We start from the raw sequence: 461,373 nt of genomic DNA, 5'->3' as shown, positions 1-461,373 counted from the left end.
GGACCGCCTCGACGACCTCATCATTGAAGCCCGCCACCGGCTGGCCAGCCATCAATAGACCGGGCCCTGACAGGGCCACCCCTCTGTAACGGACAGAACTGGTTATGCCCGTTACAGGGTGCTAGGTTTCAGGCATGAATGAAGATCTGATTGAGGCCTTGGTGAAAGTTGCCAGGACGCGGGCTGAAGGCCAGTGGCCTGACCAACTGGACCTGGATGTTTTCCATAGGCTTCTCGAAGCCCCGGTGCCCGCAGTCGTGATGGTTGATGACGTGGCAGTTGCCCGGCATATCCGCGACGTGGTGGCCGCGGTCCTGGTGGACGGCACGGATGCCGAGGCCCGGAGCACCCTGAACAGCGTGGCGGAGACATACGCCATCGTGCCGCGGACGGACGAGAACGGACTTTACTTCCTGTCTCTTAGCGGCATCGCTGAGGGTGCCCTTTGGGCGCAGATCCTGGCCGACTTGATGCAGGCGGTCAGCGAAGGATGCCGGGACCGCATCGGCCGGTGCGTATCCGCGCCGTGCATCGCACCGTTTCTCGACACCTCAACAGCAGGTGTACGGGAATTCTGTTCCGCCCGTTGCGCAACGCGTGCCCGGGTACGCCGCCATCGTTCGAAAGTGAGTTCATCATGACTGCAGTAATGCCGGCATACGGCCGGTACCGCCTCCCGGATACCGCAAATCTATACTCGCGGCTGCTGCACGCCGCCGGGCTATGGCTGCTTCGTAAGGCGCTGGATCCGCGCCTTACCGCCAGTCGGCGCAACATCATGCTGGAGCACCGGAACGCTTCCGGGCAGCAGGCCCGAAGGCTGCAGGCAGAGCGCAGGTACCACCTGCTCGTGGGCCCCAGATAAGCGGAGACCTGCCGGGGCGTGCCCTGCAGGCCTAGGCTGGAACGGTGGCAAAACACCAGACCGGGGGAGGTGCCGGCATGGACCCGTCGCGCGTCCTGGCCCTCGTCGTCGCCCACCCCGACGATGACGCCTATGGGCTGGCGGGAACCGTGGCACTGCACGAGGATGATCCGGGGTTCCGTTTCGTCCTGGTCCACGCAACCGACGGCGGCGCCGGGCAGATCGATCCGTCCTATCCACCGGTCAACGAGCCGCTGGGCCGGATCCGGCGGCGGGAGACGGACGCCGCATGGACAGCGCACGGCAGGCCCCCCGACCGCCACGAGTGGCTGGATTACGACGACGGCGCAGTCGCCGCAGTTCCCTTTGCGGAGCTGGTGGAGCGGATCGGCGGCATCCTGGCGCAGGAGCGGCCCGACGTCGTCGCCACTTTCGGTCCGGACGGGCTGACCGGGCACCCGGACCATATAGCCGTGGGTGCGGCGACGGATGAGGCATTCGCGGGTCTGCGGGGCGACGGCGGCCGGGGGCTGCAGCGGCTGCTGCACGGGGGCGTGTGCCGCTCGACCTGGGAACGGTGGAACCGCACCCGGATCCGGCACGGCCTCCAGCCATGGGCCGAGGACCGGGTGTATGACGTCCATCCGGTTCCGGACGAGCAGATCGGGGTCGAGGTGGACGTCCACAGCGTTGCACACCGCGTTGTGGCGGGCCTGCTGGAACACCGGACCCAGCGCCATGTGGTTTCCCCCGGTGTACCGCCGGACGTCGACGAAGATGCCCGCTGGGGCCGCACCGTGGCGACGGAAATGCTGGCCATCGCCTGGCCGCCGCAGCCGGCCGGGGCCGCACGGCTCGGTGATGTGTTCGAGGGACTGGACTAGAAGCGGAACAGGGAATCGATTTCCTGCTTGGCGTCGTCGACGTAGACCTCGGTGCGCTCGTCAAAGAACGAAATCCGGTCCTTCAGCTGCGCCGAGTCCGGCAGCACCACCTCGTAAGACCAGGCCAGGTCGGTTCCCCTGGCATGCCCGGCCACCGACCAGTAGTTCGCCGTCCCCTTGTACGGGCAGACGGACCGGGTGAGGGACGCGTCCAGGACATCCCAGTCCACGTCCTGCCGGAGAAAGTACGTCCGCGGCGGCAGCATCGTTTCGTAGACAAGGAGCGGCTGCCGGGTCTCTGCCAGCAGCTGTCCGTCCAGATGCACCCGCACCGCACGCGAGGAATCCCTGGCATCGACGCGGTGGAAGGGATCCCGGGGGTGCCCCTCGACCGTCGTGTCCTCCTCGAGCCACCGGTCAAACGCAGTGAAATCCAGCAGTACATATCCGGCAAGATCCGGATCGTCGGGCCGGAATCCGGCACCCGGCAGGTTATGCAGCCCGGCGTGCAGGTCCAGTGCCTGGCCGGGAGCCGTGTGCGCGGAGAATGGATAGCGCGGGTCCATCAGGGCCTCCGGGGGCACATCGGCCAGCGGGTCATGGCCGGGCTCGGCCGCGAACGTCAGCTCCGCGGCAATGTCGCCGGCCGGCACGGCGTAAATGGGGGTGACCCGCCGCGGCTCGTAGGCCAGCACCGCGCTGGTGGAGTCCACCACGGTGTTCCCGCCGAGCTGCGCCCGGATACGCCGCGGCGTCGGTTCGTAGCGCAGCTCAGGCAGGAGTTTGAAGAAAGCGGGACTGATGTGCAGCGCCATGGTCCCAGTGTCTGGCGGGCCGGGAGCGGAAACAAGGTCCTGCCGAACGAAATCAGGAGACTTAAAGTGGAATGCCCCGGGCTTCCGTCCGGGGCATTCCTTTTCCTGTCGCGGGAAGTGTGCGGCTCTCCTAGTGCCCCCGGTCGATCCATTCCTGCAGGTGCGGACCTTCGGCGGCGATGGACGTCGAATCCCCGTGTCCGGTGAGCACCTTCGTCTCCGCCGGCAGCGTCAGCAGACGCTCCCGGATGGACTCGATGATGGTCGGGAAGTCGCTGTAGGAGCGGCCCGTGGCACCGGGTCCGCCGGAGAACAGCGTGTCACCGCTGAACACCACCGGCTCCGGGACGTCCTCGCCGGCGGCCAGCGAGAAGCACACCGAGCCCGGGGAATGGCCCGGGGTGTGCAGGGCGCGCAGGGTATGGCCCGCAATCTCGAACGTGTCACCGTCCTCAATCACGTCGTCGGGTCCCTCGTCCGGGAACACCGCGTCCCAGAGCATCCGGTCCGCCTCGTGCAGGAACACCGGCGCGCTGAACCGGTCGCGGGCTTCGCCGACGGCACGGATGTGGTCGTCATGCCCGTGCGTAAGCAGGATGGCCATAACCTCCCGCTCACCCACGGCTTCGGCTACCGCGTTGATGTTGTGCGCCGGGTCGATGACGATCACCTGGGCGTCGTCGCCGACGATCCAGACGTTGTTGTCCACGTCCCAGGTGCCGCCGTCCAGGGAGAACGTCCCCGACGTGACTACGTTGTCGATCCGGAACATTACAGCTCCACCACCGAACGCAGGACCTTGCCGTCATGCATCTTGGTGAAGGCTTCCTCAATGTCGCCAAGGCCGATGCGCTCGGTAACGAAGGCATCCAGGTCCAGCCGGCCCAGCCGGTACTGTTCCACCAGCATGGGGAAGTCCCGCGACGGCAGGCAGTCGCCGTACCAGGAGGACTTCAGGGAGCCGCCGCGGCCAAAGACGTCTGCCAGCGGCAGTTCGATCTTCATCTCCGGATCGGGCACACCCACCAGCACCACGCGGCCGGCAAGGTCGCGGGCGTAGAAGGCCTGCTTATAGGTTTCCGGACGTCCCACGGCATCGATCACGACGTCGGCGCCGAAGCCGCCGGTGAGGGCGCGGATGGCCTCCACCGGATCCTCGTCCTTGGAATTGATCCCGTGCGTGGCGCCCTGTGCCAGCGCCAGGTCAACCTTGGCGGAGTCGATGTCCACGGCGATGATGGTGGTCGCGCCGGCCAGCTTCGCGCCGGCGACGGCGGCAATGCCCACGCCGCCGCAGCCGATGACGGCCACGGATTCCCCGCGCTGCACGGCGCCGGTGTTGATGGCGGCACCGATGCCGGCCATCACGCCGCAGCCGAGCAGGCCCACGGCGGCGGCGTCGACGTCGTCGTCCACCTTGGTGCACTGGCCGGCGGCCACGAGGGTCTTCTCGGCGAACGCGCCGATGCCCAGAGCCGGCGTCAATTCGGTGCCGTCCTCCAGGGTCATCTTCTGCGTGGCGTTGGCGGTGTTGAAGCAGTACTGCGGCTCGCCCTTGCGGCAGGCGCGGCATTCCCCGCACACAGCGCGCCAGTTCAGCACCACGCGGTCGCCCGGGGCCACTTCGGTGACATCAGGGCCGACGGCGGACACAACGCCGGTGGCTTCGTGGCCGAGCAGGAACGGATAGTCATCATTGATGGCGCCCTGCTTGTAGTGCAGGTCCGTGTGGCAGACGCCGCAGGTGAGGATGTCCACCAGCGCCTCGCCGGGTCCGGGGTCCGGAACCAGGATGGTCTCCAGGGAGACGGGGGCGTTCTTTTCCTTGACGACTACGGCCTGAACCTTATGAACCATGAGTGTGCTGCCTCTTTCGATATCCGGGCGGGGCGCGGAAATCCAGCATCCCGCATTTCCATCCTAGGGAGCCGGAGCGCCGGGGGCGAAGCCGGGATTGCTCTTCCGCTCCCGGCTCAACTGCCGGGGGCTGCCGCGGGGTACGGTGCCGCCCTAGCATGGGAGCGGGGAACGGTCCGGAATCCGCCGCCTACCAGTGCAGGAAGTGCCCCATGCAAGGAACCCTGATGTACGGAGAGCGGGATGTCCGGGTGGAGGAGATGCCCCGGCCGGTCCTGCAGGAACCCACGGACGCCATCCTGAGGGTGGTGGCCGCCTGCGTCTGCGGATCGGATTTGTGGCCGTACCGCGGAATCGATCCGGTACGCCGTCCCCGTCCGATGGGGCACGAATACGTGGGCGTGGTCGAAGACGTGGGCGCTGCGGTTTCACAGATCCGGCCGGGCCAGTTTGTGGTGGGTTCGTTCTTCGCCTCGGACAACACCTGCGAAATCTGCAGGGCGGGATATCAGAGCCGCTGTGTGCAGGCCGCCGGCGTCGGCGGAGCGCAGGCAGAATATCTGAGGGTTCCCCTCGCGGACGGCACACTCGTGGCGACGGCCGAAATGCCGGATGACGACCTGGTTCCGTCCCTGCTCGCGGCCTCCGATGTGCTGGGCACCGGCTGGTTCGGGGCCGTGGCGGCCGAAGCCGGCCCCGGGAAAACCGTTGCCGTGGTGGGAGACGGCGCGGTGGGACTCCTCGCCGTGCTGGCGGCCCGCGAATTGGGTGCCGAACGGATCATCGCCATGAGTAGCCACCCCGACCGCCAGGCACTGGCCCGGGAGTTCGGCGCCACCGACATTGTTGCGGAACGGGGCGACGACGGCGTGGCCGCCGTTCGGAAACTGACCGGGGGACTGGGTGCGCACAGCGTGGTGGAGGCGGTTGGCACCCAGTCTTCGATGCTGCAGGGCATCGGCTGCACCCGGCCCGGAGGACACATGGGCTACGTGGGCGTGCCACACGGTGTCCAGCTGCCCGGCGAGCAGCTCTTCTTCAGCGAAATCCACCTGCTCGGCGGACCGGCGCCCGTGCGCAGGTTCCTGCCCGAACTGATGGAGCTGATCCTGCAGCGGAAGATCAATCCGGGGAAGGTCTTCACCCTCGAGCTGCCGCTCGGCCAGGCAGCGGAAGGCTACCGGGCCATGGACGAGCGGCGGACCATCAAGGCGCTGCTGCGCCCCTGACCGCCGTCCGGCCCGGTTCAGGCCGGACCGGTGCAGGCCGGACCGCGCCCCGGATGACGGGAGGTGCTAGAGCCCCAGCCGCGACTTCACTTCCGAGGCCGACGGGTTCGTGGCCGAGGAGCCGTCCGGGAAAATCACGGTGGGTACGGTCTGGTTGCCGCCGTTCAGCGAAGCGACCAGGTCCGCGGTGCCTTCAACATCTTCAATGTTGACCTCCGTGTAGCCGATGCCCTGCGCGTCCAGCTGGGACTTCAGGCGGCGGCAGTATCCGCACCAGGACGTGGAGAACATGGTGATGGTCCCGGTTGCGGGGGTGAAGGCTTCAGCAGTGGCAGCCACGGGGGTTGCTCCTCTTGGTCGAAATGGATAGTTGCCTCTTTCAACTGTATTCCGGCCGCCGGCATTCCCGGTGGCAGACTGGAGGCATGTGCGGAAGATACGTCATGGCCCGTTCCGTGGGGGACCTGGTGGCTGAGGCCGAAGCGGAGGCCGACGCGAACCTGGAGCTGCGGGCCTCCTGGAACGTGGCGCCGACGTCGGACGTGCCGGTGGTCCTGGAACGGTTGGTGGACGTGCCCGGCCGGGGACGGACGCAGGTGCGCCAGGTCCATGTGGCCCGGTGGGGCCTGGTACCGGGCTGGGCACGCGATGCGTCCGTCGGGTCCCGGGCGTTTAACGCCCGCAGCGAGACGGTGCTGGAGAAACCGACCTTCCGCGAAGCGGTTCTCTCGCGCCGCTGTGCCGTGCCGGTGGACGGCTATTACGAGTGGAAGGCCGGACCCGGCAAGGCCCGCCGCCCGTTCCACGTATCCCGGGCCGACGGCGCCCCGATCTTCTTTGCGGGCCTGTATGAATGGTGGCGGGACCCGGCCAAGGCCGAAGACGATCCGGAGAAGTGGCTGCTCTCGACGTCGATCCTCACCGTCGCCTCCCCGCCGGCGGCGAGCGCCGAACCGGTGCTGCGGGAACTGGCCGCCCTGCATGACCGGCTGCCGCTGCCCTTGTCCCGGGACGCGATGGCGGCCTGGCTGGATCCGGCCCGGCACGACGCCGGCGCACTGGTGGCCATGGCCGCGGCGCAGGCGTATACGGCGGCGGCGGACTGGGTGCTGGCAGAAGCCCACCCGGCGGTCGGCAACGTGCGTAATGACGGCGCGTACCTGCTGCAGCCGGATCCGGAATCAGTCCTGCCGGAAGCGCTCTTCTAGTCCTGCCGGCTAGAGTCCAGGCCCGGGTGTCTCGGGGACGATCATGGTCAGGGTGACCTTGCCGTCGGCGTCCACGCTGAGTCCGGGATTGAAGCAGACCTCCCAGCGCAGTCCATCCGGGTCGGTGAAGTAGCCCGAGTAGCCGCCCCAGCTCATCTGGGTCCCCGGGGCGGTGATGAGCCCGCCCGCGGCGGCGGAGCTGGCCAGTACGGCGTCGACCTCGGCGGCGGAATCCACGTTATGCCCGAGCGTGAGGGGCGCGTTGTGGAGTTCCCCCACCGGACCGGCTTCGGCCGCCAAATGGTCGGCCCGGAAGAAGGCCAGGAGCAGGCCATGGTTGATCTGGAAGAAGACAACTTCGTCCGGCTCGTACTGCACCGGCTCCCAGCCCAGGCGCGAAACATAAAAGGCGTAGGTTACTTCGAGGTCCCGTACGCCTACGGTAACCACGGAAACGGAAGGATTCACGTCCTTGATCCTGCCATGAACCCGCGGATTGGCCGCTACCCGTGCAGCGCAGTCCAGGTTCCGCGCCGGTGCGCCCGTGGTGGTTACTCTTAAGGCATGGAAGCAGCTGAGCAGAAACCCGTTCCGGGACAGCTAGACAATGTCCGGACGGCAATTGATGAAATCGACGAGGAAATTGTCGCGCTGATCTGGCGGCGGCAGCGGCTGGTCCGGCTTGCCGGGGGACTGAAGGACAACGACGACGCCGTCCGGTCGCCCAAGCGCATGGAGGAAGTCATTGCCCACGTCCGGCACGCGGCCGAGGAGCAGGACGGCGACTGCAACGTGGTGGAACGCACCTACACGGCCATGATCGAGGCCTTCATCGACTACGAGCTTAAGGTCCGCCACGAGATGGAGACCCAGCGCAAGCTGGACGCATTCAGCCGCAGCTAGCCCGATGCCATCCGGTAGGTTGTGCCCCATGACAACAACCGTGGCCGCACCATGATCGGCAGCCTCCCGGCCCCGGATAACCGTTGGCGTCCGGTGGCGGCAGCGCTCGCGGACGGGCGGCGCCTGCACCTGTACGCCCGGGCCGTGCTGGCCGCCGACGACGGCGCGCCGCTGGACCCGGATGATCTCACCCCAGCGGAAGCCAAGTCGCTGGCCGTGCTGACGAAGGCCGGCCTGCTCCACATCGGCGGGCGCGGCATCGAACCCGTCCCGTCTGCCTTCGCCGACCTGCTGGCTGCCGGTGTACGCCCTCCGGACACCTCCGCACGCCGGTTCCTGGTCAACGGGAAGCTGGAGACCTATCCCCGCAAACGTTCGGACCGGCTCGAGCTGCTGCATTTCCTGGCGGGGGAGGTTTTTGAACATGCCCGGCCTCCGGAGCCGGGACTGCGGCCGGTGCTGACGGAGCAGGAACTCACCACGCGGCTGGCGGCCTTCACTGCCGACCCCGCTGCCATCCGCCGCTATCTCGTGGATGAGGGCATCGTGGCCCGGGACGCCGCAGGAACCCAGTACTGGCTCACCCGTCCCCGCCCGGCGGAAGGAATGGAATTTGCCTAGTTTCCCGGATACGGCCAAGCTCGCTGCAGTCGACGCGGCTCCCGGAACTCCCGCCACCGTGGAAGGGCTGGTGAACTTCCGTGATTTGGGCGGGCGACGCCGGAGCGACGGCACGCTTACTCCGCACGGTGTCTTCTTCCGCTCCGAAACGGTTGATCTGATCCGGCCCGGCGGCTGGGACACCCTCCATGCGCTGGGAGTGCGTACCGTCGTCGACCTCCGCCAGCCGCCCGAACGTACACGGGACACTACCGCCCGCCCGGACTGGCTCACCACGGTTGCCGTGGACCTGGACGGTCTGGCCGGGAACCCGGAGTTCTGGGAGGGGTACTGGGACAACGGGCTGATGGGAACGCCGCTGTACTACCTTCCGCACCTCACCCGGCTGCCGGACCGCATGGGCGCCGTCCTCACCGCGCTCGCCGATGCCCCGCCGGGCGGGGTGCTTTTCCACTGCATGGCAGGGAGGGACCGGACCGGCATGACCGCCATGGTCCTACTCGCGGCGGTGGACGCGGAGCCGGAGGAGATCCGGGAGGACTACTTCGAAACCGTCCGGAACGCGGACGCCTTCGCAGCAGCAACGGGACGGCCCAATCCGGAGGCAGAGAGCGAAAAACTGTGCGCCGGGCAGGGAACCAGTATGGACGGTGCCTTCCACGCGGCGGTGGACGGCTTTTCGCTGCAGCGGCTCTTTGACGACGCCGGGCTGCCGGAAACAGTCCGCACCGGCATCCGCTCCTGGCGGGGAGCAGTTTCCGCCAAGCCTTAACGCTGCTCTGCTACTCCGACGTTCCCGCTTCGAGGATCGACACGATTGAGAAGAGCGTAAAGCAGACAGCTCCGAGTCCAACCAGCACGTGCGCGGGGACAAAGAACGCCGGGTCTGTGCCTGCGGCCTCAAAGAGGAACGCGGCGAAGAACAGACAGGTGAGCGCTGTTCCGATGGGCATCAGCGGGATGCGGTTGGCCAGGGCAAACGTGCGGCGCCAGACGAGGGCGAGCAACAGCACCTTCGACAGGATGCTGAAGCAGATCAGCCCGAGGCCGATCAGCACACATCCCGGGGCCAGCCGATAGGGCTCGTGTGAGCTGAACAGCACGAAAAGCCCGAGCAGCACATTGACCGTGCCTGCGGCAGCGACGAGCCAGGGCCAGGCTAAACGTTCACCATCGCTGAATTCGTTGCGCACCTGGCGCACGATGCTCGCGACCAGGGCGATCAGCGACGTGCAGATCGCCGACAGGCCGATCAGGACGTGCCCGGCAACGAATCCGGGAGTATCCCCGCGCACCAACAGGCCGGCCGCGAGGGAGAAACCGGCGACGGCGGCCACAACCGGGACTGCGAGCAGCACGGCGCCGATGGTGCGGGAGTGGGCACCTTCCGGCGGGCCGCCCTGAGGCTCGAGCAACTGAGCTGACTGGATGAGAGTGAATTTTGTGGACGCAGCCGCGACGGTGCTGACGCACGCGGCGACGAAGCCGACGCCGATCACAACGAAGCCCGCCGTGAGGTTCTCCGCGGTGTTCTCCCGGTTGGCTAGAACGATGCCCCAGATGATGGCGGCGGCCGCAGCCGCGTAGCCGGAGAGCGGCAGGATGATCGCCCACACGCGCCCATAGCGGTTGATGAGCTGCCTGATGATGGTGGCCGCCGTAGTGAACAGTGCATAACAGATGGCGGTCAGCCCGACGTTGACGTGTCCGGCGATAAAGTGATCGGCATCGTTCGGCCCGGCCAGGATGTAGAGGCCAAAGGACAGGCAGACGGCGCCCATCAGAAGCGGTATGGCGCGGAAAATGACACTTATTGTACGGTTCATGGCGTACCCCGAAGGTGATCCCGTGCGGCTTCGACATCATGGCCGGTCCGCGGTAGTGCCAGTGTGCGCCTGTCCTACCCGAGGAACAACGCCGGGGCAGGGAGCAGTTCCTTAGGCTATGTACCTTCACGCCCTCCACCGCCACGACGCTTGTCGCTACCGCGGGCATGGGTGCCCGCCGCCGCCCGTTGACTTGGCAGGACGGTGGGCGTCGAATGGAAGTTCCAACCGGGCTGCCTTCATCCGGCGGAAATTTCCCAAGGAGGAGTGCATGGCTGACAGGTTTGCTCCCCACGGAGCCACTGCAACACATCCGGTTGCGGGCATGGCCGGTGCCATGGGTGCCCCGGTCAACGCCGTCCCCCTGGTTGCACATACGCCGCCTTCCCAGACAGCGCCACCCACCGGCGGGGCCACCGCACGGGGCGGCGCTGATCTGGAAGATGCTGGTCTGCAAGACGCCGGTACGGGTGATGCCCCCGGGCATTCGCGGCGCCAAATCGCCGTCATCTTCACCGGCCTGATGCTGGCGGTGCTGATCGCCGCCCTGGACCAGACCATCGTGTCCACCGCCCTGCCCACCATCGTGGGGGACCTGCAGGGAATGGACCACCTGTCCTGGGTGATCACCGCCTACCTGCTGACCTCCACCATCGGACTGCCGATCTACGGCAAGCTCGGGGACCTGCTCGGACGCAGGAACATCTTCATTTTCGCCATCGTGGTCTTCCTGGCCGGCTCCGCCCTGTCCGGGCAGGCGCAGAGCATGGCCGAGCTCATCACCTACCGTGCGGTCCAGGGCGTGGGCGGCGGCGGGCTGATCATTGGTGCGCAGGCAATCATCGGCGACATTGTTCCCGCCCGCGAGCGCGGCAGGTACATGGGACTGATCGGAGCGGCATTCGGCATTGCCTCCGTGAGCGGACCGCTCCTGGGCGGCTACCTTACCGACTACTGGTCCTGGCGGTGGGTCTTCTATATCAACCTGCCCATCGGCCTGATCGCGCTCGCAGTCATCATCGCCGCCCTGCATCTGCCGCGCTCGGACCGCAGGGGCATCCGGCTGGATTATGCCGGAGCCGCCCTGCTGGCCATCGGCAGTGCCGCCCTGGTGCTGCTGACCAGCTGGGGCGGGAACAACTACGCGTGGACCTCACCGACCATCCTCACGCTGGGAGCGGTGGCCGCCGCCGCCGTCGCAGTCTTCATTCCCGTGGAGCTGCGGGCACCCGAACCGATCCTCCCGCTGCGCCTGTTCAGGATCCGCAACTTCCTGATCTGCACGCTGGTGGGGCTGGCGGTGGGGCTGGCCATGTTCGGCTCCATCGCCTACCTGCCCACCTTCCTGCAGATCGTCAACGGGGCAAATCCCACCATGTCCGGGCTGATGATGCTTCCGATGACGGCGGGGCTGCTGACCACCTCCATAGGCACGGGGCAGCTGATTGCCCGGACCGGCAGGTACAAGATCTATCCGATTCTGGGGTCCCTCACCATGGTCGGAGGCCTGCTGCTGCTCTCACGCATTTCCAGTACGACGCCGTACATCCTCACCGCACTCGGCATGTTCGTGCTGGGGCTGGGAATCGGCGCCCTGATGCAGAACGTGGTGCTGATTGTGCAGAACAGCGTCCCCGCCAAGGACATGGGCACCGGGGTCTCCACCGCCAACTACTTCCGGCAGATGGGCGGGTCGCTGGGGATTGCCCTCTTCGGCTCCCTGTTCATCCGGCGGCTCAATGACCAGCTGGCCTCCGCCCCGCCGGGTGCCGGCGACGAGGCCTCCGGCGGCGCCAACTCCATCAGCCCGGACAGCATCAGGGCGCTGCCCGCCCCCGCCCAGGACTTCATCAAGTCCGCCTTCGGCGAGGCGCTGCCGCCGATCTTCCTGCTGGGGGTACCGATCCTGGGGGCGGCCTTTGTCCTGACGCTGTTTATCGTGCAGCAGCCGTTGGCCCGGACGGCACGGGTGGACGTGGACGGGAACCGGTAGTAGGCGGGACGCCCGGCCCCACTTCGATCCATCCTGCATGTGGTGTCGCTTGTCCCCGGCTGGTCGTACACTGGTGGCGGAGCGCTATTCGAATATATGTTCGAATTGGTTGCCAATGGATAACCAACGGATAACCAATAGATAACCAGAGGGTGAGGACGTCGGCGCAGAGCAGACGTACCGGGGCGGGGAGGAAGCTGAATGGGTGTCTTCAGCGAAGCAATAGAGGTGGTGTGCTCGCCCGCGGGCCAGCCTCTCCGGATCGTCTGGGGTGGACGCACCTACAAGGTGGGGGCCGACCCGGTGCGCTGGTATGAACGCCGCAACTGGTGGGAAGAGGAAACCCGCGCCGAACGCGGGCGGGGAGCCGGACTGGTGGATACCGAGATCTGGCGGGTCCAGGCCCGTGCCAATGACCGCTCCGACCTGCGCACCCTGGACCTCTCACACCATGTCCGCAGCAACCGCTGGCGCCTGATCCGGATCCACGACGCCCTGAGGGACAGTGCCTAATGGAAGACAGCGCCTAAACAATGAGCTTTATCCACCTGCACGCAGCCACCGCCTTCAGCGCCCACTACGGGGTGTCCTGGCCCGAGGAGATGGCACAGGCAGCAGCGGCCGACGGCGCTGATGCGCTCGCCTGCACCGACAGGGACGGGCTCTACGGAACGGTCAAGCACCTGCGCGCCTGCATGGAGGCGGGAATCGATCCCATCGTCGGCGTGGACCTGGCCGTGCTGGATGCAGCCAATGCCGTGACGGGCCGGGTCGTCATCCTCGCGCACGGGCACAACGGGGGTGCGGGCTACCGTGCACTGTGCCGGCTGATCTCCGCCGCGCACGCTGCGACCTCGGCTTCCCGGGCGCGTGCCGGCAAACCGGTGGGCATCACTGTGGAGCAGCTTGCCGGGTATGTCTGCACCGAGGGGGAGAGCACAGGGGAGGGGGAGCCGGTCCTCACCGTCCTGGTGGGGCCCCAGTCCGACGTCGGCCAGGCCATGCGCAGCCGCAGCTACGCCGTCGCCCGCACCCTGTTCACCCGCTGGCGCTCGCTGATCCCGGCCCGGGCGCTCGCCGTCGAGGTGGTCACCCACCTGTCCGCGCCGGGGGAGAACCTCAGCCTGGCCCACGCCGTGCGGATGTTCCGCCTCGCCGATGAGATGCGTGTGCCGGCCATCCTGACCAACGCGGTGAGGTACGTGGACGAGGACGGCGCCGCCACCGCGGACGTGCTCGACGCCGCGCGCTCGCTGACTTCGCTCTCCCACCTTCCGGACCGGCAACCCAACGGGCAGGGCTGGCTCAAGGGCACACGGGAGATGACCGCACTTGCCCGGGAAGTCAGCTCGGAGGCGGACTGCGGTTCCTCCGGCGCCGTAAAGATGCTCGCCGACACTGCGGCGCTCGCGGACCTTTGCCGGATAGACCCCGTGGCGGACATGGGCTGGAAGCAGCCCGTAGTGCCCGAAGCCTCGGTGATCGGCATTGAAGCCGAACCCATGATCGAACTGCGCCAGCGCTGCGAAGCAGGGATTACCCGGAGGCTGCGGGCCCGGGACTCCATTGCCGAAGCCGAACTGCGCAACCGGCTCGAACACGAGCTGGGCATTATCGAGCGGCTGGGCTTCGCCTCGTACTTCCTCACGGTTGCCGAAGTCTCGGCCATGATCACCGGCATGGGGGTACGCGCCGCGGCCAGGGGGTCGGGAGCCTCCTCACTGGTGAACTACTTGCTGGGTGTCAGCCACGTTAATCCGCTGGACCACGACCTGATCTTCGAACGCTTCCTGTCCCGGGACCGCTCCACACTGCCGGATATCGACATTGACGTTGAAAGCGCCGAGCGGCACAACGTCTATCACCGCATCTTCGAACGCTTCGGCTCCGAACGGGTCACGCTGATGAGCATGCAGAACGGCTACCGTGCCCGGGGAGCGGTGCGCGACGCCGGACTGGCGCTGGGTATGCCCGAGGAGGAGATCGGCGCTGTGGCTAAACAGCTGTGGCGTTTCTCGGCCCGCAACTTCCGCGAGGCGCTCGCCGAAAAGCCCGAACTGCGGGAATTCTCCGGCCAGGTGGAAAAGAACCAGCAGCTGGACCTGCTGGTGGACCTCACCGAACGCCTGGACCGGCTGCCCCGGCACATCTCCATGCATCCCTGCGGCGTGATCCTGGGCGACACCTCCCTGCTGGACCGCACCCCGGTGCAGCCCAGCGGCCTGGGCCTGCCCATGTCCCAGTTCGACAAGCACGACATGGACCCCATGGGCATGCTCAAACTCGATGTGCTGGGTGTGCGGATGCAGAGCGCCATGGCCTTCGCCGTGCGCGAGGTGGTGCGGGTGCATTCCTCCCGCGAGGAAGTCATTGCCGCAGGCCGGCACCGGGAGGGGGAGGACCTGCCGGATCCGGAGTTCATCGAACCCGACGGCCGGATCAACCTGGACGCCGTGCCGTTCGACGACGAACCCACCTACGAACTGATCCGCAGCACCCACACCCTGGGCTGCTTCCAGATCGAATCACCGGGACAACGCGAGCTGGTGGGCAAACTGGCGCCGCGGGAATTCAACGACCTGATTATCGACATTTCCCTGTTCCGGCCCGGCCCGATGAAGTCCGACATGGTCCGGCCGTTCCTGGAGCACCGGCACGGCTGGTCCCCGGAGGTCTACCCGCACGAGGCGCTGCGTCCGGTGCTGGCCGAAACCCACGGCGTTACCGTCTTCCATGAGCAGGTGCTGCGGACACTGAACGTTTTTACCGGCTGCGGGCTGGCGAAAGCGGACGAACTGCGCCGGCTGCTGGGCAACGAATCCGCCGAACCGGGTGTGGAGGAATACTTCCGCAGCAAGTCCGCCGCCCGCGGCTACACAGCGGAAACCATCGACAAGGTCTGGGACACGCTCAAGGCCTTCGGCAGCTTCGGCTTCTGCAAGGCCCACGGGGCGGCGTTTGCCGTGCCCACCTACCAGTCCGCATGGTTGAAGGCACACCACCCGGCGGCGTTCCTCGCCGGGATCTTCGAGCATGATCCCGGCATGTACCCGCGCCGGCTGCTGGTGGCCGAGGCGCGGCGGATGGGCATCCCCATCCTGCCGCTGGACATCAACCGCAGCGGCGAAACCTACCGGGTGGAGCGGCTCGACGACGGCCGGCTGGGCATCCGGCTGTCCCTGGCCGGAATCTACGGGTTGTCCGCCGTCGAGCTGCGGCGTATTGCCGCCGGCCAGCCCTATGACTCCCTGGCCGACCTGCGCGCCCGTGCCCGGGTCTCCCGGCCCACGCTGCGGCGGCTGGCCCAGCTCGGGGCATTCGACTCGCTCAGCAAACAGATCGGCTCCGAGGGCAGCCGGGCGGACCTCATCCAGTACCTGGACGCCGCCCCGGCCAAGTCTGCGTCCCGGAAGCATGATCCGATTCCCGGGCAGCTGGCCCTGCCGCTGGGGGATACCGAACTGGCGAACCTGCACCACCACCTGCCCGAACCGGGGCTGCGGGAAAAGGTCCGCACCGAACTGGATCTGTTGTCCGTGGACGTCAGTGCGCACCTGATGGAAAGCTACGGTCCGCTGCTGCGCGGACTCGGTGTCACTGCCTCGGAGGCGCTGATGGACCTGCGGAACGGGACCGAGGTGCTGGTCGCCGGCATCCGGGTGGCCACCCAGACTCCACCCATGCGCGGAGGACGCCGGGTGGTGTTCATCAGCCTTGATGACGGCACCGGCTGCATTGACTGCACGTTCTTCCATGAGGCGCAGGAAAAATCCGGTCCATTGCTTTTTGGCACGGAACTGCTGCTGGTCCGTGGACTCACCCGCCGCACCGGGCCCAGGGGCATCAGCCTCCAGGCGCTGGAGGCATGGAACCTGGCGGACACGGACTCACTTCCGGTGCCCGGCCGCCAGCGCGGCATGTTGGTGGGGCCGGTCCGCGGCGGATAACATCGGTACGGGCGGAAGTACGGCCGTGTCCAGGCCGTGCAGCAGACGCCGTACAACGAAATCTAGGAGACAACCGTGTCAGTGCCAGAGAATTTCACCCTCATCGTCGACGGCGAAGAGACCACGGTGGATACTGGCACCACCGGTGCGCAGCTCTTCTTCGACCGGCGCGACGTCGTCGTGATGCGCGTCCACTCCGTCCTCAAGGACCTGGATACCCCGCTGGAGCAGGGCGACGTCGTAGAGTCCGTCACCATCGAGTCCGAAGACGGACTGAATGTGCTGCGCCACTCCACCGCGCACGTGATGGCCCAGGCCGTGCAGCAGCTGCGCCCCGATGCCAAGCTGGGCATCGGCCCGTACATCAAGGACGGCTTCTACTTCGACTTCGACGTCGCCGAGCCGTTCACCCCGGAGGACCTGAAGACCCTCGAGAAGATGATGCAGAAGATCATCAACTCGAACCAGAAGTTCGTCCGCCGCGTGGTCAGCGAAGACGAAGCCCGCGAAGCCATGGCCAACGAGCCGTACAAGCTTGAACTGCTGGGCACGAAGGACGGCGCCGAGGAAGCCGGCGAAGGTGCCGGCATCGAGGTCGGCGCCGGCGAGATCACCATTTACGACAACGTGGACCGCAAGTCCGGCGACGTCGTCTGGTGCGATCTGTGCCGCGGCCCGCACCTGCCCAACACCAAGCTGATCTCCAACGCCTTCGCCCTCACCCGTTCCGCCGCCGCCTACTGGCTCGGCAACCAGAAGAACCAGCAGCTGCAGCGCATCTACGGCACCGCCTGGCCCACCAAGGACGCGCTGAAGGCCTACCAGGAGCGCCTGGCCGAGGCGGAGCGCCGCGACCACCGCAAGCTGGGCACTGAGCTGGACCTGTTCTCCTTCCCGGATGAACTGGGCTCGGGCCTGCCGGTGTTCCACCCCAAGGGCGGCATCATCCGCAAGGCCATGGAGGACTACTCCCGCCAGCGCCACACCGAGGCCGGCTACGAGTTCGTGTACACGCCGCACATCACCAAGGGCCACCTGTACGAGGTTTCCGGCCACCTGGACTGGTACCGCGACGGAATGTTCCCTCCCATGCACGTGGATGAGGTCACCGATCCCGAAACCGGTGAGGTCACCAAGCCCGGCCAGGACTACTACCTGAAGCCGATGAACTGCCCCATGCACAACCTGATCTTCCGCTCCCGCGGACGGTCCTATCGCGAACTGCCGCTGCGCCTGTTCGAATTCGGTTCCGTGTACCGCTATGAGAAGTCCGGCGTGATCCACGGCCTGACGCGCGTGCGGGGCATGACCCAGGACGACGCCCACATCTACTGCACCCGCGAGCAGATGAAGGACGAGCTGACCACCACGCTGAAGTTCGTGCTGGACCTGCTCAAGGACTACGGCCTGGATGACTTCTACCTGGAACTGTCCACCAAGGACCCGGAGAAGTATGTCGGCTCCGACGATGTGTGGGAGGAAGCCACCCGCACCCTCGCCGAGGTGGCCGAAGCCTCCGGCCTGGACCTGGTCCCGGATCCGGGCGGCGCCGCCTTCTACGGCCCGAAGATCTCCGTCCAGGCCCGCGACGCCATCGGCCGCACCTGGCAGATGTCCACCATCCAGCTGGACTTCAACCTGCCCGAGCGGTTCGAGCTGGAGTACCAGGCTGCCGACGGCACCCGCCAGCGCCCGGTCATGATCCACCGCGCCCTGTTCGGTTCCGTGGAACGCTTCATGGCCGTGCTCACCGAGCACTACGCCGGTGCGTTCCCCGCCTGGCTGGCACCGGTGCAGGTGGTGGGTATCCCCGTGGCCGAAGCGTTCAACGACTACATGTTCGACGTCGTCGACAAGCTCAAGGCCCACGGCATCCGTGCCCAGGTGGACACCGGAACCGACCGCTTCCCGAAGAAGATCCGCACCGCGTCCAAGGACAAGGTCCCGTTTGTCCTGATCGCCGGCGGTGACGACGCCGAGGCCGGTGCCGTCTCCTTCCGCTTCCGTGACGGCAGCCAGGACAACGGCGTGCCCGTTGAAGAGGCCGTCAAGCGGATTGTCGAAGCCGTCCGCAACCGGGATAAGTAAGGGCGGCGGGGACGCTATGCGGGAACAGCCTGACGACGCCGCGGTGACGGACACGTTCGAACTCGCCGGCGTCCCCGACGCGTTCCAGCGGCTCTGGACTCCGCACCGGCTGGCCTACATCAAGGGCGGGCAGAAGCAGGTCTCCTCCAAGGAGACCTGCCCGTTCTGCGCCGCACCGGAGCGGTCGGACGAGGAATCGCTGATTGTCCACCGCGGCCGGCACGCCTTCGTGATCCTGAACCTCTTCCCGTACAACGCCGGCCACCTGCTGGTCTGCCCGTACCGGCACGTGCCGGACTACACGGACATCGACCCGGAAGAGACCGCCGAGATTGCGGCCCTGACGCAGACCGCCATGCGGGTGCTGCGCAAGGTGTCCAGCCCCACCGGCTTCAACCTGGGCATGAACCAGGGCGAAACCGGCGGGGCCGGGATTGCCGCCCACCTGCACCAGCACATAGTTCCGCGCTGGGGCGGGGACGGAAACTTCCTGCCGATCATTGCGCAGACCAAGGCCATCACCCAGACCCTCGGCGAGGTCCGCCAGCAAGTGGCAGATGCCTGGCCCCAAGAGGGCTCCGGCCCGGACAGTGAGGACTGATACGTGCTCAACAAATACGCACGGGGATTCTTCACTGCCGTCTTCACCCCGCTGGCAAGCTGGCTGCTCCGCCGCGGGGTAACCCCGGACATGGTCACCATTGCCGGCACGCTCGGCGTGATGATCGGCGGACTGGTCTTTTATCCCCTGGGTGAGCTGTTCTGGGGAACCATCTTCATCACCGTCTTCATCTTCTCCGACGTGGTGGACGGGATCATGGCCCGGCAGCAGCAGCGCACCGGCAGCTGGGGCGGGTTCCTGGACTCCACGCTGGACCGCTTCGCCGACGGCGCCCTGTTCGCCGGCGTCGCCATCTGGTTCTTCACCGGCGGCGGAAACGATGCGATCGGCATTGCAGCCGTCCTCTGCCTGGTAGTCGGCATGCTGGTGTCCTACATCCGGGCCAAGGCCGAGTCGCTGGGCTTCAACGCCAGCGTCGGCATCGCCGAGCGTGCCGAGCGGCTGGTCTCCCTGCTGGTGGCCACCGGACTGGTGGGACTGGGGGTGCCGGAGATCCTGCTGCTGGTGGTCCTGGTCCTGCTGACCCTGGCCAGCTGCGTCACCATCGGACAACGGATGCACACCGTGCGGAAGCAGGCCCGGCTGGGTAACCCGGCCGCATAGAAGCCACATCGAAAAGAAGGCGGGAACCGAATCATCGGTTCCCGCCTTCTTTTCAACCCGTCCGGACTGACCGGGCTGCTGCCTAGGCCAGGCCGCGCCGGTCCAGCAGCGGCTGGATTTGCGCATCGCGTCCGCGGAAGTTCCGGAATGCCTGCAGCGGGTCGATGCTGTTGCCGCGGGACAGCAGTTCCGTCCGGAAACGGTCGCCGTTCTCCCGGGTCAGGCCGCCGTTTTCCCGGAACCACTCGACCGTGTCGGCGTCGAGCACTTCGCTCCAGATGTAGGCGTAGTACGCCGCAGCGTAGCCGCCGGCAAAGATGTGCTTGAAGTAGCCGGTCCGGTAGCGCGGCGGCACCAGGTCCAGGTCGACGCCGGCCGCCGCCAGGGCGGCGGCCTCGAAGGCTTCCGGATCTTCGACCGTCTCGCCGGGTGCCAGTTCGTGCCAGGCCAGATCCAGCAGGGCGGCACCGAGGTATTCGGTGGTGGCGAAGCCTTCGCCCCAGACGGCTGCAGCATTCACCTTGTCGAGGACCTCCTGCGGCAGCGGCTCTCCGGTGACGTGGTGCTTTGCGAAGTTCGTAACCACCTCGGGCCAGAGCATCCACATCTCGTTGACCTGTGACGGGTACTCAACGAAGTCGCGGGGGACGGCGGTGCCGGAGAACCGGGGATAGGTGACGTCCGAGAACAGGCCGTGAAGCGCGTGGCCGAATTCGTGGAACGCGGTGACCACCTCGTCGAAGGTCAGCAGGGTGGGCTCACCTGCCGGGGGCTTGGTGATGTTCAGGTTGTTCACGACCACGGGCGGGTCGTCCAGCAGCCGGGACTGGTGGACCAGGGAGTTCATCCAGGCGCCGCCGTTCTTGGTGTCCCGGGTGTAATAGTCGCCCAGGAACAGGCCAAGCCCGGTGCCGTCGTCGTTCTTGACTTCCCAGACCCGGACATCGGGGTGGTAGCCCGGCAGGTCCGTCCGTTCGGTGAAGGTCAGACCGTACAGCCGGTTGGCGGCGTAGAAGACACCGTCAGTGAGGACGCGCTCCAGTTCGAAGTAGGGGCGTAGGGCGGCGGTGTCGACGTCGAACTTTTCCCGCCGGACCTGCTCCGAGTAATACGCCCAGTCCCAGGCTGCCAGCTCGTGTCCGTCCTTCCGGGCCGCTTCGCGCAGCTCTCCGGCCTCCGCCTTCGCGTTGCGGACGGCTGCCGGGGCGAGCTTGTCCAGCATCGCGTGGATGGCGTCCAGGGACGGGGCGGTCTGGTCATCCGTGCCGTACTCGGCATGGTTGGCGAAACCGAGCAGTGCGGCCTTCTCTGCACGCAGCGCAGCCAGTTCAGCGGCGAGGGTAAGTGTGTTCGCGTTGTTGTTCCGGAAACCGCGGTTGCGGGCGGCTTCGTGCAGCCGACGGCGGCTCTCCCGGTGAGTGAGTGACGCGAGAGCGGGCTGCGGGGTGGGCAGAACCAGGGACAGCAGGTACTTGCCGTCGTGCCCGGCCTCCTTCGCAGCGGTCGCTGCGGCAGCGATGTCGTCGTCGGACAAGCCGTCCAGTTCGGCGGCATCGTCGACCAGCAGGGCCGAATCGTTGGTGTCCTTCAGCAGCCGCTGGGAAAACTCGGTGCCCAGTTCCGACAGGCGCGCGTTCAGTTCGCGCATCCGGGCCTGCCCGGCGTCGTCCAACTGGGCGCCGGCCCGGATGAACTGGCGGCGGTACTCGGAGACGAGCCGGGCCTGTTCATCGTCCAGGCCTTCTGCCTCTGCCGCGACGGCTTCCACCCGGTCAAAGAGCTGCCGGTTGAGGTACACAGCGTCCTCATGGGCGGCGAGCCGGGGGCTGACCTCCTGCTGGATCCGCTGCACACCCTCGGTTGCGTGCGCGGCGCAGAGGGTGAAGAAGGCGACGGCGGTACGTCCCAGCGCCTGGCCCGAGCGTTCCAGCGCCGCAATGGTGTTGCCGAAATCGGGGGCGTCCGGGTTGGCCGCAATCCGCTCAATCTCCGCGGCGTGCCCGGAAATCCCGGAGTCAAAGGCCGGCAGGAAAACGTCTTCGTTGATCTGCTCGAACGGGGGTAGCTGGTACGGCAGGCTGCTCGGGGAAAGGAAAGGATTGTCCATAAAGCCCAACAGTGGCACAGCGCGGCGTCCCGGACCAACATGACGCTGCCGTAGGATCGCACCGATTCCCCGTTGCCCGCAGTCGGCAGGCCTGGGGGCGAGATGCGCGGGGGAGTTCATGAAACGCAACCTTGATGTCCGCAGTGGGGTGAAGGCTCCGGCACAGGTCCGGGTGCCGGGACGGAGCCGCCTGCCGGGACTGATCCGTCTGCCGGGACTGGGGGCGGTGCTGGTGCTGGCCTTGATGCTCGGCGGCTGCATGGCGGAGGAGGGTGCGGGGCCGGAGGGCCGCCGAAATCCCGGTGGGCCGTCGTCGTCGGGGTCGGCAGCTGCCGCGCCGCCGTCGTCGTCCGCGGACGCCGTCAGCGCCGGCCAAGGACCGGACTGCCCCACGGAGAACTGCTTTTCCCTGATGCTTGCCGGCGACCTGCTGGTCCATCCGCAGCTGTGGGAGCAGGCGGCGGCGGATGCGGCGTCCACCGGCAAGGGGCCGCTGGACTTCGAACCTCTCCTGGCCGGGCAGGGTACCTACATTTCCGCAGCGGATCTGGCGGTGTGCCATATGGAAACCCCGGTGGCTGAGACGGACGGACCGTATGCGGGGTATCCCAGGTTCAACGTGCCGCCGCAGATCCTCACGGCGGCGGACGCCGTGGGTTTCTCCGGCTGCACCACCGCCAGCAACCACACCATTGACGCCGGAACCCAGGGGTTGAACCGGACGCTGGGCGTGCTGGATTCCCTCGGCCTGGCGCACACCGGCTCCTACGCCGCGGAGGCCGGCGCCGGTGCACCCATGGTCCTGTCAGCCTCTGCCGGGGACGTTGCCGTGATCGAGGCGACCTACGGATTGAACGGGCTGGAGGCGGAATACCCCTGGCAGGTGGACCTGCTCGATGCTCCGGCGATGATCACCAAGGCAAAGGCAGCCCGTGCGGCGGGGGCCGACGTCGTCGTTGCTGCAATCCATGCCGGTGATGAATACGCCTCGGCGCCCAATGCCCAGCAGATGGAAACCGCCCATGCGCTGGCGGACAGCGGGGAGTTCGACTTCATTTACGGCCACCACACGCACTCGGTCCTGCCGATCGAGCACTACAACGGCACGTGGATTGTCTACGGGCTCGGCAATGCCGTGACGGAGCTGTCGCCCTGGTACGACGTCAACAATGAAGGCCTCATCGTGCGCGCCCAGTTCGCCCGCGACGACGCCGGGAAGTGGTCCGTCAGCGACCTCGCCTGGGCGCCGTCGGTCGTTGTCCGCGACCCGTACCGGTGGTGTTCCGTCGCCGGGGACCTGCCGCAGGGGGAGTGTGCGCCGGTCCCGCAGCGGGAGGCTGTGCGTGCGCGGACCATTCCCGTGGTGGAGTCTTTGGGAGCGGTCGATGCCGGGGCGCATGAGTGGCTGGTGACTCAGGAGGACGGCGGGCCGTAGGGGGGGGGGGCGATGCCTGGGTGTGGGTTCCTGGAGGCTTCGTCCCGCCATCCGTTCCCGCCACCAGCCGTCCCTTCCTTCCTCCACAGGGCAGGGCAGCGGGCCGTAGCGCTTTGCGGAGCGGCTTAGGCGCGTAAGGCGACATGATGAGCAAGGAAAACTGCTGCCCCTAACGTCACCCGTTTGTCAGCTTGGCGGAGAGCTTTAATAGCCTCCATGGAATTCGCGCGCCCCGTGTTCCCTGTGCGGTGAAGCACCTCTTCAGCCCATGCAAGTGCGGGCTCAGGAGGCTGAGCGCTCGTGGGAAGCGGACCGCCGAATATGGCCTGCAGTCTCACGCGGGGATCCACCCTGTCTCCAAAGATGACCGCGGCCCATGTGCTTTGCATCGTTTTCCTCCTCGCCCTCAAACTACGGGCCCCACCTGTCGTGCGCCTGCGCCTGAAGACGGAGAATTGCCCGCAGGCCGATCCTTTACGACGGCGGCGATAGCCGCGTGCGGCCGGCGGCCCGGGTCCTGTCGCGTTTGGACGTCAAGCACATCAAAACCTGCTCCGAGGAGCATCTGTCGCATCTGGTCAATCGACCAGTAATAGGCGGTCGTCACCGCGTGTGCAAAAGGCTCGGCAGCCGAGCCCTCGAAGAATCCTAAAAGCAGGTGTCCGCCCCGGGCCAAAGCGCGGGCGATTTCCGAGAACACCGCAGGAAGCTCGTCGGGATGAACGTGAATCAAGGAGTACCAGGCCAGAACCCCGTGCAATGAGCCGTCCGGCACACCGAGATCCCGGAACGAGGCGACGCGAAACGGCACATCCGGGAAACGTGTCCGCGCAGCGTCGATAAACTCCGGCACGAGGTCAATGCCCTGGACGTCCACCCCACGCCGGTGCAGCAGATCCGTCCAATGACCGGGACCGCATCCGACGTCGAGCACCGCGCCCCCGATACGGTCCGCCCACTGTTCAATGCGAAGTCGGTCCAATTCGTGCATGTCCTCGACGGAGCCCAGGAGGCCCGTGTACTCCGCGGCGCGTGCCTGGTACGCGGTCCGGACAAGTTCATCAGCCATGCGCACGAGACTACTTGGTGGGAAGCTCGACTGGATTGCCGCCTCAGGGGGGGGCTTCTCACCCGCAAACGCTGTTGCTGGTCTCACCGCCGCCGTGATCGCTGCCGCTGCAGCCATCTGCTGGTTCCATTTCCCGGCCTGCCCGCTGCGCAAAGCACTGGCCCCGCCCGCCGGACCGTCCGTCCGTTCGCCTACGCGCTGACGGTTCGACGGGCAAAAATCACGCAGCCCTGCCGCCGCGACCGGCGCCCACCCGGCGGCAGGATTGCCTATGATTAAAGGACCGGTTGTGTACCTGCAGGGCACTCCGCTCCCGAATAGCTTCGCTGTTGTTCCCACCTGGTGATGTAAATGACCCTAGTGCGTCATGATTCTGCCCTCCCAAAGTCCGTAGCACCCGCCCGCCGGCCGGCGTCGCTGTCCGCCCGCGGACTGCTTATTGACTGGGATCCCGCGACCTACCGGCAAACGCTCGAGCGCTTTGCCGGGGACCGGCAGATCGCCGTCCCCCATCGGGAAGCCGAAACCGGCTCCCCGTTTCCCTTCCGCCTCAGGGTCCTGGACGCCGAGGTTCCGCCGCCCATCATGCTGCACCCGCATTGGGAACAGGCGTTGGCGGGTTTTGTCCGGGAACAGGCACGGGGCCTTCCACTGGGTGCCGGAAACCGCAACTACAAGGACCGCAATCCGAAATGTGAGGTTGCCGTAGCCCTCACGCCGCTGCGCGTGCTTGCCGGGGAACGGACCACGGAGGAACTCCAGGCCATCACTTCCGGGCTGGACCTGCCGTGGCTGCGTTCCTACCTCCGCTTCCGCCATGAGACGGTCATCCACTCCGTACTGCGCATGACACCCGGCGAAACCGCAGCCGCACTGCGGGAAACGGCCGACGCGGTGGACCGGATCGGGGACGTTCAAGGACCGGCCGCTGAGGCAGTCGCCGTAGTACGCCGGCTGCAGCAGCTTTTCCCCAACGACCGCGGCATCCTGCTGGCCATCTGCATGAACTTGATCCGGCTGGATCCCGGACAAGCAGCCGTGATCCCTCCCGGGTGCCTGCATACCTATCTGTCCGGCCAGGCGGTGGTGGTGATGGGCACCTCTGATAATGCGCTGCAGGCCGGCCTGACCAGGGAACATGTGGACCTCTGCGAACTGCAGCATCTGACGGGCGGCGGACAGCCTCAGCCGTCCCCCCTGCCCGTGCTTGATACCGGCCGCGGCGAGCAGCACATTCCGCTCTGGAGCGAGGATCTGGACCTGCGGCGTGTGGTCGTCGAGGATGATCCAAAGCCCGTCCGCGTGGGGCCGTTCAGCGTAGTGCTGGCCGCGCTGGAACCGGCCTGCATCACCGTGGATGAGGTCACGGCGGATATGGAGCCCGAAGCGAAGATCCTGTACGCCGGCGAGCCCGTGACGGCCACACTCACGGGGCCTTCCCAGATCTTCGTGGCCTCGACGCTCTAGCTGCTCTCCAGGGTTCGTGCCGCTAGGACTGCCGTCTTACCGCGGCCGCTGCCCGGCGTGCTGGCGTGCCATTTCCGAGAGCTTCGACAGCTGGGCCAGGTCCTCTTCGGAACGGGGCACGGGGGAGAAGCTGCCGAACTTCCGGATGGCCGCCTTCTCGATCAGGAAGTCGGCAATAGCCGGGTTCTTCGGGAGAAGGGAACCGTGCAGGTAGCTCGCTACGACGTTCTTGTAGCGGGCACCCTCGGTGCTGTCCTTGGTGTTGTTGCCTTCACCCTTGCGGATCTCCGCCAGCGGTTCCACACCCGGGCCGAGGAAGGTCTGGCCGCTGTGGTTCTCGTAGCCGTGGATCTCGCCGAACTCCTTGCTGAGGGACAGTACGTTGCCGATCAGCCGCACGTCGCCGCCGTGGGTTTCCATATCCAGGATGCCGATGCCCGGAATGAGGTCGCCCTCATGCGTCTTGAAGAACCGTCCGAACAACTGGTAGAGGCCGCAGATCACCAGCATCGGCAGGCCGTCGTCGGCGAGCCGCTGCAGCGTCGGGGCGAGTTGCTGCAGGTCCTGCTGGATTACCACCTGCCCGCTGTCCTGGCCGCCGCCGCCAACAATGATGTCAACGTCGGCCGGGAACTCGCCACCGGCGTTGTATTCCTCGACAACAGGGGAGTAGCCGTACCACTTCAGGCGCTGCTTGAGCACCAGCACGTTGCCCCAGTCGCCGTAGATGTTCATTTCCCGCGGGTAAAGCTGCAGGATCTTGATTGTGCGGTCCTCGGTCATGAGACCACCTCTACCTTCGTGATCTTGGAGAGCTCCCGGCGCACGGCCAGCATGGCCGTATACGTGCAGAAGATCCGCATGGGAACCCCGGGGGAGTCCTTGATGAAACGCTTGAGCCCGTCCGTGATGTCCGGTTCGATCGTGCGCACCGGTACGTCGTCGTACTTCAGGCGCAGTGCCATGTCGTAGGCCCGCACGCCGCTGACGACGTCGACGCCGCCCTCGGCCAGGGACTCGAAGTCCACATCCCAGAGCCAGGACATGTCCCGGCCGTCGGCGTAGTTGTCATTGATCGCGATCATGGTCGAATAGCCGTGCGCGGCAAAGGACTTCAGTCCCAGGCGGAAGCCGCTGGGGTTCTTAACCAGCACCAGTTCCAGCGGCTGGCCGTTGACGGTCAGGGACTCGCCGCGGCCGAAGGCAGGCTCCACATTGGCCAGCGCCTCGAACAGTGCGTCGGAGTCGAGGTCGCTGCCCTTGATCGTCCGTGCAAACGCGAGGGCGGCAGCGGCATTGAAGATGTTGTAGACGCCACGCAGCTTCAGCCCGGAGGTGCGGACCTGTCCGTCGATGAGGAAATCCGCTTCCGTTTCGCCCACGCGTTCAAGAACGACGTCGGCCTCCTGGGTGGCGGCCAGCGCCTCGGCAAGGCTGCCGCGCATCTCGTCGTCGTTGGGGAAGGTGCTGCGCAGCGACGCGTCGAGCCCGAAGTACACGGCACGCTGGCCGTTGAGGGACTCGGCGATGCCCGCGACGCGGGGGTCTTCGCGGTTCAGGACCACAGTCTCGGTGGTGGCCCGGGCAATGGACTCCAGCAGGCGGGTCGTTTTGTCGATTTCGCCGAACCGGTCCAGCTGGTCACGCAGTACATTCAGCAGCAGGCTGTACCGCGGCTGGATCAGCTTCACGAAGTGCACGGCGTGGGCCTCGTCCAGTTCCAGGACCGCGATATCGGCGTCCAGGTGCCCGCGCAGGCTCACTTCGCCCAGCAGTGCCGCCGCGACGCCGCGGGTGAAGTTGCTGCCCGTGCGGTTGGTGAAAACCTTCAGCCCTTGGCTTTCGAGGAGCTCCACCACCATCTTGGTAGTGGTGGTCTTGCCGTTGGTGCCGGAGACGACGGCGACGCCGAGCGGCAGGTCTGCAAGGGTGCGGCGAATGAAATCGGGATCGATTTTCTCCACCACCAGGCCCGGCAGGGCGGAGCCGCCGCCACGCAGTTTAGAGGCACTGCGGACCAGTTTTCCGACCAGGATGGAGAAAGAACTCATGGTTACTGAATATAGCGCACACCCCTGTTCCGGCAGTGGTTCCAACGCGTGAGGCTGCACGCATCCGGACCGTTCCACGCCGGTTTAGTGCCCGTGATCGCGCTGGGAATCGGAGATCGGACGCGTTTCCGGCCCGGGAAACGGAATCGGTCGCTAGAATTGTGGCAGTGCGTTCGGGACGCTTAGCCTGTCTCCCTGTCCGGCCCGGGTTCCCGGAGGCCTGGACGGGCGGCCGGCAGCCGGACTTTTTTATCGATCAGAGGAGAAGCGTAGAGCATGTCGGGCCACTCTAAATGGGCAACCACCAAGCACAAGAAGGCCGTAATTGATGCCAAGCGCGCCAAGTCCTTCGCCAAGCTGATCAAGAACATCGAAGTGGCGGCACGCGCCGGCGGAGCCGACATGGCAGGCAACCCTGCCCTTGAACTCGCCGTGTCCAAGGCCAAGAAGACGTCGGTGCCGATTGACAACATCAACCGCGCCGTCAAGCGCGGCGCCGGCCTGCTCGGCGAGGCCGTCGACTACCAGACCATCATGTACGAAGGCTACGGCCCGCAGGGGTCCGCCCTGCTGATCGAGTGCCTCACGGACAACAAGAACCGTGCGGCCTCCGAGGTCCGCCTCGCCGTGACCCGCAACGGCGGCAACATGGGTGATCCCGGTTCGGTGGCCTACATGTTTACCCGCAAGGGCGTCGTGAACCTGCCCAAGAACGGCCTCACCGAGGATGACCTGCTGATGGCCGTGCTCGACGCCGGTGCGGACGAAGTGAAGGAATCCGGCGAGAACTTCGAAATCATCTCGGAGCCGCAGGACCTGCGTGCCGTCGTCGGCGCCCTCGAGGAAGCCAGCATCGAGTACGAAACCGATGAAGCCGAGTTCGTACCGTCCATGCACGTGGAACTGGACGCCGATGCCGCCCGCAAGTTCCTGAAGCTCGTGGACGCCCTCGAAGACCTCGACGACGTACAGAACGTCTACTCCAACGCTGATATCCCGGCCGCCGTGATGGCCGAGCTTGAAGAAGACGACTAAGCGCCGCCTCCGTGTCCTTACGCGTCCTGGGGGTGGACCCCGGCCTGACCCGGTGCGGCCTTGGTGTAGTTGAGGTTGAGGGAAACCGCCGGGCCACCCTCGTGGCCGTCGGAGTCGTCGGCACTGTGGCCGGAACCGCGCTGGATGCGCGGCTGCTGGTCATCTCCGAAGCCATCGAGCTGTGGCTGGACACGCACCGGCCGGATGTCCTGGCCGTGGAACGCGTGTTCAGCCAGCTCAATGTCAGTACCGTCATGGGGACCGCCCAGGCCTCCGGCGTCGTTATTGCCGCTGCTGCCCGGCGCGGCATCCCGGTTGCCCTGCACACGCCCACCGAGGTCAAGGCAGCGGTCACCGGCTCCGGCTCGGCCAACAAGGACGCCGTCGGCAAGATGGTGACCAAGATCCTGCGGCTGGACGAAATGCCCAAGCCGGCCGACGCCGCCGACGCGCTGGCCCTGGCCATCACGCATGCCTGGCGACGCGGCGTGGCCGGTCCCGGACCGACGGCCGGCTCCGCATCGCGGGGCGCGGCACCCAGGACCGGCCTGACGCCGGCCCAGCGGCTGTGGGCGGAAGCCGAAGCCCGGGCAAAACGCGGAAGCTAGCGGGCATCAGGGGAATGCGGACACCAGCAAGTAGGGTATTCGTAGATATGTTCTATACAGCCTCTGGAGTTCCTTCATGATCAGTTCCCTCCGCGGGGTCGTTTCGCACGTGGGCCTCACTTCCGCCGTCATCGATGTCCACGGACTCGGGATGCTCGTTCAGGCGACCCCCCAGACGCTGGCGGCGCTGCGGACCGGAAGCGAAGCCTTCGTGCACACCGCCATGATCGTCCGCGAGGACTCCATGACGCTGTACGGATTCACCGACGCCGATCAGCGCGAAGTCTTCGAGATCCTCCTTGGCGTCAGCGGCGTGGGACCGCGCATTGCCCTGGCCGTGCTGGCTGTCCACACGCCCGAAGCCATCCGTGTGGCAGCGTCCAGCGGCGACGATAAGGCCTTCAGCAAGGTCTCCGGCATCGGCCCCAAGGGCGCGCGCCGCATTGTCCTGGAACTGGCGGACAAGCTCGTGCCGCACGGAACAGTGGAAAACCCGGCAGCGCCGCGTTGGCAGGAACAGGTCCTGGCCGCAATGACCGGCCTCGGCTGGTCCGAAAAGGACGCCACAGCGGCCATCGAAGACACGGCCGCAGAGCATCCCGATATCGCTGCCGCCGGCAACGTGGGGGAGATCCTCAAGCTCACCCTGCGGCGCCTGGGTACGGACGGTGCGCGGACCTCTTCGCGCCGGAAGGTTGGCTGAGGTGTCCACCGCAGACTCCCTGGTCGCCCCCGGACCCGATCCCGACGACAAAGCCATCGAAGCCGCGCTGCGGCCGAAGAACCTGGACGACTTCGTGGGACAGAAGCGCGTCCGCGAACAGCTTTCACTGGTGCTCGAAGCGTCGAGGCTGCGCGGCCGCAGCGCGGACCACGTGCTGCTCTCCGGCCCTCCCGGCCTGGGAAAAACCACCCTGTCCATGATCATCGCCGCGGAAATGAACGCACCGCTGCGGATCAGCTCCGGCCCGGCCATCCAGCATGCCGGCGACCTTGCGGCCATCCTGTCCTCCCTGACCGAGGGCGAGGTGCTGTTCCTGGATGAAATCCACCGCATGTCGCGGCCGGCCGAGGAAATGCTCTACATGGCCATGGAGGATTTCCGCGTCGACATCATCGTCGGTAAGGGTGCCGGTGCCACCGCCATACCCCTGGAGCTGCCGCCGTTCACCCTGGTGGGTGCCACCACGCGCGCCGGTCTCCTCCCCGGGCCGCTGCGTGACCGCTTCGGCTTCACCGGCCACCTGGAGTTTTATTCGACGGACGAACTCGAACTGGTGCTGCGCCGCTCGGCCATGCTGATGGACATGAAGGTCAACTCCGCAGGCTTCGCCGAGGTCGCCGGACGCTCACGCGGCACCCCCCGAATTGCCAACCGGCTGCTGCGCCGCGTCCGCGACTGGGCGCTGGTCCACGGGATCGAGCAGATCGACGCCCGCGCGGCCGGGGCCGCCCTGGACATGTACGAAGTGGATGTCCTCGGACTGGACCGGCTGGACCGGGCCGTCCTCACGGCGCTGATCACCAAGTTCAACGGCGGACCTGTAGGGCTGTCCACGCTGGCGATTGCTGTCGGCGAGGAACCGGAGACGGTGGAGACAGTGGCTGAGCCCTATCTGGTCCGCGAAGGGCTGCTCGGCCGGACCCCGCGGGGCCGGATCGCCACCCGTGCCGCCTGGGAACACCTGGGGCTCCGGATGCCGGAGAACGTCGCGGCGGCGATGCCGGAGAACATGTTTTCCGGCCCCGGGACAAACACCGCATCCACCCCGGTGGACTAGGCCCAACCGAAACTTAACCACCGCTGTCTGCGTTTCCCTTTAGACTGGCCCTAGTGCACGGTCCCGGCATCACGCCCGGACCCGCCTGACCCTTCCCCGACAGAAACAGGAACCATCCACGTGAATCCCGCTGATCTCTTTATCCCTCTGCTGCTGGCAGTCTTCGTCATCATGATGTTCCGCAAGCAGAAGAAGACGACGCAGTCGGTGGCCCAGCAGCGCGCCCAGATGCTTCCGGGTACCGAGGTCATGACCCAGTTCGGGCTTTTCGGCCGGATCGTGTCCGTGGACCAGGAAGAGAACAAGGCCGTGCTTGAGCTGTCCCCGGGAAACACCGCCACGGTGCACCTGCAGGCACTGACCAAGGTCGTCACCGTGCCCGCAGAAGAAAAAGACGAAGAAGCAGCAGCTCCTGTCGAAGGCGCCACAGTGGTCCCCGACGACGCTTCCTCCCTCACTCTCGGCAAGAACGACGACGCCGCCCGGGACAGCGCGCAGGACGAGACTCCTGAAGAAACACTCAAGCGCCTGAACCGCGACGACAAAAAAGAGAACTAGACTCTCCACGAGCTAAGCGGGGCATCGGTGCCCCGCTTACCCGCCGGGCCGGCTGACGGTTCCGGTGATCCTCGCCCTTAAGGAAAATTCCCTATGCCCCGTACCGGCCCCGCCTCGGCCGCGAAAAAGACGCTCCTCTGGTTGGGCGTCATTTTTGCTGCCCTGGCTCTTTTGCTTGGCGGTGGCTCCATGTGGAGCAACGCCAGCTGGACCCCGAAACTCGCCCTCGACCTCGAGGGCGGCACGCAGATGATCCTGGCTCCCGAAGTGCAGGGAGGTGACTCCGAAATCACCACCGAGCAGCTCGACCAGGCTGTGGAGATCATCCGCCAGCGCGTGGATGGCAGCGGTGTCTCCGAAGCGGAGATCAGCACCCAGTCCAACCGGAACGTCGTGGTTTCGCTGCCCGGCGTCCCCGATCCCGAAACCCGCGAACTGATCCAGGCCTCGGCGAACATGGAGTTCCGTCCGGTCCTGGCCGGCGGCGGGGGACAGGGTGCGGCGGTTACGGATCCCACTCCTGCCGAGCAGCTGCCCACACCGACGGCGGAACCCACTGATGCCTCGGACCAGAACTGGATAACACCTGAGCTGCAGACGCAGTTCGAAACCACGGACTGCCTGAACCCGGACACAGTCGCCAATGCCGAGCAGGCGCCGGCGGACCAGCCGATGGTCGCCTGCGAACCCGGCACCGCCGGCAAGTACATCCTGGGACCGGTGGAAGTTCCCGGCGTGGACATTTCCACCGCCAGCTTCGGCATGGCCCAGGGAAACAACGGCGCTTCCACCGGCCAGTGGGCCGTGAACATTGAATTCAATGGAACGGGCACTGATAAGTTCCGCGATGTCACTGAGCGGCTCTTCGCCTTCCCTGAAGGCGACCCGCGTAACCAGTTCGCCATTGTCCTGGACGGCCAGATCATTTCGGCCCCCACCGTCAACGCCGTCATCACCGACGGTAAGCCGCAGATCACCGGCAACTTCACGCAGGAAAGCGCCGAGGCACTGTCCGAGCAGCTGAAGTACGGCGCCCTGCCGATCAGCTTCGAGATCCAGAGCGAACAGCAGGTCTCGGCAACCCTCGGTTCGGACCAGCTCCGGATGGGCATCATCGCCGGCCTGATCGGCCTGGCCCTGGTGGCCGTCTACTCGCTGTTCCAGTACCGCGCACTGGGCCTGGTCACCATTGCTTCGCTCGTCGTCGCCGGTCTGCTGAGCTACCTGGCCATCGCCATCCTGGGCTGGAGCCACAACTACCGCCTCTCGCTGGCGGGTGTCGCCGGCCTGATCGTCGCCATCGGACAGACCGCGGACTCGTTCATCGTCTACTTCGAACGCATCCGCGATGAGCTCCGGGACGGACGCGGCCTGGTCTCCGCCGTGGACAACGGATGGAAGCGCGCCAAGCGCACCGTCCTGGCCTCCAAGGCCGTGAACATCCTCGCCGCCGTCGTGCTGTACTTCGTGGCGGTCGGCAACGTGCGCGGGTTCGCGTTTACCCTGGGCCTCACCGCCATCGCCGACCTCATCGTGGTCTTTATGTTCACGCACCCCACCATGGTGCTGCTGGCCCGTACCCGGTTCTTCGGCGAGGGGCACCGGTTCTCCGGCCTCGACCCGCGCCGTCTGGGTTCGGTGCCGCTTTACCGCGGTGCCGGCCGCCTCCGCGACCCTGCCGAATCACCGGCTGCGCGCGGCAAGAACAAGGGTGCAGCGAAGGAAGCCGAACGGCGGATGACCATCGCCGAACGCAGGCTTGCCGAAAAATCCATGGCCGGCTCCGGCCGCAGCTCTGAAAAGGACGGCGAGTAATGAGTAAGCTTCCCAGTTTCGCCGCATTCGGCAATGACCTGTACAGCGGAAAGCGGTCCTACAACTTCGTGGGCAAGGCCAAGCTGTGGTTCCTGATCGCAGCAGCCGCCGTGCTGCTGTCCATCCTCATTCCAGTAGCCAAGGGCGGTTTTAACCTCGGCATCGAGTTCCGCGGCGGCTCCGAGTTCACTGTCTCCAACGTGGCCAATACCGATGTCAGCGGCGGCGAGAAGGCCGTGACCGGGATTGCCGGCACCGCCGACCCGCGGGTGACCAATATTGCCCCCGGCACGATGCGGGTGCAGACCGAGAAACTGAGTGACGACGAGACCATCGAGGTCAAGGAGTCGCTCGCAGAGACCTACGGCGTCAGCCAGGACGAGGTCACGTCCACGTTCATCGGCCCCACGTGGGGCAGCGACGTGAGCCGGCAGGCCCTGGTTGGGCTCGTCGTCTTCGTGGCACTGGCCGCGGTGCTGATGGCCCTCTACTTCCGGACCTGGAAAATGTCGGTGGCCGCCGTCGTCGGATTGCTGGTGGTCATGGTGGTTACCGCAGGCGTCTACGCACTGAGCGGTTTCGAAGTGACGCCGTCGGCAATCATCGGTTTCCTTACCGTGCTCAGTTACTCGCTCTACGACACGGTGGTGGTCTTCGACAAGGTCCGGGAAAACACGAAGGACCTGGACAAGCGGACCCGGCGGACGTTCGCGGAGGAAGTGAACCTGGCCGTGAACCAGACCCTGGTCCGGTCCATCAACACTTCCGTGGTGGCCGTCCTTCCGGTGGCCTCCATCCTGTTCATCGGAGCCCTGCTGCTGGGCGCCGGCACCCTGAAGGACCTGTCCCTGGCACTGTTCGTGGGCATCATCCTGGGCACCGTCGCGACCATCTACATTGCCGCGCCGATGTACGCCTGGCTGCGCCGCAACGAACCGGACATCCGTAAGCAGGCCAAGCGGGTGGCCGAACGCCGGGCAATGGAAGCCAAGAGCCCGGCGGTGGCTGAAGCCTAGCCTCAGCCCCGCCGTGCCCCGCCGGTTCCGTATTCCTTGGGAAAGGAGTGCGGAACCGGCGGTTTAAGTGCGGTGCGGGCAGGCTTAGACTGGTTGACGGGAGCCGCACCGCGCAGCAGCCGGCAATACAACGTTTTGAGCACCTGCTTTGAAAAGCATGGAAGAAAGGTCGTCAGTGGCCAACAGTGCAACGCCTGCCGATGAGGCTGGAAACAACGGGACCACGGGGATCGAGCCGGGGACCGAGAGCACCGCAGCCAGTGAAGCTGCGGCGCGGGATGCTGCCGCGGGTAAGTCCGACGCACTGCTGCCGGTGCCCGGCCCGGCCAAGACGCCCGCGCAGGTGAAGGTTGGCAGTGGAGCGGGACGTGCGCCGTCGACCGGCCGCCGCGCCTCCACACGCGCCCGGCTCGCCCGGCTGGCCGGCCGGGGCAACCCGGAGTACTCGCCGATGCTCGAGCCGCTGCTGCGCACGGTACGGGTGAATAACCCCAAGGAAGACCTGGACCTGATCCAGCGCGCCTACGTGGTGGCCGAACGCAGCCACGAGGGGCAGAAGCGCAAGAGCGGCGACCCGTACATTACGCATCCGGTTGCCGTGGCGACCATCCTGGCGGAGCTGGGCATGACGGGCACCACCCTGGCGGCGGCGCTGCTGCACGACACGGTGGAGGACACCAGCTACACCCTCGACGAGCTGCGACGGGATTTCGGTCCCGAAGTGGCCATGCTGGTTGACGGCGTCACGAAACTGGACAAGGTCACCTTCGGCGACGCCGCGCAGTCGGAAACCGTGCGCAAAATGGTCGTGGCGATGGCCAAGGACATCCGCGTGCTGGTGATCAAGCTCGCGGACCGGCTGCACAACGCGCGTACCTGGCGTTTTGTCTCGCCGGAATCGTCGGCCAAAAAGGCCCGCGAAACCCTGGAGATCTTCGCCCCGCTGGCCCACCGCCTGGGCATGAACACCATCAAGTGGGAACTGGAGGATCTTTCCTTCGCCGCGCTGCACCCCAAGGTCTACGACGAGATTGTCCGGATGGTCGGGGACCGGACGCCGGAGCGGGAGAAATACCTGGGCACCGTGCGTTCCCAGATCGCCGACGACCTGCACGCCGTCAAGATCAAGGCCACCATCACCGGCCGGCCCAAACACTATTACTCGATCTACCAGAAGATGATCGTGCGGGGCAAAGACTTCGACGACATCCATGACCTGATGGGCGTCCGCGTCCTCGTGGACTCCGTCCGGGACTGCTACGCCACCCTCGGCGCCCTGCATTCGCGGTGGAACCCCCTGCCCGGGCGGTTCAAGGACTACATCGCCATGCCCAAGTTCAACATGTACCAGTCACTGCACACCACGGTGATTGGTCCGGGCGGCAAACCGGTGGAAATCCAGATCCGCACACACGACATGCACCGGCGGGCCGAATACGGTGTGGCGGCACACTGGAAGTACAAAGACGGCAGCAAGGGACCCGAAGCCCCCGATGACATGGGGTGGCTGCGCAGCCTCGTGGACTGGCAGCAGGAAACCTCCGACCCGGACGAGTTCCTGGACTCCCTGCGGTTCGAGATCAACGCGCGCGAAGTGTTTGTCTTCACCCCCAAGGGCGAGGTCATGGCCCTGCCTGCCGGTTCGACGCCGGTGGACTTCGCCTACGCCGTCCACACGGAAGTGGGGCACCGGACCATCGGTGCCCGCGTCAACGGAAAGCTGGTGCCGCTCAACAGCGAGCTGCAGCACGGCGACTGGGTGGAGATCTTCACATCCAAGGCCGAAGGCGCCGGGCCCAGCCAGGACTGGCAGGGCTTCGTCAAGAGTCCGCGTGCCCGGAACAAGATCCGCCAGTGGTTCACCAAGGAACGCCGCGAAGAGGCGATCGAAAAGGGCAAGGACCTGCTGACCCGCGGCATGCGCAAGCAGAACCTGCCCCTGCAGCGCCTGATGACGCATGACGCGCTGGTCGCAGTGGCCGAGGAACTGCACCACCAGGACATTTCCGGCCTGTACGCGGCGGTCGGTGACGGCCATACCTCCGCGCAGAACGTCATCGAGCACCTCGTGAACCTGATGGGTGGACACCAGGGGGCCGAGGAGGACCTGGCCGAAACTCCGGTGGCCACGGCCGCCCGGCGGCCCAAGTTCACCGACTCCGGCGTCACGGTGCGCGGCACCGGCGACGTGTGGGTCAAGTTGGCCCGCTGCTGCACGCCTGTTCCACCGGATCCCATCATCGGGTTTGTGACGCGCGGCTCGGGGGTTTCCGTGCACCGCAGCGACTGCCGCAACGTGCAGGAGCTGCGGGCCACGCCGGACCGTATTGTTCCCGTGGAATGGGCGCCTACCCAGTCCAGCGTGTTCCTGGTCGAAATCCAGGTGGAGGCACTGGACCGCAAGAGCCTGCTCTCGGACGTGACCCGGGTCCTTTCCGAGAACCACGTCAACATCCTCTCCGCCAGCGTGAACACCTCCAGCGACCGTGTGGCCATGTCGAAATTCGTTTTCGAGATGGGGGACCCGAAGTACCTGAGCCACATCCTCAGCGCCGTCCGGAAGATCGACGGCGTGTTCGACGTGTACCGGACCACCGGGTCCCAGCGCCGCAGCTAGCCGTCCGGGTCGTTACGGTGCGGCGGCAGCGGCAACGGCTACGCGGTCCATCGCGGCGGCCTTGCCCGGCACCCGGTGGCCTGCGGCCAGGGCGCGGAGCACGAGGTCCAGACGGCAGCCCAGGTCCGGATGCGCCGCGAGGCGCCGCAGGGTAGGCACCGCGTCGGAGCTGCCGGTGTGCAGCGCGACGTCGACGGCGGTCCGCAGCGGCGACGTAACGGACACTGTGCCTACCTCCACCCGGTCGGCGGGCCCGAGCAGCACCTCGTGGAGGATTGCGGTGCTGAAGGGCGGCAGGGCACCGGTGCGGCTGCGGCGGTCCGCCAGCACGTCGAGCCGTGCCGGACGGGGCGCGCAACCGAAGATCCAGGCTGCGGTCATCCTGCCGAAGGTGAGCCGGCGGCGAAGCTGCTGGGGCAGTTCGGCTGACGCTGCGAGGGCACGGACCACCGGGTCCGGCCGGACATCCCACCGCACGAATGTTCCCGCATAGACGTGGCGCAGCAACCCGTCCATCGTCATTGCCTGGAGTTCCTCATGCCGGAAGACCCCGCCGGCCGTGAACAGCGCGCCGCCGGTGGACGTGACCTGGGGGAGGGCGCCGGGAGAGGGAAACAGCTGCACGGGCATGGGCACCAGCATGTGGAGTCCGGCGGCAAAGCGAAAGCCCCGGCCCGCCCGCTGTGGAAAACGGGGGACCGGGGCTTTGCCGTGGAGTCAGGGCCTAGGCGAAGTCCTGCGCCGACTTCTGCAGCATGGCCAGCCACTGCTGACGGGCTTCGAGGGCGTCGCGGGCATCCGCGATCTTTTTCGCGTTGCCGGCCTTCTCGGCGTCGGCCAGGTCCTGCTCGAGGGAGGCGATGGTCGCTTCCAGCTGGGATAGGGCCGAATTGGTGCGGGCCTTGGTCTCCGGGTTGCTGCGCTGCCAGTGCTCATCCTCGGCGGCCTTCACGGCTTCCTCGACCTTGCGGATGCCTGCCTCCATGCGGCCCATGTCCGCCCGCGGCACCTTCCCGGCGTCTTCCCAGCGTTCCCGGATGGACTGCAGCGCCTTGCGGGCGGCAGCCAGGTCCGTGACCGGCAGCAGGGCCTGGGCTTCGCGGAGCAGCTCTTCCTTCACGACCAGGTTCGCAGCAAATTCCTCGTCAATAACCTCGTTGGCCGCCTGGCGTGCGGCGAAGAACTTGTCCTGGGCTGCACGGAAGCGGGCCCACAGGGCGTCGTCATCCTTGCGGCTGGCCCGCTTGGAAGCCTTCCACTCATCCATGAGCTGCCGGTATTCCGCGGCGGTGTTGCCCCAGTCGGTGGAGGTGGCCAGTTCCTCGGCGCGGGCGATCAGGGCTTCCTTGGCGGCCTTCGCGGACGTGTTTTCGTTGTCCAGCTGCGAGAAGTAGGCACGGCGGTGGCGGTCGAAGACCGTACGGGCCGAGCGGAACCGCTTCCAGAGGCTGTCCTCTGTACCGCGGCCCAGACGCGGGCCGTTCTTCTGCGCCGTCTTCCAGGCATCGAACAGCTCGTTCATCCGGTTGCTGCTGGTTTTCCACTGGATGGTGGCCGGGTCCTTGGCGGCGATTTCCTCCGCCTCGGAAACGATGGCCTCGCGGGCGGCGAGTTCACGGGCCTTGGCGGCCTCGGTTTCGGCCCGCTCGGCGGCTTCGGCTTCCTTGAGCGAGGCTTCGAGCGACGCGATGCGGGCGTCGAGCGCCTTGATGTCGCCCACCATCTTGCGGTCGGCCACCTGCTCGGCCAGATGCTTCAGGGTCTTGTGGATGTCTGCGGCGGGGGCCTTGAGCTGCATCCGCTGTTCCAGGAGCAGGAGCTGGCTGGCGACATCGTCGTACTTCCGAACGAAGTAGGCCAGGGCTTCTTCCTTGGAGGCATCGGGGAGCTGGCCGACGGCGGTTTCCTCGCCCTCAACGATCAGGAAGACGTGGCCGTCCTCCTCCACACGTGCAAAGCGGGCGGCCTCTTCCAACGGGGTGGAGTGGGCTGCCGGAACGGCAACCACCGGCTTTGCCGCGGCACCTACCGCTGCGGGGGAGGGCCGGCGCGCCGCGAGGGCTGCGGGGCTCGGAGTGGCAGGACTGGACGTTTCCGTGGACGCCTGGTCTGCTGTTTCGTCGGATTTCTGACTGTCTGTCACCGCTAAAAGTCTTTCACTCGATGGATGGCAGTTTGCGAAGCCCGCGCCGCCGTTTAGTTCAGGGTGAACGAGCTGATCGTCACCGGGTCGTTCGGAGAGCCGTCGGTCTTCCCGGAGTCAATGCCCTGGGAAGCAATGGCTTCCAGTACGTCAAGACCTGACGTTACCTTACCCATTATCGTGTAGCCGCCGGTTTCCTGCGTTATCGTCGAATCCTTGTAAACGATGAAGAACTGTGTGCCGTGGCTCATGACGTCTTCGCCGCGGGCCACGGCAATCGTGCCCGCCGGGTAGAAGCCGTCGGCCGGCGTATTCTCCACCGGTCCCCACTGGAAGTCGGGGTCCGCCTGGCCGTCTCCGGTCTCCGACCCGCACTGCAGTACAGACATGGACTCAGTGGCGGTCATCCGGTGGCAGGACTTGCCGGCGAAGTAGCCCTCGTCCGCCAGCGTCTTGAAGACAGCCGCGGCCTGCGGTGCGGCGCTCCCGTCCAGTTCCACACCGATCTCACCCTGCCCCAGGGACAAGGAGCCGGTGAACGTCTTCCCTTCGGCGAGCGACGGATCCGGCACCTCCCGTACGTCCGCGACGGCGGCCTGTTCGCGCAGCAGCGCCAGCTCCTCGGCAGAGGGGTTGGAACCGAACCAGCTCACCTGCAGGGCAACGGCAAGGGCCAGGACGGCGGCGGCTGCGGAGGCGGCGAAAACGTTGTCACGCTTCCGGCGGGCGGTGCGGGCGGCGGCAAACGCCCGGCGGGCTTCCATCCTGGCCACGCGGCGCTTGTCCTCGCGGCTGGTGCGGCTGGTGCGGTGTGCGGCCACCGGTGCCTCCTGTGTTGGGTCGGGACTGGTCGGTCGGAACGGGGCACCCGCGCGCCTGAAACGGGGGCTGCGTCCAAGTTCGCTAAAATGAGTGCCGCACATAGTTTATGCACGCCCCGCGTGCACTTTGGCCGGGCGGGTATTGCCTGTGCCTTTTCCGCCCACCTAAGGAGTCTGCCACCATGGCACGCAAGGCCTCACTGTCCGGTTTCCCCGAATGGCTACCGCAGGAGCGCCTGGTTGAACTCCATGTCCTGGACGTCCTGCGCCGGACCTTCGAGCTGCACGGCTTCTCCAACATTGAAACCCGTGCCGTGGAGACGGTGGGCCAGCTGCTGCGCAAGGGCGAGATCGACAAGGAAGTCTATGCGCTCAGCCGCCTGCAGGCGGAGGAAGGCGAGGCATCCGGCAAGGAAGATCCCAACCAGCTCGCCCTGCACTTTGACCTGACCGTGCCGTTTGCCCGCTACGTGGTGGAGAACGCCGGCCACCTCTCCTTCCCGTTCCGCCGCTACCAGATCCAGAAGGTCTGGCGCGGCGAGCGTCCCCAGGAGGGCCGCGCCCGCGAGTTCACCCAGGCGGATATCGATGTGGTGGGCGACGGCGACCTGCCGTTCCGGTACGACGTCGAGCTGGCGCTGGTGATTGCCGAAGCCCTCGGCGCCCTGCCGATCCCGGACTTCAAGATCCGGGTCAACAACCGCAAGCTGGCCGAAGGCTTCTACCGCGGCATCGGCCTGGACGACACCGCCGGGGTGCTGCGCAGCATCGACAAGCTGGAGAAGATCGGCGCGCAGCGCGTGGCTGAACTCCTGCAGGAAGAACTCGGTGCCACCCCGGAGCAGGCGGAAGCCGCCCTGAAACTGGCCTCCATCCGTACGGAGGACACCTCGTTCGTGGAGCAGGTGCGGGCCCTGGGTGTGTCCAACGACCTGCTCGAGGAAGGCCTGGACGAACTGTTCCAGGTCATCAGCGAAGCCTCCCGCCGCGCACCGGGCCGGGTCCTGGCGGACCTCAGCATTGCCCGCGGACTGGATTACTACACCGGGACCGTCTACGAAACGGTTCTGGTGGGTCACGAAGCGCTCGGCTCCATCTGCTCCGGCGGCCGCTACGATTCCCTGGCCAGCAAGGGCAGCCGCACCTTCCCCGGCGTCGGACTCTCCATCGGCGTCACGCGGCTGGTGATGCGTATCCTCAGCCAGGAATTCGCGCAGGCTTCACGCAGTGTACCCACCACCGTGCTCCTGACGCTGGCCACGGACGACTCCTGGTCCGAGGCCCAGGACACCGCAGCCCAGCTGCGCAGCCGCGGCATCTCCGTGGAAGTGGCACCCAAGGCGGAGAAGTTCGGCAAGCAGATTAAGTTTGCCGACCGGCGGGGCATCCCGTTCGTCTGGTTCACCGCCGAAGACGGCAGCCACGAAGTCAAGGACATCCGGACCGGTGACCAGGTGCCGGCCGATCCCGCGCTCTGGACTCCGCCGGCCGAGGACCTCACCGTGCAGGTGACCCCGGTGCAGGTGCCGTCCGCCTAGCGGAAGGCAACCGGGCCGGCGCCGCATTACTGGCAGGCGATGGCGGTCCACGGCGCAGGAACCCTAGGCTTGAACCATGGCCGCCAACCTGCTTCCCACTCCGCCCTGCGCCGAGCTCCACCTGCACATCGAGGGAACGCTTGAGCCGGAGCTGATCTTCGAACTCGCCGCGCGTAACGGCATCGACCTGCCCTATCCGGGGCTGGAGGACCTCCGCGACCGTTACCGGTTCACGGACCTGCAGTCCTTCCTGGACCTCTATTACTCCAACATGGATGTGCTGCGTACCGAGGCGGACTTCACCGACATGACCCGGGCCTACCTGCGCCGGGCAGCAGCGGGCGGCGTACGGCATGTGGAAATGATGATGGACCCGCAGGCGCACCTGATCCGCGGAGTTCCGCTGGAGGTCTCGGTCGGCGGCGTGTGGGCGGCCTTGTCCCGCAGTGAGGAAGAGTTCGGCATCTCCACGGAGCTGATTGCCGCGTTCCTGCGCGACCACCCCGTGGCCGACGCGCTGGAGGTGCTGGACGAACTGCTGGCCATGGATGCCCCCATCATCGGAATCGGCCTGGACTCCGCGGAAGTGGGGAACCCGCCGTCGTCGTTCATCGAACTGTACCGGCGTGCCCGGGAGGCAGGGCTGAGGACCGTAGCCCACGCGGGTGAAGAGGGCCCGTCCACCTACATCGAACAGGCGCTGGACCTGCTTAAGGCGGACCGCATCGACCACGGGATCCGCTGCCTGGACGATCCCGAACTGGTGAAGCGGCTGGTCCGAGGGAAGGTGCCGCTGACCGTCTGCCCGCTGTCCAACGTGCGGCTGCAGGCGGTGGCGCGCCTGGCCGATCATCCCTTGCCGCGGATGCTCGAGTACGGCCTGAACATTTCCGTGAACTCGGATGACCCGGCGTACTTTGACGGTTATGTGGACGAGAATTTCCGTGCCGTGCAGGAAACGTTCGGATTCAGCCGTACGCAGCTCGCCCTGCTGGCCGCCAACTCGATCAACGCTTCGTTTGCGTCCGCCGGACGACGTGCCGAGCTGCTGGAGGAAGTCCGCGCGTGGGAGGCAGCCGGCGCCTAGGCAGGCCTAGAACGGCGGCGGGGTCCGTTGGGTCCGCGGCCGGCGGAAACTCAACCGGACCACGAGCCCCGCCACCAGGACGATCAGGGTCAGGCTGATGGCTACCGGGGGCAGCGCAAGGGCCAGCAGCAGCGCCCCCAAGGCACCGGCCAGGTTCAGGACCCGGGGTGCGTAGCGCGTGCGGTCCTTCAGTGTGAAAGCACACACGGTGGTGATGGCCGCGTAGAAGAGCAGGGCGAACGAAGCCATCCCGAGCAGCGCGTCCACGTCGCCGAAGAAAACCAGCAGCAGGACGACGGCCGCTGCCGCGGCTTCGGCGGCCCAGGGGGTTTCCCCCGCTCCGAAGCGGGCCGGCCGGGACGCCGCGAAGAGGGACGGGAAATCCCGGTCGGCGGCCATCGCGGAGGCCGTCCTGCCTGCGGATTCCAGCAGCGACCACAGGCCACCGAGTGCGGCCGCGGTTACTGCGAGGACAAGGGCACCCGTACCTACGTTGGCGCCCACGCTCTGCATGGGGTCCAGCAGGGGAGCGGTCTCCGCGGAAAGGGCCGCGGCACCGTAGTAGGCCAGCATTGACTGCCCCATAAACCAATACAGCGTGAAGGCCACCGCAATGGCTGCCGGGATGGCGATCGGCAGGTTGCGTGAGGGATTGCGCACCCCGGAGCCGAGCGTGGCCAGCCGCGTGTAGCCGGAGAAAAGGAAGAACAGCAGACCCGCGGCCTGCAGCACCCCGGAGGGCGTAGCCTCTATCTCCGCTCCGACCCGCACCGGCTGGTTTGGTGCCTCATTGAAGAGCACCACCACGGTGAAGGCGAGGACGCCGAAGACAAAGGCCACGATGAAGCGGGTGGCCCAGGATCCGCGGTTCAGTCCCAGCAGGTTCACTACCAGCATTGCGACGACGGCGCCCGCCGCGCCGACCCGGGGATGCTCCGGAAAGACGTAGGCGCCGAACGCGATGGCCAGGACGGCGGAGGACAGCAGCAGCGACCAGAGCAGCGTCCAGCCGGAGAGGAACCCGCTGTACGGTCCCAGCAGGATCCGGGCGGCCGTGCGGGCCGTGGCATCTCCGCCCTGGTCCGCAGGCAGCCGGCGCGAGACGGCCCGGCTGAGCTGGAACGTGGAAAGCCCACACAGGAACGCCACAATGGCGGCTATCCCGAGGGCAGCGCCCACGGCAGGACCGGCGGCGGCAGCAGCCGGCGCGAAGGCGACGAAAGCACCTGCACCCACAATGGAGCCAAGGCCGGCAGTGGTGGCATCAAAGCCGCCCAGGGGAACACGCGGCTGGGTATTGCCGGACAACAGGCTTATCCAATCGGTAGGTACTTGGCGGGGAGGGGGTCGGTTCACCGGTAAACTCTGAAGGAGAACGTGTATTCACAATGGGCGGAAACAGTGGTTTCCGCAAGTTTCTCGAAAGGACAGCTGTGCTGCGCACTCATGCCCTTGGTTCCCTGAGGGCCGAGCATATTGGACAGACCGTTACTCTCGCAGGCTGGGTCGCCCGACGGCGCGACCACGGCGGCGTTGCCTTCCTCGACCTCCGCGATGCCTCGGGCGTGGCCCAGGTTGTGGTGCGTGAAGAGGATGTCTTCCACGGCCTGCGCAACGAGTACGTCCTGCAGATCACCGGCACCGTGCAGAAGCGTCCCGAGGGTAACGAGAACCCGGCGCTGGCCACCGGTGAAGTCGAGGTGATTGCGGACGACGTCGTTATCCTGAACACCTCCGACCCGCTGCCGTTCCAGATTGACGAGCACGTGGAGGTCGGCGAGGAAGCCCGCCTGCGCCACCGCTACCTGGACCTGCGCCGCCCCGCACCGGCCGCTGCCATGCGCCTTCGTTCCGAGGCCAACCGCATTGCCCGCGAACTGCTGCACGACGAGGGCTTCGTCGAAATCGAAACCCCCACGCTGACCCGTTCCACCCCCGAAGGTGCCCGCGACTTCGTGGTTCCGGCACGTCTTGCTCCGGGGTCCTGGTACGCCCTGCCGCAGTCCCCGCAGCTGTTCAAGCAGCTGCTGCAGGTGGGCGGCTTCGAGAAGTACTACCAGATTGCCCGCTGCTACCGCGACGAGGATTTCCGCGCCGACCGCCAGCCGGAATTCACCCAGCTGGACATCGAAGCCAGCTTCGTCGAAGAAGACGACATCATCGCCCTGGGCGAGCAGATCGTGAAATCGCTGTGGAAGCTGATCGGCGTCGACATCAGCACGCCCATCCCGCGCATGACCTACGCCGACGCCATGGCACGGTACGGTTCCGACAAGCCGGACCTGCGCTTCGGGCTGGAACTGACCGAACTCACCGAGTTCTTCAAGGACACCACCTTCCGCGTCTTCCAGGCCCCGTACGTCGGCGCCGTCGTGATGCCCGGTGGTGCCTCCCAGGCACGCCGCACCCTTGACGCCTGGCAGGAATGGGCCAAGCAGCGCGGCGCCAAGGGCCTGGCTTATGTCCTGATCCAGGAAGACGGCACGCTGACCGGCCCGGTGGCCAAGAACCTGACGGACTTCGAGCGCGAGAACCTCGCGGAGAAGGTCGGCGCCAAGCCCGGCGACTGCATCTTCTTCGGCGCCGGCGAAAAGAGCGAGGCACGCGCCCTGCTCGGTGCCGCCCGCGTGGAAATCGGCCACCGCACCGGCCTGATCGATCCCAAGGACTGGGCCTTCGTGTGGGTTGTTGACGCTCCCATGTTCGAGCCGGCCTCCGCCGCTGTCGCAGCCGGCGACGTCGCCGTCGGCGGCGGTGCCTGGACCGCAGTGCACCACGCCTTCACCTCGCCCAAGCCCGAGTTCATGGACACCTTCGACACGGATCCCGAGTCCGCAGTGGCCTACGCCTACGACATTGTCTGCAACGGCAACGAAATCGGCGGCGGTTCCATCCGTATCCACCAGCGCGACGTGCAGGAACGGGTCTTCAAGGTCATGGGCCTGTCGCAGGAAGACGCCCAGGAAAAGTTCGGGTTCCTGCTTGAAGGCTTCAAGTACGGCGCACCGCCCCACGGCGGCATCGCCTTCGGCTGGGACCGCGTCGTAGCCCTGCTGGCCGGCACCGACTCCATCCGCGACGTCATCGCCTTCCCGAAGTCCGGCGGCGGCTTCGATCCGCTGACGCAGGCTCCGGCGCCGATCACGCCGCAGCAGCGCAAGGAAGCCGGCGTGGACTTCAAGCCGGAAGCCAAGAAGGACAAGGAAGCACCCGCGAAGGAAGCATAGCCTCCAGCGCACAGTCGGTACCCGGTCGCACTGCGGCCGGGTACCGTGCGTTAACCCCGGTGCTGTAACCCTGAAGCGGGATGCACGCCTGCGCTGGACAGTCCGGCGGCACCCGATAGTGTTTGGGCATGAGAGATCGCTGGTTCAAGCAGGTGGACGTCTTCGGCACGAAGCCTTACTTAGGCAACCCGGTGGCCGTGGTGCTGGATGCGGAGGGCGTTTCCGACGCCGCCATGGCGTCCTTTGCCCGGTGGACCAACCTTTCGGAGACCACCTTCGTGCTGCCGCCCACAGAGAAGGACGCCGACTACAAGGTCCGCATCTTCACGCCCGGGGGAGAGATCCCCTTCGCCGGACATCCGACGCTGGGCACCTGCCACGCCTGGCTCGAAGCCGGCAACACTCCGCATTACCCCGGCGTCGTCATTTCCGAATGCGGGGTGGGACTGGTCACCCTCCACGCCTCCGCGGGGATGGCCGCGTTCGGGGCTCCGCCGCTGATCCGCTCGGGCGAGCTGGAGGAAGCCGTCCTGAAGCAGGCGGTGGAGGCCCTCGGCATTACCCGGGACCAGGTTTCGGCCTCGAACTGGATCGACAACGGTCCCGGCTGGCTGGGCCTGCTCCTGAAGGACGCGGAAACCGTGCTGTCCCTGACACCGGATGCAGCCGCCCTCGGATCCCTGGCCGTAGGTGTCATCGGACCGCAGGAAGACGGCGCCGAGACCGACTACGAAGTCCGCGCCTTCGCGCCGGGCCACGGCGTGCCGGAGGACCCGGTCACCGGCAGCCTCAATGCCGGGCTCGCCCAGTGGCTGATCGGAGCCGGCCTTGCGCCGGAACGCTACACGGTCACCCAGGGCACCGTCCTGGAGCGCTCCGGGCTGGTGCGGATCTTTACGCGGGACCGGCGGATCTGGGTCGGCGGGGAAACCACCACCTGCATTGACGGCACCGTCAAATTGTGACCAGCTAACAGTGTTTACGCTGAAGTCCCTCCCTTCCGCCGTCATCGGCGCCCCCATGGCAGGCGGGCCCTCCACACCGGCGCTGGCCGCGGCCGTCAGCAGCGCCGGCGGACTGGGTTTCCTGGCCGCCGGCTATAAGAGCGCCGAGGCCATGGCCGGGGAGATCACCCGGACCAGGGAGCTGACCGGCAAGCCGTTCGGCGTGAATCTTTTTGTGCCCGACGCCGCCAATACAGGCGGTGCGGGAACGTCGGGGCAGCTCGCTGCGGCCCTGGCCTACCGGGAGCAGCTGGCCCTGGACTATCCGCCGGAGCTGCTGCCGCTGCCGGACCCGGAGGACGACGACGACTGGGACGCCAAGCTCGACACGGTCCGCCGCCTGCAGGTGCCCGTGGTGTCCTTTACCTTCGGCCTGCCACGAAAAGACGTTATTACTGCACTGCAGGATGCGGGCAGCGCCGTCGCCGTGACCGTGACCACCGCGGAGGAAGCCGTCCTGGCCGTTGCGGCAGGTATCCGGATCCTGTGCCTGCAGGGGCCGGCTGCCGGCGGCCACCGCGGGACCTTCGACGCTGCGGCGGAACCGTCCGCGCAGCCGTTGGCCGGGCTGGTGCGTGAGGTGCGCGGCGCCGGGAGCGGTGTGGGTGCCGACGTCGAACTTATTGCCGCCGGAGGTATCCGCACCGCCGCGGACGTGCAAGCCCTGCGCGCCGAGGGCGCCGACGCCGTACAGGTCGGCACTTTGCTGCTGCTGACTCCGGAGGCGGGGACGGCCGCGGTGCACCGGGCTGCCCTCCAGGACCCGCAGTTTACGCAGACCGCCCTGACCCGGGCCTTTTCCGGCCGCACCGCCCGCGGACTGGCTAATCGGTTTATGGCGGAACATGCCGACGCTCCGGCCGCCTACCCGCTGGTCAACCAGATCACCAAAGCCCTCCGGGCGCAGGCAGCAGCTGCCGGGAACCCGCACAGCACCAGTCTTTGGGCCGGAACCGGCTACCGGTCGGCAGCGCCGGAACCCGCCGCCGCCGTGGTTGCCCGGCTGGGTGCGCAGCAGTAGCGGCGTCCGCCCTCAGGGCAGCGTGACCCGGATGAACACCGACGCCGCATCCCGGGCCGCCTGCGCCAGCACCGCCGCTTTCGGGTCGGCCACGTCCAGCAGCCGCAGCCGGGGCAGCCCGGCCCAGCGGGCAAACTCCCGGCGTCCGGCCACCTGCTGGGCCAGCATCCGGTCGCCGCCGAAAACCAGGTACTCGGGTGCAGAGCCGGAGAAGACCGCCGCGGCCTGTTCCGCGGCGGCGGCAGCCAGGGCATCGGCGGCGTTGGCCCGGCGGCTGTTGGATGAACCGCTCTTCGAGACCAGAACGCGGCCTTCACGCGCCACGCCCACGGCATAACCACTGCGGCGGACCAGCACCAGTCCCAGCGTCCGTGCCTGCCCGGTCAGAGACGCGAGGCGTTCGACGTCGTTGGCTCCCCGCCCGGGGCGCCCGTCGGCAGGCCATGGTTCCATCAGTTCAGCCACCGCGCCGGAAGCTGCCTGCACCCGGAGTCCGCCGTTTTCGGGCAGGAACTCCAGGGCGCCCTGGCTCGCCTCGAACCGTTCCAGCCAGCCGGGCAGCCGGTCCGCCGGAACATAGACGGTGCGGGAGGCAGGCATAGCCGGGGCTGCTTTCAACGAGAGAGGGGTGGACCAGCTCAGGTTACGGCACGAGTAGCCTTGAAGCGTGAATGGTTTGCCGGGGAATGATTTGTTCAGCGTTGACGGAGACGACGACGCGGAGTTCGACGACGCCGGGGACACCGCCGGCACGAGGATAAGGCCGCGCAGCCCCCTGGCAGTCCGGATGCGGCCGCGCACGGTGGACGAGGTGGTGGGCCAGCAGCACCTGCTCGGTCCCGGCTCGCCGCTGCGCACCTTGGCGTCCTCCGCCGATGAACGCAACCCCGCCGGCCCGTCCTCGGTCATGCTCTGGGGACCGCCCGGCACCGGCAAAACCACCCTGGCGCACGTCGTCGCCCGAGGCGCCGGACGAAAGTTCGTCGAACTCTCCGCCATTACCGCAGGCGTCAAGGACGTCCGCCGGGTCATGGAACAGGCACTGACGGACCGGGACCTGCATGGCGTCACCACCATCCTCTTCCTGGATGAGATCCACCGCTTCAACAAGGCCCAGCAGGATGCGCTGCTTCCCGGCGTCGAGAACCGGTGGGTGGTCCTCATGGCAGCCACCACCGAGAACCCGTCCTTCTCCGTGGTCTCCCCGCTGCTCTCCCGGTCGCTGCTGCTGACCCTGAAACCGCTGACCGAGGAGGACATTGCCGCCCTGCTCCAGCGCGCCGTCGAGGATGAGCGCGGACTGGCGGGCCGGGTCACACTCAGCGCCGAAGCGCTCGAGCACCTGGTCCGGCTGGCTGCGGGGGACGCGCGCCGCGGACTGACCGCGCTGGAAGCCGCCGCCGGCGTCGCCTACTCCGGGAAAAGTGACGACGAGGACATCCCCGAAGTCACGCTGAAGCACGCCGAAAAGGCACTGGACGTCGCGGCGCTGCGCTACGACCGGGCAGGGGACCAGCACTATGACATCACCAGTGCGTTCATCAAGTCCCTGCGTGGATCCGACGTCGACGCCGCCCTGCACTACCTGGCGCGGATGCTGGAATCGGGGGAGGACCCGCGGTTCATTTCCCGCCGCCTGATCATCTCCGCATCGGAGGACGTGGGCATGGCGGACCCGACGGCGCTGCAGACCGCCGTCGCCGCGGCCCAGGCCGTCCAGCTGATCGGCATGCCCGAAGGGCGGATCATCCTGGCCGAGGCGGTGGTGCATATTGCCACCGCACCGAAGTCCAACGCTGTCTACAACGGGATCAATGCGGCGATTGCCGATGTCCGGGCCGGACGCGGACAGGGCGTGCCTGCGCACCTGCGAGATGCCCACTACCCGGGTGCCAAACAGCTTGGCCACGGCAAGGGCTACGTATATTCACACGATTCACCGCACGGCGTCGCGCGCCAGCAGTACGCCCCCGATGACCTGGTGGGACAGAACTACTACGAACCCACCGGCAATGGAGTGGAACGCGACATCTCCGCCCGGCTTGAGCGGCTGCGGGGGATCATCCGGGGGGAGAAGTCCTGATCGTCCGTGTTAGCATTGATGGTTGACTGGCAAGCCCGGTGTCGATTTCGGCATCCGTGGCTGTAGCAGACGGCAGCGGTTGGCCGGAGCTCTCCCTCATGGAGGCCAGCATATTTCGCAGCAGTCACGGCACGCCTTACCGCCGTGGCCAAACCGCCAAACAGTGAAAGGTGAACGTGGCTAACAACACACGTGCACGCCGGCAGGCACGCGCATCGCGCGCCCTCGGCATTGCTTTGACCCCCAAGGCAGCAAAATACTTCGAGCGTCGGCCTTACCCCCCGGGTGAGCATGGCCGCGCCCGTCGCAAGCAGGACAGCGACTACGCGGTACGTCTGCGCGAAAAGCAGCGTCTGCGCGCCCAGTACGGCATCCGCGAAGCACAGATGACCCGTGTCTTCGAAGAAGCCCGCCGCACTGCCGGCCTGACCGGTGAAAACCTGATCGAGCTGCTCGAAATGCGTCTCGACGCACTCGTGCTGCGTGCCGGCTTTGCCCGCACGATCGCCCAGGCCCGCCAGCTGGTTGTGCACCGCCACATCCTGGTTGACGGCGCCCGCGTGGACCGCCCGTCCTTCCGCGTTTCCGAAGGCCAGCTCATCCACGTGCACCAGCGCAGCGAGACCATGACGCCGTTCCAGGTTGCCGCAGCCGGCGCCCACCGCGACGTCCTGCCCGCCGTTCCGGGTTACCTCGATGTATCCCTGGACAAGCTGCAGGCACGCCTCGTGCGCCGCCCGAAGCGCTCGGAAGTCCCCGTGACCTGCGAAGAGCAGCTCGTGGTGGAATACTACGCACGCTAATAACGGAAAACATTCCGTTTATAGAACAGCCCGCGGCCTTGTGCCGCGGGCTGTTTTGTTGTCAGGGCACATGCGGCGTACGTGGCGCACACGGCAAAAGTAAGTGCCGCGGCGCTGCAGTAGGTAAGGTACATACCGGGGTCTTTTGCCGTATCGAGGCGGGACACCCGGGCGGAACCGTTTCCGGGGATGCGAACCACGAATTTTTTGCGTAAAAGGAGTCCCATGTCGGGTGGAGATATAGCCGGTCTGATCGCGGCCGGTGTGTTTGCCGTATTGGTCGCGTTGCTGGCCGTTCCCGTCTGGAAACTGGGGAAGGTCTTTGACGAGATGCGCGGAGCCATCCGGACCCTCAGCGAAGAGACCACACCGCTGATCGACGAGGTCACCACCACGGTGTCCACCACGAACCAGCAGCTGCAGAAGGTCGACGGCATCTCCTCGAACGTCTCCGACGCTTCAGCCAACCTGTCGGCACTGTCCTCCCTGGTGGCCGCCACCGTCGGATCCCCGCTGATCAAGGTTTCGGCGTTCAGCTACGGCGTCCGCTCCGCCCTCGCTTCCCGCAGGACTGCGGGCCGCGGCCGGCGCAGCCGCTAAGTACGCCAGCACACCTCAACAACTACAGGAGCCAGCCATGATCAAGCGCGTATTTTGGATGTCCATCGGCGTCGCCATTGGCGTCATTGCCGTCCGCAGAGTGACCGAGGCAAAAACCACCCTGCGCCAGGCGGGGATCAACCGTGCGGTCGATTCCGCCGCGGGTGCCGTACAGAGCTTTGCCGAAGCCCTGCGCGAAGGCATGGGCCAGCGCGAAGGTGAACTGCGCGCCGCCCTGGGACTCGATAACACAGACAACGTGGCCGAGACCCTCAGGTCCACCCGCCGCTAAGCACCGGCGCCTGGTCGTCACCGGCACCACAGTATGAGGCACGCAGCGCCGCCTGCATGCCGCACCATCATTACCGGAAGGGTATAGAAGCACCATGAAGTCCCACGAGATTGCACGCCGCTGGCTGGATTACTTCAGCGATAAGGGACATACGGTGGTGCCCTCGGCGTCGCTCGTCTCCAACGATCCCTCGCTGCTGTTCACCGTGGCCGGCATGGTGCCGTTCATCCCTTACCTGACCGCCCGCGAAAAGGCCCCGTACAGCCGGGCCACCAGCGTGCAGAAATGCATCCGCACCGCGGACATCGAAGAAGTCGGCAAGACCGCCCGCCACGGCACGTTCTTCCAGATGGCCGGCAACTTCTCCTTCGGCGATTACTTCAAGGAAGAAGCGATCACGTACGCGTGGGAGCTGCTGACGTCCGACGTCGACAAGGGCGGCTACGGCCTGGACCCGCAGCGCCTCTGGGTCACCGTCTATGAAGACGGCGACGAGCGCGACGACGAGGCCCGCGCCATCTGGCGCGACAAGATCGGCATCCCGAACGAACGCATCGTCGGGACCGGCAAGGCTGACAACTACTGGAACACCGGCCAGGCCGGCCCCGGCGGCCCCTGCTCCGAGATCTACTACGACCGCGGCCCGGCCTACGGCCAGGAGGGCGGCCCGGCAGTAGACGAGACCCGCTACATCGAAATCTGGAACCTGGTCTTTATGCAGTACCAGCTCTCCGCGGTCCGCTCCAAGACCGACTTCGACGTCGCCGGCGAACTGCCGCAGAAGAACATCGACACCGGCCTGGGGCTGGAACGGCTCGCCATGATCCTGCAGGGCGTGGAGAACATGTACGAGACGGACCAGGTCCGTCCCGTGCTGGACAAGGCCGCCGAGCTGTCCGGCAAGGCCTACACCAGCGCCGAAGACCCCTCCGATCCGCACCACACCGACGACGTCCGGATGCGCGTGGTGGCCGACCACATCCGCTCCGCCCTGATGCTGATCTCCGACGGCGTAAGCCCGTCCAACGAGGGCCGCGGCTACGTGCTGCGCCGCCTGATCCGCCGCGCAGTGCGCGCCATGCGCCTGCTGGGCGTGGAAACCGCCGTCCTGCCCGAGCTGCTGCCCGTCTCCCGCGACGCCATGAAGGGTACCTACCCGGACGTCGAGACGGACTTCGCCCGGATCAGCCGGATTGCGTACGCCGAGGAGAAGGCGTTCCTGCGCACCATCGCCTCCGGCACCGAGCGCCTTGAAGAGGCCGTCAAGGTCTCCAAGGCTGCCGGGGCTCCGCTCAGCGGCGAGGAAGCCTTCGCCCTGCACGACACCTACGGTTTCCCCATCGACCTCACGCTCGAAATGGCCGAGGAAGCGGGACTGAAGGTCGATGAGGCCGGTTTCCGGTCCCTCATGTCCGAGCAGCGCAAGCGCGCCCAGGCTGACGCCCGCGGGAAGAAGCACGGGCACGCCGATATGTCGGTGTTCAACGAACTTCTGGCCGCCGGTTCCACTGTGTTCACCGGCTACGACGAGCTGAAGACCGAATCGAAGGTCCGCGGCATCATTTCCGGGAACTCCCGGGTGGAATATGCCGGCCAGGGTTCTGAAATTTCCCTGGTCCTGGACGAGACTCCGTTCTACGCCGAAGCCGGCGGCCAGGCTGCCGATACCGGCCTGATCACCGGAGACGGCTTCGTCATCGAGGTGCAGGACGTCCAGCGCCCCGTCAAGGGCCTGAGCGTGCACAAGGCCATCGTCCGTGAAGGCGAGATCGCCGCCGGAGCCAATGTCCTTGCCGCCGTCGACGCCCAGCGCCGGCACGAAGCCGAGCAGGCGCACTCCGGCACGCACATCGTGCATGCCGCCCTGCACCAGATCCTCGGCCCGGAGGCGCTGCAGCGCGGTTCCTTCAACAAGGCCGGCTACCTCCGCTTCGACTTCTCCTGGGGCGAAGGCCTCTCCGACGCCGCGAAGTCGGAGATTGAAGAGGTCTCCAACCTGGCGATCCGCAGCAACTACCAGGTCGAGACCAAGATCATGTCCCTCGCCGAGGCGAAGTCGCTGGGCGCCATGGCCCTGTTCGGTGAAGCCTACGGCGACACCGTGCGCGTGGTGGAAATGAACGGCGACTGGTCCCGTGAACTGTGCGGCGGAACGCACGTGGCATCGACCTCCCGCATCGGCAGCCTGACGCTGCTGGGCGAGCAGTCGGTCGGCTCCGGCAACCGCCGCGTCGAGGCCTTCGTCGGCATGGACGCCTTCCGCCACCTGGCCGCCGAGCGGGCACTGGTGAACGAGCTTTCCGAGATGCTCAAGGTTCCTTCCGCGCAGCTGCCGGACCGGCTTGCCGCCACCCTCGCGAAGCTGAAGTCCACCGAGAAGGAACTGGACCGGCTGCGCCGCGAACAGCTTGCCGCCTCCGCCGGTGCCCTGGTGGGAACGGCCGTCGATGTTGACGGCGTGCGGCTCCTGGCGCACGACGCCGGTGAAGTCGGGGGAGCGGATGACCTGCGTACCCTGGCCCTCGACCTGCGCTCCCGCCTGGGCAGCGAACCCGCTGCCGTGGCCGTGGCCGGTGTGTCCAACAACCGTCCCGTAGTTATCGTCGCCACCAACGAAGGTGCCCGCAGCGCCGGCGTCAAGGCCGGTGCCCTCGTCAAGGTTGCCGCCGGTGTACTGGGCGGCGGCGGCGGAGGAAAGGACGATGTCGCCCAGGGCGGCGGGTCCGACGCAGGCCGGATCGCAGACGCACTGACGGCCATCCGCGAAGCCGTCGCCGGGCGGGCCTGACTTGACTGAGCTGCGCGGCGTGAAGCTGGGTGTCGACGTCGGCCTCGTACGGGTCGGCCTTGCTGCCAGTGATCCCGACAGCGTCCTGGCCATGCCGGTCAGGACACTGAAGCGGGACGCGAAGAAAAACAGCGACATCCGCGTAGTGGTCCGTGAAGCTGCGGACCGGGGGGCCGTTGAAGTATTTGTCGGCCTGCCCCGCAGCCTGAGCGGCGGCGAAACCGCCTCGACCCAGATGGCGCGCGACTACGCGCAGACCCTGGTCCAGGCACTGGCGGACGCCGGGCAGGAGGTGCCGGTGAGGCTGGTGGATGAACGCCTGACCACCGTCTCGGCGCACCGTTCGCTGCACGAAGCTGGAATGAACAGCCGGAATCACCGTACAGTGGTTGATCAAGCAGCAGCTGTAGCTATTTTGCAGCAGTCTATTGACACACAACGATCCCTGAACAGGGACGTAGGGGAGCTGGTTACATTGCGCCGGACGCACCGCCCAAGCGGCGGAGCTCCGGCCCCGACTGAGGAGTTCGAAATTTCGCAGGACATCGAGCGCGAAGGCGGCATCACGCCATGAGCCACAGATATCCCGAGTACCCCGCCATGGCGGAACCGGAGCGCAACCCCGGTGAAGGCCGCGGACTTCCCGTCGGGCAGTTCTTCGAAGAGCCGGAGGACCTGCCCAGCCGCAGGAGCCAGCGCCCGTCGCGGGAGAAGCAGCGCCGGCGCCGGCGCCGCACCATCATCATGTTCACCGTGCTGGCCGTTTTCGCTGCCGTCATCTTCGGGCTCATCATGTTCCTCAGGGACCTCCTGGGCATGAATGAGATCCAGGACTACGAGGGTGCAGGCAAAGGCACCGTGGCCTTCACCGTCGACGAGGGCGACGGACCGCTGTTGATCGGCGGCAAGCTTGAAGCCGAAGACATCGTGGCGACCTCCGATGAATTCGTCAACGCCTTCACCGCGCAGTCGGACGGCCGGGAAATCCAGCCAGGTACCTACGAGATGAAGTACCAGATGTCTTCCTCCGCAGCCGTGGACGCCCTGCTGGGCGACGGCGGCAGCCAGGTCCATTACGCAGCCGTGGCCCGTGACCTGCGCCAAAACGAGGTTTTCGAGGTCCTGAACACCTCCACCCGGATTCCGCTGGCGGAGTTCCAGGCGCTGGCGGGCAACCCGCAGCAGTTCGGCCTGCCCAAGGAAGCCGTGAGCCTGGAAGGCTACCTGTTCCCGGGTGAATACCGGTTCGACGTCGAAAAGGACGCCACCGAGATCATCACCGAAATGGTGGACAACACCTTCGCCGAGCTCGAAGAAGCCGGTATTACTGATCCTTCCGAGCAGTACCGGATCCTGACCAAGGCAAGCATCATCCAGGCCGAAGCAGGAGAAGCGGACTACGGTGCCGTGGCCGGTTCCATTGAGAACCGCCTGGGCCCGGACAACAAAGAAACCAACGGACTGATCCAGTCAGACGCAACGGTGACCTACGGCCTCGGACGGAAGAGCTACGAACTGACACCGGAGGAAAAGGCGGACAAGTCCAATCCGTACAACACCTACGCCAACCCGGGCCTGCCCGTCGGACCGATCGGCTCTCCAAGCCGTGAGGCCATCGACGCGGCAGCGAACCCGGACGACGTCCCGTACTTCTACTGGGTGACCGTCAACCTGGATTCCGGTGAAACCAAGTTCTCCACCACCCTGGCTGAGCATTCCAAGTACGTGGAGGAATACCAGGACTGGTGCAGCAGCCAAAAAGCCGGGCGTTGCGGTTAGCGGCGGATAACCCCTTGAGGCGGGCAGCCGTGCTGGGACATCCAATCAGCCATTCCAAGTCCCCGCTGCTGCACCGTGCGGCCTACGCGCATCTTGGCTGGGAGTGCCGCTACGACGCCATTGACGTCCGCGAAGAGGAGGCCGCAGCGTTTGCGGCCTCCCTCCGCGCGGAGGGGGGCTGGACCGGGCTGTCCGTCACCATGCCGCTGAAGGCGGCGATGGTGGCTCATATGGATCAGATCCAGCCGCTGGTGCAGGCGTTGGGCGTACTCAACACCGTGACGTTCGCCCGTGAGGGCGGCCGCACAGTGCTGACCGGCCACAACACCGACGTTGCCGGCATTGTGGGTGCGCTCCGGAACGCCGGAATGCGGGACCGGCCCCGCGCCGTCGTGCTGGGCTCCGGCGGTACCGCATGTGCCGCCGTTGCCGCGCTGGCCCAGGTGGATCCGGCCGGCGGCGTCGACGTCTGCGCCCGGCGCTTCCCGGAGGCGGGAGTGAATCAGGCGGGGGTCGTTGCTGCCGGTGCGGCGGTCGGAACCACCGTGAACGCCCGTCCCTGGGCGGAAGCTGCCGCCGCGTGCGCCGGAGCCGACGTCGTTGTCTCCACGTTGCCGCCGCACGGCGCCGACCGCCTGGCGGAGGAACTGGCGGGGGAACTGGCGGAGGTGCAGCCCGGCGCGGTCCTTCTGGACGCGGCCTATGACCCGTGGCCCAGCCGGCTGGCTTCGGCGTGGGCCGGCCTCGGCGGAGTGGTGGCCCCCGGCATCGAGATGCTGCTCTACCAGGCCGTCGAGCAGGTGAAACTCTTTACCGGAGAGGCCTTCTCCGATGAACCCGGCGTCATAAACGCCATGTGTGACGCAGTGGGAATCGCGCGGCGCTGAACGCCCGTGCCGGGCATGGCAGTATTGAAAGCATGTTGCGTTGGTTGACCGCCGGTGAGTCCCATGGACCGGCACTGGTCGGAATTATTGAAGGTGTCCCTGCGGGTGTGGAAGTGGACAGCACACGCGTCCAGGCTGCCCTGACCCGCCGCCGGCTCGGCTATGGGCGTGGCGCGCGGATGAAATTTGAACAGGATGCCGTGCGCATCCTGGGCGGCGTCCGCCACGGCCTCACCCAGGGCGGCCCGGTAGCGATCGAAATCGGCAACACCGAGTGGCCCAAATGGGAGCAGGTGATGGCCGCCGATCCTGTGGATCCTGCCGTCCTCGCCGATTCCGCGCGCAACGCGCCCCTGACCCGGCCCCGCCCCGGACACGCAGATTTCACCGGCATGCAGAAATACGGCTTTGACGAGGCACGGCCCGTCCTCGAACGCGCCAGCGCCCGGGAAACTGCCACCCGTGTGGCCCTCGGCGCCGTGGCGTCGGCGTTCCTGAAGCAGCTGGGCATAGAACTGGTCAGCCACACCGTGGGCATTGCCGGCGTGATGGTGCCGCCGACGGCGGTGCTGCCGCTGCCCGGCGACGTGGACGCCCTCGACGCCGATCCGATGCGCTGCTTTGACGCGGGTACCTCCACGGCGATGGTGGCCGAAGTCGATGCGGCGCACAAGGAGGGCGAGACGCTTGGGGGAGTGGTTGAGGTCCTGGCCTACGGGCTGCCGCCGGGACTGGGCAGCTATGTCCACTGGGACCGCCGGCTGGACGCGCGGATCGCCGGGGCGCTGATGGGTATCCAGGCCATCAAGGGAGTGGAGGTGGGTGACGGCTTCCTCACCGCTGCCCGCCGCGGTTCCGCAGCCCACGATGAGATTCTCCAGGATGCCGACGGCCGTGTGGTCCGCTCCGGAAACCGCGCCGGAGGTATCGAGGGCGGCATGAGCATCGGCGAACTGCTGCGGGTGCGGGCTGCCATGAAACCCATTGCCACCGTGCCGCGCGCCCTGCGGACCGTCGACGTGCGTACCTCCGAGCCGGCCCGCGCCCACCACCAGCGGTCGGACGTGTGCGCGGTGCCGGCTGCCGGAGTGGTCGCCGAAGCCATGGTTGCGCTGGTCCTGGCCGAAGCCGTGATCGAGAAGTTCGGCGGCGACTCCGTGCCGGAAACCGCCCGGAACCTCCGCGCCTACCTGGCCGCCATCCCTGAGCCGCTGGAATCCGCCGGCACCGATGTCCTCTAGGAACGTCCCGCCCCGAGGCCGGCACCTGGTCCTGATGGGCTTTATGGCTGCCGGAAAATCCGTGGTCGGGCGCGGCTACGCAGCCCGGCAGGGAATGCCCTTCCTGGACACCGACGAAGCCGTGGTGGCGCGCTACGGACCCATTGCCGGTATTTTCAGTGCCTATGGCGAAGGCTATTTCCGTGCCGTCGAAGCCAGGACCGTTGCCGCCGCACTGGAGACACCCGTTCCCACAGTGATTTCGCTGGGCGGCGGCGCAGTGCTGGACCCGGGGACGCAGCAGCTGCTGGACGCCGCCACGGTAGTGTTTCTGGATACGGACCTTGCCACCGTGCTTCCGCGGATCACCCGCGCAGGCCACCGTCCACTGCTGGCACCGGACCCGGTCCGGCGCTGGCAGGAACTGGCGGATGTCCGCCGCCCCATTTACGAATCCCTGGCCGACATCACCATTGACACCAGGGGACTTACCATTCCGGCCATTATTGACCGGCTGACTTCCGTCCTCACCCAAGGAGAAGACTAGATGCCCTCCGAACCGACGATCATCCCGGTGACCGGCTCCACCCCCGCTGACAATTACGACGTCGTCGTAGGCAATGGGCTGCTCGGCCGGCTGCCGGACATGCTCGGTGAGCGCGTTCGCCGCGTCCTGGTCATCCACCCGCGCGCCCTGCGCACCACGGGCGACACGGTGCGCGACGAGCTTGCCGCGACGGGCCTGACCGCTGTCACGGCCGAAATTCCGGACGCCGAAGAGGGCAAGCACATCCAGGTGGCGTCCTTCTGCTGGCAGGTCCTGGGCCAGAATGACTTCACCCGGTCCGATGCCATCGTGGCCGTCGGCGGCGGAGCCGTCACCGACGTCGCCGGCTTCGTGGCGGCCACCTGGCTGCGCGGCATCAAGGTGGTGCATATCCCCACGTCCCTGCTGGGCATGGTGGACGCGGCAGTGGGCGGCAAGACCGGCATCAACACCGCCGAAGGCAAGAACCTGGTGGGCGCGTTCCACCCGCCGGCTGGCGTCCTCGCTGACCTTGACGCCCTGGCCACCCTGCCGAAGAACGAACTGCTCAGCGGCATGGCCGAGGTCATCAAGTGTGGTTTCATTGCCGACCCCGCCATCCTGGAACTGGTCGAAGCGAACCTGGAGGCAGTGGCCGACGGCGCGTCCGACGTCGTCCGCGAACTGGTGGAACGCTCCATCCGGGTCAAGGCCGACATCGTTTCCTCCGACCTGCGTGAATCCGGCCGGCGGGAATTCCTGAACTACGGCCACACCCTGGGCCATTCCATCGAACTGGCCGAGCGCTACCAGTGGCGGCACGGCGCCGCAGTGTCCGTGGGGCTGGTCTTTGCCGCGGAGCTGGGCCGGACCGTGGGCCGCCTCGATGACGCCACGGCAGACCGCCATAAGGAGATCCTTTCCTCCCTGGGCCTTCCTGTTACTTACCGTAAGGACCGCTGGTCCGCACTGCTGGACGGAATGCGCCGGGACAAGAAGTCCCGCGGCGACCTGCTGCGGTTCGTCGTGCTGGACGGGTTGGCGAAACCGTCCATGCTGGAGGTGCCGGACACCTCGCTGCTGTTCGCCGCCTACCAGGAAATCGCTTCCGAGCCGCAGGGCGGAATCCGCCTCAGCCTGTAGGTTCGGCGCGACCGGGTAGAATAGTCGTCGGACTTGAATAAAACGTACTTTGACTAACGACTGACGAACAACGGAAGAGAAACTGTGGCGACGACCAACGACATCAAGAACGGCACCGTGCTGAAGCTTGAAGGCAACCTCTGGAGCATCATCGAGTTCCAGCACGTGAAGCCGGGCAAGGGTGGTGCGTTCGTCCGTACCAAGATGCGCAACGTGACCTCGGGCAAGGTAGTGGACAAGACGTTCAACGCCGGCATCAAGGTCGAGACCGCCACGGTGGACCGCCGCGATTACCAGTACCTGTACCAGGACGGCGAAGACTACGTCTTCATGGACACCTCCGATTTCGACCAGCTCACGGTTCCCGGCAAGATCGTCGGTGACAACGCGAACTTCATGATGGAGTCCATGATGGTCACCATCGCCATCCATGAGGGTTCGCCGCTGTACATCGAGCTGCCGCCGTCGGTCACCATGGAAATCACCTACACCGAGCCGGGCCTGCAGGGCGACCGCTCGACCGGCGGCACGAAGCCCGCCACCATCGAGACCGGTTACGAGATCCAGGTGCCCCTGTTCCTGGAGCAGGGCACCAAGGTCAAGGTTGACACCCGCACCGGCGACTACCTGGGACGCGTTAACGAGTGAGCGCACGCAGTAAAGCACGGACCCGGGCACTGGAGGTCCTCTTCGAAGCCGAACAGCGTTCGATGTCGGCCTTCGATGCCATCCGGGCCCGCCGCGAAAAGACCGACCAGACCATCAACCCCTACACCATGGACCTGGTGGAAGGCGTGGTTGCGATGCAGGAGCAGATCGACGAGTTCCTGAGCACATATTCGCAGGGCTGGACGCTTGATCGCATGCCTTCGGTGGACCGCATCATTCTCCGCCTGGGCACGTGGGAACTTCTCTACAACGACGACGTTCCCGACAAGGTGGCCATCAGCGAAGCCGTGGAACTGGCGAAAGCGCTCTCCACGGACGAATCCCCGGCCTTCATCAACGGCCTCCTGGGCCGGCTGCAGGAACTGAAGCCGTCCCTGCTGGCGTAGGCAGAACATCAAAAAGACCGGCCCCTCGGGGCCGGTCTTTTTGCGTTAGCGGAGCTGCTGTCCCGCCAGCATGCCGGTCCGGATCGCCGTGATTTCGCCCAGCAGGTCCCGTTCGGTTTCCAGGTTCGCGGCAACGTCGCGGCCGGCGGCAATCTGCTGCCGGGTCAACGCGAGCCGGGTGGCGCGCCGGATGAATTCCTTCATCACCGGAGCCACGCCGCTGGCCCGGGCCCAGCCCATGGCCTGGCGCCGGCCGGCCCCCGTGGACAGCATCCCCACTTCCGCGGGAGTGAACCAGCCGGCGGAAGCGTACTCCGCCAGCCGGCGCCTCGTCAGGCGCTGTTCAGCCCGGCGCAGCAGCCAGACGCCGGTGACCGCTGCGGCGAAGAAGGGTACCTGGAGCACAAAGTAGAAGAGGAAGAAGTCCCCGAACAGCAACGCCGGTCCGGCGTTCCAGAGCATGTGCCCCAGGATCGCCGGAATCAGTCCGATGACAAAGGCGGGCAGAATCCAGGCGTTGCCCGCCCGCCGCGATGCCAGGCCCAGGGCGAGCCCGGTGCAGGCGGTGAACAGCACATGCGCGAAGGGGGAGAGCAGCCCGCGGAGGATGAAGGTAAAACCGAGCTGGTACACGGTGTCCGGGCCGGCGGCCAGCAGTGCCGAACCGAAATAGAGGATGTTCTCCGTAAAGGCGAAGCCTGCTGCCACCGCGGCGGCAAACACGATGCCGTCCACCGGCCCGTCAAAGATCCGCCGGCGGACCAGCAGCAGCAGGAGAATTCCCAGCCCCTTGGCGGTTTCCTCCACCACCGGGGCCTGGACCACCGGTCCGACCAGGTCGGCTGTGCCTGCCGGCACCACCTGCAGCAGCGCAAGCGTGACGTACGGGCCGACCAGCAGGGCAGCCGCGACCGAAACCCCGGCACCCCAGAGGAAGGAAAACAGCAGGGCACTGCGGGGTTCCGGCTCCCAGCGGTCCACCCACCGGATCCCCAGCCCACAGATGGCCAGGGGCACCAAGGCCAGGAAGCCGCAGATAATGAAGGCCGGCGGGCCAAGGCGGCTGAGCAGGAACACTCCCACCCCGGCCAGCACCACAGCGGAGAGCACCGTCAGCACCACCATGGCGGCCAGCCCCTTATCCCGCCGCGGCGCCGGAGGCGTCCAGAACGGCTGGACGGGGGCGGAACCGTGGGCGGGTCCGTAGCCGGGAGGCGCGGGATGCGTACGGACGGGAGCGGGAAGGCTCATGTTCGGGACCTGGTCATAGCAGTCAGGATAGTTCGCCGGCGGGCATACTCCGCACCCGGCGGACGCCGGTATGCCCTGTGATAGCTTGAAGGCGCATTCAACCTTTAAGTTCCGTCCTGTGAGGCGGGGAAGGAGGAAGCGGAAATGACGGGCAACGACGCCGTATCCACCCGTACCGTTCTGTCTTCAGCTGACATTGACCGCGCCCTGACGCGTATTGCCCACGAGATCCTCGAGGCGAACAAGGGACCCGAGGACCTGGTCCTGATGGGCATTCCACGCCGCGGATATCCGCTGGCGCGGCGCCTCGCCGCCAAAATCGCCGCAGCCGCCCCGGGGGTTGATCCCGCGGCCATCACGGGCCAGCTCGACGTCACCATGTTCCGGGACGATCTTGCCCGCCGGCCCACCCGGCCTCCGTATGCCACCCGTGTTCCGGTGACCGGAATCGATGACAAAGTAGTGGTCCTGGTGGACGACGTGCTGTATTCGGGCCGCACGATCCGCTCGGCACTGGACGCACTGGTGGACCTGGGCCGGCCGCGCATCGTCCGGTTGGCGGTACTGGTTGACCGCGGGCACCGGGAGCTGCCGATCCGCCCCGACCATGTGGGGAAGAACCTGCCCACCGCGTCCCGGGAGCAGGTGCGGGTCCGGCTGACGGAGAGCGACACCGCGGCCACAGGTGAACCGGCCACAGACGAGGTTGTCATCGAGGGCCCTGCATGAGGCATCTGCTTTCCACCAGGGACCTGCCCCGCGGGGATGCCCTGGCCATCCTGGACACGGCCGAGGAGATGGCCGCGGTAGGGGAGCGGGAGGTCAAAAAGCTACCTGCCCTGCGCGGGCGCACAGTGGTGAACCTCTTCTTCGAGGATTCCACCCGCACCCGGATATCCTTCGAAGCCGCCGCCAAACGGCTCTCGGCCGACGTCATCAATTTCTCCGCCAAAGGCTCCTCGGTGTCCAAGGGCGAGTCGCTGAAGGACACCGCGCAGACGCTGGCGGCCATCGGGGCCGACGCCGTGGTGATCCGCCACGGCTCCTCCGGGGCACCGGCGCGGCTGGCCACGTCCGGCTGGATTAACGCTGCCGTCCTGAATGCCGGGGACGGAACACACGAGCACCCCACCCAGGCGCTGCTTGACGCCTTCACCATGCGCCGGCACTGGGCGGGGCTGCACGGCATCCCCTCTTCCGGCACCGACCTGTCCGGCATGAAGGTCATGATTGTCGGGGACGTGCTGCACTCCCGGGTGGCCCGCTCGGACCTGTGGCTGCTCCGGACCCTGGGCGCCGAGGTGACCCTGGTGGCGCCGCCCACGCTGCTGCCGTTCGGCGTCGAAAGCTGGCCGTGCACCGTCAGCTACGACCTGGACGAAGCGCTCTCTGCCGGACCGGACGTGGTGATGATGCTGCGCGTCCAGGGCGAACGGATGCACTCGGCCTTCTTCCCCTCGGTCCGCGAGTACTCCCGCCGCTGGGGCCTGGATGATGTCCGGCTGGACCGGCTGGACACCATGGGCCTGAAGGACACCATCATCATGCACCCGGGGCCGATGAACCGCGGCCTGGAAATTTCCGCCCGCGCGGCTGATTCACCCCGCTCCACCGTCCTGGAACAGGTCAGCAACGGCGTCGCCGTACGCATGGCTGCCCTCTACCTGCTGCTCTCCGGTGAGAACAGCCCCGCATCCACTCCGCAGGAGCAGCCCCAATGAGTCCCACAACCACCACCGGCAGCTATCTGATCCGCGGCGCCTCCGTGCTCGGCGCCGAACGCGCGGACATCCTCATCGAGGACGGCCTGATCACCGCCGTCGCCCCCGTGCTGCCGGTGCCGACGGACGCCGTCGTCCTTGAGGCGGACGGCCTGATCGCCCTGCCCGGCATGGTGGACCTGCACACGCACCTCCGCGAACCGGGCCGGGAGGATGCCGAAACAGTGGAAACGGGTTCCCGGGCCGCGGCGCTGGGCGGGTTCACTGCCGTCCATGCCATGGCCAACAGCATGCCCGTCGCCGATACCGCCGGCGTGGTGGAACAGGTCCTCAGCCTGGGGGAGCGGGCCGGCTGGGTGGATGTGCGCCCGGTCGGGGCCGTCACCGTGGGCCTGGACGGCGGGCAGCTGGCCGAACTAGGCGCAATGGCCGATTCCCGGGCACAGGTGCGCGTCTTTTCCGACGACGGCAAATGCGTTTCGGACCCGGTGCTGATGCGCCGTGCCCTCGAATACGTCAAGGCTTTCGACGGCGTCATTGCCCAGCATGCGCAGGAACCCCGGCTGACCGAGGATGCGCAGATGAACGAGGGGGAGGTCAGCGCCGTCCTCGGACTGGCCGGCTGGCCTGCCGTCGCGGAGGAATCCATCATCGCCCGGGACGTCCTGCTGGCCCGGCACACCGGATCCCGCCTGCACGTCTGCCATGTGTCCACCGCCGGGTCCGTCGAAATTCTCCGGTGGGCCAAGGACCGCGGCATCCAGGTGACCGCCGAGGTCACCCCGCACCACCTGCTCCTGACCGACAAGCTGGTGCGCACCTACGATCCCGTCTACAAGGTGAACCCGCCGCTGCGCACCGAAGCCGATGTCCAGGCGGTCCGCCGCGGCCTGGCCGACGGCACCATCGACATCGTCGGCACCGACCACGCCCCGCACCCGAGCGAGCACAAGGAAGGCGAATGGGCGAACGCCGCCATGGGCATGACCGGCCTGGAAACCGCCCTCTCGGTGGTGCAGCACGCCATGATCGACACCGGGCTGATGGACTGGGCCGGCTTTGCCCGGGTCACGTCCACGACGCCGGCCCTGATCGGACGGCTGCCGTCCCAGGGCCGGCCCCTCGCCGCCGGTGAACCAGCCAACGTCATATTGGTGAACCCTTCTGCGCGTCGAAGGGTCGACCCTTCTAAGATGGCAACTAAGGGACGCAACAGTCCGTTTGCCGGACTGGAACTGCCCGGTGGAGTCGAAGCGGTGTTCTACGCCGGCCACCCCACCGTCCTGGACGGCAGATTGAACTCGCCCCACCTCGCTGCCGTAAAGGAATCCTGATGGAACTGGTCTTTTTCTTCCTGGGCCTGGCCGCCCTCATAATCGTGGTCCTGGGCCTGTTCGCCCTGGGCTGGCGCGGCCGGCGACGACGTCAACAGGACATTCCCCGTCCCCAGGCGCTGCCGGAGGAGCTGTCGGATCCTGGATTCCAGGCGTTGGGCCAGTACGTCGCCACCACCACCGCCGGTGACTGGCTGGACCGCGTGGCCCTGTACGGCCTGGGGTTCAAGTCCAATGCCACCGCCGCCGTCTTTCCCGAAGGCGTGCTTTTTGCCCGCTCCGGCGCCGACGATCTCTGGATCCCCCGGCAGGACCTGCACGGGGTCCGCCTCGAGCGCGGCATGGCCGGGAAATTCGTGGAAAAGGAGGGACTGGTTACCGTGACCTGGCAGCTGGGCTCCAAGCGCGTGGATACCGGCTTCCGCACCCGCTCCGCCGAGGACAAGACACCCCTGGTCACCGCAATCACCGAGCTTCTGCCGGAAACGGCCACCCCTAACGAGGAACAACTGTGACAGTGCACGAGATCATCAATCCCACGCCCGCCGTCCTGATGCTTGAGGACGGGCGTACCTTCCGCGGACGTGCCTACGGCGCGCAGGGAACCGCCCTGGGTGAAGCCGTTTTCGCCACCGGCATGACCGGTTACCAGGAGACCATCACCGACCCGTCCTACGCCCGCCAGCTCGTGGTCCAGACGGCGCCGCACATCGGCAACACCGGGGTCAACGGCGACGACGCCGAGTCCCGGCGCATCTGGGTGGCCGGGTACATCGTGCGCGACGCCGCCCGGCGGCCCTCCAGCTGGCGGTCCGAGTCCACCCTGGACGAGCAGCTGGCGGAGCAGGGCGTCGTCGGCATCTCCGGCGTCGACACCCGCGCCGTGACCCGGCACCTGCGCGAACGCGGCGCCATGAAGGCCGGAATCTTCTCCGGGCCCGACGCCGGCCGTCCGGACGCCGAGCTGCTCGCCGAGGTCCGTGCCCAGCAGGGCATGGAAGGCGCCAGGCTGGCCGAAGAGGTCAGCGTGGATGAAACGTACCTGATCGACCCGGCCGACCACGGCTGGGACAAGGAGCCGCTGTTCACCGTGGCGGCCATCGACCTGGGCATCAAGTCGATGACCCCGGTACGCCTGGCCGAGCGGGGGATCCGCACCTACGTGCTGCCCGCCGCCTCCACCTTCGAGGACATCACCGCCCTGAACGCCGACGGTGTGTTTATGTCCAACGGCCCCGGCGACCCGGCCACCGCCGACGTGCAGGTGAACCTGCTGCGCGAGGTCCTGGACGCCCGGATCCCGTTCTTCGGCATCTGCTTCGGCAACCAGATCCTCGGCCGCGCGCTGGGATTCGGCACCTACAAACTGCGCTACGGCCACCGCGGCATCAACCAGCCCGTGATGGACCGGCGGACCGGGAAGGTGGAAATCACCTCGCAGAACCACGGGTTCGCCGTCGACGCCCCGCTGGACGGACCCGTCACCGCCCCCGAGGCCCGCTACGGCCGGGTGGAGGTCAGCCACGTGAGCCTGAACGACGACGTCGTGGAAGGGCTCGCCTGCCTGGACATCCCCGCGTTCTCGGTCCAGTACCATCCCGAAGCCGCCGCCGGACCGCACGACTCGGCTTACCTCTTCGACCGCTTCGTGGACCTCATGGCGTCCAGCGCCGCCAGCAAAAGCAAGGAAAGCATCTAATGCCCCGCAGAACCGACCTCAAGTCCGTCCTGGTCATCGGCTCCGGCCCGATCGTCATTGGCCAGGCAGCGGAATTCGACTATTCCGGCACGCAGGCGCTGCGGGTGCTCAAGGAGGAGGGCCTGCGGGTCATCCTCGTGAACTCCAACCCGGCCACGATCATGACCGATCCGGAGTTCGCCGACGCCACGTACGTGGAACCGATCACCCCGGAGGTGGTCGAGAAGATCATCGCCAAGGAACGCCCCGACGCCATCCTGCCCACCCTGGGCGGTCAGACCGCCCTGAACACCGCCATCGCGCTGGACAAGAGCGGCGCCCTGGAGAAGTACAACGTGGAGCTGATCGGCGCGAACATCGCCGCAATCGAACTCGGTGAGGACCGCGAAAAGTTCAAGGGCGTCGTCGAACGCTGCGGTGCCGAATCGGCCAAGTCGATCATTGTGCACAGCATGGACGAAGCCTTCGCCGCCGCGGAGAAGCTGGGCTACCCGATGGTGGTCCGCCCATCCTTCACCATGGGCGGCCTCGGCTCCGGCCTGGCGTACAACGCCGAGGACCTGCGCCGGATCGCCGGGGCCGGCATCCAGTACAGCCCCACCTCCGAGGTATTGCTCGAAGAGAGCATCCTCGGCTGGAAGGAATACGAGCTGGAAATGATGCGGGATAAGAACGACAACGTGGTGGTTGTCTGTTCCATCGAGAACTTCGACCCGGTGGGTGTGCACACGGGCGACTCCATCACGGTGGCCCCCGCCATGACCCTCACCGACCGCGAGTACCAGAAGCTGCGCAACATCGCGATCGCGGTCATCCGTGAAGTGGGCGTGGACACCGGCGGCTGCAACATCCAGTTCGCCATCGAACCGGACACCGGCCGGGTAGTCGTCATTGAAATGAACCCGCGCGTCTCCCGTTCCTCCGCCCTGGCCTCCAAGGCCACCGGCTTCGCCATCGCCAAGATCGCCACCAAACTTTCCCTCGGCTACACCTTGGACGAGATCCCGAACGACATCACCAAGAAGACCCCGGCGTCGTTCGAACCCACCCTGGACTACGTGGTGGTGAAGGTCCCGCGGTTCGCGTTCGAGAAGTTCCCCGCGGCCGACCCCACCCTGACCACCACGATGAAGTCCGTGGGCGAAGCCATGGCGATCGGCCGCAACTTCACGGAAGCACTGCAGAAGGCGCTGCGCTCCTTGGAACAGAGGGGCGCCACGCTGTCCTTCGACCCGGTCGATGCCGCCGATGTGCCCGGACTTATTGAAGCTTCCAAACGGCCCACCACCGCCCGCCTGCAGCAGGTGCAGCAGGCGCTGCTGGGCGGGGCGTCCATTGAGCAGCTCTTCGACGCCACCGGCATCGACCCGTGGTACCTGGACCAGCTGGTGCTGATCAATGAAACGGCACAGCAGATCCGTTCGGCGCCGTCGGTCAACGAGGACATCCTGCGCCTGGCCAAGCGGCACGGTTTCTCCGACGAGCAGATCGGCGCGCTGACCAACACCCCCGAAGCGGTCATCCGCGGTGTCCGGCACGCCCTGAACGTACGCCCGGTCTACAAGACCGTGGATACCTGCGCTGCCGAGTTCGCCGCCTACACGCCGTACCACTACTCCTCCTACGACGAGGAGGACGAGGTGGCCGAGCACGCCAAGCCGTCCATCATCATCCTCGGCTCCGGGCCGAACCGGATTGGGCAGGGCATCGAGTTCGACTACTCCTGCGTCCACGCGACCATGGCGCTGCGCGAGGCCGGCCACGAGACCGTGATGATCAACTGCAACCCGGAAACGGTCTCCACCGACTACGACATCTCCGACCGGCTCTACTTCGAGCCGCTGACCCTGGAGGATGTCCTCGAGGTCATCGCCGCGGAGCAGCGCACCGGCGGCGTGCTGGGCGTCTTCGTCCAGCTGGGCGGGCAAACACCGCTGAAACTGGCGCAGGCCCTGGCCGACGCCGGAGTGCCGATCCTGGGAACCTCGCCCGCTGCAATCGACCTGGCCGAACACCGCGGAGCGTTCCAGCAGGTGCTGGACGAGGGTGGGCTGACCGCCCCGAAGAACGGCACCGCCGTGTCCTTCGAGGACGCCAAGCGGGTAGCGGACGAGATCGGCTACCCCGTGCTGGTCCGCCCGTCCTACGTGCTGGGCGGCCGCGGCATGGAGATCGTGTACGACGAAGCGAACCTGTCCCGCTACATCACCAACGCCACGGAGATCACCCCGGACCATCCCGTCCTGGTGGACCGGTTCCTGGAAGACGCCATCGAGATAGACGTCGACGCGCTCTTCGACGGCACCGACCTCTATGTGGGCGGAATCATGGAGCACATCGAGGAGGCCGGCATCCATTCCGGCGACTCCGCGTGCGTGCTGCCGCCGATTACCTTCGGCACCGACGTGATCGACCGGGTCCGCGAGGCAACCCGGGTCATCGCGGCCGGCGTCGGCGTCCGCGGCCTGATCAACATCCAGTTCGCCCTGGCCTCGGACATCCTCTACGTCATCGAAGCGAACCCGCGGGCCTCCCGCACGGTGCCGTTCGTGTCCAAAGCCACCGGCGTCCAGCTGGCCAAGGCCGCGGCGCTGATCGGCACCGGCAGCAGCATTGCCGAGCTGCGGGCGGCCGGGAAACTGACCGCCGACGGCGACGGATCCACCCTGCCGCTGGATGCCCCCGTGGCCGTGAAGGAGGCGGTGCTGCCGTTCAGCCGTTTCCGCACGCCGGAAGGCACCGTGGTGGATTCCCTGCTGGGTCCGGAAATGCGGTCCACCGGCGAGGTCATGGGCATCGACAAGTACTTCGACACGGCCTTCGCCAAGTCCCAGGCCGCCGCGAACAGTGCCCTGCCCACCGCGGGCAAGGTCTTCGTCTCGGTCGCGAACCGTGACAAGCGCTCGATCATCATGCCGGTGAAGCTGATGAGCGACCTTGGCTTCGAGATCCTCTCCACCGGCGGCACGGCCGAGGTGCTGCGCCGCAACGGCATCACCGCCACCGTGGTGCGCAAGGTCGGCGAGGGTGTGGGGCCGAACGGGGAGGGGACCGTGGTGGACCTGATTACCGCCGGCGAAATCAACCTGGTGGTGAACACTCCCTCCGGCGGCCAGGCCCGCGGTGACGGATACGAGATCCGTGCCGCCGCGACGTCGATCGGCTGCCCGGTGGTCACCACGGTCTCCGAGTTCGGCGCGGCCGTCCAGGCGATCGAGGCTATGCGCTCCTACGAATGGGACGTCACCTCCCTGCAGGAACACGCGGCCCGGCTGAAGGCCGCCACCGGTGCCTGAGGCGGGACCCACGGCACGTTCCGCCTTCGGCACCCGCCTGCGGGCGGCGATGGACCGCCGGGGGCAGCTGTGCGTCGGCATTGATCCGCATCCCGGGCTGCTGGCGGACTGGGGCCTGAACGACGACGCCGCCGGGCTGGAGCGCTTCTCCCTCACCGTCGTGGAGGCGGTGGGGGAGCAGGCCGCCGCGTTGAAGCCCCAGGTGGCGTTGTACGAACGCCACGGGTCCGCCGGCATGGCCGTCCTGGAACGCCTGCTGGCCGCCTGTGCGGAGGCTGGAGTGCTCAGCATCGCCGACGCGAAGCGCGGCGATATCGGCTCCACCATGGCAGCCTATGCCGACGCCTGGCTGCGCGACGGTTCGCCGCTGGCAGCCGACGCGGTGACGCTCAGCCCGTACCTCGGGTTCGGCTCCCTGCGTCCGGCCCTGGACCTGGCGGCAGCGACCGGCCGCGGCGTGTTTGTCCTGGCCCTGACCTCAAATCCGGAAGGGGCCGGTGTGCAGCATGCGGGCGGCCCGCCCCTGGCCGGCCGTGCCGTAGCGGCGCGGATCGTGGATGCCGTGGCCGCGGAAAACGCCGGTCCGGACTCCGGTGCGGAAACAGGTGGGTCGGCCGGTCTGGGCTCCGTAGGGCTGGTGGTGGGGGCAACTGTGGGCACTGCCCTGGCGGACCTGGACATCGATCTCGCAGGCTCCCGGGCGCCGGTGCTGGCCCCCGGGCTGGGAGCACAGGGAGCCACGGCTGCCGGCCTGCGCGCGACGTTCGCGGCGGCCTACCCGAATGTCCTGGCCACCTCCAGCCGGGGCATCCTGCGGGCCGGACCCGATCCCCAGGCACTGCGCCGGGCGGCACATGAGGCAGCCCGGGAACTGGCATCCGAGGGGTAGCCGTGAAGCTTCCGGTGCCAAGCGGTTTCCATTGCAATTGGGCTTCGGTTGCGGATAAGTTCGGACCTACCAGCAGTGCCGCTGCCAGCGGTATGTCTTCGTCCGGGAGTGTCCCTTGAACCTCAAGCCACTGACAGAAGCCGAGCGTACGCGGGCGCGGGAAAAGGCCACAGCCGCCCGGGCCGTACGCGCCGAGGTGAAGTCCCGCGTAAAGTCCGGAGATCTCAGTATCGAAGAGGTCATTCTGTCCCGCTCTGGGGAGGAAGCCATAGGCCGGCTGAAGGTCATGGACCTGCTGCGCGCCCTGCCCGGTGTGGGGGAACGCCGCGCAGCTGGAATAATGGCTACGGTAGGTATAGCGCCGACCCGCCGGGTCCGGGGGTTGGGTGTGCATCAGCGCAAGGCGCTGATCGACCTGCTGGAGACCCATTGAGGCAAGCAGTTATCAGTGAATTAACGAGTGAATGAGGTTTACGTGTCGCAACCGCGGCTGACAGTTCTTGCAGGTCCAACCGCAGTTGGCAAAGGCACTGTATCCACCTATATCCGTGACAACTATCCGGAGGTCTGGCTTTCCGTGTCGGCCACCACCCGCGCCCCCCGGCCGGGTGAAGAAGACGGCGTGCATTACTTCTTCGTCAGCGCCGAGGAGTTCGATGCCATGATCGAGCAGGACCAGATGCTCGAGTGGGCCGTGGTCCACGGCCGCAACCGCTACGGAACTCTGCGGCGCACCGTCGAGGCAGCCATGGCTGAAGGTCGAAGCGTGTTGCTCGAGATCGATCTGCAGGGCGCCCGGCAGGTTCAGAAGTCCATGCCGGACGCAAATTTCGTCTTCCTGGCACCGCCGTCGTGGGACGAAATGGTCCGCCGGCTGGTAGGACGCGGAACCGAAACGCCCGAAGAGCAGCAGCAACGGCTGGAAACCGCTAAACTGGAACTTGCTGCCGAGTCCGAGTTCGATCACACCGTCATTAATGACGACGTCCAGCGGGCTGCAGCTGAGCTTGTATCACTCATGGGAATCAGTCCGCGCACGCGCTGACAAACCGCGAATCCCGTTCAAGAATTTTGGAGAACCCTGTGTCTGAAGGCATCATCAACCCGCCGATCGACGACCTGCTGAACGTAGCCGACTCGAAGTACGCGCTGGTCATCTACGGTGCCAAGCGCGCCCGCCAGATCAACGCCTACTACTCCCAGCTGCACGAGGGCCTGTTCGAGTACGTCGGCCCGCTGGTGGAAACCAAGCTGAACGAAAAGCCGCTGTCCATCGCCCTGCGCGAGATCAACGACGGCATGCTCGTGTCGCGTCCGAGCGAGAGCGCCGAGTAAAGCTCAGCAACCACAGGGGGAGGCGGCAGCGTGCGCATAGTGCTGGGCGTTGGCGGCGGAATTGCCGCCTATAAGGCTGCGTCGCTGCTGCGGCTTTTCACCGAGGCCGGGCATAACGTCACCGTTGTCCCCACCGAATCCTCCAAACAGTTCGTCGGAGCGGCCACTTGGGAGGCACTCTCCGGCAACCCCGTTTCCTCCTCGGTCTTTGACGAGGTGGAGAAGGTCAACCACGTGCGGCTCGGCCATGAGGCGGACCTGATTGTGGTGGCTCCGGCCACGGCCGATCTGCTGGCCCGGGCCGCCGGCGGCCAGGCCAATGACCTGCTGACCAACACCCTGTTGATGGCCCGCGGACCCGTGGTCTTCGCTCCGGCGATGCATACCGAGATGTGGACCCATCCCGCGACGGCGGCCAACGTTGCCACGCTGCGCAGCCGGGGCGCCGTCGTCCTGGAACCCGGCATCGGACGGCTGACCGGCAAGGACACCGGTCCCGGCCGCCTGCCGGAACCCGAAGCAATCTTCGCCGCCGCACTGGCCGCCGTCGACGACGGCGCAGCCGAAGCCCCGCGCGTTCTCACCGGATCCACGGTCACCATCACCGCCGGCGGCACCCGTGAACCGCTGGATCCCGTACGGTTCCTCGGCAACCGGTCCTCTGGCAAGCAGGGGACAGCCCTGGCGGACGCCGCACTGGCTGCCGGTGCCCGGGTCCGGCTGATCGCAGCGCATATGGACGTTCCGGCTCCCCGCGGCGTCGAACTGGTCCGGGTGGAAACCGCCCTTGAACTGCGTGCCGCGGCCCACGCCGCAGCCGCGGACTCCGACGTCGTCATCATGGCCGCTGCAGTGGCGGACTTCCGTCCGTCCGAGGTGGTGGACACCAAGATCAAGAAGCGCGACGACGAAGCGGACCCCGTCATCACGCTGGTCCGTAATCCGGACATCCTGCAGGAACTCGTCCACGCACGCGACACGGCCGGGACCGGCATTCCGAAACTCATTGTCGGCTTTGCCGCCGAAACCGGCGACGCCAACGGCGACGTGCTGGAATACGGCCGCAAGAAGCTGGCCCGTAAGGGCTGCGACCTGCTGGTGCTCAACCGCGTCGGCACCTCGCTGGTCTTCGGCCAGGACGAGACCGAGGTGAGGATTCTCTCACCCGCCGACTCTGGGCAGGAAGCAGTGGAAAGCGTGGCCGGGACCAAAGCGGACGTATCCGCCCGCATCATCGCCCGGATTGCGGCGGAACTCGCCGCCCGCAGCGACTGACACCGCAGCCCGGCCCGTGCCGGGATGGTCGGTGCCGCCCGGTAGAGTAAATCCCGTGACTCCTACTTCTTTCCCCCCTAAGCCGCAGTCCAACCTGCGCCTTTTCACTTCGGAATCCGTCACCGAGGGCCACCCGGACAAAATCTGTGACCAGATCAGTGACGCCATCCTGGACGGCCTCCTCAAAGTCGACCCCGAGTCCCGGGTCGCCGTGGAAACCCTGGTGACCACCGGTCTGGTGCACGTCGCTGGAGAAGTGACCACCGAGGGCTACGTCGAAATCCCGCAGCTGGTCCGCGACACCATCCTGGACATCGGCTATGACTCCTCCGCCAACGGGTTCGACGGTGCCCGCTGCGGTGTGTCCGTCTCGATTGGCCAGCAGTCCCCGGAAATCGCCTCCGGAGTCTTCAACTCCCTGGAGAACCGCACCGGCAAGGTCGTTGACCCCTACGACGCCCAGGGCGCGGGGGACCAGGGCATTATGTTCGGTTACGCCAGTGACGAGACCTCGGTACTGATGCCGACGCCGATCTGGCTCGCCCACCGCCTCTCCGAACGCCTCACCACCGTCCGCAAGGACGGAACCCTGCCGTACCTTCGCCCGGACGGCAAGACCCAGGTCACCGTTGGATACGACGGCGACCGGCCGGTTTCCGTTGACTCCGTGGTCGTTTCCACCCAGCACGCCGCCGACCTGGACCTGGAGCAGCTGCGTGCCGACATGGTGGAATACGTGGTCAACCCGGTACTGGCCGGCACCGACCTGGACATCTCCGCCGTCGAGCACATCATCAACCCCGGCGGCCCCTTCGTTATCGGCGGCCCCGTGGGCGACGCCGGCCTCACCGGCCGGAAAATCATCGTCGACACCTACGGCGGGTTCGCCCGCCACGGCGGCGGTGCCTTCAGCGGCAAGGATCCGAGCAAGGTCGACCGTTCGGCCGCCTACGCGATGCGCTGGGTAGCCAAGAACGTGGTTGCCGCCGGCCTGGCCCGGCGCGCGGAAATCCAGATTGCCTACGCGATCGGCATGGCCCGCCCCGTAGGCATCTACGTCGAAACCTTCGGCACCGAAACGGTGGACCCGGCGCGGATTGCCGACGCCGTGCAGGAAGTCTTCGACCTGCGTCCGTTGGGCATCATCAACGGCCTGGACCTCAAGCGCCCCATCTACCAGCGGACTGCCGCCCACGGCCACTTCGGCCGGGAGGACGAAGGGTTCACCTGGGAGCGCAAGGACAAGGTCGAGGACCTCCGCAGCTACTTCAACGTGTAGCCGGCCATGCCTGCGGACCGTTCCGGAGAAGCCGTGCAGCTGTCCCTGCTGCACGGCTTCACGCCGTCGGAAAAGGCCGTGGGCAAGGCCCAGCCCGCTTCCGCCCTCCCGATTGCGCGCGTGCTGCTGGACTCGCCGCTGCCGCATCTGGACCGCCCCTTCGACTACCTCGTCCCGGCCGACCTCGACGCCGACGCCGTGGCAGGTGCCCGGGTCAAGGTGCGTTTCGGCGGACAGGAACTGCCGGGCTTTATCACCGAGCGCGCGGCGGAAGCAGACACCACCGCACGGTTGATGCCGTTGGGCAAGGTGATTTCGCCGCAGCCGGTCCTCACTCCGCAGATCCTGCGCCTGGCCGAGGCCGTCGCCGCACGCTACGCCGGAACCGTGCATGACGTGCTTCGGGTGGCCATTCCGCCGCGTGCGGCACGGGTGGACAAGGAATTCACCGCCGCGGCGCGGGCTGAAGCTGCCGGGGGAACAGCCACCGGGCCAAAGGAGATCCCCGCGGGTCCGGAGGGTGCCGGCGCGAACCCCCTGACGCGGTACCCGCACGGACCACGTTTCCTGACCCACCTTGCCGCAGGCCACAGTCCGCGTGCCGTGCTCTCTTCGCTCGGCGGATATGGTCCCCTGGACTGGCCGGCCGAAGTTGCCGAAGCTGTCCGGTCCACGCTGCTCTCCGGGCGGGGCGCCGTCGTCGTAGTGCCCGACAACAAAGACCTGGCCAGGCTGCAGGCTGCTCTTACTGCACGCATCGGAGCCGACGCTTTTGTCCGGTTGACCGCCGAAGACGGACCGACGCCGCGGTACCGGAGTTTTCTGCAGCTGCTGCACGGCGATGTCCGGGTAGCCGTGGGGACGCGGTCCGCCGCCTATGCGCCGGTCCAGGACCTGGGCCTGGCCGTCATCTGGGACGACGCCGATGAGCTGCACGCCGAGCAGCGGGCACCGTACCAGCACGCACGCGACGTGCTGCTGCTTCGTGCCGAACTGGAAGATGCGGCCCTGCTTATGGCCTCGCATTCGAGGAGCACTGAAGCCCAGCGGCTGGTGGCCAGCGGCTGGGCTGCAGGCATTGCCGCGGAGCGTTCAACCGTCCGTGCACACGCCCCGCGCGTGGTCAGCACTACCGACTCCTTCACGATGGAACGCGATCCGTTGGCCGCACGGGCACGCATACCGCACGCGGCGTGGAAGGCTGCCCAGGACGGGCTGACCCGCGGCCCCGTGCTGGTGCAGGTGGCGCGGACCGGGTTTTCGCCGGCACTGTCCTGCCAGGAGTGCCGCGAACCTGCCCGCTGCCGGAACTGCTCCGGCCCGCTGGGACTGGCCAGCAGGAACGGGATCCCTGCCTGCCGCTGGTGCGGACGCCCCGAACCGATGTGGCATTGCGGCAACTGTGGCGGAACCCAGCTGCGCGGTTCCACCGCGGGGGCCGGACGTACTGCCGAGGAACTGGGCCGCGCTTTCCCTTCCACCACTGTCATCTCCTCTGCGGGGGACCACATCCGCACCGACATCCCCGATACTCCGGCGCTGGTGGTGGCTACCCCCGGAGCCGAGCCTGTTGCAGCGGGCGGCTACGCCGCGGCGATCCTGCTGGACGGCAACGCGATGCTCTCGCGCGAATCCCTGCGGGCAGGCGAGGACACCCTGCGGCGCTGGTTCACTGCAGCTGCCCTGGTCCGTCCCGCTTCCGAAAAAGGCCTGGTGGTGGTGACGGCTGACGACACGGCAACGGTGGGGCACCTGCTCCGCTGGGACCCGGCGTCGGCGGCGGAACGGGAACTGGAGCTCCGGCGCGAACTCGGGCTGCCTCCGGCTGTGCGCTATGCCGAGCTGACCGGTTCCCGGGAGGGGCTGGAAGCGTTTACCGCCCGGCTCGGGCTGCCCGAGGGTGTCCGTGCGGTGGGACCGGCACCCCTGGCAACCGCCGTCGCTACCCCTGCTCCGGACGGGCAACTGGGTGGCGCGGGCGGGCGCTACCGGACGCTGCTGTTCTTCCCGTACAACGCGGCTCCGGCCATTACCGCGGCGCTGCGTTCGACCAAGGCTGCTGCCTCGGCCCGCCGGACCGGGGATCCCGTCTATATCCGGGTGGACGGCACGGACGTTCTCTAAGGGGTAGTGCTACAGCAGTTCCAACAGGATGGCGCTGGCGCCGAGCAGGGAAAGCAGCGCCAGCTGGGCGGCGCCGCCCAGGCGGGACAGCTGGCCAAACAGCCCACGGGGTACTCCGTGGATCATCCAGTGCCGATGGTTCAAGATTGGCATCCTCACCCGGGGATCCCCTTTCCCGCCGGGTTTAGTCAGAGGGGTCTAGCCGTACCCCGGCAGAGTTGGTTCAATGGCGTACATTTCCCAGTATCCCGCTCTGCGTACAGGTGAATTGACCGGAATTGCGGTGAATTTGGCCACCTAGTTTTTCCCCTTGGACGTTTGTTCCATCGCCTGCCGGGCAAGGTCCTGTAGAGCTTCGGGATTGCCGCGCCAAGGAGCGCCGTGCCCGGGCAGCACCCAGCTGGCTTCGACGCCCGCGAGCCGGCCGAGGGAATCGAGGGCTGCGTCCGGATCGTCGGTGAACGGTGCGGGCTGAATGCCCGACACCCCGGTCAGGACGTGGCGGGTTGTCAGTGCATCGCCGACGAAGACGGCATCCGCGGCCGGAACGTGGACGGCGATGCTGCCCGGCGAATGACCAGGCATGCCGATCACCCGTGGTGAGCCAGGCAGCGGAAGGACGTCTCCATCTGCCACCTCTGTGACCTCGGCGAGATATTTTGGGCGCCAGCCACGCTTACGCAGCCCGTATAGGGCGAACTGAGTCAGAGGGAAAACCCTCCACGGACCCATGGTGGTTTTAGGCTTATTGCCGCCACGTGCACGTTCAGCGTCCAGGGAGTGCAGAAAGACAGGTACGCCCATTTTCTGCCGCAGCTTCTCAGCAAAGCCGATATGGTCACTGTCGCCATGGGTCAGGATTACGCCGCGCACATCATCCAGGGAGCGGCCCATTGCCTGCAGCTCGGTGAGCAGATCCTCCCAATGCCCGGGCAGTCCGGTGTCGATGACAGTTACACCATCCTCCGTGTCGACCAGATAGGCAGCAACGATGTCATTGCCGATGCGGTGCAGATGAGGTCCGAGTCTCATGAGGGGGCTCCTTGATCAGTCGGGGTATCGGTATTCACGTCACGCTGCCCGTATCAAGTCGACGAGCCAGGCTTCGGCGGGTGAGTCTTGAACGGGCGGGTCTTCGACCAAGCCGGGCACCCGAACCGATGGCGGTTTTCCCGGCAGGGGAGGTGCGGTAACCGGTAGATATGTCCGGTGGGTGTGATCGTCTCCACCGTGCGATGTATACCGGTACCTGTTCCAGCCCCCAAACCTCCAGCTGCCTCATCCGCGGTTGGTCCTCGTGTCCGCGCGCTCCAGCTCGGCGCTTCCTTGGCGTGGTTGCACGCTTCACATAGACCCTGCCCGTTGGCGGCACTCGTTGGTCCGCCCCGGCGGTGGGGCTGGATGTGGTCCAGATGCCGGATCGGAGCTCCGCACCAGGGTGTTCTGCAGGTTTGGTCCCGGGTAGCTATAAAACGGGCCAAAGAGGTGGGAAATAACCGCGCATTGGAATCCATCGCCACCAGTTCGCCGGATTCCGGGGCGGTGTAGAGCCTTCGGATCCAGCGTTCCGCCTCTTTCCCGAATGGACCCCTGCGCGTTGTCAGATGGTTATCCCGGTCTCCATTCCGGGCTGGGTCCCGGTCCCGCCTCCGATTTCGGTCAAGGTCCCGGGTCCGCTCCCGAACCAGGTTCCGGGCCCACTGAGCTGGAACCGGTCCGTATCCGGGGATCAACGCTGGTTCGGAATCTCCGGCCAGTAAGGTCCGGTCGGTCATGACCAGCTGAATCTCGACTTTCATCCGTGCCGCGTCTGCCTGGCCCGTGACCCGTCGCACCAGGGTGTCCGCCATGATCTGACCGCGGCCCCGGGTATCGCCTGCGGCGCGCAGGCGGTCGGCTTCGCGGCAAAGAGCCGCGTAAACGCCCACGCCCTGGGCCACCGGCAGCAATCCGGTCAGGTAGGTCATGGTGTCCGGTGCCGGACGGCAGGAGACGAAGCGTTCGGAAACGGCCTTCGCTGCACGGTTCACCGCAGCCTGCGGATCCAACCGGTACGCAGCAGCCTTGGTGCGGGCAATGATCTGCCGGTCTCCGAGAGACTCCAGGACCAGGAGATCACCGGCCACTTCCTCGTCCACCCGCCTGCGGTCCTCGGCAGACAGGCATGCCGTTTCGCGGACCAGCAGCGTCGCACGCCACTCGTTGATTTTTCCAAGCGTCAGAGCCTGCAGTGTGTATGGCATCTCCGTGGTGAGCGCCTTGGCGAAACCGAGCAATCTTCCGCCCTTGTTGGGGGATTCCTTCCTGGCCAGAGCGACCTGCGCTGCGACCCCGCGGCCCAGATTTTCCAGCTTCACTCCGGCCTGCACCTGCAGGCGGCGCTGCGACGCATCGAATGCCGCAGCGATCCGCGCCTGCGCAGCTGCAGCGGCTGCCTTAAGCTCTTCCAGCGCACGCAGCTGGTCGATCAAATCCCCGTCTGAGGCGGTGCCTCGTTCGCGCCCGGAAGAGCTGCCGGACTGGGAAATGAGGCCGGTGACAGGGGTAACGGCGGGTGCGGCGGGGCCACCGCCTGCGGAAGTGGTGCCCGACGGCAAGTCCGCACCAGCGACAGCATCAGACGGGTCCGTGGGATCGAGGACAACCTCAGCCAGATACTCCACCCAGGCGCCGAACACCGTGGAGTGGGAACCCAAGGGTGCCCTCTCACGATGCGAAGCAGCCGGTGCGTATTCGAACATGTATTCGAGTCTAGTCAGCGAACCTGCTCTTCTAAAGGGAAAATTTACGCAACTGACTACCCGTTTTCCGCGTTGTGGAAGTCGGCCCGGGCTACCCCCGCAAGCCGAGCCGGCTGACCAGCCATGCGTAGATCAACCGTGCGGTATGCCTGCCGTGGCTGCGCAGATGCGGACTGGAGGGGACTTCCGGCTTGTTGCCCGAATCGATCATGTAGTTCAGCAGAGCCGCCAGCCAGGCGTCGATATGCCGCGCCGGAACGTCCCGCGTAAGGAGCGAGCGCTGAAGCTCCGCGTCGACGTCGAACCCGTCGGCACGCACGTAGGGGAGCACCCCGACCCAGTCCAGCCACGGCGCACCGGTACCGAGGAAATTCCAGTCACAGATCAGTGCCCGGCCGGAACTGATCAGGATGTTGTCCGGCCGGAGATCACCGTGAATGACGGAGTCGCCGGCCAGGGCTTCCGGACACAGCTCCAGCAGTTCCTGGAACATCCGGGCTTCAGAAGTCGTCAGGTCCGGGAGGAACCATGGAGCAGGGCCGCCACCGGCCACCGGGGCGAAGCATGTTGGTACTCCGGTCATATCGTCGGCCACCGGGGTGCCCGCAGCAGCACGGGGAAAGCCGGCCAGAAGCCGGGCGGCTGCGCTGCAGGCAGCTTCCACCGCAGCAAGGTCTGCCTGGGTCCAGGGGTGCCCCGGCATGTACCCGTCCACCGCTTCGTAGATCAGCAGCTGCCAGGCAATACCGTCGGCCACCAGGCTCTCGGTCGCCTGCAGTGCCGGCATGGGCATCCCCGCCGGCATCAGGGGAACCACCTGCGACTCGCGGAGATAGGACGGGTAGATCACCGTGTCCGACGCCGGTGCGGCCTTCGCGAACACGCGTGCCCCGGCGTCGGACACCAGAACCGCGGCAAAACCCGGCGTGAAACCGCCGCCCGCCGGCTCGACCGAGGTGATGCGGCCGCCCAGCCGCGTGCAAAAGGTCTCCTGAAGGACCGGCGGAAGGTCGCTCCAGCTGCGGCGCCTGGCGGTGCGGCGGTAATCCGGGATGATCTGCATTCGGAACAGCATAGGCCAGCACCCTGCCATGGAACCGGAACCGGAACCTGAACCGGAACTGGAACCGAGCCGGAAAGGGAAAGCGCTGCCAAAAATAGGTTGTGCACAATTGAATGTGGGCCTACGGTGGGGAAATGAACGAATCACTGCAGCGGCAGGTGTGCTTCTCGCTGTACTCCGCCTCCCGGGCGGCCACGGCCCTCTACCGTCCGATGCTCGACGAGCTGGGGCTGACCTACCCGCAGTACCTGGTGATGTCGCTGCTCTGGGAGGAAGACGCCCAAAGCGTCCGGGACCTGGGGGAGGCGCTGGACCTGGACTCCGGAACGCTTTCGCCGCTGCTCAAGCGGCTGGAAGCAGCGGAACTGGTGCAGCGCATCCGTGCGGCCGAGGACGAAAGGCGCGTCCGTATCCACCTCACCGATGCCGGACGTGCACTTGAACAGCACGCCCGGCAACTGCCGGACCGGCTCGCCGAGTCCGCCGGACTGGCACCGCAGGACCTGGAAAGCCTGCAGGAGACCCTTGCCAAGGTCACCGCCGCCCTGCGGCAGGCCGTGGCGAAATAGTGGCGGACTAACCGCAGCGATTCGTACCATCAACCCCAACAGTAAGGTTCACTCCATGAGCAGTTACCCCGCAACCGGCCGCGAAATCCAGCTTGCTTCCCGCCCTGAAGGGTGGCCCACGGAGCAGAACTTCCGCCTCGTGGAGGTCCCTGTCCCCGAGCTGCAGGAGGGCCAGGTCCTGGTCCGAAACCTGCACATGTCCGTGGACCCGTACATGCGCGGGCGGATGAATGATGCCAAGTCCTATGTACCGCCGTTCCAGCTCGACGCTCCGCTGGAGGGCGGCGCCGTCGGTGAAGTCGTGGAGTCGCGCTCACCGGACCACAAGCCGGGGGACAAGGTGCTGCACGGACTGGGCTGGCGCGACTACGCCGTCCTGGACGGCCGCCGCGCGCGGGTCATCGACACGGATGCCGCTCCGGCCAGCGCGTACCTGGGTGTGCTGGGCATGACCGGCGAGACTGCCTATGCCGGCCTGACCAAGGTGGCTGAGTTCAAGGAGGGCGACGTCGTCTTCGTCTCGGGAGCCGCGGGCGCCGTGGGCGCCGTGGTGGGCCAGATCGCCAAGGCCATGGGGGCCAAGAAGGTCATCGGCAGCGCCGGGTCCGCCGAAAAGGTCCAGCGGCTGCTCGATCTTGGCTTCGACGAGGCGTTCAACTACCACGACGGCCCCGTGAAGGATTCGCTGAAGAAGGCCGCCGGGGCCGACGGCATTGACGTCTACTTCGACAACGTCGGCGGCGAGCACCTTGAAGCGGCCCTTTCGGTCATGAACAAGTTCGGCCGGATCGCCATGTGCGGCGCCATCTCGCAGTACAACGATGCGCCCGTCGGCCCGCGCAACCTCGCCATTGCCATCGGCAAGGAGATCACACTTCGCGGGTTCCTGGTGGGCAGCTACAAGCAGTACGCCGACGAGTTTGCCGCTCTGATGACCGGCTGGCTGCAGGAAGGCCTGGTCCGCTACGACGAGACGTTCGTGGACGGACTCGAAAACTCCCCGCAGGCCTTCATCGACCTGATGAAGGGTGCCAACAAGGGCAAGATGATCGTGAACCTGGGCAAGTAGGGATCAACGGCAAGTAGCGATCAGCGGCAAGTAGGGATCAGCGACGGCGGCGGCCGGGGAACAGGCGGACAGCCTCCCCGGCCGCTTCCAAGAGCTGGCCGGCGGAGGCACCCCAGCTGTAGTCCGCCGCCCGGTCCACTCCAGCGTCGGACGCCTTCCTCCAGCGCCCCGGCTCCCTAAGCTGCTCCACGGCAGCTGCAAAGCCCGCCGGATCATCCGGATCCACCAGCAGCGCCGCACCGCCGGAAACCTCGCGGAAGATCGGTATGTCGCTGGCGACCACCGGTGTGCCCACCGCCATGGCCTCGATCACCGGCAGCCCGTAGCCCTCGGCCTTCGAGAGGGTCACCAGCGCCGTGGTGCGGCGCAGGAGCTGGTCGTACTCCTCATCGGTGACCCCGTTGTGGAACTGCACGCGCGCGCCGGCGGGAACCAGCGCTTCCAGCTCGCTGCGCCGCGCATCGGTAATCCGGCTGAGCAGGTGCAGGGTGAAGCCCGGCAGGTATTCCATGCCGCGGATGATCGTCTCCACGTTTTTGTACGGCATGAACGAGCCCATATACAGCAGCGACGGTTCCGCCCCCGCGTCCGGGTCCCGCGGCACGGCACCCGCCTGGGGTGCGTTGGCCACGATGCGGACCGGACGCTTCGTCAGCCGGTGGCGGGACATCAGGTCCCGGGTCGTTTCGCTGATGGTGGCGACGACGTCGGCCCTGCCCAGCAGCAGCCGCTGCGGCCAGTAGGCCAGGTGATAGAGCCGCCACAGCCCCCGCACCGGAAGGGGCAGGAACGACGGCGGCGTCGGGTTCTGGTAATAAATCAGGTCATGCAGGGTCAGGATTAACGGATACTTCCGGCCCCAGCTGCCCATGGTCTGCATGGGGCAGAAGACGGCATCCGCGCCCAGCCGGTTGATCCGGAAGGCCACGAACAGCTCCGCGGGGGAGAGCGGGCTGTTGATTTTTACCCACGGCAGGTCGGGGAGCAGGGCCAGCTGGCGTTCGTCCGAAATCAGCATCACGACGTCGGCGTGCGTGCTCACGGCTTCGATCAGGCTGGCCCCGTACCGGCTGATGCCGTCGTGGTGGTCGGTACGGGTAAACCGGGCGTCGACGGCCAGGCGCAGCCTCATGGATGCCTCCGGGACAGGAAATCATCGATCATTTCGGCTGCCTCAGCGGGCTTTTCGTAGTGCACCAGATGTCCGACGCCGGGCAGGACGTGCAGCTCCGAATCCGGGACCAGCTCCGCGAGCCGCCGCTGTCCCTTCACCGAGCCGATGTCGTCCAGCTCGGCGGCGATCAGCAGCACCGGCATGCTCAGCCGGGCGGCGACGTCACGCACGGTGTCGCTGATGGACGCCCGGAAAGCGTCCAGCACCACCCGCCGGCTGGCGAAGGCACTGAAGTACGCATCGTGCTGGGCATGGATCCAGCGCCGCAGGCCGGGATCCCGGGTCTTCGCCATCAGCATGCTCATGCCGCGGACAATCACCGGGCTGCGCAGCAGCCCCATGCCGGGTTTTTCCGGCAGCGCCGCAGCCAGCCGGTAGTAGAGCTCGGCGGCCTTGCTGGTGATGCCCTTGGGACCCTCCAGCGCAGGCTCGCAGATGGGGTTAACGAGGATCAGCTCACTGATGAGTTCCGGCGACTCCGCCGCAAGGTGCGCGGCGATGATCGAGCCGAAGGAGTGGCCGAGCAGGACGGTGTCCGGACCCAGGCCCAGGGCGGCCAGCGCGTCCCGGACAAAGGCGGTGTAGGCGGGGACGTCGTGCGGGCGGGGAAGGGCCGCACCGGCGCCGAAGCCGGGAAGGTCCGGCACCAGGACACGGTGGCGGGGGAGCGCCTCGACAATCCGCAGCAGTCCATGGTGGTCGCCGCGGAAGCCGTGGACCATGAAGATCGGCGGCAGGCCTGCGCCGTCGTCGTTCACAGGTGCGAAGTCCCGGCAGACCTGCTGCGTGCCGTCCACCCTAAAGGAGTGCACGGTGGGTGTCCGGGTGAAGGGGGCGGGGGCGCCCGACGGCGTTGGGGTGCGGCGGGCGGCGGTGCCGGACATTCAGTTCACCTCGTCCGGATGGGATCCGGACCGCTGGCCGCGGTCGAGTGCGTTCAATGCTGTCCGGTGCCCGTCGGTCAACCCGAAGGAGTACAGGTCCAGGTTTCCGGCGATCCGCTCCGGGGTGCTCGCCTTGGGAATCACGATGTTGCCCAGGTCCAGGTGCCAACGGAGAATCACCTGCGCCGGGGTGCGTCCCAGTTCGTCGGCAATCCGCACCACGACGGGATCCGCCAGAACCGCCCCGCGGCCCAGCGGACTCCACGCTGCCGTGCGGATACCGAGCTGCTGATGCAGCTGGCGCAGTTCCGCCTGGGCGAGCCAGGGATGCAGCTCAATCTGGTTTACCGCGGGGACAATTCTGGTCGCGTCCAGCAGCTGTTCCAGATGGGCGGGCTGGAAGTTCGAGACGCCGATGGCCCGGACCCGGCCCTCGGCGTAGAGCGCCTCCAGCGCACGGTAGGTATCGATGAACAGGCCGCGCTCCGGGCAGGGCCAGTGGATCAGGTAGAGATCCAAGTAGTCCAGCCCCAGCCGGGCGAGGGACGCGTCGAAGGCCCGCAGGGTCGAGTCGTAGCCCTGGTCCGTGTTCCAGACCTTGGACGTGACGAAGAGGTCGCTGCGCCCGGCACTGCCGCCGCTTATGAAGGAGTCCACGGCCTCGCCGACCCCGGCTTCGTTGCCGTACAGGGCTGCGGTGTCGATGTGGCGGTACCCCGCCCCGAGGGCGTCCAGGCACAGCCGTGCTGCGGCGTCGGGCGGGATTTTGTACGTACCGAAACCAACCTCGTCCATTAGGACGCCGTTATTGAGCGGGATTCGCGCTGCAGGCTGCATAGGACGACTTTACCGAGGTCCCGGCAGACGGCCGAATCCCGCCCTGACTACCTGTTTCACTCCCCGAGGGTTGGCGTGCGGCCAAACAGGTCAGCTAAGGTAATGGCGCTTCTTGCAAAAGATTGATTGCATAGAACCCAACAGTCCGCCCTCCCACCTGGGTCGCGGACAGATACGAATGATCGGAGGAGTCGATGGTGACTCTGGGAGAAGTTTTCGTCAGCGAGCTGGCCGGCACGGCCATCCTCATTATTCTCGGCTGCGGTGTCGTGGCGAACGTGGCCCTGGCTAAAACGAAGGGTGCCGGCGGCGGGTTCCTGATGGTCAACTGGGGGTGGGCCATCGGTGTGTTTGCCGGCGTGTACGCGGCCGCGCTTTCGGGTGCGCACATCAACCCCGCCGTGACCGTAGGCCTGTGGGCCAGCGGTGCGGACGAGTTCGCGGACGGCGTCGAGGTTTCCTTCGGGGCAGCCATGGTCTACTTCGCCGGTCAGATGGTCGGCGCCATTGTGGGTGCTGTCGTGGCCTGGCTCGCGTACAAGAAGCAGTTCGACGACGAGCCCGACGCCGCCAACATCCTGGGCGTGTTCTCCACGGGTCCTGCAATCCGTTCCTACGGGTGGAATGTGGTGACCGAGGTTATCGGCACCTTCGTCCTGGTTTTCATCATCGTTGCCTTCGCCGGGACCCCCTCCGGACTCGGCCCGCTGGCTGTTGCACTGCTTGTCCTCGGCATTGGCGCCTCGCTCGGCGGACCCACCGGCTACGCCATCAATCCCGCCCGTGACCTCGGACCGCGGATCGCGCACGCCCTGCTTCCCATTCCGGGCAAGGGCAGCAGCGACTGGGCCTATGCCTGGGTTCCGGTTGTCGGCCCGCTGATCGGCGGCGCCCTGGGCGGCCTTGTGGGCGCACAGCTTCCCCTCCCGCTTCCGGTATAGCGAAAACGGCAGGCCACGCCGGCCCGCCACCCCCAAAGACCCCCACCGCAAGGAGCAGAAACAATGCCTGACAATCCCAGGTACATCATCGCCATTGACCAGGGCACCACCAGCAGCCGTGCCATCGTCTTCGGCCACGAAGGAAACATCGTTTCCACCGGGCAGAAGGAACACGAGCAGATCTTCCCGCATGCCGGCTGGGTCGAGCACGATCCGATGGAAATCTGGACGAACGTCCGTGAGGTTGTGGGCAGCGCCCTGTCCAAGGCGAACCTGACCCGGCACGACATTGCCGCCGTCGGAATCACCAACCAGCGTGAAACGGCCGTGGTCTGGGACCGCAACACCGGTGAGCCGGTCTACAACGCCATTGTCTGGCAGGACACCCGCACGCAGCCGATCGTCAACGAGCTGGCCCAAAACGGCGGTCTCGACCGTTTCAAGGACACCGTTGGCCTGCCGCTGGCAACGTACTTCTCCGGCACGAAGATCAAGTGGATCCTGGACAACGTAGAGGGGGCACGTGAACGGGCAGAGGCGGGGGACCTCATGTTCGGCAACACGGATTCCTGGATTGTCTGGAACCTGACCGGCGGAACGGACGGCGGCGTGCACATCACCGATGTCACCAACGCCTCCCGCACCCTGTTTATGAACCTTGAGACCCTCACCTGGGATGAGGACATCCTCAAGGAATTCGGCATCCCGAAGTCCATGCTCCCGGAAATCAAGTCCTCGTCCGAGGTGTACGGCATGGTTGCCGGCTCGCAGCTGCTGCGCGAGACCCCGGTGGCCGGCATCCTCGGCGACCAGCAGGCCGCGACGTTCGGGCAGGCCGCCTTCGAAAAGGGTAACGCCAAGAACACCTACGGCACCGGCTGCTTCCTGATCTTCAACACCGGTGAGGAGATTGTCCGTTCCGAGAATGGACTCATCACCACCGTTGCCTACCAGCTGGGCGACGCCAAGCCGGTCTACGCCCTCGAGGGTTCCATCGCCGTCACCGGTTCCCTGGTCCAGTGGCTGCGCGACAACCTGGGCATCATCAACAGCGCCCCGGAGATCGAAGAGCTCGCCCGCAAGGTGGAGGACAACGGCGGCGTGTACATCGTCCCGGCGTTCTCCGGACTCTTCGCGCCGTACTGGCGCGCGGATGCGCGCGGTGCCATGGTGGGCCTGACGCGTTACGTGAACAAGAACCACATCGCCCGGGCCGCCCTGGAAGCCACCGCCTTCCAGACCCGCGAGGTGCTGGACGCCGTGAACGCCGACTCCGGTGTTCCGCTAAGTGAACTGCGCGTGGATGGCGGCATGGTTGCCAACGACGCCCTGATGCAGTTCCAGGCAGACATCCTCGGCGTGGACGTTGTCCGGCCCAAGGTCATCGAGACAACGGCGCTGGGTGCTGCCTATGCTGCCGGCTTGGCCGTCGGGTTCTGGAACGACACCGACGAGCTCGAGCAGAACTGGGCGGAAGGCAAGCGCTGGTCCCCGCAGATGGAGGATTCCGAGCGTGAGCGCCAGATGCGTCTCTGGAAGAAGGCCGTCACCAAGACCTTCGACTGGGTTGACGACGACGTTCAGTAATTCGAACGCAGCGTAGTAATGAAAGGCCCCGGCAGCGAGACTGCCGGGGCCTTTCGTGTCTCCCCGGCCGGATCTCTTCGCCCGACCCGGCCGGTTTGACGGGCGCCTCTACCCTTCGGTAGCGTTCGGGCAGCATCGACGGTGATGCAGGTCACAGAAACTGGTGGAAGTGTCTCCCGAAATTAACTCCGAACGGACGGATTTTCCTGTCGCCGTCATCGGCTCCGGTCCCAGCGGGCTTGCCGCCATGCGTGCCCTGTCCCGGCAGGGGCTGGATTTTGTCGGCTTCGAGCAGCACAGCGACGTCGGCGGACTCTGGAACATCGGGAATCCGGCCAGTACGGTCTACGAATCGGCGCACCTGATCTCGTCGAAATCCACCACGCAGTTTACTGAATTCCCCATGCCGGAGGACACTCCGGATTATCCCGGGCACCGGCACCTGCAGGCCTATTTCCGGTCCTACGCCGACCACTTCCACCTGCGTCCATCCATCCGCTTCGGCGTGCGCGTCACTGCAGCGGTGCCGTCACGCGACGGCGGATGGACGGTGTCCTGGGACGGTGCCGACGGACCAGGCAGCGGACGGTTCAGCGCCGTCATCGTCGCTTCGGGCACGCTGCACACCCCGGCACTCCCGGATCTGCCCGGGCAGTTCGACGGCGAGATCCGCCACACCGCTTCGTATAAGGACCCGCGTGAGCTCGCCGGCAAACGCGTGCTGATTGTCGGAGCCGGCAACAGCGGCTGCGACATAGCCGTGGATGCCGTGCACCACGCCGCCGCCGTCGACATCAGCGTCCGGCGGGGTTATTACTTCGTTCCGAAGTACGTGTTCGGCCGGCCGACGGACACCCTGAACCAGGGCAAGCCCATGCCGAGGCCCCTGAAGCAGTTCTTCGACAAGCGGCTGCTGCGCATGTTTACCGGCGACCCGCACCGGTTCGGATTCCCGAAACCCGACTACCGGATCTACGAGTCCCATCCGGTGGTGAACTCCCTCATCCTGCACCATCTGGGACACGGGGACCTTCAGGTCAGGGGTGACATCGCCCGGCTGGACGGGCACACGGTGTCCTTCCGGGACGGGACCGCGGGGGAGTACGACCTGATCCTGCTCGCTACGGGCTACGTCCTGGACTATCCCTTCCTGGACCGGGCGCTGCTCGGCTGGGACGGCCCGTCGCCGTCGTTGTACCTGAATATCTTCAGCCGGCAGGCGGAAAACCTGCTGGTCGTCGGGATGGTGGAAGCCTCGGGGCTGGGCTGGGAGGGCCGGTTCCGGCAGGCCGAGCTTGCAGCCGCCTACCTGGCAGCCCAAAAACACTCCCCGGCGGACGCGGAGGAGTTCCGGCAGTTGCTGGCCGGGAAGTCCCCGGATGTCACCGGCGGCTACCGCTACCTGGGCCTGGACCGGATGAGCTACTACGTCAACAAAGACGCCTACCGGGCGGAACTGGAGGCACACCTGGACCTGCTGTCCACGGGTGCCGCGAAGACACGGAAAAAGGTGGACCGCTGATGCCGATCGACGACGTCGTCCTGAGCTTTACGCCTGCCTCGCTGGTGATCCTGAATGCGGTGCTGGCGCTCATCATTCTCGGCATCGCGCTCGAGGTGCGGCCGGCGGACTTCCGTGCCGTGGCACGCAGCCCCAAAGCGGTGCTCCTGGGGATCTGCGCGCAATATCTGGTGCTGCCTGCCGTGACCGTGGCGCTGGCGCTCGTGCTGAAGGTGCCGGCGTCCATTGCACTGGGCATGATTCTCGTGGCCTGCTGCCCGCCCGGCGGAATCTCCAACGTGCTCACGCACCGCGCACACGGCAATGTGGCACTGTCGGCCTCCATGACAGCTGTCTCCAACCTGGTGGCCATCGCCGTGATGCCGCTGAACGTGGCGTTGTGGGCCCGGCTCAATCCGGCCACCGCCGGACTCATGCGGAACTTCTCCCTGGACCGCTGGGAAATGCTGGTCCAGGTCCTGCTCATCATCGGCCTGCCGTTTGCCGTGGGTATGCCGCTGGCCCGGCGCTTCCCGGCAGTGACGGAGGTTGTGCGCCCCTGGGTGCAGCGGATCGGACTGGTGGCGCTGCTGGTGTTCATCATCGCCGGCGCAGCCAGCAACCTTGGTCCACTCCGCGAGCACCTGGGCACCATTTTCCTGGTGGTCCTCATCCACGACGCGGTGGCACTGGCCGTGGGCTATTGGACGGCGGCTGCCGTCCGGCTGGACGAACCCAGCAGGCGCGCCTTCACGTTCGAGGTGGGCGCCCGCAACACCGGACTGGGCCTGGGGCTGACCCTGTCCTTCTTCGCCGGGCTCGGCGGCATGGCAATGGTCGCTGCGTGGTGGGGCATCTGGGACATCCTGGCCGGACTGCTGCTGGCGCAGTGGTGGCGGCGGCGGGATGCGCGCCGCAGTGCGGCCGCCGCAGCGGAGCAGACGGGGACAACCCGATGACCCGGGTCTGCGTCACCGGCGGCAACGGTTTCCTGGGCAGTGCGGTGGTCGCAGGGCTGGCACGCAACCCGGAGATCACGCATGTGCTCAGCCTCGACATCCGCGAACCCGCGGAACAGCTGGACGGCGTCGAATACGCCATCGCCGACGTGTGTTCCCCGGAGGTGGCACACCTGCTGCAGGCCCACCGGATCGACACCGTGGTTCATTTGGCTGCGATCGTGAATCCCGGGAAAAACACCACGCGGGAGCAGGAATTCTCCGTGGACGTGGAGGGCTCCCGCAACGTGCTTTCAGCCTGCCTTTCCTCGGGGGTCAAGCACGTGGTCATTTCCTCCTCCGGAGCCGCCTACGGCTACCACCGCGACAACCCCGCATGGCTCACGGAATCCGCTCCGATCCGCGGCAACGACGAATTTGCCTACTCCCGGCATAAGCGGCTGGTCGAGGAAGAGCTGGCCCGGCTCCGCACCGAAAACCCCGAACTGCAGCAGACCATCTTCCGGATCGGCACCATCCTCGGTGAGCGGGTGCGTAACCAGATCACCGCGCTTTTCGACGCGCCACGGCTCCTGCGGGTCGCCGGCAGCGAATCACCGTTCGTGTTCATCTGGGATGAAGACGTCGCCGGCATCATGGTGCAGGCCGTCCTGACGGGACGCAGCGGCATTTTCAACGTCGCCGGAGACGGTGCACTGACGGTCCGGGAGATCGCGGAATTGATGGGCAAGGGGACCGTGACGGTTCCCGCTCCGGTCCTGGCCGCCGGTCTCTGGCTGGCGCATAAACTGCGCCTGACCGTCCACGGGCCGGAACAGGTGCGGTTCCTGCGCTACCGTCCGGTGCTGGACAACACCGCACTGAAGCAGGAGTTCGGCTTCACTCCCAGCCGCACCAGCCGGGAAGCGTTCCTCGCCTTCCGGTCCGCGCGGGCCGCTGCCGGCTAAACCTCGTGCGGCTCACCCGGACGCACTGGCTCCGGTAGGGGTGTGCTGTTGTAAAGTGGAGAAATGATCGCAGTACTCCTCCTTAGCTAGCCGCGCACCGTCCGTGCGCGGCCGCCCCTTGCTTGTCGAGGGGCTTTTGTGTGTCTGGGGAGGACCCAAAATTTTAGCGGGCCGGATTGGCCCGCAGCGCGGATCCATTTTCTTTGAGGACAGAGGCGAAGCATAGTGAGCACGCAGTCACAGACTGATCAGCAGGAAGAGGCCGTCTACAGTTTCGCGGCCATCGAGCAGAAATGGCCGAAGGTCTGGGAGGACCTCGGCGTTTTCACCCCTGCCGACGACGGCTCGCGCGAACGGCGCTATGTACTGGACATGTTCCCGTACCCCTCCGGCGACCTGCACATGGGCCACGCCGAAGCGTTCGCGATGGGCGACGTCGTCGCCCGTTACTGGCGCCAGCTCGGGTACGACGTGCTGCACCCGATCGGCTGGGACTCCTTCGGCCTGCCTGCGGAGAACGCGGCGATCAAGAACAACGCGCACCCCAGCGACTGGACCTACCGCAACATCGAAACGCAGGCGGAGTCCTTCAAGCGCTACGCCATCAGTGTTGACTGGTCGCGCCGGATCCACACCTCCGACCCCGAGTACTACCGCTGGACCCAGTGGCTGTTCACCCGCTTCTACGACCGCGGCCTGGCCTACCGGAAGAATTCCCCGGTCAACTGGTGCCCCAAGGACCAGACCGTGCTGGCCAACGAACAGGTAGTCAACGGCGCCTGCGAACGCTGCGGCACCCAGGTCACCAAGAAGTCCCTGAACCAGTGGTACTTCAAGATCACCGATTACGCCGACCGCCTGCTCGATGACATGGAACAGCTCAAGGGCCACTGGCCTGAGCGTGTCCTGGCCATGCAGAAAAACTGGATCGGCCGCTCCGAGGGCGCGCACGTCCGGTTCAACATCGAGGCCGACGGCGGCAAGCCCGCCGAACAGGTCACCGTCTTCACCACCCGCCCGGACACCCTGGCCGGCGCCACCTTCTTCGTCGTCGCGGCCGATGCCCCGCTGGCGCTGGACCTGGTGACGGACGAAAACCGTGATGCCCTGCTGGACTACCGCGAATCGGTTAAGGCACTCTCGGACATCGAGCGGCAGTCCACCGAACGCGTCAAGACCGGCATCTTCACCGGCCGGTACGCCGTGAACCCGCTCAACGGAGAGAAGCTGCCCGTCTGGGCCGCCGACTACGTGCTGGCCGACTACGGCACCGGCGCCATCATGGCCGTCCCGGCGCACGACCAGCGTGACCTGGACTTCGCCAAGACCTTCGACCTGCCGGTCAAGGCAGTGCTGGACACCGGTGAAGAGGATCCCGCCGTCAGCGGTGTGGCCACCACCGGCGAAGGCACCCTGATCAACTCCGGCGCCCTGGACGGCCTGCCCAAGGCCGAGGCCATTCCCGCCGCCGTCCGGATGCTCGAGGAACAGGGCACCGGCGAAAAGTTCGTGAACTTCCGCCTGCGTGACTGGCTGCTGTCCCGGCAGCGGTTCTGGGGCACCCCCATCCCGATCATCCACTGCGAAAACTGCGGCGAGGTCCCGGTTCCCGACGACCAGCTGCCCGTCACTCTGCCCACCGGGCTGCGCGGCGAGGCACTGGCCCCGAAGGGCACCTCCCCCCTGGCCTCCGCCGAGGACTGGGTCAACGTGGCCTGCCCGAAGTGCGACGGTCCCGCCCGGCGCGATACCGACACCATGGACACCTTCGTGGATTCCTCCTGGTACTTCATGCGCTTCGTGTCCCCGGACTTCACGGACGGACCGTTTGATCCGGAGGCTGCCAAGAACTGGATGCCTGTCGGCCAGTACGTCGGCGGCGTCGAACACGCCATCCTGCACCTGCTCTATGCCCGCTTCTTCACCAAGGTCGTCCACGACATGGGCCTGCTTGAAGCCAGCGAGCCGTTCAGCTCCCTGCTGAACCAGGGCCAGGTCCTGAACGGCGGCAAGGCCATGTCCAAGTCGCTGGGCAACGGCGTGGACCTGGGCCAGCAGCTGGACAAGTACGGTGTCGACGCCGTGCGCCTGACCATGATCTTCGCGTCCCCGCCGGAAGACGACGTCGACTGGGCGGACGTCTCGCCGTCGGGCTCCGCGAAGTTCCTGGCCCGCGCCTGGCGCCTGGGCCAGGACATCACCAGCGAACCCGGCGTGGACTACTCGACGGGGGACCGGAAGCTGCGTTCGCTGACGCACCGGACCGTCGCCGACGCCACGGAACTGCTGGAAAACAATAAGTTCAACGTGGTCGTCGCCAAGCTCATGGAACTGGTCAATGCCACCCGCAAGGCCATCGACTCCGGTGCCGGCGCTGCCGACCCCGCGGTGCGCGAGGCTGCGGAAGCGGTCGCCGTCATCCTGAGCCTCTTCGCGCCGTACACGGCCGAGGACCTGTGGAACCTGCTGGGGCGTGAAGCCTCCGTGGTCACCGCCGGCTGGCCGACCGTGGATGAAACGCTGCTGGTGCAGGACACGGTCACCGCCGTCGTCCAGGTCCAGGGCAAGGTCCGCGACCGCCTTGAGGTTGCCGCGGACATCAGCGAAGACGACCTGCGGGAGGCCGCCCTGGCCTCCGACGCAGTGCAGCGGATCCTTGACGGACGCGGTATCCGTACGGTCATCGTCCGGGCCCCCAAGCTCGTCAACATCGTACCGGCATAGGCCGCGCACCCATGGACTGGCTGGAACGGCTCGCTTCGCGGGCCAGGGGGCGGCAGCGGTCCTCTGCCGCCGTCCCCAGGCCGTCCGTGGGTGTGGTGACCGATTCGGCGTCCGGGCTGCCGGTGGGCTGGGAGCAGTCGGCGAACGCCTCCACGTTCGTCCGCGTGGTTCCCATGCCCGTGATGATCGGGGAGCAGATCTATGGTGAAGGCTCCGAGGACCTGATCCCTGCCCTCGCCCTCGCATTGGCACAGGGGCACGAGGTGCGTACGTCGCGACCGGCTCCGGGACAGTTCGAGGCCGCCTACCGGGAACTGGCTGCCGCGGGGTGCGCCAGCGTGGTGTCGGTCCATCTGTCCGGGCATTTGTCCGGAACAGTGGATTCGGCGCGGCTGGCGGCCCGCTCGGCCAGCATTCCGGTAGAGGTTGTCGACAGTGCGACGGCGGCAATGGGCCTCGGTTTTGCCGTAGCCGCCGCGGCCGAGAGCGCCAGGGCCGGTTCCTCCGCAGCGCAGGTTGCGGCCTGCGCCCGGGCGGTGGCCGCTGATTCCAATATCCTTTTCTACGTCCCGAGCCTGGAGCAGCTGCGCCGGGGCGGGCGTATCGGTGCGGCAGCCGGCTGGCTGGGCACCCTGCTTGCCGTCAAGCCGATCCTGGTGGTCCGTGACGGCAGGGTCCTTCCGCTGGAGCGCGTCCGGACCGCACCCAAGGCGCTGGCCCGGCTGGCAGAGCTCGTGCAGCAGGACATTGCCGGCCGTACCGGTAAGGTCCGCGCGGCAGTGCACCATTTCGGCAATGCCGCCGAAGCCGAGCGGCTTGCGGGCGTCATCGCTGCCGCCGCCCCCGAGGTGGAAGTCCTCATCTGTCCGCTGCCTGCCGTCCTGGCCGCACATGTGGGTCTGGGTGTGCTGGCGGTAGCGGTTGCCGGCGAGGAAAGCGGCCCGGAAGCGGATACAGACACGGCGGAATAAAGCGGGTGCTGGTGGTGGACGCCTGCGGGGCCCGGCTCCGGCGGCAACGAAATTTCCACGCTCGCAGAGCTCGCGGGAAATATTAAAGCCGCCTCCGCCAAGCCCCTACGGCTTGCGCGCCCCAGACCCCTACGGCTTGCGCCCCGGGCGCCCGCTTTTGGCGCCGGCGGTCCCCCTGGGCCCGTCTTTCCCTCAACAAGGAAATGTACGGCAGCGGGCCGCCGGTCCGCGTCCACCTGGAGCGGGCGACGCGGAGGAGCGGATAGACCGTGGCAGCTAGTTTTGCCCGATGGCACAGCACCGTTGGGACACCGCACCCGGCACTGCGCGGGACCCTGCACCATACGGCATCGAAGACCGGAACGGCCGGGGACGCCGGTGGGCGTTTTCCTTTCCCGCAGCCGTCCTGGCCGTGTGCCTGCTGCTGGGGTGCGGGGCAGCGGCATTGCTGCTTCGGGACCGGGATGCGGTGCCGGTGGCCACGGTGGAGCTGCCGACGGCCGGCGGTCCTTCGGCGTCAGCAGCGGATCCAACGGATGCAGCTGCCGGCCTGGGAACGGGTGGACCGACTGCCACCGTCCCGTCCGCCGCGGCGGGACCGACGGGCAACCCTGCCGCAGGGGTGGTGGTGCATGTGGCTGGGGCCGTGCATCGTCCCGGAGTGGTGACGTTGAAGCCAGGGAGCAGGATAGTCGACGCGGTTGACGCCGCGGGCGGCACGGCGGCCGACGCCGACCTGGCAGCCGTCAATCTGGCGGCGGTGGTCGAAGACGGAGTGATGGTGTTCGTTCCCCGGATCGGAGAGCAGGCGCCGGTCGCCGGAACCGGCAGCACGGGAGGCAACGCACCCGGCGGCAGTGTAGGAGGAAGCATTGCCGGAGGGTCCAGTGCGGGAGGCGGCGGACCCGGCTCGGCCCCGGTCAGCATCAACCTGAACACTGCGGACTCGGCCCAACTTCAGACGTTGCCAAGGGTCGGGCCGGTATTGGCCGAACGGATCATCGCCTGGCGGACCGAGCACGGAAAATTCCGCCGTCCGGAGGATCTAGACGCAGTGCCCGGCATCGGCGAGGCAATGATGGCGGCCCTCCTTCCCCTGGTGGCGGTTTAGGCGTCCGGTGGCCAACCGGGACGGCAGCAGATGGTCGCGGTATGTGACCGCAGCGCTCACTCCAGAAGCGGAGCCCTCCGCTCCACCCGGAACCGTGCCGGTGGAAGCGGACAGGGATGCTGCCATCAGGACGGGCAGGGCACCATCCCGCCTCACCACGAAGGCGCGGGAGGCATGGCACAGCAGGGAAACGGCAGAGCTGCCGGAGCCCCTCCGGGAGCTGCGGCTGTTGCCGGCCGCGGCAACGGTATGGGCTGCAGCGTTCGTTGCCGTCCGGTTACCCCCGTCAGGGGGTATGGCGCTGGCCGGGTCGGCTGCCGTGCTGGCGGCGCTGCTGCTCCTGCTGGCTGCCCGTGGCAGCCCAACGAGCCGGGCGCGGGCCTCCGCCTTCCTCCGGGCCTCAGCGTTCCTCCGGGGCGCCGCGGTTCCGGCCGCGGCGGCAGCCCTGGTCTGCGCCGGCGCTGCCGCAAGCCTGGCGGTGCGCACCGGCGGTCCCATCTCCGGTCTCATTGCCGAAGAGGCTGTGGTGACCGCACAGTTGCGTGCAGCATCGGACGCCCGTCCGGCGGCGGCGGACCGGTTCACCGGCCGTCCACGGTATCTCATCGATGCCGTGGCAGAGTCGGGGACCGCAGACGGCCAGCGGTTCGGGACATCGGCTACGCTCCTGGTGGTCGGCGGGGAGGACTATGCCCGGATCCGGCTGGGGGACCGGTTCACCAGCGCGGGATCCCTGCAGCCGCTCCCGGAGGGGGACCGGAACCTTGCCTTGCTGCGGGCTGCTGCCCCTCCCGCCGTCACCGCCGCAGGTGGATGGTACGCCGTTACTGCGGACCTCCGCACCTCGTTCGTGGAGGCGGCAGAGGAGCATGGCGCAGACGTGGACGGACTCCTTCCCGGCATGGTGCTGGGCGACCGCGGGAGCTTGGATTCCGGTCTGGAGCAGGCCATGAAAAATACGGGCCTGACCCATCTGACGGCTGTATCAGGCACCAACTGCAGTTATCTGCTGGCCTTCCTCTTCCTGGCGGCGAGGTCCCTGCGGATCCCGCGGGCCGCCGGGGTTCTGCTGGCATTGGCCGGCCTGGCCGCGTTTGTTCTCCTGGTCCGTCCGGACCCCAGCGTGCTTCGCGCAGCAGTGATGGGCGGACTGGGGGCCCTCGCGGTGCTCAGCGGGCGGGGACGTCTTTCCGCTGCCTTACTGTTCCTGTCGATCACGGTGCTGCTGTGTGTGGACCCGTGGTTGTGCGGAAGCTACGCGTTTATGCTCTCGGTCTGCGCCACCCTTGGATTGGTGGTTCTGGGGCCGCACCTGGTGCGGGTGCTGTCCATCCGTCTGCCGCGCTGGGCCGCAGCTGCCCTGGCCATACCCGTGGCAGCACAGCTGTTCTGTGCGCCGGTGCTGGTGCTCCTGCAGCCCCAGCTGCCGGTGTACTCAGTTCCGGCCAACCTCGTTGCGGCTCCCGTCGTGCCGGTCGTCACCGTTGCGGGAATGTTTGCGGTCGTTTTCGCCGGCATAATCCCTGTACTGCCCCCTCCACCCCTGTTGCTTGCAGGCGTGGGTGCAGAGTGGGTGGCCGGAACGGCGCGCTTCTTCGAATCCGCTCCCGGAGCGCTGGCTGCGTGGCCGGAGGGAACTCCCGGCGTGGTGCTGATGGTGGTTGCCGCGGCAGGGACAGCCATCGGAATCCTCGATCTCTCGCGGCGCGGCGTCGGCGACAGCCGGTTTCCGCTCGGGGCAGGCCGAGGGAGGTCCCGGGGGCGGCCAACCAGCCCGGGGTCCGGCTTCGCAGACCGGTCCGGCATCCGCCGTCGGGCCTGGTTGGTGTCGGGGGCCGTCGCCTCACTGGTAGTGCCCGGCGGTGCGGTGCTTGCTGCCCGGAGCCTGCAGGGGGAAACAGGGCCGGCATCGGACTGGGTGGTTGCTGCCTGCGATGTCGGGCAGGGGGACGGGCTCGCTGTCCGTACGGGGCCGGACAGGGCCGTGGTGATAGACGCCGGAGGAGAACCTGCGCCCATGGATGTCTGCCTGGACCGGCTGGGAGTGCGGACCGTGGAGCTTCTGGTCTTCACGCATGCGCACCTGGATCACTACGGCGGTGCGGGCGGCGTACTCGACGGACGGTCCGTCGTGCAGATCGGCTATTCGACCGCCGGCCCGGAACTGCCGGACGAACTGACCGGAGTGCTGGACGGGTCCGGCGCGCCACGGACAAAGCTGACCGCGGGAATGGCAGGAACGGCCGGCAACGTGCGGTGGGACGTCCTCTGGCCTCCGGCAGCGCCTGACACTGTCGGGCCCGCAGGCGGAGACGGGGAAGAGAACAACGCCAGTTCCATCCTGCTGCTCACCGTAGAGGCACCGGAACAGCGGGAGCGGCCGCTGCGGATACTGTTCACCGGCGATGCCGAGGAGGACGCCGCCGCAGCGGTTCTCGCAACGCACCCGGATCTCCAGGCCGGCGTCGATGTGTTGAAGGTTGCCCATCATGGTGCCCGCAACGGCGGGGACGGCTGGCTGCGGTCCGTCAGGCCATCCCTGGCCCTGATCTCGGTGGGAGCGGACAACGACTACGGCCATCCCGCACCGGAAGTCTTGGCCGGCCTCCAATCCGCCGGGACAGCGGTGGCACGGACAGACCGGGACGGAACGCTCCTGGTGGCACGCGTTGACAACACACTTGTGGTCCGCGGCCTGCCGCCGTAGCGCGGGTGGGTATGGGAGTCGGTAAGCGGGCGACAGGGGGACGGACCCGGTCCCAGCCGCGCCAAAATTGGCCGCCGCCGAGTGCCGTGGCAATCTTGGAGTGAGCCCTCCGCATTGCGGCGGCGTTTCGAATCATTAACCCCGGCGGGACCGTACACTCGGCCTCGCGACACTAGCCCAGGAGCACCAGCTGTGAATCCGGCCGTCCCATCCAAACGCAGCTCCGGCAGCAAGCCCTCCCCAAAGTCCTCGGCGACGGTCTCCTGGCGTGAGGTCGAACCTGCCCCCGTGGTACTGCTGGCAGGTCCGGAGGATTATCTGGCGTCCCGGGCGCGGGACCGGCTGCGGGGATTGCTGCGGGAGAAGCAACCCGACACGGAGCTGGTGCACTTCGACGCCGCCACCTACGTCTCCGGTGAACTCACCCTGCAGTCGAGCCCCTCGCTGTTCGGCGAAGCCAAACTCATCGAGGCCGTGAACCTGGCATCCATGAACGAGGATTTCCTGACCGAGACCCTGGCCTATTTGAAGGATCCTTCCCCGGACGCCGTACTGGTGCTGCACCATGCCGGCGGTAACCGCGGTAAAAAGCTGCTGGATGCGGTCAAAGCTGCCGGTGCGCCCGTCGTCGAGTGCCAGCCCTTCAAGAAGGACGCCGAAAAACTCGATTTCGTGGCCTCGGAATTCCGTTCCGCCCGTCGCCGGATCGAGCCTTCCGCAGCGCGGGCGCTGGTCAACGCCGTCGGTTCCAGCCTTTCCGAGCTGGCAGCCGCCTGCCAGCAGCTGATCAGCGATTCCACCGGGGAAGTCACCGAGGAACTGGTGGAGCGTTATTACGGCGGACGGGTGGAAGCCACCGCGTTCAAGGTCGCCGACGCAGCCCTCGCCGGGCGTGCAGCACAGGCACTCTCGATGCTTCGGCACGCCCTCGACACCGGAGTGGATCCGGTTCCGCTGGTCGCTGCCCTGGCCATGAAGGTGCGGGCGGTGGCGCGCGTGGCGAATCTGCGCGGATCCTCCGCCTCGATGGCCAAGGACCTGTCCATGGCTCCGTGGCAGGTCGACCAGGCCCGGCGGGATGCGCAGCGGTTTTCTTCGGAGTCGCTGATTGAAGCGGTACAGGCCCTCGCTGAGGCGGACGCCCAGGTCAAGGGCGCCGGCCGGGACCCGGTCTACGCCGTGGAGCGGGCTGTCACCGTCATCGCCCTAGCAGCGTCCGGGCGGTAAGCGGGAAGTTACTGTCCCGGGCCGGACCCGGGCGGCTTGCCGGGCAGTAGGCGGGCGGGCCTGGTGCTTGGCGGGTCCGGGCTCGGCCCGGGGTCCGGGGGAGTCCCGGCCTCCTGCGGCACCCGCTTAAAACAAAGCGCGGCCGGTCCCGAAGGACCGGCCGCGCCGGATAAATCTGAGGGGGGCGGCTGCTTAGAGCGCGCTGACCTTCTTGGAGATGGCCGACTTGCGGTTTGCAGCGTTGTTCTTGTGGATAACGCCCTTGCTGACGGCCTTGTCCAGCTTGCGGCTGGCGGTCTTCAGCGCTTCTGCTGCTGCGTCCTTGTCGCTGGCCTTGACAGCTACATCAACCTTGTTGATGACGGTCTTCAGCTCGGACTTCACCGAGTTGTTACGCTGACGCGCCTTCTCGTTGGTGAGGATGCGCTTCTTCTGGGACTTAATATTGGCCACTTATAAACTCTCTTTGTATTGCGGACTTGGTCGGTGAGGGTATTTCAGCCCAGACATTGACTGAGCGGCGTGGGGATACCGTAATGGCGCCTGAACCAAAGTGCCCGTCGACCTGCGCGGACACACAGCAATAAATGTTAGCAGAGTTTGGGCGCCGGTAACGAAAACGGTGCTCAGCGCGCCGGACGCATGACCGCCAAGCGGCGGACAACCGTCTGGAAAACGTTCCTATCCATTATCGCACCTTCCCGCCGCACGCCGTCGGGGTCAAGCTGGAGCACCCGGTCCAGCCTTACCTCGCTGGGGCGCCCCTTACTGTCCCAGGAACCGGTACCCACGTCGAGATAGCGCGGGTCGGAACTGCCGGGTGAATTCCGGTCGCGGCTGGTCATCATCAGGGCCAGCAGGTACCCACCGCTGCGGCCGATCAGCAGGACGGGACGGTCCTTACCCTGGGCAGGGTCCTCCTCATACGGCACCCAGGCCCAGACAACCTCGCCGGGGTCCGGATCGCCGTCGGGCTGCGGGGCATAGACCGGGTTCACCGGCCCGCGGTAGTCACCGGCGTAACGGGGGGAAGCGGACGACGACGACGTCGGCGCCCGCCCGGCCGGTGCGGAACGCGTCCGTGCAGCGGGCGGCGACGGCCTGGTTCCGGGGGAGGGGGAAGGTGTGCCGCTGCGACCGGTGGTGGTGGGGGAGCCGGATGCGGAGCCGGCCGAACGCAGCAGGCGGACCGCGGAGCGGGCGAAGGAGGCAAAGGAACGGGCGTTAAAGGGCATGGCATAACGTTATGCTCCTGCGCCGGCTCCAAGGGTGTGTTTCCGGTTCCTGTTGCGGGAGGCAAACGTGGGAGACTGTTAACTCAAGAGAACACCTACCAGACCCGCCAGGACTTTGCCTCCGGATACCCGCGCGCACCGCGCCGCGTCCGGCTCGTCCCGGAAACAGTAAAGGAACCGCCACAGTGTCACCCATGGCCCGCTTCTCGCCGGTGCCTGCCGCGACGGATCCGGCGATCATCAGAAACTTCTGCATCATCGCCCACATCGACCACGGCAAGTCCACCCTGGCCGACCGCATGCTCCAGTCCACCGGAGTGGTTGAGCACCGGAACATGAAGGCCCAGTACCTGGACCGGATGGATATTGAGCGCGAACGCGGCATCACCATCAAGTCCCAGGCCGTGCGTATGCCGTGGGAGCTCGACGGCGAGTCCTACGCCCTGAACATGATCGATACCCCGGGCCACGTGGACTTCACCTACGAGGTGTCCCGGTCCCTCGCGGCCTGCGAAGGCGCAGTGCTGCTGGTGGATGCCGCCCAGGGCATTGAGGCGCAGACCCTGGCGAACCTGTACCTGGCGATGGAAAACGACCTCACCATCATTCCGGTCCTGAACAAGATCGACCTCCCGGCCGCGCAGCCGGAGAAGTACGCCGAGGAACTGGCCAAGCTGATCGGCGGCGATCCGGAGGACGTACTGAGGGTCTCCGGCAAGACCGGCGTCGGCGTTGAAGCCCTGCTGGACCAGATTGTCCGCGAGATTCCGGCACCGGTGGGCGATCCCAACGCCCCCGCCCGGGCCATGATCTTCGACTCCGTCTATGACACCTACCGCGGCGTCGTGACCTATGTCCGCGTGGTGGACGGTTCGCTGTCCCCGCGCGAACGCATCCAGATGATGTCCACCCGCGCCAGCCATGAACTCCTGGAAATCGGTGTCAGCTCCCCGGAGCCGACTCCGTCCAAGGGCCTGGGCGTGGGTGAGGTGGGTTACCTCATCACCGGTGTGAAGGACGTGCGCCTGTCCAAGGTGGGCGACACCGTCACCAACCTCGCCAAGCCGGCCGCGGAATCGCTCGAAGGCTACGCCGATCCCAAACCCATGGTCTTCTCCGGGCTGTACCCCATCGACGGCGCCGACTACCCGGTGCTGCGCGACGCGCTGGAAAAACTGATGCTTAATGATGCCGCGCTGGTGTATGAACCCGAGACGTCCGCCGCGCTGGGCTTCGGCTTCCGGGTGGGCTTCCTGGGCCTGCTGCACCTGGAAATCACCCGTGAACGGCTCGAGCGTGAGTACAACCTCGACCTGATCTCCACCGCGCCCAACGTGGAGTACGAGGTGACGCTGGAGGACAAGAAGGTGGTCACGGTGACCAACCCCAGCGAGTACCCCGAAGGCAAAATCAACGAGGTCCGCGAGCCGATGGTTGCCGCCACGATCCTGGCGCCGAGCGAATTTGTCGGCGCCATCATGGAGCTGTGCCAGACCCGCCGCGGCGTCCTGGGCGGCATGGACTATCTCTCCGAGGACCGGGTGGAAATCCGGTACCGCCTGCCGCTGGCCGAGATCGTTTTCGACTTCTTCGACGTCCTCAAGTCCAAGACCCGCGGCTATGCCTCGCTGGACTGGAAGGCCGACGGCGAACAGGTCGCCGACCTGGTCAAGGTGGACATCCTGCTCCAGGGTGAACAGGTGGACGCGTTCAGCTCCATCACGCACAGGGACAAGGCGTACTCCTATGGCGTGATGATGACGGGCAAGCTGCGCGAACTGATTCCGCGCCAGCAGTTCGAGGTGCCTATCCAGGCGGCCATCGGCTCCCGGATCATCGCCCGCGAATCCATCCGCGCCATCCGCAAGGACGTGCTTGCCAAGTGCTACGGCGGCGACATCAGCCGTAAGCGCAAGCTGCTGGAAAAGCAGAAGGAAGGCAAGAAGCGGATGAAGATGGTCGGCCGTGTGGAGGTTCCCCAGGAAGCCTTCGTGGCCGCGCTTTCCTCCGACGAATCCAAGGACAAATCCAAGAAGTGACACCCAGCGCACTGCCCCTCGGGGACCCGGCACCCGCCGACGGTCTCCTCCCCGCGCAGGCCGCGGACGGCGCAGCGGAGCGGAACTTCGGACTCTATGTCCATATTCCGTTCTGCGCCGTCCGCTGCGGCTACTGCGATTTCAACACCTATACCGCCACGGAACTCGGCGGCGGAGCGGACCAGGCCGCCTACGGGGGTACGGCGGCACGGGAAGTCGTTTTCGCCGCGGACGCGCTGCGGCGCTCGGGCCTGCCGGAACGCCCAATGGGCACCGTCTTCTTCGGTGGCGGCACCCCCACGCTGCTCCCGGCTGAGGACCTGGCGCTGATCCTGCGCACCGCCGTCGACCAGTGGGGACTGGCCCCCGGCGCGGAGGTCACCACCGAAGCGAACCCGGACTCCGTCACTCCGCAGTCCCTGCAGCTGCTTGCCGATGCCGGTTTCACCCGGGTGTCCTTCGGTATGCAGTCCGCTGTGCCGCACGTGCTGGCGGTGCTCGACCGGACGCATACTCCCTCCCGTGTCCCGCAGGCCGTGCAGTGGGCGCGCGACGCCGGACTGCACGTCAGCGTGGACCTCATCTACGGGACCCCCGGCGAATCCATGGCCGACTGGCGGCAGTCGCTCGAAGAAGCACTGAGCTACGAGCCGGACCACATTTCCGCCTATGCCCTCATCATCGAGGAAGGCACCAAGCTTGCCGCCCGGATGCGCCGAGGCGAAGTGCCGCCGATTGACGACGACGACCACGCCGACAAGTACCTGCTGGCCGACGAACTGATGTCTGCCGCGGGACTGTCCTGGTACGAGGTCAGCAACTGGGCACGCACGCCCGCGGACCAGTGCCGGCACAACCTGGCCTATTGGCGCAGTGACGACTGGTGGGGCATTGGTCCCGGAGCCCACTCCCATGCGGGCGGGGTGCGCTGGTGGAACGCCAAGCATCCGACGGCCTATGCCCAGCGGATCGGGGCGGGGGAGTCGCCCGCCGTCGGGCGCGAAACCCTCGACGCCGATACCCGGTACGTGGAGGATGTGATGCTGCGCGTCCGGCTGGCCGAGGGCCTGGAGCTGTCGCGCCTGAAGGACTCCGGGCGGCTCGCCGTCGCGGGTCTGATTGCTGACGGACTGGTGGACCCTCAGGCTGCCTTCACGGGACGGGTCCTGCTGACCACAAAGGGCCGGCTGCTGGCCGACGCCGTAGTCCGGCGCCTGCTGCCGGACTAAGCTGCCCAACTGGGCTGCCCTGAAGGGCGGTGCCGGCTGCTCCGCCTACTTGATCCGGCGCAGGTTGAACGGGTAGCGGTAGGGCCGGCCGCGGTTGCACTCGATGCCCGCGATGACGGAGGACACGGCAACGTAGACCCAGATCAGGGCGTTGAGGACGGCGAAGAATCCACCTATAACGGGGATGAAGGACAGTGCCCAGACCGTCAGGGCAGCAATGCTGGGCGGAAGCGTGAAGTTCAGCGCCTCCTTGGATTCCTGGGCGGTGAACGGACCGCGGTCCCGGAACACCAGGTAAATGATCAGGGACGGAACAAAAGCGAGGATGCCGCCGAAGTGCGCCATGGTTGCCCACTGCCGGTCCTCGGACGCGGTCAGCGGCAGGGCATTTGCCGGAGCCCCCTGGTACACGGGACGGGGAACTCCGCTCCGTTCTTCCGGCCGGGGCTGGTGATTCTGGCGTGTGTTGGACACGGCGTATATTCCTTTTGGCTCATGGTGACACAGGGTCGGTCCGCTACTACGTATCCCTCAAGGGTACTGGCTTGGCCGCTTTGTCACGGAACGGCGGCACGCGGAGAGGCGGAGATCTCAGGCGGGAACGGTCAGGAAGTCAATGACTTCCTCCACCCGTCCCAGCAGCGACGGTTCCAGATCCGCATAGCTGTTCACCTGGCCCAGCAGCTTCTTCCAGCCCAGCGCGACGTCGGTATGGTCCCGGTGCGGCCACCCGAGTCCCTGCAGGATGCCGGTCTTCCAATCCAGGTGCCGGGGGACCACGGGCCAGGCGCTGCGGCCGATCACGGATGGCTTGATGGCCTGCCAGACATCCACGTACGGGTGGCCGACAATAAGCACGTTGCCACGCGCGCCGGGAGAGGTCATAGCCTCGGCGGCAATGCGGGATTCCTTGGATCCCGGCACGAGGTGGTCCACCAGGATCCCCAGCCGGCGGCCCGGCCCCGGGGCGAACTCGCGGACAGCGGAGTAGAGGTCATCCACGCCGTGGAGGGGCTCGACGACGATTCCCTCGACCCGCAGGTCATCGCCCCAGACCTTTTCCACCAGCTCGGCGTCGTGCTTGCCCTCCACCCAGATGCGGCTCGCCCGGGCAGTGCGGGCGCGCTGGTTGGCAACGCGTACCGAGCCCGACGCCGTGCGCGCCGCACCGGTCTTCGCTGCGGCCGGGGCGGCGGCCACCACTTCGACCGGCTCTCCCTCGAGCAGGAAACCAAAGCCGAGCTCGAAGGATTTTGTTTTGCCGCGGCGGTCTTCGAGCACCATCAGGTGCAGGCCGCCGGATTTCTCGACGCGCACCACTGCGCCTACCCAGCCGGTGGCAACATCCTCCACCACGAGGCCGGGTTCGGCGCCGACTTTACGCAGGGAGGTCCGGGCCGGTGCAGTGATGTCCTGCGGACCCCAGGAAAAGCTGGACACGGAAGTTGCCTCGCTTACGGAACTGGATCGGATGGATAACCGCAGCAGGCCACGGGTTCTCCAATGCTAGCAACGGTGGTGATCCGTATTAGACTTAGCACTTGGACAGTGCGAGTGCTAAGCCGGGTTCCAAGTCGATTGCCGAGTCGATTGCCGAGTAAATTTGCCAAGCCGATTGCCAAGCACCGTCTCCACCGTTTTAGGAGCCTGCCCAGCAGGCCGGTCAGCACAACGATCAATCCGACGATCAACAGGGAGGGAAAACCATGAGTGAGCCACGCAGACTCGAGGTCCTCCGCGCCATTGTTGAGGACTACGTCCATTCGCGTGAGCCCGTGGGCTCCAAGGCACTGGTGGAACGCCACCATTTGGGGGTTTCCTCCGCGACGATCCGCAATGACATGGCCGCCCTGGAGGAAGAGGGGCTCATTACCGCTCCGCATACTTCCGCCGGCAGGATCCCCACCGACAAGGGCTACCGCCTTTTCGTTGACCGCATCTCCGACGTCAAGCCCCTCTCTGCCCCCGAGCGCCGGGCCATCCAGTCCCTGCTGGAAGAGGCGGACGACCTCGATGACGTGATGGACCGCACGGTCCGCCTGCTGTCCCAGCTGACCAACCAAGTGGCCGTGGTGCAGTATCCGCACCTGGGCAATGCCAAGGTACGCCACATTGAATTTGTCCTGCTGGCACCGGCGCAGGTGCTGGTTGTCCTGATCTCGACCACGGGGCGGGTGGAACAGCGGGTGATGACGGTTCCCCAGCCGGTGACCGAACCGGACCTGATGGACCTGCGCCACCATTTCCTTTCCGCACTGGCAGGCAAACCCCTGAGCAGCATCACCAGCCAGCTGGCCAACGCCCTGGCCACCGTGCCGGCCGACCGCAGGCGCGTGGGAAACTCCCTGGGGCACTGCCTGGAGCAGCTTGCGGGCATCAACCGCGAGGACCGCATGGTGATGGCAGGGACCGCCAACCTGGCCCGCTCCACTGTAGACTTCCCGCTGACGATCGGTCCGGTGCTGGAAGCGCTCGAGGAACAAGTGGTGATGCTGCGGCTGCTGTCCGAGATGGAGCAGGATGCCCGCGGTGTCGCCGTTCGGATCGGACGGGAGAATCCGCACGGCGGGCTGTCGGAAGCCTCGGTGGTGGCAACCGGCTACGGTCCGGATGCCACGGCGAAGGTCGGCATCCTCGGCCCCACCCGCATGGACTATCCCACCACCATGGCCGCAGTGCGTGCCGTGGCGCGGTACCTGTCCCGGATACTGAACGACTAGCCCGGTCCCCAGCAGTTACGGACCTCCCCGCCGGGCAACCTGCGGGATTCCCAACTCCGCCTTCAAACGCTGAAGGTACGCAATACAGGAAAGCGATGTGCACGAGTGAGCGATCACTACCAGGTTCTGGGTGTCGGACGAGACGCCACCGGTGAAGAAATCAAGAAGGCGTACCGGAAGCTTGCCCGCAAGCTGCACCCCGACGTCAATAACGCCCCGGGCGCCTCGGATGAGTTCAAAGCCGTAACGCACGCCTACGAGGTTCTCTCCGATCCGGAAAAGCGGCGGATCTACGACACCACCGGTAACGAGAACGGCAACGACAACGGCTTTGGCGGCGGCGGGGGCTTCGGTGCCCAGGGCTTCGGCTTCCAGGACATCTTCGATACGTTCTTCGGCGGCGCCGCTCCGGGCGGCGGGCGTGGACCGGCATCGCGCAGCCGCCGTGGCCAGGATGCGCTCATCAATGTCCGCATCGACCTCAAGGACGCCGTCTTCGGCGTCAACAAGAAGATCGACGTCGACACCGCAGTGGTGTGCCCCACCTGCGACGGTTCCTGCTGCCAGCCCGGAACCTCGCCGCGCACCTGCGACATCTGCCACGGCACCGGCCAGGTCCAGCGGGCCGTGCGCTCCATCCTGGGCCAGGTCATGACCTCCGCACCCTGCGGAACCTGCAACGGTTTCGGCACCGTCATCCCCGATCCCTGCCACGAATGCTCCGGTGAAGGCCGCGTCCGCAACCGCCGCACCCTCACCATCAAGGTTCCCGCGGGCGTCGCCACCGGGACCCGGATCCAGCTCGGGGGACAGGGTGAAGCCGGGCTCGCCGGCGGTCCCGCCGGTGACCTTTACGTGGAGATCAGGGTCAATAACGACCCGACGTTCCTGCGCGAAGGCGATGACCTGCACGCCACGCTGACCGTGCCCATGACCGCGGCGGCCCTTGGCACCACTGTGACCCTGGAAACGTTCGACGGCGAACGGGACATCACGGTCAAGCCGGGCACCCAGTCCGGCGAGGTATCCGTGCTCAACGACCTGGGCGTCACGCACCTGCGCGGCCACGGCCGTGGAGACCTGCGCGTCCACCTGCACGTGGAGACCCCGCAGAAGCTGGACGCCGAACAGGAGGAGCTGCTGCGCAAGCTGGCCAAGCTGCGTGGCGAGGAGTACAGCGAGGGGCGGCTCAACAGCTCCGGTACCGGCGTCTTCGCGAAGCTGCGGGACCGGCTGGGCAACCTCTGAGATGACCAACCCCATCTTCTTCGGTGACCCGGTTCAGGTGGCTGCCGCCGGGACCGGAGATGTTTTCCGACTGGAAGGTCCGGAAGCCCGGCACGCTGTGTCGGTCAAACGGCTCGGCATCGGTGAGGACGTGGACGTGGTTGACGGTGCCGGCCGCCGGCTGACCGGTTCCGTGACGGATACCGGTGCCTCCGTGCTGGAACTGCGGGTGGCGGCGGTCCTCGAGGAACCGGCGCCGTCCGAACGGTTTCTCCTGGTTCAGGCCCTTGCCAAGGGGGACCGCGACGAGCAGGCAGTGGAAGCGGCCACCGAGCTGGGCGTGGATACGGTGATCCCGTGGCAGTCGGACCGCAGCATCGTCCGCTGGCGCGCCGAGAAGGCGGCAAAGGGGCAGGCGAAGTGGCAGGCGCTGACCACTGCCGCCGCCAAGCAGTCGCGGCGTTCCCGTATCCCCGGGGTCGAGCCGGTGCTGGACAGCAGGCAACTGGTGGACCGCCTCCAGGGCATCGACCTGGTCCTCGTCCTGCATGAGGAAGCCGACGCACCCCTGGCCGGGGCGCTGAGCGAATTGACCGGCCGCCGTGCCGATCCCGCAGACGGGACTGCGCCGGTGTCGATTGCCATTGTGGTGGGTCCCGAAGGCGGCATCAGCCCCGCGGAGCTGGACGCGATGCGCAGTGCCGGTGCCGTGGCGGTGAGGCTGGGACCGCATGTGCTGCGCTCTTCGACTGCCGGTCCCGCCGCGCTGGCGCTGCTGAACCAGCTGCTCGGGCGCTGGTAGGAGACACCGGCAGGCCGCGGGAACCGGGAGGGACCGGGGTTAGTCTTCCGGTGCCTCTGCGGGCAGGTCGACCTTGATGCGCTTGGAATCGCCTGCCGCCTCCTGGCCGTCGTAATACACCCGGAGGTTGTACTCACCGGGCGCCAGTTCAGCGGTGAAGCTGAATTCGCCGGTCTCGCCCTGCGCCTGTGCCAATTCCACCTGCCCCGAGGCCGCGGCGGCTGTGGACGGCCGCCCGTCCACGATGGGCTCGGCGCGCCAGCGCAGGCCGGCCTGCTGGGCGACTGCCGTGCCGCTCACCGTGAGGTCGCTGCTGCGCTCGTCGGATTCCTGCGGATCGATCACCCAGATCGGTGCGACCAGGGAGGGGTCCCGGCTGAGCGGTTTGTCGAGCGGCACGTGGCCGAATGCACGGTATCCCTCTTTTCCGTCCACGAGGATCACCACGCTGCTGACCTGTCCCACGGTGGTCAAGGCGGCGTTTGCTGCGGCAGCGGTGGCGGTGTACACCAGCTGCTGGACCGCACGGTAGGCCATGCCCGAGTCAAGGGAGCCCTTGAAAGCATCCGAGGAGATGTCCACGGTAATGACGTTCTTGCTGGAAATCGATGCGGTGACGCTCTCCGCTGCATGCCAGGGCGAGAAATAGTCCTTGTCCAGCGGCGTCTGGGCGGTCATGGCCTGGACGGCTTCGCCGATGGGGTCCCCGGCGTTGCTGGAGTGAAGGAACTCACGGTAAAGACTGACCGTTGAGTCGTTCAGTCCAAGCCAATACACCGGCATGAGCGTTGGTCCGGAGCTTGCCTCGGCCGGGGAAGGGACCGCCATCGGCGCTGCGGCGGAGGCGGCAGCGGCGTCGTAGTTGGAGGGCATGGTGATGGTGGGATTCTCCGCCAGGACACCGCAGCCCCCCAGTCCGAGGGCGGATGCGGCCACGAGGGAGGCGGCCAGTAAACGTTTGCTGCGGAGCCCTTGAAGGGAGGACATTCCGCGGTTGGCTGGGGCGTCCATCTATCCTTCCGGGGCGTCGTGAAAAAGGTACGTGTTCAACCTTTGCACAGGTAGTCGGGGCTACCCGTGCAGGTAAGCGGCCCGTGCCCGGACTGAAACACGATTGAGACACCACCGTTGCGGACCCGAGATAAATCGGTTGCCGCACCGCGCGCCGGTGAGTGCATCAAGTAAGATTTAGGTGTCGGGCGGGAGTGCGTCCATGCGGGACGTGCGCACGCCGCGAAGGAAATAAACATCTCGGCCGGGGCGTTTGCCTTGGCGGGAGAGGTAACCGGGCTCCAACCGGGTTTCACCGCCCGATGCGGAAACAAGACTCTATAAGGGGCGATGAAAGGCCTGAAAAGGCCGTCTATATGACCGAATCTTCAATGGAAATCGGCACCATACGGCTGGATAACCAGACCATAGTCTTTGACTCCACCGAACATATGGTCCAGTCGCTGGGTGCGAATGACGAGGCACTCAGGATCATTGAGACGGCCAATCCCGAGGTGACCCTGATGGTGCGCGGGAACGAGCTCTCAGTCTCCGGTCCCGCCGCCGAGGTGGAGCAGACCGTGCGCCTGATCAATGAAGTCCGCGTGCTTGCGCGCAACCAGACCCGGGTGACGCCGCAGGTCCTCGAGCAGCTGATCAGCATGCTCCGGGACCAGAGCACCCACCGCCCCTCGGACGTCCTGACCCAGAACATCCTTTCCACGCGCGGAAAGACCATCCGGCCCAAGACCCTGAACCAGAAGAACTACGTGGATGCGATCGACCGCAACACAGTGGTCTTCGGCATCGGTCCCGCGGGTACCGGAAAGACCTACCTGGCCATGGCCAAGGCCGTCCAGGCACTGCAGCAAAAAGAAGTGAACCGGATTATCCTGACCCGTCCGGCTGTCGAGGCGGGGGAGCGGCTTGGCTTCCTCCCGGGCACGCTGAGCGACAAGATCGACCCGTATCTGCGTCCGCTCTACGATGCCCTCCACGACATGATGGATCCCGAATCCATTCCGCGCCTGATGGCAGCCGGCACCATTGAAGTGGCCCCGCTGGCGTATATGCGCGGCCGGACCCTCAACGATGCCTTCATCATCCTGGACGAAGCCCAGAACACGACGCCGGAACAAATGAAGATGTTCCTCACCCGGCTCGGCTTCGGTTCCAAGATGGTGGTGACGGGCGACGTCACCCAGGTGGACCTGCCCGGCGGCACCGCGTCAGGCCTGCGGATCGTGCACGACATCCTGGGCGGCATTGAGGATGTCGCGTTCTCCGAGCTGCAGGCCGTGGATGTTGTACGGCACCGCCTGGTCAGCAACATTGTCACCGCCTACAGCGAGTGGGACGAATCCCGGCGGCGCAGCGCAGCAGACGGCGGCCGGAACGACGGCGGCCGGTTCAACGGCAGCGGCCGCGCCAATGCAGGACACAACCGGGAGGGACGCGCATGAGCATCGAAGTGAACAACGAGTCCAGCGCACCCGACGTCAACGAAGAAGAACTGGCCAGGCTTGGCCGGTACCTGCTGGACAGCCTCTACGTGCACCCCGAAGCGGACCTGTCCATCATTCTCGTTGATGAGGACGCCATCGAGAAGCTGCATATCGAGTGGATGGACCTGCCCGGTCCCACTGATGTGCTCTCCTTTCCGATGGACGAACTCCGTCCCGGCACGGCCGGACGCATTACGCCCGCCGGTGTCCTGGGCGACATCGTGCTGTGCCCGCAGGTTGCGGCACGCCAGGCACGGGAGGCCGGCCACGGAACGGACGAGGAGCTGCTGCTCCTGACCACCCACGGCGTCCTGCACCTGCTGGGTTATGACCACGCCGAGCCGGAAGAGGAAAAGGAGATGTTCGGCCTCCAGCGCCGCCTCCTGTCCGCCTACCTCGGCAAACAGGCGCCCAAGGAGACCCGAAGTTGAGTATTGGCGTCCTCATCGTCATGGCCATGGTGTTCATGGTCCTGGCGGGCCTGCTGACAGCCGCCGAGTCAGCGTACGGCTACCTGCCGCGGCAGGACGCCGAAGCTCTGCTCCACGGTAAGGCAGGGGCACCGCTCCGCCGCATCCTGGCGCATCCGGTGGCACATATGCACGCGCTGCGTTTCTGGCGGGTGTGGTTTGAAATGGCCATGGCCGTGTCCGTGGCCACGCTGTTCCAGCTCGTGGTGGACAACATCTGGCTGGCCGGACTGCTGGCCACGGTGACCATGGCCGGCGTCGGCTTTGTGCTCGTTGGTGTCTCGCCCCGGCAGATCGGGCGCAAGCATGTCACCGCCGTCGTTGTCCTGACAGCCGGGCTGGTCCGCGTGCTGCGGGCCGTCCTGGGGCCGATCCCCGGCTGGCTGGTCCGGCTGGGTTCGGCCGTTGCCCCGGGCACCCAGGGACCCGACGCAGCGTTCTTCACGGAAGAGGAATTCCGGGAACTGCTGGACCGCGCCTCCGACGCGGACATGATCGAGGACACCGAGGCGGAACTGATCCACTCCGTCTTCGAACTCGGCGATACCAAGGTCCGGTCCGTCATGGTCCCGCGCACCGACATGGTGTGCATCGAAGCCGGCAGCACGCTGCGCCAGGCCATGTCGCTGTTCCTGCGCTCGGGCTACTCCCGCGTCCCCGTCATCGAAGACAGTGCGGACCACCTCGTGGGAATCCTCTACCTCAAGGACGTCGCGGCGCAGATGCACAGCGACCCCGAGCGCGCCTCGGTGCAGAAGGTGGAGGACTACGCCCGCAGTGTCCGCTACGTGCCGGAGTCCAAGGCCGTCAGCGAGCTGCTGCAGGAGCTGCAGCGCGAGTCCACCCACGTTGCCATCGTCATTGACGAATACGGCGGAACGGCCGGATTGGTTACGCTTGAGGACCTGATCGAGGAGATCGTCGGCGAAATCGTTGACGAGTACGACTCGGAGCGCCCCGAGATCGAAGGCCTCGGCGACGGCCGCTACCGCGTCAGTTCCAAAACCGGCATCGACGACCTCGGTGAGCTGTTCGACGTCGAACTGGAGGATGATGAAGTGGACACGGTGGGCGGCCTCCTGGCCAAGGCCCTGGGCCGCGTCCCGATTGTCGGCAGCGAGGTAGTGGTCGAAGGCATTGCCCTGCACGCCGAACGGCTGGAGGGCCGGCGCAACCGGGTCTCGCACGTACTGGCCTGGAACACCGCAGCAGATAACGAAGAATCCAGCGACGACGGCAGGAACCCTGCCCCGCGCACCCGCTCTACAGAATTGGTACCCCGTAATGACTGACCCGAAGTTCCGCGCAGGATTCGTTTCCCTGGTGGGCCGGCCCAATGCCGGCAAGTCCACCCTCACCAACGCGCTGGTCGGTTCCAAGGTGGCCATCACTTCTGCCAAGCCGCAGACCACCCGGCACACCATCCGCGGCATCGTCCACCGTGAGGACTCCCAGCTGATCCTGGTCGACACCCCGGGACTGCACCGTCCGCGCACCCTGCTGGGAAAGCGGCTGAATGACCTGGTGGCGGACACGCTGGCCGAAGTGGACGCCATCGGCTTCTGCCTTCCCGCCAACGAGGCCGTAGGCCCCGGCGACCGCTATATCGCCGCCCAGCTCGCAGCCCTGAAGCGCACACCGGTCATCGCGCTGGTCACCAAGACGGACCTCGTGGACCGCGCGGCGCTGGCGAAGCAGCTGATGTCAGTCACCGCGCTGGGCAACGAGGTGCTCGGGGAGGCGGGATGGGCCGACGTCGTACCAGTCTCCGCAGCCGACGGCTTCCAGGTGGACACGGTCGCGGATGTCCTGGTCAGCCACATGCCCGCCTCGCCGCCCCTGTACCCGGACGGCGAACTGACGGACGAACCCGAGGCCGTGATGGTGGCCGAGCTCATCCGCGAAGCAGCCCTTGAAGGCGTCCGTGATGAGCTGCCCCATTCGCTGGCGGTGGTGGTGGATGAAATCGTCCCCCGCGAGGGACGCAGCGAAGACAACCAGCTGCTGGACGTCCGGGTGAACCTCTATGTGGAGCGCTCCTCGCAGAAGGCCATCATCATCGGCCGCGGCGGGTCCCGGCTGCGTGACGTCGGCACCACCGCCCGGCGCGGCATCGAGGCGCTGCTGGGCACCAAGGTCTACCTTGACCTGCATGTCAAGATTGCCAAGGACTGGCAGCGGGACCCCAAGCAGCTTGTAAAACTGGGATTCTAGGCGCTGCGCTCTGCGCACTTTCAGGAGCGCCCCGTACACTTTGAAACATTCGTTTGTGCATATTGATTCATGAAGGGGACCGGCTATGTCATCTCGCCGTGCCGCAACGGGCGGCGGCCCCTTGGGAAAACCGACTGCAGACCAGGGTTCAGCTGAACCCAGCGGCAGACACCTGTCCACCGGGGCCTCCGGCCACACAGCGCTCAAGGCCATTGCTGCTGTCCTGGCCCTGGTGCTGGTGGGCGGGGTGGTCTTCGGGGCCGTCCAGCTGCTGCGGCTCAGGGGGAACTTCGATACCCAGCCCCTGAACCTCGGCTCCGGCGACGCGCCGGCGGAAGTGGTCGATACCAACACCGATCCCATGCAGATCCTGGTACTGGGAACCGATGAGCGTGACGGCCAGAACTCGAACAATTCCGACGTGATGATGCTGGTGAACCTCTCGGCGGACCGGTCCAATGTCACCGTGGTTAGTTTCCCCCGCGACCTTCTGGTTCCCCTGCCGGAATGCGAGGATCCCTCGTCCGGAACGGTCTATGACGCCATGGACCTCGGCCAGCTGAACGGCGCCTTGGGCAACGGCGGGCCCGGCTGCACCGTTGCGGCAATCAACGACGTTACCGGACTGTCGATCGACCACTTCATGATGGCCGACTTCGACGCGGTGAAGGAACTGTCCAACACCCTTGGCGGCGTCGAGGTCTGTGTCAACCAGCCCGTCGATGACCCGCTGTCCGGCTTGGACCTGCCGGCAGGTGTGAGCAGCGTCCAGGGCGACCAGGCCCTCGCCTTCCTGCGGACCCGCCACGGGTTCGGCGACGGCGGCGATGAGGGCCGCATCCGCGCCCAGCAGAGCTTCCTTGCCTCCATGGTCCGTAAGGTCAAGGAGGAAGGTACGCTGAACAACCTTCCCAAGCTTTATTCGCTTGCCGAAACCGTCACGAAGAACCTCACCGTGGACGACGGCCTGGCGGACATTCCCGACCTGGTTTCCCTGGCGACCCGCCTGAAGGACGTCGACCTGGGCAAGGTCGCCTTCGTCACCGTTCCGGTCATGCCCTACGAATACGACACCAACCGGCTGGTCATCAACGAGGAAGCCGCGCAGCCGCTCTTCGATGCGCTGGTCTCCGACCAGGGCGTTTCCGCTGCGGAAACGTCCGCTCCGGCCGCCCCTGCGGAGACGGGAACTCCGGGTGCCCCGGCGGCAACTGAACCAGCCGCTGTCGAGCCTACCGCCGTCGACCCCGCTGCCGTCCCGGTGACGCTGGTCAACGCTTCCGGCAAGGCCGGGCGGGATGCCCAGGTCCTGGAGTTCCTTACCTCCAAGGGCTTTGTCCAGGCACTTGCCGGTGGCTCCGCTGCCGCCGAGAGCCCGGCCACGCAGATCTTCTACGGCTACGGCTACGAAGAGATGGCCCTGGAAGTCGCCCGGACGCTGAACATCCCCAGCGTGCAGGTGGTACTCAGTGCCGTCACCACGGGAGTGTACCTGGAGGTCGGTGCGGACTTCGCTACCGGGTCGACGATGCGTGATCTCGGAGACCTGGGGGACCTGGACGGGCAGACCGCCGCGCAGGTTACGTGCCAGTCGGCGTTTGGGAACTAGCCCTGGCTGCACCGAGGGGACTGCGTGTTAGTCTGATCACGTGCACGCAGAGATCTTTCTCCTTAGCTGCCGCGGCGAGGCCACACAAGCACCTGCTTAGGCCGCCCCTCGCTGCGGAGTTTGTGTTGCCCGGCCACCATTTCTGATGTTCGACAAGAAAAGGCCAGACCAACACCATGCGCAACGCACAGCAGTCCTCGGGCATGCCGATCTCCAAGTACGTCCCTTTCCACGAGCAGATTGCAGTTGACCTGCCGGACCGGACCTGGCCCGACAAGGTCCTCACCAAGGCTCCGCGCTGGTGCGCCGTCGACCTCCGGGACGGCAACCAGGCGCTGATCGACCCGATGACGCCCGAACGCAAGCACAAGATGTTCGACCTGCTTGTGAAGATGGGCTTCAAGGAGATCGAAGTCGGTTTTCCGTCGGCGTCGCAGCTGGACTTCGACTTTGTCCGCCAGCTCATCGAGGGCGACCGGATCCCCGACGACGTCACGATCCAGGTCCTGACCCAGTCACGCGAACACCTGATTGAGCGCACCTACGAATCACTCCAGGGCGCGGACCGGGCGATTGTCCACCTCTACAACTCCACATCCGTGCTGCAGCGCCGCGTCGTGTTCAACACCGACCAGGACGGCATCGTGGACATTGCACTGTCCGGTGCCCGCCTGTGCAAAAAATACGAGGAGCAGCTCCGCGGCGTCGACGTCACCTATGAGTACTCGCCGGAGTCCTACACCGGTACGGAAATGGATTTCGCCCTGCGGATCTCGAACGCCGTCGCCGAAGTGCTCGAAGCCTCCCCGGACCGGCAGATGATCCTGAACCTGCCGGCAACCGTCGAAATGACCACGCCGAACGTCTACGCGGATTCCATTGAGTGGATGCACCGCAACATCGCCAACCGCGAGTCCATCATCCTGTCACTGCACCCGCACAACGACCGGGGCACCGGCGTGGCGGCCGCTGAACTGGGTTACCTGGCCGGGGCAGACCGGATCGAGGGGTGCCTGTTCGGCAACGGGGAGCGCACGGGCAACGTGGACCTGGTAACGCTGGGCATGAACCTGTTCAGCCACGGCATCGACCCGCAGATCGACTTCTCCGACATGGACGAAATCCGCCGCACCGTGGAGTACTGCAACCAGCTCCCCGTGCCCGAACGGTCGCCGTACGGCGGTGACCTCGTCTTCACAGCCTTCTCCGGCTCGCATCAGGACGCCATCAAGAAGGGCTTTGAGTCCATGGAGAAGGACGCAGCGGCCGCGGGCACAACCGTGGACGAGCTCCAGTGGGGCGTGCCGTACCTGCCGATCGATCCGAAGGACATCGGCCGCAGCTACGAGGCGGTCATCCGCGTCAATTCACAGTCCGGCAAGGGCGGAGTCGCCTACCTGCTCAAGAACGAGCACAACCTCGACCTGCCGCGCCGCGCCCAGATCGAGTTCTCCGGCGTCATCCAGCGCCGCACGGATACCGCCGGCGGCGAGGTCACCGGAGCGGAGCTCTGGAAGGTGTTCCAGGATGAGTACCTGCCGCATACGCCCGGGTCCGACGCCGCGGCCTGGGGACACTACGAACTCACCTCGGTCAACGCAGACACGGCGGCCGACGGCGGCTTCAACCTGACCGCGACCCTGCATGTGGACGGCATGCGGCAGCGGCGGATGGCCAGCGGAACCGGACCCATCGCAGCTCTGCTGACAATCCTGGGCCAGGACGGCATCGACGTGCGGCTCCTGGACTACACAGAGCATGCGCTCTCCGCCAGCGGCAACGCCCACGCTGCGGCGTACGTGGAGCTGGCCGTGGGGGAGCGGGTGCTCTGGGGTGTGGGCATCGACCCCAACACCACCATGTCCGCACTGAAGGCCGTCATTTCCGCAGTCAACCGGGCCATCCGGGACCAGGCCTAGACAAATCCGGGGCTCGCCGGGCGGCAGCGGTCCGCCGGGCGTGCCCGGGCGTGGGAAAATAACAGCGTGGCCAAATCCTTTGCATCCCGCACCTACCGGGATGACGCGGTTGTTCTGCGCACCCACAAGCTGGGCGAGGCGGACCGCATCCTCGTCCTGCTGACCCGCGAACACGGGCAGGTGCGCGCTGTAGCCAAGGGCGTCCGGCGGACCTCGAGCAAGTTCGGCGCACGGCTGGAACCGTTCATGGTCGCTGAACTGCTGCTCTCGCACGGACGTAACCTCGACATTGTGACGCAGGCCCAGACCAAGGGCGCCTACGGGCACGGGATCGTGGCGGACTATGCCAGATACACCGCGGCCGCCGCGATTGCGGAAACGGCCGAGCGCCTCACGGACATTGACGGCGAATCCGCGAAGGCCCATTACCAGCTGGTGATCGGTGCCTTTGCTGCCCTCAGCCGCGGTTCACACGCCCCGGAACTGATCCTGGATTCCTACCTGTTGCGGGCACTGGCCACCGCCGGGTGGGCACCGAGTTTCACCGACTGCGCCCGCTGCGGCGCTCCCGGACCGCACACGGCGTTTTCCGCGCCGCTGGGTGGTGCGGTCTGCCCCGTCTGCCGGCCGCCCGGCTCGGCGTCCCCGTCGGCTGAAACGATGGCACTGCTCGCGGCGCTGCTCACCGGAGACTGGCCCGCGGCGGATGCCTCGGGACCGCAGCCACGGCACGAGTCCGCCGGCCTGGTCGCCGGATATCTTCAGTGGCACCTGGAACGGGTGCTGCGGTCCCTTCAACATGTGGAGCGTGTCTGACCTTGCGTTCAAAATCTCCGTCCGCCACCCCGGCAGGACCGGTACGCCCGCCGGAACCGCACCCCTCGGGTGCGGTTCCCCCGCCGGTCCCTGCCGAGTTGGTCCCCGCCCACGTGGCAATCGTGATGGACGGCAACGGACGGTGGGCCAACCAGCGCGGCCTGCCCCGCACCGAGGGACACCGTGCCGGCGAAGCCGCGTTGCTCGACGTGATGGCCGGCGCCATCGAGATGGGCATCAGGCACGTCTCGGTCTACGCCTTCTCCACCGAGAACTGGAAACGGTCACCGGAGGAAGTCCGCTTCCTGATGGGCTTCAGCCGCGACGTCCTGCGGCGGCAGCGGGACCAGCTCAACGAATGGGGAGTGCGGATCCGCTGGTCCGGCCGCCGCCCCAGGCTGTGGCAGAGCGTGGTCCGGGAACTGGAAACGGCCGAAGAAGCCACCCGGACCAACACGGTATGCACGCTGAACATGTGCGTGAACTACGGCGGCCGGGCGGAAATCGCCGACGCCGTCGCTGCGATTGCCGCCGACGTCCAGAAGGGAAAGCTGCGTCCCGGATCGATCTCGGAAAAAACCATCCAGAAGTACCTGGACGAACCGGACCTGCCGGACGTGGACCTTTTCCTGCGTACCTCGGGGGAGCAGCGCTTCTCCAACTTCATGCTCTGGCAGTCCGCCTACGCCGAAATGGTTTTCATGGATACGCTCTGGCCGGACGTTGACCGGCGGACCCTGTGGGAAGCGGTGGAAATCTACGCCCGCCGGGACCGCCGGTACGGCGGCGCCGTGGACCAGGCCGCCGGGTCCGTTACGGGAGCATAAACGCCCGGGCCCACCGCTGGATGCCGGTGTAAACCCGGGTCCGGACAGGCAGGGCGGAAAGCAGGGTGTCGTGCAGGGCGCCGTCGAACCGGTACACCGTGACCTCCGGACCGAGCAGGACACCGCGCTGAACCATCAGGTTCACATCCAGCACGCTGTCGGTGCTCAGCATCCGGGGATTCCAGGTGGCGGCGACCGTCGACGCTGCGGAAGCCAGCAGCAGCACCGGCACCCGGATGTCCAGGCCGCGGGCCACCCGGGCGTGGCCTGCCAGCACTGCCTTGATCCAGCCGGCGCGGACCGGGAAGCTGAACGGCGGCCGCCACTGCGGATTCACATCCCATTCTCCGTCCATTGACGAGCTGATGCTCCGGAAGTAAAAACCGAACTCGGGGATCTTCAGCCGGGTCCGGGGCCGCCGGCGGGCCACCGGTTCCAGCAGCCCGCTGGTGGCGAAGCGCAGAATCGAACTGCCGCTGAGCTCCAGCCAGGGGCTGTTCAGGATCAATGCCTGCAGGCGGCCGGGAAAGCGGTCTGCCCAGAGCGCCGCGACCAGCCCGCCGGTCGAGTGGGCCATTATCGTGGTCCGCATGCCGGCGCCGTACCGGGCCCGGACATCCACCGCCATGGCCGCCAGCGCGGCTTCGATGTCGGCGTCATACTCCGCCAGGTCGCTCACATACCCCTCGGACTGGCCGGGGCGCAGGCTCCGGCCGTACTTCCGCAGGTCCAGGGCATAAAACGGGACACCCTGTGCGGCCCAGAAGCGGGCCAGCTCGGCCTGGAAGAAATAGTCGCTCCAGCCATGCAGGTACAGGACAACGTCGATATCTCCGTCGATATTTCCGTCGATCTTGCTGTCGCCCGGTACGGGAGGAACGGGAGGAAGATAGGTGACCAGGGTGGCAACCACCGGGCCTTCGTCATCTGCCCCCAGATCCAGGGTGAGGCTGTGGAACCCCTCGCCTAGAACATCGGGTTTCCAGGTGGGGTGCTCGTGCCGCATGCCTTCGACAATAGCCGACCCCCGGGCGGATTATCTCCGGGGGTTTGGCACGCGCTGCCGGGTCTGCAATCTTTGACCTATGCGCATTTATCCAACCTTCTTCCGGCTGGTTTTCTCGGGCATGGACCCTGAACTGGCACACCGGATCGGTTTCGACCTGATCCGTGCGGCGGCCCGTACGCCCGCCGGGCCGGTTCTGCGGCGGCTGATGCGGCCGTCGGCAGTTCTGCGGACCGAAGCCCTGGGACTGACCTTTCCGTCGCCGTTCGGACTGGCGGCTGGATTCGACAAGGAAGGTTCGGGCATTGCCGCCCTGGGCAACCTGGGGTTCGGGCATGTCGAGGTAGGGACCGTTACGGCGCAGGCCCAGCCCGGAAACGCCAAGCCGCGACTGTTCCGCCTGGTCGAGGACCGGGCGGTGATCAACCGGATGGGGTTCAACAACGACGGCGCCGCGGCGGTGGCGCCGCGCCTGGCGAAGGCCCGGAAATCGCTGACCAAAGCCTTCGGCGATCCGCACCCGGTGATCGGCGTCAACATCGGCAAGACGAAGACCGTTGACCTCGCTGACGCCGTCGCGGACTACCTCGCCAGTGCCCGGGAGCTGGCCCCGTACGCCGACTACCTTGCCGTGAACGTCAGTTCCCCCAACACGCCCGGCCTGCGGCTGCTGCAGGACATTTCCTCGCTACGCCCGCTGCTGGCCCAAGTGGGCAGCGCGGCCGACGAGGCCGCCGGACGGCATGTGCCGCTGCTGGTCAAAATCGCCCCGGACCTCACCGACGCCGATATTGACGACGTCGCCGAGCTGGCACTGTCGCTGCAGCTGGACGGGGTCATCGCCGTCAACACCACCGTCACCCGCGAGAACCTGGTGACCGATCCGGAACGCGTGATTGCCTGCGGTGTAGGCGGACTGAGCGGTGCGCCGCTGAAGAAACGCTCCCTTGAGGTCCTGCACCGGCTGCACGCCCGCCTGGGTCAGGACGGCCCGGCCATCATCTCCGTCGGGGGAGTGGAAACCGCCGCGGACGCCCAGGAACGACTGGATGCCGGGGCCGCCCTGGTCCAGGGCTACACCGCGTTCCTCTACGAGGGGCCGTTCTGGGCCGCCCGGATCAACCGCGGCCTGGCCCGGTCCGCGCGCCGGGCCGCCAAGGGCTGAACCGGCAAGGACTGACCCGGCCAGGAGTGAGCCAAAGAGGGACTTAACGAAAGAAGGGCCGCCCGCGGGCGGCCCTTCTTTGCTGTGGAGCAGGAACTGTCAGGACGGGTACTGGCCGCGGCCAACCTGCGGCTTCGGCAGGCGGAAACGCCGGAGCTGGAGGGACCGGGACACCCCGTACCAGACGTCGCCGGAATTGGGGCCGCCGAACTTGGCGGTCAGCCGCTTGCGGATCTGGCGGCGCAGCATAAAGCTGTCCGCAATGACCAGCAGGATAAGCACCCAGAAAGCCGCCATGACGATCAGCTGGACGTCGATGTTCTGGATGAAGCTGAAGAGGACGAACACAAGTGCCGCGATCATGATGAACTCGCCGACATTCCAGCGGGCATCCACGATGTCGCGGACAAACCTGCGGTTGGGGCCCTTGTCCCGCAGGGGAAGGTAGCGCTCCTCACCGGTGTCCAGGGCGCGGCGGGTCTTGAGCCGCTCCTCACGCAGGGCCTCACGGTTCGCCGCCTTGGCAGCCTTCCGGTCGTCGGGGACCAGCGGACGCCGGCGTGCGGCTACCTGGTCCTTGCGGCGGGGCGTAGGAGCACCTTTACCCACCCGTACATTGGCTGCCTGTTCAGCGGCAGCTGCCTGGTCCACAGGTTCCTGCGCGGTGGGCGCTTCTTTCTTTCGTCCAAACACACCCCAAGGATACCGTGAAAGATTGTAGGGTTTTGGCTATGACTTCCAACCCCGCCCAAGACGCAGTTCCCTCGTCCCCGGACATCCACGAGGACGCTCTCCGCTCCAGCGTCGCCGCGGACTTCCCGCGGACCGTCGAGCAGCTCAAGTCCCTGGTCAGCATTCCAGGCATCGCCTGGGACTCTTTCGATCCCGAACACCTTAACCGCAGTGCCGACGCCGTCGCCGAGCTGGTCCGCGAAGCCGGCATCGAGGATGTGCAGGTGCTCCGCGTGGATAACAACGGGACTCCCGGCGGCCCCGCCGTCGTCGCCCGCCGCCCGGCGCGGGAAGGCGCGCCCACTGTGCTGCTCTACGCCCACCACGATGTCCAGCCGCCCGGAGATCCGGACCTTTGGGACAGTGAGCCCTTTACCGCCGAGGAACGCAACGGGCGGCTCTACGGCCGCGGCGCGGCGGACGACAAGGCCGGCATCATGGCGCACATTGGTGCGCTGCGGGCCCTTGAGGACGTGCTGGGGGAGGAGTCCGGCGTCGGCGTCACCCTGTTCATCGAAGGTGAGGAAGAGGCCGGGTCACCAACCTTCCGGACCTTCCTGGAGACCTACCAGGACCTGCTCCGCGCCGACGTCATTGTGGTTGCCGACTCGGGCAACTGGAAGGTAGGCGTCCCGGCGCTCACCACGAGCCTGCGCGGACTGGTGGACGGCACGGTGGAGGTCCAGGTCCTGGACCACGCCGTGCACTCGGGCATGTTCGGCGGTCCGGTACTGGACGCACCCACCCTGCTCGCCCGCCTGATCGCGACCTTCCACGACGACGCCGGCGACGTCGCCATCTCCGGGCTCGTCTCCACCGACGACGCAGCCGTGGACTACCCCGAGGAGGACTTCCGCGCGGATTCCTCCCTGCTCGACGGCGTCCGCCTCGCCGGAACCGGTTCCATTGCCTCCCGGCTCTGGACCAAGCCCGCGCTGTCCATCATCGGGATCGACGTACCCACCGTGGCCATGTCCTCGAACACCATCCAGCCCAAGGCACGGGCCAAGTTCAGCCTGCGCCTGGCCCCCGGGCAGAGCCCGGAGGCCGCCATGGAAGCCGTGCAGGCACACGTGCAGGCCAACGCCCCGTTCGGCGCCAAGGTCACCTTCACCCCGGGGGAGCAGGGCAATGCCTTCGCCACCGACACCACCGCCAGCGCCGCACGCACCGCGCTCTGGGCCCTGGAACGGGCGTGGGGAGTGCAGCCGGTGGAATCCGGCATGGGCGGCTCCATCCCGTTCATTTCAGACTTGGTGGAACTGTTCCCGCAGGCGCAGATCCTGATCACCGGCGTCGAAGATCCGGATTCCCGGGCCCACAGCGCCAACGAGTCACTGGACCTGAACGATTTCCGGAACGCCATCCTGGCCGAAGCGCTGCTCCTTGCCCGCCTGGGGGCCGTCGCCGGCTAGGCGGCAGGACACAGGCAGGTGCCGGGTGGGAATCAACATTGCCCGGCACCTGTTAGATCGTTGGGGGACAGCAGACGTACCATTGAGACACTGGTCCCGGCCCGCGGCAGGCGCATAAGGCTTGCCCGCGGATAGACCAGCTGAGGAAAGAGAGAAACTATGAGCGTTTCCACCAGCGAAAACATCACCACCGCAGCAGAGGCGGAACTGCCCGTACACGAAGTGCTGTTGTCGGATGTCGCAGCGCAGAAGGTCCGCAGCCTGCTGGAGCAGGAAGGCCGCACCGACCTCCGTCTCCGCGTGGCTGTGCAGCCCGGAGGCTGCTCCGGACTCATCTACCAGCTCTACTTCGACGAGCGGGTCCTGGACGGCGACGCCGTCCGCGACTTCGACGGCGTCGAGGTCATTGTGGACAAGATGAGCGTTCCGTACCTTTCGGGCGCATCGATCGACTTCGAAGACACCATTTCGAAGCAGGGGTTCACCATCGACAACCCCAACGCCGGCGGCTCGTGTGCCTGTGGAGATTCCTTCCACTAGGACCCATCGCTCCGGCGGCCCGTAATAGGAGCATTAATGGCCCGGCGCGGCGGTGATCTGTCACTGGATCGCCGCGCGTACGGGTAAGCTCTACACGTAGTAGTAAAACTAATGTCCGTAACCGGGAACTTTTTTGTGCCTGGGACGGACAGCACTTGCACGCAACAAGAGGAAGGGCCGTCTGTGAGTTCGCAGGACCGAACCAGCAGCCGACGCGCCAGGATCTTAAAGATCTCAGCCGTAACGTCGGCCGGCGCGTTGTTTTTATCGGGGTGTTCATCGGAGGCTCAAACGGGCTGGTTGCCGTCGGACCGCGACACCACTAACCACACCGGCCGCATTATTGACCTGTGGGTCAACTCGTGGATTGCCGCACTGGCGGTTGGTATCCTCACCTGGGCTTTGATCCTGTGGTGCATGGTTGCCTACCGCCGCCGCAAGAACGAGACCGGGTACCCGCGCCAGCTCAGCTACAACCTGCCGCTGGAAATCTTCTACACGGCCGTCCCGCTGTTCATGGTTTTGGTGTTGTTCTACTTCACCAACCAGGACATCAAGGCGATCAATGCGACCAGCGATGACCCGGACCGGGTCATCATTGACGTCCGCGCCAAGCAGTGGTCCTGGGACTTCAACTACGTCAACGAAGACAAGTACTACCAGGGCACGCAGGTCAACCTCGACGGCACCGAAGTTTCGGCCGACGAGTTCCCGACCCTGGTGCTCCCCGTTGACCAGACCATCGAACTGCAGCTGAACACCCGCGATGTGCAGCACTCCTTCTGGGTGCCTGCCTTCCTGCAGAAGATGGATATCTACCCCGGCCGCACCAACGTCATCACCCTCGAAACCGGCAAGACCGGAACCTTCGACGGTAAGTGTGCGGAGCTGTGCGGCGAGTACCACTCCGAAATGCTCTTCAACGTAGAGGTAGTCTCCGAGGCGGAGTACGACCAGTACGTGGAAACCCTGCCTACCGGCCAGGTCACCGGCGACTACGACCGGCAGTACAACTCAGAATCAAGCGAAGTTAGGAGGTAGGAGGACGCTATGACTACTCTCGAATACACTTCGGAAGATTCCAGCACCAGGGTTGCACCCCGCGTAGTACCCGTCTCCAAGGGACGCATCGTCGTCAGTTGGATCACCTCCACTGACCACAAGACGATCGGGTACATGTACCTGATTTCGTCATTCATCTTCTTCTGCCTCGCAGGCGTGATGGCCCTGGTCATCCGTGCGGAGCTGTTTGAACCCGGTATGCAGATCCTGCAGACCAAGGACCAGTACAACCAGCTGTTCACGATGCACGGCACCGTGATGCTGCTGATGTTCGCCACCCCGCTGTTCTCCGGCTTCGCGAATGTCATCATGCCCCTGCAGATCGGTGCACCCGACGTCGCCTTCCCGCGGCTGAATGCCCTCGCGTTCTGGTTCTTCCTCTTTGGCAGCACCATTGCAGTGGCCGGCTTCATCACCCCGCAGGGTGCCGCGTCCTTCGGCTGGTTCGCCTACACGCCGTTGTCCAGCACCACGTTCTCTCCGGGTGTGGGCGGTGACCTCTGGGTCTTCGGCCTGGCTCTCTCCGGCTTCGGCACCATCCTCGGTGCGGTCAACTTCATCACCACGATCATCTGCATGCGTGCCCCGGGCATGACCATGTGGCGGATGCCGATCTTCACCTGGAACACCCTCGTGACGGCCATCCTGGTCCTGATGGCGTTCCCGCCCCTGGCGGCAGCACTCTTCGCCCTCGGCGCCGACCGCCGCTTCGGAGCGCATATCTTCGATCCCGAGCGTGGCGGTGCCATCCTGTGGCAGCACCTGTTCTGGTTCTTCGGCCACCCCGAGGTCTACATCATCGCGCTGCCGTTCTTCGGCATCGTCTCCGAGATCTTCCCGGTCTTCAGCCGCAAGCCGATCTTCGGCTACAAGGGCCTGGTGTACGCCACCATCGCCATTGCAGCACTGTCGGTGACTGTCTGGGCGCACCACATGTACGTGACCGGCGCGGTCATGCTGCCGTTCTTCGCCTTCATGACCATGTTGATTGCGGTGCCCACGGGCGTGAAGTTCTTCAACTGGATCGGCACCATGTGGCGGGGGTCCATTACGTTTGAGACGCCCATGCTCTGGAGCATCGGCTTCCTCATCACGTTCCTCTTCGGTGGCCTGACCGGCATCATCCTGTCTTCCCCGCCGCTGGACTTCCACGTCTCGGATACGTACTTCGTGGTCGCCCACTTCCACTACGTCATCTTCGGCACCGTCGTATTCGCCATGTTCGCCGGCTTCTACTTCTGGTGGCCCAAGTGGACCGGCAAGATGCTCAACGAACGCCTGGGCAAGATCCACTTCTGGCTCCTGTTCTTCGGCTTCCACGGCACCTTCCTGATCCAGCACTGGCTGGGCGTGCTCGGTATGCCGCGCCGCTACGCCGACTACCTGGTGGAAGACAACTTCACCGCGATGAACCAGTTCTCCACCATCGCCTCCTTCGTCCTCGGTGCTTCGATGATTCCGTTCTTCTGGAACGTGTACATCACCTGGCGCCATGGCAAGAAGGTTGAAGTGGACGATCCCTGGGGCTTCGGTGGCTCGCTCGAGTGGGCGACATCCTGCCCGCCGCCGCGCCACAACTTCACTTCGCTGCCCCGGATCCGTTCGGAGCGTCCGGCCCTGGACCTGCACCACCCCGAGCTGCAGCAGCACGTCACTGACGATTCCGCCGCTGCCAAGGTATTCGGCCCCGGCGACCGGAAGGAAAAGGTCTAATGAAGGTTGAGACTAAGCTCTTTGCTTACATGACGCCGTTCTTCATCGTCGTCGGTGTTGTCTACGGCTACCTGGTCGAGTGGACGGAACCCGTTGGGTATCTGGCACTCTTCCTCACCGGTGGTATGTCCGGCATGATCGCCTACTACATCGGCTTCACCGGCAAGCGGATTGGGCCCCGCCCCGAGGACCGCCTCGACGCCGAGATCCACGAGGGTTCCGGCGAGCAGGGCTTCTTCAGCCCCTGGAGCTGGTGGCCCCTGCTGCTGGGTGCCTCCGCAGCTATCGGCTTCCTGGGCATGGCAGTGGGCTGGTGGATCCTGTACATCGGTGCCGGCCTCGCCGTCGTCGCACTGGTTGGCTGGGTCTTCGAATACAGCCGCGGAAACCACGCCCACTAGGGCAGGCATTAGCAACAACATACGAAGGTAGGACCCGCAGGAAACTGCGGGTCCTACCTTTTTGTGTGCCGGTGCGGCGGCGGGCAGGCGGTGAGGCACGACCGGTGTGGGGGAGCGGCGGCCCGTCCTGAGCCCCGGGGGAGTGGTGGACGGCGGCAAGCCGGTATTCTGGGACGGCAGCAGTTTTCCCAGCCGAAGGGGCAGAGTCGAAGCATGCGTAGTAACGGTCTTCCTGCCCGTCCGGGATGCCTGCGGTGAGTAACCGCCGGCTGCGCCTGATTACCGAGGGCATCGACCCTGCCGCGGGCGTTGCCAAGCACGTACAGCTCCAAGGCATCCTGCGCCGGTTTGTCGAAACGCATGCCGGGGCAGGGGAGATCATTCCGTCGGAACGGGAGCTCTCCGAGCACTTCGCCGTAGCCCGGATGACCATCCGGCAGGCAGTCGACGCGCTGGTTGCCGACGGCGTCCTGGAGCGCGTCGTCGGGCTGGGCACCTACGTCGCCCGCCCGAAGATGGACCTGCAGGTACAGCTGACCTCCTACTCGGAGGAAATGCACCGCCGCGGCATGGTCCCGGACGCCCATGTCCTCAGCTTCGAACAGATCGGCGCCTCACAGCTGGTCGCACGTGAACTCCAGATCGAACCGGGCCAGCCGGTGATCCGCTTCCGCCGGCAGCTGCTGGCCGACAGTGAGCCGATGAGCGTCGACGAAAACTTCATCCCGGCCCACTACGTTCCCGGCATCCTCGAGGAGGAGCCGCCTACATCGCTCTACAACGTGCTGAGCGAACGCTACGGACTGGTCATGGAGTGGGGCGAGGACACCATCGAGGCGACGGCAGCCTCTGCTTCCATCGCGCGCCTGCTCAACGTGGAGCTCGGCGCTCCGGTGCTGAAGATCCAGCGCCACGCGTACGTGTCGCGGGCGATGGTGGATTATTCGGTGTCTTATTACCGCGCCGACCGTTACAAGCTCTGGGTGCCGCTCCAGCGTCCCGGAGTGCGTACTCCGCGTTCATACCACCCGCACCGGCACCCAAACGCCTGAGACCCCCCCGGGAGCCTGCTGCGCCCCGGTTAGACCCCACTGCAGGAAGAGGAACACCACTATGGTCACCATTCGGATGTACAAGCGCGACGACGCGGGGGTGCTCCATTTCCGGGAAGCACTCTATGACGAGGATGACGGGCAGCTGATGCTGACCTCCGGGCCGGTGGGCTACGAAGGGTCAGCCAAGGTCCAGGACGTGGCGCCGGAGGCCGCCGAAGATCTGCTGCACGCCTTCGCCGTGGCCTCGGAAGAGGACGGTTACGAGGACATCCAGCCCGCAGACCAGCACTGGGTGATTGTCCAGTACGCGCTCAAGACCGCGACGGGGACCGAGCGGGACCGGTACCTCGAACACAAGGCCACCCAGGCCATCACCTCCTACTTCCTGTGGCGGGGACTGGGCGAGGTGGACCACACGGAGTTCGCGCCGCACAGGCTCAATATCTACTGCCTGGTCCCGGACGTGAAAAAGGCAGTGGCCGGGCTGAAGGTGGTGCTGCGGGATCCGCTGCTGGACTTCACCAAGCTGACCATCGGTTCGGCGCCCGTGTCGGACCCGGCGGCACTGAAGCAGCGCTACCCGCTTCCCGCGAAACGCCCGTTCACCCTGGCATAGCGGATCCCCCCGGCCGTGCCCCCAGAACTGGCACCGCAGGACCGGGGGAGCGGAAGCAAGACATAACAGAAGGGCCCGACCGGATCATCCGGTCGGGCCCTTCTGTTATGTACGGTTGCTCAGTTACCGCTGTTCGATCGATGCCTGGTCGTCGGCCTTGGCCTCAACCTCGGCAGGCGATTCGTGGTGGTGCGCATTCTCGAGTTCGGAAGGCGTCACCGGTGCGACACGGTCTTCGAAGAAGAAGTGCGACAGCTTGGCGCGGCGCTTTTCCTTTCCGGAGATCTTGCCGTTGGCGTCCGGCTGGGCCGGGATCACCTTGTGCGAGTCGAAGTCCACCAGGCGGTAGCGCTTGTACTCGTCCAGCGGCTCATGGACCTCGATGTACTCACCGTGCGGGAGACGGACAATGCGTCCGCTCTCAACACCGTGCAGGACAATCTCGCGGTCCTTGCGCTGCAGCGCCAGGGCGATGCGGCGGGCGATGATGAAGCCCAGGACCGGACCAACGAAGAACAGTACCCGCAGCCAGTACGTCACATCGTTCAGTGACACGTGGAAGTGGGTGGCAATGAGGTCCGAGCTGGCGGCTGCCCACATCACGCAGTAGAACGTGATGCCTGCGACGCCGACGGCGGTCCGGTACGGAGCATTGCGCGGGCGGTCCAGCAGGTTGTGGACACTCTTGTCCTTGGTCAGCCAGGCTTCGATCCACGGCCACGTGAACAGCAGCGTGAAGACGAGGCCTGCAGGGCCCAGGGCGGGCAGCAGCACGTTCAGCGAGAGCGTGTTGTCACCCCACGGGAACGGAATGACCCACTCCAGCGGGAACGCGCCGATGAAGCCGGGCATCAGGCGCAGGGCGCCGTCGACCCAACCGATGTACCAGTCAGGCTGGGTACCGGCGGACACGGGGGAGGGATCGTAGGGACCGTAGTTCCAGATCGGGTTGATCGTGAAGAAGCCCGCAATGATCGCGATGATGCCGAAGACGATGAAGAAGAAGCCACCGGCCTTCGCTGCGTAGACCGGGCCCACCGGGTAGCCGACAACATTGTTGTTGGTCCGGCCCGGACCGCGGAACTGGGTGTGCTTGTGAATGACCACCATAAAGAGGTGGATGGCAATCATCAGCAGGATCAGCGCCGGCACCAGGAGGATATGCAGCATGTACAGACGGCCGATGATCGCGGTACCCGGGAACTCACCACCGAAGAGGAAGAAGCTGATGTACGTACCAACCACCGGAACCGACTTGATCACACCATCGATGATGCGCAGGCCGTTGCCGGAGAGCAGGTCATCGGGGAGGGAGTAGCCGGTGAAGCCAGCCGCGAGGGACAGGATCAGCAGGACGCCGCCCACCACCCAGTTGAGTTCACGGGGCTTGCGGAAGGCGCCGGTGAAGAAGACGCGGAGCATGTGCACCGAGACGGCTGCGACGAACAGCAGGGCCGACCAGTGGTGCACCTGGCGCATAAAGAGGCCGCCGCGGACATCGAAGGAGATGTTCAGGGAGGACTCGTAGGCCACGGACATTTCCACGCCGCGCAGGGGCACGTAGCTGCCTGCGTAGTGTGTTTCGGCCATGGACGGGTCGAAGAAGAACGTCAGGAACGTTCCGGTCAGCAGCAGGATGACGAAGCAGTACAGCGCGACTTCACCGAACATAAAGGACCAGTGGTCAGGGAAGACCTTGCGGCCGAATTCCTTGACCATGGCGGAACCGCTGACCCGGGAGTCAACGAAGTTCGTGATGCGGCCCAGACGGGTTTTGGCCTCGTACGGGGTGGCAGAGGGAACACTCATGGTTAGCCACGCTCCCAGTAGCTCGGTCCGACAGGTTCGTGGAAGTCGCTCTGGGCGACCAGGTAGCCTTCGTCATCGACGGCGATCGGCAGCTGGGGCAGCGCGTGCCCCGCCGGACCGAAGATGACCTTGCATTCCTGCGTCACGTCGAAGGTCGACTGGTGGCAGGGGCACAGAAGGTGGTGCGTCTGCTGCTCGTAGAGGGCAACAGGGCAGCCGACGTGCGTGCAGATCTTGGAGTAGGCGACGATGCCGTCCACTGCCCAGTCCTCGCGCCCGGGGGACGGGTTAAGGTCCTCGGGGTTCAGGCGCATCAGCAGGACGACGGCCTTGGCCTTTTCCTCCAGCTTGTGCTCGGGCAGGTCGTTCAGGCCATCGGGGATGACGTGGAAGGCCGAGCCCAGGGTGACATCCGAAGCCTTGATGGCCGTGCCGCTGGGATCGCGCGTCAGGCGGGTGCCCTCTTTCCACATGGTGTGGCGGAGGGTGTTGCCCGGAAGCGGACCCAGGTCGCGGAAGACGGCGATAGCCGGCAGCGGTGCCAGGATCATGGCGCCGAGGAGGGTGTTGCGGATCAGCGGACGGCGCTTGATGCCCGTTTCCTCGATGATGTCCCCAACCATCTTCTCGGCAATGACGCGGTCCTCTTCGGGACGGATTTCATGCCGTTCTTCCACGATTTCGTGGTCCGGCATAAGCGTCTTGGCCCAGTGGACAATGCCGACGCCGATGCCAAGCATGGCGAAGGCGGTGCCCAGTCCCAGGAGGATGTTCTGCAGCCGCAGCTCGGCGATGCTGGCATCGTCCAAGTGGATGCTGAAGTATCCGATGAAAAATACGATGGTGCCGATGATCGACACGATGAACAGGCTCGCCACCTGCCGCTCCGCCCGCTTTTCGGCGCGGGGGTTTGTGTCGGCTAGACGAGGGCGGTGTGGGGGAAGTCCCGGATCCTGGAACTTCTCCTCATCTCCCTGGCCAGCCGTAGCGACGGTGCCCGAGGTGTTCGGACTGCCGTGACTATGGTCGCCCATGATCCCCCTCATCCTTCTCTGAAAACTGCATTTATAGACCTATATGTAACTGTGATGTCACCCGTGGAGGTGAGCGCGGCTGTGGCTAGGAAGACCGGGAGGTCAACCAGATGGTGAAAGCGATGATGATTCCCAGACCAGCGGTCCAGATGAACAGACCCTCGGATACCGGACCCAGGGAGCCCAGCTGGGCTCCACCGGGGGAGCCGCTGGACTCGATGTCCTTCAGGAACGTGATGATGTCCTGCTTGTCTTCGGGGGTGATGTTGGTGTCGCTGAAGACAGGCATGTTCTGCGGACCCGTGACCATGGCCTCGTAGATGTGCTTTTCGCTGACGCCGTCCAGGCTCGGAGCGAACTTGCCGCGCGTCAGTGCGCCACCGGCGGCGGCGGCGTTGTGGCACATGGCGCAGTTCACGCGGAAGAGCTCGCCGCCGTTGGCGGATGCTTCTTCATCGGAGGTGTCGGCCTCAAGGTGTTCCGAGTCCGGAACGGAGGGGCCGGCACCAAGGCTGGAGACGTAGGCGGCCAGTTCAGCGGTCTGCTCGTCGTCGAACTGGACGGGCTTCTCCTGGGCCTGGGGGCCCTGCATGGCCATCGGCATACGGCCGGTTCCGACCTGGAAGTCGACCGACGCTGCGCCGACGCCTACCAGGGAGGGGCCGTTTTCCGTACCGGTGGCTTCAATGCCGTGGCACGTTGCACAGTTGGCGACGAACAGCTTCTCGCCCTCGTTGACGTCTTCGGCAGTGTACGTGGTGGTTGCAGCCTGGGCCTGGTTGGCTCCGTTGGCTACGGCATAGAGACCACCCGTAACGAGGAGTCCCAGCAGCAGCAGCGCGACTGCTGCGAGGGGATGGCGCCGCCTTTGCGATAGTGCCTTCACTTCGTAGTTCCTAACTTATGTGGTCTTTGGGAAACAGGTGCCACTTTGAAGTATTTCGTGGGGGTGCGGGTCCTCAAGCAGTGTTACTTGAGGAAGTAAATGATGACGAACAGGGCAATCCAGACCACATCAACGAAGTGCCAGTAGTACGAAGTTACGATCGCCGAGGTTGCTTCGAAGTGTCCGAAGCGCTTGGCGGCGTAGGCACGGCCGATGATGAAAAGGAACGCGATCAGGCCGCCGGTCACGTGCAGGCCGTGGAAACCGGTGGTCAGGTAGAACGCGGAACCGTAGGAGTTCGACGAGAGGGATACACCTTCAGAGACGAGCATGGCGTATTCGTAGGCCTGTACGGAGACGAAAATCGCTCCGAGTACGAAGGTCAGCAGGAACCACTCAGTCATGCCCCAGCGGGAAAGCTTCAGGAGCCCTCCGGTGCGGCGTGCCTGAAGACGTTCTGCGGCGAAGACGCCAGCCTGGCAAGTGAAGGAACTGGAAACAAGGATCACCGTGTTCACGAAAGCGAACGGGACGTTCAGCTTCTCGGTCTCCATGGCCCACAGGTCGCTCGAGGTCGAGCGAAGGGTGAAATACATGGCGAAGAGAGCAGCAAAGAACATCAGTTCGCTGGAGAGCCACACCACGGTTCCTACGGAAACCATATTGGGGCGGTTCAGCGTGGGGTGAGCCGGGGTACTGGGGGCATGGGTCGCTGTTGTCACATAGACATTATGGCGGTAAAACTGCCCAGTTCTCCAACAGATCAGGGCCAACGGCGCGTCCCCAGCCGACCCCGCCGCCCCGGATCCCTGTATTGGCGCGGAAATAGCCGTCCCAGAAAGAAATCAGCATTTTCTACGAATCGTAGATAACCTAGGGTGTGTGACTACGATTCCGAGTTCCGGTGACACCTGGCCGAGCCTGATTACCGCGCTGATCAGCCGCGAAAACCTCTCCACCGAGCAGACCCGCTGGGCCATGTCCACCATCATGGCGGGCAACGCCACCGACTCGCAGATTGCGGGGTTCCTGGTCGCCCTGCGGGCCAAGGGCGAGACCGTGGACGAGCTCACCGGGCTGGTCGAGGCAATGGTCGCCAGCGCGCGGCCCATCAACATTCCGGGAGAGACCCTGGATATTGTGGGCACCGGGGGAGACCGGCACAACACCGTGAACATCTCCTCCATGGCGGCACTGGTATGTGCCGGGGCGGGGGCGAAGGTGGTTAAGCACGGTAACCGTGCGGCGTCGTCGGCCTCGGGGTCCGCGGACGTGATTGAGGCGCTGGGGGTCCGGCTGGACCTGTCCGTCGACCGGGTGGCACAGGCCGCCGTTGAGGCCGGGATCACCTTCTGCTTCGCCCAGGTCTTTCATCCGTCCATGCGCTTTGCCGCCGTGCCCCGCCGCGAGATGGGCGTGGCCACGGCCTTCAACTTCATGGGGCCGCTGACCAATCCGTCCAATCCCAGTGCCTCCGCCATCGGCGTCGCCGACGCCCGCCTGGCGCCGCTGATGGCCGGCGTACTGGCCCGGCGCGGGGTGCGGGCCCTGGTGTTCCGCGGCGGTGACGGCCTGGACGAGATGACGACCACCGGTGTCTCCACTGTCTGGGAGGTCCGTAACGGCACCGTAGAGGAGTCCGTAGTGGATCCCCTGGATCTCGGGATCAGCCGGGCCACGCTGGAGGACCTGCGGGGCGGTGACGCCGCCGCTAATGCCGCGGTGGTGCGCAGCGTGCTGGCGGGGGACAAGGGGCCGGTACGTGACGCCGTCGTGCTGAACGCGGCCGCAGCCCTGGTGGCGCTGGACCGGGATGCCGACGGGCCGCTGACCGACCGCCTCGCCCGCGGACTTGTCCGTGCGTGTGACGCGATCGACAGCGGTGCCGCCCAGGCCGCGCTGGACCGGTGGGTGGCCGTCACCCAGTAAGCGGGTCCGGGCCGCCGGCAGTGGTCAGCGGATGCGACTAGCTGTCGAAGCCGAGCGAAAAAGCTGCGTCGAGGTCGTGCTGGGAGTAGGCACGGAAGGCAATCTGCGTGGTGGTGCCGATGACGCCGTCGACCTTGGACAGGCGGTTGGCAATTGCGTCGGCCAGGTCCTCGTGCCGCTGCACCCGGGCGATGGCGATCAGGTCGTATTCACCGGTCACGGAGTAGACCTCGCTGATGCCGTCGATCTCGGAGATTTCCTCCGCGCATTCCGGGATCCTGGCGGAGTCGGTCTGGATGAGTACAAAAGCGGTGATCATGGCGGGGCCTTCCTAAACGCGGTGGTGTCGACTGCTGCTCTCTTTGAGCCTAGTGGATGGAACGGTGCCGGCGGCCGGAAATCACGGTCCACACCAGGCGCTGGCCCAGCAGAAACACGCCCAGCACCACGAGGGTGACCATCTGGAAGCTGACGGCGGTTCCACCCCCGGCCAGTGCGCGGAGGCCCAGGCCGGCGGCGACGGTTCCCAGCCAGATGATGGTGCCTGCAGGCCACAGCTGCGCCGGACGGCGCCAGGCGCGCATGGCCCCCCACGAGAGCAGGCAGGCGATGAGGAACGGCAGTGCGGTGGCGAGGATGCCGGGTACGGTCAGGCCATGTTCGTGACTTTGCCGGCCGAGGGCGGCAAAAACGATGATGAGGACGAGGTCCAGCCCCAGCACTGCCGGCCATCGTGCGGCGTTGACGGTGTTGGCGGCGGGGGTGGCGGACGGTGCGGCAATTCGGGTCACGGAGAGTCCTCCGGTGCGGTAAGGGTGCGGTTTTCGCGGACGTAGGGGCCGAGGAGTTCCCGAACACGGTCCTCGACCATCTCCGGCCCGGTGCCCGATTCCAGCAGCCGGGTGGACGAATGCACGATGGCGTTGATGAGTTCGGCCGTCACCAGCGGATCCGGAACGCCCATCGCGGTCAGCGTCTCCACCAGCGGAGTGAGCAGCTGGCGGTGCATCATGGCACTTTGGTTGTCGAGTTCCTCGCCCGGGGCGACGGCGGCCAGCGCGTTCCCGACGGCGTGCTCACCCTCCGCCACCAGGCGGATGTTCGTGAGCACGTAAGCCATGATGCGGTCAGCGGGTTCCGGCTCCGCATCCATTGCTTCCCGCACCCGCTGCGTCCAGCGCGGGAAAACATCCAGCACCAGGGCATGGAGGAGGTCCTGGCGGGACTTGTAGTACTGGTAGGCGCTCGGACGGGCAAGGCCCGCCAGCGCAGCCACGTCGGCCATGCTGGGGGCCTCGCCGGTGCGGGCCAGGAGGGTGCGTGCCGCGTCCAGCAGCGCCCGCTGCTGTGCCGCCCGGTGTTCGGCCACCGTGGGCGCAGTGATTCGGGGCACTTATGGCCTCCTGTTCGTGCTCTGGCTAGCTTGAGAGGCGTCCATCCACCATCTCGACGACGCGGTCGCAGTGGTGCAGGACGTCATGATCGTGCGTCACCATAACTGTAGCAACGCCGCGCTCATGGGTTTCCCGGGCGAGCAGGGCAACCACTTCCTGGCTGCGGGCGCGGTCCAGTGCGGCGGTCGGCTCATCCACCAGCAGCAGCGACGGCCGGTTCACGAGTGACCGCGCAATCCCGACCCGCTGGCGCTCCCCGCCGGAGAGTTGGTCGGGGCGGCTGCGGGCCTTGTGCTCCATGCCTACGGCCGCGAGGAGTTCCAGGGGATCGAGAGTGTCCCGGGAGCCCGCAAGCTTCTGTATCAGGCGCAGCTGTTCGGCGGCATTCAGTGCCGGAATCAGGTTCCCGGACTGGAACACGAAGCCGATCTCCTGCAGGCGGAACCGCGCCCGGGCTGCTTTGCTGAGCGAGCCAAGGTCCACGTTGTTCACCCGGACGGTCCCGGAATCAGGGGTGGTGAGGGCTCCGGCCACGGCCAGTAGGCTGGACTTTCCGGCCCCGGACGGGCCGACGACGGCTACCATCTCGCCCGGCCGGACGCTGAGGGAGACGTTATCCAGGGCCTGAACCGTGCTCTCGCCGTCGCCCAGGGCTAGGTTGGCCGACTCGACCAGCAGTCCGCCGGTACGCGTGCCGGCATTGCGTTTTTCGGTTGCGGTGCTCATCTCTGTCCTCCAAGGGCTGCCAGGGGATCTACGCGGGAAATCCGGACGATGGCCAGGGCGGCGCCCACCAAACCCAGGGTGATCGTCAGGACCGTGGCCGTCAGGATGGGAGTGGCCTCAAGGGCGAAGGGCATGGCCGTACCTCCCAGTCCGGCACCCATGGCGAGGCCGGCCAGTATGCCGACGATGGTGGAGGCGACCAGGATGATGGCCGCCTGGAGCAGCCCGTCACGCAGCAGGTATCCGGTGGAGGCGCCCACGGCGCGCAGCACCGCGAGTTCATGCTTCCGCTGGATGGTCCAGACCGTGAAGAACGCGCCCACCACGAGGGCACAGATGGCGTACAGGAAGATCTGGATCATTTCCAGGGTCATGGTTTCGGCGGAGTAGCCGGGGGAGGCGTTGAAGGATTCCGCCCGGGTCGAGGTGACTGTTCCGGCGGCTTCATCTCCGGCGGCGAAATCGATCTCCACACCGTCGGCTGCCTTCAGGGCAATGGTGCTGGCGGTGTCGAAGTCGACGCCGGACACGGTATCAGCAGTCGGTGCCCCGGGGGCACTCTGTCCGCTGGCCAGATACTGCCAGGTGTCCAGCGGCAGGTAGGCCAGGTCAACGTGCCCGAAGGTCTCCTGCCCGTCGGTGTAGCCCACGACGGTCAGTTCGACGCCGATCCGTTCCAGGGTGACGACGTCGCCGATGTCCAGGCCTTCGTCGGCGGCGGTGGCGGAAACGACGATCTCGTCGGGGGCGGCAATGCTGCGGCCTTCACCGACCGTCGGCGCCAGGAGGGAACCGTCCTCGATCCCGAACAGCGCCAGGTCCACCTGGGTGCCGTTGCCGGTGGTGCCGTTCATCATGGCGGTGCCCATCAGGGCGGACTCCGCGACGCCGGGCTGTTCGGCCCACACCGCAGCCTGGTGCTCGTCCACCACACTGCGGGAGAAAGCATTGTCGGTTTTGGTGCCTTCATTGAAGGCAAAGGCGGTTGCCGGCATGGCCTTCAGACCGGACACGCCGTCGTTAACGAGTCCGGAGGACAGACCGGACAGCAGGACCATAAGTACGGCAATGAGCGCGACGACGCCACCCATCAATCCGAACCTGGCCCGGGCAAAGCGCAACTCGCGCAGCGCTAGGAACATCGGAACCCCTTGATTGAATCGGAACGTTGCCAACACGGTGTTGGTAACATACCAACATAATGTCAGAAAGAGTCGCCGGGGTGAAATGCGCACCCTGCACTTGCCGGGGCCGGGGGGTGGCTGACATAGATGCAGTTCGTCTGCTGTGCTTGTTCCATGCCCAGGCATGGAACTTCGGCACGCGGCTCCGGACGTCCGGCCCGATGGTGGAGGTACGTGCGTCGGCTGGGCATAGTGGTGCTGCTGGTGCTGATTTTTGAATACGTCGTCCTGCCGCAGCTGGTGGGCGCCGACAATGTGCTCCGGTCACTGGTCCGGTTGCCGCTGATCGTGCTCGTCGGGGCCGTGTGCCTGGAAGTGGGCTCCTGGCTCAGCTACAGCGCCCTGACACGGGTCGTGCTGCCCGGCACCTCGCGGCCCTCTTATTTCACGCTGGTACGGATCGACCTGTGCGACACCGCCGTCAACCATGTGGTCCCGGGTGGGGGGACGACGTCGGCCGCAGCCCGGTTCCGGCTGCTGACCCTGGCCGGGACGCCGCCACAGGATGCGCTCAGCGCCGCCACCATCCAGGTTCTGGGTGCGAACCTGGTGCTCGGCGCCTTGTTCGGGCTGGGGTTGCTGTCCATGCTGGGGAAGGTGAATACGAGCCGCGACTACGCGGCCGCCGGGATAGTGGTGCTGGTGCTTTTCGCAGCGGTGGTGGCGCTGCTGACCATCCTGGACCGGCACCTGCAGGGGGCGGTGCGCACAGCGCGCGCGGTGGCGCGGGCGGTTCCGGGGCTCCATGAGGACTCCGCCGAGAGGTTTGTCCGGACGGTGGCAGATGAAACACGGATGTTCCGTGCCCACCCGCGCCGGCTGCTGGCCGGGATCTCACTGGCAACACTGCGGTGGATCCTCGATGCCGCCTGCCTGTGGGTGTTGCTGGCCGCGTTCGGCCACGTGCTGGGGCCGGGCGAGCTGCTGGTGGCTTATTCGCTGGCGGGGCTGGTGGCGATGGTTCCGCTGACCCCCGGTGGGGTGGGCCTGGTGGAAGGGCTGCTGGTGCCTACGCTGGCGGGCTTCGGAACGCCGTCGGGCATCGCGGTCCTGGGCGTCCTGTCGTGGCGGATCATCCAGTTTTGGCTGCCGATCCCGGTGGGGGCGCTGGCCTATCTGTCACTGCGATTTGGGGTGCTGCGCCACGAACACCGCAGACGCCGGGAGATAGTCCTCACCGGCGCCCGCGGTGCCGCGGCTCAGCAGGCGGGCACTCAGGACCAGATGTCGTCCCCGCGCAGCGTGGCGTCGGCGCCGCCGTCGGTGTAGATGGTCTGTCCCGTGGTGTGGGTGTTCTCCTCGGAGGTCAGCCAGACCAGGAGACGGGCGATGACCTCCGGTTCGGAGTGGCCGTTCAGCGGCATGGGCACATTGGCATCCACCATGGCCCGTCCCTCAGGAGTGGACAGCAGGTCGCGCGTCATGGCGGAGGTCACGGTGCCGGGTGCCACGGCGTTCAGCGGGATGCCGGCGCCGGCAAAGGCGGGGCTGATGCTCTCGCGGCGGACCCAGCGGCTCAGGGCACGCTTGCTGGAGGGGTAGTTCAGGTAGCCGGTCTGGGGACCGGCGTCGGCGAGCTCCTGGCCGATCCGCAGGGCTTCCTCTTCGTTGCCGGCGAGCATGGCGTCGACGAGTTCGGGGGAGTTGGCCTGCAGGCTGGCCATGGAGCTGACGACGGCGGCGCGGGGTGCGCTGCTCTTCGCCAGGGTCGGAGCCAGTTCGGTCAGGAAATCGGTGACGCCGAAGAAGTTCACGGCAACGGTGATCGGGGCGGGGGCGGAGATGCCGGCGCAGGCGATCACGGCGTCGACGTTGCCACCGGCAAGTTCAATAGCTTTGGCGACGGCGGCGGAGCGGCCCTCGGGCTTGCTGAGGTCCGCTTCGACGTCGGCGTTGCGCAGGTCGACACCGATGACGGTGTTGCCGCGCTCCTTCAGGATGGCGGCGGTGGCTGCTCCGATGCCTGAAGCTGATCCGGTCACAATATAGGTTCTAGTCATGTTTACAGTGTAGACCTGTCAGGCCTGCCGGTGGGCTTCAGTGGAGCAGTTGCTGCCAGTCCGCGGGCACCCGGTCGGCGGGACCGGGAACGGACTGCCCGAACGGATGGTGTGCGGGCGGGGCCAGTTCCGGTCCGGCGAAGACCGAGGAATCCGCGTAGTTCCAGAACCAGTCCTCGCCGGGCTCGAAGCTCCGGATCACGGGGTGTCCGGTCTGCTGCTCGTGCAGGGTCGCGTGTTGCCCGGGGGAGCTGTCGCAGCAGCCGATGTGCCCGCATTCGGCGCACCGCCGTAGGTGGTACCACCACCCCTGGAGCTGGTCGCATTCCACGCAGCCGGGACCGCTGGGCGGTACTTCCTGGTTGATGCCGGGCAGGGGATCCATAAGGGTGCTCCTTCCGTGTTGCACAGCTGTCGGTGCGCCGGCGGAACTGCCGGCTCCGTGCACTCCACGCTAGCCATCCGGCCGGCCCGCCAACAGGTGCAAGGTTTCCGGTGGCGCCTGACGACCTGCAGATGGTGTCCCCTTAGAGGGATGCCGCCCGGCGTTGCAGCACCTCGCGTTCGCGGAGGTTCTTGGCGAGGCGTGCGGCGGTGGTGAATTCCGCACGGGCTTCGTCGGTCCGGCCCAGGCGCGCGAGCAGTTCGGCGCGCACACTGGGCAGCAGGTGGGACCCGGACAGCGTTCCCTCCAGGCCATTCACGATGGCGAGGCCCGCCTCGGGGCCGGTGGCCATCGATACCGCTACGGCACGGTTGAGTTCGACCACCGGGCCGGGGGAAATGCGTGCCAGCGCTTCGTAGAGGACCACAATGCGCGGCCAGTCGGTGTCGTCGGCGCGGGCGGCGGTGGCATGGCATTCGGCGATGGCCGCCTGCAGGGCGTAGCTGCCCCGGGCTCGGCCCAGTCCGCCCGCCAGACGGTCGGCGCGGGCCAGTGATGCCCGGCCCCGCTCTATCTGTGCCCGGTCCCAGCGGGTGCGGTCCTGGTCCGCCAGCAGGACCGGACCGCCGTCGGGACCCGAGCGGGCAGCGAAGCGCGAGGCGGAGAACTCCATCAGGGCGACCAGGGCATGTGCTTCCGGTACCCGCGGAATAAGACCGGTGAGGATCCGCCCGATCCGCAGTGCCTCGGCTGCAAGGGCCGGACGGGTCCAGGTCTCTCCGGTGGTTGCCGCGTACCCCTCGGTGAACATCAGGTAGATGACGTGCAGGACGCCGCGCAGCCGCGGCGTCCATTCATTGGGTTCGGGCGGCTCAAAGGGAACCCGGGCGGCGGCAAGGGTTTTCCTGGACCGGACAATGCGCTGCTGGACCGTGGCCACCGGCACCAGGAACAGCCGGGCTATCTCCTCGGTGCTGAGCGAGCCCACCACCCGCAGCGTCAGTGCTATCTGCGCTTCGGTGGAAAGCACCGGATGACAGGCGGTGAAGAGCAGCCGGAGCACGTCGTCCGGCAGTGGGTCCCACTCCGGGGCGGCCTCGTCCTGAATCCCGCGTGCCAGCAGTTCGTAGCGGTCCTGCAGCAGGCCGGCCCGCCGCCACCTGTCAATGGCCCGCCGTTTAGCCACGGTAGTGATCCAGGCGCCGGGGTTGCGGGGAATGCCTGTCCGGCTCCAGGCGACCAGCGCGTCGGCGACGGCGTCCTGCGCCGCGTCTTCGGCCAGGCCGACGTCGCCGGTCACCCGTGCCAGGGCGGCAACAATCCGGGCCCCTTCGATGTGCCAGAGCGCATCGACCCGACCCCTGACTGCTGCAGGCTGGTCCACGGCTACCTGTTTTCTACTTGTTTTCCGCGTTCAGCTTCTCTTCTTCCTGCCGCCACAGCTCTTCCTTCTGGATGTATTCGTTGTCCGCAAAGTCGGCGAAATCGGACGCTTCCGTCACACGGCGGACTTCCAGCTTCGATCCGGGACCCAGCGGGCAGCGGCGGGCCCACTCGGCGGCTTCCTCGCGGGAGCCCACCTGCACAATCCAGAACCCGTTGAAAAGCTCGTGGGTTTCGCCGTAGGGGCCGTCGGTGATCAACGGCGGATCCTCGGCAAAGTCCACCACGAATGCGCTGCCTTCGGAGATATCCGCCAGGCCTTCACCGCCCAGCATGACGCCGGCATTGATCATGGATTCGTTGTAGGCGCCCATCTGGTTGATGATCTGCTCGAAGGGGATGTCCTTGGAGGCTTTCACTGCCTCGTCGGTGGCCCGCATGGTGAACATGTACTTCATGGCACTCTCCTTGCTGTCTGATTCCTGGAAGGTGCTGCTGCGCCTCCTACTATGACGTCGAGCGGGCAGGATGAATATCGACAGCGCGCAAAAAATCTTTTCCTTCTGGCTGCCTGAGGGCCCGGGCGGAACTATTGCGCGAGCTCCCAGATATGGCCGTCCGGGTCCTGGAAGCTGGCGGTACGGGGACCCCACGGCCGGTCCATCGGCCCGTTAAGCAGCCGCACCCCGCGCCGGACAAGGTTCTCGCACAGGGCGTCGACGTCCCGGACCGGAACGGTCAGCTGGAAGCGGCAACCGGCTCCGGCGCCGCCCACCTCAGCGGGAGCGATCAATTCGGGCGCAGCCGTCGTCACCAGGAGGTTGACGAGGACGTCGCCGAACTTAAAAACCACCGAGTCCTCGTCTTCGAAGATCACTGGAAGGCCAAGGATGTCCTGGTAGAAGTACTTCGCGGCGGCAGTATCCTCGACGAACATCGTGACGGCGGCGATGCCTGTGGCCCATGGCTGCATGCGAAACTCCTCTGTCTGGCTGCGATGCTCCATGCGGCACGGTAACTTCACCGGGGCCGGCACGCAACGGGCAGCGGAGGCCCGGTGGTTCCCGAAGTTCCCTGTGCGGACGACGGCGTTGTCCGCACCCGATTGCGCCCGGCCTTCCGGGCCGGGAGGCGGGGTTCTACAGTGTGGTGCATGGCCGTGATTCAGGTGCGCCTCCTGGGGCAGCCGTCAATCGAGTGCCCGGCCGGTGACGGGAGGCAGCCCCGTGGCCGGAAGGGCTGGGGGCTGCTCACTTACCTGCTGCTGCACCGCACTCCCACACCGCGCGGCCAGCTCGCCGCGATGCTGTTCCCCGATGCCGGGGATCCACTCGGGGCCCTGCGCTGGCACCTGTCGGACCTGCGCCGCGTGCTGGGTCCCGGCTCGGTGCTGCAGGGCGATCCGCTGATCCTGCGGCTGCCGCCGTCATCGTCCTGCGACGCCGACACCGCCACACCCTGGTCGGCGGACACCCCGTCCGCCGAACTGCTCGAGCGGCTGGAGTTCGCTGACTGTCCCGGTTTCGATACCTGGCTGACCGTGGAACGCCACCGGCTGCGGCACTTCGTCGAAACAGCGGCCTACGAAAGGGGCTTGGCTGCCCTCGCCGACGGCAATACCGGAAGTGCCGTGAAGTTCGCCGCGCAGGCCGTCAGCCTGGACCTGCTCAACGGGGACTTCCACGCCCTGCTTGTCCGCGCCCTCCTGGCCGGCGGGGACCGCAGCGGAGCCCGGGAGCAAGCCGCCCGGTGCACCCGCCTTTTTGCCGAACACCTTGGTCTGGGCATGCCCGCTGAAGTCCAGCAGGCACTGGCCGCCCCGGATGTCAGGATCAGCGCCCTGCCAGCCACCGGCGTCGCGGTCAGGTCCTACCTGGAAGCGGCCGCGTCCTGCCTCGCCGCCGGTGCCACCGCATCCGCACTGGCGCACCTGCGGGTGGCCGGCGGCCTGGCCGAACGGACCGGGGACCGCCAGCTGCAGGCCGAGGCGCTTCTGGCCCTCGCCGGCGCCCTGATCCACGGTGCCGGCGGCCGCGGCGCCGAGGTCGCCGACCTCCTGCACCGCGTGGTGGCACTCTCCGGGCCGGACGGCAGCCCTGCCGTGCAGGCGGCCGCGTACCGGGAACTGGGATTCCTCGCCGTGCAGCGCGGCTTTCCGGCGAGCGCGCTTCGCTGGCTGGACCGGGCGTTGGCGACGGCGGCGGGACTGGCGGACGAAACGGCCAGGGTGTTGGGCGTCCGCGGCATGCTGGCCACCGATACCGCTGACTATCCCGCAGCCGCCGATGCGCTGGGCAGATCGGCGGGATTGAGCACCGGCAACCACCGGCAGGAGGTGTTTGCGCATGCCATGCTGGGCCGGCTGTACCTGCTGACGGGGCAGCACCGCACCGCCGCTGAGGAACTCGACGCATCCCTGGTGCTCCTGGCACGTGAGCACTGGGCCGCGTTCCGGCCGCTGGTGGAAGCCCTGCGAAGCGAGGCATACCTGCTTTCCGGTGCTTCTTCGGAGGCGGAGGAGATGGCCGACCAGGCGGTCGCGCTGGCCGAGGCGATCGGGGACCGCTGTTATCTGGACGCGGCGTTCCAAGCCAAGGCCCGGGTCCTGCTCGCTGCCGGCGAGCGGGCTGCCGCGGGAGAGTGGATCCGCCGCGGGCTCCGCCCCGATCCTTGGTACCGCTGGTTCCGGGGACGGAACCTGGACCTTGCCTGCACTGTGGCGCTGCATTCGAATCCGCCGCTGGCACTCGGGTACGCACGGGAACTAAGTGAATTGTCCAGCCGCTACGGCCACAATGAACTCACTGTCCGGGCCTATTCTTTCCGGGCGGCGCTGGGGGACTCGGCCGTGGAAACGGCTATTCCGCTAATGGCCTCCCGGATAACCAATCCCCGGCTGCGGGCCGATCTGGCCGGCCTTGCACACGGCACCGCACACGCCGGGGTCGAACACTGAGAGGGTCAGAGAGCACAGGGGCGGGATGTAAGCCCCGCAAACACAAGGACGTGAGGATCATGACGGAAACGCAAACCAGTCCCGACCGGGAACTGAAGGCGAGGCTCCGGGCGGTGTGGGCGCTGGGGAACTACACAGCCGTGGCCACCGAGATCATTCCCGGCCTGGGGCCGGTGCTGGTGGAGGCCTGCGCCATTACGGACCGGGATGAAGTCCTGGACGTCGCGGCAGGTACGGGCAACGCAGCAATTCCGGCCGCGGAGACCGGCGCCAACGTGACTGCCTCGGACCTGACACCGGAACTCCTGGAATCGGGCAAACGGATAGCGCAGTCCCGGGGAGCGCACCTGAGCTGGGTGATGGCCGACGCCGAATCGCTTCCGTTCGCGGACGGCTCCTTCGACGCGGTGATCTCCTGCGTAGGAGTGATGTTCGCCCCGCACCATGGGCAGGCGGCGTCGGAAATGGCGCGTGTGTGCCGGCCGGGCGGACGGATCGGGCTGATCAACTGGACCCCGGAAGGTTTCATCGGGCGTATGTTCGCTACCATGAAGCCGTACGCGCCGCCTCCGCCTCCCGGAGCGCAGCCACCGCCATTGTGGGGAAACCCCGAGCATGTGGAGTCGCTCCTGGCGGGCAAGGTGCAGAATTTCACAGCCGCACGCCGGACCCTGCGTGTTGACCGGTTCGAGACGCCGGCGGATTTCCTGGGCTTCTTCAAAACGAATTACGGTCCCACTATTGCGGTGTATAAATCGCTTGGGGACAGCCCGGACCGCGCTGCTGCACTGGATGCGGAGCTGCTGGACCTGGTGAGCCGTTTCAGTTCCGGCGCCGGCACTACGGCCATGGACTGGGAGTATCTGCTGGTCACCGCGCGTCGCGCTTAGGGGAGTGGGATGGGGGAGCGGCCCTGGGTCCGCGCCGCGCACAGGTCCCACTGCCTGCGGCGCATGTTACTGGAGGGTTCACGTCTTACCCATACGTCACAGACCTTGGGATACCGACGGAACCAGTAGCGCCTTGTGTACAGCTGATGTTGCCTACGGGCGATCCAGCCAGCATCAGCTGTACACAAGCGGCGCGGACCGGCGCCCCGTCGTGAGGAAGGGATGCTGCCGGAGAGGATGCGCTGCCTTCCGAGAAATCCGCCAGGCCTTCACCGCCCAGCATGACGCCGGCGTTGATCATGGATTCGTTGTAGGCGCCTATCTGGTTGATCTGCTCGAAGGGGATGTCCTTGGAGGCTTTCACTGCCACGTCGGTGGCCCGCATGGTGAACATGTACTTCATGGCACCCTCCTTGCTGCTCGTTCGGTGGAAGGTGCTGCTGCGCCTCCTACTACGACGTCGGACGGGCAGGACGAATATCGACAGCGCGCAAAAACTCTTCCTTCCTGGCGGTGCACGGGCTCTGCTCAGAGCGGCTCCGGGGTTAGGGGAGTGGCTCCGGGGGAGCGGTGCCAGGGGAGCGGATCGCCCAGCCCGCGCAGTTCCTAGGCGCCAGGTCCGCTGATCGACACCTCGCCGGTGCTCAGAGTCTGCTTGAGGCAGTCTGCGATGCGCTGTGCATCTTCCGCCGTTGCCGATACAACCAGCCTGATTCCCAGGTGCGACGACGGGAAGTCGGCGGACTGCAGTGATTCTTCGATGCTTGGATCATCAAGGCACTGGCTGTATGGGCCGCTGCGGGGACCCGTAACCCCGAGATTCCAGCGGTCGCTTTGTGGGTTTTTTGGTTCGGAAGCAGCACCGCCGGCGCCGCAGCCCACCATGGACAGCACGACGGCACCCGCGATAACCGGGGCTAAGGTCCAAAGCCGCATGATTCCTCCTGGCTTCGCGCGGTGCTGGCGATGGCAGCGACCCTACACGAGACCACGGCTGGCCTCCGTGTGCCGGTCCGGCCGGTTCAGCTTTCTGGCGCCAATGTGTAGGCCCGTGGGCGATCTACTGTACAGATAACGGCCTTATAACCGCCGGATAAGCCCGTTATCTGCACACTAGATGACCGGTTGGTCCGGATAAGCCCGTTATCTGCACACTGAACACCGGCCGCACGGAAGCAGTCACCAGAGGCTGCACCCGGACGTCCGTCGCGCACAGGATCCCGCCGTCTGATGGCATTCTGTTTGGAGGAGTCCCATCCGACTCAGGTGGCAAAGAACTTGGAAGCCCGGTCAGGCCGGCCCCGGGGGACCTCCTCCTCAACGCTAGTTGACATAATGTGGATTATCGGCGTTTATATCGGGGTCCCTAAAGGAGCCAAACCGCCATATATGCCCGTGAACGTCTATGTGCCCGAAACTGACGCTAATCCCCCGGTTTTGAGCGCTTTTGAGTGGATTTTGGTGCTGCGGTGGTGTCCGGCCGGCCGCTGGAGCTTTTGAGGCGTAGGACGGCGCGATGCGGCATCCGGCTGCACCTACGGCCTGATCGCCTGGAATGCGTAACCTGGTTCAGCAATTCCGGTCCTCCGCAGACCATCCGGACCGCACGGCGATGAGTTGACATAACGTCCCCCGGGCAGCCGGACGGCTTCTGGTGCGGGTTGACATAACCGCCTGCCAACACTTCCCCGCAGCTGAAACCGTTGAAGGCGGTCCACCATTTTCCGTCCGGCCGCACACCATGCTGCCGCCTGAATCCGGTTGACATAACGCCTCCCACCAGCCGCAGGGACGAGTTGCATGGTTGACATAACCTAGCTGGCGGGCACTGCCCTGCCGCGGAGCCGAACCGTGCACTGAGGCTACCCCGGCGGGAATACCAAAACCCGACGGGATGTTGGTCACTTTCGAGGCGAATTAAGCAATCCGGGGTCCGCCACACCTGTACGGTTTGGTGCAGCGACTTACGTTGCCCTATATGATCTACGCTTCACCCCCCACAATCAGGAGATAAGCACAAGAAAATGGCTACCGATTACGATGCCCCGCGCGTCAAGGAAGAAGACCAGCCGACAGACTCCCTGGAGGGTCTGAAAGCTCAGCAGCGCGGCGGAGCGATGACAGCTGTCATCGATGTCGAAGAGTCAGATGCCATCGACGGGTTTGACCTTCCGGGAGCTGACCTTTCCGGCGAGGAACTCCTCATCAAGGTAGTTCCCCCGCAGGCTGACGAGTTCACCTGCATGTCCTGCTTCCTGGTCCGCCACCGTTCGCAGATTGCCCGCGAAAAGAACGGCGAGGCCTACTGCGTGGACTGCGAAGGCTAGGCTCTCTCCCAAGCCGCACAGCCGGGTACCGCCAGACGGCGGCCCGGCTGTTTGTCTTTTAACGCAGCATCTTCCCCATAGACTCTGCGCATGCCCACTTCCCTTCCCTCATCGGCCCTGCCCCTCACTCCGGCGGACCTGGCGCTCGTGGACCTGGCGCGGCGGACCATCGACGCCGCCACCGACGCCGGGCCCGGAGAAGACGGTATTCACACCATGGGTGCGGCAGTCCGCACGGCCGACGGCCGCATGCACGGCGGCGTGAACCTCTATCACTTCACTGGCGGTCCCTGCGCCGAACTTGTCGCCCTGGGTGCGGCACGGGCGGCGGGAGCTGGCGATCCCACCTGCATCGTCGCCGTCGGCAACCATGGCCGCGGCGTTCAGAGCCCGTGCGGCCGGGACCGGCAGGTCCTGGCCGATTACTACCCCGGGATCCGCGTGATTGTGCCGACGCCGGACGGTCCGGTCAGCATACCGGCGGCAGACCTGCTGCCGCTGGGATTCGTCCCGCCGGCGGGATAACTGCGCCATGCCCACCTCTCCCCTGCTTCGGCCCTGGACAATGGCCGACGCTCCCGCCCTTCGGGCTGCCTTTGCCGCCGATCCATCGCTGGAGTACCAGTTCGGCGCCCGGTTCGACGACGTCGGCCAGGCCGCGGCGTATCTGGTGGCGCATCCGGCCGTGTCCCCGCAGCGGCGAAGCTTCGCGATTGACGTGGACGGCACGGCAGTGGGCAGTATCGACGTCAGCGCCATTGACCCGCGGCACCAGACCGCCTGGGTGTCCTACTGGGTGGCGCCCTCCGCCCGTGGCCGTTCGCTTGCCGCGCGGGGTGTTGCGGCAGCAGCACAGTGGGCCTTCGGCGACGGCGGCCTTTTCCGCCTGGAGCTGGGACACCGGACCAATAACCCGGCGTCGTGCCGGACGGCGCTGCAGGCCGGGTTCAGGCGTGAGGGTGTTGAACGGGCGAAGCTGCAGTACGGCGGAACGCGTTTTGACGTGGAGACCCATGCCCGGCTGGCCACCGACCCCGTTCCCGCCGCCGCTCCCCTGCCGTTTCAGTCCCCCGGGCCTTCAACGTCCTGAAGAACTTCGTTGCGGCGCAGGAACCAGGGCCGGAACGGCGGATCGAAGCGCGCAAACCGCGGGCTGCCCAGGACCGTGAACCCCTCGGCAGTCACCGCCGACTGCAGGGCCGCGAGGTGGCCCTGCACATTAGACTCGCTCCAACGCCCCGTAAACGCCGCCGCGGCGGCGGCCTGCCCGGGCACCGGAACAATACTGACGGCTGGATCCTCCGGAACGGGTGCGGTCGAAGCGGTCAGATCCGCGGGCAGCACGAAGGCCACGCAGAATGCGCCCGGTATCGGGCTGGGTTCCATCAGGACCGGTGCGGTCATGGCCAGGCCCGGACCTGCCCGTTGGGCGGAAGCCGGCCAGCCGCTCAACTCCAGACCGTACGACGCCGGGAACGAGCTTCGTCCGCTGAGATAGGCGTACAGGTACCGGAAACCGGCGTTCCCGGCCCCCTGGAACCCTGAGTTCACGGTGACCTGGGCAAGCAGATGCGCCGGATAATGGCGCAGCTCAAAACCGGGAAACCGCCCCAGGACCGTGTACTGCTGCTGCTGGACCATGGTGGAGCCGACGTTACGCCGCCCCGCGGCACCGGAACACCGTAAGGGCCACTAGGATAAAGCGGTGCCCACAGATTCCACCACCCTGCTTCGCGACCTGGTCCTGCCGATGCTCGAGCAGGAACTCGTGCCGATAGTCCAACTGGGGCACCCGGCCCTCCGCCGCGCTGCACTGCCATTCGACGGCGAACTCGATGCCGTTGAACTGGAGGCCCTCGTCGCGCTTATGCGCCGGGTCATGCACGCCGCACCCGGAGTTGGCCTGGCGGCACCGCAGCTGGGTATTCCCCTGCAGATCGCCGTGCTGGAGGACACCTACGACGTCGGAACGGACGCCGCGGCCGTGCGCGAGCGGGTGCCCCTCCCCTTCTTTACGATCATCAACCCCCGCTACGAGGCCGACGGTGACGAGACGGCTGAGTTCTACGAGGGTTGCCTCTCCTTCGAGGGATACCAGGGCGTAGTCCGCCGCCCGCGGTCTGTCGTGCTGGACTACACCGACCCGCAGTCCCGGCAGCACATGGAATGCTTCAGCGGCTGGCAGGCCCGGATAGTCCAGCATGAAACGGACCACCTCTACGGCACGGTGTACGTGGACCGTATGCTTCCCCGCTCGCTGTGCAGCAATGCCGAGTACACCCGACGCTGGGCCTCGCCGGACATCGACGAGGCCCGGCGCGTACTCGGGTTCTAGCGGCCCGGCTGCTTAGATCCGGGCGGGTTCCCGGCCCGCATCCAGTTCCGGTTCCGGTTCGGCGGCCTGTTCCGGGGCCGGATTCTGCGGTGTCGGCAGCCAGCGGGCCCACCAGGCCAGCAGGTGCTCAAACCGCTGCCTCCGGTGCCAGGGCGTCCCGCTGCGTGAGAGTTCGTGGTTCTCGCCCGGGAAAAGCAGGAGGTCTGTGGGTACCGAGCGCAGTTTCAGGGCGGTGTAGTACCGCTGGGCCTGTTCCACCGGGCACCGCAGGTCCTGTTCGGAATGGACCACAAAGGTGGGGGTCCGCACCGCATCGACGCAGGCCATCGGACTCTGCGCGGCGACGCCGGCAGGATCGGTCCCCGTATACCCGGCGCTGAAGAACCAGCCGATGTCTGCCGAACCCACAAAGGACAACGGGTCCAGGAACCCGCGTTCCACCACGGCTGCGGTGAACCGGTGGTCGTGGGCAATGGTCCAGGCCGTCAGGTAACCGCCGTAGGAGCCGCCCATGATGCCGAGCCGGTCCCGGTCGAGTTCGGGATGGACGGCCAGCGCGCCGTCCACGAAGGCCAGCACGTCGGCGAGGTCATGGGTGCCCATGGCCTCCTTGATGCTCCGGCCGTGTGCCTGTCCGTAGCCCGCCGATCCGCGCGGATTGCACATCAGCACGGCGTAGCCGGCGTTCGTGTAAACCTGGGTTTCGTCGAAATACCCCCAGCCGTACTGGGCAAAAGGACCGCCGTGGATGTTCACCAGCACCGGGTGCGGTCCCGGCCCCTCCGGCAGGGCGAGCCAGCCGTGCACCGGATAGCCGTCACGGGAGGGATGGGTTTCCTCCACCGGGACCGCCACTGTGGTCTTTTGCCGCAGCGCGTCGGAGAAATCGGTAACCGGACGTATTCCGCCGCCACGTTCGACGTCGACGATGGCCAGGTCGCCGGCGGTGTGGGGGTCGGTATAGGTGACCACCACCGTGCCGCCTGCCGAGCCCGCGGACTCCACGACCCGGGGGCCGGAAACCAGCACCTCCACTCCACCGCGGGGATCGGCTGCGAGGAGTTCGCCCGTCCCGCGGGTGCGGTTGAACACCAGTGCCTCAGCAGCGTTATGGGGCACGATGGTGCCTTCGGCCAGGTCCACCGTCTCCGGATCGGTAAGCCGGCGGACCGCTGCCGGGTCCGCCGTCGGCGCCACGTAGAGCGCGGTATTCCGGGCCACGAAATCCGTACCCGTGGCGGAGACCTCCTGACCCAGATAGAAGAGCCAGTGGCCATTGGCGCTTTCCACCGGGTCGGAAACCGACAGCGGGTTTGCGGGGTCGTGCGTGGTGAGCCGGCGCAGCCCGGTCCCGTCCGGGCGGATACTGAAGACGTCCGACACCAGGGAGGCATCTGCGTCCGGCGAGGCAGTGAACAGGATCGTCGCGCCGTCCGCGGAAAACACCGGCTGAACGTGGTCCACTCCACCGGAGGTCAGCTGTACGGCTTCGGGTACGCCGGATGCAGTCCGGGCGTCACCGTCCGTGGACTTTGCCCGCCCGCGGGGAGCAATGTACGGCTCGGCATCGAGGTCCGGCAGGGCCAGATGGAAGATGTGCAGCGGTTTGTCCGCGGTGTAGCCCACCCCGTTCATCCGGTACTTGAACGTGGTGATAAGCCGGGGATCCTCACCGTCCGGCCCCACGCCGTCCGTGGTCCCGTAGCGGCCTTCCTCCGGCACCCGGGCGGAAAACACCACGCTGGAGCCATCGGGTGAAAAACTGAACCAGGACACCCCCAGCTTCGCGTCGGTCAGCCGGACGGGCTCGCCGCTGCCGGCGCCCAGAACGTATAACTGCGCCGCCTCCCCCGGCGCCGCCCGCAGGAAGCCCAGGCAGGAACCGTCGGCACTGTACTTCGGGGAGGTATCGCGGAAACCGCGGGTCAGGCGGCGCGGCCTGCTCCCCTGTGTCAGCGGCACCCGCCACAGCTGGCCGGTGTAGGCATCGGCCCCGAAGTCCGGACGGGTCACCGAGACCACGCAGTGCAGGGCATCAGGATGCACCGCCGGGGCGGACAGGGAATTCAGGAGAGGCAGGTCACATGGTTTCACGCTCCGAAGCCTAATGTCCGCGGCGGCCCCCGCCAACTGCCGCCTTAGGATGGAAACATGTCCTCCCTGCCACCGCTGGTATGTCCCGTATGTGGCAGCAGCCTCGAACCAGACGACCTTTTCCGGACACTCAGCTGCCCGGATGGACACCGCTACGATGCGGCCAAGCAGGGGTACTTCAACCTCCTCACGGGTGGCGGGACCAAATTCCAGGCCGATACCGCCGCCATGGTCCAGGCGCGTGCGGATTTCCTGGCGGCCGGGCATTACCTGCCGATGGCCGCCGAGCTGGGACGGATGGTCTCCGATGCCGCTCCGGAGGCCGGCGTCGTCCTGGATGCCGGTGCGGGAACCGGCTATTACCTTGGGGAGGTCCTGCGGACGCTGCCTGCGGCGTCCGCGGTGGCGCTGGATATTTCCAAGTACGCCCTGCGCCGGGCCGCCCGCGCACTGCCTCGAAGCTACGCGCTGGTGTGGGATGTCTGGCGCCGGCTTCCGCTGCCGGATGCCTCCGTGGATGTGATCCTGAATGTCTTCGCGCCGCGCAACCCGGCCGAGTTCCGCCGTGTCCTGGTCCCCGGCGGGCTCCTCGCCGTAGTGACCCCGCAGCCAGGACACCTGCAGGAAATCCGCGGCAAAGCGGCCATGCTTGGGATCCCCGCCGAGAAGGAGGAGCGCGTTACCGCGTCCCTGGGCGCCGGTTTCACTCCCCTGCATACCAGCCACTGCACCTACACCATGCAGCTGGCGCGCACCGATGTCCGCAACGCGGTACTGATGGGTCCCTCTGCCCGGCATCTGGCATCTGCCGCCCTTGAAGAGACCATCTCCACGCTGCCGGATCCCCAAGCGGTCACCGCCTCCTTTTCCCTCCAGACATTCCGGGCGGACTGACCCGCGCAGACTGACCCGGACGGCGGAAACGTTATCCATCCGTCTCCGGGATCCCTAGGTCTGCCGTGCGGACTCGGGCAGAATGAACTAAACGCGCGGCACCGCCGGTTGCAACGCCGGCTGTGTTCGCCCGCTGTTTAGTCCGGGGAGGCTCCGGGGTAAGGGGAAACCGATGCAGGAAATCTACGAATGGCTGCTCAGCTACGGCTGGGCGCTCTGGCTGGTGCTTTTCCTGGGCTTCGCCGCGGTGGAAGCCCTCACCCTGGACCTGTTCTTCGCGATGCTTTCCATCGGCGCACTCGCGGCCATGCTGACTTCCTTCTTCGCCGCACCGTTGTTCCTTCAGGTGGTGGTGTTTGCCGTGGTAGCCGTGCTGATGATCGGCGCGGTACGGCCTTTCGCCCTCAGGCACCTTCAGCACAGCACGAAGGATCAGCTTTCCAACATTGACCGGATCGTGGGCGCTCCTGCACTGACCCTCGAATCCGTGACTGCTTCATCCGGCACCGTAAAGATCGGCGGGGATACCTGGAGCGCCCGCAGTGCCGACGGGTCCCTGCTGCCGCCCGGCGTCGCGGTGAACGTGGAACGCATCGACGGCGCCACCGCCGTCGTCGTCCCGGCAGCGGACACCGGAACGGCAGCCACGCACTGAACCTTCCCCGCACAGCACCGCCGCTGTCGGAGGACCAACCGCGGGATCCGCCCGGATGCCGCTGAACCCAAGGGGGAACATGGGTACCGGAACAACCGTCCTCATAGTAGTTCTAGCCGTCCTGGTGGTCTTTGTCCTGGTTATCCTGGTCAAGGCCGTCAAGATCGTCCCGCAGGCGCGGGCGGGGGTGGTGGAACGCCTCGGGAAGTACCAGCGAACCCTGAATCCCGGCCTGACCATCCTGATTCCGTTTGTGGACCGGATGCTGCCGCTTCTGGACCTGCGTGAACAGGTCGTGTCCTTCCCACCGCAGCAGGTCATCACCGAGGACTCACTGGTGGTCTCCATTGACACCGTTGTCTACTTCCAGGTGACGGACGCACGGGCAGCCACCTATGAGATCGCCAATTACATCCAGGGCGTCGAACAGTTGACCATCACCACGCTGCGGAACGTGGTGGGCGGACTGAACCTTGAAGAGGCGCTGACCTCACGTGACCGGATCAACGGGCAGCTGCGCGGCGTCCTCGACGAGGCGACCGGGCGCTGGGGCATCCGGGTCTCCCGCGTGGAGCTGAAGACCATTGCGCCGCCGCTGACCATCCAGGATTCGATGGAAAAGCAGATGCGGGCGGAACGTGAGCGCCGCGCCACCGTGCTGACCGCAGAGGGCAGCAAGCAGTCCCAGATCCTTACCGCAGAAGGGCGCCGGCAGGCCGCCATCCTGGCCGCCGAGGGTGACGCGAAAGCGGCGATCCTGCGGGCCGACGGTGAGGCCCAGGCCATCGCCAAGGTCTTTGGCGCGATCCATAAAGGCAACCCGGACCAGAAGCTCCTGGCCTACCAGTACCTGCAGACCCTGCCCAAGCTGGCCGAGGGCACCTCGAACAAGGTGTGGATCATCCCCAGTGAACTGGGTGAGGCGCTCAAGGGCGTCGGCAGCGCCCTGGGGGATTTTGTTCCCGACGCAAAGCCGTCCTCCAACGGCAGTACGCCGGCACCGGCCACTGGTTCGGCCGTGGATCCGGAGACCTCCCGTCCGGCGTAAGCCGCGCGAAAAGGCCTGGTCCTGTGCAGGAACTGCGGCGCGGCCTGTAGGGTGTGCGCCATGGAACCGGCAGCGCACCCGGCGCACCTATCGGAGCAGGACCTGACTGAGCAGGATCTGACAGGGCAGGACCTGTGGCGGCGGGCCGTTGAGCATGTCGCAAGGCAGTCTGCCGGCCCACCCCTTGACCGGAGCCTGGATATCACCGTGCATTTCCATCCCGACGCGCCAGTGAAGGGCAGGCCGCTGCTGGAGCATTTGGTGCTGGACGGGGCTTACCGTTCGCAGTTCGAGACCGGTACGGGTAACGGCGGCCTGACGGCGTGGGCGGGTGGTGACCGGTGGCGCTGGGAGCAGCGGATGTTCGGCGGGGTGTACGACGGCGCGGGGCCGCGGCAGCGTCCGAAGTACGGTTCGCTGAACTATAGGCGCAGAGACGTGGGCGGTTCGGTCCGCTTCGGGTCGTCCCACTTCCTGCTGAAGCGCTCAGAGTACCCAAGGGTCACGTTTTGCTATCCGGACAGCAGCACCGAGCCGGAGCACTTCGGCACGGCAGACGCAATGCCCCTTGTGGACATGGCGCTGGAGCACGCGCCGCGCAGCGGCCTGGATGTCCTCGACGACCATGTGGAAGCCCATATCCACGGACCCTTGAGCATCAGCCGCCACGTTGAGGCGTTGGTCCTCGACCCGTCATACCGGGGCACGGACGTGGAAGCGGCAGCCCTGACCCTGCCCTGTCCGGTGCGGTGGCACCAGGGCTTCCGGCTCAGCGTGGATGAGCTGGAGCGGCACGCGGACTACCGGGGTGGGGCGGTCGTTTCCGCGGGACGGACCATCGCGCAGGACGGTTGGTTGGATCCCCGGGTCATCGGGGAATCCGTCCGGGCAGGGACCCACGACCGGCAGACGCTCAAGCAGGTGTGGCACTGTGTGGCACGGTTCGGTTATGACTGGAACAGCTGAGCGGGCGGATCTAAGGGGCAACCGGGAACGGCCCCCCGGGCCGGCCGGGGCCATGTTAGCCGATTCCATGCCGGTGCCGGTATAATTGGCTGTTTGCCGGGCAACAGCCGCGGCACGGAACGGTACCGCCGCCGGGAACAGCTGCAGCGCCGTTGGCGTTGTACTGATTGTTACGGGCAGTGAGGTTCCGGCCGGTCCCCCGCCCCTTGGGTGGAAGGCCGGGCACGGCACCGGCATAACAGAGGGATCCGCCAGCGGATCCAGCGGATTGAAGAGGGAGAACAGATGAGCGATCGTAGCCTGCGGGGTATGCGCCTCGGCGCACAGAGCATGGAGACGGAATCCGGCGTTGAGCCGGCTCCCCGCCAGCGGGTGGAATACCGCTGTGAGGACGGCGAGCGTGTTTTCGTAACGTTCGCTGCCGAAGCGGATGTACCCCCGGTCTGGATTTCCAAGACCGGCAAGGAAGCCCTTCTGGTCGACGGCGAGAAGCCCGACACCAGCAACGACAAGCCGGTGCGTACGCACTGGGACATGCTGCTGGAACGACGCAGCATCGAGGAACTCGAGACGATCCTGCAGGACCGCCTCACGATCCTGCGCGAACGCCGCGGAGAGCGCACCAGCGCCTAGACCGCCGCAGCGCCTGTAGGCGTACAGGCAGACAGTAGTGCGGAAAATGTAAAAGCGGGGCGGCTGCCAATTGGCAGCCGCCCCGCTTTTTTGCGTTAAGCCTGTCGGGTGTCAGTCCCGTCCGGTGAGTTTCCGCCACCGGGCAGACAGTCCCCAGCGGGTGACGTTGGCCATCGCCTCAACCACGATGTTGCCGCTCATCTTGGAATCGCCAAGCTCGCGTTCAACAAAGGTAATCGGTACTTCGGTGATCTTCAGGCCGAGCCGTGCCACGCGGAACGTCATGTCCACCTGGAAGCCGTAGCCCACGGATTCGACGGCACCGAGATCCAGCTGTTCCAGCGTGTTCCGGCGGAAGGCACGGTAGCCTGCCGTGATGTCGCGCACCGGGATGCCCAGCATGAAACGGGAATACGTGCTTCCGGCCCGGGACAGCAGCTTGCGGCGGAGCGGCCAGTTGACCACGGATCCACCCGAGACCCAGCGGGAACCGATCACCAGGTCCGCACCGGCCTTTGATGCTTCAAGCAGGCGGGGCAGTTCTTCCGGGCGGTGTGAGCCGTCAGCGTCCATTTCCACCAGGATGTCGTAGCCGCGCTCCAGGCCCCAGCGGAAGCCTGCGATGTACGCGGCTCCGAGACCTTCCTTGCCCTTGCGGTGCAGCACGTGGACCTGGGGGTCCGCCGCGGCGATTTCGTCGGCGTAGGCTCCGGTGCCGTCCGGGCTGTTATCGTCCGCGATCAGTACATCCGAATCGGGAACTGCGTTCCGCAGCCGCTTCAGGGTTATGGGGAGCGACTCGATCTCGTTGTAAGTGGGGATGATGGTCAGGACACGCACTCGGTAAGCCTTTCAGCGGACGGAAGCCGCGGTGTTCGCGGCCGGGACGGGGTTCCTCCCCCGGCAGATTACCCAGTATATGGGAGTCCGCGGCTCCGCCGGTCAGGGCGCTATAGTCCCAGCACGCACAACCGGGCGGGTCCTGCCGTCTTCGGGCCAGTTCCGGCAGGCTGCCGGACCTGTTTTCTACTGACGGTTGAACCCACCCGGTTGTGATGATGCTGGACCCGGTCACCCGGTTCCCGAGGCGCATTCGCCCCGGTGCGGGGGAACAGGCCATGGCAGTACGGTGCCGGAAAGGCTGCGCCCGGAGCACTGATGTGGACGAAGTCCAGATCAGTGCCGGGTCAGCCCCCAAGACCGGTCCCGACTGCAGTGCTCATAGCCTACGTGCTGGTCGGCCGCTGTCAATAAGCCGCCTGACTAGGACGTTTCCATGTCCGTGCAGGTCAGACACGGTGCCGGCCGGCGCCGGAGGGCGCAGGTAATTTCCCGTTCAGGCCAGATCCGCGGCACGGTAAAGCTCGCGGCCGTTGTGGACGGTCTGCAGGCAGCGCGGTTCGTCGCCGTTGTCCAGCGCCGGCAGCAGCGGCGTGCCGGCCCGCGGGTCCGTGCTCCACGCCGAAACGTTGGCGTCGGGCGTCTGGACCATCAGTTCCTGTACTTCCCACAAGGCGAAGGATGCCGGTGCTCCGGCGGCCAACTGGCCGCGCATGAAATTGCTCTCCCCCGCCGCACGCCAGCCGGCGCGGGTGTGTCCAATGAAGGCCGCACGCGCCGAGACGCGCTCTTTCGGATTGGAATGAGAGACCGCAGCGCGCACCCCGGACCAGGGATCCAGCGGCAGTACAGGGGTGTCGGAGCCCAAAGCCACGGGTACGCCGGCGGACAGCAGCGAAGCCATCCGGTTCATGCTCCGGCTCCGGTCGCCGAGGCGCTGTTCGTACAGCCCGCCGGCGTGGCCCCAGGCGGCATCGAAGCCTGGCTGGAGGCTGGCCGTGACGCCGAAACGCAGCAGTTCAGCGATGGCGGCATCATCCGTCAGCTCGGCATGTTCCAGCCGGTGGTGGGCTGCCCGGACGGCCGCCTCCCCCACGGCGTCGGCAGCCAGCCGCAGACCGGCAACCGCGGTGTCCATGCCGGCGTCGCCGATCACGTGGAAACCGCCCTGCAGCCCCGACTTCGTCATCAGTTCCAGGTGCCGGCCAACCTGCTCCGGGGTGAGGTACATGGTGCCGCAGCTGTCGGGCCGGTCGGTGTACGGTTCGCGCAGTGCTGCCGTCCGGGCGCCGAAGGACCCGTCGATGTTCAGGTCGCCGGCCAGACCCAGCAGCCGGCCCTCGAAGTACTCCACGAGCCCGGCAACTTCGGCTTCGGTCTCCACCAGCTGGCCCCAGTAGGGCAGGATCTGGGGCAGCGGGTCCCCGCTCAACGCTCCGTCCAGGCCCAGCAGCCGGCGCAGATCCTCGGGCGGGGCAATATGCGGTGCGGCCATTTCCGTCACGGCCACGACCCCGCGGGACGCTGCATGCTTCAGGGCAGCCAGCTGGAACACGCCGCGCTGGTCCAGGCCGGCGTCGCGGGCCACGGTGCGGGCCGCGTCATGGGCGGCACGGACGACAAAACCGTCATCCCAGCCGTCGTAGTCCTGCAGGCCCAGTTCGGCCGCCAGACTGCCCGACACGGCCGCGCAGTGCACATCCGACCGGGACAGGTACACCGCCCGGTTGCCGGAGGCTGCGTCCAGTTCGGCGGCGGTGGGCGCGCGGCGTTCCGGCCAGCGTGATTCGTCCCAGTTGGAGCCCAGGATCAGGCCCGTGGTCCCGGCGGCATGGTGTGCCACCTTGTCCAGCAGATCGGCCAGGGAGGTGCACCCGCTCAGGTCCAGGGTAGACAGGGACATGCCCAGCTCGGTGGTGTGGACGTGGGAGTCCACGAAACCCGGGGCAACGAGGGCGCCCCGTAGATCCACCACGTCCATCCTGCTGTCCTGGATGGACGTGGCCGCCTGTTCCGAACCCACCCAGGCGATCGTGTCGCCGTCGACCAGCATGGCGGTGGCAAAAGGGTCTCCGGCGCTGTAAACCGAGCCGTTGCGGTAGAGCGTCAGCGTGCGCGCGCTCGGAAGGGGACTGCCGTTCAAGGACTCACCTGTTTTCTGTAGGACGTGTGGGGTGGGCGGCGGCTGGTCAGTCGCCGACGTTGGAATAGGCGACGACGCCGCGCCGGACCAGGCCGATGGCGTCCAGGAAGCGGCGCCGCATTCCGGCCGGCAGATCCGGGACCTTGGCCAGCTGGTCCAGCAGATCGATAACCTGCTTGGCCCAGCGGACAAAGTCCCCGGCGGCCAGCTCAGTGCCGTTCAGGGCCACCTGCAGGTGCTTGCCCTTGACCCACTTGTACATGGGCCAGACCAGGCCGAGTTCCGGCTCGGTGGTCTGGGGCAGCCGGGATGCCTCTTCAAGGTCCGTCAATTCGGACCACTGGCGGATCACGGTGTCCACAGCGGATTCCAGGGAGACGCTGGGCATCTTCGGCCGCAGGCCGCGCTCTTCACGTTTTGCCTGGTAGACCAGTGCGCTGGCCAGGCAGGCCAGCTCGGCGGCGTCGAGCTCCGCAAAGGCACCGTGTTCCAGCGACAGGGCCACGAGCAGGTCCTTTTCGCCGTAGATCCGCCGCAGCTTCTGTCCGGCGGGCGTCACGGTGTCGATGCCGGTCTTGTCCGGGGCCACGTAGCCGTATCGGGTGAGCACATCGCAGACCCGGTCGAAGGTCTTGGCGATGGTGTTGGTGCGGCCCCGGATCTGGCCCACGAGGTTGTCGGTTTCCCGGCGCAGCTTCCACCAGCGCTCGGCCCAGCGGGCATGGTCTTCCCGTTCGCTGCAGCCGTGGCAGGGGTGGGCACGCATCTTCCGGCGCAGTTCCGCTATGGCCTTCTCCTGCCGCTCCGTGCCGGCGGTGTGCATGGCACTGGCGCGGGCGGCAGCGGGGCGCGGCGGCCGGTGGTCGTGCAGGGCGTTGCGCAGGGACGAGGCGAGGTCCCGACGGTCCTTGGGTGAGCGGGCATTGAAGGATTTCGGGATGCGGATGTGCGAGACCGGTTCGAGGGCATCGTCGAGGTCGGCAGCACTGATGCGCCGGATCTGCTTGTCCTCCGTCAGGATCGAGGGCCGCACCTCGCGGGCGGACGCATCTACGTCCAACACGACGGCGTGGCCGGAGTTCCGGCCGCCGGGAAGGAACACGATGTCACCGGGGCGCAGGTTCTCCAGCGACGCGGCTGCGGAACTGCGGCGGTTCCGGGCCTTCGTTTTGGATGCCGTGTTTTCGAGGTCCGAGAGCTGCCGGCGCAGTGCCGCGTACTCGTTGAAGTCCCCCAAGTGGCAGGTCATGGCCTTTTCGTAACCGGCCAGTGATTCCTCCCGGGAACGCACCTGCTTGGCCAGGCCAACGACGGACCGGTCGGCCTGGAACTGGGCGAAGGAGGATTCGAGGATCTCCCGGGCGCGCTCCCTGCCGAACTGGGCAATCAGGTTGATGCTCATGTTGTAGGTGGGCCGGAAGCTGGAGTTCAGCGGGTAGGTGCGCCTTGAGGCCAGGCCCGCCACGGCTGCCGGGTCGGTGCCGGGCTGCCACAGCACGACGGCGTGGCCCTCAACGTCGATCCCCCGGCGTCCGGCACGTCCGGTCAACTGGGTGTATTCGCCCGCGGTGATGTCCACATGCGCTTCCCCGTTAAACTTGTCCAGCTTCTCCAGCACGACCGAACGGGCCGGCATGTTGATGCCCAGGGCCAGGGTTTCGGTGGCGAAGACGGCGCGGACCAATCCGGCGGCGAAGAGGCGTTCGACCACTTCCTTGAAGGTGGGCAGCATGCCGGCGTGGTGGGCGGCGAAACCACGCACCAGGCCTTCGCGCCAGGTCCAGAAGCCCAGCACCTCGAGGTCTTCCTCGGGGATGTCCTGGGTGGCTTCGTCCACAATGCGGGCGATTTCCCGGCGCTCGTCTTCGTCCGTCAGCCACAGCCCGGATTCGACGCACTGGCGGACAGCCCCCTCGCAGCCGTTCCGGGAAAAGATGAACGTAATGGCGGGCAGCAGTCCGTTGCGGTCCAGCTGCGCGATGACCTGCGGGCGGGAGGCCCGCTGGATGCGCGTGATCGGCGGGCCGCGGTGTCCGGAGCCGCCGGGGCGCCCGCCGCGGGAGGAATCCCGCCGGCCGCCGCGGGAGGAGCCGCGCGGACCGCCCCAGTGGCTGCGCTGGGTAACACGGGACTCGGCGCGTGCCAGTTCCATCAGCTCGGGGTTGACCCGGTAGCGCTCCTTGATGCCCGGCTGTTCATCCGCGGCCTCGTCGAAGGACACATCGGATTCGAACAGGTCAAAGATCTCGCGTCCCACCATGACGTGCTGCCACAGCGGCACGGGCCGGTGCTCGGAGACAACCACGTCGGTGTCGCCGCGGACAGTGTCCAGCCACGCGCCGAATTCCTCCGCGTTGGACACCGTGGCACTGAGCGACACCACCAGCACGTCGGAAGGAAGGTGGATGATGACTTCCTCCCACACTGCCCCGCGGAACCGGTCCGCCAGGTAATGCACCTCATCCATGACCACGTAGCCAAGGTCCATGAGGGTGTCCGAGTTGGAGTACAGCATGTTCCGCAGCACTTCGGTGGTCATAACGACGACGTCGGCGTCCGGATTAATGCTGGTGTCGCCGGTCAGCAGGCCGACCCGGTCGCTGCCGTAGGCTGCGGCGAGCTCAGTGTATTTCTGGTTGCTCAGTGCCTTGATGGGAGTGGTGTAGAACGCCTTCAGCCCCTGCTGCAGGGCGAGGTACACGGCAAACTCCCCCACCACCGTCTTGCCGGCTCCCGTGGGGGCGGCGACGAGGACGCCGCGGCCGGCTTCGAGGGACCGGCAGGCGTCGGACTGGAACGCGTCCAGCTCGAAGCCCAGCGACTGCTCGAAGACACCCAGCCGGGTCCTGGCATGTTCGGAACGTTGTTTCGCGGCAAGGTACCGCTCCGAAGGAGAAGTCATAAACCCAGCCTATGCGCTGTGCCCGCGGCCGATTGCCACAATCATCGGTGGGCGAACGGCCCCCGGCCGGCCCTACAGCTTGTTGATGGGGGTCGCCTTGTCGGCGTCGGCCTCCACGGCGGCTTCGCGCGCAGCCTGTTTCCGGACGCGGCGCCGGTCATTGATCAGGCAGATGCCCACCGCCAGGGCGAACAGCGCCAGGAGCGGTGCAGCCAGGTAGAACATGCTCAGGGCGTCGGCACCGGGAGCCGCCATGGCTGCGAAAAGGCAGATGAGGAATACCGTAATACGCCAGTACTTGATGATGGTCCGGCCGGCCAGGAGCCCGGCCAGGTTCAGTCCCACCAGGAAGACCGGAATCAGGAAGGCAATGCCGAAGGCGAGCATCAGCCGCAGCACAAACGCCAGGTAGACCGAGGCAGTGATGACGTTTGAGCCGCCTTCGGGGGTGAACTCGGTGAGGACGCGGACCGCGTTGGGCAGGATCAGCCAGGCCAGGTACACGCCGCCGATGAACAGCGGTACGGCGGCCGCCAGGAAGCCCAGGGCGGCACGGCGTTCCCTGCGCTTCAGTCCCGGGGTGATGAACGCCCACGCCTGGTAGAGCCACACCGGGCTGGAGACCAGCAGGCCGACGAAGACCGACACCTGGACCATTTGGTCGAACGGGGTGGCCACGCCTTCAAAGTTGATGGTGGTGAACCGGCCGTCGCTGTTGCCGGCATCCAGCAGTGGCTGGGTCAGCGCTTCAAATACGGGCAGGTACAGGAAGAATCCGCCAACGGTGCCCAACAGGACAGCGATGGCGGATTTGAAGAGCCGGTTGCGGAATTCCCGCAGATGCTCTTTAAGGGCCATCCGCCCTTCTGGGTTGGATTTGCGCCCTTTGCTCAGCGCCACGGCTGCTAGCGGCTGGTTGGCGGGTTACCCGCAGAGTCCGGGGATGCGCCCGGAGTGCCGGACGGCGGGGTCTGCCCGGGGAAGAACGTCTGCTCGGAGGCCTTCGGATGCGCTCCGGGAGGAACCACCCGGCCCTCCATCGGATCGGTCGAAGCCGGGTCCTTGTCGTCGTCCTTCATCTGGCGCACTTCGGACTTGAAGATGCGAAGGGACTGCCCCAGGCTCCTTGCCAGTCCCGGAAGCTTCGGGGCGCCGAAGAGCAGGAGAGCCAGTACGACAATAACGATGATTTGCCAGCCTTCAAGCCTCATGGCGGTGTCCTTTCGTTGGAGAATATTCTATGTCAGAGTTCCGGGAAATCCCGCCATGCCCGCGGCTGGCCCTTGGCCATACGCCGCTCGACGCGGCGGCGGCGCCTGGCCTCGATGCGGGCGGCCTTGCCGGCGTCGTACGCCTTCCGCGCCTGGGCCGGTTCAGTGAAGATGCCCGCGGGTTCCTCGTCGACGACGGTGGACGGAACGGTGTCCGGTGCCTTCAAGGTCAGCTTCGCGGAAGCAGCTTCGAATTCCCGGAGGATGCCAAGAAACCGCCGGAACAACCGGTAGCCGATGAGGGCATAGAAGCCTGCGGCGCCTGCCACAAGGGCAAACCAAATCAGTATCCAGGACCACCAAGGCATACCCCCAGCATAGTGGAGACGGCTGTACGATCCGACCGGAGGCTAGGCGGGCGGATAGTTTGCGGCCGCCTCCTGCAGCCAGGCCAGGGTGGCCTGCCGCAGATCCGCGGGTGCCGCAACGGCGGCGGCCCCGCCCAGCCGGGCTGTGAACGCAGGAATCCAGCCGGTATCCGCAGTGCGCAGTTCCACGGCCGTACGGCCGTCCGCCAGGGGCGCCTGCCGCTCCGCGTCGTAGGCCTCGGCAACCCAGAGGGCGGCCGGCTCCAGGACCAGGGTGACCCGCTGATCCAGCGGACCAGGCGTGAACAGGCTGGAAGGGAACGCGGCGCCGGGCTCGGGCGCGTGGGTCAGCGCCGCGCCGGTATCCCGTACTCCGTGGATCCGGTCGACGCGGAAATTACGCGGCGCCTCGGCCCGGTGGCACCAGGCTTCGAGGTACCAGGTGTCGTCCACCGAGAAGAGGCGGCGCGGGTCGACGGTGCGGAGCGTGAGTTCGTCCCGGCGCGGCACCAGATAGCGCAGCTCGAGCTGGCGGGTGCCGGTGATGGCCTGTTGGAGTTCGGCCAGCACGGTGCCGCCGGCGGCGTCGTCCAGGCGGGCCGCGACGGCGGTTCCGACGCCGCCCGCCTCCCCCGCGGCTTCCGTCAGCTTCTCCAGGGTGCTGGCAACCGCGGCGGAGGAACCGATGCCCGGCAGCGCCGACAGCGTGTCGAGGCCGACGATCAGCGCCGCGGCCTCGTCCATGCCGAAACGCACCGGCTCGGAGAGGTTGTCGGCGTTCTCGATGTAGATCCGGTCGTCGTCGAAACTGACATCCATCAGTTCGTTGGGGTAGTGCCGGGGGCCGCTGACGAACAACAGGTCCAGGTCCTTGGCGAGTTGTTCCTTGCTGACACCGAAGGCAGCGGCGGTCTCGTTCATGTCCGCACCCTGGTTCGCGAGGACGTAGGGCACCAGGTCCAGGAGCCGGGTAAGCCGGTCCTGGGCGCCCGTTGCCGGGCGTCGGGCCGGCGCGGCGGCTTCGGCCAGTTCGAAGTCCGGAAGCGGCAGGCTTTGTGCCTGGAGGGCGCGGGTAAGGGCAGCGCGGACGGCGTCCACGTAGTCGGCTGGCTCCACGGCTACGGCTGCCGCGCCGAGGGCGGCGGTGTCCGCGGCCAGTGCGTCCAGGTCGCGGACGCTCAGCTTCAGCCGATCCCTGCCGCCGGCAGCCGCTTCGACCGATTCTGCCTGCATCCGCAGGGCGGCCCCGGCACCGTGGCGCACCTCGACGGCGGCCGGCTGCGGAGCGTACAGCCCATCCAGGGAGGCGAGGGAAGCATCGATGTCGAAGTCCGCGGGCACCGTGTAGGTCCCGGTGCGCAGCCGGACCGGGCCTTCCATGCGGGAAAGCCGGAAGATGCGCTCCGCTGCCCGGTCCAGGTCGTAGCCCACGAGGTACCAGTGGCCGAAACGGCTGCCCATTCCCCAGGGCTGGACCCGGCGTACGGACTGGGCGGCGGAGCCCGGGGGCCGGTAGCCGAAGGTGACCGGGGTGCGGGTGGTCGCTGCCCGCCAGATCTCGTTGAAGTGCGGATCGTTGGTGCGGATGCTGGGCTGGAGGGGGATGCTGCCGGCGTCATCGGGCAGCACTCCCCGGGCATGGAGTTTGCGCAGTGCACGGGCTGCCGCGGAGCCGAGCGAGGCCTGGTCCCACATGCGGGCCGCAAGGGTCAGGACTGCGGATTCCTCGGGGGTGAAGCGGACGCCCGGGAGGCGGTAGGCGTCCTGCCGGATGCGGTAGCGCTGGGTGGTGTTGTCCTCGAACAGGGTTTCTTCGCTGTAGGACTCCACCGGGATCCCCTGCTCGCGCAGGAAGGCCTTGTCGCGGTCGAAGAGTTTCTCCCGGGCATCGGCGGTGGCGGCTTCTCCGTACAGTTCAATCTCTTCGAACAACTCGTGCTTGGTGAAGCCCCTGCGCGTGGAGAGCAGCGCAATGACCAGGTTCAGGAGGCGTTCGGTTCTCTTGGCGGACACGGGAGCTAATCTACCTTCCTTCCGGGCCGTCACATGCGAAGGGGCGGAACCGCCGTCGTTGATGACAGCAGTCCCGCCCCTTTCAGGCAGTACGGATCAGCGGACGCCGAGCAGGTCCACAACGAAGATCAGGGACTCGCCCGGGGCCACGGCCGAACCGGCACCGCGGTCGCCGTAGGCCATGGAGGAGGGGATTTCCAGCCGGCGGCGGCCGCCTACCTTCATGCCCAGCAGGCCCTGGTCCCAGCCCTGGATGACCTGGCCCACGCCGACCCGGAAGTCCAGGGGTGCGCCCCGGTTCCAGGACGCGTCGAACTCCTCACCGGTGGAGAAGGCAACGCCCACATAGTGGGTGGAAACCGTGTCTCCGGCCTTTACTTCCTGGCCGTCGCCGACCACGAGGTCCTCGATGACGAGGTCGGTGGGTGCATCGTGGGCCGGGAAATCAATCTCCGGCTTCTGACGGTCGTATTCACGCTTTCCGAATGACATTGGTGCTCCTTGTGTCGGATGGGTCAGATGTTAAGGCTACTTGACTTCCTGGATGTCCACGACGAAGACCAGGGGTCCGGAAGGGCTGCTGCCCGCGGCGGGATCACCGTAGGCCAGTTCGGACGGCAGGACCAGCAGGACCTTGGAGCCGGCCTTCTGACCGGCCAGGCCGTAGGTCCACCCGGGAATCACGTTGCCCAGCGGGAACTCGGCCGGCTCGCCGCGCTCGTAGCTGGAGTCGAAGGTGCTGCCGTCCCGCAGGCTTACGCCCAGGTAGCCGGCCTTCACCGTGCCGGTTGCCTCCAGTACCGGTCCGTCGCCTTCCTCAAGGACCTTCACGATCAGGCGGTCCGGTTCCTCGGCGCCTTCCGGGATGGTGATGGACGGGGTGCCGTCTTCGGCGAAGGTGACCTCGGGCAGCTTGCCTTCGGCTTCAAGGGCGTCGACCTCCTCGCTGCTCATCAGGAGGGTGCCGTCCTCGTTCCGGGCGGCGGCTTCATCCGGGGAAAGGGCCGGTTCGGCGTCCACTGCATCGGTGATGGTGAAGACGACGAAGTTGGCTTCCGTACCGTTCTCTTCACTGGCCGGAATGAAGTAGGCAAAGTCGGAGCCGACGGGAGCGCCCAGGAGGGCGTCATACATCTGCGAATTGCCGGTCTTCAGGCTCTCATCCACGGCGATGGCTTCGGCGCTTTCGGCACTGTAGGTCTCCTGGCCGACGGTACCGTCTTCGGGGTTGACGATAGCGAGGCGGATCATGGCCGTCTGGTCGGCTGCGACTTCCTTGCCGTCGCCGTCGTTGATGCGGTTCAGGGTTGGCTCGTCGGCGCTGAGCGGAGCATCGAATTCGACGGTGGGGACCGAGGTCTCCTCATCGCCGCGTTCAATCTTCACGGAGGACAGCGGGCCGGTGACCGGGGCTGCGTCGCCGTCGCCGCCGGAGCAGGCGGTGAGGAACAGCAGGAAAGGCAGGAGGATGGCTAGTACTTTACGCACAGTACTTCTTTCAGTGGTGGACGGTGAGCAGTGCGGCCTTTCGCAGGCGCCGCTACGCCGGGCAGCCGGACGCCGCGTGCGGCCGCAACAGGCCCACACTAGCCGGTCCGGCTGGACGAAACCTAGGTGAGGTGCGGGGGGCATTGCCGGCGGGCGGTGCCGGGATGGGGCCGGGATGGGGCCGGGCGGCGCGTCAGAGAGTGGAAAGGAGGGCCTCGACGCGCTCGTCGACAGAGGCGAACGGGTCTTTGCAGAGCACCGTCTGCTGCGCCCGGTCATTGAGCTTGAGGTGCACCCAGTCCACCGTGAAATCGCGGTTGGCGGTCTTGGCGCGCCGGACGAAGTCGCCGCGCAGCTTGGCACGGGTGGTCTGCGGCGGTTGGTCCACGGCTTCCTTGATATCGCTGTCCTCCACGACGCGGGCTGTTTCCCCGCGCGCCTGCAGCAGATAGAACAATCCCCGGCGACGGGAAATGTCGTGATAGGTCAGGTCCACCTGGGCCAGGCGCGGGGAAGCCATGTCGAGACCATGCCGCTCCCCCACCCGGTCCACCAGTTTCTTCTTGATGGCCCAGTCGATCTCGGTGTCGATCCCGGTGTGGTCGCCGGATTCGATGGCGTTCAGGGTGCGTGTCCACAGATCGATGATCCGTCCAACGTGCCGGTTGTGCTCACCGTTCGCAGCCACGAAGTCCTGGACCCGCTGCAGGTAGATCCGCTGCAGGTCCAGCGGCGTCATGGTGGACCCGTTGGCCAGCTTCAACGGCTGCCGGCCGGAGAGGTCGTGGGAGGTTTCCCGGATGCTGCGGATCGGGTTTTCCAGGCGCAGGTCCCGCATCAGCACACCGGCCTCGATCATCCGCAGCATCAGGTCCACGGACCCGGCCTTGAGGAGCATGGTGGTCTCGGACATGTTGGAGTCGCCTGCGATCACGTGCAGGCGCCGGTAGTGCTCGGCGTCGGCGTGCGGCTCGTCCCGGGTATTGATGATCGGCCGGGACCGCGTGGTGGCCGAGGAAACGCCCTCCCAGATGTGGTCCGCCCGCTGGGAGAACGCGAACAGGGATCCTGACTGGGTCTTCAGCACCTTGCCCGCACCGACCAGGAGCTGGCGGGTCACCAGGAACGGTATGAGGACATCGGCCAGCCGGGAGAACTCGAGGCGGCGTGGAATGAGGTAGTTTTCGTGGCTGCCGTAGGAGTTCCCGGCGGAATCGGTGTTGTTCTTGAAGAGGTAGACGCTGCCGTTGAAGCCCTCGGCCTTGAGCCGGTCCTCCGCTTCTTCGACCAGGTCGTCCAGGATGAGCTCGCCGGCCCGGTCGTGGGCCACCAGCTGTGCCAGGTCGTCACACTCTGCGGTGGCGTACTCCGGATGCGACCCCACATCGAGGTAGAGCCGGGAGCCGTTGGTCAGGAAGACATTGGAGGAGCGGCCCCAGCTGACCACCTTGCGGAAGAGATAGCGGGCTACTTCCTCGGGGGAAAGGGGACGGGAATCGGGTCCGGAATAAGCGATGCCGAATTCTGTTTCCACCCCGTAGATCCTGCGGTCCATCAGTCTCCTTCCGCGCTGGACAACAGACGGTCCAGCTCAACGGTGTTTATCCTGCGGAACGCCCGTACGGTGCCTCGCGTGGACAACGGATCCCGGTCGAGGACGGCTACTTCGAGCAGGCCGGCGCCCAGTGGTTCCGCCGGCTGGCCGTTACCTGTTCCCTCAGCTGACCGGGTGGCGGAGAGGGCGTTGACGGCGGTCCTGATGGCGGAGGCGAAACCGGCGTCCTGGCTCCAGGTCCGGCTCAGGGCTTCGTTGACGATTTCCGCCTGTCCGCCCATCACGGTGTAATTGCTTTCATCCGCAATGGAGCCGTCGAAGTTCAGCCGGTACAGGCGGTCCGAGTAGGGGTCCTCCCCCACCTCCGCCACGGCCAGTTCGACTTCGAAGGGCTTTCCCTCGGTGGTGAACACCGATCCGAGGCTCTGCGCGTACACACTGGCCAGCCCCCGTGCTGAAACATCTTCACGCGAATAGGAATAGCCGCGCACATCGGCGAAGCGGATGCCTGCCTGGCGGAGGGATTCGAATTCGTTGTATTTGCCGACGGCGGCGAAACCTATCCGGTCGTAGATTTCACTGAGCTTGTGGAGGGACGGCGAAGGGTTTTCCGCCACCAGGGCGATGCCCTCGCGGCAGGTCAGGACCACTACCGAGCGTCCCCGGGCAATGCCTTTCCGGGCGAAGTCCGCCCGGTCCTTCATCAGCTGTTCGGGCGAGACGTAGAACTGCTGGGTCACGGCTACGCCTCCAGTCCGGCGGCGGTGCGCCTTGAGATCAGGTCATGGGACAGCTGCTGCAGTTCCCGCTCGGGGATCTCCCGGTTGCCGGCGCTGTTGACCACGAAAACCACGGGCCAGAGCCGCCGGACCATGTCCGGTCCGCCTGTGGCTGAGTCGTCGTCGGCCGCGTCGTAGAGGGATTCCACTGCCACCCGCACCGCTTCCTCCTCATCCAGGTTCGGCCGCCAGAGTTTCTTCAGGGCGCCGCGGGCGAAGACCGAGCCCGAGCCCACACTGTGGTGCTCGTACTCTTCATACCGGCCCCCGGTCACGTCGTAGGAGAAGAGCCGTCCCGTACGCCGCTGGGTGTCGAACCCGGCGAAGAGCGGGACCACGGCCAGCCCCTGCAGCGCCAAGGGAAGGTTGGAACGCACCATGGCCGCAAGCCGGTTGGACTTGCCGTCCAGGCTCATGGGCGTTCCTTCGATTTTTTCGTAATGCTCCAGTTCCACCTGGAACAGCCGGATCATGTCCAGGGCCAGCCCCGCCGTGCCGGCAATGCCCAGCACGGAGAAGTTGTCCGCAGGAAAGACCTTCTTGATGTGCCGGCTGGCAATCATGTTGCCCATCGTGGCACGCCGGTCCCCCGCCATCAGGACTCCCCCGGCGTACGTCAGGGAGACGATGGTTGTGGCCTGCGGGGCCAGATCCGCAGCGGACCCCTGCGACGCCGGTCCCAGGGAGCGGGAGGAGGGCAGCAGTTCGGGGCGGTGCCGGGTGAGGTGGTCGGTAAAGGAAGCGGAGGGGGCTTGGTGGATGGAGGCGGCAGGGTCCCGGGGGGCCATCCGTTACTGACCGCCCTTTTGGATGAAGCCGCGGACGAATTCTTCGGCGTTGCTTTCCAGCACGCCGTCGATTTCGTCCAGGAGGTCGTCTACGCCCTCAGTCTCGGTGGATGCTTCCGCCTCGGTTGCCGGGGCAGGGACGGCCTCTGTTTCTTCTTCTTCAACTGGATGCGTTCCGGTGGTTTTGCGGTCCTGGGTTGCCATGATGCCTAGCCCTTTCTTGCCCGGGGGTTGAATCCTAGTCCTATGGTGCCACGGTGGCATCCGAACCGGTCAGGAGTCTGGCGACAAAATCTTCCGCATCGGCGGATGCGTTGAAGAGTTCTTCGGTCAGCGCCCGGGTTCCGCGCAGCGGCTCCCGGGTCGGGATCCGCTGGAGCCGCCGCCGGGAGGGAAGTTCGAAGATGATGGAATCCCAGCTCGCACCGATGACTTCCTTCGGGAACCGGGTGAGGCAGTTCCCGCGGAAGTACGCCCGGGTGTCGTCCGGCGGGCGGATGACGGCCCGGGCAATCTCCTCGTCGGTGAGCACGCGTTCCATCTGTCCCCTGGCCGCAAGGCGGTAATAGAGCCCCTTCTCCGGACGCATATCCGAGTACTGCAGGTCCACCAGGTGCAGCCGCGCGTCCGACCAGGCCAGCCCGTCACGCTCGCGGTAGGCCTGCATCAGCTTCAGCTTCGCCACCCAGTCGACGGAGGCGGCAGCCTCCATCGGGTCCCGCTTGAGGGTCCCCAGCAGTGCGGCCCAGCGGGTGAGGATGTCCTCGGTGTCCGGGTCGCTTCCGCCGCCCGCACGGGCGTGTGCCGCTGCCGCTTCGCAGTAGATCTCCTGCAGGTCCAGGCCGGTGACCATCCGGCCGTCCGTCAGCTCCACCAGCTGCTCGAGGGTGGGGTCGTGGCTGATCGCCTGCAGCGCACCCACGGGGTCGCGGAGTTCGACGGCGGGGGCGGTCCCGGCTTCGATCATGGACAGGACTGCCGCCGTGGTGCCGATTTTCAGCAGGGCGGAAACCTCGCTGAGGTTCGCATCCCCGATGATCACGTGCAGCCGGCGGTACTTTTCCGCGACCGAATGCGGCTCGTCCCGGGTATTGATGATTGGACGGCGGATGGTGGTTTCCAGTCCGACTTCCGTTTCGAAGAAATCCGCGCGCTGGCTCAGCTGGAAACCCTGGCGCTGGTTATTGGTGCCAATGCCCACCCGGCCGGATCCGGCGATGACCTGGCGCGACACGAAGAACGGCACGAGCCCGCTGACCAGCGCCCCGAAGGGGACGCTGCGCGGCACCAGGTAGTTCTCGTGGGAACCGTAGGACACGCCCTTGTTGTCGGTGTTGTTTTTGTACAGGTGCACCGGGGCAAAGCCGGGCATGCGGGCAATGTGCCGCATGGCCGCCAGCACCACGGCGTCGCCGGCCTTGTCCCACAGCACCGCGTCGCGGGGCCGGGTGACTTCGGGCGAGGAATACTCGGGATGGGCGTGGTCCACATACAGGCGTGCGCCGTTGCCCAGGACCATGTTCATCAGCACCGGGTTGTCGGCGGTCTGCTCCCCGTAGAGGGCGGCCGGTCCGCCGCCTTCCATGGCGATTTGTTCGGCGTCCAGCACCGGGGGTTCGTCGGTGAGCTGGGTGGGATCCGCCGCGGCGCGGGGCACGGCGTATCCGCGTGCGTCGTTCAGCGGCGCCTCGTCCGTGTAGTCCCAGCGGGTTCCGGACAGGTTGCCCGTGCCCGTCCGCAGCGTGGCCGCATAGGCGTTGACGATCTGGCTGGAGAGGACGGTCGCGTTGGCGGACGGCAGGGACGGAGCCAGGACGCCGTACTCGGTTTCCGTCCCCATCACACGGCGCACGGTCACAGATACTGTCCCGGGTTGGCCGCGGTCTCGATGGTACGGCCCGGTTCCTGGCCCGCCTTGCCCTGGACGATAGTGCGGATGTAGGTGATCCGCTCGCCCTTCTTCCCCGAGATCCGTGCCCAGTCATCCGGGTTGGTGGTGTTGGGCATGTCCTCGTGCTCGCGGAACTCGTCCACCACGGCACGCATCAGGTGCTCGATTCGCAGGCCGCGCTGGTGCAGCTGCAACAGGTCCTTAATGGCGTACTTCTTGGCCCGGTCCACTACGTTCTGGATCACCGCTCCGGAATTGAAGTCCTTGAAGTAGAGCATCTCAGTGTCGCCGTTGGCGTAGGTGACTTCCAGATACTCGTTGGCCTTGTCCTCGGCGTACATCTTTTCGACGGTGCGGCGGACCATTTCGCTGACGGTTTCCACCGGATCGTAACCGTGTTCCGCCAGGTCCTCGCGGTGCAGCGGCAGGTCCGGGGTGAGGTATTTGGCAAAGATCTCGGCGGCACCTTCGGCGTCGGGCCGCTGGATCTTGATCTTCACGTCCAGCCGGCCGGGGCGCAGGATAGCCGGATCGATCATGTCCTCCCGGTTCGAGGCACCGATGACAATGACGTTCTCCAGCTTCTCCACCCCGTCAATTTCGCTGAGCAGCTGGGGGACGATGGTGGTTTCGACGTCGGAGGACACCCCGGTGCCGCGGGTGCGGAACAGCGAGTCCATTTCGTCGAAGAACACCACCACGGGGCTGCCGTCGGACGCCTTCTCCCGGGCACGGCCGAAAATCAGCCGGATGTGGCGCTCGGTCTCCCCCACATACTTGTCCAGCAGTTCCGGTCCCTTGATGTTCAGGAAGTAGCTGCGGGCGCCCAGCGTTCCGGTCTGCTCCATCACCCGGGCGGCCAGGGCATGCGCCACAGCCTTTGCGATCAGGGTCTTGCCGCAGCCGGGAGGGCCGTACAGCAGGATGCCCTTGGGCGGCTTCAAGCCGTGTTCGCGGTAGAGGTCGGGGTGCATAAACGGCAGCTCGACGGCGTCGCGGATCTGCTCGATCTGCGGGCCGAGGCCGCCAATGTCGGCGTAGGAGATATCCGGGACCTCTTCCAGGACCAGGTTCTCCACTTCGCTGCGCGGAATCTTCTCCAGCGCGTACCCGATCCGGGTGTCCACCGTCAGCGCATCGCCTACGCGGACCTTCTCCTGCCCCAGGGGTCCGTTGAGCCGGACCACGCGCTCGTCGTCGGCCCGTCCAATCACCAGCACCCGGTCCGGCTCCAGGAGTTCCTTCACCGTGAACAGCTCGCCGGCACGTTCGAAGCCGAGGGCCGCAATAACGGTGAGGGACTCGTTGAGGAGCACCTCCTGGCCCGGAACCACCTGTCCCAGGTCCAGGAGGGGCGAGACGGCCACCCGGAGCTTGCGGCCGGACTGGATGATGTCCAGGCTTTCCTGCATGGCCGCCACGGTGGTGACGCCGGGCACCGCCTCCCGGCGCTGGTTCACGCCCAGGACGGTGCCGAAGCTGAAGGGTGTGGCGCCCTCGTTTTCCAGGGCGTCCTTCAACCGGATAATTTCCGCCTTCGCGGTCTCCAGCATGGCCACAAGCCGGGCATTGTTGTGGGTGAGGGTCGCCAGCTGCCGGTCCAGATTCCGGAGTTTGTCGCGGAGGATGTTCACCTGGCGTGCCTCGGGACCTGCTGCAGCCGCTGTGGACACTGGACGGGATTCCCCTGTCCCGGGACCGACGTTCTCTGGTTCAGCCATGATACGGACCGCCTTCACGTAGCTCTGGGTCTGTCCAATGACAGTAACCCAGGGCTGCGCAAGATACAGCGGGTCCGGCGTCTTGTGTTTCGCCGGTACCTCCCGCTATGGGGTGTCGGTCTCCTGCTGGAACTTTTCAGCGTTTTCAAGGGCTCCGCGCTGCACGGTGGAGCTGGCATCCTTGGCGGCGCGGCGCAGCTTGTGGGCGGAGACCTCGCGTTCGCCCACAGCTGCGGGAGTCCAGGCGTTCAGGTCCTCTTCGCTGAAATTGGTTTTGGAGGCACGGCGCTTGGCGACGAGGCCGGTGGCGCCTTCCGCAAGCCGGCGGGCGGTCAGCAGGAAGCCGGTGTGGGCCACCATGCGGTGGTCCGGACGCACGGCCAGGCCCTCCAGGTGCCAGCCGCGGACCATGGATTCCCAGCCGTCCGGCTCCGTGAAGCGGCCGTCGGCGCGGATGGCTTCGGCGGTGCGGGAGAGCTGCGTGACGGTGGCCACGTAGGAGATCCACACTCCGCCCGGGGCGAGCACTGTGGCTACGGCGTCGGTGCATTCCCACGGTGCCAGCATGTCGAGGACCACCCGGTCCACGCTGCCCGGTTCTTCGGTTTTGACCACTTCGTCCTGGAAATCACCGAGGGTGATGTCCCAGGCCGGGTGCGGTCCGCCGAAGAAGGTCTCCACGTTGCCGCGGGCAATCTGGGCGAATTCCTCGCGCCGTTCAAAGGAATGCAGGCTGCCCTTGTCTCCGACGGCGCGCAGCAGCGAAATGCTCAGGGCTCCGGATCCGACGCCGGCTTCCACTACGCGTGCGCCCGGGTAGATGTCCGCCATGGTGACGATCTGGGCGGCGTCCTTGGGGTAGACGACGGCGGCGCCGCGCGGCATGGAGAGGACGAAGTCGGAAAGCAGCGGGCGCAGGATCTGGTACTGGTGTCCGGCCGTATTGGACACGACGGACCCTTCGGGCAGGCCGATGACGGTGTCGTGCTGCAGGTAGCCGCGGTGGGTGTGGAAAGCGCCGCCCTCGGTGAGGGTAATGGTGTTGCGGCGGCCCTTTTCGTCCGTGAGCTGGACCCGTTCCCCGGGGCGGAGCGGTCCCCTGCGGATCTCGGCGCCGTGGGGTGCAGCAGTTGTGGGCTGCTCCTGGTGGTGGGAGTTCATGGTTTTCCTTTGGTTCTCTTGCGGGTCTGTAGGAGCCGGCGATGTTCCGCCGGCCTGCGTGGTGAGGCTGAAAAACTGGAGGCCTTAGCGCCCTCCGCGGGTCCGTTTCCCGGTGACTGCGGCGACGACGGCGGCCTGGTAGAGCATGCCGGTGACTCTGCCGTCCCGGTTGATCACTGCGTATTCGCTGCCCTGCAGCTGGGCCAGGTACTGGACGAGCTCCTGGCCGGTGGCGGCTTCGGGGACGTAGGCGCCGGCTGCCAGCGGGCGGGCTACGGCGCTGACCGGTATCTGCCCGGCCTGCTCGGGCGGAACGGAAGCCAGCGCACCGGCGTCGACGACGGCTTCGGGCTGGCCGGTGTCAGCGGTGGCTACGACCACGGCGGCAGGGTGCTCACGGGCCAGCCGGAGTGCCTGGGCGACGGGCGCACTGATGGGCAGGGACACCGCGGGCGCCATGAGGGCCGCGGCGGTGACCTGCGGCAGCCGCAGCCGTACCCGAGCGTTATCGATCGCGGCTCCCGCCCCCATCCACAGGAAGCTGGACAGGAGGGCGGCCAGCAGGACCAGGCTCAGCGACGGTACGTCGTCCCGGAGATAGATGGGCACAAAGACGGCCGCCAGGAGCAGGACCGCGACGACGCGGCCTGCCCAGCCGGCGGCAACGGTGCCGCGTTCCTGTGAACCGGTGATTTTCCAGACGGTGCTTTCCACGATCCGCCCGCCGTCAAGCGGAAGCCCGGGCAGCACGTTGAAGACAGCCACCAAGGCGTTGGCGTAAACAAAGACGAGGGTTACCAGGGCTGCCACGCTCAGGTCCGGAAGGAGCTGCAGGATCCCGAACCCGGCTGCGGCGAGCAGGAAATTGGCGGCAGGTCCCGCCAGGGCGACCAGCAGGGAGCGTCCCGGCGTGGAGCGCAGGTCACCGAACTGGGTGTGCCCGCCCCACAGCGTGAGGACGATCTTCGACGTCGGCCAGTGGTAGGCACGGGCGGTGAGAGCGTGGGCCGCCTCGTGCGCCAGCACGGAGAGCAGCAGCAGGATGGAATAGCCCAGAGCCACGGCATAGGCGCCGGCTCCCAGATACGGGAAGGCACTGCGTATCTGCGGTCCGAATACGGCGACGATCAGTGCCGCGATGAGGAACCATGAATATGCCAGGAACACGGGAACCCCTGCAATGCTGCCGAGCGGGATCCCCTCCCTGCGTCCGGTGCCGGCGGGTCCGGTGCTGCTCACCTGGCCGCCTCCAGGACGGAACCGGGAAGCAGCCGGGACAGCTGGCCCACTCCACGGCCCGCCAGCGAGTCCCACACATGGTGGAACATGCCCGGCGGCAGGGGTACGAAGTTCGGTACCGCGAGGGTGACCAGGCCTGCCGACTGTGCGGAGGTGGCGCCGGGCAGGGAATCTTCAATGGCCACAACCGAGGCCTTATCCAGTCCCGGCACAGCCGCGGCCAGGGTGTCGAAGGCAAGCTGATAGGGCTCCGGGTCGGGCTTGCCACTGCTCACCATGTCGCCGGTAACGACGACGTCGAACGTTCCGGCCGGGAGGGCGCGGACGATTTCCCCGGCCAGCACCGGCTCGGACATGGTGACCAGGGCGCACGGGATCCCGGCTGCCCGCAGGTCCTCCAGCAGTTCGCGGGCTCCGGGACGCCAAGGCACCTGGCGGCGCACCTGCTCCGCGACCTGCCCGATCAGCCGGTCGATGATTTCGCGGGACCCGAGGGGAACCCCGGCGCGCTGGAGCATGCCGGCGCTGGTTTCCAGCGCCTGGCCCACCATGGCTTCGGCCTGGGCATCAGTCCAATCGACCCCGAATTCGGAGGTCAGTTCCTTTTCAGCAGCGATCCAGTACGGCTCGGTGTCTACGATGGTGCCGTCCATATCCCAGAAGACTGCCTGCAGTGCTGTACCGGCTGGGCTGGGGAGGGAATCGTCTGCGGGAACTAGAGGCATGTCCTAAGTCTAAGGGGCCGCGGAAGCCGGTCTTTCTTTTGCTCTCCGCGAAGCCCCGCGGCCCGGTCCTGACATGCCGGGTGAACGGGCTTAGTGTGAAGTGGTGAGCAATACCGAAGGATTTCCGGCCACAGGCCTCCAGGACTTTTTTGGCGACGAGTCCTCCCCCGAACGCGTCACCGTGATGCTGGCTGCGTTTGAAGGGTGGAACGATGCCGGCGAAGCTGCCTCCGACGCCCTGAAATTCCTGAGCCGGCACTGGGACAGCGAAAAAATAGCCAGTATCGACGCCGACGAATACTACGATTTCCAGTTCACCCGGCCGGCCATCAAGCGCACGGCCTCCGGTGGGCACCGGATCAAGTGGCCCACGACCCGTATTTCCCGGGCCGAAGTTCCGGACAGCAACCTGGACGTCATCTTCGTGACCGGCGTCGAGCCCTCCTACAAGTGGCGGGCCTACACTGCGGAACTCATCGCCCTCGCCAAGGAACTGGATGTGGACTGCATTGTCCTGGCCGGTGCGCTCCTTGCCGACGTTCCGCATTCACGGCCCATTCCGGTGACGGCGTCCTGCGAGGAACCGGACCTGCAGGAGAGCCTGAGCCTGGAGTCGTCCACGTACGAGGGGCCTATCGGCATCGTGGGGGTCGTGTCCGAGATGGCAGGGCTGGCGGATATCCCCTCCATCTCGCTGTGGGCTGCGGTACCGCACTATGTGGGTCAGTCGCCGTCGCCCAAGGCACAGCTCGCGCTGCTGAACCGCATCGAGGAACTGCTGCAGGCTCCCCTGGACACGCATCTGCTGACCGAAGAGGCCGAGGCCTGGGAGCGTGGCGTGGATGAACTGGCTACGGAGGATCCCGAGGTGGCGGCCTACGTGCGCCAGCTCGAAGAGGCCAAGGACACCGCCGAGCTTCCTGAAGCCAGCGGCGAGTCCATTGCCCGGGAGTTCGAGCGTTACCTGAAGCGCCGCCGCCGGGACTGACCAGGGGCGAACCGGACACCGGACACCGGACAGCAAAACGCCGGCCACACCCGATGGGTGCGGCCGGCGTTTTCGTGTCTTTTCCGCTTAGAGCTGGAGTCCGAGCAGGGCGCTCAGCGAGGCACAGACGAGTTCGGCACCGGCCTGGCTCCCCGTCGTCCCGCTGCGGACGGCTGTGCCGGCCCACGCGTCTACGGCAGCCACGGCGGCCGGAGCGTTCAGGTCATTGGCCAACGCGGCACGGATCTGCTGCAGGAGTGTGGCGGCGTCGTCGTCGTTGGTGTACTGCAGCGCCTTCCGCCAGGCAACGAGGCGTTCCTCCGCCTGATGCAGCTGGTCGGAGGTCCAGAACCAGTCGGTGCGGTAGTGGTGCGAGAGCAGCACCAACCGGATGGCCGCCGGTTCCACTCCCTCGGCCCGCAGCTTGGAGACCAGGACCAGGTTGCCCAGGGACTTGCTCATCTTGGCGCCGTCGAGCCCCACCATGCCGGCGTGGGCGTAATGCGACGCCAGGGGGGTGCCGGCACAGGCAAAGGCGTGCCCGGCACTCATCTCGTGATGCGGGAAAACCAGGTCGGAGCCGCCGCCCTGCACGGTGAAGGGACGCGGAAGGAACCGCTGGGCGATGACCGAGCACTCAATGTGCCAGCCGGGGCGTCCCGTGCCGAGCCGGCCGCCGTCCCATGATGGTTCGCCGGTGCGGGCAAGGCGCCAGAGCAGCGGGTCCAGGGCGTTGCGTTTGCCGGGACGCTCCGGGTCTCCCCCGCGCTCGGCAAACACCGGCAGCATCTGCTCGCGGCTCAGGTGCGAGACCTGGCCCAGCCACCACGCGTCGGGGTCGCCGTCGGCCAGGCGGGAGGCCGCATCGACGTCGAAGTAGAGGTCGCCGTCGGGCTCTGTTCCGGTGCCGGGCACGCGGTACGCAAGGCCGCGGTCCATCAGGTCCTCCACCACGGGGACTATCCACTCCACGGCCTCGACCGCACCGACGTAGTTGTCCGGGGCGAGGACGTTCAGGGCTTCCATATCCTCGCGGAAAAGCTGGGTCTGTTCCCGAGCGAGTTCCCGCCAATCCGCGCCGGTGGCGTTGGCCCGTTCGAGCAGCGGGTCGTCCACGTCCGTCACGTTCTGGACGTACCGGACGGTGTACCCCGCATCCCTCCATTGGCGGTTCAACAGGTCAAAGCTCACATAAGTCGAGGCATGGCCCATGTGCGTGGCGTCATACGGGGTGATCCCGCAGACGTACAGGCTTGCTTCTCCGGCGGGCCGGACGGTTACCCGTGCCTGGGCGGACGTGTCATAAAGCTGGACGTCGTCCGATGTTCCGGGCAGGGAGGGCAGGGCTGAAGATTTCCAGGCAATCACCCTTCAACTCTAACGGGCGCGGCTAGGCGGTGAGGACGCCGAAGCCCAGCAGAAGGTAGATGCAGACGCCAAGGAGGATGCGGTACCAGACGAAGAGGCGGTAGCTGCGGGTGGAGACATATCGCAGGAACCAGCCGATGATGATGAAGCCCACAACGAAGGCGACAACGGTGGCAGCACCGGTCTGCAGGCCGGTGTAGGGCATCGGCTCGTCCAGTGACTTGACCAGCTGGAACAGGCCGCTGCCGAAGACGGCGGGAATGGCGAGCAGGAAGGCGTACCGGGCGGCGGCTTCACGGGTGTAGCCCATAAACAGGCCGGCGGTGATGGTGCCGCCGGACCGGGAAACACCGGGAATCAGGGCCAGCGCCTGGGCAAACCCGTACAGGATGCCGTGCTTATAGGTGAGCTTGTCCAGTGTGCGCTGCTGGCGGCCGACCGTGTCAGCCACTGCGAGGATGATGCCGAAGACGATCAGCATGGTCGCGACAATCCACAGGCTGCGGAACGTGCTTTCAATCTGGTCTTGGAACAGCAGGCCCAGGACCACGATGGGGATGGTGCCGATGATGATGAGCCAGCCCATGCGTGCGTCCGGGTCGCTGCGCGGCACGCGGCCAAGGAGGGAGCCGAACCAGGACTTGATGATCCGGACAATGTCTTTCCAGAAGTAGACCGCGACGGCGGTCTCCGTGCCCAGCTGGGTGATGGCCGTAAAGGCAGCGCCCGGGTCCTGCGCTCCGGGCAGCAGTTCCCCCACGATGCGTAGGTGGGCACTCGAGGAGATGGGGAGGAATTCTGTCAGGCCCTGGATCAGGCCAAGGAAGATCGCTTCAAACCAATTCACACCTAAGACTCTAATTCACGCCCGCCCCACCTCCTGCACGGAGGCCGGCGGACCGGAGCCTATCGGTTGGCCGACCGGCCCAGGGGGTCCCCGTCTCCCGAATCCCGGCCTGGTTCCGCTTCCAGGACTTCGTCCACGTCCTCGCCGGCTTCGTAATCGGCGTCGTCCTCGTCATCCTCGTAGATCTCCAGCGGGGTCACCTCACCGTAGGCGTCGTAGAGGACCTCCTCGTAGACTTCAAAGGCATCGGCAATGGCAAGGTACGCGCTTTCGACCACTGGATCCTTGTCACCGCGGCGGGCGGCCGCAGCCGCGAGATGCTCCTCGAATGCAGTGATAAGGGACTGGAGCGCGATGCGCGGATCTATGCTCATGCCCTAGACGTTATCGGTAAACTGGGGAAAATTGGAGGGAAATGCGCGAACAAATTCTTGCACCGGAAGTCTCCCGCCGACGGGAAAATTCCCGGGATTATGAGTACCTGGTGGTCTCGGTCGACCCGCATGAATCACTGCCGGATGCCCGCCGGCGGCTGGTTGAGCATGCCGAATACGGCAAGTGGGAACTCCACCGCAGCCGCATCTACAGCGGCGGCGGCAGGCGGTTCTGGCTGCGGCGCAGGGTCCTGCGCGTCCAGCGGACCTCGTAGCTCCGGGCTGCGCATCTTCTGCGGGGCCTCACTCCACCGGCCCCAGAACCGCGTTGGCCACGCTGGCATGGACCGAATCCTCACTCGAGGGGTGGAACATCCCGGCGAGGACGTCCCGGTAGAGGCGTTCCAGTTCGGCACCCCGGAAATAGCTGCGTCCGCCGGCAACCCGGACGGCGGTTTCGACCACGCCGCGGGCCGTTTCGGTGCTCCGGTACTTCAGGCCGGAAAGCAGCGGGAACCAATACGTCCCGTGGTCGGTGCCGTCCTCCAGGTCCCGGGCGACCGCGCCGAGCTGCAGATGCACGCCGTCCATCCGTAGTGCGGCGTCCGCAATCTTCCACCGGGTGCCGGGGTCTGCCGACGCCGGTGCACCCTCCCGCGAAACGCGGCCTGTGGCAGCCTCAACGGCCAGTTCCACTGCCCGGTCTCCGATTCCCGTGTAGACCGCGGACAACAGCGTCTCGAACAGCGCGAAGATCCCAAAGACGAAGGGATCCCGGTGTGGACCCACCGGCGTCGTACGGACCATCCGCTCCCCCGGCACCACCGCATTGTCCAGGCGGGTGGTGCAGGACTGGCTGGCCCGCATGCCCATGGTGTTCCAGTCGTCCGCGATGATGATCCCCGCGGTCCCGCGGTCGGCGAAGCCGAACACCAGCCGCGGCTCCTCCGGGTCCGAGGAGTCCTTCCCGAAGATGCCCAGCCGCGTCCAGGCCGGGGACAGGCTGGTGAATATCTTGGTGCCGGTGAAGGCGTAACCGCCGCCGGCCGCGGGGCGGGCCTCGGTATGCGAATCGAAGAGCACGGCGGGGTTCCCCGGCTCCGACACCCCGAAGGCAAACAGCTCTCCTGCAGCGGCTTCACGCAGCACGAAATCCAGCGAGTCATCACCCTGCAGTGCCAACAAATGCGCCACACCGCACCAAACCAGGTGCATGTTCACCGCCAGTGCTGTGGCGGGAGCGGCGGAGGCCAGGAGCCGCTGGCAGGAGACGACGTCGGGAATCCCCATGCCGGCCCCTCCCCTGTCCGGGGAGGTGAACAGGGCGAGGTAGCCCGCTGCGCGCAGGTCTTCCAGGTCCTCCGTGAAGAAACTGTTGTCCTCGTCATAACCGGCGGCACGGGACCGCAGCCGCGACAGCAGTTCCGGGGTCAGGATTTCGGTGGCCTGCACAGGGCTCTCCTTCGAACGGGGCTTAGTACCGGGTCAGCAGGCGGGACAGTACCCGTGTGCCGAACTTCAGCGAATCCACCGGCACCCGTTCATCGACGCCGTGGAACATGCCGGTGAAGTCCAGATCCTCCGGCAGGCGCAGCGGGGCAAAACCGTACCCGGTGATGCCCAGACGGCTGAGCGACTTGTTGTCCGTACCGCCGGAAAGCGTGTAGGGCAGCACCGGCGCCCCTGGATCCTCGGCCTGCAGTGCGGAGATCATCGAATCCACGAGGTTGCCCTTGAACGGCACCTCGAGGGACACATCCTGGTGCTCGTAGCTGATGTCGATGCCGTCGCCGGCGAGTTCGCGGATGGTGGCGAGCACCTGCTCCTCCTGGCCGGGCAGGGTGCGGGCATCGATGAGGGCCTCGGCAGTGCCGGGGATGACATTGTGCTTGTAGCCGGCCTTCAGGACCGTCGGGTTGGACGTGTTCTGCAGTGTGGCACCGACAAAGCGGGCCACGGTGCCCAGTTCCGCGAGGATCCGGTCGGGGTTGTCCGGATCGAACTCGACGCCGGTCAGTTCCGTCACGCCGTCCAGGAAGGCACGGGTGGTGTCCGTCAGTTCAATGGGCCAGGGGTGGCTGCCGATGTTGGCAACAGCCCGCGCCAGCCGGGTGACCGCGTTGTCGGTATTGATCTGGGAGCCGTGGCCGGCCCGGCCGTGGGCCACCAGGCGCAGCCAGGAAATGCCCTTTTCGGCTGTCTGCAGCAGGTACGTCCGCTGTCCGCCGATGGTCGCGGAGAAGCCGCCCACCTCGGAGATGGCCTCGGTGGCACCGTCGAACAGTTCCGGCCGGTGCTCAACCGCCCAGCGGGCGCCGTAGTCGCCGCCGGCCTCCTCGTCGGCAAAGAACGCGAAGACAATGTCCCGCCGCGGCCGGGTTCCGGTGGCGGCCATGGACCGCATCACGGACAGGATCATGGCATCCATGTCCTTCATGTCCACGGCGCCGCGGCCCCAGATCAGTCCGTCCCGTTCCTCACCGCTGAACGGGTCCACGGTCCAGTCCTCTTTCTGCGCCGGCACCACGTCAAGGTGGCCGTGCACCACGAGGGCGGGCAGGGAGGAGTCGGTGCCTTCCATCCGGGTGACCACGGAGGCCCGCCCCGGGGCAGACTCGAAGAGATCGGCGGACAGTCCGGCTTCCTCGATCAGGCCCGCGGTGTACTCAGCTGCGGCGCGCTCCCCTGGACCGGAATTGTCTCCGAAGTTGGAGGTGTCAAAGCGGATGAGCTCCTGGCAGATCCGGGCCACCTCATCTTCGGCGCGGGGCAGATCGGCGCGGATGTCATCAGGCATGGTCTTCTCCTTCGGTGAACTGTGCAGCCAGCTTAGCCAGAGCCGGGGTGTGACGGGCGGTTATTTGCCGCCACATGACCGTTTCCTGCCCGTGGCTAGGGCCGATTCGTGGTTCCCGGCCAAACCGTGTTAGAGTTTTTTCCGTTGCTTTTGAAGGTTTCGAACGACGGAAACGGCGTAAGAACACCGGCAAAACCACCTCTGCGCGGGTGGCGGAATGGCAGACGCGCTAGCTTGAGGTGCTAGTCCTCTAACGAGGGTGGGGGTTCAAGTCCCCCTCCGCGCACAGTGAAGTCCTCCTGGAATCTACGGATTCCGGGAGGACTTTTTTGTTTGCCTGAAACGGTGCCGTGTGATCTTTGCCTCACATGCCCCGCCGCCCTTCGATACGCTCGCAGCATGGACGTCAGTGCAGTCGTAAATCTCCTCCTGGTGGTGTTCTTTATCCTGGTGGGCGGAATCTTCGCCGCCGCGGAAATGGCATTGGTCACTCTGCGCGAGAGCCAGCTCAGCGGCATAGAACGGAGTGGGAAGCAGGGCAGGCGCACCGCGCACCTGGCCCGCAATCCCAACCTGTTCCTGTCGGCGATCCAGATCGGCGTGACTCTCGCCGGTTTCTTCTCTGCGGCCTATGGTGCCTCTGCCCTGGCTCCGACGGTGGTTCCGCTGCTGCGGCAGTGGGGCCTGGCGCAGCCTGCAGCGGAGGCGACGGCGTTCATCCTCCTGACGCTGGCCGTGGCGTACCTGTCCCTGGTGTTCTCCGAGCTGGTCCCCAAACGGCTGGCCATGCAGAACGCGGTGCTTTTTGCCCGGGTCCTCTCCCCCGGACTGAACCTGTTTGCGGTGCTTATGCGTCCCGTCATCCGGCTCCTCTCCTTCTCCACGGACACCGTGGTGCGGTTGCTGGGCGGAAACCCGGAGGCCAGGACCGTGCCGGTGAGCAGCGAGGAGCTCTGGGACATGGTGGCCGCCAGCCCGATGCTGGCCGAGGACAGCCGGCGGATCCTCAACGACGTCTTTGGGGCGGGTACGCGGCTGGTGCAGGAGGTGATGCGGCCCCGGACCGAAGTGGTGTTTGTCCGGGCGGACCTTCGCTTGGACGAGGCACTGCACCAGGTGCGGCACCAGCCCTATTCCCGTTATCCGGTCACCGGTGCCTCGGTGGATGACATTGTGGGGTTCATCCACGTCCGGGATCTCATGCCGGACCCTGAAGGTCCGGAACCGGACCGGCGTACCGTCGCCGACATCCTGCGCCCGATCCTGTTCCTGCCCGGGACAGCGGCAGTGCTGCCCTCGTTGGGCCGGATGCGCCGGGGGAACAGCCATATCGCGGTAGTGGCCGACGAATACGGCGGCACGGACGGCATAGTCACGCTCGAAGACCTGGTCGAGGAGCTGGTGGGGGAAATCTATGACGAGTTCGACACCGGCGAGGACCCCGAGGACCGCTACCACCGGGAAAAGGGACAGCTGGTGGTGGACGGGGCACTCATTCTGCAGGAATTCGAACGGCTGACCGGCGTCGGATTGCCGGAGGGCCAATATGAAACGGTTGCCGGGTACATCCTGGACCAGCTGGGGCGGGTGGCACGGCCCGGCGACACCGTACCGGCCCCGGGCTGCCGGCTCGAGGTCCTTGGCGTGCGGCGGCGGCGGATCGGAGCGGTCCGGGTGATTCCCGGGGCACCCGCGTAGGCCGTCAGTGCATCCCATTGCCAGACCCGGCACCCACCGCGCAGAATACGTCCCAACGCGGTATCAGGGAACGTCCGGAAGGACAGCCATGGCTGACACCAAGTCTGAGACAGGCCAGACCGAGCTCAAGCGGGTCATGGGCACCAAACTGCTGCTGCTGTTCATTGTCGGCGACATTCTGGGAACCGGTGTCTACGCGCTTACCGGACAGGTGGCCGGCGAGATCGGCGGCGCGGCATGGGCGCCCATCCTCCTGGCGTTTGCGGTGGCCACGATCACCGCCTTTTCGTATCTGGAACTGGTGACCAAATATCCGCAGGCCGCCGGTGCCGCGCTGTACACGCACAAGGCCTTCGGCGTGCACTTCCTGACGTTCCTGGTGACATTCGCCGTGCTCTGCTCGGGTATAACCTCCGCTTCAACGGCTTCCAAATTCCTGGCCGAGAACTTCATTGTGGGGTTCGACCTGGAGTGGGGGCAGGCCGGCGTCACCTGGATCGCGGTCATCTTTATGCTGTTGCTGGCCGCCGTTAACCTGAGGGGTGCGGCGGAAAGCGTGAAGTTCAACATCGTGCTGACCGCCATCGAACTGACCGGACTGCTGATAGTCATCGCCATCGGGTTCTGGGCCATGAGCCAGGGCAACGCGGATTTCTCCCGGGTGGTCGTGTTTGAAACCGAAGCGGGCAAGAGCGTGTTCCTCGCCCTCACCGGAGCCACGGCCCTGGCGTTCTTCTCCATGGTCGGTTTCGAGGACTCGGTAAACATGGCCGAGGAAACGCATGATCCCGTCCGGATTTTCCCCAAGGTGATGCTCACCGGCCTGACGATCACCGTCTGTGTCTATCTCCTGGTCTCGGTGGCTGCCGTGGCCGTGGTGCCGGTGGGACAACTCTCCGAGTCCGCCACCCCGCTGCTGGAAGTGGTGCGGGCCGGCGCACCCAACCTGCCCGTGGACGTCATCTATCCGTTCCTGTCGATTTTCGCCGTCGCCAACACCGCCCTGATCAACATGCTGATGGCGAGCCGCCTGCTCTACGGCATGGCGAAGCAGGACGTGCTGCCACGGGGGCTCTCCTCCGTCCTCCCCGGACGGCGCACCCCCTGGGCCTCCATCGCCTTTACGACGGCGATCGCGGTGGGTTTGATCATTGTGGTCACCAACTTCATGGGCCGGGAAACGGTAACGGCGCTTGGCGGCACGACCGCACTGCTGCTGCTGGGCGTGTTTACGGTGGTCAACATTGCCTGCATCGTCCTGCGCAGGATCCCGTCCGAGCGTGCCCACTTCCACTCCCCTCGGGTGATGCCTTTCATCGGTGCCCTGACCTGCGCCTTCCTGATCGGCCCGTGGGCGCAGGACGCCATCGAGTACCGGATCGCCGGGCTGCTGCTGCTGCTCGGCCTGGTGCTGTGGCTGCTCACCTGGATCTGGAACCGCGCAGTGAAGGCCCGCAAAACCCGCTTCAGCGACCCATCGCAGCTGAGTTGAGGGGATCAGCGATGGAGGAGGCAGGAAGAAGGAAGCCATGAGCGTCGTCGTCGGATTCGTCCCCACCCCGGAAGGGGAGGCAGCGCTGCGCGCTGCGATCCGTGCAGCCCGTGACCTGGCCACCGGACTCGTGGTGGTCAACGTCGAAAGCACGCGCAAACCCCGGCCCGAACATACCCCGGACTATCTCAAGGCACTGGCCAGTGTCCTGGACGGCAGCGGGGTTTCGCACGTTCTGCTGCACCCAATGGGTGACTTCGATGCCTCCGAGGAAATCCTGAAGGCCTCGGAAAACCACGGCGCCCAGCTGGTGGTGCTGGGAATCCGGCACCGGACACCGGTAGGCAAGCTTTTCCTTGGCAGCACGTCCCAGCGCGTGCTGCTGGAGGCTGCCTGCCCCGTCCTGGCGGTCAAAGCGGGCCAGGCCTGAGGCCTAGCTTTCCGGATCAAACATGAACTCGCGGAGCTCCTGCGCACAACGGCAGGACACCGCTATCTTCCGGGCCCACTCCACTGCGTCCTCACGGGTCGGCAGCTCCAGGACAGTGAAGCCGCCCTTGAGGTGGCTGCCGGGATAGATTTCGGGGTTCACGGATCCGTCGGCGGAGACAATCACGGGATCCACCTTTTCCTCGATCCCACCGCCGAAGATATACACACCGGCCGCTTTTGCCGCCCTGATGACGGCGCGCGAATCGGCTGCAACAACGGGAAACTCCTCGAAGGTGAGCACCATGGCTTCGCTCGGAAAGGAGATGAGGTATTTGGTCATGCCCGAAGGGTGCCCCGTAGACGGGCGGATGGCAACGGGTATCCGCGTGCGCCTAGAGCTCGGCCAGAATCGCTTCAATCCCGGTAAAGGTCTCCGTGAAGGAGGTGGACAGGGGTGAGAGCCCCAGCCTGATGCCGTCCGGATTGCGGTAGTCCGGAATGATGCCCTGCTTCCAGAGCGCCGCCGTGGCGGCCTTGAACTTCGGATGGTCGACGGTGATGTGGCTGCCGCGCCGGTCCGGGTCGCGCGGCGAGGCCAGCACGACGCCGCGCGGCGCCAGCAGCGCATCGGTTGCGGTGACGGCGTATTCGGTGAGGGCCTGCGACTTGGCGCGGACGGCAGCCATCCCGGCCTCGCGGATCAGGGCAATCATGTCCTGCATGGCGAGCATGCCGAGGATAGGCGGGGTGCCCGAGACCAGGCGCCGGATGCCCGTCGCAGGAACATAGCCCTGCGCCATGCCGAACGGGTCATCGGAACCCAGCCATCCCTGGATGGGCTGCGAGAAATCCTCCTGGTGGCGGGCTGCCACGTAGGCCCAGGCCGGAGCGCCCGGTCCCCCGTTGAGGTACTTATAGCTGCAGCCCACGGCGTAGTCCGTGCCGTCTGCGTCCAGCTCGGCGGGCACAACCCCCACAGAATGGCACAGGTCCCAGAGAACCAGGCCGCCGGCGTCGTGCACCACGTTGTTGATGGCCGCTGCATCGGCAAGGTAGCCCGACCGGTAGGCCACGTGGCTGAAAACGGCCAGTGCCGTCTGTGGTCCGACGGCGTCCGCCACTGCTTCTGCGGTGACCCCTCCCGCGTACCCGGCGGGCACCCACCGCAGGGTGAGGCCGCATTCGCGGGCCACGCCTTCCAGGACGTACCGGTCCGTCGGGAAATTGTCCGCATCGAGCAGGATTTCAGTACGGCCGGGCCGGGCGGCAACAGCGGCGCGGGCCAGTTTGTACAGCAGGACGGTGGTGGAGTCCGCCACGATGCATTGTCCGGGCGCAGCTCCAAGGGCCACCTCCCCCAGCTGGTCGCCGATTACGCCGGGCAGCTCCAGCCACTGCTCGTCCCAGCCCCGGATCAGCCGTCCGCCCCACTGCCGGGTGACGAAATCCTGCAGGTTTTCCGCAGTGGCGCGCAGGGGGCGTCCCAGCGAATTTCCGTCCAGATACGCACGGACACCGTCCGCAGGAAGGAAACGGTCACGGTACCCGGCGAGGGGATCCGCCGCGTCGAGTTCCTTAGCGGTAACGAGCAGCCCTGCAGCATCAATCATGAGGGAACCTTAGCAGCGGACCGCCGCCCAAAACGAAGCCCGCCTGCTTCCGGCAGTACCGGAAGCAGGCGGGCGGTGACTCGGTCCGCAGGCTACGCCAGCGGTACCACGGTGCCGGCGAAGTGCCGGCGCTGGGACCGCGGGTTCCAGCCGGTAAAGCTGGAACCCGTCCACCCGTCCGGTGTTTCATCGTCGGAGATGGTCACGGCAACGGTGGCCGGCAGGAACACAGGTGACTCAAAGTCAATGCTCCACTGGAACGGACCCTCATGGGTCTGCACCGTATCGCCGATAACCCTCGATGCGAGGTACATGCCGTGGGCCAGCGACTGTTTCATGCCCAGCGCCTTCGCCGACAAGCGGCTCAGGTGGATGGGGTTGAAGTCCCCGGAGACCCGGGCATAGTTACGGCCGGCATCGGCACCCAGGCGCCACAGCGCCGTCGGGAGCGGCGGAACGAATTCCGCGCGTACCGCTGACTTGTCCGGCCGGTCAATCCTGGGCAGGAAAACGCCCTTGGCCAGGTACGTGGAACGGCCCCGCCACACGGTCTCGGAAACACCGTCGGCCTCCACCGTGACTTCGGCGACGAGTTCCACCTGCGTTCCGGCCCGGTGCCCACCGAGGTTCTCCGCCCACGCCGTCACCGTCAGCGGTTCCGAGTAATGGATCGGACGGAAATGCTGCACCTCGTTACGCAGGTGCACCATGCCCAGCAGCGGCAGCGGGAAGTCCTCCCGCGCCATCAGGCTCATCGCCACGGGGAAGGCAAACGTATGCACGTAGCCGGTAGGCAGGTAGTCGGTGGCGCTGTGCAGGACCAGGCGCTGGAAATCAGTGAGCCGGGCCAGGTCCACGGCGGCGCCGCGCACCACATGCCGGTCCGCCGGCAGGAGGCCGGTGCCCTTGGCCGGCGACAGCCGCGACTTCGCCGCGCTGCCCACCGCCCCGGCGTACAGCCGTCCGAGTGCGGGGATCTCACTCAGCTGTGTGTCGGTCATGCGCCCACCATGTTCTGGCCGCAGACGCGCACTACCTGTCCGTTGACGCCGGCAGCGGCGTCGGAGGCCAGGAAGGAAATGGTCTCGGCCACGTCCACGGGCAGTCCGCCCTGCTGCAGGCTGGACAGACGGCGCGCCACCTGCCGGGTGAGGGCGGGAATAGCTGCCGTCATATCGGTTTCAATGAAGCCGGGTGCGACGGCGTTGATGGAGCCGCCGCGTGGTGCCAGCAACGGAGCCGTTGCACGGACCATGCCAATGACGCCGCCCTTGGAAGCTGCGTAGTTGGTCTGTCCGCGGTTGCCGGCGATGCCGCTGGTCGAGGCCAGCGAGACGATCCGGCCCTCCGGGCTGAAGCCGCCCGAGGCCAGGAAGGTCTCGTTCATCCGCAGCTGCGAGGCAATGTTGACGGCAATAACCGAACCCCAGCGCGCTTCGTCCATGTTCGCCAGAAGCTTGTCACGGGTGATGCCGGCGTTGTGGATCACGATGTCCAGGTGGCCGTAACGTTCGGCTGCGTGGGCAAGGATGCGGTCCGCAGCGTCCTCACGGGTGATGTCCACCTGGAGTGCGGTGCCGGAAATCTCGTTGGCAACCTTCGCCAGCTGCTCTCCGGCGGCGGGTACGTCCACCACGATGACGGAGGCGCCGTCACGGTGCAGCACCCGGGCGATGGCGGCACCGATACCGCGGGCGGCACCGGTAACGACGGCGACCTTGCCGGCCAGCGGGGCGTTCCAGTCCAGGGGCAGGGTTCCGGCATCCGAACCGACGGTCACGAACTGGCCGCTGACGTAGGCGCTCTTGCCCGAGAGCAGGAACCGCAGGGCGGCTGCCACCGACGGGGCTGATGCCTGGACGCCGTTGGCCAGCACGATGCCGTTGGCGGTCGCACCGCCGCGCAGCTCGTGGGCAATCGAGCGCAGCGTGCCGTCGACACCCTGGCGGGCCGCGGCGGCTGCCGGATCCTGGGCTTCCGCTGCGGGCCGGGAGACGGTGATGACCCGTCCGCCCGGGGCCAGGTCGCGAAGGGCGGCGCCCGCTGCCAGGGTCGGTTCGCCCAGGTCGGTGGGTGCCGCGGCGTCGTCAAGCACGATCAGGATGGCGCCGAGCTTTTCCTTCGGCGTGGCATGCCGGCGGACGTCCTGGTCCCAGTCGAGCAGGAGCCGGGACAGCTCGTCGGCGGTACCGCTCTTGCCGAGCACCAGCACCGGTCCCGGCACCAGGGGCTGGGTGGGATCGAAGCGGCGCAGGATGGCCGGCCGGGGCAGGCCGAGCTTCTTGGACAGTTCCTTGGTGAAGCCGCTGTTAACGAGGTTGAGGTAGGTATCGCTCATGATCAGCGTGCCTCGAGAATCGCGACGAGGCCCTGGCCGCCGGCGGCGCAGATCGAGATCAGGCCGCGGCCTGAACCCTTCTCGTGGAGCATCTTCGCCAGTGAGGCAACGATGCGTCCGCCGGTGGCGGCGAAGGGGTGTCCGGCTGCCAGCGAGGAGCCGTTGACGTTCAGCTTGGTGCGGTCGATGCTGCCCAGCGGCGCATCCAGGCCCAGCCGGGTCCGGCAGAATTCCTCATCTTCCCAGGCGGCAAGGGTGGAAAGGACGGTTCCGGCGAAGGCTTCGTGGATTTCGAAGAAGTCGAAATCGTCGAAGGTCAGGTTGTGGCGTGCCAGCAGGCGCGGCACGGCGAAGGCCGGAGCCATCAGCAGTCCGTCCTTGCCGTGGACGAAGTCGACGGCGCCGGCTTCGGCATCAACGATGTTGGCGAGCATCGGCAGGTCGTGTTCGCGGGCGTAGTCCTCGGAGCCCAGCAGGACAACAGAGGCGCCGTCGGTCAGCGGGGTGGAGTTGCCGGCCGTCATGGTGGCTTCGTCGCCAAGGCTCTTGCCGAAGGCGGGCTTCAGCTTGGCCAGCTTTTCCATGCTGGTGTCGGGCCGTAGGTTCGCGTCCTTGGCCAGGCCGCGGTACGGGGTCACCAGGTCGTCGAAGAAACCGCGGTCATAGGCGGCTGCCATGTTGCGGTGGCTGTTGAAGGCCAGCTCATCCTGGGCCTCCCGGGTGATCTTCCACTGTGCGGTGGTCAGGGCCTGGTGCTCGCCCATGGACAGACCCGTGCGGGGTTCGCCCGTGGACGGTGCATTCGGGGACAGGTCCTTGGGACGGATCCTTGCGACGGCGGCCAGCTTCTGCTTGGTGGTCCGGGCGCGGGAAAGGTCGAGGAGGGCACGGCGCAGGCCTTCGCTCACGGCGATGGGTGCGTCGGAGGCGGAGTCGACGCCGCCGGCAATGGCGGACTCGAGCTGCCCCAGCTTGATCTTATTGGCCAGGCTGACCACTGTTTCCAGCCCGGTGGCGCAGGCCTGCTGCACATCGTAGGCGGGGGTCTCCGGCGACAGTGCCGAGCCCAGGACCGCCTCGCGGGTCAGGTTGAAATCACGGGAGTGCTTGAGGACAGCGCCGCCGGCGACTTCACCGATCCGCTCCCCCTGCAGGCCGAAGCGGGCAACGAGTCCGTCGAGGGCTGCGGTCAGCATGTCCTGGTTGGAGCTGTAGGTGTACTTGCCGCCCGAGCGGGCGAAGGGAATGCGGTTACCGCCGATGACGACCGCTTTGCGCACCGAAGACCCGGCGGCATTGTTCGTGGGTGTAGCTCGTGCGGGTTCAGGCTGTGCAGCCATTCGTCGTTCTCCTTGGGAGTCCATGGGTGGGGGTGTGACGTTAGTTACTGTTACCCAGCGTACCTGATACGCTCAGTATCGTGAACAACACACTGAGGGATCCTTCCGCGCCGGCCCCGGCCGCGGACGGGCGCGCGCTCCGCTGGGAGGCCCATCGGGCCGAACGCCGCCGCACCCTGATCCGAACCGCGCGCCGGGCCGTCCACACTCTCGGGTGCGCGGCATCGATGGAAGAGATTGCGGCCGCCTCCGGCACCTCGAAGTCGGTCTTCTACCGCTACTTCGGCGACAAGGCCGGGCTGCAGAAAGCCATGGGCGAAGTGGCCGTGGCACGGATGCAGGAAAAGATCCTGGAAGCGGGGCGCACGGCAACATCGGCCCGCTCCGGCCTGCGGGCCATGGTGTCGGCCTACCTGCAGATGGCGGAGACCTCGCCCAACGTGTATCTGTTCGTCACGGGCCGGCTTGCCGACGGCGGTACGGAGCAGCAGTTCGACACCACCCTTTCGCACTTCTTCGAAACCATCACGGCAATGATGGATTCGGCCATGCGCCACTATCTGGCCGGCCGGGAGGTACCCCGGGATGCCAGCGCCACGGCGTCGTACTGGCCGGCCGCGGCCCTCGGGATGATCCGTGCCGCGGGCGAACGCTGGATTGCCGCGCCGCCCGGCCCGGACAAACCCACCGAAGAACAAATGACCGACCAGCTGACCGCCTGGCTCTTTGACGGCATCGGCTACGACCAGGGGCATTCGCCCCTTCCCCGGATTTCTTCACCTACCCCAGTCTCCAACCACGAGAAGGAAACGCAATGACGCAAACACTCTCCCCCACCGAACGCCAGCTCCCGGCCAGCGCGACCATCAGCGACAATGACGCCGCCGTGGTGGACGTCGAGGCGCTGGGCCGGGTCCTGCTCGGCAAATGGGCTGAAAAGCGGCTGGCGGCCCGCAAGCTCGCCGGCATGGAAGCCATGCAGACCCCCGCGGGGCTGACCTATACAGAGCACCGCGAACGGGTCATGGACCAGCTGAAGATCCTGGTGGACAGCAAGTCCGTCCACGGCGCCTTCCCCAAGTACGTGGGCGGCGAAGACAGCCACGGCGCTAACGTTGCCGGCTTCACGGAACTCGTGGTGGCTGATCCGTCCCTGCAGATCAAGGCCGGCGTGCAGTGGGGCCTCTTCGGATCCGCCGTGATGCACCTGGGCAACCGGGAGCACCACGAAAAGTGGCTGCCGGGCATCATGAGCCTGGATATCCCGGGCTGCTTCGCCATGACCGAAACCGGACACGGTTCCGATGTTGCCAGCATCGCCACCACTGCCGAATACGACGCCGCGGCCGAAGAATTCGTTATCAATACCCCCTTCCGCGCTGCCTGGAAGGACTACATCGGCAACGGCGCCGTCAACGGCAAGGCCGCCGTCGTCTTCGCTCACCTCATCACCAAGGGCGTGGACCACGGCGTGCACGCGTTCTACGTGGACCTGCGGGACGACAACGGGTTCCTGCCCGGCATCGGGGGCGAGGATGACGGCATCAAGGGCGGCCTGAACGGCATCGACAACGGCCGGCTGCACTTCTCCAACGTCCGCATCCCGCGGACCAACCTGCTCAACAAGTACGGGGATGTCGCCGCCGACGGTACCTACACCTCGGACATCAGCAGCCCCGGCCGCCGCTTCTTCACCATGATCGGCACCCTGGTACAGGGCCGTGTATCGCTCGACGGCGCAGCAGTTAACGCCAGCAAGCTGGCCCTGAAGACCGCCATCCAGTACGGCACCGAGCGCCGCCAGTTCAACGGTGCCTCGGACATCAAGGAAGAGGTGCTGATGGACTACCAGCAGCACCAGCGCCGCCTGCTCCCCCTGCTGGCCACCACGTTTGCCGCCGCTTTCGCCCACGAGGAACTGCTGCATAAGTTCGACGACGTCTTCTCCGGCGCCCATGACACCGATGCAGACCGCCAGGACCTGGAAACCCTCGCTGCCGGACTGAAGTCCCTGTCCACCTGGCACGCCCTGGACACGCTGCAGGAATGCCGCGAAGCCACCGGCGGTGCCGGGTTCCTGGCCGAGAACCGGTTCACCGCCCTGCGCGCGGACCTTGATATCTACGCCACGTTCGAGGGCGACAACACGGTGCTGCTGCAGCTGGTGGCCAAGCGCCTGCTCGCGGACTACGGCAAGGAATTCGCCGGTGCGGACTTCGGCGTCCTCGCCCGCTACGTCGTGGGACAGGCCACCGATGTCACCCTGCACCGCACCGGTCTGCGCCAGATTGCCCAGTCCTTCCGTGACTCCGGCTCCGAGAAGAAATCCGCTATTGCCCTGCGCGATCCGCGGACCCAGCACGACCTGCTGGCGGACCGGGTCGGCACCATGGTTGCGGAGGTGGCCACGGCCCTCAAGGAAGCCCGCGGGCTGCCGAAGGAAAAGGGCGCAGCGGTGTTCAATGAGAACCAGCATGCCCTGATCGAAGCCGCGCGTGCCCACGCCGAGCTGCTTCAGTGGGAAGCCTTCACCCGGGCCCTGGACCGGATGGAGGACGCCGGCACCCGGCAGGTGATGACCTGGGTCCGCGACCTGTTCGGGCTGCGCCTGATCGAAAAGAACCTTGGGTGGTACCTCATGAACGGCCGCCTGTCCGCGCAGCGTGCCCGCACCCTGGGTCCGTACATCAACCGGCTGCTGGCGAAGATCCGTCCGCACGCCCTGGATCTGGTCGATTCCTTCGGCTACGGCCAGGAGCACCTGCGGGCAAAGATTGCCTCGGGTGCCGAAAAGATCCGCCAGGACGAGGCCATGGAGTACCAGCGGCTGCTGCGTGCCAGCGGTGCCGCTCCGGTGGACGAGAAGGTTCTGATTGCCCGGAAGAAGGCAGAGCAGAAGAAGTCCGGCCGGAAGTAACGCAACACTGGTAGAAAGGGCGCCTCCGCAACTGCGGAGGCGCCCTTTCGGCGTTCCGGGGTATCTGGCTTCAGTGATCGTGCACAGCGTCCCACTGAGTGGGGCCGGTGTTGCCTGCTGGGGTCACGGTGGTCACAACAGCACCACCGGGTGGGACCCTGTGCGGCAGGGCGAGGTGCCGGACCCCAGTCCGGGCACAGAAAGGGCGCCGCAGCATCTGCTGTGGCGCCCTTTCTGGATTTGGCTGTGTTGGCTACAAGGGGTTGGCTACGCCAGGACGGACCGGTAGACAGCCAGGGTTTCCTCGGCAATGGACTCCCAGGAGAACTGCTCGGTTGCCCGGACCCGGCCGGCCTCACCCATCCGCCGGGCGAGGGCCGGATCGCTGACCACGGAGGTCAGCGCCTCCGCGAAGTCCCGTACGAACTTCTCCGGGTCCAGCGGGGTGCCGGTCCCGTCGGTGACCTGGTCGATGGGCACCAGCACACCGGTGACGCCGGAATCCACCACTTCCGGAATGCCCCCGGTCGCACTGGCGACGACGGCGGTGCCGCAGGCCATCGCCTCAAGGTTCACGATGCCCAGCGGTTCGTAGACCGACGGGCAGGCAAAGACGGTGGCGATGGAAAGAATCTTGATCAGCTCGGCGCGCGGCAGCATGCGCTCAATGACCACGACGCCGGTGCGGGTGCGCCGCAGGTCCTCGATGAGCACGGCGGTTTCCGCCGCCAGCTCCGGGGTGTCGGCAGCACCCAGGCACAGCACCAGCTGGACCTCCGGCGGCAGCAGCGCGGCGGCCCGGAGCAGGTACGGCACACCCTTCTGGCGGGTATTGCGGCCGACGAAGACCACGCTGGGGCGGTCCGGATCAATGTCGAAGGCGCGGACGCCGTCGGGGTCGATATCCGGCTGCCACTGCTGCACGTCGATGCCGTTGTGGACCACCCGGACCTTGCCCGGGTCCACGTCCGGGTAGCTGCGCAGGATGTCCTGGCGCATGCCTTCGGACACGGCGATGATCGCGGCGGCTGCCTCGTAGGCGGTCTTCTCCACCCAGGAGGACACGGCGTATCCCCCGCCGAGCTGCTCGGCCTTCCACGGACGCAGCGGCTCCAGGCTGTGGGCACTGAGGACGTGCGGAATACCGTGCAGCAGCGACCCCAGGTGTCCGGCCATGTTCGCGTACCAGGTATGCGAGTGGACCAGGTCCGCCCCGGCCAGCCCGCCCAGGATTTCAAGGTCCGTACCCAGGGTCTGGACGGCGGGATTTGCCGACTGCAGTTCCGCCGGCACCGCATAGCTCTTTACTTTGGCTCCATGGAAATCCTCAGGGCGCGGGGCCCCGAAGCAATGCACATGGAGATCTACTTCTCCGGCCAGGACACGGCTGAGCTCGGCGACGTGAACGCCTGCTCCCCCGTAGATTTCCGGCGGGAATTCCTTCGACACAATATCTACTCGCACTAAACCAACGTAGTGCACCGGGCAACCAGTGATCTAGTCTGAAGTCAGTAGACTTATTTTCGGAAGAGGTTCAACACAATGGCGCCAAAGAAGGTCCTGGCAGTAGTTCTTGCAGGCGGCGAAGGTAAACGGCTGATGCCGCTCACGGCTGACCGCGCAAAACCGGCGGTTCCCTTTGCCGGGCGCTACCGCCTCATTGATTTCGCATTATCGAATCTGGTGAACTCCGGATATCTCCAGATAGTGGTTCTGACCCAGTACAAATCCCACAGCCTTGACCGGCATATCTCCGAGACATGGCGGCTCTCCACCCAGCTGCAGAACTACGTCGCCTCGGTGCCAGCACAGCAGCGCGTGGGCAAGAGCTGGTTCCTGGGCAGCGCGAATGCCATCTACCAGTCCATGAACCTGATTGAGGACGCCCAGCCGGACATCGTCGTCGTCATCGGCGCGGACCACGTGTACCGCATGGACTTCTCCCAGATGGTCGAGGCACATATTGCTTCCGGCGCATCGGTGAGCGTTGCCGCCGTGCGGCAGCCGCTGCACCTCGCGGACCAGTTCGGCGTGATCGAAACGGACGCCGAGAACCCGGAACGCATCGCCGCGTTCGTGGAAAAGCCGGAGACTACCCCGGGCCTTCCAGATGATCCGGGCAGCTTCCTGGCCTCCATGGGCAACTACGTCTTCAATACCGACGCCCTGGTTAAGGCGCTGCAGTGGGACGAGGAACGCCTGGTCACCAAGCACGACATGGGCGGGGACATCATTCCCTACTTCGTGGAACGCGGTGACGCTGCCGTTTACGACTTCACCCGCAACGTCATCCCCGGAGCCACCGGCAGCGACCACCAGTACTGGCGCGACGTCGGCACCCTGGATTCCTATTACGACGCCAACATGGACCTGATCTCCCCCATGCCGGCGTTCAACCTGTACAACCTGAAGTGGCCCATCTACACGCGGCAGAGCATCTCCCCGCCCGCCAAGTTCGTGCGCAGCGCCTCCGATCAGGCCGGAACCGCCTTCGACTCGATCGTGTCCGACGGCACCGTCATTTCGGGCGGCAAGGTAACCGGCTCCGTGCTGGCACAGGACGTGTACGTTGCCTCCAACGCGGAAGTGACGGACTCGGTGCTGATGGACAAGGTGCACGTAGGTGAGGGTGCGGTGGTCCGCCGGGCCATCATCGATAAGAACGTGCGGATCCCGGCCGGTGCCACCGTTGGTGTGGACCGGGAACTGGACCTCAGGCGCGGCTTCACCGTGACCGAATCGGGACTCACCGTGCTCAGCAAGGGCCAGCGGATTCCCGAAGCGTAGCAGCGGACTGGGACAGCAGCAGGGGCGCCGGGTGTGAGATTCCCCGGTGCCCCTGCTGCTGATACGGGGCGTTGCCGGCTTCTCCGGTATCCTCGTCATGGCGCACCCGGTGCGCCTGCACCGTGGATCCTCCGGTGCCGATAAGCGTAAAGGCCACCATGAGCACCCCTGAACTAAACCCGGAAGAAATCCAGACCGCCCTTCGGGTCCTGGCTTCCATCCACGTCCTGGATGAAGAGGACCCCGACTACGTCGCAGTCCGGCGGGCCACCGCCAAGATGTTCAAGTCCGTGAAGAAGCACCGGAAGAACGAAAAGCGCTCGGCCGTTGCCGAGGCGGACCGCGCCGTCGTCGCCCTCACGGCCACGGGCGCGGCAGACCGGATCGACGATGAAACCCGCGGCGCGCAGCTGACCACCGCCGCCCACGGACCGTCCGCCGGAACGTTGCTTAAACCGCGCAACTGCTACATCTGCAAGCAGCCCTACACCGTGGTGGATGCCTTCTACCACCAGCTCTGCCCTGAATGTGCGGCCTTCAGCCACACCAAGCGCGACGCCCGGACGGACCTGACGGGGAAACGGGCGCTGCTGACCGGCGGCCGGGCGAAGATCGGTATGTACATTGCCCTGCGGCTGCTGCGCGACGGCGCCCACACCACCATCACCACGCGCTTCCCCAAGGACGCCGCACGACGCTTCGCCGCCATGGAGGACTCCGCGGACTGGCTGCACCGGCTGCGCATCGTCGGCATTGACCTGCGCGACCCCGCCCAGGTCATTTCGCTGGCCGAGTCCGTCGCCGAGGCCGGTCCCCTCGACATCCTGATCAACAACGCGGCCCAGACGGTCCGGCGCTCCTCCGACGCCTACCGTCCGCTGACCGACGCCGAATTGGCGCCCCTGCCGGACGGCCCCATGCCCGAACTGGTGACCTTCGGGCACACCTACGATGCGCACCCCACCGCGCTGGCCGGCTCCGTTGCCGCGCACCCGGTACTGGCCGCCGACGCCGTCACCGCCCTGGCGCTCACGGCAGGGTCCTCGTCGCTGGCGCGGATGGAAGCCGGAACGGCCATCGACGCCGGCGGTCTTGTGCCGGACACGGCACCGATTAACAGCTGGACACAGGTGGTGGACCAGGTGGACCCGCTGGAGATGCTCGAAGTGCAGCTGTGCAACGTCACGGCGCCGTTCCTGCTGGTGAACCGGCTCCGCCCCGCAATGGCTGCCTCCTCCGCTCGGCGGAAATACATCGTCAACGTCTCCGCAATGGAAGGCCAGTTCTCCCGCCGCTACAAGGGCCCCGGACATCCGCACACCAACATGGCCAAGGCGGCGCTGAACATGCTCACCCGCACCAGCGCCGAGGAAATGCTGGAAACGGACGGAATCCTCATGACCGCAGTGGACACCGGCTGGATCACCGACGAACGTCCCCACCCCACCAAGGTGCGGCTGGCGGAGGAGGGCTTCCACGCCCCGCTGGACCTGGTGGACGGCGCGGCCCGCGTCTACGACCCGATTGTGATGGGCGAAAACGGCGAGGACCAGTACGGCGTCTTCCTCAAGGACTACAAGCCCTCGCCCTGGTAGGCCTTCGGCACGGGTGCTGGCCCCGGCCTGCGGCGGCGGGCGGCCAGCCGCTGCACGACCTTGCCGATCTCGGAGGCCACCAGCACGGTGGCGCCGACCGCGAGGCAGAGGAACCACTGCGCCGACGTCAGCGGCACGGTGTCGAAGATGCCGGTAAAGATGTCCAGCTGCACCACCAGGACCTGCAGCACCACCACTGCAGCCAGTGACACCCAGATGGCACGGTTGGTGAAGGTCCGGAGCGCAAAAACACTGCCGGTCTCGGAACGGACGTTCAGCAGATTGAACACCTGGTAGAACACGAAGGTCGTAAACGCCATGGTGGTGGCGAAGTTGGTGTTGCCGGCACTCTCCGGGAACCACCGCGCGGCGTTCTCCAGCACTATGCAGGTGCCTGCCGCCATCACGATCCCCAGCAGGGTAAGCACCACGATCCGCCGCCCGGTCAGCAGGGGTTCCGCGGCGGGCCGGGGCGGCCGTTTCATCACCTCGGGATCGGTCCGGTCCACGCCGAGGGCCAGGGCAGGCGGTCCGTCCATGATGATGTTCACCCACAGGATCTGCAGTGCGGTGAACGGCGTCCCGCCGGCGAACCCGAAGGTCGCCGCTGCCAGGAAAATCAGCACGAACCCCCAGGCAGTGGTCAGCTGGAACCGGACAAACTTCAGGATGTTGTTGTAGATGCCGCGGCCCTCTTCGACGGCAGCCACAATCGTGGCGAAGTTGTCATCGGTGAGGATCATTTTGGCGGCACCCTTGGAGACGTCCGTTCCCGTGATGCCCATGGCGATGCCGATGTCCGCACGCTTCAGCGCCGGGGCGTCATTCACGCCATCGCCGGTCATCGCCACAATGTAGCCGTCCGCCTGCAGTGCCTTCACGATCCGGATTTTATGCTCGGGGGAAACCCGCGCCAGCACACCCAGGTGCGGGGCCTCCTCCCGCAGCTGCCCCTCATCCATGGCATCCAGTGCGGTGCCTGCGGCAGCCTGGCCCGGAATCCCCAGGTCCCGGGCAATGGCCGATGCCGTGACCAGGTGGTCCCCGGTGATCATGTGGACATCGATCCCGGCGGCATGGGCCCGGGCAATGGCCTCTCCGGCTTCCTGCCGGGGTGGATCCAGAATCCCGACGACGGCGTACAGCACCAGGTTCGCAGCCTCGGCAAAGAGGGCCTCCGGCCGGGACGGCAGCGGCGCGTCCAGAACCCGTCCGGCCACGGCCATGGTCCGCAGGCCGGCATGAGCCAGGGACTCCACGTCCTGGGAAATCCGGGCCCGCTCCTCCGGGTCCAGGGGCACCAGCCCGGCAGGGGTCTGCAGGAAAGCGGTCCGGTCCAGGACCACGCCGGGCGCACCCTTGACGTTGCAGGTGACCGCCGCTCCGGCGTCGTCGGCGTTGAACGTGGCCATGAACTTGTAGTCGGAATCGAACGGCACCTCGGCCAGACGGCGGTGGGTGGCCCGCGCACCCGCGACATCGATCCCCGCCTTCTCCGCCAGGACCACGAGGGCGCCCTCGGTCGGATCCCCGGTCAACCTGCCGTCCTCCACAGACGCGTCGTTGCACAGCGCCATGGCCAGGTACGCCTCGGCCGGAACCGGAGCGTACTGCCCGTCCGGGCTGAGGATTTTTCCGTCGGTGGAATAGCCGGATCCGGTCACCCGGAAACGCCGCCCGGAGGGTGAATACACCCGCCGGACCGTCATTTCATTGAGCGTCAGGGTGCCGGTCTTGTCGGTGCAGATCTGCGAGGTGCTCCCCAGCGTTTCCACCGCCGCCAGCTGCTTGATAATCGCCCCGCGGGCAGCCAGCCGGGACGCGCCCATGGCGAGCGTGAAGGCGACGACGGCGGTGAGCCCCTCAGGGATGGTCGCCACGGCCAGCGATACCGCGGTCAGGAACAGGTCCTCCCAGCTGTCCCCGCGCAGCAGCCCCAGCACAAAGACGAGGGCGACGACGGCGAAGGCAATGTAGGTGAGCACCCGTGCCAGCTGGTCGATACTGCGCTGCAGGGTGGTTTTCTCCTCGGTGGTGCTGCCCAGCAGGTGCGCAATCGTACCGATCTGCGTGTCCATGCCGGTCCCGGTGACCAGCAGGACGCCCCGGCCGCGGGTCACATCGGTGTCCATATAAAGCAGGTTGGTGCGGTCGGCCACCGGCAGCTGCGGATCGGACAGCGGTGCGGTGGTCTTGTTGGTGGGCTTGGACTCTCCGGTGAGTGCCGCCTCGGCCACCTGCAGCCGGACGGCCTCCAGCAGCCGCCCGTCCGCCGGCACGCTGTCCCCCGCTTCGAGCAGCACGACGTCGCCCGGCACCAGTTCCATCCGTTCAACCCTCGCCTGGCTGCCTGAGCGCAGCACGCGGCAGCTGTCCACGGAGGCATTACGCAAGGCTTCGAGACTGTTTTCCGCCCGCTGTTCCTGCACATAGTTCAAAGCGGTGTTGAGGATGATCACCAGCAGGATCACCACCGGGGTTTCCCATTCGCGGGACACCACGGCACTGACCACCGCGGCGATGAGCAGGACGATGGTCAGCCGGTCCGAGAGCAGCCGCAGGACCTTCCGCCACACGGGGGCTTTTTTGTCCTCGGCCAGCCGGTTCGGGCCGTACCGCTCCAGCCGTCCACGGACCTCCCCGGTGTCGAGGCCGGTGGCCGGGTTGGTTCCCAGGGCCGCTGCGGCGTCCGCGGCGGGAAACAGCCAGGGGAAGTCCAGGACCTGCTGTGCCGGGGCGGCCGGGGTGCTGCCGCCGCTGCCTTGCGAACTCGTGGGCGAACTCATGGGTGCTTCCCCCGGTCGCTTGAGGATGGTGCCCCCATGCTAACAAGGGGCAGGTGCCGTGCAGTATGGCAACCGGGCCTCCGGGAGGCCAGCGCGCCAAAGCCGAAGCGCTTTGGATAACCGCCGCAACTGCGGCAGGGTGTAACCGTGCCCGACTCCTCCGCTGCCTCCTCTGCTGCTTCCACCCCGGTACCGGGCCCGCCGCCTGCCCGCCTGCGCGGTACCGTCCCCGGCCTGCTGGCCGCTGCGGCCGCCGTCGCCGCGTCCTTCCTGGTGCATCTGCTCCTGCCTGCGGTACCCGTACTGACAGCGGCGGTGGTCCTGGGGCTGCTGGCTGCCAACGTGCCCGGCAGTGCGGCAATGGCTTCCGGAGCCTGGAAACCCGGGCTGGCCCTGGCCGCCCGGAAGTTCCTGCGGGCCGGGATCGTGCTGCTGGGATTGAAGGTATCGCTGGTGGACATTGCGGGGCTGGGCTGGTCGGCGCTGGGGCTGATTGTGGTCCTGGTGCTGGCGGCGTTCGCGGGGACGTACGCCATCTGCCGCCTGTTCCGCCTGCCCGGGGATGAACCGGTCCTGATCGCCTCCGGGTTCTCCATCTGCGGGGTCTCCGCCATTGGTGCCATGGCCGCTGTCCGCCGGACCCGGGCTGAAGACACCGTGGTGCCGATTGCCCTCGTAACACTCTGCGGCACACTGGCCATCGCGGCCCTGCCGCTGGCTGGCAGGCTCCTGGAGCTCAGCCCCGAGGTGTTCGGTGCCTGGGCCGGGGCGTCCGTCCACGACGTCGGACAGGTCGTGGCCACTGCCCAGACCGCGGGCGGCACGGCGCTGGCGGCCGCCGTCGTCGTCAAACTGGCGCGGGTGGTGCTGCTGGCACCGCTGACTGCTGCCGCGGGCCTGCTGGCCCGGCGCACGGACACCCGTAAAGGCGGCAGCCGGGAAGACCGTGCCGGGACGGGCAGCCGGCCGCCGCTGGTGCCCCTCTTCGTCCTGGGCTTCCTCGCCCTGATCCTGGTCCGCACCTCCGGCCTGCTGCCGGACCCGGTGCTGGAGGGAGCCGCCGTCGTCCAGGACCTGCTCTTCGCCGCCGCCCTGTTCGCGCTGGGAGCCGGCGTCCGGGTCCGCACGCTGTTCGCCTCCGGTGCCCGGGCGGCCGGCGCCGCGCTCACATCCTGGGTGTTGATCTCCGGCCTGGGCCTGGCGGTGGCCGTGCTGCTGTAGGGCACGAGGAAGTGATTGAATGAACAGGTGCCTAACCAGAACCTGAGCCGTGATGAAGCCGCCCTGCGGTCCCGCCTGCTGTCCGTGACCGCCTACGATGTCCACCTCGACCTGGGCAACGCCGAAGACGAGGGGGCTCCGGGCTTCCGTTCCCGCAGCACCATTACCTTCGGCTGTTCCGAGCCCGGTGCCGGTACGTTCCTGGACTTCATCCACGGCGGAGTGTCTTCCGTGGTCCTGAACGGCATCGAGCTGGACCTGGCGGACGCCGTGGACGACTCCCGGATCCACCTTCCCGGCCTCCAGGCGGAGAACACCGTGACGGTGGAGGGCACCGCCTTGTACAGCCGCAGCGGCGAAGGCCTGCACCGTTTCCGCGACCCCGCGGATGGGCGCACGTACCTTTACACCCAGTACGAGCCCGCCGATGCGCGGCGGGTCTTTGCCGATTTTGAGCAGCCGGACCTGAAGGCCTCCTTTTCCTTCAGCGTGACCGCACCGAGCGGATGGCAGGTCGCGTCCAACGGCGTCGAAACGCAGCGGACGCCGCTGGGCGACGGCACCCTCAGCCGCTGGGAATTCGCACCCACCCAGCGCATTTCCACCTACATCACCACCGTGCTGGCGGGTCCATACCACCGAGCCGACGACGAGTGGTCCACCCGGCTCGACGACGGCACGGAACTGCGGGTTCCCCTGGCCGCCTACTGCCGGTCCTCCCTGGCGGGGTACTTCGACCCGAAGAACATCTTTGCGGTGACCAAGCAGGGACTCGACTACTTCCACGACCTCTTTGCCTTCCCGTACCCCTTCGGGAAATACGACTCCGCATTTGTTCCGGAGTACAACCTGGGCGCCATGGAGAATCCCGGCCTGGTGACGTTCACCGAGGCCTACGTCTTCCGGTCCCGGGCCACCGAGGCGCAGTACGAAGCGCGGGCGAACACCATCCTGCACGAGATGGCGCACATGTGGTTTGGCGACCTCGTCACGATGAAATGGTGGGACGACCTGTGGCTCAAGGAATCGTTTGCCGACTACATGGGTGCCCTGGCCGTGGACCGGGCCACCGACTTCACCAATTCCTGGGTCAGCTTCGCGAACCGGCGTAAGGCCTGGGCCTACGTCCAGGACCAGCTGCCCACCACGCACCCGATCGTGGCCGATATTCCGAACCTGGAGGCGGCGAAGCAGAACTTCGACGGCATCACGTATGCGAAGGGCGCCTCGGTGCTCAAACAGCTGGTGGCCTACGTCGGGTTCGAAGCCTTTATCGACGCCGCCCGCGGCTACTTCCGCGACCACGCCTACGGCAACACCACCCTCGCCGACCTCCTGGCCGCCCTGGAAACGGCTTCCGGCCGGGACATGGCCCTCTGGTCGGCCCGCTGGCTCCAGACCGCCGGCGTTCCTGTCCTGGTCCCGGAGACGGAGACCGGCGACGACGGCGCCTACACTTCCGTGGTCATCCGGCAGAACGCACCTGACCCCGTGAGCGGAGAACAGGTTCCCCGGCCGCACCGGCTGCGCATTGGCCTCTACGACTTCGACGGCACCGGAGCCCTGGTCCGCACCGACAGCGTGGAGCTGGACGTCGCCGGGTCCAGGACCGAGGTGCCTGAACTGGTGGGCAGGCAGCGTCCGGCCCTGCTGCTGCTCAACGACGAGGACCTGACGTACGCCAAGATCCGTTTCGACGACGCGTCGCTGGCCACGCTGCTGGACTCCCTGCACCTGCTGTCCGATCCCCTGGCCCGGGCCATCACCCTCTCGGCCCTGTGGAACACGGTCCGCGACGGTGTCCTGAGCGCCAAGGACTACGTCCGGCTCATCCAGCGGGTGGCACCGGTGGAAACCGGGGCCGGAGTGCTCCAGGTCCTGCTGGACAACGCCCTCAGCGCCATTGAGTACTACGCCCCGGCGCAGCGCCGGGAAGTGCTGCGGGAGGAGTTCTCCACCCACATAGCCGAGCAGCTGGCGGCGGCAGAACCGGGCAGCGACCGGCAGACCATCTGGGCGCGGGCCGCAGCCGGCGCCGGGCGGCGCAGCAGCAGCCATAACGCACTGCTGCGGGGACTGCTGGACGGCAGCGCCGGTATCCAGGGCCTTGCCGTGGACTCGGACCTGCGCTGGCGGCTCTGGGTGGCCCTGGCCGCAACCGGTTCCGCCACCCCTGCCGAACTGGACGCAGAACTGGCACAGGACAACACGGCCTCGGGACGGGTGGGCTTCACCACCGCGTCCGCCGCTTTCCCGGACCCGGCCGTCAAGGCCGCCGCGTGGCAGGCAATCATGCACTCCGACGCCTTGTCCAACGAGTTGCTCTCGGCCACCATCACCGGCTTCGGCCTGGGCAGCCACGAGCTGCTGGACGGATACCTGGACGACTATTTCGCGTCACTCACGGATGTCTGGGCCGGGCGCAGCATTGAGCTGGCCTCACGCGTGGTCGGCGGGCTCTATCCGGGACACCAGGACGCAATGCCGGGCATGGTGCCGGCCGATCATCCAGTGGTGCAGAAATCCGTCGAGTGGCTGGAGCTGCATTCCGGCGCTCCGGCGGCGCTGCGGCGGATCATCATCGAGCAGCAGGACCAGCTGCTGCGTTCACTGCGGGTGCAGGCTGCCGGAATGTAGCCTGCGGGAATCCGGTCCCGCTCAGGCCAGCTGCGGCTTCGCCACCGTCAGGAGGATGGCGGAGTCCTCCAGCGCCGCCACGGAATGCCGGGCCTGCGGAACGATCAGCAGGTCCCCGGCGGACCCGTCCCAGGTGTTGCCTTCGGCGGAGAGGGCAACCCGTCCTTTGAGGACATAGATCGTGGCCTCCCCGGGATTCTCATGCTCGTCCATCACAAACCCGGAGCCGAGGGCGATGACGGTCTGCCGCAGGACGTGCTCGTGTCCCCCGTAGACCGTGGAGGCGCTGCGTCCGCTGGCCGCCTGCCGTGCTGATTCGAGGTGTTGGCGGGCAAGGGCGGTCAGCGACTTTTTCTCCATTTGCGCAGTCTAGGCCCACGGACCGCCGCCCGGTAGCGCGGTGGCCCGTGGGCAGGGCTGCTAGGGAACCCGGTTCAGCCACTCCGGGGTATCGAACTTGTCCTTGACCTTCTGCTGGGCGAGGGCGATTTCCTCGTCGGTAATGCCGGCCTGGACGGCACCGTACCGGGCCGCGAAGGTATCCATCATCGTGGCGATGATGTCCTCGCGGGAGAGCCCGGTCTGGCGCTTCAGCGGGTCCACCCGCTTCTTGGCACTGGTAGTGCCCTTGTCGGAGAGCTTTTCCTTGCCGATACGCAGGACTTCGACCATCTTGTCGGCGTCGATGTTGTAGGACATGGTGACGTGGTGCAGCATGCCGCCGCTGCTGAACCGCTTCTGCGCGGCGCCGCCGATCTTGCCCTGGTCGGTGGCCATGTCATTCAGCGGAACGTACCAGGCCTGGATGCCGAGTTTCTTCAGGGATTCCATCACCCAGGCGTCCAGGAAGGGATAGGAATCGGCGAAACTCAGGCCATCCACGAGGGACTGGGGAATGTAGAGGGAGTACGTGATGGCGTTGCCGTGTTCCATGAACATGGCTCCCCCGCCGGTGATGCGCCGGACCACGGTCACCCCGTGCCGTTCCGCGCCGTCGGGGTCCACTTCGTTCTTCAGCGACTGGAAACTGCCGATGACGACGGACGGCGATTCCCATTCCCAGAACCGGAGCGTGGGATTGCGGCGGCCGGCCCCGACTTCCTCGGCGAGGACCTCGTCCATGGCCACGTGCATATGCGTCGACAGCGGCGTGGGGGGAATGATTTCCCACTGGTGGTCACCCCACCCGGTCGCTTTGCCGAGGGCGCGGCGGACGGCGGTTGCCACGGCTTCCGGCGAGAAGCCGAAAAGGACGGCGTCCGAGGGCAGCCGCAGACGCACGGCCTCGGCAATGTCACCGAAGGAAGTCTCGGCGGGCAGGCCCTCGAGTGCCGCATTGATGTCCCCCAACGCTTCATCCGGTTCCAGGAAGAAGTCACCGCCAAGGGAAACTCCGGCCAGCCGGCCGTCGCGGACATCCAGATCCACTACAACCAGCTTGCCGCCGGGAACCTTGTATTCCCCGTGCCGGCGGCCGCTGTTATCTGCGCTTGCCATTGAGACTCCTCTGTTGGAACCGGTGCCGGGACCGGACGGTCCCTCTGACAGGGAAAGGCCCGCCGGGCTGATGCCGACGGACCTCTCCAGGTACTGCTGTGTTTCCGGACTGGCTACTTCTTGCCGCCGAAGCCCTTGAAGCGGGCGTTGAAGCGCTCGACCCGGCCGGCGGAGTCCATGATGCGCTGCTTGCCCGTGTAGAACGGGTGCGATGCGGAGGAGATTTCCACCTCGATGAGCGGGTAGGTGTTTCCGTCTTCCCACTCAATCGTCTTGGAGGAGGTGGCGGTCGAGGCCGTCAGGAAAGCGGTGTCGGACGCGAGGTCACGGAAGACAACCGGTGCATACTTGGGGTGGATATCAGACTTCACAGTTTTACCTTCTTTTGGTGCCTGGATTTTGCCAGCCACGGTGTGGTTGAAAGCTTTATTGGCCGTGCATTGCGGCCAGCAACCAATACTAACGCATTTAGGGTTCCGGCAGGAAACGACACGGTCCCGGATTCAGGACAACGGCCGGGTCCCCCACTGCGTGTTGACGGCCGTGATGGTCGAGGTGACCCCCTGGATCAACCCGGTGATTTCGATCCGCAGCGGGCGGTAGTAGTCGTCCAGGTACAACACGAAGGATCCGGCCGGCAGCACCGCTGATGAGCCCGGCTCCCCGGCGGCTTCCTTTCCGGCAGCTTCCTGCCCAGCCGTATCGAAGCTGCCGCTGAGCCGGGTGTATACCGTTCCGTCTGCGCCGTAGTCCACCGCGACCTGTTCCGCCGGAGCAAGCAGGCCCGCGACCCGTTCGGGCCGCACGGTGAGTTCCGCGGCATCAGCCAGGACAGCCGCGTAGGCCTCCTCCGCAGTCCCTGCAGGGTCTGCGGAAATGTCCGCTTCCGCCTGGTGAAGCACCCGGTGCCCTTCACGGATGCTGATACCCAGGTCCTCGTCCGTGTCCTGCAGGGTCATGGCGAAGCCCGGAGTCGTCATGAAACGGACGTCGTAGGTGCCGGCGGGCAGCCAGCTGGTGCTGGTCTGCAGGGTTTGGATGCCGCCCTCCCCCGCTGCCATGGCAGCGGAGACACAGGTTCCGGCCTCAGGGCCAGGCATCGGCCCGGGGTCCCGGCGGAGCATCCACTGGCACGCGTCCTGGACTGCCTGCGGCATGCCTGCCTGACGTCCGGTGACATCCACCGGTGACTGTGACGGTGACGGTGACGGTGCAGGTTCCGTGGACGGGACCGGCGCAGGCCGGGGGCGGGCAGGAGCTGCGACCGGCGGCACGGACGGGGACCGCGAGGCTGCAGCCTGGCGGTCCCGCAGCTGATCCGCCGTCGGACCACAGGCGGACACCGTCAGCAGCAGCCCCGCACACAGTGCCAGCACGGTACCTTGCCGGGTCTTTGCACGGGATTCCATGGCTGCTCCGCTGGCGTCCTCAGGGGGTCGGTGGCTGGGGCACAGTCTGGCACCTGGGGGGCCGCAGGGTAAGGGCAATGGCCCCTGGGCGGGGTTAGGGCCGGCACTCCCAGAACGCCACAGCACTGGCGGCGGCAACGTTGAGTGAATCAACGCCTCCGCTCATCGGAATCCGTACCGCAAGATCGACGCCGGCAAGGGTGGTGTCCGCCAGGCCGTCGCCTTCCGTCCCGAGGACCAGGGCCAGCCGCGGGTCGCGCCGGGCGCTGAGCTCATCCAGCGTCAGCGAGTCCTCGCGCAGGGCGAGGGCCGCGGAAACGAACCCTGCCTCCCGGAGCTCTTCGAGCTGTCCGGGCCAGTCCGTCAGGCGTACCCACGGGACCTGGAACACTGTTCCCATGCTCACCCGGATGGCCCGGCGGTAGAGGGGATCCGCACAGCGGGGCGTGACCAGGACGGCGTCGACCTGCAGGGCTGCGGCGGAACGGAAGATGGCGCCGATGTTGGTGTGGTCGACAATGTCCTCCAGCACGGCGACGCGGCGGGCGGTAGCCAGCACGTCCGCGAGGTCCAGCGGAGCAGGGCGTTCCATGGCAGCCAGGGCACCCCGGTGCAGATGGAAGCCGGTAATTTCCTCCAGGACCTCCGCCGTACCGACGAAGGCGGGAACATCGGGGAACCGCTCCAGGATGTCCTGCAGGTCGGGCAGCCACTTTTCGGCCAGGAAGAAGGACCGCGGGCGGTGCCCGGCGTCAACGGCCCGGCGCAGGACCTTGGAGGATTCGGCTATGTACATGCCCTCCTCCGGTTCACGCCGGCGCCGCAGGGACGTGTCAGTCAGGGAGGTGTAGTCGGAAACACGGGGATCGCCGGCCGACTGCAGGTACTGAAGGTTCACCCGGGGCCTGCTCCTAGCCGCGCCGGGCGGTGGCGGAATACCGGCCGTCCTCGCGCCGGAGGTCCAGCGGGAGGTCGAATGCCGTGCTCAGGTGTTCTTCGGTGAGCACCTCGTCGATGGGACCGGCGGCCACAACGCCGCCGTCGCGCAGCAGCAGGGCATGCGTAAAGCCGGTGGGAACTTCTTCCAGATGGTGGGTGACCAGCACCATGGCCGGGGCTTCTTCGTCGCGGGCCAGTTCGCCGAGGCGGTAGAGCAGGTCTTCGCGCCCGGCCAGGTCCAGGCCTGCTGCAGGTTCGTCCAGCAGCAGCAGTTCGGGATCCGTCATCAGGGCGCGCGCAATCTGCACCCGCTTGCGTTCACCTTCGCTGAGCGAGGAGAAGCGGCGGTTCATGAAGGTGGACATGCCCCACTCGTGCAGCAGGCGGAAGGCGCGGCGCTCGTCGAGCTTTTCGTACTTCTCGCGCCAGCGTCCGGTCATCCCGTAGGACGCCGTGAGCACGACATTGAGGACGGTTTCGTCTTCCGGGATCTGTCCGGCCAGGGCTGCGGAGGCCAGGCCGATACGGGGGCGGAGTTCAAAAACGTCCACCGCACCCAGGACTTCATCGAGGATTCCCGCTACGCCGCGCGTGGGGTGCATCCGGCCGCTGGCAATCTGCAGCAGCGTGGTCTTGCCGGCACCGTTGGGGCCCATGATCACCCAGCGTTCGCCTTCCCTGACCTGCCAGTTCACGCCGTCCAACAGGGTTTTACCGCCGCGGACAACGCTTACACCGGCAAATTCAAGAACATCACTCATAGCACTAGACATTAGGCTAAGGAAAGGGGCATTGGCCAAACGATAGGCCGCAGCGGCCACGTGGCCGCTGCCGGGAATCCCCTGCCGAACAGGTACCTACCCGCTGGACCGAGCAGAACGGAAACCATGCCCAACTCCCCTGAATACAGTGTCGTCAGCTACGGACGGGACCTGTCCGATGCGTACCTGGGTGCCGTGCAGGGGGCCGTCACCGGTCTGGGTGCGCGGATCGTGGAGCTGGAGAACGCGGCGGGAGACGGTTACACGGTGTCCAAGCTGTATGTGGCGTACGACGGCGGCCTGGCGCGGCTGAGGCGGTGCGTCGCCGCGGCGGCGGCAGCGGTGCCGGACAAGCGGGGCGGTGAGCACAGTGCCGTGGTTCCGCCGTCGCTGCTGGAGGATGCGCGGAAGCTGCTGGTGATGGACGTGGACTCGACCCTGATCAAGCAGGAGGTCATCGAGCTGCTGGCAGCCCACGCGGGCCGTGAAGCGGAGGTGGCCGCCGTGACCGAGGCGGCCATGCGCGGCGAACTGGACTTCGCCGCCAGCCTGCATGCCCGGGTGAAGACCCTCGCCGGGCTGCCGGCGTCGGTCATTGACGAGGTGGGCGCACGGATCGAGCTCTCGGACGGCGCGGAACTCCTCGTGAAGGAGTTCCTGGCCGCCGGACACGGGGTTGCCGTGGTGTCCGGTGGTTTCAGCCAGGTACTGGATCCGCTGGCGGACCGCCTGCGGCTGAGCTTCCGGCGGGCGAACCTGCTGGACATCGAGGACGGCGTCCTGACCGGCGCGGTGTCCGGGGAAGTCGTCGACCGGGCGGTGAAGGCGCGGTCACTGGCCGAGTGGGCACAGACACTGGACGTGGCACCGGGCCACACCATCGCGGTGGGCGACGGCGCCAATGACCTGGACATGCTTGCGGCGGCCGCACTGGGGGTGGCGTTTAACGCCAAACCGGCAGTGCAGGCCGCCGCGGATGCCGTGCTGAACCTGCCACGCCTGGACGTGGTGCAGCACTTCGTGAAGCTCTAGGCGGGGCCGCCCGCAGAGTCCGCTGCCGCGCCGGCGGCCAGGTAATCGGCGCCGCCCACGTATTCGGTGTGACCGGAGGCGACGTCGGCGGTGGCCATACGGGCCACTTCTGCACCGAACTCCTGCACCGAATACAGCCGGCCGGCTTCCTCGCGGCGGGCTTCGATGGCACCGGGGTTGGCCCGGTCCAACAGGGTGGCCGTCACCGTGCCCTCGATCATGTCACCGGAGACCACAACGAGGGTGATGCCCTTTTCCTCCAGCTGCGGGAGCATGCTGCGCAGGGCATCCTCACCGGCGCGCTTGCTGAGGGCCACGGCTTCGTACTCCGGCATGGTCGGAACCGAGCGGATGAAATGCGCCTGGTGGCTGGTCACGAAGACCACCCGCGAACCGGACGGCATCACGTCCAGGGCGGCGGTGAGCATGTTCACCTGTGCGTCGCGGTTCAGCTTCAGTGCGTAGTTTTCCTCCACCCCGGTTTCCATTCCGCCGGAGGCGTTGAGGACCAGCACGTCGAGCCCGCCGAAGTTTTCCTTTGCAGCGGCGATCAGTGCCGCAGTGCCTTCGGCCGCGGTGAGGTCGGCGCCGACGGCGACTGCGCGTCCACCGGCCTCCTCAATGGCAGCGACCACCTTGTTGGCACGCGGTGCCTTCTGGCGGTAATTGACGACGACGCCTGCGCCTTCGGCAGCGAGGAACCGGGCCACCTCGGCTCCGATTCCACGCGATGATCCGGTGACTATCGCGGCTTTGCCTTCCAGCAGGCCCATGGAAACTCCTTTTTGTAGAAAGTATCTAAGCGTTCAGCTCTCCGGATCCCATCCTGCCAGCCGGCGGACGGCCCGGCAGTTGTGGAAACCTCCAACGATTCCGCAGCAGCGCGTTGGACCGGGTCAGTGCCCCATGCCCAGGCCGCCGTCGACCGGGATGACTGCGCCGGAAATGTAGCCCGCTTCGGGGCCGGCGATCCAGCGCACCACGTTGGCTACTTCTTCGGGCTCGGCGAACCGGCCGGCGGGGATGGAGGACAGGTAGTTCTTCTGGGTGTCCTCCGGCAGTGCGCGGGTCATGTCGGTGTTGATGAAGCCCGGCGCAACGACATTGGCCGTGATGTTCCGAGAGCCCAGCTCGCGGGTCAGGGAACGGGCAATGCCGATCAGTCCGGACTTCGACGCCGAGTAGTTGATCTGCCCGGGTGAGCCGTAGAGTCCCACCACCGAGGAGATCAGCACTACCCGGCCCTTCTTCATCCGCAGCATGCCCTTGGAGGCCCGCTTGATCACCCGGAAGGCCCCCGTGAGGTTCGTGTCGATGACGTCGGTGAAATCGTCTTCGCTCATCCGCAGGAGCAGGGTGTCGCGGGTGATGCCGGCATTGGCCACGAGGACTTCGACCGGACCATGGGCGGCTTCCACCTCGGTGAACGCGGCGTCGATGGATGCCATATCCGTCACATCGGCCTTGACTCCCAGCATGCCGGCGGGAACCTCGCCGCTGCGGTAGGTGATGGCCACGCGGTCGCCGGCGGCCAGGAACGCGGAGGCAATCGCCAGCCCGATTCCACGGTTTCCGCCAGTCACCAGGACGCTGCGGCCGGACTCGTTCTCAGGGGTGTTCTGCACGGATATTCCTTCTTTCAGCCTTCGATGGGGGTTGCCTCGATCCTACGTGCGCGGGATTCAACTTCTACAACGCCGCTGCTAGTGAGAGAATGAACGAACCTGTTTGGAGGGTGATGACGACTACCGATGGCTACTGATGGCTAGGGACACAAACCGCGGCGACAGCGTTCCCAGAATCACCGACGCACCCAACCCGCACACTGACGAAATGCGCACCCGCATGATCAAATACGGCGTGTCCATGGGTATCCGTGTGGTCTGCCTGTTCCTGATGTTCTTTGTCCACGGCTGGCTGCTGTGGGTGGTGATTGCCGGTGCGGTGGTGCTGCCGTATTTCGCGGTCATCATGGCCAACGGTGGCGCGGATACCCGCAATATGACGGCTTCCGACGCCCTGATCGACCGCCCGCCGGCAACAGCCCTGAATGCCCCGGCCGCCCCGGAGGCAGCCCCGGAAACTCCCGAGACCACGGTGGTGGCGGGCGAAATCGTAGACAACGACGACGACGAAGACAAGGCCTGATCCCCCAGCATGAACCTCCTCGATTCCCTCTCCGGCACCCCCGCAGCAGACGCAGGCGAACGCACGCCAGTGTGCTCGCGCAAGGCCTGCCGGCTCGACGCCCAGTGGCGGCTGCTCTGGAACAACCCCCGCATCCACACCCCGGAGCGGCGGAAGACCTGGCTTTCCTGCGGGGAGCACCGCGGATGGCTGGAGGACTACCTGCAGACGCGGGGACTCTGGAAGGAAACCCTGCCCTTGGAAAGCGACGCGCCCGGCGCCGGAGCCCAGGGCGGTAGGAACTAGATGTACCGCTTCCTCTTCTCAGCCCGCTGGCTGGGCTGGTTCGTGCTCGTCTGTGTCCTGGCCGCCGCCTGCGTCAGCCTTGGCCTGTGGCAGATGGACCGCCGCGAGGCGTCCCTCGCCGACACTGCGCGCATTGAGAACAACTACGACGCCGACCCGGTTCCCTACACGGAGGCCGAGCAGTACTTCGACACCTATGACGAGGGCGCGGAATGGCTGCCCGTCAGGCTCGAGGGCACCTACGATTCCGAAGCGCAGCGCATTGTCCGCAACCGTCCGCTCAAGGGCCGGCCCGGGTATGAGGTGCTGGTGCCGCTAAAGCTCGACGACGGCAGCAGCGTGGCCGTCAACCGCGGCTGGCTGCCGATCGGCGATGACGAAGCCGGCCGTCCGGACAGCATTCCGGCTGCCCCTGAAGGGCGGGTGACCGTGGTGGGCCGGATCAAGGCCGCGGAACCAACCCTCGCCCGCACCGCCCCCGAGGGCCAGCTGCCGTCTATCGACCTGGGCGCTTTCGCCAAACAGCTCGACTATCCGCTCCATCAGGGCGCCTACGCCCTGATGTCCAGCGAGGACCCGCGGGCCGACGTCGTACCCGAAACGGCTCCGCGACCCGAAGTCGATGAGGGCCTGCACCTCTCCTACGGACTGCAGTGGTACGGGTTCGCACTGATGATGTTCCTGGGCCTGGGGTACGCCGCCCGCCAGGAAGCGCTCAACCGGTACTACGACGGTATTGAGGACGAGGACGACGAACTGGACGACGACGAAGTCATCGCCGCCCACCCGGCCCCGTCCCGGCGTCGTCCGCCGCGCCGCAAAAAGCGCGGTCCTACCGGCGAAGAGGAAGAAGACGCGATCCTCGACGCACAGGGGTTCTAGCCCCGCGCTCCCCGCAGACAAAACAGCGGCCCTGCTCCAATCGGAGCAGGGCCGCTGTTCTTTGCCCAAGAGGCGGCGGCGGTTAGGCCAACGTCACCAGTTCAAGATAGTTCTCGTTCCAGTGGTCCTCGTCGCCGTCCGGCAGGAGCACCACGCGTTCGGGGTTCAGTGCCGCGACGGCGCCCTCATCGTGGCTGACCATCACCACGGCGCCGGTGTAGTTGCTCAGGGCGCCCAGGATTTCCGCACGGGAGGCGGGGTCCAGGTTGTTGGTGGGCTCATCCAGCAGCAGCACGTTGGCCGAGGACGCCACGATCGTGGCCAGGGCCAGTCGGGTCTTCTCGCCGCCGGAAAGGACGCCGGCCTTCTTCTCGACGTCGTCGCCGCTGAACATGAAGGAGCCCAGCACGCTGCGGACCTCGGCGTCGTCCATGTCGGGGGCGGAGGAACGCATGTTCTCGAGGACCGTCCGGTCCGTATCGAGGGTTTCGTGCTCCTGGGCGTAGTAGCCCACCTTGAGTCCGTGTCCGGCGATGACCTTGCCGGTATCCGGCTTGTCGACGCCGGCCAGCATCCGCAGCAGCGTGGTCTTGCCGGCGCCGTTCAGGCCCAGGATGACCACCTTGGAACCGCGGTCGATCGCCAGGTCCACGTCGGTGAAGATCTCCAGCGAACCGTAGCTCTTGCTCAGGCCCTCTGCGGTCATGGGCGTCTTGCCGCACGGTGCCGGATCCGGGAAGCGCAGCGCAGCGACGCGGTCGGTGGCGCGGACGGCGTCCAGGCCGCCCATCAGGCGGTCGACGCGCTTGAGCATGCTCTGCGCGGCGGAGGCACCGGACGCGCGGGCCTTCATCTTGTTGGCCTGGGCCAGCAGGATGCCTGCCTTCTTCTCGGTGTTGGCGCGTTCGCGCTTCCGGGCACGCTCGTCAGTCTCGCGCTGGATCTTGTAGCGCTTCCAGTCCATGTTGTAGATGTCGATGGTGGCGCGGTTGGCGTCCAGGCTGAAGACCTTGTTCACGGTTGCTTCAAGGAGCTCGGTGTCGTGGCTGATCACGATCAGGCCGCCGGTGTGGTTCTTCAGGAATTCGCGCAGCCAGGCGATGGAATCGGCGTCGAGGTGGTTGGTGGGCTCATCGAGGAGCATCGTCTCGGCGTCGGAATACAGGATCCGGGCCAGTTCCACGCGGCGGCGCTGGCCACCGGAAAGGGTCTTCAGGGGCTGGTTCAGCAGCCGGTCCGGGAGGGCCAGGTTGGCACAGATGGTGGCCGCTTCCGACTCCGCGGCGTAACCGCCGGCGGACAGGAACTCGGACTCCAGCCGGTCATACCGGTTCATGGCCTTCTGCGAGATTTTCGGATCGTCGCTGGCCATTTCGTCCTGGCACTTCTTCAGCTGCGCCGAGACCAGGTCCAGGCCACGGGCCGACAGGATGCGGTCACGGCCGAGCTGGTCCATGTCCGGGGTCCGCGGATCCTGGGGCAGGTAGCCGATGTCGCCGACCCGTTTGACGGTGCCTGAAGCCGGAAGGGCCTCACCGGCGAGGACTTTGGTCAGGGTGGTCTTGCCGGCGCCGTTGCGGCCCACCAGCCCGATTTTGTCTCCCTTGTCAACACGGAATGAAACCGCTTCCATGAGCAGCCGTGCGCCTGCACGCAGCTCGAGACCAGATACGGAAATCACTCAGTGGACCTTTCGAAGGTTTTTGGTATTGCAGATACGCTGCGCGGTGCGCGGGCCTCAAAACGATGGGAGTCCATCGAGGAGGGAAGGGTCACTTGGACCGGTCATGGGGGCCTGGTTGGCCGTAACAGCCTTTCCAGTCTAGCCGCCATCGTCCATTTGTAGAAAACCTCCAATGGAATACCGCCCCTGCGCAGCTAGTGTTCAAAACGCATTCCGGTCCGTTTTTCTTCCCCTACAAGGAAAAGTGCAGCGATGAACAACACTCCGGCCGACGCGCCCCGGCCCGCTCCCGCCGCCGGTAACGGTGCCCACGGTTCAGCGCGCACCGGACTGCGCTCCCGCCGCCGGTGGACGTCCGCGGACCTGTCCCTGATTGCCGTCTTCGCTGCACTCACCGCGGTTTTCTCCATCCTTCCCGGAGTGCCGCTGGGTGCCGGTGTACCGATCACCCTGCAGACACTGGCCGTGATGCTCACCGGGATCCTCCTTGGGCCCGGCCGGGGAGCTGCCGCCGTGGGGCTCTTCCTGCTGGCGGGACTGGCCGGGCTGCCGGTCTTCAGTGGCTTCAGCGGAGGGCTGGGCGTGCTCGCGGCGCCCTCCGCCGGGTACCTGCTGTCCTTCCCGGTGGCCGCCGCCGTCGTCGGGCTGTTGTCAGGACTGGTGCTCCGGCGTACCCGGCGGGCACGGACCGTCCTGCTGTTCGCCGCGGCGCTGGCGACGAGCTTCCTGGTGGTCCATCCGGCCGGGATTGCCGGGCTGATGCTCAACGCGCAGCTGTCCTTCCCCGCAGCGCTGGCAGCCGACATGGCTTTCTGGCCCGGAGACGTGGTCAAGAACATACTCGCGGCCGTGGTTGCGGTCAGTGTGTTCAAGGCTTTCCCGGCTGGCCTGCGCCGGAACCGCTGATGCCCTCGATCCTGCTGCAGGATGTCAGCGTGCTCCCGTCCGACGACGGCGGGGCGCGGAAACCGATCCTGCACCCGCTGTCGCTGGAGCTCACCACGGCGCGTACCGCCGTCGTCGGGGCCAACGGCTCAGGCAAATCGACGCTGCTCAAACTGCTGAACGGGCTGGTGCTGCCGGATACCGGTTCGGTTCGCGTGGACGGGCTGGACACTGCCCGGCAGGGGGCGGCCGTGCGGCGGCGCGTCGGATTTGTCTTCACCGATCCCCTCTCGCAATTGGTGATGCCCACCGGGAGGGACGACGTCGAACTGTCGCTGCGGTCCTCGGTCCGGAACCGCGCCCAGCGCCGTGCTGCAGCCGAGGCCCGGCTTGAGGCGTTTGGGCTGCTGGAACTGGCCGACCGGAGCATCTATGACCTGTCCGGCGGTGAACGGCAACTGATGGCGCTGGCCTCGGTCCTGGCGGTCGAGCCTGCCGTCCTCGTCGCGGATGAACCCAGCACCCTGCTGGACCTGCGCAACACCTCACGGCTGCGGCGGCTTTTCGCCACGCTGCCGCAGCAGCTGATCTACACGACACATGACCTCGACTTCGCCGCCGACGCCGACCGTGTGCTGGTGATGGACCAGGGCCGGGTGGTGTTCGACGGAGGTCCGGAGGAAGCACTTACCGCATACCGGGCGCTGGCTCTGGGGGTCGGATGAAACGTTCCGTCCGCACCACTGACCTGCTGGGCTCCTACCGTCCGGGCTCTTCCCCTGTGCACGCTGCGCCGCTGGCACTGAAGGCCGGTGCCTTGGTTATCCTCTCCGCGGCAGTGCTCGTGCTCCGCTCCCCCGCAGTCCTTGCCGTCGCTGCCGTCCTGGTGCTTACCGCCTACGCGTCCGCGCGGCTGCTGCGCGGGATCTGGCAGCCGCTGAGGATGATGTGGCCCGTCCTGGTCCTGCTGGGGATTTTTCAGTGGTGGACCAACGGGGTGCCGGCCGCTGTCATGGTGACCGGCAGCATCGTGGTCTGCGTCATGGCGGCGCGGCTGCTTCCGCTGACCACTGCCCCGCAGGTACTGCTGGACGGACTGGTGTCGCTGGCACGGCCGCTGCGTCCGCTGGGTGCGGACCCGGAACGGTTCGGGCTCACCCTGGCGCTGATGCTGCGCAGCATCCCGTTCCTGCTCGGCTCCGCCCGGGACGTCCGGGAATCGGCCATGGCACGCGGGCTGGAGCGGAATCCCCGGGCCCTCACCGTTCCGGTAGTCATCCGGGCGGTCGCCTATGCCCGTCAGACCGGCGATGCCCTGGCGGCACGCGGAATCGGCGAAGCTTCGGAGACAAAGGTTGCCCGAGGCAACCGATAATCTGGGCACATGAGTTTCAACAACAACGCCCGGCTGGATTCTTCACGGGTCAGTGACCGGCGCGGTAAAGGTAAAGGCCGTAGGTGGCGGACTGGGCGGCGGTCTGTTGCTGATCCTGTCCCTGTTCTTCGGTTCGGATGTGATTGACGGCCTGGGTCTCAGTGACGGTTCCGGCGTCGCCGCCGGCCAGGCGCAGTCCGAAAGCATCGATACCTGCCTCAACGGTGAAGATGCCAACGAGCGGTTGGACTGCCGCATCCTCGGTACTGCCGAGAGCCTCGACAGCTTCTGGGAGCCGTACCTTGCCGGCTACGGCCAGACCTACACGGAACCCGGCGTCGTCCTCTTTACGGACCAGACCAACACCGCCTGTGGTGCCGCTACCAGTGCCGTCGGACCGTTCTACTGCCCGGCGGACGAGCAGACGTACTACGACACCGCGTTCTTCTCCGATCTGGTCACCAACTACGGGTCCTCCGGCGGCCCGCTGGCGCAGGAATACGTGGTTGCGCATGAGTTCGGCCACCACATCCAGCAGATCACCGGTTCCAGTGCGGGCCGGAACGCGGACCCGCAGGGCGCCGACTCCGCCTCGGTACGCACCGAGCTGCAGGCCGACTGCTATGCCGGCCTGTGGGCACGGCATGCGGCGGACCAGCCGGCTCCGGGCTCGGACGTGCCGTTCCTGGCTCCGTTTACCGAGGCGGACGTCAGTGACGCCCTTTCGGCTGCATCAGCCATCGGCGATGACCGGATCCAGGCTTCGGCTACCGGACAGGTCAACCCGGAAAGCTGGACCCACGGCTCCAGTGCGCAGCGCCAAGCATGGTTCCTTGCGGGCTACAACGACGGCGGCAGCCTCGAAGCGTGCGATACCTTCAGCGCTGCGGATCTGTCCCGGCCGTAGCGGGGTCTGGCCGCATGCTTCCTCACGCGTAGGGCGGGCCGAACGTCTGGCTCACTGCAGGTGCCTGCCGACCGTCAGGCGCACGTGTCGGGTGGGCCGAACGTCTGGCTCTCCCGTAGGGCGGGCCGAACTCCTGGCCAACACGTGGGGCGGAACGAACGTCTGGCACACCCGTGCGCCGAAGTCTGGCTCATCCGTAGGCCGGGCCGCGTTCGACCGTGGCACTGCGGTGTCAGAACGGCGGTGCTGCCTCCGGTCCTTTGCCACTCCCCGGACCAGATGCCGGATGAGGTGCCACATTCGGTGGGCCCAGATCCAGGAAGGGATCGGTCCGGTAGACGCGTCCGGTGGGCGAGGTCCACTGGATCACCCCGGGCGTGGGTTGGCAGGCTTTCCAATAACCAAGTGTCTTGAACCGGTGATGCCGGCGGCACAGGTGTTCCAGGTTCCCGTGGTCGGTAGGACCACCTTTCGCCCAATCAGTTGTGTGGTCGATGTCCGCGTTCGCGGTAGTGACCCGGCAGCCGGGGAACCGGCAGGTCCCGTCCCGGGCACGCAGCCAGCGGCGCAGTCCGGCGGGCACTTTTCGCCGCCTTCCCACCCCAAGGATTTCCCCGGTCCGCGGGTCCTGCGCGAGTCCGGTCCAGCCTGCGGCGTTGCGAGCGAGCCTGCGGGCCGCCTCGGCGCTGATAGGTCCGTAGCCGTGCAGTTCCGCCGGCCGGTCATCGGCACCGAACAGTGTTTCGGCGTTGATCAGGACCATGATTTCCGCCCGCGGCACGGCACCTGAATCTTCGCAATCGGTTCCGTGGGCACCGGCCTTACCAGTCCCGGCATGAGTCCCAACCCCGCCGCCACGCGTGGAGCTGAGCCCACCCATCAGCAGCTGCGCCAGGATGTCTGCCCGCAGCTGATCCGCGGTCCGAGTATCCCCGGCCGTCTGCTCGCCCCGCGCTGCGGTAGTTAGTGTCGTGTAGATCTGCTGGGCTTCCTCGGCCCGCAGATGAGCCGACAGGCAGGACATCCCGTCCTCTTCCCGGTCCAGAGTGACCTTGCGCTGCTCGAACGCGGTGAGGTGCCTTTTCGCGATGGTGTCCGGGTACTGTTTCTCGCGCAGCCGCCGGGCCTTGGCGGAGAACTGCGCCCGGGTCTGCCCCTCAGCGGCCTTGAGCAGGCTGGCTTCGAATTCCGGCAGTGCAGCGGGAGGAACGTTCTGACACTGGTCCAGCACCACCTGCGCGTGGGCGTAGCTAATCTGTCCTTCTTCCAGACCGGCCAGGGTGGCGGTATGGGTACTGCACAGGCTGCCCGCTTCGAACATCATGCGCTGGGCGGTGACCTGAGGAACGTTCAGAATGGCCGCGCATTCGGACGCTGCAACACTAAACGCCATCCCGGGCTCAACCCGCCCCGATGCGTCAAAGAAGCGGTCCGTGAAGAGCTCTTCCATCCGGTTCACCAACCTGGCCTGCTGCGCCTGTGCCCACGAAATCAGATGAGCCATCCTGCCTAAAGCGTCTCCGACGGTTTGCTCATCGAAGGCTTCGAGGTTCTGCAATGCCAACGTTCCGGTGAAGCCATCCGGGTACAGGCGCTCAGGGCTTCCTACGTCGCCCCGATCATCAGCGCTGGCAGGACTTCCGTCGGCAGCGGATGTGAAAGCAGTGTCTGGAATTCCGGCCCCGGTCCCGGCACCGGAGTTGGAGTTGGCGGCCAGCCAGGGAGGGCTTCCAGCGGGAGTGGAACCGGCATCGGCAGCCGGCCCGGCAGGGCTTCCAGCCGGAGCGGTGTCAGCGGCCTGCTCGCCAGAAGTTGGGAAGAGGGAAGGGCCGCGATCTGCATCCAGTTCAGCCCGGTACACCGCTAGGGTGCAGGGCGTCTCTGCACCACCAGTCCGTCCTTCCGGCTGCTGGTCTTCTCCATCCTGCTCTTCGGTTATCCGTTCGGTGTTCCCGAGCTGATCCATGCTTCAGGATTTCATCCGGCACTGACAATTTCGGGTCGAAAACAGGCCCAAAACGGCCCGTCAGGAAATCTCCCATACCCGTCTTTTCAGGACGATTACCTAGCGGGCCGTCAGCCGTCAGTCGTGGGCCTGGGCCGTCAGCCGTCAGCAGCAACGGGGTGGACGCGGCGAGCCAGACTTGCGAATCCGAGCCATGGAAATCCACCGACAGAGACACTGATTGAGGGCGCTCCAGCATCCTAGGCGTCCGGCTGCCTGACGTTCACTTCAGTGAAATTGCATAGCATCCACTGGCCGTCCTCGAGCCGTCAGGATTCCCTCAACAGGGCCCGCCCGGTCACGTCGCCGCCTGAACGGTAGGTCATTCCGTAGAACCCCACGACCTCGTCCCGGCCCCGCAAACGCTAGCACGCAGAAAGGGCCGCCCCCGGATCTCCGGGAGCGGCCCTTTCAGCTGCAGAACCTGCTAGATGTTGAAGCCGAGGGCCCGCATCTGGTCGCGGCCGTCGTCGGTGATCTTGTCAGGTCCCCACGGCGGCATCCACACCCAGTTCAGGCGCCACTCATCAACGACGCCGTCCAGGGCCTGGGCGGTCTGCTCTTCGAGCACATCGGTCAGCGGGCAGGCCGCCGTCGTCAGTGTCATATCGATCAGAAGTGCACCGTCTTCGGCGTACTTCAGTCCGTAGAGCAGCCCGAGGTCAACGACGTTCACCCCGAGTTCGGGGTCGATGACGTCCTTCAGGGCCTCTTCAACGTCCTCAAGGGACGTTGTGGCCAGTTCGGAGTCGCTCATATTTGCTCCTTCAGCTGTCTTTATTAGGCGCCGGCTGCGGCGGCGTTGGCGCCGGTGAAGCGGTCGTAGCCTTCTTCTTCGAGGCGGTCGGCAAGTTCCGGACCGCCCTGCTCGGCGATGTGGCCGTCAACGAAGACGTGTACATAGTCGGGCTTGATGTAACGAAGGATACGCGTGTAGTGCGTGATGAGCAGCGTGCCCATGCCGCCCTTGGAGTGCTCGCGGTTAACGCCTTCGGAGACGATCTTCAGGGCGTCGACGTCGAGGCCGGAGTCGGTCTCGTCGAGGATGGCGATCTTCGGGTGGAAGAGTTCCATCTGCAGGATCTCCACGCGCTTCTTCTCGCCGCCGGAGAAGCCCTCGTTGACGTTGCGCTGGGCGAAGTCGGCGTCGATACGCAGCTCGGCCATGGCCGCCTTGACGTCCTTGGTCCAGTGCCGCAGCGAGGGGGCTTCGCCGTCGAGCGCGGTCTTGGCGGTGCGCAGGAAGTTGGTCATGGTGACGCCGGGAACCTCTACCGGGTACTGCATGGCCAGGAAGAGGCCGGCGCGGGCACGCTCGTCAACGCTCATCGCGAGGACGTCTTCGCCGTCGAGCGTGATGGAGCCGCTGTCCACGCTGTAGCGCGGGTGGCCGGCAATGGTGGAGGCCAGGGTGGACTTGCCGGAACCGTTGGGGCCCATGATGGCGTGCGTCTCACCGGTGTTGATGGTCAGGCTGACACCCTTCAGGATCGGCTTGCGGCCCTGTTCGGTCTCAATGCTGACGTGAAGATCCTTGATCTCAAGAGTAGACATGCGAGTTGGCTTTCTCCTTTGCACCCGCGGGTGCGTTACTAAGCTTTGGGGTTGGAAGGCGAGAGGGTCCGGGTGCCGGATTGCTCCGGCACCCGGACTCGATCTCAGTAGGCTCCGGAGGCTTCGAGCTCGCGCTCGACGGCGTCGGTGAGACGCTCTTCCAGGGCAGGAACCTTGATCTGCTGGATGATCTCGGTGAGGAAGCCTCGGACCACCAGGCGGCGGGCGGTGTCCTCGGGGATGCCGCGTGCCATCAGGTAGAACAGGTGCTCGTCGTCGAACCGGCCGGTGGCGCTGGCGTGGCCGGCACCCTCGATGAGTCCGGTTTCGATCTCCAGGTTCGGCACGGAGTCGGCCCGGCCGCCCTCGGTCAGCAGCAGGTTGCGGTTGACCTCGTACGTATCGGTGCCTTCTGCTTCCTTGCGGATCAGGACGTCGCCAACCCAGACGGTGTGCGCATCGCGGCCCTGCAGGGCGCCCTTGTACATCACGCGGGACTTGCAGTTAGCCACGGCGTGGTCCACGAAGAGGCGCTGTTCCAGGTGCTGGCCGGCGTCTGCGTAGTACAGGCCGAACATCTCCACGTCGCCGCCGGTGGCGGTGAACTTGGAGGACGGGGTGACGCGCACCAGGTCGCCGCCGAGGCTGACGACGACGTGCTTGAACTTCGCGTCGCGGCCGATCTTGGCATACTGCGCGGAGGCGTGCACCGCGTCGTCGTCCCAGTCCTGGACGGAGACAACGGTCAGTTCCGCACCGTCGCCCACCACGATTTCCACGTTCTGGGACAGCACTGCCGAACCCTTGTGGTCCAGGACCACAACGCCCTTGGAGAACTTCTCCGCGGTGATGACGATGTGCTGCGCGGACGGATCCTTGCTGACACCGTTGATGGTCAGCGTGACGCTGCCATCGACTACGGTCTCGGCAGGAATGGTCACGGCAGTGGCCTCGCGGAAGTCTTCCCACGCGGCGGCGGCAACCCGGTCTTCGGGGATGCCTGCCGAACCGATGCGGGCATCGGTGCGGGCAATGCTTTCAACCCGCACGCCGTCGGGCGCGACGACGGCGAGCTCGGGAGCCGTGCCGTCCAGGTCCGCGGTGTGCAGGCCGCGCAGGCGCTTGAGCGGGGTGAACCGCCAGTCTTCTTCACGTCCGGTCATTTTGCCGAAGTCAGCACGGTGGAAGGAGGTGGTCCGGCCGGCGCGTGAGCTGTCCGGGATGCCCTCTCCGCCACCGTGGCTGTGGGACTTGCTGCTGTCGCCGCCCAGCGGTGAGGAGGCCTCGTTCAGCGGGGAAAGGTTTTCGCCCTCCTCGGTGAAGCCGTCAATGCGTACACGGTTGGTTTCCTTGGGGGAACCTACCTTCGCCTTGACCTCCTCCACTACATTGCTGACCTTTTCGGTCACGGTTTCGACGACGTCGTTAAGCTTCGACATTAACCGACGGCTCCTTCCATCTGGAGTTCGATGAGGCGGTTGAGTTCAAGGGCGTATTCCATCGGCAGCTCACGGGCGATCGGCTCAATGAAGCCGCGCACGATCATTGCCATTGCCTCGTCCTCGGGAAGGCCGCGGGACATGAGGTAGAACAGCTGCTCCTCGCTGACGCGGGAAACAGTGGCTTCGTGGCCCATGGTGACGTCATCCTCGCGGATGTCCACGTACGGGTACGTGTCCGAGCGGGAGATGGTGTCCACCAGCAGGGCGTCACAGCGCACGGTATTGGCCGAGTGCGTGGCGCCTTCGCGGACCTGGACCAGGCCGCGGTAGGCGGCACGTCCGCCGCCGCGGGCCACGGACTTGGAAATGATGGAGCTCTTGGTGTTCGGGGCAATGTGGACCATCTTGGATCCGGTGTCCTGGTGCTGGCCTTCGCCGGCGAAGGCGATGGACAGCGTCTCACCCTTGGCGTGCTCGCCGACCAGGTAGACAGCCGGGTACTTCATGGTGACCTTGGAGCCGATGTTGCCGTCGATCCATTCCATGGTCGCGCCTTCGTGTGCAATGGCGCGCTTGGTCACCAGGTTGTACACGTTGTTGGACCAGTTCTGGATGGTCGTGTAGCGGACGCGGGCGCCCTTCTTCACGATGATTTCGACGACGGCGGAGTGCAGCGAGTCCGAGGTGTAGATCGGTGCGGTGCAGCCCTCGATGTAGTGGACGTAGGAATCCTCGTCCGCAATGATCAGGGTGCGCTCGAACTGGCCCATGTTCTCCGTGTTGATACGGAAGTAGGCCTGCAGCGGGATCTCCACGTGGACGCCCTTGGGGACGTAAACGAAGGAGCCGCCGGACCACACGGCAGTGTTCAGCGAGCCGAACTTGTTGTCACCGACCGGGATGACGGTGCCGAAGTATTCCTGGAACATCTCCGGGTGTTCCTTCAGCGCTGTGTCGGTGTCCAGGAAGATAACGCCCTGGCGTTCCAGGTCCTCGCGGAGCTGGTGGTACACCACCTCGGACTCGTACTGCGCTGCGACGCCGGAAACCAGGCGGCCGCGCTCAGCTTCGGGGATGCCGAGCTTCTCGTACGTGTTGCGGATGTCCTCGGGAAGGTCTTCCCAGGTGTTCGCCTGCTTCTCCGTGGAGCGCACGAAGTACTTGATGTTGTCGAAGTCGATGCCGGAGAGGTCTGCGCCCCAGGTCGGCATGGGCTTGCGCTCGAAGTACTTCAGGCCCTTCAGGCGAAGGTCCAGCATCCACTGCGGCTCGCTCTTCTTAGCCGAAATGTCGCGGACGACTTCCTCACTCAGGCCACGGCGGGCGGTTGCACCGGCAATGTCCGAGTCTGCCCATCCGTACTCGTATGTACCGATGCCCTCGAGTTCGGGGTTCTTCTCCAGGATGTCTGAAATCACAGACTCCGGCACCATGGAAGGTGCCGTTGGCTTCTGGGTTACTTGATCCGTCATCACGGCCTTTCTTGCTGATGAATGGATGTGGACTGGTTGGTCTCGGCGTGCAGTGGAACCTGCGGCGCGGATCGGGTCCGACCCACGGGAATGTGGGTCGTACAAACGTGGCCGCCCCTGGAGAGCGTGGACAGTCGGCGGACGTCCACCTCCAGGAGGCGGGCAAAAACTTCGGTCTCCTTGTCACAGAAGACGGGGTAGGCCGTGGCGAGTCCCTGGATGGGGCAGTGCGCCTGGCACAGCTGGATACTCAGCAGCGTGCTCTTCTTCGCGGTGGCGCCGATCATGGTGGTCGACGCGACGAAGCCGTCCTTGGTCAGTTCGGCGGCCAGCGCCTCGGCGCGGTCGGCGACCTCGGGGCCGGCGGCCTCGACGACGGGACGGTAGCGTTCCTCCATGCGGCCGAAACGCTCTGCGGCGAAAGCCTCGATCGCCTGGGGTCCGAGGGCGGCGCCGAGCTGTCGCAGCGCTTCGGTGGCGATGTCAAGGTAATCGTTGCCCAGGTGTGCCTGGCCCTGCGGGCTGAGGACGTAGCGGCGTGCAGGCCGTCCTGCCCCGGAGGATGAGTTGCGGACGAGCTTGACCTGGATCAGGCCCTTCCCGGACAGCGCATCCAGGTGCCGGCGCACGGCGGCAGGCGTGAAGCCCAGCCGTTCGCCCAGTTCCGCAGCGCTGACAGGACCGTGTTCCAGGACGGCACCCAGTACTTTGTCCCGGGTGCGCTCCTCCGCCTCGCGGGCAGCACTAGGCACGGCCGCTGCCTTAGTCTCAGAGTTGCTCACAGAATACACAACACAAGCATGACCTAATCTGTTCCCCGATTCCACTAAGGCAAGGCTTGCCATCGCCCGGAATGGCGGGCCAGGCAGTCCGTGCCGGGACGCTGTACTACCTAACGTAGAATATGCAGGTGCCTACCGATGAACCCTGCCTGACCATTAAAGGTCTGATCAAGGACTGTGGCCCGGTTGCTGGTCTCGACGGCAAAATGATCCGCGTACTCGCCGGCGTCGACTTCACAGCCCACCGCGGCTCCGTCACAGCCCTGCTCGGTGCCAATGGTGCCGGCAAGACCACCACACTGGAGTGTGCCCAGGGCCTTCAGCCCATTAACGGCGGGGAAATCCGGCTGCTCGGGCAGGACCCCTACGGTGCGGACGCACACCTGCGCAGCCGCGTCGGCGTGATGCTCCAGGAAGGCGGCCTCCCGCCGTCGGCCCGCCCTGTGGCCCTGCTGGAGCATGTTGCCCGGATGTACCAGGAACCCCGTCCCGTGGCCGAACTCGTGGAACGCCTGGGTATCGGCAGCTTCGCCAACACCGGCATCCGGCGGCTCTCCGGCGGGCAGAAACAACGCCTGGCCATGGCTGCGGCCCTGATCGGACGTCCCGAAGTTCTTTTCCTGGACGAACCCAGCGCAGGCCTCGATCCACAGTCGCGCCAGATCGTCTTCGATCTGATCGCCGAACTGCGCGCCGAAGGAATGGGCATCATCCTCACCACCCACCTGATGGACGATGCGCAGAAGCTGGCCGACTACGTCTACATCATCGACGCCGGCAAGACCGTCGCCTCGGGTACCGTGGCCGAGCTGATCTCCGAAGCCGGCTCCCCCGCCGAACAGCGCCTGCTGACGTTCGACGCCGCACCCGGCCTTGACGTCGCAGCCCTCGCCTCCGGTCCGCTGCACCACCTCGAAGCAGTGGAAGCCGCACCCGGACACTATGCCGTCCGCGGCACCCTGACACCGCCGGACCTCGCCGCCGTGGCCGCCTGGTGGGCGGAGCGGGACATCCTGCCATCCTCGGTCCACATGGCCTCCCGCACCCTGGAGGACGTTTTCCTCGACCTTTCCGGAAGGACCATCCGTTGAGTGCTCCCGCGTCGCTTCAGGCCCGCATCCTGAACCAGGGCCGGTACGAGGCCGTCATGATGCTGCGCAACGGTGAGCAGCTGATCCTCGCCGTCGTCCTGCCGCTGCTCGCGATGGTGGCACTGGTGGTCACTCCCCTGCTGGACGGGTACGGCACCAGCAGGATCAATATGGCCACCCCGGGCATCTTTGCCCTCTGCGCCATGTCCACCGCCTTCACCGGACAGGGCATCGCCACCGGCTTCGACCGGCGCTACGGTGTGCTCCGCTACCTTTCCACCACCCCGCTGGGGCGTGCCGGCCTGATCGCCGGGAAGGTCATTGCGGTCCTGGCCGTACTGGCCATCCAGGTGGTGCTGGTGTCCGTGGCGGCGCTGCTCTTCGGCTGGCAGCCGGAGCTCAGCGGGCTGCTGCCGGCTGCGGCCCAGCTGGTCCTGGGCGCAGTGGCGTTTACGGCCCTGGGCCTGCTGGTCGCCGGCACCGTGCGGCCTGAGGCAACACTGGCCATTACCAACCTGCTCTGGATCCTCCTGGCGGCCGCCGGCGGTATCATCATCCCGGTGGGGCACCTGCCCGGCGTGCTGCAGCCCTTCATCGAGGTCCTTCCGTCGGCTGCCTTGGGTGATGCCCTGCGCTCGGCCCTCATCGATTCGCAGTTCAACATTTCCGCCACCCTGATCCTTCTGGTGTGGACAGTACTGGGCGGCCTGGGTGCCGTCCGATGGTTCAAATGGAGTTAGAAACCGTGTCATCAACCTCTGCCGGTGCCGCGGCCCGGCAATCCCACGTTCCCGCCGCTGGACGCCTTATCCGCAGCCTTGCCGTTGCCTCGCTGGTGGCCAATATCGTGATCGTGGTGACCGGCGGCGCCGTGCGGCTGACCGCGTCCGGCCTGGGCTGCCCCGAGTGGCCGCTGTGCACTGCCGATTCCCTCGTGACGACGCCGGAAATGGGTCTGCACGGGATCATCGAGTTCGGCAACCGGCTGCTGACGTTCGTGCTGACCGCGGTTGCCTTCGCCACGGTGTTCTCCGTCTGGCGGGTGCGGCATGAACGCCGTGATCTCTGGTGGCTGTCGATCGGCCTGCTGGCCGGCGTCCCGGCCCAGGCCGTCATCGGCGGGATCACTGTCCTGACCGATCTCAACCCCTGGGTCGTGGGCCTGCACTTCCTCGCCTCGACGGTCATGATCAGCGTCGCCGTGGTGATGGTTAACCGAACCCGGCTTTCCGCCGTCGATCTTGCCGCCCGCCACGCGCCGCTGGCGGATAAGACCCTGCGTCCGCTGCTGGGCGCCATCGGTGTCCTGTCCGCGCTGACCGTGGTGCTGGGCGTTGTGGTCACCGGTTCCGGTCCGCACGCCGGAGACCACGGCGCAGCACGGAACGGCCTGAACCCGGACCTGATCACCCGCATCCATGTGGTGCCTGTGTATCTGCTGGTCTTTGCGCTGGCCGTCGCCCTGTACCTGGTTTACCGCCGGAACGCGGATGCACGGGTACGCCGGACAGTGGTGCTGCTCGCCGTCGTCGTCCTGGCCCAGGCCGCGATCGGCTATGCCCAACACTTCCTGCACCTGCCCATTGCCCTGGTGGCGCTGCACATGTTGGGCGCCTGCCTGCTGACGGCTGCCGCTGCCCAGACTGTCTACATTGGATTCAACAAGCAGGTTCCCGGTGGTGCGGCTGTTGCCTTGGCGCAGGCGCGGGCGGCCAGGAACGTCCGGGGCCGGAAGTTCCCGGCTGGACGGAAGTAGGTTCGGACGGAAGTAGCGCCGTTCCGTGAAGGGCCGGATCCCCTGGGGGTCCGGCCCTTCTTTTGTGTCCGGTCTTCCCACTCCGGTCTTCCGTCTCCGGCGCCGCCGTTGGACCGTTCTGGGGCAAGGAATGCGGGTCAAGCGTTCATAGTGCAGTTGATGCGTTTGGACTGTCCACTGGCAGCATCAACTGCACTATGAACAGGCGGGTGGGGTCCGGCCGATCGTTGACTGTACAGATAACGGGGTTATGCGGGGTTTTGGGGCACTGGGTGTACAGATAACGGGGTCATCCGGACCGTTTAGCCCCGTTATCTGCACTTCGGACGACCTCGGACAGCAATAGCGACCTGCGGAGGGCATGTTCCCCGCACAGGGTCCCACGCCCTGGGGCTCGAGAGGCTTGCATGGTCGCACCAGCAACAGTAGTCGCATTGCCTGGGCTTCTGTGCTCGGGACGGGACGATTCCCCGCACAGGGTCCCACGCTCTGGTGCTCCTGTGCCTGCAGTGGTCCCACCGGTACCACCTGTCCCAATGCCTGGGATGCTGTGCGCAATGGGTGTCCCCCGGACAGTGCCCCCCCCGTCCTGGTGATGCCAGCGAGGCATTGCTGGAGCAGTCGCGGAGGACGGGGTTAGGCGGCTTTAATACTCCCGCGAGCTCTGCGGGCCGGGAGTTTCGTTGCCGCCGTTCCGGAGCGTCCTACCCCCACCCGGACACAACGCCCTACCGGCACCAACGCACCCAGCACCAACGCCCCCGGACACAACAATGGCCGGACCCCGAGGGGATCCGGCCACCGTAAAGCGGAGAGAAAAGCTAAACCAGCGCGCTTCCCACGAACGGGTCCACGGCCAGGGCCAGGAAAAGGATCGTGAGGTAGCTGATGGACAGGTGGAAGACCTTCATGGCCGACTTGTCGTTGAGGTCTTCGCGCTGCGCCCGGGAGTGCAGCTTGTGCGCCTCGGCTACGAACCAGCCGCCGGACAGCACCGCGGCAATGGTGTAGACCCAGCCGGCACCGCCGACGGGAATCAGGAGCAGGGAGCAGGCCACCGTGGCGTAGGCGTACAGGACCACCTGTACGGAGACGAGCTTCGCACCGGCAACGGCACCGAGCATCGGCACGCTGGCGTTGCGGTAGTCCTCGCCGTACTTCATCGACAGGGGCCAGTAGTGCGGCGGCGTCCACAGGAAAATGATCATGAACAGGATGATGGCGGGCCATTCAACCTTGTTGGTGACGGCAGCCCAGGCGATGAGCACGGGCATGCAGCCGGCGGCACCGCCCCAGACAATGTTCTGGGTGGTGCGGCGCTTGAGGATCAGCGTGTAGAAGACCACGTAGAGCAGGATGGCGCCGACGCCGAGCAGACCCGTCAGCGGGTTGGCACCGAACCAGAGCAGGACGATGGAGACAATACCCAGCACCCAGGCAAAGACCATTGCCTCCCGCGGAGAAACCTCGCCGGTGACCAGCGGACGGTTCTTGGTCCGCTTCATGAGCTTGTCCATGTCGCGGTCGATGTAGCAGTTGAAGGCACCTGCGCTGCCTGCAGCAAGGGCACCGCCGACCATCGTGGCCAGGATCAGGCCCAGGGACGGAAGTCCCTGCTCGGCGAAGATCATGGTGGGCAGGGTGGTCACGAGCAGGAGTTCGATGACGCGCGGTTTGGTGAGCGCCACGTAAGCCCGGACCTTGCGGCCCGCCGTCATCTTCCCCGTGTGGACCGGGGACTCGGCATGCTGGGTAGTCACGAAGCGATCACTTTATCCAATCTGGAACGAAAAAGTCCGTCCTCATCATAACCTCTATCGGCTGTAGAAATCGAAGCATGGAATACGCATGGGCGCATCCGTCTCTACTCAGTCCCCGCCGCCCCCGCACACAGGTGGACAACCTGCGGCCAGGGCGGCAGGAAGCAGGCTTAGACGATAAGGTTGGAAGTGAGCTGTCCCGCAGGCGATAACCCAGCAATAACCTGCCAATATCACTGCCGGACGGGAAAAGTAACAAGCACTATGTAAGCAGTATCCGCGGCTCTGCTGTGGAATGCGGAACAAGTTATGCCGTGAACGCGGTATGGATTTGCGTCTGCCGTTGGTTGTAGTGGTAAAGGATCCGGACGCACCCCGTTCACGGGGGCATCCGGGCATGTCCGGCAGCTGTATGGCGCCGGTTATCTGCAGAGAGAGGGGCCCGGTAAACGTGCCACATATGGAAGAGCAAGAACTGATCTGGACCGAGACCGACCGCAAGGCAGTGGATACCGTCCGCGTCCTCGCAGCCGACGCCGTCGAAAAGGTCGGCAACGGCCACCCCGGCACGGCCATGAGCCTGGCCCCGGCCGCCTACCTTCTGTTCCAGAAGGTCATGCGCCATGATCCGTCCGATCCGCAGTGGATCGGCCGCGACCGCTTCGTCCTGTCCCCCGGGCACACTTCCCTGACCCTGTACATTGAGCTCTTCCTCTCCGGCTACGGCCTGGAACTCGAAGACCTGCAGTCCCTGCGTACCTGGGGTTCCAAGACCCCCGGCCACCCGGAATACCGCCACACCGACGGCGTCGAAATCACCACCGGACCGCTGGGCCAGGGCCTTGCCTCCTCCGTCGGCTTCGCGTTTGCCCAGCGCCGCCTGCGCGGCCTCCTGGACGCCGACGCCGCCGAGGGCACCAGCCCGTTCGACCACACCATCTGGGTCATTGCATCCGACGGCGACCTCCAGGAAGGCGTCACGGCCGAGGCTTCCTCACTGGCCGGCCACCAGGAACTCGGCAACCTCGTGGTGATTTACGACGAGAACCACATCTCGATCGAAGACGACACCGACATTGCCTTCACCGAAGACGTGCTGAAGCGCTACGAAGCCTACGGCTGGCACACCCAGCGCGTGGACTGGACCAAGACCGGCGACTACGTCGAAGACGTCCACGAGCTGTACAACGCCCTGATGGCGGCCAAGGCCGAAACGAACCGGCCCTCGATCATCTCCCTGCGCACCATCATCGGCTGGCCTGCACCCAATAAGCAGAACACCGGAAAGATCCACGGCTCCGCCCTGGGCACCGACGAAGTGGCGGCGCTGAAGGAAACGCTGGGCTTCGACCCGGCCAAGAACTTCGACGTCGACCCCGAGGTCCTCGAGCACGCCCGGCAGGCAGTAGCCCGCGGCGCCGAAGCCCACCAGAAGTGGAACGAAGGCTTCAAGGCCTGGGAAGAAGCCAACACCGAAGGCTCCGCCCTGCTGGCCCGCCTCGAAAAGGGCGAGCTCCCCGAGGGCTGGGAAGCATCGCTGCCCGTCTTCGAAGCCGGCAAGGACATGTCCACCCGTGCCGCCTCCGGCAAGGTCCTCTCCGCCATCGGCCCGGCACTGCCGGAACTCTGGGGCGGCTCCGCCGACCTCGCCGAGTCCAACAACACCACCATCGAAGGATCGCCGTCCTTCATTCCCGCCGGGAAGCAGACCAACGCCTGGTCCGGCAACCCGTACGGCCGCGTGCTGCACTTCGGCATCCGCGAACACGCCGCGGCGTCGATCGTCAACGGCATCACGATGCACAGCAACACCCGGGCCTTCTCCGGTACGTTCCTGATCTTCAGCGACTACCAGCGCCCGGCCATCCGCCTCGGCGCCCTGATGGGCGTCCCTGCCATCTACGTCTGGACCCACGACTCCATCGGCCTGGGCGAAGACGGACCCACCCACCAGCCGGTGGAACAGCTGGCCTCCCTCCGCGCGATCCCGGGGCTCGACGTCGTCCGCCCGGGTGACGCGAACGAGGTGGCCGTCGCCTGGCGGACCATCCTGGAGAACACCGAGAACCCGGCCGGTATTGTGCTCACGCGCCAGAACATCCCCACCTACGCCCGTGGCGAGGGTGCGGCAACGGCCACCGAGTTCGGTTCCGCCGAAGGCGCGGCACGCGGCGGTTACGTCCTTGCCGAAGCCGTCCGCGACGGCAGCGTCGTTACCCCGGACATCATCCTGGTCGGCACCGGCTCCGAGGTGCAGCTTGCTGTTGAGGCCCGCGAAGCCCTCGCCGCCGAAGGCGTAGCTGCCCGCGTGGTCTCGATGCCGAGCATCGAATGGTTCAACAAGCAGGACAAGGAGTACCGCGAGTCCGTCCTGCCGAAGGACATCCGCGCCCGGGTTTCCGTCGAAGCGGGCATTGCCCTCGGCTGGCGCGAGATCGTCGGCGACGCCGGCCGCAGCGTCTCCCTGGAGCACTTCGGCGCTTCGGCCGACTACAAGACGCTGTTCCGCGAATTCGGCATCACCGCCGACGCCGTGGCCCAGGCTGCGCGCGACTCCCTCGCCGCTGCCGGCGGCAACGGATCCGCCCCCGACGGCACCACCGGCGCCGCTTCCGGAGCGCAGTCCACCGAGACCGGCGACCAGCAGTAACCCCCTGATCTAAAGGAGCATCACTAATGACTTCCACTCCCACGGCCCTGCTTTCCGAAGCCGGTGTCTCCATCTGGCTGGACGACCTCTCCCGCGAACGGATTGTCTCCGGTTCGCTGAAGAAGCTCATCGATGAGCGGAACGTGGTCGGTGTGACCACGAACCCGAGCATCTTCGCCGCAGCACTGGCCAACGGCGCGTCCTACGCCGCCCAGGTGCAGCAGCTCTCGCGCTCGGGCGCCGACGTCGACAAGTCCGTTTTTGAAATCACGACCGACGACGTCATCCAGGCCTGCGACCTCTTCGCACCGGTCTACGAGGCTACCAACGGCGTCGACGGCCGCGTCTCCATCGAGGTTGATCCGCGTCTCTCGCGCGACACCCAGGGCACCATCAACGAGGCGAAGGAACTCTTCGACAAGGTTGGCCGCGCCAACGTCCTGATCAAGATTCCCGCCACCCAGGAAGGCCTGCCGGCAATCACCGCCACGCTGGCCGCGGGCATCAGCGTCAACGTCACCCTGATCTTCTCGCTCGAGCGCTACCGCGACGTCATCAACGCGTACATGCTCGGCATTGAGCAGGCGAAGGAAAACGGGCACGACCTCTCCACCATCCACTCGGTGGCGTCCTTCTTCGTCTCCCGCGTGGACGCCGAGATCGACAAGCGTCTCGACGCCATCGGCTCCGACGAGGCTCAGGGCCTGAAGGGCAAGGCCGGTCTCGCCAACGCCCGCCTGGCCTACCAGGTCTTCGAAGAGCAGTTCGCCTCCGAACGCTGGCAGGTACTCGGCGCCGCCGGAGCCAACGCACAGCGTCCGCTCTGGGCCTCCACCGGCGTCAAGGACCCGGCCCTGCCGGACACCCTGTACGTCACGGGCCTAGTAGCACCGAACTCGGTGAACACCATGCCGGAGAAGACGCTGGAAGCCACTGCGGACCACGGCGAAGTCACCGGTGACACCATCACCGGCACGTACGCCGAATCCAACACCGTCCTGGACCAGCTCGACGGCCTGGGCATCTCCTACAACGACGTTGTGGAGCAGCTGGAGACCGAAGGCCTCGATAAGTTCGTGGTCAGCTGGGGCGAACTCCTCCAGACCGTTCAGAACGCGCTGGATACCGCGAAAGAGGCATAGGAAAAAATGACCACACTGTCCTTTGAAGCAGCCGGAGCGGCAGGCGCTGCCGTCGATGCCAAGGTGCCCGAACTCGTGGGAGATGAAGTTGCCTCCCGCCTCGTGGCACAGGACCCCACCCTGTGGGGCCCCGATGCCGAAGCCGAGGCGTCGATACGCCTGGGCTGGCTCAATCCCGGGGAAAGCTCCCGGCCGCTCGTGGGACAGATCGCGGCGCTTCGGGAAGAGCTCGCCGCCGAGTCAGTGACCCGCGTGGTCCTGGCCGGCATGGGCGGCTCTTCCCTGGCGCCCGAGGTCATTACCCGCTCCGCGGGCGTGGACCTCACCGTGCTGGATTCCACCGATCCCGACGTCGTCGCCGCAGCACTGGGCGACCGGCTGGCCGAAACCGTCATCGTGGTGAGCTCGAAGTCCGGGTCCACGGTGGAAACGGATTCGCAGCGCCGGGTCTTCGAACAGGCCTTCACCGACGCCGGCATCGACGCCAAGTCCCGCATCGTGGTCGTCACCGACCCGGGATCGCCGCTCGACGCGGCAGCCCGGGAAGCCGGCTACCGCGCCGTCTTCAACGCCGACCCGAACGTGGGCGGCCGCTATTCCGCCCTGACCGCTTTTGGACTGGTGCCCTCGGGCCTGGCCGGCGCGGACATCGAGTCCCTGTTGGACGACGCGGAGCTGACCGCTGAAATGCTGCGGGACGACGCGCCCGACAATATCGGCCTGCAGCTCGGGGCGGCCCTTGGCGGCACCGAACCGCTGCGCAACAAGATCGTGATTGTCGATGAAGCCTCCGGGCTGGCCGGATTCCCCGACTGGGCCGAACAGCTGATCGCCGAATCCACCGGCAAGCTCGGCACGGGCCTGCTGCCCGTCGCCGTCGAGCCCGGCGCCCCGGAAATCACGTCCGGTGCCGGCGACGTGCTGACCGTACGGATTGTCCCCGTCGACTCGGAGATCATCCCCGAGGGAGACCAGGTAGTCGTTTCCGGCAGCCTGGGCAGCTCGATGATGCTCTGGGAATTCGCCACTGCGGTGGCCGGACGGCTGCTGAACATCAACCCGTTCGACCAGCCCGACGTCGAGGCAGCTAAGAAGGCAGCACGTGGCCTCCTGGACGCCACCCCGGAACCGACGGAACCGTCCTTCGTCGACGGCTCCGTGGAAGTGCGCGGCCCGGCCGACCTGCTCGGCACCGCCCATACCCTCCGCGGCGCCCTTGCCGCGCTGCTCCGGCACCTCGGCCCGGACGGCTACCTCAGCATCCAGGCATACCTTGACCGCTTCCGGCAGGCCGGACTCGCGGACATCCGCCCCGAGCTCGCCGCAGCCACCGGCCGTCCCGTCACCTTCGGCTGGGGACCGCGCTTCCTGCACTCCACCGGCCAGTTCCACAAGGGCGGCCCGGCGCAGGGCGTCTACCTGCAGATCACCGGCAAGCCCGGCGAGGACGTCACCATCCCCGACCGGCCGTTTACCTTCGGTGAGCTCATCAGCGCCCAGGCCGCCGGTGACGCCACCGTCCTCGCAGACCAGGGCCGTCCAGTCCTGCGGCTGCACCTGCTCAACCGGGACGAGGGAGTCCGCGAAATAGCGAACGTTGTCCGTGCCCTTGCCACGGACGGAAGCGGGGACTAAATGGCCGGTGAGGAAAAGGCCGGAACAGGCAACCCGCTCCGGGATCCGCGCGACCGCCGGCTGAGCCGGATCGCCGGACCCTCTTCCCTGGTGATTTTCGGTGTCACCGGAGACCTGGCCCGGAAGAAGCTCATTCCGGCCGTCTACGACCTCGCCAACCGCGGCCTGCTTCCTCCCAGCTTCTCACTGGTCGGATTCGGCCGCCGGCCCTGGAGCGACGAGGATTTCGCTGCGCAGGTCAAGGAATCGGTGCAGGCACATGCACGGACCGATTTCAGCGAGGGCGTCTGGAAGCAGCTGGCCGAAGGCATCCGGTTTGTCGAGGGAGGCTTTGACAGCGATGAGGCCTTCGAAAACCTGAAAAAGACTCTCGAAGACCTGGATGAACAGCGTGGAACCCGGGGCAACCATGCGTTCTACCTCTCGGTTCCGCCCAAGTCGTTCGAGCAGGTCTGCCAGCAGCTCTCCGGGCACGGGCTGGCCACGACCTCGGAGGGCAAATGGCGGCGGGTGGTGATTGAAAAGCCGTTCGGCCACGACCTCGCTTCGGCACGGGAACTGAACAATGTGGTGGAGTCCGTCTTCCCGGCCGACTCGGTGTTCCGCATCGACCACTACCTGGGCAAGGAAACCGTCCAGAACATCCTGGCCCTCCGGTTCGCCAATCAGCTGTTTGAGCCCATTTGGAACGCCAACTACGTCGACCACGTGCAGATCACCATGGCCGAGGACATCGGCATCGGTGGCCGCGCGGGGTATTACGACGGCGTGGGCGCCGCCCGCGACGTCATCCAGAACCACCTGCTGCAGCTCCTGGCACTGACCGCCATGGAAGAACCCATCTCCTTCAACGCGGAGCACCTCCGCGCCGAAAAGGAGAAGGTGCTGGCAGCCGTCCGACTGCCGGAGGACCTCTCCCGCAGCTCCGCCCGCGGCCAGTACACGGGCGGCTGGCAGGGCGGCGAAAAGGTGACCGGCTTCCTGGAGGAGGAAGGCTTCAACCCCGAGTCGAAGACCGAAACCTTCGCCGCCGTCCGCCTGGACATCAATACCCGCCGCTGGGCAGGCGTGCCGTTCTACCTCCGCGCCGGGAAACGGCTCGGCCGCCGCGTCACCGAAATCGCCGTCGTCTTCAAGCGCTCCCCCAACCTGCTGTTCCGCGAACACAACGAAGACGACTTCGGGCAGAACGCCGTCGTCATCCGGGTGCAGCCCGACGAAGGAGCCACCATCCGCTTCGGCTCCAAGGTGCCGGGCACCCAGATGGAAGTGCGGGACGTGTCCATGGACTTCGGTTACGGACATTCCTTCACCGAGTCCAGTCCCGAAGCCTATGAACGGCTCATCCTCGACGTGCTGCTGGGTGAGCCGCCGCTCTTCCCACGCCACCAGGAAGTGGAGCTGTCCTGGAAGATCGTGGATCCGTTCGAAGAATACTGGGCATCGCTAGACTCCCAGCCGGAACCGTACGCCCCCGGAAGCTGGGGACCTGACTCGGCGAATGAGCTCCTCGCCCAAGATGGAAGGACATGGAGAAGGCCGTGATAGTAGACCTGCCGGGCACCACCACCTCCAAGGTGTCCAAGGAAATTGTTGCCATGCGCGAAATGGGTGGGGTCGTGACCCTCGGGCGTGTGCTCACCCTAGTCGTGGATACCCAGCCGGACTTTGTGGAAGAGGCCATTGCCGCCGCCAACGAAGCCAGCCGCGAACATCCCTGCCGGATCATCGTGCTGGCCGAGGGCAGCCCGGACGATGAGACGCGCCTTGACGCACAGATCCGGGTGGGCGGCGACGCCGGTGCCTCCGAGGTGATTGTCCTGTCCGGGCACGGAGAACTGGCCGGCGAAAGCGAGTCCCTGGTGTCCGCCCTGCTGCTGCCGGATGCTCCGATCGTTGCCTGGTGGCCGCATGGGGTTCCGGAGGATCCGGCGAAGACACCGCTGGGCGCAATTGCGCACCGGCGGATCACTGACGCCGCAACCGAAGATGACCCTAAGAAGGCCCTGCTCGGGCTGGCCGACTCCTATGCGGCCGGCGACACGGACCTGAGCTGGACCCGGCTGACCAACTGGCGGGTGCAGTTGGCTGCAGTGCTGGACGGTGGAGCCGCAGCCCAGGTCGAGTCCGTCGTCGTTGAAGGCGCCTCGGATTCGGCCAGTACCTTCCTGCTGGCGGCCTGGCTGAAAAAAGCTCTGGACGTACCCCTGGAAATCATCGAAGGGGAAGCGGGAACGGGCATCCACCGGGTAGTGTTTAGGCGCCGGGACGGAGAGGTCGAACTGTCCCGTCCTGACCAGGTCACCGCCCATCTGCGGCAGCCGGGGCAGCCGGAGCAGCAGATTTCCCTCCCGCGGCGGACCCTGCGTGACTGCCTGGCCGAGGAACTCCGCCGGTTGGATCCGGACGAGGTTTTCGGAGAAGTACTTACTGAGGGACTGGCGGCATGCCTGTCCCAGGAAGGGGCGCACGCATGACGCACTCCCCCAACGGCGTCAGCATCCATCCGGATCCGCAGGCACTCGTCGCGGCGACGGCTGCCCGGCTGATCACCAAGCTCGTGGATGTCCAGAGCCGGCGCGGGGAAGCCACCGTGGTGTTGACCGGTGGAACGGTGGGCATCGCGACGCTGGAAGCCGTGACGGCCAACCCGGCGCGCACTGCCGTGGACTGGACGCGAGTGAACTTCTGGTGGGGGGATGAACGGTTCCTTCCTGCCGGCAACCCGGAGCTGAACTCCGTGCAGGCACGGAAGGCCATGCTCGAACCGCTCGGCGTTCCGGCCGCACGGATCCATGCGTGTGCCACAGCCGACGACGTCGCTTCCGTCGAGGACGCAGCCGCGGACTATGCCACGCGGCTGGCCGAGGCCGCTGCCGCCGAGCACCTTGCCCGCGGATTCGAGTCCGTAGACCCGCGGCTCCCCCGCTTTGACGTTCTCCTGCTGGGCGTGGGACCGGACGCGCACATCGCATCGCTGTTCCCGGAAACCCCGGGCGTCCGCACCACCGGGCAGACCACCGTCGCGGTCCGGGATGCTCCCAAGCCTCCCCCGGAGCGGATCTCCTTGACGCTGGAAAGCATTACCACGGCCGCTGAAGTCTGGCTGGGCGTTGCTGGCAAAGACAAGGCAGGCGCCGTCGGCCTGGCGCTGGCCGGGGCCGGCGAGATCCAGGTTCCGGCAGCGGGCGCACGCGGCAGGACCAAGACCCGGTGGCTGATTGATCAGGCCGCAGCCTCACAGCTGTCCCAGCGGCTCTTCGCCTCCGAAGACACCGAGGCCGAAGACGCGTAGTCCCGGCCCGGTCAGCGGCTAAACCCCGCTAAACCCGGTCAAAAGGAAAGACCCCCGGAAAATCCGGGGGTCTTTCCTTTTAAGGAGTTTTCGGTGGCTCCTGAGGGGCTACGCTTCGCCGGCGAAGCGCTGGATCAGTCCAAGCGCCACGATGACGACACCCCAAGAAATGGCCAGGGCCACGGTGAAGCGGTTCAGGTTCTTTTCGGCAACACCCGAGGAGCCCAGGCTGCTGGTCATGCCGCCGCCGAACATGTCCGACATACCGCCGCCGCGGCCCTTGTGGAGCAGGATCAGCAGCGTCAGCAGCAGGCTCGTGATGGCAAGGAGGACCAGCAGGACGATCTTCAGAATTTCCACTTACGGCCTTTCGGGTGACTCATGGACTGGAGACGCCGCTGCGGCGCGCTTCAGCTGCAGGTCAGTCAGTCACCAGGTGTTGTTCGAACCTGACAATATTAGCAAATTCGCCCACATCCAAACTGGCGCCGCCCACGAGCACGCCGTCTACGTCCCGTTCACCCAGAATGCTGGCAGCATTCGCCGCCTTGACGGAGCCGCCGTACAGCAGGCGCGTCTTGGCTGCCACGGAGTCATCGTAAAGATCAGCTATCTCGGCACGGATCGCCGCGCACATTTCCTGCGCATCTTCGGGGCCGGCAACTTCGCCGGTGCCGATGGCCCAGACGGGTTCGTAGGCGATGACGAGGCTGGAAACCTGTTCGGCGTCCAGGCCGGCAAGGCCGCCGCGGACCTGCTCCAGGGTGTGCGGCACGTGGTCCCCGGCCTGCCGGACCTCAAGGCCCTCGCCGACACAGAGGACGGGGACCAGGTTGTTACGGTAGGCGGCCTTGAGCTTTTCATTCAGTAGTTCATCGCTCTCACCGTGCACGGACCGGCGTTCGCTGTGACCCACCAGGACGTAGCTGCAGCCGAGCTTCGAGAGGAACTGGCCCGAGATATCACCCGTGTAGGCACCGGAATCCTTCGGGGAAAGATCCTGCGCCCCGTATTCCACCTTCAGCTTGTCCCCCGCCACCAGCGTCTGTGTGCTGCGCAGATCGGTGAACGGCGGGAAAACCACCACCTCCACCCGGCCGTAGTCATGGCGGGCATCGCTGAGCGTCCACGCCAGCTTCTGCAGGAGGGTGATGCCCTGGACATGGTCCATGTTCATTTTCCAGTTGCCGGCGATCAGGGGTGTGCGGTCGAACTTGCCGTTCGTGGAGGTGGTCATGGTTGCTCCGGTTTCTTGCTAGCGTGCACCGGCCGTGCCGGCCGGGCGGAATGGGACAGACACGTGCGGGCCCGCTGGGCAGCGGACCCGCACGGGGTTACTACTTGTCGAGGACGGTCAGGCCCGGGAGGGCTTTGCCTTCCAGGTATTCGAGGCTCGCGCCGCCACCCGTGGAAATGTGGCCGAAGTCGGCTTCCGAGAAGCCGAGCTTCCGGACGGCTGCAGCGGAATCGCCGCCGCCGACCACACTGAAGCCGCTGGACTCCTTCAAGGCCTGGGCAACGGCACGGGTGCCGTTGGCAAAGGCTTCGAACTCAAACACGCCCATGGGGCCGTTCCAGAAGATGGTCCTGCCGCCGCGGATCCGCTCGGCGAACGCGGCTGCGGAATCGGGACCGATGTCCAGGCCGAGTCCGGAGGCGCCGAACCGGCTGTTCTCCATCGCGTCGGCCGGAACGGTCTCCACATCCGCGTCCGCTGCGAACTTATCCGCCACCACAATGTCGGTGGGCAGGACGAATTCGCAGCCGACCTCCTTTGCCCGGGACAGGTACCCCTTCACGTTTTCGATCTGGTCCGTCTCGAGCAGGGAGGCACCCACGTTGTGGCCCTGGGCAGCCAGGAACGTAAAGACCATGCCGCCGCCCACCAGCAGATAGTCCGCGCGGTCCATCAGGTTCTCGATCACGGCCAGCTTGTCGGACACCTTGGAACCGCCCAGTACCACCACATAGGGCTTCTCCGGGTTCTCGGTGAGGCGCTTGAGCACCTCGACCTCGGTATGGACCAGGCCGCCCTCATAGGCGGGCAGCACCTCGGCGATGTCGTAGACGCTGGCGTGCCTGCGGTGCACGGCGCCGAAAGCATCGTCAACATAGGCACCATTTTCTCCGGTCAGGGCTGCCAGCTCCCCTGCCAGCGCCTGGCGTTCGCCGTCGTCCTTGGAGGTTTCGCGGGCGTCGAAGCGGATGTTCTGCAGCACCAGGACGGACCCGGCGGCCAGCGAACCGGCCAGTTCACGGGCACTGTCCCCCACCACATCGGAGGCGAACTCCACCGGGAAGGCGGAGAGTTCGTCAAGGCGGTCGACGGCGGGACGCAGCGAGTACTTCTCGTCCGGCGTGCCCTTGGGGCGTCCGAGGTGGGCCATCACAATGACCTTTGCCCCGTGCTCCACGAGGGTCTGCAGGGTGGGGATCGATGCCCTGATGCGTCCGTCATCGGTAACCCGGCCGTCATTCAGCGGTACGTTCAGGTCCGAGCGGACCAGGACGTATCTGCCGTCGACGCCGTCACTGATCAGGTCGGGGAGAGTTTTGACAGTCATTTCTACCTTCGGGTGCGGTCGGTTAAAGCTTGGAGGCGACGAGTTTGGTGAGGTCAACCAGGCGGCAGGAGTAGCCCCACTCGTTGTCGTACCAGCCCACGACCTTCACCTGGTTCCCCATAACGCGGGTCAGGCCGGAGTCGAAGATGCACGAGGCTGGGTCGGTGACGATATCGGAGGAGACAATCGGCTCGTCGGTGTAGCGCAGGATGCCGGCCAGCGGTCCGTTGCCCGCGGTCTTGTAGACCTCGTTGATCTGTTCCACCGTGGCTTCCTTGGAAACCGTGACGGTGAGGTCGGTGACCGAACCGGTGGGTACCGGAACGCGCAGTGCGAAGCCGTCCAGCTTGCCGTCGAGGGCCGGCAGGACCAGGCCGATGGCCTTTGCAGCGCCGGTGGTGGTCGGCACGATGTTGAGGGCCGCTGCGCGGGCACGGCGGAGGTCGCGGTGCGGGCCGTCCTGCAGGTTCTGGTCCGCGGTGTACGCGTGAACGGTGGTCATCAGGCCGCGTTCAATGCCGAACGCCTCGTGCAGGACCATGGCCAGCGGGCCCAGGCAGTTGGTGGTGCAGGAGGCGTTGGAGATGATGTTGTGCGACGCGGGGTCGTAGTCGCCGTCGTTGACCCCCATCACCACGGTGAGGTCCGCGCCCTTGCCCGGCGCGGAGATCAGGACCTTCTTGGCACCGGCGTCGATGTGCTTTTTGGCGTCTTCGGCCTTGGTGAAGAATCCGGTGGACTCAATCACGATGTCCACGCCCAGGTCGGCCCAGGGAAGGTTCGAGGGGTCCCGCTCGGCGAGGACCCGGATGGTCTTGCCGCCAACAATAATGTTGCCCTCGCGTACTTCGACGTCGGCGCCCAGGCGGCCGGTCACGGAATCGTATTTGAGGAGGTGGGCGAGGGTTTCGGGACTGGTGAGGTCATTGACGGCGACGATGTCGAGGTCGGCGTTCTGCTCCAGGGCCGCCCGGAAGTAGTTGCGGCCGATACGTCCGAATCCGTTGATTCCAACACGAGTAGTCACTGTTCTGTCTCCTTGAGCTAGGGGTTCAATCGAGAGCTGTGTGACCTCAGGGTTAGAAGCCACCGGACTAACTGCGGCCTGACACTTCCGCTCGGGAATACCTTCCAGCCGCGGGACCGTGGCCCCGTCCCGCCGGTGCCGGAAAGCACCGGACGGGACCGGACCTACGGATTTATCTTACGCGTCACGGTCTCCGTAGGGACCGGGTGCCCGCACAATTCGGCAGGCTGCCGTGTGACTAGGCGGGGACGATGAGGCCCTTGGCGCCGGTGCGGGCAGCATCGAAACGGGCGGCGACGTCGGCCCAGTTCACGATGTTCCACCATGCCTTGACGTAGTCGCCCTTCACGTTGGCGTAGTCCAGGTAGTAGGAGTGCTCCCACATGTCGAGCATCAGCAGCGGGATGGTGCCCACGGGAACGTTGCCCTGCTGATCGTAGAGCTGCTCGATGACGAGGTTCTTGCCCAGCGGCTCGTAGGCCAGGATGGACCAGCCGGAGCCCTGGATGGAGTTGGCAACAGCGGTGAACTGGCCACGGAAACCGTCGAAGGAACCGAAGAACTCATCGATTGCCGCCGCCAGTTCGCCTTCGGGCTTGTCGCCGCCGTCCGGGGACATGTTGTTCCAGAAGATGCTGTGGTTGGTGTGGCCGCCCAGGTGGAAGGCCAGGTCCTTGGAGAGCTTGCCGATGGTGCCGAACTCACCCTTTTCGCGTGCCTCGGCCATCTGGGCCAGGGCGGTGTTGGCGCCGGCCACGTACGTAGCGTGGTGCTTGTCGTGGTGCAGCTCCATGATGCGTGCGGAAATGTGCGGCTCAAGGGCCGCGTAATCGTACGGCAGTTCCGGCAGTGTGTATTCGTTCACGAAAATCCTCCGTTGGTGTCGGATCAATGTTCCGGACGGAATTTCCATCCGGAAACTCATCGTGCCGCCAAAAGGCAGCAGGCTTAGTCCATCCTATGCAATTACGCTATTGATCCAACATTGCGCTATTCATCCAGCATCTCTGGAGTCACGCTGGACTCGGTACCCGGAATGCCGAGCTCGGCGGCGCGCTTGTCCGCCATGGCCAGCAGCCGGCGGATCCGGCCGGCGATTGCATCCTTGGTCATGGGCGGGTCGGCCAGGTGGCCCAACTCGTCCAGGCTGGCCTGCTTATGTGCGACCCGCAGTTCACCGGCGTAGCGGAGGTGCTCCGGAACATCCTCGCCGAGGATTTCCAGGGCGCGGTCCACGCGGGCACCGGCGGCAACGGCCGCCTGTGCGGAGCGCCGAAGGTTCGCGTCGTCGAAATTGGCCAATCGGTTGGCGGTGGCGCGGACTTCCTTGCGCATCCGGCGCTCTTCCCAGACCATCAGCGCATCGTGGGCGCCCATCCGGGTCAGCAGGGCGGCAATGGTGTCGCCGTCGCGGATAACCACGCGGTCCACGCCGCGCACCTCACGGGCCTTGGCCGCGATGCCGATACGCCGGGCGGAGCCCACCAGTGCCAGGGCTGCCTCCGGCCCGGGGCAGGTGACTTCCAGGGAGGAGGAGCGGCCGGGCTCGGTGAGGGAGCCGTGGGCGAGGAAGGCACCACGCCAGACCGCCTCGGCGTCGGCCGCCGAACCGTTAACCACCACGGAGGGCAGGCCGCGCACGGGACGGCCGCGGGCATCCAGCAGGCCCGTCTGCCGGGCAAGGGACTCGCCGTCCTTGACCACTCGCACCACGTACCGGTTGCCGCGGCGCAGTCCACCGCCGGACACCACAATGATGTCGCTGGCGTGGCCGTAGACCTCGGCAATGGCCGCACGGAGCCGGCGCGCCGTCGACGCGAGGTCCACCTCGGCTTCGATGACTATGCGTCCGGAAATGATGTGCAGGCCGCCGGCAAAACGCAGCATCGCCGACACCTCGGCCTTGCGGACTGAGGATTTCTTCACGTCCAGACGTGAAAGTTCCTCTTTTACTGCTGCGGTTAACGCCACAAAAACACTCCTAATTCTCCCCAAATATGTCGTGGAAGGCGGTTGCGAGGCGGAGCGGATCATGGATCGGACGCCCCGACGCTGCCCCCACCTTACCGAAGACCGGGCGGCCGCCCATTTCGGCGACCGCGTCCCCGAAGGCTGCCTTGTCCGCCACCACTGACGGATCCACCAGTACTGCGTCCACCTTGAACTCCGGTGCGTAGCGGCGGATCACCGCCAGATGGTCCACCGCACTCATCCCCGAGGTTTCCGTTGTTTCGTTGCTGAGGTTCATGGTCAGGCAGCGCTTGGCGGACGTGGCGCACAGGGCGTCCCGCAGCTGCGGGAGCATCAGGTGCGGCAGCACGGACGTGTACCAGGACCCGGGCCCCAGGACCACCCAGTCCGCCCGGTCGATGGCTGCCAGGGCGGCCGGGCAGGCCGGCGCGTCAACGGGCAGCAGCCGGACGTCTGAGACGTTGCTGCGGGCCCCTGCAGCGGCAAGGCTGGCCTGGCCGATCACGGTTTCCAGCACGCTGCCGGCAGCTGTGCGGCGCAGGACGTCGCCTTCAATGGTCAGTGGAAGCGTGGACATCGGCAGCACCTGGCCGCGGGCGCCCAGCAGCGCACCGGCCCACTGCAGTCCGGCCACCGGATCACCCAGCAGCTCCCAGAGCGTCACGATCAGCAGGTTGCCCAGGGCATGGTCGTCCAGTGACCCTTCGACGCCGGGCTGGGAGCGGAAGCGGTGCTGCATTACGTCGCGCCAGGTGCGTCCCCAGTCGGTGTCGTCGCACAGCGCGGCCAGTGCCATCCGGAGGTCTCCGGGCGGAAGGACGCCCAGTTCCCGCCGCAGGCGGCCGGAGGAGCCGCCGTCGTCGGCAACGGTCACGACGGCGGTGAGATCGGAGGTGAGCAGGCGGAGGGCAGAGAGGGACGCGGACAGGCCGTGCCCGCCGCCCAGCGCGACGATCGCTCCTGCCTTACCCTCGCTCTCCCGTCCGCCCTTGCCCTCGGGAATCAGGGGCAGCGGTCCGGTGAGGAAGGACATTACTCGCGCCCCAGATCCCTGTGGTGCGAGCTGACCGTCACGTGGGGAAGCTGGTCGAGGCGCTTGGCGAGCTCCTCGGTGACCGCCACGGACCGGTGCTTGCCGCCCGTACAGCCGACGGCAATGGTGGCGTAGTGCTTGTTTTCCCGGCGGTAGCCGTCGATGACGGGCTCCAGGGCCTCCACATAGCGGTCCAGGAACTCTGCGGTGCCCTTCGCCTGGAGGACGTAGTCGCGGACATCCTCGTCCAGGCCGGTGTGCGGGCGCAGCTGCGGGACCCAGTGCGGGTTGGGGATGAAGCGGACATCGGCAACGTAGTTCGCGTCCACGGGCAGCCCGTACTTGAACCCGAAACTCATAACGTTCAGGCGCAGTACGATGGGGCCGGATTCGGTGAACAGCTCCGTGACGGTGGTGGCCAGGGCGTGGACATTCAGTTTGGAGGTGTCCACCACGACGTCGGAGGACTCCCGGAGTTCCTTCAGGACTTCACGCTCAGCGGCGATACCGTCCAGGATGCTGCCGTCCCCCTGCAGCGGATGCGGGCGGCGGCCCTGCTCGAAGCGGCGGACCAGCGTGGAATCATCGGCGTCCAGGAACAGCAGCCGGTAGGTGACGCCTGCGGTGCGCAGGTTCCGCAGGGCTTCGCGGATGTCCTGGAACAGTTCCTTGCTCCGGACATCGATCACCACGGCAAGCTTGGGAATGGACTGCGGCATGCGGGAGACCAGCTCCGTCAGGGTGCCCAGCATCAGCGGTGGAAGGTTCTCGACGACGTACCAGCCGTGGTCCTCCAGCGCATTGGCCGCGGTGCTGCGGCCCGCACCGGACATCCCGGTCACTACGAGTAGTTCGGACTCTTCCGGTTTGACTACGGCCAAGCCATCCTCGTGTGTCATTGCTGTGATCCCATCCTGATTGCCCTTGCTGCCTGGAAATTCGCGGCGGTTTCCCGCCGACACGCCGGTTTCCAAGCGTAACTAAGTTTCCAGGATTTCGCCGGTGGTCATATTGACCGCCGGAACCCCTGCCATATCCTTATCGGCCAGCCTGCTGCGCAGGTTAGCGGCCATGGCCGGTCCGATGCCCGGAACCTCCTGGAGTTCCGCCTCTGTAGCGGCACGCAGTTTCTTCACCGAACCGAAGTGTTTGAGCAGGGCCTGCCGCTTGGACGGGCCCAGTCCGGGCACATCGTCCAGCAGCGACGCGGTCATGGATTTGCCCCGTTTCTGCCGGTGGAACGTGATGGCAAAGCGGTGGGCCTCGTCCCGGACCCGCTGGAGCAGGAACAGTGCCTCGGAGGCACGCGGGAGGATCACCGGGAAATCGCTGTCCGGGACCCAGACCTCCTCCAGCCGCTTGGCGAGTCCGACCACCTGCACGTCGGTGATGCCCAGGTCCGCAAGGGCCTTCGACGCCGCCGCGACCTGCGGCTGGCCGCCGTCGACCACTACGAGGTTCGGCGGGTAGGCGAACTTGGCCTTGGGTGCCGGCGTCAGGGTATCCGTCAAGGGCTGGACGTCGCCGTCCCCGCCGCGCTCGTCGGGCAGGTCCACCGGTGCGTCGGGATCGGCGGCCGGGTCGGCGTTTTCGGCGAGGTAGTTGCGGAAGCGCCGTGAAATGACGTTGTACATCGAGGACGTGTCGTCGCGGGCGGCGTCGCCCGTGATGGAGAACTTGCGGTAATCCGACTTCTTCGGCAGCCCGTCCTCGGCCACGACCATGGAGGCGACCACATTGGTGCCCTGCACATGGGAAATGTCATAGCACTCAATGCGCAGCGGCGGCGAGGGCAGGTCCAGTGCTTCCTGGAGTTCCTGCAGCGCCGCGGACCGGGTGGTGATGTCACCGGCGCGGCGGCTCTTGTGCAGCCGCAGGGCGTCCGCGGCGTTGCGGGCCACGGTCTCCATCAGGGCTTTTTTGTCCCCGCGCATCGGTACGCGGATGTCCACTCGGCTGCCGCGCAGTCCGCTCAGCCACTCGGCCAATTCCTCGGCGTCCGGCGGCAGCACCGGCACCAGGACCTGGCGGGGAATCCGGTCGGCCGAGTTGACCTCGCCGTAGACCTGCTGGATCAGGTGTTCCACGAGGTCCGAGGTGTCGTTGTCTTCGACCTTTTCCACGACCCAGCCGCGCTGGCCGCGGATCCGGCCGCCCCGCACGTGGAACACCTGGGCGGAGGCTTCCAGTTCGTCTTCCTCCAGGGCGAAGATGTCCGCGTCCGTGTCTTCGCTGAGCACCACGTTGTTGCGTTCAAACACCTTCCGCAGGGCGGAGATGTCGTCCCGGAGCCGGGCGGCGGTTTCGTAGTCCAGCTCGGCGACGGCGGCCTGCATCTCCTTCTCCAGCCCGGAGATGAAGCGCTTGCCCTCCCCTGCCATGAAGTCGCACAGTTCGGCGGCCAGCTCGCGGTGTCCCTCGGGGCTGATGCGTCCCACGCAGGGCGCGGAGCACTTGTCGATGTAGCCCAGGAGGCAGGGCCGGCCGGTGCGTTCAGCACGTTTGAACACGCCGCTGCTGCAGGTGCGGACGGGGAAAACGCGGAGCAGGGTGTCCAGGGTTTCGCGGATGGCCTTGGCCGGATAGAACGGCCCGAAGTAGCGGGTGTCCTTGCGCCGGTCCCCACGCATAACCTGCGCACGGGGGTACTTCTCCCCCATTGTCACGGCGAGATACGGGTAGGACTTGTCGTCCCGGAACATGATGTTGAACCGGGGATTGAATTCCTTGATCCAGGTGTACTCCAGCTGCAGGGCTTCGAGTTCGGTCCCGACCACGGTCCATTCGACACCGGCGGCGGTGTGCACCATGGCCCGGGTTTTGGGCAGCAGCCCGCGCGGGTTGGCGAAATAGGAGTTCAGGCGCGAGCGGAGGTTTTTTGCCTTGCCCACATAGATGACCCGGCCGTGTTCGTCCCGGAAGCGGTACACGCCGGGAGCCGTGGGGATCTCCCCTGTTTTCGGCCGGTAGGTTGCTGGATCTGCCACTTCTCCATCCTACGTTCGCCTTTACCCCGCCCCGGACGGAGACGCGGGGTTTCGCGTGCCGCTGAAACCGCGCCCGCGGGGCAGGCGCCTACCCCTCGGGGCGGCTGCGGTTGTAGCTGTCGGCCCGCTCCTGGCCGCTCAGTTCCGCAATGGCATCCATAACGCGATCGGTGGCCTGCCTGCGGGCGGGCAGGGCGTGCTCCGGTCCGGTCTTCTGGAAATACAGCGGCTGCCCGACTTTAAGGGTGAAATGTCCGGGCTTTACCGTTTTCCGTCCGGCCGGCTGCAGCTTCTCCGTGCCGATCAGCCCGACCGGCACCACCGGCGCCCCGGAAGTGAGGGCAAGCCAGCCGACGCCGGTCCGGCCGCGGTACAGCAGCCCGTCGCGTGAGCGGGTGCCTTCCGGGTAGATGCCGACCCCGCCGCCGTCCTCCAGGATGTCCAGCAGGGTCTTGAGGGCGGCGACGCTGGCCGCCTGCTGGTCGCGCTGCACCGGAATGGATCCCACGCCCTCGAAGAAACTCTTCATGGCCAGCCCCTTCAGGCCGGTGCCGGTGAAGTATTCCGCCTTGGCGAAGAACCCCACGCGCCGCGGCAGCAGCGCCTGGACCAGGACACTGTCCAGGAAGGACAGATGGTTGCAGGCCACAATGAACGGGCCGCGGACCGGGACGTGTTCGAGTCCAGTCACGGTGGGACGGCACAGTCCGGCGACAAGGCCGCGGGTGCTTGCCCGGGTCAGGTTATACAGAACCATTCAGGGCCGCTCCGCTCCGTGCGTAGCCCAGCACTGCGTCCACGAGTTCCTCCGCGGTGTCGACGACGGCGGCTGCCCCCGCCGCCTGCAGCTCACCCTCGGCGGCGAAGCCCCAGGAGACGCCAATGCATCCGAGACCGTTGGCCGCCGCACCCTCGACATCGTGCAGCCGGTCCCCGATCATCACGGCACGGTCGTAGGAATCCGCATGCCGGTCGAGTGCGGCCCGGATGATGCTCCGCTTCCCGTCCAGGGCGGCTGCCGCCTGCTCATCGGCCGGTGAGCCGTGCACGGAGCCGAAAAGGTTGCCCATGCCCTGAACTGCCAGCAGCTCCACGGCGAGGTGCTCTGGTTTCTGGGTCGCGACAGCGACGGTTATGTCCCTGCGCAGCAGTTCCACTGCCCGCTGGATGCCGGGATAGGGCCGGCTCTGTGCCATCCCGGACTCCCGATAGCCCTGCCTGTAGTGCCGGATGACGGCTTCAAGACGGTCGCCGGGCACGCGTGCGATGTCCCGCAGGGAGGTCACCAGCGAAGGGCCCACCATGCGCTGCAGATCCGCCTCCGGGGGCACCGGCAGGCCGCAGGCGGCCAGCGCGGAACTGATACCGCCGGTGATGGCACCCGCCGGATCAACCAGCGTTCCATCGAGATCGAAAAGCACCAAGGTCCGGGGAGAAGTCACGGGCCTTAGTTTGGCATACCGGAGCAGGCTTAGGGAAAAAGATATACGCGCCCAAGAATATGTTCTGATGCCGGGGCGGCAAATATGTCCGGGTCCGGAATACACGAAGGCCGGCGCCCGACCCCGGAGGGGCAGACACCGGCCTTCACCTGTTTCTACGGGTTGAGGATCTCCGCGAGGAACGTTGCGGTGTGGCTGCCCTCGACCTTGGCGACCTTCTCCGGGGTGCCCGAAGCGACCACCTTGCCGCCGCCGGTACCACCGTCGGGGCCGAGGTCGATGATCCAGTCGGCGCTCTTGATCACGTCGAGGTTGTGCTCGATGGTGATCACTGTGTTGCCCTTGTCCACCAGGCCCTGCAGCACCTCCAGCAGCTTGCGGACGTCCTCGAAGTGCAGGCCCGTGGTGGGCTCGTCAAGGACGTAGATGCTGCGGCCGTTGGACCGCTTCTGCAGCTCGCTGGCGAGCTTCACACGCTGTGCTTCGCCGCCGGAGAGCGTGGTCGCCGGCTGGCCCAGCCGGACGTAGCCCAGGCCCACATCCACCAGGGTGTTCAGATGCCGGGAAATGGGACCGAAGGCGGCGAAGAACTCCGCGGCTACCTCGATCGGCATGTCCAGCACCTCGGCAATATTTTTGCCCTTGTAGTGCACCTCCATGGTTTCCCGGTTGAACCGGGCGCCGTGGCAGACCTCGCAGGGCACATACACGTCGGGGAGGAAGTTCATCTCGATCTTCAGCGTGCCGTCGCCGTGGCAGGCTTCGCAGCGGCCGCCCTTGACGTTGAACGAGAAACGCCCCGGCAGGTAGCCCCGCACCTTCGCCTCGTTGGTCTCGGCGAAGAGCTTGCGGATGTGGTCCCACACGCCGGTGTAGGTGGCGGGGTTGGACCGGGGGGTACGGCCGATGGGGCTCTGGTCCACGTGGATGACCTTGTCCAGCTGCTCCAGGCCCTCCACGCGGGTGTGACGGCCGGCCACGTGCTTGGCGCCGTTGAGCTTGTTCGCCATCGTCTTGTAGAGGATGTCGTTGATCAGCGTGGACTTGCCCGAACCACTGACGCCGGTGACGGCGGTGAAGACGCCCAGCGGAACGTCCACATTCAGGTTCTGCAGGTTGTTTTCCCGGGCGCCCACGATCTTCAGCTGGCGGGACTTGTCCACCTTGCGCCGCTTCGCCGGGATCTCGATCTTCTTCCGGCCGGAGAGGTACGCACCGGTGATGGAGCGTTCGTTGGTGAGCAGCTCGGCCAACGGACCGGAGTGCACCACCTCGCCGCCGCGCTCACCGGCGCCGGGGCCGACGTCGACAATCCAGTCCGCTTCCTGGATGGTGTCCTCATCGTGTTCGACGACGATCAGGGTATTGCCCAGGCTGCGCAGCCGGATCAGGGTGTCGATCAGGCGCCGGTTGTCCTTCTGGTGCAGGCCGATCGACGGCTCATCCAGGACGTAGAGCACGCCCACGAGTCCCGAACCGATCTGCGTGGCCAGACGGATGCGCTGGGCCTCGCCGCCGGACAGTGTGGCGGCCGGGCGGTTCAGGCTCAGGTATTCCAGGCCGACGTCGAGCAGGAAGGTCAGGCGGGCCTGGATCTCCTTGAGCACCTGGTTGGCGATCTGCGCTTCGCGTCCGGTGAGGACCAGGGTGTTGAGGAAGTCCGCGGCTTCGCGCAGCGGCAGGGCGCTGATCTCGGCGATGTTGCGGCCGTTGATCAGCACGGACAGGGACGCGGGATTCAGCCGCGCTCCCCCGCACTCGGGGCAGGCAATTTCCCGCATGTACTCTTCGTACCGGTCGCGGGCGTGGTCCGATTCGGTTTCCCCGTGCTTGCGGTGGATGTACTGGATGACACCTTCGAAGCCGGTGCTGTATTTGCGTTCGCGGCCGAAGCGGTTGCGGTACTGGACCACCACCTTGTGGTCCTTGCCGTTGAGCACGGCCTCCCGGACCTTGGGGGTCAGCTTCTTCCACGGCGTACCCATGGAGAAGCCCATGTCCTTGGACAGGCCCTCGAGCAGCCGATTCCAGTATTCGGTGGTGGCGGTGCCCAGCGACCAGGGGGCGATGGCGCCTTCGGCCAGGGACTTGGAGGGGTCCGGAACGATCAGGTCCTCATCCACCTCCAGCCGGGAGCCGATGCCGGTGCAGACCGGGCAGGCACCGAACGGGTTGTTGAAGGAGAAGGACCGCGGCTCGATTTCATCGATGGCCAGCGGGTGCTCGTTCGGGCAGGCCAGATTCTCGGAGAAGGTGCGGGTACGCTCGCTGCTGTCTTCGGGCAGGTCCACGAAGTCGACGACCACGCGGCCGTCGGCCAGGCCGAGGCCGGTTTCCACGGAGTCCGTGAGGCGCTGCCGGATCCCGTCCTTGGCCACCAGGCGGTCCACAACCACCTCAATGTTGTGCTTGTACTGCTTGCCCAGCTTCGGCGGATCGGAGAGCTGGATCTGCTTACCGTCCACCCGGGCACGGGAGTAGCCCTTGGCGGCGAGCTCCTTGAACAGATCGACGAACTCGCCCTTCCGGCCGCGGACCACCGGGGCAAGGATCTGGAAGCGGGTGCCCTCTTCCAGTTCGAGGAGCTGGTCCACGATCTGCTGAGGTGTCTGCCTGCTGACAGGCTCGCCGCAGACCGGGCAGAAGGGACGGCCCACACGGGCCCAAAGCAGGCGCATGTAGTCGTGGATCTCGGTGATGGTGCCCACCGTGGACCGGGGGTTCTTGCTGGTGGACTTCTGGTCGATCGAGACCGCGGGCGAGAGGCCCTCGATGAAGTCGACGTCGGGCTTATCCACCTGGCCCAGGAACATGCGGGCGTAGGCGGACAGCGACTCGACGTACCGCCGCTGGCCTTCGGCGAAGATCGTGTCGAATGCGAGGGAGGATTTACCCGAGCCGGACAGGCCGGTGAACACGATCATGGCGTCCCGCGGCAGGTCCAGGTCGACGTTGCGGAGGTTGTGCTCGCGCGCGCCTTTCACTACCAGACGGGATAGGTCATTGGCTTTATGCGGCACGAACGTGGTGTCCGCCGTCGGAAGAGTCGATTTAGGCACGTTTTCCACTGTAGTTCAAACGCCCATTCGAAAAAGTATTCGACCCCCCGGGTTTCGCCGCGGGCGAAGCGCCAGCCGGTCCGGCGCGTTGCGCATTCGTACTAGCGGTTTACGCAGTAGCGCACGTAGTAGTAGATGGCCCCTCCATTGCGCCAAGCCGTGGCATCGATGAGCTTCTCCAAACGGCCCACCTTGTCTTCCGCCGCCGTCAGGATGCGGCGTGGAAGACGGCCGACATCCGCAAAGTGGTTCGCCCATGCAAGCGAGGAACCGGCAAACTCGACGGCTACCGTCAACTGTTCCCGCACGCCTTCCTCGGTAGCCGCGCCATAGGGTGATGCTGCGAGCAATTCCTGTGCCTTCGCACGGTCAGCTGCATCACTGTTCATGACCTCGGCAAAAACCGAACACACGGTATCCCTCAGAACAGTCTCTGTGGCGTCGTCCATGTGCTTTACCAAATACTCGGGGGGCGTTATCTCCCGCCGCCAGGAGGCCCGCATAATCTGCAGGGTCTCCTCGCGGAACGTGGAGGTCCACCCCTCCGGTGCCGCGATTTGTCTGGCAAGTGCATTCAAAACGGCGGAACGTTGCGTTGCGGCCTCAACCACTGCACGCTCTTCGGCGCTAAGTCCGGACTGCTCGATCCCTCGAAGGAGATCGTCAAGCCGCTGACTGGCAGTTCTCAATTCTGCGGGACCAGCGGCAGCATGTATCGCCTGTAAGGCCTCGTCCGAGGTGTTTCTCACGGCACCTAGATTCGAGACCCCGCCGCAGCTGGCGCCTGCGCTGCTAAACAAGACCAGGACAGCCAGAACCGCAGTCTGTACGCGGATGGACCTTTTCGGAGTCGAATCCATGGCGCATCACCTCTCGACGATGGCCGTTGTCCTACACCTCGGATCGTCGATTTGTCCACAGAATCAGCGACACTTTCGCCGCCGCCAGGGTCACGAAGCTAGTGCAGCGCCGCCCGCAGGAAGGACACGGCCTCGTCCTCGGAGACGCCGTTGGCCCGGACCGACCTGGCATACGCCGCGGCAGCTGCGGCCACCCGGCTGCGGCCGCTGTCGCCGCCCGCCGCGACAACCGTGCCGGCGCGGGACCGGGTGGTGACCACCTGTGCCTGCTCCAGTTCACGGTAGGCCTTGGCCACTGTGTTCACTGCCAGGCCAAGGTGTCCGGCCAGCGTACGGACCGGAGGCAGCCTCGTGCCGACGGCGAGGCTGCCGTCATTCACGCCGTCCAGGATCTGCAGGCGCAGCTGTTCGTAAGGCGGAACCGAGCTGGAGGCGTCTATCCGGACCTCAGCCAGTACGCCCGCGTCGTTGCCTGCGGAGGTTGCTTCGGTTCCTGGGTGTGTGTCAGGCGTCATGCTGCAATGCTAATGCCCGGCCGGGTCGGCAGGTGCAGCCGGGTCCGCCTCCGCGGCTCCCGAATCCGCTTCCCGTTCCCTGTCAGGTTCAGCATCAGGGCCCGCGAACTGGGAGCGGTACAGCCCGGCGTAGAAGCCTTCGGCCGCCAACAGCGCTTCGTGCATTCCCTGCTCAACGATCTGCCCGTCCCGGACCACCAGGATCAGGTCGGCGTCGCGGATGGTGGAGAGCCGGTGGGCGATGACGAAACTCGTGCGGTCCTGCCGGAGCGCATTCATGGCGAGGCGGATGGCGATTTCCGTCCGGGTATCCACGGAGCTGGTGGCCTCGTCCAGGACCAGGATGGACGGGTCCGAAAGCCAGGCCCGGGCAATGGTCAGCAGCTGCCGCTGGCCCTGGCTCAGCGCGCCGCCGTCGTAGCCGAGCACGGTGTCGTAGCCGTCGGGCAGGGACCGGACAAAGTGGTCCACATGGGTGGCCTGTGCAGCCTGGACGATTTGCTCCTCCGTGGCGTCCGGCGCGCCGTAGGCCAGGTTCTCCCGGACCGTCCCCTCGAACAGCCAGGCGTCCTGGAGCACCATGCCGATATGGCTGCGCAGTTCCTCGCGGTTGAGCCGGGCAATGTCGACGCCGTCGATCGTGATGCGGCCGGCGTCGACCTCGTAGAAACGCATCAGTAGGTTGACGAGGGTGGTCTTGCCTGCGCCCGTTGGCCCCACAATGGCCACCGTCTGCCCCGGCTCGGCCGTGAAGGACAGATGACGGATCAGCGGGGCGTCGGGGCTGTAATCGAAGGAGACGTCCTCGAAGGCGACCCGTCCCCGCACGGCCGGAAGATGTTCGGGACGGTCCGGGTCCGGTGCTTGTTCCTTGGCGTCCAGGAGGGCGAAGACGCGTTCGGCGGAGGCGACGCCGGACTGGAGCATGTTGATCAGCCCGCCCAGCTGGCCCAGCGGCTGGCTGAACTGGCGGCTGTACTGGACAAAGGCCTGCACGCCGCCGATGGACAGCTGCCCACTGGCCACCTGCAGGCCGCCCACCACGGCCACCGCGACGTAGTTCAGGTTCGAAATGAACATCATCGCCGGCATGATGATGCCGGAGACAAACTGGGCACGGAAGGCGGAGCGGTACAACCGGTTGTTGGCGGGAGCGAAGCCTTCAATCACCCGCTCCTGCTGGCCGAAGGCCTTCACCACGTCCTGTCCGGTGAACATTTCCTCGATGTAGCCGTTCACCTCGCCGGTGGACTTCCATTGGGTCTTGAACTCCGCCTGCGAGCGCCGGGCAATGAGCACCGTCACGAGGGCGGAGACGGGCACGGTGACCACGGCGATCAGTGCCAGCAACGGTGAAATGGACACCATCATGGCCAGCACGCCGATGATGGTCAGGACCGAGGTGAGGATCTGGGTCAGGCTCTGCGAGAGGGTCTGGGCCAGGTTGTCGATGTCGTTGGTGACGCGGCTCAGGACGTCCCCGCGTGACTGCTGCTGGAAGTGGGACATGGGCAGGCGGAACAGTTTGCCGTCCACGTCGCGGCGCAGCCGGTACATGGCGTTCTGCACAATGCGTGCGGTCACGCGTGCCTGGAACCAGCCGAAGGCGAAGGCCGCCAGGTAGATCGCCAGTACGCCCAGCAGGATTGCGCCGAGCCGGGCGAAGTCCAGTCCCTGGCCGGGGATGACGTCCATGGCGGCAAGCATGTCCGCCAGTTCCCGCTCCCCCGAGTTCCGCAGGGCCTGTACCTGGGCGTCCTTCGACATTCCGGCCGGCAGCGTCTGCCCGATGAACCCGTCGAAGATGACGTTGGTGGCTTCCCCGAGGATGCGGGGCGCACTGACGGCGAGCGCCACGGAAACGACGGCGGCCACCAGCACTGCCGCCACCCGTAACCGGTCCGGTGCCATCAGCCGCAGGATCCGGCGGACACTGCCGGCGAAGTTTTCCGGTTTCGCCGCCGCAGCCGCACCGGGTCTGCCCCGTAGCCCCGGGGTACTCATGCGACTTCCTCCGCGGTCAGCTGTGAGGCGACGATCTCCCGGTAGGTATCCGAGGCGGACATCAGCTCGTTATGGGTTCCCTGCCCAACGATGCGCCCCTCTTCCAGGACGATGATCCGGGCGGCGTCGGTAATGGTGTTCACCCGCTGCGCCACGACTATCACCGTGGCGCCCCGGGTCTGCGGTCGAAGTGCTGCGCGCAGCCGGGCGTCGGTGGCGAAGTCCAGGGCGGAGAAGCTGTCGTCGAAGAGGTAGATGGAGGGGCGGACCACGAGGGCCCGGGCAATGGCCAGGCGCTGGCGCTGTCCCCCGGAGAAGTTACTCCCGCCCTGTTCCACCTGGTGTGCCAGTCCCCCCTCCGCAGCCCGGACGAAGTCTGCCGCCTGCGCGGTTTCCAGGGCCGCCCAGAGTTCGGCGTCCGTCGCCTCCGGACGGCCGAAGCGCAGGTTCGAGGCAATAGTGCCGCTGAAGAGGTACGCCCGCTGCGGCACCAGTCCGATGCCGCGGCGCAGCGAGGAGAGGGTGGCACCGGCAATGTCCTGTCCATCCACGGCGATGCTGCCGGACGTGGCGTCGAGCAGCCGCGGGACCAGGTTGAGCAGTGTGGTCTTCCCTGCCCCGGTGGAACCGATAATGGCCGTGGTTTCCCCCGGCAGCGCCTCGAAGCTGACGTTGAAGAGCACCGGGTCCTCGGCGCCCGGGTAGCTGTAGCCGACGTCGGAGAAGGTGAGCCGGCCGCCGTCGTACGCGAGCGCCCGGGCATCAGGCGCGTCGGAGACACTGGTGCGGGTATCCAGCACCTCGAAGATCCGTTCGGCGCAGACCGCAGCCCGGGGCAGCATCATGATCATGAACATGGACATCATGACGGCCATCAGGATCTGCATGATGTAGGCGATGAACGCGGTCAGTGCGCCGATCTGCATCTGGCCGGCATCGATCCGGGAGGCGCCGAACCACATCACTGCGACCGTGGCGAGGTTGGCCACCAGCATGGCGGCGGGAAACAGCAGCGCCAGCAGCTGGCTGACCCGCAGCTGCGTGGAGGTGAGGTCCTTATTCGCGCCGTCGAACCGGGCCTCCTCGGACCGCTCCCGGATGAAGGCCCGGATCACGCTGATCCCCATGATCTGTTCCCGCAGTACCGAGTTGACCCGGTCGATCTGCCGCTGCGCCCGCCGGAACAGGGGAATCAGCCGCCGCAGCACCAGCCCGATGACCAGGAACAGGACCGGCAGGATGAGCAGCAGGATCCCGGAGAGTGGAATGTCCTGGTTCAACGCCAGCAGTACCCCGCCCACTCCCATGATCGGTGCCGAAACCATCATGGTGAACGTCATCAGCAGGGTCATCTGCACCTGCTGCACGTCATTGGTGGTCCGGGTGATCAGTGAGGGAGGCCCGAACAACCCGACTTCCCGGGAGGAGAAGGTTTCGACGTTGGTAAACAGTGCCGCACGGATGTTGCGTCCCACGCTCATGGCCACCCGCGACGCGAGATAGGTGGCCGTCACGGCACACAGGACCTGGGCTGCCGTGACGGCGAGCATCCACCCGCCCACCTCCATAATCACGCCGGTGTCCCCCGTAACCACGCCGCGGTCAATGATGTCGGCGTTCAGGGTGGGCAGGTAAAGCGTGGCGACGGTCTGCAGCAGCTGCAGGAGGACGACGGCGGCCACGGGGACTTTATAGGTTGCCAGGTTTTCCCGGACCAGCCTCAGGAGCATCCTTGCAAGGTACGCCCGTCAGCGGGCGCAGACAATAGACCCGCCCTGGAGCCGCCTCGCTAGACTGGCCCGATGGAGGATTTGGAGAACATCACTATCCGCAGCGTGTCCGTCAGCGAAATGGACAACAACGTGTACCTGCTTACCGGGAAGGCGTCCGGCGCGCAGGTGCTGATCGACGCGGCCGCAGACTTCCCCGCCATCGAACGGCTGCTGGCCGAAGGGGCGCAGGATGCAGCGGTTCCGGCGAAGCTGGAGCTGGTCATCACCACGCACAGCCACTGGGACCATGTGCGGGCGCTCGCCGAAACGGTGGCCGCCACCGGCGCGCGGACCGCCACCGGCACAGCGGACATCCCCGACATTGAGGTGCCCACGGTTGTCCCCCTGGACCACGGCGATAAGGGCACGTTCCCCGATTTCGAGCTGGAGGCTATCGCCCTGCGCGGCCATACACCGGGCTCCATTGCCATCCTCTACCGGGACCCGCACGGGCCGGCCCACCTGTTTACGGGCGATTCCCTCTTCCCCGGCGGCCTGGGCAACACACAGAAGGACCCGGAACGCTTTACACAGCTCTACCGCGACGTATTCGAACGTGTGTTCGATTATCTGCCGGATGACACCGTGGTGCACCCCGGCCACGGCGCCGGCACCACCCTCGGTGCCGAGCGGCCGCACCTGCGGGAATGGAAAGAGCGCGGCTGGTAGCACCGGCCCGCCGGTTTCATTGACCGGTGCCGGGTACGGCCCTACGCTCCAAAGGGGGCCTGCCGGACCGGATGAGAGCGGGTAGCCGTGGCCAGACCATCACCGTCACCAAAGCCGCAGGACCCGGAGCCAACGCAGATCGGGCTCGTGGCCTGCGTGGCCTTCGGAGTCGGCACCACGGTGGGAGGAGGCGTCTTCACCCTCTCCGGAACCGCCGTCAACCTGGCCGGTCCGGGCGCCGCGGCCAGCTACATCCTGGCCGGCGCAGTCATGTGCCTCTGCGCGCTGTCCTTCATTGTGGTCTCCACCCGCGCCGGGGAGGGCGAATCCGGGTACGCGCCGGTCGGGAACATCCTTGGCCCGTTCTGGCGGTTCATCGTAATGTGGGCGTTTTATCTCAACGGCGCCACCATCATTGCCTACCTGACCGTTTCCTTTGGCGACTATCTCTCCGAGTACTTCCTGCCTGCTGCCGGGACACTGCTGCTGGCGCTCGCCGCCACCGCCCTGGTGACGGCTCTCAACCTGGGGCCGACGGCGGTGGTGGCCAAGGCGGAAACCTGGATTGTCGGCATCAAGCTGGCCCTGCTGGTGCTGTTTTCCGTCTGGGGCCTGCTCCAGCTTCGGCTCCCCCAGCTGGAGCGTCCGCTGCCCGAGGGGGCAGGCGGTGTGTTCTCCGCCGCGGCGCTTCTGTTCACGGCCTATACCGGCTTCAACGTCATTACGAATATGGCCGGATCGGTCAAAGACCCCCGCAGGACGGTGCCGCGCGCCATCATGCTGACCATCCTGGTCTCCGGGCTTGTTTATCTGGGTACGGTGCTGGCCATGACCGCCAGCGGCATCACCAGGTTCACTTCCACCGGTGTCTCGCAGGCAGCCGAGATTGTGATGGGTGCCTGGGGTGGGCTGCTGGTGGCCTTCGCGGCGTGCCTGTCGACGCTCTCCGGCGCCAATGCAAACGTCCTGGGCGCGTCGGAGATCATGCTCCGCATGGTTGCCCGCGGCGATGTGCCGCCGGTGCTTGGGCGCCATACGCGCCGCGGGCATCCGTACGTGAGCGTCCTGCTGCTCGGGATCATCACGGTGCTGCTGGTGGTCCTGAACGACACCACCTTCGTGGTTTCCGTCGCCAATGTTGCGGCGATCATCGCCATGGTGGTGGTCAGCGTTGCGGCGGCAGTACTAGGACACCGGAAATGGCCCGGAGAAGGTGCCCGGCTCCCACTGGGTCCGGCAGTCCCGGTCCTGGCTGCCGTGGCTGCCGCCGCCCAGCTGCCGTCCCTCGACCCGGCAGCCCTGGCCACGGGCTTCCTGCTGACCGGACTGGGTGCCGCCCTCTACTTCGCGAGGCACGTCCAGCGCGGCGGGGCCGGCACCCAGCTGCACGCCAACAGGCAGATCGACAGCCTCGGCACGCCGCTGATGTCCGCGGTCCGCCGCAGGCCAAACCCCCGGCGGACCGGAGGCCCGGACCTCAGACGGCCTTCCGGCCCACCATAAACAAGCGCCGGAACGGGAACACGGTTCCCCAGGCGTGCTGCGGGTAGGCCGCGCGCAGCAGTTCCGCGTAGTCGGGTTCGAAGGCGGCGAAGTCCCCGGCGGACAGGGCATCGATGACCGGACGCAGTGCCGTTCCCCGGACCCATTCCAGGACCGCGTCGTCGCCGGCCAGGACCTGGGAGTAGCTGGTTTCCCAGACATCCGCCTCGAACCCGGCCGCTGTCATCAAGGCCAGATAGTCCGCCGGCTCGTCCACGGCGTCGGCATGGCGCAGCACCCCGTCCAGCTTCGGTGCCCACGCGGCGCTCGCCGCCAGCTCCCGCATCAGCACATGGGAGGGTGCGGAGAAGTTGCCCGGGACCTGCACGGCCAGCCAGGCGCCGTCGTCGAGCTGTGCAGCCCATCTCCGCAGGAGATCCTGGTGACCCGGCACCCACTGCAGTGCGGCGTTGGACACCACCACGTCCGTGCCGGGCGCCGGTTCCCAGTCCTCGATCCTGCCCTGCACGAAGCCCAGGTTCGCCGGGGCACCCTCCATGGCGAGCGCGCCGTCGATCATCTCCTGGGAGGAGTCCAGGCCGAGAACCTCTGCCTGCGGCCAGCGGGCGGCGAGCGCCGCGGTCAGGACACCCGTGCCGCAGCCGAGGTCCACCACCCGCGCCGGAGACTCCGCTGCCACCCGGGCGGTGAGGTCGAAGAACGGGCGGTCGCGGTGGGAGGAGAACTGCGTGTACTTATCCGGGTCCCATTTCATGCCCCGAGCCTACCGGGGAGGTGGAAGCACCCTGCGGAAAACGGCAACGGCGCGGGCCGATAGTCTGGTATGGACATGAAACTTCTTGAACAGCTTGCCTCCGGCCCGTCCAGCACCCGCACCGTCGATCCCGATGAGACCTACACGTCCTTCCTGGAATGGGTCGAGAGCCGGGGCATGTCGCTGTACCCGGCGCAGGACGAGGCAGTGATGGAGCTGGTGACGGGCAACAACGTCATCCTCGCCACTCCCACCGGCTCAGGTAAATCGATGGTGGCCATCGCAGCGCATTTCCATGCCATGGCGCACGACGAGCGCAGCTACTACACCGCCCCGATCAAGGCCCTGGTCTCGGAGAAGTTCTTCGCCCTGTGCGAGATTTTCGGTGCCGAGAACGTCGGCATGGTCACCGGCGACTCCTCGGTGAACAAGGACGCCCCGATCATCTGCTGCACCGCGGAGATCCTGGCCAACATCGCCCTGCGCGAGGGAGCGGACGCGGACCTGGGCACCGTCATCATGGACGAGTTCCACTTCTACTCCGATCCGCAGCGCGGCTGGGCCTGGCAGGTCCCGCTCCTGGAGCTGCCGCAGGCACAGTTCCTGCTGATGTCCGCCACCCTGGGTGACATGACCCGGATTGCGAACGAGCTCAGCGAACTCACCAACCGGGACACGGTCACCGTCTCCTCCGTGCAGCGTCCCATTCCGCTGCACTACTACTACGTGGAAACCCCGGTGCAGGAATCCCTCGAGGAACTGCTGGAGACCAAGCAGGTGCCCGTCTACGTGGTGCACTTCAGCCAGATCGAAGCCATTGACCGGGCGCAGGCACTGATGAGCATCAACGTCTGCACGCGGGAGGAAAAGGACCGGATCGCAGAGCTGATCGCCGGCTTCCGGTTTGCCCCCGGTTTCGGCAAGACCCTGAACCGGCTGGTCCGGCACGGCATAGGCGTGCACCACGCCGGCATGCTGCCCAAGTACCGGCGCCTGGTGGAGCAGCTGGCCCAGGCCGGGCTGCTGAAGGTCATCTGCGGCACCGACACCCTGGGCGTGGGCATCAACGTGCCCATCCGCACCGTGCTGATCACTGCCCTGTCCAAGTACGACGGAACCCGCACCCGGCCCCTGAAGGTCCGGGAGTTCCATCAGATCGCCGGACGCGCGGGGCGGGCCGGGTATGACACTGCCGGGACCGTCGTCGTGCAGGCACCGGAACACGTGATCGAAAACGTCAAGGCCATGGCCAAGGCGCACGCCAAGTTCGGCGACGACCAGAAGAAACTGCGCCAGGTGGTGAAGAAGAAGCCGCAGGCCGGTTTTGTCTCCTGGGGCAAGCCCAGCTTCGAGAAGCTGGTGGACGGCACCCCGGAGCCGCTGACCTCCAGCTTCAACATCACCCACTCCATGCTGCTGAACCTGCTGGAGCGCCCGGGCGATCCGTTTACCGCGGCAAAGAAGCTGCTGACCAACAACCATGAGAGCCGCGCCTCGCAGCTGGCCCTGATGAAGAAGGCCCTCAGTATCTACCGGGAGCTGAAGACCGCCGGCATTGTCGAGGTACTGCCGGAGCCCGACGCCGACGGCCGCACCGTCCGCCTGAAAGTGCACCTGCAGCCGAACTTTGCGCTGAACCAGCCGCTTTCTCCTTTTGCCATGGCCTCCCTGGAGATCCTGGATCCGGACAGCCCGTCCTACGCCCTGGACGTGGTGTCCGTGATCGAGGCGATCATGGAAAAGCCCCGCCAGGTCCTCTCCGCGCAGGAGAAGAAGGCTCGGGGCGAAGCCATCGCCGCCATGAAGTCCCAGGGCATCGAGTACGACGAGCGGATGGCCATGCTGGAGGAGGTCACCTACCCGCAGCCGCTGGCGGAGCTGCTGGAGCAGTCCTTCGAGGTCTACCGCTCCGGCGCCCCGTGGCTTGGCGAGTTCGAGCTGAGCCCCAAGTCGATTGTCCGCGACATGTACGAGCGGGCCATGAGCTTCGGCGAGTACGTGCAGTTCTACTCACTGGCACGCTCCGAGGGCGTGCTGCTGCGGTACCTGTCGGACACCTACAAGGCGCTGCTGCACACGGTTCCGCCGGAGCGGCTGCGTGAAGACCTCGAGGACATCATCGAATGGCTCGGCGAACTGGTCCGCCAGACCGACTCCTCACTGCTGGACGAATGGGAAGAGCTGACCAACGGCATCAACCCGGACGCTTCGAATGAACCGGTGCTCCCGCCGGTGCCCGACCGGTTGACCGCCAACGTGCGGGCCTTCCGCGTGATGGTGCGCAACGAGATGTTCTCCCGGGTGAAGCTCTTCGCCGATGAGGACGACCGTGCCCTCGGGGAGCTCGACGGCGAGGCCGGCTGGGACGCCGACCGCTGGGCGGAGGTCCTGGACGCCTACTTCGAAGAACACGAGGACATTGACGACGGCCCCGACGGCCGCGGACCCAACCTGCTGATCATCAAGGAACTGCCCGGAAAATGGGAAGTCCGGCAGATCTTCAAGGACCCGGCCAACCACCTGGACTGGGGCATCACCGCGGAGGTGGACCTTGCCGCGTCTGACGAGGCGGGGAGCCCCGTCATCAAGGTGATCACCGCAGGCCGGCTGGATTAGGGTGGAGCCCATGCAGATCCGTCCCGCACGCCGGGAAGACGTTCCCGTCATCCTCGAGCTGATCCATGACCTGGCCATCTACGAGAAGGAGCCGCACGCGGTAAAGAACACCGTGGAGGCCCTGGAGGCGAACCTTTTCGGGGAGCACCCGGCTATCTTCGCCCATGTGGCCGAGGAGCGTGGAACGGTTCAGGGGTTTGCCCTCTGGTTCCTGAACTACTCCACCTGGGAGGGTGTGCACGGCATCTACCTGGAGGACCTCTACGTCCGTCCCGAGGCACGGGCAAGGGGCATCGGAAAGGCGCTGCTGCGGACGCTGGCGGAAACCGCCGTCGAGCGCGGCTACGCCCGGGTGGAGTGGTGCGTGCTGAACTGGAACGAGCCGTCCATCCGCTTCTACAAGTCCCTCGGCGCCCTGCCGCAGGACGACTGGACCACCTTCCGGCTTACCGGCGGGGCGCTCGCCTCCTTTGGCGGCGCAGCAGAAACCGCCAACACAGCGGGAACGGAGCCGTCCGCATGAGTGTCCCGCACACCGCTTCGGCGCCCTACGACGTCCGCGGCATGCGGGTCACGGACCACCGCTTCACGGTTCCCCTGGACCATGCCGTGCCCGATGGCGAGAGCATCACCGTTTTTGCCCGCGAATACAGCGACGCAGAGCTGCCTGCCGGTGAGGTTGAGGACCTGCCGTGGCTGCTGTACCTGCAGGGCGGACCGGGCGGTAAGGGAAACCGGCTGCTGCAGTTCGGCGGCTGGACGAAGGCCGCAGCCAAGCACTTCCGCATCCTCATGCTGGACCAGCGCGGCACCGGCCTCTCCACCCCCGCAGACCGCCAGACCCTTCCGCTGCGCGGGGACGCCGCTGCGCAGGCCACATATCTCGCCCATTTCCGGGCGGACTCGATCGTGGCGGACGCCGAGCTCATCCGGGAGTCCCTCGGATCCGGACCGTGGAGCACCTACGGGCAAAGCTACGGTGGGTTCTGCACGCTCACCTACTTGTCCTTCGCCCCCGAGGGACTGCGTGAATGCCTGGTGACCGGCGGGCTGGCACCGCTGGCCGGTCCCGCCGACCGGGTGTACGAGGCCACCTTCCGCCGCGTCGCGGCCCGCAACGCCGAGTACTTCTCCCGCTACCCGGAGGACCGGGAGCTCACCACCCGGATTGCCCGGCATCTGGAATCCGTCCCGGAATACCTTCCCTCCGGAGAACGCCTGAGCGTACGGCGCTTCCAGATGGCCGGCTCCTATCTGGGCGGCAACACCCGGGTGGACGGGCTGCATTACCTGCTGCAGGAAGCCTTTGTCCCCACCCCGGACGGGGAACGGCTTTCCGACACCTTCCTGGAAGCGGTGCACGGGCTGGTCAGCCGGGCCGCCAATCCGCTGTACGCGGTGCTGCACGAGTCCATTTACGCCCAGGGGCAGGCCACCAACTGGGCCGCCGAACGCGTGCTGCAGTCCTTCCCCGCGTTTGAACCCACGGCACCCGAGCCGCTGTACACCGGTGAAATGGTTTACCCCTGGTACTTCGACGAGGACCCGGCGCTGGTTCCGCTGCGGGACACGGCCGAGCTGCTGGCGCGGAAAGCCGACTGGGGACCGCTGTACGACGCAGGGCAGCTGGCACGCAACACCGTGCCCGTGGCTGCCGCCGTCTACACGGACGATATCTATGTTGACCGGGACCTGTCGCTGGAGACAGCGGAAGCCGTCCGCGGACTGCAGGTCTGGGAAAGCGCCGACTTCCACCACGACGGCATTGCCGACGACGGCGAGACCATCTTTGGGCGCCTGCTGGATATGGTCCGCGGCCAGGACACGCAGCAGTAAAAAAGGCAGGACCCCGGCGATTGCCGGGGACCTGCCTCGATGTCTTTGCGGCCGCTACAGCGGACGGTCAGCGAGTTTCCGCACCCATTCCGGAGTCGGCTTGCCGAGCTTGCGGTCGGTGGTGAGCCGGAGCCGTGCGGCGCGGATCTGCACCCGTTCGCGGTCACGGTCGTCGCGTTCAGCCTTATCGGCGGGGGTCTTACCTCCGCGTGCCAGCGGCAGTGCTGCTGTTGTCATCGTCGGCCTCCTCCATTCCGGGTGCGCTCGTGATGGTTTCATTCTGGCTCATATCGCCGTTCGAGTCCACTATCGCCGTCAGCGGCCGCGCCCACGCAATGCTGATGATGGCCGCTTCCTCGGCCCCGGCGAGGTCGCTCTGGGCCAACAGGTCCAGCACACCCAGACCGGTTTCCTGGCGCCGGGGGTCGTCGGACAGGGAAGCCTCGATGGCCCACTGCGCCCTGGTCCACCATTCCGACCGCTGGTCGGCGTTCCGGCGCTGCTCCAGTGTTTTCCAGCCCACGATGAAGGTCAGGGTACCGGCCAGCAGGACGGCCAGGGGGCCGAGGGCCGCAACGATGTCCCACCAGGAGGTGGCACTCTCTGCCGGAAGCGCCTGAAGCGCCGGTGCTGCCGGTGGGACCGGCGGGGAGGTGAACTGCATGGTCCCACCGTAGCGCCGGCCACCGACATTTCCCGTGCCCGGACGTGCCTAGGCGTGCCCGGCGGACTGCATCTGCCGGAGTTCCTTCTTCAGGTCCCCCACCTCGTCGCGGAGGCGGGCAGCCAATTCGAACTGCAGCTCCGCGGCAGCGGCATGCATCTGCTCGGTCATGGACGCAATCAGCGTGGTGAGGTCTTCCGCAGGAGCAGCAGCAAGGCCGTCCTTCCGGACCCCCTTGCCCTTGCCCTTCGTCTTCTGCTTGGCCGCCTCTGCCAGGAGGGCCTTGGTGTCGGCGTCCTCGCGGGCCAGCTGGTCGGTGATGTCCGCGATCTTCTTGCGCAGCGGCTGCGGGTCCACGCCGTGCTTCTTGTTGTACGCGACCTGGATCTCCCGCCGGCGGTTGGTCTCGTCAATGGCCTTGGCCATCGAGTCGGTAATCCGGTCCGCGTACATGTGCACCTCGCCGGACACGTTTCGGGCCGCACGGCCGATGGTCTGGATCAGCGAGGTGGAGGACCGCAGGAAGCCCTCCTTGTCGGCGTCGAGGATGCTCACCAGCGACACCTCGGGAAGGTCCAGGCCCTCACGGAGCAGGTTAATGCCAACCAGCACGTCGAAAGTGCCCATCCGCAGTTCGCGGAGCAGTTCCACGCGGCGCAGGGTGTCGACGTCGGAGTGCAGGTATTCCACCTTGACCCCGTGCTCCAGGAGGTAGCCGGTCAGGTCCTCGGCCATGCGCTTGGTCAGCGTGGTCACCAGGACGCGCTCGTCCCGCTCGGTGCGGGTGCGGATCTCCCCCAGCAGGTCATCGATCTGGCCCTTGCTGGGCTTCACGACCACCTGCGGGTCCACCAGGCCGGTGGGGCGGATGATCTGTTCCACGTAGCCGTCCGACTTGGACAGCTCGTACTTGCCCGGGGTGGCGGACATGTACACGGTCTGGCCGATCCGTTCCAGGAACTCGTCCCACTTCAGCGGCCGGTTGTCCATGGCCGAGGGCAGCCGGAAACCGTGGTCCACCAGGGTCCGCTTACGGGACATGTCGCCCTCGTACATGGCACCGATCTGCGGGATGGTGACGTGGGATTCATCCACCACCAGCAGGAAGTCATCCGGGAAGTAGTCCAGCAGGCAGTGCGGGGCAGTGCCCGGCCCACGGCCGTCGATATGCCGCGAGTAGTTCTCGATGCCGTTGCAGAAGCCCATCTGCTGCATCATCTCCAGGTCATAGGTGGTGCGCATCCGCAGCCGCTGGGCCTCCACCAGCTTGTTCTGCGATTCCAGCTCCTTCAGCCGCACCTGCAGCTCATCCTCGATCTGCCGGATGGCCCGGTGCATCCGGTCCTCGCCGGCCACGTAGTGCGACGCCGGGAAAACGTACATTTCGTTTTCTTCGTGGATGACGTCCCCGGTCAGCGGATGCAGCGTGTAGATGTTCTCGATTTCGTCCCCGAAGAACTCGACACGGATGGCGTTTTCCTCGTACATCGGGATGATCTCGACGGTGTCGCCGCGCACGCGGAAGGTCCCGCGGTGGAAGTCCATGTCATTGCGGACGTACTGCATGGCTACGAACCGGCGCAGCAGGTCGTCACGGTTCATCTGCTGCCCGCGGCGCAGGGTCACCATTGCCTCGATGTACTCTTCCGGGGTGCCCAGACCGTAGATGCAGGACACCGTTGCCACCACGATCACGTCCCGGCGCGTCAGCAGCGCGTTCGTGGCCGAGTGGCGCAGGCGCTCGACTTCCTCATTGATCGAGGAGTCCTTCTCAATGAAGGTGTCTGTCTGCGGGACGTACGCTTCCGGCTGGTAGTAGTCGTAGTAGGAGACGAAGTACTCCACCGCGTTGTTGGGCAGCAGCTCGCGGAACTCATTAGCCAGCTGCGCGGCCAGGGTCTTGTTCTGCACCATCACCAGCGTGGGCCGCTGCACCTGCTCGACGAGCCAGGCCGCCGTCGCGCTCTTACCGGTACCGGTGGCGCCGAGGAGGACAACGTCCTTCTCGCCGGCGTTGATCCGCTCGGCCAGTTCCTTGATGGCGGTGGGCTGGTCACCGGCGGGCTTGTAGTCACTAATGACCTCAAACGGTGCCACTACTCTCTTGATGTCCTGCGCAAGACTCATGCCTATAAAACTACTCCGCTCCACGGACAGCCACGGTCCGCTTTGCTAGGGGCTGAACGCGGAATCAGGCTGCTGTCCGGGTTCTACTGCGGAGCCTGCGTCCGGGCCTCGTTCATCGGCACCAGCCGGGTCTCCCAGAGTTCCCGCACGGCGGCTGCCAGTTCCCGCGGAGTGCCCGTGTTGTGCAGTACGACGTCGGCCGCCTCCGCCCGCTGTTCCGGTGAGGCCTGCGCGGCGATCCGGGCACGTGCGGCGTCCGGTTCCATTCCCCGGTTGCGGACCATGCGTTCGAGCCGGGCCTCCTCGGGGGCCTCGACCACGAGGACAAAATCGAAGTTCTCCGCCTGTCCGGTCTCCACCAGCAGGGGAATGTCCTGGACCAGGATCCCGTCGGACGGCACCTTGGCGGCCAGTTCGGCGGCACGGGCGCGGACCAGCGGATGGACGATGCCGTTCAGCACCTCCCGGCGTCCGGCATCGGCGAAGACGACGGCAGCCAGCGCCGGCCGGTCCAGGGACCCATCCGCGGACAGAATGCCCGGGCCGAAGGCGTCGACGACGGCGGCAAGACCGGGTGTTCCCGGCTCCACCACTTCACGGGCCAGCGCATCCGCATCCACCAGCACGGCACCGCACTCCTGGAGTGTCCGGGCGACCAGGGATTTTCCGGCAGCGATCCCGCCGGTGAGTCCAACCTTGAGCATGCCCCCAGCCTACCGCTGCCGCAAACGACGGCGGCGGCGGCCACTAGAATGGACAGGTGAGCGATATTGACGCGGCGGCGGGGCGCTACACCACCATCGCTGCCGAGCACCGCTCCGAACTCGACATCAAGCGCTCACGCTTCATCACGGTGCTCCGGCGCACTGAGACCGAAGAAGAGGCGCGCTCCCTGGTGGCGGACCTGCGCCGCGAATTCCACGACGCCCGGCACCACTGCAGCGCGTTCGTGCTGGGACCGGGCCGGGAAATCCAGCGCTCGAACGACGACGGCGAACCCTCCGGCACCGCCGGCATCCCGATGCTCGAAGCGCTGACCAAGCGCGAAACCTTTTCCGGGGCCACCGATCTCAGCGACATCACCGCGGTGACCGTGCGTTACTTCGGCGGCATCCTGCTCGGCGCCGGCGGACTGGTGCGTGCCTACTCCGAGTCTGTCTCCTCCGCCCTCTCCGGCGCTCCCCTGCTCCGCCGCCGCCGGATGCGGCTGTACGGCATTCCCGCTGGACACTCCGCGGCGGGACGGCTGGAAAACGAGCTCCGGACTGCGGGCGTCAGCGTGCTGGGCACGGACTATTCGGCCGCCGGAGCTTCCATCAGGGTGGCCCTGCCGGACATGCCCGACGCACTGGACGCCTTCCACGCCCGGCTCGCATCACTGACCGCCGGAGCCTCCGATCCGGTCCCCCTTGGAACAGAATGGATTGACCGTGACTGACCCAGCACCGGGCGGGACCGAATTCGATGTTGCCCGCCTCCGCCGCCGGCCCGATGTGGAGGCCCCCAATCTGCAGGCGTGGGACGCTGCGGACCTCCTCCTGCTCGACACGGCCGCAGCGGACCTCTCGGCGGCAGCCCTGGCGGCGGACACCGGGCAGCCCGGCGTCGTTGTCATCGGTGATTCCTACGGCGCGCTGACGCTCGGCGCCGCAGCCCGCCACGGGCTTCGTGGACTCCGGGTCCACCAGGATCCGCTGAGCGGCGAGCAGGCACTGGATGCCAACGCCGCGGACCTGGGGCTGCCGGGGGTTTACACCCATCATCCCCTGGCCGCTCCGCTGGTCGAAGGCGCCCGGGTCGTGCTGCTGCGGCTCCCCCGGTCATTGGCCGCGCTGGAGGAAATCGCTGCCCTGATCGCCGGGCATGCCGCTCCGGACGTCGCGGTGTACGCCGGCGGGCGGGTCAAGCATATGACCACTGCCATGAACGATGTCCTGGCGCGCTACTTCGGAACGGTCACGGCAGGGCTGGGCCGGCAGAAGTCCCGGGTACTGACAGCCTCCGCACCGCTGCCCATGGACCGGCGTCCCGCAGACCGGTTCCCGGTGTCCCAGCGGCACGACGTCGGCCTGGCCCGGCCGCTCGAACTCCAGGCCTACGGTGCCGCCTTCGGCGGCGCGGCACTGGACCCCGGCACGCGGTTCCTGCTGCCCCATCTGGCCTCCGCCCGCGCTGCGGACCGTGCCGTGGATCTGGGCTGCGGCACCGGAGCGATAGCTTCGTACCTTGCCCTGACCCGCCCGGGACTCCGGGTGCTGGCGACGGACCAGTCGGCCGCAGCCGCAGCCTCCGCCGCCCGCACCCTGGAGGCCAACGGTGTGGCGGACCGCGCCGTCGTCACCCGGGCCGATGCGCTGGGCCCACTCCCCGACAGTTCCGAACAGCTCATTGTCCTCAACCCGCCCTTCCACATCGGCGCCGCCGTCTACGCAGGCATCGCCTTGAAGCTTTTCGCCGATGCCGGGCGCGTCCTTGAGCCCGGCGGGGAACTCTGGACGGTCTGGAACAGCCACCTCCTGTACAAGCCCGCCTTGACCCGGCTTGTCGGCCCGACACGCGAGGTGGCCCGCAACCCGAAATTCACGGTGACCGTGAGCACGAGGCGCTAAGGTACCACCGGCAGGGCACGTCCGGCCGGGCGTGCGGGAATCTCCAGAGAGCGCTCTCTTGACAGTGGCGCACATCACACCTAGCCTGAAGTCGACGTCGAGAGAGCGCTCTCTCAGTCTCGGCTCCCTCTCGCTGGAAGTCCGCTGTTCCCCATCTCCCGCTTATGTCGGATCTAGCCATCAAAGCAGTCGGCACGGTCTACCAACCGGGACTATTACCGCTTTACCCACACAAAGGAGTGACCGTGAAGAATTTCCGACATCCCGCGGCGGCGATTGCAGGTGCCGCAGTTGTGGCCATGCTGGCCGTAGGCTGCGGCGGCGGCGACAGCGAAGCCGCAAGCGAAGACAATCCCCTCGAACTGACCGTCACCACTTTCGGAACGTTCGGCTACGACGATCTGTATGCCGAATACGAGGAAGCCAACCCCGGCATCGACATCAAGGCGAACAATATCGACCGCGGTGCCAATGCACAGACCGATCTCTTCACCAAGCTGGCTGCCGGTTCCGGCGTCAGCGACGTGGTCGCCCTCGAGGAAGGCTGGCTCGGCGCGGTCATGGACGTCTCCGACGAGTTCGTGGACCTCAAGGAATACGGCGCCGAGGACATCAAGGACAACTGGGTGGACTGGAAGTACAAGCAGGGCACCGACTCGGAAGGCCGCGTCATCGGCTACGGAACCGACATCGGCCCGCAGGGCCTGTGCTACAACGGCAAGCTTTTCGAAGCCGCCGGCATGCCCAGTGACCGCGAGTCCGTAGCGGAACTCTTCGGCGGAGACGACGCCACGTGGGAAACCTACTTCGAGCTTGGTAAGCAGTACAACGAGAAGACCGGCCAGGCCTGGTACGACCAGTCCGGCTTTGTCTGGAACTCCATGGTGAACCAGATGGAGGAGGGCTACTACACCAAAGACGGTGAACTGAACATCGAGGGCAACGACGCGATGAAGGAGCAGTTCCTGCAGCTTGCCGCCGGAACCCAGGCCGGCCTTTCGGCCAACGAAACCAAGTGGGACTGGGGCACCGGCAAGGCCTTCACCGACGGCTCCTTCGCCACCTTCGTCTGCCCGGGCTGGATGCTGGGCACCATCCAGGAACAGCTGGAATCGGCCGGCGGCGGCCAGGATTCGGGCTGGGACTTCGCCGATGTCTTCCCCGGTGGCGCCTCCAACTGGGGCGGCGCGTTCCTTGCCGTTCCTGAAACCTCCGAGCACAAGGAAGAAGCAGCGGCGCTGGCAGCTTGGCTCACCGCTCCGGAGCAGCAGGTGAAGCAGTCCGCGGCAGCGAACAACTTCCCGAGCACCATCGAAGCGCAGGAGCAGCTGGCCGAGGAAGCCAAGCCGAATCCGATGTTCAATAACGCTCCCACGGGAGCCATCCTGGCTAACCGGGCCGAAGGCGTGGTTGCCCAGTTCAAGGGCCCGGACGATTCGGTCATCCAGGAGAAGGTCTTCGGCGTAGCCCTGACCCAGCTTGATGCGGGCAAGGTCGACGGCGAAGGTGCCTGGAAGGAAGCAGTTCAACTCCTGAACGAGCTGGTCGTCAAGGACTAGCACCTATCGGAACGCGGGGCCCCCGGGATTCCGGGGGCCCCCGGATGGACTGTGAGAATCGATATGACCGTAACCGTCAAGCCTCCCGCTGCTGCAACGCCGCCTGAGCAAAAGACCAAACTTACCTTTCGGCAGCGGCTCAACGTCTGGGACGTCAAAGCCTCCCCCTACTTGTACATTTCGCCGTTTTTCCTGCTCTTCGCCCTCGTGGGCCTGTTTCCCCTGGTCTACACGTTCTGGGTTTCGCTGCACGACTGGCACCTCCTGAAAGGGCAGGGCGACTTTGTCGGCCTGGGAAACTTCGCCGAGGTCCTCCGGGACCGCTTCTTCTGGAATTCGCTGTTCAACACGATAAGCATCTTCCTGCTCTCCGCAATTCCGCAGCTGGTCGGCGCACTCGTGATCGCCGCTGTCCTGGACCAGAACATCCGCGCCAAGACGTTTTGGCGCATGAGCATCCTGCTCCCCTACGTGGTCACACCGGTGGCCGTAGCCCTGATCTTCACCAACATGTTCAACGAACAGCACGGTCTCATTAACAGCGTGCTGGGCAACTTCGGTATTGATCCGATCATGTGGCGGACGGAAACCCTGCCGAGCCATATTGCCGTGGCCTCCATGGTCAACTGGCGGTGGACGGGCTACAACGCCCTGATCCTCCTGGCAGCCATGCAGGCGGTGCCGCGCGACATTTACGAATCCGCCGCAATCGACGGTGCCGGAGCCATCCGCCGGTTCTTCAGCATCACCCTGCCGAGTATCCGCCCGACCATGATCTTCGTGGTCATCACCTCCACCATCGGCGGCCTGCAGATCTTCACGGAGCCGCGCCTCTTCGATCCGACGTACGCCGGCGGACCGGAGCGGGAATTCCAGACCACCGTCCTTTACCTGTGGGAAATGGCGTTCCAGCGGCAGGACTTCGGTGCAGCGTCGGCTATCGCCTGGCTGCTGTTCCTGATCATCATTCTTTTCGGAATCCTCAATCTGCTGCTGTCCCGGCGGATCGCGTCATCCGAGGCCAGGCGGTCCCGCCGCCGGCCGGCAGCTGAAGGGAAGCACCAGTGAGCATCGCCCAGCAGAAAAACGCCGCCGCCGGGGCACCCGGCGTGGCCGTTACCGGGACCGCGTCCCGGGAACCACGCCGCGGACCGGCGCTGCGGCACCGCATTTTCGGAAACGGCCTCCGCCCCGGATACCTGACCTACGGGCTGCTGCTCGCGTTCTTCATCGGTTCCTCGTATCCGTTGTGGTGGTCCGCCGTCGTCGGCAGCCGGAGCAATGCGGCGCTGAGCCTGAAATGGCCGCCGCTGCTCCCGGGCGGAAACTTCTGGACCAACGTGGCCGAAGTGATCGACTCCATTCCGTTCTGGACCGCCCTGTGGAACAGCGTGCTGATTTCCACCATCATCACCGTTTCAGTGGTGACGTTCTCCACGTTGGCCGGCTACGCGTTCGCGAAGCTCCGGTTCCGCGGGAACAACGGGCTGATGATTGCCGTGGTGGCGACCATGGCGATACCCACCCAGCTCGGAATCATTCCGCTGTTTATGCTCATGCGGACCTTCGGGTGGACCGGTGAAATCGGCGCGGTGATCGTCCCGACGCTCGTTACGGCCTTCGGTGTGTTCTTCATGCGCCAATACCTCGTGGACGTCATCCCGGACGAGCTGATCGAATCGGCCCGGATGGACGGGGCCAACATGATCAAGACCTTCTGGCATGTGGCACTGCCGGCGGCGAGGCCCGCCATGGCGATCCTCGGCCTCTTTACGTTCATGTCCGCCTGGACGGACTTCCTGTGGCCGCTGCTGGTGCTGGACGCCGGCAACCCCACACTCCAGACGGCACTCAGCCAGCTGCAGTCCAACCGGTACACGGACTACTCCGTGGTGCTGACCGGTGCCGTACTGGCAACCATCCCCCTGCTCATCCTTTTCGCAGTGGCAGGCAAACAACTTATATCCGGAATTATGCAGGGAGCAGTGAAGGGCTAATGACGATCAACACCCCGGAGTGGACCAATTTCCCGGCTGGCTTTATCTGGGGATCCGCCACTGCGGCAGCCCAGGTTGAAGGCGCGGCACTGGAGGACGGCAAGGAAGATTCTGTCTGGGATGCCTTTGCCCGCGTCCCCGGCAACGTTCGAAACGCGGACACGCCGGCAACGGCAGTGGACCATTACCACCGGATGCCCGCCGACGTCGCCCTGATGAAAGACCTGGGGCTGGACTCCTACCGGTTCTCCACCAGCTGGGCACGGGTACGCCCGGGCGACCGCGGCACCAATGCCAAGGGACTGGATTTCTATTCCCGGCTGGTGGATGAACTGCTGGGTGCGGGAATCCTGCCCTGGCTCACCCTTTACCACTGGGACCTTCCGCAGGCCCTGGAAGAAAAGGGCGGCTGGGCCAACCGCGACACTGCCTACCGTTTCGCCGAATATGCGAATGATGTCTACTCCGCTCTGGGCGACCGGGTCCAGCACTGGACCACGTTCAACGAGCCGTTCTGCTCTTCGCTGCTGGGCTACGGCTCCGGGGTTCATGCTCCAGGCCGGCAGGAACCACGCGCGGCCATCGCTGCGGTACACCACCAGCACCTTGCCCACGGCCTCGCCGTGGCCGAGCTCCGCAGCCGCGGCGCCCAGCAGCTGGGCATCACCTTGAACCTGAGCAACTCAATTCCCCGTGATCCCTCCGATCCGGTGGACCTGGAAGCGGCCCGGCTCTTTGATTCGCTGCAGAACCGGATTTTCCTGGACCCCATCCTCCGCGGTGCCTATCCGGAGGATTCGCTGAAGGACCTTGAGCCCTTCGGCCTGGCCGAGGTCATCGAGCCGGGAGACCTGGACATCATCTCCGCCCCCATCGACTTCCTCGGCGTGAACCACTATCACGATGACCTCATCAGCGGCCATCCGGACACCTCGGGATCCGACGGTCACTCGGGCGGGTCCGGCCGGAAGGCCGTGTCCCCGTGGATCGGTGCCGAGCACATCACGTTCCCGAGCCGGGGCCTGCCCCGTACTGCCATGGACTGGGAGGTCAATCCCGACGGGCTGCGCACGCTCCTGCTCCGTCTGGGCGAGGAGTACCCGGCGCTGCCGCCGCTGTACATCACCGAAAACGGGGCGGCTTACGACGACGTCGTCAGTGCGGACGGCAGCGTGCCGGACGCCGAACGCACCGGGTTCATCCTGGACCACATCAACGCGGTGGGGCAGGCCATCGAGGCCGGTGCTGACGTCCGCGGCTACTTCGTGTGGTCGCTGATGGACAACTTTGAGTGGTCCTGGGGATACAGCAGGCGTTTCGGCATTGTCCGGGTCGACTATGACACCCAGGAACGTACCGTCAAGGACAGCGGCCATGCGTACAGCCGGGTGATTGCCGCCGCCAAGCGCACGGGTATCCCGCCGCTTGAAACAGCATCGACCGTGCCGGTTGTCTGACTGGCCGTAAACTGGGTTCCGGCCGGCATTTTCCGCCGTCTGGAACCGAACGCAGCACAGGGAGACAAGAATGAGCGCTGACGCGGGGAGGTCGGCCCCCACTCTGGAAATGGTGGCGGCCTTGGCGGGGGTGTCCCGTGCCACGGTCTCCCGCGTGGTCAACGGAGCCCAGTCCGTCGCTCCGCACCTCGCCGAGTCCGTCGAGGAAGCCGTCCGCGCCCTCAACTATGTGCCTAACCGGGCCGCCCGGACCCTGGCCAGCAGGAGAACCCATACGGTGACCCTGCTGGTCCCGGAGTCCACGTCAAAGGTCTTCGCGGATCCGTTCTTCGCCACAGTCGTGGAAGGTGTGGCCCGGTACCTGAACACCACCGAATACGTGCTCAACATCGTCACGTCCTCCGAGTCGGACCCGGATAAGACACGCCGCTATCTGATGGGCGGCAACGTGGACGGCGTGCTTGTGGTGTCCCACCACAGTGGAGACCATTCCTGGGCGCGTCTGGCACGTTCCCTGCCGGTCGTGTTCGCCGGACGGCCGCTGGTGGATGCGGAAGACAGCTATTTCGTGGAGGTCGACAACGAGGAGGGCGCGACGGCGGCCACGGCACGCCTCGTGGAAGGCGGCCGCCGCCATATTGCGACCATCGCCGGACCGCAGGACATGCCCCCGGGGGTTGACCGGCTGGCCGGCTGGCGGGCAGCCCTGGCGTCCGGAGGCCTCAACGACGCCCTGGTCGAAGTTGGCGACTTCACCGTGACTTCGGGGGCGGCTGCCATGCGGCGCCTGCTGGACCGCGGCAAACCCATCGATGGGATTTTCGCTGCCAACGACCAGATGGCAGCCGGTGCGTACTCCGTCATCAAGGAACGGGGCCTGCGCATCCCGGAGGACATCGCCGTCGTCGGCTTTGATGACGATTACTATGCGACCACCGTCAGCCCGGCCCTGACCACCATCCACCATCCCATCTCTGCCCTGGGCGAGAAGATGGCTGAGCTGCTGGTGGAGCTGATTGAGGGCCGGCCGGCAGCACGCGTCTACCGGCTGCCCACCTCACTGGTGGTCCGGGACTCCGCCTAGCAGGACACAGCGCCTGCGAGACACGGCACAGCGCCTGCTGGACACGGCACAGCAAAAAGCGGACCCCCACCGAAGTGGAGGTCCGCTTTTTTGGCGGTTACCTGGTCCGGAGAACCGGGTTCAGGAGCCGGCGGGAATTAGTTTCCCGTGAGCTTTTCGCGCAGTGCAGCCAGTGCTTCGTCGGAAGCCAGCGTGCCGGCACCCGTCTCGGCAACGGCCGGCTCGGAGGAGTAGCTCGTCGAAGCGGATTCGGACGTATCCGAAGCAGCTGCGATGTCCTCGGAAGCGTGCTGTGCAACCTGCTTCTTGTGGGCTTCCCAACGGGCCTGGGCGTCAGCGTACTGCTGCTCCCAAGCGGCGCGCTGGGTCTCGTAGCCTTCGAGCCATTCGTTGGACTCGGGGTCGAAGCCCTCCGGGTACTTGTAGTTGCCGGCTTCGTCGTACTCTGCGGCCATGCCGTACAGAGCCGGATCGAATTCGGTGCCCTCGGGATCGACGCCCTCGTTGGCCTGCTTCAGGGACAGCGAGATGCGGCGGCGCTCAAGATCGATGTCGATGACCTTGACGAACAGCTCGTCTCCAACGGAGACAACCTGCTCGGCGAGCTCCACGTGGCGGACTGCCAGCTCGGAGATGTGGACCAGGCCTTCGATGCCGTCTTCGACGCGTACGAACGCACCGAACGGAACGAGCTTGGTGACCTTACCCGGAACAACCTGGCCGAGGGCGTGGGTGCGGGCGAAGGTCTGCCACGGATCTTCCTGCGTAGCCTTCAGCGACAGGGAGACACGCTCGCGGTCGAGGTCAACTTCCAGAACCTCAACGGTGACTTCCTGGCCAACTTCGACAACCTCGGAGGGGTGGTCGATGTGCTTCCAGGACAGCTCGGAAACGTGGACGAGGCCGTCTACGCCGCCAAGGTCCACGAATGCACCGAAGTTGACGATGGAGGAAACAACGCCCGGACGAACCTGGCCCTTTTCCAGCTTGTTGAGGAACGTGGAACGAACCTCGGACTGGGTCTGCTCGAGCCAGGCACGGCGGGACAGAACAACGTTGTTGCGGTTCTTGTCCAGCTCGATGATCTTGGCCTCGATCTGCTGACCGATGTACGGAGCCAGGTCGCGGACGCGACGCATCTCCACGAGGGATGCCGGCAGGAAGCCGCGCAGCCCGATGTCGAGGATAAGACCACCCTTGACAACCTCGATGACGGTACCGGTAACGACGCCGTCTTCTTCCTTGACCTTCTCGATGTCGCCCCAGGCACGCTCGTACTGTGCGCGCTTCTTGGAGAGGATCAGACGGCCTTCTTTGTCTTCCTTGGTGAGCACCAGGGCTTCGACCTGATCGCCAACGGAGACAACGTCTCCGGGATCAACGTCGTGCTTGATGGAAAGCTCGCGGGAAGGGATGACACCCTCGGTCTTGTAACCGATGTCGAGCAGGACCTCGTCGCGGTCAACCTTGACAACGGTACCTTCGACGAGATCGCCGTCGTTGAAGTACTTGATCGTTGCGTCAATCGCGGCGAGGAAGTCCTCGGCAGTACCGATGTCGTTGATGGCGACCTGCGGGGTACCGGACTTCTCGTTGGTGGTGATGGTCATGTAGTTGGGACTCCGATGTGGAAGTTGTTTTGTATTCCGGACTGGTTTCCACTAACCGGCGGGTTTATCCGCAGGCAAGATACTTGCCCAAGTCATTGACGAAGGCATGTAGATGCCTGCGACGAACAGCTTGTTTGCCCGGAGATGGACAGGATTGGTAATAACTTGCGCTATTACGCGCCCGATCAGTCTAGCCGGACGCGCCAACGCAGGTCAAAGGGAACGACTGCCCGGCGTGCGCAAAATACCCGGACGGCGCTGCCACGGTCAGAAATGCGTGCTGCAGTACGGTGCAGGCCCGGCGGCAAAGAGTTCGTCGAGGACCGTCAGTGCGTCTTCGGAGGCCCGCACTCCCCCGGCGGCCGCCAGCGTCCGCCCCGTGACCGCCCCCAGATAGAGGGAGCCGAGTGCCGCGGCGTCCAGCTCCACCCGCCGATGGCCGGTGTCCTCCGCCGCTCCCAGCGGACGCACACGTCCGACGCCGCTGCGGACCTCCAGCAGCCAGGCACCGCCCGCGAACCCGAGGGGATCCACGACGTCGAGCACCACCGCGCCATTCCCCGCGTAGCCCCGGGCTTCCAGCGCCGCCTTCGGATCCAGGACCCGAAGCCACAGCACGTCCTCCACGGAGGTGACCTTGTACCGCCGCCGGTCCGCAAGCATCCACGGCAGCGGATCCTCCACCGGAGCCACCCCGAAGGTCAACCGCTCCACCAGGTCAATGGATCCAAGGTAACGCCACAGCTCGCGGTAGGCCTCGTCGCTCGCCGCCACCAGGTCGGTGATGCGCATGGTGTGTGGTTCCGTCCGCCAGCCCAGGGACTTGTACGCGGCGTAGCCGTCCGGCACACCGTCGGCGTTGTACCGGATCACCCCGCGCAGTCCCTTGTCCGGTTCGCTGCTTTCCTCGCTCCAGGTGCCGGAGGCCCGCAACGCGTACCCGTGCTGCCGGCCCAGGGCCCCGAAGGTCCGGTCCAGATGGGCGGAGAAGATTTCCGGGGCCAGCGCCAGAAGTTTGCCGCTGTCGGCAACGGCAACCGTGCCCCGCCGCGGCGCGGTGAACTCCAGGCCGCCGCGGGTATCCAGTTCGATGCCGGCGGTGGAGCTGGCAGCGCCGAAGCCGAACCGCCCGTAGATGGTCGCTTCGGAGGCGGTCAGGGCAGCCAGCGCGAACCCTCCCTGCTTGGCAGCTGCCAGGTCCGAAGTGATCATCCGGCGAAGGATTCCCCGCCGGCGGTGCGTGGGCCGGACGGTGACCATGGTGATCAGGTGCGCGGGCAGCAGCGCCGGGCCGCCGACATTAAGCCGGTTGGCCATGGACGCATAGGTGGCCACCGGCACGGCCGGATCCGAAGCGTACTCCGGTGCCTCGTCGTCGTAGACCGCGGTCAGGGTGCGCCCGTCCCGCTGGTACGCGTCCACCATCCCGGGCAGGTGCCCGGGATCGGCACGTTCCTCGTGGAAGCCCAGCTTGACTGCCTCGAACCAGTTGCGGGTCCGGGAATCCGCGGCCCCGGGGTCCGCCGGGTCCAGCCCGGGCGCAAACGAAACCATCCGCAGGCCGTCCGCGGCAGTGCTGTCCATACCCATGCTTCCCCCTTGTTTTCCGGCCGAACGCCGTGGTGCTAGTGCCCGGCCTCGTGCCAGCTAATGCCCTCGCCGACGGAGACGTCCAGAGGAACCGACAAATCGGCCGCTGCGCCCATCTGCTCCCGCACGAGCTTCTCCACCGCGTCCCGCTCGCCGGCCGCGATTTCGAGGACCAGTTCATCATGGACCTGCAGCAGCATCCGGGATTTGAGGCACTGTGCCTTCAGCTCCGCGTCCACCCCAAGCATGGCCTTCTTGATAATGTCCGCAGCGGAGCCCTGGATGGGCGCGTTGAGCGCGGCGCGTTCGGCCATTTCACGCAGCTGCCGGTTGTCGCTGGACAGGTCCGGCAGGTAGCGCCGGCGACCCTCGATGGTGGAGGTGAAGCCGTCCTTGCGGGCCTGCTCGACGACGCCCTGCAGGTAGTCCCGCACGGCGCCGAACCGTTCGAAGTAGTCGCGGATCAGGGTGCGGGCCTCGTCCACCGGGATGGCCAGCTGCTTGGAGAGGCCGAACGAACTCAGTCCGTAGACCAGGCCGTAGGACATGGCCTTGACCTTGGAGCGCATGGCGCTGGTGACGTCTTCGGGAGCGACGTTGAACACGTGCGAACCAACAAAGCGGTGCAGGTCCTCGCCCGCTTTGAAGGCGGAGATCAGGCCCTCGTCGCCGGAAAGGTGCGCCATGATCCGCATTTCGATCTGCGAGTAGTCGGCGGTCAGCAGCGAGTCGTAGCCCTCGCCCACCACAAACACTTCGCGGATGCGCCGGCCCTCTTCGGAGCGGATCGGGATGTTCTGCAGGTTGGGATTGATCGAGGACAGGCGGCCGGTGGCGGCGACCGTCTGCGCGTACGTGGTGTGGATGCGTCCGTCGTCGGCCACTGACTTCCGCAGCCCTTCCACGGTGGAGCGCAGTTTCGACGCGTCACGGAAGGCCAGCAGCTGCTCCAGGAACGGGTGCCCGGTCTTGACGATCAGGTCCGTCAGCGCATCGGCGTCGGTGGAGTAGCCGGTCTTGATCTTTTTGGTCTTCGGGAGGCCGAGCTCGTCAAAGAGGACCACCTGCAGCTGCTTCGGGGACCCAAGGTTGATCTCCTTGCCGATGATCCGGAACGCCTCGTCGCTGGCGTGGGTGATGGTGGCGCTGAAATCGTCCAGCAGCCGGTCCAGCTTCTCCATGGACACGGCAATACCGGCAAGCTCCATCTCCGCCAGGACCTCGGACAGCGGCAGTTCCAGGCCGCCGAGGAGCTGGTTGGCACCGCGCTCCACGAGCTGGCCGGAGAAGTGCTCGCTGAGGCGCAGGGCCGCGAAGGCCTTGGACACTGCGGGCGTGGCTGCGTCTTCATCGCCGAGGGAAAGCTCGAGCTGGTTGCTGGCGGCCGCGGCGGGAACGATGTTCATCCGCAGGTGGTACTGGGCCAGGTCCGCCAGTTCGTAGCTGCGGCGGTCCGGCTGGATGAGGTAGCCGGAGATGGCGGTGTCGTCCACTTCCCCGGCCAGGTGCAGCCCGCGGGCGGCGAGGGACTTGTACGCCTCCTTGAAGTCATGCACGACCTTGGGCGCGTCCCGATCCGACAGCCACGCGGCAAGGACCTGCTCCGCCTCGGCGTCGAGCTCGGTCAGCGGTACATAGGCAGCCGCGGCATCAGTCACCAGTGCCAGGCCGACGACGTCGCGCGCTCCGGCTGCGCCCTCGGTGACCAGCTGCACCGCTGTGCGTGCCTGGTTGGTGCCACGGAACCAGGCGTCGAGGTCCTTGGCGCCGGTGATCACACTGTGGGGCGGCGCTGCAACTTCGGCGTGGGCGGCGCTTTCCCCTTCCTCTTCTCCGTAGACGTCGAAGAGGCGCTTGCGCAGCGCATTGAACTGCAGGGCGTCGAAGAGTTCTTCGATCGCTTCCCGGTCGGGCCGCTGCGCCGCCATGGCGTCCAGGTCCACCGGCAGGTCGAGATCGCGCAGCAGCCGGTTCAAGCGGCGGTTCCGTTTGACGTCCTCGATGTTCTCGCGCAGGGAATCGCCGACCTTGCCCTTGATGGCGTCCAGGTTTTCGAGGATGCCCTCAAGGCCGCCGTACAGCTTGATCCACTTCGCGGCCGTCTTGGGGCCGACGCCGGGAACGCCGGGCAGGTTGTCGGCGCTCTCGCCCACCAGGGCGGCGAGGTCGGAATACTTGTCCGGGGGAACCAGGTACTTGGCCTCGACAGCTGCGGCGTCCATGCGCGGAAGGTCGGAGACGCCCTTTTTGGGATAGAACACGGTGACGTGGTCATCCACCAGCTGGAAGGCGTCGCGGTCGCCGGACACCACCATGACGTCCCAGTTCCGGGCGGAGGCCTTCTCGGCGAGTGTGGCCAGGATGTCATCGGCTTCGTAGCCGTCCATGGACAGCGTGGGGATGCGCATGGCTTCCATGACCTTGATGATGAGGTCCACCTGGCCGTGGAATTCCTCCGGGGTCTTGTTCCGGCCACCCTTGTACTCGGTGTATTCCTCGGAGCGGAAGGTAGGGGTGTCCAGGTCGAAGGCCACGGCAACGTGCGTGGGCTTTTCCTCTTTGATGAGGTTGATAAGCATGGAAGTGAATCCGTACACCGCGTTGGTGTGCTGGCCCGTATCGGTGGAGAAGTTTTCGGCCGGCAGGGCATAGAAGGCCCGGAATGCCATGGAGTGGCCGTCAATGACCAGCAGGCGGTTGTGTCCCCCGGCATTCACGGTTCCCAGGGACGCTGCGGCTGTCCCTGCAGGGGCCGCCTCCCCTTCGGGGGTAATACCCTTCCCGGCGCCTTCCGTGCTGTCGTCTGTCTCGCTCTTAAGGGGGGCCGCGGCCAGTTTGGTAGATTCACTCACAGATGCAAGCCTAGTTGCCATGAGCGAGATTTTCACGCCGGGCTCCGGCGGCCACGAGGCGGATGCCGGACCCTATAAGCAGGAACTTATCGACGCCGGTGTCCCGGAGGAGATGCACGCCTGGCTGTCCGCGCACGGCGTGGGCCGGCTGGTGGCGAAGATGGGCATCCGTTTCCTCGAGATGTCCGCGGACCGGCTGGTGGCCACCATGCCGGTGGAAGGCAACGAGCAGGTGGCCGGCATCCTGCACGGCGGGGCGCACCTGGTCCTCGCCGAGACCCTCGGCTCCTTCGGCGCCGGGATCCATGCCGGACCCGGGCGGCACGCCGTTGGGATAGAAATCGGTGCCACGCACCACCGGTCGGCGTCCTCCGGGCTGGTCACCGGAACGGCCACGGCCGTGCACCTGGGCAACACCCTGACCACGCACGAAGTGGTCATGACCGACGAGGCGGGCCGCAGGCTGTCCACGGCCCGCATCACGAACATGATCCGGGAGTCCCGCTAGCGCGGGGCGAATCCGTAGCAGAGCCGCACGCTGCCGTCGGCGGACGGAGCCGCGCTCAGCAGGACCGGCTGTTCCGCCGCCGCGGTCAACAGCGGGCGGCCACTGCCCAGCAGCACCGGATGCACCACCAGGCGCAGCTCGTCCAGCAGCCCGTGGTGCAGGTACTGCCCGGCAAGGTCCGCACCCCGCAGCCAAACGTCCCCGCCGCTGGCCGAGCTGGAAATGTCCGCAGCGAACTCGGCCACGGGTCCGCGCACAAACATGATGTCGGCGCCGGGTATGCCGGGGAACTCGTGGTGCGTGTACACCCAGACCGGACCGGGCGGGCAGTCCCACGCGCCGCCGTCCACTGCCTGGCGCCGCAGCCGCGCATAGGTGCCCGCCCCCATCACGACGGCACCCGCATTCGCCGGTGATTCCGCCACCGGGAATCCGCTGTGCCCGCCGGCGGCCTCATCGGCCGTGAACCCATCAAGGGAAACCGAGGCGTAATAGACAGTCCGGACCATGCGGCCATGGTAGCCAGCCTCCAGCCCCAGAGGTATGGGCTTCGCCACAGTCGGTGCCTCCGGCGGAATAGGTTCGGTGGGCTCCGGGTTGCCGCCTACAGAACCACACTGCCGCTGTTTCCCCGCACTGCGGGCCTGGACAGCGGCGAACTAGAGGAAGAGTTACTTAGTGAACCTGTTTTCCCCGATGACCGCCGGCAGCTTTGAGCTGTCCAACCGCCTTGTGATGGCTCCCCTGACCCGCCAGCGCGCCGGACGCGACGGAAATCCCGGGCCGATGATGGTTGAGCACTACAGCCAGCGCGCGTCCCTGGGCCTCATTGTCAGCGAGGGCACCTACCCCTGCCGCCAGGGCCAGGGTTTCCCCGGCCAGCCCGGCCTGGTGGATCCCGAGCAGCTGGAAGGCTGGCGGAAGGTCACCGACGCCGTGCACGACGCCGGCGGACGGATCGTTGCACAGGTCATGCACGCGGGCCGGGTGACGCACCCGAACATCAACGGCGGCCAGGACCTGGTGGCACCGAGCGCCATCGCGGTGGACGGTATGTCGCATACCTACGACGGCAAGCAGACCTACACGGTGCCCCGCGCACTGGAAACCGCGGAACTGGCTTCGGTGACCGCGGACTTTGTGCGCGCCTCCCGGGCAGCTGTCGACGCCGGGTTCGACGGCGTGGAACTGCACGGTGCCAACGGCTACCTCCTGCACGAGTTCCTCTCCCCGGCAACGAACCAGCGCACGGACAACTACGGCGGCAGCCCGGAGAACCGCGCCAGGTTCGTCATTGAAACGATTACCGCTGTGGCCGCCGAGATCGGTGCCGACCGCGTTGGCCTGCGCATCTCGCCCGAGCACAACGTCCAGGACTGCCTCGAAATGGATGCGGAGGACGTGCTTGCCACCTACGGCGCCCTCCTCGATGCCGTGGCTCCCCTGGGCCTCGCGTACCTGAGCATCCTGCACCGCGATCCGGCCGGCGATCTGGTCCAGGCCCTGCGCACCCGCTTCGGCGGCAAGGTGCTGCTGAACACCGGCTTCGGTCCCCTCACCACCCGTGAGGAAGCCCTGGCCATCATGGACGACGGACTTGGAGACGGCGTCGTCGTTGGCCGGCCGGCCATCGCCAACCCGGACCTGGTGCGCCGCTGGCAGGAAGACCTGCCGCTGAACACGCCGGACGCTGCGACGTTCTACTCGTTCGGGCCCGAAGGCTACACGGACTACCCGTTCTACGCTCCCGAAGCCGCGTCGCAGAACTAGGCTCCACCAACGTCAAAGGCCCGCAGGATCAAATGATCCTGCGGGCCTTTTTTGCCGGAGCTGAACTACTAGCCGTGCAGCGCCGGAACGATCAGGTAGATGCCGAACAGCACCGCTACCGCGCTCAGTGCGAAGCAGGTGTATGCGCCGGCTTTGGCCAGGGCGACCCGGTTGCGCGGGGTGGAAGCGGTATCCGCATCGAGTGAGACCGCGTACAGCCGAACCCCGAACGAATAGATGCAGACCACGGTCAGTGCGGCGAGCAGTGTGACACCGAAGACCGTCAGGTAGTCCATCCAGTGGATGTTCATTTGGAACCTTCCTTGACCTTGGCGGCGTAGCTGCTGCCGCGCTTGCCGGAGTTGCCGTTCTTGCCGTTCTTGTTGTTCTTGCCGGAGTTGCTGTTCTTGCCCTTGCGGGTGTTCTTGCCGCGGCGCTTCTTGATGCGGACAACTTCGCCGGCGTTTTCAATGTCGCTGACCGCGTTGTCGTGGTTCACCGGGCTGCGGCGGGACCACAGGAACATGCCGAGAATGGTGAGGGTGCCGATGATGCTGATTGCAACCACACCTGCAGTGCCGATGGACGCGATGAGGGCCGCGATGGCGCCCATAGCGGCGGCGGCGGGAAGCGTGAGGAGCCAGCCGGCGCCGACCTTACCGGCCGTGCCCCAACGGACCTCGGCGCCCTTGCGGCCCAGGCCCGAACCGATCACGGAGCCGGAGGCCACCTGTGTGGTGGACAGTGCGAAGCCCAGGTGGGATGACGCCAGGATGGCAGCGGCCGTACTGGTTTCGGCAGCGAAGCCCTGTGCCGGCTTGACCTCGGTCAGGCCCGTTCCCATGGTGCGGATGATGCGCCAGCCACCGGCGTAGGTTCCGGCGGCAATGGCAATGGCACAGGACGCGACCACCCAGAACGCGGGGCCGGTTCCGGAGGTCTGCAGGCCGCCGGCAACCAGGACAAGGGTGATCACACCCATGGTCTTCTGGGCGTCGTTGGTGCCGTGCGCCAGAGCCACCAGGGAGGAGGAGAAGATCTGGGCGTAGCGGAAGCCGCCGCGCTTGCGGGGCAGTTTGCTGCCTGAATCGGGATCGTGCCGGCGGGTGATCCGGTACGCCAGCTTGGTGGCGAGGTAGGCCACGAACAGGGCGATGCACGGCGCGATCAGCGCGGGCAGGACTACCTTGGACATCAGCACGGAGTAATCCACCGAACCGAATCCGGCTCCGACTATGGCGGCACCGATGAGGCCGCCGAACAGGGCGTGGGAGGAACTGCTCGGCAGTCCCCGCAGCCAGGTGATCAGGTTCCAGATGACTGCACCCATCAGGCCGGCGAAGATCATGACCGGGGTGATCTGGATCCCTCCCTCACCTTCCTTGATGAGTCCGCCGGAAATGGTTTTGGCTACCTCTGTGGAGAGGAAAGCACCCACCAGGTTAAGCACGGCCGCCAGTGCGACGGCGGTTTTCGGTTTGATGGCACCGGTGGCGATGGGGGTAGCCATCGCGTTGGCGGTGTCATGAAAACCGTTGGTGAAGTCGAAGAATAGTGCTAGCGCGATCACCAGCGCGACCATGAGGGTGAGGTCCACCAAATACCCTATCTAAAGACGAGGAAAAGAATCCGCGCAGCGGGTCATGACTCGGCACGTAAAAGTGCCGACGCCCGCGTTACGCCAGATTGATCGTATGCGCTGGGGCAGGCGCGTACCAAAGCGGCGGATGTGCCCTTAATCTCGCCCGCGGCGGGAGAGGTCAGATCCTTAGCCCGGTGCGCGGCTCCCGCCCTCCGAGATCGACGTCGACCACGGCGTCCGGCGCGGGCAGCACCACCCGGCGGCTGTGCGTGGTTTGTCCGTCCGGCTCGAGGACACTGAGGATATAGATGCCGGGTCCGGGCAGTGCCAGCTCGTAGTTGCCTCCGCTGTCCGACCGGGCGGATGCGGAGGTTGCCCCTCCCGGCCGGACCAGGATCACGAGTGCGTTGGCCACGGCCCTGCCGGCGTGCCGGACGCGGCCGGTGAGAAGCAGGGGCCGGCGAAAGTGGATGTCATGGGTTACGGAAGCACGGGGGAAGGTAACCGCTTCGGAAACCGGCTGCCAGCGGACGTGGCTGGCGACCATAACGTAGCGTCCGTCTCCCGGAAGCAGGACAGCGTACCGGCCGTCGTCGTCGGCCCGGCCCCAGTCCACCGGCCGTCCGTCACTGTCGACAACGGTGACGGTCCCCCGGTCCACAGGCCTGCCGTCGGTTGCTGCGATCAGCCGTCCGCTGACCATGATCTCCCGCTTTTCTTCCGCCCTCTGCAGCTGCCGCCCGCCGGGAACGGCGTTTGGATGGGTGGCCTCGTGCCTGCGTGAGGGCGGGATCAGGCAGGCTACGCCGGTGGCAGCCAGGGCGGCGAAGCCGGCCAGCACGAAAATGGTCCGAAAGGCATCCAGGCCGGGAAAGGTGGTCCCGGAGACCGTCACTGTCAGCGAGGCGAGGATTGTTGCCACAACGGCGCTGCAGGTGGAGGTGCCGACGGAGCGCAGCAGGGTGTTGAGGCCGTTCGCCGCCGCCGTGTCCGTCAGCGGAACGTTGCTCATGATGATGGTCGGCATGGCAGCCATGGAGATTGCCGTGCCGGTCGAGACGATCACCGCTCCGACAATAACTTCGGTTACCGAACCGACGAAGAGGAACCGTGCCAGGTAGCCGGCAGCCATCACGGCGCAGCCCGTCGCCAGGGTTACCCTGGCGCCGAACATATTGGTGATCCGGGCGGAAACCGGAGCAGCCGCCACCATCGCCAGCCCTGACGGGATCATGGTTAATCCGGCCGTGAGCACGCTCAGGCCGAAGCCGTAGCCGGTCTCGCCCGACAGCTGCAGCTGCTGCGTGGTGACCAGCATGTTGGCGTACATCGAAAACCCGACCAGGACGGCTCCGATATTGGTCAGCAGCACCGGGCGGCGGGCGGAGGTCCTCAGGTCCACCAGGGGCTGGCCGTTACGCAGCTCTGCGGGGAACCACAGAGCAAAGGCAACGGCCGCGGCGGCAAACAGGCCGAGGACCGGATAACTGGTCCAGCCCCAAACTCCGCCCTTGGTAATGGCCAGCAGCACCGCCGTCATCCCCGCGGACAGCAGCACGGCCCCGGCGTAGTCAAACCGTGCAGGGGCACGGACGTTCGATTCCGGGACAAACACGACGACGGCGGCTATCAACACAATGCCGACAACCCCCACCACCCAGAACGTGGCCTGCCACCCCAGCCGTTCGTAGACCAGCCCTGCAAGGGGAAGGCCCAGGGCGCTGCCGATCCCGAAGCTGGCGCTCATCAACGCAACCGCTCCGGCGATCTTCTGCTGTGGCAGGGCGTCCCGGAGGATGCTGATTCCCACCGGAATCACGGCGCCGGCTGAACCCTGCAGGCCACGGCCAACAAGCGCCCAGGTGAACGTTCCTCCGATCGAGGCGGTGAAGGCGCCGGCAACCATCAGGACCATGGCCACCAGGAGCATCCGGCGTTTCCCGTACATGTCCGCCAGGCGGGAAATAATGGGTGTGGCCACCGCTGCGGAGAGCAGCGTGACGGTCACCAGCCAGGACACGTCATCAGTGGTGACACCGAAAATCCGGGGATATTCCGGAAGCAGCGGAACCACCGACGTCTTTTCGAGCGAGACCACAATCCCGCCGCATCCCAGGGTGGCAACCATCAACCAGTCCGGGAATCTCCTCGTGCTCCCGCGTTCAGCGGGAGAGACAACCATGCCGGTCCCTGGTGCCCGTGGAGCCGAAGGCGGCCCTAGCCCCGCGAGATGGGAACCTTGGTTGACGTCGGTCCCACCTCGGGGACGGGCACGCGGATCTCCAGGACGCCGTCGTTGTAGGTTGCGGTGACGGAGTCCTGGCTTGCACCGGCAGGCAGCGCTATCTCACGGGTGAATGACCCGTAGCGGAACTCGGAACGGTATCCATGCCGTCCCTTGTGCTCCGTTTGTTCCTTCCGCTCCCCCTTGATGTGCAGGACACCGTCGCTGACCGTGACGTCCAGGTCCTGCTCGGGGTTGATGTTGGGCAGTTCTGCCCTGATGACCATGTTGGGTCCGTCCTGGTATTCCTCGACAGGGAAGGCCGGAACCTCCCAGTCCCCTTCGAAGAATTTCCGGACCTGGTCCGGCAGTTCAAAACGCTCGCGTCGTGCAAGGGAAGCCATGGATATCTCCTTGTCTATTGCCCGGTCCGGCGGCTTGGTGGCGGCCGTAGTGGTGGCTCGACCTGGTTGGAGCGGCCGGGGCGCGTGGCGGAACAAACGGTGCCGCAAGGGTACGTCCGCTGCCCCGCGTTCCTCAATGGAAGACCGGTGGAATCCGGGCCGTGGACAGGCTTTCCCGCTGTTTTGGCACCGGTCCCGTCGCTCGGAGCCTCAAGCCTAGTCATGGATTTTGGCGGCGCGTATAGTTTTTCCTGCGCGCAGCCCGATGAGGATTCCGACCGCCGTTCACTACGGCCTGATGCCGGATGGCACACCGCCGATGAGAGGCTTCCAAAATGGCGCAGAATAATTTCGATTCCCTTTCCGTAAACCCCCTTTTCGCCCGGCCGGGCGAGGAAACGGCCGCCCCAAAGTATCGGTTGAATGAGGGCGAAATGCTGCCGGAAACGGCGTACCAGATTGTCCACGACGAAACCATGCTGGATGGCAACGCCCGGCTGAACCTGGCAACCTTTGTCAGCACCTGGATGGACGACCACGCCAACCGGCTCTACAGCGAAACGTTCGACAAGAACATGATCGATAAGGACGAATACCCCCAGACTGCACAGATCGAGCAGAACTGCTGGCAGATTCTGGCCGACGTGTGGCATGCGCCGTCCCCCCGGGAAACCATCGGCACCTCGACCGTCGGTTCCTCCGAAGCCTGCATGCTGGGCGGACTGGCGTTTAAGCGGCTCTGGCAGCACCGGCGCCGCAGCGAGGGAAAACCCACGGACAAGCCGAACCTCGTGATGAGTTCAGCCGTACAGGTGTGCTGGGAGAAGTTCTGCAACTACTTCGACGTCGAGCCGCGGCTGGTGCCCATCAGCGAGGAGCACAAGTGCCTGGACGGCTTCGGGCTGGAAAACTACGTTGACGAAAACACCATCGGCGTCGTTGCCATCATGGGAGTGACCTATACCGGCATGTACGAGCCGGTGAAGGACATCGCCGCCAAGCTCGACGAGATCCAGTCCTCCACCGGCCTGGACATTCCCATCCACGTGGACGGGGCCTCCGGCGCCATGATCGCCCCGTTCATCCAGCAGGACCTGGAATGGGATTTCCGGCTGGAACGGGTGCACTCCATCAGCACCTCCGGGCATAAGTACGGCCTGGTCTATCCGGGTCTCGGCTGGGTGGTCTGGCGGGAACGGCAGTGGCTGCCGGAAGACCTCATCTTCTACGTCAGCTATCTCGGCGGGGACATGCCCACCTTCGCGCTGAACTTCTCCCGTCCCGGCGCGCAGGTTGTCCTCCAGTTCTACTTGTTCCTCCGCCTGGGCCGGGACGGCTATGCCCGGATCCAGCAGGCCTGCCAGGACGTGGCGCTCCACCTTTCCAGTGCGATCGCAGGGATGGGTCCCTTTGAACTGTGGAATGACGGGTCGGACATCCCGGTTTTCGCGTGGCGGCTGAAGGAAGGCCATACGGACAAGTGGAACCTGTATGACCTGGCGGAACGGCTCCGCACGAGGGGCTGGCTGGTGCCTGCCTATCCCCTGCCGGATGACCTCTCGAACCTCACCGTGGAACGGATCGTCGTCCGCAACGGGCTGAGCCTGGACCTGGCCGAAAAACTGCTGGCGGATATCCGCCGGGAAACGGCGTATCTGGAACGGCTGAGCTCCCCGATGCCCCGCGAAACGGAGCAACCCGGCTTCCATCACTAAGGCAGCCCGGGTTCCATCACTAAGAGGAGGTGGGTGGAATGAGCGATTCGAGAGCAGCAAATTCCGGTTCGTCAGGAAATGATCGGTCAAGGGCCACATCAAAGCAAAAGGCACAGATCACCATCGGCGCCCTGGCGGTAATGAATATCGTGGCCGTGGTCAGCCTCCGGGGGCTTCCATCGGAGGCCGAGTACGGGCTGAGTTCCATCTTCTACTACGTCCTTGCAGCCGTTCTGTTCCTGATTCCGGTTTCCATCGTGGCCGCCGAACTGGCTACGGGGTGGCCGGAAACGGGAGGGGTGTTCCGCTGGGTCGGTGAGGCATTCGGCCCACGCTGGGCCTTCCTGGCCATGTTCATGCTCTTCATCGAGGTCACCATCTGGTTCCCCACGGTGCTGACGTTCGGCGCGGTGTCGCTGGCGTATACCGGGGAAAACCAGAATCTGGACGCCCAGCTCGCCGGAAATAAGCTGTTCGTCCTCGCGGTGGTCCTGGTGGTGTACTGGCTGGCCACGTTTATCGCCTTCCGCGGCGCGAAGGCCTTCTCGCGGGTGAGCCAGTGGGGCGGCATCATCGGCACCATCATCCCGGCGGTGATTTTGATCGTGCTCGGTTTTGCCTATTTCTTTGCGGGCAATACCCCGCAGATCCAGATGGGCTGGGGCGAACTGCTTCCTGACTTCGGCAACTTCTCGAACGTGGTGCTTGCCGCCTCGATTTTCCTGTTCTACGCCGGCATGGAAATGAACGCCATCCACGTGAAGGAGGTCAAGAACCCCACCCGCGACTACCCGATTGCCGTGCTGACCGCGGCGGCGGGGACCGTCCTGATCTTTGTGCTGGGAACACTGGCCATCGCGTTCGTGGTGCCCCAGGCCGACATCAACCTCACCCAGAGCCTGTTGACCTCCTACAACGACATGTTCGAATGGGCGGGCATCGGCTGGGCAGGCCCGGTGGTGGCTTTTATGCTGCTGATCGGTGTGCTCGCGGGTGTGGTGACATGGGTGGCAGGTCCGTCCACCGGCATGCTTGCCGTGGCGAAGGCAGGCTATCTGCCCCGCTTCTGGCAGCACACCAACAAGAACGGAATGGGCACCCACATCCTGTTCTTCCAGGCCTTCATGGTCACCGCACTGGGCCTGACCTACGTAGTGCTGCCCTCGGTCCAGGCCGCCTACCAGATCCTGAGCCAGCTGACGGTGATCCTGTACCTCATCATGTACATGCTGATGTTCGCTGCCGCGATCTACCTGCGCTACAGCCAGCCGAACCGGCCGCGGCCCTACCGGGTGCCGGGCGGCGACGTCGGGATGTGGATCATCGGCGGTGTCGGATTCCTCGGTTCGCTGATGGCATTTGCCTTCAGCTTCATTCCGCCCGACCAGATTCAGGTCGGCTCCCCGGCAGTGTATGTCGGCATCCTCGTGGGTGGAGCTGTGGTGATGGTGATCCTGCCGTTCCTTATCTATGCGTTCCGCAAGCCGCATTGGCGGGACCCGGGCAGCGAGTTCGTTCCATTCACCTGGCAGATTGAACATACGCATCCAGGGACGATCACCGAGTCCGGCATTTCCACCGAGCAGCTGACCCGGGAAGCGGAATCCTCCGGTTTCCCGGTGACGTATTCGCACGACGACGGCGGCGGGCCCGCGGAACCTGCAGCGGTCCAGGGCGCCCGCCCGGCGGCCTCTTCGGCCGGCAAACCCGGCAAAGGATCCAGGGGCGGGAGCTCAGCAGTATGAAATTGGATCCTTCGGCAATCGACGCGGCCGTCCAGACGGCGTACGCGGACCACCGGACTGACTCCGGCGGCAGGAACGCGGACTATATCCCGTATCTCGCGTCGGTGAATCCCGACCTGTTCGGTGTATGCGCCATGACGGCGGATGGGCGCCTGTTCGAAGCCGGGGACACGGGTTTCGAGTTCGCCCTGGAGTCCATCTCCAAGGTGTTCTCGATGGCCTGGGCCATGGAAAAGGTGGGGCTGGCGGCCTTCCAGGAAAAGGTGGGTGCGGATCCCACCGGGGAGCCGTTCAACTCCGTCATCTCGGTTGCGCTCCACGGCAACACCCCGGTCTCGCCCCTGGTCAACGCAGGGGCGATGTCCACCGTGTCGCTGATCCCAGGCGACAGTGCCGAGGACAGGTGGGAGGCGATCCTGCAGGTCCAGAGTGCTTTTGCCGGCCGGCAGATCCATCTGAGCGACGAGGTGAACGAATCCGAGCAGTCGACCAATTTCCACAACCGGGCCATTGCCTGGCTGCTGTACTCGGGCGGCACCATGTACTCGGATCCGATGGAAGCCTGTGACGTGTATACCCGGCAGTGTTCCACCCTGGTCACCGCCCGGGACCTGGCCGCGATGGGAGCAACCATCGCGAACCGGGGCGTGAATCCCCTCAGCGGCGACCGGGTGGTCCAGCCCGGACACATCCCCGCGATGCTCGCAGAGATCACGATGGAGGGGATGTACACAGCATCCGGCGACTGGGCCTACCGCGTGGGGCTGCCGGCCAAGAGCGGTGTGGGCGGCGGCATCCTGGCGGTGATGCCTGGAAAACTGGCCATTGCCGGATTTGCGCCACCGCTGGATCCCGTGGGTAACAGCGTCAAGGCGCAGCGGGCCGTGGCTCAGATTGCCGGCATGCTCGGGCTGAGTATCTACAAAGCCAGCGAGTACAGCGACTAGCTAGCCTAGGTCGCGGCCTATCCGGTCTGCGGCGGCCCGCAGCGGCGGGACCACCGTCTCCTGGACACGTTCCGAGCTGTGCAGCTGCAGCGATACATTTGCAGCCGCCACCACGGTGCCGTCGCCGCTGCGGACCGGAACGGCCACGCCCCGCAGGCCGTCCTCCAGCTCATCGGCCACCCGTGACCAGCCCTGCTCGCCGGCGTCGCGCACCGCCGACCGCAGTTCCTCCACGGTACGAACGGTGTGCGCGGTGTAGGGCTGGAGTTCCACCGTGCTGAAATAGGCCTCCTGTTCCGGCTCTGGCAGGGACGCCAGGAGCACCCTGCCCATGGAAGTGGCCCAGGCTGGGAAACGCGTCCCCACGTTCACCGCCACGCGCACCAGCCGGGCAGAGGTGATCCGAGAAACGTAGACGACGTCGGCTCCGTCCAGAATGCACAGCGACGTCGTCTCGCCCAGGTCCGTGGAAAGTTGTTTCAGGTGCGGCTCGGCTGCGTGCGGCAGCGAAAGGTGCGCCAGGAACGACGAGCCGATGTCCAGGGTGCGTGGTGCCAGCCGGAACGTGGTCCCGTCGAAGCCGAGATAGCCGAGGTCCCGGAGCGTGAGGAGAAACCGGCGCGAGGCGGCCCGGCTGATTCCGGCGGCAGCGGCCGCCGAGCTGACCGTATGCTCGGGCACGTTCAGCGTGAATGCGCCCAGCACGGCGAAGGCCTTCTCGACTGATTTGACGTAGTACCCGGCGGCCTCCTCCACTTAGCGCACCTTCGGTTTCGCTTCCCCCCGGGAAGCCAGGTACTGGGAGGCCAGCCGGACGGGTGCATTGGGCGCACCGTAGCCTTCGTAGCCGCCTCGGCGCTCCACGACTTCGAAGAACACGTTACCTACCGTCCCCGTGTAGAAGTGCAGGAATTCGCCGTCGCCGTCGCGGTCATAGAGCAGGTTCAAGTCCTGCAATTCGGCCAGGAAGTCCGGATCGAGACGGAAACGGGCAGCCAGGTCCTCGTAGTAATTGGCCGGCACCGGCAGGAACCTCAGCCCCCGCTCGACGGCCTGGCGGGCCGTGGCGACCAGGTCGGTGGAGGTGAAAGCCACATGCTGGGGGTACTCCGCGCCGCCGGGTTCGGATTCCACAATCAACGGAGCGATGTTCAATGCCAGGCGTACCCCGCCGTCGGCGCTTCGCATCACCTGGCTGCGGACCAGGCCCATGGGGCTGGGGACCTCCTGCGAGGCGATCGGCGTGAGGGACAGGGTGGACTCATAGAAGAGCACCGCCTCGTCGAAGTGCTGCCATGGCTGGGACAGGTTGATGTGGTCGATGGCCGAAATCAGGGGCTGCGCCGCGGGCCCGGAGCTTTCCCCGTGGCCGGCCGGGGCTGCCGGGCCGAACTCATCCGCCCAGGCAGCCGTGCCGTCGGCCGTGGCTTCGCAGAGGAAGATTTCCGTGGAGTCGGGGGCGAACACCGCCTGCAGCACCTGTTCGTCCGCCTGGCTGCGCCGGCTCACCGGACGGGCGCGCAGCTGCACCGCCCGTGAGGCTGCGGCCTGCGGGTCCTGCACATCCAGGCCCAGCGCGGAAATACCCGGCTCCATGCCGCCGGCCTGCTGGCCGTTGATGATGACCCGCGCGGAGCCGGAGGTCCACAGCTGCACGGGTTTGGTCCGGTGCCGTCCGGCGAAGGTGAAGCCGAGCTGATGCAGGAGCGCAGAGACCGTATCCGGGCTTTCGGCTTTCACCTCGGCGAAGTTGAACCCGGTGGGCTCGGCAACGCCGGGGAGCGTGGCCAGGGACATCGGGTAGCGCGTCCCGCCGTCGTGCTCGCCGAGGTACGACGACGTCCGCTCCTCCAGCCAGATCAGGGACCGCATGGCATCCACGGCCGTCCGGTCCTCGGCCGTCTGCCGGAACACGTCGTTGAAGATCTCCAGCGAAACCGGTCCGTCGTAGCCGCTGCGGACCAGGTGGGCCATGAACCGGACCAGGTCGAAAGCACCCTCGCCGGGAAAGACGCGGTAGTGCCGGCTCCAGGACAGGACGTCCAGGGAAAGCTCCGGCGCATCCGCCAGCTGGACGAAGAAGATCTTCTCTGCGGGGATCTTCTCGATCGCTGCGGGATCCCAGCCGCGGGAAAGGATGTGGAAACTGTCCAGGCAGGTACCGATCTGCGGATGGTCAGCCAGGTCCACGATGCGCTGGGCATGCTCGAAGTCGTTGACGTACTTTCCCCAGGCAAGGGCCTCATAGGCAACCTTCACCCCGTAGCCCGCCGCCAGCTCCCCCAGCCGGCGCAGCTGGGCGGCCACCACGGCGTCGTCATCAAGCGTCGCCGTGGCGACGTTGCTGCACAGGAGCATGGTGTCGATGCCCAGCCGGTTCATCAGCTCGAACTTCGCCCGGGCGCGGGCGAGATTGGCCTCCAGCTGGGGATCCTCGACGCCCTCGAAGTCACGGAACGGCTGGTACAGGTCAAGGGTCAGGCCCAGTCCGGCAGCGAGGCTGCGGATCTGCTCCGGGCTGGACGGCGACACCAGAAGATCCGGCTCGAAGATTTCGATGCCGTCAAAACCCGCATCCGCGCAGGCGCGCATCTTCTCTTCGAGCGTGCCGCTCAGGCAGACAGTGGCAATTGAGGTACGCATGGCGCTCCGATCCCGGCCTCAGCGGCCCTGTTCGATCAGTTCGTGGAAGTGCGCAAGCATCCGCGCGGCGTCGGGCCGGATGCCGGTAATCAGTTCAAAGGCGTCGACGGCCTGGCCCACGGCCATGCGTCCGCCGTCGAGCACCGGGCAGCCCAGGGCGCGGGCGCCCCGGATCAGCTCCGTTTCGACCGGTCGGTAGACGACGTCGGCCACCCACTGGGAAGGGCTGAGCAGGTCGAGGTCCACGGCGAGGCCGGGGTGGGAGTGCATTCCGACGGGGGTGGCATGCACCAGCCCGTCAGCGTCCGGAAGGGCTGCGGGCAGGTCCGCGGGCGTACCGGCGGTGATTACCTGTTCCGGGAAAATTGCAGACAGGGCAGCAGCGCGTTCGGCTGCGCGCAGCGGGTCCAGGTCCAGCAGCGTCAGCTTTGCCGTACCCGCCTTGAGCAGGGCATACGCCACGGCAGCACCCGCGCCGCCCACGCCCAGCTGCACCACCGAGCCCAGCGCGGCGTCCGGAAGCCCGCCGGCCAGTGCGCCGCCGAAGCCGGAAAAATCGGTGTTGTGTCCGATGAACCTGCCGTCCCGGATCAGGACCGTATTGACCGCCCCCAGCCGGGCGGCGTCGTCTGACACCTCGTCCAGTTCGGACAGGACCAATTGCTTGCAGGGATGGGTAACGTTGAAGGCGTTGAAGCCCAGGTCCCGTCCCCAGCGCAGCAGCGCTCCAACATCGGAGCCCGGGCGGCCCAGCAGTGTAAGGTCGATCGGCCGGTAGATGTACCGCAGTCCCTGGTGGTCGGCTTCCCGCTCATGCATAGGAGGGGTGAGAGACGCCGTGATTCCTTCCCCGATCAATCCAACAATGAACGATTCCTCGGTGCCACTCATGGGGCGGTTCCTTCCGGTGCTTGCAGGGTGCGGGACCGGATCTTCGAACACTGCTGCGGACTTGCGTCACAGCTTGCCGGACCTTTTGCTGTGGGCTACATTACTTCAAGTGTACGGACAATGCACACGCGTTCGTATTCCGCACACAGCCTGGCCGGCGTGCAGCAGAACCCCCACCTCCACGCCGGGTCCAGCACAAACCGCCGCCCCGGAATAACCCCGTGGACCGGCTCCACAGCCCAGACAGACCCCCCACCCGCAACGCCCACGTCAGGAGAGATGCAATGGACGCATCCGCCACCGCTGGACCAGCAACGGGCAAGACCCCGCGCAAGGCCGCCACTGCCAGCTTCATGGGCAGTGCCGTCGAGTACTACGACTTCTTCATTTTCGGTTCGGCCGCCGCGCTGATTTTCCCCCGCGTGTTTTTCCCGGATGCCGACACCCAGGCCAGCGTTATGTCGCTCGCCACCTTCGGGTTCGCCTACATTGCCCGGCCCGTTGGCGCCGTCATCCTCGGACATTTCGGTGACCGGGTGGGCCGCCAGAAGGTCCTCATGTTCACCCTCCTGCTGATGGGCGGGTCCACCTTCCTGATCGGCTGCCTGCCGGACTTCAACACGATCGGCTGGTGGGCCCCGGTCCTGCTGGTCTTCTGCCGCCTGATGCAGGGACTCTCCGCCGCCGGCGAGCAGGCCGGTGCCAGTTCCATGACCCTGGAACACGCACCGGACAACCGCCGCTCGTTCTTCACCTCCTGGACACTGACCGGCACGCAGGGCGGGCAGATCCTTGCCGCCCTGGTCTTCATTCCCGTTGTGGCCCTGCCGGACGATATCAAGTACGGCATCGGCTGGCGCATCCCGTTCTGGCTCAGTGCCGTGGTTGTCATCGTCACGTACTTCATCCGCCGTTCGCTGCATGAAACCCCCACCTTTACGGAGGCGAAGGAACGCAACGAAATCGCCAAGCTGCCGGTGGGTGTCCTGCTCAAGGACCACTGGCGCGACGTGCTGCGCGTCATCTGCTGCGCCTTCATCGCGGCCGTCTCCACCGTGTACGGAACCCTCGCCATCAAGTACGGCACCGAGGTGGGCAACGTGGACGCCAACATTACGCTCTGGCTCGTGGTCGCCGGCAACGTCTTTGCACTGTTCACGCAGCCCCTGTTCGGCCGGCTGGCCGACCGGATCGGACGCCGTCCGGTCTTCATCTACGGTGCGGTTTCAAGCGCGGTGATCATGCCGTTCTACCTGCTGTCCATGGAATCCGGTAACACGCTGCTGCAGTTCGCCCTCTCCGTGGCCGTCTTCTCCTGCGGCTACGCGGCGGCGAACGCCGTCTGGCCGTCCTTCTACGGAGAGATGTTCAGCGCCAAGGTCCGCTTCTCCGGCCTGGCCATCGGCACGCAGCTGGGCTTCCTGATGGCCGGTTTTGCGCCGTCCATTGTTGCCGCAATCGGCGGGCTGGAACCCGGGGGCTGGGTGGTGACCAGCATGTTCACCGGTGCCATCTGCGCCATCGCCGCGATTTCCGCCCTCACCGCCAAGGAAACCGCGCACACTCCGACGGCGGAACTGGGCCTTGGCCTGGCCAAGACCGTCGCTCCCGTACGGCCGGCGCAGGCCTAGCAGTGTAGGCACCGGCAGTACGCGTCATCTCCGGGTCCGGGGCGGGAACTTTCCCGCCCCGGACCTGTCTCCGCTTCACATGCCACGCAGGCGGGCCCGGCGCGATGTCCAGGCAATGTATCCGCCCAAGGCGCCGGTTGACGCCAGCCCGGCACTCATCAACGGGGCCTGCCACGATTTCCAGCGGGAGGAATCGCCCAGGGTCAGCTCCCCCACTCCCCGGATAAACGCCGACGCGAAGATGGCCGCCACCAGCCGGTTTCCCACCCGCTCAAACCGTTGAACCAGCGGCAACAGCTCCTCGGCCCGGATATGGACCTCCACACCCTCGAAATCCAGGGTGTTGATCAGCCGGCGCACCTGCTCCGGCAGCTCCGCACCCAGCTCCAGGACCTCCGTACCGGCCCGGCCGATTCTGCGGGCATATTTCACCGGATTGAGCTGCTGCAACGCCATCCGCCGTGCGTACGGGCCCAGTGTCGGTCCCAGCCGAAAGTTGGGATCCAATACCTCGCCCATGCCTTCGGTCATGATCAGCATCCTCAGCAGCAGCGCCATCTCCCGCGGAAGCTGGATGTGGTGCGTGCGCAGGATGCCCAGTCCAGTGCTGATGATGGTTCCCACCGGCGCGGTGCCCAGGTCCTTGCCCGAATACAGCCGGATCAGCGGCCCCAGGTCCATCCTGAGCTTCACCCGGTCCACCCTCCGCCCGGAAGCGTTCATCCGCACCAGCGCATTGGTGATCCGCTCCGGGTCCTTCCGGACAATGCCAATGAACAGCGCCGAGAGCTGGCTGCGCAGTTTCTCGTCAACCTCCCCCACCATGCCGAAGTCGATCAGCCCCACACGCCCGCCGGGCTCCACGAACAGGTTCCCGGGGTGCGGATCGGCATGGAAAAACCCGTCATCGAAAACCATCTTCATTTCAACGCGCGCCGCGGCCACCGCGAGTGCCGGGCGGTCGATCCCGGCGGCGTCGAGCGCGGGGATATCGGTGACCTTCATTCCCCCCAGCCGGTCCATCGTCAGGACACGGGACGTGGTGTAGTCCCAGTACACGCCGGGGATGGTAATCGCCGCGTCGTCTTCGAAGTTGGCCTGGAAGCGGTCCGCGTTGCGTCCTTCCTGGAGGTAGTCCAGCTCGGAGCGCAGGGTGGCGGCGAATTCATCCATCAGTCCGGTGAGGTCGTAGTCCCGGGCGGCTTCCCAGCGTTTAGCGGCCGCGTTGGCAAGGTTCTGCAGGATTTCCAGGTCCTGGTCCACTTGGGCGGCGATGCCGGGCCGGCGTACCTTGACCACCACCTCGGTGCCGCCTTTCAGGGTGGCGGCGTAGACCTGCCCGATCGAAGCACTCGCCATCACGGTCGTGTCGAAGGACCGGAAAACTTCCAGCGGGTCTCCGCCCAGTTCCTGCCGCAGCTCGTCCGAGATCTGCGCCCAGGGCACCGCCTCGGCGTCGTCCTGCAGCTTCGCCAGTTCCCGCTGGTAGTCGGGAGGAAGCAGGTCCGGGCGGGTGGATAGCAGCTGGCCAATCTTCACGTAGGTGGGGCCAAGCTCTTCAAGGGCAGTGCGCAGATACTGGGGCCGGGTACGGGGACGCCCGGCAGGCTCCGGACCCTGCTGGCGGCGGAACGGCAGCCTGCCCTCAAGGCCGAGGGCGGACACCAGGAAGCCCAAGCCGTTGCGGTAGAGGATTTCGGCGATCTGCCGGTAACGGTCCAGCTGGCTGATCATTCGTCTGCTCCGTCCACGGGGGGCCCGGCTTCTGCGCTGCGCTTCGTTACCGAAACACTAGCGGCAGGGCGTGTTCCGCGGACAGGGCCGGGCACTGGGGGACGGCACCGGGCGGCGGCACTGGGGGACGTCACGGGGGGACGTCACTGGGGCACGACACAGGCAGCGGTTCAAGCACCGGTGCTCTTCCGGGAGGTGCAGCCGGACCCCTAGACTCCGCCACATGCCAACGTCCATGCCTCACCAGCCGCCCGGTTCCGTGCAGCGGGAGCGGGTATCCGCTATCCCGCCGGCCGATAGACCCGCCCTGCTCTCCGGGGCGTCCTTCTGGACCACGGCCGCTGCCCCGGCAGCGGGGCTGCGATCCCTGGTCCTCGCGGACGGGCCGCACGGGATCCGGCGGCCCCGCAGCGACACCGAACCGGGAATCGGCGACGCCCTGCCGGCCACCTGCTTCCCGGCGGAATGCCTGACGGCCTGTTCCTGGGACCCGGAACTCCTGGCCCGCCTCGGCACGGCGACCGCGAAGGAAGCCGCCGCCGCGCACGTCGACGTCGTCCTGGGACCCGGGCTGAACATCAAGCGCACTCCCCTGTGCGGACGCAATTTCGAATACTTCTCGGAAGACCCGTTGCTGGCCGGCACGTTGGGGGCGGCCTGGGTCCGCGCCCTCCAGGCCGAAGGCGTAGCGGCCTGCCCCAAGCACTTCGCGGCGAACAACCAGGAAGCGGACCGGATGCGCATCGATGTGTCCGTGGATGAACGCACCCTGCACGAGATTTACCTGCCGGCCTTCGAAACAGTGGTCCGCACCGCGCATCCATGGACCCTGATGGCTGCCTACAACAAGGTCAACGGTATCCACGCCGCCGAAAATGCCTGGCTCCTGGAGACCGTGCTGCGCAGTGACTGGGGGTTCGACGGCCTGGTCGTGTCCGACTGGGGTGCCGTCACCGATCGAGCGGCCGCGCTCGACGCCGGACTGGACCTGGAAATGCCCGCAAGTTCCGGCCTGGGGCCGGCCGAACTAAAGGCGGGCCTCGAGGCAGGCACCGTCAACGGGGAGATGATTGATGCTTCCCTTGCGAGGCTGCTGCAGCTGGCTGACCGCACCTCTCCTCCCCGTGCCGGAACAGTGAACGCGGCGGAGCACCATGAACTGGCGCGCGGGGCCGCTGCGGAGTCCATGGTGCTGCTGAAGAACGACGGCGGAATCCTTCCGTTCTCCCCAGGGCTCCGTTTGGCCGTGGTGGGCGAACTTGCCCGCACTCCCCGGTATCAGGGCTCCGGCTCGTCCCAGGTCACACCCACCCGGGTCAGCGTGCCGCTCGATGCCCTCGCGGAGCGGACCGCCGCGGCCGTCTTCGCCGCCGCGTACCGGCTGGACGGCACACCCGATCCGCAGCTCGTGGCCGAAGCGGAAACCGCAGCCTCGACCGCAGACGCGGTGGTGTTCTTCCTTGGCCTGACCGAAGCTGAGGAGTCCGAAGGCTTCGACCGCCCGGATCTGTCCCTGCCGGCCAACCAGCTGGCGGCGCTTCGGGCGGTAACGGCAGCGAACCCCTGGACCGTTGTGGTCCTGTTCAACGGAGGCGCAGTCGAGACCGGCTGGGCCTCGCAGGTTCCAGCCGTACTGGAAGCCTGGCTGCCGGGACAGGCCGGCGGCCAAGCCCTCGCGGACGTCCTGCTGGGCGGGGTGAACCCGTCCGGCAAGCTCGCCGAGACCTTTCCGCAGCGGATTGAAGACACACCGGCGTTCGGAAACTACCCCGGCGAGGCCGGCACTGTCCGCTACGGGGAAGGCGTGCTGGTGGGCTACCGGTGGTACGACGCGCGGGCCATCGAACCGGCCTTCCCCTTCGGCCACGGACTGTCCTACACCACCTTCGAGTACAGCAACCTGGACCTGCACGTAGCGGACACCGGGACGGGGCCAGCCCTGTCCGTAGCCGCGACCCTGACGAACACCGGCACCCGGGCCGGAGCCGAAGTCCTGCAGGTGTACTCGGGCGGACCGGACGGACCCGCAGTCCGGCCACCGCGCGAGCTGCGGGGATTCCGCAAGGTGTTCCTGGAGCCCGGAGCGTCGGCCACAGTGTCCCTGGCCGTGCCGCTGGCGGCGCTGGCGAGGTTCGACCCGGCAGCGCACCGCTGGATGAGCGACGCCGGAACCTGCCGGATCGACGTCGGCTCCTCCTCACGGGACATCCGGCTGAGCGGAACCGTCGAGCTGCCCGGAACCGGCACTGCTACCACGGCTCCGCTGACCCTGGATTCCACCGTGACAGAATGGCTTGCGCATCCCCTGGGCAGGGAACTCCTGGGTGGGCTGGCCGGCGGCGGCACGGAGGGCGGCACGGAAGAAACATCCGGGGCGGGCGGCCTGGCCGCAGCGCTGGCGCTGATGGGAAGCCTGCCCCTGCGGCGGCTGGCACGGTTTCCCGGCAGCCCGCTGACCCCGGACCGGCTGAACGCCGTGGAACAGGCTCTGCGGACCGCCGGACCGGCCCCGGGAGGAGAAGCGCCGGGCTAGGCGGAGAGCAGGGAGCGGTAGAGCTCTTCGTGGGCCGCGGCTACCTGCCTGCGCTCGGCGGTCCGCTCCTCCCGGCTCATTCCCGGCCAGTGCCGGGAAGCATGCACCTGCTTGAGCGCAGTGGCCAGGGACTGGGCGTCCAGTCCGTCCTCGTCGTGGATGAATTCGGTGACTGCGGCGCGCTGCTGGGCGTAAAAGCCGCAGGATGGAGCCAGCACGTTAGTGCCGAGGTCGGTGCATGCCTCCAGCCAGCCCGAGTGGGTGCCGAAGCGGTACGGCAGGACGGAGACGTCCAGGCTGGAGAGGTAGTCCCACAGCTGCGGTTCATCGAAGTAGTCCCGGACCTCCAGCTCCAGCCGTCCGGCCGCCGCCGCGTCCGTCAGCCAGCGGTGCAGCTCCGGACGGTATTTGTCCCCGCCCGGGGTAAGGATGTCCGGGTGCCCGTTGACCTGCAGCACGGCCCCGGGAAGCTGCTCCACGGCGTCAAGCAGGTCCGGCAGGACCGCTCCGTCCATCATGTTCGGGCGCAGGCTCTTCAGGTGGATCCCCACGCGGAACTCTTCACGGGGACCCGCTGCAAGCCGCAGGGACTGGCGCCGTTCCAGCTCGTCAAGCGGGACGACGTGGGGGTGCGGCAGCACCTGCGGCCGGCGGCCGCACCGGCGCGAGACGGCATCGGCGGCACCGGGGGTGAGGGTAATGAGTCCATCCGCTGCTGGAATGAGGACATCCAGCTGCGCGTCGTGTGCTTCCGGAGTGAGGTGGTGCGGGTTGCGCAGATCGTGCACCGTGTAGACCAGCGGCTTTCCCTGGGCCTTCAACTCCGCCGTGACGGCCCGCAGGTCCTCCGGCGAAATGGCGTCGAAGCCGAAATGGATATGCATCAGGTCGAAACTGTCCGCGTTCTCCCGGATCCAGCCGGCATCCAGCATGACCGGGGGCCACCATTTTGCCTCCGTGGACTGGCCGGGGTTGCGGGGGTCGGGGTCGGCGAGCCGCGCCACGGTCTGCGGTTCACCGGGGACGGCCCCTGTGTGCCGGATGTAGACCTGGCTGTGCGGCACGGAGGCCACCCTGATAATTGAAGCCTCCGCCGTACCCACGCATCCTCCTGATCAACCCGAAAACTGTCTTCAGTATACTTAGTATTTTGGTGCCTCCGCGAAGGGCACCTCAGGCGGAAGGGAACAATGCAGCCGCAGCACACCGGCTCCGATCCGGCATTCTCGGTACTCATCATCAGTTCGGGCCGGGATATCCACCTGGCCAATGCGGTCCGTGGAATCTGCCGCTCCACCCGCCTGCCGGCTGAAATCGTGGTCTGCTACATGGACCAGCCCGCGGCCGTTCCTCCTGCCAGCGACGTGCCGCTGCGGGTGGTCCATGTGTCCGGCGGCGCCGGCGCACCGCTCCCCCTGGGCGCCGCCCGCAATGCAGCTGCCGCCGCCGCCCGGTCCGGCACACTGGTCTTCCTGGACGTGGACTGCATTCCCGCCGCGGACATGTTCGACCGGCTACTGGCCGATCTGGACCGGACCGGCGGACTGGTGATGGCCGCACCCCGGTACCTCACGGCCGACGCCGGTGTGCGGGATTGGGCGTCCGGCGGCGGCGACAGCGTCCTGTACCGGGATTCGGTACCGCACCACGCCCGTGCCTCCCTGGCACCGGCGCCGGGGGAAGCGGCAATCGCCTCGCAGGAGTATGCATTGTTCTGGTCGCTGGGCTTTGCCGTCCACCGGGATACGTACGGGCGGATCGGCGGCTTCGACGAATCCTTTGCCGGCTACGGGGGCGAGGACACGGACTTCGCCTTTACCGCCCGGCGCAAAGCCGTTCCGCTGGCATTCTCCGCAGCAACCATGTTCCACCAGCACCACGGCGTGCACCGGCCGCCGCTGCATCATCTGGAATCCATCGTGGTCAACGCGGTGGCGTTCCGGCGTAAATGGGGCGGCTGGCCGATGACCGGCTGGCTTGAGGCCTTTGCCAGCGCGGGCTACGTGGACTGGGACCGGGACGGCGAATACCTGCACCTGCTCCGCGTGCCCGGACCAGCGGAGCTGGCTGCCGCCCGGGTCAACGAGCCGTACTGAAATCCGCGCTGCCGGGAGACGCCTGCATCGGCGCTTCACCGCCCGGCACCGCCCCGCCCGACACCGTAGAGTCCACGGCGGCCAGGAAGCGGTCCCGGAACCGGTCCGGGGAAACCAGCAGGGTCCGTGCCAGCAGTTCCGGATCCGTACTGCGCAGGTCCTCCAGCGTTGCCTCCCAGTTCTCCACGGCGGTAAGGTCCTCCGCGGAGGCAGCACCCGCCGCCGCCAGTGATTCGGCGAAGACAGCCTGTTCCCGGAACGGACGCGGTTCAGGGATCAGCAGCACCGGTCGCCGGGCGGCCGCCGCGGCGGCGACGGCGTTATGCCCGGCGGACGTAATCACCACGTCCGCGGCGGCCAGCCGTGGACCCGGGTCCGCCACGACCCCCATCAGCTCGACGTTCGCGGGTAGCCGCTGGGGTACCCCCGCGGTGTGGCCCATCACTTCCCACTGCCATCCGGGGGTGCTGCGGGCCGCCTCGAGGACGTCCCCCAGCTCCACCCCGGTGCCGCCGAGTGAGGTCTGCACCGCCACGGTCCGCGCGCGGACCGGGAAGCTGCCCGCCGCCGGAGCAGTGTCCGGCGCCAGCATGCCAAGGTAGGAACTCTTGGCGCCGTAGGCCTGCAGGTGCGCCGGGTCTTCGATCGACTCGGGGAAATAGGCGAGCAACCCGTGAACGGAATCGTAGGCCAGCCGGTGCGGCAGGTCGGTCCGGTCCCCGTGCATCCTGCGGTGGATCACGGGGTAGCCGGCCAGCCGGGCAAAAACGGCTGTCTCCACCGACACGTCCACCACCACCACGTCCGGGGCGAACTCTTCCCAGAGCCGGTGCAGCTGCGCAAACCGTGCCTGCAGGGCTGGGCCAGGCGGCGCGTAGTGCAGGAACTCCCCGGGTCCCGCGGGATACGGGCCACGCGGGCCGACGTCGGGCGGCAGCGCAGCGAACCGCGCCCCGCCGGGGAGCCGGGGAACGCCCCCGGGTGGAACGGTGCCCGTGACGAGCAGGTCCACTGCGCCCAGGCGGGCGATGTTGGCTGCATGGCGCAGATGGCCGGTGCCATGGTGGTGGGCGTAGTAGGCGACGCGGGGCAAGCGGGAGGCGGGCACTGGCGGATCCCTACGGTATGAGGGCGGCGTCGGGCATGGGTGGCTGCGACGGCAGGCCATCCGGGTCCAGCAGGGAACGGATCTGGTCCTCGTAGGCACCAACCATGGCGGCGGCGCTGAAGCGGGCCGCGGATCTGCGCACGCCGTCCCGGTCAAGGCGCCGCGCCTCGGTGATGGCCGCAGCCAGGGCGTCCGGGCCAAGGCCCTCGGCCAGCCGGCCGCCGTCGGCGTCGATGATCTCCGGCATGGCCCCCAATGGCAGGGCAGCGACCGGGGTGCCGCATGCCATCGCCTCCAGGGCGGTGAGTCCGAACGGCTCGGACCAGACCGGCGAGGCAATGAAAACCTCGCCGGAGCCCAGGAAGCCGGCAAGGTTCCGGTGGTCAAGGTGGCCAACGTGATGGACTCCCCGGCCCAGGTGCGGGGCGACGCTGCGCTCAAAGTACTTTTCATCGCTGACCGGACCGGCGAAGTGCAGTTCCATGCCGGCCATCCGCGCGGCGTCGATGGCGATGTGCAGGCCCTTCTCGGGGGTAACGCGCCCGGCCCAGACTGCGGTGCCCGGGCGCCGGGGCGTCCCGGCGGGCCAGTCGGCCAGACGGATGCCGTTGTGGATGACCTGGAGGTTCGGCAGATGCGCGGACCAGCCGGTTGCGTTGCGCGCTGAGACGCTGACGAAGCGGTGCAGGGGTGAAAGCGGCGCACGCCCGTCCTCGACGGCGTCGATAATCCAGGGCAGCGGCGGGGTGTGGAGGATGGTCAGCAGAGGAAGGTCCGCCAGCTCGAGATAGGGCAGCAGGCTTAACGAATTGTTCACCACGATGTCGAAGTCCCCCGTCCGCACAGCGGCGACGGCCCTGCCGAGAGCGTCGTCCAGCGTCTGCTGCTGGCGGCGCATCTGTTCCGGGGCCAGCCCGCGCTGGAATTCGAAGGACCGCCCGAGAACATCCACTACCCGGCCGCGGGACTCGGAGCCTGCCTTGCCGAAAAGCGTCACGTCGTGGCCGCGCGAGGCGAACTCATCCGCCATCAACGACGTATGCATTTCGAGCCCGCCCAGGAACGGGCTGGAAATCGGATGGTGGAGATGGGCCAGGATTGCTATGCGCAGTGGCTCCCCCTCCGCCGCGTGCCCCTGCGGCAGGGGGAAGTTCTGACTCATAAGAATAAGTATGCCTTGAATCCCTCCCCCGGACCGGAAAAGGTCCCGGGGGGACGGGCATGCGCTGCGGCCGGATCAGCCCGCGAAAGGCTCGGCGCCGAAAGGCACCGGGGGGATGTGGTGGGAAGGCAGCCGGTCCCGGTCGTAGCTGATGCTGGTGTAGCCGTGCGGAACGGGTTTGCCGTTCTCATCCAGGTTGACGAACACGATCTTGTCGATTGTCAGGATGCTGCGGCGGGTGATCATGTTGCGTACCTCGGCCTGCATGGTGAGGGAGGTCCGGCCGAACTTGGTGGCGGTGAGCCCCATTTCAATCAGGTCGCCCTGCACCGCGGAACTGACGAAGTTGATCTCCGACATGAATTTGGTGACCACCCGTCCGTTACCCATCTGCAGGATGGCGTACACGGTGGCTTCTTCGTCGATCCAGCGCAGCAGGCTGCCGCCGAACAGGGTTCCGTTGGCGTTCAGGTCTTCCGGCCGGACCCATTTGCGGGTATGGAAATTGATGTTCTCAAGGGGCATATCTTCAGCTTATCCACAGCCTTTCGGGCAATCCGTCCGTTCTGCGGATGCCTTGCTCACAGACCCCTGTTAGGTCCCTGACCCTGGCGTGATGCCGCTCCCTCCGGGCCTGGGCTCAGTCGGGTGCCTCATTGACGGTGTCGCCGAGGGCTGTGACATCGCCGTCCGCCGGGACCTGCAGTGCCTCGATGGTCCTGGATTCCACCAGGTCCGCGATCAGCGCGGCCGGGCCGCCTACCAGCGTCGTATCCAGGTCGATTTCCGTCGCGAGGAACCAGGCCGCGTCGGCCGGCCACAGCAGGTTCGGACTCTGGAGCGGATCCCAGCCGTTCCGCTCCTGCCACCCCCTGCCGGCGAAGATGGAGAGGTCCGCCTGGAACAACAGGTAGCCGCGCAGGGGCAGCTGGAGCCGGGCAGCGGTGCCGCCGGCGTCGATGAAGGCGGCCTGCACACTGCCCGAGACCCACCCGTAGCCGTCCCACAGTCCCGCGGTGCACGTCTCCGGCGCCGCTGTGTGTGCGCCGAGGATACGGACCACCTCGGCCAGGGTCCCGGAAGGCATTGACCCCACCAGCGGGTCCTCATACTGCCACCCCGGCTCGTTCGAAACCGGATTGCGGTAACCGGCCAGGATGGACGCCCATTGCATCAGCGGGTGTGGAACCGCTCCGCGGACCTCGGCGAGTTCCTGCCAGCGCATGGTGCGGGAATCGACCGTCGCGGGACCGTCCTGCTGCCAGCCCATCAGCTGCGCGTGGATCGGATGGAAGATGCGCGCATATGCCTCGAACCCCTCCGGCACCGTGCCCGAGACGGTTCCCGCCTGGGCCAGCCGTCCGGCAATCCAGAGACCTGACTGCGGGTCGGCAAGCGGCCCCTCCAACCTCGTCATCCGGCCAGTATGCCCTACCCGGCTTCGCTGCGGGGGTGCCCGCGGTTAGCCGGAACCCCCGTCCAGTCGCCGGCCTGCAGGTCCCGGGCATCCACCGGCCCCTGGTCCAGCCGGAACGGCGGGTATTCGTCCCGCATCAGCGCCGTATACGCCAGCACCCGGTAGGCCCAGCGCCTCAGGCCCATGATGAAGTCGAAGAGCGGACGCGGGTAGCGCCCGGTGAACAGCAGCACCGCGGCGGCCACGAGGACCAAAAGGCCGATCAGGGAAATGCCCGCCGTCCATCCCCCGACGGACTGCGGGCCCTCCGTCCAGTCGGTCCAGCCGGTCCCGTACACCGGGTCATCCCACCCGCCGCCGACACTCCGCTCCCAGCCGCCGAACGGTCCCGCCTGCCGCACGACGACGTAGCCGCCGCCGGTGAAGGCGCCCACGATCAGCGCGTGCGGGATGACCAGCAGCCACCACTTCACCAGCACCAGCCCGCGGGAGAGCCGTTCGGGGTATGCGACGTCGAAGTCCGCCGGATAGTCCGTGCGCTCCAAGGTGAACGGCGGATAGCGGTCCGTACCGAGCACCTGGGTGGCATAAAACCCCACCCGCCAGCTCCAGCGGATCACCCCCACATTGAAGTCGAACAGTGCCCGCGGGTAACGGGCGGTGAACAGGACCGCGAAGCCGGCTATGACCGTCGCCACGCAGAACGCGGTCCACAGAAAAACGAGCAGGAAGTAATGCGGTACCGCCAGCAGCCACTTCACCAGCCACAACCAGCGGGACAGCCCGGGGTCCAGCTCGCCGTAGAGCTTCGCCGGATAGGGCACGGGAACCGAGGCCGGGGCGGGAGCTGGACGAGGAGGCTTCGCGTAACCATAGGGGCCGTGCCCGCCCTCGGGCCCGGCATAACCGCCGGCCGGTCCGCCCGGCTGGTTCCGTCCGGTGAGGATGCCCGCGAGGATCAGTGCGGTTCCGCCAAGCACCAGGACTGCCGCGGCAATCAGCAGCGACCAGGCGAACGGCCCTACGAGGTCCGACCGGACGCCTGCCTGCAGCTCGGCCGTGACCTGCGGCGCGGCGTCGGCGTTCATCACGACGACGGTCCACTCGCCCTGCTGCAGGGGCCACTCAATCTCCCGGGTCCCGGTTCCGGCGGAGGATGCCGCCCAGAAGTCCTGCTCGCCCGGAGGCGCCGGTGTGGCTGTCCCGGGCAGCTCCCGGTAGTCCGCGGCAAACGGGTCGAACCTCACGTCCTCGAGCTCCGTATGGGCCACTCCGGCGAGATACCGTTCGACGTCGGCCTCCGGCGCGATCCCGAGGAACAACTCTCCATTGGGGTTGGTTCCGCGCAGCTGCACCGAGGCCACGTTGTCCTCCGCGGTGACGCCGGGGCTGACCTCGATGCTTTCGCTGGTCAGTGCGTAGGAGCCGACGCTGTAGGTCTCTTCCGGAACCGAGAGGTAGCCTCCGCGCTGGGCGGCCGCGAGGAGACCGAGAGCGGCTGCACCTGCGGCGGCACAGAGCCCGGCAAGGACCAGCAGGGACCCGATGACGATCAGGATAATTCTGCCTGGCTTCATGGCAGTGCCCTCCGCTCGTGGACCCCCTTGGATAACGCTAGAAGTTGATCATGTGGCCGGTCAGTCCATGGAAGGCTTCCTGCAGCGCCTCACTCAGCGTGGGGTGGGTATGCACGTTGCGTGCCAGCTCGTGGGCAGTCAGGTCCCATTTCTGCGCCAGCGTCAGTTCAGGCAGCAGCTCGGAGACGTCCGGTCCAATGAGATGACCGCCCAGCAGCTCCAGATGCTCCTTGTCAGCTACGAGCTTCACGAAGCCCACCGGTTCGCCCAGGCCGTGCGCCTTGCCGTTGGCAGTGAACGGGAAGGTACTGACCACCACGTCGTGCCCTTCGTCGCGGGCCTGCTGTTCGGTGAGGCCGAAGCTTGCCACCTGAGGCTGGCAGAAGGTGGCCCGCGGCATCATGCGGTAGTCACCCAGCGGCATGGTTTCCGCCTTGCCGATGGTTTCAGCCGCCACCACCCCCATGGCTTCAGCAACGTGGGCGAGCTGCAGCTTGGCAGTAATGTCGCCGATGGCGTAAATGTGCGGGACATTGGTGCGCATGTAGTCGTCAATGCCGATGGCACCGCGTTCGGTCAGCTGCACCCCGGTCTTCTCCAGGCCGTAGCCCTCGGTGCGCGGGGCAAAGCCGATGGACATCATCACCCGGTCGGCCTCGATGCTGCCCTGCCGGCCGTCCTTGTCCGTGTAGGTCACGGTGACGGAAGACCCGTTGTCCTTGACCGTTTCCACCTTTGTGGAGGTGAGGATAGGAATACCGAGCTTCTTGTACTGCTTGGTGATTTCCTTCGAGACGTCCGCGTCCTCGTTCGGCAGTGCCCGGTCCAGGAACTCGATGATGGTCACGTCCACACCGTAGCTGCGGTGCACGTAGCCGAACTCCATGCCGATGGCACCGGCACCGACAATCACGATCTTCTTCGGCAGGTCCCGGTCCATGATCTGGGCCTCATACGTCACCACGTTCCGGCTCAGCTCGACGCCGGGCAGGAGGCGTACATAGGTACCGGTGGCGATGATCGCGTTGTCGAAGGTGAGGGTCTCGCTGCCGCCCCTGGACAGGTCCACCTCGAGCGTGTGGTCGTCGGCGAAGACGCCGTGGCCGTCGTATTCGGTGATCTTGTTTTTCTTCATCAGGAAGTGGACGCCCTTGACCCGGCCGTCAGCCACCTGGCGGCTGCGGTCAAAGGCAGCCCCGAAATCGAAGCTGACCTCGCCGGTCATTCCGAACGTCTTTGCCTGGTTGGTGAAAATCTGGGCCAGCTCCGCATTGCGCAGCAGTGCTTTGGAGGGAATGCAGCCCACGTTGAGGCAGACCCCGCCCCAGTACTTCTCCTCCACTATTGCCGTCTTCAAACCCAGCTGGGCCGCGCGGATGGCTGCCACGTATCCGCCCGGTCCGGCTCCGAGGACCACGACGTCGTAATGTTCGCTCATGCTGTCCAACTCTCCTTGCCTGGGGGTGCGGGAAAATCAAAAGCCGGCTTAAGGCTCTCACGCAGCTGCCGCTGGCGGCACCCGTGCCGGGAAGGATCAGATGTAGCCCCGGTAGCCGGACCAGGCAAGCCTGCGTTCCGGGAACGGATCGGAAACGATCCGGTCCAGTTTGTCGAAGATGCGGGTATGCCGGTGGAGTCCGTCGTATGCCGGCCAGTCGCTCCCGGGGTGGGAATGCCAGGCAAGGCTCAGCAGCGACCCCTGGTACCGGCGGGACAGTGCCTTGATTTCACCGGCACCGCCCAGCAGGGTCAGGGCCCGGGCAGTCCGGGTTCCGGTATCCCCGAACATCACGGGCACGTCGAAGGAGTGGGTGGCACCGAACCCCAGGAGGTTCATCATCGGCGTCGCATAGTCGTAGCGGTACATCCAGGTGGGAGCGACCAGCGAGTGTCCTTCGGCAACCATCTGGCTCGGATACCAGAACACCAGGTCGCCGCTGATGTCCACGGACCGTTGCCGGGACGGATATCCCGGATACGCGGCCACCACGCGGTCCCTGGCCTGCGGGTCGGTACCGGCGAACATCTTTTCGATCCGGACAACGGAGGACGGCAGGATATTGGAGATCTTCGCGAAGAGGGCACCCTCCCGGGCCATGGTGCCCAGCACCAGGGGAACCGGGTTGGACTCCCCGGCAAGGAAGGCATCGACGGGATGCCGAGGCAGGAAACCGCCGTCGATCACCGGCGAGACACTGAGTGATCCGGGCTGTTTAACGGGACCGATCTTCGTGGTCAGTTTCCGGGTCGCATTGACCAGCTTCGCCGCGGGCATGGTGGTCAACGCTTCCGCGGCATCGGCGGGCGGAACTCCGAGAATCTCCAGCAGGTCCGCTGCCCACGCCGCGTGCAGGCCAGGAGAGTAGGCGGCGGACGGGGCCGGACTCTGCGCGTAGGCCTGGTGGAACAGGTGCCGTGCAGACGGGACGCACATCAGCGACGTGACAGCGAGACCGCCGGCGGATTCGCCGAACAGGGTGACGTTGTGCGGGTCTCCCCCAAAGCCTTCGATGTTCTGCTGCACCCATTCCAGGGCGGCCACCTGGTCCCGCAGGCCCATATTGACGTCGAACGGACGTCCGGGCGTGGAGTACGCCCGGAAGTCCATAAAGCCCAGGGCGCCGATGCGGTAGTTCAGCGAAACATAGATGACTCCGCCGTCGCGGACGAGATTGGTGCCCCGGTATGTCGGCTCGGCGGAGGATCCCGAGCTGAACGCCCCGCCGTAGAGGTAGACCAGGACCGGCAGCAACCCGTCCGGGGGTTCCAGCGGGGCAGAGACGTTGAGGGTCAGGCAATCCTCATCCATGGCAACCCTGCGCCGGGTTCCGGTGAGGCTTGGTGCCTTGGACTGCGGCGGGACGGCACCAAAGGAACGGGCGTCGCGGATACCGGTCCAACTGCCGGGGGGCCGGGGTGCCCGGAGACGAAGCCCGCCGACCGGCGGGGCCGCATAGGGGATGCCGCGCCAGGTACGCACCCCCGAATCAATAATTCCCTGCACAAGACCATTGCCGGTTTCAACCACGAGTGACGCAACGTCGATAGCCACGGTGAACTCTTTTCGGCCGGGGAAGGACTCCCCCGCGACTACCTACGATAGGCGCGCCCCAAGGCCCCCACCAGATGCGGGGCCGGTTGCCGGCGGCCCGGCTTCAAGTTTCGAGCCAGCCGCTGTGTTGCGAGAGCTGTACCTTAGGCGGCGGCGACAAGCCGGCGGCGTGACCCTGCGCTGCGGCGTCCGTGAACGGCACGGCCGGCGCCACTGGTCAGCCGGCGGTGCAGAACCGCTTCCCGGAGGCACAGGCCGGCAACTGCGGCGACGTTGAGGGCAATCTTTGTGCCGGTTGACCAATCGGTTCCCACACACAGCATCCAGACCAGGATCAGGACCGGCAGGTCCGCGGACCTCAGCGCCTTCACTTGGCGGTTCCGATGCGCCCGAACAGGCCCAAAGCGGTGCGCGCATGCGGCACCGGTGTTGCTCCGCGGCCACGGCGGCCGCCGTGTGCAGAGGCTGCACTGCAGCCGAGGTTTCCAATCCATGGAGCCATGAGGACACTTCTTCCGTGAAATCGTCCGAGACCTGCGTTCCGCACCTCCCAAGGATGCGGTACTGGGTACTTTTGTATCACACCCGGCGCGAAACAGGTGTGTCGGAGCTGGCCTTTGTCCGGGCAGCAGGCGTACCCTACCCCGCCTCGACCCTCCCGCCGGCCACTTTCCACCGGGTGTCGAGCCGTACGTTTTCCAGCAGGCGCCGGTCATGCGATACCAGCAGCAGGGCCCCTTCGTAGCTTTCCAACGCCTCCTCCAGCTGCTCGATGGCGGGCAGGTCCAAGTGGTTGGTGGGCTCGTCAAGGACCAGGAGGTTCACTCCCCGGGCCTGCAGCAGTGCCAGCGAAGCGCGGGTACGTTCCCCGGGAGACAGCGCATCGACACGGCTTCCAACCTGGTCGGCCTTGAGCCCGAACTTGGCCAGCAGGGTGCGGACCTCCGCGGACGAGAGGTCCGGAACGGCCGCCTCAAAGGCGTCCCCCAGCGGCAAATGGGCCGGGAGCTGGCCGCGGCCCTGGTCGATTTCCCCCACGGCCACAGAGGCACCCAGGGAGGCGGTGCCGGCGTCGGGCACCTCACGCCCGAGCAGCAGCCGCAGCAGCGTGGACTTGCCGGCGCCGTTGGGGCCGGTGATGCCGATCCGTTCCCCGGCGTTCACCTGGACCGACACGGGTCCCAGCGTAAAACCGCCCTTGGTGAGGACGGCGTCGTTCAGGGTGGACACCACGGAACTGGACCGGGGTGCGGATCCGATGCTCAGCTGCAGCTGCCACTCCTTGCGTGGTTCCTCCACCTCGTCCAGGCGGGCGATGCGTGATTCCATCTGGCGGACTTTCCGTGCCTGCTTTTCCGAAGACTCGGTGCTGGCCTTGCGCCGGATCTTGTCGTTGTCAGGATTCTTCTTCATGGCGTTGCGCACGCCCTGCGAACTCCATTCCCGGGTGGTCCGGGCACGGGAGACCAGATCCGCCTTCTTGTCCGCGAACTCGTCGTAAGCCTCCCGGGCATGCCGGCGGGCGACGGCGCGTTCCTCCAGATACGCCTCGTATCCGCCGTCGTAAACCGCCACGCTGTTCTGCGCCAGGTCCAGTTCCACCACGGTGGTCACGCAGCGGGCGAGGAATTCGCGGTCGTGGGACACCAGCACGACGCCGCCGCGCAGTCCGCGGACGAACTGTTCCAGGCGCGCCAGGCCGTCCAGGTCGAGGTCATTGGTGGGTTCGTCGAGGAGCACAATATCGAAGCGGCTCAGCAGCAGGGCGGCCAGCGCCACCCGGGCCGCCTGCCCGCCGGAGAGCCCCACCATCTCCATATCCATGCCAAGCTGCAGTCCGAGGTCCGCCAGCACGGCGGGAGCCCGGTCCTCGAGGTCGGCCGCACCCGAGGCAAGCCACCGGTCCAGTGCGGCAGCGTAGGTGTCATCCGCTCCGGGAAGTCCGGAGCCCAGGGCTTCCGCCGCTGCTTCCATAGCCTCCGTGGCGGCCGCGGAACCGGTGCGCCGGGCCAGGTATCCGCCCACCGTCTCGCCGGCCAGCCGTTCGTGTTCCTGCGGCAGCCAGCCCACAAAGGCATCGGCCGGGGAGGTGCTGACCGTTCCGGCCTGCGGCTCCGCAGCTCCGGCCAGCAGCCGCAGCAGTGTCGATTTTCCGGCACCGTTGGCTCCCACCACGCCCACGACGTCGCCGGGCGCGACGGTCAGCGACAAATGTTCAAAGAGGGTGCGGTGCGCATGGCCGCCGGAGAGGTCCCGGGCGACGAGGGTTGCAGTCATTCCTCCATTCTATTTTGTGCCCACCCCTGTTTTGGCCCGGCGGCCGGGCGGTAAGGTGGCATCCCCGCCGCACCAAAGGACGATCATGACCTCCATGCATCCCTCCGGCCCCGGAGCCCTCCGGCTGGTCTTTCCGCAGTGGCAGGGTGCTGCCGGCGCCGGCACCGTGGGTTCCCTGCCTGCCGGGCAGCCACACCAGACCCAGCTCTCCTATCATCTCGGTCCGGCCCTGCTCGAGCTGCTCTCCCCCGGACACGACGGGCCCACGGCCTATGTTCCGGTCAGCACCGACACCGAGTCCGTGGAGACGGTGAACGGCATATACGCCCGGGACGCGGTGCTGCGCCAGCTGCGGGCGGGTGTCCGCCTGGTGCAGGAGGCGGATCCCGAATCCGTAGTCACCTTCGGTGGGGAATGTTCTGTAAGCGTGGCGCCGTTCAGCTATCTCGCGGCCCGGTACGGTGCGGATCTGGCGGTGTTGTGGGTGGACGCGCATCCGGACACCGGTCTTCCCGGGGACAGCTACACAGGGTTCCGGTCCATGTCGCTGGCCACCCTTGCCGGCGAGGGGGACGCGGAGTTCCTGGCCGCACTGCCTGCCGTGGTGCCGCCCGCGAACATCCTCCACGTGGGCCTGCAGGACTGGCAGGATCCGGGCATCGCGACCAAGCGGCGGCTGGGCATTGCCAGTGTGGGCATTACGGACACCCCGGAGGATACCCGCCGGATCCTGGACTGGCTGGCCCTGACCGGGGCCAGCAAACTGGCCGTGCACGTGGACCTGGATGTGCTGGACCGCCGGGACTTCACCGGGGCGACGGGCAACGGAACGCGCGGTGTACGGGTTCCGGACCTGCTGCGGATCATCGACGCCGTGGGGGAAGCCGGGGAAATAGTGGGACTCTCGCTAGCCCAGCACGCGCCGTTGGAACTCCTGCGCCTGGGCGGACTGCTGCGGGACCTGCCGGTCTGAGGCGGCATACCTCGGCTTCAGCGGTAACCGCGGTACCCGTTCCACGCCTGCCGCCGGATCCGGTGCGGATCGTGGACCACCCGGTCGGTGCTGTCGAAGATCTTGGTGGTCCGGGTCCCGGTATCGTAGGCCGGCCACAGGCCCGGCGATCCCGTACGGGCGAAGCGCAGCAGCGCCCCGCTGAAACGGTGTCCAAGTGAAACCGCCGTACGCTTCCCGCCCAGCAGGGTCTGGAACCGGCCCAGGCTGGTTTCGAAGTTTCCGAATGCCGCCGGGATGTCCATGCCGTGGGTGGCGCCAAGCCCCAGCAGGTTCGCGGACCGGGCAGCGTAGTCGAACCGGTAGGACCATGTGGGTGCATAGGCGGAGTGCGCCTCTGCAACCTGGACACTGGGCAGCCAGAAGACCACGTCGCCGCCGACGTCGACGGCAGCGCGTTTGGACGGGTAGCCGGGGTAGGCGGCGAGGACCTGGTCCTTCAGCCCGGGTTCGGTGCGGGAAAACATCCGGTCGATCCGCTCCTGGGTAGTGGGGAGGATGTCCAGCATCCGGTCGAACAGGGCACCTTCGCGGTGGGTGGTGCCGATGACCAGCGGAATCCGGTGGGCCCTGCCGGCCCGGAAGGCATCGATGGGGTGCTGCGGCAGGAAATCGCCGTCGACCACCGGAGCTACTGCCCGGGCGCCCGGCTCGGTCTCAGGGGCGATCTTCCGCGTCAGCCGGTTGACGGCCTCCACCAGGCGCCGCGGCGGCAGGGTGGACAGTGCCTCCCCCGCCCCGGCTTCCGGAACGCCCAGCAGCTCCATCAGGGTGGCGGCCCATTTCTCCGGCAGCTCCGGACCATAGGCGGTGGCCGGTGCCGAGCTTTGCACGAAGGCCTTGTGGAACAGACCCTCCGCAGCGGGAACACACATCAGCGCAGTGATCGACATGGCCCCGGCCGACTCACCGAACACGGTGACGTTGCCCGGGTCCCCGCCGAAACGGGCAATATTGCGCTGGACCCACCGCAGGGCGGCCACCTGGTCCGCCAACCCGGTATTGACATCGAAAGGCCGTTCCGGGGTGGAGTACCGGCGGAAATCCATGAAGCCCAGGGCACCCAGCCGGTAGTTCATGCAGACGTAGACCACGTCCCCGCGCTCCACGAGGCCCCGGCCGTTATAGGCGGAGGAGGAAGCGGCCCCGGTGGTGAAGCCGCCACCGTAGAAATACACCAGGACGGGACGGGGCGGGGCCTTCTCCAGCGGCGCAGTGACGTTGATGGTCAGGCAGTCCTCGTCCATGGGCGCTTTCCGCCCCGCACCAACGGACGGGAGAGCGCCTTCCTGCGGAGGAACCGGACCGTATCGGCTGGCATCCCGCTCGTCCGTCCAGGGCTGCACCGGCTGCGGCAGCCGAAGCCTCAGCGCGCCGGTGGGTGGGGCAGCGTAGGGGATTCCGCGCCAGGCCCGTGCCCCGTCCACAACTATCCCCCGCACCGGGCCGTCCGTTGTCTCCACCACGAGGTCCGGCTGAACCGTAGATGCTGCCACAGTGTTCCTTCCCAGGAGGGTTTTGCGCGCCCAGCGCGATCATAGGCACGCCCCGGATGCCGCCGCCATAGTCCGGGCCGCTATTGGCCTGCAACCGCTAAGCCGTCGGCGGACGAGTAGGCCGGAACAGGGCAAACATTCGACAGCATGCTTATGGTGGAAGGACAGTCATCAACGTAAGGAGTGTCGTATGTCCCGCATCGCCATCATCGGAGGACACGGAAAAGTCGCGCAACACCTGGCCCGCCGGCTGACCGGCAACGGCCACAGCGTCACCTCGCTCTTCCGCAACCCCGACCACGCAGCCGAAGTCGAACAGACCGGTGCAGAAGCGGTCGTCGCCGACGTCGAAAACCTCTCCACGGAACAGATCACCGAACTGCTCCGCGGCCATGACGCCGTCGTCTGGAGCGCCGGGGCGGGAGGCGGTACACCCGACCGCACCTTTGCCGTGGACCGTGACGCCGCCATCCGCTCCATGGACGCCGCCGAAGCAGCCGGCGCAAGCCGCTACGTGATGGTCTCCTACTTCGGTGCCGGCAAGGATCATGGTGTCCCCGAAGACGACGGCTTCTATGCCTACGCCGAAGCCAAGGCCGACGCCGATGAGCACCTCCGGGCCAGCGGCCTGGACTGGACGATCCTCGGTCCCAGTGCCCTGACCCTTGATCCCGGCACGGGCCGGATTGAAACCGGCGACGGTGTGGAAGGCGGATCCGTTTCGCGCGAGGATGTTGCCCATGTGGCCGCCGAAGTACTCGGGCGTCCCAACACCATCGGCAGGACCATTGAATTCAACAACGGTCCGACGCCGGTCGCCGAGGCCCTGGATTCGCTGGCCTAGGCACCCGCCCGGAGCCGGCAACGCACCGGCAGGTATCCCGTGTCCCCCACTATGACAAGCAAAGGAATCCAATGACCCAGCCGGAACAGCAGCAGGAAGTCCCCGGAACCCAGGCAGCCATGACACCGGTTCCCGACTGCGGCGAAGAGACCTACCGCGGCAGTGGCAAGCTCCAGGGCAAGACCGCGGTAATCACCGGCGGTGACAGCGGCATCGGGCGCGCCGTAGCCATTGCCTACGCGAGGGAAGGCGCCGACGTCGTAATCTCCTACCTGAGTGAGGACGGGGACGCGCGTGACACGGCACGCCTGGTGGAAGATGCCGGCCGCAAAGCCGTCCTGGTCCGGGGCGACCTGGACACCGCCGGGCAGTGCCGGAAGGTCATCAGCACCGCCGTCGAAGAGTTCGGCAAGGTGGACATCCTGATCCACAACGCCGCATTCCAGATGGACCGCGAAACGATCGAGGAGATCCCGGACGAGGAGTGGGAGTACACCTTCAAGGTGAACATCAACGCAATGTTCTTCCTGGTGAAGGCCGCACTGCCGCACATGGCGTCCGGTTCCTCGATCATCGGCACCTCATCGGTGAACTCGGACATGCCGGTTCCCACCCTGGCGCCGTACTCGGCAACGAAGTCCGCCATCGCGAACTTCTCCGCCAGCCTGTCCCAGCTGCTGGGCGAGCGTGGTATCCGGGTCAACAGCGTTGCTCCCGGACCCATCTGGACACCGCTGATCCCGGCCACCATGCCTGCGGACAAGGTGGCTTCGTTCGGCACCGACACCCCGCTGGGCCGGCCGGGCCAGCCCGCCGAACTGGCACCGGCTTACGTACTGCTGGCCTCGGATGACGGCAGCTACATTTCCGGAGCCCGGATTGCCGTGACCGGCGGCAACCCGATCCTCTAACCCGGGTCCGTGACATGCCAACGGCAGCCGCACCTGCGGCTGCCGTTGGCTTTTCGTGCTTTCCTTCCGGTCGGGCCAGGCTAGCCCGTGATTTTGTACTTTTCGCGGTCCGCGGCGTCCAGGACCTGCTGCTCTTCAACGGTCATGGCAGCGCCGCCGCGGCTGCGCGGCATCCACCAGGCGCCCGGCTCCGGAGTGACCGGGTAGGTGTCGATGCAGTAGTCGATTCCCTCCTGCAGTTCCTCCTGCAGGCGCCGGGTCTCTTCCACCACGTCCGCATCTGCGTCCACCCGGATCATTTCCCCTACGTGCACACGCACCGGGTTTTTCCAGGCGGCCTTGGCGCTCAGGCCGTGCCCGCGGGTGAGCATGCGGTGGCCGCCCCAGACAGATACCGGGATGATCGGCACGCCAGCCTCTGCCGCCATGCGCACCGCGCCGGTCTTCAACTGCCGGACGGTGAAGCTCCGGCTGACGCCTGCCTCGGGCAGGACAGCCAGGTAATCGCCCCCACGCAGTTTCTCCACTGACTCCTTGTAGGCGGCTGCTCCATCGGCACGGTCCACGACGATGTGCTCGCACCAGTCGCAGACGGCCTTCACGAAGGTTTTCTTAGTGGCCTTCTTCGTCACCAGGAAGCGCATGTGGACCTTCAGCCTGCGCCACATCAGGAGCTCGGCGAACGCGAAGTCCAGGTAGCCAAAGTGCGTGATGGCAACCACTGCACCCTTGCCGGGAACCACGGTGCGGTTGAGGCCGCGGATCTCCTCGTCCGCCGGGAGGTTCCCGAGGCCGGAGGGAATCACCGGAACGCGGAAGAGGGCCCGGGCAGTGAGGCCCGTAAATACGATTCCTCGGTACACGAATTTGTTAGGGGAACGCTTTGCGGGCAACGTCGGCTCCTGAGTTTTGGGGGGATTCGGGGCAGGCAGGGAAATTCTACCGCGGCTGCGCACGGGCATAGGACGCACCGCTGCACCATGGAGTGACTTGGCCCGTCCGGGCACCCGGAGCGGCGGGAACAGCAGACGCCGCCCGTTTTGACGGCTATCTTTTGAGCCATGGTGATGCGCGGCAGGTTTGCGGGCAGGGGGTCTCCCGGCAGGCTGCCTGCCGGACCCGTGCCGGCCGTGGACTCCGCCGTGGACCCCGCCGCCGCCCGCGATGCGGAACTGGGCGACGTCGACTGGTCCACACTCCCTGCCGGGTCCGTCCGGAAGTGGTTCCAGGCGCCCAGCGGTCCCCTCGCTGCCGTGGGCATGGGAGACCCCGGCAACCCTGCGGTGGTGCTTGTGCCGGGAGCCATGGGATCGAAGGAGGATTTTTCGCTGATGCTGCCGGAACTCGCGGCGGCAGGGTATTTCGTCTTCAGCTTCGACCTCGCCGGCCAGTACGAATCCGCCGGCGCCGGGCCCGAAAACCTCCGGCCGCCGCGGCGCAGGTATGACTACGATCTGTTCACGGCCGACCTGGTCTCGGTACTGTCCGCGTACGGCCCGGCCCATGTGGTCGGTTACTCATTTGCCGGCGTCGTTGCCCAGCTTGCCCTGCTGCAGCGGCCGGAACTGTTCCGCAGCATCACGCTCCTGGGCTGCCCACCGCGGGGCGGGCAGAGTTTCCGCGGCGTGCGCCGGATTGGCTGGGCCGCACCCCTGGTGGGCGACCGGATCAGTGCCGACCTGATCGTCTGGGGCGTGCAGCGCAACTTCATCGGGGCCCCGCCCGGGCGGATGGGATTCGTTTCCCACCGGTTCACCCTCACCCGGAAAGACGCGGTCCGCGACATGGTGGGGCTCATGCGTCATGCGCCGGACCTGCGCGCTGCACTGGGACAGGCCACCGTGCCCAAGTTCGTTGCCGTGGGTGAGCATGACGTCTGGCCGCTGCGCCTGCACCGCGAATTCGCGGACAGCATTGGGGCGGTCTTTGCCGCCTATGGCAGCGGACACAGCCCCAGCGAGGAATCCCCTTACCAGTTCACGCGTGATCTCCTGCGCCTGTACGGTTCCGCTGCCTGAAGCTGCGTTTCCGTTCCCTTCGGCGCCGGCACGGCGGCTCCTGCGCAAAGTCGATCCTGAACGTGGTGTACGCCATGGCCACCCTGCGTCCCAGCCCACGCCAGGTGTTAAAGGGCCGTGCGGATACCCCCACCCGCAGCCCGGGATCCCAGCAGACACCCATTCCGGGGCGGAGCTGGTAGCTGAGGTCCAGATCGTCATGGACACGTGGATCCCCGCGGTGCACCCGGCCGCTGAGGCGCTTCCACATGCTGCGGTGGAGACCGAAATTGGAACCGAACAGCGGCGGATGCCCCATCAGCAGGGTCATGGACCACCGGTAGCCGCCGATGTAGAGGGTCTCCGCTAACCACTTGATGACGGGGCCGGAGCCGTAGAACTCCCCCGGCCCGGTGACGGCCGTGTCCTCACCACAGGACTCCAGATCCGTTTCCAGCCGCTCCAGCCAGTCCGGCGGCGGCACCGAATCGGCGTCCAGCCGGGCCAGCCAGTTCCCACCGGCCTCGTCGAGACCGCGGAACGTGGCGGCGGCAACTCCCACCTCGGGCTCGTATACCCGCCGGACACCCGCCGCACGGCAGACGGACGCGGTCTCGTCGGTGCTGGCGTTGTCCACTACGAGTACTTCATCGGGAACCCGGGTCTGCACTGACAGTGCCCGGAGGCAGGCAGCGAGCATCACGGCGTCGTTATGGGCGGGGATCACCACTGAAATAGTCGACATCGCGTCCTGGCTGCCGGTTGTCCGTTGCCCTCCCATCCTGCCACCGGGTGACCCCCGGGGCCATGGGACGGGAACGGCCCGGCGTCCAACCGGCCGTCATGCGGCTTAACCCGCGGACATGCGGGGCCACATTCCTTGGGGGCCGGAAACCGCCCCGGCTAGCGTTGCTCAACTGCGGCACGTTGCCGCGGCATCTTTTCTTTTCTCTTGAGGAGCAGTATCAATGCTTATTTCAGGCCTGCTGGTCGGGCTGGCGCTGGGGTTCGTTATGCAGCGGGGCCGCTTCTGCGTCACCGGCGCCTTCCGGGACGTCTGGGTTACACGCAATACCCGCTGGCTGACCGCGTTCCTGGTAGTCGTGGCTGTGCAGAGCGTAGGGGTCTTTGCCCTCGACGCGGCCGGGGTTATTTCCCTCGAAGCCAACGCGTTCCCGTGGCTTGCCACCATTGTGGGCGGCTTCATTTTCGGCTTCGCCATTATCCTGGCCGGCGGCTGCGCCACCGGAACCTACTACCGGGCCGGCGAAGGCCTGGTCGGCAGCTGGCTCGCACTGATTTCCTACGCATTGTTCGCGGCAATCATGAAGACCGGTCCGCTGGCCGGCTTCAACACCGCAATGCGGTCCGTCACCGTGGAGCAGAGCAACTTCTACTCGGTGCTGGGGGTTTCGCCCTGGCTGCTGGTGGCGGTCCTCGTGGCTGCCGTTGCCCTGGCCGTCCGCCACCACCTGGCCAAGCCGAAGTTCGCCATGGCGTCCCTTCCGGCGTCGAAAACCGGCCTGGCGCACCTCCTGTTCGAAAAGCCGTGGAATGCCTTCGCGACCGCCGTCGTCATCGGCCTGATTGCCATCATTGCCTGGCCGCTGAGCTGGGCCACCGGGCGTGAAGACGGCCTGGGCATCACCACGCCGTCCTCGAAGCTGGTCGGCTACCTGGTGACCGGCGATGCGGAGCTCGTGGACTGGGGTGTGTACCTGGTCATCGGCATCCTGCTCGGGTCCTTCATCGCCGCCAAGGGCAGCGGCGAATTCCGGGTCCGGGTGCCCGACGCCGCCACGGCAGTGAAGAGCCTGGGCGGCGGCGCCCTGATGGGTATCGGCGCCGCACTGGCCGGCGGCTGCACCATCGGCAACGCCATGGTGCAGACCGCCCAGTTCACCTTCCAGGGCTGGACGGCGCTGATCTTCATGATCCTCGGCACCGGCGTCGCGGCGAAGCTGACCATCATGAACCGCCGTCCGGCGGCCGCCGCGCCGCGCATCCCCGCCGGCGTCTAGTCCCCTCCCCTTCCCCCCCCCACAAAAGATAGAAAAGGAAACACACCACATGGCACAGGTCACCCTGGAAACCAACGGTTCCGTCTGCCCCTTCCCGCTCGTGGAGGCCAAGCAGGCCATGACCACGCTCGCCACCGGCGATGAACTCGTGATCCACTTCGACTGCACCCAGGCGACGGATGCCATTCCGCGCTGGGCAGCGGAGAGCGGCTACCCGGTCACGGATTTCTCCAAGCGCGGTCCGGCGGAGTGGTCGATCACGGTCCAGAAGGCCTGACACTGCTGTAACCGCCGCACCGCCGCACCGCCGCAACCCGGCCTAGTCCTTGCGGCGGGCCCGGCTGGGCTGGACGCGGGGCGGCTCCCCCGGCATTTTCGGGTAGTCCGGCGGGAAGGGCAGCTCGCCGAGGCCGCTGGCCAGGTCCCGTTCCCACCAGCCGAGCAGGACGTCGATGGTTCCCGGCGCGGCGGACATGTCCGCCCACGGGTCCCCCACGGTGCGCAGCCGTTCCGGGACGGTGGCAATGGTGAAGTCGGCGGGGTGCACCCGTTCCAGTTCCTCCCAGGTGATGGGACAGGAAACGGGTGCATCCGGCAACGCGCGCGGGCTGTACGCGCCGGCCATGGTGCGGTCCCGGTTGGCCTGGTTGAAGTCCACGAACACCCGGGTGCCGCGTTCCTCCTTCCACCAGGCAGTGGTGACCTTGTCCGGCATCCGGCGTTCCACTTCCCGGGCCGCGGCAATCACCGCATGCCGGACATCCAGGAACTCGTACTCCGGCCGGATCGGCGCAAAGAGGTGGATGCCCCGGTTCCCCGATGTTTTGATGAAGGCGTCCAGTCCTGCCTCCGCCAGAATGGACCGCAGCTCCTGGGCCGGCCGGACGGCGTCGTCAAAATCCGTTCCCGGCTGCGGATCCAGGTCGATGCGCAGCTGGTCAGGGTTGTCGGTGTCTTCGGCCCGGGACGGCCAGGGATGGAACACCACCGTGTTCATCTGGGCCGCCCACACCGCCGCGGCTGGCTCATCCAGCACCACCTGCGGATGGGACCGGGCGCTGGGATATTTCACGGTGACTGAGCGCATCCAGTCCGGCATGCCGCGCGGAGGGTTCTTGGAAAAGAAGACCTCCCCGCCGACGCCTTCGGGGAAGCGCTCCAGTGAGACCGGGCGGCCGCCGTTGGCGCGGATGAAGGCCTCACCGACTTCGGCGAGGTAGCGGGCCAGGTCCAGTTTGGTGATTCCCGGTTCCGGCCAAATCACCCGGCCGGGGCTGGAGATGCGCACCTGCCGCTCTCCCTCCGGGCCGGGGACGGTCAGGGTGGTTTCCTCGCGTGCCATGGGTCTGCTTTCCCTCAACGGTGACGTGTGGGAAAGAGGCTACCGTGTCAGGCCGCGGGAACGCCTGCGGCCGGTTCCACCGCTGCACCGGGCCGGTAGTTTTTCCGGCCGTGCACCAGGTGATAGAGCCCGGTGGAAGCCAGTAGGACGGCGGCCAGCACCCAGTACATGCCGTGGAATCCGGTCAGCGGCAGGAGCAACCCCAGCAGGAGCGGGCCGAGCCCGACACCGGCGTCCATCAGGATGAAGAAGGTGGACGTGGCCAGACCGATCCGGGTCGGCGCTGCCATCGTGACGGCGATGGCCTGGGCACACGGCATCAGGGCGCCGAAGCCGAAGCCCACAAACACGCCGGCCAGTGCCAGCACCGTGTCGTTGGGTGCATAGGCGAGCAGAGCCATACCGGCGGCGAAGGACACGAGGGTCGGGTACACCACGGCGTTGTCGCCGTGCCGGTCCTGGAGGCGTCCCACAAACAGACGGGAGACCAGCACAACGACGGCGTAAACCACGAAGAACAGGCTGGCACCCAGCACCAGACCCTCGCTCTGCGCATAGGAGTTGAGGAAGGAAAGGATGCCAGCGTAGGCGGCACCGGCAATGAACATGACCGAGGCAATGGCCAGCGCGGCCGGGTCAATGATGTCCGTCAGGTGCATCCGCCACTTGGTGTTTTGCTCCTCGGGTGTGGGCGTGCGCTCGGGCAGGCGGAGCACCAGGGACAGGACCAGTGCGACGGCGGCGCAGCCGGCGGCGAACAGGAACAGGGCGCGGTAACTCACGGAGTCCACCAGCATCACGGCCAGGAACGGACCCACGGCGGTTGCCAAGGTGGTCGAGATCCCGAAATAACCGGTGCCTTCCCCGCGCCGGTTCACTGGTATTAATCCCATGACGGAGGCGGACAGGCTCGTGCTGGCCGCACCGAACGCGGCACCGTGCAGGATCCGGACCGTCAGCAGCAGGGCCAGGTTCGAGGCCGGGACGTACAGCAGCGACGCCACGACGAACACCGCGAGGCTGGCCACCAGCAGGCGGCGGCGGCCGACGAAGTCCAGGAACTTGCCGGCAAACACACGCGCCACCAGGGCGCCGAGGACGAAGGATCCGGACGCGAATCCGGCGGCTCCGTCAGAGGCGGAGAATTCCTTCACTGTGTAGAGCGCCATGGTGGTCATCAGCAGATAAAAGACCATCGAAATAAAGAGGTTGGTGATGATCGCCAGGACAAATCCCTTGGACCATAACTTCTGACCGCTGCCAGCCACTGCGTACTCCTGTTGCTCGGAACCCCGCCTCCAAGATTGGAAGGCTGCCTAACAACCTTACGCGCTTCCGCCCCCCACGGAAAATCGGATCCGGCCCAGACGAGGCCGGTCCGGAAAGCCCCGTGACCCACGGTGAAACAGTGCCCGGAGTGGCCTGCGTGGCGAAAAACTGCTAGCACACCGCGGCCCCGCACACACCCCCGCGAGAAGCTGATCACACAATGGTTATCCAACCGTAACTATCTTGTACGGTTATTCCCATGCCGCTTTCTGATGCGGCTCCCCCGGGCTTGTTACCTAGCTCTGCCGCTGGTCCGGGGTCCACAGAACGCACCACCACGGCAGGGGCGGGGGAACCATTTACGGGTTCCTTGTGAACCCTTGGGGTTAAGCCGACCGGATGATCCGGCGGCCGGGTGACTCCCATCCGAATCCGACAGCTCACCTCGCAGGTATCGGGAGAGGTTATTCAAATGACTTTCAACAAGACTCAGGGCCGTCACCGCGCCGAGAACACCAGCGCACGGACCACCATCGCACAGGCCGTTGCAGGCCGCGGCCGCACCTTCGGCAGCACCGCTGCTGTAGTTGTCGCCGGCTCCGGCATCATGCTGGGCATGGCCGCACCGGCTTCCGCCGGCGTTGTCGCCAACGACACCTACACCCCGGTGCAGGCCGCACCGGTTGCAGCAGCTCCGGTTGCAGCAGCTCCGGCCGCCGCTGCCGCCACCCACACCGTGGTCTCCGGTGACACGCTGGGCCAGATCTCCGCCGCTTACGGCGTAGGCCTGGATACCGTTCTTTCCCTGAACGGCCTCTCCCTGGCGTCCGTTATCTACCCGGGCGACGTTGTAACCCTGGCCGGCGAAGCCGCTCCGGCCGCCGCTGCTGCCCCCGCTGCAGCCTACGCACCGGCCGCAGCCGCTCCGGCTGCAGCATCGGCTGCCAACACCGGCGTGATCAGCACGCAGTCCGCTTCGATTACCCCGGCAGCCAGTGGCACCAACGCCATCATGCTCGCCTCGGCGCAGTCGCAGCTGGGCGCAGCCCAGGACTGCACCGTCCTGGTTGAGGTTGCCCTGCGCGCAGCCGGCCACTCCGTGGGTGACCTCGGTCCGGCACAGCTGGCAGCATACGGCACCCAGGTCTCCACCCCGGAGCCCGGTGACATCGCTTACTACGCCGACGGCGGCATGGGCCTGGCCCACATTGCCATCTACATCGGCAACGGCCAGGCCATCCACAGCGGCTGGAACGGCAGCGAGACCGTCGTTCAGTCCGCGAACGTCGGCTCCGGCCCCGTGTTCTACCGTGTTGCGTAAGGCTTCCTAGCCCCAACGCATGCCACAGTGAGCGTCCGACCCCTACCGGGGCCGGGCGCTCACTGCTTTAAGCCGGACCGGCCTGCGGTTCTGGCACCAGGCACATCACGGCTCATCACGGCTCATCACGGCACAAACCGGTACCCCATGCCGTGCTCGGTGAGCAGGTGCACCGGGGCAGCCGGGTCTTTCTCGAGTTTGCGCCGCAGCTGCCCGATGTAGAGGCGCAGATACCCGGAGTCGGTCGTGCCGGGCCCCCACACCTTGGTCAGCAGCGTCTGCTGGGTCACCAGCATCCCCGGATGGGCCAGCAGCTCGGACAGGAACCGCCATTCGGTGGGGGTCAAGCGGATATCCGAGCCGTCGTCGACCCGTGCAATGCGGTGCCCGGCAAGGTCCACGCGCACCGGGCCGAAGGTGATTTCGCTGGGTCCCGCTGCCGCCGGTGAGCGGCGGGACAGCGCCCTGATCCGGGCCAGCAGTTCCTCCGTCGAGAAGGGCTTGGTGACGTAGTCGTCCGCTCCGAGGTCGAGCGCCCGCACCTTGTCCGCCGGATCGATCCGGCCCGACACCACCAGGATGGGAACCGCACTCCAGCCGCGGACGGCCTCAATGACATCCATCCCGCTAAGCCCGGGCATACCCAGGTCCAGGACCAGCAGGTCCGGATGGGTGTCCACGGCCTTGCGGATGGCGGCGCTGCCGCTCTCCGCCGTCACCACCTCATACCCGTAGGCGCTCAGGGTGATCCGCAGCGCACGCAGGATCTGCACGTCGTCGTCGGCGATCAGGATCTTCATCCGGCCACCGCCGGGGACCGCTGTCCGCCCGCAGGGACACGGCGGTTGGCGGCCGGCAGCGAGAGGACCATGGTCAGTCCGCCGCCGGGTGTGTCTTCGGTATCCAGTGTTCCGCCCATTCCTTCCGTGAATCCCTTGGCCAAGGCCAGGCCCAGGCCCAGCCCGGTTGAGTTGTCGGTATCCCCCAGCCGCTGGAAGGGGACGAAAATCTCTCCCCGCCGCTGCTCCGGAACGCCGGGCCCCGAGTCTATGACGCGGATCTCCACCCTTCCGGCAAACTCGCTGACGCTCAATACGGATTTCGTTCCGGGCGGGCTGAAGCGCACCGCGTTGGCCAGGAGGTTGACCAGGACCCGCTGCAGCAGCACCGGATCGGCCAGGACCACCCGGGGCGACGTGGGAATTTCCAGTTCCACTTCCGCCGGTCCAAGTTCCAGTTCCTCCAACGCGGGCAGGACAGCATCGGCAACGTTCAGCGGCTCGAGGCTCACCCCCACGACACCGGCCTGGAGCCTGCTGACATCCAGCAGGCTGGTGACCAGTCCGGAAAGGGAAGCCAGCGATTCCTCGGCCGTGGCCAGCAGTTCGCTGCGGTCCTTTTCGGACCATGTGACGTCCGTTGCCCGCAGCCCGGTGACGGCGGCGGTTGCGGCGGTCAGCGGCCGGCGGAGGTCATGCCCGACGGCGGCCAGCAGGGCCGTGCGGACCTTGTCCGCCTCGGCCAGGGAACCGAGTCCCCTGGCGGTTTCGGTCAGGTCCCGGTGCTCCAGGGCTGCCTCCAGCTGGGCGGTGATGACGGCCAGCAGGCGCCGGTCGGAGGCGGCCAGTTCCCGCCCCCACAGTTCCAGGAAACACTGCTCCCCCACGGGCAGGCGGGTGAAGGCCGGGTCTTCGGGAGAGACCTCCGCAGGCCACTCGCCTTCGGAATACAGGTCCTTGCCGTCGCACCGCATGCGGGCGGCACTGACGTTGAAGGCCTCGCGCGTCCGACCCACCAGGGCGGCCAGGGCATCTTCGCCGCGGAGCACGCTGCCGGCCACCGATGCCAGCAGTTCGGATTCCGACGCCGACCGGCGGGCGGTGCGGGCGCGCCGGGCGGCGGCATCAACAACGTAACTGACAAGCATCGCGTTGACCACGTAGAGGCCAAGCGCCAGCATGTGCGACGGCGTGGCCACCGTCACCGTGTAGAGCGGCTGGATGAAGAAGAAGTCCAGGGTCAGGCCGGAGAGCAGTGCCGCGAACAATGCCGGCCAGATGCCGCCGACCAGTGCCACCAGGATGACCAGCAGCTGGTAGCTCAGCACGTCGCCGGTGATGGTTTCCGCGCTGCGGGCCGCAACCAGCGCCGCAGTGAGCAGCGGACCGCCCACCAGGGCGAAGGCAAAACCCAGCACCCGCCGGCGCACCGAGAGTGCGCTGCCGAAATGCGGGAGTACCAGGGTCCGGGCGGCAGCGGAGTGCGAGACCATATGCACGTCGATGTCCCCGGACTCCCGGATGACGGTGGCACCGATGCCTTGGCCCGAGAGCAGGGCGGCGATCCGGGGGCGTCGGCTGACTCCCACCACCAGCTGGGTGGCATTCACTCCGCGGGCAAACTCCACCAGTGCCTGCGGCACGTCGTTGCCCACCACCTGATGGAAGGTGCCGCCGAGTTTCTCCACCAGGATCCGCTGCGCGGCGAGCTCCCCCGGCTCGGGTCCGCGCAGCCCGTCGGCTCCGGACACATGGACGGCCAGGAGCTTGCCTCCCGCGGAGCGGGCGGCGATCCGTGCTCCGCGGCGCAGCAGCGTCCGGCCCTCGGGACCGCCGGTGAGCGCCACGACCACGCGCTCCCGGGCCTCCCACTTACTGCTGATGCCATGCTCGGCGCGGTAACGGTTCAGGGCCGAGTCCACCTCGTCGGCCAGCCAGAGCAGCGCGAGTTCGCGCAGGGCGGTCAGGTTCCCCAGCCGGAAGTAGTTGGACAGGGCGGCGTCCACCCGTTCGGCCGGGTAGATCACGCCGTCGGCCAGGCGTCCGCGCAGGGACTGCGGCGTGAGGTCCACCAGCTCCACTTGTTCGGCCCCGCGCAGGACGGCGTCAGGCACGGTTTCGGCCTGCAGGGTGCCGGTGATCTGCTCGATCACGTCATTGAGTGAGTCGATGTGCTGGATGTTCACGGTGGACAGGACGTTGATCCCGGCGTCGAGCAGGGCCTGCACGTCCTGCCACCGTTTTTCGTGTTTGAGTCCCGGCACGTTGGTATGGGCGAGCTCGTCCACCAGTGCGTATTCGGGTGCCCGGGCCAGCACCGCGTTCAAATCCAGTTCCTGGAGTTCCAGCCCGCGGTGCCGCAGGGTGGTGCGCGGGACGGTCTCCAAGCCATCGGCCATAGCGGCCGTCCCGGCGCGCCCGTGGGTTTCCACCAGTGCGACGACGACGTCGGATCCCTCATCCCGGAGGCGGCGTCCCTCTTCGAGCATGGCGTAGGTCTTCCCCACGCCGGGCGCCGCCCCCAGGAATACCCTCAGTTGTCCTCGCGTCATGGACTAAGTGTCCAGCTCGGCCAGCGAAATGTTCAAAAGCAACACGTTGACGGTGCTGTTCCCTAGGATTCCCGCCGACGGCGCCTGCGTGGCGTCGTCGACCAGGGCAGAAACCTGCGCCGGGTCCAGGCCTCGTTCGGCGGCCACCCGGTTCACCTGCAGCCGGGCATATTCCGGGCTGATGTGCGGGTCCAGTCCCGAGCCCGAGGTGGTCACGGCGTCGGCCGGGACATCCTCCGGGGCCACGCCTTCCAGCTCACCCACGGCGGCCCGGCGCTCCGCTATGGCGGCGGCCAGGTCCTCATTCAACGGACCCAGGTTGGAACCGCTGGATGCTCCGCCGTCGTAGCCGTCACCGGCCGCGGACGGGCGGGACTGGAACCACTGCGGCAGGGGCGCGCCGTCGGCGTCCGTGAAGGACTGCCCGATGAGCTTGGAGCCGACCTCGGTTCCGCCGCTGCTGACCATGGAGCCGTTGGCACGGCCGTGCAGTGCTGCCTGGCCGATTCCGGCCACTGCCAGCGGATACACCACGCCCAGGAGGAGCGTGAGCACCGCCAGGGCCCGGATCGAGACGCCAAGCTGGCGCATGCTGCTGCGGACGGGGTTCATTTCCTGCTCCTAGTGCTGGGGATGCTGCGTTCGATGAGGTTGAGGATCCGGATAGTGGCCGCCATGTCAGAACCCCGGAATAAGGCTGATCAGCAGGTCGATGAGCTTGATGCCGATGAACGGTGCAATCACACCGCCGACGCCGTAGATCAGCAGGTTCCGGCTGAGCACCGACGACGAGCCGGCGGCACGGTACTTCACGCCGCGCAGGGCCAGTGGAATCAGCACCACGATGATCAACGCGTTGAAGATCACCGCAGAGAGGATGGCCGACGCCGGCGAATGCAGCTGCATCAGGTTCAGCGCCGCCAGGCCCGGGAAGACGCCCACGAACATGGCCGGGATGATCGCGAAGTACTTGGCGATGTCGTTGGCAATCGAGAACGTGGTCAGCGCACCGCGGGTGATCAGCAGCTGCTTGCCGATGCCGACAATGTCGATCAGCTTGGTGGGATCCGAATCCAGGTCCACCATGTTGCCGGCTTCCTTGGCCGCGGAGGTGCCCGTGTTCATGGCCACGCCGACGTCGGCCTGGGCCAGCGCCGGGGCATCGTTCGTTCCGTCGCCCGTCATGGCCACCAGATGGCCACCGGCCTGCTCGCGGCGGATCAGGGCCATCTTGTCCTCCGGCGTGGCTTCGGCCAGGAAGTCGTCCACGCCTGCTTCGGCAGCGATGGCCTTGGCAGTGTAGGGGTTGTCGCCGGTGATCATGACAGTACGGATACCCATAGCGCGCAGCTGCGTGAAGCGCTCCTTCAGCCCCTCCTTGACCACGTCCTTGAGGTGGATGACCCCCAGGACCCGGGTGCCGCCGTCGGCGTCGCGGACCGCCACCAGCAGCGGGGTGCCGCCGCCGGTGGAGATTTTCTTCACCTGGTCCTCGACGGCGATCAGGACGTCGACGTCGATGCCGCCGGCTTCGGCGGTCCAGTCCAGGATGGCTGCTGAAGCTCCCTTGCGGATCTTCGCCCCGTCCGGGAAGTCCATGCCGCTCATCCGGGTCTGCGCCGTAAAGGGCACGCTGACCGAGCCGGCCGGGGGCTCCGGGCGGCAGCCCTCCGAAGCGGCCAGGTCCACGATGGACTTGCCCTCCGGAGTGGGGTCCCCGAAGGAGGACAGGACGGCAGCATCAATCAGGTCAGTGCTTTCCGTGCCGTTGATCGGGATGAATCCGGCGGCCTGGCGGTTGCCGTACGTTATGGTGCCCGTCTTATCCAGGAGCAGCGTGGTGACGTCGCCGGCGGCCTCGACGGCACGGCCGGACATGGCCAGCACGTTGCGCTGGACCAACCGGTCCATGCCGGCGATGCCGATAGCGGACAGCAGCGCACCGATGGTCGTCGGGATCAGGCAGACCAGCAGTGCCACCAGGACGGGGATGCTCACGGTGGCGGACGAGTAGCTGGCCAGCGGGTTCAGGGTCAGCACCACCACCACGAAGATCAGCGAGAGGGTGGCCAGCAGGATGTTCAGCGCGATCTCGTTGGGGGTCTTCTGCCGGGCGGCGCCTTCGACGAGCCGGATCATCCGGTCCACGAAGGTTTCACCCGGTTTGCTGGTGATCCGGACAACGATCCGGTCCGACAGGACACGGGTGCCGCCGGTGACGGCCGACCGGTCGCCGCCGGATTCGCGGACCACCGGAGCGGATTCGCCGGTGATCGCGGATTCGTCCACGGACGCAATGCCGTCGATGATGTCGCCGTCACCGGGAATGATCTGTCCGGCCTCAACCACCACGACGTCGTCCAGTGCCAGATCGGCTGAGGGTACTTCGCTCACGGTCGCTGCGAGGGCGGCGGAGTCCCGGCCTGCGTCATAGCCGTCCACCCGGTAGGCGGTGGTGGTGGCGCGGCTGTTGCGCAGACTGGCTGCCTGCGCCTTACCGCGGCCCTCAGCCACCGATTCGGCGAGGTTGGCAAAAATGACGGTGGCCCAGAGCCAGCCCGCAATCAGCCAGGAGAAGGCGCCCGGGACGGGGGTGCCGCCCGAGTCCTGGGGACCGCCGAGGAAGGGTTCCGCGATGGCGATCGCGGTGATCAGGACGGCACCCACTTCGACAATAAACATCACCGGGGTGCGGATCATCAGCCGCGGATCCATTTTCCGGAAGGCTCCGGGCAGGGCGGCGGCCAGCGAGCCGGCGGTGATACCGCGGGCGGCCGGGGCCGGAGCTGAAGCCGGAGCCTCGCTGGGTTCCAGGGGTTTGGTAAGTGTGGACATGGTTATTGCAGTCCTTCCGCCAGGGGACCCAGCGCGAGTACGGGAAAGAAGGTGAGGGCAGTCACGATGACTGTGACGCCGCACAGCAGCGTCACTGACTGGAGCCGGTGGGTCGGCAGGGTGCCGGCCGAGGCCGGGACCTTGCCCTGCTCGGCGAATGCTCCGGCCAGGGCGATCACGAAGACCATCGGCAGGAAGCGTCCCACGAGCATCGCCACGCCCAGTGCGGTGTTCAGCCACGGGGTGTTGGCCGTGAGTCCGGCGAAGGCGGACCCGTTGTTGTTCGCCGCGGAGGTGAAGGCGTAGAGGACCTCGCTGAAGCCGTGGAGTCCGGTGTTCAGGATGGAGGTGCCTTCGATGTCGGCCCGGATTCCCGGCACCGCGAAGCTCAGCGCGGTTCCCACCAGGACCAGGGTCGGCATGGTGAGGATGTAGAGGCTGGCGAGCTTGATTTCCTTCGGCCCGATCTTCTTGCCGAGGTACTCGGGCGTGCGTCCCACCAGGAGCCCGGCCACGAAGGCGGTGATGACTGCAAGGATCAGCATGCCGTAGAGGCCCGAACCGACACCGCCGGGCGCCACTTCGCCGAGCATCATGTTCAGCATTGCCATCATGCCGCCCAGTGGACTGAAGCTGTCATGCATGGCGTTCACCGCACCGGTGGACGTCAGCGTGCTGGTGGAGCCGAAGAGCGTCGAGGCGGCAATACCGTACCGCTGCTCCTTGCCCTCCATCGAACCTGCGGTCCCGTCTGCGGCACCGAACTCGAAGGCGGTCATGGCCGCGAGTGAAACGGTGAAGATACCGGCCATGGCGGCCAGGATGGCGTAGCCCTGCCGGCGGTCCCCCACCATGGTGCCGAAGGTCCGGGGCAGGCTGAACGGGATAACCAGCATCAGGAAGATTTCCACCAGGTTGGTCCACCCGCTGGGGTTTTCGAACGGGTGGGCGGAGTTGGCGTTGAAGAAGCCGCCGCCGTTGGTGCCCAGCAGCTTAATGGCTTCCTGCGAGGCCACCGGACCGCCGGGAACCGTGGAGGTTCCTCCGATCAGGGTGGTGACGGAGGTGAAGCCGTTGAAGTTCTGGATCACACCGCCGATCAGCAGCACCAAAGCAGCCAGGAAGGCACCCGGCAGCAGCAGCCGCAGGACACCGCGGGTCAGGTCGACCCAGAAGTTGCCGATGGTGGAGGAGTTACGGCCGGCCAGCCCGCGGACCAGGGCCACGGCCACGGCCAGGCCAACGGCTGCCGAAAGGAAGTTCTGCACTGCCAGTCCGGCCATCTGCACCGCGTAACCCATGGTCACTTCGGGCGAGTAGGACTGCCAGTTGGTGTTGGCGACGAAGGATGCCGCAGTGTTGAAGGACAGGGCTTCCGGCACGGCGGGGAGGCCGAGCGAGCCGGGCAGCAGGTGCTGGATCCGCTGCAGCAGGTAGAGCAGGAACATGCTGGCCCCGGAGAACACCAGGACGCCGCGCAGGTAGCTTTGCCAGACCTGGGCGGAGGAACCGTCCACCCCGATCAGGCGGTAGAAGCCGCGTTCCACGCGGAGGTGCTTCTCCGAGGAGTACAACCGGGCCATGTAGTCGCCAAGCGGGCGGTACACCAGGGCCAGCAGGACGACCAGGCTGATGACCTGGGCCGCCGTTACCCACCCGCCCATCAGAACCGCTCCGGCCGGGCAAGAGCTGCGAGGAGATAGAACACCGCGGCTACGCCGAGGCAGAGCGCAAGGACGTTGAAGAAGATCAAAGCTTTTCCACCGCCCCGGCCATCAGGACAAACGCGGCGAAGAGCGCCACGAAGCCAACCACAAAAATTACGTCGAGCACAGGAATTGCCCCCAGCTGGATCTTTCGTACCGCCGTCCGGCAGCACGGGCACACCTTGTGCCGCATTCGATTAGATGCCCTCGCCGAGGCCCCGAATGCCATCCTCACGCTTTCCTCACGTCCCGGCGGTAAACCCTTACGGAATGCCCATGCCTGCGTGGGTATACACTGTAAACTGCCTATCCGTCCGAAGGGACCGTCATGACCCGGAATACTCCGCTTCACCCGTCCGCCATCGCCGCCGCCGCGGTCCGCATCGCGGACACCGACGGCCTCGACGCCGTCTCCATGCGGCGGGTGGCTGGCGAATTCGGTGTTTCCGCAATGGCCCTCTACCGCCACGTCTCCGACCGGCGGGACCTGCTGCTGCTGATGGCTGACGCAGCCACTGCCGACCACGCGCTCCTGCCGGACCACGACCTCGGCTGGCAGGAGACATTGCAGCACTTCGCCGATGCCCAGTGGCGTGCCTTTTCCGCACATCCCTGGCTGCTGCGCATCGTCCTCACGCCGCGCCGCCTGGTGAACATGGCAACCCCCGCAGAGGTGGAGCTCGTGCTGTCCCGGCTGAAGGCCGCCGGGCTGGACGAGGAGCAGGGCTTCGACTGCCTGCTGGGAATCTCCGCGGCGGTGATCGGTACGGCATCCATCACCGCGGCAGCGAATCACGGGGCACCGGAACCGGAGGGGGCTGCGGCCGACGGAACACCGGGTCATGCCCTCTGGGGGGCCGACGGCGTGGCGGCCCACCCGCAGGCCGCCCGGTTCCAGGACCAGGGCATCAGCCGTACCACCTCACGCCGGTCCCTGGACTTCTTCGTCGCGAACTTCATTGCCGGCGTCGAACAGGGCCTCAACAAAGCTCCGGGCGCCCCAATCCGCCCGGTTTCACGGAAGGAAGAAAATGAAACTCAGCAATAAGACCGCCATCATCACCGGCGGGGCCGGCGGAATCGGCCAGGGCATTGTCCGGCGGTTCCTCGCAGAAGGCGCCAACGTCGCCGTGGTGGATATCGACCAGGCGCAGGGCGACAAGCTCCTGGCCGACCTCGAGGGCAAGGGCGGGGTCATTTTCATCGCCAAGGACATCTCGAAGCCGGAGAACGCCGAGGCCATCGTGGCCGAAACCGTGGAGCGTTTCGGCGGCCTGGACATCCTGGTCAACAACGCGCATGCCTCCAAGCAGGCACCCATCATGGAAACCACGCCGGAGATCTGGGACCTGTCCTTCAACACGGGCACCATGGCAACCTTCCACCTGATGCGCGCGGCGTATCCGGAACTGAAGAAGACCCGCGGCAGCATCATCAACTTCGGTTCAGGTGCCGGCATCAAGGGCCTGCCCAACCAGGTCGCCTACGCCGCGGCGAAGGAAGCCATCCGGGCCATCTCCCGCACCGCCGCCAACGAGTGGGCCGTGGACGGCATCCGCGTGAACGTGGTCTCGCCGGTCGCCCTCACGCCGGGCATCGTGCAGTGGAGCAAGGCCTTCCCGGAGGCTTACCAGGAAGTCGTTGACGGCGTTCCGCTGGGCCGCCTGGGCGATCCAGAAACGGACATTGCCCCGATCGTGGTCTTCCTGGCCAGCGAGGATTCGCAGTACCTGACCGGCCAGACCCTCATGGCCGACGGCGGCACCATCAAGCTGTACTAACCGGCAGCGGCGGCTGGGCCAAGAACGGCCCAGCCCAACGCCGGCAGCGTCAGCCGCCCGCCCTGGACGTCCAGCCCGCCCGCGCCGGACAGGACGTCCCGGGCGGCGGCCGGCACCTGCACGGTGACCGAAGTTTCGGCAAGATTCATTGCCACGAACAGCGAGTGGCCGCCGTCGTACACCTCATAGACCAGCTGCTCATTACTCAGCGAATGCACCCGGGTGCGGGCCGCATGCACCCAATGGTGCCGCCGCCGCAGCCCGATCAGTTCCTGATGCAGGGCGTAAAGGGGCTGCCCGACCGCCGAGAGTTCCTCCGGCGACGCGGGGAAGGACGGCCGGATATCGTCGTCTCCCCCGGCACGGTCCTCCTTGATCCCCCGGTAGCCCTGCTCATCGCCGTAATAGACCACCGGGGTGCCCGGCAGGGTGAACAGCAGCACCAGCGCATGGGCAAGCCGGCCCAGGTCCCCCAGTCGGCTGGCGATGCGGGTGACGTCATGGTTGCCGATGAACGTCAGCGGCACGAAGGTGTCCAGGAAGGTGTTGTGCCGCTCGAGCGCGGCGGACAGTTCGTAGAAATTCGCCTGCTGGAGCGAGCTCCAGACCGCCTTCCACAGTTCGTACTGGGTCACCGAGTCCAGATGCCCGGCACGCACGTCCGCCGGATAGTCTCCGTGGATGTACTCCCCCACGAAGTAGGCGTCGGGGAACTCGGAGCGGACGTTGTCCAGCACGGCGGCCCAGAACGGCGACGGCACTGCGTAGGCGGCGTCCAGGCGCCACCCGTCGGCTCCGCGGCGCAGCCAGTGCTTCATCACGTCAGCCACGACATCCGCCACGGCGGGGGTGTCATGGTTCAGCGCCACCAGGTGGTGGTGGCCCTCGAAGTCCGCGTACTCCGGCTCGGTGCCGGGCGTCCAGGCGTCCGGCCAGGAGAACCGAAACCAGTCCGCCGTCGGCGCGTCCGGTCCCTGCTCCAGCGCCTGCCGGAACGGCGCAAAGGAGCGGCCGGTGTGGTTGAAGACGCCGTCCAGGAGAACCCGGATGCCGCGGGCGTGGGCCTGCGCAATGAGTTCGTCGAAGTCGGCGTCGTCCCCGAGCCGCGGATCGATCCGGTAGTAGTCGGTGGTGTCATAGCCGTGGGTTTCAGAGGCAAACACCGGTCCGAGCGCGAGGCCGGAGGCACCCATTTCCACGAGGTAATCGAGCCACGGCACCAGCCGGGTCAATCCGTGGCGATCCATGGGTGTGCCGGGGAGTGGGTCTGGAAGCGCAGCCTTTTCCGCTCCGGCGAACCCCAGCGGGTAGACCTGCCACCACACCACGTGCTGGACCCAATCGGGTGTCATTGGATTCTTCCCTTCGCGCTGCGTCCTGGTCTCTCCCAGTCTGCCATCAGCACGCTTAGCGTCGTAAATCCCCGCTGACGCTAGTCCCGCCGGTACCCGCCCCTGTCCCGGAACGTGGAGACCATGGAGACCATGGAGGCCATGGCGCTAGAGCATGCGGTTCGGAACGGCGGGGAACGCCTTCGCGTCGTAGAGCTTGGCGACGGCGGCCATGTAGTCGGTCCACTGCGCACCGGCGATGGCGGAGCCGTCCACGTAGGAGCGGGTGACACCGTTAATCGACTGGTTGTTCAGGGAGGAGTAGGAGTTCCAGTTGCCTACCCACGAGGCCGTGGAGATGCCGGTGGTGTAGCCCACCGTCCAGGTCTGCTCGGACATGTCCGTGGTGCCGGTCTTCGCCGCAGCCGGCACACCGATGGGATGGATGCTGCCCGGTGAACCCTCCACCAGCTTCTGCAGCGGCTGCGTCACGGCGGCGGCCACGTCTGCGTCGATGGCCTGGGTGCATTCCCCACCGGGAACGTCATAGGCGTTGCCCCGGCCGTCCGTGACCTCCGTCAGTGCCGTCGGCTCGCAGTAGGTACCGCCGCTGGCGAAGGTGGCGTAGGCGGAAGCCATGGTCAGCGGAGCGACTTCCTGGCCGCCGAGCACAAAGGAGGGGCTGGTGACTTCCAGTGGTTCCCCGTCCACTGCCCGGTGGACGCCCATATCGGTGGCCGTGTCCCGGATGTCGCACAGGTCCAGCTGCGCGGCCTGTGCAACGGTGGCGGTGTTGACGGACTGGGTGAGGCCCTCCGCCACGGTCATTTTCTTCTCAAAGCCCTCGGAGGCGTTCTTGAATTTCCACTCGTCGAATTCGGCGTTGGCGCCGAGGCAGCTGGCTTTCCATTTGAAGCCGGCGGGGTAGGACGTCCGGGTGGCGTCGATGGTGTCGTTGAGGCCGCGGCCTGAGGCCAGCCAGGCCGCCGTCGTGAACGGCTTCATGGTGGACCCGGGCTGGAAGCCGTAGGGAGTGCCGCCCATGTCCGCGTCGACGTTGAAGTTCAGTTGGGTTTTGCCCTTGCCCAGTTCCGGGGTGTACTCCGTGTTTTGGGCCATGGCCAGGATCTTGCCGGTGCCCGGTTCCACGGAAACGATTGCGGAACCTGCCCCGGATGCGTCTCCCACCGGAACCTGGGCTTCGATTTGTTTCTGGGCCTGCGACTGCAGCCGCGAGTCGAGCGTGGTCCGGATGGTCAGGCCGCCCCGGGCCAGGAGCTTGGCGCGCTCTTCGACGTCGGCGCCGAAGGCCTCCGACTGCAGTACCGTCTGCTCCACGTAGCTGCAGAAGTACTGGGCCATCTCGGCTCCCGTGCACCCAGACGTTACGTTCTGCGGGTTCAGGTCCAGCCCGGTGGCCACGGCCTGGTCGTATTCGGCCTGGGTGAGCTTGCCGTTCTTCAGCATGGCCGCGAGGACGGTGTCCCTGCGGTCCTTCGTGCCTTCGGGGTTGGTGAAGGGGTTGTAGTGGCTGGGCGACTGCACCATGCCGGCCAGCATGGCTGACTGTGCCGGAGTCAGGTCTGCGGCGGTCACGCCGAAGAAGCTGTGTGCCGCGGCCTCCACGCCGTAGGTCTGTCCGCCGAAGAGGACAATATTCAGGTAGCCCTCAAGGATCTCTTCCTTGGTGTACTCCTTTTCCACGGCGACGGCGAGCTTGGCTTCGCGGAGCTTGTCCCCCAGGTCCTTGGTGCCGCTGATGGTCAGGTCGCTGCCGCCCTTGCCGTCGGCCATATCCCGGCTGATCAGCACGTTGTTCACGTACTGCATGGTCAGGGTGGAGGCGCCCTGCGTATCCGAACCGGCCGCGTTGGAGGCAACGGCGCGGGCGACACCCGTGAAGTCGATGCCGTTGTGCTCGAAGAAGCGGGCGTCCTCGATGGAGACAATGGCATCCTGCATGCTCTGCGACATTTCGTCCAGCTTCACCGGTACCCGGTTCTGCGAGTAGAACGTAGCCAGCAGCACACCGTCGGCGCTGTAGATCTTCGAGCCCTCGTCCAGGGGACCGGTTTCCAGCTCATCGGGCAGCTGGTCCAGTACGCCCACGGCCATGTCGGTTCCCGTGGCAGCCACGGCGGCCATGGGGATCAGGGTGCTGGCGGCAAGCACGCCGGCGAGCAGGCTGACGAGGAAGAACGCGACCAACCGTCCGGGCACGGAGAGTCGCTCGAAGAATGAGGGTTTGGGGGGGCGCATCCGATTAATTTAGCGACACTGCCTGTGAAGGGTCTTGACCGTAAAGAGCGCCGCGGGTATAAGCCCGGATCTATGCATGGCCCAGCGGTCCTGGAAATTCCGCGTCGTTGCAGGGATCTGCACGTGCTGCGGGTCTCCATGACGAGGTCTGCGGCGGGTCCGGCCCGCCCTGCAGCCGAGAACAAAATCACACCAAACCGGCACCCTTTGGGCTTACCCCGGGTAGGTCTCCGGGTTTCCCTCCGGGGGCGGCCAGGGGGTTGTCCACGGCGGCGGCCCCGGGGCGGAGCCGGGCCAGCACGCCTGTCTGCTGCAGCAGTGAGAACCGGTCCGGCACACCCCAGTGCTCGGTGATCCGCCCGTCAACCACCGTGGCAATATCCACTACGGTCAGCTCAACCGCCTTACCGCTCGGCGGGCCGAAAAACGGTCCCGTGTTGGTGCCCCGCCCGTAGAAGCGGACCCAGGCCGTGTTGCCCCGGGTGGCCCAGTCTTCGAGGTCGTAGTGCAGGTCCGGCATGGCTTCGTGGACCTGCGTGATGGCCTTCTTCACGTGGGCTATTGCCTCGGCTCCGCGGCCCTCGAGTCCAAACTGATGCTCAATCAGGTCCGGGGAGCACAACTCGTCCACTAGGTCCGTGTTCCCCCGGGCGAACCCCTCGAACAGGATCCGCCGCAGCACGTGCACTCCCTGGGGCAGGTCTTCTGCGTCCATGACGGGCTCCTCGCATCCGAGCGGCATTCCTTCCGACCATACGGCGGGGCCGCGCAGGGAAAAAGGCGTGAAGGGCAAACCAGTGCGGCGGCAGCGGCTGCGGTGGCGATTGAGGGGTCGGCTGCGGGGTCGGCTGCGGGGCCGCAAGCACCTGCCGGGACGAACAAAGGAGGGGCCGCCGTCGAACAAACGACGGCGGCCCCTCCTGTGTAGCTTTACTGCGGACTAGCTGTACATCGGACTAGCTGTACCGCTGGCCGGCTAGTACCGCAGCGACCGCGCTTTAGGCGTCGACAACAATGGCCGTGATGGCCGGGGTGCGGTTGTAGAAGCGGCGCATCCAGTTGGCGACGGCGCGCTCAATCACGTCTTCGAGCTCCTCGCCCTTCGGTCCGCGGCCGGTGGCGGCGTTGGCCAGGGCCTTCTCCACCGCTTCCTCCGCCTTGCGCAGGTCCTCGGACTTGACGGTGAAGCCCTTGGTGAAGAACTCAGCCGGCTCGGCGATGGTGCCGGTGTCGGCATCGACCAGGGCCAGCACCGTTACGGCGCCTTCCTCAGCCAGCTGCATGCGTTCCTTCAAGGTTTCCTCGGTGGTGTGGCCGACGCTGTCGCCATCCACGAAGACCAGGTCCACCTGGTGCTTGCCGGAGATCGTGGCACGGCCGCGGCGCAGGTCGACGGTCATGCCGTTTTCCGCGATGACCACGTCGCGGGGATCCATTCCGGTCGCCTCTGCGATGGCTCCGTTGGCCTTGAGGTGGCGCCATTCGCCGTGCACCGGCATCACGTTGCGCGGCTTGACGATGTTGTAGCAGTAGGCGAGTTCACCCGCGCTGGCGTGGCCGGAGACATGCACCTTGGCATTGCCCTTGTGCACCACGTTGGCGCCGATCTTGGTCAGGTTGTTGATGATGCCGTAGATGGCGTTCTCGTTACCCGGGATCAGCGAGCTGGCCATCAACACCGTGTCACCCTCGTGGATGCGGATCTGGTGGTCCTTGTTGGCCATGCGGGACAGGGCAGCCATGGGCTCGCCCTGCGAACCGGTGCAGATCAGCACCACCTTGTGGTCATCGGTGCGCTGCAGCGACTTGAAGTCCACCAGGATGCCCTTGGGGATGTTCAGGTAGCCCAGTTCCTCGGCGATGGTCATGTTGCGGATCATCGAGCGGCCCACGAAGGAGACCTTGCGGTTGTAGCGCGATGCCGCGTCGATGACCTGCTGGATGCGGTGGATGTGGCTGGCGAAGCTGGAAACGATGATGCGGCGCGGCGCGGTGCGGAACACCGTGTCGATGGCCGGGGCCAGTTCCTTTTCCGAGGCCATGAAGCCGGGAACCTCGGCGTTGGTGGAGTCGGTGAGGAACAGGTCCACGCCTTCCACGCCGAGCCGGGCGAAGCCGGTGAGGTCGGTGATGCGGCGGTCCAGCGGGAACTGGTCCATCTTGAAGTCGCCGGTGTGCAGCGCCATGCCGGCGGCCGTGCGGATGGCGATGGCCAGGCCGTCCGGGATGGAGTGGTTCACGGCAAGGAACTCAAGGTCGAAGCCGCCGATGGTGCGGCGGTCGCCTTCCTTGACCTGGATCAGCTTGGGCTTGATCCGGTGTTCCTTGAGCTTGGCTTCGATGAAGGCCAGGGTCAGCTTGGAGCCGACGATGGGGATGTCGGAGCGCTCGCGCAGCAGGTAGGGCACGCCGCCGATGTGGTCTTCGTGGCCGTGCGTCAGGACGACGGCGACGACGTCCTGCAGACGGTCGCGGATGGCGGTGAAGTCAGGCAGGATCAGGTTTACGCCCGGGTGTTCTTCTTCGGGGAAGAGCACGCCGCAGTCAACGATCAGCAGTTTGCCGTCGAATTCGAAAACGGTCATGTTCCTGCCGATTTCGCCAAGGCCGCCGAGGTTCATGACACGCATGGTTCCCTTGGCTAGTTCCCGGGGGGCTTTCAGGACGGCAGGTGTTCTATTCACGGATGATGGTTCTTTCGTTGGGGATCAATTACAAAGGTGGAACGGCAGCCGTACGGCGGCATTCCGGAAGTCTGTGGTGCGGCCAGAACAGGGCCGGCAGCTGTTGTGCTTCTTTCATTCTATTGACTTTTCCGGCGCGCCGGGGACACCGGGCTCTTCGGGAGAGTCTCGGACGGGTCCGGAAGGGGTTCCTGGGCCGCTTTCCAAGCAGGTCAGCGGTGCATTAGGCCCGCTGAAGGGCCACCTTCTGCGACCGGGAAATTCCGGTGCTTTGGCCGCAGTTGGAGCAGGTGAAGGCGTAGCGGCGGCTGGTTGTGAGCACGGGGATGAAGAACAGCGTCAGCCGGTTGGCCCGCTCCTCTACCTTCTGCTGGGCATAGGCGCCGCAGTACTGGCAGGTGGCGGGACGCGAAAAGAGAGTACGGAGCACGGTCTTGAATCCGATGAGGACGAACATCCAACCACTGTACGTCTCGGCGGAAGGCCGCGGCATGGGGACACGCGGGCTTTACTAAGCTTGCTTAGGACTGGGGGTGCTGGATACGTTTCGCGCATGGAATTCCGCCATCCGCAGCCCGGGTACCTGCTGCCGCTGAAGTGGACCGACGACGCCGGCCTCGAAGAGCTCGCGAAGTACCTGGAACAGCTGTGCGCACATCTGCCGGTCCTGGTGGTGGACGGCTCCGCCGAGGAACGGTACGCGGCACATGCGCAGGCCTTCCCAGCCGCCGTTCGCCACTGCCGGCCCCAACACCCCGAGTGCCGGAACGGCAAAGTCAGCGGCGTCCTCACCGGCGTCGACATGGCTGAGACAGAGGCCCTCATCATCGCGGACGACGATGTCCGGTATACGCTGCCGCAGCTGGAACGGATCCGCACCCTGTTGGGGGACGCCGACGTCGTCCGTCCACAGAACTACTTCCCCTCCCCCTTGCCGTGGCACGCGCGCTGGGACACCGGCCGGACCTTACTGAACCGTGCGTTCGGTGCGGACTACCCGGGCACGCTGGCGGTGCGGACTGCGGTGCTGCGGCGGACGGGCGGTTACAGCGGGGATGCATTATTCGAAAACCTTGAACTCCTGCGGACTGTCCGGGCTGCCGGTGGGTGCGAGGTGCGCGCTAATGACCTGTTCATTGCCCGGGTCCCCGCCTCTACGCGCCACTTTCTCCGTCAGCGGGTGCGCCAGGCCTACGACGATATGGCCCAGCCGCTGCGGTTGGCTGCCGAGTTGTCCCTGCTGCCCGCCCTGGTGTGGGGTGCGCGGAGGCCGCGGTGCCTGATTGTGCTCGCTGCTGCCGCTATGGGTACAGCGGAATACGGACGCAGGCGCGACGGCGGACGTCAGGTATTCGGGCCGACGTCGGCCCTGTGGGCCCCCCTGTGGCTGGTTGAACGGGCGTTGGGTGTCTGGGTTGCCGTTCACTGGCGGCTGCGCGGCGGGGTGCCGTATTCCGGTACGAGACTGAAGACTGCTGCACACTCGGTGCATTGGATCCGGCGGTCGCTAGGGGACTGACCGCAGGGCTGGTGTCCGCGAGCGCGTCCGGGTGGGGGTGGTGTCCGCGAGCGCCGCGAGGGTTGGGCTGGTGACCGCAGGGCTGAATCCGGGTGGGGCTGGGTCCGCGAGCGCCGTTCGGGTGGGGCCGGGTCCGCGAGCGCCGTCCGGGTGGGGCTGGTGTCCGCAGGGCTGGGCCGGGTGGGGCTGGGTCTGCGAGTGGCGCGAGGTTGGATGGATTCTCTGGTTTCCGTGCCCATACCGTCGACCACAGCCATGCCCCGTTCCCACGTAAAAACAGGTAGTACTTCGGGTAGATATCGTCTTCCTCTGCCTGTTGGCAGCCGATAAACTCGAACACATGTTCGAATATCTCGCGCATGAGCCTGATCCCCATGGGCTTCGCCCCCATGTACGCCGTCAGCATGAAAGCGAATCCGGCGCGGCCCCTTCCGGGATCAGCAGCGCCCTGGTGAACACCTGGGTTGAGGTACTTGCAGACCAGAACGGCGCCGAACCGGCCCAGCGGGCTGACACGGAACTCATCGACCGGATTCGTGCCCTCGAGGAGTTGAAGGCTGCGGCGTCGGCCGCGCAGGCCCGGGCAGCTGCCGCATTTGATGCCTCGCAGCGGAGGAAGCAGGCGAAGGGTGGACTGCCGGCGAACAAGCAGGGCTGGGGTGTGGCCTCACAGATAGCCTTGGCCCGGAGGGAGTCAGCCAACCGCGGTGGGCGCCTGTTGGGGTTCGCCCATGCGTTGGTGCAGGAGATGCCGTGTACCCTCCATGCCCTAAGCAACGGGAAGATCAGCGAATGGCGGGCGACGCTGCTTGTGCGCGAGACCGCCTGCCTGAGTGTGGAAGACCGGCAGCGGGTGGATCGGGAAGTGGCTGGAGACTTGGAGGTGCTGGAAACCCTGGGAGACCGGCAGATTATTTCCCGCGCCAGGGCTGCGGCCTACCGGCTGGATCCACAGGCGGCGGTGAACCGGGCAGCCAAGGCCGCGTCCGAACGCTTCGTCTCCTGCCGTCCGGCCCCGGACACCATGACCTACCTGACCGGGCTCCTCCCGGTAAGCCAGGGTGTAGGGGTATACGCGGCCCTGTCGCGGGAGGCAGACCGGCTGACGACTGCCGGAGACGGCCGTACACGGGGACAGATCATGGCGGACACCCTCGTACAACGGATCACGGGGAAGGCAAACGCGGACGAGATGAACGTCGAGGTCCAGCTTGTGATGACCGACCGGACCCTGCTGGCCGCAGACTCCGAACCGGCACTGGTCCCCGGATACGGTCCCGTTCCGGCACAGTGGGCAAGGGACCTGGTCCGGCGCCGGAATTCCCGCAGCAGCACCAACAATTCCGAACTGGCGAGCGATCCAGGTGCAGGCAAACGTGCCCAGACGTGGATCCGGCGGCTCTACACTGCTCCCGAATCCGGCGAGCTGGCCGCAATGGACTCCCGGGCACGGTTGTTCCCTCCATCCGTCGCCCGCTTCATCGCCGCCCGGGACCAAACCTGCCGGATGCCGTGGTGTGGTGCCCCTATTCGCAACTTCGACCACATCCGCCGGCACAGTCAGGGTGGTCCCACCAGCGTGATGAACGGGCAGGGGCTGTGCGAGGCCTGCAACCAGGCCAAGGAAGCACCGGGTTGGTCGGCCACCGTCGTAAAGCCGCCCGGGGCAGCAGGAGCAGCGGGAACAGAGGGAACAGCGGGGCATACCGTCGAGACCGCCACGCCTACGGGGCACACCTACCGTTCCACGGCGCCGCCAATGGTCGGGGCACCCTATGAGGCCGGCTCCTCAGCTGACGAATGGACCATGGTTGAAGGGACCATGGTTGAAAGAATCATCGCCGACGTCCTCTGGGCGGCTTAGGAGTCGGCCTGGGTTGGCTGAGGCGCTCGCCGACCTGTCCCCCGTCAGTCCCGGTCGGCGAGCGCCAACGGTAGGCTGTGGGGATGGCCAGATACTTTGACGTACACCCGGAAAACCCGCAGCCGAGGGCCATCGGCCAGATTGTGAACCTGCTCGAATCCGGCGGCTTGATCGCCTACCCCACTGATTCCTGCTACGCACTGGGCGTGCAGCTGGGGAACAGGGAAGGGCTGGAACGCATCCGGCAGATCCGTCAGCTGGACGACAAACACCACTTCACCCTGGTCTGCCACAACTTCGCCCAGCTGGGCCAGTTCGTACAGCTGGATAACTCCGTGTTCCGCAGCATCAAGGCCGCAACTCCCGGCAGTTACACGTTCATCCTGCCGGCGGTAAAGGAAGTCCCCAAGTGGCTGCTCCACCCCAAGAAGCGGACGGTCGGCGTACGCATCCCGGACAACATCGTGGTCCAGTCGATCCTGGAGGGCCTCGGCGAACCGCTGCTGTCCAGCACGCTGCTGCTGCCCGGCGACGAGGATCCGATGACCCAGGGCTGGGAGATCAAGGAGCGGCTGGACCATCAGGTGGACGCCGTGATCGATTCCGGCTTCTGCGGCCCGGACCCCACCACCGTCATCGATTTCTCCGGGGATACGCCGGAGATAGTCCGTCGCGGCACCGGTGATCCGATGCCCTTCGAGTAACCACAGCGGTCCGGGGTCTTTATCGATTCCTGCGGTTGACTGTCCCCGCGCACGCGCAGAGTCTGACACGCGTCAGGGGGGCCACGGCTAGTCACTCGCAGGGAATCCACATGAAAAAGACGGTTAAGGCAGTATCGACGGCGCTACTGAGTGCCTGTGTCCTGGCAGGATGCGGCATCGGAACCGGGCTTCCGGGGACAGGCGGCGGGACCGGACATCCCACCGCCTCCCCCGGACCCACGACTTCACCACCCACACCCACCGCTTCCCCCACCAACTCCCCCACCGGCACACCCACACCGACCGGGACCCAGACGCCCACACCGACACCGACACCGACACCGACACCCCCGGATGATGGAGGCGACGACGACGGCGACGGCGACGCCGTGAACGTCATCCTCATGGTGGGTGACGGCATGGGCACGGCCCAGCGGGACGCCATCCGGCTGGCCTCGGTGGGCCTGACCGGAGAACTGGCCATGGACTCGTTGCCCGAAGTCGGCCGGGTGCACACCAACTCAGCGGATCCGGAGACCTTCATTACCGATTCCGCGGCTGCCGCCACCTCCATGGCCACAGGAGTGAAGACCTACAACGGCGCCATTGGGGTGGACCTTGCGCAGCAGCCTGTGTCCACGGCCCTGGAAGTCGCGGAACGGCTCGGGAAGTCCTCCGGCCTGGTCACCACCAGCCAGGTCACCGATGCGACCCCCGCAGCCTTCGGATCCCACGTACTGGACCGGAACGAGCAGAGCGCCATCGCAGCCCAGTTCCTGCGCAGTTCCCACCCCGAAGTGATCCTCGGCGGCGGAGAGGACTACTGGTACCCGGCGGGCAACCCGGGCAGGTACCCCGATAACCCAGCAGAGGATGAATCCGAGGAGAGCGCCGGCACCGAGGGCAACCTCGTGGAAGAGGCACAGGAACAGGGGTACGAATACGTCTGGGACCTGCCCGGGCTGGAGGCAGCGGAGGGCGATATGCTGCTCGGGCTTTTCGCCAACGAGGAAATGTTCCAGTACGGCGACGACATTGATGACGCCTATGACCCCGCCGTGCCGCTGACCGAGATGACCCGCAAGGCCATCGATGTCCTGGACAACAACCAGGAGGACAACGGCTTCTTCCTCATGGTGGAGGAAGAAGGAACCGATGCGATGAGCCACGTCAATAACGGTGCACTGACCATTGAGTCCGGTATCGAATTCGACCGGTCCGTGGCCCTGGCGAAGGAGTTCGCCGAGCAGGACGGAAACACCCTGCTGATCACGGTGGGCGACCACGAGACCGGCGGGATGTCCATCGAACCGCTGGGCGATGATTCCAATCCGGACAGCCCGGTGCAGGAAGGCCCGTTCGACGTCGCCAATTCCGACCAGCAGTTCCAGATCGACTGGACCACCGGCGGCCACACAGGCGACGACGTGCCACTGACCGCGATGGGTCCGGGCTCGGAAATGCTGACCGGCGTGTACGAGAACACCCGCATCTTCGACGTCATGGTGTCCGTGATGCGTTCCGGAACGGACCGCGACTTCGACCTCCAGGCCCACCGCGGCGGACGTGGCGAAGTAACGGAGGAATCCCTTGCCGCCTTCGCCCACTCGCTGGAGCTCGGCGTGACCACCCTGGAACTCGATGCGGTCCTCACCGAGGACGAACGGGTGATTGTTTGGCATGACGACCTCATCCTGGCCACAAAGTGCGCCGACACTGCCCCGGCAACCGCCGGCGATGCGGAATTCCCGTATGTGGGTGACCGCGTAGCGGACCTGACCCTGGCGCAGGTGCAGACCCTGGACTGCGGCTACGCCCAGCTGCCGGGCTACCCGGAGCAGGACGTGGCGGAGGGCAACCGGATCGCCGAGTTGAGCGACGTCTATGACCTCGCCCGCGAGTACCGTGCCCGCCGGATCCACTTCAATGTCGAAACGAAGGTGGAAGAGGGCCTGGCCGGCGGACCGCGCAGCGTGGCCCTCACCGAAGCGGTAGTGGACGTGGTGCGCGACTCCGGCCGGGAACGCCGCACCACCATCCAGTCCTTCGACTGGTCCACCCTGAATCTGGTGGACCGGATCGCCCCGGAGCTGACACTCGTAGCCCTGGCCAGCACCGCGCAGGACCTCGGCGTCGGCCAACCGGGCGCCGCCCCGCAACTGGGAGGTATCGACATTGATGACTTCGGCGGTGACGTGGCCTGGGCTGCAGCTGCCCAGGGCTACGACGTCATCTCGCCGATCTTCACCACCGTCACTGCGGAACTTGTACAGAGCGCCCATAACCGCGGCCTGACCGTCATCCCCTGGACGGTCAATGAGGTGGCGGATATGCACCGCCTGATCGATCTGGGGGTGGACGGCATCATCACCGACTACCCCACGAGGCTGCGCGCGGTGCTGGCCGAGCGGGGGTTTGAGCTCCCCCGCCCCTACCAGCGCTAACCGCCGGGCAGGACCCCGCCGTTAGCTCGTTCCGGCCCCGGCACGAACCCCGGAACGGGCTGACGGCCCCCTCTTTTTCGACCCCGGGGGCACTGATGGCATGCTGAAGGGATGCCCGGTCTCTATGTGCTTCCTTCCAGCTGGCTGCTGAACGCGCCCCCGGAGTCGGTCTGGGAGATCGTCGCCAGCCCGGATATGAGCTGGCCGCGGTGGTGGCCCGGCTGCACACTCCAGGACCTGGCTACGGACACCGCGTCCGCAGATCCGACAGCGCAGCTGCTGGCCACCGCCGTCCGCCTGCAGTTCCGCGCCTCCCTGGGTTACCGGCTGTCCATCACCATTAAGCCCACCACCGCTGTCCAGCCCAAGATCATTGAGTTCGACGCCGGCGGAGACTTGGTGGGCACCGGCCGGATCCGGTTGTTCCCGGTTCCGGCCCCGGAAGCCGGCTTGCCGGCCGAGCAGACCCGGATGGACATCGACTGGAAGGTCCGCCCCACCCTGCGCTGGATGCGGATGCTCACCCCGGTGGCCCGGCCGGCGTTTACCGCCGCCCATGCGCTGCTGATGAAGCAGGGCGAACGGGGCCTGTGCCGGGAGCTGGCTCAGGCAACGCGCCGGGGCCGGCCAAACAGGGTCCGCACCCCCGCCGAATAATGCACAGTGTCCGGCGGACCTTCCATGGGAAGCCCGGCGGCCGGCACCAGCTCGTCGTGGAGGTGGGTCAGCCGGGCCGGATGCAGCGGCCACGGCCGGTGCGAGATGGGAATAAACACTGTCCTGCCCGCCAGGACGGCGTGGAGTCCGAACCTCGCGGTCAGCAGGATGGACAGGTCATCGTCAGCCTGCCGGGCCTCATCCGGAACCACGGCGAAGGACGAGCGGGCCTGCCGGCCGAACCGCTCGACGTCGTACCCAAGGGCCCAGCCGGACCGCGTGGGGCGGCAGCGGGACCAGACGTACGGGATATGCAGTGCGCGGGCGGCCAGTACCGGGACGAGCCGGGAGGCGTCCAGGCTCAGGAACAGCACCCCGCGGCTTCCGTCGCGGCCGCGTGAATACAGGCGCACATTGACCTCGGTGAAGGAACCGAAAAAGGGAACCGGGACCCCGGCAATCCCGGTCTCCGGCGCCCGGAAGCCAATGAGTCCCACCCAGGTGGAGCCGTGGAACACGTCGGGCTCGACACCTGGCGGCATATACGGTGCAGCCAGGGACGGATCAATGCGCCAGTGCAGGAAGACAGCCGCGGACCAGGTCTGGGCCATAAACACGGGCGGGGTTACCCATGGTCCGGCAGGCCAGGGATTACGGCTGCCGTGGACGTGCGCATCCATGGCGTCAACGTAACAGCGCCCCCGCCGGGCGGAAAGGGCTAGACCGCTGTGTCCGGCCGTTCTTCGCCGAAGCGCTCCACGGCTGTCTTCTTCCGGATCCGGTCCAGCCGGTTGATCAGCGGCGCCGCCGTAATTCCGTGCAGCACGATCGACGACGCCACCACCAGGCCGAGCAGACCCCAAAGCTGCTCCGCCCCGTCGAATTGTCCCTTGCCCAGTGCGTAGCCCAGGTAGTACAGGGAGCCGATCCCGCGGACGCCGAAGAAGGCGATGGCCATCCGTTCGCGGGGGCCCGGCTTGCCGCCCAGCAGCCCCAGCCATCCGGCGAGGGGTCGGACAACGAGCAGGAACGCGGCGGCGACCACGACTTCGCGCCAGCCGATGCCGGACAGCAGTCCGCGGGCAATGGCCCCGCCGAGCAGCAGGAGCAGGACGACGGTCAGCAGGCGCTCCAGCTGCTCGACGTAACTGTGCAGCACCCGGTGGTAACCATGCGTCCGTTCCGCGGTGCGGATGGTGACTGCACAGACAAAGACGGCCACAAAACCGTAGCCGTCCAGCATTTCCGTGACTCCATAGGCAAGGAAGGTGGCCGCCAGGGCCACAAAGCCCTCGGAATGGTTAGACAGGCGGATGCTTTCCAACGGTGCGGAGAAGAAGAGCCGGCTCAGGACCTTGCCGGTAAGGAATCCGAGGAGGACGCCCATCCCGATCCGCCAGAACACATCCACGGCAATCCAGTGCGGGAACCAATCCGACGGTGCGGTCCCGACCAGGCTCATGCCGATGGCGAGGTAGACGAAGGGGAAAGCCAGGCCGTCGTTCAGTCCGGCTTCGGAGGTCAGGCCAAAGCGCACCTCGTCCTCGGCTTCGCCTTCGGAGTCCTCCTCCTCGTCGTCGGCCGGTTCGCCTACCTGGACCTCGGAGGCGAGGACCGGATCGGTCGGGGCCAGGGCCGCTGCCAGCAGGATGGCCGCCGCCAGCCCGACGCCGAGGACCCAGAGATTCAGCAGGGTCAGGCCCAGCAGGCTCAGCGGCATGGCAATGCCCAGCATCCGCCAGGTGGTGGACCACCGCCGCCACCCCACCGGACGGTCCAGGGCCAGGCCCGCACCCATCAGCGAAATGATCACGCACACCTCGGTCAGGTGCGTGGTGAATTCTCCATAGCGCACCGGATCCGGGTCGGGCAGGTCCTTCAGGAGGCTGAACGCGAGGATCCCCGCCCCAAGGAACACCATGGGCATGGAAACCGGCACGTTGCGCAGCACTTTGGGCAGCACGGCGGCAAGGAAGACTGCAAGGCCGGCTGCGGAGAATACGAGGCTGGGTCCGTCAAACACCCCCCGACAGTACCGGCGGACCAGGCGCCCCAACAGGTGCCGCGCCGAATCGGCGTTGGCGCCTTAGGCCTCGCGGATGTCGACCTGCCCCGGCTGTGCCCCCTCGGCACCGAACACCAGCCACCGGGTGGCGATCTTTTCGGTGAAGAACCGGTCATGGCTGACCACAATGACGGCGCCGGGGAAATGCAGCAGGGCGCGTTCCATGACCTGGGTGCTGGACATGTCCAGGTGGTTGGTGGGCTCGTCCAGCAGCAGGACGGGTGCGCCGGAGAGCAGGCACTGGGCCATGGCCACCCGGGCACGCTGCCCGCCGGAGAGATTGCCGATCTTGGAGGTCAGGTCCGCTTCGGAGAACTGGAACATGGTCAGGAACCGGTTCACGGATTTTTTCGTGGCGCTGAACGCCAGGGATCCCGGCAGCGAGTTCACCGCATGGGTGACGGTATCGGCGTCGTCGAGCTCGGCCAGCATTTGGTTGTAGGAAACCATGGCTGGCCCCTTGGGCCAGGTGACATCGCCGGAGTCCGGCTGTTCCTCTCCCGTAAGCACGCGCAGCAGGGTGGTCTTGCCACTGCCGTTGGTGCCCGTGACGGCGATGCGGTCGCCTTTGTTGACCTCAAAGCTCAGGTCCTCGAAGAGCACCTTATCCCCGTAGGACTTGGACACACCGCGGACCCGGCCCAGGACGTCTTTCACATGCAGTCCGTCATAAATGCCCGTGATGATCTCATCGACCGGACGCGGCGCACGGGATTTCTTGATCCGGGCCAGCTGGGTGCTCAGCCGTCCACCGGCCTTGGCTGCCTCGCGCCGGTCCGCAATGCCTTCGGCTTCAAACGCCAGCAGCTCCGCCTCGTGGACAAACTGCGCCTGGAGGTTCTTCAGCCGGAACTGCTTCTGCACCACGTACTCGGCGAAGTTGCCCGGGTATTCGTGCAGGTGGAAGTTCTCCACTTCCACGATGCGGGTAACGACGGCGTCCAGGAACTTCCGGTCGTGCGAAACGATGATCGCCGCACCCCGGAAGTCGCGGAACCATCCCTCGAGCCATTCGACGCCGGCAACGTCCAGGTAGTTGGTCGGTTCGTCGAGCAGGAGGACGTCAGGCTGTTCGAGCAGGATTTTCGCCAGGGCGGCGCGGTTCCGCCAGCCGCCGGACAGGGCGTCGATGGGGCAGACGCGGTGTGCGTCGGTGAAACCGAGCGTGGTGAGCACCGAATCGATGCGGCGCGGGTAGTCCCAGCCGTCCAGGCGGTCCATGGTCTCGAACAGTTCCGACTGGCGCCGGATCAGCCGGTCCATTTCCTTGTCGGCCGGACCGGAGGCAATGGTTTCGTCAATGCCGGCCAGCTCGGCCTCGACGTCCTTGATCTCCGTGAAGACGGAGTCCAGGACGTCCGCGATGCTGGCCTGTCCATCCAGTTCCGAGAACTGGGAGAAGTAGCCGATCTTCACACCCGGCTCCACCGTCACTGTGCCGGAGTCCGGCTGCACCTGGTCCAGGACGAGCTTCAGGATGGTGGACTTACCGGAGCCGTTCCGGCCGATCAGGCCAATCCGGTCCTTGGGGTCGAGCCGCAGGAAGGCTTCACGCAGGACCTGCTTGTTCTCGAAGGAAGTGTTGACGTCCTGCAGCCGGATCAGGCTCATGGTGTCCTCTCAAAGGGGTTGGTTTCCTCGCCCCGCGGGACAACGACCACTTATCCTACCGGCTGGCTGCGGCCGGCCGGCCTAGCTGTGGTGCGGCGACGCCTAGCTGCAGAAGGTGTAGCTGCCCTCGGTGCGGCGGTTGGTGTAGCTGGAGGTGTCGACGTAGCTGCCCAGGGTGCGGGGACGGGTGACGGCGCGGCGGCCCGTGGAGACGTAGGTTCCCTCGGCGCGCAGGGTTCCCTGCGGGTGGTCGTAGCGGGTGGTGTAGGTGCCGCGGGGACGGGGCAGGGCTGCCGGAGCAGCAGCTGCGGACTGTGCAGCCGGGGTACGGCCGGTGGACACGTTGTGCGTGGGGGCGGCGGCGGTGCGGTTGATCAAGGTGGTCATGGTGTCTCCTCAGTTGACGCTAGCGGTGAGACTCGGGCCACGGCGGCATGGTTTTGGGCAGCGTTGAGCCCGGTTTGGTATGTCGCCGTTGAATGGTGCCCGCCTGGGGTGTGGGCGGTGGTGCGCTCCTAGCGGGCGGAGGAATCCGCCTGCTGTGCGCAGGTGCTGCAGATGCCGCTGAAGGTTACTTCCGCGGCCAGGATGGTAAAGCCGGAATCGTCTGATGGGGTCAGGCACGGTGCCTGGCCGATCACGCAGTCGACGTCCTTGATCGCTCCACAGCGGATGCAGACCAGATGGTGGTGGTTGTCCCCCACCCTCGACTCGTACAGTGCCGGCGAACCCGGGGGCTCAACGCGGCGGGCCAGTCCAGCCTCGGTGAAGGCGGACAGGATGCCGTAGACGGCCTGGGCGGAAATGCCCGGCAGTTCCGATCGAACGGAAGCCAGGAGGCTGTCGGCGCTGGAGTGCGGCGCCTGCTGCAGTGCTGCCAGGACGGCAACCCGCTGTGACGTGGACTTCAGCCCCGCTGACCGGATGTCTCCGGCCAGGGTCTGTGCTGTATCCGCCGCTTCCTGCATAACAAAAACCCTAACAGTTGTTTTGATTGGCTAAAGACAACTAGGGCCCTTTTGGGCTGTGATTCCGGACGCTGTGATTCCCTACACTGTGATAGCCGCCGCGCAACGCCACTGACGCCGGCGAATCCCCCTTAGTTCCCTTGGGTACCGAGTGCTTAGCAACAAAAGGAGCCGGAATGCGGAAGTCTTCAGCAGCAGTTTGGGACGTTGTACGTGCCGAGCGGCAGCGCCTTGTGGCGGACCTCTCCCCGCTGCCCGCCGAACAGTGGGAGGCACCCTCGCTGTGTCCCGGGTGGAGCGTCCACGACGTCCTCGCCCACCTTGTGGATACGGCACGCACCGGCAAGATCGGATTCGTCCGCGGCATGGTTGGCGCACGTCTTGATTTCGACCGCATGAACCACCGCGGGGTCCTCCGGGAAAAGCGTCAGGACCCGCAGGACACCGTGCGCGCACTGAGGGACGTGTCGGGTCTGACCAGGACGCCGCCAACCAAGCTGGCCACGCGGCTCGTCGAGGCAATCGTGCACGGCGAGGACATCCGCCGTCCCCTCGGCCTCAGCGGAAGCTATCCGGAACCCGCTGTGCTCCAGGCCCTTGCCTACCAGCTCCGCACCCCGGGCGCTTTCGGTGGAGGGCGCGAGCGGGCGGCGGGGCTGCGGCTGGTCGACCGCCGCACCGGGACTGCGTGGGGTACCGGCACCACGGTCGAAGCCGATGCATTGGACCTGCTGCTCGCCGTGTCCGGGCGCCCCGTGGAGCCCGTCCTGCCCACATAGGGGACGATGGGGAGGGAAAGCACCACATCACCGTAAGGACGAGGACCATGGGCACTTTGAAGGAACAGCTGCAGTCGGACATGAAGACCCACATGAAAGCGGGCAACCGGACGGCGCTGACTACCGTGCGCAATGTGCTGGGCGAAATCACCACCCGGGAGAAGTCGGGCAAGGCGCCGGTGGAGCTCGACGACGTGCAGGTCATCTCCCTGCTGCAGAAAGAAGCGGCCAAACGCCGCGACACGGCACGCATCTACACGGAGGCCGGTGAAGCAGACCGCGCCGCCGCCGAGGTCACCGAGGCCGAGATCATCGAAGCCTACCTGCCCGCTCCCCTGACCCGGGCCGACGTCGAAACCATTGTGGACGAGGCCATCGCCGAACTGCGGGCCGGTGGCGAAGAACCCACGATGCGGCAGATGGGACAGGTCATGAAGCCGGTAACCGCCAAGGTGGCAGGCCGTTTCGACGGCAAGGCCGTCAGTGAAATCGTGCGGTCCCGCCTGGCCTGACCGGAGCGCGGCACCCCGCTGTTACTCTGGTTGCTGAACGCTCATTCCGCCCACCATCGGAGGTACAGGTGCCTGCAACCGGCACGGGCCAGCGCCTGTTGGATTCCGCCACGGAAGCCTTCGCAGCCAAGGGGTTCCACGGCACCACCACCCGGGACATTGCGACGGCGGCCGGGGTCACCCCGGGCGCCGTTTATGTGCATCACCGCTCCAAGGAAGAGCTGCTGTACAGCATTTCCCGGCACGGGCACGAGCGCACCCTGGCCTTGGTCCGCTCCGGTGCCGCATCAAGCAGCGATCCCGTGCAGCAGATCGAAACCATGGTCCGGGATTTCGTTCAGTGGCAGGCGGCCAACCGCACCAAGTCCAGCGTGGTGAACTTCGAGCTGGCCGCCCTTACGGAGGACCACCGCGCCGAGGTGTTGAAGATCCGCCGGGCTGTCGACGCGGAGTTCCGTGCCGTCGTCGACCGTGGACGGCAGGAAGGCCGGTTCGACGTCGAGGACACCGGACTTGCGGTCCTGGCCCTGCTTTCCCTCTGCGTGGATGTAGCGCGCTGGTACCGCGGCGACGGCCGGCTGACCGCTGCCGGCATCGGCCTGCACCACAGCCGGCTTGCTTTGCGGATGCTGGGCGCCGTGCCGGCGCCGTCGTCCTGACACACCTGTTGTAAGCCGGGGGCCGGCGGCATACTGGAAGCCGGACCCTCTGGATCGAGGTACAGCATGGCGGAACTGACAACACTGGTGAGTGGAATCGGCATGGGTGAATCGGCCCGCTGGCATGCCGGTGAACTCTGGTTCGCGGACTGGACGGCGGGAACTATCTCGGCGCTGGACTCCGGCGGCAACGTCCGGCGGGTATCGGCCGTGCCGTCGTTCCCCATCAGTTTCGACTGGCTGCCGGACGGACGGATGGTTGTGGTCTCCGGAACGGACGGCACCGTCCTGCTGGAGGTACCCAATGCCGGGCTGGTCCCGCACACGGACCTGGGCGGGATGTCTGACTATCCGTGGAACGAAATTGCCGTGCATCCCTCCGGCAACATCTACGTCAACGGCATTGGCTATGACTATTCCAGCGCCGCGCAGGCCAGCGGCATCATTGCGCTCATCCGGCCGGACGGCTCCGTGGAACAGGTGGCGGACGGTCTGGCATTCCCCAACGGCATGCTCGTTTCCGACGACGGCGGCACGCTGGTGGTCGCCGAGTCCAACGCAGGCCGCCTGGCGTCCTTTGCCATCAGCGGCGACGGCAGCCTCACGCCCGACGGGGAGTGGGCGGGGATCTCCGGCAGCGCGCCGGACGGAATCTGCTGGGACGGCGCGGGCGGGATCTGGTTCGCCGAGGTCCCCGGCGAACGCTGCGTCCACGTCCGGGAAGGGGGAACCGTGCTCGATACGGTCCAGCTGGACCGCGGCTGCTTCTCCTGTGCCACCGGCGGCGACGACGGCGGCCTGCTGTTTATGATGGCCGCCCAGTGGCCCGAGGTGCTGGACCCCGGAGCCGGCAATACCGGCCAGGTGCTGGGGCTGCGGGTCCGCTAGCCCCTGCACCTGTCCGTTGCTGCCACTTCATGCCACTGCTAGGCGAACGCGGACAGGCCCGTGATGTGGCGGCCCAGGATCAAGGACTGCATGGAGTCGGTGCCCTCATAGGTGAACACCACCTCCATATCCGTGAGGTGCCGGGCCACGTGGTTTTCCAGGAGCAGGCCGTTGCCGCCCATAATGTCGCGTGCCTCCGAGCAGACCCAGCGGCCCTGCCGGGCGGCGAACATCTTCGCCATCGACGCCATGGGTCCGGTCATCTTGCCCTGGTCGCCGAGCTCGTTGAGGCGGAAGCAGGTCAGCTTGATCGCGGTAACCTGCGCGAGCATGTTTGCCAGCTTGTTCTGCACCAGCTGGAACCCGGCAATGGGGCGGCCGAACTGCATCCGGTCCTTGGCATAGGCCACGGCAATCTCGTACGCGGCCACCGCATGTCCGAGCGCTTCCCAGGCGACTCCCCCGCGGGTCGCGGCCAGCACCTTGTTGACGTCCTTGAATGAGTTGCAGTTGGCGAGGCGGTTTTCGGCGGGAATACGGAGGTCCTCGATGACGATGTCCGGCTGCAGGACCGCCCGCTTGCCGATCTTGCCGGTGATCACGTCAGCCCGGTAGCCGGCGGGGTGGTTGCCGTCGGCGTCCTTTTCCATCACCAAGGCCTTGACTGCGCCGTCGGCTTCGTCGCGGGCATAGATGATCACGATGTCGGCGAAGCTGGCGTTGCCGATCCACCGCTTGTTGCCGTTCAGCACGTACGAATCGCCGTCGCGGCGGGCGCTGGTTTCGAGGGACACCGAATCGGATCCGTGGCTGGGCTCCGTGAGGGCGAACGCACCGATTTTCTCGAACCTCGCCATGGCCGGCAGCCAGCGCTGTTTCTGCTCCTCGCTGCCCAGCATGTCGATGCTGCCCATGGCCAGGCCGGAGTGCACACCGAAGAACGTGTTGATGGAACCGTCGCCCCGGGCAAGTTCCGCAGCCGCGGTGGAGGCGGCCATGCGGCTCATGCCCGGGCAGCCGTACCCCTTGATCGTGCCGCCGGCGATGTTCAGTGCCGCCAGCTTGGGCACCAACTCGTACGGAACCTCGGCCCGCTCCCAGTAGTCGTTGATGACCGGCAGCAGATCGTTGTCGACGAACGCCCGGACACGATCCCGCACGTCACGGGCCTCGTCGTCCAGGAGCTCATCGAGGAGGTAGAGGTCGGCGTCGACGTCGGCCACCGCGGTGGGGTCGAAGGCCGGGCGCGCGGATTGGGTGACGGTCATGGAGACTCCTGACGGAAGGACTAACTAATCGTTCAGTTAGTATGACCCCCGTCACACCGTCGGTCAATGGGGGCACGTCTCCCCCGGCGGGTTGAGCCGTGGCGGAGATCTTCCTTCTGCGATGATCTTCCCCATGACGGACTTTCGCCTGGCCTGGCTGACCACACCGGAAATGGTCGACAGCCGGATGCAGGTACAGCTCCGCAGGTGCTGGTACGAAGTGGCCAATGCCGGTGGTGCCGTAGGCTTCCCGTTCCTTCCGGTGCCGGAAGAGCAGGTCCTTTCGGCCGTGGACTCACTGGTCGGATCTCTCGGGGAACCCGAGAACCGCCTCCTGGTTGCCACAGTGGAACGCAGGCTGGCCGGATGGCTGCTCCTGGCGGGTAATGCCGGGGCTTTGACGGCACACTGGGCGCGGATCTCCCGGCTGCAGACCGCACTTCCGTTCCGCGGAGCCGGGATAGGGCGCGCGCTGATGTCGGAAGCCGCCCGGGCAGCGGCGGAGGACTTTGGGCTGGAACAGCTGCATCTTGAAGCACGCGGCGGCCTGGGCCTGGAAGACTTTTACCGTTCCAGCGGCTGGCAGGAGGTGGGCCGCCGCCGGGATGCGCTACGGCTTCCCGACGGCGACCGCGACGAGGTCCTGATGTCCCTGTCGCTGACCTCCTGAGACGGACCTAGTGGATGGCCACGCCTTCGGGCAGCTCGTTGGTGGGACGGCGGACGAAGAACGCCGCCGCGACAGCCACCAGTGAAACAACGGCTCCCCAGAAGAACGCCGTGTGGACGCCCGAAGCCGCAGCGGAGACCGCTGACGCGCCGTCGGCCAGGGCCGCCGTCGTACCCGTGGTCATCAGCGTGACGAAGACGGCGGTGCCCGCAGCGCCGGCAAGCTGCTGGAGCGTGTTGATGATCGCGCTGCCGTGGGAGTAGAGCGACTTATCCAGCGAGCCCAGGGCCGAGGTGAACAGCGGGGTGAAGATGAACCCCAGTCCGGCATTGAGCAGGCAGTGCAGCAGGATGACCAGGCCGACGGGGGTTTCATCGGTCAGCAGGGTCATCCCCCACAGGGCGCCACTGAGCACCAGTGCCCCGGGGATCACGAGCGGACGGGGGCCGAAACGGTCAAAGAGGTTGCCGACGATCGGCGAAAGGATGGCCATCACGGCACCGCCGGGAAGCAGCAGCAGTCCGGTGGAGAGCGTGTCCAGCCCCAGCACGTTCTGCAGGTACAGGGGCAGGACAATCAGGCAGCCGAAGAGCGCCATCATGGACACCAGGACCATAACGATGGCCACAACAAAGGGCTTGCTGGTGAACGTGCGCAGGTCCATCAGGGCACGGTCGGTGCGCTGGAGCACCAGCTGGCGCAGCACGAAACCGGCCATGGCCAGGACGCCGGCGGTCAGCGGGATCCACAGCGGCATCAGTTCCTTGCCCTGGGCTGCCTCACCGATGCTGCTCAGGCCGAAGATCAGGCCGCCGAAGGCGAAGGTGGACAGCACGATGGAGGGCACGTCGAACGGCACGCGCTTGGTCTCGGTGAGGTTCCGGATCTTCAGCCCGCCCAGGCCCAGGGACAGGAGGGCAATGGGCAGGACGAGCCAGAACATCCAGCGCCAGTCCAGCGCGTTGAGGATGATGCCGGAAACCGTGGGGCCGATGGCCGGCGCCACCGCGATGACGATGGAAATGGTGCCCATCATCTGGCCGCGGCGGTGGGCCGGAACGGCGTTCAGGACGGTGGTCATCAGCAGCGGCAGCATGATGGCGGTGCCGCTGGCCTGGATGATCCGGCCGCCCAGCAGGGTGCCGAACCCCGGGGCAAGCGCCGCGAGCAGGGTTCCGGCGCTGAACAGTGACATGGCGGTCACGAACAGGCCGCGCATGGAAAAGCGCTGGAGCAGGAAGCCCGTGGCCGGGATGACCACGGCCATGGTCAGCATGAAACCGGTGGTGAGCCACTGGGCGGTTCCGGCAGTAATGTTCAGATCCGCCATAAGCCTTGGCAGGGCGACGCTCATAATCGTTTCGTTCAGGATGACGACGAACGAGGAAACGAGCAGGATGCCGATGACTGTCTTGGTGCGGGGATCCAATGTGGCCGGAGCCGGCACCTTCTTGGAGCGCCGGGAGGTTCCGGCCGTAGGAACGGGTTGTGCGGAGGAGTCGATACTCAAGGAGTGGAAGTCCTATTCATGGTGCGCGGGCGCCGCAGCAGTTTCGGGCGGCGCGGGGACGGTCGGCACTTCAGCGGGCCCGGCCTGCAATCCTATGCGGTGGCCGACGGCGGCCGGGATCCACCTGTCCGTTTGTCCGGCGTGTTCGACCCGAAATTCGCCAAGCGCTGAACCGCGTACCGGCTGCAGGCTAGAACCCGGTGACCAGGAGTCCGAACCCCAGCACGAACAGCACCACCATCGCGCATCCACCGGCGATGGTGGCGGCAGCGGTGAGCACCAGCACCACCCAGGGCCGCTGGAACCGGTTGCGCAGCCAGTCAAAGAACAGCGGGGCGGACAGCAGCAGCATCACCGCTGAGCCCAGGATCAGGGCCAGCAGCACCGTCGCCTGGACCGTCTCCGGGAAAATCCACAACTGCAGGACGACGACGGAGACGGCCAGTACCGCGGCCGCGGCCGACTGCACCAGCCAGGCAACGGCAAGATGCGGCCAGGATTCCACACTGTTGCTCATGCAGAGGAAGTCTAGTGCCGTTCGGGGTGGTCCATGGTGACGGTGCGGAGATCCAGGCGGCGCAGCACCCGGTCCACGGCCTCCGGATCCATGCCGCGCTGCCGGCGGGCCTCGAGCACCTCCCGGCGGGCGGCGTCCATGGCTTCGCGCTGGACCACATCCATGATCTCCAAGGTCGCCTTCCGGTCCAACATCTTCTGCGAGTCGTCTTCTTCATCGCTCTGGAGCATGGAGTGCAGCGAGGCCATCCGCTTGGCCAGGGTGGCGCGGCGGTCCGGCGGCAGCTGCTGGATGGCGGCGGACCGCTTCATCGTTTCGACGGCGACCCGTTCGGCCCGGAGCGCGAGTTCGCGTTCCATCCGGTCCGTCTCTTTGTGGTCATCCGGCAGCTTCAGGGCGCGCATCAGCCACGGGAGCGTCAATCCCGGCAGCACCAGGGTCACTATGAGGACCGCGCAGGCGCAGGCTACGACGAAGTTGCGTCCGGGCAGGGCGTCACCGGCGAGCGTGGTGCCCGGCAGTGCGAGGGCAAGCGCCAGGGTCGCCAAACCGCGCATACCGCACCAGGAGAGGACCAGGACTTCTTTCAGGGAGCCCGGCACATGGTTCTTTTCCGTACCGCCCATCCGGTAGATCGCCATCATCCACAGGAACCTGACCACAAGCACGGACGCGCACACGGCAAGGATTCCGGGGATGTAGCTCAGCAGTTCGGTTCCCTCGGCCTTGATGATGTACCGCATTTCGATTCCCACCAGGCCGAATGCCGCACCGGTAGTCAGCAGCTCCACTACGTCCCAGAAGGCCGTGCGGGTGAGGCGTTCCTCGGAATCCTGCGGGCGGGCCCGTCGGCCGAGTTCCAGTGCGGTAACGACGACGGCGACCACTCCGGAGAAGTGCACCTCTTCGGCGAGCAGGTAAACGGCAAAGGGAGCGACGAGCGTGGCGGCCGACCGGGCCACCATATTCGGCACGAACCGGTTCAGGCTGCCCACGACCCATGCCATGGCCAGACCGAGCACCACGGCACCGGCGGAGGCGAGGAGGAAGTCGGGCACCACATCCCAGCCCACGTGCCCGCCGCTGGTGCTCGCGGCGACGGCGGCCTGGAAGATGACAATGGCAATGGCGTCGTTGAAGAGGCCCTCCGTCTGCAGCACGGTGATCAGCCGCCGCGGCATCCGGACCTTCCGGGCGACTGCCTCCACTGCCACCGGATCGGGTGGTGCGACCATGGCGCCCAGGGCAATCGCGGCCGGAAGCCCGAGCGCCGGCACCAGGGCCCAGGAAACGCCGGCCACCACAGCCACCGTGACTGCCACCAATGCCACCGCCAGCAGCACCAGGGAACGCCAGCGCAGGCGGAAAACAGACCAGGAGCTGCGCTGCGCGGCTGCGAAGAGCAGCGGCGGAAGGAACAGGGGAAGGATCAGGTCCGGGTTGATGTGCACTTCGGGAATGATCGGCAGGAAAGCGATGAGCGCCGAGGAAATCAGCATCAGTACGGGGTACGGGAGCCGGATGCGTTCGCCGATCCCGGCGGCCAGGACCGTTCCAAAAAGCAGTCCGATCAGGAGTATCAGGAAATCCACCGGGTCAGCCGTCTGCTCGGGGCTTGCTTCGGACTGACCGCGCCGCGTTTTCCATTGTGCCTGCCCCTGCTTCCGTGCGGATTCGTAAGTATTTCGTTAATTATTGCATTGAGTGCATCTAGCTGGGGGTAGCTCTGCACTGCGGGCGCGGCACGGCGCATCCTCCGGGGTGCGACGGGATTCATATGGAAAGGTCAGCGGGATCACGGAAAACCGGGAACCCGTAGGCCTCCTCCCGCACCCGAAAACCCGGTAAAATCGGACAGAGGTTTTCTGCGTCCAAGCCACTCCGGTGGCCAAGCGATAAAGGGCACGCCCTGCGGTGAATTGAGTTGAAGGTACCTGGTTCCGACCTTGCTGCATTGACCCCTCCGGCCACCCGGAAGGAGGTTCCGCGCTCATGACTTCCGTGTACGGATTGGTCAGGGAAACCCGTAACCCGGCAGCTGCGATGAAGGCATCGACGGACCCTGCCGCAACATATCCCGACCGGCAGCACGGTCAAGACAACCGGCAGAAGCCACCTTCCGCTACAGGTGCCGTGATCGCCTGGGATCCCGATGATCTGCCTGGAGCCCTTGATCGGCTCATTTCCGCCCACCCCGGCCATTTCTCCCACCCCGAAGCGCTGCCGGTGCGGCCTGTCCCCTTCCGGATGCATCTTCTGGACGCTGATGTTCCCAAGCCGATCCAGCTGCACCCCCGGCCGGACCAGGCCTTGGCGGGCTTTGTCCGTGAACAGACCCGCGGGGTCCCCTTGAACGCCGGGAACCGGAACTATAAGGACCGCTACGCGAAATTCGAGGTGGCGGTCGCACTCACACCCCTTCGCGTACTGTCCGGAGAGCGCAGCAGGGAAGAACTGAGGGTTATTGCCGACGGGGCGGACCTTCCATGGCTTCACGCCCTATTGACGTTCCGGCACGAGACGCCGGTGCATGCCCTGCTCCGCATGGAGTCTTCCGAGATTGCCCGTGCGCTTCGGGAAACCGAGGCTGCCATGGCCGGCGTGGCGGACGCCGTCGGTCCCGTCGCAGACGTTGCTGCCGTCTTCCGCCGGCTTGCGCCGCTTTTCCCGGGCGACCGCGGCATTCTCATAGCCATCTGCATGAACCTCATCAAGCTGGATCCCGGGCAGGCAATGGTTACCCCCGCCGGTTGCCTCCACTCTTATCTGTCCGGGCAGGCGATGGTGGTTATGGGCCTCTCGGACAATGCCCTGAAGGCAGGACTAACCAAGGATTATGTGGATATTGCGGAGCTGCAGCAGGTTCTGGGAGACGGCCAGACCGGCCCCGCACCCCTTCCAGTGGAACGCATGGACGAGTTCCAGGAGAACATTCCGCTCTGGAGTGAGGATCTGGGCCTGCGGCGTGCCGTGGTCGACGGCACAGCCGCAGCCATCCCCCTGGAGCGGTTCACCGTTGTCCTCACCGCGCTGGGCGACGCACGGGTGACGGTGGGCGATGTCAGCACCGATCTGGAACAGGGCGCCAGCATGCTCTACCTGGGCGACCCGACGACGGCGACCGTCGACGGGCACGCGCAAATCTTCATCGCTTCCCGGAGCTGAGGGCCCTGGAACGGCGCCTCGCTGCCGGCGCTGGTGCAGGGCAGCTACATCCGGACCTACATCCGGGCTTTCGTCCGGGCGGTGGCTTTCGCCGACCAGGGATCCTCGGGCCACGGGTGCCTGGGGTACCGGCCCCGCATTTCCGCCCGGACCTGGGCATAGGGTCCGGACCAGAAGGACGCCAGGTCGCCGGTGACGGCCAGGGGCCGACCCGCCGGGGACAGCAGATGGAAAAGCACCGGCACGCGGCCTTCCACCAGGCGTGGTGTTTCGGCCCAGCCGAAGCACTCCTGCAGCTTGACCGCCACCACCGGCCGGCCGCCGTCGTCCCCCGCCTCCGGGTAGTCGATGCGTATCCGTGAACCGCTGGGCACCTCCAGCCGCTCCGGCACAAGCTCACCCAGCCGCGAAGCGTCCGGCCAGGGCAGCAGCCGCCGCAGAGGTTCCAGGAGGTCGACGCTGCCGACGGACGCTCCGCGGGCCAGCGCATCCAGTTCCGGCCCCATCCAGTCCTGCATCCGGGCCAGCAGCGCAGCCTCACTGACATCCGGCCACGGCTCCCCCAGTTCCCGGTGGAGCAGGGCCAGCCGACGGCGCAGGGCGTCCGCCCCGGAGGAGAAGCCAATCAGGCCGAGCCCCCGTGCCGTCAGGGCACGGGCGACGGCGGCGCGTCCTTCCTCGGCGGACGGGCGGACCGGGGTGGAGCCCAGGAGAACCGCCCCGAGGCGGTGGTCCCGCCGGGCCGTGACCCGGCCGCCGGCGAAGTCGGCCTCCACCAGGTCCGTGACGAGGTGTTCGGCGGCGGCCTCCGCGGTAGCCAGTGTCAGCGGTGCGGCGGAACGGATCACGGCACCGGTCCCGGCGGCGTCGCGCCCTTCCGCCCGCGTGACGTCAGCGACGGCAAGCCACTCCTGACCGGTGAGGGAACTGCCCGCGGGCAGGCCGGCACGGGTTCCGGAGGTGAGCAGGTAACGCTCCTGGCCCGAACCGGGAACACGCCGCGCAACCCGGTCCGGGAACGCCAGGGCAATGACGTATCCGAGGGCTTCGCCGTTTGAAACTCCCGCCACGGCCGGCGCGGTTCCCTTCTCCCGGCGGGCCAGCTGCTCCAGCCGCCGCGCGTCTTCGGACCAGCGCCGCTCCCCCGGTTCGCGTCCGGCCCGCATTCCGGCGAGCAGGCGGGTGAGGTCGGCTCCGGGTGCACGGTTATCCCCCGAGAGCAGCGCGACCGCCTCAGCCGCCGTCCGGGCGCCCACCGCACCTGCGCCGTCGAGCAGCGCCCGCGCAAGCCGTGGATCCGCGGGGATACGGGCGAGGATCCTGCCCCGTTCGGTCGCCAGTCCCTGCGCGTCCACGGCGCCGAGTCCCTGCAGCACCGTGACGGCGTCGCGCATGGCGGCCGACGGCGGCGCGTCGGGAAGCGGCAGGCCTTCGCCGCCGGGCGAACCCCAGCAGGCCAGCACCAGCGCCGCGGCGGTGAGGTCGGCGACGGCGATTTCCGGCGTCTGGTGTGCGGGCGCTGCTCCGTAGGCCCGGTCGTCGTAGCAACGCACCACCGTGCCCGGACCGAGGCGGGCCGCGCGGCCGGCGCGCTGTTGTGCGGAGGCACGGGAACAGGACACAGTGACCAGCCCGGACATCGCGCGGGCGGCATCCCGGCGCGGCTCGCGGGCCAGTCCCGAGTCGACCACGAGCCGGACGCCCGGCACGGTCAGGGAGGACTCGGCCAGCGACGTCGACACAATGATCCGTGCGGGCTCACCATGACCCCGGCCGGAGACGGCCCGGTCCTGTTGGGCCGGAGGAATCTGTCCGTGCAGCTCCAGCACTTCGGTTCCGGACGGGACCCGGGACCGCAGCCGGTCCGCAACAACCAACACTTCCCGTGCCCCGGGCACAAACACCAGGGCGTCGATACTTGGATCGCCGGCCGCGGCCCGGGAATGGGCTGCCGCTGCGGTGTCCGCCACGTGGTCGAGGAACCCGCGGGTCACGCCGCGTTCGTCGAACCGGGGTACCGGAGCGGGTGCCCAGACGGTCTCCAGCGGGTGGAGCGCCGAAGGGCAGCCGATGACGGGGGCCGGTCCACCGCCGTCGGGCGCGCCGATCAGGGCAGCGAAGCGCGGTGCGTCCAGGGTCGCGGACATGGCGACCAGGGTCAGGTCTTCGCGCAGCTGCCGGACCTCGGTGAGCATGCCCAGCAATAGGTCGGTTTCCAGCCCGCGTTCGTGGACCTCGTCCAGGATGACTGCATCCACGTCCTCCAGGCCCGGATCGGCCAGCAGGCGGCGCAGCAGGATTCCCGGCGTCACGAACTCGACCAGTGTTTCCGGACCGGTGCGGCTTTCACCCCGGACCGTATAACCGATCCGCCCGCCGAGGGCACTGCCGTCCAAGGCTGCCAGCCGGCGGGCGGCGGAACGGACGGCTACGCGGCGGGGCTGGGTGACCACCACCCGGGGCTGCGTGCTGCTGCGTGCCAGCACATCGGCGACGAGCGGAGGGACCAGCGTGGTCTTGCCGGTTCCCGGGGGTGCCTGCACGACGGCGGTCCCGGCGCCGCCTGCGCCGGCCAGTACCGCGGCCAGCTCTTCAACCGATTCGGCGAACACCAGTCCGGCACCGATGACCGCCAGGTCGAAGGGATGGCGGAGGCCGGTTGCGGGCAGGGAGGCCGGAGAAGTCACTCTTCCATTCTGCCCCGGCGCGAACGCGGTAAAATAATAGAAGTCGCCGCACCCCTGCCCTTCCGCTTCCTTGGAGGTAGCAGTTGCCATTTTCCGAAGGCCAGATCCTGGTCCACCCCCATCACGGCCCCGCCGTTGTCAGCTCGTTCCAAACCCATCCGCGCCTGCAGAAAAACTGCATTGTCCTCGAGGTCCAGTCCTCCCACCTGATGGTGTGGGTGCCCATTGACCAGGTGGACCATGTCGGCCTGCGTCCCGTCCTGGACCGGACCGGGCTCGACGCACTGTTCGGCATCCTGCGCGCTCCGGCGGATAAAGAGGATGCCCAGTGGTCCCGCCGGTACAAGGACAACACCGAGAAGCTTGCCACCGGTGATCCGATGGTGATTGCCGCCGTCGTCCGCAACCTGATGCTCCGTGACGCCGACCGCGGTCTCTCGCAGGCCGAGCGGGAGATGCTCCGCCATGCCCGCAGGCCGCTGCTGACCGAAATATCCCTGTCTCTCGGGCTCACCGAGGTCGAAGCCGGCGCGAAGCTGGACGCCGTCTGGGCACCGACCACCGCGGTCGCCTAGCTCAGCCGTTCCCTCAGGGTCAGAACAGCAGAGGGCGGACACCTTATCGGTGTCCGCCCTCTGCTGCCGTTGTCTTACTCCGGTACTAGGAAGCCAGCGCCGGGATCTTCATGCCGTGCATGGTGACCAGTAGGTTGTGGGTGAACTCGACCTGGCGGCGCTTCTCGGCGTCGTCCCAGCCCAGCTGCGGAGCCAGCAGGTCCGCCAGCTCGGTCAGCATGGCCTCTGTCACCAGGCCGCGGAAGGCCAGCGAGGTGCGGCGGATCAGGATGTCGGCGAGCTGGGTGATCTGCTCGTTCTCCACCATGTAGGTGAGCTCACGGGTGCTGAGTTCACTGGTGGATGCCAGCAGCTGGTCCCCGCCCTGGGACAGGAAGTCCAGGACGTCGACGGCGCGGGTGCCGTAACGGGTCAGCAGGACGCGGACGCGGTCGCGGTCGGCCACGTCGGAGGCCATGCGGTTGACCCACAGGCGCTCTTCAGCCTCGGTGCGCGGGAAGTCCTTGCCGCCGCCGATCTGCAGTTCCGCCGTCGTCGTCTTGCGCGGCATGCCCAGGGCGGTCATCGCCTCGGTAGCCAGCGTCTCTGACAGGGCGCGGAAAGTGGTCCACTTGCCGCCGACCAGGGACAGGCTGGTGACGTTCCGGCCGCCGCGGTTGTCCGTGCGCTTTTCCACGCGGTAGTCGCGGGACACGAAGCCGGGCTGCGTGTCGTCGTGCTTGGGCAGCGGGCGGACACCCGAGAAGGTGTAGACAATGTGGTCGCGGCGCACGTCGACGGTCGGGAACACGTGGGCGATGAGTTCGAAGAAGTACTCGATCTCTTCGTCGGTGCAGACGGACGCTTCGTTGATGTCGGCGTCGATGTCCGTGGTGCCGACCAGGACGCGGTCGCCCATCGGGTAGATCAGGACGATGCGGCCGTCGGTGTGCTCGAAGAACATTTCACGGCCGGAGCAGGCTTCCAGCAGTTCCGGGTGGTCCAGGACGATGTGCGAGCCCTTGGTGCCGCCCATGAAGCTGGTGCGCTTGCCGAAGGAATCGTTGGTCTCGTCAACCCAGGCGCCGGTGGCGTTGATAACGACGTCGGCGTCGAAGACGAACTCTTCACCGGTGACCTCGTCGCGCAGCACGGTGCCGCCCTCGGTGGTGCCGACGGCGCTGACGTAGTTGCTGGCGCGGGACTGCGGGTTGGCTTCGAGGCCGTCCCGGAGCACGTCCAGGGTGAGGCGCTCGGGGTTGTGGACCGAGGCGTCAAAGTACGTGGCGGTGTACTTGACGTCCGGGCGCAGCTTCGGCAGTTCCTGTAGGGACTTCTTCTTGCCGACGAAGTTGTGCTTGGGGGCCACGCGGCCGCCGCGGGAGAAGAAGTCGTACATGAGCAGGCCGGCCTTGATCAGCACGGCGCCGCGCTCGGTGTGCTTGCCCTGCTTGTGCGTCAGGAAGCGCAGGGGCGCAGCGGTGATGCCCGAGAAGGTGGTGGTGATCGGGATGGTGGTCTGCAGCGGCTTGACGTAATGCGGAGCCAGGCGGAGCAGCGCGTTGCGCTCGACGACGGATTCGTGCACGAGGCGGAACTCGCCGTTTTCCAGGTAGCGGATGCCGCCGTGGATCATGTGGGAGGACGCACCCGAGGCGCCCTGGCAGTAATCCCCGCGCTCCACGAGGGCTACGTCCACGCCCTGCAGGGACAGGTCCCGGAAGGTGCCGACGCCGTTGATGCCGCCGCCGATGATCAGCACCGAGGCCTTGGGCCGGTCCTTCAACTGCTGTACCACCGGACGGGTCCGGGCGGCGCTGGTTTCCTTGCTGGGGTTCACGGAATTGTCCACGTATCTCTCCAAACGCTTCTGTGGCTGCGTTGCCATATCTACTCAATGGTCGAAGCCGGCCGGCCGCCGGACCGAACCAATGCACATACGTGCAGCCTGCGATAATGAATTCATGGAGTACGCAACGGTGTCGATGGACAGCGAATGAACATTGGTGTCAGTGGCAGGTCCGCGGAGGGCTTCGGAGCGGGGGCGGGCGAGAAGGAGAGCCGGGACCGTGACGCCCTCCGGGCCGCGCAGATGTACTACCTGCAAAGCCTGACCATGGAGGCGATTGCGCGGGAACTGCGGATCTCCCGTTCCACGGTCTCCCGCCTGTTGTCCTACGCGCGGAGTACGGGTCTGGTCCGGATCGAGATCCGCAATCCGTCGGACCGGGCTCCCGCGCTGGAACAGGAAATCGCCTCCCGCTTCGGCATCCAGGTGCATGTGGTTCCCATGGCCGAAACCGTCTCCCCCGCCCAGGCCCTGCAGCGCGTCGCGGTGCAGGCAGCGCACCTGATTGGGCCGCTCATCGACTCCGATGCGATCATCGGCGTCGCGTGGGGTTCCACGCTCACGGCCGTAAGCCAGCACCTTCCGGTCAAGAACACCCATGACAGCACCATTGTGCAGATGAACGGCGCGGGAAATTTCCGCACCTCCGGCATCACCTACGCCAGTGAAATCCTGCAGCGTTTTGGGCATGCCTACGGCGCCCGGGTGGTCCAGTTCCCCGTCCCGGCGTTCTTCGACCACGCCGAAACCAAGGAAGCAATGTGGCGGGAACGCCCGGTGAAACGGGTGCTGGATCTGCAGGCCCGGATGAACACCGCCATTTTCGGGGTCGGTTCCATGGAGGCGGGTGTGCCCAGCCACGTCTACAACGGTGCCTACCTCGACGAAGAGGACCTGAACGAGCTGGTGGCCGAGGGTGTGGTGGGCGACGTCGCCACCATGTTCTACCGTGCCGACGGCACCTGGGACGGGATCAAGCTCAACTACCGCAGCACAGGCCCGGATCTGTCCTCGCTGCGGGAGATCCCCCGCCGGATCTGTGTGGTGGCCGGCGAAACCAAAACCACCAGCCTGCTGGGGGCCCTGCGTGCAGGACTGGTGACGGACCTGATCCTGGACGAGAATTCTGCCAGGCGGCTCGTGTCCTCCTAGCTCGCGTCGTCGCAGGACTGCACGCACACCCGAATGAGGGAGGCAACCTTGGATCCCACTGCTGACCCCACTTCTGCGCAGCTTCGGCTGCAGGAGCTGCAGCTCGGAACCGACGCGGACTCTGCCCTGGCGTTCTTTGATTCCCTGCCGCCGGTGCAGGTGCCGGAACTGTATGGGTCCTGGCGGGGCACCGAAGTGCCCACCGGGCACCGGCTGGACGGGCTCCTGGAACCGTTGGGCTGGTATGGGAAACGGTTCGACGGCGCCGAGGAGGTCTTTCCGCTGGTCTTCTCCGGAGCCGGAGGTGGTGTGTTCAACGTGAATCCGGCGCTGGTTCCCCTTACTGCCGTCCTGCGCTTTGGCCCGTTGCTGCGGAAGCCTGGGCTGCTGGCGGCTGTTCATCCTGCCTTGCGGCTGGCGCGGACCCGCCGGCCCGGCGCCCGGCTGCGGATGACCGAGTACCGCGGAGTGTTGAGCGCAGCCATGATCTACGACGCCCTGCCGGTCCTGGATGTGTTCCGCCGGGTCGACGACGGGACTGTGGTGGGCGCGATGGACATGCGCGCTCCCGGAGCTCCATTCTTTTTCGCCCTGCGGCGGGACTAACTGGGCTGCACGTCTTTACGGCAAGTCCCGCCACAGTTGTTCGCCCGGATGCCGGTTTTGTCGGCGTGGGATCAGAACGGCGGCGCGGTTTCCTCACGCGATCCGGTGCCTTGGGGGTCGTTCTGTCGGGAATCCTCTTGCTCCCAAGAAATGCCCCAGCCGGATGCCGCGTCCGACGCCGGGTGCCGACGTCCCGGTTTCGGACGTGCCAGGTCCAGGTCCAGGAAAGGTCCAGTGCGGTAGATCCTTCCGGTCGGCGAGGTCCACTCCATGACACCTGGTGTGGGTTGGCAGGCTTTCCAGTACCCGAGGGTCTTGAAGCGGTGATGCCGGCGGCAGAGGTGTTCCAGGTTTCCGTGGTCCGTGGGACCGCCTTTCGCCCAGTCGATGGTGTGGTCAATGTCCGAGTTCGCGGTGTTGACCCTGCACCCGGGGAACCGGCAGGTTCCGTCACGGGCCCGAAGCCAGCGCCGGAGCCCGGCAGGTACTTTTCGCCGCCGCCCCACCCCGAGGATTTCCCCGGTGTGCGGATCTTGGGCGAGTCCGGTCCACCCGGCGGCGTTGCGGGCCAGTCTCCGGGCCGCTTCGGCGCTGATCGGTCCGTACCCGTGAAGTTCGGCGGGCTGGTCATCGGCCCCAAAGAGAGTCTCGGCGTTGATCAGGACCATGATTTCCGCACGCGGAATGATTCCCTCGTCCGGTCCTGCATCATTGCCGCCGTCACCGCACTCTTCTGCCGCTGCAGCTGCCCGGTTCGCTCCGCCCGTATTTCTGACCCGGGTGGAGCCGAGGCCGCCCATCAGCAGCTGCGCCAGAATGTCGGCCCTCAGCTGATCACTTGTCCGTGAATCCCCTCCGGCCTGCTCACCCCGCGCCGCAGTGCTGAGAGCGGTGTAAATCTGCTGCGCTTCCGCGGCCCGCAAATGCGCCGACAGGCACGACATACCGTCCTCCTCCCTGTCCAGGGTGACCATGCGCTGCTCGAAGGCGGTCAGGTGCCTTTTGCTGACAGTCTCCGGGAATTTCTTTTCGCGCAGCCGCCGCGCCTTGGCCGAGAACTGTGCCCGCGTTTGACCTTCCGCAGCCTTCAGCAGGTCCGCTTCGAACCCGGGGAGTTTCGAGGAGGGAACGTTCTGGCACTGATCCAGGACCACCTGGGCATGCTGGTAGGAGTACCGTCCGTCTTCCAGGCCGGAAAGCGTGGCGGTATGGGTGCCGCACAACTGGCCAGCCTCACTCAGCAGCCGCTCACCTGTCATCTGCGGAACATTCAAAATGGCGGCGCATTCCGAAGCAGCGAGGCTAAAAGCTATCCCGGGTTTATCCCGCTCCGACGTGTCGAAGAAGTCATCCCGGAACAGTTCCTCCATCCTGTTGATCAGACGGACCTGCAGCGCCTGCCCCCAGGAAATCAGGTGCGCCACCCGGGACAGGGCTTCCGCAACCGTGGAATCGTCGAAGGACTCGAGGTTCTGCAGTGCCAGAGTCCCGGTGAAACCGTTCGGGTACCCGTTTGCTGGATTCCCGGCTTCGGAGGCGCCGGCATCAGCGGCCACGGATGGTCCGCCGTCCAGCTCCGCCCGGTCAACCGACAACGTACAGGCCGCACGCGGCGCATCCGATTCACCCGTCATGCCTTCTGGCTGGTGGTCTTCACTGCCTGGTTCTTCAGTTATCCGTTCCGTGCTCCCGACCTGATCCATAGCCCAAGGATTTCATCCGGCACTGACATTTCAGGCCTCCAAACAGGCTTAAACGGAGCCTCCGAGGAAACTGAAAATACCCGTCTTTCTGGGCCAACTACCTGCCCTCATCGCGCTGCCCGGCTACACCGCACGCACCCCGTTACCCTGCGCCTATTGGCGGGGCACCTACTGGCAGACCTGCGTTCCCGGCTCCACCGCTATGGTTTCAATGACCTTGCCTGTGGCGGTGTCGATCACTACTACCGAATCGGCGGGCCAGCTTTCGTCGGGGACGGGCTGGTAGCCGACGTCGGACACATCGGTGGCCTTGCCGGCGTCGTTCAGGCTGCGGTTGAATGCATCGATGGTTTTCCCGGTATTCGTATCCACGGTCACCGTCTCCTCCGGCAGGTCGGCGTTATCACCGGACACCGCAGTGAAATTCCACCAGCCCTCGTAGCCACCGACGCAACCGGCCTGTTCCTGCCCGCCGTCCCCGCTTTGCCCGTTGCCGCCGCAACCGGACAGCAGACCGCCCAGTACCAGCAGACCCACAACCGCCGTCTTCTTCATGTCCCAGCCTCTCCCCCAGTGATTCGGGAGCAGCCTAGCAGCCGCAGTCGCCAGCTCAGCCCACTAAACGGCCGCGGTCATTCAGCCAGCATCGCCACCGAACGGTTCCACAACCCAAGGGCCAGCGCGGCATCCCCGGCCTGCTTGTTGGGCTTGGCCACCTTGCTCCGAACAAAGTACTTGCCGGTCGGATAGTCCGTTCCGGGGGTTCCCTCCGCCAGGAACACCAGCGTCCGGGCGCCCTTTTCCGGCGTCGGGAGAAGCCTGCGCAGCAGCGGTGACTGGTAGACCGCCCGCATTGCCGAGCCTTCCGCACTGGAGAAGCTCGACCCGATCACTCCCGGGTGGAAGGCGGTGGAGGTTGCACCGTGCGAACGGTACCGGCGGTCAAACTCCTCCGTAAACAGGATCTGCTCCAGCTTGGCGTTCCCATACGCCTTGCTGGGGTTGTACCCGTCCGCATTCTCCAGGTCCTCCAGATCCACGTTGCCGAACAAGCGGTTGGCCATGCTGGAAGTGTTGATCACTGTGCCCTTGGACTCAAGGAGCCGGTCTGTGAGTAGCTGGGTGAGCAGGAACGGCGCCAGGTAGTTCACCTGGAAAGTCATTTCGTGTCCGTCCTCCGTGACCTGGCGGACGTTGCCGAAAACCGCGCCGGCGTTATTGGCCAGCACGTCGATGTGCGGGTAGCGCTGGAGCAGTTCCGAGGCCAGGGTACGTACACTGCCCAGCTCCGCAAAGTCGGCCAGGAAGTACTCGCCGCCCGTGTCCCTGGCGACGGCGGCGGTCTTCTCCGGGGACCGCCCCACCAGCACCACGTGATGCCCGTCTTGGGTGAGCCGTCTTGCAGCGGCCGCACCGATTCCGTCACTGGCACCGGTGATCACGATGGTTTTGGGAGACACGAAATCCTGCTTTCCTCAGAGTGCGGCCGGTGGCGGCAACACCGTTCCACCTTAGCTGCGCGAGCCGCGGATTTACCCCTGTAGCCGGACCAGCTTGTCCGGATTGCGTACCGCGTACACCGCCTGTACCCGGCCATCGGCCAGTTCCAGTTGGAAGACGGTGGTCACCGCGCCGTCCTCCCGGAACGCGACGGCGGGCAGCCCGTTGAGCTCGACGAATTCGGCGACGGCTCCGGCTCCGTACTTGTCCGCCAACCCGATCATCAGGCGCGCCACCTTCTCCGGACCGTAGACCGGCCGCAGCGCGGCACTGACCTTGCCGCCGCCGTCGGACACGAGGACCACGTCCGGAGCCAGCACATCCAGCAGCGACTGCACCTGCCCGGTCATGGTGGCGGCCAGGAAACGTTCGACGGCGGCGCGGTGCTCCCCGGTATCCGGCACACTCCTGGGCGTTCCGGACCGAAGGCGGGTCCGTGCCCGGTGAACCGTCTGCCGCACGGCGGGCTCGCCCATCTCGAGGGACGCGGCAATTTCCGGATAACCAAAGTCGAAGACCTCGTGCAGGATAAACGCGGCGCGCTCGGGACCACTCAGGGTCTGCAGCAGCACCAGCATGGCCGTCGACACCTCGCTGGCCGTCAGGGCCGCTGCCTCAGGATCCGCTGCCAGCCGGGCCGGACCGGTAGGCAGCGGCTCGGGCAGCCACTCGCCCGGATAGTCTTCCCGCCGCCGGGATACAGCGCGGAGCGAATTCAGTGCCTGGCGGGAGGCCGTGCGGGCCAGGTAGGCCCGTGGGTTTTCCACCGGAACATCCACCGCCCGCCAGCGCAGATAGGTTTCCTGCACCACGTCCTCGGCATCGGCCACGGTGCCGAGGACATCGTAGGCAATGGTGAAGACCATGCCGCGGTGCCTCAGGAATTCGGTGTCGCGGCCTGGCCGCACACCGGTCAGCTGCGGGTCATCGGTGCGGGAGCCGCCGTCGTCGCCGCCTGCGGACCTGTTGGCCATGTGTACGCTCCGCTCCGTTTCGCTTCACCGCGGATCCAGCGCAGTGTCATCCGGCAGATGATTTCCTTCTGGACGGCCGCCGTCCTGCCGTGCAGGTGGAAGCGGGTAGGAGAATCGTCGGCAGTCAGGAACTGGACCGCCCCGTCACTGCGGCCCAGACTAATGCACAACCCGCGGAATCCGCTGTCGTGCCGAACCCCCGCCTCCCCGTCCAGTGACCGGAGGATGTTCCCTGCCGCATCGGCCCCCATCGGCAGGGCAGCCGCACAGCACATCCGCAGGTAGTCGTAGAACGGGTCGTCAATCACCCCGGCATCGCCGGCTCCGTAAATACGGTCCTGGCCAAGCACCCGCAGCGTCGAATCAAGGCACAGCCGCCCGCCGTCGTTCACCGGAAGCCCGCTCGCCGCAGCCAACCCTGGCACGGCGAACCCGGCGCACCAGAGGACGACGTCGGCGCCCAGGCTGGTCCGCACGTCCCCGTCCGCACGGACCGGCGTTCCACTATGCAGTTCCATTCCGGCCCGGCGCAGGCTCTTCTCCACGGACCGGCGGGTCTGTGTGCCCAGCCGCGGTGCGATGGGCTCCGCGCTGTGCAGGCTGACGCGGAGCCGGCCATGGGTCCGGGCTGTCTCGGCGGCCGTCTCCACGGCGGTCAACCCGCCGCCGACCACTGCTACGCGGGCCCCGGCAGGCAGCGCTGCGAGTTGGCCCCGTGCCGCCGTCGCTCCTTGGAGTTGTTCCATGCGCACGGCGCCGTCCGGTGCCGCCGCGGCGGCAGAGCCCACGGCGTACACCAGGTAGTCGTAGGCCAGCGTTCGGCCGTCGGCCAGCTGCACGGTCCGTTCCGCCGGCAGGATCCGTACTGCCCGGCCGGTCATCCGGTGAACGGCCGGATGCAGGAGGGAATCGAAATCGACTGTGGGATCCGGACGGGTTCCGGCCGCGTATTCGTGCAGCCGGATGCGCTCCACGAACCTTTGGTCCGGGGTGGCCAGGACGACGTCGAGCCCCGGCCTGCCGCTGCCGGCGAGCCGGTTGGCCGCCATAACTCCTGCGTATCCCCCGCCCAGAATGACTGCTGTGGTGCCCATGGGTGCACTCCCTGATGTCCGTCACTTCCGGCTTCCGCGCCGGCTGCACATAGGACACCGCCCGGGGCGGGTTTGTGACCGGCTCTCACTCAGGGCGGCGTGCCGTCAGGCCCGCAATCTCCTGCAGGGCCAGCACATGGGCGTCGAAGCTCGAGCGGCCGGCCGGGGTGAGGGCCACCCACGTGATCCGGCGGGCGTCCCGCCGGGCCGGCGACGTCGTCTTGGCAAGGCGCACGTAGCCGGCGTCGCCCAGCACCTTCAGCTGCTTCGAGAGGGTGGCGTCGGAAATACCGAGGGTGTCCCGGAGGACCGCAAAGTCCATCTGCTCCACCGGACGCAGCAGCCCGCAGATGCGCAGGCGCGTCGGCGGATGCACCACTTCGTCGAACTTGGGCTTAGGCATGCGGCAGACCCGCCGCGCGCAGGTGGCGGACTGCGGCCCGGTAGGCAACGCCGGCGAGCCAGGTCACCAGCACGAAAGCCGTAAGGCTGGTGAGCATTACTGCCCAGGCGAGATCCAGCGACACCAGGGCCAGACTCACGGAAAACAGAACCAGGCAGAGCAGCACCCCCATGCTGATAGCTCCGATGGCCGGGGCACCCAAGCTGCCGAATTTCACTCCCGTGTCACGCTGGATCAGGTGCAGGAGGACGAACAGCAGTGCTACAATCATCCAGGTCCAGGTCGGCGTTTCGTAATTGGCACCCGGATTGCTGTCCGCGGCGGACGCCACCCAGCAGGCCGCCAGCGCACCAACCCCCGCCAGCAGTGTCCGGGGTGTAGCAGCGGAAGACACAAGTGTCCCGCGGTCAGCCGAGAGCATCCGGAGGCGGTCGGCAGTCTCAGTTGATTCCGTGAAGTTACTTTCCATGCTGGAAAGAGTATTGGCCGCCTCTGCCGGTGTCAACGGAACGGAAACCTACGGCACGGGCTCCACTGCATTCTTCCCGGGCGCGGAGGACGGTGGAGCGCTTGGGGGCTCATACAGTCCGGCGTACTCCTCGAGTGTGATCCCGGCGCCGTGGATCTTGCCGGCAGCGTCCGGACCTACGTACCGCAGGTGCCAGGGCTCATAGGCGTAGCCGGTAATGTGCTCGGCGCCGGCCGGATATCGGATGATGAAGCCGTACCGCTGGGCATTGGCAGCCGCCCACGCGCCTGGAGCGGTCCCTTCAAAACAGGCCTTCAGCGAGCATTCCCCGCCGGAAGCGCCGATATCCACGGCCAGTCCGGTCTGGTGCTCACTCTGCCCGGGCAGGGCCGAGATCGACTCCGCCACTTCCGTGCCGTACCGCCCGGTATAGGCATCGTGCAGCCGGGCCTGGGATTCGGCAGTACGGAAGCCGCTGACGGCGGTGATGGCGACGCCGGAGGCTTCCGCGTCGCGGGCCATCTGGGCAAATGCTTCAGCGGCTTCCTGGCGAAGGGAAATCCCGCCGGTTTCGATCAGCACTGCGGGCACATAGCCGGGATCGCCGAGCGGGCGCTGTTTGTTCACCACTACGGACACACTGCCCGGGGAATCGAAGTCCTGGGCGGTACTGGTGGTCCCGGCATACACGGAGACGGGCTGGTCAAGATGAAAGAGGTACGCCAGCAGACCGAGGCACACGCAGCCGAGGATGGCGATGTGCGTGGTGATGTGCTGACGCGGCATGGTGGTTCCCTCCCCGGACTACCTTCCCATAGGCCGGTTCAGTCCGGGAGGACCGACGCGGATCTTTCCCAGCGCCTACGCCAGCTTGGTTTTCCGCGAGAAGATTTTCTGCAGCAGGATGAACAGCAGCAGCAGGACGCCAATGACAATCCGCGTCCACCAGGAACTCAGGGTGCCCTGGTAGGAGATGAACGTCTGCACAATGCCCAGCACAAGCACCCCGGCAAGGGACCCGATGACGTATCCGTAGCCGCCGGTCAGGAGTGTTCCCCCGACCACCACTGCAGCGATCGCGTCCAGCTCCATCCCCGTGGCGGCAAGGCTGTAGCCGGACAGGCTGTAGAAGGAAAAGAGGATGCCCGCGGTTGCCGAACAGAACCCACTGACCGTGTAGACGAGTACCTTGGTCCGGGGCACCGCCAGCCCCATCAGCCGTGCCGAGGCCTCTCCCCCGCCGATCGCGTACACGGTCCTGCCGAAGCGCGTCTGGTGCAGCACGTAAAACGCACCGGCCACGAATAGCAGGGCAATGAGCACTCCGGGCGAGATGAACATATTTCCCGGCAGCCGGATGCGGGCCTGCGCCATGGAGGTGAAAAACGGATCGGTAACCGTGATCGCGTCGAGGCTGATCACGTAGCAGAGACCGCGGGCCAGAAACAGGCCGGCAAGGGTGACAATAAAGGGCTGGATTTCGAAGACCTGGATCACCAGGCCCATCAACAGCCCGAAGACGGCGCCGGTCAGCAGCACTAGACCGATCACGGCAAACGGGTTCCAGCCCGCCTGCAGCAGGGCCGCGGCGATCATCATGGACAGTGCGACGACGGACCCCACGGACAGGTCGATGCCGCCGGTCAGGATCACGAACGTCATCCCCACGGCGAGCACGATCAGGAAGGTGTTGTCGATCAGCAGGTTCAGGAACACCTGCCCGGAGAAGAAGCCCGGATAAATCACGGATCCCGCGGCAAACATCACGAAGAACAGCACGATCGTTGCAACGGTCGGTGCGTATTTGGCCTTCCCCTGCAGGAGGCCGCTGCGCTTCCGCGTGGCAGGGGTGGACGGGCTGGTCAGGACTGACATCAGGCGGCCGCCTTGGTTGCAGGACGTGCGGGGACGGGTTGCCTGCGTTGCCGCAGCAGCGTCCGGGCCTTCGGCGATTGAAGCAGGCACACCAGGATGACCACGAGTGCCTTGAAGACCAGGGTCACCTCGGGCGGAATGCCGAGCGTGTAGACGGTGGTGGTGAGTGTCTGGATGATCAGCGCGCCGATCAGGGTTCCCACGAGGCTGTAGCGCCCGCCGGCCAGCGAGGTGCCCCCGATGACGACGGCGAGGATGGCGTCCATCTCGATGAAGAGTCCGGCGTTGTTCGCATCCGCTGCGGTGACGTTCGAGCTGATCATCAACCCGGCGACGGCGGCGCAGAAGCCGCTGAACACGTAGACAATCCAGAGGATCCGGCGGGCGCTGACGCCGGCCAGCCGGCTTGCCACGGGGTTGATACCTACGGACTCGATGAGTGTTCCCAGTGCGGTCCGCCGGGTCAGCAGCGCGGCGCCGGCGAAGGCCAGGGCGGCAATCAGGATCGAGATGGGCAGCGTGAGGAAGTATCCTGCGCCGATGGCGTGGAAGGACTCGTTGGACACCGAAATGATCTGGCCGTCCGTCACGAGCTGGGCCAGGCCGCGGCCCGCAGTCATCAACACCAGCGTGGCAATGATCGGCTGGATGCCGATCACGGAGACCAGGAACCCGTTCCAGGCCCCCAGCGCCAGCCCCGCTCCCACGGCAATGGCCACGGCCGTTGCCGCCGTCGCAAAGGAACCAGGGTTGTCGGAGTTGTAGATGTAGGTGCAGGACACAGCGCCGGCAATGGCCGCCACCGCACCCACAGAGAGGTCGATGCCCCGGGAAGCGATCACGAGCGTCATGCCGAGGGCGATCAGGAGCGTGGGGGCGCCGTTGCGCAGGATGTCGATCAGGCTGCCGTAGAGGTGTCCGTCCTGAAGCCGGACCACCAGGAAGTCGCTGCGGAAACCCTGATTGAGCAGAAGCAGCAGGACCAGTGCGAGGACCGGCCACATCAGCCGGTGCCTCAGAACGCCGGTCATTCGCCCGTCCCGGCAATGATCGTCATAACATCCTCCATGCTGACTCCCTGGTTGGGCAGATCCGCCACCATCTCGCGGTCCTTCAGGACAGCAAGGTGATCGCTGAGGCGAAGCACTTCCTCGAGTTCCGCGGAAATGAAGACGATTGACATGCCGTCGTCGGCCAGGCTGCTGATATACGTCTGGATCTGAGTCTTGGCGCCGATGTCGATGCCGCGGGTGGGTTCGTCCAGGATGAGCAGTGCCGGGTTGGTGATCAGCCAACGGGCAAGGAGCACCTTCTGCTGGTTGCCGCCGCTGAGGTTCCGGACCAGCGCCTCTTTGTTTGCGGGCCGGATGTCCAGCGTCTGGATGAATTCTTCGGCCAGCTGGTCCTGGAGGTGGCGGGGCACCCGTCTCAGCCATCCTTTCCGCGCCTGCATCGCGAGGACCATGTTGTCCTTCACGGAGAGGTCACCCACCAGCCCTTCCTCCTTCCGGTTTTCCGAGGAGAAGCCGATGCCCTGCTCGATGGCGGTGCGGGGGTTCCGCAGGGACCGCGCCGCACCCCGGATCCGCAGTTCCCCCTGGTCTGCGCGGTCGGCACCAAACAGCAGACGCGCCGTTTCGGTCCGTCCGGATCCCAGCAGGCCTGCGAGGCCGAGGATCTGTCCCGGACCGATCGAGACCGTGATGTTCTCCACTGATCCCTTCCGTCCCAGGTGCTCGGCCTCCAGCAGGGGCGCACTGCCCGAAGGGTCTGCCGCGTGCCGGGTGTCCCCGCGGTCCAGCTCCTCGAGGACTTCCAGGTCCTTGCCGATCATTTTCTGGATCAGGCCCATGCGGGGAAGTTCCGCGGTGCGGTATTCCCCCACGAGTTTCCCGTTACGGAGCACCGTCATGCGGTCGGAGATGGCGTAGACCTGCTCCAGGAAGTGGGAGACGAACAGCACCGCCACCCCGCGGTCCCGGAGCGACCGGATCACTCCGAAGAGCTGCTGCACCTCGTCGGCGTCCAGGCTGGAGGTGGGCTCATCGAGGACGAGGACCTTAGCGTCCACCTGGACGGAGCGGGCAATGGCCACCAGTTGCTGGACCGCTATCGAGTGCGTGGACAGCACGGACCCGGGATCCAGGTGTCCCAGCTGCAGCTGCGCCAACACAGCGCGGGCCTTGCGCCGGACCTGCTTCCACTGGATATGGCCGAACCTGCGGGGTTCCCGTCCCAGCAGGATGTTCTCCTCCACCGTAAGGTTCGGGCACAGGTTGACCTCCTGGTAGACCGTGCTGATCCCCGCTTCCTGGGCTGCTGCCGGGGACGCGAACACGGTGGGACGGCCCATCACGGTGACGGAACCGCCGTCGGTCCGGTAGACACCGGTAAGCGCTTTGACCAGGGTGGATTTTCCGGCCCCGTTTTCCCCCATGAGGGCGTGGACTTCCCCGGGGAACAGCCGGAAGTCCACGCCGTCGAGGGCTTTGACACCAGGGAAAGCAACGGTGATGCCGTGCATCTCCACCACCGGCGAGCTCTGGTCCATGGTCAGTACTTGCGGGTGGGCAGGGCTTCCTTCGCCTGCTCGGGGGTGAAGGACGTTTCTTCGGTCACCACGCGGGCCGGGACCTCTTCGCCGTTCACCACCTTCTCGGCGATGTCCATCAATTGTTCGCCGAGGAGCGGATTGCACTCGACAATGAAGTTGATTTTCCCGTCCGCCAGGGCGGTCATGCCGTCTTTGACCGCATCCACCGTGATGATCTTGATGTCCTCGCCGGGCACCATGCCCGCCGCCTCGATCGCTTCGATGGCGCCCAGGCCCATATCGTCGTTATGGGCGTAGACCACGTCAATGTCCGGAGTGTTTTTCAGGAAGGCCTCCATCACCTGCTTGCCGCCGCTGCGGGTGAAGTCCCCCGTCTGCGACTGCACGATCTGCAGGTCCGGGTCCGCGGCGATGGCAGCCTCGAAGCCTTCCTTCCGGTCAAGCGCCGGAGCGGCGCCGGTGGTCCCCTGCAGTTCCACGATGTTCACCGGGCCGTCGGTGGCCGCACTGTCCTCCACGAGCCATTCACCGGCCTTCTTGCCTTCCTCCACGAAGTCCGAGCCCAGGAACGCGGTGTAGAGGGAGGTGTCTTCGGAATCGATGGCACGGTCCGTAAGGATCACGGGGATGCCGGCGTCTTTGGCCTCCTTCAGCACGGTGTCCCAGCCGGATTCAACCACCGGAGAGAAGGCGATGACGTCCACCTGCTGCTGGATGTAGGAGCGGATCGCCTTGATCTGGTTCTCCTGCTTTTGCTGGGCATCGGTGAATTTCAGGTCGACGCCGGCGGCTTTCGCCGCGTCCTGCACATCCTTGGTGTTGGCTGTCCGCCAGCCGCTCTCCGCGCCTACCTGGGCAAAACCCATAGTGATGCCGTCCTCCGCGCCTCCACCGGCGTCGGACCCCGATCCGCCGCCGCCGCAGGCAGAGAGGGCGAGGGCTGAAACGGCCAGGCCTGTCATTAGGGATTTCCGAAACACTGCTGCCTCCTGGAATTCGGACCGCAGCCAGGACAACGCACCCTCATCGCTGCGCGGGCACCGTGCCCTGGCTGCATAGTGACCGTTCACATTCCGTCGGTCAAGCGAGTTTCCGCGGATTTCTTGTTCCACCCGTGGGCCGCTGCAGTGCAGCGGCCCACGGGCGGATGTGCTTCGGTACCGGTCAGGCTCCGGCGGAAACCAATGCCGGCTCCGGCCGTGCAGCGGCACCTGTCCCGGTGTCCACCGGATGCGCCTCGGTGCGCGGCGGCTTGAAGTGGTCAATAACGGTGACCACCGCCAGCGAGGCTGCACCCCAGATGCCAAGGGTCAGCAGGTGGGACCAGAGGGTGTCCGAACCGAAGTAGAGAATCGAGCGGATCGATTCGACCGCCGCCGGCATGGGCAGCACTCCGTGCAGGAAGCGGAAGATTTCCGGCTCCATGTAGATGGACATTGCCGCGCCGGAGGCCGGCACGCCAAGGAACATCAGGATGCCGATCACCGGAAGGATGGCGAGCATCCCCATGAACCGTTCGAACACGGCAGTGAACATGGCCATGCAGAAGATCGCAACAGCACCGGCTCCCCACAGCGGGAGGAAGTGCCCGTCGATGGCCCCGACGAAAACGTCGGCGATGACCCAGAGGAAGGCGGACATGCCGACGGCCCACGCGGCAACAATCGGGAGCAGCATACGCAGCGGACGGCTGGCCGGAGCCGCCGTCGAACCGACCACAATGATCATAAAGCCGGCCATGATCCAGCCCATGGCCAGGTACATCGTGGCCATGCCCATGGAGTCCGAGCCCTTCAGCGGGGCCACGTTGTCGGAGGCCATTTCCATTTGCTGGCCTGCGGACACCTGGCCGAACACCGAGGTGAGGACCTGCTGCTGGCTTATGCCCGCTGCCTGGTTGGTGATCAGTGTCGCGGTGGGGTTTTCGGCCGAAGGCAGCACGTAGGCGCCGACCACCGTCCGGTCCTGGACCTGGTTCCGGGCGTCGTCGGCGTTATCCATCGGACGCAGATCGAACAGCCCGGACATGTTTTCGTCCAGGCCGGACACGGCCTGTTCCGCCTGTTCGGCAGTGGCGCCGACGACGGCGACCGGCATGTCCCGCGGCGTGGGCTCGTACATGGCGCCCAGCATGAAGGACAGCATCATGGTCACCATGGCCAGCGGGAAGAAGGCCAGGGTGCCGTAGCGCCAGCGGCGGCGCTTCGGGCGGGGCCCGCCGTGCAGTGACGCGACGTTGATCGCCGGCGGACCGGCATTCGGCTTGCGGCGGCGTTTGACGGCGTCGAGGACGAGGGTGAGCAGCAGCGCCGCCACGGCCCCGATGACCAGCACCAGCAGGTGCGGACCTGCCCCGTTACCGTCGAAGTACAGGTACGAACGCAGCGACTCGCCCGTGGCGGCCGCGGGCAGGAAGCTGTGCAGGTACGGGTAGAGACCCGGCATTGTGTGCACGGACATACTCATGTTGGATGCCGGAACGCCCAGCACCATGAGGAACAGCATGCCGGCCAGAACGGCCATCGGGCCGAGGATCCGGGTGAGGAACAGCTGGACGCTGCCGACGGCGAACACGGTCAGCCAGGAGACGCCCAGCACGGCGGCGGAGTGTCCCTCGACGACGCCGAGCATCGGACCCGTCACGGCCCAGACCAGGCCGGCAATCAGTGCGGCCCAGCCGGCCAGCAGCGGAACGAAGCGGCGGAAGCGGAGCAGCTCGGGCGAGTTGGAGAGCACCAGGCTCAGGGGCATGTAACCGGCCAGCATCAGCGCGGTGGTCAGGAACATTGCACCCAGGCCGGCCATGTCGTGGTCGGGCAGCGGGGCAAGGTCCTCGGACTGCAGGGTCAGGCCCTGGCCAAGCACCTGCGGGGCAAGAAGCGCCGTCACGGTACTGGACTGCGACGCGCCGGCAGCACTGGCGGTGTAGAGGGTCGCGGCGGAGCCATCCACGGCCACTGCTCCCGAGACCTCGCGGTCCAGGACCAGCCGGCGTGCGTCCTCGGCGGTATCAACCACCCGCACCTCGACGGCGTCGGGGTCGGAGGACTCGAGGGACTCAGCGAAGCGTTCCGCCTGAGCAGCGGACCCGCTGACGGCGATGGGCAGGTCGTTGGGCGTGGGCGCATGCATTGCGGCGAGGTAGCCGCCCACCAGCATGGAAACCATCAGGAAAGGCATCAGGAACATGGCCACGTAGCGGCCGATCTTCTCTGCCTTTGCGCGCTTTGCCGCAGCTGCGTCAAGATCCGTGGTGCCCGTCTCCGGAGCCTCGGTTTCTCGTGTCGGATCCGTATCCGGCGGAGAGCCTGGGGATGTCGGGGAAGTACTGGTCAAGGACGTGCTCCTGTAGCTGAATTCACGGGTGGTGGTGCGAAGTGCGCGTCGACGCGGTTGCCGAGGCGGGTCTGTGGGACCAACTCGTCAAAATTACGCCATGTGGCGTAAATTAGGTAATCGAAACCGCAGGAATGCCGACACAAGGGAACACGCATGGGACAGCACGGGGCGAAAGCACGCGAGACGCTGCTCGATGCCGCCGAGGAGCTTTTTGCCCGCTACGGCATCGACGCTGTGTCCAACCGCCGCATCGCCGAGCATGCAGGGACGGCCAACCACTCCGCCGTCGCATACCACTTCGGCGGCCGGGACGAACTGCTCGAGGCGCTGGTCACCCGCCATCTCGAAGACACCCACCGGCGCCGCGCAGTGCTCACCGACCAGCTGGGCGACGACGCCGGCCTCCACGATCTGCTGGCCTGCCTGATCCTGCCCTGGGTGGACCACCTCGCGTCCCTGCCGGTGCCGAGCTGGCGGGCCCGGTTCCTGCACCAGATGCGTGCGGTGCCTTCCATGAAGGCCCTCTTGAACCGCACGGCCACCGCCAACCGCGGCACCGAAGACCTGCTCCGCCGGACTGCTGCCGCCGTCGGCGAACTCCCGACCACCGTCCTGCACGGCCGGTCGTGGATCCTGGGCAACATGACCACCGCCACCTGCGCCGAGTATGAGGCGCGGGTCCAGGACGGAGCCGAGACCGCGAACTGGACCGGGGTGGGCTACTTCCTCATCGATTCCTGTGCCGGAATGCTGTCCGCCCCGGTAACGCATCCCGGAAACTTCATCACGCAGCCCTCACCCGTCTACCTCCTCTAGGGCTGGGCACGCCGCGAAAGGGATGCCTCCACGGCACGCTCCGTTTCTTCAGCAATCAGGTCGGCGTTGATGGCGGCTCCCGCCGCGAGTCCCGCGGCTGCTGCACCGATCACCTGCATCATCGGGATCACCATGTTTCCGGCCGCATAGACCCCCGGAACAGTGGTGGCCCCAGTCGGATCCGCCGCCGGCACCGCCGTTCCGATGAGCTGCTCCCCCACGAACTGTTCCACCGGTTTGATACCCAGGTCCGCCAGATAAGCGGCGCGGGCATGCACCGGAGCAGCGATCACGAGTGCCTGCCGCTGCACTGCCTCGCCCGAGGCCAGGCGCAGTCCGGTGAGCCGGGACTGTCCCTCCACAGCGGTGACTTCGCCGGCAACCACCCGTATGCCGCGGGCCGCCAGCTGCTGTGCCTGCGCGCCGCCCGGCTCCCCGGAGGTATGCAGGAACAACACAATGTCCTCACTCCACTGCCGCCACATCAGCGCCTGGTGCACGCCCGTCTCCAGGTCCCGGGCCAGAATCCCAATCGGCCGGTCCCGGACTTCCCATCCATGGCAGTACGGACAGTGCAGCACATCCTTCCCCCAGTACCGCGCCAGTCCCGGAATGTCCGGCAGGACATCCCGTGCCCCCGAAGCGGCCAGCACCCGGCGGGCCAGCAGGGATCCGCCGTCGGCCAGGGAGACAAGGAACCTTCCGTCGTCGTCGCGGGTTACCGTGCTGACCGTTCCCTCCAGCACGACGGCGCCGTAGCCGGTGATCTCGGCGCGTCCGACGGCGGTGAGTTCCGACGGCGGGGTCCCTTCCCGGCCGAGGTAATTGTGTACGCCGCCGGCCGGGGCATTGCGTGGGTCTCCGGAGTCAACCACCGCTACTGACCGGCGGGCACGCGCGAGATTCAAGGCCCCGCTCAACCCGGCCGCAGAGCCGCCAACCACTACTACGTCATATTCGCCATTCGTCATGTCCGGTCCTTCCGTCCGGCCCGGGACCGTCACCCGGCGCTCTTCCGCCAGTCTGGGTTGGACGCCTGCGGCCGGGCAATGATTTTTGCCGGTCCAGCAACTAATGCATGCATCCGGAGCTGGAACCCCTGCAGCCGCCTGCGTGCCGTAGGTTTACTTCCATGAGCGAGAAACCCCTGTCCGGAGTCGGACCGCGGCTGCGCTCCCTGCGGTCACAGCGCCGCGTGACGCTCTCCATCCTCTCCGAGACCACCGGCATCTCCGTCAGCACGCTTTCCCGGCTGGAGTCGGGCCAACGGCGCCCAACACTGGAGCTCCTCATGCCGCTGGCGCAGACCTATGGGGTCACCCTCGACGAGCTGGTGGATGCTCCGGCCACGGGCGATCCCCGGGTACATATGCGTCCCATCCGCCGTCACGGGGCACTCATCATTCCCCTGACCGAAAAGGCCAGCGGGGTTGGTGCCTACAAATACATCCTGCCGGCGACGGATAAGCCCGCCACCCCGGATCCACGCACCCACGAGGGCTATGAATGGCTCTACGTCCTCAGCGGTAAGCTGCGGCTCGTTCTCGGCGAGGAGGAACTCATCCTGGTCCCCGGCGAAGCCGCAGAATTCAGCACCCGGCTGCCGCATTGGATGGGAAATGCCACCGCCGAGGCGGTCGAGTTCATCGCCCTTTTCGGACCCCAGGGTGAGCGGGCACACCTCCGGGCGCGCCCGGCGCCGCGCCCCCGCACCTAGGGTCTGCCCCTGTCTTCCAACATCAGGACGTGACCGGTTCCGGGACCAGCTCCGCCCGGCGGCGGCCGAACATCCGGTCATAGAGCACCGAGAAGACCATGGCGACCACAACTGCTATCAGGATGAGAAGAAGCATGCCGACAATCCCGCTCTGCACGCCGGCGTCGGCCTGGGCATCGAAGTACAGGACCGCCCGGTTTGCCGTGGTCATGTGGTACAGCGGCTCCCCGGGGGCAATGAACCTGAAGAACCCAGGCAGCGCTTCCAGCGGCACCACGCCGCTGGCGGCAGGCAGGCCCATAAACACCACGTAGATCAGTGAGAGGACCATGCCGATGCTGCCGAACATGGTGATCAGCGCGGTGGTCACCGCGGACACCGTGACAATGGACAGCCACGTTGTGAGGAAGAACCAGCCGCCGTGCGGGATGGGCATTCCGACGGCGGAGGCAACCCACATCATCAACCCCGCTGTTGGAAGGGCCCCCAGCACCACGATGCCCCACTTGATCAGATACGTTTTCCAGCGGGCCGGCTGCAGCCGCGGACCCAGCGCGAAGCGCGGGCCCATTTCCACCGGTGCTACCCCCAGCCGCGAATCGACCAGGAAATGGATGGCCACGGAACCGCTGACTCCCACCACCATCAGCAGCACGGAATAGAAGAACGCTCCCATGCCGAGCGCAGCGCCTTCCGGCGGGGTTTCATAGGCGGTGGTGGTGACAGAGATAGGTCCGCGCAGCAGGTCCGCCGCGGTGCCGTCCACCGTGGGTGCCAGCTGCTGCTGCACCTGCTCCGGCAGGCCCAGCGGCGTCAGCTCGCGTTGTTGTTCCGCCCGGGCTTCGCCCTGCGCCGCCTCGGCAGCTGAGGTCAGCTGCTCCCCCAGCCCGGTGTTCGCGCGTTCAAGCGCCGCGTCGACGGCGGACGTTGCCAGGCTGCTGGCCAGCGGCCCCGCCTGTGGATTCGTGTAGACGGTGATGGATGGGCGTGTGACCTCGGCTCCGCTCAGGGCGCCGGTGACCAGTCCCAACGCATCGGCGGAAAAGGACTCCGGAATGACGACGGCGGCATGGATCTGTCCCTTGCGCAGCTGTTCCTCAGCCTCGTCCGGGGACAGGACCCGGAGGTCGATCTCGTCCGACTCGGAGAAGCCCTGCTGCATCTGGTCGGTGATGTTCTGCCCGAGGTTCTGCGGGCTGCCGCCGTTGGCCGGCGTCGCACCGCGGTCCTCATTCACCACTGCCAGCGGAAAGTTCCGAAGGTGGTCGCCCGGGCTGCCAAGTCCACCAATGTATAGGGCGGTGCCGGCGCCGCCCAGCAGCAAAAGCACCAGCAGCGGCAGCAGCCAGAACCGGGGCGACAGGAAGGTGCCCGGGCTTATGGCGCGTTCGGGCTCCCGCTGCGGGAAACGTTCCGTGGACGCATGTGCGGGCATGGACCGACCTCCCGGCTGGGCCTGAGTGCGGATTCGTCCTACCGTTCGAGGTTAGCCGCCGGAGTGGAGCCGCGGATATAGCCGCGCCCCTGATCGGGGGCATGGCAGGAAGACTGCCCTTGACGTTGCCGCGGCGTCAGGTGCACACGGCATCCCACACATTGGTGCCAATGATTCAGCTGAGGTCACACCTTGCTCAGCAGCCACGGACTGCGGGATCCTGTGCCCCGGGTTCAGCTTGCTGGCTCCCAGGACCTCCCTGGACCAGCCCGGGCTCCTAGCCGTCCCGCTCCCCGACCATCCGCACCAGTGCATCCAGCACCTGCGCCTGTCCCTTCACCAGCTTGGTACGGGCAACCGGTTCCGGAAACCACCCCGCCCGGTCGATCTCCGGATACTCCCGCATCTGGCCCGATCCCCGCGGCCATTCCAGCTCGAACGTGTTGCTGGCAATCCGCTCCGGCGCAAAGTCCGCCTCCGCGGCGTACACCGTGACGGTTTTCTGGGCGGACTGCCGGTAGCTGCCCAGCAGCTCATACTCTGCGTCCGGAGCCGGCGTCCCCATTTCCTCGGCGAACTCCCGCAGTGCCGCAGTCAGGGGTTCCTCCTCCGGCAGGTACTCACCCTTGGGGATGGACCACGCATGCTCGTCCTTCCGCGCCCAGAACGGCCCGCCCATATGGCCGATCCACACCTCGAGGCCTTCCGCACCCCACCGGTAGAGCAGAATACCTGCACTGGTAATCACTGCCGCCCCACAAAGGCGTCAGCGAACCCGAACGTGAGAATCGGCGGCATCCCATCCCGCAGCCGGTCGAAGACATACCTTTCATGCGGCACAACGTCGGCCGGCAGCTCATCCAGCGGGAACCATTCCAGCCGGGCCGCCTTGCCTGGTTCCATGATCCGGGGTTCCCCCTGCCACGCACTGCAAAGGAAGAAGAAGTCCACCCGCTCATCCACGGGGTTCCCGCCGCCGTTCGTCCGGTGCATGGACGTCAGGGGAACGACGTCGGCGGGCGCCACCGTAATGCCCAGCTCCTCCCGCGCCTCCCGCACGGCGGCTTCCACCACCGACTCCCCCGGCTCGACGTGGCCGGCGGCCGCCGTCGCCCAGTAGCCGTCCATATACCCGGTTCCCTGCCGAAGCTGCAGCAGCACCCGGTCCCCGGAGCGGAAAAGGAGATAGCTGGCAGGCACAACCTGGAACCGGTCAGTCAATGGAATTCGACTCCTTGATGGGAAACACTGGGGCTCCAGCCTAACCGGGCCGGACCCGGCTTTAGCTGCCCATCGACGTGCCATCCGTGGCAGGATCGGCCTATGACCCAGCGCCTGATGCTCCTCGACACCGCGTCACTGTACTTCCGTGCCTTCTACGGCGTTCCGGACACCATCCGCCGGTCCGACGGCACACCGGTGAACGCCGTGCGCGGCCTGCTGGACATGATCGCCCGGCTCACCGCCGACTATGAAGCCACCCACCTGATCGCGTGCTGGGATGACGACTGGCGGCCGCAGTGGCGGGTGGACCTGCTTCCCACCTACAAGGCGCACCGGGTTGCCGAAGAAGTCACCGGAAACCCCGACGTCGAAACGGTGCCCGATCCCCTCGAAGCCCAGATCCCGATGATCCGACGGACGTTGGAACTGGCGGGCATCGCCGTCGTCGGCGCCGCGGAGCACGAGGCCGACGACGTGATCGGCACCTACGCGTCCACCGCCTCCATGCCGGTCGACGTCGTCACCGGTGACCGGGACCTGTTCCAGGTCATTGACGATGAGCGGGATGTCCGCGTCATCTACACCGCCCGCGGCATGAAGAACCTGGATGTCATGACCGATGCATCGGTGGTGGCCAAATACAAGGTGCTGCCCGGGCAGTACGCGGACTACGCAACCCTGCGGGGCGATGCCTCCGATGGCCTGCCGGGGGTGTCCGGGATCGGCGAGAAGACGGCGTCCTCACTGCTGGCCGAATACGGCACCCTCGATTCCCTGCTGGAAGCGGCGGAGGACCCGGACAGCGGACTCGCGGGTCCGGTGCGTTCCAAGCTGGCCAAGGCCGCGGATTATCTGGCGGCCGCACCGACAGTGGTGAAGGTGGTCCGGGATCTGGATCTGCCCTCACCCAAGAAGGCCGGCGCCCAACTGCACGCGGTTACCGGCAAGGAACGCACCGAACTGGAACGCCTCGCCGGTGACTGGAACCTGGGCGGGTCCGTCAAGCGGCTGCTGGACTCGTTTGACCGGTACGCCTAGCAAGTACAAAGAGTAGACAGTACAAAGAAAGGCACCCCGGGTCCGCAGACCTGGGGTGCCTTTGAAGCCTAAACTGGTGCCCGAAGTGGGACTCGAACCCACACACCTCTCGATACTGCATTTTGAGTGCAGCGCGTCTGCCAATTCCGCCATTCGGGCGTGCCCTAGGTCACTAAGCACGAGTACTTACCGTGTTGGGCGCAAAACAACTCTACATGCGGATACGCTGATTGTGTGAACTGTCGGTCTGCCGGCAGGAGAGACCGTATCTGAGGAGCCATCTGTGTCTGAGTCCACCGAGTCCGCGCCTGCCGCGTCGACCAACGCCGCGTCCGCCAACACCGCGCCGTCCAACAGCCCGGCCCGCCGTGTACTCGTCGCCGAGGACGAGACACTGATCCGCCTGGACATTGTCGAGATCCTCACCGGCGAGGGATACGACGTCGTCGGCGAAGCAGACAACGGCGAGAAAGCCGTCCAGCTGGCGCACGAACTGAAGCCGGATCTGGTCCTCATGGACGTCAAGATGCCGCTCATGGACGGCATCACCGCCGCCGAGCAGATCGTCAAGGCCCGGATTGCCCCCGTGGTGCTGCTGACCGCGTTCAGCCAGAAGGAACTGGTGGAGCGCGCCCGCGAGGCCGGCGCCATGGCCTACGTGGTCAAGCCCTTCACGCCGGCGGACCTGATTCCGGCCATCGAAATCGCCCTCTCCCGCCACGAGGAAATCCAGGCCCTCGAAGCCGAGGTCACCGACCTGAAGGAACAGTTCGCCACCCGCAAGCTGGTGGAGCGCGCCAAGTCGCTGCTGACCACCAAGATGGGCCTCACCGAGCCCGAGGCTTTCCGCTGGATCCAGAAGACCTCCATGGACCGCCGGCTGAGCATGCGCGAAGTCGCCGAGACCATCATCAACCAGGTCAACTAGGTTCCGTTGACTGGCTGAACTGGCTGGCTGAACTGACAGGCCGAACACAGGAAAGGTCCCGTCCACTTGGACGGGACCTTTCCTTTTGATGCACCTTTTGATGCAGGGAAATGCGGGGAAAGCCGGAACCTAGATGGCCTTGGCCTGGCCCTTCTTGCTTTCCTTGACCGGCCACGGGCCGACCTTTTCCTTGACCCGCTCCTGGCCTTCAGCAGGCTGGCCGGCGTCGGCAATGTCGCCTACGCGGTGCACCTTGATGCTGTTGGTGGAGCCGGCCTGTCCGGGAGGCGAACCGGCAGCGATGACCACCAGGTCGTTGTCTTCCACCAGGCCCTCTTCCAGCAGGGTGCGGTCCACCTGGGCGGTCATCTGATCGGTGTGCTCGGCGAACTCGACCAGCATGGGTGCCACGCCCCAGAACAGGGTCATGTAGCGGTAGGTCGCCTCCACGGGGGTGAAGGCGAACACCGGCTTGGACGGGCGCAGACGGGACAGGCGGCGTGCGGAGTCGCCGGACTGGGTGAAGGTACAGATGTACTTGGCGTCCAGCTGGTCGGAGATCTCCACTGCGGCACGGGTGATGGCGCCGCCGCGGGTCCGCGGCTTCGAGCCCAGCGGAGGAACCCGGTTCAGGCCGTGCTGCTCGGTGGACTCGATAATCCGGGCCATGGTTTCCACGGTCTCAATGGCGTACTTGCCCACGGAGGTTTCGCCGGAAAGCATCACCGCGTCCGCGCCGTCGAGGACGGCGTTGGCGCAGTCGGAAGCCTCTGCGCGGGTGGGGCGGGGGTTGTCGATCATGGATTCGAGGACCTGGGTGGCCACGATGACGGGCTTGGCCCAGCGGCGTGCCAGTTCAACGGCGTTCTTCTGCACGATCGGGACCTCTTCGAGCGGCAGCTCGACACCCAGGTCGCCACGGGCAACCATGATGGAGTCGAAAGCGTCGATGATCTCTTCGAGGTTCTCCACGGCCTGCGGCTTTTCGATCTTGGCGATGACCGGCACGCGGCGGCCTTCCTCGTCCATGATCTCGTGCACGCGGGTGATGTCCCCGGCGTTGCGGACGAAGGACAGGGCAACCATGTCCACGCCGCGGCGCATGGCCCAGCGGAGGTCGTCCTCATCCTTTTCGCTCAGTGCCGGTACGTTCACGGCAACACCGGGCAGGTTGATGCCCTTGTTGTTGGACACCTTGCCCGGAACCACTACTTCGGTGACAACATTGTTAGCGGTCACCTCCACGGCACGGAGCTTGACCTTGCCGTCGTCGATCAGCAGGAAGTCGCCCACGTTTACGTCGCCGGGTAGGCCCTTGTACGTGGTGGAGCAGATGTCCTTGGTACCGGGAATGTCATCCGTGGTGATGGTGAAGGTATCGCCCACGTTCAGGAAGTGGGGTTCCTCGGTGAACCGGCCGAGCCGGATCTTGGGGCCCTGGAGGTCGGCGAAGATGCCCACGGGCATCCCCAGCTCGGCGGAGGCCTTGCGCACGTTCTCATACGTGGCGTTGTGTACGGAGTGGTCGCCGTGGCTCATGTTCATACGGGCGACATTCACGCCCGCGCGAAGAACCGCTACGGTATTTTCGTAGCTGGCGATCGCTGGTCCAAAAGTGGCAACAATCTTTGCGCGTCTCATAGTTCCAGCCTAGTCTCCCTCAGCTGTTTGCGCATGGCGCAGGGCACGCGGCGCTCGTCACGGCGGTTTCCCGTGACCTGGATCAACCCACCCGACGCCGGTAGACGGTGGTTGCGGCGGCGTAGCCGACACCGAGGATGCCGGCCAGCCAGAGAAGCGCCACCCAGGAACCGCTGCCCACGGACTCCTGGGCCAGCAGCGCGCGGAGGGTGTCCACAATGGAGGTCACCGGCTGGTTCTCGGCAAACCAGGCCACCGGGCCCGGCATCGTACTGGTGGGGACAAACGCGGAGCTGATGAACGGCAGGAAAATCAGCGGGTAACTGAACGCGCTGGCGCCGTCGACGGTCTTGGCCGTCAGTCCCGCGATCACTGCCAGCCAGGTCAGCGCCAGGGTGAACAGGACCAGGATGCCGACGACGGCGAGCCAGGCGGCCGGCGAGGCGCCCGTGCGGAAACCCGCAATCAGTGCCACACCAATCACCAGCGCAAGCGACACCAGGTTGGCCGTCACGGATGTGAGGACGTGGCCCCACAGCACCCCCGACCGGGCGATCGGCATCGACTGGAAGCGTTCGAACATGCCGCCCTGCCGGTCGAGGAACAGCCGGTAGGCCGTGTAGGCGACACCTGAGGCGACGGTGATCAGCAGGATGCCGGGCAAGGTGTAGTTGATGTAGGACTCCCCCGACTTGGTGCTGATGGCACCGCCGAAAACGTAGACAAACATCAGCATCAGCGCGATCGGAGTGACCGCCGTCGTGATGATGGTGTCGGGGCTGCGCAGGACGTGCCGCAGGGAGCGGCCCGTCAGGGCGCGGGTATCGCTGAGGACTGTCATGAGCTTTGCCTTTTCTCCCGGGCGGCCGGGCCGCCGTCGCCGCCAAGGGCATCCGAGTCCGTACCGCCCACCAGGGCGAGGAAGATGTCCTCCAGGGACGGTTGTTTTGTGATGTACTCCGCGGTGGCCGGAGGGAGGAGCTGCTGCAGTTCGGCCAGGGTGCCGTTTTGGATGATGGTGCCCTCGTGCAGGATCCCGATGCGGTCCGCCAGCTGTTCCGCCTCGTCGAGATACTGCGTGGTGAGCAGCACCGTCGTCCCGCCGGCGGCCAGGTCACGGATGGTTTGCCACACTTCGTTGCGTGACTGGGGGTCCAGGCCCGCGGTCGGCTCGTCGAGGAAGATGATGTCCGGTTCCCCGATCAGGCTCATGGCAATGTCGAGGCGGCGGCGCATACCCCCCGAATAGGTTCCCGCCCGGCGGTTTCCGGCCTCCGTGAGGGCAAAGCGGGCGAGCATCCCGTCGGCAATCCCGGCTGGATTCTTCCGGTGCCGGAGTTTCGCGATGAGGACCAGGTTTTCCCGTCCCGTAAGCACTTCATCGACGGCGGCGAACTGGCCGGTCAGGCTGATGGACCGGCGCACGTCGGCGGGGGCCGCGGCGACGTCGAAGCCGGCGACTGCCGCCGTTCCTGCGTCGGCCTTCAGCAAGGTCGAAAGGATCCGTACCAAGGTGGTTTTTCCGGCTCCGTTGGAGCCCAGCAGTGCGAAGATGCTGCCGGTGCTCACGTCAAAATCGACGCCGCGCAGCACCTGCAGGTCCCGAAAAGACTTCTCGATGCCCTGTACCCGGATGGCGGGTTCGAGGGTGGAGGTGGTACTCATATCCGGTCTCCTTCCCGGTGTTCACATCTCTTTGGCAGACCGGTCGATGGTCTCGACGAGGCGCTTCCGCTCCTTGTTGATCCACTGGCCGTCCGCATAGTTCGCGATGAAGGCCTCCGCGAATTCCACCGGATCCTCTCCAACGACGCTGCGGATCGGCGTGCCGTCGACGGCGGCACGCTCGAAAAGGTCGGCGAGGTCTTCGAGCATCTGGATGTAGACGTCCCCCTTGGCTATCGGTGCCGCGTACATGAAGTAGCGTTCCAGGCCGTCCATCGCGGTCCGGTATCCGGCGGGCAGCTGGTCCTTGCGCTGTTTGAACCGGCGCCAGCGTCTCTTGTCCTCAAACGGTCCGGTGACGAGCTCAATCCATTTGGCGGCCATCATTCCCCTCCTTGGTCCTGCGGGTGTTCGACGTGATGACGGAGTTGTTCGATCCGTGTGGCCAGGAAGCTCCAGGACCCCCAGAACTCCTGGAGATACCCCGTCCCCTGGGCATTCAGTGTGTAGACCTTGCGCGGTGGCCCCTTTTCGGACGGCACCTTCTCGACGTCGACCAGTCCCCGTTTCTCGATCCGGACCAGGAGCGCGTAGACGGTGCCCTCGGCGATGTCGGTGAAACCCTGTTCGCGCAGCCGGGCAGTGATCTCATAGCCGTAGGCCGGCGAGGCGGCGATGACCGCAAGGACAATCCCTTCCAGGGTGCCCTTCAGCATCTCCGTCATCTGCTTGCCCATAACTCCGCCGTGCCTGTCTGTTCGGTGTCTACTTCGGTGTTGCTGCAAGCTACTCAGTGTCGCTAGCTACCAGTAGACAGTAACACTAAGTACCGATCTCACAAGGGGGTTCCGGGAAATAAAAAAGCAGGCGCCGGACAGTGTCCGGCGCCTGCTGGGCAGGTGCCCTAAAGTACGGTGATGGCCCGGTCGGTCGGTGCCACCGGCGCGGGCAGGCGCGTGCTGCCCATCAGCCACTGGTCGACGGCGGCGGCCGCTGCCCGTCCTTCGGCGATGGCCCACACAATCAGGGACTGTCCCCGGCCGGCGTCGCCCGCGGCAAAGACGCCCGGAGTGCCGGTCATGTAGTACCCGTCGCGGACCACGTTGCCGCGCTCGTCGAACTCCGCGGACACCTGATCCGCCAGACCGGCGGGCTCGGGTCCGGTGAAGCCCAGGGACAGGAACACCAGGTCCGCCGGGATGATCCGTTCGGTGCCGGCCTTCGGCAGCCGCTTGCCGTCCACGAATTCGGTCTCGGCCACCTTCACCCCGGTGAGTTTGCCGTTCTCCCCCACGAACTCCACGGTGGAGGCCAGGAACGTGCGTTCCCCGCCTTCCTCGTGCGCGCTGGCCATTTCGAACAGGGTCGGGTACATCGGCCACGGCTGGTGTGCTGCCCGCTCGGCCGGCGGCTGCTGGCCGATCGCCAGCGTGGTCACCGAGGCGGCCTGCTGGCGGTGCGCGGTGCCGAGGCAGTCCGCACCGGTATCGCCGCCGCCCAGGATCACCACGTGCTTGCCCTCGGCGGTGATCTGGTTCCGGACGCTGTCCCCCGCCACGGCGCGGTTGGACTGCACCAGGTAGCCCATCGCGAAATGGACGCCGGAGAGTTCCCGTCCGGGGATGGGCAGGTCGCGCGGCACGGTGGCGCCGGTGGCAATCACCACGGCGTCGTAGCGGCGCCGCAGCTGTTCCCAGCTGATGTCCTTACCCACCTCGACGCCGGTGCGGAAACGGGTGCCCTCGGCGCGCATCTGTTCCAGCCGCCGGTCCACCTGGATCTTTTCCATCTTGAAATCCGGGATGCCGTAGCGCAGCAGCCCGCCGATGCGGTCATCACGCTCGTACACGGCCACGGTGTGTCCGGCACGGGTGAGCTGCTGGGCGGCGGCCAGCCCGGCCGGGCCGGAGCCGACGACGGCGATGGTGCGGTCGGTCAGGCGCTCCGGCGGGTGCGGAGTCACCCAGCCTTCACCCCAGGCTTCGTCGATGATGGAGACCTCCACCTGCTTGATGGTGACCGGCGGCTGGTTGATGCCCAGTACGCAGGACGCCTCGCAGGGGGCCGGGCAGAGCCGGCCGGTGAACTCGGGGAAGTTGTTCGTGGCGTGCAGCCGCTCAATGGCTTCGGCGCCCTTGTCCCGCCACATCAGGTCATTCCACTCCGGAATGAGGTTGCCCAGCGGGCAGCCCTGGTGGCAGAAAGGGATGCCGCAGTCCATGCAGCGGCCGGCCTGTGCCTGAAGCACACCCTTTTCCTGCGCCTCATAGACTTCCTTGTAGTCCATGATGCGCACCGGCACCGGCCGCCGCGGCTGCGTTTCCCGCTCGCGTACCTTCAAGAATCCGCGTGGGTCAGCCACCGGTAACCTCCAAAATCTTGTTCCAGGCCTCGGCGCCGTCGGGATCGAGTCCCGCTTCGGCGGCGGAGGCGCGGGCGCCGAGCACTGCGGCGTAGTCCCGCGGCAGCACCTTGGTAATCCGGGACGCGGTGTCCTCGAAGCTTTCCAGCATCTTCTGGGCCAGGTCCGAGCCGGTCTCCTCGAGATGCCGGACCAGCAGTCCGCGGACAATGTCGATATCCTCGGCGTCCGGCTCAACGAGCAGCAGCTCGCCGCGTTCCAGGGACTCCTTGTTGACGTTGGCCGGTTCCAGGTCCACCACGAACGCGGTGCCGCCGGACATGCCGGCGCCGAAGTTCCGGCCCGTGCGGCCCAGGATCAGGGCCTGCCCGCCGGTCATGTATTCGCAGCCGTGGTCGCCGATGCCTTCCACAACGGCGGTGGCCCCGGAGTTGCGGACCAGGAAGCGTTCACCCACCTGGCCGCTGAGGAACATCTCGCCGCTGGTGGCGCCGTAGCCGATCACGTTGCCCGCAATGACATTGCGCTCGGCGGCGAAGACATTCGCGCGGTCCGGACGGACGATGATCCGTCCGCCGGAAAGGCCCTTGCCCACATAGTCGTTGGAATCACCGAACAGCCGCAGGGTGATCCCGGCGGGCAGGAAGGCCCCGAGGGACTGCCCGGCCTGGCCGGTGAGGGTGACGTCGATGGTGTCGGGAGCAAGGGTGTCCACCCCGAAGGTCTTGGTGACGGTATGCCCGAGCATGGTGCCCACGGAGCGGTCGGTGTTCACCACGTCGAGGGCAATCCGGACCGGCGCACGGTTCTGCAGCGCGTCTGCGCTCATCTCGATGAGGCGATTGTCGAAGTGCTGGTCCAGTTCGTGGTTCTGCGGCACCATGTTCCGCAGCGGCGCCCCGGGGTCCACCTCGGGCCCGCGCAGGATCGGCTCCAGGTCCAGGCCGTCGGCCTTCCAGTGGTCGATCGCCGCGGCGGTATCCAGCAGTTCGGTGCGGCCAATGGCCTCTTCCAGGGTGCGGAACCCCAGTTCGGCGAGGATCTCGCGGATCTCCTCGGCAATGAACTCGAAGAAGTTGACCACGAACTCCGGCTTGCCGGAGAAGCGTGCCCGCAGTTCGGGGTTCTGCGTGGCCACACCCACGGGACAGGTGTCCAGGTGGCAGACCCGCATCATGATGCAGCCGGAGACCACCAGGGGCGCGGTGGCGAAACCGAATTCCTCCCCGCCCAGCAGTGCGGCCATCACGACGTCGCGCCCGGTCTTGAGCTGGCCGTCCACCTGGACCACCACGCGGTCCCGCAGTCCGTTGAGCATCAGGGTCTGCTGGGTTTCGGCCAGGCCGAGTTCCCACGGAGCCCCCGCGTGCTTGAGCGAGTTCAGCGGCGAGGCGCCCGTGCCGCCGTCGTGCCCGGAGACCAGTACGACGTCGGCCTTCGCCTTGGTTACGCCGGCCGCCACGGTGCCGATCCCGGCTTCGGAGACCAGCTTCACGTGCACCCGGGCACTGGGGTTGGAGCGCTTGAGGTCGTAGATCAGCTGGGCGAGGTCCTCGATGGAGTAAATATCGTGGTGCGGCGGCGGTGAGATCAGCCCGACGCCGGGCGTGGAGTGCCGCGTGCGGGCCACCCAGGGGTAGACCTTCTGCGCCATGAGCTGGCCGCCCTCGCCGGGCTTGGCGCCCTGGGCCATCTTGATCTGGATGTCCTGGGCGTTGGTCAGGTACAGGCTGGTGACGCCGAACCGTCCGGAGGCCACCTGCTTGATGGCGGAGTTCCGTTCCGGGTCCAGCAGCCGCTCCGGGTCTTCGCCGCCCTCGCCGGTGTTGGACTTGGCGCCCAGGCGGTTCATCGCGATGGCCAGCGTTTCGTGGGCTTCCTGGGAAATGGAGCCGTAGCTCATGGCACCGGTGGAGAAGCGCTTCACGATGCTGGAGACGGGCTCCACCTCGTCCAGCGGCACGGGGGTACGGCCCCCGGTGCGGAAGTCGAGCAGTCCGCGCAGGGTCATGAGGTTCTTCGACTGGTCATTGACGCCGGAGGTGTAGGCCTTGAACACGTCGTACCGCCGTTCGCGGGTGGCGTGCTGCAGCCGGAAGACCGTCTCCGGGTTGAACAGGTGGGGCGGTCCTTCGCGCCGCCACTGGTATTCGCCGCCGTTGTCCAGCGCGCGGTGCGGTTCCTCCACGCCGTCGCTCGGGTACGCCTCGGCGTGCCGGGCGGCGGCTTCGGCGGCGATGACGTCCAGGCCGACGCCGCCCAGCTGGGTCTGGGTGCCGTGGAAGAACTCGTCCACCAGTTCCTGGCCCAGGCCGAGCGCTTCGAAGGTCTGCGCGCCGCAGTAGGAGGCGACGGTGGAGATGCCCATCTTGGACATGATCTTCAGGACACCCTTGCCGAGCCCCTTGATCAGGTTGCCCACCGCCTGTTCACCGGTCACGCCGGTGATGTCGCCGTTACGGACGAGTTCCTCGCAGCTTTCCATCGCCAGGTACGGGTTCACGGCGGAGGCACCGTAGCCGATCAGCGCCGCGACGTGGTGGACTTCGCGGACATCGCCGGCCTCCACCAGGACGGAGATCTTGGTGCGGTTGGCGCTCTTGAGCAGGTGGTTGTGCACGGCGGAGAGCAGCAGCAGCGACGGGATGGGCGCCCACTGGGCGTTGGAATCCCGGTCCGAGAGCACGATGTACTGCACCCCGCGGTTCACGGCGCCGGAGACCTTTTCGCAGATCTCGCTGATCCTGGCGCGCAGTTCGCCCTCGCCGCCTTCGGGGCGGTAGAGGCCGCGGACCTTCAAGGCGATCCGGTCGCCGTCGTCGTCGGTGAGGTTGGCGATCTTGGCGAGCTCGTCGTTGTTGATCACCGGGAATTTCAGGGCAACCTGGCTGGTCTTCACCTGCTTCAGGGACAGCAGGTTGCCGTTGGGCCCGATCGAGGCCTGCATGGAGGTGACCAGTTCCTCGCGGATGGAGTCCAGCGGCGGGTTGGTCACCTGGGCGAAGGACTGCACAAAGTAGTCAAAAAGCAGCCGGGGACGCTTGGAAAGCACGGCGATGGGGGTATCGGAGCCCATGGCGCCCAGCGGTTCGGCGCCGGTCCGGGCCATGGGGCCCAGCAGGATGCGCAGTTCCTCCTGGGTGTAGCCGAAGGTGCGCTGGCGGCGGTTGATGGATGCCTTGGTGTGCAGCACATGCTCGCGCTCGGGCAGTTCCTCCAGGCGGACCTGGTTTTCCTTTACCCAGTCGGCCCACGGATTGGCGGCGGCAACCTCGGCCTTGATCTCGTCGTCCTCGATCAGCCGGCCTTCGTCGGTGTCCACCAGGAACATCTTGCCCGGCGAGACACGGCCCTTGCGGACCACCTTTGCGGGGTCGATGTCCACCACGCCCACCTCGGAAGCCAGGACCACCAGGCCGTCATCGGTCACCCAGTAGCGGGCCGGACGCAGTCCGTTGCGGTCCAGCACCGCACCCACGGAGACGCCGTCGGTGAAGGACACGGCGGCGGGCCCGTCCCACGGTTCCATAAGCATGGAGTGGTACTGGTAGAACGCCCGGCGGGCCGGGTCCATGGTGGCGTGGTTCTCCCAGGCCTCCGGGATCATCATCATGATCGCGTGGGTGATGGGCCGGCCGGAGAGCATCAGCAGCTCGGCCACTTCGTCGAAGGACGCGGAGTCTGACGCACCGGGAGTGCAGATGGGGAAGAGTTCCTCCGGGGTCTGCCCCAGCAGCGGGTTCTTCATCTGGGACTGCCGGGCACGCATCCAGTTCCGGTTGCCCTTGACGGTGTTGATCTCGCCGTTGTGGGCGATGGCGCGGAACGGCTGGGCCAGCGGCCAGGACGGGAACGTGTTGGTGGAGAAGCGCGAGTGGACAATACCCAGGCGGGTCTTGAACCGGGGGTCGGACAGGTCCGGGAAGAACGGTTCCAGCTGCGCGGTGGTGACCATGCCCTTGTAGACCATGGTTTTTGAGGACAGCGAAGGGAAATAGACCCCGAACTTGTTTTGGGAACGCTTCCGGACACGGAAGGCCCTGGCATCCAGGTCCTCGGCGCCGGTGCCCTCTTCGGGGGCCAGGAACACCTGCACGAAGTAGGGCATGCAGGCACGGGACATGGCGCCCACCAGGTCCGCCACGATGGGGACCTCGCGCCAGCCCAGCACACGCAGTCCCTCGCTGGCGGCAATCATTTCGACGCCGCCGCGGGCGGTCTGCTGCTCGCGGTCTTCGGTGGGCAGGAACGCGGTGCCGACGGCGTAGCCTCCGGCGGCGGGAAGCTCGAAGTCCACTACGGCGCGGAAGAATTCGTCCGGGACCTGGGTGAGGAGGCCGGCACCGTCGCCGGTGCCTTCATCGGCACCCACGGCTCCGCGGTGCTCAAGGTTGCGCAGGGCCACGAGGGCAGCCTGGACAATTTCGTGTGTGGGTTCGCGGCGCAGGGTGGCAATGACGGCCAGGCCGCAGGCGTCCTTTTCGTTCCCGGCGCGGTACAGGCCGGAGTCCTCCGGCAACGCGGCGAAGCGGACGAAGGGTGACACCACGGTGTCGGTGGATGCAGACAGGGAATCAGTCATAAGAAGTGAGTCCTTCCCCCTTGTAGAGCGTTGGGAGGGGACAGTGCTGGCCCCTGCGGAAATCCCCGGGGGGACGCTCCGCGGCGTTGATTGATTTTACGGCTCACTTCAGCCCGGTAACACCGGAAAAACATTCCCGGTTTACGAGGAATCCTCGGGTGCCGTTAACCGCCGCTTTCCGGAGGGGTGTCCCGGTGCTGCAGCTGCCTGGCGCCACGCCTATGTGGCCCTGCCTGCAGCGCCGGGAGGGTAACCCGGAGGGTCAGGCAGAGGGTCCGTTGTGTTTGGACCGGTCGGGGACGGAATCCCCGGTTTTTGTCTCTGCGAGATTAGCACGCACCGGGCGTTCAGTTGATGCAGATTCCGCATTTCCGGCTTGTGTTTCGTTCTTGTTATCCGCGGTGGTAATACCGCTTTCCGGTGCGGGTTCGTGGCCCGGGAGGTAAAGCGAACCCTCCCCGCCCTTGCGGGCCTTCAAAGTCAGGTAAATGAAGATCGCCACGGAGGCAACCAGGATCAGCAGGCTGGTCCACACATTGAGGCGTTGTGTGACGCCGAGCAGCGTAATCATTTCGGCGTCGTCAATGCGCAGCAGCTCGATCCAGAGCCGGCCGGCGGTGTAGTACGCGGCGTAGATCCAGAACAGGCGCCCGCCGCGGAGCCGGAACCGGCGGTCCAGGAGCAGGAGCAGGGCGACGCCGGCGAGGTTCCACAGCGACTCGTAGAGGAATGTGGGGTGGAAGGTGGTTCCGGGGGCGGCGCCTTCGGGGAAGTTCGCGTTGTCCGCGTCGATTTCCAGGCCCCAGGGTTGGTCCGTCTCGGAGCCGAAGAGTTCCTGGTTGAACCAGTTGCCCCAGCGGCCCACGGCCTGGGCCAGGAGCAGGCCGGGGGCACCGGCGTCGGCGAAGGTGGAGAGCTTGATGCCGGCACGGCGGCAGCCGATCCAGGCGCCCACGGCGCCGAGGGCCACCGCGCCCCAGATTCCCAGGCCGCCGCGCCAGATCTGCGGAATCAGGGACAGGTCACCGTCCGCACCGAAGTACGCGTCGGGTGAGGAGATGACGTGGTAGAGCCGGCCGCCGATGATGCCGAACGGGATGGCCCAGATGGAAATGTCCCAGACCGCGTCCGCGTCCAGGCCGCGGGCCTTCCAGCGCCGGGCGGTGAGCCACAGGGCCAGCACAATGCCTGCCAGGATGCACAGCGCGTACGCGTGGATGGTCAGCGGACCCAGCGAGAAACTGCTGAAATCGGCAGACGGGCTGGGGATGCTCGCAGGCACCGGGATCAGGTTCATTTGCTGGCTTTCGGGGTTCCGGAACTCAGGTCACGGGTAAGGGCGGCGACGGCGTCCGTGCCGCCGTCGCGCAGGGCCGCCACCAGGGCGGTCCCCACGATAACACCGTCGGCGTAGGCGCCGATCTCGCGGACGTGTTCGGCGCGCGAGACTCCCAGCCCGACGCAGACCCGCTCCGCGCCGGCGGCACGGGCGGAGCTGACCACGTCCTGGGCGGCGTCGCTGACGCTGTCCCGGGCACCGGTGACGCCCATGATCGACACGGCGTAGACAAAGCCGCGGCTGGCGGCGACGGTGCTCTTCATCCGGGCGGGTGTGGAGGACGGAGCCACGAGGAACACGCGGTCCAGGCCGTACTTGTCGGAGGCCTCCAGCCACTCGGAGGCTTCATCCGGAACCAGGTCCGGGGTGATCAGTCCGGCTCCCCCGGCTTCGGCCAGGCGGCGGGAGAATTCGTCCACGCCCATCCGCACCACGGGGTTCCAGTAGGTCATGACGAGTACAGCTGCGTCGGTGGCGGCGGTGATGCCGGCGACGACGTCGAACACCTGGGCTACGCGGAAGCCGTCCGCGAGGGCCTGGGTGGTGGCGGCCTGGATCACGGCGCCGTCCATCACCGGGTCGGAATACGGGATGCCGATTTCGATCAGGTCCGCACCGTTTTCCGCCAGGGCGATGCCGGCGGCGATGGTGGCTTCGACGGTGGGGTATCCGGCGGGCAGGTAGCCGATCAGTGCGGCACGGCCTTCGGCGGCCGCCCGGTCAATGGCGGCCGCGGACTTGCTCTGCGGTCCCTCGGTGCTCACAGCTGTTCCCCTTCTTTGCCGATCTCGGCTTCGGCTGAACGCTCGTCCAGCAGGTTGAACCATTCGGCGGCGGTTGCCACGTCCTTGTCGCCGCGTCCGGAGAGGTTCACCAGCACGATCTTTTCGGAAACATTTCCGTCGGAGCCGGCCTCGGCGGCCAGCCGCTGCCCCACCTTGATGGCACCGGCAAGGGCGTGGGCGGACTCGATCGCGGGGATGATGCCTTCGGTGCGGCACAGCAGCTGGAAGGCGTCCATCGCTTCCGCGTCGGTGATCGGCTCGTAGCCGACCCGGCCGATGTCCGCCAGGTGCGCGTGTTCGGGTCCGACGCCGGGGTAGTCCAGGCCTGCGGAAATGGAATGCGACTCGATGGTCTGGCCGTCGTCGTCCTGCATCAGGTAGGACCGGGCGCCGTGCAGCACGCCGGGCCGGCCCAGGGTGATGGTCGCTGCGTGGCGGCCCGTTTCGACGCCGTCGCCGCCGGCCTCGAAGCCGTAGATCTTCACAGACGGATCGTCCAGGAAGCCGTGGAAGATGCCGATGGCGTTGGAACCGCCGCCGATGCAGGCACAGACTGCGTCGGGCAGCCTGCCGGCCTGGTCCAGCATCTGCGCGCGGGCCTCTTCGCCGATCACTTCATGGAAGTAGCGGACCATGGCCGGGAACGGGTGGGCGCCGGCGGCGGTGCCGAGCAGGTAGTGGGTGTTGTCCACGTTGGCCACCCAGTCCCGCAGCGCCTCGTTGATGGCGTCCTTGAGTGTCTGCGAACCGTTGGTCACCGGGATGACCTTTGCGCCGAGCAGTTCCATCCGGGCGACGTTGAGGGCCTGCCGACGGCAGTCTTCGGCGCCCATGTAGACCACGCATTCCAGTCCGAGCAGGGCCGCGGCGGTGGCGCTGGCCACGCCGTGCTGGCCGGCGCCGGTCTCGGCAATCACGCGGGTCTTGCCCATGCGCTTGGCCAGCAGGGCCTGGCCCAGGACGTTGTTGATCTTGTGCGAGCCGGTGTGGTTGAGGTCTTCCCGCTTGAGGAAGATCCGCACTCCTCCCGCGTGCTCGGAGAAACGCTTGGCCTCGGTCAGCAGGGACGGGCGGCCGGAGTAGTTCTTGTTGAGGTCGGCCACCTGGGCAGTGAACTCAGGATCGGCCTTGGCCTTCTCGAAAGTGTCTTCCAGCTCGTCCAGTGCCGCGATCAGGGACTCGGGCATCCACCGGCCGCCGTATTCGCCGAAGTACGGACCGGCGGCGTGCCGCAGGGAGGCGTCTCCCCCGTTCAGGAACGCCTCGGTGACGCTGCCGCTTCCGGTTTCCGCGGCAGCACCGGCTGCCTGTGCCTGTTCCGACTTGCCGATCATGGGCTTTGTGTCCTGTCCTGCTTGAGCCCGGGCCGTTCCTGCCCGGGCAGGGAGTGTGCTGGAGGTCAGCCTGCGCCGTTGTGCCGTGCGCGGGCGGCAATCGCCTTGGCGCCGACGGCGGTGAACTCGCCGATGGTTTCAGCCGGAGAAGCGTGCTTCACGAGGGCCTCGCCCACAAGTACGGCGTTGGCTCCGTGCGAGGCGTAATGCTCGACGTCGGCGGCGTCGCGGACACCGGATTCGGCAACCACCACGGGGCCTGCGGGAATGCCGCCGGCAAGCGAAGCGAAAACCGAGCGGTCGACGTCGAGCGTCTTGAGGTTGCGGACGTTGATGCCGATGATGCGTGCGCCCAGGGCAACTGCCCGGTCCACTTCTTCGGCGGTGTGCGTCTCTACGAGGGCATTCATGCCCAGGTCATGTGTGAGGTCCAGGAACCGACGCAGCTGTCCGTCGTCCAGTGCCGCGGCGATGAGCAGGATCAGGTCGGCGCCGTGGGCACGTGCTTCCCAGATCTGGTACTCGTCAACGGTGAAGTCCTTGCGCAGCACGGGGATGTCCACGGCGGCGCGGACGGCGTCGAGGTCCGCCAGGGACCCCTTAAACCGGCGCTGTTCGGTGAGGACGCTGATGACGGCGGCTCCCCCGCGTGCATAGGCGGCTGCAAGGGAGGCGGGGTCGGCGATGTCGGCGAGTTCCCCCTTGGAGGGGCTGCTGCGCTTGACCTCGGCGATCACGCCCAGCCCGGTGCGCACCTCAGCAGTTCCACCCAGCGCCGCATAGGCGTCGAGCGGTGCCGGTGCCTGCTGCGCCTGCTGGCGGACCTGCTCAAACGACACACTTTGCCGGCGTTCGGAGAGATCCTCCCGGACGCCGGCAATGATGTCGTCGAGAACGCTCACTCAGTGGCTGCTGTTCTTCAGCTTCGATCCGTTGACGCCGTAGCCTGCCTTGCGCATGATGAAGCCGACCAGCAGGCCGATCAGCATCACGGCAATGCCGGCAAAGAAGCCGATGTAGCTGGCCATAACGTAGGCAACGGAAGACACTGCGGCGCCGACAATCATAATCAGCACGCAGGTCCAGGCTGCGGGGGTGTTGCCGTGCCCGATGGTTTCATCGTGGATGCTGGCGTGGCTTTCGCCCTCGTTTTCCTGGCCGGCTTCCAGGTGCTGTTCGGTGTTTGTGCTCATGGTGAATCTCCTCTTAACGAATCTGGTTTCCATTCTGCCATTACTGGACGGAAACCCTTTCACATATTGCGCCGGGTGTTCGGCGGAATGTGCTGGCTTTGTGGGTGAACCTACTTGTGGTCGGTGGGATCTTCGCCGCGGGTCAACCGGTCCCAGCTGTCGATTTCGTCAATCGGGGGGCCTGCTGCCGGCTTCTTGCCGGCGTCGGTGGTGCCTGCGGTGCCGGTCGCTGCGGCAGCGCCGGGGGTTCCGGCGTCGGGGGTTCCGGCGTCGGGGGTTCCGGCGTCACTGGAGTCGGAGTCCGGCGTGCCGGCCTCGGCGGTCGGAGCGTAGCGGCGCGACGTCGTCCAGTACCGCCCTGCCAGCGCGAGCCAGATACCGGCGAGGGCGATCAGGATGCCGGCCACCAGGGCGGCGTAGGGCATGGGAGTCAGCTCCGCCACGGTGCCTTCCGCGGAGCTGACGCCGATGGCCTTGCCGATGGCCCCGGCGGCTCCCTGGAGCGGGTCGCTGATGATCCGGTAGCTGGCGGTAGCAACGCCAACGCCGGCCACCACGATGATGACGGCGATGATCCAGCGGGCAATACGCCCGGCGATGGCAGCGGCCAGGGCGGCGGCCACGCCCACCACGGCAAACGCGGTGACCGCGGTGGCGGCATCGCTGCCCGAGACGGCGACGTCCGGGGTTGCCACGGTCGCGGCGGGCAGGGTGACGTTCAGCCAGGTGCGGGTGGTGGTGCCGAAGGCCAGGGCCGCCAGCAGGACGGTCCCCATGATGACTGTTGCCTTGCGGCCCCAGCGGGGGGTGGTGGTGCTCACTTGTCTGCTTCCTGTGGGGTGGTGCCGGCGGCGTTGGTGGTGCCCGCAATAGTGGTGCCGGCCGCCGTGACTGTCTCCAGCGCGGCGGCGAGAAGGGCTGCGCGCAGCGGTGCGGCCGCCTTGTTGACGGTTTCCTGCGCCTCGGCTTCGAGGTCTGAATCGTTGACGATGCCGCCGCCGGCCTGGACATAGGCCTTGCCGTCGCGCAGCAGGGCGGACCGGATGGCGATGGCCATGTCCATGTCGCCGGCGAAGTCGAGGTAGCCCACTACCCCGCCGTAAATGCCGCGGCGGTGCGGTTCCACCTCGTCAAGCAGGCGCAGGGCACGGGGCTTCGGCGCGCCGGAGAGTGTGCCGGCCGGGAACGTTGCGGCCAGCACGTCATAGGCCGTGGCGGCGTCCGCCAGCCGGCCGACGACGGTGGAGACCAGGTGCATGATGTGGCTGAAGCGCTCCACCTCCATGAACTGGGTGACGTCGATGCTGCCGGGCCGGCAGACCTTGGAGAGGTCGTTGCGGGCCAGGTCCACCAGCATCAGGTGCTCGGCCCGTTCCTTTTCATCCTCCAGCAGCTCCTCGGCCAGTGCCCGGTCCAGTTCGGAGGTCTTGCCGCGCGGACGGGAGCCGGCAATCGGGTGCGTGATCACGTCGCGGCCGGTGACGGTCACGAGGGCCTCCGGGGAGGAGCCGACCACGTTGAACGGGTTGCCGTGCGCGTCCTCGAAGTTGAAGAGGTACATGTATGGGCTGGGATTGGTGGTGCGCAGTATCCGGTAGACGTCCAGTGCTTCGGCCCGGCATTCGGCCTCGAAGCGCCGGGAGATGACCACCTGGAACACCTCACCGTCCACGATCGCCTGCTTGCCTCGCTGGACGGCGCGGGTGTATTCGGGCTTGGGCCAGCTTTCCTTCACGTTCGCGGAAACGTCGACAGTGGTACCCGGGGCCAGCACGGAAACGGCCTGCGGCGTGGGGGCTGCGAGCCGGCCAAGCATCGAGCGGACGCGGGCGACGGCGTCGTGCCAGGCCTCATCCACGCGCTCGTCGGAGCCGTCGAAGTTGATGGCGTTGGCCACGAGGGTGACGGTGCCGTCGCTGTTGTCGTGGATGGCCATGTCGGAAACCAGGTTCATGGCGATCTCGGGCAGGTCCAGGTCATCGGCGGGCGGGTTGGGCAGCTTCTCCCAGTGCCGGACCGTTTCCCAGCCGACAAAGCCGACCATGCCGGAGGTGAACGGGGGCAGCTCCTCGAACCGTTCGGTGGCCAGCAGGTCCACCGTGCGGGACAGTGCCTCCACCGGGCTGCCGTCCAGCGGCACACCGACAGGCGGGGAGCCGAGCCAGTGCGCCTGCCCGTCGAGCGTGGTCAAGGTGGCCCGGGAGCGGGCACCGATAAAGGAGTAGCGGGACCAGACGCCGCCGGACGCCGCCGACTCCATCAGGAAGGTTCCGGGCTCGCCGTTGGTGAGCTTGCGGTAAATGCCGATGGGCGTGTGGGCGTCGGCCAGCACGGTGAGGCGTACGGGGATCACCCGGCGGTCGGCCGCGAGGGCCCGGAACTCGTCGAGGCCGGGGCGGATGCTTCCTAGATCCTGCATGTTCGTCCTGCTTCTCCCCTGCGGGTTGGAGGGTGGATTTTCACTCGGCGCCGACGACGGCGGCCAGGTCGCGGCCATCGAAGCAGGTCCGGGTGCCGGTATGGCAGGCCGCGCCTACCTGGTCGACGCGGACCAGCAGGGCGTCGCCGTCGCAGTCCACCGCCACGGACTTCACCCACTGCACGTGCCCGGAGGTGTCCCCCTTACGCCAGTATTCCTGCCGTGAGCGGGACCAGAAGGTCACCCGGCCCGTGGTCAGGGTACGGTGCAGGGCTTCATCGTCCATCCACCCGAGCATCAGCACCTCATTGGTGTCGTACTGCTGGACGACGGCGGCCACCAGCCCGGCGTCGTCGCGCTTGAGCGAGGCGGCAAGCTCGGGATCGAGGTGCGGATTCTGGGGGGAAGGTGTGGGAAGCATCGCTACCGATTCTACTGCCCGGCGCTAAGTCGCATCCGCTCGTGTGATTTCGGGCTGTTGGACCGCAAAAACAGGGGGTTCCGTGCTAGTTTCAGCAGTGATGCATTATGTAGAACCGTCCCGTGAAGTCCTGGCCGAAACGTTACTCGCAGCCGGACCCCATGCGCCCACGCTTTGCGAGGGGTGGCAGACCAAGGAGCTCGCAGCTCACCTGTACCTGCGCGAGCACCGGATGGGTGCTGCCCTCGGCACGTTCATCAAGCCGCTGGCCTCCCGAACGGACAAGGCCCTGGCGGAGCTGGCGCAGAAAGCGTCCACCACGGAAAGCTACAACAAGCTGGTCCGCGCGTTCCGTGCCGGTCCGCCCCGCTTCTCCCCCATGCACCTGAAACAGGTGGACAACAGCGCCAACCTCAGCGAGTACTTTGTGCACACCGAGGACATCCGCCGGGCCTCGGACCGCTGGGCTCCGCGGGCGCTGGATTCCGACTACTCCGATGCGTTGTGGGCCGAGCTGATCAAACGTGCCGCCATCCTGTACCGCGGCGTGGACCTGGGCATTGTGCTGGTCCGGCCGGACGGCCCCCGGCATGTGGCCAAGCGCGCTCCGGTGTCGGTGGCCATTGTGGGCGAACCCTGCGAGCTGCTGCTGCACGCCCACGGCCGCACCAAGCATGCGCTGGTGATGTACGAGGGCCAGCCGGACGCCGTCGCGCTGCTGGAAAGCGCCGAGATCGGGCTGTAGGTTTTTCTCTCTTTTGAAAGGGCGTTCCGCTTTGCGGGGCGCCCTTCCTGCTTCCCGGGCCAGTTGCATGGGCTGTAGCCCGGATCCGGGTAGACGCCGCAACAACAAAGGGCGCCCCACCAAAATGGTGGAGCGCCCTTATTTTGAAACGGTGGACTTAGATACCTGAGGTCGAAGTCCGGGGTTAGCCTGCGGGGTCGACGTCGGGTTTCCCCGAACTGTGCCCGGCTGCTGCCGCCCTGGCCTCACCGTCTTCATGTCCGTCCTTCTTGCCGAACGGCAGGACCTTCTTCAGCGGGTGCAGAACGGCCATAACAACCAGCCCCCACGCCAGTCCCACCACTGCCGAGCAGAGCGTGTTGACGAGCCAGCCGAGGAAACCGCCCACAACAGCAATACCGGCTACCGGATGTTCAAGGGCGTGGACCAGGTCGTACGGTGCGTGCCAGCCGAGGTCGGAGACACCGACGAGCATGATGTGCCCGCCCACCCACAGCATGGCGACGGTTCCGACCAAGGTGATGGCTGTCAGCACGGCGGGCATGCCCTTCACCAGCAGTCCGCCGAGGCGCTGGGAGCCTGCCGATTCCTTCCTGGCGAGATGCAGGCCGATGTCGTCCATTTTGACGATCAGCCCCACGGCCCCGTACACGAGGATGGTGATCGCAATGGCCACGACCACGAGGATGGCCGCCCGGACCCAGATGGATGCATCACCCACCTCGTTCATGGAGATGACCATGATCTCGCAGGACAGGATGAAGTCGGTGGTGATGGCTCCCTTGACCACCTTGGACTCGGCGTCGGGCCCCCGCTCTACCGCCGGCGCCTCCTTGTCCTCGTGGTGGCCGAAGAACTTGTGCCAGACCTTCTCCGCGCCCTCGTAGCAGAGGTATGTGCCGCCCAGCATAAGAATGAACGGGATCACTCCCGGAATGAAGGCGCTGATCAGCAGCAGTGCCGGCAGGATGATCAGCAGCTTGTTCCGGAGCGAACCCCAGAAGATGCGTTTGATCATCGGCAGTTCACGGGACGGGTCGGCACCGGAGACGTACTGCGGGGTTACGGCGGCATCATCGATGACGACGCCGGCGGCCTTGGCTCCCGCTTTCGCGGCGCCCGCCGCGATGTCGTCCACCGAGGCGGCGGCTATGCGCGCCAGCGCAGCGACGTCGTCCAGCAGGGCGACGAGCCCGCCGCTCACAGTGCGGCTCCATGCTGGTGTGGGACGGGCAGGTGCTCACGGAGGGCGCCCCTCAGGCGCAGAATTGGCATGTGCCCAATTATAAGCGGGCAGTGACGACGGCGGTTTACGCCGGCTTTACGCGGATGGTGTTTCCTCCGGGACAGCACCCCCGTTGCTCGCACCAAACCTGGCTACACCTTAACGCAGAAAACGCCCCGCCAAACGGCGGGGCGCCTCTGCTGTCATCTAACGGATTAGATAGTCACCGCGTCAATGACGAACCGGTAGCGGACGTCGGACTTCAGCACACGCTCGTAAGCGGTGTTGATTTCCTCGGCCTTGATCAGCTCAATCTCCGGCGCAATATTGTGTTCGGCGCAGAAGTCCAGCATTTCCTGGGTTTCGCGGATGCCGCCGATGTTGGAGGCGGCGTAGGAGCGCCGCTTGCTCATCAGGGTGAACACGGAGATCGGCAGGGCCTCGGGCGGAGCACCCACGCTGACCATGGTGCCGTCCAGGCGCAGCAGCGACAGGTACTGCTGCAGGTCGATCGGGGCGCTGACCGTGTTGATGATCAGGTCGAAGGTGTTCGCGAGCTTCTCGAAGGTGCTCTCGTCGCTGGTGGCGTAGTAGTGCTCGGCACCGAAACGCAGGCCGTCTTCCTGCTTGCTCAGCGTCTGGGACAGCACGGTGACCTCGGCGCCCATGGCCACGGCGATCTTCACGGCCATGTGGCCGAGTCCGCCCATGCCGACGACGGCGACCCGCTTGCCCGGTCCCGCATTCCAGTGTGCGAGGGGCGAGTAGGTGGTGATGCCGGCGCAGAGCAGCGGAGCGGCTGCTTCATACGGGATGCTCTCCGGAACGCGGAGCACGAAGCCGTCATTGACCACTACGGAGGTGGCGTAGCCGCCCTGCGTGATGGTGCCGTCGCGGTCCTTGCTGGCGTAGGTGCCGACGTTGCCGTTCAGGCAGTAGTTCTCCATACCCGCCTGGCAGTTTTCGCATTCGCCGCAGGAGTTGACCATGCAGCCCACACCTACGCGGTCGCCGACCTTGTGGGTGGTGACTTCGGTGCCGACCTCGGCAACGGTGCCCACGATTTCGTGGCCGACAACCTGCGGGTACGCGATGGGTCCCCATTCGCCGCGGACGGTGTGGATGTCCGAGTGGCAGACACCGGCGTAGGCAATATCGATGAGGACGTCATGCGGGCCGGCCTCGCGGCGTTCGATCGTGGTGGGAACCAGCGGATCGGTGGCGGAGGTGGCTGCGTAAGCGCGTGCGGTGGTCATAAATCTCCAAGCTGTGGGGGAACAGTGCCGTAGGGCACTAAAGGTACAAGGCGGCACCGGCGTCGTTTATTTCCTGACGGGGGCGACGACGTCGGCGGAAGGGGCCCGGCTAGCCCGCCACCGGGGCGGTCCGGGTGCCCAGCCGCCGGTAGATGACGCCGATAACTCCGCAGGCCAGGTAGGCCGCGCCGGTGCACAGCCACCCGGCCAGGAAGCCGCCGGAGTACTGCAGCAGCAGGCCCATGGCCAGCGGTCCCAGCGCGAACCCGGAGTACATGCCCAGCGATACGGCTCCGGACGCTGCGCCCACCCGTTCCCGGGGCACCTCCCGGAGCACTCCGGCCATCACCACCACGTTCACGCCCAGCACGGAGGCGCCGTGGAAGACGACGCCGGCCCACAGCAGCGCGGGCGCCCCGGTCTGCCCCGCCGCAAGGAGCAGGGCCGCACCGCAGACCGCACCGGCGGCCAGGATGAGCAGCAGCGTGGAGGCGCGGACGCCGTCGGCCATCCGCCGTCCCCAGAGCACCCGCGAGCCCACGCCGACGACGCCGGCTGCCGCGGCGGTGGCGCCGCCCATCAGCAGCGAGAAACCGATCTCCCGCTGGGCGAACAGCGGCAGGTAGACGTTGGTGGCCTGCATGCCGGCTCCGGAAAACAGGGCGAAGGCTGCCAGCAGCCAGACCGGGGCGGGGAATTTCCGGTCCACGGATCCGCGGGGGTTTTCCGCTGCCGGGAGCCGTGGTTCGGCGGGAAGCCGGTGCCACGCGTAGGCGAGCAGCAGGCCCAGGACCAGGGCCGCGCCGACGGCGGCTCCGCGCCATCCGGCGACTAGGGCGGCTGCCGGGAAGAAGAGGCTGGAGAACAGCTGGCTGGCCTGCACTCCGGACTGCTTGACCCCCATCCAGCCGGGCCGTTTGCCCGGTTCCACCGCGTTGATGATGATCCGGTTGGTGGTGGGATTTGAGATGGCCTGAGCCGGGCCCGAAAGCAGGACGGCGGCCAGCAGCCACAGGTAGTTCCCAGACAGGGCCGTGCAGCACAGGGCCAGGGCCGTGCCGCCGAAGATGAGCAGCAGCTGGGACCGGGTGCTGATGCGGTCGCTCAGCCGTCCCAGCCACATGGACGCCACCGCGGCGCCCGCGAAGCAGGTGGCGGCGAGCAGGCCGAACTGCGCCTCGCTGATCCCCAGGTCCGCCATGATCAGCGTGCTGGTGGCGGAGAGCCCGTAGTTCATGACCGGGCCGGCGCCCATGGCGCAGACCAGGACAAACAGCAGGCCGGGGCCGGCGGTGGAGCGCACGCGTTTTCCTTTCGAGAAGCAACAGGGACCATTGTGGCCCTTGAACGCGAAAGTTACCGAGTACGACAGTCGGGCCACCCGGATATCATTGGTGGGCACCCGCCCCACTTTGATGCAAGGAACCCGATCCCGTTGAACAAGAAATCACTCAAGGATGACGGCTTCACCGGTTTCCGGCCCATCGACGGTCTGGACATCAACCGGATCCCGCAGCGTCAGGGCATTTTCGCCGTGCTGCGGCCCGAGGGGTTCGAACCGCGGTTCCTCAAGGAAAGCACGGCCGGGGTGTTCAAAAAGAAGAAGCCAACCCTGTCCCGGGATGAGCTCGCCGCCGAGTGGGTGGCGGATGCCGATGTGCTGTTTCTCGGCAAGGCCAGCGCCGGCAGCCAGGGCAACCGCGGCCTGCGACGGCAGATCTCCGAATTCGTGGACTTCGGCAGGGGAAAGCCGCCGGGGCACTGGGACGGCCGGCTGATCTGGCAGCTGCTCGATGCAGAGGATCTTCTGGTGGCGTGGAAGGAACTGCCGCCCGACGCGCTCAACCCGGCCCTCGCAAAGTACCAGGCGGAGTTTGTCCGTTTATACGGCAGGCTCCCCTTCGCCAATCTCGTCCCGGCCCGCGGTTAGGTTCTGTTGGCGTTGCTGGGGTGACGTTGAGCCTCGGCCAGCGCATCAGAGCCGCCAGGCAACGCTTGATCCGGAATTCGCCCCGGCCGTTCGCGGCTCCCTCATCCCCCAAAAATCTCGATCGTTGCACTTGTCTTGGGCTGGCTTACATCTTTCGTTGAGCGGACTCAGCACGTATTCTCGGGCTGTCTGAAGCACCGCAGTGATCTACATTCGGAGAACGCAATGGTGGATCCACTCAGCCCAGCAACGCCCACTGGTTCGCCTGCGCACGCTTATGCGAGCCACAAGGCCCGTGCCGCCGGCATCGCGAGACAATTCGCCTTCGATCACCCTTTGGCGGACGTCATCGGACCGGCCGACGAAAACAGGGCCGTCACGCTGATCGCCCACTTACACGCGGTCTCTGTCGATCCAGACTTCTCTCCGAGAGGGATATCGAGCGCATTGGAGGCGCCCAAGAGACTGCGCAGCCTCAGACTTAAAAACGATGGACGAGTGGGTACTACTGGGGCGAGCACCGACCGTGACTATGACATGACGCTTAAAGGACTCGTACCCCTCCTATACCGCTATCCACATCTGCTGGACGGGCAGACGGATGAACCCGGCTCGGGAGTCCATTACATCTTCGAAAACCTCATACCGGACCACATGTTTGGCGGCCATAACCCTGATATTGAGATCGTGGAACAATCGATTCTGAATATCGACACCCCGGAGTCCGAAAACCACCTCCTAATGATCGAGAGCAGCAGGTACCTATTCAACGAGCTGCGATATGACGGCGATCCCAACGAGCGCTTCGATAATAGGAGGAACGGGCTTCAGGACTGGTTGCTTGGATTCATCCAAGGGATCGCTATGCACGATTTTCTTGAGTTCAATTCGATTCCGTACACCCGACTCTCTATTCATGCCCTATTAAATCTTTATGAGTTCGCGCGCAGCGATGACGATGTGCGAACTGCTGCACAAATTATCCTGGATTACGCTACTACCAAGTTCGCCCTCTCTAGCAGCCGTTCTCGCCGGGTGATGCCGTTCCGGCGTCAGCAGCACCGAATAAATCACCGTTCAAATGCCGCGAACGAACTTTACTCAGACCGCAGTGATCCTATGACCGGATTCTTCCTGGCATACGCGGGCATGGTAAGTGCAGAGTCGCAGGCGAATGAGGGTCATAACTATGGTGTGCCTGATCGGCTTCCCCCGTGGCCACTGTTCAATGCGGTCATAGCTGGAACCGGGGCATACCGTCCGCCCGTGGCCGCATACGAGATTGCCCTTAACCGTGGGCTGCTTCCGGCGTTTCATCGCTTTTACCACGGAGACCGACCTGTGTTGCCCGCCGGTGAGAAGGCGGAAGGAGGGGTTGAGATTTACTACCATACCCCCGCATTCGTGCTCTCTGCGGGAGGAATGTTTCTTAACAGCGGTTACGGCAGCGATGAGATAACCATAGGCACAAAAAACGCGTGGGAGCAGACTTCCAGGGCACAGGCGACGACCATGATTCCTACCCGCGCCGATGCTCTATTTCATGAGCTCATCAGATTCGAGCCGTATCCCGACCCCCCGGAGGACCCTTGTTTCGTAGAACCAGAGGACGGCGAGCACTACCATACGAAGTCCGTCAACACCGGAGTCCATCGCGGGATCATGGCGGGGTTCAATCTGCGGCCTGCCGAGAAACGCGTGATCCCTGAAGAGTCGACCTCAAGATCGCCGGCTCTTGCGGCCTACAAGGGCGGACTCGCAGCTGCGTGGAAAGGTTCCGGCAACGACCAGCTCAATGTCGCCTGGGTACAAGGCACGGTTAAGTTTGGGCTAGAGGGGGTCGAGGGCATTTTCGCGAAAGTTGTACTTGACGAGTTTACGGATGCTAACCCGGCCCTGGCCGCGAGTGAAGATCAGCTGATACTGGCTTGGAAAGGGTCGGGTAACGATCAACTCAACATCGGACGGTTTGATGGTGACCTTCGTGGACCCGATGGCAAGACGGCTTTTGGCGGCAAGACCGTTCTACCGGCCAGGAGCAAACATGGTCCAGCCTTGGCTGCACACAATGGCCGGGTCTATATGGCATGGGTTGGGAACGGGAACGAACGTATCAATCTTGCGAGAGTTGCCTCATTCAGCGATCCGAACGACGGGCCGATATTCGTTCTGGAAAACCATGTGGTGTTGGGTGAGTTCTCAGATACCTCACCGGCACTGGCGTCAAATAACGGTCACCTCTTCCTGGCGTGGAAGGGGTCGGGCAACGAGAACATCAACGTGGCCGTGTCTGTTGACGACGGCGCCACTTTCCGAGGGAAACTCACTCTGGGTGAAACAACCACCGCGGGTCCCGCCCTAGCTTCGCATGCAACGGATGTGCCGGCGGGCGTAGACGAGTTTGACGGGCTCTACCTAGCGTGGCGTGGGGCGGGAAACGAAAATCTCAACGTTGCCAGAGTGATAGTGACCGAGAACGCACAAGGGGCTGCGATCGAAGGCATCAAGGGTAAAACCATACTGGAGGACATCAGCGAACTTTCACCGGCCCTAGGATCTGCCCATAACCAGCTCTATCTAGCGTGGAAAGGCGAGGGCGACGACCTGCTCAACCTGTACTCCTCGAAGACCGCCACCTTCAGGCCATGGTCAGGATGGAGATTTATTGACTTGGGAGACATCGGTGTTTGGGCCGCTGTCTACCGGACGCCGCCAGATATGCCGCAGGGAACGCAGCCAGCTCCGGACAACATCGCCATTGTCCACGTCGTCGACGCGGACGCGCAGCGGATGCTGGGGAGCAACTTCATGCTGTTCGAGCGCCTGATGCGTTCGAGCAATGAACATCTCCCGGCGCGACTCAAATACGGGGCCACATACGACTTCCATGCGAGCGACGGCGTCACCTATAAGATCCGGTTCCAACCTACGGGCGACAAATACGTCGCCCGCGTGACGGCCGATTATGATGTCTCCGATCGCCTCGACCTGCTCCCGCTCGTTTCAGGCCCATACTTGCAGTCAGAAGACCACAATGGTGTTATCCGTATACGTCACGAAGGCTCACGTGAGCCACTCACATTGCACTACCGCGTTTCATCTGAACCGGAGCGGTCTGACGAGCGGCTGACCGAAAGTGGCGCATGGAGCGACCGTCTCGCCGCCTTCATTGATCTCGCGCTGTGGTATGCCAAGGAAGGTCAGTGCCGCGCCGCAAGGACAGCGTTGGAGGATGCAATCAGACTCTACGACGACCTGCTACGCCTAGACCCCGGCATGTATGGTCCGTTACTCGCTCCGACCGTGATTCGTGCTCTCGGCGCGTTGGGGTTCGACCACTCCGTATCGGATGACACACTGCTCCTATGGCTGGGCGATCCGTCCACGCCTTACCCTGCCACCGCTCAGAAGCTATTGGGGATGTTCGTTCGACTTCGAGAACCCGCCTATCTCGACGTCATAGTCGCTACGTATGAGGGTCTCACAACCTCTCCGCGCACAATGCGGCAGGTGAATGAGGGAATCCTGCGTGATTCGGTGGTCGCCGCGTGGAACGAACGGCATCTCGAGCATGCCACCAGCTTGGAGGAAATCGGATCCTTACTGTGTTCCGTCCCTGAAACGGGGTGAGTCTCAGGGGGCGCGCGCTTGGCAGAGCCATCCTGTTAGCCGGCCCCTCAGCGCAACGCTTAGGAAGTAGCTTCGCTCGGTTATCCTTCACCCGGCATCAGAACGATCGGGATGCCCGGTAGGAACTGTCCCATCTCATCCGAACAGACGGATCGCGGCCTGATCCTCCTGGAAACTGCCATGGAAACCTTCATGATCATCGACTGTGCCTGAGACAACCGCGGACTTATCGAACGTGAGAAGTGCCGCGATGTGTGGGTCAGCCAAAGTGCTGTCGGGGAGAACACAGTTGTCGCCGCCCGTGTCGATCGTGAGATCGCCTCGGCGGGACAACTCTTCCAGGCCATGCTCCCCGCGCCCACAGGCGGGCACCGGGTCTAGAAGTAGGCATCAGGCTCACTCAGGGCAGAGACAACGCCGACGACGACGAACAGGGCCGTGAACAGGGAGAACACCAGAAACGGCCACCACCGCCTCACCCAGGAACCTCCCTGCCGGAATCCCTTGGTCAGGGACAGCGAGAACCCTGCCCACGAAAGGGCTACGACGGCGAAGACTATCAACGTGATCTCCATGCCGCCTTCGTCGCAGCCCGAGCCGTAACCGGTTTCCGGCGTGCACACCATCCGCGACGGGTAGTGGCCCAGAGTCATTCCAAACATCAACGCCGGCAGGGCACAGAGAAGCACCCCTGCCAGAATCAGTCCCGCTGTTCCGGCGCCCTGACGGTCCACCCGTTCCAAGCGCTTATGAGTCACCCCAGCAACGCCCGCTGATCCCCTTCAGCAGGGCTGAGTATTTTGCCGAACAGCACATATTCGCCGTCCTGGCCCGTGGCCTCATAGCCTGCGCCCCGGTAGAGCAGATGGGCCTGGTTGCTTCGGTAAACACCGAGTTCCACAGTGCGGGCTCCGCTGGCGCTGGCCTTCTGCTCGAACGCGTCCAGGAGCAGCCGTCCGAGTCCTTGGCGGCGATGGCTGCCGATGACACTGATCGAGACCAGGGTTGCGCTGTCACCGTCGAGGCTCCACATCACGTACCCGAGCCGGTGCCCATCTGCATCAACACAGAACATCGTGGAGGGAAGGCAGTCGATCCAAAGTTCGAGGTTCTGGTCGAGAACTGTCAGCCACCCCAGGAGCGCATCCGGCTCGATGATCTCCATGTACTCGCGCTCCTGGCGCAGGATGAAAGGCAGATCGCTTACTTCGGCGGGCCGAACGCGTGTTGGCATAGTCATGGACGTGAGCATGCCACATTCATCCGCGCTCACAGCGGAAGACGGGCGCGCTGACGCCCGTCTTCCGCCCTGCAGTCGCAACGTTCGGAATCGCCCGGAGCGGTTCCGGCAGCCGCTAGCGGACGTCGAACCCCGCGTCGCGGATGGCCTGCTTCACCTGGTGGATCGCGTCATCCGGGCCGAAGTGGAACACGGAGGCGGCCAGGACGGCGTCGGCCCCGGCGATCACCGCGGCCGGGAAGTGCTCCGGCTTGCCCGCCCCGCCGGAAGCGATCAGCGGCACGTCAACGGCAGCACGGACGGCCCGGATCATCTCGATGTCGAAGCCCTCACGGGTGCCGTCGGCGTCGATGGAGTTCAGCAGGATCTCCCCCACGCCGCGGTCGGCCGCCTCCTTCGCCCAGGCGACGGCGTCGATCCCGGTCCCGGTGCGCCCGCCGTGGGTGGTGACCTCGAAGCCCGACGGCGTGGCGCCGTCGTGCGTGCGCCGCGCGTCCACGGAGAGCGTCAGCACCTGCGAACCGAAGTGCCGGGTGATTTCGTCGATGACGTCGGGCCGTGCGACGGCGGCGGTGTTGATCGAGGCCTTGTCCGCGCCGTAGCGCAGCAGCCGGTCCACGTCCGCGCTGCTGCGCACTCCCCCGCCAACGGTCAGCGGAATGAAGACCTCTTCGGCGGTGCGGGCGACGACGTCGAACGTGGTGTCGCGGTTGCCGGAGGAGGCGGTGACGTCGAGGAAGGTCAGTTCGTCGGCACCGGCACGGTCATACCGGTGGGCGAGCTCCACCGGATCGCCGGCGTCGCGCAGGCCTTCAAAGTTGATCCCCTTGACGACCCGGCCGGCGTCGACGTCCAGGCAGGGGATGACACGGATGGCAACACTCATGGCGTGTCTCCCCTAGATCCGGCAGGCGTGGATGCTGCTGACCAGGATGGCGCGGGCGCCGATCTCGTAGAGCTCGTCCATGATGCGGTTGGTGTCCGACTTCTTGATCATGGAACGCACCGCCACCCAGTCGCTGTTCTGCAGCGGGGAGACGGTGGGCGATTCCAGGCCCGGGGTCAGCGCGGCGGCCTCGTCCACGAGGTCCTTGCGGACGTCGTAGTCCATCATCACGTACTGCCGGGCGACCAGGACGCCGCGCAGGCGGCGGATCAGCACGTCGACGCCGGCGGGGCTGGCACCCTTGCGGCCGATCAGCACGGCCTCGGACTTCAGGATCGGTTCGCCGAAGATTTCCATCCCGGCGGCCCGCAGGGTGGTGCCGGTTTCGACGACGTCGGCTATCGCGTCCGCGACGCCGAGGCGCACGGAGGATTCCACGGCGCCGTCGAGCCGGACCACGGAGGCGTTGATGCCGCGGTCGGCGAGGTAGGAGCGCAGCAGGCCGTCGTAGCTGGTGGCCAGGCGCTTGCCTTCGAGCTGGTCGATGGAGGAGAAGTCCCCCACCGGGCCGGCGAAGCGGAAGGTGGAGGCGCCGAAGCCGAGGTCCATCAGTTCTTCGGCGTCCACCTGCGCGTCCAGGAACAGGTCGCGGCCGGTGATGCCGACGTCGAGCGTTCCGGCGCCGACGTAGACGGCGATGTCGCGGGGGCGGAGGAAGAAGAATTCGACGTCGTTGTCGGGGTCCACCATGACCAGTTCGCGGGTATCGCGGCGCTGGCGGTAGCCCGCCTCGTTGAGCATGGCGGAGGCGGATTCGGACAGGGAACCCTTGTTGGGTACGGCTACACGGAGCATGGGAGCATCTTTCGCTGGAAGTTCGTCACTGCAAGTTGGTCACTGCATAGGGAGTGGTTCGACCGGCGGGCCACACGCTGATGGGTCAGCGCGCGGCTAGAGATGCTTGTAGACGTCCTGCAGGGTCAGGCCTTTAGCGAGCATCAGGACCTGGAGGTGGTAGAGCAGCTGGGAAATTTCTTCGGCGCATTCGGCATCGGATTCGTATTCGGCGGCCATCCACACTTCGGCGGCCTCCTCAACAACCTTCTTACCGATGCCATGCACGCCCGACTCGAATTCGGCCACGGTGCGTGACCCGGCGGGGCGGTCCTGAACTTTCTGGCTCAGCTCGGCAAAGAGGTCTTCGAAGGTTTTCACAGTGCCAAGGGTACGCTGTGGGGCTGGTTGGGGCGGAATCGTGCGGCGGGGTGTGACGGTCTTGGGCAGGACTGGGACTCTGAAGGAGGATCATTGGCTCCCGCGCTGCCGGGCCAGTTCCAATCTTAGTTCTTGGAGAAGTACCGATACACCAGTTCGTTTTACCCACGTTTGGTCTCCGTGACGAGGAAAATACTGACTGCCCCCGATCAAAACTACCTCCCTCTCAGCTCTGGTAAGGGCAACGTAAAAGGTCCGGCGAACTTCGTCCAGAGCTCGCCCTGTTGGTAGCGACCAGCGGCCGTCTCTATTCTTAACTTCGCGTGGGAACACTCCGTTGACTAGCCCTGGGATAATAACCGCTTCAAATCCCAGCCCTTTCGCACCCCAAAAAGTCATCAAATTCACCTTGTCGAATGGATTCAACGACTGCAAATAATTCTCCATCTGGTTGAATTGCTCTGCATGATGAATGATGTCGCTCAACCGACTATCTGAACTGCTTGAAACCCTTTCGACAGCTTCCAACCCAAGATGTTCCGCTAGTTTCGCGACCCATTGTGAAGGTGACGCCGCATATAAGTCAGAGACTGCATAATCTATAATCTCCTGCACGCGTGCAAGCAACAACACCCGGTCCACCGGTGACTCGTAATGAGCACCACTAAAGCGCCGATACTCCGCCGCGAGGGCCTCTAGGGATGGGTCGGGGTCACCTCGGCTACCCTGGCGAATAAGCCCGTTGACCCTTTGGGCACATAACCTAACAAGTTCGAACAAATCACCGCTAGGCAAATCTTCACTTCGATGATCGAAAAATGATATGCCAGAGAATTCGAGCTCCTCGATGAGCGAATCCCGCATTGGGCCCTTGCCGTTATACAAGATCGCGATCTTCTCAGCAAGCACGCCCTCCCGCAAGAGGCGCACGACGTGGTGCACCACCAATTCGGAATGATGGGCTAATCCGGCACCGCTGGGAACTTCTACTATTTCATATATTCCCCCGTCACCCAGCAGGGACTCATCGTTCGGCCGAGAATGAGTTCCTGGACCCCGACACAGGGCCGCAGCGAACAGAGGAAACAAGTTTGCAGAGCTTCTGTAATTACGCGTCAGACGAAACGCTCTGTACTCACTATTCGAGACTAGCGACTGGAGATAATCGGGCTTCGCTCCGTTAAACTCATACATACTCTGATCAACATCACCGACGGCAAAGATTGTCACGCCCGCCCTAGAACGGAGGCACTCAACGAGGCTATGTAAAACCCCGCCCAAATCCTGGTACTCATCTATGAGTAAGTGGGGAAACTTGGCCTGAAATAGGTCGCGAGCCTGTTTCGATTGTTCCATAATCAACAGAGCGCGGGACGTCATGGCCTCAAAGTCGATAAGACCACGTGCTCGCATCTTTTGTTCAAACAACCGAACCGCTTCTACTTCTCTGGGATCATATGCATCGAGGCTTTCACCCAACCACATATCGCGACGGATCTTCGTAAGCGTAGGAACCCAGTATGTCGGAACAAGGTAGTTGATCCCCAATTCATCGAAAGCTTCCGAAAGACACTCGGAGCTATCTAAGGAGTCCGTGGGGACGACGCCATCCCGTTTCGGCGGATCGACCCCAATGAGCTGAGAAAACGGGATAAGTATCTCCGTTAAACAGAAGGAATGGAAGGTTCGTGCTACCACGCGCTTTCCCAGGTCCGGGCCAAGTTTCGCTATTCGCTCTCCGATTTCCCCCGCCGCCGCCCGCGTATATGTGATGCATGCGACAGCACGAAATGGCGACACCTTTTCACTTAACAAGAACGCGGCGCGGGCTACGAGAGTTAGCGTTTTCCCGCTCCCTGGGCCCGCTGTCACGACTACATTGCCGTCGAAATGTACCGCTTCCCGCTGATCCTCATCCAACTTTTTTAGTTCGAGACCTACTCGTAGCGAGATGCGCTTTCCTCTTGTCCGATAGTTCACCCCGCACATCCCTAATTGGTTTCGCCTGGCGGGAATCCGAGATTGTCTGGCTCGCCACGTAACGGCCTTCCTCGCACTGATTGTGAAGCCGCTTCGAGAGCAAAAAAGAGATGCGAAGCCCGCCCGTAATCCGGACTGGTGGCCACTCCGTCGGCACCCATTACGGGTGCGATAATGTCAACATCCGAAGTTGCTAAATTGGAGGCGAGACGCTGAGCGAATCGTCCTTTGCCAACTCCTGAAATGCGCTTCAAGAGATCTTTCCGCGTCGAGCAGTCCGGCACTTGCTCACTTTCATTCTCAAGCTCTCTTAGCGCAGCCGGTTGAGCCCTAGGACCCGTCACCAGTTCCCGGATAGCGGTCTCCATCTGACTTGAAAAAAGCCTAGCCACATCGGTCTCCAACGTTTGCTCCCCTACGAAGACATTGTTCCGCCTAGCGTGATGAACTAGATCAGGTCGGAGGTTCGAGACATTGTGCGCCGTGAGGCCTTGTACAGCGGTTTGCCACCCCTCTGCGTCGTCAGGATCGATGAGTTTCATAGCCCTTACAAGTCCTGCTTCGATATTTCCATTGCCATCTACAGCGGCATCTCCGTCAGTCACGACGGCATGAGGAATGTCAAGACCATTTTTGCCTAAAAGTCGAACATACGGGGCAAAATCAGTACCGTGGATGCTTGCGACCACCACACCATGGCCGTCGAGATCAAACCGGCAAGCTTCTGCTAGCGCGGGGAGAACATACAGCTCGGATATGCCTTCCACGAGGATGACGAAAGAGGCGAATAGGACCTCGGCTCGTGTCACATCTAGGTAGCGCTCTATGTCAGAGCGTTCCTGCGGTGAAAATTGCAAGGAAGCAGTCGTGCTTCCTCGCGTAGCACCTGACTTATGTCGCAACAGGACGAGGGAGTTGACTGGTGCTACTGAAGCGATATGGGGGCTGTGTGTCGTGAGGATCGGTGCCGACTCACTCCTAAGTAGATACCGAAACAGACGGCGTTGAAGTGTCACGTGGATATGGGCCTCAGGCTCTTCTACGGCCAACAGCGTCTGCACCACGCCTCTAGTGCGCTTCTGCTGGTCGATCACTTCTAGCAGTAGTGCCAGATAAAGAACATTTGCGCTGCCTAAACTTGCGTCAGCTACCGGGTGAGCCAGTTGTTCGTCTATAAACAGGCGTATACCCTTCACCAGTTCGTCAGGATCTGAGGAAACGAATCCTAAGTTCGGTTGAATGGGGAGCCGCGCGCCCCCCATGTGCTGCAGGCGGGCGCTCAAGTCCTTCTGGATCGTCGCAATTGCCGGGTCTCGTCGCAAGACCTGGATCGCCTCAGTCATCACATCCGCTGTCGCTTTGAGGTTGTCCTCGTCAAGCGGGTAAGCCTCAACCAGGGTTCGGAGGGGGCTCCTCCTCCACCCCGACAGGTCAGTCTCAGCATCGCGTAGCGCGTCGAGCACGCGCAGCCCGATGTGGTTCTTGACTCGCGAGGCGTCGTCATCTTCCTTGTCAGCGGGGAAAATTCTGAAATCGAAGTCGTCGATTCCTATGGGGTCGGATTCGAAATCCTCGGCGAGCTCCACCTGTTCCCTGGGTACCGAAAAGCAGTAGCTTAATTTTGCTTCATAAGGCTCACCGGGGGTTACGCACCGTGACAGAACAGACTTCGCGTCTGTATCGTCATCAAACCCTGACAACCCGACCGTTATTTCAACTTTCGTATCCTTTGTTAGACCATTCGCTCCATGCCAGATGTCACTCTCTCGCAGGCGCCTCGCTGAATCAGGTAAGGAAGGATCAAGCACCAGTCTGATGGCCCGCATCAGATTGGACTTACCAGCACCGTTCTCACCAATAATGACAGCACCCTTGGGAAATGGAGCGAGGTGCAAATGCTCAAAGTTGCGGAAGTTCTTGATTTCTAATGAGGAGATGAAGACAGTCATGGTGTCCTAATGAATCTGTAGTAGGCAGTAGCGCCGCGACGTGTGCCAAGAGACGCGAGTTGGTCGCTCCGCCATCCTAGTTGGCGTGCACGAAATCAGTCGGGCGACACCTAGGGATCTGGATTATTCCCCACGCAGATATCGAGAAAACGCCCTTAATGGGGTGATTTACAGCAGTTCCTCGCGCCCGCGCAGTCACCCATCGACTAGGCACCGGACCAAGTCGCGGCACATGCCGTTCATTGGGGGGGGCTTCGGCGAACGGCTGCAGGCTAATGGCCAAGCGTGCTCAAGCCAGACGCTCCCCCCGAAAGAATCTTCGTGCCGTACGAGCGGATGGCGGCGCCGGTGCCCGACGGACCGTTCGCGGAAACCAAGGACCTAATGGCCGAGTGGTTAGCAATCGACGTGGACAGCTCTGACCGCGCATTCGAAAGGCCGGAGAACTGTCGGCGGCACCGTCCGCCAGCGGCAAACTGACGCTCATCCTGTAGGCGGACAGACGGACTGCCCCCCCCGGACCAGGACACCCTGACCGTCCGGATTGAGGGTACGGAATTGAAGATCTATCGCGACGCCCCGTTCCTGGGTTCTGTCGTATAAGGCCCGGTCCAACCCGTCAGGCGTCGGCAGGTACCCGGCGGGCCGTTCCACGGTTGAGCGCCATGTGCCCGCCTAGGAACCCGGAACCCACCAGGACCGCATTGCCCGCAAGAGCCAGGGCCACACCCAGCCCGTTCCGGCCGCGTGTCCGGGCGATCAGGGATCCGAGGTTGGCAAACACCGCCACATCGGTACCCAGAGCATGAACGGCGCCGATGCGCCGTTCGTCGCCGGTCATTCCGGCCCAGTCGCTGGCGCCGGCGATAGCGGTGGGTACAGCAGCAACCAGCCCCGCGCCCACTAGGACGGTGGCACCGTGCCGTGACTGGGGCCCACCGGCGAGATCGAGAATGGACGCGCTGCCCCAGCAGCCAAGCGTCAGATCAGTGAGCGGCGGATGGATCGAGTGGCCCAGGACGCCGGTATGGAACGGGCTTTTCCGCGCCCGCCCGAGAACCGGCTTGTAGAGGAACTCCTGCGCGGCGGCAACGTGTTCCGAGACCGGGCTGGTGCCCACGGCCCGGGCCAGACGCAGCGGCAGCGGAACGTCACTCATGCTTATCGACGCTACGCCCACCGGGCACAGCTGCATAGGCTCCGCCGACACCCGCGGAGACGGCCGAGGAACCGCCCATGTCGAAATCCCCTGCCCTGTTCCGTCCCAGCAGTGAACACAGCCACAATGGCCGTGTCGTGGGGGAACAGTCGCAGGAGAACAAGGGAGAAAGTCATGGCCAAGTATCTGTTGCTCAAGCATTACCGCGGCGCACCGGAAGCGCTCAACAACGTGCCGATGGACCAGTGGACACCGGACGAACTCGCAGCCCACATGCAGTTCATGTCGGACTTCGCCGAACGGCTGCAGGCCAACGGGGAATACGTGGAGGGGCAGGCCCTCTCCCCCGAAGGAGCCTTCGTCCGGTACGACGGCGAGGGCCGGCCCCCGGTCACCGACGGGCCGTTCGCGGAGACCAAGGACCTGATCGCGGGCTGGTTCGCCATCGACGTGGACGACTATGACCGGGCCGTCGCCCTGGCCGGAGAACTGTCCGCGGCACCGGCCGCCGGCGGGAAACCGCTCCACGAATGGATCGAGGTCCGCCCGTTCCTAGCCGCGCCCGTCACGATCACGGAATAACCACCTGTGGAGGAAAGCCAGCTGCGGGTCCTCACCCCGCAGGCCATCGCCGTCCTCGTCCGCCGCGGAGCCGACTTCGCAGCGGCCGAGGACGCGGTGCAGGACGCCCTGCTCGAGGCCCTGCGCACCTGGCCAAAGAATCCGCCCCGGGATCCGAAGGGCTGGCTGGTCACCGTCGCGTGGCGGAAGTTCCTGGATGTCACCCGGGCGGAGTCCTCCCGCCGTCGTCGTGAGCTAAAGGCCGACGCCGAACCCGCGCCCGGCGTCGTCGGCTCCGCCGATGACACGCTGCAGCTGTATTTCCTCTGCGCCCACCCGTCGCTGTCCCCGTCCTCGGCGGTCGCGCTGACCCTGCGGGCCGTGGGCGGGCTGACCACCCGGCAGATCGCCGCCGCGTATCTGGTGGGCGAGGCCACCATGGCCCAGCGCATCAGCCGGGCCAAACGGACCATCGCCGGAGTCCGGTTGAATACAGTCCGCTTCGATACGCCCGGCGACGTCGCGACCGTGCTGCGCGTGCTGTACCTGGTCTTTAACGAGGGCTACTCGGGCGACGTCGACCTCGCCGCCGAAGCCATCCGGCTCACCCGCCAGCTGGCCGCCGCCGCCGACCACCCCGAGGTGCAGGGACTGCTGGCGCTCATGTTGCTGCACCACGCCCGCCGGCCGGCGCGGACCGACGACGGCGGCCGGCTCGTTCCGCTGGCACAGCAGGACCGCGGCCGCTGGGATACCCACTTGATTATCGAAGGGATCGGCGTCCTGCAGCGGGCGCTGGCCCGTGACCGGCTCGGGGAATACCAGGCCCAGGCCGCCATTGCCGCCCTGCACGCGGACGCCCAGAAGCCCGAGGACACCGACTGGCCGCAGATCGTCCAGTGGTACGACGAGCTGGTCCGGCGCACGGGCAGCCCGGTCGCCCGGCTGAACCGGGCCGTTGCCGTCGGCGAGGCGGACGGGCCGCGCGCCGGTCTGGCCGCGCTGGCTCAGCTGGACCCGTCGCTCCCCCGGCACACCGCGGCGCTGGCGTACCTGTATGAGAAGAACGGCGACGCCGGACAGGCCGCACGGCTCTATACCGAGGCCGCACTGCTGGCGCCGAACCTGGCCGAACGCGAGCACCTCACGCTGCAGGCCGCACGGCTGAATGCTGCTGCGGGGAACCGCCATCCGTGACTGTTCTTAGGTGTCGCCCTGCATCCGAGCCAGTTCGGCCTGAACACGCCGGTCCGAAACGGCCGGACGGCGGGTGTAAATGGGAATCCCCCAGGCGACTGCGGCGATGAGTATCCCCAGGATCGGCCATGCCGGCCAGAAATAGCCGCCCGGCGTCGTGAAGTACCAGATGGCGATCTGGACGGCGGCGAGAACTATCCAGAGTCCGACCACCCCCTTGTAGACCGTTTTCGCAATGACGCGCCGACGCGCGATTTCATAGTTGTCCGGTGTCGACATGGCGTTGTCTCCCTCTTGTATTGGGCTTGTCCACTCATTGCGGCCGTCACGCGTAGTCAAAAGGCTGGCTCGGACGATCTATTGGAGACGCTACGCACCCTGGCATTCCGCAGCCAGGGCCTTGTTGAGCCGGGGGCCTGACGGGACCACCCCTTGCACTACCGTCCCCGGCTTCCGCGTAGCCCGGCTGGGCGCATAAACCGGCAGGTAGGTAAAGTTTTTGATGGCCAGATCCCCCGCACCGAGAGTAAAACCCCACATGAGCAAGCACGCAGCGACACCCGAACGCCCCGAACCGACGCCGGTCCCCCACCCCGAACGCACGGTCACCGTGTGGGAGGACGGCGTGGAACTGAACTTCACCTTCGCCGACTGCATGAAGTACCACGGCCCGGGCTTCCCCGGCGGCGTCGCGCATGCCTTCGCCGCACTCGGCCGGGCCCTTCCGGAACTTTCCGCCCGCACCCCCGACGGCCGCGTCGAACGCCGCGCCATCCGGATCCGCACCCCCTTCGGCGGGCCCGGCGGCCGGGACGCCTTCGAACTCGTCACCCGCGCCGTCACCGGCGACCGGTTCGCCGTACTGCCGGAACTCGCCCGGCCCGAGCGCGGCAACACCCTGGCCCGCTACGTGTTCGAAATCAGCGCCGGGGACGCCACCGTCACGTGCGTGCTCCGGGACGAAGGCATCGTCGCGGACGAATTCATCGAACTCACCGCCAAGGCGGACAAAACAACCGCCGAGCTGGCCCATCTGGAGGTCCTCAAGTGCGAAATGCGCGACCGGATCCTCGACCGCGACCCGGAGATGGTCTACGACCTGGAGGGCTCACTCCGAAACACATAACCCTTGCTTGGGAACAACCAAACACTTACTGTTGGGTTATGAGTGCAGCAGTAGAGGACTTTACGGGCACGGTACGTATCGGCGGCCTGGACGTCGAGATTCACAAAGGGCGCGGTGTCCTCCCGAAAGGAACCTCCGTAGTTAGTTCCGGGCGACCAAAGCGCCCGCGCAAGCCGGCCGGGCGCAACGTGCAGGTGAAGGCGATCAGGGACGTTGACGCGTATGGCCCACAGGCGGTAGCGAGCAGGGTGGTGGAGGCATTGGGTAATAACGTCACCGCTAAGCTCCTGGCTGTTTCTCAGGACCGGCCTGGCCGCTGGATCGCCGGTGTCGACCGCCCGTCCGAGACCAACCGCGCCAAGCTTGCTGATCTGGATACACTGGTTGGCCATTTGCTGACCACCTTTACCCCCGACCAGGCGGCACTGTGGCTCGAGGGCAGCGACCCTTTCCTACGGGCGCGGCCCATCGACGTCTTCACGCAGGAGGGGCCAGCCAGGCTTATTGACGCGATGAAGTCCTACGAGCAGGGCGCATTCGCCTAAATGGAGTTCTACCGCGTCCTGAACTGGGATCCTTCGGCTACGGATGCCAGTGAGAACGGGCATCCTCTGTTCGTGTGGCCGGACCAGGGTAACGGCAGGGTGGACGATCCTACCCGGGATTATCTGGTGCTGTACGTAGGCTCCCACCCCGAAGCGGCTGTCGCGGAAGCACTGGGGCGGTTTCCGATATGGAAACCGGCGGTGCTGGATGTTCCGCGTGCTGCACCAGCCGGCAGCCGGAAAGCTCTTGTGAAATATGTGGGTACACCAAGGCTGCTTGATCTGGATGACCCTGGCGTTCTTCTGGATCTCGGTCTCCGGCCCAGCCAAATCGTCACGCGCGAATACGCGGTAACGCAACAATGGTCACGCACTATCTTTGAGACCAATCAACACGACGGCGTCTCTTGGTGGTCCTTTTACGGATCCCAATGGGCTTCGATCGGCCTATGGGATTGGACATCCCTGTCCGTGGAAGGCGACCCGGAGATCCTCACCCTCGACCATCCCGCTGTGGAAGCTGCTGCGGCCGAAATCGTCCGGACCATCTCGGCCAAATAACGTGGCATTCCTCCTCGTCGACGGCACCCCCTGCAACCGTCCCACTCTGGCCGCCCAACCCGGCCGGCGTTAGGCTCCTGCACCTGGGGCGGGGTGGAGTCGGAAGCCCGCCATCTTCGGAGGGACCTCCATGCGTACTGTGCGGACATGGCGGGGCGTTGTGCGCAGCCCGGACCTTGAGGCGTACGTCGAGTACGTGCAACGGACAGGGATCAACGAATACCGCGCCACGGCCGGTAACCTCGGGGCCTGGATTCTCACCCGCAGCCTGGACGAGGACCGCAGCGAGATTGTCACCGTCTCGCTATGGGTATCCCTCGAGGCGATTCGCGCTTTCGCGGGCGACGACGTCGGCCGGGCCGTCTTCTATCCCGAGGACGACCGCTTCCTGCTGGAGCGTGACCACACGGTGTCGCACTATTCCCTCGCGGGCTAGCGGCTAAGGGACCGCGGATCCGGCGGACCGGTTTAAAAGCCGATGCCCGTGTTCCGGTGAGGGAACACGGGCATCGAGACCAGGCGAATCAGCGTCAAAAGCCGGCAACAGTCCGCCGCCTAGCCCTCTTCCACCTCCGAAAACAGGCCCATGAACGTGGTCTTGGTCGCCGTGAGCTGACCGAAGAGGTCTCCGGCGGCGGGGGTGGTTACCGCAGCCGAGGCGTCCTCGTAGCTGTCGAAGTACAGGTCAAGGGTCCGGTGGGCAGGAGTGGGAGAACCGTCCTCCTTCGGCCAGACCTTTCCGGCCTCGTACCGGCGCAGCTTCGGAAGCTGCTTGGCACTGTCGGCGATGCCTTTGTAGGCAGCCTCAAAGGCCTCGGGGTCTGCGGGATTGTTGATAACAAGCGTGATCTTGGTGCTCATAGCGGTCTTTCCTTTCGAGGGATCGTGGTGAAGGTGGTAGCAGTTTCCGTGCGGGCCGGGCGGTTGTCTACCGTCCTGCGGTTTCCAGCAGCCGGAGCCAGACTTCGCTGACCGTCGGATAAGCCGGCACCGCGTGCCAGAGCCGGTCAAGAGGTACTTCCCCGGCGATGGCGATGGTTGCGGCGTGCACCAGCTCGGTTACGTCGGGTCCGACGGCGGTGAACCCGACGATCGTGTTGGTGTCCTCGTTGATGACGATGCCTGCGCGGCCGGCATAACCGTCGGCATGCAGGGAGGCACCGGCGACGGCTCCCAGGTCGTACTCCACCGAACGGACCCGGAGCCCGGCGGCAGTGGCGCCCGCCAGGGTGAGTCCGGCGGAGGCGATCTCAGGGTCGGTGAAGATGACCTGCGGAACGGCCCGGACATCGGCGGTGGCCGCATGCCGGCCCCACGCGAAGTCTTCGACCGGGGCGCCGGTTGCCCGTGCCACGATCGCGTCCCCCGCAGCCCGGGCCTGGTACTTGCCCTGGTGGGTGAGCAGCGCCCGCCCGTTGACGTCGCCCGCGGCGTACAGCCACCCGCCGTCGAGCACGGTGCCGCCGGGACCGGTCACCCGCAGCGTCTCGTCAACGTTCAGCCGGCCGGAGGCTGCGAGCCCGAGGTCTTCGAGCCCGAGGCCGCCGGTGTTGGGCCGGCGCCCCGTGGCGACAAGGACCTCGTCCGCGCTGATGACCTCGCCGCCTGCCAGTGCAATCTGCACGGTTCCGCCGGCATCCCGGGTGACTTGGGTGGGACTGGCGCCCGTCATGACCCGCACGCCGTTGCTCTCGAGGGAGGCAATAACGTGTTCGGCGGCATACGGCTCGACTCTGGGGAGGACGCCGTCGCGCGCGATGAGCGTCACCGCCGCTCCCAGTGCGCTGAAGGCGGTGGCCATTTCCGTACCGACAACACCGCCGCCGATGATCGCGAGCCGCTCCGGAATCTTCTTCACCGACACCGCCTCCCGGCTGGTCCAGGGAGCAGCGTCCGCCAGCCCCGGGATCGGCGGAACCGCGGCACTGGTGCCGGTGGCGACGACGACGGCGTGCCGTGCCGTTAGGGTGCTGACGGTGCCGTCCCGGCCGGTGACTTCCACGGTCCGCGGGGCGCTGATGCGCCCGTGGCCGCGGACCAGCCCGATGCCGACCTGCTGGAGCCAGGCGACCTGGCCGTCGTCGTTCCAGTCCGAGGCGAACCGGTCACGCCGTGCCAGCACGGCGTCGACGTCGAGTTCCCCGGTCACTGCGGCGGCGGCACCGGGCAGCTGCCGGACGGCCCGGAGTGCGGCCGCGTCCCGCAGCAGTGCCTTCGTGGGCATGCATGCCCAGTAGGAGCACTCCCCGCCGACGAGCTCGGATTCCACGATCACGGCGCTCAGCCCACCGGTGACGATGCGGTCGGCTACGTTCTCCCCGACCGGTCCGGCCCCGATGATGATGACGTCTGCAGTAGTCCCGGTCATTTTGCGCCTGCCTTCGCGATACGCCGCAACCGGATTGCCGAGAGCAGGAAGAAGATACCGCCGAGGGTGGCGTAGCCGGCGACGCCGGTGAGGGACGCCGAAGATCCGCCGGACATCAGGATGAACCCGGTGCCGGCGAGGGTGGAGATGCCGCCGCTGAGGATCATCGGCCACTGTCCGCCCATCCGCAGGCGGCTAATGGCTACGGCGAGCTGGACGGCACCGGCGGTGACGGCCCAGACACCCCACACGACCAGCACTGCGGGCACTCCCGAGGTGACTGCCACACCGAGGGCGACGGCGGTCAGCAGACTGAGCGCCATGTTTACCAGGAGCAGCGGTCCCGGCCGCGTGGCACGGGAGGCGCGGTGGTCGACGACGGCGGCCCCGACGTCGAACAGCGGGTAGAGGACGAGCAGGGCGATGCTGACCGGGCCGAGAGTGGAGGCGGTCAGCGCAATGAGGACTGCCCAGACGATGGCAAATCCGAAGCGGACGAAGTACAGCTTCTGAAGGGCCGGCGCGATGGCCGGCGGGTTCTGCGTGAGGGTGCTCATGATGTTCGTTGTTCCGTTCTGTTGTGAAGTGTTTGTGTGGGAAGTGTTTGTGGGGTCAGCGGACATGTACCGGCGTCGCGGCCTGGACGATGAGTCCGGTGACGGTCGAGGGAAGGCTGACCATGACGGCGTGGGATGCCTCGACCTCGATGACGGCCGCGTTGGTACGGCCGGCCATCATCCGCTGCACGTCCGGGTCGATGGCCCGGTCCGCGGTGGTGACCAGTACGTAGGCAGGCACGGTGCGGAAGGCCTCACGGGTGATCGGTTCCGCGACCGCACGTATGTTTGCCGGACGCTGGATGATGCCGAGGACGCCAGCGGTGAGCTCGTCGACGTCGGCGGCGAACGCCTCGTGGAAGCCTTCCGGACTGATGTGCACTTCAGGTCCGCTCGGCGTCTCGACTGTCACCAGGGGCAGCGGGGTCGAAGATTGTGCGGCCAGCTGGCCGACGGTCTCCCCCGCGGCGGGGATGAAGGCCGCGACGTAGACGAGGGCCCGTATGTCGAAGGCACTCGTATCGATATTCGTGATGATGGCGCCGCCGTACGAATGGCCGACAAGCACCACGGGACCGTCGATCGCCGCCAGGTAGCTGGCAAGGTAGGCCGTGTCGTGTTCCACGCCCCGCAGCGGGTTCGCAATGGCCCGGACCGGGAATCCTGCAAACCGGAGCCCGCTGATCACTGGCTCCCAGCTGGAGGAATCTGCCCATGCACCGTGCACCAGCACGATGGTCGGTAAGTCGGAGGTTGGCACGGTTTCGAAATCGGTGGTGGTCCCCACTAGGGGTGAATTGTTCAACATGTGCGTTGTCCTTTCGTTGGAGGTGAAGCCGCCCGGCGGTCCGCCGGTTCGGTGGTAGAATGACTAGTCACTCTACTTCGATGGACTGTAATCTGGATTACAGAGGTACGCAAGGGCAATGGGAAGGAAAAGTCATGGCGGAGGCTGTGAAGGTATCGATGAGGGAACGCCTCGTCGAAGCCGCGACTGAGCTGTTCTACGCCGAGGGGCTGCGGGCGGTCAGCGTTGACAAGGTGATTGAGCGTGCCGGCACGACCAAAGTGACCTTCTACCGGCATTTCAAAAGCAAGGACGACCTGGTGGTGGCGCACTTGGAGCGCCGGGCAAAAATTGAGCGCGAGGGAATTGCCGCTGCGGTGGAACATTCCGGCGGTGACGCCGACAAAACGTTCCAGCTCATCGCGGACGCATTACGTGAGATGTCCTGCCAGCCCGGATTCCGTGGCTGCCCCTTCATCAACGCCGCTGCGGAATATCCGGACCCGGCCAGCGAGGTCCGTAAAACGATCAGTGACCACCGCGATTGGTCGAAGGCTGCGTTCGTCGAAATCGTCCGCCCCCTGGCTCCCACCGACCTGAACGCGGTGGCCGAGGATCTGGTGCTTATTCGCTCCGGAGCAATGGTCGCGGGCTACCTTGACGGCGACAGCGACGCACTTGCCGCATCTTTCCTGCGCAGCTGCCGCGCCGTCATCAAGGCCGGCTAGCCGCGGGTAGATCCGGAAGGGGTCCCGCACGGGAGGGCCCGGCGTCGGTGCGCCTCGAGGCTGCGGCTTCGAGGCGGCTTATTGCCCCGCTTCAACTGCCGGAAGTGTCGCCGTGTCGATAACGAAGCGGTACCGCACATCGGACGCAAGCACCCGCCCGTAGGCATCGTTGATGGCGTCGGCGGCTATGAGTTCGATCTCGGGCGCGATGCCGTGCTCGGCGCAGAAGTCCAGCATGTCCTGGGTCTCCCGGATACTGCCAATGCCCGTGCCGGCGAATGAGCGCCGGTTGCTGCACAGCGTGTACACCTCTATTGGCAGGACCTCCGTCGGCGCACCGATGTTCACCATGGTTCCGTCGAGGGCGAGCAGCAAGAGGTAGGCATTCAGGTCGATCTTCGCACTCACCGTGTTGATGATGAGATCAAAAGTGTTGGCGAGCGTATCGAATGTGGCCGGGTCGCTCGTGGCGTAGTAGTGCTCAGCACCGAACCGCAGACCATCCTCCTGCTTGCTAAGCGAGTGCGAGAGAACGGAGACTTCCGCGCCCATGGCATGCGCCATCTTTACCGCCATGTGGCCGAGTCCGCCCATCCCGATGACGGCCACCTTCTTGCCTGGGCCGGCATTCCAGTGCTCAAGTGGTGAATAGGTCGTAATGCCGGCGCACAAGAGGGGCGCGGCCGCTGCGTACGGGATGCTCTGCGGAACACTCAGCACGAAGTCCTCCACCACTACGATGTGCGTCGAGTATCCGCCCTGGGTGATCGTCCCGTCGCGGTCCACCGCACCGTAGGTAGCGGTGCTGCCGTTAAGGCAGTACTGCTCGGCACCTGCGCGGCAATTGGCGCACTCACGGCAGGAATTGACGAGGCACCCCACGCCAACGCGGTCGCCCACTTGGTGCAGTGTGACGTCTGCGCCAATTTCACTGACGACCCCTACGATCTCGTGGCCCACTGTCAGCGGATACTGCACCGGTCCCCAGTCACCCCGGACAGTGTGTATGTCTGAATGGCAGATGCCGACATAGGCGATCTCGATGAGCACGTCTTTGGCGCCAACACTGCGCCGCTCAATCGTGGTGGCGACAAGCGGTTCGGCGGCAGATGTCGCAGCGTAGGCACTAACGGTCCGGGTCTGGCGAGCCTCAACCTCAAACGGTAAAACCATGGCAAGCTCCTCAAGAAACGAGTTGGTTACGTGATGTGGCGATAACTCGGGGCAGGGTCCGGACCGGTCAGTCGCGAATCTACTGAGCCCTCAAAGCTTCAGCCAGTGCCCCCGCAGGCCGGGGTACTGGCAGACCCCCCTTTCGGCCGCTCCCGGGAATAGAAACCGGGCACGGTTTCTTCTACTCCCCATGAAAGCAATCGTTTACTCCAGCACCGGTGACTCCTCCGTCCTCTCGCTCGTAGACCGGGAAGCAGCCGCTCCCGGCCCCGGCGAAGTCCGGGTCCGCATCACGGTCTCCGGCGTGAACCCCACCGATTGGAAGGCCCGTGCCGGTGCGGGCATTGCCTTCCCCGAGGTGGTGCCGAACCAGGACGGAGCCGGCGTCGTCGATGCAGTAGGCGAAGGTGTCACCGACCTGGGGCCGGGCGACCGGGTGTGGGTGTACCTCGCAGCCCATGGCCGTCCCACCGGAACCGCCCAGGAGTTCGCCGTGCTCCCCGCCGACCGCGCGGTGCGGCTTCCGGAAGGGATCGGTTTTGATGCGGCCGCCAGCCTCGGCGTACCCGCGATGACCGCCCACCGCGCCCTCACCGTCCATGAGAACGGCCCCGCCCGCCTCGCACCGGGAGCCCTTGCCGGACGCATGGTCCTGGTCCAGGGCGGAGCCGGTGCCGTCGGGCACGCCGCCATCCAGCTTGCCGTCTGGGCCGGCGCCACCGTCATCGCCACCGTGAGCAGTGACGCCAAGGCAGAGCTCGCCCGGGCCGCCGGCGCCCACCACATCGTCCGCTACCCCGATGATGCGGAGGCCGACCGCATCCGCGAGATCGCCCCGGACGGCGTCGACCAGATTGTCGAGGTGTCCCCCGGCCAGAACGCTGCGCTGGATGTGGACGTCATCGCCAACCACGGCAGCATCGCCTACTACGCCAATAACAACGGCGAGGAGTTCACGGCACCAATCGTTGCGAGCTTCGCGAAGAATGTCCGCTGGCAGGGTGTGCTGATCTACACGGTGGGTTCCGCCGCGCAGCATGCAGCAGCGGAAGACATCACCGCCGCACTGCAGGACGGCGCCCTGCCCGTGGGGAAATCCGCCGGACTCCCCCTCACCTGGTTCCCGCTCGAGGAAACTGCCGCCGCGCACGACGCCGTCGAGAACGGCACCACCGGCAAGGTCCTCATCCGCGTGGCTGACGAAACGGCCTAAGCACCGCCGCAGCTGACGCTGCCGGTCACTGCCGGTCCAGGTTCCCACCCGGACCGGCAGCAACGCGTCAGCTATTTGAGCGAGTATCCGCCGGTCGGGGTCACGGTGTAGATCCCCACGGTGCCGGAGCCGCCCTGCGCCATGATGGACCGGGACCGCACCTTCACCTCGAAGCTGCCGCCACCCAGGTCGAAGACGTCATACATCAGGTCCGGGCTGTTCTGCAGAGAGTCCGCGATGATTTGTTGGGCCACCTCGGTGGTCACCTGCTCCAGCATGGGCCAGGCGGCTGCCTCCTCGGGCGACACACCGGCTTTGATCAGGTCCTCCCGGCTCTGCCCCGGGCTCAGCGGCTGGGGGTTGGGGACACCGGCCTGGGCCGGTGCCGGAGTGGCTTCCACCGGAGCCGTGGAGGGTTCAGATGTGACCGATACCGCTGCGGAAGGCGTGGGAGACGCCGTCGGGCGCGGCGAGGCGCTCTTCGACGGGCTCGCGGTGGTCGTGGCGGCCTGTTCCTTCGGCCCGCTGGTACTGCACCCCGCCAGGCCGAGGGACAGCGTCAGCGCCACCGTCAGCCCGCCTCTAACCGTGTGTCTGGGTCCAGTACCCATATCGATTCCCCCGCTCGTCGAAGTAATTAGGCCACCTTCCAAGCCACCCTAGAGGGCGTGCGCTGGGTCACACAAATGAGCCGGACACGAGACAGGCGTGCGTAGGTCTGCCGTCGCACACCCGGCTCACGGCGCGGCGTCGACCACCTACGTCCTGACCGACTTAGGAAGCGGGTGACTCGTGGGCGGCAAGTTCCTGGACCAGTTCCATGCAGCGCAGGCGGGCCGGAGAGAAGTCGTAGGGCATCATTCCAACGGCCTCGACGAGGCTCACACACTTTTCCCCTCTGTCAGTGCCCTGGCCGGCTTCATTTTCACCTTCGCCCTCACCTTCATCAGCGGTAGCGGGGTGCAATGCCTCCCAGGAGTCGAAGAGCTCTTCGTCGCTCTGCGCCAGGCCGGAGTCCTCGATGACGGCCTGCAGCACCAGTTCGAAAGCGTGCCGTTTGTCAGCCACCTGCGCCACGAGGGGGTCGTCAACGGCGATCGTGTCATCGAGAGCCTCTTCGGCGGCATCAACGCGGTCGGATTCCTCGCGCAGACCCGGGTGGGTGGCCAAGGCGACGTACCGGCCGGCATTGACGGCCGCACCGAGCGCGCCGAAGATCCGCTCCATGACCAGCAGATTGTCCAGGTCCGCCTGGCGCAGCGAGCCCTCGGGCAGGCCCTTGAGACGGCTGCTGACGAAGTCGGAGAGCAGGCTGATCCTGCCTTCCGGGGTGCGCATGCGCTGTACAACAGCGACGCTATGGTCGTTGTCGGCACCGGCAGGAGCCCTGCCGGCGAAGGCGTCACGGATGTCATCCAAGGCGATCCCGGCGTCGGCCATCTTCTGGATCCACAGCAGCCGGATCATCTCTTCATGGCCGTAGCGGCGGTCGCCGCTGTCCCGTTCGGGCACGGGGAGCAGGCCAATCTCCTCGTAGTGACGGATGGCCTGCGGCGTGGTGCCGAGGAATGATGCAGCGTCACTGATCGTGACCTGACGCGGCGAGCTAAAGGGAGAGAGCATGAGCTGGGCCTTTCCTTACCGGGACAGGACGTGAGTCCACCGGAGCATATAACGCTACGGAAGGTGCAACCCTAAATATCTCACCGGGTTACGGCCCGTACATTTGAGACTCGCCCGTGATTACACCCGTGACGTCGTTACATGCTTCCCGGCGCCGCCGGTCAGAACCCTGACCGCCAGTCGAGGATGATGTCCGCAACCTCATCGAGGTGAGACTCGAGGAGGAAGTGGCCGCCGTCCAGCAATTCCACCCGGGCCTTAGGGACGTCCTGGAGGAACGCCTGCGCTCCGGCGGGACCGAAGATCTCATCGTTCGCTCCCCACACGGCAAGCACCGGAACCTGGGTGGACCGCAGCCATTCATGGACGGCTGGATACAGTGCCCGGTTGGTGTGATAGTCACCGAAGAGCGCCAACTGGGCCTCGTCGACGCCGGGGCGGGCCAGGAGCGCCAGATCGTGCTCCCAGGCGTCCGGGTCCACGGCGGTGGGGTCGGGAACACCGTGCTTGTACTGCCATTCAACTGCCTCCCGGCCAAGCGCAGGGCGCAGGGCCGCCTTGTTTTCCGGGGAAGGGTCCGCACCGTAGGCCCAGATGGGGGCCCAGAAGTCCGGCACGAATCCCTCTTCGTAGGCGTTTCCGTTCTGCGAGATCACCCCTTCCACCGCTGCCGGGTTGGCCAGCGCCAGCCGCCAGGCAATCGGGGCGCCGTAGTCCTGGGTGTAGACCGTGTAGGCGTCCACGCCGAGTTCCAGCAGGAAACCGCGCGTTACATCGGCCAGTGAGGCAAAGGTGTAGGAGAACTCATCGGCTGACGGCGCGGCGGAGCGGCCAAAACCGATGGCGTCCGGTGCGATGACCCGGTATTCCCCGGCGAGCCTGGGGATGAGGTGGCGGAACATGTGTGAACTTGTGGGATATCCGTGCAGGAGCAGCAGCACCGGGGCATCCACGGGGCCGGCCTCGCGGTAGAACACGTCTAGGCCGTTGACGGAAACAGTGCGGTGATGGACGGTAACCATGGACTAACCCCTATCATTGGTTTTACAGGTTACGTGGACGCTACCATGGAAACCTTGCCGTGCACCCAGGTGAAAGGAACCCGATGCTCGAGGATGAAGACCTGCTGCTTGCGGTGCTCAACAGCGCACCCGTCGTCGCCGGCCGCCCCACCGACGAGCTGTCCGGCATATCAGGCAGGGAGATTGCTGCGCTGTATGGGGGCACCGGTTCGCCGTCCGAGCTTGCACGTCTGCGGCGGATGCGGGAGTGCCTGCAGGACGCGGTCCGGGGGTCCGGGGACGCACTGTCCCGCCTCTCATCGGCACTCGGTGACGGGGTCCTGGTCCCCCGGGTCACTCCGCAGGGACTCCGCTGGGAAGTGCGTGCACCGGAGGAGGAGCGCCTAGCCTTCCGTGCGGCACTTGCCTGGTCCCGCGTGGTCCAGGAGTATCCCGGCCGCCTCCGGGCCTGTGCCAACGACGAGTGCAACCTGTTCCTTATTGACAGGAGCAGGCCGGGCACCGCCAAGTGGTGTTCCATGGCAGTCTGCGGCAACCGGATGAAGGCCCGCACCCATGCCGGGCGCCAGCGGGCGGCCGCGGAGCGGTAGCCGAAGTCTCGGGCGGAACCCTGCCTTAGAAATGCAGGCGGACCACCTGCAGGCCGGTGCCGAAGTGTTCGTCGACGGCAGCGAGCAGGTCAAACCCGAAACCTACTGCGGCTGCCGCCGGACCGATCCTGCTGTCGGTCAGCGGCCGGCGCCGAGTTCGATAAGCAGGACACCGCCGGCAATAAGAACTATTCCCAGGCCCATCAGCCAGGTGAAGGGCTCCTTGAACAGGACCTTGCCGAGGACGGCGGTCAGGGCGACGCCCGCCGCCGCCCAGATCCCGTAAGCGACGCCCAACGGCAGGCCGTTGGCGAGGGTGAGAGTGAGCATCACGAACGCAACCACGTAGCCGACGGCGACCCCGCCGTACCAGCGCCTGCGGTCGACGGCGAGGCGGAGACAGACGGTGCCGGCTACTTCGAAGACGATCGCGCCGATCAGGAACAAGTAGGCCATTACGCCGTATCGGCTTTCTTATGCGCCGCTTGGGACCCAAGTTCTACGCACAGCACCCCGGCGACGACCACGGCGATACCAATACCCATCAGGAGGGTGAGCGGCTCTCCGAAGACGAGCAGGGAGCCGATTGCGGTCAATGCGACACCGCTTGCTCCCCAGACGCCGTAAGCGACACCCAAGGCCATGCCGGTGCGCAGTACGACGGCGAGCAGGACAAAAGAGCCGAGATAACCAGCCGCCACCACGGCATAGAGACCGGGACGGTCCAGCGCTCCCTTGAGCGAGAGCGACGCCGTCACTTCGGCCAGGATGGCTGCGGACAGAAGCAGCCACCCTTTCGCGCTGTTGCTCATCTAATGGTTCCTTCGGTGACGACGTGTGGTGGGACCTACGGCATGGTATCCGGAACTAGTTCCCCTGTTCTGAGGAGCGACCGTGTTCCAGACCCGTCGGGATGCCGAGGAACGCAGGTTCCGGCGCCGCGCAGCAGGAGTCAGCAGCCGGCGCAGCTTCCGCCTCCGGAGCTCCGCAGCACGAGGCAACTTCCAGTGCCGCAGGTTCCGGCGCCGGAGACCCGCAGCAGGAGTCAGCCGCAGCAACCGCAGCAGCTGCCGGTTCCGGAGTCCCGCAGCAGGACACCTCTCCCTGATCAGCAGCACCGTCAGCGTCGCAGCCGGCCACCGTGTCGCAGCTGCCACCCAGATCCGTGGAGCAGACCCCGGTTTCGGGCAGGACCAGCTGGACGTCGTCGGCCGCCTGCTGGTCCCCGGCCAGTGCTGCGGCAATGGAGCGGACCTGCTCGTAGCCGGTGGCCATCAGGAATGTGGGTGCCCGGCCGTAGGACTTCATACCCGTGATGTAGAAGTCCTTGTCCGGGTGGGACAGCATCCGGGCTCCGTGCGGTGTCACGGTGCCGCAGCTGTGGAATTCCGGATCGATGAGCGGCCCGAGCGCCCGCGGTGCTTCCACGGCCGGGTCGAGGTCGAGCCGGACTTCGCGCAGCATGTCCAGGTTGGGGCGGAAGCCGGTGGCCGGAACCAGCAGGTCCACGTCCAGCTGTGTCTCCCCGCGCGGGGTGGTCCCGACGACGGTCAAGGAGTCGGCGCTCTTGAACCCGGTGATGGTGAACGAGGTGTGCAGTTCGATGCGGCCGTCCTCGACCAGGGTCCGCAACCGGCTGCCCAGCGCGCCGCGGGCGGGCAGCCCGTCGAGGTCGCCGCCGCCGTACACGCTTGCCGCCGAGGACCGGCGGATGGCCCAGCTGATCCGGGTGTCCGGTTCCTGCTCGGCCAGCTCCCCCAGTGCCAGCAGCGTGTTCGCTGCCGAATGGCCGGCACCGACAACCAGCACGTGCTTGCCGGCGAACCGGGCACGGTCCCGGCCGGTAACATCCGGCAGCGGGGCGGTGATAAAGCCTTCGCCGTACGCTTCGGCCTCCCCCGGTGCGGCGAGTCCGGCCGTGCCCAGCGGGTTGGGAGTGTTCCAGGTGCCGGACGCGTCGATCACGGCGCGCACCCGGTGATCGGCAGTAGTGCCGTCGCAGTTGCGGACGCGGACCAGGAACGGGGTGGTGTCCCGTCCGCCGGTGTGGGTCTTGTCCAGGCCTTCCCGGCTGACGGCAACAACTTCGCTGTTGGTGTGGAGGGTGCTGCGGATGGCGGGGACGGCGGCCAGCGGCAGCAGGTACTGCTCGAGGAGTTCCGCGCCGGTGGGCAGCGTGTCAGCATCCGGTTCCTGCCAGCCGGTGCCGGTGAGCAGGCGGCGGGCGGCGGCGTCGACGTCGTACTGCCAGGGCGAGAACAGCCGGACGTGCCCCCAGGCGCGGACGGCCGAGGCAGGTGCGTCCCCGGCTTCGAAGATGACCGGTGTCAGTCCGCGTTCGAGCAGGTGCGCGGCGGCGGCCAGTCCGACGGGACCGGAGCCGATGACGGCGACGGGAAGCTGGGAGGGTTCGGTGTTCATGGGAAGGATCCTCGGGTGTTACTGGGCCGGCAGGAGGTCGGCGATGAGTGCGGTGATGCGGGCCTTGATGTCGTCGCGGATGGGACGGACGGCGGCCACGCCCTGACCGGCCGGGTCGTCGAGCTTCCAGTCCTCGTAACGCTTGCCGGGGAAGATCGGGCAGGCGTCGCCGCAGCCCATGGTGATGACGACGTCGGACTCCTTCACCGCCTCGGTGGTCAGGACCTTGGGCAGCTCGGCGGACATGTCGATGCCCTCCTCGGCCATGGCTTCCACGGCGGCGGGGTTGACCGAGTCGGCGGGCGCGGAGCCGGCGGAACGGACTTCGATCCGTCCCTCGCCCAGGGTGCGCAGGTACGCGGCGGCCATCTGTGACCGGCCGGCGTTGTGGACGCAGACGAACAGGACGGAGGGCTTGGTTTCGGGAGTGCTCATCGGTTCATCTTTTCTGGAGAGGTGGGGACGGCGGGTGCGGCTGCAGGCCAGAACTTCTTCTGCGCCCAGAGGGCGGCATAGACCAGGGCAACCAGGACGGGAACTTCGATCAGGGGCCCGACGACGCCGGCCAGGGCCTGCCCGGAAGTGACGCCGTAGGTGCCGATCGCCACGGCGATGGCCAGTTCGAAGTTGTTGCCGGCGGCGGTGAAGGCCAGCGTGGTGGTGCGGGGATACCCCATCTTCAGGATCCTGCCGAGGAGCATTCCGGCGCCGAACACCACCAGGAAGTAGACCAGCAGCGGCAGGGCGATGCGGACGACGTCGAGCGGGTTCGAGGTGATCTCGTCGCCCTGCAGGGCAAACAGCAGCACGATGGTGAACAGCAGGCCGTAGAGTGCCCACGGGCCCAGCTTCGGCAGGAACGTTCCCTCGTACCAGTCGCGGCCCTTCGCCTTTTCGCCGAGGGTGCGGGTGAGGAAGCCGGCCAGCAGCGGGATGCCCAGGAAGATCAGGACGCTGGCCGTGATCGCCCAGAAGGAGAACCCGGCGCTGGTGGTTTCCAAGCCCAGCCAGCCGGGCAGGATCTGCAGGTAGAACCAGCCCAGGGCGCCGAAGGCCAGGACCTGGAACACGGAGTTGATGGCCACCAGCACGGCGGCGGCTTCGCGGTCGCCGCAGGCGAGGTCGTTCCAGATCATCACCATGGCAATGCAGCGGGCCAGCCCCACAATGATCAGTCCGGTGCGGTACTCCGGCAGGTCCGGCAGGAAGATCCAGGCCAGGGCGAACATAAACGCGGGGGCGGCGACCCAGTTGAGGACCAGCGAGGTGATCATCAGCCTGCGGTCAGCGACCACCCGGTGCGTTTCGTCGTAGCGGACCTTGGCCAGCACCGGATACATCATGACCAGCAGTCCGACGGCGATGGGCAGCGACACGTTGGAGATCTTCACCGAATCCAGCGCGGGACCGATTCCGGGAACCAGCCTGCCCAGCAGCAGGCCGGCGGCCATCGCGGCGAGGATCCAGACCGGAAGGAACCGGTCCAGGGTGGACAGCCGGGCGGTGACCTGGCCGGTCTGGGGTGGTGCGGTGGACGTGCTCACAAGGCTCCTCGGCTGCGACAGCGGCAGGACATCGACAGGGCGCCAACATTGACGAATATCGATGTCTTTCGGATTCGAGTATCCCGGCATATATCGATGCCTGTCAATCTGTGCATAATGGGTTGGTGACCACTGCACTGACAGTTCCCGCGCCGGCCGTTGAGGCCTGCTGCACCCCGCTGACTTCCGAGGCGTTGAGCCTCGAGGACGCGCAGCGCTTTGCCCAGCTGCTCAAGGCAGTGGCCGAGCCGACCCGGCTGCGTCTGGTCTCGCTGATCGCCGCCCAGGAGAACAAGGAAGCCTGCGTCTGCGATCTCACCGAGCCCATCGGGCTGGGCCAGCCGACGGTGTCCCACCATCTGAAAATCCTGGTCGACGCCGGCATCCTGCACCGCGAGAAGCGCGGCGTCTGGGCCTACTACTCCATCGTTCCGGGCGCATTGGAGCGCGCGGCTGCGGTTCTGTCGCCGCGGTAAACAGCATGCCTGCGGCGGTGAAGGGCGCTCCACCAGTCGTCCGCCCTTTGCTGGCGTCGGACTGGCCGGCGGTCCGCACGATCTACGCGGCCGGCATCGCGGCCGGCCAGGCCACCTTTGAAGATAAGGTCCCCGGTTGGGAGGCCTTTGATTCGGCGCATCTACCCGGACTTCGGCTCGTTGCCGAAGCCGGCAATGAGATTCTGGGGTGGGCCGCTGCCTCCCCCGTTTCCCCGCGTGCTGCCTACCGGGGCGTCGTCGAACAGTCTGTCTACGTTGCCCCCGCAGCCCAGGGCCGCGGGGTCGGCAGGCTCCTGCTGCATGCACTGGTTGCGTCCGCCGAGAACTCGGGGATCTGGACGCTTCAGTGCAGCATCTTCCCTGAGAACACGGTTAGCCTTGCCCTGCACATCGCCGAGGGTTTCCGACTGGTCGGCAGGCGGGAACGTGTGGCAAAGATGATCCACGGACCGCATGCCGGCGAATGGCGGGACACCCTGTTCCTGGAACGGCGCAGCGGCATCGTCGGAACGGACTGAATCGGGCGACCAACAGTGCGGGCTGGGTCCACCCTTCCGGCTGGCCCCTGCTGTTGGATTGCTATCGGCTGCAGATGTCCTGAAGGTTGACTGCGTCCGCCATGGCCGCGTAGCCCGCGTCATTGGGATGCAGGTGGTCACCCGGATCGAACCGGGGCTTGAGCCGGCTGGGGTCTGCCGGGTCCCGGAGCACGGCGTCGAAATCGATGACCGCATCGAATTCCCCGGATGTGCGGATCCAGAAGTTCACGGCCTGGCGGTCCTGCTCACCCGCGGTGTTGTACTTGCGGGCGCCGCCAAAGGGGGTCAGCGTGGCACCGACCACCCGGATGCCCTGGTCGTGGGCGCGTTGGGTGAATTGCCGGTAAACGGCGATCAGCGAGGCAGGATCCAGTGCTCCGGATGTCCGGGCGATGTCATTGATCCCCTCAAGGAGGACCACGCTCCGCACGCCGGTCTGGTCAAGCACGTCATCTTCGAAACGTGCCAATGCCGAGATTCCTGCGGTACCGGTGTCCTCCAGTACACGGTTGCCGCTGATCCCGGAATTGAGCACGCCGCACTGCAGCGCTTCGGGCCGCCGGAGTAGCCGGTCGGCAACCTGGTCCGGGTACCGGAGGTTGGCATCATCTGATGAGGCGTATCCGTCCGTGATCGAGTCGCCGAAGAAGACCACCGAACCGAGCGCATTCGAACTCGTGTCCACTCCCGCCAAGAAGTAGCGTGACGTGTCCAGGGCTTCGTAGGCATCCGCCGGGCTGGAGGTGGCATCTCCATCTGCGCGGTACGACGTCGCCAGTCCGAGGCTGTGGATTGATGCCGGTCCCGTGGGTCCGGGTAGGTACAGGCTCACCGATAGGTCGGAATCGCTTTCCACCGCCAGCTGCACGGGATCCGAGACCCATTCGGCGCCGGCCGGAATGGTTACTGATGTGGCACCGCCGAAGGTCACCTGGCGTAACTGGTTCGGGTCCGGGTCCGCTGCTGCGGTTCCGGGAGATACGGCAGCGGAGCCGATCACCAACGCGGTGGTGCCGAAATCGTTACTGATCCGGAGGCGCAGGCTGTCTCCTCCCACGGACAAATGCGTTGTTTGCCTAAGCGTGGTGTCGGTGAACCCTGCCCCGGAAATGGTGCCTGCGGCGCCCGCCGGGGTCATCGCAGCAGCCCAGCTGCCTATCCATGGTGCTGTGGGAGCCGATCCCCGCGTACCGCGTTCCGGTGCCACGGTGTGGGCGCCGGCATCACCACCGGAAGTTGCCTCCGGACCGGAACGATTTTCCGTGGCCGCCAGGGCAACTGGGACGCTCAGTGCAGCGGTCAAAAGGCCGGCCAGCATGAGCACGAGGCTGGACCGGGTAGTTGGGTGTCTCACTTCTGCATTTCCTTCGTGCTCATTCTCCTGGTGGCGGGTGCCAGGCGTGTAGTCACGTTAGCATCAGGAATTCCTGGCCATACGCGAACCCCTACAGCACCACCTCAAACTCGAGGCGGCCGTGACGGATGCCGTTCACCTGCACTTCCAGGGCGTGGGTGCCAGCATAGTGCCGCCGGGTGGTCATCTGCCGGAAGCCGTGCCGGCCGCGCAGCTGCCGGGACTCCCCCGGGTCCAGGGACACCGCGGTCAGTTTGAAGACCTTCTCCGCCGTGGATCCGTTCGCCTTGACGTAGTGCACGGCGTAATCGACTGACAGCCGGGCCGGAGCGTCGCCGGTATTCGTCAGGACAAAGTCGAAGGCGAGCTCGCCGGGCAGGGCCAGAACGGAGGTTTCCGCCCGCAGCCTGGTGGCGCTTACCTGCGCCGGCGTGAACCCCATCAGTTCCAGGGCCCGCGGATTGCCCTTTTTGACCAGGGTCCGCAGGCTGCGCCGGACCACCCAGGTGCTGCCGGGCGTGCCGGTCTGCTGCCAGCGTGCGGCTGCTTCAAGGACCAGCTCCGGCGCGTGCCGGGCCAGATCGTTGGTGTGGTTCGCTACCGACCGGCGGACGTATTCGGACTCGTCGTTGTGCATCGCATCCAGCAGCGGCAGCGTCGCCCCTGACGTGGCGAGCAGCAACGGCACCCGGACGGCCCACGGCAGGTAGGGCCGGGTTCCTTCGCTGGCCAGCCGGCGCACGTGTTCGTTGGGATGGTTTGTCCAGGTCTGCATGATCGCCAGTGCCCGTTCGTGATCGGCCTGCAGCAGCCGGCGGATGGCGAACTCGCTGGTCAGCCGCGGAGTCAGTTCCGCGAGCAGGGCCAGGGCATCGTCGAAGGCCTGGGTGCCGCCGTCGTCCAGCGCCAAAGTGACAGCCGCCTCGGTGACCGGCCACAGCGCCCAGCCCGTAAACGTCGGATCCTCCAGCGCAGCACGGAATGCCGTTGCGGCGGCCGGATAGGTGCCCAGCGCGCGAACGAGCGCGTGCGCGACGACGTCGGTCCGGCCGCGCAGCGACAGCGGTTCCAGCTGGGTCCCGGCGGCCAGCACTCCGTCCCAGACGACACCGGGTGCCGCGGCTGCCAGTGCCTCGGACAGAACTTTGACCTCGTTCGGCCCCAGCAGGTCATCCATCGCGCCCATGGTGCTCCCCCTTCGTTCTTTCCTGAGACTTGTTGATCCTGAGACCTGCCTAAACCCTCGCTACCGCGTCCGCGGGTCCGGCATCAGGACTTCCACCTGCGGTTTTTCGTTCCGCTTGGCCTTCCACCAGACAAAGAAGCCAGCCAGGGTGAAGCCCCCGTAGAAGAGGTACATGAAGGCGGTGGCGTAGTAGCCGGCGCTGAAGAGCAGCGGCACGCCGACAATGTCCACGGCCACCCAGATGAGCCAGAACTCGACCCAACCTTTGGCCATGCCGTAGGTGGCGAGCAGTGATCCGACGAAGGTCCAGGCATCCGCCCATACCGGTTCATAGGAACCCAGCCGGGCGAAGACAGGCGTCAGGGCAACCGTGCCCAGCAGCATGATGACCACCAGTCCGATCCGTTCCCGCCCGGAGGCCCACTGCGGCGTTACAGCCGCGCCGCCGCTGGTCTTGCTTTGCTGCCAGCGCCGCCAGCCGTAAATCGACACGGCAATGAACATGATCTGCCGTCCGGCCTGCCCCAGCAGGGTGGCCGTATCCGCACCGCCGAACATGGAGCCAAGGAAGACGGTCAGCAGGAGCAGGTTACCCAGGATACCGATCGGCCAGGCCCAGACTTTGCGGCGCATGCCGCCCAGGGCGCTGAGCAGCCCGAAGATGTTGCCGACCAGTTCGCGCAGCAGCAGTGAGCTTTCGCCCACCGGAATCTGTGCCTCAAAGAGCCACCGTAGAAAATCCATGTCGTCCTATCCCTCAGCGGGTGCTCCGGGGTACGACAGTACGGTGCATCGCCGGCGTGCAACCGGTCCGAGGGGTCACCCCTGGAAAGAGGGACCTCGAAGGGTCGGCAAAGCCGGCGGAACAACAAACTGCACGTGCTTCTCCCATCCAGACTTTAACTGTCGGTATCGGAATTTCACCGATTCAACCGAACCGCTTCCCCGAGGTTTTCGGATCGGCAGTGCGGGTCGCGGACTATAACCGCCGGTTCGGAATTACACCGACCCCGGAGCACGTTTGTTGCTAACTATTCTTGCACAGCCGCTTCCGCCTGCGCGCGCAGTTTGCGGATAGCGTCATTGGGATCACCCGTGCCGTACACGGCCGATCCGGCCACGAACACGTTCGCACCCGCCTCCGCTGCCCGTTCGATGGTTTCCGGCGAGATGCCGCCGTCCACCTGGATCGCCAGCGGCAGCCCCGAGCCGCGGACGGCCTCCGCGGCCCGGCGGATCTTGGGCAGTGTGATGTCGAGGAACTTCTGTCCGCCGAAACCGGGCTCCACCGTCATGATCAGCAGCATGTCCAGCTCGGGCAGCATGTCCAGGTACGGCTCCACCGGGGTGGCCGGGCGCAGCGCCATGCCGGCCTTGGCGCCGCGGTCCCGCAGGTCGCGGGCGAGCTTGACCGGCGCCGCCGATGCCTCCACATGGAAGGTCACTGACGCAAGGCCGGCCTCCGCGTACAGCGGCGCCCAGCGGTCGACGTCGGCGATCATCAGGTGCGCATCCAACGGCAGCGCGGACACCTGCTGGATCCGTTCCACCACGGGCAGCCCGATGGTCAGGTTCGGCACGAAGTGGTTGTCCATCACGTCCACGTGCACGGCGTCCGCCGCACTGATCCGCTGCAGCTCGGCTTCGAGGTTCACGAAGTCGGCGGAGAGGATGCTCGGGTTAATGCAGCACTTGCTCACGAAGGTTCTCCTAGATTTTGCGGCGGATCAGCGCCAGGAACATGGCGTCGGTGGCGTGGATATGCGGCCAGAGCTGGGCGGTGGATTCATGCCCGGCTTCCAGCGCACCGGGCAGGCTGGCCGCGTCCAGTGCCGCTCCGGCGTCGAGCAGTTCCAGGTCGTTGCGCTTCCGCATCACATCGGCGACGACGGCGGTGGTCTCCGCGGGGTGCGGCGAGCAGGTCACGTAGGCCACCACTCCCCCGGGTTTGACGGCGTCCACGGCGGTGGTGAGCAGTTCGCGCTGCAGGATGCCGAGTTCGCCGACGTCGGTGGGCTGGCGGCGCCAGCGGGATTCGGGGCGGCGGCGCAGAGCGCCCAGGCCGGTGCAGGGAGCGTCGACAAGGATCCGGTCGAAGGTTTCCGGGTAGTCCTCCGCGATGGTGCGGCCGTCGCCAGTGCGGACGTTCCAGGTTTCCCCGGGTACCGCGTCCAGGGCCTGGCGGACGAGCTGCGCGCGGTGCGGGGCCGGTTCGTTGGCCAGCAGCACGGCGCCCTGCTCGTGCGCGAGGGCGGCCAGCAGGGCAGCCTTGCCGCCGGGGCCGGCGCACATGTCCAGCCACTTTTCCACGCCGTCTTCGTCAATCGAATCACCGTTGAGGTCCACCTCGGCAAGTGCGCGGGCCACCAGCTGCGAGCCGGCGTCCTGCACCCGTGTGGTGCCGGCGCGGACCGAGTCGAGGCGGCCGACGTCGCCGGCGGAGAACAGTGCGGAGTCCTTCACGAGTTCGCCGTCAACGGCACCGGCGGCGCGGGCCTCGTCGAGGTCGCCGAGGCCGGGCAGCGCAACCAGGTTCACCACGGGCGCGTCGTTGTCGGCGCGCAGCAGATCGGTGATCTCCTCGACGCTGCGGCCGTGCGCCACGAGGGACTGGCGCAGGGCACGGACAATCCACTCCGGATGTGAGTGCTCGATGGCGGAGCGCCGAACCGCGTCCGTTTCCCCTTCAGTAAGAAGCTCCACCCACTCGTCCAGGCTGCGGGCGGTGACCTTGCGCAGGACTGCATTGATCAGGGCGGACGGCCCGGCACCGATGACGGCGCGGGCCAGGCCCACCGTCTGGTCCAGGGCTGCGTGGGCAGGTACGCGCATGGCCAGCAGCTGATGCGTGCCGATCCTCAGGGCGTCGAGGACGGCGGGGTCCAGGCGTTCCAGCGGGCGGTCCACGCACTTGGCGAGGATGGCGTCATAGGTGCCCTGGCCGCGCAGTGCGCCGTAGGCCAGTTCGGTGGCGAACCCGGCGTCACGCTTATCCAGCCGGTGCTTGCGGATGCTCTTGGGCAGCACCAGGTTGGCATAGGCGTCCTCGCCGGAGACGGCACGGAGCACTTCGAAGGCGACGAGCCGGGCCGGGTCCGCGGCACGGGTGCGCTGGCCGGGGGCTGCTGCGGTGCGGGTCTTGACGGCGGCGCGGCGGCGTTCGTGGCCCTTGTCGTTGCAGTGTTTGTTGGGTTGGTCGGGCTGGGGGGTCATTCGAAGACCACGTCCTCACGGTTGGCGAGGCCGCGGGCCCAGTCGGCCCCCGGCATCATTTTCTTGCCTGCGGGCTGGACACGCAGCAGTTCGAGTCCGTGTGAGCCGGTGCCCACGACGGCGGCGGCGTCCCCGCCGCCGGTGAAGCGGACCTGGCCGGGGCGCAGGTCGGTGACGTCGGAGCGCAGCCTGGCGGCACCGATCTTGAACCGGGCGCCGTCCCAGGTGGTCCACGCACCGGGTTCGGGGGTGACGCCGTTGATGCGGCGGCGGATGGCCAGGGCGGGCTGCTGCCAGTCCACGCGGGCATCGTCGATGCTGAGCTTGGGAGCCAGCGTGATGTCACCCTGCTGCGGCACCGGCACCGCTGCGCCGGCGTCGACCGCGCTGAGCGTCTGTGCGAGCAGTACCGCACCGGAATGTGAGAGGCGTTCGAGCAGGTCGCCGCTGGTGTCCTCCGGCCGCACCGTTTCGGTGAGCGTGCCGTAGACCGGGCCGGTGTCCAACCCGGTTTCGAGCAGGAAAGTGGACGCGCCGGTGATGTCGTCGCCGGCAATGACCGCGTGCTGCACCGGGGCGGCGCCGCGCCAGGCGGGCAGCAGCGAGAAGTGCAGGTTGATCCAGCCGTGTTTCGGCACGGTGAGGGCGCGGGCCGGAACCAGGGCGCCGTACGCAACGATCGCGGCGACGTCGGGCTCCAGCGCCGTGATGGCGGCGATGGCCTCATCGTCCACCTTCGCGGCGCGGATCACCGGCAGGCCCAGTTCCTGGGCGCGGGCAGCCACCGGCGAGGGTGTCAGGACCTTCTTACGTCCCAGCGGGGCGTCCGGACGGGTGAGGACGCCGACGACGTCGAACCCGGCCTCCAGCAGTGCGTCCAGTGAGGGCACGGCGACCGCAGGGGTGCCAGCAAAGAGGACTCGAAGTGCCACGTGCCCTACGCCCCGGCCGGAGTGCCGAAGGAGCCCTTGCCGGCCGTGGCCTGGCCGAAGGTCCCGAAGCTGGAACCCACGCTCTGGGCGCGCTGGGCGACCGTGCGGTCCGCGATCGCATCATATTCGCGCTGCCGGATGGCGCGCAGCGCATCCTTGCGGTCCTCGCCCTCGAGCCGGTCGATATACAGCGAACCGTTCAGGTGGTCGGTTTCGTGCTGGAAGCAGCGGGCGAGCATCCCTTCGCCCTCGATGCTGATTGGGTTGCCGTGCAGGTCGACGCCGGTGACGCGCGCCCAGCGGTAGCGCGGTGCCGGGTAGCCGAGGCCGGGAATGGACAGGCAGCCCTCAAGCTGGTCCGGCTGGCGGTCATCGCTCAGTTCCAGGACGGGATTAACGACGTGGCCTGACTGGCCGTCCACCCGGTAGGTGAAGACCCGGAGGCTGACGCCGACCTGTGGTGCTGCCAGTCCGGCACCTTCCACGTCCTCCATGGTTTCCTCCATGTCCGCTACCAGCTTCTCCAGTTCGGGGCCGAAGTCGGTCACGTCTTCGGCGCGGGTCCGCAGGACCGGGTCGCCGAGCGTGCGGATATTCAGGATGGCCATCGGGGGTTCGTTCCTCACTGTTGCTGCATGGGATCGAATCCAGTCTAGTTGGCTCCGCCGCCCACCGGGACGATCAGCGCTGGGGAGCGCCGGACGGGACGGAAGTCTGCTGGTCCGGGGACGGCTGCTCCGGGGCCGGCGCGTCCTGGTTGGGTGCCGGCGCTTCTGGCACCGGTGCTGCGTGCGAGCCCACCGGAGGCGGCGGCACGGGCAGCAACGCACGCCCGGCTGAGACGGCGTCGATGTTGGTCTGCCAGACCCGGCGCAGTGCGCAGAACTTGAACCAGTGCTGGGGCAGCACATCCGGGTTGGCCCGCATGGGCCGTACTTCGGTCTGGCCGACGGCAACGCCCAGCAGCAGCGGGGACTGACCGTATGCCCAGGGCTCCCAGGCGCCGGCACCGGCGTCGACCAGCGATTCCTGCGCCTTCATCCCCGCGACCAGCTGCATAACCACCTTGTCGTCCAGCTGCTTGACCTGGCCGTCGCGGTCGGTGTTCTTGGTCTTGTAGTCGATGAGGCACAGCCGTCCACCGATCCGTGCCACGAGGTCCAGCGTGCCGGCGTAGCCCAGTTCGGCGTTCCACACCGTGATCTCAGGCGCGATGGGCTGGACGTCGTAGAGCTTCCACCATTCGTCGAACCGGTCCGCGAACTGGTGTTCTCCGCGGGCAGCCAGTTCCTCACGCGCACGTTCGACTTCATGCGGACGGTCCAGGGCCCGGAGTGCCACCTGCTCACAGTAGAAGTGCACCCGGGTGCCCCGCTGGGCGGCGGCGTCGCGGTAGCGTTCGGAGGCCGAGGAGGCTTCCTTCACCACGGACCGCAGCTGCGAAGGACTGCCCAAAGCGGCTGTGAGCTTCGGATCCTTGACGACGGCGGAGGCTGCCATGTAGCTGTGCCAACCGTCCAGGGAGGTGGACCCCTGCGAGATTACGGTCGTGATGGACGGGACCGTCGGCGGCTCCGAGAGGGACCGCGAGTACATCCGTCCGTATTCGGTAGCGTGGGCCAATGCTGGTTCAGTCATGTTTCCAGTCTGCCACCCGGCGGTGACACTCCGGGTGCAGGGCTGCCGGGACGGACCTTGTGTCCGGGCCGCCTCATGCAGCCGGCCTTTACCGTGTGCCCCCGGAACGAATGCGGCTGATCACTGCGTCCACCCGGCTCCGGATCTCTGCCCTGCTGCCGGCCAGTCCGTACGGGGGGCCATCGTCGGTGGTTCCCCACGGTACAAGGACATCGAAATCGAGCTCACGGACCAGCGCCAGGCTATCGAGGTAGGCCTGCCGCAGCGAGGGGTCCAGGACCACGGCCTTCCATTCGCCGTGCTCAATCCAGAGGAAATCTCCGGTGAAGAGGAAGCGACCGTTACCGCTGACCCATAAATAGCTGGCGGTGCCGGCTGTGTGGCCCGGTGTCGGAATCACTTCCAGGTCGCCGTCAATCATTTGCCGGTCCTCGAACACGGCGGCTACCTCCATGGCGGCAGCCACCTCGGCCCGGTCACCGGAGTGCACATAAACCGGAACATCCAGCCCGGGAGCGCCGTACATGGCTTCATGGGCGTGATTGATCAGCAGCCGTCCTGCGCCGCCCAGTTCCCCGATGGCTTGATGCGCGCTGCCGATCCCGGGCGAGTTGTAGATGATGACGTTGCCCGCGGGCCGTTTGAGGACATAGGAACGCAGCAACACATTGTCTTGATAGGGCAGGCGGGCAGTTGGCGTGGACAGCAGGCCCTTCAGGGGGTTTTCCAGCTGGCTGGTCTCCGGCTGCGGCATCGCGCCCCCTCCTCCCGGTGGTGTCCAGTGGTCCACGTTTCTGTTCCAACTGCACAGCATGCGCCTGCCGGACAGGATACGGAAGCGCCCCAGACACAGAAAGGCCGCCACCTTCCCGTAGGGAAAGTGACGGCCTGTGCTGGTGGGCGATACTGGGTTCGAACCAGTGACCTCTTCGGTGTGAACGAAGCGCGCTACCACTGCGCCAATCGCCCTTCTTTGCCAGATCCTTTTGCTGGATCCGGCTGGTGTACCCGAAAGCACTCCAACGTCTAAAGATGCTAGCCCACATCCTGCACGACTCCAAACCAGTGCGGAACCCCGGGACCGATTGGACGAACCCGCAAACGTCCTATAGAGTTTTTCTTCGTTGGAAAGCGGGGGTTCGCCTCGGAAAGCGCAAGCAATCCGGGGTCAAAAGCTCCCTGCATGATCAACATGCGGACGTAGCTCAGCTGGCTAGAGCACCACCTTGCCAAGGTGGATGTCGCGGGTTCGAATCCCGTCGTCCGCTCGCAAGTCACTGTACAAGCCGCTCCTGGTTTTCTCTGGGTCGGTTCTCCAAAGCTTTATGCGGCGGTTACGGTGGGGTGGCCGAGAGGCGAGGCAGCGGCCTGCAAAGCCGTATACGCGGGTTCGAATCCCGTCCCCACCTCCACAGTGGTAAGCAGTATGGCAAGACCCATTTATGGGCGCGATTGGCGCAGCGGTAGCGCGCTTCCCTGACACGGAAGAGGTCACTGGTTCGATCCCAGTATCGCGCACGAACAGTACTGTTTCAGTGCTTTTCTTGCGGACGTAGCTCAGCTGGCTAGAGCACCACCTTGCCAAGGTGGATGTCGCGGGTTCGAATCCCGTCGTCCGCTCTCCCTTCTGCTTATGGTTTTCCAGGATTCGTCCTGAACGGGCCGAGCAGTTTAGGGCGCGATTGGCGCAGCGGTAGCGCGCTTCCCTGACACGGAAGAGGTCACTGGTTCGATCCCAGTATCGCGCACGGACAGTTTCGACTGTTTACATTTGCGGACGTAGCTCAGCTGGCTAGAGCACCACCTTGCCAAGGTGGATGTCGCGGGTTCGAATCCCGTCGTCCGCTCTCCCCCGGCCCTGGTGGCCGATCTGGAAGGAACAGGTTTTTACCTGTTCCTTCTTTTGTTTAACTCCGCTTTGTCCTGACCCCTCCGCTTTGTGGCAATCCCTCCGGCGCGCAGTGCAGGGATTGCCACAAAGCAGAGGAATTGCGGCTTGAGCACGGACGCCAATGGCAATACTAAGTTTGCTTATTAGCTGTCCCATAGATAAAGTGTCTCCAGTAAAGAAAAAGTCGACATGGTTCAGTAGCGGAATCAAAGTTGCATGGCCAATAGGCCGCTCGTACCACTACATGAGGAGAACCACATGACTACGCAGACACACAACGATCACTCGAACACCACTATTCGCAACGCCAACGACATCAAGGTGTCGACGCGCACGCTCGAATTCGCCGTTTACGTTCTGGCCGTCATCGCCACGATCATCACGGCTGCTGTTGTTGGCGACAACGCCAGCGAAAACGGTCTGGATGCATTCAACGCCGCACAGGCCATGCAGTACATCACCTTCCTCACGGTCGGTCTGATGGTTGCCCGCGGCCTGGCCAAGTCCGGCCACCGTGGACACAACAACCACAACGCGTAACCAGCGTTTTCCGGCCTTGTGCCGGACATTGATTCAGGCGCGGCACCTTTG

Annotated in this window: 420 protein-coding genes, 9 tRNA genes, 1 pseudogene and 2 riboswitches (1 of these 432 running past the window's edge); of the genes and pseudogenes, 198 read left to right on the top strand and 232 right to left on the bottom strand. The window is 66.2% G+C overall.

The window, feature by feature from the left end; all coding sequences use genetic code 11:
* From QNO03_RS03185 to QNO03_RS03175, 3 genes are all read left to right on the top strand, one after another.
* Positions 1-58, top strand: the 3' end of a protein-coding gene (locus QNO03_RS03185; protein WP_229948651.1) for a MerR family transcriptional regulator. The gene continues 299 nt to the left of window position 1, outside the view; only the last 58 of its 357 coding nucleotides appear in the window; the start codon falls outside the window, past its left edge; the stop codon is at positions 56-58.
* 76 nt (positions 59-134) lie between these two features.
* A complete protein-coding gene (locus QNO03_RS03180; protein ID WP_289601833.1) occupies positions 135-641 on the top strand; it encodes a CGNR zinc finger domain-containing protein in 507 nt (168 codons plus the stop codon).
* A 268-nt stretch (positions 642-909) separates the two neighbouring features.
* Complete coding sequence (locus QNO03_RS03175; protein WP_289601832.1) at positions 910-1,749, top strand: PIG-L deacetylase family protein; 840 nt, start codon at positions 910-912, stop codon at positions 1,747-1,749.
* Here the strand turns inward: QNO03_RS03175 and QNO03_RS03170 are convergent.
* The 3 genes from QNO03_RS03170 to QNO03_RS03160 form a co-directional block, all read right to left on the bottom strand.
* Positions 1,746-2,564, bottom strand: coding sequence for a DUF427 domain-containing protein (locus QNO03_RS03170; RefSeq protein ID WP_289601830.1), 819 nt, complete (start codon positions 2,562-2,564; stop codon positions 1,746-1,748). The genes QNO03_RS03175 and QNO03_RS03170 overlap by 4 nt on opposite strands.
* A 130-nt stretch (positions 2,565-2,694) precedes the next feature.
* Complete coding sequence (locus QNO03_RS03165; RefSeq protein WP_229948644.1) at positions 2,695-3,336, bottom strand: MBL fold metallo-hydrolase; 642 nt, start codon at positions 3,334-3,336, stop codon at positions 2,695-2,697.
* Complete coding sequence (locus tag QNO03_RS03160) at positions 3,336-4,421, bottom strand: S-(hydroxymethyl)mycothiol dehydrogenase (protein ID WP_229948643.1); 1,086 nt, start codon at positions 4,419-4,421, stop codon at positions 3,336-3,338. The genes QNO03_RS03165 and QNO03_RS03160 overlap by 1 nt, the downstream gene beginning before the upstream one ends.
* Positions 4,422-4,633: 212 nt before the next feature.
* On the opposite strand from QNO03_RS03160, the gene QNO03_RS03155 reads away from it, so the two are divergent.
* Positions 4,634-5,650, top strand: coding sequence for a zinc-dependent alcohol dehydrogenase family protein (locus tag QNO03_RS03155; RefSeq protein WP_289601829.1), 1,017 nt, complete (start codon positions 4,634-4,636; stop codon positions 5,648-5,650).
* Between the two features lie 66 nt (positions 5,651-5,716).
* Here the strand turns inward: QNO03_RS03155 and QNO03_RS03150 are convergent, their stop codons facing one another.
* Positions 5,717-5,941 (bottom strand): mycoredoxin, encoded by a 225-nt coding sequence (locus QNO03_RS03150; protein WP_229948929.1) that lies wholly within the window; start codon positions 5,939-5,941, stop codon positions 5,717-5,719.
* A gap of 134 nt (positions 5,942-6,075) precedes the next feature.
* Here QNO03_RS03150 and QNO03_RS03145 point away from each other — a divergent pair, with 134 nt between their 5' ends.
* A complete protein-coding gene (locus QNO03_RS03145; protein WP_289601827.1) occupies positions 6,076-6,858 on the top strand; it encodes an SOS response-associated peptidase in 783 nt (260 codons plus the stop codon).
* 9 nt (positions 6,859-6,867) lie between these two features.
* On the opposite strand, the gene QNO03_RS03140 is transcribed toward QNO03_RS03145, so the two are convergent.
* Positions 6,868-7,326 (bottom strand): VOC family protein, encoded by a 459-nt coding sequence (locus QNO03_RS03140; protein WP_229948640.1) that lies wholly within the window; start codon positions 7,324-7,326, stop codon positions 6,868-6,870.
* Positions 7,327-7,422: 96 nt separating this feature from the next.
* Here QNO03_RS03140 and QNO03_RS03135 point away from each other — a divergent pair, with 96 nt between their 5' ends.
* From QNO03_RS03135 to QNO03_RS03125, 3 genes are read left to right on the top strand one after another with little or no spacing between them, the layout of a single operon-like run.
* Positions 7,423-7,761, top strand: a complete 339-nt coding sequence (locus QNO03_RS03135; protein WP_229948638.1) for a chorismate mutase — start codon at positions 7,423-7,425, stop codon at positions 7,759-7,761.
* A gap of 21 nt (positions 7,762-7,782) precedes the next feature.
* On the top strand, positions 7,783-8,382 hold the full coding sequence (locus tag QNO03_RS03130; protein WP_289601825.1) for a DUF2087 domain-containing protein: 600 nt from the start codon (positions 7,783-7,785) through the stop codon (positions 8,380-8,382).
* Positions 8,375-9,154 (top strand): tyrosine-protein phosphatase, encoded by a 780-nt coding sequence (locus QNO03_RS03125; protein ID WP_289601823.1) that lies wholly within the window; start codon positions 8,375-8,377, stop codon positions 9,152-9,154. Before QNO03_RS03130 ends, QNO03_RS03125 begins: the two co-directional genes overlap by 8 nt.
* A 10-nt stretch (positions 9,155-9,164) precedes the next feature.
* Here the strand turns inward: QNO03_RS03125 and QNO03_RS03120 are convergent, their stop codons facing one another.
* Positions 9,165-10,208, bottom strand: a complete 1,044-nt coding sequence (locus QNO03_RS03120; RefSeq protein ID WP_289601821.1) for a DUF2776 family protein — start codon at positions 10,206-10,208, stop codon at positions 9,165-9,167.
* Between the two features lie 271 nt (positions 10,209-10,479).
* Between QNO03_RS03120 and QNO03_RS03115 the strand changes: the two genes are divergently transcribed.
* The 6 genes from QNO03_RS03115 to pgsA all read left to right on the top strand — a co-directional run bounded on the left by QNO03_RS03115 (position 10,480) and on the right by pgsA (position 19,461).
* A complete protein-coding gene (locus QNO03_RS03115) occupies positions 10,480-12,201 on the top strand; it encodes an MDR family MFS transporter (protein ID WP_289601820.1) in 1,722 nt (573 codons plus the stop codon).
* A 201-nt stretch (positions 12,202-12,402) separates the two neighbouring features.
* The gene (locus QNO03_RS03110) at positions 12,403-12,714 is read left to right on the top strand and encodes a DUF6504 family protein (protein WP_229948625.1); all 312 of its coding nucleotides are present in this window, start codon (positions 12,403-12,405) and stop codon (positions 12,712-12,714) included.
* Between the two features lie 20 nt (positions 12,715-12,734).
* Entirely contained in the window at positions 12,735-16,148 is a 3,414-nt protein-coding gene (locus tag QNO03_RS03105) for a DNA polymerase III subunit alpha (protein ID WP_289601818.1), read from the top strand.
* Between the two features lie 75 nt (positions 16,149-16,223).
* Entirely contained in the window at positions 16,224-18,236 is a 2,013-nt protein-coding gene (gene thrS / locus QNO03_RS03100) for a threonine--tRNA ligase (protein ID WP_229948621.1), read from the top strand.
* A gap of 16 nt (positions 18,237-18,252) precedes the next feature.
* A complete protein-coding gene (locus tag QNO03_RS03095) occupies positions 18,253-18,837 on the top strand; it encodes an HIT family protein (protein ID WP_289601817.1) in 585 nt (194 codons plus the stop codon).
* A 3-nt stretch (positions 18,838-18,840) separates the two neighbouring features.
* Positions 18,841-19,461: a phosphatidylinositol phosphate synthase gene (pgsA, locus tag QNO03_RS03090; RefSeq protein WP_289601816.1), complete on the top strand. Its 621-nt coding sequence runs from the start codon at positions 18,841-18,843 to the stop codon at positions 19,459-19,461.
* An 82-nt stretch (positions 19,462-19,543) separates the two neighbouring features.
* On the opposite strand, the gene QNO03_RS03085 is transcribed toward pgsA, so the two are convergent.
* A complete protein-coding gene (locus QNO03_RS03085; protein WP_289601814.1) occupies positions 19,544-21,568 on the bottom strand; it encodes a M3 family metallopeptidase in 2,025 nt (674 codons plus the stop codon).
* A gap of 118 nt (positions 21,569-21,686) precedes the next feature.
* Here QNO03_RS03085 and QNO03_RS03080 point away from each other — a divergent pair, with 118 nt between their 5' ends.
* Complete coding sequence (locus tag QNO03_RS03080; RefSeq protein ID WP_289601812.1) at positions 21,687-23,003, top strand: CapA family protein; 1,317 nt, start codon at positions 21,687-21,689, stop codon at positions 23,001-23,003.
* 406 nt (positions 23,004-23,409) lie between these two features.
* On the opposite strand, the gene QNO03_RS03075 is transcribed toward QNO03_RS03080, so the two are convergent.
* The gene (locus tag QNO03_RS03075) at positions 23,410-24,072 is read right to left on the bottom strand and encodes a class I SAM-dependent methyltransferase (RefSeq protein WP_289601811.1); all 663 of its coding nucleotides are present in this window, start codon (positions 24,070-24,072) and stop codon (positions 23,410-23,412) included.
* 351 nt (positions 24,073-24,423) lie between these two features.
* Between QNO03_RS03075 and QNO03_RS03070 the strand changes: the two genes are divergently transcribed.
* The gene (locus QNO03_RS03070) at positions 24,424-25,539 is read left to right on the top strand and encodes a type I phosphomannose isomerase catalytic subunit (RefSeq protein ID WP_289601809.1); all 1,116 of its coding nucleotides are present in this window, start codon (positions 24,424-24,426) and stop codon (positions 25,537-25,539) included.
* Positions 25,540-25,575: 36 nt separating this feature from the next.
* Here the strand turns inward: QNO03_RS03070 and QNO03_RS03065 are convergent, their stop codons facing one another.
* Both QNO03_RS03065 and QNO03_RS03060 read right to left on the bottom strand, forming a co-directional pair.
* Positions 25,576-26,322, bottom strand: coding sequence for a type 1 glutamine amidotransferase (locus tag QNO03_RS03065; RefSeq protein ID WP_289601808.1), 747 nt, complete (start codon positions 26,320-26,322; stop codon positions 25,576-25,578).
* Entirely contained in the window at positions 26,319-27,590 is a 1,272-nt protein-coding gene (locus tag QNO03_RS03060; RefSeq protein ID WP_289601806.1) for a Mur ligase family protein, read from the bottom strand. Before QNO03_RS03060 ends, QNO03_RS03065 begins: the two co-directional genes overlap by 4 nt.
* 276 nt (positions 27,591-27,866) lie before the next feature.
* Between QNO03_RS03060 and QNO03_RS03055 the strand changes: the two genes are divergently transcribed.
* The 8 genes from QNO03_RS03055 (at position 27,867) to QNO03_RS03020 (ending at position 37,020) form a co-directional block, all read left to right on the top strand.
* Positions 27,867-28,625 carry a YebC/PmpR family DNA-binding transcriptional regulator gene (locus tag QNO03_RS03055; protein ID WP_227921280.1) on the top strand — a complete coding sequence of 253 codons (759 nt, stop codon included), beginning with the start codon at positions 27,867-27,869 and terminating at the stop codon, positions 28,623-28,625.
* A gap of 11 nt (positions 28,626-28,636) precedes the next feature.
* Positions 28,637-29,233, top strand: coding sequence for a crossover junction endodeoxyribonuclease RuvC (gene ruvC / locus QNO03_RS03050; protein WP_289601803.1), 597 nt, complete (start codon positions 28,637-28,639; stop codon positions 29,231-29,233).
* Positions 29,234-29,309: 76 nt separating this feature from the next.
* Entirely contained in the window at positions 29,310-29,936 is a 627-nt protein-coding gene (ruvA, locus tag QNO03_RS03045; protein WP_289601802.1) for a Holliday junction branch migration protein RuvA, read from the top strand.
* A 1-nt stretch (position 29,937) separates the two neighbouring features.
* Positions 29,938-31,014, top strand: coding sequence for a Holliday junction branch migration DNA helicase RuvB (gene ruvB, locus QNO03_RS03040; RefSeq protein ID WP_289601801.1), 1,077 nt, complete (start codon positions 29,938-29,940; stop codon positions 31,012-31,014).
* Positions 31,015-31,134: 120 nt separating this feature from the next.
* Positions 31,135-31,572: a preprotein translocase subunit YajC gene (locus QNO03_RS03035; RefSeq protein ID WP_289601799.1), complete on the top strand. Its 438-nt coding sequence runs from the start codon at positions 31,135-31,137 to the stop codon at positions 31,570-31,572.
* A 93-nt stretch (positions 31,573-31,665) separates the two neighbouring features.
* Positions 31,666-33,387, top strand: coding sequence for a protein translocase subunit SecD (secD, locus tag QNO03_RS03030; protein ID WP_289601797.1), 1,722 nt, complete (start codon positions 31,666-31,668; stop codon positions 33,385-33,387).
* Complete coding sequence (gene secF, locus QNO03_RS03025; protein WP_229948594.1) at positions 33,387-34,403, top strand: protein translocase subunit SecF; 1,017 nt, start codon at positions 33,387-33,389, stop codon at positions 34,401-34,403. The genes secD and secF overlap by 1 nt, the downstream gene beginning before the upstream one ends.
* Before the next feature lie 175 nt (positions 34,404-34,578).
* Positions 34,579-37,020: a RelA/SpoT family protein gene (locus QNO03_RS03020; RefSeq protein WP_502874537.1), complete on the top strand. Its 2,442-nt coding sequence runs from the start codon at positions 34,579-34,581 to the stop codon at positions 37,018-37,020.
* 12 nt (positions 37,021-37,032) lie between these two features.
* Here QNO03_RS03020 and QNO03_RS03015 read toward each other — a convergent pair whose 3' ends face one another.
* The 3 genes from QNO03_RS03015 to QNO03_RS03005 all read right to left on the bottom strand — a co-directional run bounded on the left by QNO03_RS03015 (position 37,033) and on the right by QNO03_RS03005 (position 39,984).
* On the bottom strand, positions 37,033-37,650 hold the full coding sequence (locus tag QNO03_RS03015; RefSeq protein WP_289601796.1) for a hypothetical protein: 618 nt from the start codon (positions 37,648-37,650) through the stop codon (positions 37,033-37,035).
* 94 nt (positions 37,651-37,744) lie between these two features.
* Positions 37,745-39,163 (bottom strand): DUF349 domain-containing protein, encoded by a 1,419-nt coding sequence (locus QNO03_RS03010; RefSeq protein WP_229948589.1) that lies wholly within the window; start codon positions 39,161-39,163, stop codon positions 37,745-37,747.
* Positions 39,164-39,216: 53 nt separating this feature from the next.
* Positions 39,217-39,984, bottom strand: coding sequence for a peptidylprolyl isomerase (locus tag QNO03_RS03005; protein ID WP_289601795.1), 768 nt, complete (start codon positions 39,982-39,984; stop codon positions 39,217-39,219).
* A 182-nt stretch (positions 39,985-40,166) separates the two neighbouring features.
* Between QNO03_RS03005 and hisS the strand changes: the two genes are divergently transcribed.
* Both hisS and QNO03_RS02995 read left to right on the top strand, forming a co-directional pair.
* Positions 40,167-41,522, top strand: coding sequence for a histidine--tRNA ligase (gene hisS, locus QNO03_RS03000; protein ID WP_229948585.1), 1,356 nt, complete (start codon positions 40,167-40,169; stop codon positions 41,520-41,522).
* Between the two features lie 76 nt (positions 41,523-41,598).
* Positions 41,599-42,609 carry an adenosine deaminase gene (locus tag QNO03_RS02995; protein ID WP_289601794.1) on the top strand — a complete coding sequence of 337 codons (1,011 nt, stop codon included), beginning with the start codon at positions 41,599-41,601 and terminating at the stop codon, positions 42,607-42,609.
* A 6-nt stretch (positions 42,610-42,615) separates the two neighbouring features.
* Here QNO03_RS02995 and QNO03_RS02990 read toward each other — a convergent pair whose 3' ends face one another.
* The gene (locus QNO03_RS02990; RefSeq protein ID WP_289601793.1) at positions 42,616-43,917 is read right to left on the bottom strand and encodes an APC family permease; all 1,302 of its coding nucleotides are present in this window, start codon (positions 43,915-43,917) and stop codon (positions 42,616-42,618) included.
* 125 nt (positions 43,918-44,042) lie between these two features.
* Between QNO03_RS02990 and aspS the strand changes: the two genes are divergently transcribed.
* The 3 genes from aspS (at position 44,043) to QNO03_RS02975 (ending at position 47,861) form a co-directional block, all read left to right on the top strand.
* Entirely contained in the window at positions 44,043-45,836 is a 1,794-nt protein-coding gene (aspS, locus tag QNO03_RS02985) for an aspartate--tRNA ligase (RefSeq protein WP_229948579.1), read from the top strand.
* A 128-nt stretch (positions 45,837-45,964) separates the two neighbouring features.
* The gene (locus tag QNO03_RS02980) at positions 45,965-46,801 is read left to right on the top strand and encodes a PhzF family phenazine biosynthesis protein (protein WP_289601792.1); all 837 of its coding nucleotides are present in this window, start codon (positions 45,965-45,967) and stop codon (positions 46,799-46,801) included.
* Positions 46,802-46,811: 10 nt separating this feature from the next.
* Positions 46,812-47,861, top strand: coding sequence for a nitronate monooxygenase (locus tag QNO03_RS02975; protein WP_289601791.1), 1,050 nt, complete (start codon positions 46,812-46,814; stop codon positions 47,859-47,861).
* A gap of 12 nt (positions 47,862-47,873) precedes the next feature.
* Here the strand turns inward: QNO03_RS02975 and QNO03_RS02970 are convergent, their stop codons facing one another.
* Positions 47,874-48,461 carry a Vms1/Ankzf1 family peptidyl-tRNA hydrolase gene (locus QNO03_RS02970; protein WP_289601790.1) on the bottom strand — a complete coding sequence of 196 codons (588 nt, stop codon included), beginning with the start codon at positions 48,459-48,461 and terminating at the stop codon, positions 47,874-47,876.
* 67 nt (positions 48,462-48,528) lie between these two features.
* Between QNO03_RS02970 and QNO03_RS02965 the strand changes: the two genes are divergently transcribed.
* The 13 genes from QNO03_RS02965 to nusB all read left to right on the top strand — a co-directional run bounded on the left by QNO03_RS02965 (position 48,529) and on the right by nusB (position 61,037).
* On the top strand, positions 48,529-49,944 hold the full coding sequence (locus tag QNO03_RS02965; protein ID WP_289601789.1) for a replication-associated recombination protein A: 1,416 nt from the start codon (positions 48,529-48,531) through the stop codon (positions 49,942-49,944).
* Between the two features lie 176 nt (positions 49,945-50,120).
* The gene (gene rpsD, locus QNO03_RS02960) at positions 50,121-50,747 is read left to right on the top strand and encodes a 30S ribosomal protein S4 (RefSeq protein WP_146361840.1); all 627 of its coding nucleotides are present in this window, start codon (positions 50,121-50,123) and stop codon (positions 50,745-50,747) included.
* A gap of 225 nt (positions 50,748-50,972) precedes the next feature.
* Positions 50,973-51,347 carry a DUF948 domain-containing protein gene (locus QNO03_RS02955; protein ID WP_229948568.1) on the top strand — a complete coding sequence of 125 codons (375 nt, stop codon included), beginning with the start codon at positions 50,973-50,975 and terminating at the stop codon, positions 51,345-51,347.
* A 37-nt stretch (positions 51,348-51,384) separates the two neighbouring features.
* Positions 51,385-51,639, top strand: coding sequence for a hypothetical protein (locus QNO03_RS02950; protein ID WP_231707476.1), 255 nt, complete (start codon positions 51,385-51,387; stop codon positions 51,637-51,639).
* A 94-nt stretch (positions 51,640-51,733) separates the two neighbouring features.
* The gene (gene alaS, locus QNO03_RS02945) at positions 51,734-54,427 is read left to right on the top strand and encodes an alanine--tRNA ligase (RefSeq protein ID WP_229948567.1); all 2,694 of its coding nucleotides are present in this window, start codon (positions 51,734-51,736) and stop codon (positions 54,425-54,427) included.
* 1 nt (position 54,428) lies between these two features.
* The gene (ruvX, locus tag QNO03_RS02940) at positions 54,429-55,001 is read left to right on the top strand and encodes a Holliday junction resolvase RuvX (RefSeq protein ID WP_229948564.1); all 573 of its coding nucleotides are present in this window, start codon (positions 54,429-54,431) and stop codon (positions 54,999-55,001) included.
* A complete protein-coding gene (gene mltG / locus QNO03_RS02935; RefSeq protein ID WP_229948562.1) occupies positions 54,998-56,206 on the top strand; it encodes an endolytic transglycosylase MltG in 1,209 nt (402 codons plus the stop codon). The genes ruvX and mltG overlap by 4 nt, the downstream gene beginning before the upstream one ends.
* A gap of 29 nt (positions 56,207-56,235) precedes the next feature.
* Positions 56,236-57,093: a shikimate dehydrogenase family protein gene (locus tag QNO03_RS02930; protein WP_289601786.1), complete on the top strand. Its 858-nt coding sequence runs from the start codon at positions 56,236-56,238 to the stop codon at positions 57,091-57,093.
* A 32-nt stretch (positions 57,094-57,125) separates the two neighbouring features.
* Positions 57,126-58,334 carry a chorismate synthase gene (gene aroC / locus QNO03_RS02925; protein ID WP_289601784.1) on the top strand — a complete coding sequence of 403 codons (1,209 nt, stop codon included), beginning with the start codon at positions 57,126-57,128 and terminating at the stop codon, positions 58,332-58,334.
* On the top strand, positions 58,324-58,860 hold the full coding sequence (locus QNO03_RS02920) for a shikimate kinase (protein WP_229948555.1): 537 nt from the start codon (positions 58,324-58,326) through the stop codon (positions 58,858-58,860). The genes aroC and QNO03_RS02920 overlap by 11 nt, the downstream gene beginning before the upstream one ends.
* Positions 58,861-59,982 carry a 3-dehydroquinate synthase gene (aroB, locus tag QNO03_RS02915; RefSeq protein ID WP_289601782.1) on the top strand — a complete coding sequence of 374 codons (1,122 nt, stop codon included), beginning with the start codon at positions 58,861-58,863 and terminating at the stop codon, positions 59,980-59,982.
* A gap of 84 nt (positions 59,983-60,066) precedes the next feature.
* Complete coding sequence (gene efp, locus QNO03_RS02910) at positions 60,067-60,630, top strand: elongation factor P (protein WP_227911484.1); 564 nt, start codon at positions 60,067-60,069, stop codon at positions 60,628-60,630.
* The gene (gene nusB, locus QNO03_RS02905) at positions 60,627-61,037 is read left to right on the top strand and encodes a transcription antitermination factor NusB (RefSeq protein WP_229948550.1); all 411 of its coding nucleotides are present in this window, start codon (positions 60,627-60,629) and stop codon (positions 61,035-61,037) included. The genes efp and nusB overlap by 4 nt, the downstream gene beginning before the upstream one ends.
* Positions 61,038-61,082: 45 nt before the next feature.
* Here nusB and QNO03_RS02900 read toward each other — a convergent pair whose 3' ends face one another.
* Positions 61,083-62,288 (bottom strand): PrsW family intramembrane metalloprotease, encoded by a 1,206-nt coding sequence (locus QNO03_RS02900; protein ID WP_289601779.1) that lies wholly within the window; start codon positions 62,286-62,288, stop codon positions 61,083-61,085.
* 144 nt (positions 62,289-62,432) lie between these two features.
* Here QNO03_RS02900 and pyrR point away from each other — a divergent pair, with 144 nt between their 5' ends.
* The 13 genes from pyrR to QNO03_RS02835 all read left to right on the top strand — a co-directional run bounded on the left by pyrR (position 62,433) and on the right by QNO03_RS02835 (position 77,240).
* A complete protein-coding gene (gene pyrR, locus QNO03_RS02895) occupies positions 62,433-63,017 on the top strand; it encodes a bifunctional pyr operon transcriptional regulator/uracil phosphoribosyltransferase PyrR (protein ID WP_229948546.1) in 585 nt (194 codons plus the stop codon).
* On the top strand, positions 63,014-64,009 hold the full coding sequence (locus tag QNO03_RS02890) for an aspartate carbamoyltransferase catalytic subunit (protein WP_289601778.1): 996 nt from the start codon (positions 63,014-63,016) through the stop codon (positions 64,007-64,009). Before pyrR ends, QNO03_RS02890 begins: the two co-directional genes overlap by 4 nt.
* Positions 64,006-65,343, top strand: coding sequence for a dihydroorotase (locus QNO03_RS02885; protein ID WP_289601777.1), 1,338 nt, complete (start codon positions 64,006-64,008; stop codon positions 65,341-65,343). Before QNO03_RS02890 ends, QNO03_RS02885 begins: the two co-directional genes overlap by 4 nt.
* Positions 65,343-65,858 carry a PH-like domain-containing protein gene (locus tag QNO03_RS02880; RefSeq protein WP_229948540.1) on the top strand — a complete coding sequence of 172 codons (516 nt, stop codon included), beginning with the start codon at positions 65,343-65,345 and terminating at the stop codon, positions 65,856-65,858. Before QNO03_RS02885 ends, QNO03_RS02880 begins: the two co-directional genes overlap by 1 nt.
* A gap of 38 nt (positions 65,859-65,896) precedes the next feature.
* The gene (gene carA, locus QNO03_RS02875) at positions 65,897-67,042 is read left to right on the top strand and encodes a glutamine-hydrolyzing carbamoyl-phosphate synthase small subunit (RefSeq protein WP_289602053.1); all 1,146 of its coding nucleotides are present in this window, start codon (positions 65,897-65,899) and stop codon (positions 67,040-67,042) included.
* Positions 67,042-70,338 carry a carbamoyl-phosphate synthase large subunit gene (carB, locus tag QNO03_RS02870; RefSeq protein ID WP_289601776.1) on the top strand — a complete coding sequence of 1,099 codons (3,297 nt, stop codon included), beginning with the start codon at positions 67,042-67,044 and terminating at the stop codon, positions 70,336-70,338. The genes carA and carB overlap by 1 nt, the downstream gene beginning before the upstream one ends.
* Positions 70,331-71,227, top strand: coding sequence for an orotidine-5'-phosphate decarboxylase (gene pyrF, locus QNO03_RS02865; RefSeq protein ID WP_289601774.1), 897 nt, complete (start codon positions 70,331-70,333; stop codon positions 71,225-71,227). Before carB ends, pyrF begins: the two co-directional genes overlap by 8 nt.
* A 115-nt stretch (positions 71,228-71,342) precedes the next feature.
* A complete protein-coding gene (mihF, locus tag QNO03_RS02860; RefSeq protein ID WP_229948535.1) occupies positions 71,343-71,660 on the top strand; it encodes an integration host factor, actinobacterial type in 318 nt (105 codons plus the stop codon).
* A gap of 42 nt (positions 71,661-71,702) precedes the next feature.
* Positions 71,703-72,272 (top strand): guanylate kinase, encoded by a 570-nt coding sequence (gmk, locus tag QNO03_RS02855; RefSeq protein ID WP_229948533.1) that lies wholly within the window; start codon positions 71,703-71,705, stop codon positions 72,270-72,272.
* Positions 72,273-72,298: 26 nt separating this feature from the next.
* Entirely contained in the window at positions 72,299-72,562 is a 264-nt protein-coding gene (gene rpoZ / locus QNO03_RS02850; RefSeq protein WP_231707475.1) for a DNA-directed RNA polymerase subunit omega, read from the top strand.
* Positions 72,563-72,592: 30 nt separating this feature from the next.
* On the top strand, positions 72,593-73,837 hold the full coding sequence (coaBC, locus tag QNO03_RS02845; protein ID WP_289601771.1) for a bifunctional phosphopantothenoylcysteine decarboxylase/phosphopantothenate--cysteine ligase CoaBC: 1,245 nt from the start codon (positions 72,593-72,595) through the stop codon (positions 73,835-73,837).
* 55 nt (positions 73,838-73,892) lie between these two features.
* Positions 73,893-75,116, top strand: a complete 1,224-nt coding sequence (gene metK, locus QNO03_RS02840; RefSeq protein WP_229948525.1) for a methionine adenosyltransferase — start codon at positions 73,893-73,895, stop codon at positions 75,114-75,116.
* A 6-nt stretch (positions 75,117-75,122) separates the two neighbouring features.
* Complete coding sequence (locus tag QNO03_RS02835) at positions 75,123-77,240, top strand: primosomal protein N' (protein WP_289601769.1); 2,118 nt, start codon at positions 75,123-75,125, stop codon at positions 77,238-77,240.
* A 9-nt stretch (positions 77,241-77,249) separates the two neighbouring features.
* Here the strand turns inward: QNO03_RS02835 and QNO03_RS02830 are convergent, their stop codons facing one another.
* The 4 genes from QNO03_RS02830 to QNO03_RS02815 form a co-directional block, all read right to left on the bottom strand.
* Positions 77,250-77,384 carry a hypothetical protein gene (locus QNO03_RS02830; protein WP_289601767.1) on the bottom strand — a complete coding sequence of 45 codons (135 nt, stop codon included), beginning with the start codon at positions 77,382-77,384 and terminating at the stop codon, positions 77,250-77,252.
* 153 nt (positions 77,385-77,537) lie between these two features.
* Positions 77,538-78,272, bottom strand: a complete 735-nt coding sequence (locus tag QNO03_RS02825; RefSeq protein WP_289601766.1) for an MBL fold metallo-hydrolase — start codon at positions 78,270-78,272, stop codon at positions 77,538-77,540.
* 53 nt (positions 78,273-78,325) lie between these two features.
* Positions 78,326-79,981 (bottom strand): HNH endonuclease, encoded by a 1,656-nt coding sequence (locus QNO03_RS02820; protein WP_289601764.1) that lies wholly within the window; start codon positions 79,979-79,981, stop codon positions 78,326-78,328.
* 91 nt (positions 79,982-80,072) lie between these two features.
* Positions 80,073-81,044, bottom strand: a complete 972-nt coding sequence (locus QNO03_RS02815) for a phosphotransferase (protein WP_289601762.1) — start codon at positions 81,042-81,044, stop codon at positions 80,073-80,075.
* A gap of 134 nt (positions 81,045-81,178) precedes the next feature.
* On the opposite strand from QNO03_RS02815, the gene QNO03_RS02810 reads away from it, so the two are divergent.
* Positions 81,179-81,613 carry a MarR family winged helix-turn-helix transcriptional regulator gene (locus QNO03_RS02810; RefSeq protein WP_229948515.1) on the top strand — a complete coding sequence of 145 codons (435 nt, stop codon included), beginning with the start codon at positions 81,179-81,181 and terminating at the stop codon, positions 81,611-81,613.
* Between the two features lie 55 nt (positions 81,614-81,668).
* Positions 81,669-82,682 (top strand): NADP-dependent oxidoreductase, encoded by a 1,014-nt coding sequence (locus QNO03_RS02805; RefSeq protein ID WP_289601761.1) that lies wholly within the window; start codon positions 81,669-81,671, stop codon positions 82,680-82,682.
* Between the two features lie 37 nt (positions 82,683-82,719).
* Here the strand turns inward: QNO03_RS02805 and QNO03_RS02800 are convergent, their stop codons facing one another.
* From QNO03_RS02800 to QNO03_RS02790, 3 genes are read right to left on the bottom strand one after another with little or no spacing between them, the layout of a single operon-like run.
* Positions 82,720-83,808 (bottom strand): glycosyltransferase family 4 protein, encoded by a 1,089-nt coding sequence (locus QNO03_RS02800; protein WP_289602052.1) that lies wholly within the window; start codon positions 83,806-83,808, stop codon positions 82,720-82,722.
* A 2-nt stretch (positions 83,809-83,810) separates the two neighbouring features.
* The gene (locus QNO03_RS02795; protein WP_289601759.1) at positions 83,811-84,740 is read right to left on the bottom strand and encodes an alpha/beta fold hydrolase; all 930 of its coding nucleotides are present in this window, start codon (positions 84,738-84,740) and stop codon (positions 83,811-83,813) included.
* Entirely contained in the window at positions 84,741-85,577 is an 837-nt protein-coding gene (locus QNO03_RS02790; RefSeq protein ID WP_289601757.1) for an aldo/keto reductase, read from the bottom strand.
* A 197-nt stretch (positions 85,578-85,774) separates the two neighbouring features.
* On the opposite strand from QNO03_RS02790, the gene QNO03_RS02785 reads away from it, so the two are divergent.
* The 10 genes from QNO03_RS02785 to holA all read left to right on the top strand — a co-directional run bounded on the left by QNO03_RS02785 (position 85,775) and on the right by holA (position 100,252).
* Positions 85,775-86,518 carry an MIP/aquaporin family protein gene (locus QNO03_RS02785; RefSeq protein ID WP_289601755.1) on the top strand — a complete coding sequence of 248 codons (744 nt, stop codon included), beginning with the start codon at positions 85,775-85,777 and terminating at the stop codon, positions 86,516-86,518.
* 63 nt (positions 86,519-86,581) lie between these two features.
* The gene (glpK, locus tag QNO03_RS02780) at positions 86,582-88,105 is read left to right on the top strand and encodes a glycerol kinase GlpK (protein WP_289601754.1); all 1,524 of its coding nucleotides are present in this window, start codon (positions 86,582-86,584) and stop codon (positions 88,103-88,105) included.
* 169 nt (positions 88,106-88,274) lie between these two features.
* Positions 88,275-89,627, top strand: a complete 1,353-nt coding sequence (locus QNO03_RS02775; RefSeq protein ID WP_289601753.1) for a flavin-containing monooxygenase — start codon at positions 88,275-88,277, stop codon at positions 89,625-89,627.
* Complete coding sequence (locus QNO03_RS02770; RefSeq protein ID WP_289601752.1) at positions 89,627-90,565, top strand: bile acid:sodium symporter family protein; 939 nt, start codon at positions 89,627-89,629, stop codon at positions 90,563-90,565. Before QNO03_RS02775 ends, QNO03_RS02770 begins: the two co-directional genes overlap by 1 nt.
* On the top strand, positions 90,562-91,512 hold the full coding sequence (locus QNO03_RS02765; protein ID WP_289601751.1) for an SDR family oxidoreductase: 951 nt from the start codon (positions 90,562-90,564) through the stop codon (positions 91,510-91,512). Before QNO03_RS02770 ends, QNO03_RS02765 begins: the two co-directional genes overlap by 4 nt.
* A 222-nt stretch (positions 91,513-91,734) precedes the next feature.
* Positions 91,735-94,236 (top strand): leucine--tRNA ligase, encoded by a 2,502-nt coding sequence (gene leuS / locus QNO03_RS02760; protein ID WP_502874540.1) that lies wholly within the window; start codon positions 91,735-91,737, stop codon positions 94,234-94,236.
* Between the two features lie 11 nt (positions 94,237-94,247).
* Entirely contained in the window at positions 94,248-95,207 is a 960-nt protein-coding gene (locus QNO03_RS02755; RefSeq protein ID WP_289601748.1) for a DegV family protein, read from the top strand.
* Between the two features lie 289 nt (positions 95,208-95,496).
* The gene (locus QNO03_RS02750) at positions 95,497-96,318 is read left to right on the top strand and encodes a ComEA family DNA-binding protein (protein WP_289601747.1); all 822 of its coding nucleotides are present in this window, start codon (positions 95,497-95,499) and stop codon (positions 96,316-96,318) included.
* A gap of 295 nt (positions 96,319-96,613) precedes the next feature.
* Entirely contained in the window at positions 96,614-99,025 is a 2,412-nt protein-coding gene (locus QNO03_RS02745; RefSeq protein WP_289601745.1) for a ComEC/Rec2 family competence protein, read from the top strand.
* Positions 99,026-99,217: 192 nt separating this feature from the next.
* Positions 99,218-100,252 carry a DNA polymerase III subunit delta gene (gene holA, locus QNO03_RS02740; protein WP_289601743.1) on the top strand — a complete coding sequence of 345 codons (1,035 nt, stop codon included), beginning with the start codon at positions 99,218-99,220 and terminating at the stop codon, positions 100,250-100,252.
* A 192-nt stretch (positions 100,253-100,444) separates the two neighbouring features.
* Here the strand turns inward: holA and rpsT are convergent, their stop codons facing one another.
* Together rpsT and QNO03_RS02730 are read right to left on the bottom strand one after the other, a co-directional pair.
* Positions 100,445-100,705: a 30S ribosomal protein S20 gene (gene rpsT / locus QNO03_RS02735; RefSeq protein WP_227911452.1), complete on the bottom strand. Its 261-nt coding sequence runs from the start codon at positions 100,703-100,705 to the stop codon at positions 100,445-100,447.
* 173 nt (positions 100,706-100,878) lie between these two features.
* Positions 100,879-101,487, bottom strand: coding sequence for a type II toxin-antitoxin system PemK/MazF family toxin (locus tag QNO03_RS02730; RefSeq protein ID WP_289601741.1), 609 nt, complete (start codon positions 101,485-101,487; stop codon positions 100,879-100,881).
* Positions 101,488-101,672: 185 nt separating this feature from the next.
* Here QNO03_RS02730 and lepA point away from each other — a divergent pair, with 185 nt between their 5' ends.
* Both lepA and hemW read left to right on the top strand, forming a co-directional pair.
* A complete protein-coding gene (lepA, locus tag QNO03_RS02725; RefSeq protein WP_289601740.1) occupies positions 101,673-103,526 on the top strand; it encodes a translation elongation factor 4 in 1,854 nt (617 codons plus the stop codon).
* Complete coding sequence (hemW, locus tag QNO03_RS02720; RefSeq protein WP_289601738.1) at positions 103,523-104,755, top strand: radical SAM family heme chaperone HemW; 1,233 nt, start codon at positions 103,523-103,525, stop codon at positions 104,753-104,755. The genes lepA and hemW overlap by 4 nt, the downstream gene beginning before the upstream one ends.
* A gap of 45 nt (positions 104,756-104,800) precedes the next feature.
* Here the strand turns inward: hemW and QNO03_RS02715 are convergent, their stop codons facing one another.
* Complete coding sequence (locus QNO03_RS02715; protein WP_502874536.1) at positions 104,801-105,229, bottom strand: DUF4870 domain-containing protein; 429 nt, start codon at positions 105,227-105,229, stop codon at positions 104,801-104,803.
* Between the two features lie 117 nt (positions 105,230-105,346).
* Complete coding sequence (locus QNO03_RS02710) at positions 105,347-106,195, bottom strand: DUF3097 domain-containing protein (RefSeq protein ID WP_289601736.1); 849 nt, start codon at positions 106,193-106,195, stop codon at positions 105,347-105,349.
* A 266-nt stretch (positions 106,196-106,461) separates the two neighbouring features.
* Between QNO03_RS02710 and hrcA the strand changes: the two genes are divergently transcribed.
* The 3 genes from hrcA to QNO03_RS02695 all read left to right on the top strand — a co-directional run bounded on the left by hrcA (position 106,462) and on the right by QNO03_RS02695 (position 109,504).
* Positions 106,462-107,475, top strand: a complete 1,014-nt coding sequence (gene hrcA, locus QNO03_RS02705; RefSeq protein ID WP_289601735.1) for a heat-inducible transcriptional repressor HrcA — start codon at positions 106,462-106,464, stop codon at positions 107,473-107,475.
* A gap of 105 nt (positions 107,476-107,580) precedes the next feature.
* A complete protein-coding gene (gene dnaJ, locus QNO03_RS02700) occupies positions 107,581-108,723 on the top strand; it encodes a molecular chaperone DnaJ (RefSeq protein WP_229948482.1) in 1,143 nt (380 codons plus the stop codon).
* Between the two features lies 1 nt (position 108,724).
* Positions 108,725-109,504 (top strand): 16S rRNA (uracil(1498)-N(3))-methyltransferase, encoded by a 780-nt coding sequence (locus tag QNO03_RS02695; RefSeq protein ID WP_289601733.1) that lies wholly within the window; start codon positions 108,725-108,727, stop codon positions 109,502-109,504.
* Positions 109,505-109,543: 39 nt separating this feature from the next.
* Here QNO03_RS02695 and QNO03_RS02690 read toward each other — a convergent pair whose 3' ends face one another.
* Positions 109,544-110,515: a GerMN domain-containing protein gene (locus tag QNO03_RS02690; RefSeq protein ID WP_289601731.1), complete on the bottom strand. Its 972-nt coding sequence runs from the start codon at positions 110,513-110,515 to the stop codon at positions 109,544-109,546.
* 371 nt (positions 110,516-110,886) lie between these two features.
* Between QNO03_RS02690 and QNO03_RS02685 the strand changes: the two genes are divergently transcribed.
* From QNO03_RS02685 to QNO03_RS02650, 8 genes are all read left to right on the top strand, one after another.
* Entirely contained in the window at positions 110,887-111,957 is a 1,071-nt protein-coding gene (locus QNO03_RS02685; RefSeq protein ID WP_442860257.1) for a PhoH family protein, read from the top strand.
* Positions 111,954-112,430 (top strand): rRNA maturation RNase YbeY, encoded by a 477-nt coding sequence (ybeY, locus tag QNO03_RS02680; protein ID WP_229948475.1) that lies wholly within the window; start codon positions 111,954-111,956, stop codon positions 112,428-112,430. Before QNO03_RS02685 ends, ybeY begins: the two co-directional genes overlap by 4 nt.
* A 20-nt stretch (positions 112,431-112,450) precedes the next feature.
* A complete protein-coding gene (locus QNO03_RS02675) occupies positions 112,451-113,761 on the top strand; it encodes a hemolysin family protein (RefSeq protein ID WP_442860256.1) in 1,311 nt (436 codons plus the stop codon).
* Positions 113,754-114,683 (top strand): GTPase Era, encoded by a 930-nt coding sequence (era, locus tag QNO03_RS02670; protein WP_229948470.1) that lies wholly within the window; start codon positions 113,754-113,756, stop codon positions 114,681-114,683. Before QNO03_RS02675 ends, era begins: the two co-directional genes overlap by 8 nt.
* A gap of 85 nt (positions 114,684-114,768) precedes the next feature.
* The gene (locus QNO03_RS02665) at positions 114,769-116,292 is read left to right on the top strand and encodes an LCP family protein (protein WP_289601730.1); all 1,524 of its coding nucleotides are present in this window, start codon (positions 114,769-114,771) and stop codon (positions 116,290-116,292) included.
* 176 nt (positions 116,293-116,468) lie between these two features.
* Positions 116,469-118,211, top strand: coding sequence for a 2-isopropylmalate synthase (gene leuA / locus QNO03_RS02660; protein ID WP_289601729.1), 1,743 nt, complete (start codon positions 116,469-116,471; stop codon positions 118,209-118,211).
* A gap of 66 nt (positions 118,212-118,277) precedes the next feature.
* Positions 118,278-119,027, top strand: coding sequence for a DNA repair protein RecO (gene recO / locus QNO03_RS02655; protein WP_289601726.1), 750 nt, complete (start codon positions 118,278-118,280; stop codon positions 119,025-119,027).
* The gene (locus tag QNO03_RS02650) at positions 119,024-119,854 is read left to right on the top strand and encodes an isoprenyl transferase (RefSeq protein WP_442860255.1); all 831 of its coding nucleotides are present in this window, start codon (positions 119,024-119,026) and stop codon (positions 119,852-119,854) included. Before recO ends, QNO03_RS02650 begins: the two co-directional genes overlap by 4 nt.
* On the opposite strand, the gene QNO03_RS02645 is transcribed toward QNO03_RS02650, so the two are convergent.
* On the bottom strand, positions 119,841-120,860 hold the full coding sequence (locus QNO03_RS02645; RefSeq protein ID WP_289601724.1) for an alpha/beta hydrolase: 1,020 nt from the start codon (positions 120,858-120,860) through the stop codon (positions 119,841-119,843). The genes QNO03_RS02650 and QNO03_RS02645 overlap by 14 nt on opposite strands.
* 79 nt (positions 120,861-120,939) lie before the next feature.
* Here QNO03_RS02645 and QNO03_RS02640 point away from each other — a divergent pair, with 79 nt between their 5' ends.
* Positions 120,940-122,025, top strand: a complete 1,086-nt coding sequence (locus QNO03_RS02640) for a quinone-dependent dihydroorotate dehydrogenase (RefSeq protein WP_289601723.1) — start codon at positions 120,940-120,942, stop codon at positions 122,023-122,025.
* A 99-nt stretch (positions 122,026-122,124) separates the two neighbouring features.
* Here the strand turns inward: QNO03_RS02640 and QNO03_RS02635 are convergent, their stop codons facing one another.
* On the bottom strand, positions 122,125-122,718 hold the full coding sequence (locus tag QNO03_RS02635; RefSeq protein ID WP_229948461.1) for a DUF3043 domain-containing protein: 594 nt from the start codon (positions 122,716-122,718) through the stop codon (positions 122,125-122,127).
* Between the two features lie 38 nt (positions 122,719-122,756).
* Between QNO03_RS02635 and QNO03_RS02630 the strand changes: the two genes are divergently transcribed.
* The 7 genes from QNO03_RS02630 (at position 122,757) to QNO03_RS02600 (ending at position 129,559) form a co-directional block, all read left to right on the top strand.
* Positions 122,757-124,172, top strand: coding sequence for a dipeptidase (locus QNO03_RS02630; protein WP_289601721.1), 1,416 nt, complete (start codon positions 122,757-122,759; stop codon positions 124,170-124,172).
* A 159-nt stretch (positions 124,173-124,331) separates the two neighbouring features.
* On the top strand, positions 124,332-124,712 hold the full coding sequence (locus QNO03_RS02625) for a HesB/IscA family protein (protein ID WP_229948456.1): 381 nt from the start codon (positions 124,332-124,334) through the stop codon (positions 124,710-124,712).
* 183 nt (positions 124,713-124,895) lie between these two features.
* A complete protein-coding gene (gene ctaC / locus QNO03_RS02620) occupies positions 124,896-125,753 on the top strand; it encodes an aa3-type cytochrome oxidase subunit II (protein ID WP_229948453.1) in 858 nt (285 codons plus the stop codon).
* A gap of 9 nt (positions 125,754-125,762) precedes the next feature.
* Positions 125,763-127,487, top strand: a complete 1,725-nt coding sequence (gene ctaD / locus QNO03_RS02615) for an aa3-type cytochrome oxidase subunit I (RefSeq protein ID WP_229948451.1) — start codon at positions 125,763-125,765, stop codon at positions 127,485-127,487.
* Positions 127,487-127,888: a cytochrome c oxidase subunit 4 gene (locus QNO03_RS02610; protein WP_289601718.1), complete on the top strand. Its 402-nt coding sequence runs from the start codon at positions 127,487-127,489 to the stop codon at positions 127,886-127,888. Before ctaD ends, QNO03_RS02610 begins: the two co-directional genes overlap by 1 nt.
* A gap of 254 nt (positions 127,889-128,142) precedes the next feature.
* Positions 128,143-128,940, top strand: a complete 798-nt coding sequence (locus QNO03_RS02605) for a GntR family transcriptional regulator (RefSeq protein WP_442860249.1) — start codon at positions 128,143-128,145, stop codon at positions 128,938-128,940.
* Positions 128,941-129,001: 61 nt separating this feature from the next.
* On the top strand, positions 129,002-129,559 hold the full coding sequence (locus QNO03_RS02600; RefSeq protein WP_289601717.1) for a hypothetical protein: 558 nt from the start codon (positions 129,002-129,004) through the stop codon (positions 129,557-129,559).
* Positions 129,560-129,682: 123 nt separating this feature from the next.
* Here the strand turns inward: QNO03_RS02600 and qcrB are convergent, their stop codons facing one another.
* From qcrB to ctaE, 4 genes are all read right to left on the bottom strand, one after another.
* Positions 129,683-131,368 (bottom strand): cytochrome bc1 complex cytochrome b subunit, encoded by a 1,686-nt coding sequence (gene qcrB, locus QNO03_RS02595; protein WP_289601716.1) that lies wholly within the window; start codon positions 131,366-131,368, stop codon positions 129,683-129,685.
* A 2-nt stretch (positions 131,369-131,370) separates the two neighbouring features.
* Complete coding sequence (qcrA, locus tag QNO03_RS02590; protein ID WP_229948439.1) at positions 131,371-132,402, bottom strand: cytochrome bc1 complex Rieske iron-sulfur subunit; 1,032 nt, start codon at positions 132,400-132,402, stop codon at positions 131,371-131,373.
* A gap of 85 nt (positions 132,403-132,487) precedes the next feature.
* A complete protein-coding gene (qcrC, locus tag QNO03_RS02585) occupies positions 132,488-133,288 on the bottom strand; it encodes a cytochrome bc1 complex diheme cytochrome c subunit (protein WP_229948437.1) in 801 nt (266 codons plus the stop codon).
* 83 nt (positions 133,289-133,371) lie between these two features.
* Positions 133,372-134,010 carry an aa3-type cytochrome oxidase subunit III gene (ctaE, locus tag QNO03_RS02580; RefSeq protein ID WP_229948434.1) on the bottom strand — a complete coding sequence of 213 codons (639 nt, stop codon included), beginning with the start codon at positions 134,008-134,010 and terminating at the stop codon, positions 133,372-133,374.
* Positions 134,011-134,170: 160 nt separating this feature from the next.
* Between ctaE and trpD the strand changes: the two genes are divergently transcribed.
* On the top strand, positions 134,171-135,217 hold the full coding sequence (trpD, locus tag QNO03_RS02575) for an anthranilate phosphoribosyltransferase (RefSeq protein ID WP_229948431.1): 1,047 nt from the start codon (positions 134,171-134,173) through the stop codon (positions 135,215-135,217).
* Positions 135,218-135,254: 37 nt separating this feature from the next.
* Here trpD and QNO03_RS02570 read toward each other — a convergent pair whose 3' ends face one another.
* Genes QNO03_RS02570 through QNO03_RS02550 form a run of 5 tightly spaced genes read right to left on the bottom strand, consistent with a single transcriptional unit; the run spans position 135,255 to position 138,479 of the window.
* Positions 135,255-135,536: an Lrp/AsnC family transcriptional regulator gene (locus tag QNO03_RS02570; protein WP_289601712.1), complete on the bottom strand. Its 282-nt coding sequence runs from the start codon at positions 135,534-135,536 to the stop codon at positions 135,255-135,257.
* 49 nt (positions 135,537-135,585) lie between these two features.
* The gene (locus tag QNO03_RS02565) at positions 135,586-136,008 is read right to left on the bottom strand and encodes a DUF3054 domain-containing protein (protein WP_289601710.1); all 423 of its coding nucleotides are present in this window, start codon (positions 136,006-136,008) and stop codon (positions 135,586-135,588) included.
* The gene (locus tag QNO03_RS02560) at positions 136,005-136,610 is read right to left on the bottom strand and encodes a TetR/AcrR family transcriptional regulator (RefSeq protein ID WP_229948428.1); all 606 of its coding nucleotides are present in this window, start codon (positions 136,608-136,610) and stop codon (positions 136,005-136,007) included. Before QNO03_RS02560 ends, QNO03_RS02565 begins: the two co-directional genes overlap by 4 nt.
* A gap of 25 nt (positions 136,611-136,635) precedes the next feature.
* Complete coding sequence (locus QNO03_RS02555; RefSeq protein WP_289601709.1) at positions 136,636-137,337, bottom strand: ABC transporter ATP-binding protein; 702 nt, start codon at positions 137,335-137,337, stop codon at positions 136,636-136,638.
* Positions 137,334-138,479: an ABC transporter permease gene (locus tag QNO03_RS02550; RefSeq protein WP_289601708.1), complete on the bottom strand. Its 1,146-nt coding sequence runs from the start codon at positions 138,477-138,479 to the stop codon at positions 137,334-137,336. Before QNO03_RS02550 ends, QNO03_RS02555 begins: the two co-directional genes overlap by 4 nt.
* A gap of 216 nt (positions 138,480-138,695) precedes the next feature.
* On the opposite strand from QNO03_RS02550, the gene QNO03_RS02545 reads away from it, so the two are divergent.
* Positions 138,696-139,790, top strand: coding sequence for a lysylphosphatidylglycerol synthase transmembrane domain-containing protein (locus QNO03_RS02545; protein WP_289601706.1), 1,095 nt, complete (start codon positions 138,696-138,698; stop codon positions 139,788-139,790).
* On the opposite strand, the gene QNO03_RS02540 is transcribed toward QNO03_RS02545, so the two are convergent.
* From QNO03_RS02540 to QNO03_RS02520, 5 genes are all read right to left on the bottom strand, one after another.
* Positions 139,736-140,521 carry an SDR family oxidoreductase gene (locus QNO03_RS02540; protein ID WP_229948417.1) on the bottom strand — a complete coding sequence of 262 codons (786 nt, stop codon included), beginning with the start codon at positions 140,519-140,521 and terminating at the stop codon, positions 139,736-139,738. The two genes, QNO03_RS02545 and QNO03_RS02540, sit on opposite strands and share 55 nt — an antisense overlap.
* Before the next feature lie 37 nt (positions 140,522-140,558).
* Entirely contained in the window at positions 140,559-140,906 is a 348-nt protein-coding gene (locus tag QNO03_RS02535) for a UBP-type zinc finger domain-containing protein (protein ID WP_229948415.1), read from the bottom strand.
* 142 nt (positions 140,907-141,048) lie between these two features.
* Positions 141,049-142,290, bottom strand: a complete 1,242-nt coding sequence (locus tag QNO03_RS02530) for an RNA polymerase sigma factor (RefSeq protein WP_289601705.1) — start codon at positions 142,288-142,290, stop codon at positions 141,049-141,051.
* 13 nt (positions 142,291-142,303) lie between these two features.
* On the bottom strand, positions 142,304-142,747 hold the full coding sequence (locus tag QNO03_RS02525) for a YciI family protein (RefSeq protein ID WP_289601704.1): 444 nt from the start codon (positions 142,745-142,747) through the stop codon (positions 142,304-142,306).
* 131 nt (positions 142,748-142,878) lie between these two features.
* Positions 142,879-143,262: a VOC family protein gene (locus QNO03_RS02520; RefSeq protein WP_229948408.1), complete on the bottom strand. Its 384-nt coding sequence runs from the start codon at positions 143,260-143,262 to the stop codon at positions 142,879-142,881.
* 180 nt (positions 143,263-143,442) lie between these two features.
* Here QNO03_RS02520 and QNO03_RS02515 point away from each other — a divergent pair, with 180 nt between their 5' ends.
* Both QNO03_RS02515 and QNO03_RS02510 read left to right on the top strand, forming a co-directional pair.
* Positions 143,443-145,245, top strand: coding sequence for an AfsR/SARP family transcriptional regulator (locus QNO03_RS02515; protein WP_289601702.1), 1,803 nt, complete (start codon positions 143,443-143,445; stop codon positions 145,243-145,245).
* A 59-nt stretch (positions 145,246-145,304) separates the two neighbouring features.
* Entirely contained in the window at positions 145,305-146,135 is an 831-nt protein-coding gene (locus QNO03_RS02510) for a class I SAM-dependent methyltransferase (protein WP_289601701.1), read from the top strand.
* 85 nt (positions 146,136-146,220) lie between these two features.
* On the opposite strand, the gene QNO03_RS02505 is transcribed toward QNO03_RS02510, so the two are convergent.
* Entirely contained in the window at positions 146,221-146,538 is a 318-nt protein-coding gene (locus QNO03_RS02505) for a YciI family protein (protein ID WP_289601700.1), read from the bottom strand.
* A gap of 203 nt (positions 146,539-146,741) precedes the next feature.
* Positions 146,742-147,071: a hypothetical protein gene (locus QNO03_RS02500; RefSeq protein WP_289601699.1), complete on the bottom strand. Its 330-nt coding sequence runs from the start codon at positions 147,069-147,071 to the stop codon at positions 146,742-146,744.
* A 1,088-nt stretch (positions 147,072-148,159) separates the two neighbouring features.
* Here QNO03_RS02500 and QNO03_RS02495 point away from each other — a divergent pair.
* The 3 genes from QNO03_RS02495 to QNO03_RS02485 all read left to right on the top strand — a co-directional run bounded on the left by QNO03_RS02495 (position 148,160) and on the right by QNO03_RS02485 (position 149,552).
* Positions 148,160-148,462, top strand: coding sequence for a DUF4193 domain-containing protein (locus QNO03_RS02495; protein WP_146361938.1), 303 nt, complete (start codon positions 148,160-148,162; stop codon positions 148,460-148,462).
* 90 nt (positions 148,463-148,552) lie between these two features.
* The gene (locus tag QNO03_RS02490; RefSeq protein WP_229948401.1) at positions 148,553-148,987 is read left to right on the top strand and encodes a cytidine deaminase family protein; all 435 of its coding nucleotides are present in this window, start codon (positions 148,553-148,555) and stop codon (positions 148,985-148,987) included.
* A 7-nt stretch (positions 148,988-148,994) separates the two neighbouring features.
* The gene (locus tag QNO03_RS02485; RefSeq protein ID WP_289601698.1) at positions 148,995-149,552 is read left to right on the top strand and encodes a GNAT family N-acetyltransferase; all 558 of its coding nucleotides are present in this window, start codon (positions 148,995-148,997) and stop codon (positions 149,550-149,552) included.
* Here the strand turns inward: QNO03_RS02485 and QNO03_RS02480 are convergent.
* Positions 149,525-150,103 (bottom strand): SOUL family heme-binding protein, encoded by a 579-nt coding sequence (locus tag QNO03_RS02480; protein ID WP_289601696.1) that lies wholly within the window; start codon positions 150,101-150,103, stop codon positions 149,525-149,527. The two genes, QNO03_RS02485 and QNO03_RS02480, sit on opposite strands and share 28 nt — an antisense overlap.
* 109 nt (positions 150,104-150,212) lie before the next feature.
* Between QNO03_RS02480 and QNO03_RS02475 the strand changes: the two genes are divergently transcribed.
* Positions 150,213-150,797: a peptide deformylase gene (locus QNO03_RS02475; protein ID WP_289602048.1), complete on the top strand. Its 585-nt coding sequence runs from the start codon at positions 150,213-150,215 to the stop codon at positions 150,795-150,797.
* 12 nt (positions 150,798-150,809) lie between these two features.
* Here QNO03_RS02475 and QNO03_RS02470 read toward each other — a convergent pair whose 3' ends face one another.
* Positions 150,810-152,891 (bottom strand): S9 family peptidase, encoded by a 2,082-nt coding sequence (locus tag QNO03_RS02470; RefSeq protein ID WP_289601695.1) that lies wholly within the window; start codon positions 152,889-152,891, stop codon positions 150,810-150,812.
* Between the two features lie 57 nt (positions 152,892-152,948).
* Here QNO03_RS02470 and QNO03_RS02465 point away from each other — a divergent pair, with 57 nt between their 5' ends.
* The 5 genes from QNO03_RS02465 (at position 152,949) to QNO03_RS02445 (ending at position 157,087) form a co-directional block, all read left to right on the top strand.
* Positions 152,949-153,785: a methyltransferase domain-containing protein gene (locus QNO03_RS02465; RefSeq protein WP_289601694.1), complete on the top strand. Its 837-nt coding sequence runs from the start codon at positions 152,949-152,951 to the stop codon at positions 153,783-153,785.
* Between the two features lie 172 nt (positions 153,786-153,957).
* Positions 153,958-154,440 (top strand): NfeD family protein, encoded by a 483-nt coding sequence (locus QNO03_RS02460; protein ID WP_354003875.1) that lies wholly within the window; start codon positions 153,958-153,960, stop codon positions 154,438-154,440.
* A 79-nt stretch (positions 154,441-154,519) separates the two neighbouring features.
* Positions 154,520-155,488 carry an SPFH domain-containing protein gene (locus QNO03_RS02455; RefSeq protein WP_289601692.1) on the top strand — a complete coding sequence of 323 codons (969 nt, stop codon included), beginning with the start codon at positions 154,520-154,522 and terminating at the stop codon, positions 155,486-155,488.
* A gap of 60 nt (positions 155,489-155,548) precedes the next feature.
* Positions 155,549-156,454 (top strand): DUF3626 domain-containing protein, encoded by a 906-nt coding sequence (locus QNO03_RS02450; protein ID WP_289601691.1) that lies wholly within the window; start codon positions 155,549-155,551, stop codon positions 156,452-156,454.
* A gap of 285 nt (positions 156,455-156,739) precedes the next feature.
* Positions 156,740-157,087: an RNA polymerase-binding protein RbpA gene (locus QNO03_RS02445; protein ID WP_227921562.1), complete on the top strand. Its 348-nt coding sequence runs from the start codon at positions 156,740-156,742 to the stop codon at positions 157,085-157,087.
* A 111-nt stretch (positions 157,088-157,198) separates the two neighbouring features.
* Here the strand turns inward: QNO03_RS02445 and QNO03_RS02440 are convergent, their stop codons facing one another.
* The 18 genes from QNO03_RS02440 to QNO03_RS02355 all read right to left on the bottom strand — a co-directional run bounded on the left by QNO03_RS02440 (position 157,199) and on the right by QNO03_RS02355 (position 177,911).
* Entirely contained in the window at positions 157,199-157,927 is a 729-nt protein-coding gene (locus QNO03_RS02440) for a polyprenol monophosphomannose synthase (RefSeq protein WP_289601688.1), read from the bottom strand.
* A gap of 496 nt (positions 157,928-158,423) precedes the next feature.
* Complete coding sequence (locus QNO03_RS02435; protein ID WP_289601687.1) at positions 158,424-160,070, bottom strand: amidohydrolase; 1,647 nt, start codon at positions 160,068-160,070, stop codon at positions 158,424-158,426.
* 46 nt (positions 160,071-160,116) lie between these two features.
* Entirely contained in the window at positions 160,117-162,972 is a 2,856-nt protein-coding gene (locus tag QNO03_RS02430; RefSeq protein ID WP_289601686.1) for a DEAD/DEAH box helicase, read from the bottom strand.
* Positions 162,973-163,044: 72 nt separating this feature from the next.
* Positions 163,045-163,830, bottom strand: a complete 786-nt coding sequence (tatC, locus tag QNO03_RS02425) for a twin-arginine translocase subunit TatC (RefSeq protein ID WP_229948376.1) — start codon at positions 163,828-163,830, stop codon at positions 163,045-163,047.
* A gap of 47 nt (positions 163,831-163,877) precedes the next feature.
* Positions 163,878-164,183: a Sec-independent protein translocase subunit TatA gene (tatA, locus tag QNO03_RS02420; protein WP_229948374.1), complete on the bottom strand. Its 306-nt coding sequence runs from the start codon at positions 164,181-164,183 to the stop codon at positions 163,878-163,880.
* Between the two features lie 32 nt (positions 164,184-164,215).
* Positions 164,216-164,551: a hypothetical protein gene (locus tag QNO03_RS02415; RefSeq protein ID WP_289601683.1), complete on the bottom strand. Its 336-nt coding sequence runs from the start codon at positions 164,549-164,551 to the stop codon at positions 164,216-164,218.
* A gap of 42 nt (positions 164,552-164,593) precedes the next feature.
* Complete coding sequence (locus tag QNO03_RS02410; protein ID WP_289601681.1) at positions 164,594-166,564, bottom strand: helix-turn-helix transcriptional regulator; 1,971 nt, start codon at positions 166,562-166,564, stop codon at positions 164,594-164,596.
* Positions 166,565-166,660: 96 nt separating this feature from the next.
* A complete protein-coding gene (locus QNO03_RS02405; protein ID WP_229948368.1) occupies positions 166,661-167,056 on the bottom strand; it encodes an FKBP-type peptidyl-prolyl cis-trans isomerase in 396 nt (131 codons plus the stop codon).
* 36 nt (positions 167,057-167,092) lie between these two features.
* On the bottom strand, positions 167,093-168,052 hold the full coding sequence (locus tag QNO03_RS02400) for an FKBP-type peptidyl-prolyl cis-trans isomerase (protein WP_289601680.1): 960 nt from the start codon (positions 168,050-168,052) through the stop codon (positions 167,093-167,095).
* Between the two features lie 193 nt (positions 168,053-168,245).
* Positions 168,246-169,607: a Pup--protein ligase gene (gene pafA / locus QNO03_RS02395; protein WP_289601679.1), complete on the bottom strand. Its 1,362-nt coding sequence runs from the start codon at positions 169,605-169,607 to the stop codon at positions 168,246-168,248.
* Positions 169,607-170,347 (bottom strand): proteasome subunit alpha, encoded by a 741-nt coding sequence (gene prcA / locus QNO03_RS02390; RefSeq protein ID WP_229948360.1) that lies wholly within the window; start codon positions 170,345-170,347, stop codon positions 169,607-169,609. The genes pafA and prcA overlap by 1 nt, the downstream gene beginning before the upstream one ends.
* Before the next feature lie 2 nt (positions 170,348-170,349).
* Complete coding sequence (gene prcB / locus QNO03_RS02385; protein WP_289601677.1) at positions 170,350-171,174, bottom strand: proteasome subunit beta; 825 nt, start codon at positions 171,172-171,174, stop codon at positions 170,350-170,352.
* A gap of 3 nt (positions 171,175-171,177) precedes the next feature.
* On the bottom strand, positions 171,178-171,378 hold the full coding sequence (locus QNO03_RS02380) for a ubiquitin-like protein Pup (RefSeq protein WP_289601676.1): 201 nt from the start codon (positions 171,376-171,378) through the stop codon (positions 171,178-171,180).
* A gap of 40 nt (positions 171,379-171,418) precedes the next feature.
* Complete coding sequence (gene dop / locus QNO03_RS02375) at positions 171,419-173,014, bottom strand: depupylase/deamidase Dop (protein ID WP_229948905.1); 1,596 nt, start codon at positions 173,012-173,014, stop codon at positions 171,419-171,421.
* Between the two features lie 14 nt (positions 173,015-173,028).
* Positions 173,029-174,786: a proteasome ATPase gene (gene arc, locus QNO03_RS02370; RefSeq protein WP_502874535.1), complete on the bottom strand. Its 1,758-nt coding sequence runs from the start codon at positions 174,784-174,786 to the stop codon at positions 173,029-173,031.
* A gap of 105 nt (positions 174,787-174,891) precedes the next feature.
* Positions 174,892-175,947 (bottom strand): tRNA (adenine-N1)-methyltransferase, encoded by a 1,056-nt coding sequence (locus QNO03_RS02365; RefSeq protein WP_289601675.1) that lies wholly within the window; start codon positions 175,945-175,947, stop codon positions 174,892-174,894.
* 84 nt (positions 175,948-176,031) lie between these two features.
* The gene (locus tag QNO03_RS02360; protein ID WP_289601673.1) at positions 176,032-177,186 is read right to left on the bottom strand and encodes a site-2 protease family protein; all 1,155 of its coding nucleotides are present in this window, start codon (positions 177,184-177,186) and stop codon (positions 176,032-176,034) included.
* Positions 177,183-177,911: an HAD family hydrolase gene (locus QNO03_RS02355; protein ID WP_289601672.1), complete on the bottom strand. Its 729-nt coding sequence runs from the start codon at positions 177,909-177,911 to the stop codon at positions 177,183-177,185. Before QNO03_RS02355 ends, QNO03_RS02360 begins: the two co-directional genes overlap by 4 nt.
* A gap of 103 nt (positions 177,912-178,014) precedes the next feature.
* On the opposite strand from QNO03_RS02355, the gene QNO03_RS02350 reads away from it, so the two are divergent.
* A complete protein-coding gene (locus QNO03_RS02350; RefSeq protein WP_229948354.1) occupies positions 178,015-178,899 on the top strand; it encodes a PAC2 family protein in 885 nt (294 codons plus the stop codon).
* Between the two features lie 87 nt (positions 178,900-178,986).
* On the opposite strand, the gene mshC is transcribed toward QNO03_RS02350, so the two are convergent.
* Genes mshC through QNO03_RS02335 form a run of 3 tightly spaced genes read right to left on the bottom strand, consistent with a single transcriptional unit; the run spans position 178,987 to position 181,488 of the window.
* Positions 178,987-180,267, bottom strand: coding sequence for a cysteine--1-D-myo-inosityl 2-amino-2-deoxy-alpha-D-glucopyranoside ligase (mshC, locus tag QNO03_RS02345; protein ID WP_289601671.1), 1,281 nt, complete (start codon positions 180,265-180,267; stop codon positions 178,987-178,989).
* Between the two features lie 22 nt (positions 180,268-180,289).
* A complete protein-coding gene (locus tag QNO03_RS02340) occupies positions 180,290-181,114 on the bottom strand; it encodes an undecaprenyl-diphosphate phosphatase (protein WP_289601670.1) in 825 nt (274 codons plus the stop codon).
* Between the two features lie 59 nt (positions 181,115-181,173).
* Entirely contained in the window at positions 181,174-181,488 is a 315-nt protein-coding gene (locus QNO03_RS02335) for a hypothetical protein (RefSeq protein WP_229948351.1), read from the bottom strand.
* A 41-nt stretch (positions 181,489-181,529) separates the two neighbouring features.
* Here QNO03_RS02335 and QNO03_RS02330 point away from each other — a divergent pair, with 41 nt between their 5' ends.
* Positions 181,530-181,763, top strand: coding sequence for a DUF5703 family protein (locus QNO03_RS02330; protein ID WP_229948350.1), 234 nt, complete (start codon positions 181,530-181,532; stop codon positions 181,761-181,763).
* A gap of 28 nt (positions 181,764-181,791) precedes the next feature.
* Here QNO03_RS02330 and QNO03_RS02325 read toward each other — a convergent pair whose 3' ends face one another.
* A complete protein-coding gene (locus QNO03_RS02325; RefSeq protein WP_289601669.1) occupies positions 181,792-182,940 on the bottom strand; it encodes an acyl-CoA dehydrogenase family protein in 1,149 nt (382 codons plus the stop codon).
* A 22-nt stretch (positions 182,941-182,962) separates the two neighbouring features.
* Positions 182,963-184,285, bottom strand: coding sequence for a M20/M25/M40 family metallo-hydrolase (locus tag QNO03_RS02320; protein WP_289601667.1), 1,323 nt, complete (start codon positions 184,283-184,285; stop codon positions 182,963-182,965).
* Positions 184,286-184,488: 203 nt separating this feature from the next.
* Here QNO03_RS02320 and QNO03_RS02315 point away from each other — a divergent pair.
* The 4 genes from QNO03_RS02315 to QNO03_RS02300 all read left to right on the top strand — a co-directional run bounded on the left by QNO03_RS02315 (position 184,489) and on the right by QNO03_RS02300 (position 187,905).
* Positions 184,489-184,571: transfer RNA gene (locus QNO03_RS02315), tRNA-Leu, on the top strand.
* Positions 184,572-184,684: 113 nt separating this feature from the next.
* A complete protein-coding gene (locus QNO03_RS02310) occupies positions 184,685-185,983 on the top strand; it encodes a hemolysin family protein (protein ID WP_229948347.1) in 1,299 nt (432 codons plus the stop codon).
* A gap of 88 nt (positions 185,984-186,071) precedes the next feature.
* Positions 186,072-187,475: an APC family permease gene (locus tag QNO03_RS02305; protein ID WP_289601666.1), complete on the top strand. Its 1,404-nt coding sequence runs from the start codon at positions 186,072-186,074 to the stop codon at positions 187,473-187,475.
* Between the two features lie 37 nt (positions 187,476-187,512).
* Positions 187,513-187,905 carry a universal stress protein gene (locus QNO03_RS02300; RefSeq protein ID WP_289601665.1) on the top strand — a complete coding sequence of 131 codons (393 nt, stop codon included), beginning with the start codon at positions 187,513-187,515 and terminating at the stop codon, positions 187,903-187,905.
* Between the two features lie 3 nt (positions 187,906-187,908).
* On the opposite strand, the gene QNO03_RS02295 is transcribed toward QNO03_RS02300, so the two are convergent.
* From QNO03_RS02295 to QNO03_RS02275, 5 genes are all read right to left on the bottom strand, one after another.
* A complete protein-coding gene (locus QNO03_RS02295; RefSeq protein ID WP_289601663.1) occupies positions 187,909-188,247 on the bottom strand; it encodes a YciI family protein in 339 nt (112 codons plus the stop codon).
* A gap of 52 nt (positions 188,248-188,299) precedes the next feature.
* Positions 188,300-189,517, bottom strand: a complete 1,218-nt coding sequence (locus QNO03_RS02290) for a kynureninase (protein ID WP_229948339.1) — start codon at positions 189,515-189,517, stop codon at positions 188,300-188,302.
* 92 nt (positions 189,518-189,609) lie between these two features.
* Complete coding sequence (locus QNO03_RS02285; protein WP_289601662.1) at positions 189,610-190,518, bottom strand: MaoC/PaaZ C-terminal domain-containing protein; 909 nt, start codon at positions 190,516-190,518, stop codon at positions 189,610-189,612.
* Complete coding sequence (locus tag QNO03_RS02280; protein ID WP_289601660.1) at positions 190,515-191,855, bottom strand: 3-oxoacyl-ACP reductase; 1,341 nt, start codon at positions 191,853-191,855, stop codon at positions 190,515-190,517. The genes QNO03_RS02285 and QNO03_RS02280 overlap by 4 nt, the downstream gene beginning before the upstream one ends.
* A gap of 2 nt (positions 191,856-191,857) precedes the next feature.
* Positions 191,858-193,195: an acetyl-CoA C-acetyltransferase gene (locus tag QNO03_RS02275; RefSeq protein WP_229948333.1), complete on the bottom strand. Its 1,338-nt coding sequence runs from the start codon at positions 193,193-193,195 to the stop codon at positions 191,858-191,860.
* Positions 193,196-193,275: 80 nt separating this feature from the next.
* On the opposite strand from QNO03_RS02275, the gene QNO03_RS02270 reads away from it, so the two are divergent.
* The gene (locus QNO03_RS02270) at positions 193,276-194,013 is read left to right on the top strand and encodes a TetR/AcrR family transcriptional regulator (RefSeq protein WP_229948331.1); all 738 of its coding nucleotides are present in this window, start codon (positions 193,276-193,278) and stop codon (positions 194,011-194,013) included.
* Positions 194,010-196,112, top strand: coding sequence for an acyl-CoA dehydrogenase family protein (locus QNO03_RS02265; protein WP_289601659.1), 2,103 nt, complete (start codon positions 194,010-194,012; stop codon positions 196,110-196,112). The genes QNO03_RS02270 and QNO03_RS02265 overlap by 4 nt, the downstream gene beginning before the upstream one ends.
* Before the next feature lie 267 nt (positions 196,113-196,379).
* On the opposite strand, the gene glgA is transcribed toward QNO03_RS02265, so the two are convergent.
* On the bottom strand, positions 196,380-197,576 hold the full coding sequence (glgA, locus tag QNO03_RS02260; protein ID WP_289601657.1) for a glycogen synthase: 1,197 nt from the start codon (positions 197,574-197,576) through the stop codon (positions 196,380-196,382).
* 78 nt (positions 197,577-197,654) lie between these two features.
* Here glgA and glgC point away from each other — a divergent pair, with 78 nt between their 5' ends.
* Together glgC and QNO03_RS02250 are read left to right on the top strand one after the other, a co-directional pair.
* Positions 197,655-198,899 carry a glucose-1-phosphate adenylyltransferase gene (gene glgC / locus QNO03_RS02255; protein ID WP_354003874.1) on the top strand — a complete coding sequence of 415 codons (1,245 nt, stop codon included), beginning with the start codon at positions 197,655-197,657 and terminating at the stop codon, positions 198,897-198,899.
* Positions 198,900-199,057: 158 nt separating this feature from the next.
* Positions 199,058-200,494: an SDR family NAD(P)-dependent oxidoreductase gene (locus QNO03_RS02250; RefSeq protein ID WP_229948325.1), complete on the top strand. Its 1,437-nt coding sequence runs from the start codon at positions 199,058-199,060 to the stop codon at positions 200,492-200,494.
* Here QNO03_RS02250 and QNO03_RS02245 read toward each other — a convergent pair.
* Positions 200,473-203,280, bottom strand: a complete 2,808-nt coding sequence (locus QNO03_RS02245; RefSeq protein WP_289601656.1) for a cation-translocating P-type ATPase — start codon at positions 203,278-203,280, stop codon at positions 200,473-200,475. The genes QNO03_RS02250 and QNO03_RS02245 overlap by 22 nt on opposite strands.
* Before the next feature lie 213 nt (positions 203,281-203,493).
* On the opposite strand from QNO03_RS02245, the gene QNO03_RS02240 reads away from it, so the two are divergent.
* Positions 203,494-204,501 carry a YeiH family protein gene (locus QNO03_RS02240; protein WP_289602045.1) on the top strand — a complete coding sequence of 336 codons (1,008 nt, stop codon included), beginning with the start codon at positions 203,494-203,496 and terminating at the stop codon, positions 204,499-204,501.
* A gap of 27 nt (positions 204,502-204,528) precedes the next feature.
* Positions 204,529-207,138: an aminopeptidase N gene (gene pepN, locus QNO03_RS02235; RefSeq protein ID WP_289601655.1), complete on the top strand. Its 2,610-nt coding sequence runs from the start codon at positions 204,529-204,531 to the stop codon at positions 207,136-207,138.
* 21 nt (positions 207,139-207,159) lie between these two features.
* Here the strand turns inward: pepN and QNO03_RS02230 are convergent, their stop codons facing one another.
* The 6 genes from QNO03_RS02230 to QNO03_RS02205 all read right to left on the bottom strand — a co-directional run bounded on the left by QNO03_RS02230 (position 207,160) and on the right by QNO03_RS02205 (position 211,744).
* Positions 207,160-207,498 (bottom strand): cupin domain-containing protein, encoded by a 339-nt coding sequence (locus QNO03_RS02230; RefSeq protein WP_229948320.1) that lies wholly within the window; start codon positions 207,496-207,498, stop codon positions 207,160-207,162.
* Between the two features lie 60 nt (positions 207,499-207,558).
* Positions 207,559-208,635: a lipoate-protein ligase LplAB gene (lplAB, locus tag QNO03_RS02225; protein WP_289601653.1), complete on the bottom strand. Its 1,077-nt coding sequence runs from the start codon at positions 208,633-208,635 to the stop codon at positions 207,559-207,561.
* Positions 208,636-208,748: 113 nt separating this feature from the next.
* Positions 208,749-209,006 (bottom strand): type B 50S ribosomal protein L31, encoded by a 258-nt coding sequence (locus tag QNO03_RS02220; RefSeq protein WP_229948317.1) that lies wholly within the window; start codon positions 209,004-209,006, stop codon positions 208,749-208,751.
* 132 nt (positions 209,007-209,138) lie between these two features.
* Positions 209,139-210,044: a hypothetical protein gene (locus QNO03_RS02215; protein WP_289601652.1), complete on the bottom strand. Its 906-nt coding sequence runs from the start codon at positions 210,042-210,044 to the stop codon at positions 209,139-209,141.
* A gap of 94 nt (positions 210,045-210,138) precedes the next feature.
* Positions 210,139-210,942, bottom strand: coding sequence for a TrmH family RNA methyltransferase (locus QNO03_RS02210; protein WP_289601651.1), 804 nt, complete (start codon positions 210,940-210,942; stop codon positions 210,139-210,141).
* A gap of 13 nt (positions 210,943-210,955) precedes the next feature.
* Complete coding sequence (locus tag QNO03_RS02205; protein ID WP_289601650.1) at positions 210,956-211,744, bottom strand: ABC transporter ATP-binding protein; 789 nt, start codon at positions 211,742-211,744, stop codon at positions 210,956-210,958.
* A gap of 126 nt (positions 211,745-211,870) precedes the next feature.
* Here QNO03_RS02205 and serB point away from each other — a divergent pair, with 126 nt between their 5' ends.
* Complete coding sequence (gene serB, locus QNO03_RS02200) at positions 211,871-212,776, top strand: phosphoserine phosphatase SerB (protein ID WP_289601648.1); 906 nt, start codon at positions 211,871-211,873, stop codon at positions 212,774-212,776.
* Here serB and QNO03_RS02195 read toward each other — a convergent pair.
* Together QNO03_RS02195 and QNO03_RS02190 are read right to left on the bottom strand one after the other, a co-directional pair.
* Positions 212,773-213,549, bottom strand: coding sequence for an SDR family oxidoreductase (locus QNO03_RS02195; RefSeq protein ID WP_289601647.1), 777 nt, complete (start codon positions 213,547-213,549; stop codon positions 212,773-212,775). The two genes, serB and QNO03_RS02195, sit on opposite strands and share 4 nt — an antisense overlap.
* 123 nt (positions 213,550-213,672) lie before the next feature.
* A complete protein-coding gene (locus tag QNO03_RS02190; RefSeq protein ID WP_229948305.1) occupies positions 213,673-214,401 on the bottom strand; it encodes a beta-ketoacyl-ACP reductase in 729 nt (242 codons plus the stop codon).
* 136 nt (positions 214,402-214,537) lie between these two features.
* Here QNO03_RS02190 and QNO03_RS02185 point away from each other — a divergent pair, with 136 nt between their 5' ends.
* The 3 genes from QNO03_RS02185 to QNO03_RS02175 are packed head-to-tail and all read left to right on the top strand — an operon-like array spanning position 214,538 to position 216,091.
* A complete protein-coding gene (locus QNO03_RS02185) occupies positions 214,538-214,924 on the top strand; it encodes a DUF3099 domain-containing protein (RefSeq protein WP_229948303.1) in 387 nt (128 codons plus the stop codon).
* A gap of 9 nt (positions 214,925-214,933) precedes the next feature.
* The gene (locus QNO03_RS02180; RefSeq protein WP_289601645.1) at positions 214,934-215,209 is read left to right on the top strand and encodes a hypothetical protein; all 276 of its coding nucleotides are present in this window, start codon (positions 214,934-214,936) and stop codon (positions 215,207-215,209) included.
* On the top strand, positions 215,210-216,091 hold the full coding sequence (locus QNO03_RS02175) for an SURF1 family cytochrome oxidase biogenesis protein (RefSeq protein ID WP_289601644.1): 882 nt from the start codon (positions 215,210-215,212) through the stop codon (positions 216,089-216,091).
* A gap of 82 nt (positions 216,092-216,173) precedes the next feature.
* Here QNO03_RS02175 and QNO03_RS02170 read toward each other — a convergent pair whose 3' ends face one another.
* Positions 216,174-217,772 (bottom strand): ABC-F family ATP-binding cassette domain-containing protein, encoded by a 1,599-nt coding sequence (locus QNO03_RS02170; RefSeq protein WP_229948300.1) that lies wholly within the window; start codon positions 217,770-217,772, stop codon positions 216,174-216,176.
* 255 nt (positions 217,773-218,027) lie between these two features.
* On the opposite strand from QNO03_RS02170, the gene QNO03_RS02165 reads away from it, so the two are divergent.
* From QNO03_RS02165 to ypfJ, 4 genes and pseudogenes are all read left to right on the top strand, one after another.
* Positions 218,028-218,681 (top strand): biotin transporter BioY, encoded by a 654-nt coding sequence (locus QNO03_RS02165; protein WP_289601643.1) that lies wholly within the window; start codon positions 218,028-218,030, stop codon positions 218,679-218,681.
* Positions 218,681-219,385: an energy-coupling factor ABC transporter ATP-binding protein gene (locus tag QNO03_RS02160; RefSeq protein WP_289601641.1), complete on the top strand. Its 705-nt coding sequence runs from the start codon at positions 218,681-218,683 to the stop codon at positions 219,383-219,385. The genes QNO03_RS02165 and QNO03_RS02160 overlap by 1 nt, the downstream gene beginning before the upstream one ends.
* Complete coding sequence (locus tag QNO03_RS02155) at positions 219,382-220,035, top strand: energy-coupling factor transporter transmembrane component T family protein (protein ID WP_289601639.1); 654 nt, start codon at positions 219,382-219,384, stop codon at positions 220,033-220,035. Before QNO03_RS02160 ends, QNO03_RS02155 begins: the two co-directional genes overlap by 4 nt.
* Positions 220,036-220,044: 9 nt before the next feature.
* Positions 220,045-220,942, top strand: a pseudogene (gene ypfJ / locus QNO03_RS02150) (KPN_02809 family neutral zinc metallopeptidase).
* A 232-nt stretch (positions 220,943-221,174) separates the two neighbouring features.
* On the opposite strand, the gene QNO03_RS02145 reads toward ypfJ, so the two are convergent.
* From QNO03_RS02145 to QNO03_RS02120, 6 genes are all read right to left on the bottom strand, one after another.
* Positions 221,175-222,446 (bottom strand): HNH endonuclease signature motif containing protein, encoded by a 1,272-nt coding sequence (locus QNO03_RS02145; RefSeq protein WP_289601638.1) that lies wholly within the window; start codon positions 222,444-222,446, stop codon positions 221,175-221,177.
* 928 nt (positions 222,447-223,374) lie between these two features.
* On the bottom strand, positions 223,375-223,704 hold the full coding sequence (locus tag QNO03_RS02140) for a metal-sulfur cluster assembly factor (RefSeq protein ID WP_229948292.1): 330 nt from the start codon (positions 223,702-223,704) through the stop codon (positions 223,375-223,377).
* Positions 223,705-223,727: 23 nt separating this feature from the next.
* Positions 223,728-224,501: a Fe-S cluster assembly ATPase SufC gene (gene sufC, locus QNO03_RS02135; protein ID WP_229948290.1), complete on the bottom strand. Its 774-nt coding sequence runs from the start codon at positions 224,499-224,501 to the stop codon at positions 223,728-223,730.
* A gap of 104 nt (positions 224,502-224,605) precedes the next feature.
* Positions 224,606-225,940, bottom strand: coding sequence for a Fe-S cluster assembly protein SufD (gene sufD, locus QNO03_RS02130; protein WP_289601637.1), 1,335 nt, complete (start codon positions 225,938-225,940; stop codon positions 224,606-224,608).
* Positions 225,940-227,415, bottom strand: a complete 1,476-nt coding sequence (sufB, locus tag QNO03_RS02125; RefSeq protein ID WP_269437823.1) for a Fe-S cluster assembly protein SufB — start codon at positions 227,413-227,415, stop codon at positions 225,940-225,942. Before sufB ends, sufD begins: the two co-directional genes overlap by 1 nt.
* On the bottom strand, positions 227,415-228,167 hold the full coding sequence (locus tag QNO03_RS02120) for a helix-turn-helix transcriptional regulator (protein WP_289601635.1): 753 nt from the start codon (positions 228,165-228,167) through the stop codon (positions 227,415-227,417). The genes sufB and QNO03_RS02120 overlap by 1 nt, the downstream gene beginning before the upstream one ends.
* A 158-nt stretch (positions 228,168-228,325) precedes the next feature.
* Between QNO03_RS02120 and QNO03_RS02115 the strand changes: the two genes are divergently transcribed.
* The 3 genes from QNO03_RS02115 to QNO03_RS02105 are packed head-to-tail and all read left to right on the top strand — an operon-like array spanning position 228,326 to position 231,044.
* The gene (locus QNO03_RS02115) at positions 228,326-229,288 is read left to right on the top strand and encodes an ABC transporter ATP-binding protein (protein ID WP_502874534.1); all 963 of its coding nucleotides are present in this window, start codon (positions 228,326-228,328) and stop codon (positions 229,286-229,288) included.
* The gene (locus QNO03_RS02110) at positions 229,285-230,028 is read left to right on the top strand and encodes an ABC transporter permease (protein WP_229948282.1); all 744 of its coding nucleotides are present in this window, start codon (positions 229,285-229,287) and stop codon (positions 230,026-230,028) included. Before QNO03_RS02115 ends, QNO03_RS02110 begins: the two co-directional genes overlap by 4 nt.
* A 5-nt stretch (positions 230,029-230,033) precedes the next feature.
* Positions 230,034-231,044, top strand: a complete 1,011-nt coding sequence (locus QNO03_RS02105; RefSeq protein ID WP_289601631.1) for a COX15/CtaA family protein — start codon at positions 230,034-230,036, stop codon at positions 231,042-231,044.
* Positions 231,045-231,865: 821 nt separating this feature from the next.
* On the opposite strand, the gene QNO03_RS02100 is transcribed toward QNO03_RS02105, so the two are convergent.
* Positions 231,866-232,804 (bottom strand): heme o synthase, encoded by a 939-nt coding sequence (locus QNO03_RS02100; protein WP_283995878.1) that lies wholly within the window; start codon positions 232,802-232,804, stop codon positions 231,866-231,868.
* Between the two features lie 460 nt (positions 232,805-233,264).
* On the opposite strand from QNO03_RS02100, the gene tkt reads away from it, so the two are divergent.
* The 6 genes from tkt to pgl are packed head-to-tail and all read left to right on the top strand — an operon-like array spanning position 233,265 to position 241,526.
* Positions 233,265-235,454, top strand: coding sequence for a transketolase (gene tkt, locus QNO03_RS02095; protein ID WP_289601630.1), 2,190 nt, complete (start codon positions 233,265-233,267; stop codon positions 235,452-235,454).
* A 26-nt stretch (positions 235,455-235,480) separates the two neighbouring features.
* Positions 235,481-236,596: a transaldolase gene (gene tal, locus QNO03_RS02090; RefSeq protein WP_289601629.1), complete on the top strand. Its 1,116-nt coding sequence runs from the start codon at positions 235,481-235,483 to the stop codon at positions 236,594-236,596.
* Positions 236,597-236,602: 6 nt separating this feature from the next.
* Positions 236,603-238,231, top strand: coding sequence for a phosphoglucose isomerase-related protein (locus tag QNO03_RS02085; RefSeq protein WP_289601628.1), 1,629 nt, complete (start codon positions 236,603-236,605; stop codon positions 238,229-238,231).
* Entirely contained in the window at positions 238,232-239,776 is a 1,545-nt protein-coding gene (gene zwf, locus QNO03_RS02080) for a glucose-6-phosphate dehydrogenase (protein WP_289601626.1), read from the top strand.
* Positions 239,773-240,708: a glucose-6-phosphate dehydrogenase assembly protein OpcA gene (locus tag QNO03_RS02075; RefSeq protein ID WP_289601624.1), complete on the top strand. Its 936-nt coding sequence runs from the start codon at positions 239,773-239,775 to the stop codon at positions 240,706-240,708. Before zwf ends, QNO03_RS02075 begins: the two co-directional genes overlap by 4 nt.
* Positions 240,705-241,526, top strand: coding sequence for a 6-phosphogluconolactonase (gene pgl / locus QNO03_RS02070; RefSeq protein WP_289601623.1), 822 nt, complete (start codon positions 240,705-240,707; stop codon positions 241,524-241,526). The genes QNO03_RS02075 and pgl overlap by 4 nt, the downstream gene beginning before the upstream one ends.
* A 108-nt stretch (positions 241,527-241,634) precedes the next feature.
* Here pgl and secG read toward each other — a convergent pair whose 3' ends face one another.
* The 16 genes from secG to QNO03_RS01990 form a co-directional block, all read right to left on the bottom strand.
* Entirely contained in the window at positions 241,635-241,886 is a 252-nt protein-coding gene (gene secG, locus QNO03_RS02065) for a preprotein translocase subunit SecG (RefSeq protein ID WP_227921719.1), read from the bottom strand.
* Positions 241,887-241,947: 61 nt separating this feature from the next.
* Entirely contained in the window at positions 241,948-242,763 is an 816-nt protein-coding gene (gene tpiA / locus QNO03_RS02060; RefSeq protein WP_289601621.1) for a triose-phosphate isomerase, read from the bottom strand.
* Positions 242,764-242,863: 100 nt separating this feature from the next.
* A complete protein-coding gene (locus QNO03_RS02055; RefSeq protein WP_289601620.1) occupies positions 242,864-244,090 on the bottom strand; it encodes a phosphoglycerate kinase in 1,227 nt (408 codons plus the stop codon).
* 22 nt (positions 244,091-244,112) lie between these two features.
* A complete protein-coding gene (gap, locus tag QNO03_RS02050) occupies positions 244,113-245,117 on the bottom strand; it encodes a type I glyceraldehyde-3-phosphate dehydrogenase (protein WP_289601619.1) in 1,005 nt (334 codons plus the stop codon).
* A gap of 238 nt (positions 245,118-245,355) precedes the next feature.
* A complete protein-coding gene (locus QNO03_RS02045; protein ID WP_229948256.1) occupies positions 245,356-245,982 on the bottom strand; it encodes a superoxide dismutase in 627 nt (208 codons plus the stop codon).
* Positions 245,983-246,107: 125 nt separating this feature from the next.
* Positions 246,108-247,088: a DNA-binding protein WhiA gene (whiA, locus tag QNO03_RS02040; protein ID WP_229948254.1), complete on the bottom strand. Its 981-nt coding sequence runs from the start codon at positions 247,086-247,088 to the stop codon at positions 246,108-246,110.
* A gap of 10 nt (positions 247,089-247,098) precedes the next feature.
* Positions 247,099-248,121 carry a gluconeogenesis factor YvcK family protein gene (locus tag QNO03_RS02035; protein WP_289601617.1) on the bottom strand — a complete coding sequence of 341 codons (1,023 nt, stop codon included), beginning with the start codon at positions 248,119-248,121 and terminating at the stop codon, positions 247,099-247,101.
* The gene (gene rapZ, locus QNO03_RS02030; RefSeq protein ID WP_229948248.1) at positions 248,121-249,020 is read right to left on the bottom strand and encodes an RNase adapter RapZ; all 900 of its coding nucleotides are present in this window, start codon (positions 249,018-249,020) and stop codon (positions 248,121-248,123) included. Before rapZ ends, QNO03_RS02035 begins: the two co-directional genes overlap by 1 nt.
* A gap of 81 nt (positions 249,021-249,101) precedes the next feature.
* Positions 249,102-251,108: an excinuclease ABC subunit UvrC gene (uvrC, locus tag QNO03_RS02025; protein WP_289601616.1), complete on the bottom strand. Its 2,007-nt coding sequence runs from the start codon at positions 251,106-251,108 to the stop codon at positions 249,102-249,104.
* 88 nt (positions 251,109-251,196) lie between these two features.
* Positions 251,197-251,865, bottom strand: a complete 669-nt coding sequence (locus QNO03_RS02020; protein ID WP_229948236.1) for a lysophospholipid acyltransferase family protein — start codon at positions 251,863-251,865, stop codon at positions 251,197-251,199.
* The gene (locus tag QNO03_RS02015; protein ID WP_289601614.1) at positions 251,852-252,550 is read right to left on the bottom strand and encodes an HAD hydrolase-like protein; all 699 of its coding nucleotides are present in this window, start codon (positions 252,548-252,550) and stop codon (positions 251,852-251,854) included. Before QNO03_RS02015 ends, QNO03_RS02020 begins: the two co-directional genes overlap by 14 nt.
* A 155-nt stretch (positions 252,551-252,705) precedes the next feature.
* The gene (uvrA, locus tag QNO03_RS02010) at positions 252,706-255,609 is read right to left on the bottom strand and encodes an excinuclease ABC subunit UvrA (RefSeq protein ID WP_289601613.1); all 2,904 of its coding nucleotides are present in this window, start codon (positions 255,607-255,609) and stop codon (positions 252,706-252,708) included.
* Positions 255,610-255,710: 101 nt separating this feature from the next.
* Positions 255,711-256,358 carry a hypothetical protein gene (locus tag QNO03_RS02005; RefSeq protein ID WP_289601612.1) on the bottom strand — a complete coding sequence of 216 codons (648 nt, stop codon included), beginning with the start codon at positions 256,356-256,358 and terminating at the stop codon, positions 255,711-255,713.
* A gap of 209 nt (positions 256,359-256,567) precedes the next feature.
* A complete protein-coding gene (locus QNO03_RS02000; protein ID WP_289601611.1) occupies positions 256,568-256,984 on the bottom strand; it encodes a GntR family transcriptional regulator in 417 nt (138 codons plus the stop codon).
* Between the two features lie 9 nt (positions 256,985-256,993).
* Positions 256,994-258,988, bottom strand: coding sequence for an ABC transporter ATP-binding protein (locus QNO03_RS01995; protein ID WP_289601610.1), 1,995 nt, complete (start codon positions 258,986-258,988; stop codon positions 256,994-256,996).
* Positions 258,985-260,718, bottom strand: a complete 1,734-nt coding sequence (locus tag QNO03_RS01990) for an ABC transporter ATP-binding protein (RefSeq protein WP_289601609.1) — start codon at positions 260,716-260,718, stop codon at positions 258,985-258,987. The genes QNO03_RS01995 and QNO03_RS01990 overlap by 4 nt, the downstream gene beginning before the upstream one ends.
* A 72-nt stretch (positions 260,719-260,790) precedes the next feature.
* Here QNO03_RS01990 and QNO03_RS01985 point away from each other — a divergent pair, with 72 nt between their 5' ends.
* Both QNO03_RS01985 and QNO03_RS01980 read left to right on the top strand, forming a co-directional pair.
* Positions 260,791-261,429, top strand: a complete 639-nt coding sequence (locus QNO03_RS01985) for an MBL fold metallo-hydrolase (protein WP_289601607.1) — start codon at positions 260,791-260,793, stop codon at positions 261,427-261,429.
* An 87-nt stretch (positions 261,430-261,516) separates the two neighbouring features.
* A complete protein-coding gene (locus tag QNO03_RS01980) occupies positions 261,517-262,932 on the top strand; it encodes an APC family permease (protein WP_289601606.1) in 1,416 nt (471 codons plus the stop codon).
* Here the strand turns inward: QNO03_RS01980 and QNO03_RS01975 are convergent.
* Positions 262,907-263,686, bottom strand: a complete 780-nt coding sequence (locus QNO03_RS01975) for a trans-aconitate 2-methyltransferase (RefSeq protein WP_289601604.1) — start codon at positions 263,684-263,686, stop codon at positions 262,907-262,909. The two genes, QNO03_RS01980 and QNO03_RS01975, sit on opposite strands and share 26 nt — an antisense overlap.
* Before the next feature lie 75 nt (positions 263,687-263,761).
* Between QNO03_RS01975 and QNO03_RS01970 the strand changes: the two genes are divergently transcribed.
* Genes QNO03_RS01970 through QNO03_RS01960 form a run of 3 tightly spaced genes read left to right on the top strand, consistent with a single transcriptional unit; the run spans position 263,762 to position 268,138 of the window.
* On the top strand, positions 263,762-266,302 hold the full coding sequence (locus QNO03_RS01970; protein WP_289601603.1) for a DEAD/DEAH box helicase: 2,541 nt from the start codon (positions 263,762-263,764) through the stop codon (positions 266,300-266,302).
* A 10-nt stretch (positions 266,303-266,312) separates the two neighbouring features.
* The gene (locus tag QNO03_RS01965; protein ID WP_289601601.1) at positions 266,313-266,825 is read left to right on the top strand and encodes a GNAT family N-acetyltransferase; all 513 of its coding nucleotides are present in this window, start codon (positions 266,313-266,315) and stop codon (positions 266,823-266,825) included.
* Complete coding sequence (locus QNO03_RS01960) at positions 266,822-268,138, top strand: alpha/beta fold hydrolase (RefSeq protein WP_289601600.1); 1,317 nt, start codon at positions 266,822-266,824, stop codon at positions 268,136-268,138. The genes QNO03_RS01965 and QNO03_RS01960 overlap by 4 nt, the downstream gene beginning before the upstream one ends.
* A gap of 54 nt (positions 268,139-268,192) precedes the next feature.
* Here QNO03_RS01960 and QNO03_RS01955 read toward each other — a convergent pair whose 3' ends face one another.
* The 4 genes from QNO03_RS01955 to coaE form a co-directional block, all read right to left on the bottom strand.
* On the bottom strand, positions 268,193-268,375 hold the full coding sequence (locus QNO03_RS01955; protein ID WP_229948210.1) for a hypothetical protein: 183 nt from the start codon (positions 268,373-268,375) through the stop codon (positions 268,193-268,195).
* The gene (locus QNO03_RS01950; protein WP_289601599.1) at positions 268,338-268,802 is read right to left on the bottom strand and encodes a hypothetical protein; all 465 of its coding nucleotides are present in this window, start codon (positions 268,800-268,802) and stop codon (positions 268,338-268,340) included. Before QNO03_RS01950 ends, QNO03_RS01955 begins: the two co-directional genes overlap by 38 nt.
* 48 nt (positions 268,803-268,850) lie before the next feature.
* The gene (gene uvrB / locus QNO03_RS01945) at positions 268,851-270,929 is read right to left on the bottom strand and encodes an excinuclease ABC subunit UvrB (RefSeq protein WP_289601598.1); all 2,079 of its coding nucleotides are present in this window, start codon (positions 270,927-270,929) and stop codon (positions 268,851-268,853) included.
* A gap of 83 nt (positions 270,930-271,012) precedes the next feature.
* Positions 271,013-271,633, bottom strand: a complete 621-nt coding sequence (gene coaE, locus QNO03_RS01940; protein WP_354003872.1) for a dephospho-CoA kinase — start codon at positions 271,631-271,633, stop codon at positions 271,013-271,015.
* A gap of 56 nt (positions 271,634-271,689) precedes the next feature.
* On the opposite strand from coaE, the gene QNO03_RS01935 reads away from it, so the two are divergent.
* The 7 genes from QNO03_RS01935 (at position 271,690) to QNO03_RS01905 (ending at position 279,635) form a co-directional block, all read left to right on the top strand.
* The gene (locus tag QNO03_RS01935) at positions 271,690-272,367 is read left to right on the top strand and encodes an IMPACT family protein (protein ID WP_289601596.1); all 678 of its coding nucleotides are present in this window, start codon (positions 271,690-271,692) and stop codon (positions 272,365-272,367) included.
* Complete coding sequence (locus tag QNO03_RS01930; protein ID WP_289601594.1) at positions 272,360-273,538, top strand: class I SAM-dependent methyltransferase; 1,179 nt, start codon at positions 272,360-272,362, stop codon at positions 273,536-273,538. The genes QNO03_RS01935 and QNO03_RS01930 overlap by 8 nt, the downstream gene beginning before the upstream one ends.
* A 299-nt stretch (positions 273,539-273,837) precedes the next feature.
* Positions 273,838-275,097: an ABC transporter substrate-binding protein gene (locus tag QNO03_RS01925; protein WP_289602044.1), complete on the top strand. Its 1,260-nt coding sequence runs from the start codon at positions 273,838-273,840 to the stop codon at positions 275,095-275,097.
* Positions 275,098-275,160: 63 nt separating this feature from the next.
* A complete protein-coding gene (locus QNO03_RS01920; RefSeq protein ID WP_289602043.1) occupies positions 275,161-276,165 on the top strand; it encodes a carbohydrate ABC transporter permease in 1,005 nt (334 codons plus the stop codon).
* A gap of 89 nt (positions 276,166-276,254) precedes the next feature.
* Positions 276,255-277,094: a carbohydrate ABC transporter permease gene (locus QNO03_RS01915; RefSeq protein WP_229948896.1), complete on the top strand. Its 840-nt coding sequence runs from the start codon at positions 276,255-276,257 to the stop codon at positions 277,092-277,094.
* Positions 277,094-278,551, top strand: a complete 1,458-nt coding sequence (locus tag QNO03_RS01910) for a GH1 family beta-glucosidase (protein WP_289601592.1) — start codon at positions 277,094-277,096, stop codon at positions 278,549-278,551. Before QNO03_RS01915 ends, QNO03_RS01910 begins: the two co-directional genes overlap by 1 nt.
* Positions 278,552-278,621: 70 nt before the next feature.
* Positions 278,622-279,635 (top strand): LacI family DNA-binding transcriptional regulator, encoded by a 1,014-nt coding sequence (locus tag QNO03_RS01905; protein WP_289601590.1) that lies wholly within the window; start codon positions 278,622-278,624, stop codon positions 279,633-279,635.
* A 137-nt stretch (positions 279,636-279,772) separates the two neighbouring features.
* On the opposite strand, the gene rpsA is transcribed toward QNO03_RS01905, so the two are convergent.
* The 3 genes from rpsA to polA all read right to left on the bottom strand — a co-directional run bounded on the left by rpsA (position 279,773) and on the right by polA (position 285,504).
* Positions 279,773-281,245: a 30S ribosomal protein S1 gene (rpsA, locus tag QNO03_RS01900; RefSeq protein ID WP_229948192.1), complete on the bottom strand. Its 1,473-nt coding sequence runs from the start codon at positions 281,243-281,245 to the stop codon at positions 279,773-279,775.
* A 267-nt stretch (positions 281,246-281,512) separates the two neighbouring features.
* Positions 281,513-282,835 (bottom strand): GNAT family N-acetyltransferase, encoded by a 1,323-nt coding sequence (locus tag QNO03_RS01895; protein ID WP_289601589.1) that lies wholly within the window; start codon positions 282,833-282,835, stop codon positions 281,513-281,515.
* 35 nt (positions 282,836-282,870) lie between these two features.
* Positions 282,871-285,504, bottom strand: a complete 2,634-nt coding sequence (gene polA / locus QNO03_RS01890) for a DNA polymerase I (protein ID WP_502874539.1) — start codon at positions 285,502-285,504, stop codon at positions 282,871-282,873.
* A gap of 202 nt (positions 285,505-285,706) precedes the next feature.
* On the opposite strand from polA, the gene QNO03_RS01885 reads away from it, so the two are divergent.
* A complete protein-coding gene (locus QNO03_RS01885) occupies positions 285,707-286,195 on the top strand; it encodes a hotdog fold thioesterase (protein ID WP_289601585.1) in 489 nt (162 codons plus the stop codon).
* On the opposite strand, the gene QNO03_RS01880 is transcribed toward QNO03_RS01885, so the two are convergent.
* Complete coding sequence (locus QNO03_RS01880; protein ID WP_289601584.1) at positions 286,192-286,704, bottom strand: dihydrofolate reductase family protein; 513 nt, start codon at positions 286,702-286,704, stop codon at positions 286,192-286,194. The genes QNO03_RS01885 and QNO03_RS01880 overlap by 4 nt on opposite strands.
* 187 nt (positions 286,705-286,891) lie before the next feature.
* Between QNO03_RS01880 and QNO03_RS01875 the strand changes: the two genes are divergently transcribed.
* Complete coding sequence (locus QNO03_RS01875; protein WP_289602042.1) at positions 286,892-287,965, top strand: alkene reductase; 1,074 nt, start codon at positions 286,892-286,894, stop codon at positions 287,963-287,965.
* A 68-nt stretch (positions 287,966-288,033) separates the two neighbouring features.
* On the opposite strand, the gene QNO03_RS01870 is transcribed toward QNO03_RS01875, so the two are convergent.
* The 4 genes from QNO03_RS01870 to QNO03_RS01855 all read right to left on the bottom strand — a co-directional run bounded on the left by QNO03_RS01870 (position 288,034) and on the right by QNO03_RS01855 (position 292,175).
* Positions 288,034-288,276: a hypothetical protein gene (locus tag QNO03_RS01870; RefSeq protein WP_231707466.1), complete on the bottom strand. Its 243-nt coding sequence runs from the start codon at positions 288,274-288,276 to the stop codon at positions 288,034-288,036.
* Positions 288,273-289,562 carry an inorganic phosphate transporter gene (locus QNO03_RS01865; protein ID WP_289601583.1) on the bottom strand — a complete coding sequence of 430 codons (1,290 nt, stop codon included), beginning with the start codon at positions 289,560-289,562 and terminating at the stop codon, positions 288,273-288,275. Before QNO03_RS01865 ends, QNO03_RS01870 begins: the two co-directional genes overlap by 4 nt.
* A 163-nt stretch (positions 289,563-289,725) precedes the next feature.
* The gene (locus tag QNO03_RS01860) at positions 289,726-291,729 is read right to left on the bottom strand and encodes an MFS transporter (RefSeq protein WP_289601581.1); all 2,004 of its coding nucleotides are present in this window, start codon (positions 291,727-291,729) and stop codon (positions 289,726-289,728) included.
* A 35-nt stretch (positions 291,730-291,764) separates the two neighbouring features.
* Positions 291,765-292,175, bottom strand: coding sequence for an Hsp20/alpha crystallin family protein (locus QNO03_RS01855; RefSeq protein ID WP_229948180.1), 411 nt, complete (start codon positions 292,173-292,175; stop codon positions 291,765-291,767).
* A gap of 335 nt (positions 292,176-292,510) precedes the next feature.
* Between QNO03_RS01855 and gad the strand changes: the two genes are divergently transcribed.
* From gad to glsA, 3 genes are read left to right on the top strand one after another with little or no spacing between them, the layout of a single operon-like run.
* Entirely contained in the window at positions 292,511-293,890 is a 1,380-nt protein-coding gene (gene gad, locus QNO03_RS01850) for a glutamate decarboxylase (RefSeq protein ID WP_229948178.1), read from the top strand.
* Between the two features lie 38 nt (positions 293,891-293,928).
* A complete protein-coding gene (gene gadC / locus QNO03_RS01845) occupies positions 293,929-295,635 on the top strand; it encodes a glutamine/gamma-aminobutyrate antiporter GadC (RefSeq protein WP_289601580.1) in 1,707 nt (568 codons plus the stop codon).
* Entirely contained in the window at positions 295,632-296,582 is a 951-nt protein-coding gene (glsA, locus tag QNO03_RS01840; protein WP_289601579.1) for a glutaminase A, read from the top strand. The genes gadC and glsA overlap by 4 nt, the downstream gene beginning before the upstream one ends.
* Here glsA and QNO03_RS01835 read toward each other — a convergent pair whose 3' ends face one another.
* The 3 genes from QNO03_RS01835 to QNO03_RS01825 are packed head-to-tail and all read right to left on the bottom strand — an operon-like array spanning position 296,583 to position 300,116.
* Positions 296,583-297,338, bottom strand: coding sequence for an IclR family transcriptional regulator domain-containing protein (locus QNO03_RS01835; RefSeq protein ID WP_289601578.1), 756 nt, complete (start codon positions 297,336-297,338; stop codon positions 296,583-296,585). It abuts the gene before it with no gap.
* Positions 297,339-299,225, bottom strand: coding sequence for a bifunctional sugar phosphate isomerase/epimerase/4-hydroxyphenylpyruvate dioxygenase family protein (locus tag QNO03_RS01830; protein ID WP_289601576.1), 1,887 nt, complete (start codon positions 299,223-299,225; stop codon positions 297,339-297,341).
* 18 nt (positions 299,226-299,243) lie between these two features.
* Positions 299,244-300,116, bottom strand: a complete 873-nt coding sequence (locus QNO03_RS01825) for a shikimate dehydrogenase (protein WP_289601575.1) — start codon at positions 300,114-300,116, stop codon at positions 299,244-299,246.
* A 284-nt stretch (positions 300,117-300,400) separates the two neighbouring features.
* Here QNO03_RS01825 and QNO03_RS01820 point away from each other — a divergent pair, with 284 nt between their 5' ends.
* Complete coding sequence (locus QNO03_RS01820) at positions 300,401-301,747, top strand: MFS transporter (RefSeq protein WP_229948165.1); 1,347 nt, start codon at positions 300,401-300,403, stop codon at positions 301,745-301,747.
* A 75-nt stretch (positions 301,748-301,822) separates the two neighbouring features.
* Here QNO03_RS01820 and QNO03_RS01815 read toward each other — a convergent pair whose 3' ends face one another.
* Positions 301,823-303,481 carry an ABC1 kinase family protein gene (locus QNO03_RS01815; RefSeq protein WP_289601574.1) on the bottom strand — a complete coding sequence of 553 codons (1,659 nt, stop codon included), beginning with the start codon at positions 303,479-303,481 and terminating at the stop codon, positions 301,823-301,825.
* Positions 303,482-303,704: 223 nt separating this feature from the next.
* Between QNO03_RS01815 and QNO03_RS01810 the strand changes: the two genes are divergently transcribed.
* Positions 303,705-306,014, top strand: coding sequence for a glycoside hydrolase family 3 C-terminal domain-containing protein (locus tag QNO03_RS01810; RefSeq protein ID WP_289601573.1), 2,310 nt, complete (start codon positions 303,705-303,707; stop codon positions 306,012-306,014).
* On the opposite strand, the gene QNO03_RS01805 is transcribed toward QNO03_RS01810, so the two are convergent.
* Positions 306,011-307,117: a glycosyltransferase family protein gene (locus tag QNO03_RS01805; protein WP_289601572.1), complete on the bottom strand. Its 1,107-nt coding sequence runs from the start codon at positions 307,115-307,117 to the stop codon at positions 306,011-306,013. The two genes, QNO03_RS01810 and QNO03_RS01805, sit on opposite strands and share 4 nt — an antisense overlap.
* Positions 307,118-307,204: 87 nt before the next feature.
* Here QNO03_RS01805 and QNO03_RS01800 point away from each other — a divergent pair, with 87 nt between their 5' ends.
* Positions 307,205-308,110, top strand: coding sequence for a glycosyltransferase family 2 protein (locus QNO03_RS01800; RefSeq protein ID WP_289601571.1), 906 nt, complete (start codon positions 307,205-307,207; stop codon positions 308,108-308,110).
* Here the strand turns inward: QNO03_RS01800 and QNO03_RS01795 are convergent.
* The 9 genes from QNO03_RS01795 to abc-f all read right to left on the bottom strand — a co-directional run bounded on the left by QNO03_RS01795 (position 308,094) and on the right by abc-f (position 318,703).
* Positions 308,094-309,218, bottom strand: coding sequence for a glycosyltransferase (locus QNO03_RS01795; protein WP_289601570.1), 1,125 nt, complete (start codon positions 309,216-309,218; stop codon positions 308,094-308,096). The genes QNO03_RS01800 and QNO03_RS01795 overlap by 17 nt on opposite strands.
* Positions 309,219-309,228: 10 nt before the next feature.
* Positions 309,229-310,380: a glycosyltransferase gene (locus tag QNO03_RS01790; protein WP_289601569.1), complete on the bottom strand. Its 1,152-nt coding sequence runs from the start codon at positions 310,378-310,380 to the stop codon at positions 309,229-309,231.
* Positions 310,381-310,455: 75 nt separating this feature from the next.
* Positions 310,456-310,905, bottom strand: a complete 450-nt coding sequence (locus tag QNO03_RS01785) for an acyl-CoA thioesterase (RefSeq protein WP_229948151.1) — start codon at positions 310,903-310,905, stop codon at positions 310,456-310,458.
* A gap of 115 nt (positions 310,906-311,020) precedes the next feature.
* A complete protein-coding gene (locus QNO03_RS01780; protein WP_289601568.1) occupies positions 311,021-311,797 on the bottom strand; it encodes a hypothetical protein in 777 nt (258 codons plus the stop codon).
* Positions 311,798-311,811: 14 nt separating this feature from the next.
* Complete coding sequence (locus tag QNO03_RS01775; protein ID WP_289601567.1) at positions 311,812-313,374, bottom strand: DUF4389 domain-containing protein; 1,563 nt, start codon at positions 313,372-313,374, stop codon at positions 311,812-311,814.
* Between the two features lie 37 nt (positions 313,375-313,411).
* On the bottom strand, positions 313,412-314,812 hold the full coding sequence (lpdA, locus tag QNO03_RS01770) for a dihydrolipoyl dehydrogenase (RefSeq protein ID WP_289601565.1): 1,401 nt from the start codon (positions 314,810-314,812) through the stop codon (positions 313,412-313,414).
* A gap of 96 nt (positions 314,813-314,908) precedes the next feature.
* The gene (locus QNO03_RS01765) at positions 314,909-316,426 is read right to left on the bottom strand and encodes a carboxylesterase/lipase family protein (RefSeq protein WP_289601564.1); all 1,518 of its coding nucleotides are present in this window, start codon (positions 316,424-316,426) and stop codon (positions 314,909-314,911) included.
* A 143-nt stretch (positions 316,427-316,569) separates the two neighbouring features.
* Positions 316,570-316,797, bottom strand: coding sequence for a hypothetical protein (locus QNO03_RS01760; RefSeq protein ID WP_229948145.1), 228 nt, complete (start codon positions 316,795-316,797; stop codon positions 316,570-316,572).
* 268 nt (positions 316,798-317,065) lie between these two features.
* Positions 317,066-318,703, bottom strand: coding sequence for a ribosomal protection-like ABC-F family protein (abc-f, locus tag QNO03_RS01755; RefSeq protein ID WP_289601562.1), 1,638 nt, complete (start codon positions 318,701-318,703; stop codon positions 317,066-317,068).
* A gap of 85 nt (positions 318,704-318,788) precedes the next feature.
* Between abc-f and QNO03_RS01750 the strand changes: the two genes are divergently transcribed.
* Complete coding sequence (locus QNO03_RS01750; protein WP_229948141.1) at positions 318,789-319,676, top strand: arginase family protein; 888 nt, start codon at positions 318,789-318,791, stop codon at positions 319,674-319,676.
* A gap of 17 nt (positions 319,677-319,693) precedes the next feature.
* On the opposite strand, the gene QNO03_RS01745 is transcribed toward QNO03_RS01750, so the two are convergent.
* Entirely contained in the window at positions 319,694-321,211 is a 1,518-nt protein-coding gene (locus QNO03_RS01745) for a carboxylesterase/lipase family protein (protein ID WP_289601561.1), read from the bottom strand.
* 190 nt (positions 321,212-321,401) lie between these two features.
* Between QNO03_RS01745 and QNO03_RS01740 the strand changes: the two genes are divergently transcribed.
* Together QNO03_RS01740 and QNO03_RS01735 are read left to right on the top strand one after the other, a co-directional pair.
* The gene (locus tag QNO03_RS01740) at positions 321,402-322,055 is read left to right on the top strand and encodes an SDR family oxidoreductase (protein WP_289601559.1); all 654 of its coding nucleotides are present in this window, start codon (positions 321,402-321,404) and stop codon (positions 322,053-322,055) included.
* A 71-nt stretch (positions 322,056-322,126) separates the two neighbouring features.
* Positions 322,127-322,966: an SDR family oxidoreductase gene (locus QNO03_RS01735; protein WP_229948136.1), complete on the top strand. Its 840-nt coding sequence runs from the start codon at positions 322,127-322,129 to the stop codon at positions 322,964-322,966.
* 80 nt (positions 322,967-323,046) lie between these two features.
* Here QNO03_RS01735 and QNO03_RS01730 read toward each other — a convergent pair whose 3' ends face one another.
* Positions 323,047-323,829 carry a lysophospholipid acyltransferase family protein gene (locus QNO03_RS01730; RefSeq protein ID WP_289601558.1) on the bottom strand — a complete coding sequence of 261 codons (783 nt, stop codon included), beginning with the start codon at positions 323,827-323,829 and terminating at the stop codon, positions 323,047-323,049.
* A gap of 204 nt (positions 323,830-324,033) precedes the next feature.
* Here QNO03_RS01730 and QNO03_RS01725 point away from each other — a divergent pair, with 204 nt between their 5' ends.
* Positions 324,034-324,984: an alpha/beta fold hydrolase gene (locus tag QNO03_RS01725; protein WP_289602040.1), complete on the top strand. Its 951-nt coding sequence runs from the start codon at positions 324,034-324,036 to the stop codon at positions 324,982-324,984.
* On the opposite strand, the gene QNO03_RS01720 is transcribed toward QNO03_RS01725, so the two are convergent.
* The gene (locus tag QNO03_RS01720; protein WP_289601557.1) at positions 324,944-325,708 is read right to left on the bottom strand and encodes a glycosyltransferase family 2 protein; all 765 of its coding nucleotides are present in this window, start codon (positions 325,706-325,708) and stop codon (positions 324,944-324,946) included. The genes QNO03_RS01725 and QNO03_RS01720 overlap by 41 nt on opposite strands.
* A gap of 223 nt (positions 325,709-325,931) precedes the next feature.
* On the opposite strand from QNO03_RS01720, the gene QNO03_RS01715 reads away from it, so the two are divergent.
* Positions 325,932-326,984 carry a YeeE/YedE family protein gene (locus tag QNO03_RS01715; protein WP_289601555.1) on the top strand — a complete coding sequence of 351 codons (1,053 nt, stop codon included), beginning with the start codon at positions 325,932-325,934 and terminating at the stop codon, positions 326,982-326,984.
* A gap of 49 nt (positions 326,985-327,033) precedes the next feature.
* A complete protein-coding gene (locus QNO03_RS01710) occupies positions 327,034-327,261 on the top strand; it encodes a sulfurtransferase TusA family protein (protein WP_289601554.1) in 228 nt (75 codons plus the stop codon).
* A 42-nt stretch (positions 327,262-327,303) separates the two neighbouring features.
* On the opposite strand, the gene ligD is transcribed toward QNO03_RS01710, so the two are convergent.
* Together ligD and QNO03_RS01700 are read right to left on the bottom strand one after the other, a co-directional pair.
* Positions 327,304-328,326, bottom strand: coding sequence for a non-homologous end-joining DNA ligase (ligD, locus tag QNO03_RS01705; RefSeq protein WP_289601552.1), 1,023 nt, complete (start codon positions 328,324-328,326; stop codon positions 327,304-327,306).
* A gap of 47 nt (positions 328,327-328,373) precedes the next feature.
* Positions 328,374-329,594 carry an MFS transporter gene (locus QNO03_RS01700; protein ID WP_289601551.1) on the bottom strand — a complete coding sequence of 407 codons (1,221 nt, stop codon included), beginning with the start codon at positions 329,592-329,594 and terminating at the stop codon, positions 328,374-328,376.
* 321 nt (positions 329,595-329,915) lie between these two features.
* Positions 329,916-330,063, top strand: a riboswitch (cyclic di-AMP (ydaO/yuaA leader).
* 4 nt (positions 330,064-330,067) lie between these two features.
* Here QNO03_RS01700 and QNO03_RS01695 point away from each other — a divergent pair.
* Entirely contained in the window at positions 330,068-330,916 is an 849-nt protein-coding gene (locus tag QNO03_RS01695) for a LysM peptidoglycan-binding domain-containing protein (RefSeq protein WP_289601549.1), read from the top strand.
* A 125-nt stretch (positions 330,917-331,041) separates the two neighbouring features.
* Here QNO03_RS01695 and QNO03_RS01690 read toward each other — a convergent pair whose 3' ends face one another.
* The 6 genes from QNO03_RS01690 to QNO03_RS01665 form a co-directional block, all read right to left on the bottom strand.
* On the bottom strand, positions 331,042-331,716 hold the full coding sequence (locus tag QNO03_RS01690; protein WP_289601547.1) for a response regulator: 675 nt from the start codon (positions 331,714-331,716) through the stop codon (positions 331,042-331,044).
* Positions 331,713-334,247, bottom strand: a complete 2,535-nt coding sequence (locus tag QNO03_RS01685; protein ID WP_289601546.1) for an ATP-binding protein — start codon at positions 334,245-334,247, stop codon at positions 331,713-331,715. Before QNO03_RS01685 ends, QNO03_RS01690 begins: the two co-directional genes overlap by 4 nt.
* A gap of 3 nt (positions 334,248-334,250) precedes the next feature.
* Positions 334,251-334,859: a potassium-transporting ATPase subunit KdpC gene (gene kdpC, locus QNO03_RS01680; RefSeq protein WP_289601545.1), complete on the bottom strand. Its 609-nt coding sequence runs from the start codon at positions 334,857-334,859 to the stop codon at positions 334,251-334,253.
* Positions 334,860-334,925: 66 nt separating this feature from the next.
* Positions 334,926-337,082, bottom strand: coding sequence for a potassium-transporting ATPase subunit KdpB (gene kdpB, locus QNO03_RS01675; RefSeq protein WP_289601544.1), 2,157 nt, complete (start codon positions 337,080-337,082; stop codon positions 334,926-334,928).
* 2 nt (positions 337,083-337,084) lie between these two features.
* Entirely contained in the window at positions 337,085-338,746 is a 1,662-nt protein-coding gene (gene kdpA / locus QNO03_RS01670; RefSeq protein WP_289601542.1) for a potassium-transporting ATPase subunit KdpA, read from the bottom strand.
* Positions 338,747-338,831: 85 nt separating this feature from the next.
* Positions 338,832-338,981: a hypothetical protein gene (locus tag QNO03_RS01665; protein WP_229948110.1), complete on the bottom strand. Its 150-nt coding sequence runs from the start codon at positions 338,979-338,981 to the stop codon at positions 338,832-338,834.
* 135 nt (positions 338,982-339,116) lie between these two features.
* On the opposite strand from QNO03_RS01665, the gene QNO03_RS01660 reads away from it, so the two are divergent.
* On the top strand, positions 339,117-339,836 hold the full coding sequence (locus QNO03_RS01660; protein ID WP_289601541.1) for a TetR/AcrR family transcriptional regulator: 720 nt from the start codon (positions 339,117-339,119) through the stop codon (positions 339,834-339,836).
* Positions 339,820-340,569, top strand: coding sequence for an SDR family NAD(P)-dependent oxidoreductase (locus tag QNO03_RS01655; RefSeq protein WP_289601540.1), 750 nt, complete (start codon positions 339,820-339,822; stop codon positions 340,567-340,569). Before QNO03_RS01660 ends, QNO03_RS01655 begins: the two co-directional genes overlap by 17 nt.
* On the opposite strand, the gene QNO03_RS01650 is transcribed toward QNO03_RS01655, so the two are convergent.
* The 5 genes from QNO03_RS01650 to QNO03_RS01630 form a co-directional block, all read right to left on the bottom strand.
* On the bottom strand, positions 340,566-341,921 hold the full coding sequence (locus QNO03_RS01650; RefSeq protein ID WP_289601538.1) for an alpha-amylase family glycosyl hydrolase: 1,356 nt from the start codon (positions 341,919-341,921) through the stop codon (positions 340,566-340,568). The genes QNO03_RS01655 and QNO03_RS01650 overlap by 4 nt on opposite strands.
* Before the next feature lie 147 nt (positions 341,922-342,068).
* Positions 342,069-344,159, bottom strand: a complete 2,091-nt coding sequence (locus QNO03_RS01645; RefSeq protein WP_289601536.1) for a transglycosylase domain-containing protein — start codon at positions 344,157-344,159, stop codon at positions 342,069-342,071.
* Positions 344,160-344,346: 187 nt separating this feature from the next.
* The gene (locus tag QNO03_RS01640; RefSeq protein WP_289601535.1) at positions 344,347-344,874 is read right to left on the bottom strand and encodes an ester cyclase; all 528 of its coding nucleotides are present in this window, start codon (positions 344,872-344,874) and stop codon (positions 344,347-344,349) included.
* A gap of 283 nt (positions 344,875-345,157) precedes the next feature.
* The gene (locus QNO03_RS01635; protein WP_229948089.1) at positions 345,158-346,789 is read right to left on the bottom strand and encodes a ribonuclease J; all 1,632 of its coding nucleotides are present in this window, start codon (positions 346,787-346,789) and stop codon (positions 345,158-345,160) included.
* A gap of 277 nt (positions 346,790-347,066) precedes the next feature.
* Positions 347,067-347,300 carry a zinc-ribbon domain-containing protein gene (locus QNO03_RS01630; RefSeq protein ID WP_289601534.1) on the bottom strand — a complete coding sequence of 78 codons (234 nt, stop codon included), beginning with the start codon at positions 347,298-347,300 and terminating at the stop codon, positions 347,067-347,069.
* Between the two features lie 96 nt (positions 347,301-347,396).
* Here QNO03_RS01630 and QNO03_RS01625 point away from each other — a divergent pair, with 96 nt between their 5' ends.
* From QNO03_RS01625 to QNO03_RS01605, 5 genes are all read left to right on the top strand, one after another.
* Positions 347,397-348,362, top strand: coding sequence for a glycosyltransferase family 2 protein (locus QNO03_RS01625; protein ID WP_289601533.1), 966 nt, complete (start codon positions 347,397-347,399; stop codon positions 348,360-348,362).
* 340 nt (positions 348,363-348,702) lie between these two features.
* The gene (locus tag QNO03_RS01620) at positions 348,703-350,226 is read left to right on the top strand and encodes an HNH endonuclease (protein ID WP_289601532.1); all 1,524 of its coding nucleotides are present in this window, start codon (positions 348,703-348,705) and stop codon (positions 350,224-350,226) included.
* Positions 350,227-350,309: 83 nt separating this feature from the next.
* Positions 350,310-350,930: an L-threonylcarbamoyladenylate synthase gene (locus QNO03_RS01615; RefSeq protein WP_289601530.1), complete on the top strand. Its 621-nt coding sequence runs from the start codon at positions 350,310-350,312 to the stop codon at positions 350,928-350,930.
* Between the two features lie 110 nt (positions 350,931-351,040).
* On the top strand, positions 351,041-353,374 hold the full coding sequence (locus QNO03_RS01610; protein ID WP_289601528.1) for an alkaline phosphatase: 2,334 nt from the start codon (positions 351,041-351,043) through the stop codon (positions 353,372-353,374).
* Positions 353,375-353,485: 111 nt separating this feature from the next.
* A complete protein-coding gene (locus QNO03_RS01605; protein WP_289601526.1) occupies positions 353,486-354,031 on the top strand; it encodes an SRPBCC family protein in 546 nt (181 codons plus the stop codon).
* Here QNO03_RS01605 and QNO03_RS01600 read toward each other — a convergent pair.
* The 5 genes from QNO03_RS01600 to QNO03_RS01580 form a co-directional block, all read right to left on the bottom strand.
* Positions 353,980-354,711, bottom strand: a complete 732-nt coding sequence (locus QNO03_RS01600; RefSeq protein WP_289601525.1) for a YqjF family protein — start codon at positions 354,709-354,711, stop codon at positions 353,980-353,982. The two genes, QNO03_RS01605 and QNO03_RS01600, sit on opposite strands and share 52 nt — an antisense overlap.
* A 38-nt stretch (positions 354,712-354,749) precedes the next feature.
* Entirely contained in the window at positions 354,750-356,054 is a 1,305-nt protein-coding gene (locus QNO03_RS01595; RefSeq protein WP_289601524.1) for a cation:proton antiporter, read from the bottom strand.
* 63 nt (positions 356,055-356,117) lie between these two features.
* The gene (locus QNO03_RS01590; protein ID WP_289601523.1) at positions 356,118-357,707 is read right to left on the bottom strand and encodes an ABC-F family ATP-binding cassette domain-containing protein; all 1,590 of its coding nucleotides are present in this window, start codon (positions 357,705-357,707) and stop codon (positions 356,118-356,120) included.
* Positions 357,708-357,809: 102 nt separating this feature from the next.
* A complete protein-coding gene (locus QNO03_RS01585) occupies positions 357,810-358,094 on the bottom strand; it encodes a hypothetical protein (protein WP_289601522.1) in 285 nt (94 codons plus the stop codon).
* A 128-nt stretch (positions 358,095-358,222) separates the two neighbouring features.
* Positions 358,223-358,675 (bottom strand): Fur family transcriptional regulator, encoded by a 453-nt coding sequence (locus QNO03_RS01580; protein ID WP_229948067.1) that lies wholly within the window; start codon positions 358,673-358,675, stop codon positions 358,223-358,225.
* Positions 358,676-358,851: 176 nt separating this feature from the next.
* Between QNO03_RS01580 and QNO03_RS01575 the strand changes: the two genes are divergently transcribed.
* From QNO03_RS01575 to QNO03_RS01560, 4 genes are all read left to right on the top strand, one after another.
* Complete coding sequence (locus QNO03_RS01575) at positions 358,852-359,454, top strand: maleylpyruvate isomerase family mycothiol-dependent enzyme (RefSeq protein WP_289601520.1); 603 nt, start codon at positions 358,852-358,854, stop codon at positions 359,452-359,454.
* Positions 359,455-359,501: 47 nt separating this feature from the next.
* Entirely contained in the window at positions 359,502-359,966 is a 465-nt protein-coding gene (locus tag QNO03_RS01570; RefSeq protein WP_289601519.1) for a GatB/YqeY domain-containing protein, read from the top strand.
* Positions 359,967-360,034: 68 nt separating this feature from the next.
* Positions 360,035-360,625 carry a TetR/AcrR family transcriptional regulator gene (locus tag QNO03_RS01565; protein WP_289601518.1) on the top strand — a complete coding sequence of 197 codons (591 nt, stop codon included), beginning with the start codon at positions 360,035-360,037 and terminating at the stop codon, positions 360,623-360,625.
* 66 nt (positions 360,626-360,691) lie between these two features.
* A complete protein-coding gene (locus QNO03_RS01560) occupies positions 360,692-361,513 on the top strand; it encodes an SMP-30/gluconolactonase/LRE family protein (protein WP_289601517.1) in 822 nt (273 codons plus the stop codon).
* Between the two features lie 38 nt (positions 361,514-361,551).
* Here QNO03_RS01560 and QNO03_RS01555 read toward each other — a convergent pair whose 3' ends face one another.
* Positions 361,552-362,781, bottom strand: coding sequence for an acyl-CoA dehydrogenase family protein (locus QNO03_RS01555; protein WP_289601516.1), 1,230 nt, complete (start codon positions 362,779-362,781; stop codon positions 361,552-361,554).
* A 133-nt stretch (positions 362,782-362,914) separates the two neighbouring features.
* Between QNO03_RS01555 and QNO03_RS01550 the strand changes: the two genes are divergently transcribed.
* Positions 362,915-363,451 carry a GNAT family N-acetyltransferase gene (locus QNO03_RS01550; RefSeq protein ID WP_289601514.1) on the top strand — a complete coding sequence of 179 codons (537 nt, stop codon included), beginning with the start codon at positions 362,915-362,917 and terminating at the stop codon, positions 363,449-363,451.
* Between the two features lie 7 nt (positions 363,452-363,458).
* Here QNO03_RS01550 and QNO03_RS01545 read toward each other — a convergent pair whose 3' ends face one another.
* From QNO03_RS01545 to QNO03_RS01535, 3 genes are all read right to left on the bottom strand, one after another.
* Positions 363,459-364,898: an MDR family MFS transporter gene (locus QNO03_RS01545; protein ID WP_289602039.1), complete on the bottom strand. Its 1,440-nt coding sequence runs from the start codon at positions 364,896-364,898 to the stop codon at positions 363,459-363,461.
* A 253-nt stretch (positions 364,899-365,151) separates the two neighbouring features.
* On the bottom strand, positions 365,152-365,478 hold the full coding sequence (locus QNO03_RS01540; protein ID WP_229948049.1) for a hypothetical protein: 327 nt from the start codon (positions 365,476-365,478) through the stop codon (positions 365,152-365,154).
* Between the two features lie 11 nt (positions 365,479-365,489).
* Positions 365,490-367,070 (bottom strand): Na+/H+ antiporter, encoded by a 1,581-nt coding sequence (locus QNO03_RS01535; RefSeq protein WP_229948046.1) that lies wholly within the window; start codon positions 367,068-367,070, stop codon positions 365,490-365,492.
* Between the two features lie 400 nt (positions 367,071-367,470).
* Between QNO03_RS01535 and QNO03_RS01530 the strand changes: the two genes are divergently transcribed.
* Positions 367,471-368,643, top strand: coding sequence for a cupin domain-containing protein (locus QNO03_RS01530; protein ID WP_229948043.1), 1,173 nt, complete (start codon positions 367,471-367,473; stop codon positions 368,641-368,643).
* A gap of 56 nt (positions 368,644-368,699) precedes the next feature.
* On the opposite strand, the gene hrpB is transcribed toward QNO03_RS01530, so the two are convergent.
* Positions 368,700-371,330 carry an ATP-dependent helicase HrpB gene (gene hrpB, locus QNO03_RS01525; RefSeq protein WP_229948039.1) on the bottom strand — a complete coding sequence of 877 codons (2,631 nt, stop codon included), beginning with the start codon at positions 371,328-371,330 and terminating at the stop codon, positions 368,700-368,702.
* 83 nt (positions 371,331-371,413) lie between these two features.
* On the opposite strand from hrpB, the gene QNO03_RS01520 reads away from it, so the two are divergent.
* Positions 371,414-371,905, top strand: coding sequence for a CarD family transcriptional regulator (locus tag QNO03_RS01520; protein ID WP_289601512.1), 492 nt, complete (start codon positions 371,414-371,416; stop codon positions 371,903-371,905).
* Between the two features lie 85 nt (positions 371,906-371,990).
* Here QNO03_RS01520 and QNO03_RS01515 read toward each other — a convergent pair whose 3' ends face one another.
* Positions 371,991-373,772, bottom strand: coding sequence for a glycerol-3-phosphate dehydrogenase/oxidase (locus QNO03_RS01515; RefSeq protein WP_502874533.1), 1,782 nt, complete (start codon positions 373,770-373,772; stop codon positions 371,991-371,993).
* Positions 373,773-373,976: 204 nt separating this feature from the next.
* Between QNO03_RS01515 and QNO03_RS01510 the strand changes: the two genes are divergently transcribed.
* Entirely contained in the window at positions 373,977-374,885 is a 909-nt protein-coding gene (locus QNO03_RS01510; protein WP_229948093.1) for a sugar-binding transcriptional regulator, read from the top strand.
* A gap of 48 nt (positions 374,886-374,933) precedes the next feature.
* On the top strand, positions 374,934-375,491 hold the full coding sequence (locus QNO03_RS01505; RefSeq protein ID WP_289601511.1) for a DUF4334 domain-containing protein: 558 nt from the start codon (positions 374,934-374,936) through the stop codon (positions 375,489-375,491).
* Positions 375,492-375,562: 71 nt separating this feature from the next.
* Here QNO03_RS01505 and QNO03_RS01500 read toward each other — a convergent pair whose 3' ends face one another.
* The 13 genes from QNO03_RS01500 to QNO03_RS01440 all read right to left on the bottom strand — a co-directional run bounded on the left by QNO03_RS01500 (position 375,563) and on the right by QNO03_RS01440 (position 389,399).
* The gene (locus QNO03_RS01500; RefSeq protein ID WP_289601509.1) at positions 375,563-377,125 is read right to left on the bottom strand and encodes an HNH endonuclease signature motif containing protein; all 1,563 of its coding nucleotides are present in this window, start codon (positions 377,123-377,125) and stop codon (positions 375,563-375,565) included.
* A 237-nt stretch (positions 377,126-377,362) separates the two neighbouring features.
* Positions 377,363-377,749 carry a hypothetical protein gene (locus QNO03_RS01495; protein ID WP_289601508.1) on the bottom strand — a complete coding sequence of 129 codons (387 nt, stop codon included), beginning with the start codon at positions 377,747-377,749 and terminating at the stop codon, positions 377,363-377,365.
* Positions 377,750-377,826: 77 nt separating this feature from the next.
* On the bottom strand, positions 377,827-378,654 hold the full coding sequence (locus tag QNO03_RS01490; protein WP_289601507.1) for an SDR family NAD(P)-dependent oxidoreductase: 828 nt from the start codon (positions 378,652-378,654) through the stop codon (positions 377,827-377,829).
* Between the two features lie 72 nt (positions 378,655-378,726).
* A complete protein-coding gene (gene sigJ, locus QNO03_RS01485; protein ID WP_289601505.1) occupies positions 378,727-379,668 on the bottom strand; it encodes an RNA polymerase sigma factor SigJ in 942 nt (313 codons plus the stop codon).
* On the bottom strand, positions 379,608-380,762 hold the full coding sequence (locus QNO03_RS01480) for an NAD(P)/FAD-dependent oxidoreductase (RefSeq protein ID WP_289601504.1): 1,155 nt from the start codon (positions 380,760-380,762) through the stop codon (positions 379,608-379,610). Before QNO03_RS01480 ends, sigJ begins: the two co-directional genes overlap by 61 nt.
* A gap of 85 nt (positions 380,763-380,847) precedes the next feature.
* Positions 380,848-381,165, bottom strand: coding sequence for a transcriptional regulator (locus tag QNO03_RS01475; protein WP_289601503.1), 318 nt, complete (start codon positions 381,163-381,165; stop codon positions 380,848-380,850).
* Positions 381,158-381,634, bottom strand: a complete 477-nt coding sequence (locus QNO03_RS01470) for a hypothetical protein (RefSeq protein WP_289601501.1) — start codon at positions 381,632-381,634, stop codon at positions 381,158-381,160. Before QNO03_RS01470 ends, QNO03_RS01475 begins: the two co-directional genes overlap by 8 nt.
* A gap of 48 nt (positions 381,635-381,682) precedes the next feature.
* Complete coding sequence (locus QNO03_RS01465) at positions 381,683-382,420, bottom strand: M15 family metallopeptidase (RefSeq protein ID WP_289601500.1); 738 nt, start codon at positions 382,418-382,420, stop codon at positions 381,683-381,685.
* 75 nt (positions 382,421-382,495) lie between these two features.
* Positions 382,496-383,509, bottom strand: coding sequence for a galactofuranose ABC transporter, permease protein YjfF (yjfF, locus tag QNO03_RS01460; protein WP_289601498.1), 1,014 nt, complete (start codon positions 383,507-383,509; stop codon positions 382,496-382,498).
* Positions 383,509-384,540, bottom strand: a complete 1,032-nt coding sequence (locus tag QNO03_RS01455; RefSeq protein WP_289601496.1) for an ABC transporter permease — start codon at positions 384,538-384,540, stop codon at positions 383,509-383,511. Before QNO03_RS01455 ends, yjfF begins: the two co-directional genes overlap by 1 nt.
* Complete coding sequence (locus tag QNO03_RS01450) at positions 384,537-386,060, bottom strand: sugar ABC transporter ATP-binding protein (protein WP_289601495.1); 1,524 nt, start codon at positions 386,058-386,060, stop codon at positions 384,537-384,539. Before QNO03_RS01450 ends, QNO03_RS01455 begins: the two co-directional genes overlap by 4 nt.
* Before the next feature lie 2 nt (positions 386,061-386,062).
* Positions 386,063-387,025, bottom strand: coding sequence for an ABC transporter substrate-binding protein (locus QNO03_RS01445; protein WP_289601493.1), 963 nt, complete (start codon positions 387,023-387,025; stop codon positions 386,063-386,065).
* Positions 387,026-387,227: 202 nt separating this feature from the next.
* The gene (locus QNO03_RS01440) at positions 387,228-389,399 is read right to left on the bottom strand and encodes an ABC transporter permease (protein WP_289601491.1); all 2,172 of its coding nucleotides are present in this window, start codon (positions 389,397-389,399) and stop codon (positions 387,228-387,230) included.
* A gap of 156 nt (positions 389,400-389,555) precedes the next feature.
* On the opposite strand from QNO03_RS01440, the gene QNO03_RS01435 reads away from it, so the two are divergent.
* Positions 389,556-390,218 (top strand): TetR/AcrR family transcriptional regulator, encoded by a 663-nt coding sequence (locus tag QNO03_RS01435; RefSeq protein WP_289601490.1) that lies wholly within the window; start codon positions 389,556-389,558, stop codon positions 390,216-390,218.
* Here the strand turns inward: QNO03_RS01435 and QNO03_RS01430 are convergent.
* On the bottom strand, positions 390,215-391,189 hold the full coding sequence (locus QNO03_RS01430; protein ID WP_289601489.1) for an NAD(P)/FAD-dependent oxidoreductase: 975 nt from the start codon (positions 391,187-391,189) through the stop codon (positions 390,215-390,217). The two genes, QNO03_RS01435 and QNO03_RS01430, sit on opposite strands and share 4 nt — an antisense overlap.
* 161 nt (positions 391,190-391,350) lie before the next feature.
* On the opposite strand from QNO03_RS01430, the gene QNO03_RS01425 reads away from it, so the two are divergent.
* Positions 391,351-391,935: a helix-turn-helix domain-containing protein gene (locus QNO03_RS01425; RefSeq protein ID WP_289601487.1), complete on the top strand. Its 585-nt coding sequence runs from the start codon at positions 391,351-391,353 to the stop codon at positions 391,933-391,935.
* 22 nt (positions 391,936-391,957) lie between these two features.
* On the opposite strand, the gene QNO03_RS01420 is transcribed toward QNO03_RS01425, so the two are convergent.
* The 3 genes from QNO03_RS01420 to QNO03_RS01410 all read right to left on the bottom strand — a co-directional run bounded on the left by QNO03_RS01420 (position 391,958) and on the right by QNO03_RS01410 (position 394,591).
* Entirely contained in the window at positions 391,958-393,370 is a 1,413-nt protein-coding gene (locus tag QNO03_RS01420) for a YhgE/Pip domain-containing protein (protein ID WP_289601486.1), read from the bottom strand.
* Between the two features lie 277 nt (positions 393,371-393,647).
* Positions 393,648-394,118: an NUDIX hydrolase gene (locus tag QNO03_RS01415; RefSeq protein ID WP_289601484.1), complete on the bottom strand. Its 471-nt coding sequence runs from the start codon at positions 394,116-394,118 to the stop codon at positions 393,648-393,650.
* Complete coding sequence (locus tag QNO03_RS01410; RefSeq protein WP_289601482.1) at positions 394,115-394,591, bottom strand: NUDIX hydrolase; 477 nt, start codon at positions 394,589-394,591, stop codon at positions 394,115-394,117. Before QNO03_RS01410 ends, QNO03_RS01415 begins: the two co-directional genes overlap by 4 nt.
* A 102-nt stretch (positions 394,592-394,693) precedes the next feature.
* Between QNO03_RS01410 and QNO03_RS01405 the strand changes: the two genes are divergently transcribed.
* Positions 394,694-395,632 (top strand): 5'-3' exonuclease, encoded by a 939-nt coding sequence (locus tag QNO03_RS01405; RefSeq protein WP_289601480.1) that lies wholly within the window; start codon positions 394,694-394,696, stop codon positions 395,630-395,632.
* A gap of 74 nt (positions 395,633-395,706) precedes the next feature.
* On the opposite strand, the gene QNO03_RS01400 is transcribed toward QNO03_RS01405, so the two are convergent.
* A tRNA-Leu gene (locus QNO03_RS01400) sits at positions 395,707-395,791 on the bottom strand.
* A 124-nt stretch (positions 395,792-395,915) separates the two neighbouring features.
* Here QNO03_RS01400 and QNO03_RS01395 point away from each other — a divergent pair.
* Positions 395,916-396,560 (top strand): ANTAR domain-containing response regulator, encoded by a 645-nt coding sequence (locus QNO03_RS01395; RefSeq protein WP_289601478.1) that lies wholly within the window; start codon positions 395,916-395,918, stop codon positions 396,558-396,560.
* Positions 396,561-396,689: 129 nt separating this feature from the next.
* Here QNO03_RS01395 and pyk read toward each other — a convergent pair whose 3' ends face one another.
* The 15 genes from pyk to hisI form a co-directional block, all read right to left on the bottom strand.
* A complete protein-coding gene (gene pyk / locus QNO03_RS01390; RefSeq protein ID WP_229947962.1) occupies positions 396,690-398,201 on the bottom strand; it encodes a pyruvate kinase in 1,512 nt (503 codons plus the stop codon).
* Between the two features lie 82 nt (positions 398,202-398,283).
* Positions 398,284-399,042, bottom strand: a complete 759-nt coding sequence (locus tag QNO03_RS01385; RefSeq protein ID WP_289601476.1) for an ABC transporter permease — start codon at positions 399,040-399,042, stop codon at positions 398,284-398,286.
* Positions 399,039-399,866: an ABC transporter ATP-binding protein gene (locus QNO03_RS01380; protein ID WP_289601475.1), complete on the bottom strand. Its 828-nt coding sequence runs from the start codon at positions 399,864-399,866 to the stop codon at positions 399,039-399,041. Before QNO03_RS01380 ends, QNO03_RS01385 begins: the two co-directional genes overlap by 4 nt.
* Before the next feature lie 21 nt (positions 399,867-399,887).
* Positions 399,888-400,250, bottom strand: a complete 363-nt coding sequence (locus QNO03_RS01375; RefSeq protein ID WP_289601473.1) for a DUF1048 domain-containing protein — start codon at positions 400,248-400,250, stop codon at positions 399,888-399,890.
* Positions 400,250-400,603, bottom strand: a complete 354-nt coding sequence (locus tag QNO03_RS01370; RefSeq protein ID WP_289601472.1) for a PadR family transcriptional regulator — start codon at positions 400,601-400,603, stop codon at positions 400,250-400,252. The genes QNO03_RS01375 and QNO03_RS01370 overlap by 1 nt, the downstream gene beginning before the upstream one ends.
* Positions 400,604-400,770: 167 nt before the next feature.
* The gene (locus QNO03_RS01365; RefSeq protein WP_289601471.1) at positions 400,771-402,228 is read right to left on the bottom strand and encodes a glutamate synthase subunit beta; all 1,458 of its coding nucleotides are present in this window, start codon (positions 402,226-402,228) and stop codon (positions 400,771-400,773) included.
* The gene (gene gltB, locus QNO03_RS01360) at positions 402,221-406,810 is read right to left on the bottom strand and encodes a glutamate synthase large subunit (protein ID WP_289601470.1); all 4,590 of its coding nucleotides are present in this window, start codon (positions 406,808-406,810) and stop codon (positions 402,221-402,223) included. Before gltB ends, QNO03_RS01365 begins: the two co-directional genes overlap by 8 nt.
* A 262-nt stretch (positions 406,811-407,072) precedes the next feature.
* Entirely contained in the window at positions 407,073-408,107 is a 1,035-nt protein-coding gene (gene lgt / locus QNO03_RS01355) for a prolipoprotein diacylglyceryl transferase (protein WP_229947947.1), read from the bottom strand.
* Positions 408,104-408,913, bottom strand: a complete 810-nt coding sequence (gene trpA / locus QNO03_RS01350) for a tryptophan synthase subunit alpha (protein ID WP_289601468.1) — start codon at positions 408,911-408,913, stop codon at positions 408,104-408,106. The genes lgt and trpA overlap by 4 nt, the downstream gene beginning before the upstream one ends.
* Complete coding sequence (gene trpB, locus QNO03_RS01345; protein ID WP_289601466.1) at positions 408,910-410,268, bottom strand: tryptophan synthase subunit beta; 1,359 nt, start codon at positions 410,266-410,268, stop codon at positions 408,910-408,912. The genes trpA and trpB overlap by 4 nt, the downstream gene beginning before the upstream one ends.
* Before the next feature lie 65 nt (positions 410,269-410,333).
* Positions 410,334-411,170, bottom strand: a complete 837-nt coding sequence (trpC, locus tag QNO03_RS01340) for an indole-3-glycerol phosphate synthase TrpC (protein WP_289601465.1) — start codon at positions 411,168-411,170, stop codon at positions 410,334-410,336.
* Positions 411,171-411,461: an HGxxPAAW family protein gene (locus QNO03_RS01335; protein WP_229947941.1), complete on the bottom strand. Its 291-nt coding sequence runs from the start codon at positions 411,459-411,461 to the stop codon at positions 411,171-411,173.
* A gap of 110 nt (positions 411,462-411,571) precedes the next feature.
* Entirely contained in the window at positions 411,572-412,282 is a 711-nt protein-coding gene (locus QNO03_RS01330; protein WP_289601464.1) for a Trp biosynthesis-associated membrane protein, read from the bottom strand.
* Positions 412,279-413,880: an anthranilate synthase component I gene (locus QNO03_RS01325; protein WP_289601463.1), complete on the bottom strand. Its 1,602-nt coding sequence runs from the start codon at positions 413,878-413,880 to the stop codon at positions 412,279-412,281. The genes QNO03_RS01330 and QNO03_RS01325 overlap by 4 nt, the downstream gene beginning before the upstream one ends.
* Positions 413,881-413,920: 40 nt before the next feature.
* Positions 413,921-414,301: a phosphoribosyl-AMP cyclohydrolase gene (gene hisI, locus QNO03_RS01320; protein ID WP_229947938.1), complete on the bottom strand. Its 381-nt coding sequence runs from the start codon at positions 414,299-414,301 to the stop codon at positions 413,921-413,923.
* Positions 414,302-414,401: 100 nt separating this feature from the next.
* Between hisI and QNO03_RS01315 the strand changes: the two genes are divergently transcribed.
* A complete protein-coding gene (locus QNO03_RS01315; RefSeq protein ID WP_229948005.1) occupies positions 414,402-415,046 on the top strand; it encodes a TIGR03085 family metal-binding protein in 645 nt (214 codons plus the stop codon).
* Positions 415,047-415,230: 184 nt separating this feature from the next.
* Here the strand turns inward: QNO03_RS01315 and QNO03_RS01310 are convergent, their stop codons facing one another.
* The 3 genes from QNO03_RS01310 to QNO03_RS01300 form a co-directional block, all read right to left on the bottom strand.
* Positions 415,231-416,250, bottom strand: a complete 1,020-nt coding sequence (locus QNO03_RS01310; protein WP_289601461.1) for a DUF808 domain-containing protein — start codon at positions 416,248-416,250, stop codon at positions 415,231-415,233.
* Between the two features lie 236 nt (positions 416,251-416,486).
* The gene (locus QNO03_RS01305) at positions 416,487-417,527 is read right to left on the bottom strand and encodes an NAD(P)-dependent alcohol dehydrogenase (protein ID WP_289601460.1); all 1,041 of its coding nucleotides are present in this window, start codon (positions 417,525-417,527) and stop codon (positions 416,487-416,489) included.
* Between the two features lie 109 nt (positions 417,528-417,636).
* A complete protein-coding gene (locus tag QNO03_RS01300; RefSeq protein WP_289601458.1) occupies positions 417,637-418,830 on the bottom strand; it encodes an MFS transporter in 1,194 nt (397 codons plus the stop codon).
* 126 nt (positions 418,831-418,956) lie between these two features.
* Here QNO03_RS01300 and QNO03_RS01295 point away from each other — a divergent pair, with 126 nt between their 5' ends.
* Positions 418,957-419,457: a hypothetical protein gene (locus QNO03_RS01295; protein ID WP_289602035.1), complete on the top strand. Its 501-nt coding sequence runs from the start codon at positions 418,957-418,959 to the stop codon at positions 419,455-419,457.
* A gap of 225 nt (positions 419,458-419,682) precedes the next feature.
* A complete protein-coding gene (locus QNO03_RS01290) occupies positions 419,683-423,087 on the top strand; it encodes a hypothetical protein (protein WP_289601457.1) in 3,405 nt (1,134 codons plus the stop codon).
* A gap of 377 nt (positions 423,088-423,464) precedes the next feature.
* Here the strand turns inward: QNO03_RS01290 and QNO03_RS01285 are convergent, their stop codons facing one another.
* The 8 genes from QNO03_RS01285 to QNO03_RS01250 all read right to left on the bottom strand — a co-directional run bounded on the left by QNO03_RS01285 (position 423,465) and on the right by QNO03_RS01250 (position 431,516).
* Positions 423,465-423,845, bottom strand: coding sequence for a hypothetical protein (locus QNO03_RS01285; RefSeq protein WP_289601455.1), 381 nt, complete (start codon positions 423,843-423,845; stop codon positions 423,465-423,467).
* Positions 423,842-424,327: a GNAT family N-acetyltransferase gene (locus tag QNO03_RS01280; RefSeq protein WP_289601454.1), complete on the bottom strand. Its 486-nt coding sequence runs from the start codon at positions 424,325-424,327 to the stop codon at positions 423,842-423,844. The genes QNO03_RS01285 and QNO03_RS01280 overlap by 4 nt, the downstream gene beginning before the upstream one ends.
* Positions 424,328-424,442: 115 nt before the next feature.
* The gene (gene hisF, locus QNO03_RS01275; protein WP_289601453.1) at positions 424,443-425,213 is read right to left on the bottom strand and encodes an imidazole glycerol phosphate synthase subunit HisF; all 771 of its coding nucleotides are present in this window, start codon (positions 425,211-425,213) and stop codon (positions 424,443-424,445) included.
* A 12-nt stretch (positions 425,214-425,225) separates the two neighbouring features.
* Positions 425,226-426,068: an ATP phosphoribosyltransferase gene (gene hisG, locus QNO03_RS01270; RefSeq protein ID WP_289601452.1), complete on the bottom strand. Its 843-nt coding sequence runs from the start codon at positions 426,066-426,068 to the stop codon at positions 425,226-425,228.
* Between the two features lie 96 nt (positions 426,069-426,164).
* On the bottom strand, positions 426,165-426,428 hold the full coding sequence (locus tag QNO03_RS01265) for a phosphoribosyl-ATP diphosphatase (RefSeq protein ID WP_152218540.1): 264 nt from the start codon (positions 426,426-426,428) through the stop codon (positions 426,165-426,167).
* A 90-nt stretch (positions 426,429-426,518) separates the two neighbouring features.
* Entirely contained in the window at positions 426,519-428,417 is a 1,899-nt protein-coding gene (locus tag QNO03_RS01260; RefSeq protein WP_289601449.1) for an ATP-dependent helicase, read from the bottom strand.
* 2 nt (positions 428,418-428,419) lie between these two features.
* The gene (locus QNO03_RS01255; protein ID WP_289601447.1) at positions 428,420-430,357 is read right to left on the bottom strand and encodes an ATP-dependent nuclease; all 1,938 of its coding nucleotides are present in this window, start codon (positions 430,355-430,357) and stop codon (positions 428,420-428,422) included.
* Positions 430,358-430,976: 619 nt separating this feature from the next.
* The gene (locus tag QNO03_RS01250; RefSeq protein ID WP_289601445.1) at positions 430,977-431,516 is read right to left on the bottom strand and encodes a DUF2231 domain-containing protein; all 540 of its coding nucleotides are present in this window, start codon (positions 431,514-431,516) and stop codon (positions 430,977-430,979) included.
* 174 nt (positions 431,517-431,690) lie between these two features.
* On the opposite strand from QNO03_RS01250, the gene QNO03_RS01245 reads away from it, so the two are divergent.
* Together QNO03_RS01245 and QNO03_RS01240 are read left to right on the top strand one after the other, a co-directional pair.
* Positions 431,691-432,098: a YciI family protein gene (locus QNO03_RS01245; protein ID WP_289601444.1), complete on the top strand. Its 408-nt coding sequence runs from the start codon at positions 431,691-431,693 to the stop codon at positions 432,096-432,098.
* 6 nt (positions 432,099-432,104) lie between these two features.
* Entirely contained in the window at positions 432,105-433,274 is a 1,170-nt protein-coding gene (locus QNO03_RS01240; RefSeq protein WP_289601442.1) for an RNA polymerase sigma factor, read from the top strand.
* Between the two features lie 6 nt (positions 433,275-433,280).
* Here the strand turns inward: QNO03_RS01240 and QNO03_RS01235 are convergent, their stop codons facing one another.
* Positions 433,281-433,553, bottom strand: a complete 273-nt coding sequence (locus QNO03_RS01235) for a hypothetical protein (protein ID WP_229947913.1) — start codon at positions 433,551-433,553, stop codon at positions 433,281-433,283.
* A 259-nt stretch (positions 433,554-433,812) separates the two neighbouring features.
* On the opposite strand from QNO03_RS01235, the gene QNO03_RS01230 reads away from it, so the two are divergent.
* The 4 genes from QNO03_RS01230 (at position 433,813) to QNO03_RS01215 (ending at position 435,942) form a co-directional block, all read left to right on the top strand.
* Positions 433,813-434,400, top strand: a complete 588-nt coding sequence (locus QNO03_RS01230) for a hypothetical protein (RefSeq protein WP_289601441.1) — start codon at positions 433,813-433,815, stop codon at positions 434,398-434,400.
* 38 nt (positions 434,401-434,438) lie between these two features.
* Complete coding sequence (locus tag QNO03_RS01225) at positions 434,439-434,945, top strand: hypothetical protein (RefSeq protein ID WP_229947909.1); 507 nt, start codon at positions 434,439-434,441, stop codon at positions 434,943-434,945.
* The gene (locus QNO03_RS01220) at positions 434,946-435,506 is read left to right on the top strand and encodes an RES family NAD+ phosphorylase (protein ID WP_289601439.1); all 561 of its coding nucleotides are present in this window, start codon (positions 434,946-434,948) and stop codon (positions 435,504-435,506) included. It begins immediately after the preceding gene.
* A gap of 130 nt (positions 435,507-435,636) precedes the next feature.
* The gene (locus tag QNO03_RS01215) at positions 435,637-435,942 is read left to right on the top strand and encodes a hypothetical protein (RefSeq protein WP_289601438.1); all 306 of its coding nucleotides are present in this window, start codon (positions 435,637-435,639) and stop codon (positions 435,940-435,942) included.
* A 119-nt stretch (positions 435,943-436,061) separates the two neighbouring features.
* On the opposite strand, the gene QNO03_RS01210 is transcribed toward QNO03_RS01215, so the two are convergent.
* From QNO03_RS01210 to QNO03_RS01195, 4 genes are all read right to left on the bottom strand, one after another.
* On the bottom strand, positions 436,062-436,367 hold the full coding sequence (locus QNO03_RS01210; protein ID WP_229947898.1) for an EthD family reductase: 306 nt from the start codon (positions 436,365-436,367) through the stop codon (positions 436,062-436,064).
* Between the two features lie 67 nt (positions 436,368-436,434).
* Positions 436,435-437,874 carry a dihydrolipoyl dehydrogenase family protein gene (locus QNO03_RS01205; RefSeq protein WP_289601436.1) on the bottom strand — a complete coding sequence of 480 codons (1,440 nt, stop codon included), beginning with the start codon at positions 437,872-437,874 and terminating at the stop codon, positions 436,435-436,437.
* Entirely contained in the window at positions 437,871-438,431 is a 561-nt protein-coding gene (locus tag QNO03_RS01200; RefSeq protein ID WP_289601435.1) for a hypothetical protein, read from the bottom strand. The genes QNO03_RS01205 and QNO03_RS01200 overlap by 4 nt, the downstream gene beginning before the upstream one ends.
* A 55-nt stretch (positions 438,432-438,486) precedes the next feature.
* On the bottom strand, positions 438,487-439,239 hold the full coding sequence (locus QNO03_RS01195) for an alpha/beta fold hydrolase (RefSeq protein ID WP_289601434.1): 753 nt from the start codon (positions 439,237-439,239) through the stop codon (positions 438,487-438,489).
* 134 nt (positions 439,240-439,373) lie between these two features.
* On the opposite strand from QNO03_RS01195, the gene QNO03_RS01190 reads away from it, so the two are divergent.
* Entirely contained in the window at positions 439,374-439,946 is a 573-nt protein-coding gene (locus QNO03_RS01190; RefSeq protein ID WP_289601433.1) for a TetR/AcrR family transcriptional regulator, read from the top strand.
* Positions 439,947-440,024: 78 nt separating this feature from the next.
* On the opposite strand, the gene QNO03_RS01185 is transcribed toward QNO03_RS01190, so the two are convergent.
* Positions 440,025-441,119 carry an NAD(P)-dependent alcohol dehydrogenase gene (locus tag QNO03_RS01185; protein ID WP_289601432.1) on the bottom strand — a complete coding sequence of 365 codons (1,095 nt, stop codon included), beginning with the start codon at positions 441,117-441,119 and terminating at the stop codon, positions 440,025-440,027.
* A gap of 190 nt (positions 441,120-441,309) precedes the next feature.
* Between QNO03_RS01185 and QNO03_RS01180 the strand changes: the two genes are divergently transcribed.
* Positions 441,310-442,332, top strand: a complete 1,023-nt coding sequence (locus QNO03_RS01180; protein WP_289601431.1) for an NADPH:quinone reductase — start codon at positions 441,310-441,312, stop codon at positions 442,330-442,332.
* 71 nt (positions 442,333-442,403) lie between these two features.
* Here QNO03_RS01180 and QNO03_RS01175 read toward each other — a convergent pair whose 3' ends face one another.
* The 3 genes from QNO03_RS01175 to QNO03_RS01165 all read right to left on the bottom strand — a co-directional run bounded on the left by QNO03_RS01175 (position 442,404) and on the right by QNO03_RS01165 (position 444,977).
* Positions 442,404-442,943, bottom strand: coding sequence for a hypothetical protein (locus tag QNO03_RS01175; RefSeq protein ID WP_289601430.1), 540 nt, complete (start codon positions 442,941-442,943; stop codon positions 442,404-442,406).
* A gap of 163 nt (positions 442,944-443,106) precedes the next feature.
* Positions 443,107-443,955 carry a MerR family transcriptional regulator gene (locus QNO03_RS01170; RefSeq protein WP_289601429.1) on the bottom strand — a complete coding sequence of 283 codons (849 nt, stop codon included), beginning with the start codon at positions 443,953-443,955 and terminating at the stop codon, positions 443,107-443,109.
* Positions 443,956-444,116: 161 nt separating this feature from the next.
* Positions 444,117-444,977 (bottom strand): alpha/beta fold hydrolase, encoded by an 861-nt coding sequence (locus QNO03_RS01165; protein ID WP_289601427.1) that lies wholly within the window; start codon positions 444,975-444,977, stop codon positions 444,117-444,119.
* Between the two features lie 83 nt (positions 444,978-445,060).
* Here QNO03_RS01165 and QNO03_RS01160 point away from each other — a divergent pair, with 83 nt between their 5' ends.
* Positions 445,061-445,567: a CGNR zinc finger domain-containing protein gene (locus QNO03_RS01160; RefSeq protein WP_289601425.1), complete on the top strand. Its 507-nt coding sequence runs from the start codon at positions 445,061-445,063 to the stop codon at positions 445,565-445,567.
* Between the two features lie 138 nt (positions 445,568-445,705).
* On the opposite strand, the gene QNO03_RS01155 is transcribed toward QNO03_RS01160, so the two are convergent.
* Genes QNO03_RS01155 through arsB form a run of 5 tightly spaced genes read right to left on the bottom strand, consistent with a single transcriptional unit; the run spans position 445,706 to position 449,532 of the window.
* Positions 445,706-446,023 carry a DMT family transporter gene (locus QNO03_RS01155; RefSeq protein WP_229947864.1) on the bottom strand — a complete coding sequence of 106 codons (318 nt, stop codon included), beginning with the start codon at positions 446,021-446,023 and terminating at the stop codon, positions 445,706-445,708.
* Positions 446,023-446,379, bottom strand: coding sequence for a DMT family transporter (locus tag QNO03_RS01150; RefSeq protein ID WP_229947861.1), 357 nt, complete (start codon positions 446,377-446,379; stop codon positions 446,023-446,025). Before QNO03_RS01150 ends, QNO03_RS01155 begins: the two co-directional genes overlap by 1 nt.
* 55 nt (positions 446,380-446,434) lie before the next feature.
* A complete protein-coding gene (locus QNO03_RS01145) occupies positions 446,435-447,988 on the bottom strand; it encodes an FAD-dependent oxidoreductase (protein ID WP_289601423.1) in 1,554 nt (517 codons plus the stop codon).
* Between the two features lie 18 nt (positions 447,989-448,006).
* Positions 448,007-448,423, bottom strand: a complete 417-nt coding sequence (locus QNO03_RS01140; RefSeq protein WP_289601421.1) for an arsenate reductase ArsC — start codon at positions 448,421-448,423, stop codon at positions 448,007-448,009.
* Entirely contained in the window at positions 448,420-449,532 is a 1,113-nt protein-coding gene (gene arsB, locus QNO03_RS01135; protein ID WP_289601420.1) for an ACR3 family arsenite efflux transporter, read from the bottom strand. The genes QNO03_RS01140 and arsB overlap by 4 nt, the downstream gene beginning before the upstream one ends.
* 125 nt (positions 449,533-449,657) lie before the next feature.
* Here arsB and QNO03_RS01130 point away from each other — a divergent pair, with 125 nt between their 5' ends.
* On the top strand, positions 449,658-450,008 hold the full coding sequence (locus tag QNO03_RS01130) for an ArsR/SmtB family transcription factor (RefSeq protein ID WP_229947854.1): 351 nt from the start codon (positions 449,658-449,660) through the stop codon (positions 450,006-450,008).
* Positions 450,009-450,013: 5 nt separating this feature from the next.
* Complete coding sequence (locus QNO03_RS01125) at positions 450,014-450,547, top strand: GNAT family N-acetyltransferase (RefSeq protein ID WP_289601418.1); 534 nt, start codon at positions 450,014-450,016, stop codon at positions 450,545-450,547.
* A 61-nt stretch (positions 450,548-450,608) separates the two neighbouring features.
* On the opposite strand, the gene QNO03_RS01120 is transcribed toward QNO03_RS01125, so the two are convergent.
* The 10 genes from QNO03_RS01120 to QNO03_RS01075 form a co-directional block, all read right to left on the bottom strand.
* Positions 450,609-451,922 (bottom strand): SGNH/GDSL hydrolase family protein, encoded by a 1,314-nt coding sequence (locus tag QNO03_RS01120; RefSeq protein ID WP_289601417.1) that lies wholly within the window; start codon positions 451,920-451,922, stop codon positions 450,609-450,611.
* A gap of 91 nt (positions 451,923-452,013) precedes the next feature.
* Positions 452,014-453,108 carry a DNA alkylation repair protein gene (locus tag QNO03_RS01115; RefSeq protein WP_289601416.1) on the bottom strand — a complete coding sequence of 365 codons (1,095 nt, stop codon included), beginning with the start codon at positions 453,106-453,108 and terminating at the stop codon, positions 452,014-452,016.
* Between the two features lie 60 nt (positions 453,109-453,168).
* On the bottom strand, positions 453,169-453,852 hold the full coding sequence (gene pnuC, locus QNO03_RS01110; RefSeq protein WP_289601414.1) for a nicotinamide riboside transporter PnuC: 684 nt from the start codon (positions 453,850-453,852) through the stop codon (positions 453,169-453,171).
* Positions 453,853-453,984: 132 nt separating this feature from the next.
* Positions 453,985-454,130, bottom strand: a riboswitch (FMN riboswitch).
* A gap of 9 nt (positions 454,131-454,139) precedes the next feature.
* The gene (gene rpe, locus QNO03_RS01105; RefSeq protein ID WP_289601413.1) at positions 454,140-454,808 is read right to left on the bottom strand and encodes a ribulose-phosphate 3-epimerase; all 669 of its coding nucleotides are present in this window, start codon (positions 454,806-454,808) and stop codon (positions 454,140-454,142) included.
* Positions 454,809-454,818: 10 nt separating this feature from the next.
* Entirely contained in the window at positions 454,819-456,321 is a 1,503-nt protein-coding gene (locus QNO03_RS01100) for an RsmB/NOP family class I SAM-dependent RNA methyltransferase (RefSeq protein WP_289601412.1), read from the bottom strand.
* On the bottom strand, positions 456,318-457,253 hold the full coding sequence (fmt, locus tag QNO03_RS01095) for a methionyl-tRNA formyltransferase (protein ID WP_289601411.1): 936 nt from the start codon (positions 457,251-457,253) through the stop codon (positions 456,318-456,320). The genes QNO03_RS01100 and fmt overlap by 4 nt, the downstream gene beginning before the upstream one ends.
* A 5-nt stretch (positions 457,254-457,258) precedes the next feature.
* Entirely contained in the window at positions 457,259-457,861 is a 603-nt protein-coding gene (gene def / locus QNO03_RS01090) for a peptide deformylase (RefSeq protein WP_289601409.1), read from the bottom strand.
* A gap of 73 nt (positions 457,862-457,934) precedes the next feature.
* Positions 457,935-458,891, bottom strand: coding sequence for a PD-(D/E)XK nuclease family protein (locus tag QNO03_RS01085; protein WP_289601407.1), 957 nt, complete (start codon positions 458,889-458,891; stop codon positions 457,935-457,937).
* Positions 458,892-458,979: 88 nt separating this feature from the next.
* Positions 458,980-459,645, bottom strand: a complete 666-nt coding sequence (locus QNO03_RS01080) for an MBL fold metallo-hydrolase (RefSeq protein WP_289601406.1) — start codon at positions 459,643-459,645, stop codon at positions 458,980-458,982.
* Positions 459,646-459,785: 140 nt separating this feature from the next.
* A tRNA-Val gene (locus QNO03_RS01075) sits at positions 459,786-459,860 on the bottom strand.
* Between the two features lie 225 nt (positions 459,861-460,085).
* On the opposite strand from QNO03_RS01075, the gene QNO03_RS01070 reads away from it, so the two are divergent.
* The 7 genes from QNO03_RS01070 (at position 460,086) to QNO03_RS01040 (ending at position 461,322) form a co-directional block, all read left to right on the top strand.
* Positions 460,086-460,159, top strand: a tRNA-Gly gene (locus tag QNO03_RS01070).
* 70 nt (positions 460,160-460,229) lie between these two features.
* Positions 460,230-460,303: transfer RNA gene (locus QNO03_RS01065), tRNA-Cys, on the top strand.
* Positions 460,304-460,337: 34 nt separating this feature from the next.
* Positions 460,338-460,409: transfer RNA gene (locus QNO03_RS01060), tRNA-Val, on the top strand.
* A 28-nt stretch (positions 460,410-460,437) separates the two neighbouring features.
* Positions 460,438-460,511: transfer RNA gene (locus tag QNO03_RS01055), tRNA-Gly, on the top strand.
* A 56-nt stretch (positions 460,512-460,567) separates the two neighbouring features.
* A tRNA-Val gene (locus tag QNO03_RS01050) sits at positions 460,568-460,639 on the top strand.
* 25 nt (positions 460,640-460,664) lie between these two features.
* Positions 460,665-460,738, top strand: a tRNA-Gly gene (locus QNO03_RS01045).
* A gap of 302 nt (positions 460,739-461,040) precedes the next feature.
* On the top strand, positions 461,041-461,322 hold the full coding sequence (locus QNO03_RS01040) for a hypothetical protein (protein ID WP_289601405.1): 282 nt from the start codon (positions 461,041-461,043) through the stop codon (positions 461,320-461,322).
* The last annotated feature ends 51 nt before the right edge of the window (positions 461,323-461,373 follow it).

Origin of the sequence: Arthrobacter sp. zg-Y877, assembly GCF_030373105.1 — a bacterium.
GTDB lineage: Bacteria > Actinomycetota > Actinomycetes > Actinomycetales > Micrococcaceae > Arthrobacter_B.
The sequence above is the reverse complement of the archived record's forward strand: the minus strand, read 5'-3'. Positions and strand labels throughout refer to the sequence as shown.

Coding starts and splice junctions, on each gene's coding strand:
- QNO03_RS01205 (WP_289601436.1), bottom strand. CDS start 437,874: ATGACCGGGACTACTGCAGACGTCATCATCATCGGGGCCGGACCGGTC.
- QNO03_RS02630 (WP_289601721.1), top strand. CDS start 122,757: ATGACTTCCAACCCCGCCCAAGACGCAGTTCCCTCGTCCCCGGACATC.
- tatC (WP_229948376.1), bottom strand. CDS start 163,830: ATGGCCCTTAAAGAGCATCTGCGGGAATTCCGCAACCGGCTCTTCAAA.
- QNO03_RS02480 (WP_289601696.1), bottom strand. CDS start 150,103: ATGGTCCAGCAGCAGCAGTACACGGTCCTGGGGCGGTTTCCCGGTTTT.
- QNO03_RS02815 (WP_289601762.1), bottom strand. CDS start 81,044: ATGCAGATCATCCCGGATTACCGCCGCACCGCCAGGCGCCGCAGCTGG.
- QNO03_RS01985 (WP_289601607.1), top strand. CDS start 260,791: ATGGAGGATTTGGAGAACATCACTATCCGCAGCGTGTCCGTCAGCGAA.
- kdpA (WP_289601542.1), bottom strand. CDS start 338,746: ATGGGCGGGTGGGTAACGGCGGCCCAGGTCATCAGCCTGGTCGTCCTG.
- QNO03_RS01695 (WP_289601549.1), top strand. CDS start 330,068: ATGACTTTCAACAAGACTCAGGGCCGTCACCGCGCCGAGAACACCAGC.
- QNO03_RS02250 (WP_229948325.1), top strand. CDS start 199,058: ATGAGCACCCCTGAACTAAACCCGGAAGAAATCCAGACCGCCCTTCGG.
- glpK (WP_289601754.1), top strand. CDS start 86,582: ATGCCTGACAATCCCAGGTACATCATCGCCATTGACCAGGGCACCACC.
- QNO03_RS02180 (WP_289601645.1), top strand. CDS start 214,934: ATGAACCTCCTCGATTCCCTCTCCGGCACCCCCGCAGCAGACGCAGGC.
- QNO03_RS01480 (WP_289601504.1), bottom strand. CDS start 380,762: ATGGGCACCACAGCAGTCATTCTGGGCGGGGGATACGCAGGAGTTATG.
- QNO03_RS03055 (WP_227921280.1), top strand. CDS start 27,867: ATGTCGGGCCACTCTAAATGGGCAACCACCAAGCACAAGAAGGCCGTA.
- QNO03_RS01665 (WP_229948110.1), bottom strand. CDS start 338,981: ATGCGGCACAAGGTGTGCCCGTGCTGCCGGACGGCGGTACGAAAGATC.
- QNO03_RS01750 (WP_229948141.1), top strand. CDS start 318,789: ATGACCTCCATGCATCCCTCCGGCCCCGGAGCCCTCCGGCTGGTCTTT.
- QNO03_RS02515 (WP_289601702.1), top strand. CDS start 143,443: ATGGCCGTGATTCAGGTGCGCCTCCTGGGGCAGCCGTCAATCGAGTGC.
- QNO03_RS02880 (WP_229948540.1), top strand. CDS start 65,343: ATGGAACTGGTCTTTTTCTTCCTGGGCCTGGCCGCCCTCATAATCGTG.
- QNO03_RS02490 (WP_229948401.1), top strand. CDS start 148,553: ATGCCCACTTCCCTTCCCTCATCGGCCCTGCCCCTCACTCCGGCGGAC.
- QNO03_RS01715 (WP_289601555.1), top strand. CDS start 325,932: ATGCTTATTTCAGGCCTGCTGGTCGGGCTGGCGCTGGGGTTCGTTATG.
- QNO03_RS01385 (WP_289601476.1), bottom strand. CDS start 399,042: ATGACAGTCCTCAGCGATACCCGCGCCCTGACGGGCCGCTCCCTGCGG.
- QNO03_RS02820 (WP_289601764.1), bottom strand. CDS start 79,981: ATGTTCGAATACGCACCGGCTGCTTCGCATCGTGAGAGGGCACCCTTG.
- QNO03_RS01790 (WP_289601569.1), bottom strand. CDS start 310,380: ATGAGTCAGAACTTCCCCCTGCCGCAGGGGCACGCGGCGGAGGGGGAG.
- QNO03_RS01925 (WP_289602044.1), top strand. CDS start 273,838: ATGCTGGCCGTAGGCTGCGGCGGCGGCGACAGCGAAGCCGCAAGCGAA.
- QNO03_RS02520 (WP_229948408.1), bottom strand. CDS start 143,262: ATGCAGCCATGGGCCACAGGCATCGCCGCCGTCACGATGTTCGTCGAG.
- def (WP_289601409.1), bottom strand. CDS start 457,861: ATGGCCATCCTGAATATCCGCACGCTCGGCGACCCGGTCCTGCGGACC.
- QNO03_RS02140 (WP_229948292.1), bottom strand. CDS start 223,704: ATGAGCGACTCCGAACTGGCCACAACGTCCCTTGAGGACGTTGAAGAG.
- QNO03_RS01540 (WP_229948049.1), bottom strand. CDS start 365,478: ATGAGCAACAGTGTGGAATCCTGGCCGCATCTTGCCGTTGCCTGGCTG.
- QNO03_RS01255 (WP_289601447.1), bottom strand. CDS start 430,357: ATGACTGTCTTCATCTCCTCATTAGAAATCAAGAACTTCCGCAACTTT.
- QNO03_RS02495 (WP_146361938.1), top strand. CDS start 148,160: ATGGCTACCGATTACGATGCCCCGCGCGTCAAGGAAGAAGACCAGCCG.
- QNO03_RS01555 (WP_289601516.1), bottom strand. CDS start 362,781: ATGACCGTCACCCAATCCGCGCGCCCGGCCTTCGACCCCACCGCGGTG.
- aroC (WP_289601784.1), top strand. CDS start 57,126: ATGTTGCGTTGGTTGACCGCCGGTGAGTCCCATGGACCGGCACTGGTC.
- QNO03_RS01115 (WP_289601416.1), bottom strand. CDS start 453,108: ATGGGCGCGATGGATGACCTGCTGGGGCCGAACGAGGTCAAAGTTCTG.
- QNO03_RS02980 (WP_289601792.1), top strand. CDS start 45,965: ATGAGAGATCGCTGGTTCAAGCAGGTGGACGTCTTCGGCACGAAGCCT.
- QNO03_RS01140 (WP_289601421.1), bottom strand. CDS start 448,423: ATGAGCACTCCCGAAACCAAGCCCTCCGTCCTGTTCGTCTGCGTCCAC.
- QNO03_RS02305 (WP_289601666.1), top strand. CDS start 186,072: ATGGCTGACACCAAGTCTGAGACAGGCCAGACCGAGCTCAAGCGGGTC.
- QNO03_RS01165 (WP_289601427.1), bottom strand. CDS start 444,977: ATGGTTACCGTCCATCACCGCACTGTTTCCGTCAACGGCCTAGACGTG.
- QNO03_RS02230 (WP_229948320.1), bottom strand. CDS start 207,498: ATGGAGAAAAAGTCGCTGACCGCCCTTGCCCGCCAACACCTCGAATCA.
- secD (WP_289601797.1), top strand. CDS start 31,666: ATGCCCCGTACCGGCCCCGCCTCGGCCGCGAAAAAGACGCTCCTCTGG.
- sufB (WP_269437823.1), bottom strand. CDS start 227,415: ATGACGGATCAAGTAACCCAGAAGCCAACGGCACCTTCCATGGTGCCG.
- QNO03_RS03070 (WP_289601809.1), top strand. CDS start 24,424: ATGACCCTAGTGCGTCATGATTCTGCCCTCCCAAAGTCCGTAGCACCC.
- QNO03_RS01740 (WP_289601559.1), top strand. CDS start 321,402: ATGTCCCGCATCGCCATCATCGGAGGACACGGAAAAGTCGCGCAACAC.
- QNO03_RS02185 (WP_229948303.1), top strand. CDS start 214,538: ATGGCTAGGGACACAAACCGCGGCGACAGCGTTCCCAGAATCACCGAC.
- QNO03_RS01495 (WP_289601508.1), bottom strand. CDS start 377,749: ATGAAGAAGACGGCGGTTGTGGGTCTGCTGGTACTGGGCGGTCTGCTG.
- QNO03_RS01305 (WP_289601460.1), bottom strand. CDS start 417,527: ATGACCACCGCACGCGCTTACGCAGCCACCTCCGCCACCGATCCGCTG.
- QNO03_RS02035 (WP_289601617.1), bottom strand. CDS start 248,121: ATGTCCTTCCTCACCGGACCGCTGCCCCTGATTCCCGAGGGCAAGGGC.
- qcrB (WP_289601716.1), bottom strand. CDS start 131,368: ATGAGTGTTCCCTCTGCCACCCCGTACGAGGCCAAAACCCGTCTGGGC.
- QNO03_RS01630 (WP_289601534.1), bottom strand. CDS start 347,300: ATGTTCGTCCTCATCGGATTCAAGACCGTGCTCCGTACTCTCTTTTCG.
- QNO03_RS02510 (WP_289601701.1), top strand. CDS start 145,305: ATGACGGAAACGCAAACCAGTCCCGACCGGGAACTGAAGGCGAGGCTC.
- QNO03_RS02355 (WP_289601672.1), bottom strand. CDS start 177,911: ATGCCTCTAGTTCCCGCAGACGATTCCCTCCCCAGCCCAGCCGGTACA.
- QNO03_RS01625 (WP_289601533.1), top strand. CDS start 347,397: ATGGAATTCCGCCATCCGCAGCCCGGGTACCTGCTGCCGCTGAAGTGG.
- sufC (WP_229948290.1), bottom strand. CDS start 224,501: ATGTCTACTCTTGAGATCAAGGATCTTCACGTCAGCATTGAGACCGAA.
- QNO03_RS02690 (WP_289601731.1), bottom strand. CDS start 110,515: ATGGACGCCCCAGCCAACCGCGGAATGTCCTCCCTTCAAGGGCTCCGC.
- QNO03_RS02600 (WP_289601717.1), top strand. CDS start 129,002: ATGGTCACCATTCGGATGTACAAGCGCGACGACGCGGGGGTGCTCCAT.
- QNO03_RS02525 (WP_289601704.1), bottom strand. CDS start 142,747: ATGAAGTACATGTTCACCATGCGGGCCACCGACGAGGCAGTGAAAGCC.
- QNO03_RS02555 (WP_289601709.1), bottom strand. CDS start 137,337: ATGAGCACCGCAACCGAAAAACGCAATGCCGGCACGCGTACCGGCGGA.
- QNO03_RS02535 (WP_229948415.1), bottom strand. CDS start 140,906: ATGGATCCCCTGCCCGGCATCAACCAGGAAGTACCGCCCAGCGGTCCC.
- QNO03_RS02000 (WP_289601611.1), bottom strand. CDS start 256,984: ATGACGCCTGACACACACCCAGGAACCGAAGCAACCTCCGCAGGCAAC.
- QNO03_RS01710 (WP_289601554.1), top strand. CDS start 327,034: ATGGCACAGGTCACCCTGGAAACCAACGGTTCCGTCTGCCCCTTCCCG.
- QNO03_RS02085 (WP_289601628.1), top strand. CDS start 236,603: ATGACCACACTGTCCTTTGAAGCAGCCGGAGCGGCAGGCGCTGCCGTC.
- QNO03_RS01690 (WP_289601547.1), bottom strand. CDS start 331,716: ATGAAGATCCTGATCGCCGACGACGACGTGCAGATCCTGCGTGCGCTG.
- QNO03_RS01825 (WP_289601575.1), bottom strand. CDS start 300,116: ATGAGTGGCACCGAGGAATCGTTCATTGTTGGATTGATCGGGGAAGGA.
- QNO03_RS01190 (WP_289601433.1), top strand. CDS start 439,374: ATGGCGGAGGCTGTGAAGGTATCGATGAGGGAACGCCTCGTCGAAGCC.
- QNO03_RS01885 (WP_289601585.1), top strand. CDS start 285,707: ATGAGCGAGATTTTCACGCCGGGCTCCGGCGGCCACGAGGCGGATGCC.
- QNO03_RS01145 (WP_289601423.1), bottom strand. CDS start 447,988: ATGAACACCGAACCCTCCCAGCTTCCCGTCGCCGTCATCGGCTCCGGT.
- QNO03_RS02145 (WP_289601638.1), bottom strand. CDS start 222,446: ATGGCTCATCTGATTTCGTGGGCACAGGCGCAGCAGGCCAGGTTGGTG.
- QNO03_RS02890 (WP_289601778.1), top strand. CDS start 63,014: ATGAGGCATCTGCTTTCCACCAGGGACCTGCCCCGCGGGGATGCCCTG.
- QNO03_RS02795 (WP_289601759.1), bottom strand. CDS start 84,740: ATGTCCGGCACCGCCGCCCGCCGCACCCCAACGCCGTCGGGCGCCCCC.
- QNO03_RS01815 (WP_289601574.1), bottom strand. CDS start 303,481: ATGATCAGCCAGCTGGACCGTTACCGGCAGATCGCCGAAATCCTCTAC.
- QNO03_RS01260 (WP_289601449.1), bottom strand. CDS start 428,417: ATGTGCGGGGTGAACTATCGGACAAGAGGAAAGCGCATCTCGCTACGA.
- uvrB (WP_289601598.1), bottom strand. CDS start 270,929: ATGAGTCTTGCGCAGGACATCAAGAGAGTAGTGGCACCGTTTGAGGTC.
- QNO03_RS03180 (WP_289601833.1), top strand. CDS start 135: ATGAATGAAGATCTGATTGAGGCCTTGGTGAAAGTTGCCAGGACGCGG.
- QNO03_RS02380 (WP_289601676.1), bottom strand. CDS start 171,378: ATGGCAACCCAGGACCGCAAAACCACCGGAACGCATCCAGTTGAAGAA.
- rpsA (WP_229948192.1), bottom strand. CDS start 281,245: ATGACCATCACCACCAACGAGAAGTCCGGTACCCCGCAGGTCGCCATC.
- QNO03_RS01655 (WP_289601540.1), top strand. CDS start 339,820: ATGAAACTCAGCAATAAGACCGCCATCATCACCGGCGGGGCCGGCGGA.
- ruvA (WP_289601802.1), top strand. CDS start 29,310: ATGATCAGTTCCCTCCGCGGGGTCGTTTCGCACGTGGGCCTCACTTCC.
- QNO03_RS03075 (WP_289601811.1), bottom strand. CDS start 24,072: ATGGCTGATGAACTTGTCCGGACCGCGTACCAGGCACGCGCCGCGGAG.
- QNO03_RS02500 (WP_289601699.1), bottom strand. CDS start 147,071: ATGCGGCTTTGGACCTTAGCCCCGGTTATCGCGGGTGCCGTCGTGCTG.
- QNO03_RS01420 (WP_289601486.1), bottom strand. CDS start 393,370: ATGCCCGCACATGCGTCCACGGAACGTTTCCCGCAGCGGGAGCCCGAA.
- QNO03_RS02475 (WP_289602048.1), top strand. CDS start 150,213: ATGCTCGAGCAGGAACTCGTGCCGATAGTCCAACTGGGGCACCCGGCC.
- hisI (WP_229947938.1), bottom strand. CDS start 414,301: ATGCTTCCCACACCTTCCCCCCAGAATCCGCACCTCGATCCCGAGCTT.
- abc-f (WP_289601562.1), bottom strand. CDS start 318,703: ATGACTGCAACCCTCGTCGCCCGGGACCTCTCCGGCGGCCATGCGCAC.
- QNO03_RS01550 (WP_289601514.1), top strand. CDS start 362,915: ATGACGGACTTTCGCCTGGCCTGGCTGACCACACCGGAAATGGTCGAC.
- QNO03_RS01200 (WP_289601435.1), bottom strand. CDS start 438,431: ATGAGCACCCTCACGCAGAACCCGCCGGCCATCGCGCCGGCCCTTCAG.
- ctaD (WP_229948451.1), top strand. CDS start 125,763: ATGACTACTCTCGAATACACTTCGGAAGATTCCAGCACCAGGGTTGCA.
- QNO03_RS01085 (WP_289601407.1), bottom strand. CDS start 458,891: ATGACTGAACCAGCATTGGCCCACGCTACCGAATACGGACGGATGTAC.
- QNO03_RS01425 (WP_289601487.1), top strand. CDS start 391,351: ATGAGCGAGAAACCCCTGTCCGGAGTCGGACCGCGGCTGCGCTCCCTG.
- QNO03_RS03060 (WP_289601806.1), bottom strand. CDS start 27,590: ATGAGTTCTTTCTCCATCCTGGTCGGAAAACTGGTCCGCAGTGCCTCT.
- arc (WP_502874535.1), bottom strand. CDS start 174,786: ATGGCTGAACCAGAGAACGTCGGTCCCGGGACAGGGGAATCCCGTCCA.
- QNO03_RS01870 (WP_231707466.1), bottom strand. CDS start 288,276: ATGAACATCCACTGGATGGACTACCTGACGGTCTTCGGTGTCACACTG.
- QNO03_RS01810 (WP_289601573.1), top strand. CDS start 303,705: ATGCCAACGTCCATGCCTCACCAGCCGCCCGGTTCCGTGCAGCGGGAG.
- mltG (WP_229948562.1), top strand. CDS start 54,998: ATGAGCCACAGATATCCCGAGTACCCCGCCATGGCGGAACCGGAGCGC.
- gad (WP_229948178.1), top strand. CDS start 292,511: ATGGCGCAGAATAATTTCGATTCCCTTTCCGTAAACCCCCTTTTCGCC.
- QNO03_RS01125 (WP_289601418.1), top strand. CDS start 450,014: ATGCCTGCGGCGGTGAAGGGCGCTCCACCAGTCGTCCGCCCTTTGCTG.
- hisG (WP_289601452.1), bottom strand. CDS start 426,068: ATGCTCCGTGTAGCCGTACCCAACAAGGGTTCCCTGTCCGAATCCGCC.
- QNO03_RS02205 (WP_289601650.1), bottom strand. CDS start 211,744: ATGAGTGATGTTCTTGAATTTGCCGGTGTAAGCGTTGTCCGCGGCGGT.
- QNO03_RS02685 (WP_442860257.1), top strand. CDS start 110,887: ATGGAAATCGGCACCATACGGCTGGATAACCAGACCATAGTCTTTGAC.
- QNO03_RS01225 (WP_229947909.1), top strand. CDS start 434,439: ATGAGTGCAGCAGTAGAGGACTTTACGGGCACGGTACGTATCGGCGGC.
- QNO03_RS01250 (WP_289601445.1), bottom strand. CDS start 431,516: ATGAGTGACGTTCCGCTGCCGCTGCGTCTGGCCCGGGCCGTGGGCACC.
- QNO03_RS01875 (WP_289602042.1), top strand. CDS start 286,892: ATGACCGCCGGCAGCTTTGAGCTGTCCAACCGCCTTGTGATGGCTCCC.
- QNO03_RS01380 (WP_289601475.1), bottom strand. CDS start 399,866: ATGAGTACCACCTCCACCCTCGAACCCGCCATCCGGGTACAGGGCATC.
- coaE (WP_354003872.1), bottom strand. CDS start 271,633: ATGCTCAAGGTTGGACTCACCGGCGGGATCGCTGCCGGAAAATCCCTG.
- QNO03_RS01040 (WP_289601405.1), top strand. CDS start 461,041: ATGACTACGCAGACACACAACGATCACTCGAACACCACTATTCGCAAC.
- QNO03_RS02175 (WP_289601644.1), top strand. CDS start 215,210: ATGTACCGCTTCCTCTTCTCAGCCCGCTGGCTGGGCTGGTTCGTGCTC.
- QNO03_RS02640 (WP_289601723.1), top strand. CDS start 120,940: ATGCGCATTTATCCAACCTTCTTCCGGCTGGTTTTCTCGGGCATGGAC.
- QNO03_RS02920 (WP_229948555.1), top strand. CDS start 58,324: ATGTCCTCTAGGAACGTCCCGCCCCGAGGCCGGCACCTGGTCCTGATG.
- QNO03_RS01785 (WP_229948151.1), bottom strand. CDS start 310,905: ATGCCCCTTGAGAACATCAATTTCCATACCCGCAAATGGGTCCGGCCG.
- tkt (WP_289601630.1), top strand. CDS start 233,265: ATGGAAGAGCAAGAACTGATCTGGACCGAGACCGACCGCAAGGCAGTG.
- QNO03_RS01215 (WP_289601438.1), top strand. CDS start 435,637: ATGCGTACTGTGCGGACATGGCGGGGCGTTGTGCGCAGCCCGGACCTT.
- kdpC (WP_289601545.1), bottom strand. CDS start 334,859: ATGAACCCCGTCCGCAGCAGCATGCGCCAGCTTGGCGTCTCGATCCGG.
- QNO03_RS01405 (WP_289601480.1), top strand. CDS start 394,694: ATGACCCAGCGCCTGATGCTCCTCGACACCGCGTCACTGTACTTCCGT.
- QNO03_RS02365 (WP_289601675.1), bottom strand. CDS start 175,947: ATGAACTCCCACCACCAGGAGCAGCCCACAACTGCTGCACCCCACGGC.
- QNO03_RS01645 (WP_289601536.1), bottom strand. CDS start 344,159: ATGCGCCCCCCCAAACCCTCATTCTTCGAGCGACTCTCCGTGCCCGGA.
- QNO03_RS01335 (WP_229947941.1), bottom strand. CDS start 411,461: ATGAGCACAAACACCGAACAGCACCTGGAAGCCGGCCAGGAAAACGAG.
- QNO03_RS03105 (WP_289601818.1), top strand. CDS start 12,735: ATGAGCTTTATCCACCTGCACGCAGCCACCGCCTTCAGCGCCCACTAC.
- QNO03_RS01600 (WP_289601525.1), bottom strand. CDS start 354,711: ATGGATGCGCACGTCCACGGCAGCCGTAATCCCTGGCCTGCCGGACCA.
- QNO03_RS02405 (WP_229948368.1), bottom strand. CDS start 167,056: ATGTCATTCGGAAAGCGTGAATACGACCGTCAGAAGCCGGAGATTGAT.
- QNO03_RS02995 (WP_289601794.1), top strand. CDS start 41,599: ATGGCCGCCAACCTGCTTCCCACTCCGCCCTGCGCCGAGCTCCACCTG.
- QNO03_RS02505 (WP_289601700.1), bottom strand. CDS start 146,538: ATGAAGTACATGTTCACCATGCGGGCCACCGACGTGGCAGTGAAAGCC.
- pyrR (WP_229948546.1), top strand. CDS start 62,433: ATGACGGGCAACGACGCCGTATCCACCCGTACCGTTCTGTCTTCAGCT.
- QNO03_RS02215 (WP_289601652.1), bottom strand. CDS start 210,044: ATGGAATCCCGTGCAAAGACCCGGCAAGGTACCGTGCTGGCACTGTGT.
- era (WP_229948470.1), top strand. CDS start 113,754: ATGACTGACCCGAAGTTCCGCGCAGGATTCGTTTCCCTGGTGGGCCGG.
- trpB (WP_289601466.1), bottom strand. CDS start 410,268: ATGATCGGCAAGTCGGAACAGGCACAGGCAGCCGGTGCTGCCGCGGAA.
- serB (WP_289601648.1), top strand. CDS start 211,871: ATGCCCAACTCCCCTGAATACAGTGTCGTCAGCTACGGACGGGACCTG.
- QNO03_RS01155 (WP_229947864.1), bottom strand. CDS start 446,023: ATGGCCTACTTGTTCCTGATCGGCGCGATCGTCTTCGAAGTAGCCGGC.
- QNO03_RS01175 (WP_289601430.1), bottom strand. CDS start 442,943: ATGGGTACTGGACCCAGACACACGGTTAGAGGCGGGCTGACGGTGGCG.
- QNO03_RS01515 (WP_502874533.1), bottom strand. CDS start 373,772: ATGGCAACGCAGCCACAGAAGCGTTTGGAGAGATACGTGGACAATTCC.
- QNO03_RS02160 (WP_289601641.1), top strand. CDS start 218,681: ATGCCCTCGATCCTGCTGCAGGATGTCAGCGTGCTCCCGTCCGACGAC.
- QNO03_RS01455 (WP_289601496.1), bottom strand. CDS start 384,540: ATGACCGGCGTTCTGAGGCACCGGCTGATGTGGCCGGTCCTCGCACTG.
- QNO03_RS01965 (WP_289601601.1), top strand. CDS start 266,313: ATGCAGATCCGTCCCGCACGCCGGGAAGACGTTCCCGTCATCCTCGAG.
- QNO03_RS01280 (WP_289601454.1), bottom strand. CDS start 424,327: ATGACTATGCCAACACGCGTTCGGCCCGCCGAAGTAAGCGATCTGCCT.
- QNO03_RS02805 (WP_289601761.1), top strand. CDS start 81,669: ATGAGCAGTTACCCCGCAACCGGCCGCGAAATCCAGCTTGCTTCCCGC.
- QNO03_RS01975 (WP_289601604.1), bottom strand. CDS start 263,686: ATGAAATGGGACCCGGATAAGTACACGCAGTTCTCCTCCCACCGCGAC.
- QNO03_RS01445 (WP_289601493.1), bottom strand. CDS start 387,025: ATGACAGGCCTGGCCGTTTCAGCCCTCGCCCTCTCTGCCTGCGGCGGC.
- QNO03_RS01610 (WP_289601528.1), top strand. CDS start 351,041: ATGAAAAAGACGGTTAAGGCAGTATCGACGGCGCTACTGAGTGCCTGT.
- QNO03_RS02695 (WP_289601733.1), top strand. CDS start 108,725: ATGACCAACCCCATCTTCTTCGGTGACCCGGTTCAGGTGGCTGCCGCC.
- QNO03_RS02165 (WP_289601643.1), top strand. CDS start 218,028: ATGAACAACACTCCGGCCGACGCGCCCCGGCCCGCTCCCGCCGCCGGT.
- QNO03_RS02455 (WP_289601692.1), top strand. CDS start 154,520: ATGGGTACCGGAACAACCGTCCTCATAGTAGTTCTAGCCGTCCTGGTG.
- QNO03_RS02320 (WP_289601667.1), bottom strand. CDS start 184,285: ATGCCTGATGACATCCGCGCCGATCTGCCCCGCGCCGAAGATGAGGTG.
- QNO03_RS01220 (WP_289601439.1), top strand. CDS start 434,946: ATGGAGTTCTACCGCGTCCTGAACTGGGATCCTTCGGCTACGGATGCC.
- QNO03_RS02335 (WP_229948351.1), bottom strand. CDS start 181,488: ATGAGCATAGATCCGCGCATCGCGCTCCAGTCCCTTATCACTGCATTC.
- QNO03_RS01530 (WP_229948043.1), top strand. CDS start 367,471: ATGACTTCCGTGTACGGATTGGTCAGGGAAACCCGTAACCCGGCAGCT.
- QNO03_RS01660 (WP_289601541.1), top strand. CDS start 339,117: ATGACCCGGAATACTCCGCTTCACCCGTCCGCCATCGCCGCCGCCGCG.
- QNO03_RS01150 (WP_229947861.1), bottom strand. CDS start 446,379: ATGAGCAACAGCGCGAAAGGGTGGCTGCTTCTGTCCGCAGCCATCCTG.
- QNO03_RS01235 (WP_229947913.1), bottom strand. CDS start 433,553: ATGTCGACACCGGACAACTATGAAATCGCGCGTCGGCGCGTCATTGCG.
- polA (WP_502874539.1), bottom strand. CDS start 285,504: ATGGCATTCCGGGCCTTCTATGCCCTGCCGGCCGAAAACTTCTCCACC.
- QNO03_RS02745 (WP_289601745.1), top strand. CDS start 96,614: ATGGCGCTGGCCGGGTCGGCTGCCGTGCTGGCGGCGCTGCTGCTCCTG.
- QNO03_RS01500 (WP_289601509.1), bottom strand. CDS start 377,125: ATGACGGGTGAATCGGATGCGCCGCGTGCGGCCTGTACGTTGTCGGTT.
- QNO03_RS01470 (WP_289601501.1), bottom strand. CDS start 381,634: ATGGAAAGTAACTTCACGGAATCAACTGAGACTGCCGACCGCCTCCGG.
- QNO03_RS01170 (WP_289601429.1), bottom strand. CDS start 443,955: ATGCTCTCTCCCTTTAGCTCGCCGCGTCAGGTCACGATCAGTGACGCT.
- QNO03_RS02540 (WP_229948417.1), bottom strand. CDS start 140,521: ATGACTAGAACCTATATTGTGACCGGATCAGCTTCAGGCATCGGAGCA.
- QNO03_RS02790 (WP_289601757.1), bottom strand. CDS start 85,577: ATGCAGCCTGCAGCGCGAATCCCGCTCAATAACGGCGTCCTAATGGAC.
- QNO03_RS01960 (WP_289601600.1), top strand. CDS start 266,822: ATGAGTGTCCCGCACACCGCTTCGGCGCCCTACGACGTCCGCGGCATG.
- QNO03_RS02770 (WP_289601752.1), top strand. CDS start 89,627: ATGCCGATCGACGACGTCGTCCTGAGCTTTACGCCTGCCTCGCTGGTG.
- QNO03_RS01895 (WP_289601589.1), bottom strand. CDS start 282,835: ATGGGTATGGACAGCACTGCCGCGGACGGCCTGCGGATGGTTTCGTTT.
- QNO03_RS01685 (WP_289601546.1), bottom strand. CDS start 334,247: ATGACGCGAGGACAACTGAGGGTATTCCTGGGGGCGGCGCCCGGCGTG.
- QNO03_RS02750 (WP_289601747.1), top strand. CDS start 95,497: ATGGCACAGCACCGTTGGGACACCGCACCCGGCACTGCGCGGGACCCT.
- pgl (WP_289601623.1), top strand. CDS start 240,705: ATGACGCACTCCCCCAACGGCGTCAGCATCCATCCGGATCCGCAGGCA.
- QNO03_RS01950 (WP_289601599.1), bottom strand. CDS start 268,802: ATGCAGTTCACCTCCCCGCCGGTCCCACCGGCAGCACCGGCGCTTCAG.
- kdpB (WP_289601544.1), bottom strand. CDS start 337,082: ATGTCCACACTTACCAAACCCCTGGAACCCAGCGAGGCTCCGGCTTCA.
- QNO03_RS03015 (WP_289601796.1), bottom strand. CDS start 37,650: ATGCCCGTGCAGCTGTTTCCCTCTCCCGGCGCCCTCCCCCAGGTCACG.
- QNO03_RS01080 (WP_289601406.1), bottom strand. CDS start 459,645: ATGCCGCAGCCGGAGACCAGCCAGCTGGAAAACCCCCTGAAGGGCCTG.
- QNO03_RS02955 (WP_229948568.1), top strand. CDS start 50,973: ATGTCGGGTGGAGATATAGCCGGTCTGATCGCGGCCGGTGTGTTTGCC.
- QNO03_RS02485 (WP_289601698.1), top strand. CDS start 148,995: ATGCCCACCTCTCCCCTGCTTCGGCCCTGGACAATGGCCGACGCTCCC.
- QNO03_RS02765 (WP_289601751.1), top strand. CDS start 90,562: ATGACCCGGGTCTGCGTCACCGGCGGCAACGGTTTCCTGGGCAGTGCG.
- QNO03_RS01855 (WP_229948180.1), bottom strand. CDS start 292,175: ATGGCTTCCCTTGCACGACGCGAGCGTTTTGAACTGCCGGACCAGGTC.
- QNO03_RS02465 (WP_289601694.1), top strand. CDS start 152,949: ATGTCCTCCCTGCCACCGCTGGTATGTCCCGTATGTGGCAGCAGCCTC.
- carA (WP_289602053.1), top strand. CDS start 65,897: ATGCTTGAGGACGGGCGTACCTTCCGCGGACGTGCCTACGGCGCGCAG.
- leuA (WP_289601729.1), top strand. CDS start 116,469: ATGCGCAACGCACAGCAGTCCTCGGGCATGCCGATCTCCAAGTACGTC.
- dop (WP_229948905.1), bottom strand. CDS start 173,014: ATGGGGACGGAAACCGAGTACGGCGTCCTGGCTCCGTCCCTGCCGTCC.
- QNO03_RS01990 (WP_289601609.1), bottom strand. CDS start 260,718: ATGCTCCTGAGGCTGGTCCGGGAAAACCTGGCAACCTATAAAGTCCCC.
- prcB (WP_289601677.1), bottom strand. CDS start 171,174: ATGGCCCCCCGGGACCCTGCCGCCTCCATCCACCAAGCCCCCTCCGCT.
- QNO03_RS02055 (WP_289601620.1), bottom strand. CDS start 244,090: ATGACTGTCAAAACTCTCCCCGACCTGATCAGTGACGGCGTCGACGGC.
- QNO03_RS02730 (WP_289601741.1), bottom strand. CDS start 101,487: ATGCCCTTTAACGCCCGTTCCTTTGCCTCCTTCGCCCGCTCCGCGGTC.
- QNO03_RS02300 (WP_289601665.1), top strand. CDS start 187,513: ATGAGCGTCGTCGTCGGATTCGTCCCCACCCCGGAAGGGGAGGCAGCG.
- secF (WP_229948594.1), top strand. CDS start 33,387: ATGAGTAAGCTTCCCAGTTTCGCCGCATTCGGCAATGACCTGTACAGC.
- QNO03_RS01435 (WP_289601490.1), top strand. CDS start 389,556: ATGGGACAGCACGGGGCGAAAGCACGCGAGACGCTGCTCGATGCCGCC.
- carB (WP_289601776.1), top strand. CDS start 67,042: ATGCCCCGCAGAACCGACCTCAAGTCCGTCCTGGTCATCGGCTCCGGC.
- QNO03_RS01735 (WP_229948136.1), top strand. CDS start 322,127: ATGACCCAGCCGGAACAGCAGCAGGAAGTCCCCGGAACCCAGGCAGCC.
- QNO03_RS01430 (WP_289601489.1), bottom strand. CDS start 391,189: ATGACGAATGGCGAATATGACGTAGTAGTGGTTGGCGGCTCTGCGGCC.
- aroB (WP_289601782.1), top strand. CDS start 58,861: ATGCCCTCCGAACCGACGATCATCCCGGTGACCGGCTCCACCCCCGCT.
- QNO03_RS01820 (WP_229948165.1), top strand. CDS start 300,401: ATGGACGCATCCGCCACCGCTGGACCAGCAACGGGCAAGACCCCGCGC.
- QNO03_RS02330 (WP_229948350.1), top strand. CDS start 181,530: ATGCGCGAACAAATTCTTGCACCGGAAGTCTCCCGCCGACGGGAAAAT.
- QNO03_RS03155 (WP_289601829.1), top strand. CDS start 4,634: ATGCAAGGAACCCTGATGTACGGAGAGCGGGATGTCCGGGTGGAGGAG.
- lpdA (WP_289601565.1), bottom strand. CDS start 314,812: ATGAGCGAACATTACGACGTCGTGGTCCTCGGAGCCGGACCGGGCGGA.
- QNO03_RS01510 (WP_229948093.1), top strand. CDS start 373,977: ATGTACTACCTGCAAAGCCTGACCATGGAGGCGATTGCGCGGGAACTG.
- lplAB (WP_289601653.1), bottom strand. CDS start 208,635: ATGGCAAGCGCAGATAACAGCGGCCGCCGGCACGGGGAATACAAGGTT.
- QNO03_RS01830 (WP_289601576.1), bottom strand. CDS start 299,225: ATGCGTACCTCAATTGCCACTGTCTGCCTGAGCGGCACGCTCGAAGAG.
- pyk (WP_229947962.1), bottom strand. CDS start 398,201: ATGAGACGCGCAAAGATTGTTGCCACTTTTGGACCAGCGATCGCCAGC.
- QNO03_RS03135 (WP_229948638.1), top strand. CDS start 7,423: ATGGAAGCAGCTGAGCAGAAACCCGTTCCGGGACAGCTAGACAATGTC.
- QNO03_RS02885 (WP_289601777.1), top strand. CDS start 64,006: ATGAGTCCCACAACCACCACCGGCAGCTATCTGATCCGCGGCGCCTCC.
- QNO03_RS01290 (WP_289601457.1), top strand. CDS start 419,683: ATGGTGGATCCACTCAGCCCAGCAACGCCCACTGGTTCGCCTGCGCAC.
- alaS (WP_229948567.1), top strand. CDS start 51,734: ATGAAGTCCCACGAGATTGCACGCCGCTGGCTGGATTACTTCAGCGAT.
- QNO03_RS01995 (WP_289601610.1), bottom strand. CDS start 258,988: ATGAGTACCCCGGGGCTACGGGGCAGACCCGGTGCGGCTGCGGCGGCG.
- QNO03_RS01245 (WP_289601444.1), top strand. CDS start 431,691: ATGGCCAAGTATCTGTTGCTCAAGCATTACCGCGGCGCACCGGAAGCG.
- gltB (WP_289601470.1), bottom strand. CDS start 406,810: ATGACTGATTCCCTGTCTGCATCCACCGACACCGTGGTGTCACCCTTC.
- QNO03_RS02295 (WP_289601663.1), bottom strand. CDS start 188,247: ATGACCAAATACCTCATCTCCTTTCCGAGCGAAGCCATGGTGCTCACC.
- QNO03_RS03080 (WP_289601812.1), top strand. CDS start 21,687: ATGAAACGCAACCTTGATGTCCGCAGTGGGGTGAAGGCTCCGGCACAG.
- QNO03_RS03085 (WP_289601814.1), bottom strand. CDS start 21,568: ATGGACAATCCTTTCCTTTCCCCGAGCAGCCTGCCGTACCAGCTACCC.
- QNO03_RS01650 (WP_289601538.1), bottom strand. CDS start 341,921: ATGACACCCGATTGGGTCCAGCACGTGGTGTGGTGGCAGGTCTACCCG.
- QNO03_RS02155 (WP_289601639.1), top strand. CDS start 219,382: ATGAAACGTTCCGTCCGCACCACTGACCTGCTGGGCTCCTACCGTCCG.
- QNO03_RS02825 (WP_289601766.1), bottom strand. CDS start 78,272: ATGAGACTCGGACCTCATCTGCACCGCATCGGCAATGACATCGTTGCT.
- QNO03_RS02265 (WP_289601659.1), top strand. CDS start 194,010: ATGACGCAAACACTCTCCCCCACCGAACGCCAGCTCCCGGCCAGCGCG.
- tal (WP_289601629.1), top strand. CDS start 235,481: ATGACTTCCACTCCCACGGCCCTGCTTTCCGAAGCCGGTGTCTCCATC.
- QNO03_RS01585 (WP_289601522.1), bottom strand. CDS start 358,094: ATGACCACCTTGATCAACCGCACCGCCGCCGCCCCCACGCACAACGTG.
- QNO03_RS03110 (WP_229948625.1), top strand. CDS start 12,403: ATGGGTGTCTTCAGCGAAGCAATAGAGGTGGTGTGCTCGCCCGCGGGC.
- QNO03_RS01210 (WP_229947898.1), bottom strand. CDS start 436,367: ATGAGCACCAAGATCACGCTTGTTATCAACAATCCCGCAGACCCCGAG.
- QNO03_RS02550 (WP_289601708.1), bottom strand. CDS start 138,479: ATGTTCCTAGCGCTGCGCGAGTTGCGCTTTGCCCGGGCCAGGTTCGGA.
- QNO03_RS03065 (WP_289601808.1), bottom strand. CDS start 26,322: ATGACCGAGGACCGCACAATCAAGATCCTGCAGCTTTACCCGCGGGAA.
- QNO03_RS01605 (WP_289601526.1), top strand. CDS start 353,486: ATGCCCGGTCTCTATGTGCTTCCTTCCAGCTGGCTGCTGAACGCGCCC.
- QNO03_RS01195 (WP_289601434.1), bottom strand. CDS start 439,239: ATGTTGAACAATTCACCCCTAGTGGGGACCACCACCGATTTCGAAACC.
- QNO03_RS01720 (WP_289601557.1), bottom strand. CDS start 325,708: ATGTCGACTATTTCAGTGGTGATCCCCGCCCATAACGACGCCGTGATG.
- QNO03_RS01725 (WP_289602040.1), top strand. CDS start 324,034: ATGCGCGGCAGGTTTGCGGGCAGGGGGTCTCCCGGCAGGCTGCCTGCC.
- hrcA (WP_289601735.1), top strand. CDS start 106,462: ATGAGTGAGCCACGCAGACTCGAGGTCCTCCGCGCCATTGTTGAGGAC.
- QNO03_RS02900 (WP_289601779.1), bottom strand. CDS start 62,288: ATGAGCCTTCCCGCTCCCGTCCGTACGCATCCCGCGCCTCCCGGCTAC.
- QNO03_RS01465 (WP_289601500.1), bottom strand. CDS start 382,420: ATGCCGCGTCAGCACATCACCACGCACATCGCCATCCTCGGCTGCGTG.
- QNO03_RS02450 (WP_289601691.1), top strand. CDS start 155,549: ATGGAACCGGCAGCGCACCCGGCGCACCTATCGGAGCAGGACCTGACT.
- QNO03_RS01640 (WP_289601535.1), bottom strand. CDS start 344,874: ATGGACGCAGAAGACCTGCCCCAGGGAGTGCACGTGCTGCGGCGGATC.
- QNO03_RS02285 (WP_289601662.1), bottom strand. CDS start 190,518: ATGACCGACACACAGCTGAGTGAGATCCCCGCACTCGGACGGCTGTAC.
- QNO03_RS02275 (WP_229948333.1), bottom strand. CDS start 193,195: ATGGCTGCACAGCCTGAACCCGCACGAGCTACACCCACGAACAATGCC.
- QNO03_RS01325 (WP_289601463.1), bottom strand. CDS start 413,880: ATGCAGGATCTAGGAAGCATCCGCCCCGGCCTCGACGAGTTCCGGGCC.
- QNO03_RS03115 (WP_289601820.1), top strand. CDS start 10,480: ATGGCTGACAGGTTTGCTCCCCACGGAGCCACTGCAACACATCCGGTT.
- pnuC (WP_289601414.1), bottom strand. CDS start 453,852: ATGGATTTTCTACGGTGGCTCTTTGAGGCACAGATTCCGGTGGGCGAA.
- QNO03_RS01775 (WP_289601567.1), bottom strand. CDS start 313,374: ATGAAGCCAGGCAGAATTATCCTGATCGTCATCGGGTCCCTGCTGGTC.
- QNO03_RS02415 (WP_289601683.1), bottom strand. CDS start 164,551: ATGCCTTGGTGGTCCTGGATACTGATTTGGTTTGCCCTTGTGGCAGGC.
- QNO03_RS01575 (WP_289601520.1), top strand. CDS start 358,852: ATGCGGAAGTCTTCAGCAGCAGTTTGGGACGTTGTACGTGCCGAGCGG.
- QNO03_RS01910 (WP_289601592.1), top strand. CDS start 277,094: ATGACGATCAACACCCCGGAGTGGACCAATTTCCCGGCTGGCTTTATC.
- QNO03_RS02290 (WP_229948339.1), bottom strand. CDS start 189,517: ATGATTGATGCTGCAGGGCTGCTCGTTACCGCTAAGGAACTCGACGCG.
- QNO03_RS01590 (WP_289601523.1), bottom strand. CDS start 357,707: ATGAGCCTGATCCGGCTGCAGGACGTCAACACTTCCTTCGAGAACAAG.
- QNO03_RS01560 (WP_289601517.1), top strand. CDS start 360,692: ATGGCGGAACTGACAACACTGGTGAGTGGAATCGGCATGGGTGAATCG.
- rapZ (WP_229948248.1), bottom strand. CDS start 249,020: ATGACACACGAGGATGGCTTGGCCGTAGTCAAACCGGAAGAGTCCGAA.
- QNO03_RS01160 (WP_289601425.1), top strand. CDS start 445,061: ATGCTCGAGGATGAAGACCTGCTGCTTGCGGTGCTCAACAGCGCACCC.
- QNO03_RS02610 (WP_289601718.1), top strand. CDS start 127,487: ATGAAGGTTGAGACTAAGCTCTTTGCTTACATGACGCCGTTCTTCATC.
- ybeY (WP_229948475.1), top strand. CDS start 111,954: ATGAGCATCGAAGTGAACAACGAGTCCAGCGCACCCGACGTCAACGAA.
- QNO03_RS01620 (WP_289601532.1), top strand. CDS start 348,703: ATGTTCGAATATCTCGCGCATGAGCCTGATCCCCATGGGCTTCGCCCC.
- zwf (WP_289601626.1), top strand. CDS start 238,232: ATGGCCGGTGAGGAAAAGGCCGGAACAGGCAACCCGCTCCGGGATCCG.
- QNO03_RS02665 (WP_289601730.1), top strand. CDS start 114,769: ATGTCATCTCGCCGTGCCGCAACGGGCGGCGGCCCCTTGGGAAAACCG.
- yjfF (WP_289601498.1), bottom strand. CDS start 383,509: ATGTCAGTCCTGACCAGCCCGTCCACCCCTGCCACGCGGAAGCGCAGC.
- QNO03_RS03150 (WP_229948929.1), bottom strand. CDS start 5,941: ATGTTCTCCACGTCCTGGTGCGGATACTGCCGCCGCCTGAAGTCCCAG.
- QNO03_RS02460 (WP_354003875.1), top strand. CDS start 153,958: ATGCAGGAAATCTACGAATGGCTGCTCAGCTACGGCTGGGCGCTCTGG.
- QNO03_RS02675 (WP_442860256.1), top strand. CDS start 112,451: ATGGCCATGGTGTTCATGGTCCTGGCGGGCCTGCTGACAGCCGCCGAG.
- QNO03_RS01230 (WP_289601441.1), top strand. CDS start 433,813: ATGAGCAAGCACGCAGCGACACCCGAACGCCCCGAACCGACGCCGGTC.
- sufD (WP_289601637.1), bottom strand. CDS start 225,940: ATGTCGAAGCTTAACGACGTCGTCGAAACCGTGACCGAAAAGGTCAGC.
- QNO03_RS02645 (WP_289601724.1), bottom strand. CDS start 120,860: ATGCGGCACGAGCACCCCACCTGGAAACCCGATGTTCTAGGCGAGGGG.
- QNO03_RS01880 (WP_289601584.1), bottom strand. CDS start 286,704: ATGGTCCGGACTGTCTATTACGCCTCGGTTTCCCTTGATGGGTTCACG.
- QNO03_RS02835 (WP_289601769.1), top strand. CDS start 75,123: ATGCCTGCGGACCGTTCCGGAGAAGCCGTGCAGCTGTCCCTGCTGCAC.
- ligD (WP_289601552.1), bottom strand. CDS start 328,326: ATGGCACGCGAGGAAACCACCCTGACCGTCCCCGGCCCGGAGGGAGAG.
- QNO03_RS01450 (WP_289601495.1), bottom strand. CDS start 386,060: ATGGACCAGAGCTCGCCGGTGGTGGAGATGCACGGCATCACCGTTGCT.
- QNO03_RS02310 (WP_229948347.1), top strand. CDS start 184,685: ATGGACGTCAGTGCAGTCGTAAATCTCCTCCTGGTGGTGTTCTTTATC.
- glsA (WP_289601579.1), top strand. CDS start 295,632: ATGAAATTGGATCCTTCGGCAATCGACGCGGCCGTCCAGACGGCGTAC.
- hisF (WP_289601453.1), bottom strand. CDS start 425,213: ATGAGTGTTGCCATCCGTGTCATCCCCTGCCTGGACGTCGACGCCGGC.
- QNO03_RS01100 (WP_289601412.1), bottom strand. CDS start 456,321: ATGACCCCCCAGCCCGACCAACCCAACAAACACTGCAACGACAAGGGC.
- QNO03_RS02430 (WP_289601686.1), bottom strand. CDS start 162,972: ATGACTTCTCCTTCGGAGCGGTACCTTGCCGCGAAACAACGTTCCGAA.
- QNO03_RS01635 (WP_229948089.1), bottom strand. CDS start 346,789: ATGCGTGTCATGAACCTCGGCGGCCTTGGCGAAATCGGCAGGAACATG.
- QNO03_RS01615 (WP_289601530.1), top strand. CDS start 350,310: ATGGCCAGATACTTTGACGTACACCCGGAAAACCCGCAGCCGAGGGCC.
- QNO03_RS02280 (WP_289601660.1), bottom strand. CDS start 191,855: ATGAGCGATACCTACCTCAACCTCGTTAACAGCGGCTTCACCAAGGAA.
- QNO03_RS02195 (WP_289601647.1), bottom strand. CDS start 213,549: ATGGGCCTGCTGGAAGGCAAAGCCGCGATAGTCACCGGATCATCGCGT.
- tatA (WP_229948374.1), bottom strand. CDS start 164,183: ATGAGGCTTGAAGGCTGGCAAATCATCGTTATTGTCGTACTGGCTCTC.
- QNO03_RS01860 (WP_289601581.1), bottom strand. CDS start 291,729: ATGGTTGTCTCTCCCGCTGAACGCGGGAGCACGAGGAGATTCCCGGAC.
- QNO03_RS02755 (WP_289601748.1), top strand. CDS start 94,248: ATGGACTGGCTGGAACGGCTCGCTTCGCGGGCCAGGGGGCGGCAGCGG.
- QNO03_RS01800 (WP_289601571.1), top strand. CDS start 307,205: ATGCAGCCGCAGCACACCGGCTCCGATCCGGCATTCTCGGTACTCATC.
- QNO03_RS01315 (WP_229948005.1), top strand. CDS start 414,402: ATGCATTATGTAGAACCGTCCCGTGAAGTCCTGGCCGAAACGTTACTC.
- qcrA (WP_229948439.1), bottom strand. CDS start 132,402: ATGGGCGACCATAGTCACGGCAGTCCGAACACCTCGGGCACCGTCGCT.
- QNO03_RS02625 (WP_229948456.1), top strand. CDS start 124,332: ATGAGCGTTTCCACCAGCGAAAACATCACCACCGCAGCAGAGGCGGAA.
- QNO03_RS02445 (WP_227921562.1), top strand. CDS start 156,740: ATGAGCGATCGTAGCCTGCGGGGTATGCGCCTCGGCGCACAGAGCATG.
- tpiA (WP_289601621.1), bottom strand. CDS start 242,763: ATGACCACCTCCACGAACGGCAAGTTCGACCGCACACCCCTGATCGCC.
- QNO03_RS03170 (WP_289601830.1), bottom strand. CDS start 2,564: ATGGCGCTGCACATCAGTCCCGCTTTCTTCAAACTCCTGCCTGAGCTG.
- QNO03_RS03095 (WP_289601817.1), top strand. CDS start 18,253: ATGCGGGAACAGCCTGACGACGCCGCGGTGACGGACACGTTCGAACTC.
- QNO03_RS01475 (WP_289601503.1), bottom strand. CDS start 381,165: ATGCCTAAGCCCAAGTTCGACGAAGTGGTGCATCCGCCGACGCGCCTG.
- QNO03_RS01780 (WP_289601568.1), bottom strand. CDS start 311,797: ATGACGAGGTTGGAGGGGCCGCTTGCCGACCCGCAGTCAGGTCTCTGG.
- QNO03_RS01970 (WP_289601603.1), top strand. CDS start 263,762: ATGAAACTTCTTGAACAGCTTGCCTCCGGCCCGTCCAGCACCCGCACC.
- QNO03_RS01905 (WP_289601590.1), top strand. CDS start 278,622: ATGAGCGCTGACGCGGGGAGGTCGGCCCCCACTCTGGAAATGGTGGCG.
- QNO03_RS01920 (WP_289602043.1), top strand. CDS start 275,161: ATGACCGTAACCGTCAAGCCTCCCGCTGCTGCAACGCCGCCTGAGCAA.
- QNO03_RS01955 (WP_229948210.1), bottom strand. CDS start 268,375: ATGACAACAGCAGCACTGCCGCTGGCACGCGGAGGTAAGACCCCCGCC.
- QNO03_RS02245 (WP_289601656.1), bottom strand. CDS start 203,280: ATGAGTTCGCCCACGAGTTCGCAAGGCAGCGGCGGCAGCACCCCGGCC.
- pafA (WP_289601679.1), bottom strand. CDS start 169,607: ATGGACCGCAGGATCTACGGGGTGGAAACAGAATTCGGCATCGCTTAT.
- QNO03_RS03145 (WP_289601827.1), top strand. CDS start 6,076: ATGTGCGGAAGATACGTCATGGCCCGTTCCGTGGGGGACCTGGTGGCT.
- glgC (WP_354003874.1), top strand. CDS start 197,655: ATGGCGCCAAAGAAGGTCCTGGCAGTAGTTCTTGCAGGCGGCGAAGGT.
- QNO03_RS03120 (WP_289601821.1), bottom strand. CDS start 10,208: ATGAACCGTACAATAAGTGTCATTTTCCGCGCCATACCGCTTCTGATG.
- QNO03_RS01375 (WP_289601473.1), bottom strand. CDS start 400,250: ATGGCCGCCAAATGGATTGAGCTCGTCACCGGACCGTTTGAGGACAAG.
- QNO03_RS01180 (WP_289601431.1), top strand. CDS start 441,310: ATGAAAGCAATCGTTTACTCCAGCACCGGTGACTCCTCCGTCCTCTCG.
- QNO03_RS01370 (WP_289601472.1), bottom strand. CDS start 400,603: ATGGGCAAGCAGATGACGGAGATGCTGAAGGGCACCCTGGAAGGGATT.
- hisS (WP_229948585.1), top strand. CDS start 40,167: ATGGCACGCAAGGCCTCACTGTCCGGTTTCCCCGAATGGCTACCGCAG.
- gadC (WP_289601580.1), top strand. CDS start 293,929: ATGAGCGATTCGAGAGCAGCAAATTCCGGTTCGTCAGGAAATGATCGG.
- QNO03_RS02970 (WP_289601790.1), bottom strand. CDS start 48,461: ATGCCTGCCTCCCGCACCGTCTATGTTCCGGCGGACCGGCTGCCCGGC.
- sigJ (WP_289601505.1), bottom strand. CDS start 379,668: ATGGCCAACAGGTCCGCAGGCGGCGACGACGGCGGCTCCCGCACCGAT.
- QNO03_RS02570 (WP_289601712.1), bottom strand. CDS start 135,536: ATGATCACCGCTTTTGTACTCATCCAGACCGACTCCGCCAGGATCCCG.
- QNO03_RS01570 (WP_289601519.1), top strand. CDS start 359,502: ATGGGCACTTTGAAGGAACAGCTGCAGTCGGACATGAAGACCCACATG.
- QNO03_RS01185 (WP_289601432.1), bottom strand. CDS start 441,119: ATGGTTTTACCGTTTGAGGTTGAGGCTCGCCAGACCCGGACCGTTAGT.
- lgt (WP_229947947.1), bottom strand. CDS start 408,107: ATGAACCTGATCCCGGTGCCTGCGAGCATCCCCAGCCCGTCTGCCGAT.
- QNO03_RS01580 (WP_229948067.1), bottom strand. CDS start 358,675: ATGCAGGAAGCGGCGGATACAGCACAGACCCTGGCCGGAGACATCCGG.
- QNO03_RS02810 (WP_229948515.1), top strand. CDS start 81,179: ATGAACGAATCACTGCAGCGGCAGGTGTGCTTCTCGCTGTACTCCGCC.
- QNO03_RS02950 (WP_231707476.1), top strand. CDS start 51,385: ATGATCAAGCGCGTATTTTGGATGTCCATCGGCGTCGCCATTGGCGTC.
- QNO03_RS02020 (WP_229948236.1), bottom strand. CDS start 251,865: ATGGTTCTGTATAACCTGACCCGGGCAAGCACCCGCGGCCTTGTCGCC.
- QNO03_RS03160 (WP_229948643.1), bottom strand. CDS start 4,421: ATGGTTCATAAGGTTCAGGCCGTAGTCGTCAAGGAAAAGAACGCCCCC.
- QNO03_RS03165 (WP_229948644.1), bottom strand. CDS start 3,336: ATGTTCCGGATCGACAACGTAGTCACGTCGGGGACGTTCTCCCTGGAC.